At 72.5% G+C, this 455958-nt stretch carries 415 protein-coding genes, 7 tRNA genes, 6 pseudogenes and 1 riboswitch (2 of these 429 running past the window's edge); of the genes and pseudogenes, 233 read left to right on the forward strand and 195 right to left on the reverse strand.

Going from position 1 to position 455958, the window contains the following annotated elements; genetic code table 11:
- Positions 1–106, reverse strand: the start of a protein-coding gene (locus tag H7827_RS20210) for an MMPL family transporter (protein WP_432746816.1). It extends 2147 nt beyond the left edge of the window; the window shows 106 of its 2253 coding nt (coding positions 1–106); its start codon is at positions 104–106; its stop codon lies off the left edge, out of view.
- A gap of 213 nt (positions 107–319) precedes the next feature.
- Between H7827_RS20210 and H7827_RS20215 the strand changes: the two genes are divergently transcribed.
- From H7827_RS20215 to H7827_RS20225, 3 genes are all read left to right on the forward strand, one after another.
- On the forward strand, positions 320–1636 hold the full coding sequence (locus H7827_RS20215; RefSeq protein ID WP_432748012.1) for an SLC13 family permease: 1317 nt from the start codon (positions 320–322) through the stop codon (positions 1634–1636).
- A 7-nt stretch (positions 1637–1643) separates the two neighbouring features.
- Positions 1644–2093, forward strand: a complete 450-nt coding sequence (locus tag H7827_RS20220) for a universal stress protein (RefSeq protein ID WP_432746817.1) — start codon at positions 1644–1646, stop codon at positions 2091–2093.
- A gap of 162 nt (positions 2094–2255) precedes the next feature.
- Complete coding sequence (locus tag H7827_RS20225; RefSeq protein WP_432746818.1) at positions 2256–3647, forward strand: cation:dicarboxylate symporter family transporter; 1392 nt, start codon at positions 2256–2258, stop codon at positions 3645–3647.
- A gap of 124 nt (positions 3648–3771) precedes the next feature.
- On the opposite strand, the gene H7827_RS20230 is transcribed toward H7827_RS20225, so the two are convergent.
- Positions 3772–4809, reverse strand: coding sequence for a ParA family protein (locus tag H7827_RS20230; protein ID WP_432746819.1), 1038 nt, complete (start codon positions 4807–4809; stop codon positions 3772–3774).
- The gene (locus tag H7827_RS20235) at positions 4806–5999 is read right to left on the reverse strand and encodes an ATP-binding protein (protein ID WP_432746820.1); all 1194 of its coding nucleotides are present in this window, start codon (positions 5997–5999) and stop codon (positions 4806–4808) included. Before H7827_RS20235 ends, H7827_RS20230 begins: the two co-directional genes overlap by 4 nt.
- Positions 6000–6429: 430 nt before the next feature.
- Between H7827_RS20235 and H7827_RS20240 the strand changes: the two genes are divergently transcribed.
- Entirely contained in the window at positions 6430–7767 is a 1338-nt protein-coding gene (locus H7827_RS20240) for an enolase C-terminal domain-like protein (protein WP_432746821.1), read from the forward strand.
- 75 nt (positions 7768–7842) lie between these two features.
- Here the strand turns inward: H7827_RS20240 and H7827_RS20245 are convergent, their stop codons facing one another.
- Positions 7843–8859 carry a beta-ketoacyl-ACP synthase III gene (locus H7827_RS20245; protein ID WP_432746822.1) on the reverse strand — a complete coding sequence of 339 codons (1017 nt, stop codon included), beginning with the start codon at positions 8857–8859 and terminating at the stop codon, positions 7843–7845.
- 20 nt (positions 8860–8879) lie between these two features.
- Complete coding sequence (locus tag H7827_RS20250) at positions 8880–10511, reverse strand: AMP-binding protein (RefSeq protein ID WP_432746823.1); 1632 nt, start codon at positions 10509–10511, stop codon at positions 8880–8882.
- Positions 10512–10966: 455 nt separating this feature from the next.
- Between H7827_RS20250 and H7827_RS20255 the strand changes: the two genes are divergently transcribed.
- On the forward strand, positions 10967–12790 hold the full coding sequence (locus H7827_RS20255) for a LuxR C-terminal-related transcriptional regulator (protein ID WP_432746824.1): 1824 nt from the start codon (positions 10967–10969) through the stop codon (positions 12788–12790).
- A 2-nt stretch (positions 12791–12792) separates the two neighbouring features.
- The gene (locus tag H7827_RS20260) at positions 12793–13506 is read left to right on the forward strand and encodes a 4'-phosphopantetheinyl transferase family protein (protein ID WP_432746825.1); all 714 of its coding nucleotides are present in this window, start codon (positions 12793–12795) and stop codon (positions 13504–13506) included.
- A gap of 83 nt (positions 13507–13589) precedes the next feature.
- Here H7827_RS20260 and H7827_RS20265 read toward each other — a convergent pair whose 3' ends face one another.
- From H7827_RS20265 to H7827_RS20275, 3 genes are read right to left on the reverse strand one after another with little or no spacing between them, the layout of a single operon-like run.
- A complete protein-coding gene (locus tag H7827_RS20265; protein ID WP_432746826.1) occupies positions 13590–14606 on the reverse strand; it encodes a 3-oxoacyl-ACP synthase III family protein in 1017 nt (338 codons plus the stop codon).
- Positions 14603–15202 (reverse strand): SRPBCC family protein, encoded by a 600-nt coding sequence (locus H7827_RS20270; RefSeq protein ID WP_390116145.1) that lies wholly within the window; start codon positions 15200–15202, stop codon positions 14603–14605. The genes H7827_RS20265 and H7827_RS20270 overlap by 4 nt, the downstream gene beginning before the upstream one ends.
- Before the next feature lie 7 nt (positions 15203–15209).
- A complete protein-coding gene (locus H7827_RS20275; protein ID WP_432746827.1) occupies positions 15210–17012 on the reverse strand; it encodes a thiamine pyrophosphate-binding protein in 1803 nt (600 codons plus the stop codon).
- A gap of 221 nt (positions 17013–17233) precedes the next feature.
- Here H7827_RS20275 and H7827_RS20280 point away from each other — a divergent pair, with 221 nt between their 5' ends.
- The 10 genes from H7827_RS20280 to H7827_RS20325 all read left to right on the forward strand — a co-directional run bounded on the left by H7827_RS20280 (position 17234) and on the right by H7827_RS20325 (position 27026).
- Positions 17234–17470, forward strand: coding sequence for an acyl carrier protein (locus tag H7827_RS20280; RefSeq protein ID WP_234306709.1), 237 nt, complete (start codon positions 17234–17236; stop codon positions 17468–17470).
- Positions 17467–18399: a class I SAM-dependent methyltransferase gene (locus H7827_RS20285; RefSeq protein WP_432746828.1), complete on the forward strand. Its 933-nt coding sequence runs from the start codon at positions 17467–17469 to the stop codon at positions 18397–18399. The genes H7827_RS20280 and H7827_RS20285 overlap by 4 nt, the downstream gene beginning before the upstream one ends.
- A gap of 5 nt (positions 18400–18404) precedes the next feature.
- Positions 18405–19736 (forward strand): FAD-dependent oxidoreductase, encoded by a 1332-nt coding sequence (locus H7827_RS20290; protein WP_432746829.1) that lies wholly within the window; start codon positions 18405–18407, stop codon positions 19734–19736.
- Positions 19733–20755 carry an SDR family oxidoreductase gene (locus tag H7827_RS20295; RefSeq protein WP_432746830.1) on the forward strand — a complete coding sequence of 341 codons (1023 nt, stop codon included), beginning with the start codon at positions 19733–19735 and terminating at the stop codon, positions 20753–20755. The genes H7827_RS20290 and H7827_RS20295 overlap by 4 nt, the downstream gene beginning before the upstream one ends.
- A gap of 111 nt (positions 20756–20866) precedes the next feature.
- Positions 20867–21757, forward strand: coding sequence for an SDR family NAD(P)-dependent oxidoreductase (locus tag H7827_RS20300; protein ID WP_432746831.1), 891 nt, complete (start codon positions 20867–20869; stop codon positions 21755–21757).
- 37 nt (positions 21758–21794) lie between these two features.
- Positions 21795–22802, forward strand: a complete 1008-nt coding sequence (locus tag H7827_RS20305; RefSeq protein ID WP_432746832.1) for an acyl-CoA desaturase — start codon at positions 21795–21797, stop codon at positions 22800–22802.
- 93 nt (positions 22803–22895) lie between these two features.
- A complete protein-coding gene (locus H7827_RS20310) occupies positions 22896–23978 on the forward strand; it encodes a pyridoxal phosphate-dependent aminotransferase (protein ID WP_432746833.1) in 1083 nt (360 codons plus the stop codon).
- Complete coding sequence (locus tag H7827_RS20315) at positions 23975–25774, forward strand: acyl-CoA dehydrogenase (protein WP_432746834.1); 1800 nt, start codon at positions 23975–23977, stop codon at positions 25772–25774. The genes H7827_RS20310 and H7827_RS20315 overlap by 4 nt, the downstream gene beginning before the upstream one ends.
- Before the next feature lies 1 nt (position 25775).
- Positions 25776–26396: a DUF6875 domain-containing protein gene (locus H7827_RS20320; RefSeq protein WP_432746835.1), complete on the forward strand. Its 621-nt coding sequence runs from the start codon at positions 25776–25778 to the stop codon at positions 26394–26396.
- Positions 26397–26417: 21 nt separating this feature from the next.
- Positions 26418–27026, forward strand: coding sequence for a hemerythrin domain-containing protein (locus H7827_RS20325; protein ID WP_432746836.1), 609 nt, complete (start codon positions 26418–26420; stop codon positions 27024–27026).
- 25 nt (positions 27027–27051) lie between these two features.
- On the opposite strand, the gene H7827_RS20330 is transcribed toward H7827_RS20325, so the two are convergent.
- From H7827_RS20330 to H7827_RS20345, 4 genes are read right to left on the reverse strand one after another with little or no spacing between them, the layout of a single operon-like run.
- Positions 27052–27582: a GNAT family N-acetyltransferase gene (locus tag H7827_RS20330; RefSeq protein WP_432746837.1), complete on the reverse strand. Its 531-nt coding sequence runs from the start codon at positions 27580–27582 to the stop codon at positions 27052–27054.
- Positions 27583–27602: 20 nt separating this feature from the next.
- A complete protein-coding gene (locus H7827_RS20335; protein WP_432746838.1) occupies positions 27603–27980 on the reverse strand; it encodes a hypothetical protein in 378 nt (125 codons plus the stop codon).
- Complete coding sequence (locus H7827_RS20340; protein ID WP_432746839.1) at positions 27977–28252, reverse strand: hypothetical protein; 276 nt, start codon at positions 28250–28252, stop codon at positions 27977–27979. The genes H7827_RS20335 and H7827_RS20340 overlap by 4 nt, the downstream gene beginning before the upstream one ends.
- Positions 28249–28824, reverse strand: coding sequence for an ATP-binding protein (locus H7827_RS20345; protein WP_432746840.1), 576 nt, complete (start codon positions 28822–28824; stop codon positions 28249–28251). Before H7827_RS20345 ends, H7827_RS20340 begins: the two co-directional genes overlap by 4 nt.
- A 37-nt stretch (positions 28825–28861) precedes the next feature.
- Between H7827_RS20345 and H7827_RS20350 the strand changes: the two genes are divergently transcribed.
- The gene (locus H7827_RS20350) at positions 28862–30118 is read left to right on the forward strand and encodes a helix-turn-helix transcriptional regulator (protein ID WP_432746842.1); all 1257 of its coding nucleotides are present in this window, start codon (positions 28862–28864) and stop codon (positions 30116–30118) included.
- Positions 30115–30684, forward strand: coding sequence for a GNAT family N-acetyltransferase (locus H7827_RS20355; protein WP_432746843.1), 570 nt, complete (start codon positions 30115–30117; stop codon positions 30682–30684). Before H7827_RS20350 ends, H7827_RS20355 begins: the two co-directional genes overlap by 4 nt.
- A gap of 341 nt (positions 30685–31025) precedes the next feature.
- Here the strand turns inward: H7827_RS20355 and H7827_RS20360 are convergent, their stop codons facing one another.
- From H7827_RS20360 to H7827_RS20375, 4 genes are all read right to left on the reverse strand, one after another.
- On the reverse strand, positions 31026–32099 hold the full coding sequence (locus tag H7827_RS20360; protein WP_432748013.1) for an NAD(P)/FAD-dependent oxidoreductase: 1074 nt from the start codon (positions 32097–32099) through the stop codon (positions 31026–31028).
- Between the two features lie 140 nt (positions 32100–32239).
- Entirely contained in the window at positions 32240–32782 is a 543-nt protein-coding gene (locus H7827_RS20365) for a sugar O-acetyltransferase (protein WP_432746844.1), read from the reverse strand.
- Positions 32783–32809: 27 nt separating this feature from the next.
- On the reverse strand, positions 32810–33769 hold the full coding sequence (locus H7827_RS20370; protein ID WP_432746846.1) for a LysR family transcriptional regulator: 960 nt from the start codon (positions 33767–33769) through the stop codon (positions 32810–32812).
- Positions 33770–34021: 252 nt separating this feature from the next.
- Complete coding sequence (locus H7827_RS20375) at positions 34022–34405, reverse strand: winged helix-turn-helix transcriptional regulator (protein ID WP_386538795.1); 384 nt, start codon at positions 34403–34405, stop codon at positions 34022–34024.
- Between the two features lie 159 nt (positions 34406–34564).
- Here H7827_RS20375 and H7827_RS20380 point away from each other — a divergent pair, with 159 nt between their 5' ends.
- Positions 34565–35290, forward strand: a complete 726-nt coding sequence (locus H7827_RS20380) for an alpha/beta hydrolase (RefSeq protein WP_432746847.1) — start codon at positions 34565–34567, stop codon at positions 35288–35290.
- Between the two features lie 143 nt (positions 35291–35433).
- Here H7827_RS20380 and H7827_RS20385 read toward each other — a convergent pair whose 3' ends face one another.
- The 4 genes from H7827_RS20385 to H7827_RS20400 all read right to left on the reverse strand — a co-directional run bounded on the left by H7827_RS20385 (position 35434) and on the right by H7827_RS20400 (position 38885).
- Positions 35434–35838 carry a hypothetical protein gene (locus H7827_RS20385; protein WP_432746848.1) on the reverse strand — a complete coding sequence of 135 codons (405 nt, stop codon included), beginning with the start codon at positions 35836–35838 and terminating at the stop codon, positions 35434–35436.
- A gap of 68 nt (positions 35839–35906) precedes the next feature.
- The gene (locus tag H7827_RS20390) at positions 35907–36668 is read right to left on the reverse strand and encodes an RDD family protein (RefSeq protein ID WP_432746849.1); all 762 of its coding nucleotides are present in this window, start codon (positions 36666–36668) and stop codon (positions 35907–35909) included.
- A 43-nt stretch (positions 36669–36711) separates the two neighbouring features.
- On the reverse strand, positions 36712–38613 hold the full coding sequence (locus tag H7827_RS20395; RefSeq protein WP_432746850.1) for a heavy metal translocating P-type ATPase: 1902 nt from the start codon (positions 38611–38613) through the stop codon (positions 36712–36714).
- A gap of 199 nt (positions 38614–38812) precedes the next feature.
- Positions 38813–38885, reverse strand: a tRNA-Arg gene (locus H7827_RS20400).
- Between the two features lie 246 nt (positions 38886–39131).
- Here H7827_RS20400 and H7827_RS20405 point away from each other — a divergent pair.
- From H7827_RS20405 to H7827_RS20415, 3 genes are all read left to right on the forward strand, one after another.
- Complete coding sequence (locus H7827_RS20405) at positions 39132–40772, forward strand: ATP-binding protein (RefSeq protein WP_432746851.1); 1641 nt, start codon at positions 39132–39134, stop codon at positions 40770–40772.
- Positions 40773–40829: 57 nt separating this feature from the next.
- Positions 40830–42806, forward strand: coding sequence for a GTPase (locus H7827_RS20410; protein WP_432748014.1), 1977 nt, complete (start codon positions 40830–40832; stop codon positions 42804–42806).
- A 377-nt stretch (positions 42807–43183) separates the two neighbouring features.
- Complete coding sequence (locus tag H7827_RS20415) at positions 43184–43816, forward strand: OsmC family protein (protein WP_386538808.1); 633 nt, start codon at positions 43184–43186, stop codon at positions 43814–43816.
- A gap of 54 nt (positions 43817–43870) precedes the next feature.
- Here the strand turns inward: H7827_RS20415 and H7827_RS20420 are convergent, their stop codons facing one another.
- Entirely contained in the window at positions 43871–44710 is an 840-nt protein-coding gene (locus H7827_RS20420) for a DUF1684 domain-containing protein (protein ID WP_432746852.1), read from the reverse strand.
- Positions 44711–45139: 429 nt separating this feature from the next.
- Between H7827_RS20420 and H7827_RS20425 the strand changes: the two genes are divergently transcribed.
- The 4 genes from H7827_RS20425 (at position 45140) to H7827_RS20440 (ending at position 49529) form a co-directional block, all read left to right on the forward strand.
- Positions 45140–46552 carry a Cys-Gln thioester bond-forming surface protein gene (locus H7827_RS20425; protein WP_432746853.1) on the forward strand — a complete coding sequence of 471 codons (1413 nt, stop codon included), beginning with the start codon at positions 45140–45142 and terminating at the stop codon, positions 46550–46552.
- A gap of 222 nt (positions 46553–46774) precedes the next feature.
- Entirely contained in the window at positions 46775–48439 is a 1665-nt protein-coding gene (gene ettA / locus H7827_RS20430; protein WP_030725458.1) for an energy-dependent translational throttle protein EttA, read from the forward strand.
- A 17-nt stretch (positions 48440–48456) separates the two neighbouring features.
- The gene (locus H7827_RS20435; RefSeq protein WP_030725460.1) at positions 48457–48882 is read left to right on the forward strand and encodes an acyl-CoA thioesterase; all 426 of its coding nucleotides are present in this window, start codon (positions 48457–48459) and stop codon (positions 48880–48882) included.
- A complete protein-coding gene (locus H7827_RS20440; RefSeq protein ID WP_432746854.1) occupies positions 48879–49529 on the forward strand; it encodes a hypothetical protein in 651 nt (216 codons plus the stop codon). The genes H7827_RS20435 and H7827_RS20440 overlap by 4 nt, the downstream gene beginning before the upstream one ends.
- A gap of 84 nt (positions 49530–49613) precedes the next feature.
- On the opposite strand, the gene H7827_RS20445 is transcribed toward H7827_RS20440, so the two are convergent.
- A complete protein-coding gene (locus H7827_RS20445) occupies positions 49614–50483 on the reverse strand; it encodes a helix-turn-helix domain-containing protein (protein ID WP_432746855.1) in 870 nt (289 codons plus the stop codon).
- A gap of 119 nt (positions 50484–50602) precedes the next feature.
- Here H7827_RS20445 and H7827_RS20450 point away from each other — a divergent pair, with 119 nt between their 5' ends.
- On the forward strand, positions 50603–51007 hold the full coding sequence (locus H7827_RS20450) for a globin (RefSeq protein WP_386541944.1): 405 nt from the start codon (positions 50603–50605) through the stop codon (positions 51005–51007).
- Between the two features lie 50 nt (positions 51008–51057).
- On the opposite strand, the gene H7827_RS20455 is transcribed toward H7827_RS20450, so the two are convergent.
- The 9 genes and pseudogenes from H7827_RS20455 to H7827_RS20495 form a co-directional block, all read right to left on the reverse strand.
- Positions 51058–52128 (reverse strand): ABC transporter permease, encoded by a 1071-nt coding sequence (locus tag H7827_RS20455; protein ID WP_432746856.1) that lies wholly within the window; start codon positions 52126–52128, stop codon positions 51058–51060.
- On the reverse strand, positions 52125–52862 hold the full coding sequence (locus tag H7827_RS20460) for an ABC transporter ATP-binding protein (protein WP_432748015.1): 738 nt from the start codon (positions 52860–52862) through the stop codon (positions 52125–52127). Before H7827_RS20460 ends, H7827_RS20455 begins: the two co-directional genes overlap by 4 nt.
- A 20-nt stretch (positions 52863–52882) precedes the next feature.
- Positions 52883–53794 carry an FHA domain-containing protein gene (locus H7827_RS20465; RefSeq protein ID WP_432746857.1) on the reverse strand — a complete coding sequence of 304 codons (912 nt, stop codon included), beginning with the start codon at positions 53792–53794 and terminating at the stop codon, positions 52883–52885.
- Between the two features lie 42 nt (positions 53795–53836).
- A complete protein-coding gene (locus tag H7827_RS20470) occupies positions 53837–55114 on the reverse strand; it encodes a vWA domain-containing protein (protein ID WP_432746858.1) in 1278 nt (425 codons plus the stop codon).
- Positions 55111–56178, reverse strand: a pseudogene (locus H7827_RS20475) (PP2C family protein-serine/threonine phosphatase); the annotation flags it as partial. The gene H7827_RS20470 and the pseudogene H7827_RS20475, both read right to left, overlap by 4 nt.
- 1493 nt (positions 56179–57671) lie before the next feature.
- Complete coding sequence (locus tag H7827_RS20480; protein ID WP_432746859.1) at positions 57672–60176, reverse strand: tetratricopeptide repeat protein; 2505 nt, start codon at positions 60174–60176, stop codon at positions 57672–57674.
- Entirely contained in the window at positions 60173–61420 is a 1248-nt protein-coding gene (locus H7827_RS20485; protein WP_386536432.1) for a hypothetical protein, read from the reverse strand. Before H7827_RS20485 ends, H7827_RS20480 begins: the two co-directional genes overlap by 4 nt.
- A 125-nt stretch (positions 61421–61545) precedes the next feature.
- The gene (locus tag H7827_RS20490) at positions 61546–62595 is read right to left on the reverse strand and encodes a glutamate ABC transporter substrate-binding protein (protein WP_432746860.1); all 1050 of its coding nucleotides are present in this window, start codon (positions 62593–62595) and stop codon (positions 61546–61548) included.
- 26 nt (positions 62596–62621) lie between these two features.
- Positions 62622–64079, reverse strand: coding sequence for a hypothetical protein (locus tag H7827_RS20495; RefSeq protein ID WP_432746861.1), 1458 nt, complete (start codon positions 64077–64079; stop codon positions 62622–62624).
- Between the two features lie 270 nt (positions 64080–64349).
- On the opposite strand from H7827_RS20495, the gene H7827_RS20500 reads away from it, so the two are divergent.
- Together H7827_RS20500 and H7827_RS20505 are read left to right on the forward strand one after the other, a co-directional pair.
- Entirely contained in the window at positions 64350–65465 is a 1116-nt protein-coding gene (locus tag H7827_RS20500; protein ID WP_432746862.1) for a glycoside hydrolase family 5 protein, read from the forward strand.
- A gap of 156 nt (positions 65466–65621) precedes the next feature.
- Positions 65622–66179 (forward strand): GNAT family N-acetyltransferase, encoded by a 558-nt coding sequence (locus tag H7827_RS20505; RefSeq protein ID WP_386536421.1) that lies wholly within the window; start codon positions 65622–65624, stop codon positions 66177–66179.
- Between the two features lie 42 nt (positions 66180–66221).
- Here the strand turns inward: H7827_RS20505 and H7827_RS20510 are convergent, their stop codons facing one another.
- The 3 genes from H7827_RS20510 to H7827_RS20520 are packed head-to-tail and all read right to left on the reverse strand — an operon-like array spanning position 66222 to position 68740.
- Positions 66222–66860, reverse strand: a complete 639-nt coding sequence (locus tag H7827_RS20510; protein ID WP_432746863.1) for a GNAT family N-acetyltransferase — start codon at positions 66858–66860, stop codon at positions 66222–66224.
- 34 nt (positions 66861–66894) lie between these two features.
- The gene (locus H7827_RS20515) at positions 66895–67800 is read right to left on the reverse strand and encodes an NADP-dependent oxidoreductase (RefSeq protein ID WP_386536415.1); all 906 of its coding nucleotides are present in this window, start codon (positions 67798–67800) and stop codon (positions 66895–66897) included.
- Positions 67801–67831: 31 nt separating this feature from the next.
- Positions 67832–68740 carry a mechanosensitive ion channel family protein gene (locus tag H7827_RS20520; protein ID WP_432746864.1) on the reverse strand — a complete coding sequence of 303 codons (909 nt, stop codon included), beginning with the start codon at positions 68738–68740 and terminating at the stop codon, positions 67832–67834.
- 208 nt (positions 68741–68948) lie between these two features.
- Here H7827_RS20520 and H7827_RS20525 point away from each other — a divergent pair, with 208 nt between their 5' ends.
- The 3 genes from H7827_RS20525 to H7827_RS20535 all read left to right on the forward strand — a co-directional run bounded on the left by H7827_RS20525 (position 68949) and on the right by H7827_RS20535 (position 70257).
- The gene (locus tag H7827_RS20525; RefSeq protein WP_030725505.1) at positions 68949–69488 is read left to right on the forward strand and encodes an HNH endonuclease; all 540 of its coding nucleotides are present in this window, start codon (positions 68949–68951) and stop codon (positions 69486–69488) included.
- 153 nt (positions 69489–69641) lie between these two features.
- On the forward strand, positions 69642–69920 hold the full coding sequence (locus H7827_RS20530) for a hypothetical protein (RefSeq protein WP_234389877.1): 279 nt from the start codon (positions 69642–69644) through the stop codon (positions 69918–69920).
- 151 nt (positions 69921–70071) lie between these two features.
- Positions 70072–70257, forward strand: coding sequence for a hypothetical protein (locus H7827_RS20535; protein WP_046725514.1), 186 nt, complete (start codon positions 70072–70074; stop codon positions 70255–70257).
- Positions 70258–70585: 328 nt separating this feature from the next.
- Here H7827_RS20535 and pepN (H7827_RS20540) read toward each other — a convergent pair.
- The 3 genes and pseudogenes from pepN (H7827_RS20540) to pepN (H7827_RS20550) all read right to left on the reverse strand — a co-directional run bounded on the left by pepN (H7827_RS20540) (position 70586) and on the right by pepN (H7827_RS20550) (position 79473).
- Positions 70586–73146, reverse strand: a pseudogene (pepN, locus tag H7827_RS20540) (aminopeptidase N).
- A 142-nt stretch (positions 73147–73288) separates the two neighbouring features.
- Positions 73289–76627: a S8 family serine peptidase gene (locus H7827_RS20545; protein ID WP_432746865.1), complete on the reverse strand. Its 3339-nt coding sequence runs from the start codon at positions 76625–76627 to the stop codon at positions 73289–73291.
- Positions 76628–76863: 236 nt separating this feature from the next.
- Positions 76864–79473, reverse strand: coding sequence for an aminopeptidase N (pepN, locus tag H7827_RS20550; protein WP_432746866.1), 2610 nt, complete (start codon positions 79471–79473; stop codon positions 76864–76866).
- A gap of 144 nt (positions 79474–79617) precedes the next feature.
- Here pepN (H7827_RS20550) and H7827_RS20555 point away from each other — a divergent pair, with 144 nt between their 5' ends.
- The gene (locus H7827_RS20555; protein WP_030725513.1) at positions 79618–80247 is read left to right on the forward strand and encodes a DsbA family protein; all 630 of its coding nucleotides are present in this window, start codon (positions 79618–79620) and stop codon (positions 80245–80247) included.
- A 93-nt stretch (positions 80248–80340) separates the two neighbouring features.
- Here the strand turns inward: H7827_RS20555 and H7827_RS20560 are convergent, their stop codons facing one another.
- The 3 genes from H7827_RS20560 to H7827_RS20570 form a co-directional block, all read right to left on the reverse strand.
- On the reverse strand, positions 80341–80979 hold the full coding sequence (locus H7827_RS20560; RefSeq protein ID WP_432746867.1) for a superoxide dismutase: 639 nt from the start codon (positions 80977–80979) through the stop codon (positions 80341–80343).
- A gap of 72 nt (positions 80980–81051) precedes the next feature.
- A complete protein-coding gene (locus tag H7827_RS20565; protein ID WP_432746868.1) occupies positions 81052–81237 on the reverse strand; it encodes a hypothetical protein in 186 nt (61 codons plus the stop codon).
- A gap of 170 nt (positions 81238–81407) precedes the next feature.
- Entirely contained in the window at positions 81408–81653 is a 246-nt protein-coding gene (locus H7827_RS20570; protein ID WP_432746869.1) for a hypothetical protein, read from the reverse strand.
- A gap of 125 nt (positions 81654–81778) precedes the next feature.
- Here H7827_RS20570 and H7827_RS20575 point away from each other — a divergent pair, with 125 nt between their 5' ends.
- On the forward strand, positions 81779–83122 hold the full coding sequence (locus H7827_RS20575; RefSeq protein ID WP_432746870.1) for a tetratricopeptide repeat protein: 1344 nt from the start codon (positions 81779–81781) through the stop codon (positions 83120–83122).
- On the opposite strand, the gene H7827_RS20580 is transcribed toward H7827_RS20575, so the two are convergent.
- The 3 genes from H7827_RS20580 to H7827_RS20590 are packed head-to-tail and all read right to left on the reverse strand — an operon-like array spanning position 83119 to position 86428.
- Positions 83119–85518 carry an ATP-binding protein gene (locus H7827_RS20580; RefSeq protein ID WP_432746872.1) on the reverse strand — a complete coding sequence of 800 codons (2400 nt, stop codon included), beginning with the start codon at positions 85516–85518 and terminating at the stop codon, positions 83119–83121. The genes H7827_RS20575 and H7827_RS20580 overlap by 4 nt on opposite strands.
- Before the next feature lie 9 nt (positions 85519–85527).
- On the reverse strand, positions 85528–86166 hold the full coding sequence (locus H7827_RS20585) for a DUF6879 family protein (protein ID WP_432746874.1): 639 nt from the start codon (positions 86164–86166) through the stop codon (positions 85528–85530).
- Positions 86159–86428 (reverse strand): hypothetical protein, encoded by a 270-nt coding sequence (locus H7827_RS20590; RefSeq protein WP_386536385.1) that lies wholly within the window; start codon positions 86426–86428, stop codon positions 86159–86161. The genes H7827_RS20585 and H7827_RS20590 overlap by 8 nt, the downstream gene beginning before the upstream one ends.
- Before the next feature lie 251 nt (positions 86429–86679).
- On the opposite strand from H7827_RS20590, the gene H7827_RS20595 reads away from it, so the two are divergent.
- From H7827_RS20595 to H7827_RS20605, 3 genes are read left to right on the forward strand one after another with little or no spacing between them, the layout of a single operon-like run.
- Positions 86680–87261 (forward strand): biotin transporter BioY, encoded by a 582-nt coding sequence (locus tag H7827_RS20595; protein ID WP_432746875.1) that lies wholly within the window; start codon positions 86680–86682, stop codon positions 87259–87261.
- Positions 87262–87294: 33 nt separating this feature from the next.
- A complete protein-coding gene (locus H7827_RS20600) occupies positions 87295–87771 on the forward strand; it encodes a ribose-5-phosphate isomerase (protein ID WP_386536380.1) in 477 nt (158 codons plus the stop codon).
- On the forward strand, positions 87771–88616 hold the full coding sequence (locus H7827_RS20605) for an Fpg/Nei family DNA glycosylase (RefSeq protein ID WP_432746877.1): 846 nt from the start codon (positions 87771–87773) through the stop codon (positions 88614–88616). The genes H7827_RS20600 and H7827_RS20605 overlap by 1 nt, the downstream gene beginning before the upstream one ends.
- On the opposite strand, the gene H7827_RS20610 is transcribed toward H7827_RS20605, so the two are convergent.
- Positions 88595–89923 carry an aminotransferase class V-fold PLP-dependent enzyme gene (locus H7827_RS20610; protein WP_432746878.1) on the reverse strand — a complete coding sequence of 443 codons (1329 nt, stop codon included), beginning with the start codon at positions 89921–89923 and terminating at the stop codon, positions 88595–88597. The genes H7827_RS20605 and H7827_RS20610 overlap by 22 nt on opposite strands.
- Before the next feature lie 97 nt (positions 89924–90020).
- A riboswitch (SAM riboswitch) is annotated at positions 90021–90139 on the reverse strand.
- Between the two features lie 116 nt (positions 90140–90255).
- Here H7827_RS20610 and H7827_RS20615 point away from each other — a divergent pair.
- The 5 genes from H7827_RS20615 to H7827_RS20635 all read left to right on the forward strand — a co-directional run bounded on the left by H7827_RS20615 (position 90256) and on the right by H7827_RS20635 (position 95801).
- Positions 90256–90336, forward strand: coding sequence for a putative leader peptide (locus H7827_RS20615; RefSeq protein WP_324604801.1), 81 nt, complete (start codon positions 90256–90258; stop codon positions 90334–90336).
- Positions 90337–90614: 278 nt separating this feature from the next.
- Entirely contained in the window at positions 90615–92279 is a 1665-nt protein-coding gene (locus tag H7827_RS20620; RefSeq protein ID WP_432746879.1) for an ABC transporter substrate-binding protein, read from the forward strand.
- Positions 92264–93232 (forward strand): ABC transporter permease, encoded by a 969-nt coding sequence (locus H7827_RS20625; protein ID WP_432746880.1) that lies wholly within the window; start codon positions 92264–92266, stop codon positions 93230–93232. The genes H7827_RS20620 and H7827_RS20625 overlap by 16 nt, the downstream gene beginning before the upstream one ends.
- Positions 93229–94167, forward strand: a complete 939-nt coding sequence (locus H7827_RS20630) for an ABC transporter permease (RefSeq protein ID WP_432746881.1) — start codon at positions 93229–93231, stop codon at positions 94165–94167. The genes H7827_RS20625 and H7827_RS20630 overlap by 4 nt, the downstream gene beginning before the upstream one ends.
- Positions 94167–95801: an ABC transporter ATP-binding protein gene (locus H7827_RS20635; protein ID WP_432746882.1), complete on the forward strand. Its 1635-nt coding sequence runs from the start codon at positions 94167–94169 to the stop codon at positions 95799–95801. Before H7827_RS20630 ends, H7827_RS20635 begins: the two co-directional genes overlap by 1 nt.
- Here the strand turns inward: H7827_RS20635 and H7827_RS20640 are convergent.
- Both H7827_RS20640 and H7827_RS20645 read right to left on the reverse strand, forming a co-directional pair.
- Positions 95777–96262, reverse strand: a complete 486-nt coding sequence (locus tag H7827_RS20640) for an SAM-dependent methyltransferase (RefSeq protein ID WP_386536360.1) — start codon at positions 96260–96262, stop codon at positions 95777–95779. The two genes, H7827_RS20635 and H7827_RS20640, sit on opposite strands and share 25 nt — an antisense overlap.
- Positions 96263–96285: 23 nt before the next feature.
- A complete protein-coding gene (locus H7827_RS20645; protein WP_432746883.1) occupies positions 96286–97176 on the reverse strand; it encodes a Tat pathway signal protein in 891 nt (296 codons plus the stop codon).
- Between the two features lie 310 nt (positions 97177–97486).
- Here H7827_RS20645 and H7827_RS20650 point away from each other — a divergent pair, with 310 nt between their 5' ends.
- Positions 97487–98686 (forward strand): RNA-guided endonuclease InsQ/TnpB family protein, encoded by a 1200-nt coding sequence (locus H7827_RS20650; protein ID WP_432746885.1) that lies wholly within the window; start codon positions 97487–97489, stop codon positions 98684–98686.
- A 13-nt stretch (positions 98687–98699) separates the two neighbouring features.
- On the opposite strand, the gene H7827_RS20655 is transcribed toward H7827_RS20650, so the two are convergent.
- Entirely contained in the window at positions 98700–99065 is a 366-nt protein-coding gene (locus H7827_RS20655; RefSeq protein ID WP_432746886.1) for a hypothetical protein, read from the reverse strand.
- A 193-nt stretch (positions 99066–99258) separates the two neighbouring features.
- Here H7827_RS20655 and H7827_RS20660 point away from each other — a divergent pair, with 193 nt between their 5' ends.
- On the forward strand, positions 99259–99684 hold the full coding sequence (locus H7827_RS20660; RefSeq protein WP_432746887.1) for an ATP-binding protein: 426 nt from the start codon (positions 99259–99261) through the stop codon (positions 99682–99684).
- Positions 99685–100042: 358 nt separating this feature from the next.
- Positions 100043–100411 (forward strand): hypothetical protein, encoded by a 369-nt coding sequence (locus H7827_RS20665; RefSeq protein ID WP_432746888.1) that lies wholly within the window; start codon positions 100043–100045, stop codon positions 100409–100411.
- Positions 100412–100487: 76 nt separating this feature from the next.
- On the opposite strand, the gene H7827_RS20670 is transcribed toward H7827_RS20665, so the two are convergent.
- Positions 100488–101717 carry a GNAT family N-acetyltransferase gene (locus H7827_RS20670; RefSeq protein WP_432746889.1) on the reverse strand — a complete coding sequence of 410 codons (1230 nt, stop codon included), beginning with the start codon at positions 101715–101717 and terminating at the stop codon, positions 100488–100490.
- A gap of 128 nt (positions 101718–101845) precedes the next feature.
- Here H7827_RS20670 and H7827_RS20675 point away from each other — a divergent pair, with 128 nt between their 5' ends.
- The 11 genes from H7827_RS20675 to H7827_RS20725 all read left to right on the forward strand — a co-directional run bounded on the left by H7827_RS20675 (position 101846) and on the right by H7827_RS20725 (position 116603).
- Positions 101846–103000, forward strand: a complete 1155-nt coding sequence (locus H7827_RS20675; protein ID WP_386536350.1) for a PP2C family protein-serine/threonine phosphatase — start codon at positions 101846–101848, stop codon at positions 102998–103000.
- A gap of 172 nt (positions 103001–103172) precedes the next feature.
- A complete protein-coding gene (locus H7827_RS20680) occupies positions 103173–103958 on the forward strand; it encodes a M23 family metallopeptidase (protein WP_432746890.1) in 786 nt (261 codons plus the stop codon).
- A gap of 129 nt (positions 103959–104087) precedes the next feature.
- Positions 104088–104411, forward strand: coding sequence for a hypothetical protein (locus tag H7827_RS20685; RefSeq protein WP_030725551.1), 324 nt, complete (start codon positions 104088–104090; stop codon positions 104409–104411).
- A gap of 93 nt (positions 104412–104504) precedes the next feature.
- Positions 104505–104819 carry a pore-forming ESAT-6 family protein gene (locus tag H7827_RS20690; RefSeq protein ID WP_432746891.1) on the forward strand — a complete coding sequence of 105 codons (315 nt, stop codon included), beginning with the start codon at positions 104505–104507 and terminating at the stop codon, positions 104817–104819.
- A gap of 20 nt (positions 104820–104839) precedes the next feature.
- Positions 104840–105220, forward strand: a complete 381-nt coding sequence (locus H7827_RS20695) for a DUF6507 family protein (RefSeq protein WP_052384968.1) — start codon at positions 104840–104842, stop codon at positions 105218–105220.
- A 28-nt stretch (positions 105221–105248) separates the two neighbouring features.
- The gene (locus H7827_RS20700) at positions 105249–106796 is read left to right on the forward strand and encodes a hypothetical protein (RefSeq protein WP_432746892.1); all 1548 of its coding nucleotides are present in this window, start codon (positions 105249–105251) and stop codon (positions 106794–106796) included.
- Positions 106797–106861: 65 nt separating this feature from the next.
- The gene (locus H7827_RS20705; RefSeq protein WP_432746893.1) at positions 106862–107878 is read left to right on the forward strand and encodes a hypothetical protein; all 1017 of its coding nucleotides are present in this window, start codon (positions 106862–106864) and stop codon (positions 107876–107878) included.
- Between the two features lie 3 nt (positions 107879–107881).
- Complete coding sequence (locus H7827_RS20710) at positions 107882–108139, forward strand: hypothetical protein (RefSeq protein ID WP_364240131.1); 258 nt, start codon at positions 107882–107884, stop codon at positions 108137–108139.
- Positions 108136–109491: a type VII secretion integral membrane protein EccD gene (eccD, locus tag H7827_RS20715; protein WP_432746894.1), complete on the forward strand. Its 1356-nt coding sequence runs from the start codon at positions 108136–108138 to the stop codon at positions 109489–109491. The genes H7827_RS20710 and eccD overlap by 4 nt, the downstream gene beginning before the upstream one ends.
- 54 nt (positions 109492–109545) lie before the next feature.
- A complete protein-coding gene (gene eccCa, locus H7827_RS20720; RefSeq protein ID WP_432746895.1) occupies positions 109546–115146 on the forward strand; it encodes a type VII secretion protein EccCa in 5601 nt (1866 codons plus the stop codon).
- On the forward strand, positions 115143–116603 hold the full coding sequence (locus tag H7827_RS20725; protein WP_432746896.1) for a DUF6177 family protein: 1461 nt from the start codon (positions 115143–115145) through the stop codon (positions 116601–116603). Before eccCa ends, H7827_RS20725 begins: the two co-directional genes overlap by 4 nt.
- Positions 116604–116692: 89 nt before the next feature.
- On the opposite strand, the gene H7827_RS20730 is transcribed toward H7827_RS20725, so the two are convergent.
- On the reverse strand, positions 116693–117781 hold the full coding sequence (locus H7827_RS20730) for an acyltransferase family protein (protein WP_432746897.1): 1089 nt from the start codon (positions 117779–117781) through the stop codon (positions 116693–116695).
- Between the two features lie 296 nt (positions 117782–118077).
- On the opposite strand from H7827_RS20730, the gene H7827_RS20735 reads away from it, so the two are divergent.
- A complete protein-coding gene (locus tag H7827_RS20735; protein ID WP_030725579.1) occupies positions 118078–118293 on the forward strand; it encodes a hypothetical protein in 216 nt (71 codons plus the stop codon).
- A gap of 47 nt (positions 118294–118340) precedes the next feature.
- Here the strand turns inward: H7827_RS20735 and H7827_RS20740 are convergent.
- Positions 118341–118411: transfer RNA gene (locus H7827_RS20740), tRNA-Gly, on the reverse strand.
- Positions 118412–118558: 147 nt separating this feature from the next.
- Here H7827_RS20740 and H7827_RS20745 point away from each other — a divergent pair.
- The 5 genes from H7827_RS20745 (at position 118559) to clpX (ending at position 123287) form a co-directional block, all read left to right on the forward strand.
- Positions 118559–118635: transfer RNA gene (locus H7827_RS20745), tRNA-Pro, on the forward strand.
- A 145-nt stretch (positions 118636–118780) separates the two neighbouring features.
- Positions 118781–120187, forward strand: a complete 1407-nt coding sequence (gene tig, locus H7827_RS20750; protein ID WP_386539321.1) for a trigger factor — start codon at positions 118781–118783, stop codon at positions 120185–120187.
- A gap of 252 nt (positions 120188–120439) precedes the next feature.
- Entirely contained in the window at positions 120440–121042 is a 603-nt protein-coding gene (locus H7827_RS20755) for an ATP-dependent Clp protease proteolytic subunit (RefSeq protein WP_030725585.1), read from the forward strand.
- 76 nt (positions 121043–121118) lie between these two features.
- Positions 121119–121778 carry an ATP-dependent Clp protease proteolytic subunit gene (locus H7827_RS20760; protein ID WP_030725588.1) on the forward strand — a complete coding sequence of 220 codons (660 nt, stop codon included), beginning with the start codon at positions 121119–121121 and terminating at the stop codon, positions 121776–121778.
- A 204-nt stretch (positions 121779–121982) separates the two neighbouring features.
- Positions 121983–123287 (forward strand): ATP-dependent Clp protease ATP-binding subunit ClpX, encoded by a 1305-nt coding sequence (clpX, locus tag H7827_RS20765; protein ID WP_386539318.1) that lies wholly within the window; start codon positions 121983–121985, stop codon positions 123285–123287.
- Positions 123288–123391: 104 nt separating this feature from the next.
- On the opposite strand, the gene H7827_RS20770 is transcribed toward clpX, so the two are convergent.
- A complete protein-coding gene (locus tag H7827_RS20770) occupies positions 123392–124459 on the reverse strand; it encodes a hypothetical protein (protein WP_432746898.1) in 1068 nt (355 codons plus the stop codon).
- A 98-nt stretch (positions 124460–124557) separates the two neighbouring features.
- Positions 124558–125424, reverse strand: a complete 867-nt coding sequence (locus H7827_RS20775) for a hypothetical protein (RefSeq protein ID WP_432746899.1) — start codon at positions 125422–125424, stop codon at positions 124558–124560.
- A gap of 169 nt (positions 125425–125593) precedes the next feature.
- On the opposite strand from H7827_RS20775, the gene H7827_RS20780 reads away from it, so the two are divergent.
- A complete protein-coding gene (locus H7827_RS20780) occupies positions 125594–128227 on the forward strand; it encodes a valine--tRNA ligase (RefSeq protein ID WP_432746900.1) in 2634 nt (877 codons plus the stop codon).
- Here the strand turns inward: H7827_RS20780 and H7827_RS20785 are convergent.
- From H7827_RS20785 to H7827_RS20805, 5 genes are all read right to left on the reverse strand, one after another.
- Positions 128187–128651, reverse strand: coding sequence for a S26 family signal peptidase (locus tag H7827_RS20785; protein ID WP_432746901.1), 465 nt, complete (start codon positions 128649–128651; stop codon positions 128187–128189). The genes H7827_RS20780 and H7827_RS20785 overlap by 41 nt on opposite strands.
- 68 nt (positions 128652–128719) lie before the next feature.
- Positions 128720–130507, reverse strand: coding sequence for an ABC transporter ATP-binding protein (locus tag H7827_RS20790; protein WP_432746902.1), 1788 nt, complete (start codon positions 130505–130507; stop codon positions 128720–128722).
- Positions 130504–131007, reverse strand: coding sequence for a hypothetical protein (locus tag H7827_RS20795; RefSeq protein ID WP_432746903.1), 504 nt, complete (start codon positions 131005–131007; stop codon positions 130504–130506). The genes H7827_RS20790 and H7827_RS20795 overlap by 4 nt, the downstream gene beginning before the upstream one ends.
- Positions 131004–131534, reverse strand: a complete 531-nt coding sequence (locus tag H7827_RS20800) for a MauE/DoxX family redox-associated membrane protein (protein ID WP_432746904.1) — start codon at positions 131532–131534, stop codon at positions 131004–131006. Before H7827_RS20800 ends, H7827_RS20795 begins: the two co-directional genes overlap by 4 nt.
- 54 nt (positions 131535–131588) lie before the next feature.
- Complete coding sequence (locus H7827_RS20805; RefSeq protein ID WP_432746905.1) at positions 131589–132359, reverse strand: AfsR/SARP family transcriptional regulator; 771 nt, start codon at positions 132357–132359, stop codon at positions 131589–131591.
- Positions 132360–132636: 277 nt separating this feature from the next.
- On the opposite strand from H7827_RS20805, the gene H7827_RS20810 reads away from it, so the two are divergent.
- From H7827_RS20810 to H7827_RS20915, 22 genes are all read left to right on the forward strand, one after another.
- The gene (locus tag H7827_RS20810; protein WP_386539301.1) at positions 132637–132837 is read left to right on the forward strand and encodes a hypothetical protein; all 201 of its coding nucleotides are present in this window, start codon (positions 132637–132639) and stop codon (positions 132835–132837) included.
- A 31-nt stretch (positions 132838–132868) separates the two neighbouring features.
- Complete coding sequence (locus tag H7827_RS20815; RefSeq protein ID WP_432746906.1) at positions 132869–135682, forward strand: FtsX-like permease family protein; 2814 nt, start codon at positions 132869–132871, stop codon at positions 135680–135682.
- 46 nt (positions 135683–135728) lie between these two features.
- Complete coding sequence (locus tag H7827_RS20820) at positions 135729–136496, forward strand: ABC transporter ATP-binding protein (RefSeq protein WP_432746907.1); 768 nt, start codon at positions 135729–135731, stop codon at positions 136494–136496.
- Positions 136497–136525: 29 nt separating this feature from the next.
- Positions 136526–138121, forward strand: a complete 1596-nt coding sequence (gene folC / locus H7827_RS20825; RefSeq protein ID WP_432746908.1) for a bifunctional tetrahydrofolate synthase/dihydrofolate synthase — start codon at positions 136526–136528, stop codon at positions 138119–138121.
- On the forward strand, positions 138121–138468 hold the full coding sequence (locus tag H7827_RS20830; RefSeq protein WP_030725643.1) for a DUF4233 domain-containing protein: 348 nt from the start codon (positions 138121–138123) through the stop codon (positions 138466–138468). Before folC ends, H7827_RS20830 begins: the two co-directional genes overlap by 1 nt.
- Positions 138469–138551: 83 nt before the next feature.
- On the forward strand, positions 138552–138965 hold the full coding sequence (ndk, locus tag H7827_RS20835; protein ID WP_386539293.1) for a nucleoside-diphosphate kinase: 414 nt from the start codon (positions 138552–138554) through the stop codon (positions 138963–138965).
- 349 nt (positions 138966–139314) lie between these two features.
- Positions 139315–140334 carry a rod shape-determining protein gene (locus tag H7827_RS20840; protein WP_030725649.1) on the forward strand — a complete coding sequence of 340 codons (1020 nt, stop codon included), beginning with the start codon at positions 139315–139317 and terminating at the stop codon, positions 140332–140334.
- Between the two features lie 168 nt (positions 140335–140502).
- Positions 140503–141591: a rod shape-determining protein MreC gene (gene mreC, locus H7827_RS20845; protein WP_432746909.1), complete on the forward strand. Its 1089-nt coding sequence runs from the start codon at positions 140503–140505 to the stop codon at positions 141589–141591.
- 7 nt (positions 141592–141598) lie between these two features.
- A complete protein-coding gene (gene mreD, locus H7827_RS20850) occupies positions 141599–142312 on the forward strand; it encodes a rod shape-determining protein MreD (RefSeq protein ID WP_030725655.1) in 714 nt (237 codons plus the stop codon).
- Positions 142309–144609: a penicillin-binding protein 2 gene (gene mrdA, locus H7827_RS20855; RefSeq protein WP_432746910.1), complete on the forward strand. Its 2301-nt coding sequence runs from the start codon at positions 142309–142311 to the stop codon at positions 144607–144609. The genes mreD and mrdA overlap by 4 nt, the downstream gene beginning before the upstream one ends.
- Complete coding sequence (rodA, locus tag H7827_RS20860; protein WP_052384973.1) at positions 144575–145801, forward strand: rod shape-determining protein RodA; 1227 nt, start codon at positions 144575–144577, stop codon at positions 145799–145801. Before mrdA ends, rodA begins: the two co-directional genes overlap by 35 nt.
- Positions 145802–145835: 34 nt before the next feature.
- Entirely contained in the window at positions 145836–147272 is a 1437-nt protein-coding gene (locus tag H7827_RS20865) for a CHAD domain-containing protein (RefSeq protein ID WP_432746911.1), read from the forward strand.
- A gap of 43 nt (positions 147273–147315) precedes the next feature.
- On the forward strand, positions 147316–149244 hold the full coding sequence (locus H7827_RS20870; protein WP_030725666.1) for a TIGR03960 family B12-binding radical SAM protein: 1929 nt from the start codon (positions 147316–147318) through the stop codon (positions 149242–149244).
- A gap of 3 nt (positions 149245–149247) precedes the next feature.
- Positions 149248–149802 carry a GNAT family N-acetyltransferase gene (locus H7827_RS20875; RefSeq protein ID WP_432746912.1) on the forward strand — a complete coding sequence of 185 codons (555 nt, stop codon included), beginning with the start codon at positions 149248–149250 and terminating at the stop codon, positions 149800–149802.
- A 139-nt stretch (positions 149803–149941) separates the two neighbouring features.
- The gene (locus tag H7827_RS20880) at positions 149942–150745 is read left to right on the forward strand and encodes a TIGR03936 family radical SAM-associated protein (RefSeq protein WP_386542060.1); all 804 of its coding nucleotides are present in this window, start codon (positions 149942–149944) and stop codon (positions 150743–150745) included.
- Positions 150746–152218: 1473 nt separating this feature from the next.
- A complete protein-coding gene (locus tag H7827_RS20885; RefSeq protein WP_432748016.1) occupies positions 152219–155785 on the forward strand; it encodes an Rne/Rng family ribonuclease in 3567 nt (1188 codons plus the stop codon).
- Between the two features lie 284 nt (positions 155786–156069).
- Positions 156070–156393, forward strand: a complete 324-nt coding sequence (rplU, locus tag H7827_RS20890) for a 50S ribosomal protein L21 (RefSeq protein ID WP_030725678.1) — start codon at positions 156070–156072, stop codon at positions 156391–156393.
- Between the two features lie 14 nt (positions 156394–156407).
- Positions 156408–156671, forward strand: a complete 264-nt coding sequence (gene rpmA / locus H7827_RS20895) for a 50S ribosomal protein L27 (RefSeq protein ID WP_030725681.1) — start codon at positions 156408–156410, stop codon at positions 156669–156671.
- Between the two features lie 163 nt (positions 156672–156834).
- Complete coding sequence (gene obgE, locus H7827_RS20900; RefSeq protein ID WP_432746913.1) at positions 156835–158292, forward strand: GTPase ObgE; 1458 nt, start codon at positions 156835–156837, stop codon at positions 158290–158292.
- A gap of 211 nt (positions 158293–158503) precedes the next feature.
- Positions 158504–160009: a bifunctional cytidylyltransferase/SDR family oxidoreductase gene (locus H7827_RS20905; protein ID WP_262832812.1), complete on the forward strand. Its 1506-nt coding sequence runs from the start codon at positions 158504–158506 to the stop codon at positions 160007–160009.
- 49 nt (positions 160010–160058) lie between these two features.
- On the forward strand, positions 160059–162140 hold the full coding sequence (locus H7827_RS20910) for a hypothetical protein (RefSeq protein ID WP_432746914.1): 2082 nt from the start codon (positions 160059–160061) through the stop codon (positions 162138–162140).
- Between the two features lie 147 nt (positions 162141–162287).
- On the forward strand, positions 162288–162917 hold the full coding sequence (locus H7827_RS20915) for an alpha/beta hydrolase family protein (protein WP_432746915.1): 630 nt from the start codon (positions 162288–162290) through the stop codon (positions 162915–162917).
- A gap of 4 nt (positions 162918–162921) precedes the next feature.
- Here the strand turns inward: H7827_RS20915 and H7827_RS20920 are convergent, their stop codons facing one another.
- A complete protein-coding gene (locus tag H7827_RS20920; protein WP_432746916.1) occupies positions 162922–164433 on the reverse strand; it encodes a cryptochrome/photolyase family protein in 1512 nt (503 codons plus the stop codon).
- A 182-nt stretch (positions 164434–164615) separates the two neighbouring features.
- Between H7827_RS20920 and H7827_RS20925 the strand changes: the two genes are divergently transcribed.
- Both H7827_RS20925 and H7827_RS20930 read left to right on the forward strand, forming a co-directional pair.
- A complete protein-coding gene (locus H7827_RS20925; RefSeq protein WP_432746917.1) occupies positions 164616–165008 on the forward strand; it encodes a hypothetical protein in 393 nt (130 codons plus the stop codon).
- Positions 165009–165018: 10 nt separating this feature from the next.
- Positions 165019–166527 carry a bifunctional phosphatase PAP2/diacylglycerol kinase family protein gene (locus H7827_RS20930; protein WP_432746918.1) on the forward strand — a complete coding sequence of 503 codons (1509 nt, stop codon included), beginning with the start codon at positions 165019–165021 and terminating at the stop codon, positions 166525–166527.
- Positions 166528–166597: 70 nt separating this feature from the next.
- On the opposite strand, the gene H7827_RS20935 is transcribed toward H7827_RS20930, so the two are convergent.
- Complete coding sequence (locus H7827_RS20935; protein ID WP_432746919.1) at positions 166598–168547, reverse strand: glycosyltransferase family 2 protein; 1950 nt, start codon at positions 168545–168547, stop codon at positions 166598–166600.
- 658 nt (positions 168548–169205) lie between these two features.
- Between H7827_RS20935 and proB the strand changes: the two genes are divergently transcribed.
- From proB to H7827_RS20960, 5 genes are all read left to right on the forward strand, one after another.
- Positions 169206–170282, forward strand: a complete 1077-nt coding sequence (gene proB / locus H7827_RS20940; protein WP_432746921.1) for a glutamate 5-kinase — start codon at positions 169206–169208, stop codon at positions 170280–170282.
- A gap of 128 nt (positions 170283–170410) precedes the next feature.
- Positions 170411–170815, forward strand: a complete 405-nt coding sequence (locus H7827_RS20945; RefSeq protein ID WP_432748017.1) for a hypothetical protein — start codon at positions 170411–170413, stop codon at positions 170813–170815.
- Between the two features lie 54 nt (positions 170816–170869).
- Entirely contained in the window at positions 170870–172144 is a 1275-nt protein-coding gene (locus tag H7827_RS20950; RefSeq protein WP_432746923.1) for a glutamate-5-semialdehyde dehydrogenase, read from the forward strand.
- Between the two features lie 50 nt (positions 172145–172194).
- On the forward strand, positions 172195–172749 hold the full coding sequence (locus H7827_RS20955) for a hypothetical protein (RefSeq protein WP_376046182.1): 555 nt from the start codon (positions 172195–172197) through the stop codon (positions 172747–172749).
- Positions 172750–172798: 49 nt separating this feature from the next.
- Positions 172799–173884 carry a hypothetical protein gene (locus H7827_RS20960; RefSeq protein WP_432746924.1) on the forward strand — a complete coding sequence of 362 codons (1086 nt, stop codon included), beginning with the start codon at positions 172799–172801 and terminating at the stop codon, positions 173882–173884.
- On the opposite strand, the gene H7827_RS20965 is transcribed toward H7827_RS20960, so the two are convergent.
- Positions 173841–175040: a M48 family metallopeptidase gene (locus H7827_RS20965; protein ID WP_432746925.1), complete on the reverse strand. Its 1200-nt coding sequence runs from the start codon at positions 175038–175040 to the stop codon at positions 173841–173843. The genes H7827_RS20960 and H7827_RS20965 overlap by 44 nt on opposite strands.
- Before the next feature lie 152 nt (positions 175041–175192).
- Here H7827_RS20965 and H7827_RS20970 point away from each other — a divergent pair, with 152 nt between their 5' ends.
- From H7827_RS20970 to H7827_RS21025, 12 genes are all read left to right on the forward strand, one after another.
- The gene (locus tag H7827_RS20970) at positions 175193–175348 is read left to right on the forward strand and encodes a hypothetical protein (protein WP_168222754.1); all 156 of its coding nucleotides are present in this window, start codon (positions 175193–175195) and stop codon (positions 175346–175348) included.
- Between the two features lie 33 nt (positions 175349–175381).
- Positions 175382–176017: a nicotinate-nucleotide adenylyltransferase gene (gene nadD / locus H7827_RS20975; RefSeq protein WP_386536213.1), complete on the forward strand. Its 636-nt coding sequence runs from the start codon at positions 175382–175384 to the stop codon at positions 176015–176017.
- Positions 176018–176047: 30 nt separating this feature from the next.
- The gene (locus H7827_RS20980) at positions 176048–177832 is read left to right on the forward strand and encodes a LytR C-terminal domain-containing protein (protein WP_432746926.1); all 1785 of its coding nucleotides are present in this window, start codon (positions 176048–176050) and stop codon (positions 177830–177832) included.
- Between the two features lie 146 nt (positions 177833–177978).
- Positions 177979–178428 (forward strand): ribosome silencing factor, encoded by a 450-nt coding sequence (gene rsfS, locus H7827_RS20985; protein ID WP_030725733.1) that lies wholly within the window; start codon positions 177979–177981, stop codon positions 178426–178428.
- Positions 178425–179075 (forward strand): histidine phosphatase family protein, encoded by a 651-nt coding sequence (locus H7827_RS20990; RefSeq protein WP_386536259.1) that lies wholly within the window; start codon positions 178425–178427, stop codon positions 179073–179075. Before rsfS ends, H7827_RS20990 begins: the two co-directional genes overlap by 4 nt.
- Before the next feature lie 280 nt (positions 179076–179355).
- Positions 179356–179589, forward strand: a complete 234-nt coding sequence (locus tag H7827_RS20995) for a hypothetical protein (RefSeq protein ID WP_030725739.1) — start codon at positions 179356–179358, stop codon at positions 179587–179589.
- Positions 179590–179719: 130 nt separating this feature from the next.
- Positions 179720–179792: transfer RNA gene (locus tag H7827_RS21000), tRNA-Ala, on the forward strand.
- Between the two features lie 224 nt (positions 179793–180016).
- Positions 180017–182878 (forward strand): leucine--tRNA ligase, encoded by a 2862-nt coding sequence (gene leuS, locus H7827_RS21005; RefSeq protein WP_432746927.1) that lies wholly within the window; start codon positions 180017–180019, stop codon positions 182876–182878.
- A 127-nt stretch (positions 182879–183005) separates the two neighbouring features.
- Positions 183006–183617: a hypothetical protein gene (locus H7827_RS21010; protein ID WP_432746928.1), complete on the forward strand. Its 612-nt coding sequence runs from the start codon at positions 183006–183008 to the stop codon at positions 183615–183617.
- 23 nt (positions 183618–183640) lie between these two features.
- On the forward strand, positions 183641–184486 hold the full coding sequence (locus H7827_RS21015; RefSeq protein ID WP_386536199.1) for a DegV family protein: 846 nt from the start codon (positions 183641–183643) through the stop codon (positions 184484–184486).
- Between the two features lie 141 nt (positions 184487–184627).
- Positions 184628–185587 (forward strand): ComEA family DNA-binding protein, encoded by a 960-nt coding sequence (locus H7827_RS21020; RefSeq protein ID WP_432746929.1) that lies wholly within the window; start codon positions 184628–184630, stop codon positions 185585–185587.
- On the forward strand, positions 185574–188102 hold the full coding sequence (locus H7827_RS21025; RefSeq protein ID WP_432746930.1) for a ComEC/Rec2 family competence protein: 2529 nt from the start codon (positions 185574–185576) through the stop codon (positions 188100–188102). The genes H7827_RS21020 and H7827_RS21025 overlap by 14 nt, the downstream gene beginning before the upstream one ends.
- A gap of 333 nt (positions 188103–188435) precedes the next feature.
- Here H7827_RS21025 and H7827_RS21030 read toward each other — a convergent pair whose 3' ends face one another.
- The 4 genes and pseudogenes from H7827_RS21030 to H7827_RS21045 all read right to left on the reverse strand — a co-directional run bounded on the left by H7827_RS21030 (position 188436) and on the right by H7827_RS21045 (position 189839).
- Positions 188436–188897, reverse strand: coding sequence for a prevent-host-death family protein (locus H7827_RS21030; RefSeq protein WP_432746931.1), 462 nt, complete (start codon positions 188895–188897; stop codon positions 188436–188438).
- 42 nt (positions 188898–188939) lie between these two features.
- On the reverse strand, positions 188940–189236 hold the full coding sequence (locus H7827_RS21035) for a pyridoxamine 5'-phosphate oxidase family protein (protein ID WP_432746932.1): 297 nt from the start codon (positions 189234–189236) through the stop codon (positions 188940–188942).
- Between the two features lie 64 nt (positions 189237–189300).
- Positions 189301–189501, reverse strand: a pseudogene (locus H7827_RS21040) (helix-turn-helix domain-containing protein); the annotation flags it as partial.
- Between the two features lie 110 nt (positions 189502–189611).
- Positions 189612–189839: a hypothetical protein gene (locus H7827_RS21045; protein ID WP_432748018.1), complete on the reverse strand. Its 228-nt coding sequence runs from the start codon at positions 189837–189839 to the stop codon at positions 189612–189614.
- A gap of 74 nt (positions 189840–189913) precedes the next feature.
- Between H7827_RS21045 and holA the strand changes: the two genes are divergently transcribed.
- Positions 189914–190903, forward strand: a complete 990-nt coding sequence (gene holA, locus H7827_RS21050) for a DNA polymerase III subunit delta (RefSeq protein WP_386536187.1) — start codon at positions 189914–189916, stop codon at positions 190901–190903.
- A 137-nt stretch (positions 190904–191040) separates the two neighbouring features.
- Here holA and H7827_RS21055 read toward each other — a convergent pair whose 3' ends face one another.
- Positions 191041–191784, reverse strand: coding sequence for a hypothetical protein (locus H7827_RS21055; RefSeq protein WP_432746933.1), 744 nt, complete (start codon positions 191782–191784; stop codon positions 191041–191043).
- 234 nt (positions 191785–192018) lie between these two features.
- The gene (gene rpsT / locus H7827_RS21060) at positions 192019–192285 is read right to left on the reverse strand and encodes a 30S ribosomal protein S20 (protein ID WP_262832801.1); all 267 of its coding nucleotides are present in this window, start codon (positions 192283–192285) and stop codon (positions 192019–192021) included.
- A gap of 253 nt (positions 192286–192538) precedes the next feature.
- On the opposite strand from rpsT, the gene lepA reads away from it, so the two are divergent.
- Positions 192539–194395, forward strand: a complete 1857-nt coding sequence (gene lepA / locus H7827_RS21065) for a translation elongation factor 4 (RefSeq protein WP_386536181.1) — start codon at positions 192539–192541, stop codon at positions 194393–194395.
- Positions 194396–194501: 106 nt separating this feature from the next.
- Positions 194502–196415 carry an AMP-dependent synthetase/ligase gene (locus H7827_RS21070; protein ID WP_386536178.1) on the forward strand — a complete coding sequence of 638 codons (1914 nt, stop codon included), beginning with the start codon at positions 194502–194504 and terminating at the stop codon, positions 196413–196415.
- A gap of 26 nt (positions 196416–196441) precedes the next feature.
- Here the strand turns inward: H7827_RS21070 and hemW are convergent, their stop codons facing one another.
- Genes hemW through H7827_RS21085 form a run of 3 tightly spaced genes read right to left on the reverse strand, consistent with a single transcriptional unit; the run spans position 196442 to position 199228 of the window.
- Positions 196442–197683: a radical SAM family heme chaperone HemW gene (gene hemW, locus H7827_RS21075; RefSeq protein ID WP_432746934.1), complete on the reverse strand. Its 1242-nt coding sequence runs from the start codon at positions 197681–197683 to the stop codon at positions 196442–196444.
- 16 nt (positions 197684–197699) lie between these two features.
- On the reverse strand, positions 197700–198542 hold the full coding sequence (locus tag H7827_RS21080) for a DUF3097 domain-containing protein (protein ID WP_386536173.1): 843 nt from the start codon (positions 198540–198542) through the stop codon (positions 197700–197702).
- A 5-nt stretch (positions 198543–198547) separates the two neighbouring features.
- Entirely contained in the window at positions 198548–199228 is a 681-nt protein-coding gene (locus tag H7827_RS21085) for an MBL fold metallo-hydrolase (protein ID WP_432746935.1), read from the reverse strand.
- A gap of 189 nt (positions 199229–199417) precedes the next feature.
- On the opposite strand from H7827_RS21085, the gene hrcA reads away from it, so the two are divergent.
- Genes hrcA through H7827_RS21100 form a run of 3 tightly spaced genes read left to right on the forward strand, consistent with a single transcriptional unit; the run spans position 199418 to position 202345 of the window.
- Positions 199418–200434, forward strand: coding sequence for a heat-inducible transcriptional repressor HrcA (gene hrcA, locus H7827_RS21090; protein WP_030725787.1), 1017 nt, complete (start codon positions 199418–199420; stop codon positions 200432–200434).
- Positions 200435–201577, forward strand: coding sequence for a molecular chaperone DnaJ (gene dnaJ / locus H7827_RS21095; protein ID WP_200367190.1), 1143 nt, complete (start codon positions 200435–200437; stop codon positions 201575–201577).
- 21 nt (positions 201578–201598) lie between these two features.
- Positions 201599–202345, forward strand: a complete 747-nt coding sequence (locus H7827_RS21100; RefSeq protein WP_432746936.1) for a 16S rRNA (uracil(1498)-N(3))-methyltransferase — start codon at positions 201599–201601, stop codon at positions 202343–202345.
- Positions 202346–202415: 70 nt separating this feature from the next.
- Here the strand turns inward: H7827_RS21100 and H7827_RS21105 are convergent, their stop codons facing one another.
- Entirely contained in the window at positions 202416–202535 is a 120-nt protein-coding gene (locus H7827_RS21105) for a methionine/alanine import family NSS transporter small subunit (protein WP_078635050.1), read from the reverse strand.
- Positions 202532–204067, reverse strand: a complete 1536-nt coding sequence (locus H7827_RS21110; protein ID WP_432746937.1) for a sodium-dependent transporter — start codon at positions 204065–204067, stop codon at positions 202532–202534. Before H7827_RS21110 ends, H7827_RS21105 begins: the two co-directional genes overlap by 4 nt.
- A 133-nt stretch (positions 204068–204200) precedes the next feature.
- On the opposite strand from H7827_RS21110, the gene H7827_RS21115 reads away from it, so the two are divergent.
- From H7827_RS21115 to H7827_RS21130, 4 genes are read left to right on the forward strand one after another with little or no spacing between them, the layout of a single operon-like run.
- A complete protein-coding gene (locus H7827_RS21115) occupies positions 204201–207368 on the forward strand; it encodes a S41 family peptidase (RefSeq protein ID WP_432746938.1) in 3168 nt (1055 codons plus the stop codon).
- A gap of 44 nt (positions 207369–207412) precedes the next feature.
- A complete protein-coding gene (locus H7827_RS21120) occupies positions 207413–207772 on the forward strand; it encodes a histidine triad nucleotide-binding protein (RefSeq protein ID WP_030725803.1) in 360 nt (119 codons plus the stop codon).
- A gap of 8 nt (positions 207773–207780) precedes the next feature.
- On the forward strand, positions 207781–208686 hold the full coding sequence (locus tag H7827_RS21125; RefSeq protein WP_432746939.1) for a ribonuclease Z: 906 nt from the start codon (positions 207781–207783) through the stop codon (positions 208684–208686).
- Positions 208687–208705: 19 nt separating this feature from the next.
- Positions 208706–210259: a glycoside hydrolase family 43 protein gene (locus tag H7827_RS21130; RefSeq protein WP_432746940.1), complete on the forward strand. Its 1554-nt coding sequence runs from the start codon at positions 208706–208708 to the stop codon at positions 210257–210259.
- A gap of 111 nt (positions 210260–210370) precedes the next feature.
- Here the strand turns inward: H7827_RS21130 and H7827_RS21135 are convergent, their stop codons facing one another.
- The gene (locus H7827_RS21135) at positions 210371–211696 is read right to left on the reverse strand and encodes a 6-phospho-beta-glucosidase (protein WP_432746941.1); all 1326 of its coding nucleotides are present in this window, start codon (positions 211694–211696) and stop codon (positions 210371–210373) included.
- Positions 211697–211747: 51 nt separating this feature from the next.
- On the opposite strand from H7827_RS21135, the gene H7827_RS21140 reads away from it, so the two are divergent.
- The 7 genes from H7827_RS21140 to era all read left to right on the forward strand — a co-directional run bounded on the left by H7827_RS21140 (position 211748) and on the right by era (position 218183).
- Positions 211748–212920: a carbohydrate kinase family protein gene (locus tag H7827_RS21140; protein ID WP_432746942.1), complete on the forward strand. Its 1173-nt coding sequence runs from the start codon at positions 211748–211750 to the stop codon at positions 212918–212920.
- Positions 212921–213009: 89 nt separating this feature from the next.
- Complete coding sequence (locus H7827_RS21145) at positions 213010–214056, forward strand: PhoH family protein (RefSeq protein WP_386538351.1); 1047 nt, start codon at positions 213010–213012, stop codon at positions 214054–214056.
- 13 nt (positions 214057–214069) lie between these two features.
- Positions 214070–214567, forward strand: a complete 498-nt coding sequence (gene ybeY / locus H7827_RS21150) for an rRNA maturation RNase YbeY (RefSeq protein WP_030725821.1) — start codon at positions 214070–214072, stop codon at positions 214565–214567.
- A 20-nt stretch (positions 214568–214587) separates the two neighbouring features.
- Positions 214588–215907 (forward strand): hemolysin family protein, encoded by a 1320-nt coding sequence (locus tag H7827_RS21155; protein WP_386538349.1) that lies wholly within the window; start codon positions 214588–214590, stop codon positions 215905–215907.
- A 152-nt stretch (positions 215908–216059) separates the two neighbouring features.
- Positions 216060–216851, forward strand: coding sequence for a hypothetical protein (locus H7827_RS21160; protein ID WP_432746943.1), 792 nt, complete (start codon positions 216060–216062; stop codon positions 216849–216851).
- 28 nt (positions 216852–216879) lie between these two features.
- Positions 216880–217224, forward strand: a complete 345-nt coding sequence (locus tag H7827_RS21165; protein WP_030725836.1) for a cytidine deaminase — start codon at positions 216880–216882, stop codon at positions 217222–217224.
- Positions 217221–218183 carry a GTPase Era gene (gene era / locus H7827_RS21170; RefSeq protein ID WP_386538345.1) on the forward strand — a complete coding sequence of 321 codons (963 nt, stop codon included), beginning with the start codon at positions 217221–217223 and terminating at the stop codon, positions 218181–218183. The genes H7827_RS21165 and era overlap by 4 nt, the downstream gene beginning before the upstream one ends.
- Positions 218184–218189: 6 nt before the next feature.
- On the opposite strand, the gene H7827_RS21175 is transcribed toward era, so the two are convergent.
- A complete protein-coding gene (locus H7827_RS21175) occupies positions 218190–218984 on the reverse strand; it encodes a GNAT family N-acetyltransferase (RefSeq protein ID WP_432746944.1) in 795 nt (264 codons plus the stop codon).
- Positions 218985–219277: 293 nt separating this feature from the next.
- Between H7827_RS21175 and leuA the strand changes: the two are divergent.
- The 3 genes and pseudogenes from leuA (at position 219278) to H7827_RS21190 (ending at position 222650) form a co-directional block, all read left to right on the forward strand.
- Positions 219278–220988, forward strand: a pseudogene (leuA, locus tag H7827_RS21180) (2-isopropylmalate synthase).
- A gap of 266 nt (positions 220989–221254) precedes the next feature.
- Entirely contained in the window at positions 221255–221842 is a 588-nt protein-coding gene (locus H7827_RS21185) for a TerB family tellurite resistance protein (protein ID WP_432746945.1), read from the forward strand.
- Between the two features lie 136 nt (positions 221843–221978).
- Entirely contained in the window at positions 221979–222650 is a 672-nt protein-coding gene (locus H7827_RS21190; RefSeq protein ID WP_432746946.1) for a maltokinase N-terminal cap-like domain-containing protein, read from the forward strand.
- Between the two features lie 6 nt (positions 222651–222656).
- Here the strand turns inward: H7827_RS21190 and H7827_RS21195 are convergent, their stop codons facing one another.
- On the reverse strand, positions 222657–223631 hold the full coding sequence (locus H7827_RS21195; RefSeq protein WP_432746947.1) for a helix-turn-helix transcriptional regulator: 975 nt from the start codon (positions 223629–223631) through the stop codon (positions 222657–222659).
- A 101-nt stretch (positions 223632–223732) separates the two neighbouring features.
- Here H7827_RS21195 and H7827_RS21200 point away from each other — a divergent pair, with 101 nt between their 5' ends.
- Positions 223733–224275 (forward strand): DinB family protein, encoded by a 543-nt coding sequence (locus H7827_RS21200; RefSeq protein WP_432746948.1) that lies wholly within the window; start codon positions 223733–223735, stop codon positions 224273–224275.
- Between the two features lie 12 nt (positions 224276–224287).
- Here the strand turns inward: H7827_RS21200 and H7827_RS21205 are convergent, their stop codons facing one another.
- Positions 224288–224680 (reverse strand): winged helix-turn-helix transcriptional regulator, encoded by a 393-nt coding sequence (locus tag H7827_RS21205; protein ID WP_200367211.1) that lies wholly within the window; start codon positions 224678–224680, stop codon positions 224288–224290.
- A gap of 112 nt (positions 224681–224792) precedes the next feature.
- On the opposite strand from H7827_RS21205, the gene H7827_RS21210 reads away from it, so the two are divergent.
- Both H7827_RS21210 and H7827_RS21215 read left to right on the forward strand, forming a co-directional pair.
- Positions 224793–225200 (forward strand): RidA family protein, encoded by a 408-nt coding sequence (locus H7827_RS21210; RefSeq protein WP_200367213.1) that lies wholly within the window; start codon positions 224793–224795, stop codon positions 225198–225200.
- Positions 225201–225262: 62 nt separating this feature from the next.
- Positions 225263–226038: pseudogene (locus tag H7827_RS21215) on the forward strand (SDR family NAD(P)-dependent oxidoreductase).
- Positions 226039–226087: 49 nt separating this feature from the next.
- On the opposite strand, the gene H7827_RS21220 reads toward H7827_RS21215, so the two are convergent.
- Together H7827_RS21220 and H7827_RS21225 are read right to left on the reverse strand one after the other, a co-directional pair.
- Entirely contained in the window at positions 226088–226492 is a 405-nt protein-coding gene (locus H7827_RS21220; protein ID WP_432746949.1) for a DUF4180 domain-containing protein, read from the reverse strand.
- Entirely contained in the window at positions 226489–226974 is a 486-nt protein-coding gene (locus tag H7827_RS21225) for a helix-turn-helix domain-containing protein (protein ID WP_432746950.1), read from the reverse strand. Before H7827_RS21225 ends, H7827_RS21220 begins: the two co-directional genes overlap by 4 nt.
- A gap of 172 nt (positions 226975–227146) precedes the next feature.
- Here H7827_RS21225 and recO point away from each other — a divergent pair, with 172 nt between their 5' ends.
- Together recO and H7827_RS21235 are read left to right on the forward strand one after the other, a co-directional pair.
- The gene (gene recO / locus H7827_RS21230; protein ID WP_386538329.1) at positions 227147–227896 is read left to right on the forward strand and encodes a DNA repair protein RecO; all 750 of its coding nucleotides are present in this window, start codon (positions 227147–227149) and stop codon (positions 227894–227896) included.
- 47 nt (positions 227897–227943) lie between these two features.
- Positions 227944–228804, forward strand: coding sequence for an isoprenyl transferase (locus H7827_RS21235; protein WP_200367216.1), 861 nt, complete (start codon positions 227944–227946; stop codon positions 228802–228804).
- Here the strand turns inward: H7827_RS21235 and H7827_RS21240 are convergent.
- From H7827_RS21240 to H7827_RS21280, 9 genes are all read right to left on the reverse strand, one after another.
- Positions 228794–230362 (reverse strand): serine/threonine protein kinase, encoded by a 1569-nt coding sequence (locus tag H7827_RS21240; RefSeq protein ID WP_432746951.1) that lies wholly within the window; start codon positions 230360–230362, stop codon positions 228794–228796. The two genes, H7827_RS21235 and H7827_RS21240, sit on opposite strands and share 11 nt — an antisense overlap.
- Before the next feature lie 53 nt (positions 230363–230415).
- A complete protein-coding gene (locus H7827_RS21245) occupies positions 230416–231420 on the reverse strand; it encodes a hypothetical protein (RefSeq protein WP_432746952.1) in 1005 nt (334 codons plus the stop codon).
- On the reverse strand, positions 231417–233369 hold the full coding sequence (locus tag H7827_RS21250) for a hypothetical protein (RefSeq protein ID WP_432746953.1): 1953 nt from the start codon (positions 233367–233369) through the stop codon (positions 231417–231419). Before H7827_RS21250 ends, H7827_RS21245 begins: the two co-directional genes overlap by 4 nt.
- The gene (locus H7827_RS21255; RefSeq protein WP_432746954.1) at positions 233366–234151 is read right to left on the reverse strand and encodes a toll/interleukin-1 receptor domain-containing protein; all 786 of its coding nucleotides are present in this window, start codon (positions 234149–234151) and stop codon (positions 233366–233368) included. The genes H7827_RS21250 and H7827_RS21255 overlap by 4 nt, the downstream gene beginning before the upstream one ends.
- 55 nt (positions 234152–234206) lie before the next feature.
- On the reverse strand, positions 234207–235436 hold the full coding sequence (locus tag H7827_RS21260) for a helix-turn-helix domain-containing protein (protein ID WP_432746955.1): 1230 nt from the start codon (positions 235434–235436) through the stop codon (positions 234207–234209).
- 42 nt (positions 235437–235478) lie between these two features.
- Positions 235479–235913, reverse strand: coding sequence for a Fur family transcriptional regulator (locus H7827_RS21265; protein WP_400009648.1), 435 nt, complete (start codon positions 235911–235913; stop codon positions 235479–235481).
- Between the two features lie 64 nt (positions 235914–235977).
- Entirely contained in the window at positions 235978–236850 is an 873-nt protein-coding gene (locus H7827_RS21270; protein ID WP_432746956.1) for a metal ABC transporter permease, read from the reverse strand.
- Complete coding sequence (locus H7827_RS21275) at positions 236850–237560, reverse strand: metal ABC transporter ATP-binding protein (RefSeq protein ID WP_030725891.1); 711 nt, start codon at positions 237558–237560, stop codon at positions 236850–236852. Before H7827_RS21275 ends, H7827_RS21270 begins: the two co-directional genes overlap by 1 nt.
- Before the next feature lie 23 nt (positions 237561–237583).
- Complete coding sequence (locus H7827_RS21280) at positions 237584–238597, reverse strand: metal ABC transporter substrate-binding protein (RefSeq protein ID WP_432746957.1); 1014 nt, start codon at positions 238595–238597, stop codon at positions 237584–237586.
- A 173-nt stretch (positions 238598–238770) separates the two neighbouring features.
- Between H7827_RS21280 and H7827_RS21285 the strand changes: the two genes are divergently transcribed.
- A complete protein-coding gene (locus H7827_RS21285) occupies positions 238771–240153 on the forward strand; it encodes a glycine--tRNA ligase (RefSeq protein ID WP_030725899.1) in 1383 nt (460 codons plus the stop codon).
- A gap of 78 nt (positions 240154–240231) precedes the next feature.
- Here the strand turns inward: H7827_RS21285 and H7827_RS21290 are convergent, their stop codons facing one another.
- From H7827_RS21290 to H7827_RS21300, 3 genes are all read right to left on the reverse strand, one after another.
- Entirely contained in the window at positions 240232–240822 is a 591-nt protein-coding gene (locus H7827_RS21290; protein ID WP_386538319.1) for a Uma2 family endonuclease, read from the reverse strand.
- A gap of 95 nt (positions 240823–240917) precedes the next feature.
- Positions 240918–241505 (reverse strand): TetR/AcrR family transcriptional regulator, encoded by a 588-nt coding sequence (locus H7827_RS21295; RefSeq protein ID WP_432746958.1) that lies wholly within the window; start codon positions 241503–241505, stop codon positions 240918–240920.
- A gap of 54 nt (positions 241506–241559) precedes the next feature.
- Complete coding sequence (locus tag H7827_RS21300) at positions 241560–242597, reverse strand: aldo/keto reductase (protein ID WP_432746959.1); 1038 nt, start codon at positions 242595–242597, stop codon at positions 241560–241562.
- 139 nt (positions 242598–242736) lie between these two features.
- On the opposite strand from H7827_RS21300, the gene dusB reads away from it, so the two are divergent.
- Positions 242737–243876: a tRNA dihydrouridine synthase DusB gene (gene dusB / locus H7827_RS21305; protein ID WP_200367237.1), complete on the forward strand. Its 1140-nt coding sequence runs from the start codon at positions 242737–242739 to the stop codon at positions 243874–243876.
- Positions 243877–243984: 108 nt separating this feature from the next.
- Here the strand turns inward: dusB and H7827_RS21310 are convergent, their stop codons facing one another.
- The 4 genes from H7827_RS21310 to H7827_RS21325 all read right to left on the reverse strand — a co-directional run bounded on the left by H7827_RS21310 (position 243985) and on the right by H7827_RS21325 (position 249485).
- Entirely contained in the window at positions 243985–245211 is a 1227-nt protein-coding gene (locus tag H7827_RS21310) for a Cmx/CmrA family chloramphenicol efflux MFS transporter (RefSeq protein ID WP_432748019.1), read from the reverse strand.
- A 300-nt stretch (positions 245212–245511) separates the two neighbouring features.
- Positions 245512–246018: a tetratricopeptide repeat protein gene (locus H7827_RS21315; RefSeq protein ID WP_200367239.1), complete on the reverse strand. Its 507-nt coding sequence runs from the start codon at positions 246016–246018 to the stop codon at positions 245512–245514.
- A gap of 34 nt (positions 246019–246052) precedes the next feature.
- On the reverse strand, positions 246053–248020 hold the full coding sequence (locus tag H7827_RS21320; protein WP_432746960.1) for an amylo-alpha-1,6-glucosidase: 1968 nt from the start codon (positions 248018–248020) through the stop codon (positions 246053–246055).
- Positions 247983–249485, reverse strand: coding sequence for an MGH1-like glycoside hydrolase domain-containing protein (locus H7827_RS21325; protein ID WP_432746961.1), 1503 nt, complete (start codon positions 249483–249485; stop codon positions 247983–247985). The genes H7827_RS21320 and H7827_RS21325 overlap by 38 nt, the downstream gene beginning before the upstream one ends.
- Before the next feature lie 153 nt (positions 249486–249638).
- On the opposite strand from H7827_RS21325, the gene H7827_RS21330 reads away from it, so the two are divergent.
- Positions 249639–251000, forward strand: a complete 1362-nt coding sequence (locus tag H7827_RS21330; protein ID WP_432746962.1) for an ROK family transcriptional regulator — start codon at positions 249639–249641, stop codon at positions 250998–251000.
- Between the two features lie 263 nt (positions 251001–251263).
- Positions 251264–253969, forward strand: coding sequence for a pyruvate, phosphate dikinase (ppdK, locus tag H7827_RS21335; protein ID WP_432748020.1), 2706 nt, complete (start codon positions 251264–251266; stop codon positions 253967–253969).
- A 249-nt stretch (positions 253970–254218) separates the two neighbouring features.
- Here ppdK and H7827_RS21340 read toward each other — a convergent pair whose 3' ends face one another.
- Complete coding sequence (locus tag H7827_RS21340) at positions 254219–254620, reverse strand: hypothetical protein (RefSeq protein WP_432746963.1); 402 nt, start codon at positions 254618–254620, stop codon at positions 254219–254221.
- Positions 254621–254944: 324 nt separating this feature from the next.
- Here H7827_RS21340 and H7827_RS21345 point away from each other — a divergent pair, with 324 nt between their 5' ends.
- Positions 254945–255928, forward strand: a complete 984-nt coding sequence (locus tag H7827_RS21345) for an ArsR/SmtB family transcription factor (RefSeq protein WP_432746964.1) — start codon at positions 254945–254947, stop codon at positions 255926–255928.
- Here the strand turns inward: H7827_RS21345 and H7827_RS21350 are convergent.
- Both H7827_RS21350 and H7827_RS21355 read right to left on the reverse strand, forming a co-directional pair.
- On the reverse strand, positions 255901–256590 hold the full coding sequence (locus H7827_RS21350) for a response regulator (RefSeq protein ID WP_200367248.1): 690 nt from the start codon (positions 256588–256590) through the stop codon (positions 255901–255903). The two genes, H7827_RS21345 and H7827_RS21350, sit on opposite strands and share 28 nt — an antisense overlap.
- Positions 256587–258194, reverse strand: a complete 1608-nt coding sequence (locus H7827_RS21355; protein ID WP_432746965.1) for an ATP-binding protein — start codon at positions 258192–258194, stop codon at positions 256587–256589. Before H7827_RS21355 ends, H7827_RS21350 begins: the two co-directional genes overlap by 4 nt.
- A 93-nt stretch (positions 258195–258287) precedes the next feature.
- Between H7827_RS21355 and H7827_RS21360 the strand changes: the two genes are divergently transcribed.
- On the forward strand, positions 258288–259307 hold the full coding sequence (locus tag H7827_RS21360) for a Bug family tripartite tricarboxylate transporter substrate binding protein (protein ID WP_432746966.1): 1020 nt from the start codon (positions 258288–258290) through the stop codon (positions 259305–259307).
- A gap of 46 nt (positions 259308–259353) precedes the next feature.
- Here the strand turns inward: H7827_RS21360 and H7827_RS21365 are convergent, their stop codons facing one another.
- The 6 genes from H7827_RS21365 to H7827_RS21390 all read right to left on the reverse strand — a co-directional run bounded on the left by H7827_RS21365 (position 259354) and on the right by H7827_RS21390 (position 267223).
- Complete coding sequence (locus H7827_RS21365) at positions 259354–260298, reverse strand: oxidoreductase (RefSeq protein WP_432746967.1); 945 nt, start codon at positions 260296–260298, stop codon at positions 259354–259356.
- Between the two features lie 42 nt (positions 260299–260340).
- The gene (locus H7827_RS21370) at positions 260341–262617 is read right to left on the reverse strand and encodes a beta-glucosidase (RefSeq protein ID WP_432746968.1); all 2277 of its coding nucleotides are present in this window, start codon (positions 262615–262617) and stop codon (positions 260341–260343) included.
- A gap of 43 nt (positions 262618–262660) precedes the next feature.
- On the reverse strand, positions 262661–263524 hold the full coding sequence (locus tag H7827_RS21375) for a carbohydrate ABC transporter permease (protein ID WP_030725941.1): 864 nt from the start codon (positions 263522–263524) through the stop codon (positions 262661–262663).
- Entirely contained in the window at positions 263521–264417 is an 897-nt protein-coding gene (locus H7827_RS21380; RefSeq protein WP_200367254.1) for a carbohydrate ABC transporter permease, read from the reverse strand. Before H7827_RS21380 ends, H7827_RS21375 begins: the two co-directional genes overlap by 4 nt.
- 13 nt (positions 264418–264430) lie before the next feature.
- Entirely contained in the window at positions 264431–265726 is a 1296-nt protein-coding gene (locus tag H7827_RS21385) for an extracellular solute-binding protein (protein WP_432746969.1), read from the reverse strand.
- Positions 265727–266167: 441 nt separating this feature from the next.
- Entirely contained in the window at positions 266168–267223 is a 1056-nt protein-coding gene (locus tag H7827_RS21390; protein WP_432748021.1) for a LacI family DNA-binding transcriptional regulator, read from the reverse strand.
- 148 nt (positions 267224–267371) lie between these two features.
- Between H7827_RS21390 and H7827_RS21395 the strand changes: the two genes are divergently transcribed.
- Positions 267372–268781 (forward strand): endo-1,4-beta-xylanase, encoded by a 1410-nt coding sequence (locus tag H7827_RS21395; RefSeq protein WP_432746970.1) that lies wholly within the window; start codon positions 267372–267374, stop codon positions 268779–268781.
- A gap of 73 nt (positions 268782–268854) precedes the next feature.
- Here H7827_RS21395 and H7827_RS21400 read toward each other — a convergent pair whose 3' ends face one another.
- Positions 268855–269562: a TetR/AcrR family transcriptional regulator gene (locus H7827_RS21400; RefSeq protein WP_432746971.1), complete on the reverse strand. Its 708-nt coding sequence runs from the start codon at positions 269560–269562 to the stop codon at positions 268855–268857.
- Between the two features lie 111 nt (positions 269563–269673).
- On the opposite strand from H7827_RS21400, the gene H7827_RS21405 reads away from it, so the two are divergent.
- The 5 genes from H7827_RS21405 to H7827_RS21425 all read left to right on the forward strand — a co-directional run bounded on the left by H7827_RS21405 (position 269674) and on the right by H7827_RS21425 (position 274988).
- Positions 269674–270156 (forward strand): nitroreductase family deazaflavin-dependent oxidoreductase, encoded by a 483-nt coding sequence (locus tag H7827_RS21405; RefSeq protein ID WP_432746972.1) that lies wholly within the window; start codon positions 269674–269676, stop codon positions 270154–270156.
- 108 nt (positions 270157–270264) lie between these two features.
- Complete coding sequence (locus tag H7827_RS21410) at positions 270265–270798, forward strand: hypothetical protein (RefSeq protein WP_200367260.1); 534 nt, start codon at positions 270265–270267, stop codon at positions 270796–270798.
- Positions 270799–270903: 105 nt separating this feature from the next.
- Positions 270904–271590, forward strand: coding sequence for a helix-turn-helix domain-containing protein (locus H7827_RS21415; protein WP_432746973.1), 687 nt, complete (start codon positions 270904–270906; stop codon positions 271588–271590).
- A 127-nt stretch (positions 271591–271717) separates the two neighbouring features.
- Positions 271718–272470, forward strand: a complete 753-nt coding sequence (locus tag H7827_RS21420; RefSeq protein ID WP_200367262.1) for an HAD family hydrolase — start codon at positions 271718–271720, stop codon at positions 272468–272470.
- A gap of 4 nt (positions 272471–272474) precedes the next feature.
- Positions 272475–274988, forward strand: coding sequence for a glycoside hydrolase family 65 protein (locus H7827_RS21425; RefSeq protein WP_432746974.1), 2514 nt, complete (start codon positions 272475–272477; stop codon positions 274986–274988).
- 37 nt (positions 274989–275025) lie between these two features.
- Here H7827_RS21425 and nirD read toward each other — a convergent pair whose 3' ends face one another.
- Genes nirD through H7827_RS21440 form a run of 3 tightly spaced genes read right to left on the reverse strand, consistent with a single transcriptional unit; the run spans position 275026 to position 279202 of the window.
- Positions 275026–275394 carry a nitrite reductase small subunit NirD gene (nirD, locus tag H7827_RS21430; protein WP_432746976.1) on the reverse strand — a complete coding sequence of 123 codons (369 nt, stop codon included), beginning with the start codon at positions 275392–275394 and terminating at the stop codon, positions 275026–275028.
- Positions 275394–278027, reverse strand: a complete 2634-nt coding sequence (nirB, locus tag H7827_RS21435) for a nitrite reductase large subunit NirB (RefSeq protein WP_432746977.1) — start codon at positions 278025–278027, stop codon at positions 275394–275396. The genes nirD and nirB overlap by 1 nt, the downstream gene beginning before the upstream one ends.
- On the reverse strand, positions 278027–279202 hold the full coding sequence (locus H7827_RS21440) for an NAD(P)/FAD-dependent oxidoreductase (RefSeq protein WP_432748022.1): 1176 nt from the start codon (positions 279200–279202) through the stop codon (positions 278027–278029). Before H7827_RS21440 ends, nirB begins: the two co-directional genes overlap by 1 nt.
- A 438-nt stretch (positions 279203–279640) precedes the next feature.
- On the opposite strand from H7827_RS21440, the gene H7827_RS21445 reads away from it, so the two are divergent.
- Complete coding sequence (locus tag H7827_RS21445; RefSeq protein ID WP_432746978.1) at positions 279641–280159, forward strand: GNAT family N-acetyltransferase; 519 nt, start codon at positions 279641–279643, stop codon at positions 280157–280159.
- Between the two features lie 191 nt (positions 280160–280350).
- On the opposite strand, the gene H7827_RS21450 is transcribed toward H7827_RS21445, so the two are convergent.
- Positions 280351–280554 carry a hypothetical protein gene (locus tag H7827_RS21450; protein ID WP_432746979.1) on the reverse strand — a complete coding sequence of 68 codons (204 nt, stop codon included), beginning with the start codon at positions 280552–280554 and terminating at the stop codon, positions 280351–280353.
- 162 nt (positions 280555–280716) lie between these two features.
- Here H7827_RS21450 and H7827_RS21455 point away from each other — a divergent pair, with 162 nt between their 5' ends.
- Positions 280717–281145, forward strand: coding sequence for a hypothetical protein (locus tag H7827_RS21455; protein ID WP_432746980.1), 429 nt, complete (start codon positions 280717–280719; stop codon positions 281143–281145).
- Here H7827_RS21455 and H7827_RS21460 read toward each other — a convergent pair.
- Positions 281103–281888 (reverse strand): SDR family oxidoreductase, encoded by a 786-nt coding sequence (locus tag H7827_RS21460; protein WP_432746982.1) that lies wholly within the window; start codon positions 281886–281888, stop codon positions 281103–281105. The genes H7827_RS21455 and H7827_RS21460 overlap by 43 nt on opposite strands.
- A 197-nt stretch (positions 281889–282085) precedes the next feature.
- Between H7827_RS21460 and H7827_RS21465 the strand changes: the two genes are divergently transcribed.
- Positions 282086–282541 (forward strand): lamin tail domain-containing protein, encoded by a 456-nt coding sequence (locus H7827_RS21465; protein WP_432746983.1) that lies wholly within the window; start codon positions 282086–282088, stop codon positions 282539–282541.
- Here H7827_RS21465 and cutA read toward each other — a convergent pair.
- Together cutA and H7827_RS21475 are read right to left on the reverse strand one after the other, a co-directional pair.
- Positions 282528–282854 carry a divalent-cation tolerance protein CutA gene (gene cutA / locus H7827_RS21470; RefSeq protein WP_432746984.1) on the reverse strand — a complete coding sequence of 109 codons (327 nt, stop codon included), beginning with the start codon at positions 282852–282854 and terminating at the stop codon, positions 282528–282530. The genes H7827_RS21465 and cutA overlap by 14 nt on opposite strands.
- Positions 282855–282913: 59 nt before the next feature.
- The gene (locus tag H7827_RS21475; RefSeq protein WP_432746985.1) at positions 282914–283744 is read right to left on the reverse strand and encodes an NmrA family transcriptional regulator; all 831 of its coding nucleotides are present in this window, start codon (positions 283742–283744) and stop codon (positions 282914–282916) included.
- Between the two features lie 82 nt (positions 283745–283826).
- Between H7827_RS21475 and H7827_RS21480 the strand changes: the two genes are divergently transcribed.
- Positions 283827–284786 (forward strand): AraC family transcriptional regulator, encoded by a 960-nt coding sequence (locus H7827_RS21480; RefSeq protein WP_432746986.1) that lies wholly within the window; start codon positions 283827–283829, stop codon positions 284784–284786.
- 42 nt (positions 284787–284828) lie between these two features.
- Here the strand turns inward: H7827_RS21480 and H7827_RS21485 are convergent, their stop codons facing one another.
- Together H7827_RS21485 and H7827_RS21490 are read right to left on the reverse strand one after the other, a co-directional pair.
- A complete protein-coding gene (locus H7827_RS21485) occupies positions 284829–285212 on the reverse strand; it encodes a cupin (protein WP_386538008.1) in 384 nt (127 codons plus the stop codon).
- A gap of 116 nt (positions 285213–285328) precedes the next feature.
- A complete protein-coding gene (locus H7827_RS21490) occupies positions 285329–287395 on the reverse strand; it encodes a molybdopterin oxidoreductase family protein (RefSeq protein WP_432746987.1) in 2067 nt (688 codons plus the stop codon).
- Between the two features lie 174 nt (positions 287396–287569).
- Here H7827_RS21490 and H7827_RS21495 point away from each other — a divergent pair, with 174 nt between their 5' ends.
- The 10 genes from H7827_RS21495 (at position 287570) to H7827_RS21540 (ending at position 300069) form a co-directional block, all read left to right on the forward strand.
- The gene (locus H7827_RS21495; protein WP_432746988.1) at positions 287570–288367 is read left to right on the forward strand and encodes a sirohydrochlorin chelatase; all 798 of its coding nucleotides are present in this window, start codon (positions 287570–287572) and stop codon (positions 288365–288367) included.
- Positions 288368–288829: 462 nt separating this feature from the next.
- Positions 288830–290056 carry an MFS transporter gene (locus tag H7827_RS21500; RefSeq protein ID WP_432748023.1) on the forward strand — a complete coding sequence of 409 codons (1227 nt, stop codon included), beginning with the start codon at positions 288830–288832 and terminating at the stop codon, positions 290054–290056.
- A gap of 93 nt (positions 290057–290149) precedes the next feature.
- Entirely contained in the window at positions 290150–291469 is a 1320-nt protein-coding gene (locus H7827_RS21505) for a deoxyguanosinetriphosphate triphosphohydrolase (RefSeq protein ID WP_432746990.1), read from the forward strand.
- A gap of 55 nt (positions 291470–291524) precedes the next feature.
- Positions 291525–292778, forward strand: a complete 1254-nt coding sequence (locus H7827_RS21510; protein WP_364240413.1) for an NAD(P)/FAD-dependent oxidoreductase — start codon at positions 291525–291527, stop codon at positions 292776–292778.
- 151 nt (positions 292779–292929) lie between these two features.
- Positions 292930–293925 carry an Acg family FMN-binding oxidoreductase gene (locus H7827_RS21515; protein WP_364240298.1) on the forward strand — a complete coding sequence of 332 codons (996 nt, stop codon included), beginning with the start codon at positions 292930–292932 and terminating at the stop codon, positions 293923–293925.
- 40 nt (positions 293926–293965) lie between these two features.
- Positions 293966–294421: a GNAT family N-acetyltransferase gene (locus H7827_RS21520; RefSeq protein WP_364240300.1), complete on the forward strand. Its 456-nt coding sequence runs from the start codon at positions 293966–293968 to the stop codon at positions 294419–294421.
- A gap of 42 nt (positions 294422–294463) precedes the next feature.
- Positions 294464–296209: a pyruvate dehydrogenase gene (locus H7827_RS21525; protein ID WP_386538015.1), complete on the forward strand. Its 1746-nt coding sequence runs from the start codon at positions 294464–294466 to the stop codon at positions 296207–296209.
- A 120-nt stretch (positions 296210–296329) separates the two neighbouring features.
- Complete coding sequence (locus H7827_RS21530) at positions 296330–296938, forward strand: Uma2 family endonuclease (RefSeq protein ID WP_432746992.1); 609 nt, start codon at positions 296330–296332, stop codon at positions 296936–296938.
- 50 nt (positions 296939–296988) lie between these two features.
- Positions 296989–298911: a DNA primase gene (gene dnaG / locus H7827_RS21535; protein WP_432746993.1), complete on the forward strand. Its 1923-nt coding sequence runs from the start codon at positions 296989–296991 to the stop codon at positions 298909–298911.
- Positions 298912–299004: 93 nt separating this feature from the next.
- Positions 299005–300069, forward strand: a complete 1065-nt coding sequence (locus tag H7827_RS21540) for an RNA polymerase sigma factor (protein WP_432746994.1) — start codon at positions 299005–299007, stop codon at positions 300067–300069.
- A 19-nt stretch (positions 300070–300088) separates the two neighbouring features.
- Here the strand turns inward: H7827_RS21540 and H7827_RS21545 are convergent, their stop codons facing one another.
- The 4 genes from H7827_RS21545 to H7827_RS21560 all read right to left on the reverse strand — a co-directional run bounded on the left by H7827_RS21545 (position 300089) and on the right by H7827_RS21560 (position 305377).
- Positions 300089–301528 (reverse strand): FGGY-family carbohydrate kinase, encoded by a 1440-nt coding sequence (locus tag H7827_RS21545; RefSeq protein ID WP_030726043.1) that lies wholly within the window; start codon positions 301526–301528, stop codon positions 300089–300091.
- A 67-nt stretch (positions 301529–301595) separates the two neighbouring features.
- Positions 301596–302408: a DeoR/GlpR family DNA-binding transcription regulator gene (locus H7827_RS21550; RefSeq protein ID WP_432746995.1), complete on the reverse strand. Its 813-nt coding sequence runs from the start codon at positions 302406–302408 to the stop codon at positions 301596–301598.
- An 89-nt stretch (positions 302409–302497) separates the two neighbouring features.
- Positions 302498–303901 (reverse strand): GntP family permease, encoded by a 1404-nt coding sequence (locus tag H7827_RS21555; RefSeq protein ID WP_386538022.1) that lies wholly within the window; start codon positions 303899–303901, stop codon positions 302498–302500.
- Between the two features lie 66 nt (positions 303902–303967).
- A complete protein-coding gene (locus H7827_RS21560; protein WP_432746996.1) occupies positions 303968–305377 on the reverse strand; it encodes a homoserine dehydrogenase in 1410 nt (469 codons plus the stop codon).
- 196 nt (positions 305378–305573) lie between these two features.
- Between H7827_RS21560 and otnK the strand changes: the two genes are divergently transcribed.
- Together otnK and H7827_RS21570 are read left to right on the forward strand one after the other, a co-directional pair.
- Positions 305574–306848, forward strand: a complete 1275-nt coding sequence (gene otnK, locus H7827_RS21565) for a 3-oxo-tetronate kinase (RefSeq protein WP_432746997.1) — start codon at positions 305574–305576, stop codon at positions 306846–306848.
- A gap of 31 nt (positions 306849–306879) precedes the next feature.
- Positions 306880–307560: a class II aldolase/adducin family protein gene (locus H7827_RS21570; protein WP_432746998.1), complete on the forward strand. Its 681-nt coding sequence runs from the start codon at positions 306880–306882 to the stop codon at positions 307558–307560.
- A gap of 112 nt (positions 307561–307672) precedes the next feature.
- Here H7827_RS21570 and H7827_RS21575 read toward each other — a convergent pair whose 3' ends face one another.
- The 3 genes from H7827_RS21575 to H7827_RS21585 form a co-directional block, all read right to left on the reverse strand.
- Positions 307673–308662 carry a C45 family autoproteolytic acyltransferase/hydolase gene (locus H7827_RS21575; RefSeq protein ID WP_432746999.1) on the reverse strand — a complete coding sequence of 330 codons (990 nt, stop codon included), beginning with the start codon at positions 308660–308662 and terminating at the stop codon, positions 307673–307675.
- A 124-nt stretch (positions 308663–308786) separates the two neighbouring features.
- Positions 308787–310115 carry an MFS transporter gene (locus H7827_RS21580; protein WP_432747000.1) on the reverse strand — a complete coding sequence of 443 codons (1329 nt, stop codon included), beginning with the start codon at positions 310113–310115 and terminating at the stop codon, positions 308787–308789.
- A complete protein-coding gene (locus H7827_RS21585; protein WP_386538033.1) occupies positions 310112–310765 on the reverse strand; it encodes a helix-turn-helix domain-containing protein in 654 nt (217 codons plus the stop codon). The genes H7827_RS21580 and H7827_RS21585 overlap by 4 nt, the downstream gene beginning before the upstream one ends.
- A 118-nt stretch (positions 310766–310883) precedes the next feature.
- Here H7827_RS21585 and H7827_RS21590 point away from each other — a divergent pair, with 118 nt between their 5' ends.
- From H7827_RS21590 to H7827_RS21600, 3 genes are all read left to right on the forward strand, one after another.
- Positions 310884–311363 carry a cation:proton antiporter regulatory subunit gene (locus H7827_RS21590; RefSeq protein ID WP_364240316.1) on the forward strand — a complete coding sequence of 160 codons (480 nt, stop codon included), beginning with the start codon at positions 310884–310886 and terminating at the stop codon, positions 311361–311363.
- Between the two features lie 6 nt (positions 311364–311369).
- Positions 311370–312605, forward strand: coding sequence for a cation:proton antiporter (locus H7827_RS21595; protein ID WP_262832763.1), 1236 nt, complete (start codon positions 311370–311372; stop codon positions 312603–312605).
- 159 nt (positions 312606–312764) lie between these two features.
- Entirely contained in the window at positions 312765–313058 is a 294-nt protein-coding gene (locus H7827_RS21600; RefSeq protein ID WP_432747001.1) for a hypothetical protein, read from the forward strand.
- Between the two features lie 18 nt (positions 313059–313076).
- On the opposite strand, the gene H7827_RS21605 is transcribed toward H7827_RS21600, so the two are convergent.
- Genes H7827_RS21605 through H7827_RS21635 form a run of 7 tightly spaced genes read right to left on the reverse strand, consistent with a single transcriptional unit; the run spans position 313077 to position 319598 of the window.
- Entirely contained in the window at positions 313077–314177 is a 1101-nt protein-coding gene (locus tag H7827_RS21605) for a universal stress protein (protein WP_432747003.1), read from the reverse strand.
- A 7-nt stretch (positions 314178–314184) separates the two neighbouring features.
- Entirely contained in the window at positions 314185–314766 is a 582-nt protein-coding gene (gene kdpC, locus H7827_RS21610; protein ID WP_386537980.1) for a potassium-transporting ATPase subunit KdpC, read from the reverse strand.
- Positions 314763–316829, reverse strand: coding sequence for a potassium-transporting ATPase subunit KdpB (gene kdpB / locus H7827_RS21615; protein WP_432747004.1), 2067 nt, complete (start codon positions 316827–316829; stop codon positions 314763–314765). The genes kdpC and kdpB overlap by 4 nt, the downstream gene beginning before the upstream one ends.
- The gene (gene kdpA / locus H7827_RS21620) at positions 316826–318487 is read right to left on the reverse strand and encodes a potassium-transporting ATPase subunit KdpA (protein ID WP_432747005.1); all 1662 of its coding nucleotides are present in this window, start codon (positions 318485–318487) and stop codon (positions 316826–316828) included. Before kdpA ends, kdpB begins: the two co-directional genes overlap by 4 nt.
- Positions 318487–318576 (reverse strand): potassium-transporting ATPase subunit F, encoded by a 90-nt coding sequence (locus H7827_RS21625; RefSeq protein ID WP_107046929.1) that lies wholly within the window; start codon positions 318574–318576, stop codon positions 318487–318489. Before H7827_RS21625 ends, kdpA begins: the two co-directional genes overlap by 1 nt.
- Positions 318573–318743, reverse strand: coding sequence for a hypothetical protein (locus H7827_RS21630; protein ID WP_386537970.1), 171 nt, complete (start codon positions 318741–318743; stop codon positions 318573–318575). Before H7827_RS21630 ends, H7827_RS21625 begins: the two co-directional genes overlap by 4 nt.
- A gap of 48 nt (positions 318744–318791) precedes the next feature.
- A complete protein-coding gene (locus tag H7827_RS21635) occupies positions 318792–319598 on the reverse strand; it encodes an alpha/beta fold hydrolase (protein WP_432747006.1) in 807 nt (268 codons plus the stop codon).
- Positions 319599–319712: 114 nt separating this feature from the next.
- On the opposite strand from H7827_RS21635, the gene H7827_RS21640 reads away from it, so the two are divergent.
- From H7827_RS21640 to H7827_RS21650, 3 genes are all read left to right on the forward strand, one after another.
- Entirely contained in the window at positions 319713–321065 is a 1353-nt protein-coding gene (locus H7827_RS21640; RefSeq protein WP_432747007.1) for a PLP-dependent aminotransferase family protein, read from the forward strand.
- Positions 321066–321232: 167 nt separating this feature from the next.
- Entirely contained in the window at positions 321233–322546 is a 1314-nt protein-coding gene (locus H7827_RS21645) for an acyltransferase family protein (RefSeq protein WP_432747008.1), read from the forward strand.
- 34 nt (positions 322547–322580) lie between these two features.
- On the forward strand, positions 322581–323573 hold the full coding sequence (locus H7827_RS21650; RefSeq protein ID WP_432747009.1) for a polyprenyl synthetase family protein: 993 nt from the start codon (positions 322581–322583) through the stop codon (positions 323571–323573).
- Here H7827_RS21650 and H7827_RS21655 read toward each other — a convergent pair.
- The 4 genes from H7827_RS21655 to H7827_RS21670 are packed head-to-tail and all read right to left on the reverse strand — an operon-like array spanning position 323557 to position 326994.
- Positions 323557–324366, reverse strand: coding sequence for a methyltransferase domain-containing protein (locus H7827_RS21655; protein WP_432747010.1), 810 nt, complete (start codon positions 324364–324366; stop codon positions 323557–323559). The two genes, H7827_RS21650 and H7827_RS21655, sit on opposite strands and share 17 nt — an antisense overlap.
- Positions 324363–325319: a UbiA family prenyltransferase gene (locus H7827_RS21660; protein ID WP_432747011.1), complete on the reverse strand. Its 957-nt coding sequence runs from the start codon at positions 325317–325319 to the stop codon at positions 324363–324365. The genes H7827_RS21655 and H7827_RS21660 overlap by 4 nt, the downstream gene beginning before the upstream one ends.
- On the reverse strand, positions 325316–326437 hold the full coding sequence (locus H7827_RS21665; RefSeq protein WP_432747012.1) for an FAD-dependent monooxygenase: 1122 nt from the start codon (positions 326435–326437) through the stop codon (positions 325316–325318). The genes H7827_RS21660 and H7827_RS21665 overlap by 4 nt, the downstream gene beginning before the upstream one ends.
- Complete coding sequence (locus H7827_RS21670; protein ID WP_432747013.1) at positions 326437–326994, reverse strand: chorismate--pyruvate lyase family protein; 558 nt, start codon at positions 326992–326994, stop codon at positions 326437–326439. Before H7827_RS21670 ends, H7827_RS21665 begins: the two co-directional genes overlap by 1 nt.
- Positions 326995–327125: 131 nt before the next feature.
- On the opposite strand from H7827_RS21670, the gene H7827_RS21675 reads away from it, so the two are divergent.
- Genes H7827_RS21675 through H7827_RS21690 form a run of 4 tightly spaced genes read left to right on the forward strand, consistent with a single transcriptional unit; the run spans position 327126 to position 330453 of the window.
- On the forward strand, positions 327126–328160 hold the full coding sequence (locus H7827_RS21675; protein ID WP_432747014.1) for a lysylphosphatidylglycerol synthase transmembrane domain-containing protein: 1035 nt from the start codon (positions 327126–327128) through the stop codon (positions 328158–328160).
- Positions 328161–328202: 42 nt separating this feature from the next.
- Entirely contained in the window at positions 328203–328541 is a 339-nt protein-coding gene (locus H7827_RS21680) for a PadR family transcriptional regulator (protein ID WP_432747015.1), read from the forward strand.
- Complete coding sequence (locus tag H7827_RS21685) at positions 328538–329413, forward strand: hypothetical protein (RefSeq protein ID WP_432747016.1); 876 nt, start codon at positions 328538–328540, stop codon at positions 329411–329413. Before H7827_RS21680 ends, H7827_RS21685 begins: the two co-directional genes overlap by 4 nt.
- Positions 329414–329463: 50 nt before the next feature.
- Positions 329464–330453 carry a DUF4184 family protein gene (locus H7827_RS21690; protein ID WP_432747017.1) on the forward strand — a complete coding sequence of 330 codons (990 nt, stop codon included), beginning with the start codon at positions 329464–329466 and terminating at the stop codon, positions 330451–330453.
- Between the two features lie 38 nt (positions 330454–330491).
- Here H7827_RS21690 and H7827_RS21695 read toward each other — a convergent pair whose 3' ends face one another.
- Entirely contained in the window at positions 330492–331382 is an 891-nt protein-coding gene (locus H7827_RS21695) for an AfsR/SARP family transcriptional regulator (protein WP_432747018.1), read from the reverse strand.
- A gap of 382 nt (positions 331383–331764) precedes the next feature.
- Between H7827_RS21695 and H7827_RS21700 the strand changes: the two genes are divergently transcribed.
- The 8 genes from H7827_RS21700 to H7827_RS21735 all read left to right on the forward strand — a co-directional run bounded on the left by H7827_RS21700 (position 331765) and on the right by H7827_RS21735 (position 343965).
- Positions 331765–332043 carry an acyl carrier protein gene (locus H7827_RS21700; RefSeq protein WP_200367347.1) on the forward strand — a complete coding sequence of 93 codons (279 nt, stop codon included), beginning with the start codon at positions 331765–331767 and terminating at the stop codon, positions 332041–332043.
- Entirely contained in the window at positions 332040–333818 is a 1779-nt protein-coding gene (locus H7827_RS21705) for an AMP-binding protein (RefSeq protein ID WP_432747019.1), read from the forward strand. The genes H7827_RS21700 and H7827_RS21705 overlap by 4 nt, the downstream gene beginning before the upstream one ends.
- Before the next feature lie 71 nt (positions 333819–333889).
- The gene (locus H7827_RS21710; protein WP_432747020.1) at positions 333890–335509 is read left to right on the forward strand and encodes an acyl-CoA dehydrogenase family protein; all 1620 of its coding nucleotides are present in this window, start codon (positions 333890–333892) and stop codon (positions 335507–335509) included.
- Positions 335506–337329 (forward strand): acyl-CoA dehydrogenase family protein, encoded by a 1824-nt coding sequence (locus H7827_RS21715; protein ID WP_432747021.1) that lies wholly within the window; start codon positions 335506–335508, stop codon positions 337327–337329. Before H7827_RS21710 ends, H7827_RS21715 begins: the two co-directional genes overlap by 4 nt.
- Positions 337316–338194: an alpha/beta hydrolase family protein gene (locus H7827_RS21720; RefSeq protein WP_432747022.1), complete on the forward strand. Its 879-nt coding sequence runs from the start codon at positions 337316–337318 to the stop codon at positions 338192–338194. The genes H7827_RS21715 and H7827_RS21720 overlap by 14 nt, the downstream gene beginning before the upstream one ends.
- A complete protein-coding gene (locus H7827_RS21725; protein WP_432747023.1) occupies positions 338191–339351 on the forward strand; it encodes a class I SAM-dependent methyltransferase in 1161 nt (386 codons plus the stop codon). Before H7827_RS21720 ends, H7827_RS21725 begins: the two co-directional genes overlap by 4 nt.
- A gap of 96 nt (positions 339352–339447) precedes the next feature.
- Positions 339448–340962, forward strand: coding sequence for a flavin-containing monooxygenase (locus tag H7827_RS21730; protein WP_432747024.1), 1515 nt, complete (start codon positions 339448–339450; stop codon positions 340960–340962).
- A gap of 171 nt (positions 340963–341133) precedes the next feature.
- Entirely contained in the window at positions 341134–343965 is a 2832-nt protein-coding gene (locus H7827_RS21735) for a BTAD domain-containing putative transcriptional regulator (RefSeq protein WP_432747025.1), read from the forward strand.
- On the opposite strand, the gene H7827_RS21740 is transcribed toward H7827_RS21735, so the two are convergent.
- Positions 343943–345115, reverse strand: a complete 1173-nt coding sequence (locus H7827_RS21740) for a sensor histidine kinase (protein ID WP_432747026.1) — start codon at positions 345113–345115, stop codon at positions 343943–343945. The genes H7827_RS21735 and H7827_RS21740 overlap by 23 nt on opposite strands.
- A complete protein-coding gene (locus H7827_RS21745) occupies positions 345112–345780 on the reverse strand; it encodes a response regulator transcription factor (protein WP_432747027.1) in 669 nt (222 codons plus the stop codon). The genes H7827_RS21740 and H7827_RS21745 overlap by 4 nt, the downstream gene beginning before the upstream one ends.
- Positions 345781–345927: 147 nt before the next feature.
- Between H7827_RS21745 and H7827_RS21750 the strand changes: the two genes are divergently transcribed.
- Positions 345928–346482 (forward strand): M15 family metallopeptidase, encoded by a 555-nt coding sequence (locus H7827_RS21750; RefSeq protein ID WP_432747028.1) that lies wholly within the window; start codon positions 345928–345930, stop codon positions 346480–346482.
- Positions 346483–346611: 129 nt separating this feature from the next.
- Here the strand turns inward: H7827_RS21750 and H7827_RS21755 are convergent.
- Both H7827_RS21755 and H7827_RS21760 read right to left on the reverse strand, forming a co-directional pair.
- A tRNA-Ile gene (locus H7827_RS21755) sits at positions 346612–346685 on the reverse strand.
- 190 nt (positions 346686–346875) lie between these two features.
- Positions 346876–346948 (reverse strand) — tRNA-Asn (locus H7827_RS21760).
- A 151-nt stretch (positions 346949–347099) separates the two neighbouring features.
- Here H7827_RS21760 and H7827_RS21765 point away from each other — a divergent pair.
- From H7827_RS21765 to H7827_RS21780, 4 genes are all read left to right on the forward strand, one after another.
- Positions 347100–347381, forward strand: coding sequence for a hypothetical protein (locus H7827_RS21765; protein WP_030726162.1), 282 nt, complete (start codon positions 347100–347102; stop codon positions 347379–347381).
- A gap of 134 nt (positions 347382–347515) precedes the next feature.
- Positions 347516–348289: an IclR family transcriptional regulator gene (locus tag H7827_RS21770; RefSeq protein ID WP_030726165.1), complete on the forward strand. Its 774-nt coding sequence runs from the start codon at positions 347516–347518 to the stop codon at positions 348287–348289.
- A 26-nt stretch (positions 348290–348315) separates the two neighbouring features.
- A complete protein-coding gene (locus H7827_RS21775) occupies positions 348316–349182 on the forward strand; it encodes an SMP-30/gluconolactonase/LRE family protein (RefSeq protein WP_432747029.1) in 867 nt (288 codons plus the stop codon).
- A 116-nt stretch (positions 349183–349298) separates the two neighbouring features.
- Positions 349299–350318 (forward strand): NADP-dependent oxidoreductase, encoded by a 1020-nt coding sequence (locus tag H7827_RS21780; RefSeq protein WP_432747030.1) that lies wholly within the window; start codon positions 349299–349301, stop codon positions 350316–350318.
- 86 nt (positions 350319–350404) lie between these two features.
- Here the strand turns inward: H7827_RS21780 and H7827_RS21785 are convergent, their stop codons facing one another.
- Positions 350405–351328 carry a helix-turn-helix domain-containing protein gene (locus tag H7827_RS21785; RefSeq protein WP_432747031.1) on the reverse strand — a complete coding sequence of 308 codons (924 nt, stop codon included), beginning with the start codon at positions 351326–351328 and terminating at the stop codon, positions 350405–350407.
- A 229-nt stretch (positions 351329–351557) separates the two neighbouring features.
- On the opposite strand from H7827_RS21785, the gene H7827_RS21790 reads away from it, so the two are divergent.
- Both H7827_RS21790 and H7827_RS21795 read left to right on the forward strand, forming a co-directional pair.
- A complete protein-coding gene (locus tag H7827_RS21790) occupies positions 351558–351827 on the forward strand; it encodes a hypothetical protein (RefSeq protein WP_386537912.1) in 270 nt (89 codons plus the stop codon).
- Positions 351828–352058: 231 nt separating this feature from the next.
- Positions 352059–353582 (forward strand): alpha-N-arabinofuranosidase, encoded by a 1524-nt coding sequence (locus H7827_RS21795; protein ID WP_030726183.1) that lies wholly within the window; start codon positions 352059–352061, stop codon positions 353580–353582.
- 179 nt (positions 353583–353761) lie between these two features.
- Here H7827_RS21795 and H7827_RS21800 read toward each other — a convergent pair whose 3' ends face one another.
- The 3 genes from H7827_RS21800 to H7827_RS21810 all read right to left on the reverse strand — a co-directional run bounded on the left by H7827_RS21800 (position 353762) and on the right by H7827_RS21810 (position 356892).
- Positions 353762–354844: a protein-L-isoaspartate O-methyltransferase family protein gene (locus H7827_RS21800; RefSeq protein WP_432748024.1), complete on the reverse strand. Its 1083-nt coding sequence runs from the start codon at positions 354842–354844 to the stop codon at positions 353762–353764.
- Positions 354845–355033: 189 nt separating this feature from the next.
- Positions 355034–355699, reverse strand: coding sequence for a response regulator (locus tag H7827_RS21805; RefSeq protein WP_432747032.1), 666 nt, complete (start codon positions 355697–355699; stop codon positions 355034–355036).
- Positions 355696–356892, reverse strand: a complete 1197-nt coding sequence (locus tag H7827_RS21810; protein ID WP_432747033.1) for a sensor histidine kinase — start codon at positions 356890–356892, stop codon at positions 355696–355698. The genes H7827_RS21805 and H7827_RS21810 overlap by 4 nt, the downstream gene beginning before the upstream one ends.
- A gap of 134 nt (positions 356893–357026) precedes the next feature.
- On the opposite strand from H7827_RS21810, the gene H7827_RS21815 reads away from it, so the two are divergent.
- The 5 genes from H7827_RS21815 (at position 357027) to H7827_RS21835 (ending at position 361560) form a co-directional block, all read left to right on the forward strand.
- Positions 357027–357938: an ABC transporter ATP-binding protein gene (locus H7827_RS21815; protein ID WP_432747034.1), complete on the forward strand. Its 912-nt coding sequence runs from the start codon at positions 357027–357029 to the stop codon at positions 357936–357938.
- Positions 357935–358753 (forward strand): ABC transporter permease, encoded by an 819-nt coding sequence (locus H7827_RS21820; protein ID WP_432747035.1) that lies wholly within the window; start codon positions 357935–357937, stop codon positions 358751–358753. The genes H7827_RS21815 and H7827_RS21820 overlap by 4 nt, the downstream gene beginning before the upstream one ends.
- Before the next feature lie 118 nt (positions 358754–358871).
- Positions 358872–359048 carry a hypothetical protein gene (locus H7827_RS21825; protein WP_432747036.1) on the forward strand — a complete coding sequence of 59 codons (177 nt, stop codon included), beginning with the start codon at positions 358872–358874 and terminating at the stop codon, positions 359046–359048.
- A 215-nt stretch (positions 359049–359263) separates the two neighbouring features.
- Positions 359264–360988: a PHP domain-containing protein gene (locus H7827_RS21830; RefSeq protein WP_432747037.1), complete on the forward strand. Its 1725-nt coding sequence runs from the start codon at positions 359264–359266 to the stop codon at positions 360986–360988.
- Positions 360985–361560: a hypothetical protein gene (locus H7827_RS21835; protein WP_432747038.1), complete on the forward strand. Its 576-nt coding sequence runs from the start codon at positions 360985–360987 to the stop codon at positions 361558–361560. Before H7827_RS21830 ends, H7827_RS21835 begins: the two co-directional genes overlap by 4 nt.
- Here H7827_RS21835 and H7827_RS21840 read toward each other — a convergent pair.
- Complete coding sequence (locus H7827_RS21840) at positions 361551–362522, reverse strand: helix-turn-helix transcriptional regulator (RefSeq protein WP_432747039.1); 972 nt, start codon at positions 362520–362522, stop codon at positions 361551–361553. The two genes, H7827_RS21835 and H7827_RS21840, sit on opposite strands and share 10 nt — an antisense overlap.
- 108 nt (positions 362523–362630) lie before the next feature.
- Here H7827_RS21840 and H7827_RS21845 point away from each other — a divergent pair, with 108 nt between their 5' ends.
- Positions 362631–363098, forward strand: coding sequence for a VOC family protein (locus tag H7827_RS21845; RefSeq protein WP_432747040.1), 468 nt, complete (start codon positions 362631–362633; stop codon positions 363096–363098).
- A 70-nt stretch (positions 363099–363168) separates the two neighbouring features.
- Here the strand turns inward: H7827_RS21845 and H7827_RS21850 are convergent, their stop codons facing one another.
- From H7827_RS21850 to H7827_RS21895, 10 genes are all read right to left on the reverse strand, one after another.
- Complete coding sequence (locus tag H7827_RS21850; protein WP_432747041.1) at positions 363169–364026, reverse strand: protocatechuate dioxygenase; 858 nt, start codon at positions 364024–364026, stop codon at positions 363169–363171.
- 168 nt (positions 364027–364194) lie between these two features.
- Positions 364195–366783, reverse strand: a complete 2589-nt coding sequence (locus H7827_RS21855) for an ATP-dependent Clp protease ATP-binding subunit (protein ID WP_432747042.1) — start codon at positions 366781–366783, stop codon at positions 364195–364197.
- Positions 366784–366840: 57 nt separating this feature from the next.
- On the reverse strand, positions 366841–367941 hold the full coding sequence (locus tag H7827_RS21860) for an aldose epimerase family protein (protein ID WP_432747043.1): 1101 nt from the start codon (positions 367939–367941) through the stop codon (positions 366841–366843).
- 36 nt (positions 367942–367977) lie between these two features.
- Complete coding sequence (gene mmsB, locus H7827_RS21865) at positions 367978–369249, reverse strand: multiple monosaccharide ABC transporter permease (RefSeq protein WP_432747044.1); 1272 nt, start codon at positions 369247–369249, stop codon at positions 367978–367980.
- Positions 369246–370880, reverse strand: a complete 1635-nt coding sequence (locus H7827_RS21870) for an ATP-binding cassette domain-containing protein (RefSeq protein ID WP_386539859.1) — start codon at positions 370878–370880, stop codon at positions 369246–369248. The genes mmsB and H7827_RS21870 overlap by 4 nt, the downstream gene beginning before the upstream one ends.
- 44 nt (positions 370881–370924) lie before the next feature.
- Entirely contained in the window at positions 370925–372052 is a 1128-nt protein-coding gene (chvE, locus tag H7827_RS21875; RefSeq protein ID WP_386539857.1) for a multiple monosaccharide ABC transporter substrate-binding protein, read from the reverse strand.
- 150 nt (positions 372053–372202) lie between these two features.
- On the reverse strand, positions 372203–373186 hold the full coding sequence (locus tag H7827_RS21880) for a hypothetical protein (protein WP_432747045.1): 984 nt from the start codon (positions 373184–373186) through the stop codon (positions 372203–372205).
- A 108-nt stretch (positions 373187–373294) separates the two neighbouring features.
- Positions 373295–374320: a zinc-dependent alcohol dehydrogenase gene (locus H7827_RS21885; protein WP_432747046.1), complete on the reverse strand. Its 1026-nt coding sequence runs from the start codon at positions 374318–374320 to the stop codon at positions 373295–373297.
- Positions 374317–375480 carry a mandelate racemase/muconate lactonizing enzyme family protein gene (locus H7827_RS21890; protein WP_432747048.1) on the reverse strand — a complete coding sequence of 388 codons (1164 nt, stop codon included), beginning with the start codon at positions 375478–375480 and terminating at the stop codon, positions 374317–374319. Before H7827_RS21890 ends, H7827_RS21885 begins: the two co-directional genes overlap by 4 nt.
- Before the next feature lie 119 nt (positions 375481–375599).
- Entirely contained in the window at positions 375600–376490 is an 891-nt protein-coding gene (locus H7827_RS21895) for a GDSL-type esterase/lipase family protein (RefSeq protein ID WP_432747049.1), read from the reverse strand.
- A 242-nt stretch (positions 376491–376732) separates the two neighbouring features.
- Between H7827_RS21895 and H7827_RS21900 the strand changes: the two genes are divergently transcribed.
- Positions 376733–377227, forward strand: coding sequence for a DUF3145 domain-containing protein (locus H7827_RS21900; RefSeq protein WP_432747050.1), 495 nt, complete (start codon positions 376733–376735; stop codon positions 377225–377227).
- Positions 377228–377229: 2 nt separating this feature from the next.
- The gene (locus H7827_RS21905; protein ID WP_432747051.1) at positions 377230–378114 is read left to right on the forward strand and encodes an NAD(P)-dependent oxidoreductase; all 885 of its coding nucleotides are present in this window, start codon (positions 377230–377232) and stop codon (positions 378112–378114) included.
- A 72-nt stretch (positions 378115–378186) separates the two neighbouring features.
- On the opposite strand, the gene H7827_RS21910 is transcribed toward H7827_RS21905, so the two are convergent.
- Positions 378187–379134 carry a helix-turn-helix transcriptional regulator gene (locus tag H7827_RS21910; RefSeq protein WP_432747052.1) on the reverse strand — a complete coding sequence of 316 codons (948 nt, stop codon included), beginning with the start codon at positions 379132–379134 and terminating at the stop codon, positions 378187–378189.
- A gap of 96 nt (positions 379135–379230) precedes the next feature.
- Here H7827_RS21910 and H7827_RS21915 point away from each other — a divergent pair, with 96 nt between their 5' ends.
- Entirely contained in the window at positions 379231–379599 is a 369-nt protein-coding gene (locus H7827_RS21915; RefSeq protein ID WP_432747053.1) for a VOC family protein, read from the forward strand.
- A gap of 69 nt (positions 379600–379668) precedes the next feature.
- Here H7827_RS21915 and H7827_RS21920 read toward each other — a convergent pair whose 3' ends face one another.
- From H7827_RS21920 to H7827_RS21930, 3 genes are all read right to left on the reverse strand, one after another.
- Entirely contained in the window at positions 379669–380310 is a 642-nt protein-coding gene (locus tag H7827_RS21920) for a histidine phosphatase family protein (protein WP_432747054.1), read from the reverse strand.
- Positions 380311–380469: 159 nt separating this feature from the next.
- A complete protein-coding gene (locus H7827_RS21925; RefSeq protein WP_432747055.1) occupies positions 380470–381216 on the reverse strand; it encodes a phosphotransferase family protein in 747 nt (248 codons plus the stop codon).
- 143 nt (positions 381217–381359) lie between these two features.
- The gene (locus H7827_RS21930; RefSeq protein WP_432747056.1) at positions 381360–381836 is read right to left on the reverse strand and encodes an NUDIX hydrolase; all 477 of its coding nucleotides are present in this window, start codon (positions 381834–381836) and stop codon (positions 381360–381362) included.
- A 343-nt stretch (positions 381837–382179) separates the two neighbouring features.
- Between H7827_RS21930 and H7827_RS21935 the strand changes: the two genes are divergently transcribed.
- Together H7827_RS21935 and H7827_RS21940 are read left to right on the forward strand one after the other, a co-directional pair.
- Positions 382180–383469 carry a hypothetical protein gene (locus tag H7827_RS21935; RefSeq protein ID WP_432747057.1) on the forward strand — a complete coding sequence of 430 codons (1290 nt, stop codon included), beginning with the start codon at positions 382180–382182 and terminating at the stop codon, positions 383467–383469.
- Positions 383470–383665: 196 nt separating this feature from the next.
- A complete protein-coding gene (locus tag H7827_RS21940) occupies positions 383666–384043 on the forward strand; it encodes a hypothetical protein (protein WP_030726243.1) in 378 nt (125 codons plus the stop codon).
- Between the two features lie 110 nt (positions 384044–384153).
- On the opposite strand, the gene H7827_RS21945 is transcribed toward H7827_RS21940, so the two are convergent.
- Genes H7827_RS21945 through H7827_RS21955 form a run of 3 tightly spaced genes read right to left on the reverse strand, consistent with a single transcriptional unit; the run spans position 384154 to position 385111 of the window.
- On the reverse strand, positions 384154–384504 hold the full coding sequence (locus H7827_RS21945) for a hypothetical protein (RefSeq protein ID WP_432747058.1): 351 nt from the start codon (positions 384502–384504) through the stop codon (positions 384154–384156).
- Complete coding sequence (locus H7827_RS21950; protein WP_386539834.1) at positions 384501–384722, reverse strand: hypothetical protein; 222 nt, start codon at positions 384720–384722, stop codon at positions 384501–384503. The genes H7827_RS21945 and H7827_RS21950 overlap by 4 nt, the downstream gene beginning before the upstream one ends.
- A complete protein-coding gene (locus H7827_RS21955; protein WP_043176761.1) occupies positions 384707–385111 on the reverse strand; it encodes an ATP-binding protein in 405 nt (134 codons plus the stop codon). Before H7827_RS21955 ends, H7827_RS21950 begins: the two co-directional genes overlap by 16 nt.
- 204 nt (positions 385112–385315) lie before the next feature.
- Here H7827_RS21955 and H7827_RS21960 point away from each other — a divergent pair, with 204 nt between their 5' ends.
- From H7827_RS21960 to H7827_RS21970, 3 genes are read left to right on the forward strand one after another with little or no spacing between them, the layout of a single operon-like run.
- Positions 385316–386191 (forward strand): helix-turn-helix domain-containing protein, encoded by an 876-nt coding sequence (locus H7827_RS21960; RefSeq protein WP_390116653.1) that lies wholly within the window; start codon positions 385316–385318, stop codon positions 386189–386191.
- Complete coding sequence (locus H7827_RS21965) at positions 386188–386424, forward strand: DUF397 domain-containing protein (RefSeq protein ID WP_390116654.1); 237 nt, start codon at positions 386188–386190, stop codon at positions 386422–386424. The genes H7827_RS21960 and H7827_RS21965 overlap by 4 nt, the downstream gene beginning before the upstream one ends.
- A gap of 4 nt (positions 386425–386428) precedes the next feature.
- On the forward strand, positions 386429–386677 hold the full coding sequence (locus H7827_RS21970) for a DUF397 domain-containing protein (RefSeq protein WP_432747059.1): 249 nt from the start codon (positions 386429–386431) through the stop codon (positions 386675–386677).
- Positions 386678–386710: 33 nt separating this feature from the next.
- Here the strand turns inward: H7827_RS21970 and H7827_RS21975 are convergent, their stop codons facing one another.
- The gene (locus H7827_RS21975) at positions 386711–387217 is read right to left on the reverse strand and encodes a CGNR zinc finger domain-containing protein (RefSeq protein WP_432747060.1); all 507 of its coding nucleotides are present in this window, start codon (positions 387215–387217) and stop codon (positions 386711–386713) included.
- Positions 387218–387298: 81 nt separating this feature from the next.
- Here H7827_RS21975 and H7827_RS21980 point away from each other — a divergent pair, with 81 nt between their 5' ends.
- On the forward strand, positions 387299–388183 hold the full coding sequence (locus H7827_RS21980; protein WP_432747061.1) for an alpha/beta fold hydrolase: 885 nt from the start codon (positions 387299–387301) through the stop codon (positions 388181–388183).
- Positions 388184–388405: 222 nt separating this feature from the next.
- Entirely contained in the window at positions 388406–388747 is a 342-nt protein-coding gene (locus H7827_RS21985) for a DUF5713 family protein (RefSeq protein WP_432747062.1), read from the forward strand.
- Positions 388748–388827: 80 nt separating this feature from the next.
- Here H7827_RS21985 and H7827_RS21990 read toward each other — a convergent pair whose 3' ends face one another.
- Entirely contained in the window at positions 388828–389436 is a 609-nt protein-coding gene (locus H7827_RS21990; protein WP_432747063.1) for a TetR/AcrR family transcriptional regulator, read from the reverse strand.
- A 95-nt stretch (positions 389437–389531) separates the two neighbouring features.
- On the opposite strand from H7827_RS21990, the gene H7827_RS21995 reads away from it, so the two are divergent.
- Positions 389532–390281 carry an SDR family NAD(P)-dependent oxidoreductase gene (locus tag H7827_RS21995; protein ID WP_432747064.1) on the forward strand — a complete coding sequence of 250 codons (750 nt, stop codon included), beginning with the start codon at positions 389532–389534 and terminating at the stop codon, positions 390279–390281.
- A 150-nt stretch (positions 390282–390431) separates the two neighbouring features.
- On the opposite strand, the gene H7827_RS22000 is transcribed toward H7827_RS21995, so the two are convergent.
- The 5 genes and pseudogenes from H7827_RS22000 to H7827_RS22020 form a co-directional block, all read right to left on the reverse strand.
- Entirely contained in the window at positions 390432–391022 is a 591-nt protein-coding gene (locus tag H7827_RS22000; protein ID WP_432747065.1) for a dienelactone hydrolase family protein, read from the reverse strand.
- Positions 391023–391074: 52 nt separating this feature from the next.
- Positions 391075–391224: pseudogene (locus H7827_RS22005) on the reverse strand (SAM-dependent methyltransferase); the annotation flags it as partial.
- 6 nt (positions 391225–391230) lie between these two features.
- On the reverse strand, positions 391231–391641 hold the full coding sequence (locus H7827_RS22010; protein ID WP_432747066.1) for a lasso peptide biosynthesis B2 protein: 411 nt from the start codon (positions 391639–391641) through the stop codon (positions 391231–391233).
- 4 nt (positions 391642–391645) lie between these two features.
- Positions 391646–391924: a lasso peptide biosynthesis PqqD family chaperone gene (locus H7827_RS22015; RefSeq protein ID WP_432747067.1), complete on the reverse strand. Its 279-nt coding sequence runs from the start codon at positions 391922–391924 to the stop codon at positions 391646–391648.
- Positions 391925–392150: 226 nt separating this feature from the next.
- Positions 392151–393053: a bifunctional helix-turn-helix transcriptional regulator/GNAT family N-acetyltransferase gene (locus H7827_RS22020; RefSeq protein ID WP_432747068.1), complete on the reverse strand. Its 903-nt coding sequence runs from the start codon at positions 393051–393053 to the stop codon at positions 392151–392153.
- A 157-nt stretch (positions 393054–393210) separates the two neighbouring features.
- Between H7827_RS22020 and H7827_RS22025 the strand changes: the two genes are divergently transcribed.
- The 3 genes from H7827_RS22025 (at position 393211) to H7827_RS22035 (ending at position 394943) form a co-directional block, all read left to right on the forward strand.
- The gene (locus H7827_RS22025) at positions 393211–394347 is read left to right on the forward strand and encodes a hypothetical protein (protein ID WP_432747069.1); all 1137 of its coding nucleotides are present in this window, start codon (positions 393211–393213) and stop codon (positions 394345–394347) included.
- A 111-nt stretch (positions 394348–394458) separates the two neighbouring features.
- The gene (locus H7827_RS22030; RefSeq protein ID WP_432747070.1) at positions 394459–394707 is read left to right on the forward strand and encodes a hypothetical protein; all 249 of its coding nucleotides are present in this window, start codon (positions 394459–394461) and stop codon (positions 394705–394707) included.
- Positions 394704–394943, forward strand: a complete 240-nt coding sequence (locus H7827_RS22035; protein ID WP_030726286.1) for a hypothetical protein — start codon at positions 394704–394706, stop codon at positions 394941–394943. The genes H7827_RS22030 and H7827_RS22035 overlap by 4 nt, the downstream gene beginning before the upstream one ends.
- Before the next feature lie 173 nt (positions 394944–395116).
- Here the strand turns inward: H7827_RS22035 and H7827_RS22040 are convergent, their stop codons facing one another.
- A complete protein-coding gene (locus tag H7827_RS22040; protein ID WP_432747071.1) occupies positions 395117–395728 on the reverse strand; it encodes an ABATE domain-containing protein in 612 nt (203 codons plus the stop codon).
- Positions 395729–395826: 98 nt separating this feature from the next.
- Between H7827_RS22040 and H7827_RS22045 the strand changes: the two genes are divergently transcribed.
- Together H7827_RS22045 and H7827_RS22050 are read left to right on the forward strand one after the other, a co-directional pair.
- Entirely contained in the window at positions 395827–396543 is a 717-nt protein-coding gene (locus H7827_RS22045; protein ID WP_432748025.1) for a metallophosphoesterase, read from the forward strand.
- Positions 396540–397142, forward strand: a complete 603-nt coding sequence (locus tag H7827_RS22050) for a LysE family translocator (protein WP_432747072.1) — start codon at positions 396540–396542, stop codon at positions 397140–397142. The genes H7827_RS22045 and H7827_RS22050 overlap by 4 nt, the downstream gene beginning before the upstream one ends.
- Before the next feature lie 144 nt (positions 397143–397286).
- Here the strand turns inward: H7827_RS22050 and H7827_RS22055 are convergent, their stop codons facing one another.
- From H7827_RS22055 to H7827_RS22075, 5 genes are all read right to left on the reverse strand, one after another.
- Positions 397287–398555, reverse strand: a complete 1269-nt coding sequence (locus H7827_RS22055; RefSeq protein WP_432747073.1) for a beta-ketoacyl-[acyl-carrier-protein] synthase family protein — start codon at positions 398553–398555, stop codon at positions 397287–397289.
- 82 nt (positions 398556–398637) lie between these two features.
- Positions 398638–398886 carry an acyl carrier protein gene (locus H7827_RS22060; protein WP_030726299.1) on the reverse strand — a complete coding sequence of 83 codons (249 nt, stop codon included), beginning with the start codon at positions 398884–398886 and terminating at the stop codon, positions 398638–398640.
- An 85-nt stretch (positions 398887–398971) separates the two neighbouring features.
- Positions 398972–400006: a ketoacyl-ACP synthase III gene (locus H7827_RS22065; protein ID WP_386536580.1), complete on the reverse strand. Its 1035-nt coding sequence runs from the start codon at positions 400004–400006 to the stop codon at positions 398972–398974.
- Positions 400007–400027: 21 nt separating this feature from the next.
- A complete protein-coding gene (locus H7827_RS22070; protein ID WP_432747074.1) occupies positions 400028–400999 on the reverse strand; it encodes an ACP S-malonyltransferase in 972 nt (323 codons plus the stop codon).
- 112 nt (positions 401000–401111) lie between these two features.
- Complete coding sequence (locus tag H7827_RS22075) at positions 401112–402308, reverse strand: PucR family transcriptional regulator (RefSeq protein ID WP_386536574.1); 1197 nt, start codon at positions 402306–402308, stop codon at positions 401112–401114.
- A gap of 54 nt (positions 402309–402362) precedes the next feature.
- On the opposite strand from H7827_RS22075, the gene H7827_RS22080 reads away from it, so the two are divergent.
- The gene (locus H7827_RS22080; protein ID WP_432747075.1) at positions 402363–403034 is read left to right on the forward strand and encodes a pirin family protein; all 672 of its coding nucleotides are present in this window, start codon (positions 402363–402365) and stop codon (positions 403032–403034) included.
- 45 nt (positions 403035–403079) lie between these two features.
- Here the strand turns inward: H7827_RS22080 and H7827_RS22085 are convergent, their stop codons facing one another.
- Both H7827_RS22085 and H7827_RS22090 read right to left on the reverse strand, forming a co-directional pair.
- Positions 403080–404195: an acyltransferase gene (locus tag H7827_RS22085; protein WP_432747076.1), complete on the reverse strand. Its 1116-nt coding sequence runs from the start codon at positions 404193–404195 to the stop codon at positions 403080–403082.
- Positions 404192–404836, reverse strand: a complete 645-nt coding sequence (locus tag H7827_RS22090) for a TetR/AcrR family transcriptional regulator (RefSeq protein ID WP_432747077.1) — start codon at positions 404834–404836, stop codon at positions 404192–404194. Before H7827_RS22090 ends, H7827_RS22085 begins: the two co-directional genes overlap by 4 nt.
- A 129-nt stretch (positions 404837–404965) precedes the next feature.
- On the opposite strand from H7827_RS22090, the gene H7827_RS22095 reads away from it, so the two are divergent.
- Positions 404966–406390 carry a nucleobase:cation symporter-2 family protein gene (locus H7827_RS22095; RefSeq protein ID WP_432747078.1) on the forward strand — a complete coding sequence of 475 codons (1425 nt, stop codon included), beginning with the start codon at positions 404966–404968 and terminating at the stop codon, positions 406388–406390.
- A gap of 37 nt (positions 406391–406427) precedes the next feature.
- On the opposite strand, the gene H7827_RS22100 is transcribed toward H7827_RS22095, so the two are convergent.
- Entirely contained in the window at positions 406428–407249 is an 822-nt protein-coding gene (locus H7827_RS22100) for a serine hydrolase domain-containing protein (protein ID WP_432748026.1), read from the reverse strand.
- A gap of 110 nt (positions 407250–407359) precedes the next feature.
- On the opposite strand from H7827_RS22100, the gene H7827_RS22105 reads away from it, so the two are divergent.
- Positions 407360–407821, forward strand: a complete 462-nt coding sequence (locus tag H7827_RS22105) for a MerR family transcriptional regulator (protein ID WP_386536559.1) — start codon at positions 407360–407362, stop codon at positions 407819–407821.
- A complete protein-coding gene (locus H7827_RS22110) occupies positions 407818–408837 on the forward strand; it encodes an aldo/keto reductase (RefSeq protein WP_432747079.1) in 1020 nt (339 codons plus the stop codon). Before H7827_RS22105 ends, H7827_RS22110 begins: the two co-directional genes overlap by 4 nt.
- Positions 408838–408971: 134 nt before the next feature.
- Here H7827_RS22110 and H7827_RS22115 read toward each other — a convergent pair whose 3' ends face one another.
- From H7827_RS22115 to H7827_RS22125, 3 genes are all read right to left on the reverse strand, one after another.
- Positions 408972–409550 (reverse strand): Rv1733c family protein, encoded by a 579-nt coding sequence (locus H7827_RS22115; RefSeq protein ID WP_432747080.1) that lies wholly within the window; start codon positions 409548–409550, stop codon positions 408972–408974.
- 80 nt (positions 409551–409630) lie between these two features.
- On the reverse strand, positions 409631–410863 hold the full coding sequence (locus tag H7827_RS22120; protein ID WP_432747081.1) for an acyltransferase family protein: 1233 nt from the start codon (positions 410861–410863) through the stop codon (positions 409631–409633).
- A complete protein-coding gene (locus H7827_RS22125) occupies positions 410847–411950 on the reverse strand; it encodes an alpha/beta hydrolase (RefSeq protein WP_432747082.1) in 1104 nt (367 codons plus the stop codon). The genes H7827_RS22120 and H7827_RS22125 overlap by 17 nt, the downstream gene beginning before the upstream one ends.
- 206 nt (positions 411951–412156) lie before the next feature.
- On the opposite strand from H7827_RS22125, the gene H7827_RS22130 reads away from it, so the two are divergent.
- Together H7827_RS22130 and H7827_RS22135 are read left to right on the forward strand one after the other, a co-directional pair.
- Positions 412157–412747 carry a TetR/AcrR family transcriptional regulator gene (locus H7827_RS22130; protein WP_386536540.1) on the forward strand — a complete coding sequence of 197 codons (591 nt, stop codon included), beginning with the start codon at positions 412157–412159 and terminating at the stop codon, positions 412745–412747.
- A complete protein-coding gene (locus H7827_RS22135; protein ID WP_386536537.1) occupies positions 412744–413601 on the forward strand; it encodes an alpha/beta fold hydrolase in 858 nt (285 codons plus the stop codon). The genes H7827_RS22130 and H7827_RS22135 overlap by 4 nt, the downstream gene beginning before the upstream one ends.
- Here H7827_RS22135 and H7827_RS22140 read toward each other — a convergent pair.
- The 5 genes from H7827_RS22140 to aceE form a co-directional block, all read right to left on the reverse strand.
- Complete coding sequence (locus tag H7827_RS22140) at positions 413565–414272, reverse strand: response regulator (RefSeq protein WP_200367457.1); 708 nt, start codon at positions 414270–414272, stop codon at positions 413565–413567. The genes H7827_RS22135 and H7827_RS22140 overlap by 37 nt on opposite strands.
- Positions 414269–415567, reverse strand: a complete 1299-nt coding sequence (locus H7827_RS22145; protein ID WP_432747083.1) for a sensor histidine kinase — start codon at positions 415565–415567, stop codon at positions 414269–414271. Before H7827_RS22145 ends, H7827_RS22140 begins: the two co-directional genes overlap by 4 nt.
- Positions 415568–415642: 75 nt before the next feature.
- Entirely contained in the window at positions 415643–416518 is an 876-nt protein-coding gene (locus H7827_RS22150) for a DUF4429 domain-containing protein (RefSeq protein ID WP_432747084.1), read from the reverse strand.
- A gap of 87 nt (positions 416519–416605) precedes the next feature.
- Positions 416606–417832 carry an alpha/beta hydrolase gene (locus H7827_RS22155; RefSeq protein ID WP_432747085.1) on the reverse strand — a complete coding sequence of 409 codons (1227 nt, stop codon included), beginning with the start codon at positions 417830–417832 and terminating at the stop codon, positions 416606–416608.
- 98 nt (positions 417833–417930) lie between these two features.
- Entirely contained in the window at positions 417931–420663 is a 2733-nt protein-coding gene (gene aceE, locus H7827_RS22160) for a pyruvate dehydrogenase (acetyl-transferring), homodimeric type (protein WP_432747086.1), read from the reverse strand.
- Positions 420664–421124: 461 nt separating this feature from the next.
- Between aceE and H7827_RS22165 the strand changes: the two genes are divergently transcribed.
- The 8 genes from H7827_RS22165 (at position 421125) to H7827_RS22200 (ending at position 427752) form a co-directional block, all read left to right on the forward strand.
- On the forward strand, positions 421125–421553 hold the full coding sequence (locus tag H7827_RS22165; protein WP_030726347.1) for a DUF3052 domain-containing protein: 429 nt from the start codon (positions 421125–421127) through the stop codon (positions 421551–421553).
- A 96-nt stretch (positions 421554–421649) separates the two neighbouring features.
- Positions 421650–422108 (forward strand): peroxiredoxin, encoded by a 459-nt coding sequence (locus H7827_RS22170; RefSeq protein WP_386536524.1) that lies wholly within the window; start codon positions 421650–421652, stop codon positions 422106–422108.
- A 100-nt stretch (positions 422109–422208) separates the two neighbouring features.
- Positions 422209–422790 carry a TerD family protein gene (locus H7827_RS22175; protein ID WP_030726353.1) on the forward strand — a complete coding sequence of 194 codons (582 nt, stop codon included), beginning with the start codon at positions 422209–422211 and terminating at the stop codon, positions 422788–422790.
- Positions 422791–422837: 47 nt separating this feature from the next.
- Complete coding sequence (locus H7827_RS22180) at positions 422838–424019, forward strand: DUF475 domain-containing protein (protein ID WP_030726355.1); 1182 nt, start codon at positions 422838–422840, stop codon at positions 424017–424019.
- Positions 424020–424122: 103 nt separating this feature from the next.
- Positions 424123–424875, forward strand: a complete 753-nt coding sequence (locus H7827_RS22185; RefSeq protein WP_386536521.1) for a Tellurium resistance — start codon at positions 424123–424125, stop codon at positions 424873–424875.
- A 113-nt stretch (positions 424876–424988) separates the two neighbouring features.
- Positions 424989–425321, forward strand: coding sequence for a hypothetical protein (locus H7827_RS22190; RefSeq protein ID WP_432747087.1), 333 nt, complete (start codon positions 424989–424991; stop codon positions 425319–425321).
- Positions 425318–427114 carry an alpha/beta hydrolase gene (locus H7827_RS22195; RefSeq protein ID WP_432747088.1) on the forward strand — a complete coding sequence of 599 codons (1797 nt, stop codon included), beginning with the start codon at positions 425318–425320 and terminating at the stop codon, positions 427112–427114. Before H7827_RS22190 ends, H7827_RS22195 begins: the two co-directional genes overlap by 4 nt.
- Positions 427111–427752 (forward strand): hypothetical protein, encoded by a 642-nt coding sequence (locus tag H7827_RS22200; RefSeq protein WP_432747089.1) that lies wholly within the window; start codon positions 427111–427113, stop codon positions 427750–427752. The genes H7827_RS22195 and H7827_RS22200 overlap by 4 nt, the downstream gene beginning before the upstream one ends.
- Positions 427753–427758: 6 nt before the next feature.
- Here the strand turns inward: H7827_RS22200 and H7827_RS22205 are convergent, their stop codons facing one another.
- Positions 427759–428415 (reverse strand): TerD family protein, encoded by a 657-nt coding sequence (locus H7827_RS22205; protein WP_432747090.1) that lies wholly within the window; start codon positions 428413–428415, stop codon positions 427759–427761.
- A 111-nt stretch (positions 428416–428526) separates the two neighbouring features.
- Here H7827_RS22205 and H7827_RS22210 point away from each other — a divergent pair, with 111 nt between their 5' ends.
- The 3 genes from H7827_RS22210 to H7827_RS22220 are packed head-to-tail and all read left to right on the forward strand — an operon-like array spanning position 428527 to position 432937.
- Positions 428527–429702, forward strand: coding sequence for an HpcH/HpaI aldolase/citrate lyase family protein (locus H7827_RS22210; protein ID WP_030726372.1), 1176 nt, complete (start codon positions 428527–428529; stop codon positions 429700–429702).
- Positions 429699–432095 carry a phosphoribosyltransferase gene (locus H7827_RS22215; protein ID WP_432747091.1) on the forward strand — a complete coding sequence of 799 codons (2397 nt, stop codon included), beginning with the start codon at positions 429699–429701 and terminating at the stop codon, positions 432093–432095. The genes H7827_RS22210 and H7827_RS22215 overlap by 4 nt, the downstream gene beginning before the upstream one ends.
- Positions 432092–432937 carry an HAD family hydrolase gene (locus tag H7827_RS22220; RefSeq protein WP_432747092.1) on the forward strand — a complete coding sequence of 282 codons (846 nt, stop codon included), beginning with the start codon at positions 432092–432094 and terminating at the stop codon, positions 432935–432937. Before H7827_RS22215 ends, H7827_RS22220 begins: the two co-directional genes overlap by 4 nt.
- Here H7827_RS22220 and H7827_RS22225 read toward each other — a convergent pair.
- The 4 genes from H7827_RS22225 to H7827_RS22240 form a co-directional block, all read right to left on the reverse strand.
- Entirely contained in the window at positions 432885–433514 is a 630-nt protein-coding gene (locus H7827_RS22225; RefSeq protein WP_200367477.1) for a DUF4383 domain-containing protein, read from the reverse strand. The two genes, H7827_RS22220 and H7827_RS22225, sit on opposite strands and share 53 nt — an antisense overlap.
- A 31-nt stretch (positions 433515–433545) precedes the next feature.
- Positions 433546–433779 carry an FmdB family zinc ribbon protein gene (locus tag H7827_RS22230; RefSeq protein WP_200367479.1) on the reverse strand — a complete coding sequence of 78 codons (234 nt, stop codon included), beginning with the start codon at positions 433777–433779 and terminating at the stop codon, positions 433546–433548.
- Between the two features lie 9 nt (positions 433780–433788).
- Positions 433789–435126: a hypothetical protein gene (locus H7827_RS22235; protein ID WP_432747093.1), complete on the reverse strand. Its 1338-nt coding sequence runs from the start codon at positions 435124–435126 to the stop codon at positions 433789–433791.
- 161 nt (positions 435127–435287) lie between these two features.
- On the reverse strand, positions 435288–436403 hold the full coding sequence (locus H7827_RS22240; protein ID WP_432747094.1) for an RNA-guided endonuclease InsQ/TnpB family protein: 1116 nt from the start codon (positions 436401–436403) through the stop codon (positions 435288–435290).
- Between the two features lie 112 nt (positions 436404–436515).
- Here H7827_RS22240 and H7827_RS22245 point away from each other — a divergent pair.
- From H7827_RS22245 to H7827_RS22255, 3 genes are all read left to right on the forward strand, one after another.
- Positions 436516–436587, forward strand: a tRNA-Val gene (locus tag H7827_RS22245).
- Between the two features lie 103 nt (positions 436588–436690).
- The gene (locus tag H7827_RS22250; RefSeq protein ID WP_390116758.1) at positions 436691–437221 is read left to right on the forward strand and encodes a hypothetical protein; all 531 of its coding nucleotides are present in this window, start codon (positions 436691–436693) and stop codon (positions 437219–437221) included.
- Complete coding sequence (locus H7827_RS22255; RefSeq protein WP_432747095.1) at positions 437218–437709, forward strand: nucleotidyltransferase domain-containing protein; 492 nt, start codon at positions 437218–437220, stop codon at positions 437707–437709. Before H7827_RS22250 ends, H7827_RS22255 begins: the two co-directional genes overlap by 4 nt.
- A gap of 246 nt (positions 437710–437955) precedes the next feature.
- Here H7827_RS22255 and H7827_RS22260 read toward each other — a convergent pair whose 3' ends face one another.
- On the reverse strand, positions 437956–439128 hold the full coding sequence (locus H7827_RS22260; RefSeq protein ID WP_432747096.1) for an MFS transporter: 1173 nt from the start codon (positions 439126–439128) through the stop codon (positions 437956–437958).
- Between the two features lie 63 nt (positions 439129–439191).
- On the opposite strand from H7827_RS22260, the gene H7827_RS22265 reads away from it, so the two are divergent.
- Positions 439192–439791: a CGNR zinc finger domain-containing protein gene (locus tag H7827_RS22265; protein WP_432747097.1), complete on the forward strand. Its 600-nt coding sequence runs from the start codon at positions 439192–439194 to the stop codon at positions 439789–439791.
- A 98-nt stretch (positions 439792–439889) separates the two neighbouring features.
- Positions 439890–440708 (forward strand): SAM-dependent methyltransferase, encoded by an 819-nt coding sequence (locus H7827_RS22270; RefSeq protein ID WP_030726404.1) that lies wholly within the window; start codon positions 439890–439892, stop codon positions 440706–440708.
- 31 nt (positions 440709–440739) lie between these two features.
- On the opposite strand, the gene H7827_RS22275 is transcribed toward H7827_RS22270, so the two are convergent.
- Positions 440740–441384, reverse strand: coding sequence for a DedA family protein (locus tag H7827_RS22275; protein WP_432747098.1), 645 nt, complete (start codon positions 441382–441384; stop codon positions 440740–440742).
- A gap of 299 nt (positions 441385–441683) precedes the next feature.
- Here H7827_RS22275 and H7827_RS22280 point away from each other — a divergent pair, with 299 nt between their 5' ends.
- Both H7827_RS22280 and H7827_RS22285 read left to right on the forward strand, forming a co-directional pair.
- Positions 441684–442238: a superoxide dismutase family protein gene (locus tag H7827_RS22280; RefSeq protein ID WP_432747099.1), complete on the forward strand. Its 555-nt coding sequence runs from the start codon at positions 441684–441686 to the stop codon at positions 442236–442238.
- 224 nt (positions 442239–442462) lie between these two features.
- On the forward strand, positions 442463–443044 hold the full coding sequence (locus tag H7827_RS22285) for a TMEM165/GDT1 family protein (RefSeq protein ID WP_200367493.1): 582 nt from the start codon (positions 442463–442465) through the stop codon (positions 443042–443044).
- Here the strand turns inward: H7827_RS22285 and H7827_RS22290 are convergent.
- Together H7827_RS22290 and H7827_RS22295 are read right to left on the reverse strand one after the other, a co-directional pair.
- Complete coding sequence (locus H7827_RS22290) at positions 443023–443718, reverse strand: HAD-IA family hydrolase (RefSeq protein WP_432747100.1); 696 nt, start codon at positions 443716–443718, stop codon at positions 443023–443025. The genes H7827_RS22285 and H7827_RS22290 overlap by 22 nt on opposite strands.
- 132 nt (positions 443719–443850) lie before the next feature.
- Positions 443851–445893, reverse strand: coding sequence for an MDR family MFS transporter (locus H7827_RS22295; RefSeq protein WP_386536474.1), 2043 nt, complete (start codon positions 445891–445893; stop codon positions 443851–443853).
- A gap of 382 nt (positions 445894–446275) precedes the next feature.
- Here H7827_RS22295 and H7827_RS22300 point away from each other — a divergent pair, with 382 nt between their 5' ends.
- Positions 446276–447073: a peptidoglycan-binding domain-containing protein gene (locus tag H7827_RS22300; RefSeq protein ID WP_432747101.1), complete on the forward strand. Its 798-nt coding sequence runs from the start codon at positions 446276–446278 to the stop codon at positions 447071–447073.
- Between the two features lie 91 nt (positions 447074–447164).
- Here the strand turns inward: H7827_RS22300 and H7827_RS22305 are convergent, their stop codons facing one another.
- Positions 447165–447722, reverse strand: a complete 558-nt coding sequence (locus tag H7827_RS22305) for a TetR/AcrR family transcriptional regulator (protein ID WP_432748028.1) — start codon at positions 447720–447722, stop codon at positions 447165–447167.
- A gap of 91 nt (positions 447723–447813) precedes the next feature.
- Here H7827_RS22305 and H7827_RS22310 point away from each other — a divergent pair, with 91 nt between their 5' ends.
- On the forward strand, positions 447814–448863 hold the full coding sequence (locus tag H7827_RS22310) for a zinc-binding dehydrogenase (protein WP_432747102.1): 1050 nt from the start codon (positions 447814–447816) through the stop codon (positions 448861–448863).
- A gap of 45 nt (positions 448864–448908) precedes the next feature.
- On the opposite strand, the gene H7827_RS22315 is transcribed toward H7827_RS22310, so the two are convergent.
- Both H7827_RS22315 and H7827_RS22320 read right to left on the reverse strand, forming a co-directional pair.
- On the reverse strand, positions 448909–449508 hold the full coding sequence (locus H7827_RS22315; RefSeq protein WP_432747103.1) for an SCO2322 family protein: 600 nt from the start codon (positions 449506–449508) through the stop codon (positions 448909–448911).
- A gap of 2 nt (positions 449509–449510) precedes the next feature.
- Positions 449511–450938, reverse strand: coding sequence for a prenyltransferase/squalene oxidase repeat-containing protein (locus H7827_RS22320; RefSeq protein ID WP_432747104.1), 1428 nt, complete (start codon positions 450936–450938; stop codon positions 449511–449513).
- Between the two features lie 204 nt (positions 450939–451142).
- Here H7827_RS22320 and H7827_RS22325 point away from each other — a divergent pair, with 204 nt between their 5' ends.
- From H7827_RS22325 to H7827_RS22335, 3 genes are all read left to right on the forward strand, one after another.
- Positions 451143–452429 (forward strand): glycosyltransferase family 4 protein, encoded by a 1287-nt coding sequence (locus tag H7827_RS22325; RefSeq protein WP_432747105.1) that lies wholly within the window; start codon positions 451143–451145, stop codon positions 452427–452429.
- Between the two features lie 65 nt (positions 452430–452494).
- Positions 452495–453223: a class I SAM-dependent methyltransferase gene (locus H7827_RS22330; protein ID WP_030726433.1), complete on the forward strand. Its 729-nt coding sequence runs from the start codon at positions 452495–452497 to the stop codon at positions 453221–453223.
- A gap of 47 nt (positions 453224–453270) precedes the next feature.
- Entirely contained in the window at positions 453271–454308 is a 1038-nt protein-coding gene (locus H7827_RS22335; RefSeq protein ID WP_432748030.1) for a prenyltransferase, read from the forward strand.
- 85 nt (positions 454309–454393) lie between these two features.
- Here H7827_RS22335 and H7827_RS22340 read toward each other — a convergent pair whose 3' ends face one another.
- Both H7827_RS22340 and H7827_RS22345 read right to left on the reverse strand, forming a co-directional pair.
- On the reverse strand, positions 454394–455203 hold the full coding sequence (locus H7827_RS22340) for a DUF5336 domain-containing protein (RefSeq protein WP_432747106.1): 810 nt from the start codon (positions 455201–455203) through the stop codon (positions 454394–454396).
- A 195-nt stretch (positions 455204–455398) separates the two neighbouring features.
- Positions 455399–455958 carry the 3' portion of a class I SAM-dependent methyltransferase gene (locus H7827_RS22345; RefSeq protein WP_432748031.1) on the reverse strand. It continues 49 nt past the right edge of the window, so only the last 560 of its 609 coding nucleotides appear in the window; the start codon falls outside the window, past its right edge — the gene reads right to left on this strand; its stop codon occupies positions 455399–455401.

The following is a 455958-nucleotide window of genomic DNA, read 5'->3' on the forward strand; positions in this document are numbered from 1 at the left end:
CGAACAGGGTCGCGCTGCTGGCTCCGCCGATCAGCGCCAGCAGCACGGCCACCCACAGCACGGCGCGGCGGTGCCCGAGCACCAGCGCGGAAAGCCTCGCGAACATGGTTCCTGTCCCCTCTCCCGGGAGCCCTGGAGTCCCGCGCACCGGCGGTGCCGGCGGCGGGGACTCGTGCGTTGCCAGGGGAGAGGGGCGGGGCGGCGGGAATGTGACATGACGGATGCGGCGTCCGGCGAGACGTGGGTCACACCGGGTGGGAAACTGGTGCGGTGATCCGGGTGATCCGCGGGGTCAGGGGCACCGGCCGGGAGGCACGCGCTGAGTACGTTGGTGGCCGAGACGCTCTCGGTGGTGTTGCTGCTGGGTGTGCTGGTGTTCGCGGTGTGGCGCCCGCGCGGGCTGCCGGAGGCGGTCGCGGCGGTGCCCGCGGCCGGGGTGGCGCTGGCGTTCGGCCTGGTGACGGCCGACGGCGCATGGCATCAGATCCGCGAACTGCTCCCGGTGACGGGCTTCTTGGCGGCGGTGCTGGTGCTGGCCAGGCTGTGCGACGACGAGGGACTGTTCACGGCGGCCGGGCGGGTGGTGGCGCGCTGGTGCGGCGGCCGGCCGCGGCGGCTGCTGGCCGGGGTGTTCGCGCTGGCGGCGGCGGTGACGGCGGTGCTGAGCCTGGACGCCACGGTGGTGCTGCTGACCCCGGTGGTCTTCGCGACGGCGGCACGGGTGGGGGCGGCGGCCCGTCCGCACGTGTACGCCTGCACCCATCTGGCGAACTCCGCCTCGCTGCTGCTGCCGGTCTCCAATCTGACGAATCTGCTGGCGTTCGCGGCCAGCGGGCTGACGTTCACCCGGTTCGCGGCGCTGATGCTGCTGCCGTGGCTGGCGGCGATCGCGGTGGAGTACGTGGTCTTCCGCCGCTGGTTCGCGGGCGACCTGGCGGGGCGGGGCGTGCCCGTTCCGGAGCCGGAGCCGGAGCCGGAGCCGTCGGCGCCGACCGAGCCGTCGGCGCGGACCGGCGGGCGGGAGCGGGCACCGCGCCCGGTGTTCGCGCTGACCGTCCTGGCGCTGACCCTGGCCGGGTTCGCGCTGACCTCACTGGCCGGCGCGGACCCGGCCTGGGCGGCGCTGGCCGGTGCGCTGGTGCTGGCGGTACGGGGCCTGGCGGCCCGCCGTACGACGGTGCCGGTGCTGGTACGGGCGGCGAACGTCCCTTTCCTGCTGTTCGTCCTGGCGCTGGGCGTGGTGGTGAAGGCCGTGGTGGACCACGGCCTGGGGGACGCGGTGGACCGGCTGCTGCCGCAGGGCTCCTCGCTCGCCGGGCTGCTGGTGATCGCGGCGCTGGCCGCCGTGCTCGCCAACCTCATCAACAATCTGCCGGCCATCCTGGTCGTCCTTCCCGCGCTGGCGGCGCAGGGCGGGGCGGGCCCGGTGCTGGCCGCCCTCATCGGGGTGAACCTGGGGCCCAATCTCACGTACGTCGGCTCGCTGGCCACCTTGCTGTGGCGGCGGGTGCTGCACGCCCACGACACCGATCCGGGTCTGGGCCACTTCACCCGGCTCGGCCTGGTGACGGTGCCCGCCTCCCTGGTGGCGGCGGTGGTGGCGCTGTGGGCCGGACTGCTGCTGATCGGAGGCTGAGAACCGTATGACCGTCATCGTCTGGATCGCCGAACCCACCTGGGCCTCGTGCGTGGACGCGGCCCGCGCGCGGTGCGCCCCGCAAGAGCCGGTCACGCTGCTCGGGGTGACGGATGAGGGGGTCGCCGCGGCGGCGCACGGCGCGTTCAGCGGGCTGCTGGGGCGCGGCCACGGCCCCGGCCAGGACCCGGGCCGCCGCCTGGAGGAGGCGGCGGCCGGCGCCGCCGCCGGACTGCTGGAGCGGGCCGCCGCCCGCCTGGGCCGCCCCGCCCGGCGGGTGGCGCGTACCGGCCGGGTGGAGGACGAGGTGATGGCGGAGCTCGCCGGGCGGGGCGCGGAGGACCTGCTGATCTGCGCCCGGGACGGCGACCGCTCCCGGCCCGGCCCGCACACCCTGGCGCCGCCCACCCGGTTCGTGGTGGACCACGCCCCGTGCCCGGTGCTGCTGGTGTGGTGAGGGGTGCCGATGTCATCCGTGTGACGGCACGGTGACAGCCGTACGAAAATCCTTGCGAACGAAATGAACGTAAGCGAGACCTCGGTCACAGCCTGGTGGATATTGCGTCAAGTGCAATCCGGCCCCCCAGCCGAATGACTCCACAAGGACGAGGAGACCACCGTGGCCGCAACCAGCCCGCCCGAGGCGCCCGGCGCCCCGCGCAAAAGGCGTGACCGTACGCACTGGCTTTACATCGCCGTCATCATCGCGGTCGCCGCGGGTATCACGATCGGTCTGCTCGCCCCGGGCGTGGGGGTGGAGCTGAAGCCGCTGGGCCAGGGGTTCATCGCCCTGATCAAGATGATGATCTCGCCGATCATCTTCTGCACCATCGTGCTCGGCATCGGCTCGGTCCGTAAGGCCGCCAAGGTCGGCGCGGTGGGCGGGCTCGCCCTCGGCTACTTCATGGTGATGTCGACCTTCGCACTCGGCATCGGCCTCCTGGTGGGCAACTTCCTGGAGCCGGGCCACGGCCTGAACCTCTCCGAGGTCGACACCAACGCCGGCGCCGAGGCCGCCGAGAAGGCCGGCGAGTCCACCGTCGACTTCCTGCTGGGCATGATCCCGGACACCATGGTCTCCGCCTTCACGGCGGGCGAGGTCCTGCAGACCCTGCTGGTCGCGCTGCTGGTCGGCTTCGCGCTCCAGGCGATGGGCAAGACCGGCGAGCCGGTGCTGCGCGGCATCGGCAGCATCCAGAAGGTCGTCTTCCGGGTGCTGGGCATGGTCATGTGGACCGCCCCGATCGGCGCGTTCGGCGCCATCGCGGGCGTCGTCGGCGAGACGGGCGTGGACGCGCTCAAGTCGCTGGCCGTCATCATGATCGGCTTCTACGTCACCTGTGTGCTGTTCATCGTCGTCGTGCTCGGCCTGCTGCTGAAGCTGACCACCGGCGTCAACATCTTCTCGCTGCTGAAGTACCTGGGCCGCGAGTTCCTGCTGATCGTCTCCACCTCCTCCTCCGAGACCGCGCTGCCGCGGCTGATCGCCAAGATGGAGCACGCGGGCGTCAGCAAGCCGGTCGTCGGCATCACGGTGCCCACCGGCTACTCCTTCAACCTGGACGGCACCGCCATCTACCTCACGATGGCCTCGCTGTTCATCGCCGAGGCGATGGGCACCCCGCTGGCGCTGGGCGAGCAGCTCTCCCTGCTGCTCTTCATGATCATCGCCTCGAAGGGCGCCGCCGGTGTCTCCGGCTCCGGCATCGCGATCCTGGCCTCCGGGCTCTCCTCGCACCGCCCCGAACTCCTCGACGGGGTCGGCCTGATCATCGGCATCGACCGCTTCATGAGTGAGGCCCGCGCCCTGACCAACTTCGCGGGCAACGCGATCGCCACGGTCATCATCGGCACCTGGACGAAGGAGGTCGACAAGGACCGGATGCGGGAAGTCCTCGCCGGCCGGCACCCGTTCGACGAGGCCACCCTGGTCGACGACAGCCACGGCACCCCGCCCTCCCCGCCGGAACCGGACGCCCCGACCCTGGACAAGACCCCCGCCAAGGTCTGACCGGCCCCGGCCCCGGCCCCGGCCCCGGCCCCCGGCCCCCGGCCCCCACGCCGCAGCCGCGCCCACCGTACGGAGGCGCGGCTGCGGCGTGCGTGGTCCAGAAGAACGGGACCTGACGGGAGCGTTACTGTCCCAGGGCTCGCTGGGCTACCTTCTGTGACAGGTCCCGGAACTCCCGGTAGCAGGTCCGTACATAGGTCTGCGTGCTGCCCAGGGCGCCGTCCCCCGCCTTGAGTTCGAACATGGGCTTGCGGGCATCGTGGGCAAGCGGCATCAGGCTGCGGTAGTTGCGCAGCGTGGCGATGGCGAAGTCGTCACCCGCCGTGCCCGGCGCGTCCTCGTCCAGGACGGCGTTCGCGTACACCCACGGGATCCGTTCGAGCCAGCGCGCATACGCCTTGACGGGACGGTCCAGACGCATCTCGGGCTGCATGATGACGTACCCCAGGGGGGTCATCCGCGCCGGAGGAGCGGAGATGCCCGCCGGGACAAGGGGCAGCACCGTCCGTTGCCAGTTGCTCCGCCACTCCCGCAGTGTGGGCCCCAGGTTGCTGAGTCCTTTGAGCGAGAACAGGTCGGCCGCCAGCGGCATCAGAACCTGGTCAGCGGAGATCAGGGCGGAGCGGTTGATGGCCCCCAGGTTGGGGCCGACATCGATCAGAACGATGTCCGCCTCCACCGAACGGGAGGCCTGCTCGATGATCCGGTGAAAGGCCGTGGTGGTACGGATGCCCGCGACCTCCCCCGCGAACGACCCGAACCACTCCGAGGAGAGCTTGTCCTCGAACCGGCTGAGCTCCAGACTTCCCGGCAGCAGCCACAGCCCCGTCCGCAGGGACACCGGCTCGACCGGGCTCACGTCACCGGTCCCCTCCAGAATCGGCCGCACCGCGTCAGCGATCGTCCGGTCCTTCCGCACCCGTCCGGTATCGGGGAGCCGTGCTTCGGCGGCGCCCTGGGTGATCAGCTCCGACGGATGGGCCCACAGGTCTTCCAGTTCCGTCTCATCCAGGCACATCGAGGTGAGATGGGACTGCGGATCCAGGTCGACGGCGAGCACGGCGAAGCCGAGACGTTCCAGCATGTGGGCCAAGTGGTAGGCCAGGGTGGTCGTGCCGACACCGCCCTTGTTGTTGAAGAGCGCGATGGATGTGCCGGTCATGCTGCCCTCCGGATGGTCACGGCCCAGGACACGTCATCGATCTGGAACTCGGCGGGCGGATTGCCGTTGCGTTCCAGCGCCGCGCGGATCCGTCCGATGCCCCTCCCGAAGCGATTGACGTAGCCGAGCCCTTTCAGGGCCGCGGCCAGGGAGGGATTGCGATAGTCCGTCACCCGGTCGAAATTGTCTCCCCGGACCTGGCCGTAGGGACCGCCGGGATTCGTCACCTCGATGCGGTCCTCGAACCAGGCGATGCGGGTGGGGGCGTAGGACGTTTCGTAGTTGCGGTGCATGAGGGCGTTCATGCAGATCTCCCGCAACGCTTCCAGCGGATAGTCCGGATGAGCGGTTTCCCGGAATCCGTCGCCGGTGATACGCGTCCGAAGATGGCTGCGCAGCAGGGGTTCCAGTCGGGCGGCGGTGCCGATCAGGTTCTGTCGCAGTTCCTGATCGTCCGCGACCGCGGCATCCAGATCGGTGCCGTCGTAGCGTACGAACTGCACATACGCGCCGGGAAGGAGACTGGAGGGGTCGAGTCCGACCGTGAGAAGGCCCAGCGCCGTGGGTGGTCCATCCGGTGCGGCCAGATGCAGGGACGCCAGCTGGGTGCTGAGAGGGCGGCCGTTCTCCTCGATGACCTCAGGGTCGACCATGGCCGGCAGATAGGAGCGCCGGAAGAGATCGAGGTCCAGATCGTCGGGTGTGGCACGGCCGACGGGCCGGGTGTCGAAGGGCCCGTCCAGCGCGCGGCGTCGCTCGGACAGGACACGTTCGTCCTCCCGGCCGGCCTGGCGGGTGGTGGGTCCCGGCCGCACCCAGACCACCCCGTTGAAGCGCACCGGTGGAGTGGCGGAGGCCTCAACCCGCAGCCGGATCACTGGCCTTCCCCTGTACAGCTCCGCCCGCACGGTGAGGGAGGGGCGATCGAGGATCCTGCCGTCGTCACGGAGGTCTGTCAGCGCCAGGAGCGCGCGGTCACTGGTATCCACGCCGTCGAGGGGTTCGCCGCTGTCGTCCACGCCGATGAGGATGTCCCCGCCGCCTTTGCCACAGAGGTCATTGGCCATGGCGCAGACGGCCTTGCCGATGGCATCGCCACGTCTGCCGTCCCGGTTCGCCGCCCGCTTGAATTCCAGCGTCGGCGTCTCGCGGGTGCCGAGGATGTCCGCCAGGTCGTCATGATCGCTCACGTGGTGAATTCTCTCAGCGTTGGTCGGGGGCGTCGGTGAGGCGCGGGTGCGCCGGCCGGATGCGGACGCCGGTCTCCCGCACGAGGGTCGGGATGCGCTCCTCGTGGCCGGGGCGAGGCGGGGATGGTCACCCCGTGCGGCGGGCACCTCAGGGAGGGCGAGGTGCGTGCCGCCGACTTCGGTTCGGGAACGGGTGGGTACCGGCCGTGGGAGCGATCGTAGGTCGGCCGCTCGCACCCATTGACCGTGTGAGACGGCGTTCTTCATCCTCATACGGAGATCGAGTTCCTATATGAGGATGTCGTTCATGGGTGAGAACAGCAAATGGGATTGGCCGGCGGGGCCGGCGGCCGATGGGCCGTCGAGGCCGCCCTGAACGCCCTGGGCATCCGACCGACCGCGCCACCCCGACGTCCGGAGGAAGCAGTCCATGGCCCACCGTCAGCCGACCGTCACCGCGTACGCCGTCCACCCCGTCGCCGGCCGGGACTCCATGGCGCTCAACCTCTCCGGCGCCCACGGCCCGTTCTTCACCCGCAACGTCGTCGTCCTGGAGGACTCCGAGGGCCGCACCGGCGTCGGTGAGGTCCCCGGCGGGGAGCGCATCACCGCGACCCTGCGGGAGGCCGAACCCCTGGTGCTCGGCGCCCGGGTGGGCGACTACCAGCGGGTGCTGGCGGAGATCGGCGCCCGGTTCGCCGGGCGCGACGCGGGCGGACGCGGCGCCCAGACCTTCGACCAGCGCACCACCGTGCACGCGGTGACCGCCGTGGAGTCCGCCCTGCTCGACCTGCTCGGCCAGCACCTGGAGGTCCCGGTCGCGGCGCTGCTGGGCGAGGGCCAACAACGGGACGCCGTACGGGTGCTGGGCTATCTCTTCTACGTCGGCGACCCGGACACCACAGGGCTGCCCTACATTCGCGAACCCGGCGCGGCGGACGAGTGGCACCGCCTGCGGCACGAGGAGGCGCTGACACCGGCGGCGATCGTCCGGCAGGCCGAGGCCGCCCACGAGCGGTACGGCTTCCGCGACTTCAAGCTCAAGGGCGGGGTGCTGCCCGGCGACGAGGAGGTGGCCGCCGTCCGCGAGCTGAAGCACCGCTTCCCCGCGGCCCGTATCACCGTGGACCCCAACGGCGCCTGGTCGCTGCGCGAGGCGGTCGGGCTGTGCGGGCCGCTGCTGGACACCCTCGCGTACGCCGAGGACCCGTGCGGCGCCGAGGACGGCTACTCGGGCCGCGAGATCCTCGCCGAGTTCCGCCGGGCCACCGGCCTGCCCACCGCCACCAACATGATCGCCACCGACTGGCGGCAGCTCACCCACGCCCTGGCGCTCCAGTCGGTGTCCATCCCGCTGGCCGATCCGCACTTCTGGACGATGCGCGGCTCGGTGCGGGTGGCGCAGCTGTGCAACGCGCTGGGCCTGACCTGGGGTTGCCACTCCAACAACCACTTCGACATCTCGCTGGCGATGATGACGCACTGCGGGGCGGCGGCCCCGGGCGCGTACAACGCCCTGGACACGCACTGGATCTGGCAGGAGAGCCTGGAACGGCTGACCGTCTCCCCGCCGCGGATCGTGCACGGCGAGGTCGCCGTCCCGTACGACGCCCCGGGCCTGGGCATCACCGTGGACCGCGACCGGCTGGCGGCCGCAGCCGAGCTGTACCGCGAGCAGGCGGTGGGCGCCCGCGACGACGCGGCGGCGATGCGGCATCTGATCCCCGGCTGGACCTTCGACCCGAAGCGGCCGGCCCTGGTGCGGTGACGGACGCGCACCGTCGGCAGACCCGGGCGGGCGGGGTGCGGCCCGCCGCCGGGATCGGGTGCCCCGCCCCGCGGGTCAGGGCAGTTCGACCACTGTGGCCGCGTAGGACAGGCCCGCGCCGAAGCCCAGCAGCAGGGCCAGGTCGCCGGAGCCGACGTCCTCGGTGGACATGACCGCCTCCATCGCCAGCGGGATGGAGGCGCCGGAGGTGTTGCCGGTGGTGACGATGTCGCGGGCGATGACCGTGGAGTCGGGCAGTTCCAGGCGTTTGGCCATGCCGTCGATGATGCGCACGTTGGCCTGGTGCGGGATGAACGCGTCCAGGTCCCCCGGGGCCAGTCCGGCCGCCGCCACCGCCTCCCGGCCGGCCTTGGACACCTCGTAGACCGCCCAGCGGAAGACCTGCTGGCCCTTCTGGGTCAGCGCGGGCCAGCGCATCCCCGGGTCGGCGCGCACCGCGTCCCACGGCGCGGTCTGGGTGACCGCGTCCCACTGGCCGCCGTCCGCGCCCCACACCACCGGGCCGATGCCCTGGGTGGTGGACGGGCTGACCACCACGGCGCCCGCCCCGTCGCCGAAGATCATGGCGGTGGAACGGTCCTCCACGTCCAGCAGGTCGGTCATCCGCTCCGCCCCGATGACCAGCACGTGCCCGCCCCGGGCCCGCACCGTGTCGGCCGCCAGCGACAGCGCGTGGACGAAGCCCGCGCAGCCCGCCGACAGGTCGAACGCCGCCGCGTGCCGCGCGCCCAGCCGGTGGGCGATCGCGGTGGCGGCGGCCGGGGTCTGCCACAGGTGCGTGAAGGTGGCCACGATGACGCAGTCCAGCGCGTCGGCCGTGATGCCCGCCGCCGCCAGGGCCTTGCCCGCGGCGGCGGTGCCCATCTCGGTGAGCGTCTCGTGCGGGCCCGCCCAGCGCCGGGTGACGATCCCGGTGCGTTCGCGGATCCACGCGTCGGAGGAGTCGATGTGTTCGCACACTTCCGCGTTGTCGACCACCCGGTGCGGCCGGTAGCCGCCCACTCCGGAGATCCTGGCGTGCGGTGAGCCACCGGTGGCGTGGCGCCCGGCGGGGGTGATCCGAGGCTTCATGGTGCTGGCCTTTCTCATCCTCAGTCGGCGAATGTTACCCGGGCGAGGGGGTCGAACCGCCCTCCGGCGAGCAACGTCCGGCAGCGGAATCGCTGGATCTTTCCGCTGGGGGTCCTGGGCAGCGTGCCACGTGGCAGAAACAGGCACTCGGCCAGGGCCACCCCTGACTTCTCCCGTGCCACCGCCGCCGCGTGATCGGCGATCGGCGCGAAGTCGCGGGGCCGGCCCTGGGGTTCGAGCAGCAGGACGAGATGGGGCAGCCCGGAGACGCCGGCGTCGACCACCGCGACACAGCCCTTGCGGACCTGCGCGTGGCCCTCGATCGCCGATTCGATCTCGGCGGCGTAGACGTTCCGGCCGCCCACCGACAGCATGTCGTCCTCGCGGCCCACCACGTACAGCTCGCCCTCGTGGTGGAAGCCGATGTCACCGGTGCGCAGCCGGCCGCCGGGGAAGCGGGCGGCGGTACGGTCCGGGTCGGCGTGGTAGCCGCCGGCCAGGGCGGGGGAGCCCACGGTGATCTCGCCGAGCCGGCCGGGTTCCCCGGCCGTGAGGGTCACCCCGGGCAGGGCCTGGCCGTTGGAGACCAGCCGGGTGGCGCGCGGATGGTCCTCGCCGACCTCGCGCACCGTGCCCGCGCCGAGGGCGGCGCCGTCGAACAGCCGTGAGGTGGGCTCCTGCCGCCAGGGCTTGCCGGCCACCGCCAGGGTGGCCTCGGCCATCCCGTACGCGGGCTGGAAGGCGGTCGGCGACAGCCCGTACGGGCCGAACCGCTCCTGGGCGGCCAACAGATTGCCCCAGTCGACGCGTTCGGCGCCGATCACCGCGGTGCGCAGCCCCGCCAGGCCGCCGCGCAGGGTGCCGCGGCCCTGGGCGCGGGCCGCCAGATGCACGGCGGTGCTGGTGCCCGCGGTCAGGGTGGCCCCGTAGTCGGTGAGATCCCGGAACCAGCTGCGCGGCGCCATGCCGAACCGTTCGGGGGTGGAGAGCACGAAGTCGAAGTCGTGGGCCCAGCAGTAGAGCAGGCAGCCGAACATGCCCATGTCGTGGGAGAGCGGCAGCCAGGAGACGCCGGTGTCGTGGCCCGGCCGGCCCCCGGTCAGGTGGAGCAGCAGATCCAGTTGCGCCTCGACGGCCCGGGTGGTCAGGGCCGAGCCCTTGGGGGTGGAGGTGGAGCCCGAGGAGTACTGGATGAAGGCGAGATCGTCGGGGCCCGGCGGGCTGGGGTCCACCCGGCGCCCGGTGCCGGGCAGTTCCCAGGTGCTGGTGGGCAGCGCCCGGGTGAGGTGGGGCGGGATGAGGGAGAGGATCCACGCGTCGGCCAGGAACAGCACCGGGTCCAGGCGTTCGGTGAGCGCGGTGAGCAACTGGCCGTACTCCTGCGGGCTCTGGCCCCGGGTGGGCAGCGGCAGTGAGGCGGGGGTGCCGCCGGCCAGCCAGATGGCGAGCAGACCGCGCACGGTGGCGGGGCCGTTGGTGGCGATGGTGGCGACCCGGGTGCCGGGGCGGACGCCCGCCGCGCGCAGGGTGGCCGCCAGGGAGTGGGCGCGCGCGGAGACCTCGCGCCAGGTGGTGTGCTCGAAGTCCTCGCCGGCCCAGGCGTGCAGGGTACCGCGTGCCGAGCCATTGGTGAGCGCCTTCCACAACCGCATCGAAATGTCCCCCTTGCTTCTTTCTGATCGGACGGAGCCGGCCATTGGTGCGGGATTGTCGCGGCGCCCGGCAATGCTTCCGGGAATGCCGCCTTGGCCGTTATGGGATTCCGGCGCGAGCGGTTGGCGTCCGGGGCCGACCGTACCGCCGGAGCAACACCCGGGGAAGTCCCGCAGGGGCATTGCGCGGAGAGCAATTTCCATGTGTCGAAAGCACTGGCGAACCGGGCACTTGTGGGGCAGTATGGGTCTGCTGGGCCCCAGGTGAGCGGCTGTTGCACGAGGGGCGCGACCGGGGCTTCCGCAGGTCCGGCAAGTTTATTGGTCAACCGGTTTGGTTCTGCCGAAATCCAAGACCCGGGTACGGCGGGATGAAATCGAAAGTGCATCACGGGGAAATATGTGCGCAGAAACGCTGGTGAACGGGGGCGAGCCGTATGTTCATTCGCTATGAAGTGAGTCAGACGGGCCGCAATCGCCGCGAACATACCGCCGCCGATACCGAGGAGGCCCGAAGTACGGAACCCGATCCGGCGCCCGTATGGGCGATACCCGCACCACCGCTCATCGGCCGCGAAGACGAACTCCGCTGTGTCACCGAACTGCTCGCCGCACCGGGGCTGCGGCTGCTGACCCTCTGCGGCCCGGCCGGCATCGGCAAGAGCGCGCTGGCCCACGCCGCGCTCGCCGCCACGGCCGCCGGGGGCCGGAGCGCCGTGGTGGCGCTCGACCTCGCCGAGGTGCGCGACGGCGCCATGGTCGACAGCACCCTGCGCGCCCTCACCGCCGAGGGCCCGCGCCGCCCCGAGGGCGGACGGCAACTCGTCTTCCTCGACAACTGCGATCCGGTCATCGACGCCGTCGCCGAAGGGGTGCTCCGGCTGCTGGCCGCCGCCCCCTGGACGGTGGTGGTGTGCGCCAGCCGCACCCCGCTCGACGTCTACGCCGAACGCATCCTGCCGGTGGGCCCGTTGCGGCTCGGCCCGCAGAGTGACGCGGTACGGCTGTTCACCGACCGGGTGAGCCCGTACTACCGGCACGGCATCACCGGCGCCCCCGAACGCGCCGCCGTCGCCCGCATCTGCGAGGTCCTGGACGGTGTCCCGCTGGCCATCGAGATCGCCGCCGAGGCGGTCGGCCCGCTCAGCCCCGCCGAGCTGGAGGGCCGGCTGCGGCGCGGCGAGTACCCCGCCCGGGGCCGGCTGCGCGACCTGGCCGAACGCCACCGCTCGGTCGGTCACGCGCTCAGCTGGGGCGAGAGCGCCCAGCGCGAGGAGGACATCGCCCTGCTCAAACGGCTGTCGGTGTGCGAATCGCACATCGACCTCGACACGGCGGGGCAGTTGAGCGGCATCGGCCGCGAGGAGATCGCCGGCGGACTGCGCCGGCTCGTCCACCAGGGGCTGCTCACCAGCGTCGACAACGGGCTCGGCGGCTACTCCTTCGCCATGACCCACATGGCGCGCAGCCACTACCGGCAGGAACTGGAACGCGACCCCGCCGCCCTGGCCATGGCCCGCGCCCGGCACGCCGGGGTGTGCCTGGCCTTCGCCGAACGTGTCGGCGGCACGGGCACCGGAGCCGGATTCGGCGGCGACCCGAACGCGGGGGCCGAGGACGGCCGCGACGCCCGCCGGGCCGCCGCAATCGCCCGCCGCCTCCCCGATCTGCGCGCCGCCGTACGGCACTTGCGCCAGGCCGGGCGGTACGCCGATGTCCTGCGGCTGCTGCTCGTCATGGCGGGTCCCGACGGGCCGGGCGGCGTCGAGTACACCGCCCAGCTGGAGGAGAGCGCCGAACGGGCCGTCGAGGACGGCGGCGCGGAGGGCCGGGGCCCGGCCGCCGCCGCCCTGCTCACCCTCGCCCACCTGGCGGCCCGCACCGGCGACCCGGAACGGGCCGGCGCCGCGCTGCGCCGTGCCATCGCCCTGAGCGGGCACGGCGAGCGCACCATCCCCCACGACGCGCGGGAGTTGCTGGCCGCGCTCGGGGACGGCGCCCGGCCGGCCCCCGTACCCCCGCCCGGGCCCCCGGCGCGGGCCGCCGCGACCGTGACCGCGACGACCACGGCGACAGCGCCGCCGCTCGACGCCGGGCTCACGCCACGGCAGCACGAGGTGGCGCAACTCGTCGCCGAGGGCCTCACCAACCGCCAGATCAGCCGGGAGCTGGAGATCTCCGAATGGACCGTCGTCAATCATCTGCGCGAGGTGATGCGCAAGCTCGGCTGCCCGTCCCGCGTTCATGTGGCCCGCATCCTGGGGCGGCGCGCCGGCTGACGGTGCCCGGCGGGCGCTGCGCGGTGTGGCTGGGCCACGCCCCCGCGGCGCCCCGCCCGGCGGCGGACGGCGCCCTGCTGGACGGCGCGGAGCGGGAGCGGGCCGACCGGATGACGGACCCGGTCGCCCGCGCCCACTACATCGCCGCCAGGGCCGGCATCCGCCGGACGCTCGGGGCGGCCCTGGGCATACCCCCGGCGCAGGTGTCCTTCGGCCGGGCCCCGTGCCCCGGCTGCGGCAGCGCGCGGCACGGCCCGCCCGTGCTGCTGGGCCAAGGCCCCCGGTCGGAGCGGGAGATGTGGCTGAGCGTCTCGCGCGCCGGGCCGTGGTGGCTGCTGGCGCTGTCGTACGCGGGGCCGGTCGGCGTCGATCTGGAGGTGGACCGTACGGATGTCGGTCCGGCCGTGCTGCGCCGCTGTTTCAGCGACGCGGAGCGGGCGCGGATCGCGGCCCTGCCGGCCGCGTGGCGGCAGCGCGAGGCGCTGCGCGGCTGGGTGCGCAAGGAGGCCGTCACCAAGGGCTGGGGCACCGGGACGGGGACCGCGGCCGGGCTCGGCTCGGTCGAGGTGCTGGCCGGTGCCTGGCCCGCCGGGTACCGGGCGGCGGTGGTCCGCCGGGCCGGCCGGCCCGACTGGCCGGTGGCCGAACTCCCGCTGGGGCGCCGCCTGGTGGGCGCCCTGGCCGGCCCGGTCGGCCGGCCGGGCGACCCCGGCTAGCGCGCGGCGGGCGCGGCGAGGGCGGGCCGGGGACCGGCGCGGGCGTACCCGCACCGGTCCCCGGCCCGCCGGCCCGCCGGACCTCACGCGCCGGCCCGCCACCGTACGGCCGCCGCCCCGGCGAAGTCCCCGGCGTGCGCGAACCCGGCCAGCATCAGCAGCGAGCCGTCCGCGATCCGGCCCTCCCGCACCCCGTGGTCGAGAGTGACCGGCACCGCGGCGCCGAACAGGTTCCCGAACCGGTCGTAGGTGTCCAGGTGCCGCTCCGGCTTGATGTCCAGCCGCTCCTGCCACTTCCGCAGGAACACCCGGTTCGGCTGGTTGGTGATCAGGGTGTCGAGATCGGACGGTTCGATGTCGAGCCGGTCGCACACCGCGCGGACCGCCTCCGGCACCAGCCGGTTGCCGCGCTCGACGATGTCGGCCACCTTGCCCTGGGTGAAGCCGACATGGACCTGGGACTCGCCCGCCTCCCAGTACTTGCGGCCGTCGCTGAGCGTGACACCGCAGTCCTTGGCGTACTCGCCGAGGTTGCGGGTCTCGATCGCCAGCACCGGCGACTCCCCGGACGCCGCCACGTACGCGACGCCGCAGCCGTCGCCCGGCACCACGGCCTCCGGCAGCTTGCGCACCTCCGACTGCGTCATGACGTTCCCGGCGCAGTTCTGCACGTTGCACAGCAGCGCCGAGCGCGCCTGCCCGGTGCCGATCAGCGCGCGGGCCAGCTTCAGCATGTGGATGAACGAGGCGCAGCCGCCGTTGTGCGCGTCGAGCACCCAGCTGGGGCGCAACCCCAGCCGGTGGGTGATCTCGGCCCCCGATCCGGTGATCGGCAGGTCGGGCAGCAGCACATTGGTGATGACCAGGTCGATCTGTGACGCCTCGCGCGGGCCGATGCGGTCCAGCAGCACCCGCCCCGCCTTCTCGATCATGTCGGCGGCGCTCTCGTCGCGGCTGACGTGGTGCCGGAAGGCAGGGGCGCCGAACATCGCACTGTCGGACATCGGGCTGTCCGGGTCCCGGTGATCGAGGAAGTACTGGGTGGCTACCTTCTCGGGCGGCAGGTACGAGGCGACCTCCAGCAGGCTGACGGTCCTCACGCGGCGCCGCCGTTGCCGTGCCGGTGCTCCAGGATCTTCTTCAGGTTCTGGAGTTCGAGGGCGTGGGCGGCGGCGAAGATGTCCCAGAAGTCGCCGACCCAGGGCCGCTCGGGGGTGGGGGCCAGCTCGGGGAACGGGTTCTTGTCGTAGTACGGGTGCCGGCTGTTGGTCCACAGCACGACGGAGCCCGGCCGGCCCAGGACGGTCTGCGCGTCGACGATCCGGTGCAGGTACACCATCCACAGCTCCTCGCCCTGGTCCCAGGCGCAGTGCATGTCGACGGTGAGCGCGGCGGGGTCGGCCTCGACGCGCATGAAGATCTTGGTGTCCGGGTGCGCCAGCGGGTCGCGGCCCTCGTACAGGCCCGGCTTGCCCTCGACCGGCTGGAAGGCGCGGGTGCTGTAGGTGAACTCGTCCAGGTTGCGGATGTCGCTGAGGTAGGCGTGGACGGCCTGCGGCGGGGCGTCGATGTACTCCTCGACGGTCACGAAGGGGGAGGGCCCTGGCGTGTAGGAGGCGGCGAGGCCGATGGCCTGCTCCTGCGGGGTGTTCTCGATCCGGATCAGGCCGGGGATGTCGTCGATGCTGCTGGACATGGGGGTCCTAACGGTTGGTGTGGAACGGGCGGAACGGCGGTACCTGGTGCGGGTCGACGTCGATGGAGATCAGCACGGGGCGGCCGTCGTGCGGCGCGGCCAGCGCCCGGTCCAGCTCGGCGGCGTCGGTGGCGTGGTGGGCGCGGACGCCGGGGAACAGGGCGGCGACGCCGGCCCCGATGTGGGCGGGGCGGAAGAGGTTGAAGGTGTAGTCGCCCGTGAAGAAGACCTGTTCGCGGGTGTGGCACATGGCGTGCGCGTTGTTGTTGACGATGAGGAAGGTGACGGGCAGGGCGAGTTCGGCGGCGGTGTGGATCTCCATGCCGTGCATGTAGAAGGCGCCGTCACCGGCGACGACATAGGTGGGGGCGCCGGTGGCGAGCGCGGCGCCGATCCCGGCCCCGAAGCTGTGTCCCATGCCGCCCATGCCGAGCGCGGTGATGAACCGGCCCCGGCGGGGCGCGGGGACCCGGTGCACGGTGGTGGCCCCGGTGTTCCCGGCGTCGACGACGAGGTTGGCGTTCTCGGGCAGCCGCCGGGCGAGGACGTCGAGGGCGGTGGGCAGATCGAGCGCGGCGGCCGGGTGGGCGGCGGGGGCAACGGCGGCCCGGCGCGGGGCCGGTGGGCTGGGGCGCGCACCGGCTGCGGTGGCCGGCGCGGTCGCGGGCGGCTCCAGCGCCCGTGCCAGTGCGTCCAGTTCCGCCGCGATCGGTCCGGTCAGCCGGATCAGGGCCGGGTGGTCGGCGGGCAGCAGCGGCGGGTCGCCGCCGTCCACGCTGATGACCGGTACGCCCTTGAGGTGGTCGCGCAGGGAACCGCCGGCCATCTGCGGCAGCCGGTGGCCGGCCACGACGACGGCGGACGCCTGCGCGACACGGCGGTCCGTCTCCGGTGTCCCGGAGGGGCCCAGCACGCCCAGGCAGCGGGGGTGGGTGTTGTCGAAGACGTCCTTGGCGTCCGGCGCCACGGCGACATCGGCGTGCAACGCCTCGCACAACGCGGCCAGTTCCGCGCGGGCGTCCGCCCGGATGACTCCGGGCCCGGCCAGGACGACCACCCCGCCGGCCGCGCGCCCGGCGCGGTCGCCGCTGTTCTTCCACGCGTCGGTCCCCGCGTCGGGCCCACCGTTCCGCCGCTCATCGCCCGGCTCGCCCGCGACCGGGCCCCCGGCCGCGCGCGCGGCCGTCAGGACGGTGACCGCCTGCGCCCGCAAGGACCCGGCCGACAGCGGCCGCAGCGGCGCGCCGACGCGCGCGATCCGCTCCGGCCACGCGCCCAGCACCGACTGCTGGACATCCTTGGGCAGCAGCAGGACCGCCGGGCCCGGGGCGGCCAGCGCCGCCTCCAGCGCCCGGGGCAGCACCTCCACGATCCGGTCCGGCTCCGTCACCCGCGCGCAGAACACCCCGATCTCGGCGAACAGCCGCTCCGCGTCCATCGTGCCGGCCAGGCCCGAGGTCTCCTGGAAGGTGCCGGTGCCGTCAAGTGCCGCCGGTGGCTGGCCGATCAGGGCCAGGGCCGGGACCTGGGAGGCGCGCAGTTCGGCGAGCCCGGGCACCAGGTTCATCGCCCCGGCCCCCGAGGTGGCCGCGACCACCGCCGGGCGGCCGGCCGCGCGGTGGTAGCCGTCCGCCATCGTCGCCGCCGAGAACTCGTGCTTGGCCACCAGCGCCCGCAGCGGCGCACCGGCCAGTGCGACGGCGTCGTAGAGATCCTCGATATTCGCTCCGTCCACTCCGAAGACGTCGTGCAGTCCCTGCTCCCGCAGAAAGCCGACGACGTAATCAACCGTGCGCGATGAGTGACCCATGGTGGTGGCCCGTTCCCGAGAGGTCGTGGTGCGGGGGTCCGGCCTTTCTATGCCGTCCGCCAACCACCCGCCACCCGCAGCAACTTGTCATTCCGGCTGCCACACCCCTGCTGGCAGATTGCTGCTAGCCGCTTGTCATCCCGCCGGCCGGCGCCACCGACCTAGGGTGTGATCCCTCACCCACCGGAAAGGCAGGGCAATCCCCGATGGTCACTGTTTCCATGGTCTGCGAACTGATGGCGAAGAAGCTCGGCGGCAAGGCGGATCAGCACACGCTCAACGCCGATACCGAATTCGAGACCGTCGGTCTTTCCAGCCTTCAGATCGCCGACATCGTCTATGCCATCGAGGACGAGGTCGGCATCGAATTCGACCCCGGCCAGGCGGCCAATGTGAAGACCGTCGGCGACCTGGTCGAGCTGGCCCGCGCCACCAAGCTCGGCAGCGTCGAGGCATGAGCACCGCCACCACCGCACACCCCGCCCCCGGCCCCGCCCCCGGCCCCGCAGCCGTGGCCAACCAGGGCGCCACCGCCGAGGCGATCCAGCACCACTACGACGTCTCGGACGACTTCTACGCCCTGTGGCTGGACTCCTCCCTCACCTACACCTGCGCCCTCTACCAGGACCTCGCCGACCCGGACGAGACCCTGGAGCAGGCCCAGCGCCGCAAACTGCACCACCTCATCGAGGAGTCCCGCGCCGACAGCGCCCGCCGGGTGCTGGACATCGGCTGCGGCTGGGGAAGCCTGCTGCGCCGGCTGGCCGAGGTGCACGAGGTGCCGCGGGCGGTCGGGCTCACGCTCAGCGCCACCCAGGCCGCCCTGGTGCGTGAGCAGGCCCCGCCCGGCGTCGAGGTGCGGCTCGAACCCTGGCAGGAGCACCGGCCCGAGGACGGGGGCTACGACGCGATCATCTCCATCGGCGCGTTCGAGCACTTCGCCGCGCCCGGCCTGTCCCGCACCGAACGGGTCGCCGCCTACCGGGAGTTCTTCGAACGCTGCGCGGGCTGGCTGCCGCGCGGCGGGCGGCTCGCACTCCAGACCAACGTCAAGGGCAACAACGTCGTCATGGACCGGACCACGGTCCGCGACCAGTTGTTCATCATGGAGATGATTTTCCCGGAATCCGAGATCCCGGCGCTCTCCGAGGTCATCAACGGCTCGGAGCGGCAATTCGACGTGGTCTCGCTCCGCAACGACGCCCCGCACTACAGCCGCACCCTGCGCGAATGGCACCGCCGGCTGGTATCCCGCCGCGCCGAGGCCGTCGCCCTCGTCGGCGAGGGGACCACCGCGCATTACGAGCGCTATCTGAGCTCCGCCGCCGACCATTTCGACCGGCGCCATCTCGGCCTGGCCCGTATCACCTTCGAAAAGGTCAGGTGAAGCGTATGCGACCGCTCGACGACCTGAAAAAGGTGGTGTACTGGCACGAGACCGAACAGGCCGAGCCGGGACCGCCGCTGCGCGAGAGCGTCGACTGCGACGTCGTCATCGTCGGCGGCGGCTACGCCGGGCTGTGGACCGCGCACTTCCTCAAGCAGGCCGAACCCGCCCTCGACATCCACGTCGTGGAGGCCGAGCACTCCGGTTACGGTGCCTCGGGCCGCGCCGACGGCTTCGTCACCCCCACCATCGGCAAGGACATCCAGGCCCTGGTGGAGCAGTTCGGCGAGCGCCGCACCGCCGAGGCGTCCGCGGCCGTCGGCCGCTCCATCCTGGAGATCGGCCGCTTCCTGCGCCGCAACAAGATCGACGCCGACTGGGAGGCCAACGACTACCTGCTGGCCGCCACCAGCCCCGCCCAACTGGGCCGCCTCGCCGAGGACCGCGCCCTGGCCGCCCGCCTGACCGGCGGCGCCGCGCCCGAACTGCTCGGCGCCCGCGCCGCCCAGGAGATCATCGGCTCCCCGGCGATCACCGGCGCGCTGCGCACCGGCGGCGCGCTGATCAACCCGTACAAGCTCGCCCGCGGCCTGGCCCGGGTGGTGCGCGAGCAGGGCGTGGTCATCCACGACCGCACCCCGGCGCTGCGCATCGACCCCGGCGTGCGGCCCACCGTGCACACCCCGGGCGGCCGGATCACCGCCGACAAGCTGGTGCTGACCGCCAACGCCCACCAGTTCACCTTCCCCGGCTTCCGCAACAAGGTGCTGCCGGTGTGGAGTTACGCCCTGGTGAGCGATCCGCTGACCGACGCGCAGCTGGGCCGCATCGCCTGGGCCGGGCGCGAGGGCCTGGTGGAGGCCAAGACGTTCCTCACCTGCGCCCGCTTCACCGCCGACAACCGGGTGCTGTGGGCCGGCGGACCGGTGCTGTACTTCACCGGCCGCGATCTGCGCCGCCGCCGCATGAACGAACCGCGCGCCTACCGCGAACTGCTGAAGGACTTCCGCCGCTTCTTCCCGATGTGGGACGACGTCCGGTTCCGGTACGCGTACGGCGGCACCATCGACATCACCCGCGACTTCGCCCCGCACTTCGGCTCACTGCCGGGCAACGTGCTGTACGGCTACGGGTTCTGCGGCAACGGCATCTCCGCCACCCACACCGGCGGCAAGGTGCTGCGCGACCTCATCCTGGGCAAGGACTCCGACTTCACCCGGCTGCTGTACGTGGACCGCCGGGGCCGCAAGCAGCCCTCCTTCCCGCCCGAGCCGCTGCTGTCGGCCGGGGTGCGGGGCATGACCCGGCTGCTGGAGTGGCGGGAGGGCCGGGCATGAGCGCCACCGCCCGCCCCACCGTGTTGCTGACCGGCGCCGGCGGCGTCGTCGGCCAGTCCCTGCTGCGCGAGCCCTCGGCCGTACGGCTGATCGCCGCCGCCCGTGGCCCGCTGGACGCGGGACGCGCCGAGCGGGTGGTGCACTGCGACCTCGGCCAGGACCGGTTCGGCCTGGACGCCGACGCCTACCGGGCGCTGGCCGCCGAGGTCGACGTCGTCATCCACTCCGCCGGGCTCACCGAATGGGGCCTGCCCGCCGAACGGTACGAGCCGGTCAACATCGAAGGCACCCGCCGTGTCGCCGAGTTCGCCGAGGCGGCCGGGGCCCCCGTGCACTTCATGTCCACCGCGTTCGTCGCCGCGCTGCTGCCCGGCGCCGCCGCTCCGCTGTCCGACACCAACATCACCAAGCCGTACGTCCGTTCCAAGCTCACCGCCGAACAGCTGCTGGCCAAGAGCGGCGTCCCGCACACCGTCTTCCGCCCCACCAACCTCATCGGCGACTCCATCACCGGCTGGACCTCACGCCCGCAGGTCGTCCAGCTGCTCTCCGACTGGATGTGCCGGGGCCGCGCCCCGTTCGTCCTCGCCCACCCCGGCAACCGCACCGACATCGTGCCCCAGGACCTGCTGTCCAAGGCCGTCCTGCGCGCCATCGAACAGGGAGTGGACGAGGGCGAGTTCTGGGTCACCTACGGCGCCGAGGCGATGGACATGGAGACCACCCTCGCGCTGTGCGCCGAGCACGCCGCCTCCCTGGGCCGCACCCTGCCGGAGGTTCCCGTGCTCCACCCCGACAGCGACCGCGGCCGCGACCTGTCGGACCTGGCGCCGATGACCCGCTCGTACCTGTCCGTCCTGCGCGACGTCAGCGAGGTCACCATGGCCTCCGGCGGCGTCCTGCCCACCTCCATGCCCGAACTGCGCGAACGCTTCGCGCTGCCCGTCGTGCGCGACACCGACGCCTATCGGCGCACCCTGCGCCACGCGTCGGCGCCGCCGCCCGCGGAGAGGAGCTGACCCCCATGTCAGAAACCGCGCCCGAGACCGCAGCCCACAGCGTGCCGGCCCACAACGCGGCAGGCCCCGAAGGCTGGCAGCCCCCCCCGGCTGGCGGACACCGTGGCCGTGGTGACCGGCGCCAGCCGCGGCGTGGGACGCGGCATCGCGCTCGCGCTCGGCGCGGCCGGCGCCACCGTCTACGTCACCGGCCGCAGTTCGCGCACGGGCGAGCGCACCGAGGGCCTGCCCGGCACCGTCGAGGATGTCGCCGAGGAGATCACCGCACGCGGCGGCACCGGCATCGCGGTGCGCTGCGACCACACCTCCGGCGCCGACAACCAGGCGCTCGCCGACCGGGTGCGCGAGGGCCACGGCCGCCTGGACCTGCTCGTCAACAACGCCTGGGCCGGGTACGAACGCTCCGCCGAGGTACGGTTCGACGCCCCGTTCTGGCAGCAGCCCATGTGGCGCTACGACCTGTGCGCCGCCTCCCTGCGCGCCCAGTACGACGTCACCCGCCTGCTCGTCCCGCTCATGCTGCCCGCCGACCGGGGACTGGTCATCGGCATCGGCTTCACGGACGGCGACACCTACCTGGGCCAGGCCGCCTATGACGTCTTCAAGCACGGCTCGGACCGGCTCAACCGCGCCTTCGCCGCCGATCTGCGCAAGCACGGCGTCACCGCCCTCGCCCTGCACCCCGGGTTCGTGCGCACCGAACGCGTCGAGGCCGCCTGGGAGGCGCTCAGCAGCGGACCGGCCGCCGTCCTGCACTCGGTGGAGTACGTCGGCCGCGCGGTCGCCGAACTCGCCGCCGACCCACGGGTGTCCGAGCGCGCCGGGACCGTCCTCACCACCGGCGACCTGGCCGCCGAGTACGGCTTCGACGACATCGACGGCCGCCGCCCGCCCGCCTTCCGCCTGGAGGGCCGGATGACCCTGGCCACCCGCATGGACCGGCTCAACCGGGTGGTGGCGGCGGCGAACGCCACCGGCGCCACCGCCGGGAAGAACACCTGACCGCTCCCGACCCGACCGACCGGAAAGGCACCTGCCCATGGACGGCAAGGAACACCGCTGGTTCATCCTGGCGGCGTCCATCATCCCCGTGATCGGGGTCATCGCCGCGATGATCCTGCTGTGGAACCGCATCTTCGGCTGGAGCGACCTCGCCGCCCTCGTGATCATGTACGTGATCTGCGGGTTCGGCGTCTCCACCGGCTACCACCGGATGCTCACCCACCGCTCCTTCGAGACGTACAAGCCGATCCGCTACACCCTGGCCACCTGGGGCGCCATGGCCGGGCAGGGTCCGCCGATCATCTGGGCCGCCCACCACCGCCGCCACCACCGCGTGGCCGACAAGGAAGGCGACCCGCACAGCCCCCACCTGGGCTTCGAACCCGGCGTCAAGGGCACCCTGGCCGGCGTCTGGCACGCCCACCTGGGCTGGCTGTTCGACACCGGGCTCACCTCCGACCCGCTGCGCTACTGCCCCGACCTCACCCGTGAGAAGCCGCTGCGCTGGATCAGCGAGAACTTCGTCCTCGTCGTCCTGGCCGGCATCGCCCTCCCCGGACTGCTGGGCTTCGCCGTCACCGGCGGCACCCTGGCCGGGTTCCTCACCGGCATGCTGTGGGGCGGCCTGGTGCGGCTGTTCCTCGTCAACCACCTCACCTACGCGGTGAACTCCATCGGCCACGTCTTCGGCCGCCGCCGCTTCACCACCACCGACGAGTCCCGCAACGTCGCCTGGCTGGCCATCCCCTCCTTCGGCGAGGCCTGGCACAACAACCACCACGCCTTTCCGCGCTCCGCCCGGCACGGCATGCGCTGGTACGAGGTCGACATCAGCGCCGTCTTCATCTGGTCGCTGGAGAAGACCCGGCTCGCCTGGAAGGTCGTGCGCATCGACACCGAACGGCTCACGATGCGCGAGGCCGGCATCTCCCGGGTGAGCGCGGCCGGCGCCGACCGGCAGCAACTGCTGGAGTCCCAGCAGCAGATCGCCCCGCTCGCGGAGCGCTCGGCCGACGCCAGGCCCTCCCTGGTGGACGTCGAGTAGCCACCCGCCCCCCCGCTGCCGTCCGGCCGCGCCGGTGCCACCGACCCGGGCGGCCGGACGGTACATCCGCACACCCCCAGGGAGCACAGCACGATGAGCGAGAACGCCTCCTTCTTCCGCTCCGACGACGAGGGCCCCGGCCGGCTGCGGCTGCACCTGAACGAGACCCCGTACGGCCCGCCGCCCGGCGCCGTCGAGGCGGTACGGGAGGAGGCCGGCGGCCACCTGGCGCACTACCCGGACCCCTCCGCCCGTACCCTGCGCGCCGCACTGGCCCGGCACTTCGCCGTGGCCCCGGAGATGCTCACGGTCGGCAACGGCGTGGACGAGCTGATCCTGCTGACCGCGCTCACCTTCGCCGCCGGCCCGGACGCCGACGTCACCTGCACGGCGGGGACGTTCCCCGGCTACGGCGAGGCGGCGCGCGCGGTGGGCGCGACCGTACGGGCCCTGCCGCTCACCGAACGGCACGCCGTTCCCAGCGCGGCGCTGGCGGCGGCCCTGGCCGACGGCACCGACCTGGCGTTCGCCTGCAACCCGCTGAACCCCACCGGTACGGTCCTGGACGCCACGGAGGTCGCACACCTGCTGGCCGCCGCCCAGGACGCGCCGGGCCGGCTGCTCTTCGACGAGGCGTACCTGGACTTCGCAGGACCCGACCACGACCACGCGCTGGAACGGGTCAGGGCCGGCGCCCCCGCGCTGGTCACCCGCACCTTCTCCAAGGCGTGGGGCCTGGCCTCGATCCGGCTCGGCGTGCTCATCGGACCGCCCGCGGACATCGCCCGCGTCGAACGCACCGCCCGCGCCCTGCCGTTCCGGGTCAGCCGCCCCGCACAGCGCGCCGTACTCGCCGCCCTCAGCCAACCCGCCCACCTGGAGCGGGTACGCACCGAGACCGCCCGCGCCCGCGAGCACCTGATCAAGTCCCTGGACACGATCGGGGTCACCGCCCTGCCCTCCGCCGCCAACTTCGTCATGGCCGAGCTGCCGGACGGCGCCGACAGCAGCCGCGTCGCCGCCCGCCTCGCCGCCGAACACCACGTTCTCGTCCGCGATCTGACCCTGCTCGGCCTCCCCGGCCGGCTGCGGATCACCGTGGGCACCGTTCCCCAGGTCGAGCAGGCGGTCAGCGCGCTCGCCGCCGTTCTGCACACCATGGAGCCCGCGTCATGAGCCACTACCGCCCGCACGTCCGCGACATCGAGTTCACCCTCTTCGAGGTACTGGGCCGAGGCGAGGTCTACGGGAAGGGCGAGTTCGCCGACGCGGACGAGGCCACCGCACGCACGATGCTCGCCGAAGTGGCCCGCCTGGCCACCGACGAACTCGCCGACGCCACCGTGGCCGCCGACCGCAACCCGCCCGAGTACCGCCCGCTGGACCACACCGTCACCCTGCCCGACGCCTTCACCAAGGCGTACCGCACCTGGATGGAGAGCGGCTGGCACCGGCTGTGGCTGCCCCCCGAACTGGGCGGCTCCCGGATCGCGCCCTCCCTCCAGTGGGCCGCCACCGAACTCGTCATGGGCGCCAACCCGGCGCTGCACATGTACCAGTCCTTCGGCGGCTTCGCGTCCGTGCTGCACACCCTGGGCACCGCGGAACAGCGCCGCCTGGCCCGCACCATGGTCGAACGCGAGTGGGGCGGCACCATGGTGCTGACCGAGGCCGACGCGGGCAGCGACGTCGGATCGCTGCGCACCCGCGCCGTCCCGCAGCCCGACGGCAGCTGGCACATCGAGGGCGTCAAGCGCTTCATCACCTCGGGCGAGCACGATCTGTCCGACAACATCGTGCACTTCGTCCTCGCCCGCCCCGAGGGCCACGGCCCGGGCACCAAGGGACTGTCGATGTTCGTGGTGCCCAAGTACCGCGTGACGGACTGGGCCACCGGTGAACTCGGCGCGCGCAACGGCGTCCGCGCCACCGCGCTGGAGGAGAAGATGGGCCTGAAGGCCTCCAGCACCGTCGAACTGACCTTCGGCGCCGAGGGCGAGGCCGCCATCGGCCACCTCGTGGGCGAACGCCACGACGGCATCCGGCAGATGTTCACCATCCTCGAACACGCCCGGATGATGGTCGGCACCAAGGCCATCGCCACCCTCTCCAGCGGCCACCGCAACGCCGTCGCGTACGCGCGCGAACGCCTCCAGGGCGCCGACCTCACCCGCGCCACCGACAAGAGCGCCCCGCGCGTCCCGATCATCCGCCACCCCGAGGTACGCCGCTCCCTGCTGACGCAGAAGGCGTACGCCGAGGGCCTGCGCGCCCTCGTCCTCCACACGGCGAGCGCCCAGGACGACGGGAACCGCGCGCTGAGCGATCTGCTGCTGCCGCTGGTCAAGGGGTACGGGGCCGAACGCTCCTGGGAGCAGCTCAGCGCCGCCCTCCAGATCTTCGGCGGCGCCGGCTACCTGGCGGACCACCCGCTGGAGCAGTACCTGCGCGACGCCCGGATCGACAGCCTTTACGAGGGCACCACCGCGATCCAGGGCATGGACCTGTTCTTCCGCAAGATCGCCCGCGACCAGGGCGCCGCGCTGACCGCACTGCTCACGGAGATCAAGGAGTTCGCGTCCTCGCGGGCGGGCGGCGACCAGTTGCGCCCGGAGCGCGAGCAACTGGGCTCGGCGGTGGCCGCGTTGCAGAAGATCGCGGAGACCCTGGGCGGCCACCTCCTGACGAGCTTCGCCGAACCCACCGCCCTGTACGAGGTCGGCCGCAACACCACCCGCCTGCTGATGGCGGCCGGTGACGTGGTCATCGGCTGGCTGCTGCTGCGGGGCGCGGCGGTGGCGGCGGAGCGGCTGACGGGGCAGGTGCGCAGCGCGGACCGGGCCTTCTACGAGGGCAAGATCGCCGCCGCCTCGGTATTCGCCCACGACGTGCTGCCGCTGGTGGCGGCCCAGCTGCACACCGTCACCCGCGCCGATGAGCGGCTGATGACCCTCCCCGAGGAGGCGTTCTGAAATGCTGCTGCCGCTGAGCCCCGAACAGGAGGCGGTGCTGTCCGGCTGGCTCACCGGCTACGTCACCGCCCCGCATCCCGAACTGGGCCGCGAGGGGCCGGTCTGCCCGTTCGTGGCACCGTCGATCCGCTCCGGGGTGCTGCACAGCGCGCGCTTCCCGTGGCACCCCGGCGACGGACTGCCCGCGATGTCCCGCCTCATCCACGCCGCCATGGACGCCTTCGAACGCCGCTTCGCCGCTCAGCCCACCTCCCTGGACAGCCTGATCGTGATCTTCGACGGCCTGGAACGGCGCCAGTGGCACCTGATCGACGACGTCTACGAGGAGGTGAAGGACGAGGCGGTGGGCCGGGGCCTGATGCTCGGCCAGATGCACCCCGACTGCGACGCCCGCGCCGCCCGCAACCCGCTCTTCCCCGCCAACCGCTCCCCGCTGCCGCAGATGGTGGTGCGCCGGATGGCCTTCCACGACATCCTGTTCCTCCACCACCGGCCGGACTGGTTCACCAAGTACCAGGAGCACTACGGCCACTTGTACCGCTCACCGGACCGGGTGGACCCGCACTACGTCCGCCTCTTCGACGCCGGCGCGCTGGCCGCGGCCGGCGGCAGCCTGGTGTGACACCCGACGAAAGGCACCCGCATGCTGACCATGGTCCTCGCCCACCGCGCGATGTTGCGCGACCTGGACCGGATCGCCCGCACCGCCGGCGCGCTGGCCAAGACCCCGGACCCGGACCGCACCCGGGCCCTGGTGGCGTACGCCCGGCGGCTGACCGAGCTGATCCACCACCATCACGAGGGCGAGGACGAGGTGCTGTGGCCGGTGCTGCGCGAGCGCGGCGCCGATGAGGAGGCGCTGTCCCTCCTCCAGGCCGAACACGCCGCCCTGGAAGGGAAACTGGCCGCTTTCGGCGAGGCGATCGAGTCCCTGTCCCCGGACGGCACCGGCGCCGAGGCCCTCGCGGACGCGGCCACCGCCGTACGGGAGCTGCTGGCCGTGCACACGGCGGACGAGGAACGCGAACTGGCGGGCCGCCTGGCCCCGGCCCTGAACGCGAAGGTGTGGGCCCGCTTCGAGAAGTCGATGGTGACGTCGGCGGCCCGCTGGACCCTGACCTTCATGCCCCCCTGGCTCGCCTCGGTCGCCGAGCCCTCCGAACGCGCCGGCATCCCCGCCAGGCCGGTCGCCGCCCTGATGCGCGGCAGCCTGGAACGCCGCCAGCGGGCGGCCTTCGGCGACCAGTACTGAGCGCACGGGGGTATCCGGGGGGACATCAGGGGGACGGCGTCGCCGAGGGCCGTACCCCGAGCCACTGTTCGGCGCCGTACGCCTCGAAGCGCTCCACCTCGCGGAACCCCAGCCTGGTCGCCAGGCGCAGCGCGCGGGTGTTGGCGATCTGGGTGCACAGCGCCACCGGTTCGCCGGGGTGAGTGGCGGCGTACCAGTCGAGTACGGCCGCGCACGCTTCGGCGGCGTACCCGTGGCCCCAGGCGTGGGGCAGGAACAGGTAGCCCAGCTCGACCTGTCCGATATCCGGACGCGCGGGCCCCGGCCGCTCCGCGTCCCGCTGGTCGAGCGACACCATGCCGATCATGGCGCCCTCGCGTTCCGCCACGAAGAGACGGGGGCGGCGCCCGGGTATCTCCGGTGCCGTGCGTTCGAGGTCGGCACGCGGCTGGGGGCCGCCGGTGTACGTGGTCACCTCCGGCGACGCGAACAGCTCGATGAACGCGTCCCGGTCGCGGGCCTCGGAGGTGCGCAGCACGAGCCGCTCGGTCCTGATACGGGGTCCTGGTCCGGTCATGACGGGAACCTACCGAGCCCTCAGCGGGCGGTCCACCAGGCGCTCGCCACACTGGCGACGAGCGAGGTCACCCCGAGCGCGGTGATCGTGGCGAACGCCCGGTCGGTGGCGGTGCGGAGGGTACGCGGGGGAGGTGCGGGAGGCGCGGTGAGCCGGAGGGCTCCGGTCCCGCGCCGGGTGGGCGCCTGGGGACTGTCCGCCTCGTCCTGGACGAACGCGCGCAGTGTCCTCAGGCAGGAACAACAGGCCCACACGCCCCGGGCACGGCCGTGGGCGATCACCGAACCGGCCCAGATGACCGGTACGTCCTCGGTCCTGCACATCGAGCAACTGGCGTGCTGCGCCCAGTCGGCGAACCCGTCGGCGTGCAGCCAGGTGAGCGGGGTGGGGGCGGTCATGCGGGGCCGCTTTCGTGGGTGATGACTTCGGGGTGCTCGGCGTGTTCGGCGGCGAGGACGGTGCGGGTGATGGTGAGAACCCGGCCGGTGCTGAGCGTCAGCCGGCCGCCGCGCAGGAAGTGGAGGCGCCGCCCGTTGTGCAGGGCGGTCACCGATTCGACCTTCTCGGTCCGTCCGCCGATGTCGATCCGGTCCCAGTCCCTGACCTGTTCCACGGGCAGGTCGAGCGTCACCGTCACCCGTGTCCGGTCGTTGCCGCCCGCCGCCGTCATCGCGGGACTCCGCGCAGGTCGCAGCTGAACCAGACGATCTTTCCGTCGCAGTGGCAGGTGTGTTCACAGCCGAACCGGGTGGCCATCTCCCGCAGCATCCACAGCCCTCTCCCCGATTCCGCGTCCCAGTCGGGCGCGTCACCGATGACCGGGAGCTGCCGTGAACGGTCGAAGACCTGCACCGTCACCTCACCACCGATCCGCACGATCCGCAGATAGCAACGACGCTCCGCCACATGCCGGATCACATTCGACAGCAGCTCACTCACCCCCAACCGCACCAACTCCACCGCCGACGTCGACCCGCCCCACCCCCGCACCACCTCAGCTGCGACCCCACGCCAGCGTTCCATGTCGGTTGGAGCTGCGATTAACGAGCTTCCGTAGACCTGTGCAACTGCCACTTGCGTGGGACTCCTCACGGGGGCACCTCCAGGGCGTTCGACGAGCGCTTGTTGCGTGGGTCGTTGCCAAGGGCGGACCCGTCCAGAAGTGAACGGTCCATTGCTACGCAAAGTGAGGAAACTTTGAGGCTCATCACGGAGCGCGAAACCGGAAATTTTCGGAGGCACGGTTTGCTTCGTGTGGCATCACTATTACGGTGAGTGTGTGGAAGGTAACGAGGCTCTCAAGGCTCGCATGGTTGAATCTGGCTTCACTCAGGCCGAACTGGCTGATGCTGTGAACGCAGATCTTCGCATCGTCGGGTATGAGGGAACGGTGAGTGATCGAACCGTCCGCAACTGGCTCACCGGAAAATCCCGCTGGCCTCATCGACGACAGCGCACCGCTTTGGAGGCAGTATTCAACTGCCCCATCACAGAGTTGGGTTTCATTCCCCGCAGGAAACCCACACGCAAGTCACCGGAGGCCGCCGTGCTTCGTCGACACTTCATCGCCGCGACAGCGGCGTCTCTGACAGCGACCGCTGCTCCTGGATATGCAGCGCAGCCACGTGTGGGCATGAACGACGTGACACGCCTGCAGGTCAAGTTCGCTGCCCTGGTTGCGACCGATTTCCGTTACGGGGGCAGGCGCGCGGTCGAGTCACAGGCTGTGGCACTGGCCGAAGAGGCCCTGACGCTCCAGGGTCACGGCACGGCGAGCCAGCGTGTTCGGGGTGCCCTCTACGGCTGTGCCGCCTCCTTCACTTCGAGTGCCATGTGGGCGGCCATCGATGGACGCCGCTTCAGCGCCGCGCAAAGTCACTTCGACCGGGCTTCCAGTCTCGCGGCCATGTCCAACGACACGGCCATCCAGTTCCGGATCTGGTCCCATGCGAGCAGCCTCTATCGGCACATGAACCGCCTTGCCGACGCCCGAGCGGCCAGCGATGTGGCGCGAGCCTTGCCCATCGCCCGCCGTGATCCGATGTTCGTTTCGCTCGGGCACGCTCGTCATGCCGCCATTCACGGTCATGCGGGTGATGCCCGAGCCGTACAGCAAAGCCTTGGCCATGCCGAGGAGGCATACGAGCGCGCCGATCAGAACGAACAGCGCCCCGTCTGGCTGGCTGGGGTGTGCGACCGATCCGAGCTCGAAGGGCTGGCGCTGTCAGCACATTTCAGCCTCGGAAATTACGAGCTCGCCGAGGCGCACGCTCATCGCAGTCTTTCACTGCTTCGTCCGGGAATGCAGCGCGACCGTTCTCTTGTCCGTGCCCGCCTCGCGCACGCTCAGCTTGGCCAAGGCGACGTGGATGAGGCAGTGGATACCGCGATGCAGATCCCCACAGAAGTGGCTCGGCATCCACGGGTGCAAAGCATCCTCTCAGATTTCACCCACGCCTTGCAGTTGGCTGCGCCGCACAGCCTGGTCAGTCAGAGCTGGGATGAGTACAACCGTTACAGCAGGAGGGATCCATGATGTCGGCCCTGAACATCGAATTCCGCCGCGCTACCGATCTCCCGAGCGTGCGATCGCTCCTTATCGAGATCTACGCCACGGTGCGGGCTGATCGGTTGCACGAGCCCCACTACTCGGTGGAGCGGTACGGCGAACGCCTTGCCCGACACGCTGCGGAGCCAGGTTGGGAAGCGATCATTGGTTTCGACGGCGATGAGCCGGTCGGCTACGCCTATGTGAATACGCTCCAGGTCAACGACCGCTGGTGGCAGCGCGTGAGCACACCGCCACCTCGGGGCGTCATGAACAAGGCCACGGTTGCGCTGAAGGAAGGCATGCTCCTCCCCCCGTGGCGAGGGCGAGGCATCGCCCGAGCGGGGCACGACGCACTCCTCGCCGCCCGCCCTGAGGAACAGGCCACGCTGATGGTCAACCCCCTCGCCGGAGACGGAAAGGTCAAGGCTCTCTACGAAGCCTGGGGATACCGGGAAGTCAGCTCCCAGCAACCCTCCATGGACGGCCCCGTCCTCACCGCGATGCTCCGACCCATCCGGCAGCCAACCGCCACTGCCGACTCGTCCGGATAACGCGGATCGCGCGGATTCTGCATGAGAGACCTGACGTACCATCCGGCGGGGTTCACGGTCCGGGAATGATGAGGAGGAGCCGATGAGCCCTGTCCCTGGCTGACCGGAGCCAAGAAGGGAGGTCGGAAGGGGCAGCCGAGTTGCTGGAGGTGGGTGAGCGCCGCTGCCGAGGTGGCGATGAGCCTGGGCCCGACGGAGATAGGCACGGTGATCAAGCGCAGCCGTCTGCTCACCCATAACGAAGAGCCGGTCGAACTGGCTACTTCCTGGTACCACGTGAGTGGGCCGACGGCACCGCGATCGCGGTCCGCAACTTCGTCCGCTTGGCTCGTGAGGGATCTCTACGGGGCAAGACGGCGCGGGCGACAACGCCGCAGTTCGGGTGCTGGTCTGCCGGTGACGAGTTCGTCCGCGATGAGTCGTCCGACGGTGGGAGCCAGGGTCACGCCCGAGTGCATGAGGGCGACGTAGACGGATCGATCTCGTTCCGCGAATCCGATGACCGGCCCTTGGGCGGGCATCGGTGGCCTACAGATGCGATGACCGAGGAAGCGACAAGTGTCGCTTCCTCGGAAGGCGGTCCGCACCTGTCGGAGCGCGTTCCGCTCAACGTGTTCGGACGATGTCGCCGCCGTGCCTGCGGCCAGCGGCAGGGTCAGCAACAGCTCACCGTCACGAACCTCTCGGACTTCGAAGTCCGGGCAGGCAACGATGGATGTGATCAGGTCCGCTGGTGCCGCGAGCCGCACCAGGCACACGGGTGGGGTGGCCACGGGCACACCGGCCAGCAGGGGCTCACACAGCGTGGGGGTGTCGGTCCCGGCGGTGAGCACGACCGTTTCCGCCGCGTGGAAACCGGTCGCGGACCACACACCCTCGACGCGTTGGCCAGACATCGCCAGGGACGTCACGGCCGAGTTGTGGATCACCCGTGCCCCAAGGGTGCGAGCGGCATCCACGAGTGCGTTGGTCACGGCCACGGGATCAACGCCCCCGTCGCTCGGAGTGTGGACGGCCCGCTCGGGAGGGTTCCGCAGGTTGGGCTCCAGCGTGGCGATGTCACTTCCCCCGACCCAGAACCGGCCTGCCTCCAATCGGGATTCGTGGCCGTCCCGAGTCTCGGTCCAGGTCAGGGAGCCGGTCCAGCGGACGGTGACGTCCGCCAACTCGGTCTCCAGCCGCCGGTAGTCCGCCCCTACGGATTCGCGCAGGTCCCGCGCCCCGCCGGGCCAATCTCCTCCACAGCCACCGATCCACGCGAAGGAGTTCCCCGTCACTCCCGTAGCCGGTGACGGTCCCCGGTCGAGCAGCGTCACAGAGACACCCCGGCGTGCCAGGTGGTAGGCCACCGAGGCGCCGACGATTCCTGTTCCGACAACAGCAACGGCTGACATGATCCTCTTTCTCCGGCCCATCACGACGAGACCACAGTCGGGCCACTGCGGGGATCACGCAACGGATATTCGACGGTGCGGCTTCTCCTGTCCGGCTGACCTTGGCGATCAGCGTGCTCGCGAGGGTGCCCTCTCGTCCTCGGTAAGCCGACCCTGGGCGTTCACCACTGACGGCGGACGGTTGCCTTCGGGCCGGTGATCAGGGTGGCGGGGGGTACGTCGTCGGCGACGATCGCGCCGGCGGCTATGACCGCGTCGCGGCCGATGGTGACGCCCGGCAGGATGGTGGCGCCCGCGCCGATCCATACGTACTCCGCTACGTCGATGGGCGCGCCGGTGAGGTACAGCTGCCGCGCCGCCGGGTCCACCGGGTGCCCGCCGGTGATGAAGGTGGCCTTTGGGCCGATCCATACGCCCTCGGCCAGCCGGATGCCCGCGTAGTCGAGGAAGGTGCAGTTCTGGTTGATGAACACCCGTTCGGCCAGGTCGAGGTGGAGACCGTGGTCCGTGTAGAACGGCGGGTAGATCGTCGTTCCGGTCGGCAGCGGCTTGCCGAGGATCTGTTCGAACAGGTTGGCCTTGCCCGCCTCGTCGCCGAAGGGCAGCACGTTGAGGCGGGAGGTGAGGTCCGTGACCCGCTGGACCCGTTCCATATGGGCCTGGAACTCAGGGCTGTGGACGAGCATGAGGCGGTCGCTGGACATGGGGGGCCTTTCCGGAGAAGGGGTGCGTCAGGTGGTGGGGTCGTTGTCGCCGTCGTGCGGCCGGGGCGCCCAGGACGGGACCCAGGTCCCCTCGGGCAGCCTCGGCAGCCCGGCGAAGTGGGCGAGGATTCCGCGCAGTTCGGGGTGCGGGTTGGCGCGGGGGAGGATGAGCGAGAGCGGGTACGCGATGGTCGGCGACACGATGGGGATGCGGCGCAGGTCGTGGTGCGCCGGCCACTGGTAGCGGTCGCGGGCGCCGACGAGGGTGGCCACGTCACCGGACTCCGCCAGGACGTCCAGTAGCACCTCGTCCCCGAAGTGCGGACCGGCGGCGTCGATGCGCAGGTCGAACTCGGTGACCAACTCGTCGTAGAACTCGGCCCATTCGCTGCCGGGCGCGATGCCGGGTACCCAGATGCGGTGCTTGCGCAGTTGGTACGGGGTCAGTTCCGCCGCCGTGGCCAGCGGATGCTTCGGGCCGACGAGCAGTTCCACCGGGGAGTCGAAGGCGTGCCGCATCCGGACGCCGGGTGGCAGCGCGGACGGATCGGTGACCGAGCGGAACGCCGCGTCGACCTCCCCGGCCGCGACGGCGGCGACCGCCTCCCACGGGTCGGTGACCTTGAGGGTGACCACGTCGATCTTGCTTCCGGGGCGCGACCGCCAGTACGCGTGCAGCAGGACGGCCTGTGCGGTGCGCAGTCCGAGTACGTCGATCCGCAGGGTGCGGGCGCCCGGCCGGACGGCGGTCAGGGCGCGTTCGACGCTCGCGACGACATCCCGGGCATGGGGGAGGAACGTGCTGCCGTCCCGGGTCAGCTCCACGCCCCGCGCCGTGCGGGTGAACAGCCGGACCTCCAGCTCGCGTTCCAGACAGGCGATCCGTTTGGAGATCGCCTGCTGGGTCACGCCCAGTTCGTCGGCCGCGTGCCGGAACTGCCCGAGCTCGGCGGCCCGGACGAACGATCGCAGTGCTTCGGTGTCCACGACCACATGCTAGGAACGCACAACCAGCGGTTGTGGCTCGCCGGAGACCGGTTGTCCGGGATCACCGGAGGGTCCACCCCACGCCGGCCACCCGCGCGGCGGGCGCTGCCGGGCCCGGCACGGTGACGGTCGTGAACGCCCGGTCCACCGGTGCGCGTCGGGTGGCGGGCCGGAGCGGCCCGCCGCAGCGCGCCGGGCCCCGGCGCGGTCCGTGGCCGGGGCCGCGCGGCGGGCTCGTTCGCGTGCGGCCTCCTACGCCTGCGGCCGGGCGTCGTACGCGGCGCGTGCGGCGTCGATGCGCGTGAGATGCAGGGCGCTCCACTCCAGCAGGGGCGCGGTGGCCTGCCGAAGGGTTGTGCCCATCGGAGTGAGTTCATAGCTGACGTGCGGTGGCATGACGTTGCGGACGGTCCGCGTGAGGATTCCGTCCCGTTCCAGGTCGCGCAGGGTGACGGTGAGCATGCGCTGGCTGATTCCGTCGATGGCCCGCTTGAGTTCGGTGAAGCGGCGCGGCCCCTGGCTGAGGTTGCGCACCACCAGCAGTGCCCATTTGTCACCGACGATGTCGAGCACTTCGCGGGTGCGGCACGGGTCCTCCTGCCGGGCCGGTCGTGACTCACCGCCGACTGGGTTCATGGTTACCTCCACAGAACCGGGGCACCGAAATGTGCCTTATTGCGTGGAGCACGGCGGGTGCACCACGATGACATCGGTTCTCAAAGGGTACCGAGGAATGGATCGGAACCATGATGTTTCCGCGCCTCGCCCTCCCCGGATAGGAAGATCGTTTCCCTCATGTCAACATTCCTGCTGATTCATGGCGCTTGGCACAGCGGCCGGTGCTGGGATCGTGTGGTGCCGCTGCTGGAGTCGGCCGGACACCGCGTGTACACGCCTTCGCTGACCGGCTACGGAGACAAGGCGCACTTGCTCAGCCCTGAGGTGGGGCTCGACACGCACGTCGAGGACATCGTCAAGCTCCTCCACGAGGAGGAGTTGACCGAGGTGACGCTCGTGGGTCACAGCTACGCGGGACTGGTGATCTCGTCCGTGGCCAACGACGTCCCGGAACGCGTCGCGCACATGGTGTACCTGGATGCGATGGTCCCGGAACACGGTGAGGCGGCCATCGACGTCCAGCCCATGACCCGGCATCTGATCGACAGGGCCGAGGCATCCGACAGCGGCTGGCGCATCCCGCCCCTGCCCGAGATGCCGCCGCCCTTCGGTCTGTTCGGGGTCACCGACCCGGCGGACGTCGCGTGGCTGCGCGCGATGCTCACCGATCAGCCGGTGCGCTGCCTGCGACAGCCGGTGCGGCTGGACAACCCGGCCGTGGACGCGATTCCCCGCACGCACATCCACTGCGCCGTGAAGCCGGAAGGTATCGCCCGGCGACCCGTCCCCGCCCTGCAGCCCAATGGTTCTCCGGCACAGGTGTGGGAGTTGCCGACCGGGCACGACTGCATGATCACCATGCCGACGGAACTGAGCGAACTACTGCTGAGGGTCGGCGGTTGACGGCGTCCGGCCGTCGGACGGCGGAGCCAGGTCATCGGCGTCACCGCCACCGCCGCCGCCATCGTCAGCCGGACCCGGAAGTGCCCCGGCCGGACAGCCGCACTTTCAGCGGGCGCGGGTCGGCCGCCCGGCGAGAGCCGCGCTCACAGGGCCTGGATCAGGCCGATGGCCAGGGCGATCAGGGCGGCGGCGATGAGCGGGCCGCCGATGCGGGTCAGGACGATGCCGGGCGTGGTGCGTCCGGGGGCTCCGTACAGCATGTGGACGAGGAATCCGCCGGAAAGGGCGAGCAGGCCGACCAGCAGCATGATGCCGAACAGCCACTGGAGGAAGCCGCCCCAGTCGGTGCGGTCCAGATACAGGAAGTAGACCAGCGACAGGATCAGCAGCACCCCGGCGTGGGCGTGGCCGGCCCGGAAGAACTGTTCGCGGGCGGGGCCGAGTTCCCCGCGGTTCGCGCTGATGAGGCGCAGCAGGATGAAGCCGCTGGTTTCGACGGAGACCAGGGAGAAGAGGGTGATGATGGGCAGCAGTTCGGTGGCCGTCACGCGTGCACCGTAGGACCGTCCGCCGGGCGCGCCGGGGACGCGCGCCGTGGCGTGCGGGTGATGGGGGATCAGGCTGCGGCCACGGGCGCCGGTGGCGGTTTCTCCTCGTCGGGCGTGCCGCGCCGCATCGCGCCCGGCAGGCGGGTCCAGACGGGCTGGAGGCGGAAGGCGCTGGCGACGACGGTGCCCGAGGGGCGGTCCGCCAGGGAGCGGCGGGCACCGGCCAGGGCGAGCAGGGAGTGGAGGAGGAACACGGCCACCGCGAGGATCCAGCACAGCACCGACAGGCCGATCGCGCCGCCCACCAGCAGGCAGCAGGCGAGCGCGTACCAGCCCACGTCCACCAGGGTGCCGGCCGCCGCCCGGCCGGCCGCCGCGGAGCGGGCGGGGCGCTGCCCGTCGCGGCGGTTCAGCACCCGCAGGCCCAGCAGGGCCTGGCCGGGTGTACGGCCCATCAGGGCCAGGGACGCGAAGCGGTAGGCGAAGGCGAACAGCACCAGCCCCGCGAAGCCCTGCCACACGGCACGCACCGAGGAGCGCCACAGCGAGGTGCCCACGCCCTGGCCCGCGCCCACCAGGTCACCACCGGAAGTGGCGAGCTGCCAGGCGGAGATGCCCACCAGTCCCGGTACGCCGGTCAGTTTGGCGCTGATCCGGTTGAAGGTGAGCCAGCCGAGGAGCGCGGCCACGGCGAGGATCACCGTGAAGTCCAGCAGCCAGCCGAGCAGGCGGCGGGTGCGCGGAGCGCGGTCGGCGGGCGGTACCGGTGCCTGAACGGGTGCCTGAACGGGTTCCGCGACCGGGAGTGGCTCCGTGGCCGGCTGACTCATCGTTCCCCCGAAGATGTGGTGTTGTGATGATCAACTCCACATCCTAGGGGCCCAGTTCGGGGGTCGCCGCCGCCCGCCGCCAGGCGGACTCGCGCAGCAGCCGAAGGCCGTTGAGGCCGACCAGCACCGTGGAGCCCTCGTGGCCCGCCACGCCCAGCGGGAGCGGCAGGTGGCCGACCAGGTCCCAGGTGACCAGGACGGCGATGAACGTTCCGGCGATCACCAGGTTCTGGATCACCAGCCGCCGCGCCCGGCGGGACAGGTCCAGGACGGCGGGGATGGTGGCGAGTTCGTCGCGGACCACGACCGCGTCGGCGGTCTCCAGGGCGAGGTCGGAGCCGGCCCGGCCCATCGCCACCCCGGTGTGGGCGGCGGCCAGTGCCGGGGCGTCGTTCACGCCGTCGCCGACCAGCAGCACCTTGCGTCCGGCCTGCTCCCACTCCCGTACGGCGGCGGCCTTGTCCTGCGGCAGCAGCCCGGCGCGTACCTCGGTGATGCCGACCTCGGCGGCCAGTCGCCGCGCCGCCGCCTCGTTGTCGCCGGTGAGCAGGACGGGGGAGCGGCCGGTGTACGCGGTGAGCGCGGCCACGGTGGCGGCGGCGCCGGGGCGGGGACGGTCGGCCAGACCGATGAGCCCGACCGGGGTGCCGTCCCGCAGGACGGCCACGGCGGTACGTCCCGACGCCTCCAGGTCGGTGGCACCGCCGGGGAAGAGCCGGGCCGGGGCGCCGACACGGATCTCGCGGCCCTTGACGGTGGCGGTGACCCCGGTGCCGGGCGCGGAGCTGAAGTCGGTGGCCTCGGCGAGCACCAGGCCGCGCTCGCGGGCGGTGCCGGTGATGGCGCGGGCGAGGGGGTGTTCGCTGGGGTGTTCCGCCGAGGCGGCCAGCGCCAGCAGGGCGTCCTCGTCGAGCCCGGAGCCCGGCAGCGGCCGGATGTCGGTGACGCGCGGGGTGCCCTCGGTGAGGGTGCCGGTCTTGTCGAGGGCGACGGCGTCGATCTGGGCGAGGCGTTCCATCACGACGGCCGACTTGGCGAGCACGCCGTGCCGCCCGGCGTTGGCGATGGCGGACAGCAGCGGCGGCATGGTGGCCAGCACGACGGCGCACGGCGAGGCCACGATCATGAAGGTCATGGCGCGCAGCAGGGTGTCGTCGAGGGTGGCGCCCAGGGAGAGCGGGATGAGGAAGAGCGCCAGGGTGGCGGTCACCATCGCCCAGGAGTAGCGCTGTTCGATCTTCTCGATGAACAGCTGGGTGGGGGCCTTGGTCTCGGACGCCTCCTCCACCAGGGTGACGATCCGGGCGATGACGGAGTCGGCGGGGTCGCGGGTGACCCGCACCCGCAGCGCGCCGGTGCCGTTGACCGTCCCGGCGAACACTTCCTCGCCCGGCCGCTTGGCGACGGGCAGCGGCTCGCCGGTGATGGTGGCCTGGTCGATCTCGCTCTCGCCCTCGGTCACCACGCCGTCGGCGCCGACGCGTTCGCCGGGGCGCACCAGGACGGTGTCGCCGATGGCGAGGGTGTCGGCGGGCACGGTCTCCTCGCCCGCGCCGCCGGGCAGCAGCCGGGTGGCGGTGGCCGGGGCGAGGTCCAGCAGGCTGCGGACGGACTCGGCGGTGCGGTGGGTGGCGATGGCCTCCAGGGCGCCGGAGGTGGCGAAGATGACGATGAGCAGGGCGCCGTCCAGGACCTGCCCGATGGCGGCGGCGCCGAGCGCGGCCACGACCATCAGCAGGTCCACGTCGAGGGTCTTCTCGCGCAGCGCCTTGAGCCCTTCCCAGCCGGGCTCCCAGCCGCCGCAGATGTAGGTGGCGGCGTACAGCGGGGCCCAGGTCCAGGTGGGGGCGCCGAGGAGGTGCAGGGGCAGCGCGAGCAGGAAGAGGGCCAGGGCGGCGAGCGCCCAGCGCGCCTCCGGCAGCCGTACATACGTAGACGTGAACACCTATTCATATATAGCAGAGAAATCGGCGCGGTCGCGGTGTGAAGATTCACCCTGACCGGGTGCGGCGGGCCGTGGCGCGTGACGCTCGCGGGGAACCGGCCTGCGAAGGGGTACGGTGCTCACTCGGTGGCGGCGGCCGGCCCCGTGCACGGCGGACGGCGGGTCGCCCTCCCCGGGTCGCCCGCCGTCGATGTGCGCGCGCCCCCGGCAGGACTCGAACCTGCGGCCAAGTGCTTAGAAGGCACCTGCTCTATCCACTGAGCTACGGGGGCATGAGCTCCATCACGGCCCGGGACGGATGCCCTCGCTGACCTCGACGCACAGGATAGAGCGTCGCGAGGTTCGCCCCGGATGCTTCACGGCGACGCCGTCGTGTGGAGATCCAGTGAAGCAGCCCCGATAATCGCAGGCGAGTGCGATGCGCGCAGCGATTTCGCGGGCTCGCGCGAGGGGTGTTGCGCACTCGTTATGCCACAGCGCCGGGTTTGCCGCCCGGAATCGGGCGCGTTCGGGCGAATATGCTTTGGAAACCGCGTGAAATTGGGCATTCTTCGCATGTGGCGATCTTGGACGCACGGCCCGAACTGCTCGAAGCGCTGACCGTACTGCGGGAGCGCCTCGCTGCCGCGTGCTTCCCGCTGGAGCTGCCCGGCGCACCCCGGGCGCGACGCTCCCGGGCGGAGCTGCTGGCCCAGCTCGACGGATATCTGCTGCCCAGGCTGCGCCGCCCCGACGCCCCGCTGCTGGCCGTCGTCGGCGGGTCCACCGGGGCCGGCAAGTCCACCCTGGTCAACTCCCTCATCGGCCGCCCGGTCACCGAGGCCGGCGTGCTGCGCCCCACCACCCGCACCCCCGTCCTGGTCTGCCACCCCGATGACCGGCACTGGTTCGCCGGCGACCGCGTGCTGCCCCAGCTGGACCGCGGCCGCGGCGAACTCGCCATGGAGACCACCCGCACCCTGCCCCCCGGCATCGCCCTGCTGGACGCCCCCGACATCGACTCCCTCGTCGAGGGACAGCGCGACCTCGCCGCCGACCTGCTGTGCGCCGCCGACATCTGGATCCTGGTCACCACCGCCTCCCGCTACGCCGACGCCCTGCCCTGGCACCTGCTGCGCAGCGCCCAGGAGTACGACGTCACGCTGGCCACCGTCCTGGACCGGGTGCCGCACCAGATCGCCGCCGAGGTCTCCCGCCACTACGCCGCCCTGCTCGAACACGCCGGACTCGACGACATTCCCCGCTTCACCGTCCCCGAACTGCCCGAATCCGCGGGCGGCGGAAACGGACTGCTGCCCCGCACCGCCGTCGCCGCGCTGCGCGAATGGCTCGCCCACCAGGCCCAGAGCCCCTCCGCCCGCTCCCACGCCGCCGCCCGCACCGCCACCGGCGCACTCGCCGCGCTCAAGGGCTCCGTCGCCGCCCTCGCCTCCGCCGCGGCGGCCCAGTACGCCACCGCCGTCCGGCTGGACCAGCAGCTCCAGAACGCCTACCAGGAGTCGGTCAAGCGCGTACGCCAGTGCCTGACCACCGGCGGCGTCCTCACCGGCGCCGCCCGTGCCCACTGGGCCGCCTTCCCCGAGGACACCAGCAGCTCCGAGCTCCTGGACGCCCTCACCGACGCGCTCACCGCCCTGCTCACCGAGGCCGTCGCCGCCGCCGACGAACACACCACCGCCGCCTGGCGCCGCGAGGCCGGCGCCCCGCCCGGCGGCTGCGACACCCCCGAAGAGGTCCGCGAACGGGTCGGCATCCGGGTCCGGCGGCTGCGCCGCTGCCTGGAGGAGCTGGCCGACGAGGCACGCGCCGCCTCCGGCGGGCACAACGGCCCCGTCATCGGCGAACGCGGCGGCCCCGCCCGCGTCAAGACCGGCGACGACGGCGAACTCGCCGCCCTGCTCGCCGCCGGACTGCTCGGCGGCAAGGAGGCCCAGATCGCCCAGCACACCCTCGCCGGTGTCCTGGGCACCCTCGCCGCCAACCGGATGCGCGACAACGGCCGCCGCATGCTCAACGACTGCGTCGATCAGGTCCTCGGCGAGGAGCGCGACCGGCGCGGCGACCCCCTGCACCACCTCGGCATCAGCGCGGACCACCAGGTCGCGCTGATCGCCGCCCTGTCCACCCTCCAGGCGGAACGGCTGCGCACCGCGGCCTGACCGCCGCCCGCCCCCATCCCATCCACGACAAGGAGACCGCCGGTGCCGCAGAGGACCATGACGGCGGAACACCAGGGCAACGGCTGGGACGACGGCCTCATCGCCCGCCGCGCGCTCATCGACGACGTGCCCACGGGGCGCGCCACCGAACTCGCCACCGCCGTGCCCGCCCCCGCGCACGGCGCCGAGGCCCCCGAGGACCGCGCCCTGCAGATCCGGCTGGGCGCCCTGCGCGAGCTGATCGGCCTCTCCCGCGCCCGACTGGACGCCGGCGCGCTCACCGACGCAGGCAAGGTGATCGACGAGGCGGCGGCCCGCCACCGGCTGCCCAGGACGTACACCACCGTCGCCATCGCGGGCGCCACCGGCAGCGGCAAGTCCACCCTCTTCAACGCCATGGCCGGCGCCAACCTCTCCGAGACCGGGGTACGCCGCCCCACCACCGCCAACGCCGTCGCGTGCAGCTGGCCCGCCGGCAAGGGACGCGGCGGCGACGGGCTGCTGGAACGTCTCGCCATCCCCGTCCGTGCCCGGCGCCGCGCCCATGTGCCCGACCCGGCGCTGCGCGGCCTGATCCTGCTCGACCTGCCCGACCACGACTCCATCGCCCCCGACCACCGCGAACAGGTGGACCGGCTGCTGGGCCTGGTCGACGCCGTGATCTGGGTGGTGGACCCCGAGAAGTACGCCGACGCCCTCTTCCACGAGCGCTACCTGCGGGCCTTCGCCGGACACGCCGAGGTCAGCATCGTCGTCCTCAACCAGGCCGACCGGCTGCCCGGCGAGGCGGTGGACGCCGTGCTGGACGATCTGCGCCGGCTGCTGGACGAGAGCGGCATCGCACTCGGCGAGCACGGCGAACCGGGCGCCGCGGTGCTGGCCGTCTCCGCCCTCACCGGGCAGGGCGTGCCCGAACTGCGGCAGCTCGTCGGCGAACTGGTCGGCGGCCGGTCGGCCGCCGCCAAGCGGCTCACTGCGGACGTGGACGGGGTCACCAGGCGGCTGCGCCCGCTGTACGTGGGGGAGGAGGCCGAGAGCCCCGCCGGGCTGACCCAGCGCACCCGGGAGGACTTCGAGGACCGGCTCGCGCAGGCGGTCGGCGCCCAGGCCGCCGGACAGGCCGCCGAACGCGGCTGGCTGCGGCGCGCCGACCGGGCGTGCGGCACGCCGTGGGCGCAGCTGGCACGCCGCATGGCGTTCCGACAGGCGCAGCGGCGTGGTGAGCCGCCGGCGCTGCTGGCCCGCCGGCTGGCCGGCGACCCGGCCCCCGCCGTCTCCCGCCCGGGCCTTGAGCAGGCGGTACGGGAGCTGGCCGAGGACGCCTCGCGTGGGCTGCCGCTGCCCTGGTCCACCGCCGTGCACGACGCGGCGTGGCGTGGCGCGCAGGGCCTGCCGCGCGCCCTGGAGTCCTCGCTGGCCCGCCCCCCGGAGCAGGCCGACGGCGACAAGTCGACACGGCGGCAGAAGCAGGAGAAAGAAGAGGGGAAGGAGAAAAGGGGGAAGAGCGACAAGCCGGACCGGCCCAGGCGCTGGTTCGCCCGCCACCGGCAGCCCGAACTGACGGTGCTCAAGCCGCCGCCCGGCACCGTACCGGCCGCCCCCCTGCCGACCGGACCGGCGAACCCGGCCCTGCAACTGCCCCGCCCCGGCTGGTGGTCGGTGGCCGCCTTCGGGCAGGCGCTGCTGCTCGCCGCCCAACTGCTGGGCGTCAGCTGGCTGCTGGCCGCCCTCGTCGGCTTCCCGGTGGCCGGACGCTGGCTGCCGCTGGTGCTGCTGCTCGGCGGCTCGGTCGGCGGCCCGCTGCTGGCCTGGACCTGCCGCCTCGCCGCCCGGGGACCGGCGCACAGCTGGGGCCGCAAGGAGGAGTGGCGGCTGCGCAGGCTCGCCGCCGACGCGGGCCAGAGCCACGTCCTGGAACCGGTGGCGGCGGAACTCATGCGCTACCGGGAGGTCCGCGAGCAGTACGCCATCGCCGCCTCGCCGACCGGCTCCGCCGATGACCCGATCCCCCCGGCCGTGCTGTCCGAGGGCTGATATGGCCCTTGACGCGGCAAAGGTGCCTGCATAGCGTCGGCCGCGACCGCCAGGAAGAACAGGACCCGCGGAGAGGAGCCGTCGTGCCGCCACGCCCGTACGGCGCCCCCGTCCGTCCCCTGGTCGGCTTCGCGCCCGCCCGGCGCCGGCACATCGATCTGCTGCGGGTCGCCGGCACCCTCTGTCGCGCCTGACGCACCACTCTCCCCCTCCGGACGCGGCGGCCCCGGTACGTGACGTACCCGGGCGCCCGCGTCGCTCCGCGCACCCGCGCACCCCCTGATGTCCCCCTCCCGGCCCCCGCGCGTTCCGCACGCCGCGGCGCGCCCGCGCGCGCTCCGCCCCGGGGTGGGACCCGTCACCGGAAGGACCCCGCCATGAGCACCACCCCCAGGACCACGAAGAAGCCCACGAGCGGCGGGATAGCCGCACCCGACGCCGAGGTGCTGGACACCGCCCCCGACCCGCAGCCCGGTCTCCGCGCCTACCTGGAGGTCAAGCGGGCCGCCCTGCTGGCCCGGCGCGAGGCCGCGCGCGCCAACCCGCCGACCCGGCCCAACCGGCTGCGGGCCCGCGCCAGCGCCGAGGCGCGCAGCGGGGTGCGGCGCATCCGGATCCGGCACCACCAGATCCTGAGCGACTCGCCGCTGGACTTCGCCGGGTACGACCTGGGCCCGGCCTCGCCCGAGATCCAGCTGGGCGTGCTCTCCAGCTGCCTCACCCACGTCTTCCTGATCCAGGCCGCCGACCTGCGGGTGCCGCTGGACTCGCTGGAGGTCGAGGTGGACGCCGACCTCGATCCCCGGGCCGGGAAGCCGGGGTTCGAGGACACCCCGATCTACCCGCACAACATCAGCTACACCGTGCACGTCACCTCGCCCGCGCCGGCCGAGCGCATCCGCGAACTGCACGAGGCGGTCGAGCGCAACTGCCCGATCTACAACCTGCTGGTCAACCCGCAGCAGGTCAGCGGGCGGGTCGTGCTGACCGGCAGCCCGCGCGAGGTCTGACGGCGGGGCGGGTCGCGGCGGGCGTCGGAGAGGAGCCCGCCGCGACCCGCAGGGTCAGGCGCCGCCGCGTTCGCGGGGCAGCCGCTCGCCCGCCTCGACGGCCGGCGCCAGCCGGTTCTCGCGGGGAGGCAGCGGGCAGGTCGCCAGATCGGTGTACGCGCAGGGCAGGTTGACCGCCCGGTTGAAGTCCACGGTCACCCGGCCCCCGGCGTCCGGCGGCGCGATCGACAGGGAACGGTTCGCCGCGTACGTGGTCACCCCCGAGGTGGCGTCGGTGAACAGCACGAACAGCGCGCCGGGCCGGCCCCCGTTGAACGCGGTCAGCCGGTGGGTGACGCCGTCGATCGCGAACTCGATCTCGCCCGGCGCGGTCAGGACGTGTTCCAGCCCCTCCACGACCGCGCCGACCGTCACCGGCCGGGGCGCGTCGAACGGCAGGAAGCGACCGGGGCGCGCCCAGCGCGGGTCGGGGGCGTAGGCGGGGGTGCCGGTGAAGCCGGTGCGCAGCGGGTTGGCCGGGTTCCGGGGGCGCAGCACGGGCTGACCGCCGCGCCGGGCCACCTCGACCACGAGATCGCCGGAGGTGGCCGACACGCTGCCGCCGTCCGGCAGTGCGGTGAACCGGTGCCGCCGGGGGAGGGGTTCGCCGTCCACGGTGAGCGTCTCGCCGTCGGACAGTTCGACCAGGACCGTCCCGTCCTGGTCGGTGGACCAGGTGCCGGGCGCGTCCTCGGACCGGGTGGGCTCCGGGGTCAGCCAGCGCATGCTGGTGATCGCCAGGAAGCCGTGCGGGGCGGCCAGGGAGCGGTCACGTTCGTCGTGCCAGGCCCGCCAGTCGCGGGCGAACGACGCGGGGTCGGGGTCGGTGGGGTGTGCGGCGGACGCGGTTGTCACAGGGGTCTCCGGTCGGGGGAGCGGGCGTACGGGGGCGGGGGAGGGCGCCGGTGTTCCGGCGTCAGGCCGTACAGGAGGCCGTGGTGACCCGCCCCAGATCGATGTGCCGACGGGACGTCAGGGCTGCCGCTCGCATGGGGACGAGAATGCGCGGGATCGCCCCGGTACGTCAATGAGGTGGGGCACACCCGGCATCCTCAGGCGCTCCGGAAGGGGTCTCCGACCGGCCGGTCGGGCGGGTGCCGTGAATGTTCCCATTCCGAGCGATTCTGAGGTAACGATTCCACGTCGGAAGGCTTAAGACTGTCTACGGGCGGGGACACACAGCAACTCCCTCTCTACGATCCGGCAGTACGCACGGGGAAGTTGATGAGCGTGCCGCCTCAAGTGCGGCTGCGCGCCCCCGTGATCGCCGTGGAGGGGACTTACATGATGTTTGCACGCAAGCGGGTCGCCGCCCGCCTTGCGGCTACCGCCGTCGCCACCGGGCTTGCCGCCGCCGGCGTGCTGGCCACCGCCGGCCCGGCCCTCGCCGACCAGACCCCGGGCAACGGCGGTGCGACCGCCACGCTGGCCGGACTGCGCGTCAGCGACAAGATCGACGTGACGAAGGACGGAAGGACCCGCGAGTACAGCGGCGGGCTCTTCTACCTGAACGCGGACGACGGCGGCACCCTGAAGACGTACTGCATCGACTTCGGCACGCCCACCAAGCCGAGCGCCAAGTACCAGGAGACCGACTGGGACTCCTCGCGTCTGCACAACCTGCAGGAGGAAGCTGCCAAGATCCACTGGATCCTGCAGAACTCCTACCCGGTCGTCGATGACCTCAACTCCCTTGCCGAGGCCGCCGGTGCCAACGAGCTGACCGCCGAGCAGGCAGCCGCCGGTACCCAGGCCGCCATCTGGGAGCTGTCGGACGGCGTCGAGGCCACTCCGAAGAACGAGAACGCCGCGAAGCTCGCCGACTGGCTCGGCGACAACGCCGAGGCCGTCGACGAGCCGCGTGCCTCCCTGGAGCTCAGCCCCCGGGAAGTCACCGCCAAGCCCGGCCAGCTGTCCGAGCCGGTCACCGTGCACACCAGTGCCGACTCCGTGGTTGTCTCCACGGACCCTGCCGCTGCCGCTGCCGGTGTCACGGTCGTGGACGCCAACGGTGAGACCATCACCGAGTCCACTCCGGTGACCGACGGCACCGAGCTGTTCTTCTCCGTGCCTGAGGGCGCCGAGGACGGTTCCGCCTCCCTGAGCGCCACCGCCACCTCCCCGGTGCCGGTCGGCCGTGTCTTCACCGGTGTGGGCATCGAGACTCAGACCATGATTCTCGCGGGCTCCTCCGAGTCGTCCGTCTCGGCGGGTGCGACGGTCCACTGGAACGACAGTGGTCCCAACCCGGCGGTCACCGCCGAAGAGGTCTGCGCCGAGGGCGGCGTCGTGCTCACCGTCAGCAACAGTGGCGATGAGCCGTTCACCTTCAAGCTCAGCGGCGAGGACTACGAGATCGCTCCTGGGAGCCAGGAGCAGGTGACGGTTCCGGTCGAGAACGGCCAGGCCTACGAGATCACCATCGAGAACCTGCCCGGCAAGGACCCCTGGGTTTTCAAGGATGTCCTGAACTGCGACACCGCCGGTGAGGAGCCGATCGCCGAGCCCGAGCCCGAGACCCCCGCCGAGAACGAGCCCGCCCCGGCCACCACCGGCGGCAGCGGCCCGGACCTGGCCGAGACCGGCTCCAGCTCCAACCTCGGCATGATGGCCGGCATCGCCGTGGGCCTGCTGGCCGTCGGTGGCGGCGCGGTGTTCTTCCTCCGCAAGCGGGCCGCCGGCTCCGCCGCGGAGTAAGCACCAGCACCACTCAGCACTGCCCGTACCGGCGGTGAGCGGCCGTTTCGCACGGTGATCGCCGCCCGTACCCGAAGGGGCGGGTCCCACCCGGGACCCGCCCCTTTCGCGTCCCTTCGCTCTCTAGCACACCCCCGGCCGGTTTCCGCCCGGGGCATGCCATGCGGCAGGATGGACGCATCCACTCTTCCGCCCCTTCACTGATTAGCCGGACGGTTTCTGTTGGCTGAGTACATCTACACCATGCGCAAGGCGCGCAAGGCACACGGCGACAAGGTGATCCTTGACGACGTGACCCAGAGCTTTCTGCCCGGGGCCAAGATCGGTGTCGTGGGCCCCAACGGCGCGGGTAAGTCCACCGTGCTGAAGATCATGGCCGGTCTGGAGCAGCCCTCCAACGGTGATGCCTTCCTCACTCCGGGTTACAGCGTCGGCATCCTGCTCCAGGAGCCGCCGCTGGACGAGACCAAGACCGTGCTGGAGAACGTCCAGGACGGCGTGGCCGAGGTCAAGGGCCAGCTCGACCGGTTCAACGAGATCGCCGAACTGATGGCGACCGACTACTCCGACGCGCTCATGGAAGAGATGGGCGCGCTCCAGGAGAAGCTGGACCACGCCAACGCCTGGGACCTGGACGCCCAGCTGGAGCAGGCCATGGACGCCCTGGGCTGCCCGCCCGGCGACTGGGAGGTCACCAAGCTCTCCGGTGGCGAGAAGCGCCGCGTGGCGCTGTGCAAGCTGCTGCTGGAGCAGCCCGACCTGCTGCTGCTGGACGAGCCCACCAACCACCTGGACGCCGAGTCGGTGAACTGGCTGGAGCAGCACCTGGCGAAGTACCCGGGCACCGTGGTGGCCATCACCCACGACCGGTACTTCCTCGACAACGTCGCCCAGTGGATCTGTGAGGTCGACCGCGGCCGGCTGCACGGCTACGAGGGCAACTACTCCAAGTACCTGGAGACCAAGCAGGCGCGTCTGAAGGTCGAGGGCCAGAAGGACGCCAAGCGCGCCAAGCGGCTCAAGGACGAGCTGGAGTGGGTCCGCTCCAACGCCAAGGGCCGGCAGGCCAAGTCCCGCGCCCGTCTCGCCCGTTACGAGGAGATGGCGGCGGAGGCCGAGAAGACCCGCAAGCTGGACTTCGAGGAGATCCAGATCCCGCCGGGTCCGCGTCTGGGCAGCGTGGTCGTCGAGGTCGACCACCTGACCAAGGGGTTCGGCGACAAGGTGCTCATCGACGACCTGTCGTTCACCCTGCCGCGCAACGGCATCGTCGGGGTGATCGGCCCCAACGGCGCCGGCAAGACCACCCTGTTCAAGATGATCATGGATCTTGAGAAGCCGGACTCCGGGAGCATCAAGACCGGCGAGACGGTCAAGGTCTCCTACGTCGACCAGTCCCGCGCCAACATCGACCCCAAGAAGACGCTGTGGGCCGTCGTCTCCGACGAGCTGGACTACATCAACGTCGGCCAGGTCGAGATGCCCTCGCGGGCGTACGTCTCCGCGTTCGGCTTCAAGGGCCCGGACCAGCAGAAGCCGGCCGGGGTCCTGTCCGGCGGTGAGCGCAACCGCCTGAACCTGGCGCTCACCCTCAAGCAGGGCGGCAACCTGCTGCTCCTCGACGAGCCGACGAACGACCTGGACGTGGAGACGCTCTCCTCCCTGGAGAACGCCCTGCTGGACTTCCCCGGCTGCGCCGTGGTCGTCTCCCACGACCGGTGGTTCCTGGACCGGATCGCCACCCACATCCTCGCCTACGAGGGCGACTCCAAGTGGTTCTGGTTCGAGGGCAACTTCGAGGCCTACGAGAAGAACAAGGCCGAGCGCCTGGGCCCGGAGGCCAGTCGTCCGCACCGGGCGACGTACAAGAAGCTCACCCGGGGCTGAGGGGCGGAGGAAGAGCCGTGCGGCATGTGTACGAGTGCCCCTTGCGCTGGTCGGACATGGATTCCTTCGGGCATGTCAACAATGTGATCTTCCTGCGGTACCTGGAAGAGGCCCGGATCGACTTCATGTTCCGGCTGGCGCGGCAGGCCGACTCCGGTGCGTTCACCGGCGGTTCGGTCGTCGCACGGCATGAGATCGACTACCTGCGCCCGCTGGTGCACCGGCACACGCCGGTCACCGTCGAGCTGTGGGTGGCGAAGGTGGGCGGCGCCTCGGTGACCGTGGCCTACGAGGTCAAGGACCCCGAGCAGGTGTACGTGCGGGCCGCCACCGTGGTGGTGCCCTACGACCTCCAGGCGGGCCGGCCGCGCCGGATCACCGAGGAGGAGCGCCGCTTCCTCGCGCACTACCAGGACGACACGGCCGGGAGCGGTACCGCGTGAGCCTGTCGTTCGCCGAGCGGGGGGAGGCCGCCGAGCTGGCGGCCCTCCTCGCCCGGCTGCTCCGCTGGGAGAAGGCGGCGGCCGCCCGGCTCCAGGCGGACGGGCAGGTGCTCGGCGTGTTCGCCAAGCCGGCCCGCTTCGACGTGCTGGCGATCCGCCCGCTGCGGCTCGCCGAGCCCGCCCGCCTCGACATCACCGTCTCGGCGGGCGAGCTGCTGGAGGGCATCGACGAGGCCGCAGGCACGGCGCGCGTCCCGGCGGCGGTGACCGGCCCGTCCTGGGCGGGCGTGCTGCCGCCGCGCGGCGGCTGGGAGCCGGTGGCCGAGCTGGAGCACGCCGGGGTACGGGGCGCGGCCGAGGCCGTGGTCGCGGAGTTCCGGGAGCGTACGGAGGCGCTGGCCGCCACCGAGCGCACCAGGGACGCGCTGGACGCCCTGGCCGAGGAGATCTGGAGCCGGACGCTGTCCGGCACCCCGCTGCCGCTGCGTGCCGTGCACGCGGCCCGCTCGCTGGGTTTCCTGCGGGCCGCGGCGCCGGTGGCGGTGCTGGCCCGGGGCGTGTGGCTGCGGCTGCGCACCCCGCTGGGATCGATCGCGGTGCGCCGGCCTGGTACCACCACCCCGGGTCTGACGGTGACCCCGCGCTGACACGTTCGGGTGGCCGATCACCGCGGGGTTGACATCGGTCCCGGCGGGCGGTGCGCCACGGGCGGGGTGCGGGCCCCGTCCGGATCACATCTCGCGGGCGATGAACTGGATCAGCTGCCGCGACTCGCCCTCGTCGAGGGCGATCTTCTCGGAAACTTCCAGCAGTCTGCGGTACTTCTCCAACTCCTCCGCCGCGTGCAGGAAATCACCGCCGAAAGGCGTGTCCACCTCGACCGTGTCCAGTTCCCGCACCGGCCCGTACGCATAGAGAAATGACTGACCGTGCCCGGGAATGTCCTCCTGGGAAAACGGAATCACCCGCAGCTCGACCGAGGGCCACTCGGTCACCTTCAGCAGCCACTCCAGCTGCCCGCGCGCCGTCGCACGGCCCCCGTACCGCATCCGCAGCGCGCCCTCGTGGATGATCGCCTGGCACCTGGGCGGGTTCTCCCCCCGCAGCAACTCCCCGCGCCGCAGCCGCACCGCCACCCGCGCCGCCAGCAACTCCTCGTCCGGCGGCGGCACCGAGCCCGCCATCACCGCACGCGCGTACTCCGGCGTCTGGAACACCCCGGGCACCAGCAGCAGATGCACCATCCGCAACGCCGTGCTGTGGTGCTCCAGCTCCGCCATGTCCACATTGCCCTGCGGTACCTTCCCGCGGAACGCGTCCCACCAGTTGCCGCCCCGGTGCTCGCGGGCCATCGCGCACAATTCACCGACCAGCCGCTGATCGCGGCACCCGTAGAACTCCGTCAGCCGGTGGATCCGCGTCTCACTGATTCCGCGCCGCCCGGATTCGATATTCGACATCTTCGCGCGATCCGTACCGATCCACGCCGCCGCCTCGTGCGCGGCTTTACCGGCCTGCTCCCGCAACTTCCGCAATTCGGCACCGAGCCGCGCCTCGCGCGCGCTCGGAAGATCCCTCGGCGGCATCCTCGCCCTCCTCATTCACGACCGCATCAGTCTGCCGCGCCCTGTCGCCCCCGGTCTACTCTCCGTGAGTTCCCGGCCGGGGGCGCTCCCCGGACACATTCCGGAGGCAGGAACGGGTCTGCGACCATGGAGGAGTGACTGAGATCCGACGCGGCACCCTGCACACCGAGACCTTCTACGAGCGGGTCGGTGGCGAGCCCACCTTCCGCAAGCTCGTGAAGCGCTTCTACCAGGGCGTGGCCGACGACCCGCTGCTGCGGCCCATGTACCCCGAGGAGGACCTGGGCCCGGCAGAGGAGCGCTTCACGCTCTTCCTCATGCAGTACTGGGGCGGCCCGCGCACCTACAGTGACAACCGGGGCCACCCCCGGCTGCGGATGCGGCACGCCCCCTTCACGGTCGACCGCGCGGCGCACGACGCCTGGCTGCGGCACATGCGGGACGCCATCGACACGCTCGGCCTCGCCGAGGAGGACGAGGCCGAGCTGTGGCGCTACATGGTGTACGCGGCCGGTTCGATGATCAACACCCCCGGCTGACCGCGGCCCGACAGCCGCCGGGCCGCAGGTCAGCGGGGTACCGCGGACGCTCAGGCGTCCCAGCGGAACAGCTTCGCCGCGATCGCGGTGAGCACCGCGGTGAACAGCAGCAGCCCGCCGATCACCGGAAGCGCCGTCTCCCAGCCGCCACCGCGGCTCAGGACGTCCGACAGCGCGTCGTTGAGATGGCGCAGCGGCAGCAGCTGGGCGATCCCGCTCAGCCAGCCGGGCATGACATCGGTGGGGAAGAAGGACCCGGCCAGGAACGCCATCGGCATGATCACCACCTGGAGGATGCCGTTGGCCGCCTCCTCGGTCTTCGCCACCGCCCCGATCACCAGGCCGATCGACATGAACGCCAGCGAGCCGCTCAGCACCAGCGGGATCGACAGCCACCAGCTCCCGCTCAATCGCAGCCCGTAGAACGGGATGCAGGCGATGCCCAGGAACAGGGCCGTCTGCACCAGCGCCAGCGCCAGCGTCACCCCGACCCGGGCACCGATGATCGTCGCCGGGTGGATGGGTGCCAGCCACAGCCGCCGCAGCAGCCGGGACTTGCGCCACCCCACCAGGGTGAGGGCCGACAGGAAGGCCCCGCCCATCGCGATCGCCCAGCCCAGCAGACCGGGCGCCAGGTACTGGATCGGCTTGACCGAGTCGTCCTCGACGGTATCGGTGGCCAGCCGGTAGGCCGGCGGCTGGCCCGTCGCCGCCTGGTTCGCGGCCTCCACCAGCGACTGGAGCACGCTGCGGACGGTGCCGGCCCGTACGCCGTCGGCCTCCGAGTAGCGCAGCTCGACGGTGTCGCCCGACTGCCAGATCGCGCCGGCCACCTCGCCGCCGCGCACGTCCTCCAGCGCGCTGTCGAGATCGGCGGCGCGCCGGAACTCCACCACCTTGTCCAGCTCGGCGCGGGCGTCCTCGGGCAGCCCGTCCAGCACTTCGACCTCGCCGACCTGCGCGATCGGCGAGCGCGAGATGCTGTTGTCCTGGAAGAGCGCGCCGAAGAGCACCAGGAACATCAGCGGGAAGATCATCATGAAGAACACGGCGGTGCGGTCGCGCAGCAGACCCAGCGCCATGTTCTTGGACAGCGGCAGCAGGCCGGAGGAGCGGCTCATTCGCGGAACTCCCGTCCGGTCAGCTGGAGGAAGACGTCCTCCAGGGTGTCGACGCCCAGCTCACTGATCAGCTCGGCGGGCGGCCCGGTGCGCAGGATGCGGCCCGCGTCCATGATCGAGACCCGGTCGCACAGCACCTCCGCCTCGTCCAGATAGTGCGTGGTGAGGACGACGGTGCGGCCCTCGGAATTGATCTGCCGCAGCAGGTCCCACAGATTGCGGCGGGCCTGCGGGTCCAGGCCGGTGGTGGGCTCGTCCAGGAACACCAGTTCCGGATCGTGCACCAGCGCGCAGGCGATCGACAGCCGCTGCGCCTGTCCGCCGGACAGCTCACTGTCGCGGACATCGGCCTTCTCGGCCAGGCCCACCGACTCCAGCATGGCGTCGGCGCGGTCGGTGGACACCCCGTACAGCGCGGCGAAACTGTGGATCTGCTCGCGTGCCGAAAGCTTCTCGAAGAACGCGGACGCCTGGAGCTGCACGCCGATGCGGCGCAACAGGCCCCGGTTGCGCGGCCAGGACGGGGTGCCGAGCAGCTCGGCGGTCCCCTCGTCGGGGCGGCGCAGCCCCTCGATCATTTCCAGCGTGGTGGTCTTGCCGGCGCCGTTCGGCCCGAGGATTCCGTAGAACTCCCCCCGCGGAACCTCGAAGCTGACGCCGTCGACGGCCTGTGTGTCCCCGTATTTCTTGCGCAGACCCGCCACGGATATGGCGGGTCCGCCCCCCTGGTCCATGCTCACGACGTGCTGGGCCCCTATCCCCGGTAAAGAGTGATGGTCGTCCACGCCCCGACATGCACCCGGTCGCCCTCACGCAGCGGTACCGGGACGAAGGGCTGGACCGGGTCTTCCGAACCGTTGACGGTCGTGCCGTTGGTGGAGTCCTGATCCACCACGGCCCAACTGCCGTCCGGCTGCTGGACGAGGACGGCGTGCTGATGCGAGACGCCCGGGTCCTCGGAAGGCTGTGACAGGTCGATGTCCGGGCTCTCCCCGGTGGACTGGCGGCGGCGGCCGATGGTCACCTGCGGGCCGTTCAGCGGCACCTGCCGGGGCGGGGCGTACGGGGGGAGGCTCAGCTGGGCGGCCTCGGGGCCCGAACGGCGCATCATCGCCTGGAAGTAGTCGGGGTCGGGGCCCACCGTCACCATCCAGGAGGCGGCGGTGTTCGGATAGCCGTAACCACCCTGCCCCTGCTGCTGGTGCGGCATCGGCGGCGGGAGCACCCAGTCACCGGTCTGGCCCGGGGCGCCGCCGCCCGGCATCGGGGCCGGCGGGGCGGGGGGCGGCTGCTGGTGACCGTAGGGCTGCTGGTGGGGCGGCGCCCCGGGTATCGGCGGGCCGTCCGCACGCGCCGGAGGTATGTAGGTGGTGGGGGAGTTGGTCAGGAAGTTGTACCGGCAGCCCTCGCAGAACGGCGCCTGCGCCTCGCGGGGAGTACGGCACTGCGGACACATCTCGGGCGGCCGGCCCGGGTGGTGCTGCATGGGCGGGCCCGCCGGGTAACCGGGCGGGCCGGGAGGCACGGGGGGACCCGGCGGAGCCGGGTGCTGACCGAAGGCGCCGGGGGGCGGGGGCATCGCGGCGGCGGGCGCCAGCATGCGGTAGCCGCACACCTCGCACCAGTCCTCGGCCGACGACTGGTGACCGTTCGGGCAAGTCGGCACGTTACGCCCTCCCCCTGCTTCCGCTGATTCGTCTCATGTCGACTACTTCTTTACCCGGACCGTCTTCGTCGACCTCGTCTCCAGGGTCATCTCGTCGGCCTCGGCGACTTTCGCCTTCAGTCGAACAGTACCTCTCGCCGCATCCTCCACGTCCACCACCTTTGCCAGCAGTTGTGAGGTCTGTTCATTCCCCGAGCGGTGCGCCAACTGGACGGCGCGGCCCAGTTTGGCCGTCGCGCCACGCGCGTCACCGCGCTTGCGCAGGTCAATGCCCTGCTGGATGACCGAGGCCAACTCCTCCTGCCCGGTGTAGTGGGCGACCTGCGGGTTGAGGGTGGTGGCGGCCGCCATGTCGGAAGTCCACACCGCGCGGATCAGCCCCGGCCGGACCGCAACGGGCTCGCCACCGGCCCGCACCAGCGACACCCGGGCCGCCAGCATCTCCTGCCCCACGTCGCACGGCGGGACATGGAGAGCGAGGTGATAGTCGCGGGACTCCGCGCCCCACGCACCGGTCGGGTAGTCGCCGGCGCGCGGCGGCGCCTCCGTACGGCGGTCGGTGAGATCGGCGACGGCCGGCGCCACCTGCTTCACGAAGCGGACGCCCGCCCCCAGCGGAGTCCACAGCCGCAGGCTGACATCGCCGACCTCCTTGCCCATGACCGACTCCATCATCGCGGTGAAGTCGGCCGTCAGACCGGCCGGTTCGGCGACGATGTCGGCGGAGCCCAGCAGCGCCCCGGCGATCTGGGTGACCTCCCTGACCTCCCAGTCCGTCCCCACGCCACGGGCGTCACAGGTGAAGTGGCCCGCGCACCGGGCGAGGGCCTCGCGCAGCCGCTCCGGCTCCTCGTGCTCGTTGCGGCCGTCGGTCAGCAGCAGGCCGTGCCGGATCGGGGCGGTGGAGGTGGCCAGCAGGCGCTCGGCGAGCAGCAGCCACGTACTGATGGCGGTGCCGCCGGTGGCGGTCAGGCCCGCCAGGGACGCCTTGGCCGCCCGGCGGGTGGCGGCGTCCGCCACGGCCAGCCGGCCCGTGCCCGGGAAGACCTCCCGGGCCCGGTGGGTGCCGGCGACGACGGCGAAGGCCGTGCCGTCGCGCAGCGTGTCGATGGCCGCCTCGGTGGCCCGGCGGGCGCCGTCCATCTTGGACGGCGGATAGTTCATCGAGCCGGAACAGTCCACCATGATGACGACCGCCGCCTCGCCCGCCCGGTCGCCGCCGGTGGCGGAGACCGTGACGATGGCGTGCACCTCGTCGGCGCCCTGGTACAGGAACTCGTTCTGGTAGACGTCGACGCCGAAGACCGGCTCTGTACTCATCCGGCCGCTTCCACCACCGGGAAGGGCAGGACCGCGACCGTGACATTGTCGTGGCCGCCCGACTCCAGGGCGTGCCGCACCAACTGCTGCGCGGTCGGCAGCGGTGTCTCGCGGGCCGTGGCGGGCACCAGGTGCGCGAGCCGCTCGGCGGACTCGGCGTAATTCCACAGGCCGTCCGTGCACACGATCACCACGCCGGGACGGTCCGGCTTGAACGACGCGGTGTGCGGCTCGACCTCGACGGCGTCCGCGCCCAGCCAGGCGGTGATGGCGTGCGCGCGGTGATCCGCCATCGCCTCGGCCTCGCTGAGCAGGCCGGCCGCGACCATCTGCGCCGCCCACGAGTCGTCCTCGGTGAGCCGGGCGGGAGCGGCGCCGCGCTCGGCCGGAATCCAGTAGGCGCGGCTGTCGCCGACCCACCCCACGGTGAGGATGCCGCCGGCGGTGACGGCGCCCACCAGGGTGCACGCCGGGGCGTTCTGACCCGGCTCGGCGGCGGGGTCGGCGAGATCGGCGACGGCACGGGCGGCGGACAGAACGGCGTCGTGCATGGCCTGCTGGCCCGAGACGCCGCGCGGGAGTGAGGCGAGCAGCGACTCCGCCGCCGCCTCGGAGGCGGCGGCGGACGCCTCGTGGGGGCGGGAGGAGGAGGACACGCCGTCGCAGACGATGGCGATGACGGCGGGCGAACCATCGGCGAGGGCGGTCGCCGAGACGGTGAACGAGTCCTCGTTGCGGTGGTGCCGCAGCCCGAGGTCACTGACGGCCGCGACGCCACCGAGCGCGCGCTCGACATGATCGCGCTGCCCGGGCTGCGCGCGGCCGCAGTCGGCGCAGTAGCCGTCGCCGTCGACACGGCCGGTGCCGCAGACGGCGCACAGGACGGGGTTCGTCTCGCGGGTGGGCGGCCGGGAGTCGCGGGTGCGCGGATCAGCGGCGGCGCGCGGGTCGGCGGGCGCGGACGCCGGGGTTGGGGCCGGCGGGGGCGTGGCGGCGGCCGCGGTGGCCCGGGGGTCGAGCGAGGGAATGCGGGGCCCGCCACCGGACGCGGGCTGCGGCGGCGGCAGGGTGAAGTCGGGCTCGGTGGGCGTATATCCGTCGGCCGCACCGGCCGGCTGGGCCGCCGGGCGTCCGGAACCCGGGTTCTGCGGCGCGGAGGCGGCGGGCGCGTGGGGCTGCTGCGGTGCGGCGGCGGGCACGGCCGGTGCGGAGGCCGGCTTGGCGGCCGGCGACGGGGAGTTGCCCGGGGCGGAGCCCTTGGCCTGCGCTGCCGGGGCCGGGGCCGGGGCCGAGCCGGCGGCAGCGGGCCGGGACGGGTTGGGCGCGGCAGGGTTCGCGCCCTGCGGTGCCGGTGCCGGGGTCGCGGCTGTTGCGCCCTTCGGCGCGGTGGCCGGCCGGGGTGGCTGCGCTGCGGGAGCGGCCGGGGCGGGGCTCTTGGCCTGCGGCGCCTGTGTCGCGGGAGTCGCGGCCGGGGCAGCGGCCGGGGGCCGCGTCGCGCCGGGAGCGGTGGGGTTCGGGCTCTGCGGAGTCGTGGCTGCCGGGGCCTGGGCCTGCGGCGTTCCGGCGGAACGGCCGCCGGGCTGCTGCGGGGCCGTGGTCGGTGCTGCCGCCGCACTGGTACGCGGGGCGGCGGAGCCCGGGGCACCAACGCCCGGCTGTGCGGCCTGCGGGGCCGGACCACCAGGCGCGTTCGCGGTGGCGCCGGCGGGCTGTTGCCCCGCCGCCGGTGCCGCAGCAGTGGCCGGGGTGGTGTTACGGGTGCGTGCGGCGGGTGGGTTCGGCGCGGGCGGCGTTGTGCCCTGCGCTGCCGGTGCCGGTGCACCCGGCTGCTGCGCTGCCGTAGCCGGAGGTGTGGTGGGGGTGCCGGGGTGGGGACCGGTGGCGCCCGGCTGCTGCCCGGCGGCCGATGCGGCGCTGCCGGTCCCCGCGGCGGGCGCGTTCGGGCCCGGTTGGGCCGCGCCGTGTGCCGCCGGTACGCCGGGCGCGCTGCCGGTGGAGGCGGGTTGGCCGGGCGAGGTCGCCGCGGTGGGGCCCGGGGTGGTGCTGGCGCCGCGCCCGGCGGGTGGGTTCGGCGCGGGCGGCGTTGTGCCCTGCGCTGCCGGTGCCGGTGCACCCGGCTGCTGCGCTGCCGGAGCCGGAGGCGTCGTGGGTGTGCCGGGCTGGGGACCGGTGGCGCCCGGCTGCTGCCCGGCGGCCGATGCGGCGCTGCCGGTGGCGGCGGGCTGTTGGGCGGCCGGGGCCGGGCCGGTGCGGGGGGTGCCCGTCGTGGCGGGGCGTGGGTCCGCCGGGGCGCCGGGCGCGGATCCGGGGGGAGTCGTGGGGCCGGCCTGGGGTGCGGTGCCTCCCGGTGCGGGCGGCGTCCCGCCCGGTGCCGTGGGGGACGCGGGGCGCCGGGCGGTCATGGGCGGGGGCGGAGGAGCGGGGGCCGCCGGGTCCTTGGCCCCCGTCGGGGCTGTGGTGCGCAGGTGTTTGCCGCAGCTGCCGCAGAACTCGTCGTCGGCTTCCAGCGGCTCCCCGCAGCCGGGGCAGGCGGAGAGTTGGTCGAGCTGCGGCATCGTCACACCCATGTCCTAGGGCGGAAGCGGTTGGCCGCCTCCACCAGTTCAATCCGTTCACTACTGTCCGGCGCCCACTGCGCGAGCCGCCGGTAGGAGCGTTCCAGACCCAGTCTGATGCCCGTCTCCTCCAGTGGCGCACCCAGGAGCCGCCCATTCTGTCCGGAATGGCCGGATAGCAGCCAGTCCAGCGCAGACCCCAGCACCTCACAGGACAGTTGTTCGCCCAGTGCTGGTTCCAGTCCCCCTTCGAGCAGGGTCTCGACCTGCCGGCCCGCCGCCAGCAGGTCCGGCAGCAGCGGCTCGGCCGGTGAGCGGTGCCGCAGCCTCGCGCGGACCGCCGCCACCCGGGCGGCGATGTGGTGGGCGGAGGTGTCCGGCACCGACTCCAGCGCGGCCACCGCCCCCTCCCGGTCGCCGGCGGCCAGCCGTACCCGGGCCAGTCCGAAACTGGCGCTCACATGGCTGGGATCGGTCCGCCACACCAGTTCGTAGTAATCGGCCGCGTTGTCCTGCTGGCCCAGCGTCTCCGCGCAGACCGCGAGCGCCAGCTTCGGGGCCACCTCGCCCGGGAACGCGTCGTACACCGCGTCGAAGGACAGCGCCGCCGTGCCCAGGTCGCCGGTCGCCAGGGCGGCCACGCCCTGGTACCACACCACCCGCCAGTCGTCGCCGCACTCGTCCTCCAGCGCGGACAGCAGCCAGCGCGCGCTCTCCCGCCCCCGCCCGTCCGGCAGTTCCAGCAGGGCCCGCAGTTCGCGCAGCCGCCGTTCGACCGAGTCCACCGGGGCGGCGCTCAGCGCGGCCAGCAGGTCGGCGGGCGCGCCGGCCATCAGCCCGGACAGAAAGCCCGCGTTGGGGTCCTCCGGGTCCACCTTGGGAACGGGCAGCGCCAGGGCCGCCGCCTCGATGTCCACCGGCGTGGTCAACGGGCCGGCGGCCGGCGGAAGCGCCGACGCCGCAGCGCCCCGCGCGGCCCGGCCGCGTACCCGCCGCCGCGCGCCCAGCGCCGACACGTCACGGCCGAGGCCCGGCAGCAGCTCGGTGTCCGGCACCCGCAGTTCGGGGCCGAACAGCTGCGACAGCGCGGGCTGCGGCTGCCCCGACTGGAGCGCCACCACCTCCCGCAGCACCCCCGTCAGCTGCTCGGACATCTGCTGCGCGGAGGCGAACCGCCGCTCCGGGTCCGGGTCGGTGGCCCGTACCAGCAGCCGGTAGAACGACTCGTACCGCCGGAAGACCTCCACATGCTCCGGCTCCGGCAGGCTGTCCGCGAAGATCGTGGTGTAGCCCTGGAAGTCGAAGGTCAGCACGGCCAGCGTGCGCGCCACCGTGTACAGGTCGGAGGCCACGGACGGGCCCACCTCGGCGACTTCGGGCGCCTGATAGCCGACGGTGCCGTAGATCGCGCTCTCGTGGTCGTCCATGCGCCGCACCGCGCCCATGTCGATCAGCTTCAGCTGGTCGTTCTGCTGGATCGCGTTGTCGACCTTGAAGTCGCAGTACAGCAGCTGGCGGCTGTGCAGATGCCCCAGCGCGTCGAGCGCCTCGATGCCGTACGCGCACGCCTGCTCCACCGGCAGCGGATCGCGCCGCCCGTCCGCGCTGCGCCGGGTGTTGGCGATCTCCTTCAGCGACCGGCCACCCACGTACTCCATGACGATGTAGCCGTCCAGGCTGCCGGTGCGGCGGTCCAGATGCTCGACGAAGTTGTAGATCCGCACGATCGTGGAGTGCTCGATCTCGGCGAGGAAGCGCCGTTCGGAGATCGCCACCTCCATGGCGTCCTCGTCGCCGGTGTCCAGCAGGCCCTTGAGGACCACCCAGCGGTGGCTGACGCGGGTGTCCTTGGCCAGATAGATCCAGCCGAGCCCGCCGTGCGCCAGGCAGCCGGCGATCTCGTACTGGTCGTGCACCAGGTCGCCGGGGCGCAGCTTGGGCACGAAGGAGTACGGGTGGCCGCAGCGGGTGCAGTACCCCTCGCTGCGCCCGGCGCGCTCGCCGCGGGTACGGCCCACCCGCTCGCCGCAGTCGCTGTTGCCGCAGAACCGTTTTCGCTCGGGTACCTCGGGGTCCGCCAGCACCTGGTCCAGCGGTTCGGGCCGGGGCACAGCGGGGATGGTCACCAGGCCGGCGCCCAGCCGGGAGCGGTGGCGGGAGGCGCTGGCGCGGGAACTGCGCACGGAGACCGGGCGCTCCGACATCGGTACCGACAGGGAGCGGGAGAGCGCGCCGGAGACCGAGCGGTGCGACAGCCGCGAGCTGGGCAGCGACCGTTCGGAGGCGGCCGACGGCACCGAGGCGGGCGCCGAGCGCTGGGAGGGTACGTCGCCGCGCCGCGGCGCGTGGGTCAGGCCGGTGCCCACGCCGCCGATGTCGCCGCGCGCCGAGACGACGGGGGCGAGCCCGCACAGGTCGCAGTAGAGCTGTCCGTCGCCGACGTCCTCGTAGTGGCCGGCGCAGCCGGGCCGCTGACACGGCACGGACAGGGGTCCGCTCTCGCTCATGGCTCGCTCCGCCCTGTCAGCACGTCGGCCGCCGCGTCCTGGTAGCGCTGCACCGCGCTCTCGGCGGCGCGCAGATCGCACGGCGCGGTCCACAGCAGGCGGCGGGCGGCGTCGTAGCGTTCGGACAACAGGGGGTCGTCGTTCTTGCCGAGCCGGACGGCCTTGGCGCGGTAGGCGTCGAGACGGCCGCGCAGTTCGGCGCGTATCGCGAGCGGGGCGGTGACGGCCGACAGGGAGGAACGGGCGCGTTGCAGCTCCTCCTCGGCGCGTACCTCCAGCGCGTCCAGCAGTGGGGAGAGCCGGTGCCACTGGGCGCGGCGCCGGTACTCCCCGGCGGTGGCCAGCTGTTGCTGGAGGACGACGGGCGGCCCGCTGACGGCGGGGACCTCACTGGCGGCGATCTTGGACAGCACCTCGACGCGGGCGGCGCGGGCCTCGGCCAGGGTGCGGTCGGCGCGCGAGAGCACGTCGCGCAGCCCCACCAGCCGGGCCTCGGCGTCCTTGCGCACGCCGAAGACGGCGTCGACCTCGCGGCGGATGTCGTCCAGGGTGCGGGCGGCCCTGTCGTAGCGGGTGGTGTCGGGGCGTCCGCCCGCGACCGCGCCGGAGCCGCCCTCGGGCAGCCAGAAGGCGAGCGGGTCGGTGATGACCTCGGCGCGCAGCGCGGTCAGTTCGGCGGTGACCCGCTCCAGGTCGTCGCCGGAGGGGTGGGTGCCGGGGCGTACGCCGGCGGAGTGGGCCAGTTCGCTGACCCGGCGCAGTTCGGCGGAGAGCAGGTCTATCCGGGCCGGCAGCGCGGACCACACGGCGTCGGCGGCGGCGACCACGCCCAGGACCTCGCCGTAGCCGCGGTTCATCCGGGTCACCAACTGCTGCCAGCTGGTGTGTTCGGCCAGCAGCTCGCCGCCGGAGATCACCAGGTTGCGGCCCTCCAGCAGGTGGCTGAGGCGGGTGAGTTCCTCGCGGCCGGGGAAGCGGCGGCGGCCGCGCAGTTCGCGGGCGCGCGCGAGGGTCTCGGTGCAGGTCTCGAACCAGGACCACAGGTCGGAGACGATGGCCTCGGCGTGCCGCCAGCGTTCCAGGGTGAGCCCGGTGAGCTCGGCGCCTTCGAGCAGCCGGCGCCCGGCGTGGTCCTGAAGGGACAGCAGGGACGTCTCGATCGCCTCGTGCTCGGCGGCGAGCCGCGTCAGGGCGCGGTCCACCTCCTCCCGGCTCAGCACCCGTTGACCGGAATCCGGGGCCATCGCTCTCCCCTCTGGCTGTGGCTCTGGCTGTGACTGTGGCTCTGGTACTGACTCTGGCACTGGCTGTGACGTCGCCGCATGTGCGCGCTCGTTGATCCTTCCCCCGTCCGCGTACGGTTCACCGGTCAGTCCCGGTATCGGGGCGCGGCCGGCTCCGGGGACTGGTCCGGTGGGAAGTAGTCGGCGAGCCAGGCCCGGTAGGAGACGCGCCAGTCGCTGCCGTCGCCGCCGGCCCGGTAGTCCTCCAGTATGGCGTTGACCCGGCGCACGAGGTCCTCGTCGCCGGGATTCATCGCGATGCCGTAGGACTCCTCCTTGATGGGCTCGCCGATCAGCCGCATGGTGGGGTCCTGCGCGGCGTGGGCGGCGGCCAGCGCGCCGTCCGTCATCAGGGCGTCGGCCTCGCCCAGCTGGATCCGTACCAGGCAGTCCAGATGACCGCCGGCCTCCACCAGCGCGGCGCCGTGCGGCTCGCTCTCCAGCAGGACCCGGGCGGTGGTGTCGTCGCCGCTGCACACCCGCATCCCGGCCAGCGAGGAGTCGAAGCCGGTGATCGTGGACCAGCGGGGCGCCAGCAGTTGCTGGCCGGTGTCGAAGTAGGGGGCGGAGAACGCCACGGACTCCCAGCGGGTGCAGGTGATGGACATGCTGCGGATCACCATGTCCACCTCCCTGTTCTCCAGGAGCGGGATGCGCTGGTCGGTGGGGATGGGGCGCAGGGTGACCAGTTCGGGGTCGCCCAGCAGGTCGGCGGCGACCGCGCGGGCCAGGTCGATGTCGAAGCCGATGACGGTCTGCGGATCGTCGGGGGCCCGGTAGCCCCACAGATAGCTGTTCTGGTCGACGCCCACGATCAGTCGGCCGCGCTCGGTGATCCGGCGCACGGCGGCGCCCTCCTCGCGGGAGGGGGACCAGCTGTTGCCGGCCGGGTCGATCCCGTTGTCGCAGGTCTCGCGGGCGGCCAGCGAGCCGATGCCGTCGCCGTCCGGGCCGCTCGGGCCGCCGTCGCCGTCGTCCACCTGGATCAGGTGTCCGCCGGTCACCGGGCCCTTCGCGTCCTCCCGCCCGCCGTCGCCGGGGGCGGGCAGCGACCCGGCCAGCATCCAGCCGGCCAGCGCCATGCCGCCCACCACCATCAGCAGCGAGCGACCGCCCGGCCGCCTCAGCGCTCCCATCGCCGCACCTCCGCCCTCACCCCGGGTCACCCGTACTCCGCCAGCCTGCGGTTGATGCCGAGCACGGTGCCCGTGGCGGCCAGCGCCACCAGCGCCAGCGACCCGACAAGCAGCCCGGTCTGGGCGGCGGCGGCCCGTTCGGCGGCCCGGGTGAACTGGCCCTGCTCGTGGGCGACGGCCCGCGCCAGCGCCTCGTCGACCCGGTCGAAGGAACTACCCGTCGATTCCTCGCCGATGACGAGTTCCACCGCCTCCTGGTACTCCCCGGCGTTCTCCCGCTGCCGGGCCTCCTCGTGCAGGGCCCGCCACTCGCCGACCGCCGCGTGGGCCGCCCCGATCGGGTCCCGCCCGTCCTCGTCGTCGGCGAGCTGCCAGGCCGCGCCCAGCCGCCCGCGCGGCGCGCCGTCCTGCGCGTCGTCGGCCTGCGGCCCGGCCAGTTCGGCCATGCGCTCCTGGTAGCTCTCCTCGAAGCCGGTGCCCGAACCCCGTGCCACCAGCGTCATGCTCTCGGCGCCCCGTGCCTGCAGGGCCGCGATCCAGGCGTCGTTGAGCGCGCTGAGCGACTGCGCCCCGCCGCGATCCGCCTCGTCCAGCGCCGCCCTCGCGAAGGTGTGCGCGCCCACCAACCACAGCAGCAGCACCAGCGCCGCACCGGTGGCGGCCAGCAGGCCCTGGTTGAACACCCGGTGGGTGCGCAGCCAGTGCCGCCGCTGGGCCCAGGCCAGCACGCCGAGCGCGAGCGCGGCGGCGGCCAGCGAGAACCAGGGCCAGGCGCCCGCCCGCCGCGCGTCGTCCTGGAAGCGGCCCGTCTCCAGCGCGTACAGCGACTCGGCGGCCGGCAGCAGGACTTCCTGCATCCGGCTGTCGGCGTACCGCAGATAGGCGCCGCCCAGCGGCAGCCCCTGCCGGTCATTCGCGCGCGCCGTCTCCACCAACCCGGTGTACACCGGGAGTTCGGCGTTGAGCAGCGCGATCAACTGCTGGGCCTGCTCGGAGTTGCCGGTGTGCGCGGCGGCGCGGGTGAGCAGGGCGGCGGCGGTGGCGACGCGCTCCTCGTAGCGCTCGCGCACCTGGGGTTCGGAGCCGCTGCCGGTCAGGAAGGCCACGGCCGCCGTGGTGTTGGCGTCGGCCAGCGAGCGGTAGATGTCGGCGGCCTCCGCGCTGAGCGGCTGGCTGCTGCTGATGAGGGTGTCGGCGGCGTCCGAGCGGGCGCCGATCTGCCAGGCGGTGGCCGCGCCGAACAGCAGCAGCGCGGCGGCGACGGCGGCCCCGATGATCCGCAGCCGGCCCGGCTCGGTGCGCACCGAAGTGCGCAGCGAGCGCGCCCCCTTCGCCCAGTCCGAGAGCCGGGGCCGGCCCGGCGGCCGGGCCGGGGCGGGCGGTACGGGCGGCGGTGCGGCCGGTACGTCCGGCGCCACGGGCAGGGGCGGCGGGGTCTCCGGGGGCAGGCCGGGCGGCGCCGGAGTGTGCGGTGGCTGCCTCACGTCGGGCCCTCCCCCCTGGTGTGTGGCCACGGCCAGAAGTATGGCCGGTGTGCCGTGATCCAGACAGTCTTTACCGGGATCTTGTCGCGATCGCGATGTTGCGCCCCGCGCCGCGCGCCGTGAAGCCGCCCCGGGTGCGCCGGAGTCGGCTCTTAAGCCCCCTTAAGGCTGTCTTCACCGTCCCCCAACTGACACGCATTGACCACCCGTCAGGTTGCACTTACGTTCACATCGGTCTCGATCCCTCCCCCACGGCAGACGAGAGGTCTCATGAGCCACACCCCCACCACCGACAGCGGCGCTCCCGCCGCACACCGGCGCCGGAAGCGGCCCGGAACCCGCGCCCTCGCCTCGCTCGCCGCACTGCTCACCGCGACCGGCGCCGCCGCGGCTCTGTGGCTGGGCGGCGGCACCGCCACCGCCACGGCCTCCGGCGGCGACACCCCCGACGAGCCGCCGCGCTCCGAGGCCGTCACCCCGTACCAGCAGTACGGCGCCCTGGAGATCTGCGGCCTGAGGCTGTGCGGCGAGGACGGCAGCCCCGTCCAGCTGCGCGGCATGAGCAGCCACGGCACCCAGTGGTTCGAGCACTGCCTGACCGAGGGCTCGCTGGACGCCCTCGCCGACGACTGGGGCGCGTCGCTGCTGCGGGTGTCCACCTATGTGCAGGAGGGGGGATACGCGACCAACCCGCAGCGCTTCACCGACATCGTCAGCCGGGTCATCGACCAGGCCACCGCGCGCGGGCTGTACGTGATCGTCGACTGGCACCAGCTGAGCCCCGGCGACCCGAACGCCAACACCGCCCTCGCGAAGCGGTTCTTCACCGATATCACCGCCCGCCACGGCCACCAGGACAACCTGCTCTACGAGATCGCCAACGAGCCCAACGGCGTCAGCTGGCAGTCCATCAAGAGCTACGCCGAGGAGGTCATCCCGGTGGTCAGGGCCGGGGCGCCCGACGCCGTCGTCCTGGTCGGCACCCGTGGCTGGTCCTCGCTCGGCGTCTCCGATGGGGCCGACGAGAACGAGATCGTCGCCAACCCGGTCAACGCCGACAACATCGCGTACACCTTCCACTTCTACGCGGCCTCGCACCGCGACCACTACCTCTCCGTCCTGGACCGGGCCTCGGACCGGCTGCCGATCTTCGTCACTGAATGGGGCACCCAGGACTACGCGGGAGAGGGCGCCAACGACTTCGCCATGTCGCAGCGCTACCTGGATCTGATGGCCGCCAAGGGCATCAGCTGGGCCAACTGGAACTTCTCCGACGACTGGCGCTCGGGCGCCGTCTTCCGCGAGGGCTCCTGCGCCGCCGGTCAGTTCTCCGGCACCGCGCCGCTCAAGGAAGCGGGCGTGTGGGTCCGCGACCGAGTGGGCTGACACACGCCACGCCGTGGCGGCCGGCCGGGGCCCGGACACCTGTACGGGGTGCGAGACGCCGCGTACGTCCGTACCCGTCCGGTCGGCCGCCACGCCGGCTTCCGTGATGTGAACGACCACTTCCAAGATCGATGATCACCGGGCAAGATCACCAGCATGACCGGCGAGGAACCCGTATACGTGCTGCCCCTGGCCCCGCTGCGGCTGACGGGCCACGGCGTGCAGCTGCGCGAGTGGACGGCGGCCGACCGGGCCGCCATGGTGGCGCTGTTCGACGACCCGGAGATCGCCCGGTGGACCCCGCTGCGTTCACCGTTCGACGAGGCCGCCGCCGATGACTACCTGGCGAAGGCCCGCGACTCCCGGCCCGCGGGCCGCCGCGTCCAGCTGGCCATCACGCTGGACGGGGCCGCCCCGCTGGGCGAGGCCGTGCTGTTCCCCAACGCGGACGCCGAACGCGAGGCCGAACTGGGCTACACCGTGGGCCCCGCCCACCGCGGCCGGGGGCTGGCCGCCCGCGCGGTGCGGCTGCTGGCCGAGTACGCCCTGACCGAGCTGCCCGTCCCGCGGGTGATCCTGCGGATCGAGCCGGAGAACGCGGCCTCCAACGCCGTCGCCCGCGCCGCCGGGTTCGCCCTGGCGCCGGACGAGCCGCTGCACCGTGAGATCCGGGGCCGCGCGGTCACCCTGCTCACCTGGGCCCGGCACCCGTGACCGGCCGGACGGCCGCCCGGGGACGCCGCACCGCCGGCCGTCCTACAGCCGCAGGCCCAGATACAGCACCTGGGCCTCCTCGGTCGGCTCGCGCAGGGTGACGAAGCCCAGCCGGGTGTAGAAGGCGTGCGCGGCGGTGTTCGCCGGATTCATGCCCAGATGGACGCCGGGGACGCCGCGTTCGCGCAGCGCGTCGAGGTATGCCGTCATCAGCCGGGTACCCAGACCGCGCCGTTGCCCCTGCGGCAGCAGGTCGATGTGCAGATGGGCGGGGTGTTCGCGCACCACCTCGGCGTCGATCATCCGCTCCGGCGCGTGCAGCAGGCCGCGCAGTTCGCCGTCCATGTCCGTCGCCCCGGCCAGCTCCGGGAAGCGGTCCCGCACCCGGGGCAGCCACGTGGCGCGGAACGCGCGGTAGAACGCCCGGGTGTCGGCCGCGCCCACGATGTAGCCGATCGGCCCGTCCCCCTCGTCCGCCACGAACACCAGCTCCGGGGCGAGTTCGGCGTACGGGGTGGCGAACAGCGCCGGCAGCACCCCCGGATCGCGGTAATGGCCCCGGGCGTCCCCGCCGTTGTACCCGGTGCCGACGCAGATCCGCCGCAGAGCCGCGGCGTCGGCGGCATCGCCCGGACGGTAGCGGCGGATCTCGACCTCGGCCTCGACATCGGTATGCGTCATGCGCGCCATTGTGTGGCCCGCCCAGGGCGAGCGACTAGACGGTGAGCACGATCTTTCCGCGCACGTGGCCGCCCTCGCTGCGCTCGTGCGCCTTCGCGCCCGCGTCCAGCGGATACTCCGAGTCGATCGCCACCGTGAACCGCCCCTCCCGGGCCAGATCGGCGGCCTGCGGCAGCGCGTCGTACGCCGGCTCGTCCGACATCGCCGAGGTGACCCGCGCCCCGTGCTGCGGCGCGGAGAAGTCCGCGATGCTCACCACCCGGCCCGGATCGCCCGCGATCTCGATCAGCTCGGGCAGCGACCCCGAACCCGCCGTGTCGAACACCGCGTCCACCCCCTGCGGCGCCAGCCGTGCCACCCGTTCCCGCAGGCCCGCCCCGTACGTCGTCGGCAGCACCCCCAGCGAGCGCAAGTAGTCCTGGTTGCGGTCGCTCGCCGTGCCGATCACGGTGATGCCGTTGGCCACCGCGAACTGTGCCGCCGCGCTGCCCACTCCGCCGGCCGCGCCCTCGATCAGCAGCGTCTGCCCCGTCGTCACCCCCAGCAGGCGCAGCGCGCGCATCGCGGTCTCCGAGGTCACCGGCAGCCCGGACGCCTGCTCCCAGGTCAGCTCCGCCGGCTTGACCGTGTAGTGGTCGAGCACCGCGTACTGCGCGGACGCGCTCTGCCCGGAACCGAAGACCTCGTCACCGACCGACACCCCGGCCACCCCGGAGCCGACCTCGTCGACGACACCGGCCGCGTCCGTGCCCGGGATGGCGGGGAAGGCGAGCGGCGAGGTCTCGTCGAAGAGGCCGCGCCTGATCTTCCAGTCGATGGGGTTCACCGCCGCCGCGCGCACCGCGATCCGGACCTGGCCGGGCCCCGCGTGCGGCTCCGGCTGTTCGGTCACCCGCAGCACCGAAGGGTCGCCGTAATCCGTGTAGGTCAGTGCGCGCATCGTGAGATCGCCTCCCAGGTCGCTTCGCTCCTCACCCCTCAGTGTTACGGAGCGTCGCGCCCGGCGCAGCTCGAAGCTTCTCCAGCGTCACGCCGGCCCCGTCCACCTGCGCGATTCCGGCCTCGTCCAGCGTCCGCTTGATGCGGCGCCGCAGTTCCCGTTCCACGGTCACGGCCTTGCCCGGCATGGTGCGGGCCCGCACCTTCACCACCATGGAATCCAGCGTCACCGACTCAAGACCCAGGACCTCCAGCGGCTCCCACACCAGTTCGTCCCAGGGGCTGCCGGCCGTCCGCAGTTCCTCGCCCGCGCCGCTGATCAGCTTGCGCACCTGCTCGTAGTCGGCGTCCGCGCGGACCTCGATGTCGAGCTGGGCGGTGGCCCAGCCCTGGCTGAGGTTGGCGACGCGCTTGATCTCGCCGTTGCGCACGTACCACAGCTCGCCGTTCTCGCCGCGCAGGGTGGTGACCCGCAGCCCTATCTCCACCACGGTCCCGGTGGCCTCGCCGGCGTCGATCCGGTCCCCGACCCCGTACTGGTCCTCCAGCAGCATGAACATCCCGCTCAGCACGTCGGTGACCAGGTTGCGCGCGCCGAAGCCGATCGCCACGCCGAGGAAACCGGCGCTGGCGATCAGCGGGCCCAGCTCGATCTCCAGCTGGGACAGGACCATCAGCGCGGCGGTGCCCAGGACCATGACCGAGGCGGCGCTGCGCAGCACGGAGCCGATGGCGGCGGCGCGCTGGATCCGCCGTTCGGGGCTGGCCAGCAGCGAGCCACCGCTCCGGCCGCCGGTGCGGCGCTTGTCGTCGCGGTGCATGCGCTTGATGAGCCGGCTGATGGACCGGCGCACAACGGCGCGCAGCACGAAGGCGATCACCACGATCAGCGCGACACGCAGGCCCGTGCCCAGCCAGGCTTCCCAGTTCTCCCTGCTCACCCGTCCACCGTAATCGGGGGAGGGGCCCCCACCGGCCCGGTTCCGGCCCGGGGCAGGGAGAAGTATGAGCAATACGGGGCAGGTGTGGCGAATGACACCATCGGTGCATTCCCTGTTCGTGGTGGCGCTTTCCCCCCGCGGCCGGGACACACTGTGGGAGATCGTCCCGGCGCGAGCCACGCGCCGCCGACGGAACTGGAGGGCATCCGTGCCGCAGGTCCTGGTTCTCAATGCCTCGTACGAGCCGCTCGGCGTCGTCCCCATCCGCCGCGCGCTCATTCTGCTGCTGAACGACAAGGCGGTGAGTCTGGAGGACTCGGACGTCCTGATGCGCAGCGCCACCCATGCCATACCGGCACCCAGCGTGGTACGGCTCAAACGCTTCGTCCGGGTTCCCTACCGGGGCTCCGTGCCGCTCACCCGGCGGGCGCTGTTCGCCCGCGACGGCGGCCGGTGCGCGTACTGCGGGGCCGTGGCCACCAGCGTCGACCATGTGATCCCGCGCAGCCGGGGCGGCGCGCACGCCTGGGAGAACGTCGTCGCCGCCTGCCGCAGCTGCAACCACATCAAGGCCGACCGGCAGGTCGCCGAGCTGGGCTGGCGGCTGCGGCACAAGCCGGGGCCGCCGTCCGGGCTCGCCTGGCGCATCATCGGCACCGGCCACCGCGATCCGCGGTGGCTGCCGTACCTCCAGCCGTACGGCGCGGACGACGCGCTGGCCAGAATCGAGGGACGGACCTCCGCCTGAGGGGAGCGGCGCCGCAAATCTTTTCGCCGACCGTGGGTGATATCGATCGCTTTCCCGTAATTGCGGTCGCGAGAACGGATGGGGTGGCGTTGACTGGGTAGGGCAACGAGGGCACCGAAGTCCGCGTTACCGCCCGTGAACGGAGTGAGGCCCGTGGCCGCACCCAGTAAACCCGCCGTCGCCCCCCATCCGCCCGCCCTCATCGGCGAGCCCGCAGTGCCGTACGACGAGCTGCCGGCCATGCCCTGGGACGAGACCGGCGAACTCGACCTGTCGGAGCTCACCGACCCCGACGCGGCGGCCCGTGCCCTGGACCCGCCGCTCACCAGCGAGCCGGCCCCCTGGGACATCGCGCCCCTCACCTCGGAGCAGCCGCTGGCCGCCGCCGAGCTGCCGCTGACCTCCGAGCCGACCGGGGCCACCCCGCACTGATCCGTACGAAACGGCGGGGGCGTGGGAAAGGCCGCGGAAGGGGTTCGTTAGTGTGGGGGGCGTGGTCAACGCGAACAAGAACGCCCGTGGGCAGAAGCGACTGAGCCAGCGCGGCCTGCGCGCAGGAGCCCTCACGGCCGGCACGCTGCTGATGCTGCTCATGACGTCCCCGGCCGCCCAGGCCCTGACGCGCGAGGACGGCGACGACCCGGGCTCCGGCCTGAGCGTCATCGAGACCCTCGGCCTGTTCGTGGCGGCCCCGATCGCCCTGTTCGTGGTGATCGCCGGGCTGGTCGTGCTGGGCGAGAAGAAGAAGCCGGCCAAGCAGCAGAGCTGATCGCCGCCGCCCGGCGGAGCGCCCCGGAACGGGGCGCGAGCGGGGCGTGAGGCGAACGGCGCCGCGGCACCGTGAGGTCCGGCCCGGCCGCGGCCGGGCCACCGCGACCCGTCGTGTTCTTCCGCGGGCCCCGCACCCGGGGCCCGCGTTTTCGCATGCCCGGACCCGGCGCCGATCGACCCGCGAGCGGGCGGCCCGGCCGGTGCGACTCCCGTGCGACAGCCGGCCCGTACCGCGGACCCGTACCCCGCTCCCACGGACGGGGCGCCGGACCGAGCGGTCCGGCGCCCCTTCGCCGTGGGCCGTGGCCCCGTTCTCCTACGGCCCGTTACGCCTGCGCCTCGGCCGCCGCCTTGTCGGCGAGCTGGGCGTTCAGGGCGCGTTCCACACCCGCCCGGGACTCCGTGACCAGACGCCGCAGCGCCGGCGACGGCTTCGCCGCCTCCAGCCACGCGTCCGTCTCCGTCAGCGTCGCCCCGCTCACCTGGATGCCCGGGTACAGACCGACCGCGATCTGCTGCGCCATCTCATGGCTGCGGGAGTCCCACACGCTCTTGAGCACCGCGAAGTACTCCGGCGTGTACGAGGCCAGCAGCTCGCGCTGGTCCGCCTGGACGAAGCCGCCGATGACGGCCTCCTGCATGGCGTTGGGCAGCTTGTCGCTCTCCACCACCAGCGCCCACGCCTCGGCCTTCGCCTCCCGCGTCGGCCGGGCCGCCCGCGCGTACGCCGCGTGCCGTTCGCCCGCCGAGGTGCGGTCCCGCTCCAGCTCGGCCGCGATCTCCTTCTCGTCCGCGCGCCCGGTGGCCGCCAGCCGCTGGAGCAGCGACCAGCGCAGCTCCGTGTCCACGGCGAGCCCTTCCACGCTCCGCGTGCCGTCCAGCAGCCCGGCGATCAGGGCCAGTTGCTCGTCCGTACGGGCCACCGAGGTCAGCGCCCGGGCCCACGCCAGCTGGTGGTCGCTGCCGGGGGCCGCTTCCGCCAGGTGCCGCTCGGCGGCCTCGCTCCAGCGCAGCAGCCCGCTCTCGCGCCACTGCGGGTCGGCGTAGAAGGCGAGCGCCATGGACACCTGGCGGTGCAGGGACTGCACCACGCCGATGTCCGTCTCCTTGCCGATGCCCGAGAGCACCAGCGCCAGGTAGTCGCGGGTGGCCAGTTCGCCGTCGCGGGTCATGTCCCACGCCGAGGCCCAGCTCAGCGCGCGCGGCAGCGACTCGGTGAAGTCGCCCAGGTGCCGCTGCACCACGGCCAGCGACTCCGGGTCAAGGCGCACCTTGGCGTACGACAGGTCGTCGTCGTTGAGCAGCACGACCGCCGGGCGCATCTGCCCCACCAGCTGCGGGACGTCCGTCAGTTCGCCGTCGACGTCCAGCTCGATCCGGTCGCGCCGCACCAGCGCGCCGTCGGTCAGCTCGTACAGGCCGATGGCGATCCGGTGCGGGCGCAGCGTCGGCTCGCCGGTGGCACCGGGCGGCAGCGCCGGGGCCTCCTGCCGTACCGCGAACGAGGTGATCGCGCCGTCCCCGTCCACCGTGAACTCCGGGCGCAGCACGTTGATGCCGGCCGTCTGGAGCCAGGCCTTGGACCAGGCGCCCAGGTCCCGGCCGCTGGTCTCCTCCAGCGCGCTGAGCAGGTCGGTGAGGCGGGTGTTGCCCCACGCGTGCCGCTTGAAGTACGCCTGCACGCCCGCGAAGAACGCGTCAGCTGCTTGAGGACGGAGGCGCCCTTGGCGTAGGTGATGCCGTCGAAGTTGACCAGGACATCGTCCAGGTCACGGATCTCGGCCATGATCGGGTGGGTGGAGGGCAGCTGGTCCTGCCGGTACGCCCAGGTCTTCATGGAGTTCGCGAAGCTGGTCCAGGCGTGCGGCCAGCGGCTGCCCGGCGCGTGCGCCTGGCAGGCGATCGAGGTGTAGGTGGCGAACGACTCGTTCAGCCACAGGTCATTCCACCACTCCATGGTCACGAGGTCGCCGAACCACATGTGGGCCAGCTCGTGCAGGATCGTCTCGGCCCGCATCTCGTAGGCCGCGTCGGTCACCTTGGAGCGGAAGACGTACTGGTCGCGGATGGTGACCGCGCCCGCGTTCTCCATGGCGCCGGCGTTGAACTCCGGCACGAACAGCTGGTCGTACTTGGCGAACGGGTACGGGTGGTCGAACTTCTCCTCGAACCAGTCGAAGCCCTGCCGGGTCACGGCGAAGATCGCCTCGGCGTCGAGGTGTTCGGCCAGCGAGGGCCGGCAGTACAGGCCCAGCGGCACCGAACGCCCCTCAGGGCCCTCCCAGCTGCTGTGCACCGAGTGGTACGGGCCCACGATCAGCGCCGTGATGTAGCTGGAGATGCGCGGGGTCGGCTCGAACCGCCACACGTTGTCGGCGGGCTGCGGGGTGGGCGAGTTGGAGATGACCGTCCAGCCCTCGGGTGCCCGCACGGTGAACTGGAACGACGCCTTCAGGTCGGGCTGCTCGAAGCAGGCGAACACCCGCCGCGCGTCCGGCACCTCGAACTGCGTGTACAGGTAAGCCTGCTCGTCCACCGGGTCCACGAACCGGTGCAGGCCCTCGCCCGAGTTGGTGTACGCGCAGTCGGCGACCACCACCAGCTCGTTGTGGCCCTGCGCCACGTGCGGCAGCACGATCCGGGAGTCGGCGAAGACGTCCGAGGCCGGCAGCACCTCCCCGTTGAGCGCCACATGGCTGACCGAGGGGGCCACCAGATCGATGAAGCTCGCCCCGGCCTCGCGCGCTGTGAAGTGCACGGTCGTCTCGGAGCGGAAGGTGCCGCCCTCCTGGGCACCGGAGAGATCGAGCGCGATGGTGTAGCTCTCCACGCTCAGCAGCCGGGCCCGCTCCTGGGCCTCTTCGCGGGTCAGATTCGTGCCAGGCACCAGTTCTCCTTCACGTACACGTGTGTACTCCTGTACTCCGTCCGGTCATCCTTCCACGGGCCACGCGCACCGGGGCGGTGCGCGACCTGTGCCGCGCCCGCCCCGGTGCCGTTCACCGTCCCCGCGTGGGGTCAGGGTGAGGTCAGGAGCCGCTCACCTTCTCGATGATGATCCCGCCGCTGCCCGTCACCGTTCCGGTGGCGTTCAGCAGCTTCACCTCGCCGAAGAACTCGCGTCCGGCGGAGGCGTCACCGGCGGCCGAGATGACGGTCACCTCGGCGTCGATCTCCGCGCTCGCGCCGCTGGCCAGCGTGATGACCTGCTCCTCGTCCACGGCCACGGTGCCCAGCTCGGGGGAGAGGTAGGCGTCGCGGTAGTCGTAGGCGGTGGAGCCGGACGGGATGGCGTACGCGTGCACCTCGACGGTGTACGTGCCGGCCGCCGGGTTGGTCAGGACCACGCTCTCCTCGGAGCCGCCGGAGGCCGACTGGCCGACCAGCGTGCCGTCCCGGTACACGTACAGGTCCAGGTCGGCGGCCGGGTCCGAGGTGCCGCCGATGACGGCCTCGAAGCGGGTGACGCCGGCGGCCAGTTCGACCGTGCTGGTCTGGTACGCGCCGGTCTCGATGGTGGGCCGGTCGGTGGCCACCGAGCCCAGGTCACCGGCGGACAGGGAACCCTCGATCGGCGCCAGCGTGTTGCTGACCTCCCAGCTCACGGGGAGCGGGGTGCCGACGGTGGCCTCCTCGACGGTGACCGTGCCGGGCTCGAAGACGGTGCCCAGGGCGGTCGCGGTCATCGTGTACGGGTTGTCGAGGTGCGGCGAGGTGCGCCGGGCCTCGACCTCGATCTCCCACACGCCCGGGGTCGGGTTCTCGTAGGACCGCAGGTCGGGGCGGCAGGTGTTCGAGGGGTTGGTGTAGTTGGGGTAGCAGTTGACGGTGGAGGAGTTGTCCGCCAGCGTGCCCCACGGGGTGATGGCGATCCACCGGGTCTGGCTGCCCTCGGTCAGACCGTCCAGCTTGACCTCAAGGCTCTTGGTGCCCTCGGGGACCTTGATGAAGTACGAGGTGCTGGCGTTGCGCTGCACCGTCGAGGTCTTGGTCACCGCGTAGGAGGGTCCGGCGAGCTGCTCGGTCACCAGGATGGTGCTCAGGACCTGGAGGTCCACGCCCTTGGTGGAGCGGTCGTCCACACCCAGCAGCACGCTGTGCGCCCCGGCCGAGCGCGGCTTGGCCTGCACCTTGACGGTGACCGGCTTGTTGAGCGGCAGCGAGACGGAGCTGCTGCCGACCAGCGAGAAGGTCTTGTCGTGGTTGTTGTCCAGGGTCAGCTTGTGCTGGACGTTGCGGTTGGGGCCGCTGGTACGGGTGAGGGTGATGTCGTACGTCTTGCGCTCACCGACCTTGGGGGCGGTCTCGCGGTCGTACACGCCGGTGCCGAAGCCCGGGGTGGCCAGGAACTCGGCCAGATCGCTGCTCACCGGCGCCTTGACGGTGTACTCGTGCGCGGTGGCGCCCTTGGTGATGAGCTTCCACGCGGCGACGGTGTCCATCAGGCCCGCGCCCTGCTCGTGCGCCTGCACCCCGGAGATGGGGTCGGCCGAGGAGGTCAGCGCGGTGCGCAGGTCGGCGGCCGACAGCTCGATGCCGCGCTGCTTGGCACCGGACAGCAGCAGCGCCGCCGCGCCCGCCACCTGCGGCGAGGACATCGAGGTGCCCTGGAGCATCCCGTAGCCGGGCGGCAGCGCGTAGCCCGCCTCGGCGACCGGCGCCCCGGGCTGCCAGGTCGGGATGGTGTTGATGGAGGCGCCGGGCCCGGTGATGGTGGGCTTGAAGCCGCCGTCGGCGCGCGGTCCCGCCGAGGAGAACGGCAGCATGGCGTACTTCTTGGTCACGCCGGAGCCGTAGTTGGCGGCCCAGGTCTCCTTGGAGATGGCGGCGCCGACGCTGACGACCTTCTCGGCGACCGAGGGGTCGGAGACGGTGTTGACACCCGGGCCGTCGTTGCCGGCCGAGATGAACAGCTGGACGTCGTAGGTGTCGATCAGCTCGCTGTACACCCGGGCGCGGGCGTTGTTGCCGTCGTTGAGCGCGGGCAGGCCGCCGATGGAGACATTGACGAGGTCCACGTCGCGGTTGACGACGAGGTCGATCATGCCCTCGAACATGGCGGTGGCGGTGCAGCCGCCGTTGAAGCGGCAGGCGCGCGAGGAGACGACCTGCGCGCCGGGGGCGGCGCCGTTCATCTGGCCGCCGAACAGGCTGTTGGCGGCGGTGATGCCGGCGACGTGGGTGCCGTGCCGCCCGGAGACGATGCCGATGTTGACGAAGTCGCGGGTCTCGCCGATCCAGTCACCGCCGTAGGGGTCCATGGGGACGTCCTCGCGGATCTCCACCACGAACGGGACGGACTCGGCGATCTCGGTGTCCGGGTTGTCGGTGCCGAAGTAGCCGATGTCGTGGTTCTCGCGGTACGGCTTCATCTCGGCTTCGTCGGTGAAGTCGCCGTCGTCGTTCAGGTCCACCCGCACGGTGCCGGCCGCCGGGTCGTACAGCACGGCCCAGGCGCCGTCGGTGCGGCCGTCGCGGTTGACGTCGCCGCCCAGCTCACCGGCGGCGATGTTCTCCCGGAAGATCGAGACGTAGTAGTCGCCCGCCGGGGCCTTGTAGTCGCGGCCGTTGTAGCTGAAGGTCTCGCCGGAGACCGCGGTGGTCATCGGGCGCCAGGAGCCGTCGCTGTCGATGATCGGGTCGGTGGCGGTGACCCAGTCGGTGACCTTGCGCTCGCCGGTGGTGGTCTCCTGGAGGGAGGGGTGGGCGAGGTCGACACCGGTGTCCAGGATGCCGATGGTGATGCCGCGGCCGTCGTACTTCTTGTTCTGCTTGACGAAGTCGACGGCGCCCGTCTCGTGCGAGGGCTGGTACGGGTTGGCGGCCTTGGTGGTGGCGTCGGGCGCCTGGTAGGACGTTCCGTTGCCGCCGCCGGGGCCGTGGCCGCGGCCGAGCTCCGTGTCGGGCAGCGGGTCCGGTACCTGGATCTCCTCGTTGAGGTCGATCGCGTACACGGAGGACAGCGCCCGCGCCTCGTCGATGGCCTCGTCGGCGGCGCCGGTGCGCACGGTGGCGCGGACGTAGCCGATCTCGTCGAGGGTGTAGCCGACGGAGGCACCCCGGATGGCGTCGAGCGCGTCGCTGACCTCGTCGGTCTGGCCGGGCTCGGTGGCGATCATCAGGGTGACGTGCGGCTCGCCCGCGGCCTTGGCCTCGGCGAGCAGCGTGGCGTCATGGGTGCCGAACTTTTCGTCGATCGGCTTGTCGGCGGCCGAACGGGTGAGCGCGTCGCTCTCGGCGGCGAAGGCGGGCAGCGCACCCGTGACGGCCAGCGCGCTCACCAGCCCGGCGGCGAGCGCCACCCGGGCGGCCCGTGCCGAGCGTCTCCTGCCGGTGGCAGGGGGGAACAGGGGAGAAGTATGAGACATGGGCATCCTTGTTCGGATTCCGGAACCGGATGACCGGTCATCATACGTAAATGATCACTTGATGTAATGGCTTTACAAGATAGTTGTCGCATTCCTGTCATGGACGATTGAAGAAATCGTGCCCGGGGTATCTACGCGCGAGGATCACCGCAAAAGGGTCGTAAAACCCCTAAAAAATGGGAACGCCCGCCCCGGCCCAGGCCGTTGCGGGCGTCCATCCGCCAGCGGAGCGCCGGTTACGCTCCGTGCGCCTCCCGGGATTCCTGCGCCTCCTGCGCCCGCAGCGCCCGGTGCAGATCGTCCCGCTGCTCCAGCACCAGCCGGCGCAGCGCCGGGGCCGCCTCCTGATGGGCACTCAGCCACGCGTCGGTGGCCTCCAGCGTCGCCCGGTCCTGCTGCGGGCCCGGGAACAGACCGCGCACCACCGACATGGCGATCTCGATCGACCGCTGCTCCCACACCCGCTCGATCACCTCGAAGTAGCGGGCGGTGAACGGCGCCAGCAGCTCCCGGTGACCCGGCCGCGCGAAGCCGTCGATGGTGGCCTCCACCAGCGCGTTGGACAGCGCGTCGGATTCCACCACCGCCGCCCAGGCGGCCTCCTTCACCTCGGCCGAGGGCCGCGCGGCCAGGCAGCGCACCTGATGGCGGCGGCCCGAGGCGGTGTCGTCACGCGTCAGCTCCCGCGCCAGCTCCGCCTCGCCGATCCGCCCGTGCGCGGCCAGCGGCAGCAGCATCGTCCAGCGCAGCTCCTGATCGACGACCAGACCCTCGATCCGCTCCTTGCCGGACAGCAGCCCCTCCAGCAGCGCGAAGTCCGCATCGGAGTCCGCCCGGCCGGCGAAGAACCGCGCCCAGGCCAGCTGGTGGTCACCGCCCGGCTCGGCACGCCGCAGCTCCTCCCCGGCCGCCCGCGCCAGCTCGGCCGCCGCCTCCGCGCGCCGCGCCCGCGGCAGGTACCACTCCAGCGCCGAGTCGGCCCAGCTGAGCACCATCTGGAGCACGCCGATCTGCGTCTCGGCGCCGCCGAACCGGCGCACCAGCGTCAGGAAGTCGGCGGCCGGCAGCAGCCCGTCCCGGGTCAGGTTCCACAGCGCCGACCAGCACAGCGCGCGGGCCAGCGGGTCCTCGATGTCGCCCAGATGCTCGCGCAGGGTCTCCAGCGAGGCCGGGTCGAAGCGGGTCTTGCAGTACGTCAGGTCCTCGTCGTTGACCAGCACCAGATCGGGCCGCTCCGCGCCCACCAGCGCGTCCACCACCGTCAGCGCGTCGGCCACATCGACGCCGGCCGCCGCGTACCGTACGAGCCGCCCGCCCTCCGCCAGCCGGTAGAGCCCGACCTGCACCCGGTGCGGGCGCAGCGTCGGGTGGTCCTGCGGCGCGTCCTGCTCGATGGCCAGCTCGGCGATCCGGCCGTCCGCGTCGTGCCGCAGGCGCGGGGTGAGGGAGTTGAGCCCGGCGGTCTGCAGCCAGGCCCGCGCCCACTCGGCCATGTCCCGGCCGGAGGTCTCGGTGAGCACCGACAGCAGGTCCGACAGCCGGGTGTTGCCGTAGGCGTGCCGCTTGAAGTAGCGCCGCGCACCCTCCAGGAACGCGTCCTCGCCGGCGTACGCCACCAACTGCTTGAGGACGGAGGCGCCCTTGGCGTAGGTGATGCCGTCGAAGTTGAGCTTGGCGTCCTGCAGGTCGCGGATGTCCGCGGTGATCGGGTGCGTGGAGGGCAGCTGGTCGGCGCGGTACGCCCAGGCCTTGCGGCGGTTGGCGAAGGTGATCCACGCCTCGTCGAAGCGGGTGGCGCCGTGCGAGGCGTAGGCGCCCATGAAGTCGGCGAAGGACTCCTTGAGCCACAGGTCGTCCCACCACTCCATGGTGACGAGATCGCCGAACCACATGTGGGCCATCTCGTGCAGCAGGGTGTTGGCGCGGGCCTGGTAGGCGGCGCGGGTGGTGCGGCCGCGGAAGACGTACTCCTCGCGGAAGGTCACCAGGCCCGGGTTCTCCATGGCGCCGAGGTTGTACTCGGGCACGAACGCCTGGTCGTACTTCCCGAAGGGGTAGGGGAAGTCGAAGTGGTCGTGGAAGAAGTCCAGACCGGCCTTCGTGGTCGCGAAGATCTCGTCCGGGTCGAAGTGCTTGGCGAGCCCCTTGCGGCACAGCGCGCCGAGCGGGATCTCCAGCGTGGTGCCGTCGGCGAGGGTGCGGGAGTAGTGGTCGCGCACCTGGTGGTACGGGCCGGCCAGCACGGCGGTGATGTAGGTGGAGATGGGCTTGGTGGTCGCGAACGTGTGCCGCGTGCCGCCGCCCTCCGGGGGCACCGACTCGCCGGTGGCGGCGCCGTTGCTGAGCACCACCCACTCCTGCGGGGCGAGCACCGTGAAGGCGTAGGGCGCCTTGAGGTCCGGCTGCTCGAAGTTGGCGAACACCCGGCGGGCGTCGGCCGGCTCGTACTGGGTGTAGAGGTAGGTCTCGCCGTCCTCGGGGTCGGTGAAGTGGTGCAGGCCCTCACCGGTGCGGCTGTAGGCGCAGCGGGCGTCGACGATCAGCTCGTTCTCCGCGCGCAGACCGTCCAGCCGCACGCGGGTGCCGTCGAAGACGCGGTCGACGTTGAGCGACTCCCCGTTCAGCGTCACCGAGTGGACGTGCGGGGCGATGAGATCGGCGAAGGTGTCCGCACCCTCCTCGGCGCAGGAGAAGCGGATGGTGGTGGTGGAGCGGAACGTACGGGGCCCGGAGGCGGGTGCCGGACCGGCCGCGTCGCGTACGTCCAGGACCACCTCGTACCCGTGCACGGTCAGCAGCCGGGACCGTACGCCCGCCTCGTTGCGGGTCAGGTTCTCTCCGGGCACGACGTTTCTCCTCATGTCTGGCATACGGAAGGGGCCCGGCCAGCATGTCATGGGGCCGTGCGATCACCGGCGGGTACCGGGAATGCGTCCGGGGATGGTGAGGTTGTAGCGGCAACAACCGTCACTTGTGGAGGAGCCGAGGCCATGTCGGAGAAGACCCCCGCCGATTTCTGGTTCGACCCGATGTGTCCGTGGGCGTGGCTCACGTCGCGCTGGATGCTGGAGGTGGAGAAGGTACGGCCGGTGGAGGTGCGCTGGCACGTGATGAGCCTGGCGGTGCTGAACGAGCCCCGCAAGGACGAACTCCCCGAGCGGTACGCGAAGGCGATGGAGACCGCCTGGGCCCCGGTGCGGGTGCTGATCGCGGCCGAGGAGCGGTTCGGCAGCGAGGTGCTCGGCCCGCTGTACACGGCGCTTGGCACCCGCTTCCACCTTCAGGAGAAGCCGCGCACCAAGGAGACGATCGTCGAGGCCCTGGAGGAGGCCGGCCTGCCGGTGGAGCTGGCGGACGCGGGGGACACCGACGCGTACGACACGGCGCTGCGCGCCTCGCACAAGGCCGGCATCGACCTGGTGGGCCAGGACGTGGGGACCCCGGTGATCGCGGTGCCGGGCGCGGACGGCGAGCAGATCGCGTTCTTCGGCCCCGTGGTGACCCCCGCCCCCAAGGGCGAGGCGGCGGCGCGGCTGTGGGACGGCACGCTGCTGGTGGCGAGCACCCCGGGCTTCTACGAGATCAAGCGCACCCGGGACGCGAGTCCGCAGTTCGACTGAGGCCCTCCCGCCCGAGAAGCTGAACGGCCCCCGCGTATGTGGCACGCGGGGGCCGCTCTTTTTCACCTGCCCGGTGAAACGGTGAGAAGACGATCAGCCGGGCAGGAGCTTGCCGCCGCCGGCCTTGGCGGCGGTGTAGCGGGCGGCGACGTCCTGCCAGTTGACGACGCGCCACATGGCCTCGACGAAGTCGACCTTCTGGTTGCGGTACTGGAGGTAGAAGGCGTGCTCCCAGGCGTCGAAGACGAGGATCGGGACGGACCCCTGGCCGATGTTCCCCTGGTGGTCGTAGACCTGCTCGACGACCAGCCGGCCGCTGAGCGGCTCGTAGGCCAGCACGCCCCAGCCCGAGCCCTGGGTGGTGGCGGACGCCTTGGACAGCTGCGCCTTGAAGCGCGCGAAGGACCCGAACGACTCGGCGATGGCGTCGGCCAGCTCCCCGGTTCCGTCCTTCTCCAGCGGCTCCCCGCCGCCGTCACCGGTCATGTTGCGCCAGTAGATGGAGTGCAGGATGTGCCCGGAGAGGTGGAACGCGAGGTTCTTCTCCAGTCCGGTGACGTTCCCCCACTGATCCTTCTCCCGCGCCTCGGCGAGCTGGTCGAGGGTGTCGTTGGCGCCTTTGACGTAGGCGGCGTGGTGCTTGTCGTGGTGCAGCTCGATGATCTCCCCGCTGATGACCGGCTCCAGGGAGGAGTAGTCGTACGGCAGCTCAGGAAGCGTGTAGGTGGCCATGCCGGTGCCTTGCCCGTCTCGCTCGAGTAATTGCATAAGACTTGCAACAACAAGTTAGCAGCATCTATCCCCTCAGCGGGTGCCGATGACACTCACCAAGGTGGCGAGCAGGCTGAGCGTCACCAGGCCGGCCGCCGCGCAGACCCCGCCCCTTGGACGAGATCCGGACCGCCGCAGCCGGGCGAAGCCCACTCCGTAACGGGTCGGCCCGCACGGCGAGGCGACCTCGCCGTGCACGAAGCGGATCAGCGTGGTCATGCACGGGACGCACGCGTGCACCGCCCGGGACCGCCCGAACCCGGCCACCGACCCGGCCCAGACCGTCGGCACGTCCCCGGCCCGGCACATGGAACACGCCCCGTTCCGCGCCCAGCCGGCGAACAGGCCGGTACGCAGCCACACCTGCGCGGGAGACGGCGTACGCGGCGTCACCGGCGCCCGCCCCGGCTCCGGGCGTTGGCCTCACGCACCGGCTGAGACAACCCCTCCGACAGCGCCACCGCCTCCAGATCCCCCGGCAGCGCGAACCACTCCACGCCGCCACCCTGCGGCCGCACCGCGACCCGCCCACCGACCCGGTCCATGACCACCCCGATCCGTCCGTTCCACGTGTCGCGCACCAGCGACCCGACATCGGGCGGGGGCGGCGGGCCGTCGTGCTGATCTGTCGTCATCGAATCTCCTCCGGTCGCGCGGCAGTACCTTCACTTGCCAGAAGTAACCGTCCGGTCGCGGAGAGCGGTAGCGTGGTCCGGGAATGCGCACTGAAGAGCTTTAAGTCCCCTGGGAGCCGCGGATCATGTCGCATCCCGTACCGAACGCGTCACTCGGCCGTTTGCACCGTGAAGCGGGTTGGACCCTCCGCCAGTTCGCCCAGGCGGTCAACCGGCTCGGTACGGAACACGGCACGCCGCTGAGATACCGGGAGCCGTCCGTCCACCAATGGCTGGCGGGCGGCCTGCCGATGCCGCCCGTCCGCCCGCTGGTCCTCGAAGCGCTGGCGCGCAGACTGGGACGGCCGGTGGCGGCGGTGGAGGCCGGATTCCCGCCCATCCCTGGCGAGGCCGGCTCTCAGCCGAATACCGTGGAAGGGCTGATCGACCTCGGGAGGCAGGACATGGATCCGTCCCGCCGTGGAGTGCTCGGTGTGGGGCTCTTCTCCGTTGCCCTCGCCGTGCCGGACTGGCCCGATGTGGCCGGCCGGATGGAAGCCGCGCAGTCCGGCGAGGCGCGGCGCATCGGGATGACGGATGTCGACACGGTGATGGCGATGACGGAACGCCTCTCCGAACTCGATGACGATTTCGGCGGACGGCATGCCCGCCCCATGGCGGCGGCCTTTCTGGTCAACACGGTGGGCCCCTACCTGCGGGCGGACGCGGCGGAGGCGGTGCGCGCCAAGATGATGGCGGCGGCATCCTTCCTCTGCTACGTCACCGGCTGGATGGCGATGGACGAGGGCAGGAACGGGCTCGCGCAGCGCTACTACGTCAAGGGCCTGGAGTTGGCGGGCGCGGCCGGGGATCACTCCACCTACTGCCACATCCTGCGCGGCATGTCCGTCCACGCCGCCGATCTCGGGCACGGCGGTGCGGCGGTGCGGTTCGCGGATGCGGCGGCTGCGGCGGCGCCCGCCGCCGGGCCCCGCATGCGCGCGTTCCTCACGGGGCAGCAGGCCCACGCCCACGCGATGAACGGTGAAAAGGAGCAGGCGCTGCGTCTGCTGCGCGAGACCGAAGTCGCCATGGACAAGGCCACCAGCCAGGCGCCCACGTTCGGGGGCTACTCGCCCGCCACCGTGGCCCTGCACACCGCCGAGGTTCAGCACGAGTTGGGCGACACACCTGGAAGTATCCGTTCCCTCCAGACCCACTTCCACCTGCGGGACAGCAGCGACAGAAGGAGAAGCGGCCTTCGGTTCAACGCCAAACTCGCGGAGCGGCAACTGACGGTCGGCCACCTGGAAGCGGCCTGCTCTTCCTGGGGCCGCGTTCTTGATGACTACCCGCTTGTGCACTCCGGGAGGGTCGACGCGCACATCCGGGAGATGTACCGCCTCATCCAGCCCCATCTGAGGAACTCCCACGCCCGTTCCCTGCACGAGCGGGCCCGGACTGTCACCCCCTCGGTGCGGAACGCCTAACCCAAGGTCCCCTCCAGATCGGTGGCGAGCCGTCGGCGCATCGCGGTGGCGCGGGGGTCCGGATAGTCCTCCAGCAGCCCCAGTGCAGCGCGGCGGTGTTCCGCCGCCCGGTCGGGGGCCTCCGCAGCCATCGCTTCGGCCAACCGGTCCAGGGCCAGCGCTTCGTACCAGGTGTCGCCCAGTTCCCGGTGGACCGCCGCCGCCCGCCGGAAGAAGTCGGCGGCCTCCCTCTCCCGTCCCCACCGCAGGTACGTCTCCCCGGCCCCCGCCCAGGCCATCGCCTCCCGACTGCGGTCGCCCAGCCGCCGGTGCAGGCTCGCCGAGCGGTGGTAGGACGCCAGCGCCTCGTCCAGCTGTCCGCTCTCCCGCTGCGCGTCCCCGAGGCTGATCAGCCAATATCCCTCAAGGCCGTCATTGCGCAGATCGAGCGCCAGTTCCACGGCTTCCTGCGCGGTCGCCAGGGCTGCCGCCGCCTCACCGCGCTCGCAGTGGATCGCGCTCAGCTGGTTCAGCGCGTTGCCCACACTGCGCCGGGCACCGAGATCCCGGTGGATCTCCAGGGCCTGGCGGGCGTCGGCCTCCGCCTCCTCCAGCTTGCCCGCGTCGAAGCGGGTGCTCGACAGGTTCGACAGGGACATGGCCGCCCGGTGCCGCTCGCCGAGCTCCCCGAACACCGCGCCCGCCCGGGAGAAGAAATCCTCCGCGGCGGCCAGTCGCCGCCGGCGCAACTCGACGATGCCCAGCAGGTTCAGCGATGCCGCCTCCCCGCGCCGGTCGCCGGATTCCCGGCGGATCTCCAACGCCCGCTCGTGGCAGCGCCGGGACTCCGCCAGCAGGTTGATCCGGGCGTGTCCCATGCCCTGGTACTCCAGCAGTTCGGCCTCACCCGCCCGGTCGCCGAGCCTTCGCACGGCGACGAGCCCGATCTCCGCGATGGTCAGCCAGGCATGCACCGTCGCGGAGGGCGCCTTGGCCCCCCACAGCACCGCCGCGAGCCGCCCCGCGAAGGCGTCCTCACCGGCTGCCTCGGCGGCCCGGACGACCGGCAGAAAGTTCTCGTGCTCCCGCTCGGCCCAGTTGACGGCGGCGTCATAGTCGGGAAAGAGAGCCGGCGGAGTCGGCTCGGCCGGACCGGGCTTGAGCCAGCCCCTGGCCGCCTCGGCGGACCGCAGATACCAGTGGAGTACCTGGCGCAGCGCCTCGGCCCGGCTGTGCGGCGGCTCATCCTGCTGGGCCTGATTGGTGGCGTAGGCGCGCAGCAGGTCGTGGAACTCGTAGCGGTCGGGCGCGGTCTGTTCCAGCAGATGGGCGCTGACAAGGACATCCAGCAGTTGGCGCGTGCGCCGCACGCTGACCCCGGCCAGCGCCGCCACCGACTCGATGCCGAACTCACGGGCCGGGTGCAGACCGAGCAGCCGGAACAGCCGGGCGGCCTCAGCGGACAGCACGCGGTAGGACCAGGCGAAAACGGTGCGGACGGCCTCGGCCTCCTCCTCGTCGTCGGTGCTCAGCGCGTCCCACAGCGCCGACTCGTCCCGCAGGTCGGCGATCAGGTCATCCAGGCTCATGTGCGGATGACCGGCGGCTCGCTCGGCGGCGATCCGCAGGGCCAGAGGCAGCCGCGCGCACAGCCGGGCCAGTTCGGCGAGCTTCTCCGCGTCATCCGCCGGCCGGTACCCGGCGGTGACCGTGCGGAGCAGAGCGACCGCCTCGTGTTCGGGCAGCGTGCCCAGCGTGAGGCGGCGCGCTCCGTCCCGTATGGCGAGCCCGGACAGCCTGCCCCGGCTGGTGACGATGACCAGAGCCTGCCCGTGGCCCGGAAGCAGCGGCCGTACCTGAGCGACGGAGGCGGCGTTGTCGAGGACGATGAGCATCCGGCGGTCGGCCAGCCGTGACCGGAAGAGCGCCGACGCCGCCTCGGTGTCCTCCGGGACCCCGCTCGCCGGAACGCCCAGCGCGGCGAGGAACCGGCGCAGCGCCTCGTGGGCGGTGATCGGTTCCCCCGCGTCGTAGCCGCGCAGATTGATGTAGAGCTGGCCGTCGGGGAACCGTTCTCTGATGTGGTGCGCCCAGTGCAGGGCCAGCGAGGTCTTGCCGGCGCCGGCCGTTCCGGCGATGAGGCACACCGAAACCACGAGGGGAGCGCCGTCCTCGCCGGGCAGTACGGCGTTGAGCTCGGCGAGCTCGTGCACCCGGTTGACGAACCCGCGGACGTCGGCCAGCAGTTGCCGCGGCACGTCGTCCTCGTTCCGGGCCCGGCCTCCGCCGTGGTCGTGGAAGTGCACGCCGCCGCTGATCCGACCGGCCTGGACCGCGTCCCGGGTGGTTCCCGACAGTTCGGAATGCGTGCTGCCGGGAACCGTGCGGTTCTCCTCGTTCCCCTCTTCGTTGCGCATGGAGAACGCTTACCCCGATTCGGGATCCGCTGTCAGCCTCGGGCGTGGCGTCGCCGCCACTTCCCGCGCCAGGTAGGAGGAAACGTCCTCGCCGTCGGCGAAGAGCCTGCGGATGAGCCCTTCCCAGGGAGTGACCAGCCCGGGGTCGGTGAACCGGGTCGCGTACGTGAAGGTGCCGCCGGCGGTGTAGTGGATGAGATAGAGCGTTCCGTCACCCAGTACCACGATCTCGGGAAGCGGGCCGTCGTGCTCCAGGTCGCCCACCGTGTCGGCGTCGACCACCCGGGCCGGGGTACCGTACTCGGCCCCCAGGGAGAGCGAATGAAGCTCCCACCGCACGTAGGGCGTGAGGGGCTGTTCGACCACCCGGACCCGGTGGAAGACGTAGCCACGCTTCTGCCGCTCGCGCCGGGTCCTCGCCAGGCGCTCCCTGCGGTCCTCCAGCAGGCGCAGGGCGCCTTCCCAGTCCCCGCGGCGCAGGGCCTCGCGGCTGGGGCTGTCCTCTTCGAAGTGCTGGAGCCGTTCGAGTTTCCAGGAGGAGCCGTCGCGGATGTCCGCCGCCCGTCGCCGGAAGTCGCTCACATAGTCGTCGTCGTCGAGCCGTGTGCCCCGCGCCGGATCGAGGGCGGGGAGCTGGAGATCAAGCATCGGGGATGTCCGGCTTCGCCGCGCTGAGCATGTTGCCGGGGATGATCACCAGGCGTTCGTCCGGGCCGAGCCGGACGCCGGCCGGAAGCCGGGAGTCATAGGCGGCCGTCAGGTCCCGGCCGATGATCGCCACGTCCCCGTTGTCGAGCTGCCAGATGTCGGGGCACTTTTCCTCGTCCTCCGAATTGCCCAGTTCCTGGGCCGTCTTGCCTAACCGTCGTGCGAACGAGGCGGTGGGATCCGCCTCCCATGGGCGTGCCATGGTTCCTCCACTCATCGTGATGATCTGTGGTCGGTGTCACATCAATCCTAGGGGCGGTGGTCGGGCGCCAACAACGGATCGTGGGGGCGCATCGCGCCGTGCCGGGGCGCCTCCACGTGCGAGGTGTTCGGTGCGTGTTGTGGGGTGTGGATAAGAGGGGAGGGGTTCGGGCAGTGGATTGGGCTCTTGTTCCGGGTGGGTGGGGTGGGGTCGGATAGGGGGTGGGGGATTTCGTTCTTTGGAGGATGTATATGAGCACCGCTGTACTCGCGGATCTGTTGCCCGCCCCGACCCTCTCCCGGGCCCGGGTGCAGGATGTGGCACTGGTCGTGGGTGGCGCCGCGTTGACCGGGGTCGCCGCGCAGATAGCGCTGCCCGTTCCGGGGTCGCCCGTGCCGGTGACCGGCCAGACGTTCGCCGCCCTGCTCGTCGGTGTCTCGCTCGGCCCCGCCCGCGCCCTGCTGTCGATGCTGCTGTACGCGCTGGCCGGCATGGCCGGGATGCCGTGGTTCGCGGAGGCGTCCTCCGGGTTCGGGATGCCGTCCTTCGGCTACATCATCGGGATGACCGTCGCCGCCGCCGTCGTCGGTGAGCTGGCGCGGCGCGGTGGGGACCGTACGGTGCTGCGGACCGCCGGGACGATGGTGGCGGGCATGGCCGTCACGTACGCGATCGGCGTGCCCTACCTGGCGCTGGCCACCGGTATGTCGGCGGGCGAGGCCATGGCTGCCGGTCTGGTGCCGTTCCTCATCGGTGACGCCCTCAAGGCGGCCCTCGCGATGGGCGCGCTGCCCGCCGCCTGGCGCATCGCGGGTCGCCGGGGGCGCGCGTAACCGGGCCACCGCGCGCATGTCAGACTCATCCCCATGCGCGTCTATCTCGGCTCCGACCACGCCGGCTATGAACTGAAGAACCACCTCGTCGACTGGCTCACGGCGCACGGCCATGAGCCGGTCGACTGCGGTCCGCACGCGTACGACGCGCAGGACGACTACCCGCCGTTCTGCCTGCGTGCCGCCGAGGCGGTCGCCGCGGACCCCGACGCGCTCGGCGTCGTCATCGGCGGCAGCGGCAACGGTGAGGCGATCGCCGCCAACAAGGTCGCGGGCGTACGCTGCGCCCTCGCCTGGAGCGTGGAGACCGCGAAGCTGGGGCGGCAGCACAACAACGCCAACGTGGTGGGCATCGGCGCCCGCATGCACACCACCGACGAGGCCACCACCTTCGTCGAGGTCTTCCTCGCCACCCCGTACTCCGGCGAGGACCGGCACACCCGCCGCATCGACATGCTCAGCGCCTACGAGACGGACGGCACGCTGCCGCCGCTGCCCGCCGGCGCCTGATGCCCGAGGGCCACACCATTCACCGGCTGGCCGCCGACTACCGCGAGCGGTTCGGCGGCCGGGCGGTGCGGGTGGAGTCCCCGCAGGGGAAGTTCGCGGGCGGCGCCGCGCTGATCGACGGTGAGGTGCTGCGCGAGACCGAGGCCCACGGCAAGAACCTCTTCCTGGGCCTGGGCTGGCGCAAGTGGGTGCACATCCATCTGGGGCTGTACGGCAAGGTCGCCTTCGGGGACGGCCCGCCCCCGCCGCCCACCGGGCAGATCCGGCTGCGGCTGGCCACCGGCGAGGCGTACGCGGACCTGCGCGGCCCCACCACCTGCGCGCTGCTCAGCCAGGACGAGAAGGCGGCCGTGCAACGGCGCCTGGGCGCCGACCCGCTGCGTGCGGACGCCGAGCCCGACCTCGCCTGGCGGCGGATCTCCGCCAGCCGCACGACGATCGCCGAACTGCTGATGGATCAGCGGATCATCGCCGGTGTCGGCAACGTCTACCGGGCCGAGATCCTCTTCCGGCACGGGATCGACCCCTATCTGCCGGGCCTGGCTCTGGAGCGCGCGGAGTGGGACGCGATGTGGCAGGACCTCATCCCGCTCATGCGCGAGGGGGTGCGCAACAACCGCATCGACACGGTGCGGCCGGAGCACACCCCCCGGGCCATGGGCCGGGCGCCGCGCGTGGACGGCCACGGGGGAGAGGTGTACGTCTACCGGCGCGCCACGCTGCCCTGCCTGGTGTGCGGGACGCCGGTCCGGCGTGCCGAGATCGCGGCCCGCAACCTGTTCTGGTGCCCGGTGTGCCAGCCGGCCCGGGCCGCCGGGCGCGGTCAGCCCGCCGCCACCGGCTGACCCTCGGCGACCAGTTCGCGCACCGCGCGCACCACGCGCTCCACGTGTTCGGCGGGGGTGCCCACTCCGAAGCTGACCCGGATGGCCTTCAGCGGCCCGTCGCAGCCGGCCGCCCGCGCGCCGTCGCCCTCCGGGCCCAGCAGCGCACGGACCAGCGGGTGCGCGCAGAACAGCCCGTCGCGTACGCCGATCCCGTACCGCTCGGAGAGCGCCTTGGCGAACTCCTCGCTGGACCAGCCGTCCACGACGAAGGACAGCACGGCCACCCGGGGCGCGTCCGGGCCGAACAGCGCCAGCTGCCGCACCCCGGGAACGGTGGCCAGTCCGGAGCGCAGCACGGCCAGCAACTCCTCCTCGCGCGCCACCAGTTGCTCGAACCCGGCGTCGGTCAGCGCCCGGCAGGCCGCCGCGATGGCGAACGCGCCGATCACATTGGGCGAACCGGCCTCGTGCCGGGAGATGTTGTTGTTCCACACGACGTCGACCGCGCCGTCCCGCGCGGTGACGGTGTGACTGGCGCCGCCGCCGGCGAGGTACGGCGCGGCGTTGCTCAGCCAGTCGGCGCGTCCGGCCAGGACGCCGGAGCCGAACGGCGCGTACAGCTTGTGCCCGGAGAAGGCGACCCAGTCGATGCCGAGCGCGGTGATGTCGACGGGGCGGTGCGGGGCGAGCTGGGCGGCGTCCAGGACGGTGCGGGCGCCGGAGCGGCGGGCGACGGTGGCGAGTTCGGCGATCGGCCACAGTTCACCGGTGACGTTGGAGGCGCCGGTGACGCACAGCAGCTTGGGCCCGGGGGCGGCGTCGGCGAGCGCGTTGACCAGGGTGGCGACGGCCTGCCCCGGGGTGCGCGGCGCCGGGAGGTACGTCACGGGGTGGCCGTGGTGCGCCCAGGGCAGCAGCGCGGCGTGGTGTTCGGTCTCGTAGACGAACACCTGGGTGCCGGTGGGCAGGGCGCCGGCCAGCAGGTTCAGTGAGTCGGTGGTGGAGCGGGTGAAGATCAGCTGGTCGTCGGGGCGGCAGCCGAGGAACGCGGCCACTGTCGCCCGGCTCTCCTCGTACAGGTCGGTCGACAGCTGGGAGAGGTAGCCGGCGCCGCGGTGGACGCTGCCGTAGTACGGGGCGTACGCGGCGACCTCGTCCCACACCGCGCGCAGGGCGGGGGCGCTGGCGGCGTAGTCGAGGGCGGCGTAGCCGATGTCCCCGCCGTCCGCGAGCGGGGCACGGACCTCGTCGCCGAGGACGGGGAGGGGGCGCGGGAGGGAACAGCCGGCGGTGTTCGGGGCAGGGGCGATCGGCGCAGTGGGCATGACAAAGCTCCGGGAAAGGCTGAAGGCAGACAGAGGCAGGCTGGGTCGGGGGCGTGCGCCCTAACGCATTCGCGTGCTCATGGAAGAACTCCCTCAAGAACCGTGCTTGCCACAGACCTCGCTGCCTGCGGCCCGGTCATCACCCGGGGCACCCCGCCGACGGTTGGAGGGTTGCCGGACAGCGGGCCGGGGCCTTGATCGCTGTCACTCGTGACCTGATCGCAGACTATGTCATGCCGATCGGTGATGAACACCTTGTGTCCATATCGCGAGACCCACGGCACATGGCCGCCGCCTTGACAGCTCACCGAGGGTTGGCTGATATTTACCGCATGCCAGCCCTGCCGCTTTTGACGTCGCGCCGACACGTGGACCTGCTCCGCGTCACGTCGGCGTCCTGTGCGGGCTGCTGATTCCTCCCACCGCGCGGCGGTGAGCGCCGGCCGTCGGCCGCGCCCGTAACCGCCCCTCGCGCGCCGGGACTTCCTCGCGGGATGTGCACTGCGTTGCCGTGCCCTGTCCCGCTCCGCTCCGCACGGTCGTGCCGCGCGGCGCCGCTCTCCGCCCCTGGCTTCTTCCACTCACTTACCTGACGTTTCTGACGTTCCTCACCTTCCTCACCCCGGTCCGTCCTGCCGTGCGCCTCCGCGCGCCGCCGGCCGGGTGATTCGTCCTGAAAGGACCCTCCGCCGTGGCCACCTCGCCCACGCCCAGACGGCTCAGCCGCCGCATGTCCCGCTCCGCCCACGCCACCGCGCTGATCGCCGCGATCGCCGTCGCCCTCACCGCCTGCGGCACCGACGGCACCACCAACGGCGGTGGCCCGGGCGACGGTTCGGGCAGCGCCGGCGCCTCCGGCGACCCCGTGGCCGGCGGCACCCTGAAGTACGCCTTCGCCAACACCATCGACTGCGTCGACCCGCGCCAGCGCCCGCAGCTCACCTCCCGCAACGTCGGCCGTCAGCTCGGCGACCAGCTCACCGAACAGGACCCGCAGACCAAGGAGATCAAGCCCTGGCTCGCCACCTCCTGGGAGATCAGCGATGACGTGAGTGCCTTCACCTTCCACCTGCGCGAGGACGTCACCTTCTCCGACGGCGAGCCCTTCGACGCCGAGGCCGTCAAGGCCAACTTCGACGCCGTCGTCGACCTCGGCGCCCGCGCCCCCCAGGGCAGCAGCTTCATCGCCGGCTACCAGGGTTCGACCGTCCTCGACGAGTACACCGTGCGCGTCGACTTCGACGGCCCCAACGCCCAGTTCCTCCAGGCCACCGCCACCGCCTCGTTCGTCCAGCTCTCCCCGGCCTCCCTCGGCAACGACCCCGCCGACCTGTGCCTGGGCGACTTCGCCGCCTCCGGGCCGTTCACCCTCGGCTCCTTCACCCCGGAGAAGTCCGTCGAACTGCTCAAGCGCGAGGACTACGCCTGGGCCTCCCCGATCGCCGCCAACCAGGGCGCCGCCTACGTCGACAAGATCGTCCTGGAGGTCGTCCCCGAGGGCGGCGTCCGCTACGGCTCCATCACCAGCGACCAGATCGACCTCGCCGACGGCATCCCCTCCACCAACCAGGGCTACGGTCTGGTCACCGGCGCCTCCCCGGGCATCGCCATCCCCTACATCCCGCTCGCCTCCAGCCCCAAGCTCCAGGACCCGGACGTGCGGCGCGCGCTGAGCCTGGCCATCGACCGCCAGGCCATCGTCGACGCCATCTTCCAGGGCACCCAGCAGCCGGCCTCCGGCGTCGTCACCGCCGCCACCCCCGGCTACACCGACCAGTCCGAGGACATCCGGCACGACCCCGAGGCCGCCATCGCCCTGCTGGAGGGCACCGGTTACGACACCGTCGGCGACGACGGCATCCGCCGCGACGCCGACGGCGACAAGCTCTCCCTCACCATCACCTACCAGGCCGGCTCCCCGGACACCGAGGCACAGCACCAGCTCGTGCAGCAGGAGTGGAAGGAGATCGGCGTCGAACTCGTCCTCGACCCGGTCGCCACCCTCCCCGACGTGCCCATCGACGAGTTCCCCGGCGACCTCACCACCTGGAGCCAGGGCCGCGCCGACATCGACGTCATCCGACTCGTCTACGGCTCGTCCCACCCCGAGATGAGCATGCTCTACAACCACCCGGACGAGGAACTGGACACCCTCCTCGACTCCCTCCAGTCCACCGTCGACCCCGCCGAGCGGCAGGCCATCGGCGAACAGGCCCAGCAGCGCATCGTCGAGCAGGGCTACACCATCCCCGTCTACGACCGCTACTGGTCCTACGGCTTCGGCCCCAAGGTCGGCGGCTTCGCGGCCGACATCGAGGGCAAGCCGCTGCTGAACGAGGTGTGGATCGCACAGTGAGCCGCTACGTCCTGGTCCGGCTCGCCAACGGACTCATCGTCCTGTGGGCGGCGCTGAGCCTCTCCTTCCTGGTGCTGCATCTCGTCCCCGGCGACCCGGTGTCGATCATGCTGCGCTCCGGTGGCGGCGGCGACCCGGTCGGCGTCGACGCCGCACAGGCCGCCGCGCTCCGCACCGAGCTGGGCCTGGACCGGCCGCTGTACGAGCAGTACACGGACTTCGTGGTCCGCGCGCTGTCCCTGGACTTCGGCACCTCCTTCGGGACGGGGGACGAGGTGAGCGCCATGCTGGCGCGCGCCCTGCCCTCCACGCTGGAACTGGCCACCGCGTCCCTGCTGCTCACCGTCGTGCTCGGGGTGGCCGCCGCGCTGGCGGCCACCCTGGCGCCCTGGGCGCCGCTGCGCAACGCCGTGCTGTCCAGCACCGTCGCCGGGATCTCCCTGCCCAGCTTCTGGACCGCGATCCTGCTGATCCAGGTGTTCTCCTTCGGGCTCGGCTGGTTCCCGGCGTACGGCGACAGCGACTCCTCGCGGCTGGTGCTGCCCGCCATCGCCCTGGCGCTGCCCAGCGCCGGGGTGCTGGCCCAGCTACTGGCCAAGGGGCTGCGTACGGCGCTGGCCGAACCGTACGTGCGCACCGCCCGCGCCAAGGGGGCCGGGCGGCTGCGCACCGCCTGGCACCACGCCTTCCGCAACGCGTCGATCCCGGCGCTGACCATGCTGGGCATGATGATCGGCAACATCCTGGCCGGGGCCATCATCACCGAGACCGTCTTCGCCCGCGCGGGCATCGGCCGGCTGACCGCCGACGCCATCGCGGACCAGGACTTCCCGGTGATCCGCGCGATCATCTTCCTCGCCGGCGCCCTGTACGTGCTGGTCAATCTCGCCGTCGACCTCATCTATCCCAAGGTCGATCCCCGGATCGTCCTCCAGGCCGGAGCGACCTCATGACGACGACCGGGACGACCACCGGGGCCACGACCACGCCCGCTGCCCCCGATGCGGGCGCCGGCACCGACCAGGGCCACGAACAGGAGCAGGAGCAGGCACACGGCCGGGCCGCCCGGCTCCGCTCCGCGCTCGGCTCCCTGGCCGCCCGCCCCGGGCTGCTGCTGGCCGTCCTCTACCTGACGCTGATCCTGGCCTGGACACTGCTGCCCTCGCTGTTCGCCGGCGAGGACCCGCTGCGCACCAACCCGGCCGCCTCGCTCACCCCGCCCGGCGCCGAGCACTGGTTCGGCACCGACAACCTGGGCCGCGACCTGTTCACCCGCGTCGTGCACGGCACCCGCACCTCCATCACCGCCGCGCTCATCGCCGTCTCGCTGTCGCTGGTGGCCGGCACCGTGCTGGGCGTGCTCTCCGGCTACCTCGGCGGCTGGGTCGACCAGACCCTGATGCGCTTCGTCGAGGTGCTGATCGTCATCCCCGGGCTGCTGCTGTCCCTGGCCGTGGTCTCCATCCTCGGCTTCGGCGTCACCAACGTCGCCATCGCGGTGGGCATCTCGGGCATCCCCGGCTTCGCCCGCGTCATCCGCGCCGAAGTGCTGCGCATCAAGTCCAGCGTGTACTTCCAGGCCGCCGTCACCAGCGGCACCCGCACCCCGGTCATCCTCGCGCGGCACGTGCTGCCCAACGCCTCCCAGCCCGTCCTCGTCCTCGCCGCCCTGGAGATCGGCGGCGCGGTGCTGTCCGTGTCCGCACTCAGCTTCCTGGGATACGGGGCCGCCCCGCCCGCCCCCGAACTGGGCGCGATGGTCGCCCAGGGCCGCGACTACATCTCCACCGCCTGGTGGCTGACCACCTTCCCCGGCCTGGCCATCGCCCTGATCGTGCTCTCCGCCAACCGCGTCGGACGCGCCCTCGAACGAACCGGAGCACAGTGATGAGCTCGCCAGAACCCCTGCTCACCATCCGGGACCTGACAGTGGCCTTCCACTCCCGCCGCTCCACCGTGCGCGCGGTGCGCGGCCTCGACCTCGACCTCGCGCCCGGCCGCACCCTGGCACTGGTGGGGGAGTCGGGCTCGGGCAAGTCCACCACCGGCCTCGCCGTCCTGGGACTGCTGCCCTCCGGCGCCAAGGTGCTGGGCGGCCGAGTCACCCTGGCCGGCCGCGAACTGACCGGCCTGCGCGAACGGGAGTGGCGCACCGTACGGGGCCGGGAGATCGGCTTCGTGCCCCAGGACCCGATGGTCTCCCTCAACCCCGTGCAGCGGGTCGGCGACCAGGTCGCCGAAGTCCTGCGCATCCACGGCCTGGCGGAGAACGCCAAGGCCGCCCGGGAACGGGCCGTCGACCTGCTCGCCGACGCCGGACTGCCCCACCCCGCGCGCGTCGCCCGCCAGTTGCCGCACGAGCTGTCCGGCGGGATGTGCCAGCGGGTGCTCATCGCCATCGCGCTCGCCGGCGAACCCAGGCTGCTCATCGCCGACGAGCCCACCAGCGCCCTCGACGTCACCGTGCAGCGGCGCATCCTGGACCACCTGGAGACCGTCACCGCACGCCTGGGCACCTCGCTGCTGCTGATCACCCACGACCTGGCGGTGGCCGCCGACCGGGCGGACGAGATCGCCGTCATGTCCCGGGGCCGGATCGTCGAACGCGGCCCGGGCCGCCGCGTCCTCACCGAACCGTCCCACCCCTACACCCGCGAACTGGTCGCCGCCGTCCCCGACATGACCGCACAACCGGCGCGCCCGGCACCCCAGGAGGACCGGCCGCCGCTCCTCGACGTGCGCGGACTGCGCCGTACCTTCGACGGTGGCCGCACCGTCGCCGTCGACGACGTGAGCTTCACCCTCCCGGCCGGTGGCTCGCTCGGCATCGTCGGCGAGTCGGGATCCGGCAAGTCCACCACCGCCAAACTGGTGCTGCGCCTGGACCGCCCGGACGCGGGCACCATCACCCTCGACGGCCAGGACCTGTCCACCCTGGCCCCGGCCGCGCTGCGCCGGCTGCGCCGCGACATCCAGCCGGTCTTCCAGGACCCGTACGGATCGCTCGACCCGCACTTCACCGTCGCGGACTCCATCGCCGAGCCGCTGCGCGCCTTCCGCGTCACCGGCCGCCGCGGCCGGCGTGAGCGGGTCGCCGAACTCCTGGACCTGGTACGCCTGCCCGCCTCCGCCGCCCACCGCCGCCCCAGCGAACTCTCCGGCGGCCAGCGCCAGCGCGTCTCCATCGCCCGCGCGCTGGCGCTCACCCCCAAGCTGCTGGTCCTGGACGAACCGGTCTCGGCCCTCGACGTCTCCGTCCAGGCCAGCGTGCTGGAACTGCTGACGGACCTGCGCGCCGAGTTCGGGCTCAGCTACCTGTTCATCTCCCACGACCTGGCGGTGGTCCGCCAGATCTGCGACCGGGTCGCGGTGATGCGCGAGGGCAGCATCGTGGAATCCGGCCCGGTCGCCCAGGTCTTCGACCACCCCGAGCACCCGTACACCCAGGACCTCCTCTCGGCCATCCCGGGCCGCCGCGTCCGCGAACCGCTGGCAGCTCAGGAAGTGGGCGGTTCGGCGTAGTAGTCGGCCAGCATCTCGGACGGCCAAGCCGGCTGACGGACCTCACCTCGGGGCCCCATCTCGATGAACCATGGCTTGATGTCGAGGACCGGGGTGCCGTCCACGGCATCCAGGTCCGCCACATGCAGATCCAGGCCCTCCACCTTGATCAACCGGCAGCGGGAAACACCGAGCCAGTTCAGGCGGCGCATGTTCCGGTGCGCGAAGATGCCGCCCTCCGGCCACTCCGGGTTGTCTCGGGGCCGACGGGGCTCGGGGTGCAGATCGGCCGGGTCCGTGAGATGGAAACGGAACACGACTTCGAGGTGCGAGAACTGCTCCAGCCCCACAACGGCCCCTTCGGTGAACCGCTCAGGGTCAATGCGTATGATCGCCCGGCTGTTCCCCCAGTAGTCGTCGGTCGGCTCCGTTCGGCCTCCTACGACATGGCCGACTGGAACGACGGTCATCTCTTCACTCACGGCGGGGTCTCCTCCGGGGATTCTTATGCCGATTCGATCAAATATGTGCTTGCGCGGCGGTCCAGCTCGGAAACGACGGGGATACCTCTGGCCCGCACGGGTGACAGAGCGCGGCGCATGTCCAGCGCCGTTCGCCTGGCACGTGCCGAACGGATTCCATCCATGGCGTCGAGCGCCTTTGACCAGGTGGAGCACGCCTCTTCAATGGCGCCTTGCCGGGCTTGAACCGATCCAAGATATCCAAGCGTCACCGCATGGGTACGTGTGAACGCGGACGCCGTCCGGGTCCGGACGCTGCGGTTGAATTCCCGATGTGCCCCGTTCAGGTCGCCGCTGTCACGAAGAGTGCAGGCCGTCTCATGGGCCAGACTGGCTTCGCCGAAGAAGAAGACACGGCCAGGCTCGTCATCGTTGGGGCCGGCTGCGGCCAGATCATCCTCAGCCTGGATGAGAGCGGAGGCCGCAGCACGCTTCTGACCCCCCGCAGCCAACGCGCGGGCGTGCACGACACCGAGGAGGGCTCGTTCGCGCGGCGACGCCGAGGCGTATCGCGAACCGTCCATGGAGGCGACCGCGAGATGAAGGGCCTGTCGTGGTTGGCCCAGATCGACCGCCTGGTGGGCCATCGCCCTCAGTACGTGGCCTGCCATGGGCGGGTCCTGAGCCTCGGCAGCAAGGCTCACAGCGACGGTGAAGTACTTCTGGGCCACGGAGTGCTCGGCGTTGTCGAATGCCATCCATCCGCTGACATAGGCCAGCTCACTGGCGGCCGAAAGCATTCCGCTCCGAACGCGCTCGTCGGCGAAGCTCCCACTGAGATAGGCGGCGACGTCGCTGGTCAGGTATTGGACCACCGCGCTGCGAGCGTGCCCGCCGCCATGGCGCTGATCGATGCGCGAGAAGAGGCGCACCATGTCACGTACGGCTTCCAGATCCCGGTGACCGACCCGGCGGCGACTTGCTGTGGGTTGGTTCGCTGCCCCGTCGGCTCGCTGTGCCCACCAACCGGGATCCGGCACAGCGAGTGCTGCGGCGGAGTAGGCGGCTGTTGAGAGTGCTCTTCTGCGCTTCATCTGATTCCTCCGTGGATACCCCTGCCTTCAGGCAGGGGAGGAAACGGATTCCTGCGGAGCGGGGCAAGGGACCGCGATTCGCCGTCAGAGCGGATCGCGGTGCTCTGACCCGCAGTTGAATGTTACCGATTGCTTCAGCTAATTTGTGAGCATGGGCACGGGCCGGGTGAAGCGGGCGTTCAAGTACCGCTTCTATCCCAGTGATGCGCAGGCGGCTGAGCTGTCGCGCACGTTCGGGTGTGTGCGGAAGGTCTACAACATGGCCCTCGCCGCCCGCACGGAGGCGTGGGCGCGGGGCGAGCGGGTCAACTACAACCAGACCTCGGCGATGCTGACGGTATGGAAGAAGACCGAGGCGCTGGCCTTCCTGAATGAGGTGTCCTCGGTGCCGTTGCAGCAGACGCTGCGGCATTTGCAGACCGGGTTCGCGAACTTCTTCGGGAAGCGGGCGAAGTATCCGCGGTTCAAGTCGCGGAAGCGGTCGCGGAGGTCCGCCGAGTACACCACCTCCGGGTTCCGGTTCCGTGAGGGGCGGCTCACCCTGGCGAAGATGTCCGAGCCGCTGGATGTCGTGTGGTCGCGTCCGCTGCCCGAGGGGGCCGCGCCGTCCACGGTGACCGTCTCCCAGGACGCCGCAGGGCGCTGGTGCGTGTCCCTGCTGTGCGAGGACGCGTCGGTGCGTTCGCTCCCGGCCACGGATGCGGTGGTCGGGGTCGATGTCGGCCTGGAGCACCTGCTGACCCTGTCCACCGGGGAGAAGATCGCCAACCCCCGGCACGAGCGCCGCGACCGCGCCCGGCTCGCCAAGGCCCAGCGGGCGTTGTCCCGCAAGGCCAGGGGCGATGGCGCGAACCGGGTCAAGGCCCGGCAGAAGGTGGCCCGGGTCCATGCCCGGATCGCCGACCGCAGGCGGGATCACCTGCACAAACTGTCTACTCGGCTCGTTCGTGAGAACCAAACGATCGTGATCGAGGACCTGACCGTGCGCAACATGGTCAAGAATCACACACTCGCCCGGGCGATCTCGGACGCGTCCTGGAGCGAGTTCCGCTCCCTGCTGGAGTACAAGGCCGCCTGGTACGGACGGGAAGTAATCGCCGTCGACCGCTTCTTCCCCTCCTCCAAACTGTGCTCCGCCTGCGGCACCCTCGCCAGGGCCATGCCGCTGCACGTCCGGAAATGGACGTGCGAGAGCTGCGGCACATCCCATGACCGGGATGTGAACGCGGCACGCAACCTCAAGGCCGCCGGGCTGGCGGCATCGGTCTGTGGAGCCGGTGTAAGACCTCAACGGAGAACTCCGGGCGGGCACTCGGCGACGAAGCAGAAAACCCCCCGGCGCGAGCCGTAGGAATCCCCCTCGTTCACGAGGGGGAGGAAGTCAAGTCCAAGTCCAGCCTCCCCAGTTCGGTGAGCGCTGCCAGGGTATCCTCCGGCCACGCCGTCGCCTCTCTGACGATGGCCGGGGCCAGGCCGATGTCCGACGGAGAAATAGGACGACCGAGACGTCTGGAGAGCGCTTCGGCAATGTAGCCGCTTGTGGCTTCCTCCGGCTGAGAACCGGCGACCCAATGGGCAACAGCCGAACGATTTGTCCGCAGGGCGTTGCCTGTTTCGGCGGCCACTGTACGCACCAGTCCGGCCAGCGTTTCGTACGTGACCTTTTCGGATTTCAACAGCTCACGCAATGCCGTGTTCCCTGCGGCACTGTTTCCGTCCGGCTTGCTCATCAAGCCTCCTCGGCGCGGTCGGCTTACCTCCAACCTAGCTGTTTCCAAGAGGGCTTGGCTAAACACGTTAAACACTTCGAGTGCTTCCTCCCCCTGTAGCCGCTCCTTCTGCGCTCGTTGACTGGTGGCAAGCGTTTGGACCCAGGGCTCCCAGGAGTGAGCCCTGCCGGTCATTTCTGCCGTTGGAGGCGCGATGACGAGTGGTGTGCGAGTCGCCTATGGCCAGAACGTGTTCGGACGCTCCTTAGTGGCGGAGGCCGAGGGGGTGGAACGGTGGCGGCGGGAAGCGGCCGAGGTGTTGCGGAGCTGGGGCGCCTCGCTGGAAGCCGTGGAACTCGTGCGACTGGGAGTGAGCGAACTGCTCTCGAACGTTCACCGACACGTTGCGGTACGGCGCTGCTATTTGCGGATCGTCCGGATCGGCAGCGAAGTGACTGTGCAGGTTTTCGACCGTTCACTGAACCTGCCAGTGGTGCGGGAAGAGCCGGACGGCGAGTCGGAGTCCGGACGAGGCCCGTGGATGCTGCGTGAGATGGCCTCGGGCTTCGGGTGCGAACGTACCGAGCAACGAGACGGAAAGATCGTCTGGTTCCGCTGCGAACTCGGGGATCTGCCGTGAGCTGCGACGCAGACAGCCCGGTGCCTCAGTCGGCCGGAGGGGAGAGCCGAGTGGATTCCGCGCCTGACACGTCGGCCGTGCGGAGCAGCGGCGAACGACTATGGGTGAAGGTGACACTCGACCTGCCGGTGGAGCAGGTCAGGGACTGGGACCGGATCGACATCGGCGGACGGACCGAGAAGGTCGAATCCGTGACCCCGCTGCACAACGGGCGTCGGCTTCACTTTCTGCGCGGCGGGAGGCTGACGCTCAGCACCGGCAGGGTCTTGCGCGTCGTTCGGGCCGTCAGGCAGGGAGACGCGATACCGGAGTCAGTCCCCGTGCCTCCTGAAACCTCAACGTCCGAAGGCCACCGCCCATGACCGCCCCCACCCCGCTCGCCTGGCTGCACGCCGAGGACTTCACCGGATGGGCGCGGACCGGCACCTGTTCCATGTGCCGGTCCGGGGACGTTCCGGTCCTGTGGGCCGGGTCCGTGGTCGCTCACGGCCGGGCGCGCGCCGTCCTGGCGTGCGCGTCCTGCCTCACGACCCTCCGGGACTTCGTACAGGGTGCCGGAGAGAGCCCGCCCCGCGGGCCGACGCGACACGGCACCGGGATCTCGACGCCAGCAGCGGGTGCCAAGCCCCGGTGGACCGTTACCGATCGGGCCTTCATGACGATCACCGTCCTGGGCGTGACCTCGCTGTTCGCGAGCGTGGCCGGCGCCTGGTGGACCGTGCGCTGACGGGCGACGGGGCACGTGGGCGGCGGCGCCCAGCGTCGGGTGCTGCCCCGGCCCCCGAGCGACAGGTGACGCTCCGTCAGAAGGTGTGCGGCAGCCACGGCGCCGCCGGTGAGGTGAAGGCCGTGGACGCCGCCGTCAGGGCGCCCGGGCGCAGTTCCCGGACCCGGCCCGCGCCCGCGAGTGCGGTCAGGGAGATGCCACCCAGGTAGGCCGAACCCAACTCGTTGGCCGACAGCGCCAGATCGGGGGCGTCGGCCGTCCGCGCGCACACCGCGCCGTCCGGGCCGCCCGACAGCCGCCAGCGGCCCTCGTTCCACGGGCAGAAGGAGTCCGTGATCTCCAGTACCACGTCCACCTCCGTCGCGTACCGGCGCGCGGCGAGCGCCGCGCCCGCCTCCACCGGCCGCAGATGCATCCCGTCCCGCGTCCGCAGCGCGCAGCGCCGTACGTCCGACAGCAGGTGCAGCAGCGGGTCGTCCACCGGCCGGTTCGCCAGGCGTACCGACGACATCAGGTCGATCTCCATCAGGTAGCGCAGCAGCGCCGCGTACCCCGCCGGGTCCACCGCCTCCAGGTCCTGGACGATGACCGTGCCGTCGGGGCCGCTCTCCGTCCACGCCGGTGCGGTGATGTAGCGCACGTAGCCGAGCAGTTCACCGGCGCGCTCCGCCAGTACGCACAACTGCTGCGACGCCCCGGCCCTGAGGTGGGCGGGTACGTGCAGCGGGAACCGCTCCCACCGGGGCGAGCGGGCCGGTCGTCCCGGCCGCAGCGGCAGTTGACGCGCGTACAGCACCTCGCACTCCGCGAGCACATCCGCCGGTTCCGCCACCCGGATCTCCACATCATCGATGCCGGGCGGCGGCGAAAGCCGCACATCACGCGTCTCGATCTCGGCCGAGAGCTGCCAGGTCGCGGTACCGTAACCGAAGCGGCCGTAGATTGAGGGTTCCGAGGCCGTCAATACCGCCAGGGGCTCCCCGGCGGCCCGCACATCGTCCAGTTGCTGCCGCATCATCCGCCGCAGAATCCCGCGCCGCCGATAGGTCGGTGCCACTCCCACCATCGTCAGCCCACCGGCCGGCACCACATCGCCGCCCGGTACCGAAAGGCCAAACGAGAAGGTGCTCGCCGTTGCCACGACACGGTCGCCGTCCCATGCCGCGATCGACCGTTCCACCTCGGTCAGTGACCGCCACAGCTCCACTTCCTCGGCGGAGCCGATCGCCCCGCCGAACGCCCAGTTCAGGGTGCGATACCAGACGTCCCACTCATCCTCGGCCAGAACGCGCAGCTCAATTGTCATACCTCCATCCCTATCAGCCCCCTTCCGTACGGGGCGACGGCATTTCCGCCGCTCCGGCGTCCCGCACGCAGGTACGGGAGCGTGGGAGGTTCGACGCACCCCCGAATGGGTGGATAAGGTCCTAGGACATGGCACGCGGTAGCGACAATCCACCCCCGACGACCTGGAGACACCGGGTCCACAAGGCGTATCACCGCCTGCGCACCACCCTCCGCCGCGCGGCCGTCGACTCCTTCCGGGGCGGCGGTTCGGACTCCGGGGCGCTCGCCGTGCTGCTGTGCTCGGTGCCGCTGCTGGCCGCCGGGACGCTCATCAGCTCCGAGTGGTGCCCGCCCGAGGCGCTCGCCCTCCCGCTGGTCGCCGGCGGGCTGCTGCTGCGCCCCGCCAGTCTGCTCGGCCTGTACGGAGTGGCCGCCACCGCGCTGGTCGCGGAGACCGCCCTCATAGACAACAGCCGCGCCAACATCGACCCGGTCACGCCCGGCACCATCCTGGTGGTCGCCGCCGTGGCCCTGGCCGGTCTGCTCATCGCGCAGTTCCGCAGCCGCGTCGGCGTGCCCTGGCGGCGCGGCGGCACCATGCTCTTCGACCTGCGCGAACGCATCAAGACGCAGAGCACGCTGCCCAAGCTGCCGCCCGGCTGGTACGCGAACATGTCGCTGCGTCCGGCAGGCGGCCAGTCCTTCTCCGGCGATTTCGTGGTCGCCGCCCGCACCGGGCCCACCGGGCGCACCCTGGAGGCGGTCCTCACGGACGTCTCCGGCAAGGGCATGGACGCGGCCTCCCGCTCCCTGCTGCTGTCCGGCGCGTTCGGCGGGCTGCTGGGCTCGCTCCCGCCGCACTCCTTCCTGCCCGCCGCCAACGGCTATCTGCTGCGGCAGGACTGGGACGAGGGCTTCGCCACCTCCATCCATCTCGTGCTCGACCTGGACACCGGCGACTACGAACTGCTCTCCGCGGGCCATGTCCCGGGCCTGCAGCTGAACGCGGGCACCGGCCGCTGGTCGGAGGTCGCCGCGGAGGGGCCGCTGCTCGGGGTGTACGACGGCGCCGAGTTCCACCCGGCCAAGGGCACCCTGCGCCGCGGCGACGTCCTCATGCTGTTCACCGACGGACTCGTGGAGCGTCCGGCCCGGGATCTGTCCGAGGGCGTGGACCGGCTCACCGGCGAGGCCGACCGTTACGTGCCGATGGGCTTCCGCGGCGCGGCGTGGCATCTGATCGAAGCGGTCGCCAAGGACGTCAACGACGACCGGGCTCTGCTGCTCATCACCAGAGAGTAATCGCACGATCACTCGCACAGGTGATCATGGCGGCCTGCGGTACGACGGGCGACAGGCCGCCCCCACCAGCGCGACGCGGGTCACGGCACCCCGTTTGGCGTGCGCCGAACGGCGGTGGGCCGGGGGCGCCGGGCGAATGCGGAGCGCCGGACGCTGATCTTGGCTCGATGTCATGAGCACCGAACGACCCATGTCCGCGGGGCCCGCCGCGCCCGCCGTCCTCGCCACGCTCACCGGTCCCCGTACGCTGCGCCGCGCTCTGGCCGGCAGCCTGCTGGGCGCGCTGGTGATAGCGGGACCGTGGTCCGTCCCGGCGGCGGCCACCGGCGCGGCACCGGCCCCGGCACCGGAACAGGCCGTCGTACAGGCCGGGGCGTACGGTCCGGCGGCCTTCGGCGCGGCGTCCGGGCCGCCCTCCCGGGCCACCCAGCGTGCCGCCGCGCTCCCCGGGCCGCCCCAGGACCAGCCGCCGGTACTCGCGGACCTCGCCGTCCTGGGCGAGAGCTGGCTGACCGCCGTCTCCGCCTCACTGGCCGGGGCCGTGAACACGGAGCTGTGGACCATGCCGGTCACCGGCTTCCCGATCAGCGCCGGCTACGGCATCCCCGGCGGCTGGGCGGCCGGCCGGCACACGGGCACCGACTTCGCCGTCCCGACCGGCACCCCGGTGAACGCGGTGGGCCCCGGCACCGTCGTCTTCGCCGGTGACTGGGGCGACTACGGCAAGGCCGTGCTGATCGAGATGGCCGACCAGCACTACACCCTGTACGCGCATCTGTCGGAGATCCACGTCCAGGAGGGCCAGCGGGTCAACGGCGGGGTACGCGCCGGGCTGTCCGGCAACACCGGCCGAAGCACCGGCCCGCACCTGCACTTCGAGGTGCGCACCAGCCGCGCGTACGGCAGTGATGTGGATCCGCTCGCCTATCTGGCCGGGCACGGCGTGGCCACGGGCTGACCGCTCGAAACTCACTTCTTCCCCACGCAACCGGAACGTACGCTCGAACGTCGTACCGAGCGTCGTTCCGGTTGCGCCCGTGTCGCAAGAGGCGTTCGGGGCAACGGGGTTACGAAGGAGAGTCTCGGAATGAAGTTCGACATGGGGGCCGACACACTCACCACCCTCGGGGGGCAGACGATCACCAGCGGGGACGACCTCTCCGGTCTCGTCACCCGGCTGGTGGACTCGATCCAGCCCCTGGAGGGCAAGTTCAACGGACGCGGCCGCGAGGCGTTCCAGTACTTCAAGGAGCACGCCGACGAGATCGCCGTCGCGCTGCGCATCTCGCTGGGCCAGATCCAGGAGGGGCAGTCCGGCATGGAGACCGCCTTCGCCTCCGGGGATCAGGAGCAGGAGGACAACGCGCGCCAGTCGCAGAGCGCCATGAACTTCGACGCCGCGAAGTTCTGAGGCCCGGAGCATCCACACACCATCAGGCGTCGCGCGTCCGCACGCGCCGACGCGGCAGCACAGCACGGACCACAGGGGAGAGGACACACAGCGATGAGTGGATTTCTGGACCGGCGCAGCTACGACTCGGCCGCCTCGGCGGAGGCCGAACTGAACATCAGCACCATCGTGGGGCTGCTGGAGACGCTCACCACGGACCGCAGCGGCTCCGTCAACCAGGCGATGTCCAACTTCCAGGCGGACGGGGTCTCCGAGGAGTACCACGGCCTGGAGATCGACTGGGAGCAGGTCTCGGTGAACGTACGGATCATCATCGACGAACTGCGCCGGGTGCTGGAGGAGAACGACAGCATCGCCCAGTCCACCGGCCAGCGCGCCGCGGCGGCCGTCGCCGCGATCCGCCGCTGACCGGGGCGGCACACCACACCATGAGCACATGGGACATCGACATCGGCGAGGTCGCCCGCATCCAGGAACTGGCCACGCCCATCGCCGAGGACCTCGCGGAGCACGCGTCGGACCTGGGCGAGAGCCTGGGCACGGCCATCCCGAACTCCGGGGCCCTGGCCTGGGACGGCGATGACGGCGGGCCGGGGCTGGTCGGCGCGGCACTGACCGCGTTCGTCCAGCACGCCGCCGACCGGCTGGAGTCCGTGGCCGAACGCCACGGGCGGTCCTGGCAGGGGGCGGCCGGCGCCACCAGCGCGTACGCCGCCGGCGACCTGGACATGGCGGCGGCGGCCCAGCGCGCCGGGACGCTCGGCATCGACTTCGACAGCACACCCTTCGAGAAACCAGGGCGACGGTGAGCGGCCCGGCGGGAAAGGAGGACACGCCATGGCCACCCTGAACGTCCTGAAGATCCCCCGGTTCACCGGCAACCTGGAGGGTCTGACCGACGACTATCTGTCCATCACCGCGCTGGCCGGGTCGATCAGCACCACGGCCAAGTCGCTGCACGACAACTTCCAGCTGCTGCGCGCGTACTACCAGGCGCCCGAGGGGGAGGACCTCTTCCTCAGCACGCTGGAGGTGACCACCGAGGGCGACGAGTTCAAGGAGGAACTGAGCGAGGTCAGCAACGCCCTGTCCGAGTACGTGTGTTCGGTGCAGGGGGTGGTGGCGCGGCTGGCGAGCGTACGCGAGCGTGCCGCCCCGTTCCTGGTCTGCTCGGTGGACGACGACACGAGCGGGGAGCAGGAGCTCAAGGACGAACTGGTCCGCGAGATCAACTCCATCGTCTCCGAGTTCCAGCGAGCGGAGATGGCGGCCTACAACCGCATCGCCGTGCTGTACGGAGGCCCGATGGCCATCGCGTACGGCGCGGACAAGGCGCTCATCCCGGCCGGACACCAGGGGGAGCCCTTCGAGTACGGGCTGAGCGCCGACCAGCTCAACGCGATGAAGGACCTGCCCTGGGGCACCCCGAGCGAGCCCAGCCGGGCCTGGTACGAACACGCCGGAAGCTTCTTCTCCGGCTTCTTCTACACCGGGCTGTGGGGCACGGTCGACAGCTTCTTCACCCTCATCCCCCTCAACCCGCTGATCGGGCGCGCCGAATGGAGCGACACGGGGGCGGCCTGGAAACAACTGGGCCTGGTGGGCGTGGGCGCGGCGACGTACATCCCGCCGTTCGGCTTCCTGCCGGACGACTGGATCGCCCCGCTGGGGCAGGACGGCCGGCAAGCGTTCCGCAACTTCGGCAAGGAGTTCCTGGCCTGGGACACCTGGAGCGATGAGCCGGGCCGGGCGCTGGGCGTCGTGGTGTTCAACGGCGTGACCATCGGCTCGGGCACCCTGCTCAAGATGGGCAAGGGCGGCACGACCGTCTCCGGCGCCTCCAAGGGCGCGCGTGGCGCGCTGACGGCGCTCGGCACCATCGGCAAGTTCTCCGACCCGATGCTGTACGTCGGCAAGGGCATGACCGGGGCCACCAACCTGGGCGGCAACCTGGCCAGGCTCGGTGAACTCAACGCCGGCTCCCGGATGCTGCCGGACGGCTCGATTCGGCTGCACGACGGCACCACCCACCGGATCGACGGCACCGTGCAGCACGCCAACGGCACCACCGTCCTGCCCGACAACACCATCCGGATGCCCCAGGGTTCCGGCCCGATCCAGGAGATCAAGCCGGACGGCACGATGAAGATCGACGGCACCGAGATCCGTCCCGATCCGCCGCTCTCCGCCGCCGAACTCGACCGGCTCTTCAGCAGCCCGAGGGAATTCCGCGACCGTTACCCGACCATGTCGCCCACCCAGGTGGAACGCGCCCTGGGCACGGCCGCGGACAACCTCGGCAAGGTTCCCTGGGGCCAGATCAACGATTCCAAGTACAAGGCGGACGCCCCGGCCCCCGAGCCGGAACCGGCGCTGCCCCGATAAGGAGAGAAGAGGACGCACGGCCGGTTTCCGGGCTCCGGCCCGGGAACCGGCCGGCCGGCGCTTCCATGACCGATCTCACCAACGGGCCACCACCGCCACCCGAACCCGAACCGCGACCGACACCGCCCGCACCGCTGCCCGGCGCCGTCCGTGCCCTGCGGGTCCTGCTCTGGACCCAGACCGGCTACGCGGCGCTGGCCATCCTGCTGCTCACATCCCAGGTCAGCCCCGTGGACGGCGCCCTCATGCTCACGCTGGCCCTGCTCGGGCTCTCCGGACTCGTGGCCGGCCTGCTGGCGGCCGGCCCGGTGGTCCTCGGCGGCCCCTGGACGCGCTGGGCCCTCGTCGCGTCCGCGCTGCTCGGCCTGGTCGCCGCACTCGCGGGCCTCAACCACGAACAGGCCGCCCCGCAACACGGGATCATCCCCGCCCTGGTCAGCTCCGCGCTGCTGTTGCTGCCCTGGGCACCGACCGCCGAGAGCTGGTACGGGCGTGGCGACCCGGATCGCGAGCACCAGAGCCCACCGGCCGCCGACCCGCGCTGGGTGGAATGGCAGGCCCGGCGCGCCGGTGTCTGCGCCTCCTGCGAGGCGGGCCCCGTCGCCGACCGCCGGCTGCACGCGGTCAAGGGATTCCTGCTGTTCCACACCACCACGCGCAGCCCGGCCCCGCTGTGCCGCGACTGCGGGCTGGCGCACTACCGCCGCCACACGCTGCGCACCCTGGGACAGGGCTGGTGGGGATTCGTCTCCTTCCCGCTCACCGTCGTCGCCCTCGTACGGAACCTCGCCGCCTACCTGACCTACCGGCGGCTCCCCGCACCGCCCCCGCACCCCGAACGGGACGTGGCACCGCGCGGGGCCGGGCTGGTCGCGGTCGGTTCGGTGCTGCTGATCGCCGTGATGGTGACCGCACTCGCGGCGGGAATCCGGTACGCCGCCGCCGAGGCCGACCGGCAGCGCGACCAGCCACCGGCCCCCACCGCCCCGCCCGGCCCCGGCACCACCGTGCCCGGCACCGGCACCGACCTCGACGACAACCTCGGCCGGCTGGATGACCTCAACGGCGCGGGAGAGGGCTGACCCATGGCCAAGGACTACGACAGCCAACTGCTGGAATCCGTCACCGTACGCCGCCGCCGGCTGCGGGACGCCCTGCTGTTCGGGCCCGGCCGGCTGCGGCGCGAAGCCGAGGAGAACACCAAGGTGCTGCTGGGCAGCATCGTCATCGCCGCCCTGCTGTGCGCCGGATGCGTCGGCTGGGCCTACATCTCGGACGTGATCGCGGACGGCGGCTTCGGCCGCTCCTCCCGCGGCGCCGCCGTGGAGGAACCCGCCCCATGAGCGTGGAGTTGCAGACCCGTGGCCCGGCCAACACCCGCCGCGTCACCCTCGTCGGCGAGTACCGCCGCGTCGATGTGGTGCTGTCCGCCGACGAACCCGTCGGCGTCCTGCTGCCCGAGATCCTGCGGCTGCTCGGCGACCGGCCCGGCCCGTACCCGCTGGCCCGGCGGCTCACCACCCCCAGCGGGCGGGTCCTCGCGCCGGAGAGCAGCCTGGCCTTCGCCGCCGTGCAGGACGGCACCGTCCTGCGGCTCATCAAGGAGACCGAGGCCCCCGTCGCACCGGTCGTGCACGATGTCACCGACGAGGTCGCCGACGACCTGCCGCCCCGCGCCTGGCGATGGGGCGACCGCAGCCGCGTGTGGACCTCCACCGCCGCCCTCGCCGTGCTGGTGCTCACCGCCGCCCTGCTCACCCAGCGGACGTACGGGGTCGAACCCGCCGCGCCCTACCTGGCCGGTGCCGCCCTGCTGGCGATGGCGCTCGGCGCCGTCGCCTCACTGGCCCGCGCCGAGGCCACCGGCGGGGCGCTGATCGGCACCGGCGCGGCGCTCGGCGTGCTGCTCGCCGGGCGGATGGGCGCCGCAGGACTGTGGCAGGAGGGTCAGGTCCTCGCCCTGTCCGCCGCCGTCGTCGCCGTGGCGTTGCTGCTGCTCGGCCTCGTCACCCCACTCGGCAGGGGCGGCTGGATCGGTGCGGCGGCGGTGGCCGTCACGGCCGGGATCTGGCTCGCCAACGGCGCGCTGATCGGCACCGCCGACAGCACCGGCCAGGCGCGGCTCGGCGCGGTCATGATCGCCGTCACCGTCTGCGCGCTCGGACTGTTGCCCCGGCTCGCCCTGATGACCGCCGGACTGACCCGGCTGGACGACCAGCACGCGGCGGGCCGGCCCACCGCCCGCAGGGAGGTGACGGCGGCGATCACCGCCGCGCACCGCGGACTCGCCCTGACCACGGTGGTGATGGCGGCCTCGGCGGTGGCGGCCGGGTTCTTCGCGCTGCGGGTGTGGGGACCGTGGAGCGTGGCGCTGACCTGTGCGCTGATGGCCGTCCTGCTCTCCCGCTCGCGCGAGACGCCGCTCGCCGTCTCGGCCATCGCCCTCCAGACGGCGGCCGGCGCGCTGGCGCTGCGGCTGGCCTGGGAGTGGGACACCGACGGCCCGGCGGCGATCGCGGCGCTGCTGCTCGCCGCGCTGATCCCGGTCCTGGCTCTGTCGGTACGCCCCGCCGAACACGTACGGGTCCGCACCCGGCGTGCCGTCGCCGCGCTGGAAACCCTGGCGGTTCTGGCCACGCTGCCCCTGGTGGTGGGCGCCTTCGGCGTCTACGGGCAACTGCTCAACACCTTCTGACCCCCCATCGGGCCCCGGTCCGATGCACCCGAACTCAAGCACGGAGGCCCCCCGGTGACGGGCGAGGACTGGCAACAGGAGATCCTGCGGCAGATACGGGAGGCCGAACGGTCCGCCCCGGTGGCGGACGCGGAGGACGCGGCGCCGCCGGCCGAACCCGCCGACGCGGCGCCGGCCGAACCCACCCAACCCGCCGCGCCCGTCCGGCACGCCGCACCCACGGCGGCGGCCGGGCCGGACGCCGGGAGCGGGGCCGAGCCGCGACACGGGCGGAACGAACCGGCTCCGCCGGTGCCCCGCCCCGACCCACGGCTGACCGTGGCCCGACCCCTCAACGCCACCTCCGCGCCGGCCACCCGCCCCGGGACGGATGACGCGCGCCGTCCCGGACGGGACTCCTCCGACGCCGTGCCCCCGGCGCCGGGCTCCCCGGCGGTGCCCGCCCGCGAACCGGACCACGCAGATGCGATGGCCCGGCCCCTCGACGTCACCTCCGCGCCGGCCACCCGGTCCGGGACGGATGACGCGCGCCGTCCCGGACGGGGTTCCTCCGATGCTGCGCCCCCGGCACCGGGCTCCCCTGCGGTGCCCGCCCGCGAACCGGACCACGCCGGTGCGGCAGCACCGCCCGACGCAGGACCACCGGCGACGCGCCCCACCGCTGCGGGGGACATCCCGCCCGTGGCTCCCGCCCCGGGCCGAGGCGCCGTTCCGGGGGAGACCGGCGGCCCGGTGCCGGGCGCTGCGGATTCCCCCGCCGCACCGGCCGGATCTCCCGTCGCGACCGGGGAGACGGGCGAGCCCGTCTCCCCGGTGCGACCCGGCACCGACGATCCGCGCCGTCCGGGGCCGGGCACCTCTGACACCGGGCCCGGTGCGACGGATACGGCGCCGCCCGCACGCCGCACCGCCGGGACGGCCGGCCCGTCGGTGTCCGGCCCGCACCCGGCTGTCCCCGGACCGCAGGGTGCGAGCGCCACCGGAAACCCCGGGGGGCCGGCGGGGCGCTCCGCCGCGTCTGCCGCGTCCGGAGTTCCGCCCGAGTCCTCCGGTGCGGCACCGGCGGCGCCGCCCGCACGCCCCGCCGCCGGGGCGGCCGGCCCGCCCCTGGCCCCCCGGCCGCAGAACCGGAACGCCCCCGGGCCCGGGGGCGCGCACCGGCCGGGGGACGGCCCGCCCGGTACGGGGGCCGCGCTGCCGGCGGGAACGCCCACCGGCGCGCCGGCTGCACCCGCCGCCGGCTCCCCGGCCGCCTCGGCGCCCCGGCCCCCCGCCGGGGACGGCGGCCACGACGGGACCGTCGAACTGCGGTCCGGCACCGCTTCCGCCGCCTGGCCGTCCGCCGTGGAGAGCACCCACGACGGCACCGCCCAACCGTGCTCCGGTGGCGCCCCCGACTCCTTCGGGGGCACGCTCGAACTGCGCCACCGCGGCGCCGTCGTGGCCGGGATGGTGGGGCTCGCCCAGGCGGCCGACCCCTCGCTCACCGTCGAACTGCGCCGCGCCGACCTGCCGCACCCCGACGCACCGGCCGTGGCAGCGGCACCGGCACCGGCACCGGCACCGGTAGCGACAGCGACCCCCGTCCCGCCCCCGGGCCCCGCCGGGACCCACGAGCCCGTCTCGCCCGCCGCCCCGCTCAACAGCCCGCACCTCGTGCACCGCCCGGCCCGTACCACCCGCCCGCTCGCCGAACCCGCCCCGCGCGGGATCGAGGCACCGCCCAACCTCCCCGACGGGGAGACCGGTTCGGCCGCCACCGCCATGCTGCCCATGGCCGGCATCGCCGGCTCCGTGCTGATGATGACCTTGCTGCGCGGCAGCCAGTTCGCCGTCATCGGCGTCGCCGTCCTCACCATCTCCCTGCTCGGCGGCGCCGCCCTGTTCTTCTCGCAGCGCGGCCGGGCCCGCCGCACACGCCGTACCCAGCGCCGCCGCTACCTCGAATACCTGGAGGCCCAGCGCGAGGAACTCGACCGCGAGGACACCGCCGACCGCGACACAGCCCGGCTGCTGCACCCGCCGCCCGACGCGCTGTACGACCTGGTCGCCGACCCCGCCCGGCTGTGGGAACGCCGCCGCACCGACGCCGACTTCCTCACAGTGCGGCTCGGCTCCGGCGCCGTCCCGCGCCGCCTGCTCCGCATGGACCGCGACCAGTCCACCGCCGTCTCCCCACCGGACCCCTTCATGGTCAACGAGGCGGCCGAACTGCGCCGCCGCTTCGCCCGCACCGCCGGGATGCCGCTCACCGCCCCACTGGACCGGGCCGGACACGTCAGCGTCATCGGCCCGCGCGCCGACACCCTGCGCGTCATCCGTGCCCTGCTCGCCCAGGCTGCCGTCGCCCACGCCCCCGACGACCTCGGCATCGCCGTCGCCGCCCCGTCCCACCGGCTGCCCGAGTGGGAGTGGGCCAAGTGGCTGCCCCACACCGCCGACCCCGAGCAGTGGGACGCCGTCGCCCCCGCCCGCCGCGTGGCCACCGACCCCTCCGCACTCGCCGCGATCCTCGGACCGCTGCTGCGCGCCCGCGCCACCCGCGCCTCCGAGAGCCGGCGCGGCCACGCCGCCCGCGACGCCGCGCAGCGCGCCGCCCGCCTCCTCGTCGTCCTCGACACCGCGGACGGGCCCGCCTCCGAACTCCCGCTCCCGGACCGTACGGTGCCCCTGGCCGAACTCGGGCTCACCGTCCTGCACCCCGTCACCCGACGGCTCGACGAGCCCGGCCAGGTCGGCGTGCGCATCACGGTGGACGGCGACACCGTCACCGTCGAGGACCTGCGCGACACCACCGCGCCCACCGTCCTCACCGGCACCCCCGACGCCTGCCCGCTCGCCTGGAGCGAGGGCCTCGCCCGGCTGCTGGCCCCGCTGCGGCTCTCCCTCGAACCCGGCGCCGCCGCCGACACCGACGGCGACCGGCAGGGCTTCCCCGAACTCCTGGGCCTCACGGACCGGAACGGCCTCGCCGCCGACTGGTCCCCGCGCGGCATCCGCGACTTCCTGCGCGTACCCATCGGCACCGACGACTCCGGCGAACCCGTGCTGCTCGACCTCAAGGAATCCGCCGAACTCGGCATGGGCCCCCACGGCTTGTGCGTCGGCGCCACCGGCTCCGGCAAGAGCGAACTGCTGCGCACCCTGGTCCTTGGCCTGGTCGCCACCCACCCGCCGCAGGACCTCGCGATGGTGCTGGTGGACTACAAGGGCGGCGCCACCTTCGCCCCGTTCGGCGCCCTCCCGCACGTCGCCGGGATCATCACCAACCTGGAGAACAAGGCGGGACTGGTCGAACGCGTCCACGCCAGCCTCGCCGGGGAGGTCAAACGCCGCCAGCAGGTCCTCAAGGAGGCCGGCCATCTGCCCGGCATCGCCGAGTACGCCGTCGCCCGCGCCACCCGCCCCGACCTCGAACCCCTGCCCCACCTGTTCGTCGTCATCGACGAGTTCGGTGAACTCCTCACCGCCAAGCCCGACTTCATCGACCTCTTCCTTTCCATCGGGCGCATCGGCCGCTCCATCGGCGTCCACCTGCTGCTCGCCAGCCAGCGCATCGAGAGCGGCAAGCTGCGCGGCCTGGAGACGTACCTCTCCTACCGCCTGGGCCTGCGCACCTTCTCCGCCGACGAATCCCGCACCGTGCTCGACAGCAAGGACGCCTTCGAACTGCCGCCCGTCCCCGGCTTCGGCTACCTCAAGGTCGACACCAGCGTCTACCAGCGGTTCAAGGCCGCCTACGTCTCCGGGCGCCACCACGGCCCCACCCCGCCCCGCGAGGAGACCGCCACCACCGGCGACCGGCCCCTCGTCGCCCCGTTCCCCGCCCTCAACACCGCCCCGGAGCCCGCCCCCGGCACCGACCTCGCCACCACCGCACCCGCCCCGCGCACCCCGGGCAGCGGCGGCCCCACCCTCCTGTCCACCCTCGTCGACGGCATCAGTGACGCCGCCGAACCCGTCCGCCAGATCTGGCTGCCCCCGCTCCCCGAAGCCGTCCCCCTCGACCGGGTCGCCACCCCCGCCGGCCAACTGCGCGTCCCCATCGGCGTGCTGGACGACCCCGCCACCCAGTGGCAGGGCCAGTGGATCCTCGACCTCACCCGGGCCGGCGGCCACGCCGCCGTCGTCGGCGGACCCCAGTCCGGCAAGACCACCCTGCTGCGCACGCTCATGCTCTCCCTCGCCGTCACCCACACCCCGTACGACGTGGCGCTGTACGGCATGGACCTGGTCGGCGGCGGACTGCGCGTCATGGACGGACTCCCGCACACCGGCGGCATCGCCCCGCGCACCGACGCCGAACGCGTCGCCCGCACCGTCGAGGAACTGCGCGGCATGCTCGCCGAACGCGAGGACCTCTTCCGCGCCCACGGCATCGACTCCCTCGACGCGCTGCGCACCGCCCGCGCCGCGGGCCGCCACCCGCAGCTCGGCTCCACCGAGATCGTCCTCGTCATCGACGGATTCGGCGCGCTGCGCGAGGAGTTCACCGACGTGGACGACAAGGTCGCCGACCTGCTGCGGCGCGGCGGCGGCTACGGCATCCATGTGGTGGCCGCCATGAGCCGCTGGAACGACGTGCGCATGAACCTCCAGTCCACCTTCGGCACCCGCGTCGAACTGCGGCACACCGACCCGCACGACAGCGCCATCGACCGCAAACTCATGGAGACCGTCGGCGACGACGAGCCCGGCCGCGCCCTCACCACCGACAAGCTCTTCGCCCACACCGCCCTGCCCCGCCTCGACGGCCTGGCCACCGCCGACGGGCTCCCCGAAGCGCTCGCCGCCGCCGTCGACCGCGTCCGCGCCGAACGCCCCGGCGAGCAGGTCCGGCGCATCCGCGTCCTGCCCGCCCGCCTCACCGCCGACCGGCTGCCCACCCCGGCCACCGAACCGCTCCGCGTCCCCTACGGCCTGGAGGAGACCGCCCTGGACCCCGCCCTGCTCGACCTCGCCGCCCGCGACCAGCACCTCCTGGTCCTCGGCGACAGCGAATGCGGCAAGACCAATCTCCTCACCCTCATCGCCCAGGGCCTGCTCGCCCGCCACACCCCGCAGGACCTGGTCTTCGCCGTCATGGACCCGCGCCGCGGGCTGCGCACCGCCATCCCCGAGGCGTACCGCGGCGGCTACGCCCACACCCCCGACCTCGCCCAGCGGCTGGCCACCGGCATCGCCGGCAAGCTCGCCGACCGGCTGCCCAAGGAGATCATCGACCCGGACGCGCCCGCCCCCGAGGGCTTCACCGGGCCACGCGTCGTCCTGCTCGTCGACGACTACGACATCCTCGCCACCGCCGGCCAGCGCCCCCTGGCCCCGCTGCTGCCGCTGATCCCCTCCGCCCCCGACATCGGGCTGCACGTCATCCTCACCCGCCGGGTGGCCGGCGCCTCGCGCGCCATGTACGAGCCGTTCGTCCAGGCCCTCAAGGAGAACGGCGCCACCGCCCTGCTGATGACCGGCGACCGCATGGAGGGCCAGCTCTTCCCCGGCCTGTACCCGCGCGCCCAGCCGCCCGGGCGCGGCACCCTCGTACGGCGCGGCGAGCCGTACCGGCTGGTGCAGACGGCCCTGCACACCGGCCACCGCACCACGACCGACGCGACCGACGCGACCGGCACGACACCAGAACGGCGGGACCGCCCATGACCACCGACGCGACAGCCCTCACCGAGCGCCGCCCCGACGACGACGCCCTGCGGTACGCCCTGTCGGCCGCCGGGCCGGGCCGGGCCCTGGACGCCACCGAGGGCGGCGGGCTGCTGCGGGTCCGCGACGCCGCCGGGCACCCGCTGCTCGCGATCGGCGCCCCCACCGAGATCGCCGTCCCCGGCGAGGCCCGCCGCCTGCTGGGCCCCGGCGCCCCCACCGGCCCGGTGTGGTGGACGGAGGTACGCACCACGCTGCCCGGCGCCCGCGGCGCGGCGCTGGCCGGCCGCTTCACCGCCCGCCTCGCCGAACGCCTGGGCGGCACCGCCTGGCCCGACCCCACCCGCCACGACCCGGGCGGCCCGGCGGACACCGGCGCGGCCCCCGTCCCGGCCGCCGCGCACCCCGCCATCGACGCGCTCACGGCCACCTCCGCCGTCCTCCTCCAGGACCGTCCCGTCGTCGGCGTATCGCCCTGGCTCCAGGACGCGCTGCGCGCCGTGCACGAGACCGGACGCACGCTGTATCTCGTCACCCCCGAACACACCCGGCTGACCCTGCCGCTGTACGAGCTGCTGCCGACCCAGCCGCTGCGCTGGGTGGTGCGGTACGGCGAGACGTTCTACGACGGGTTCACCGGCGCCGCCCTCACCTGGCGCGACGGCGGGTACGCCGAGCGCACCGGGCCCGACGGGCAGCCGGTGCTCGCCGCCGCCTGGCACGACTCGCGCCTGCCGTACCTGGACGACCCGCACGGTCCGGAGCTGGTCTCCCGGCACAACGCGCTGGCCGGCAGCGCCGAGCGCCGGCTCACCTTCCACGTCCGCACCCGGCACGCCGCCCGGGAGGATCTGGTGCTGGGCGGGGCGCTGGAGGCGGTGTGGCGGGCGGTCACCGGCGGCCCGCCGGCCGGCTGGGGCCCGGCCGAGCCCGCCGGGCGGCCCTGGTCACGGGCGGAACTGACGGCGATGGCGCGCGAGCGGGTCCCGGAACCGAGCTATCTGCTGGTCACCGGCGGCGACGCCGCCGCCTCGGCCGCGCTGCGGATCGCCCGCACCACGGCGGGGGTGGAGGAGGAGGCCACGCTGACCTTCGGTTTCGCGTCGGCCGACGCCGTACCGCTTCAGGAGCTGCCCGCGATCGCGGCGGAGCTGGCGGCGGGGCACGGGCTGCGGACGCTGCGGGTCACCTGGCGGGCGACGGATGCCGCGCCGGCCTGCGCGCCGCTGTTCCCGGGGCTGCCGGCCCCGCTCGGCTTCGCGCTGGGCGCGGGGGAGCCGACCGCGCCGCGCGGCGGCGAGCCGCTGCCGGTCACCGCGCTCCCGCTGGGGCCGGCGGGCCGGGACGGCCGGTGGTATCCGTTCGGCGGGGGAGTGGAGCACTGGCAGGACTTCCGCACGCTCATCGGCAGGCTCTCCCGTCCGATGACCGACTGGAGTGACGGGATGACCGGCTGACCCGGCCCGGCCCGGGACGGGACGGGCAAAGGCGGAGGGGGACGGCCGCCCCGGCCGTCCCCCTCCGCCCTCGTCCTCCGCGCGGTCCGCTACGAGGCGGCCGGCACCCGTTCCGGCTTGGCCGCCGGCTCGTCCTTCTTGAACGCCCAGTCCATGGGCGGTTCGACCACCCAGCGGAACATCTTCTGCACCGGTGTGGTGCACAGCAGCGTGACCACGGCGGCGCCGATCAGGGTGATGGCCACGTACCCGGCCGGGGTCTGCACCCAGTCCAGGTCGTACCAGCCCCACCAGCGCGAGCCCTTGGCCAGGAAGCCGTGCAGCAGGTAGCCGTAGATGGAGCCGGCGCCCAGCGCCGTGAACCACAGGTGGCGCCGGGGCACGAACGCCAGGAAGCAGGCGGTCAGCACCAGGCCGCAGCCGAACAGCGCCAGCGACATGATCACGCCATAATCCCAGGTGAATCCGAGACCCTGGGCGCTGTGGCTGCGGTAGAACCAGTGGTAGTCCATCCGCGGCGCGACCCAGTACGTGAAGGCCAGCGTGACCGGCGCGATCACCGCCGCCGCGATCCTGGCCTCGCGCCGCACCAGCAGCGTGAAGTGCTCACGCCGCAGCAGCATCCCGAGCACGAAGAACGGCAGGAACTGCAACACCCGCATGATGTTGAAGTCGTTGCCCAGATCGGGGGAGACCGAGGCGATCGCCGCGATCGCCAGCGAGATCGGCAGCGGCCAGCGCAGCACCCGCCACAGCGGCGCGGACAGCCGCCAGCAGAAGAGCGCGATCAGGAACCAGGTGAGGTAGTACGGGTCGAGCAGGCTGAACGGCTCCAGCAGCGGCTTGTCCGTGTTGTTCACCCAGCGGTCGAACAGGGTGTACCCGACGACGAAGATCAGGTACGGCACCAGCACACCGGAGATCAACCGCCCTATCTGGGCGGGTTTGCCGGTGAAGCTGCGCGAGAAGTATCCGGCCAGCATGATGAAGGCCGGCATGTGAAAGGCGTACACGAACATGTACAGCGCGGTGGCGGCCCGGGAGTCGGGCATCAGCGGGGCCCAGACGTGCCCCATCGCCACCAGCACGATCGCCAGATACTTGGCGTTGTCGAAATAGGGATCGCGGGGCTTGCCCTTCGGTGGGCCGTCCGTGGCCTCCGGTGGGGGATCAGCCATCCGCGCCCGGGCAGCGGGCAAGGGGGCTCGTGGATTACGGACGCGCAACATTGACCGCACGATAGCGCCTCCGGGTCCGGGTTGTCCGGTAGGGGGGTGGGGTTCCGGCCCGGCCGCGACACGTACGGACACCCGGAGTGAACGGAGCGAACAAGTCAACGCCCCGAACGTGTAGCTCATCAACCCCCATGTGCCACCCGGTTGATGGCACGATAGGTGCCCAGCGGGGGTAGGACAGCCGTGGTCAGGCTCCCGCTGGAGCGCAGGCGTACCGTCCGAAGGTGATGTGATCAGTCGTGGTTATCTCGTTCTCCCTGACGCTGCTGCTGGGTGTCGTGCTGTTCTTTCTCGCCCGCAGCGGCAACCTCAAGTGGGGACCGGCCATCGTGGCCATCCTCTTCGGCTTCTCACTCGCCTCCACCGGAGCCGCCGACCCCATACGGGACTTCCTGGAGTCGATCTCCAACTCCGTCAGCTCCGTGGACGATTCCATCAATTCGAGCGGTCCCTGAGCAACGCGGCGGCCCGGCCCCCGAAGGAGCCGGGCCGGGCCTCACGGAGCGGGCGACGGGAATCGAACCCGCGTAGCTGGTTTGGAAGACCAGGGCTCTACCATTGAGCTACGCCCGCGCGCCGGGGATACGGGCCACCCGGTCGTTCCCGACCGCGGCGACGATCACCGTGCGGACAGCATCGTACCAGCGCCGCGCCGCCCAGAGGCGGGGGAGCCGGGAGGCGAGCGGACCTGTACGCTACGTGTCGCGTCATGAGCGACCACGGGGTGTGGCGCAGCTTGGTAGCGCGTCCGCTTTGGGAGCGGAAGGCCGTCGGTTCGAATCCGGCCACCCCGACCACGTACTATGAAGAGATCGTGCGCCTGTGGCGTGCCCGCAACCGGGTACCGGGTACCAGCGGCCAGACCGGCACCCATAGGCTCGGCCACGCAGCATCACCGCAGCACCGCATACCTCCCAGAAGTCAGCCCCAAGGAGACCGACCGTGAAGAGCGCCGTGGAGACCCTGAACCCCACCCGGGTTCGGCTCACTGTCGAGGTGCCCTTCGAGGAGCTCAAGCCCAGCCTCGACGCGGCGTACCGGAAGATCAACCAGCAGGTCACGGTGCCCGGATTCCGTAAGGGCAAGATCCCGGCCCGCATCATCGACCAGCGTTTCGGCCGTGGCGCCGTGCTGGAGGAGGCCGTCAACGACGCGCTGCCGAAGTTCTACAGCGAGGCCGTCTCCGAGGGCGATCTGAACCCGCTGGGTCAGCCCGAGGTGGACATCACCGAGCTGAAGGACAACGAGCTGCTCACGTTCACCGCCGAGGTGGACATCCGGCCCGAGATCACGATCCCCGACTACTCGGGCATCGAGGTCACCGTCGAGGCCGCCGAGGTCACCGACGAGGACGTGGCCGAGGCCGTCGAGCAGCTGCGTGAGCGCTTCGCCTCGACCTCCGTCGTCGAGCGCGCCGCCGCCGAGGGCGATGTCCTCAAGCTCGACCTGGAGGCCAAGGTCGACGGCGAGGTGTTGGAGGACGGCGTCGCCGAGGGCCTGGACTACACCGTGGGCTCGGGCCAGCTGCTCGACGGCATCGACGAGGCCGTCACCGGCCTGGAGGCCGGCGGCACCGCCACCTTCACCAGCACGCTCAAGGGCGGCTCGGCCGCCGGCCAGGAGTCCGAGGTCACCGTCAAGGTGATCAGCGTCTCGGCCCGTGAGCTGCCCGAGGCGGACGACGAGTTCGCGCAGCTCGCCAGCGAGTTCGACACCTTCGAGGAGCTCCAGGCGGACAGCCGCCGCCGGCTCGCCGACCAGAAGAAGTACCAGCAGGCCACCGAGGCGCAGGAGAAGGTCCTCGACGCGCTGCTGGAGCTGGTCGAGGTCCCGATGCCGGAGAAGCTGCTCAAGGACGAGGTCGAGACCCGCAAGCACAACCTGGAGCACCACCAGCTGGGCCAGCTCGGCATGGACCTCGAGGCCTACCTGAAGATCCAGGACAAGACGGTCGAGGAGTTCGAGGACGAGCTGAAGGAGCAGGCCGAGAAGGGCATCCGCACCCAGTTCGTCCTGGACCAGATCGCCAAGTCGGAGAACCTCACCGTCAGCCAGGAGGAGCTCACCGAGCACCTGGTGCGCCGGGCGCAGTCCTCCGGCATGTCCCCCGACCAGTTCGCGCAGGCGGTCGTCGAGGGCGGCCAGGTGCCGATGCTGGTCGGCGAGGTCAGCCGCGGCAAGGCGCTGGCGACCGTCGTGGAGTCGGTGAAGGTGACCGACACCAACGGTGAGCCGGTCCACCTCGACGACGAGGACGAGGAGGGCGCCGAGGCGTCCGCCGAGGCCGTCGAGGAGACCACCGAGGCGGGCAAGGGCGAGGACAAGGCCGAGAAGGCCGAGAACGCCTGATTCACCCTCCCGCGCGGGTCAGCGCGGAAGCGTCAAGGGCGGGGCCGGATATGACAATGTCCGGCCCCGTCGCGCACCCCGGCCGCCCCACCCCGCGGGCACCCTGCGCTCACAGCGAACAGTTCCCTGGCCGGGACGGGTCCGGCGGCGCCGCGCGTTAGGGTCCGTAAGAAGTACAACGCTTAAGCCATGCGACGGCCTGGCGACAGTGCCGCCGTCCCACAACGAGCAGGTGGATACGTGACGCTCCCGATGCCTTCCGCCGCCGCTGAACCCTCCAACGGCGGTCTCGGCGACCAGGTCTACAACCGGCTGCTCAACGAGCGCATCATCTTCCTCGGCCAGCCGGTCGATGACGACATCGCCAACAAGATCACCGCGCAGCTGCTGCTGCTCGCCGCGGATCCCGACAAGGACATCTTCCTTTACATCAACAGCCCCGGCGGCTCGATCACGGCGGGCATGGCGATCTACGACACCATGCAGTACGTGAAGAACGACGTGGTGACCATCGCCATGGGCATGGCCGCCTCGATGGGTCAGTTCCTGCTCACCGCCGGTGCGCCCGGCAAGCGCTTCGCGCTGCCGAACGCGGAGATCCTGATCCACCAGCCGTCCGCGGGCCTGGCCGGCTCCGCCTCGGACATCAAGATCCACGCCGAGCAGCTGCTGCGCACCAAGCGCAAGATGGCGAAGCTCTCGGCCCTGCACTCGGGCCAGTCCGAGGAGCAGTGGGACCGCGACGCGGACCGCGACCGCTGGTTCAACGCCGAGGAGGCCCGCGACTACGGCCTGCTGGACCGGGTCATCACCAGCGCGGCCGACATCGAAGGCGGCGGCGGCACGGGCGCCTGAGCCGGTCTCTTACGCCCTCCCTCGAACGTTCAGGCAGGCCGGCCCAGCGGGCCCTTCCCAAGGCGGTAGACACCACATGACTTCATCCCAGCGGTTCCCCGGCTCCGGCATCTACGACCGGCTCCCGGCCGAGTCCCGTTACATCGTCCCGCGCTTCGTGGAGCGCACCTCGCAGGGCGTGCGCGAGTACGACCCGTACGCGAAGCTCTTCGAGGAGCGGGTCATCTTCCTCGGCGTGCAGATCGACGACGCGTCGGCCAACGACGTCATGGCGCAGCTGCTGTGCCTGGAGTCGATGGACCCGGACCGCGACATCCAGATCTACATCAACAGCCCCGGTGGCTCCTTCACCGCGCTGACCGCCATCTACGACACGATGGACTTCGTCAAGCCGGAGATCCAGACCGTGTGCATGGGCCAGGCCGCCTCGGCCGCGGCCGTGCTGCTGGCGGCGGGCACCCCGGGCAAGCGGCTTGCGCTGCCCAACGCCCGGGTGCTGATCCACCAGCCGTACTCCGAGACCGGTCGCGGTCAGGTCTCCGACCTGGAGATCGCCGCCCGTGAGGTGCAGCGGATGCGTGACCAGCTGGAGGAGATGCTGGCCAAGCACTCCACCCGGCCGATCGAGCAGATCCGTGACGACATCGAGCGGGACAAGATCCTCACCGCCAAGGAGGCGGTGGACTACGGTCTCATCGACCAGATCGTCACCACCCGTTCCACCGTCTCGGTCTGAGCCGGCCGGGAACGGGCAGCAGTACCCAGCAACACAAGAGGCAGTACAAGGCTGTAACTGGCCGCCCCTTTTGGACGGGAAGGCCCCCGAGCCGGGGGATTCCCGCCAAGGGGGGCCATTCCGTCGGGGCGACAAGGTACCGTCGTCTAAGCAAGCACCAGGCACCGTCTCCCCGGCGGTGCGCAGGCGAAGGGGAAGCACCTCGTGGCACGCATCGGTGATGGCGGCGATCTGCTCAAGTGCTCGTTCTGCGGCAAGAGCCAGAAACAGGTGAAGAAGCTCATCGCGGGTCCGGGGGTCTACATCTGCGATGAATGCATCGACCTGTGCAACGAGATCATCGAGGAAGAGCTGGCGGAATCGCCCGGTTCGGAGCTGAGCGAGCTTCCGAAGCCGCGCGAGATCTACGACTTCCTGGAAAGCTATGTGGTCGGCCAGGACGACGCCAAGCGCGCCCTGTCGGTGGCCGTCTACAACCATTACAAGCGGGTGCGGGCCACCGAGACCGAGGCGGGCGCGGCGCGCGACGAGGAGATCGAGCTCGGCAAGTCCAACATCCTGCTGCTGGGCCCGACCGGCTCCGGCAAGACACTGCTGGCGCAGACGCTGGCCCGGATGCTGAATGTGCCGTTCGCCATCACCGACGCCACGGCGCTCACCGAGGCGGGTTATGTCGGAGAGGATGTCGAGAACATCCTGCTGAAGCTGATCCAGGCCGCCGACTACGACATCAAGAAGGCCGAACAGGGCATCATCTACATCGACGAGATCGACAAGGTCGCCCGCAAGAGCGAGAACCCGTCGATCACCCGCGATGTGTCCGGTGAGGGCGTGCAGCAGGCGCTGCTGAAAATCCTGGAGGGGACGACCGCGGCGGTGCCGCCGCAGGGCGGGCGCAAGCACCCGCACCAGGAGTTCCTCCAGATCGACACCTCGAATGTGCTCTTCATCGTGGGCGGCGCGTTCGCGGGTCTCGACGAGATCATCCGGGCCCGTTCGGGCGGCCGCGGCATCGGCTTCGGCGCCGACATCCGTTCCAAGCGGGAACGGGACACGGCGGAGCTGCTCTCGGACGCGCTGCCCGAGGATCTGGTGAAGTACGGGATGATCCCCGAATTCATCGGCCGGCTGCCGATCATCACCTCGGTGCACAACCTCGACCGCGAGGCGCTGCTGCGGATCCTGGTGGAGCCGCGCAACGCGCTGGTCAAGCAGTACCAGCGGCTGTTCGAACTGGACGGCGTCGAGCTGGAGTTCGACCTCCCCGCGCTGGAGGCGATCGCCGACCAGGCGATCCTGCGCGGCACCGGCGCGCGCGGACTGCGCGCCATCATGGAGGAGGTCCTGATGTCGGTGATGTACGAGGTCCCGTCCCGCCAGGACGTGGGCCGCGTGGTGATCACCGAGGACGTGGTCCGCTCCAACGTGAACCCGACGCTGGTGCCGCGCTCGCGCCTGGCGAAGCAGCGGGGCGGCAGCGGCGTTCCGCCGCAGGAGAAGACGGCCTGAGCGCCCGTACCCGGCACGGCCGGATACGACAGCGGCACGCACGACGGCGGGGCCCGGACACCGAGTGATGTGGTGTCCGGGCCCCGCCGTCGACGCGTGAACCGTCAGCTCTCGCTGGGGGCGACGAGCGAGTCGGAACGCAGCTGGGCGGCCGCGTTGGCCGCCTCGTCGATGGGCATCTCCATCGGCGTCTCCACACCCTGCTGCTTCTGGAACGCCGCGAAGCCCATGGTGCTGTTGTCCGCCCAGACACACACCGGGACCTGCACGGTCTGGTTCATGATGGCGTCCGTGACCGCCGCGTACTGGCACTTCATCGTCGCGCCGTTCAGCCCGCTGGGCGTGACCGTCTCCGGGCTGCCCACGAGCTCGCCGTCCTCGCTGTTGGTCGCCTCCTCGGCGGCGTAGGCGAGCAGCGCGTCGACGGTGACCTCGGGGTTCTCGATCTCGCCCCACAGGCCGACGCCGAACATGGTGGTCAGGACGGTGTCCTGGAGCTCGGAGGGGTCGGTCATCGCGTCCACCTCGGCGGGGTCGATCCCTGCGAGGTAGTTGGCGCTGGCGCCCTGGGCATCGGGGCCGAGCCCGAACTGGGCCAGCTCCTCCTCCGACATGCCGGAGCTTTCCTGAGAATCGGTCTGGACGAACTCACCGGTCAGCTCGGGGAAGCTCAGCGAGTAGCCGACGAGCGTCTCGCTCTTCTCGTCGTCACCGCCGAGCAGCACCACACCGCCGACCGCCAGCGCGGCGACCACGGCCAGGGCGCCCACGATGATCCCGGCCTTCTTGCCGTTGCCGCCGCCGGAGGGCGGGGGCGGCATCTGGCCGTAGGGCGGCTGGCCCGGGTACTGGCCGGGCGGGCCCTGCGGGGGCTGCTGGCCGTACGGGCCCGGCGCCTGGGGCTGGCCGTAGGGGGCGCCCTGCGGCTGACCCGGCTGACCCGGCTGACCGGGGTACGCGCCGGGCGGCGGGGGCGGGCCCGGCTGTCCCGGCTGCTGCTGCGGGTAGCCGTAGCCCGGCCCGCTGGGAGCTCCCGGAGCGCCGCCCTGTGCGTACGGGTTGGGCGCGGCACCGGGCGGACCCGGCGGCGGCGGTGCCCCGTACGGGCCGGGCTGGCCGGGCTGGCCCTGCGGGGGCTGCTGCCCGTACGGGCCCGGCTGGTACTGACTCATGGGTTTTTCCCCTTATCACTGCGACAAGCGTTACCGCTCATCCTGTCCGACGAAATACCCCCGTGTACATCCGCCCCCGTGCGCTCTTCCGGCGGCGATCAGTCCTCGCCCGGCGCGCCGTCCCCGGCCGGAACCTCGACCAGCGCGAAAGCGCGCAGCTCGGAGGCGAGTTCCGCGGTCCGTTCCAGATTCAGCGGGACGGTGCCCTCGGCGGTGCCGGGAATGCCGTACACCACACCGATCGTGCTGTAGTCGCTCCAGATGCAGACGAAGGAGACCTCGGGCTCGCCGGGTTGCGGCTGGGCCGGCTTCATCTCCTGGCAGGAGAGCGCCGCGTTGTGCAGGCCGCCGGGGCTCATGGAGGAGGGGGAGCCGACGAGTTCCACCCGGTCGTCCTCGTCCGCGTCCTCGTTCAGGTCCTCGGCGATCATCGCGAACATCTCGTCGGGGGCGTGCGCCGGATCCGTCACCGTGCCCCAGGAACCCTGGAAGAAGAGGACGTTGGAGTCCTCGGACGACTCGTCCTGGGCGTAGCTGGCCATGGCCGCGCCCTCCTCCGTGAAACCCACCCGGCGCGCTTCCTCCGAGGTGAAGAAGTCCTCTGTCTCGTCGCCGTACGTCAGCGTGTAGCCGCCGACCTCCTCGGGGGTGGCCAGCGTGTACTTCGTGCCGTCGTCCTTGAGCGAGGGGCCGTTGTCGCCGTTCAGGACCAGCACCAGCCCGACGCCGAGCGCGGCGGCGAGGGTGAGCACACCCGCGGTGATGCCGATCAGCTTGCCGTTGCCGTTGCCGCCGCCGGAAGCGGGGCCGGCGGGCTGCGGCGGGACCTGCCCGTACGGCGCGCCCCCGTACTGCGGGCCTCCGTACGGCGCACCCCCGTACGGTGCGGAGGGCGGCTGCGGCGTGCCGTACCCGTGCTGGGGCGGCTGCTGCGATCCGTACGGTCCGGGCGGTGGCTGCGTCATGGTGATCCCCGTGTGGCCGGCATCTCATCTGACCGGATGCCTCATGTACCCGGCATTGTGCCGCAGATGGGGAGGCGGCCCGCGCCCATGCCGTCCGCCACCGGCGCACCGGCCCACCGCCCCGCAACCGATTCGAGGAGCGGCCCACCCCGCCCGTAGACTGGGCTCCGTGACCGAGAACACTCAGCCGCCCGCCACCCCCGGGCCCCACAGCGCCGCCACCGAACTCCCGACGCAGTACGCGCCGGCCGAGGTAGAGGGGCCGTTGTACGAGCGCTGGGTAGAGCGCGGTTACTTCGAGGCGGATGCGGAGAGCGACAAGGAACCCTTCGCGATTGTCATCCCGCCGCCGAACGTCACCGGCAGTCTTCACCTGGGCCACGCTCTGGAACACACCCTCATCGACGGCATTACCCGCCGCAAGCGGATGCAGGGCTACGAGACGCTGTGGCAGCCCGGCATGGACCACGCCGGCATTGCCACCCAGAACGTGGTCGAGCGCGAACTGGCCAAGGAAGGCAAGTCCCGCCACGACCTGGGCCGTGAGGCATTCACCGACCGGGTGTGGAAGTGGAAGGCCGAGTCCGGCGGCAAGATCAGCGGCCAGATGCGGCGGCTCGGCGATGGTGTCGACTGGCGGCGTGAGCGTTTCACCATGGACGAGGGCCTGTCCCAGGCTGTCCAGACGATCTTCAAGCGGTTGTACGACGACGGCCTGATCTATCGTGCCGAGCGCATCATCAACTGGTGCCCGCGCTGTCTGACCGCGCTGTCCGACATCGAGGTGGAGTACCAGGAGGACGACGGCGAGCTCGTCTCCATCCGCTACGGCGACGGTGACGACTCCCTCGTGGTGGCCACCACCCGCGCCGAGACCATGCTGGGCGACACTGCCGTGGCCGTTCACCCGGACGACGAGCGCTACGCCCACCTCATCGGCAGGCGGATCTCCCTGCCGCTGACGGACCGCACCATCCCGGTGGTCGCCGACTCCCACGTCGATCCCGAGTTCGGGACCGGCGCGGTGAAGGTCACGCCGGCCCACGACCCCAACGACTTCGAGATCGGCCGTCGCCACGACCTGCCGCAGCTCACGATCATGGACGAGCACGCCGTGATCACCGTGCACGGCCCCTTCCTGGGCCTCGACCGGCTGGAGGCACGCTCCGCGGTGGTCGCCGCCCTGCGTGCCGAGGGCCGTATCGTCGCCGAGAAGCGCCCGTACCAGCACTCGGTCGGCCACTGCTCGCGCTGCAAGACCACCATCGAGCCCCGGCTGTCCATGCAGTGGTGGGTCAAGGTCGAGCCGCTGGCCAAGGCCGCAGGTGACGCGGTGCGCGACGGCCGGGTCACCATCCACCCGCCGGAGATGGTCAAGCGCTACTTCGACTGGGTCGACAACATGCACGACTGGTGCATCTCGCGCCAGCTGTGGTGGGGCCACCGCATCCCCGTGTGGTACGGCCCGGACGGCGAGACCGTGTGTGTCGGGCCCGACGAGCAGCCGCCGAGCGGCGAGGGCTGGACGCAGGACACGGATGTCCTCGACACCTGGTTCTCTTCCGGCCTGTGGCCTTTCTCCACACTGGGCTGGCCGGAACAGACCCCGAGCGTGGCCAAGTTCTATCCCAACTCGGTGATGGTCACCGGCTACGACATCCTTTTCTTCTGGGTCGCCCGGATGATGATGTTCGGCCTGTACGCGATGGACGGCACGCCGCCGTTCCAGTCCATCGCCCTGCACGGCATGGTCCGTGACGAGTTCGGCAAGAAGATGTCGAAGTCCTTCGGCAACGCCGTCGACCCGCTCGACTGGATGGACGCCTACGGCTCCGACGCGGTCCGCTTCACCCTCGCCCGTGGCGCGAATCCGGGCGTGGACATCCCGATCGGCGAATCCTGGGTCCAGGCGTCCCGCAATTTCGCCAACAAGATCTGGAACGCCACGCGCTTCGCACTGCTCAACGGCGCGACGGTGGAAGGCCCGCTGCCCGACGCCGAGGAACTGTCGGCTGCCGACCGGTGGATCCTCTCCCGGTTGAACTCGGTGATCGCCGAGGTCGACGCCTACTACGAGGACTACCAGTTCGCCAAACTCAGTGACGCTCTCTTTCACTTCGCGTGGGACGAGGTCTTCGACTGGTACGTCGAACTGTCCAAGACCGTCTTCGCCGGCGGCGGGCGGCGCGCCGAGGTCTCTCGCCGGGTGCTCGGCGAAGTCCTCGACGCGATGTTGAAGCTGCTCCACCCGGTGATCCCGTTTGTCACCGAGAAGTTGTGGACCACCCTGACCGGCGGAGAGTCGGTCGTCATCGCCTCCTGGCCGCAGGACTCCGGTTACCGGGACGCGGCGGCCGAGCAGGAGATCGCGGATGTCCAGCAACTGGTCACCGAGGTCCGCCGGTTCCGCGCGGACCAGGGTCTCCAGCCGGGGCAGCGGGTGCCGGCCACCCTTGACCTCTCCGGCACGGGCCTGACCGCGCACGAGGAGGCCGTGCGGGCGCTGCTGCGCCTCAACCCGGCCGGCGACGGCTTCGCGGCCACCGCCTCGCTGCCGGTGGCGGGTGCCGTCGTGTCCCTGGACCTGTCCGGTGCCATCGACTTCGAGGCCGAGCGCAAGCGGCTCACGAAGGACCTGGGCGTGGCCGAGAAGGAGCTGAAGCAGGCCACGGCCAAGCTGGGCAACGAGGGCTTCCTGGCCAAGGCTCCGGCCGAGGTGGTCGAGAAGATCAAGACCCGCAAGGCGGCGGCCGAGGCCGACATCATCCGCCTGACCTCGCAGCTGGCGAACCTCCCCGGCTGACCCCGGCCCGCCACACCACCCGCCCCAGCACCTGCCCCAGGGGGACGGGGCCCACGGCCCGCGAGTCGGCACTGGCCGCCGGGTTGTCGCCCAGCAGTACGGCGGCACCCGGCGGTACCGTCCCGTTGTATCCGGCGGCCACCATGCCCGGCGGCATCGGATCACCGGCCAGCGCGGCCAGCCGCTTCACCCACAGCCGGGGGACGGTCTCCCTGGGCGGGGTAAGGAACACGGCGCCACCGGGCAACTGCACGGGGCACACCACGAGATCACCCACCCGCAGCCGCTTCGCCGACACCCGCCGCACCAGCAGCCGGTCACCGGCGTACAGGGTGGGCTCCATGCTGTGCCCCTCGACGGTGCTGTACAGGAACGCCCGGCGTGCCCACGCGACCAGTGCGCCGCCGGCGATCACCGCGGGCACAGCAGCCTTCCCCGGATTTCGTCCGGGGGTGCCCCCAGCCCGCCGTCCCCGCCTGCCCCGGCGCCCGGTCACACGCCGTCCAGCTGGAAACCGGCGGCCTGGCTGCGGAAGGCCGCCGCGTAGTGGCCGCCGACCGCCATCAAGTGCTCGTGGGTGCCGAGTTCGACGATCCGGCCGTCCGCCAGCACCGCGATCCGGTCGGCGTCGCGGATCTCGCTCAGCCGGTGCGAGACGAGCACCCGGGTACGCCCCGCGCCGTGGTGGTGGATCAGCCGGCCGACCTCCGCCTGGGCGAGCGGGTCGAGGCCGGACGTCGGCTCGTCCAGGACGAACAGGTCCCGGTCCTCGCGCATCATGGATCGGGCCAGGGCCAGGCGCTGGAACTGCCCGCCCGACAGCACCACGCCGTCGTCCTTGCCGCTCTCCCCGAAGTAGCCGCGGCTGAGCATCGTCCGGTAGCCGGCCGGCAGCGCCGCCAGCACGTTGTGGATGCCCGCCCGGCGTGCCGCCTCCGCCACGCGCCGCTGGTCGTGGGCGCGCTCCGGGTCGCCGAGCCCGATGTTCTCGGCCGCCGTCATCTCGTAGTTCATGTGGTCCTGGTAGACGACGCTCAGCCGCTCGCGCAGCGCCTCCGGCCGGATGTCGCGCAGATCGGTGCCGTCCCAGCGCACACTGCCGCGCTCGGGGTCGTAGAACCGGCACAGCAGCTTGATCAGTGTGCTCTTTCCGGCGCCGTTCACCCCGACCAGCCCCAGAGACTCGCCGGCCGCGATCCGCAGGTTCACGCCGCGCAGAATCCACGGATGGTCCGGTCCGTACCGGAACCACACGTCGCGCAGTTCCACCGCCCCGCGCAACGGGCCGATCGGCCGGGCCGGTTCGCGCGTCGTGAGGACGGGCGGCGCCGTCACCAGCTCCGTGTAGGCGCGGAAGACCAGCAGGTGCTGGTGCCCGTTCGCGACGGCGCCGACCAGGGTGCCCAGAGTGCTCTGCACGGCGGCGATCGCCGTGACGACCAGCGTCAGTTCGCCGACGCTCAGCGCTCCGTCCCGGACCCTGCCCACAGCCCACAGCAGGCCACCCGCCGCCACGCCCGCCGTGATCACCGTCGGCACCCCGTTCAGCAGCAACGCGCGCACATCGAGCCGCAGCCGCTCCCGGTCGGCGGCGTGCCGCTGCGCCATCATCCGGCGGCGCAGCAGATCGCCGATGCCGAACAGCCGAACCTCCTTGGCGCCCGGTGCGTCCGCCAGCAGCATCATGTAGAAGACCTCGCGCCGCTGGTGCGCGGTCAGTCCATGTACGGCGCCCGCCCTGGCCCGCGCCACCCGGATCTCGGCGATCAGCTTGGGTACGGTGCCCACCGCCACCAGCGCGGCCAGCAGCGGATGGATGCCGGTCAGTACGGCGCCGAAGCCGAGCAGCGTGAGTGCCGAGCGCACCAGCGCCATCGCGCAGTCCAGCAGATCGGTCGGGGTGTGCTGACCGCAATCCTGGGCCTGGCGCAGCTGGGTGAGCCGGTCGGGGTTCTCGTACCAGGCGAGACCGGGCTGGGTGGTGACGGCGCGGAAGAGGCGGTTCTGCGCCTGCCGGGCGACGGCGCGCGCGAGTTCGCCCTGGGCGAGCCGCTGGAGGTACGGCAGCAGGGCGGCCAGGATCCCGCAGGCGGCGAGCGCGGACGCGTACCCGGTCAGGGCTCCCTCGCCGCGCGTCAGCCCGTCCACGAGGCGCGCGGTGAGCCAGGCGGCGGCCACCGGGATCAGCGCCTCGACCACCGTGAGGACGAGGGTCGCGGCGAGCACCGCGGGGCGGGCGCGCAGTGCCAGCGAGAACGCGGCACGGGCGGACTCCCTCATCCCGCGAGCCGCCGTTCGAGGTCGGACGGGCCCACGGCGGACCAGCGCAGCGCGCCGTCCTCGGTGAGGGCGTGCACCTGGGGGAAGCCGGTGACCCCGAAGGCGGTCACCCAGGGGGAGTCCGGCGGGACCCGCAGCACCTCGGCGACGGGGGCCAGCGCGTCCAGATAGATCCGACTGCCGGAGTCCGGGACCGCCTCGACGACGACGGCGGTGACCTCGCCCGTACCGCCCGGATGCGCCTCGGCGGCCTTGGTGAAGGCCGGCAGCAGGTCCGCGCAGGCGCCGCACCCGGGAGAGAAGAAGCCGACCAGCGTCGGGGCCCCGGCGGGCAGCGCGACGGGAACGCCGACCCGCAGGCCGGTGACCGTGTGGTCGGTAGGGATGGGGCCGGGCCCGTGGGCCGGTTCGGCGCGCAGCCGGCGGATGATGCCGTAGCACAGCAGCAGATTGAGCGCGGTGACAGCCAGCGCGAGGACGGACAGCACCAGGGCGATCACGTGCGCCTCCTGATCGTGGACGGGAAGAACAGCTCCGTGATGTCGTCCAGCCCGATGAGCACCAGCGCGGCCACCGAGCCGACCGCGACCGCCACGGCCAGCACCTCGGCGTGCGCGGGCCCGGCGGCAGGCAGCAGCGCCAGGCCGCACCCGGCGGCGAGCAGCAGCAGCCCGTTGCGCACCAGATGGACACCGCGCAGCGGCCGGACGCTGGGCCCGAAGCAGGCGCAGCTGACCGCCTGCCGCCCGATGACGACCCGGGCCACTCCGGCGGTGAGAGCCGCCAGCAGCAGCGCGGCGAGCAGCAGGCCGTACCGGGCGGTGGGTGTCGGCAGGACCAGCAGCCCCGCGGCGGCCTCGGCGGTGATGGTGGCGCCGGCGGTGAACGGGACAAGACGGGCGGGCAGGCCGAGTTCCCGCAGGGTGCGGCGCAGGGCGCGGACTCCGGACGGCCGCAGCTTGCCGGTCGCGGACACCAGGAAGACCACGGCCAGCAACACCTGGCAGCTCAGCAGGACATACGTCATCGGCCCGCCTCCACACCTCGGCCTCCGGCCGCTCCGGTCGGCCGGGCCCGTACGTTAGGAGGCCCCCGCATACGGGCGATACATCAAGCGCTCGCAGAGCCGCGCGAGTTCGGCATCCGGATCGCGGCCGAGCCCGTCCCGGAAGGCGGCGCGGGCCATGGCGTACGACTCGGTGACCCGGCCGTGCTCGCCGAGCCGGTGATGGGCGCGCAGCACGAGCTGCCAGCCGCGGCTGCGCAGCGGGTCGGCGGAGACGACCTGCCAGGCGGTGTCCAGGGCACGGCGCGGTTCGTCGAGTTCGAGCCAGGTGTCGGCCAGGTCCTCCAGAGCGCGCAGCCGTTCGATGTCGAGGTGGGCGAGTTCGGGCACGAGCAGCCCGCGCCGGTCGAGTCCGGCGGCGGCGTGCTCGGCGCGCCACAGCTCCAGGGCGCGGCGCAGCGCGACGGCGGCGCCGCGCGGGTCGGAGGCGGCGAGCAGGTCGCGGCCCCGGCGGACGAGGTGCCCGAAGACGAGGTGATCGCTGTCGCCCGGGGCGAGGCGGATCTCGTACCCGCCGCCCGGGTGGCTGAGCAGCACGCCGTCGCCGCCGCCCGGCAGACACCGGCGCAGCCGGTGCACGTAAGTGCGCAGATTGGAGAGCGCGGACCGCGGCGGCTCGCCGTCCCACAGCGCCTCGCTGAGCGTGCCGAAGGACACCGCCCGGTTGGGGCGCAGCAACAGGGCGGCGAGGACGGCGTGCGGCTTGCCGACGCGCGGCGGTGTGGCGGTGCCGCTACGGATCTCCACGGGACCCAGCAGCCGGAACACAATGCGTGGTTCGGGCATCATCGAAGACTTCTCCCACCCCTGGGGAACTACGGAACGAATCGTGCCGGTGACGCAAGGTTCGACCTTAGAGGTGAAGCGCTTCACAGGGGAACTGGCGTGCGGTACCGGGGGTGGCCGCGTCCGGTCCGGTGCGCCACCGGCCGGTCCGTCGAAGCGTATCGACGCAGGGGAGGGGAACGGTGTATCGACCGTATGCGCGGGCGTTCTACGGTCTCCGGCACAAGGAACGGCGGCCCGCCGGGCCGCCGTCCGAACGCGAGAAAGGGTGAGAACGATGAAGTTGCTGAACCAGCTCGCCGACGCCGCCCTGCGCCGGGTGCTGCCCACCCCGCCGGTGGAGGCCGCGTCCGCCATCTGCGACTGGGGCGTCACCTGTCGCATCAGCCCCGGACAGGGCATGCACCGGCGCATCGTGTGGACCTGCGACTCGCTGGGCTGCTCCTGGCGGGAGAACGGCTGCTGCTTCCGCTTGTGACCGCCTGACCACAGCACACCCCGAGGACACCGTGTTCGCCCACATCACCCAGCAGTTGCACCGCCGTTCCGCACGGGCGGTGACCCTGCTCGCGGGCCTGCTCGTGGCGAGCATGGGCTTCATCCTGCTCACCGGCTCGGTGGACACCGCCCGGTTACGAGTGGAGTCCACCGCGGACGCCAACTTCCGCGCCGCGTACGACATCCTCGTCCGCCCGGACGGCGCGGCCGGCGAGGTGGAGCGGGCGGCGGGGGAGGTGAGCCCCAACTTCCTGTCCGGCCAGTACGGCGGCATCACGATGGAGGAGTGGGAGCGCATCGCCTCCCTCGACGGTGTGGAGGTCGCCGCCCCGCTCGCCATGGTGGGCAACCAGCGGGTCGTCCTGTGGAGCGAACTCGACGTCACCGAACTGCTCGACCCCTCCCTGGACCGCCAGTTGCTGCGCATCGACCGCACCTGGATCTCCGACCGGGGGCTGACCAGGGCCCAGGACCCGGGCGCCGACTATGTCTACGTCTCGCGGCACGATCTGGTGTGGCCGCTGACCCGCGAGACCGAGTTCGGTACCGAACTCGTCAGGGAGTACGCGTACAACGGGGCACCGCTGACGGCTGACACGGCGCATTGCGAGCAGCGGCGGCCGGTCCTGGAGATCCAGCCGGACGGACAGCCGCGGACGCTGTGCCCGCTCAACGTCATGGAGGGTTTCGGCGAGATGACCCCCGAAGGGCGCGCCCGGCTGATCGTGGTCCACTGGCGCCCCGACGGGACCTTCCACACCTCGGGCCAGGCCTGGGTCGACCATGCCGAGACCCGCGACCGTGCGGTGATCCGGATGCCGTGGGCCACCACCCTGCTGACGGCGGCCGTCGATCCGGGGGCCGAGGCGCAGCTGGTCGGTCTGGACGAGGCCCTCACCACCGGGGAGTACCTGAGCGCGGAGCCTCCCGAGGCCGAGCGGGAGGGGCCCGACGAGTTCATCCCGGTCCCGTTGCTGGCGACCGCCGATCCCCAGTCGGACGAGGCGGTGCGGTACGACATCAGCCGCGTCACCGCGGACGCCACCGGGATCCACGGCGCCTCCTCCCTCGACGTGGCCCGGCACCTGGCCGCTGCCCCCCACCGGGCCCTGGGGTCGGAGCAACGGGACTACGCCGACATCTACCGGTCCGTCTTCCCGGGCGAGGGACGGGCTCCCGTCTCGTACAACCGCACCGTCCAGGCCGACCCGCCGCACTACCTTCCGGAAGCCGGCCCGCTGACCCCGGAACAGGTGGAGCAGAACGTCGCGACCGCATGGCAGGAGGTGATGCAGTTCGGTGGCACCCCGCCGCCCTGGCTCAGCCAGGACACCGGCTTCCGCCGCCTGTACGGGAACGCCGAGATCAATCTGCCCGGCGTCTTTCTGCAGCCCACCCAGGTCGGCACCTTCGACCCCGCCGCCATCAGCACTTTCTCGGGACTCTCCGAGGTCCCCCTGGAGTCCTACCGCCCCGCCGCCGCCTCCGGGGCGGACGAGCGGTCGCGCGAGCTGCTGGGGGACCGGCCCTGGCTGCCCAACAGCAACCCGACCGGGTATCTCGCCACCCCGCCCCAGCTGCTCACCAACCTCGCCTCCCTCGATCACCTGCTGCATCCCGCCTCCCCGCAGGCCGCCGCACCGCTGTCCGCCGTGCGGGTGCGGGTCGCGGGGGTGACCGGACTGGACGACGCCTCCCAGGAGCGGGTGCGGCAGGTCGCCGAACGCATCGCCACCGGCACCGGGCTCACCGTGGACATCACCGTCGGCTCCTCGCCCGCGCCGCGCCAGGTGGAGGTCGCCGCCGGACAGTTCGGCCGCCCCGACCTGCTGATCGAGGAGCACTGGACCCGCAAGGGCGCCGCTGTGACCCTCGTCCAGGAGGCGGACCGCAAGAGCGTGCTGCTGTCCGGCCTGGTGCTCCTGGTGTGCGCGCTGTTCACCGGCAACCTGGTCGCCGCCTCCGTCCGCACCCGGCGTGCCGAACTCGGCACGCTGGCCTGCCTGGGCTGGTCCGGGCGCCGGCTCGCCGCCCTCGTACTCGGCGAGGTCGCCGCCGTCGCGGCCACCGCCGCCGTACTCGCGGCCGTCCTGGCCCCTTCGCTGGCCGGGCTCACCGGGCTGACGGTACGACCCGCCTTCGTCCTGCTGACCGTGCCACTCGTCGTCGCCCTCGCCCTGCTCGCCGCGCTCGGACCGGCCCTGCGCGCCGCCAGGATCGGGCCCGCCGGGGTGCTGCGCCCGCCGGTGCTGGCCGGGCGGCGGGCGCGGGCCCGCCGTTCGGTGGCCGCGCTGGCTCTCGCGAACGTGACCCGGGTGCCGGTACGCGCTGCCCTCGCCGTGCTCTCCCTCGCCGTCGGCATCGCCGCCCTCACCTTTGTCACCGCGGTGCTGTGGCACTTCCAGGGCGCCGCCGCCGGCACCCTGCTCGGAGCGGCCGTGACGCTGGAGATCCGCGCCGTGGACATCGCCGCCGTCGCGCTCACCGTGCTGCTGGGCGCTTTCGCGCTCGCCGATGTCCTGTACGTCGGCATGCGCGAACGCGACGCCGAACTCGCCGTGCTGCGCGCCACCGGCTGGAGCGATCGCGCGCTGACCCGGCTGGTGCTGGCCGAGGGCGCGCTGCTGGGCGCGGCCGGCGCGATCCTGGGGGCCGCCGCCGGGGCCGGCCTGGTGGCGTGGGTGGTGGGCGCACTGCCCACCGGCGTACTGGCCACCGCGCTGGGGGCCGCGGCCGGCGGGGTGGGGCTCGCGATGGCCGCCTCGCTCTTCCCGGTCCGGCTGGTACGGGGCCTGCCGCTGGCCGCCCTGCTCAGCCGTCAGTGACATCCGTGACCGTCCACGACCCGCACATCCCACGAGAGGCCGCCCGATGAACATCCCAGGACCCGGGGGCGTCCCGGTGACCGTCAAGGACCTGCGCCGGACGTTCGGCTCCGGCCCCGAGAACCGGATCACCGCCGTGGACGGGGTGCACCTGCACATCGGGGCCGGCGAGTCGGTGGCGCTGACCGGCCCCTCCGGCTCGGGGAAGTCCACCCTGCTGCACCTCATCGGCGCCGTGGAGCGCGCCGACGAGGGCGTGATCCGGGTGGGGGAGGAGGAGATCACCGCACTCGGCCGCCGCGAGCTGGCCCGCTACAGGGGACGGGTCGGGTTCGTCTTCCAGCGCTTCCATCTGCTGCCCGCGCTCACCGCGCTGGACAACGTGCTGGCCCCGCTGCTGCCGCGCCGCAGGGCCGACACGCCGTTCGACCGTGTCGAGCGCGCCACCGGCCTGTTGGCGGCGGTCGGCCTGGCGGGCCGGGAGAAGGCGCTGCCCTCCCAGCTCTCCGGCGGCCAGCAGCAGAGAGTGGCGATCGCCCGCGCGCTGATCGCCGGGCCCCGGCTGCTGCTCGCCGACGAGCCCACCGGCAATCTCGACTCCGCCACCGGCACCCGCGTCATGGACCTGATCGAGCGGCTGGCCGCCGAGCACGGCTGCACCCTGCTGATCGCCACCCACGAGGAGGCGGTGGCCGGGCGCTGCTCCCGGGTGCTGACGCTGCGGGACGGGCAGCTCGTCGCGGACGTCCGCACCGGCCCTGCGGAGCCCGCCGCCACCTCTCACCCGGGTACCGATCCGGACAAGGGGCGGTGAGTGTCGGTGGGGGTTCGTAGACTGGCATCGTGACTGAGCACTCCCGCCCCGAGCCCCCCGACTCCGGCGACTCCGGCGATGCCGGCACCCCCGAGAATCTCGACGCCGCCGCCTTCGAGGAGCTGATCGGCGCCGAGACACAGCGGGACCCCGATCTCGCGGTGATCGAGGCCGGCAGCCGCACGCTGCGCACCCAGGCCGGCCCGCCCGCCGGGGACGGCGTGCCGGAGCGGCCTGCCGACCCGGAGGTGGACCGGGCGCTGCGCGAGGTCGAGACGGAGCTGTCCAAGCGCTGGGGCGAGACGAAGCTCGACCCCTCCGTCGAGCGGATCAAGGCGCTGATGGACGTGCTGGGCGAGCCCCAGCACGCGTACCCCTCGATCCACATCACCGGCACCAACGGGAAGACCAGCACGGCCCGGATGATCGAGGCGCTGCTGGGCGGCTTCGAGCTGCGCACCGGCCGGTACAGCAGCCCGCACGTGCAGTCCATCACCGAGCGCATCAGCCTGGACGGCGCCCCGATGTCCGCCGAGCGGTTCATCGCCGCCTACGAGGACATCAAGCCGTACGTGGAGCTGGTGGACGCCCGCCAGGAGTACCGGCTGTCGTTCTTCGAGGTGCTGACCGCCATGGCGTACGCGTCCTTCGCCGACGCCCCGGTGGATGTGGCGGTCGTCGAGGTCGGCATGGGCGGCACCTGGGACGCGACCAACGTGCTGGACGCCGGGGTCTCCGTCATCACTCCGATCAGCCTGGACCACACCGACCGGCTCGGCCCCACGCCGGAGCGGATCGCGGTGGAGAAGTCCGGGATCGTCAAGCAGGACGCCACCGTGGTGCTGGCCCAGCAGCAGATCGAGGCGGCCTCGGTGATCCTGCGCCGGGCCGTCGAGGTGGACGCCACCGTGGCCCGTGAGGGCATGGAGTTCGGTGTGGTCTCCCGCGAGATCGCGGTGGGCGGCCAGTTGCTGACGCTGCGCGGTCTGGGCGGCGAGTACCCGGACATCTTCCTCCCGCTGCACGGTGAGCACATGGCGCACAACGCGGTGGTGGCGCTGGCGGCGGTGGAGGCGTTCTTCGGCATCGGCGCCACCCAGGCGTCCGCGACGCTGGACATCGACGTGGTGCGCGCCGCGTTCGCCGCCGTCACCTCGCCGGGGCGCCTCGAGGTGGTGCGCTCCAGCCCCACGGTGCTGCTGGACGCCGCGCACAACCCGGGCGGCGCGCAGGCGGCGGCCGCGGCCGTGACGGAGGCGTTCGGCTTCAGCCGGCTCATCGGCGTGGTCGGCCCCAGCGCCGACAAGGACGTCACCGGGCTGCTGGAGGCCTTCGAGCCGATCTTCACGGAGGTCGTGGTCACCCGGAACGCCAGCCACCGCGCCATGGACGTGGACGCGCTGGCGGCCGCCGCGGTGGAGGTCTTCGGCGAGGACCGGGTGCAGGTCGAGCCGCGCCTGGACGACGCCCTGGAGGCGGCCATCTCGCTGGCCGAGGAGGAGGACGAGTACGCGGGCGCCGGGGTGCTGATCACCGGCTCCGTCATCACGGTCGGGGAGGCCAGAATGCTGTTGCGCGGCCCGGGGCGGCCCGGCGGCGCGGGCCGGGAAGCGGGGGACCGCTGATGCGTACGCTGTGTTCCTCCACGCTGATCTCCGAGGTGCTGGTCATCGGGCTCGCGGCGCTGGTCGCGGTCCGGCTGACCGACACCTCCGCGACCACCATCTGGGCGGTGAGCGGGACGGCCATGGTGCTGTGCCTGCTGCTGTGCGGCCTGGTCACCCGGCCCGGTGGGGTGCAGTTCGGCTGGGCCCTGCAGATAGCGCTGATCGCCAGCGGTGTCGTCGTGCCGGCGATGTTCGTGCTCGGCGTGATCTTCGCCGGCCTGTGGTGGGCATCGGTCCATTTCGGCCGGAAGGTGGACGAGATCAAGGCCGCCCACGCCGCGGGGGCCGCCGCTGCGGCCCCGTAGCCCCGGGCCGGGTGCGGGAGGGCGGCGATATCCCGGGTAAGGTGCCGGTACTTCCCCGGATTCGTTTCCCCAGGAGCCACCCCATGTCCCAGCGCACCCTTGTCCTTCTGAAGCCGGACGCGGTCAGGAGGGGCCTGATCGGTGAGATCATCGGCCGCATCGAGAAGAAGGCGGGCTGGACCATCACCGCGCTGGAGCTGCGCACCCTGGACCGGGCCACGCTGGAGACGCATTACGCGGAGCACGAGGGCCGGCCGTTCTACGAGCCGCTGCTGGAGTTCATGACGTCCGGCCCGTCGGTGGCGCTGACCGTCGAGGGCGAGCGGGTCATCGAGGGGCTGCGGACGCTGTCCGGCCCCACCGACCCGATCACCGCCACCCCCGGCTCCATTCGCGGTGACTTCGGGACGATCGTCCGGGAGAACCTCATCCACGCGTCGGACTCGGAAGAATCCGCCGAACGCGAGCTGAAAATCTTCTTCCCCGGGCGCTCCTGAATCACCGCTGAATCCCCGTCAGTCCGACACGGGGTCCGATCAGCGGCACCAGCCTGAACGCATTCCGCCTTTGTGGTATGTACAGTCGAACGAGGGAACCCGTCACCCGAACACGACGTCACCATGATGGAGGGCGGGCACGGTTCCCGCGACAATGGCGAAAGCGGCGCTCCGGCGCTCCGTGTTCGACCGGCCGTGGATACGATGGCATCAGCCGCCACACTCTCCCCCGGACTCCGTCCGGGCGAGGGAGTACCCCCAGGCGTGCCTCGTTCATCGCACCCCCGTGCCGACCTCCCGCCCACATCGCTCCAGCTGGAAGGCCAGATGTATCCCTATGGCGAACAATATGTCGTTCATCGGACGTGACATGGCAGTCGACCTCGGGACGGCCAATACGCTGGTGTACGTCAGGGGTCGCGGGATCGTACTCAATGAGCCATCGGTCGTCGCCATCAACACCAACACCGGTGGCATTCTCGCGGTCGGCGCCGAGGCGAAGAAGATGATCGGCCGGACCCCCGGCAACATCGTCGCGGTCCGCCCCCTGAAAGACGGGGTCATCGCCGATTTCGAGATCACGGAGCGAATGCTCCGCTACTTCATTCTCAAGATCCACAAGCGGCGTTATCTCGCCCGCCCCCGGGTCGTCGTCTGTGTGCCCTCGGGTATCACGGGAGTCGAGCGGCGCGCGGTCATCGAGGCGTCCACCCAGGCCGGTGCCCGCCAGGTGCACATCATCGAGGAGCCGATGGCGGCCGCGATCGGCTCCGGGCTCCCGGTCCACGAGGCCACCGGCAACATGGTGGTGGACATCGGCGGCGGTACGACCGAGGTCGCGGTCATCTCGCTGGGCGGCATCGTGACCGCGCAGTCCATCCGGGTGGCCGGCGATGAGCTGGACAACGCGATCATCCAGCACATCAAGAAGGAGTACAGCCTCCTGCTGGGCGAGCGCACCGCCGAGAGCATCAAGATCACCATCGGCTCGGCCTACGAGATGGACGAGGACGAGCACACCGAGATCCGGGGCCGCGACCTCGTCAGCGGGCTGCCCAAGACCGTGGTGATCTCCTCGGCCGAGGTCCGCAAGGCCATAGAGGAGCCGGTCAACTCCATCGTCGACGCCGTCAAGACGACGCTGGACAAGTGCCCCCCCGAGCTGTCCGGCGACGTCATGGACCGCGGCATCGTCCTGACCGGCGGCGGCGCCCTGCTGCGCGGCCTGGACGAACGGCTGCGCCGGGAGACCGGCATGCCGATCCACATCGCCGAGGACCCGCTGGACTCGGTGGCGCTGGGATCCGGCAAGTGCGTCGAGGAGTTCGAGGCGCTCCAGCAGGTGCTGGACGCCCAGCCCCGCCGCTGATCGCGGCCACAGCCCGGCCGGACCACCTTCCCCGGCCGGGAGGTGCCCCCAGACGGGGGTGATCCGCAGCCACGCTCCGCCGCGTGGACCACACGAGTCCACGCGGCGGACCGTCGGCGGCGGAGGATCTGATCGACTACCTGTTCCAGAAAGGCACGGCCGCCGCACGTGAGGGACACACGAGAGAGCCGACTGCTTCTCGTCCTGCTGGTATCCATCGCCTTCGCGCTGATCACGATGGACATCAGGGGTGGGGACAACTCCCCGCTCAACGGGCCCAGAGAGGCCACCGCGGCCTTCTTCGGACCCGTGGAGAACGGCGTCGCCTCGGCGGTCGACCCGGTCGGGAACGCGATCGCCGCGGTCCGGGAATCCGGCGGCCGGCACGACCGCATCAGTGAACTGGAGCGGGAGAACGCCGAACTGCGCCAGCAACTGGGCAGCGAGGCGCACCGCGACTCCCGCATACAGCAGCTCGATGATCTGCTCCAGACCGCCGGGGCCGGCCAGTACGGCATTGTCGGCGCGCAGGTCATCGCCGTCGGCGCCACCCAGGGCTTCTCCTGGACGGTGACGATCGACGCGGGCAGCAGGGACGGCATCGCCCGCGACATGACGGTCCTCAACGGTGACGGCCTGGTGGGCCGGGTCACCACCGTGGGCCCCAGCACCTCGACCGTGCTGCTCGCCAACGACCCCGGCTTCACGGTCGGCACCCGTCTGGAGGGCGGCGACGAACTCGGCTTCGCCACCGGGCGCGGCGACAACGCGCTCGACGTGCAGCTGCTCAACCAGGCCGCGCAGGTGAAGAAGGGCGACCGGCTGGTGACCTTCGGCTCGGCCGAGGACAAGCCGTTCGTGCCGGGCGTCCCGGTCGGTGAGGTCATCAACGTGGACCGCACGGCGGGCGACCTGACCCGTACCGTCCAGGTCCGCCCGTACGTGGCGTTCACCCGGCTCGACCTGGTCGGCGTCGTCGTCGAACCGCCGCGCGACAACCCGCGCGACACGGTGCTGCCGCCCCGGCCCGAGGACGAGAAGAAGTCCGCGGAGGACGAGGGCGAGAAGACCGACAAGACCGACCAGGGTGATGGGTCGGGCGCCGGGGACGAGAGCGAGGGCGGCACCGAGGAGGGCGGCGAGGACGGCGGCGTGCAGAACCGCACCACACCGGGCGAGTCCCCGGGCCCCGGCGACAGCAACGCCCGCCGCGAGCAGGACGCCGACCAGGACGACGACCCCGCCACCAGGAATTGAGCTGACCATGCGCGTCTCCCGCACGATCCTCGCGGTGATCCTCGTCGTCGTGGCGCTGGTCCTCCAGGTCACGATCCTGGCCCGGCTGCAACTGCCCGGCGCCGTCCCCGATCTGCTGCTGCTCACCGTGCTCGGCCTGGCTCTGGTGTACGGCCACGTCGGCGGCGCCCTGGTGGGCTTCGGCGCCGGGCTGCTCGCCGACCTGGCCCCGCCGGCCGACCACGCGGTGGGCCGCTACGCCCTGGTGCTGTGCGTCATCGGCTACGCGGCCGGGCTCACCAAGCCCGAGACCGGCCAGCACCGTTCGGCGACCGTGCCGATGCTGGTGGTGGCGGGCGGCGCGCTGTCCTCCACGCTGCTGTACGCGGGTGTCGGCGCGCTGGTCGGCGACACCGCGGCCCGCCATGTCGGGCTCACCGGGCTGCTGCTGACGGCCACGCTCTACGATCTGCTGCTCGCCCCGTTCACCGTGCCGCTGGTGATGGCGATGGCCCGGCGGCTGGAGAACGATCCGCTCAAGGGCGACGGCTCCGGCGGCCCCTCGTCGGGCGGCGACAACCTGTCCGGCTGGTTCGGGGGCGGCACCGGGCTCAGCACCCGCGGGGGCGGCCGGCGTACCCGCTACGGCAAGGCCGCCCGCATCGGTGGCCAGCGCAGCACGTTGCTCAGTCGCTCGGCCCGTAACCGGGCGGGGCGCATCAAGGGGGTCAAGCGACTGTGAGTAACATCCCGGAGACCGGGCGGACCTCGCGCGTCACCATCCGGCTGATCATCATCCAGATACTGGTTTTCTCGCTGCTGCTGACCCTCGGCGGCCGGCTGTGGTACCTCCAGATCCGGCAGGGCGACGAGTTCGCCGCCGCCGCGGCCGGCAACCACGTGCAGCAGGTCGTCCAGCCCGCCGTGCGCGGCGCCATCCTCGACGCCCGCGGCGTGCCCATCGCCGACAACGAGACCCGTCTCGTCGTCTCCGCCGACCGCTCCCAGCTCACCCGGATGAAGGACGACGGCGAAGCCGTCCTCACCCGGCTGGCCGAACTCCTCGGCATGGAGTACGAGGAGATCGCCCAGCGCATCCGGCTGTGCGACGCGCAGACCCCGCAGCCGTGCTGGAACGGCTCCCCGTACCAGCCGATCCCCATCACCGACGAGGCCACCCCGCAGCAGGCACTCCAGATCCGCGAGCGCTCCGAGGACTTCCCCGGCGTCAGCGCCGAGCCCACCGCCGTACGCCGCTACCCCGCCCCGTACGGCTCGCACTCCGCGCAGGTGCTCGGCTACCTCTCCCCGGTCACCGACGACGAGGTGGCGGACGCGAAGGACACCGACGCGCCGCTGCTGCGTTCGGACCAGATCGGCCGCGCCGGCCTCGAACGCACCTACGACAGCTATCTGCGGGGCCAGCCCGGCGTCACCCGCTACGAGGTGGACAAGTTCGGCCGCGTCATCGGCGAGGCCGAGGGCGAGGCCGCCGCGGCCGGCTCCAACGTGGTCACCAGCATCGACTCACGGGTGCAGGCGGTCGCCGAGCAGGAACTCATCGGCGCGATGGAGGAGGCCCGCAGCACCACCGACGAGATCACCGGCCGCCCCTACGAGGCGGACTCCGGCGCCGTGGTCGTCCTGGAGAACGCCACCGGCCGCGTCGTCGCCATGGCCTCCGCCCCCGACTACGACCCCAACGTGTGGGTGGGCGGCATCACCACCGAGAACTACCAGGCGCTGACCGGCGACGACTCCAACTACCCGCTGCTCAACCGGGCCATCCAGGGCCAGAGCCCGCCCGGGTCGACGTTCAAGGTGGTCACCTCGACCGCCGCCGTCAACGCCGGCTACGACTTCGACGGCCGCTACGAGTGCGGCTCCTCGTACAGCATCGGCAACCAGACGTTCAAGAACTTCGAGTCGCAGGGCTACGGCATGATCAGCCTGCACCGCGCGATCGAGGTGTCCTGCAACACCGTCTTCTACGGCATCGCGCACCGCGAGTGGGAGCGGGACGGCGGCATCAACCCCAAGGACGACCCCAACGACACCCTGTTCACCACCGCCCACGGCTTCGGCCTCGGCGCCCGCACCGGCATCGACCTGCCCGACGAGGCCAGCGGCCGCGTCCCGGACCGGCAGTGGAAGCAGGACTACTGGGAGGCGAACAAGGACAACTGGTGCGAGGTCGCCCAGACCGACCGCGAGGACTACGGCGCCCGGATCGCCCGCGAGAACTGCACCGAGGGCATGAAGATGCGCGCCGGTGACATGCTCAACTTCTCCATCGGACAGGGCGACGTGCTGGTCACCCCCATCCAGATGGCCTCCGTCTACGCGGCCATCGCCAACGGCGGCACCCTGTACGAGCCGTCCGTCGGCAAGGCCATCATCGGCGCGGACGGCACCGTCCTGGAGGAGATCGCCCCCGTGGTCACCGGCGAACTGCCCGCCGACGCCCAGACCGTCGCGGACCTCCAGTCCGCCACCGAGTCCGTGATCACCACCGGAAGCGCCAGCTGGCGCTTCATGGGCTGGCCGCAGGGCGAGATCCCGCTGCACGCCAAGACGGGTACCGCGGAGGCGTCCGGCGACAAGCAGACCACCTCCTGGCTGGCCACCTTCTCCCCGGACTACACGATCGTGATGACCATCTCCCAGGCCGGCACCGGCTCGGGGGCCTCGGGCCCGGCCGTGCGCAACATCTACGAGGCGATCTACGGGGTCGGCGAGGACGGTTCCGTCAACGCGGACCTGGCGCTGCTGCCCACCCCGCAGGCGGCGCTGCCGGAGATCGACGAGAACGGCACCATCATCGCCCAGCGTGACGAGCCCCGCGGCGAGGACGCGGAAGAGGGCGGCGAACCGGGCGAGGACGGCCAGGAGGAGGACCCGGGCGACCGGCAACTGCCCGACGGCCTCGAACCGGGCGGCGACCAGGACGGCGGACAGCGGCCACCGGGCGACGACCCGGCCGGTGAACAGTGGAACGCGGGCAATGTGGCCGGGCGGGACGAGAGGTCGAACGACTGACGTGGGTGACTACTCCCTGAGCATCGGGCGGTTCGCACCCCGCAAGAGCGCCTGGCGGCGGATGACCGCCCGGGACTCGCTCGCCCGGCGCGTCGACTGGATCATGCTGCTGGCGGCCGGCCTGCTGTCGGTCATCGGCTGCGTCCTGGTGTGGTCCGCCACCCGCAACCGCACCGAGATCAACAACGGCGATCCGCAGTACTTCCTCATCCGGCAGTCCATCAACCTCGCCGTGGGCATAGCCCTGGCGGTGGCCGTCATGTGGCTGGGACACCACCGGCTGCGCAGCGCGGTCCCCGTCTACTTCGGCTTCACCCTCGTGGTGATGCTGCTGGTGTTCACCCCGCTGGGCACCGAGATCAACGGCCAGCGCAACTGGCTGTCGATCGGCAGCTACACGATCCAGCCCGGCGAGTTCGCCAAGGTCGCCGTCGTCCTCGCGATGGCCATGGTGCTCGCCGCCCAGGTCGACGCGGGCGACAGCGAACACCCGCGGCGCCGCGCCGTCCTGCAGGCGCTGGGCATCGCCATGGTCCCGGTCACCATCGTGCTCATCGACGACATGGGCACCGCGATGGTGCTGTGCGTGATCATCCTGGGCATGCTGCTGGCCTCCGGCGCCTCCCTGTGGTGGACCTCCGGCCTGCTGGCGGCGGCCGTCGTCGGGGCCGTCCTGGTGTGGATGCTCGACATACTGGACGAGTACCAGATCAACCGCTTCGCGGCCTTCGCCAACCCGGCGCTCGATCCGGCCGGCGTCGGCTACAACACCAACCAGGCCAGGATCGCCATCGGCGGCGGCGGGCTGTACGGCAAGGGCCTGTTCGAGGGCACCCAGACCACCGGGCAGTTCGTGCCCGAGCAGCAGACCGACTTCATCTTCACCGTCGCGGGCGAGGAACTCGGCTTCGTGGGGGCCGGCGGGATAATCCTGCTGATCGGGGTCGTGCTGTGGCGGGCGCTGCGCATCGCCAGGGAAGCCACCGACCTGTACAGCACGCTGATCGCGGCGGGCATCGTCGCCTGGTTCGCGTTCCAGTCCTTCGAGAACATCGGCATGGCGCTGGGCATCATGCCGGTCGCCGGCATCCCGCTGCCGTTCCTGTCGTACGGCGGCACCTCCATGTTCGTGGGCTGGATCGCGATAGGGCTGCTCCAGTCGATCCGGATGAAACGCCCGCTGTCGGCCTGAGCGGTACGCCCCTACCGTGGAAGCGGAGGGCACCATGGCTGTCACCAGCGCGACGGAGACCGAGCGGAAGTACGAGGCCACCGGGCCGCTGCCGGAGCTGACCGGCACCGGACCGGTGGCTTCCGTGCGCGGGCCCCACGGAGCGCCGGTGGTGCTGGAGGCGCGCTACTACGACACCGAGGACCGCCGGCTTACGGCCGACGGCATCACCCTGCGCCGCCGCACCGGGGGAGAAGACCCCGGCTGGCACCTGAAACTGCCGGTGGACGGCGACACCCGCGAGGAGATCAGGGCACCGCACAGCGAACACCCGCCCGACGGGCTGACCGCCCTGATCCGCTCACGGACCCGCGGCGCCCCCCTCGTACCCCTGGTGGAACTGCGCACCGAGCGCGAAACCCGGCTGCTGCTGGACGCCGCCGGGCAGCCGCTGGCGGAGGTGGTGCGGGACCGGGTCGACGCGCTGCGCGGGCCGCGCGCCGCGCACTGGGTGGAGTACGAGGTGGAACTGCGCCCCGCCGCCGGAGCCGGGCTGCTCGACCTCATCGAGGAACGCCTGGCGGCGGCCGGACTGCCCCGCTCGGAAGCGCCGTCCAAGGCGGCCCGCGCGCTCGCCGCCACCGCCACCCCGCCGCCGGCACCGCGCCCGGGGCCCGGACTGCCGGCGGGCAGCGCGGGGGAGCGGGTCATGGCGTACGTACGGCGGCAGGTGCGGCTGATCGTGGAGCTCGACCCGGCGGTACGGCGCGGGGTCCCCGACTCCGTGCACCGGATGCGGGTGGCCACCCGGCGGCTGCGCAGCGCGCTGCGCTCCCAGCGGTCGGTGCTGGACCGCGAACGCACCGGGCCGATCGCCGGGGAACTGCGCCACCTGGGAGCAGAGCTCGGCGTGGACCGGGACCGTGAGGTGCTGGCCCGGCGGCTCGGCCGGCGCCTGTCGGAGCTGGAGCCCGAGCTGCGCCGGGGGCCGCTGGAACAGCGGGTGGCCGCGTACACCGACCGCCCGCGCGCCGACACCTCGGTGCGCGCCCTGGACAGCGCGCGCCATCTGGACCTGCTGACCTCCCTGGACGCGCTGCTGAGCGACCCGCCGCTGCTGCCCGACGCGTACTGGCCCGCCGGGCCCGTGCTGACGGTGGCGCTGCGGCACGACGTACGGCGCATGGAACGGCGGCTGCGGGCCGCCCGCCGCACCCCGCCGGGCCCGGACCGGGACGCCGCCTGGCACGCGGCGCGCAAGGCCGCCAAACGGGCCCGCTACGCGGCCGAGACGGCGGGGAAGCGCAACCGGGCCAAGAAGCTCGCCCGGGTGCAGCGGGTGCTGGGAAATCACCAGGACAGCGTGCTGGCGCGGACCGCGCTGCTCCGGATCGCGGCGGTGGCCGAGGCGGCCGGGGAAGCGTCGTTCAGCTACGGGGTGCTGTACGAGCGCGAGCACGGGCTGGCGGAGGGCTACGAGCGGGAGCTGTAACCTGGGCAGCCGGTTTCAGCCCCCTTCCGAAAGACACGAGTTCATGCCTGTCGAGTCGGTGTTCCCGCGCCTGGAGGCCCTGCTTCCGCATGTCCAGAAGCCGATCCAGTACGTGGGCGGTGAGCTGAACTCCACCGTCAAGGACTGGGACGCCTGCGACGTGCGCTGGGCGCTGATGTACCCGGACGCGTACGAGGTCGGGCTGCCCAACCAGGGCGTCATGATCCTCTACGAGGTGCTCAACGAGCGCGAGGGCGTGCTCGCGGAGCGCACGTACAGCGTGTGGCCGGATCTGGAGGAGCTCATGCGCAAGCACGGGGTCCCGCAGTTCACGGTCGACGGGCACCGGCCGGTGGGCGCCTTCGACGTGTTCGGGGTGTCCTTCTCCACCGAGCTGGGCTACACGAACCTGCTGACCGCGCTGGACCTGGCGGACATCCCGCTGCGCGCGGCCGACCGCACCGAGGACCACCCGGTGGTCGTGGCGGGCGGGCACGCCGCGTTCAACCCGGAGCCGATCGCGGAGTTCATCGACTGCGCGGTGATCGGGGACGGCGAGCAGGCCGTGCTGGAGATCAGCGACATCGTGCGGGCCTGGAAGGCGGCGGGCCGCCCCGGCGGGCGCGAGGAACTGCTGCTGCGGCTGGCGAAGACCGGCGGCGTGTACGTCCCCGGCTTCTACGACGTGGAGTACCTGCCGGACGGCCGCATCGGCCGCGTGGTGCCCAACCGCTCCGGGGTGCCGTGGCGGGTGTCCAAGCACACCGTCATGGACCTGGACGAGTGGCCCTACCCCAAGCAGCCGCTGGTGCCGCTGGCGGAGACCGTGCACGAGCGGATGTCGGTGGAGATCTTCCGGGGCTGCACGCGCGGCTGCCGGTTCTGCCAGGCCGGGATGATCACGCGGCCGGTGCGCGAGCGGTCGATCACCGGCATCGGCGAGATGGTGGACAAGGGACTGAAGGCGACCGGCTTCGAGGAGGTCGGGCTGCTGTCGCTCTCCTCCGCCGACCACAGCGAGATCGCCGACGTCGCGGGCGGGCTCGCCGACCGCTACGAAGAGGACAAGATCGGTCTGTCGCTGCCCTCCACCCGGGTGGACGCCTTCAACATCGATCTCGCGAACGAGCTGACGCGCAACGGGCGCCGCTCGGGCCTGACCTTCGCGCCGGAGGGCGGCAGCGAGCGGATCCGGAAGGTCATCAACAAGATGGTCTCCGAGGACGACCTGATCAGGACCGTCTCCACCGCCTACGGGAACGGCTGGCGGCAGGTCAAGCTCTACTTCATGTGCGGGCTGCCGACCGAGACCGACGAGGACGTACTGCAGATCGCCGACATGGCCACCCGCGTCATCGCGGAGGGCCGCAAGGTGACCGGCTCCAACGACATCCGCTGCACCGTGTCCATCGGCGGCTTCGTCCCCAAGCCGCACACCCCGTTCCAGTGGGCGCCGCAACTGTCGGCGCAGGAGACGGACGCGCGGCTGGCGAAGCTGCGCGAGAAGATCCGCGGCGACAAGAAGTACGGCCGCTCCATCGGCTTCCGCTACCACGACGGCAAGCCTGGCATCGTCGAGGGCCTGCTGTCGCGCGGCGACCGGCGGATCGGGGCCGTCATCCGCGCCGTGTACGAGGCGGGCGGCCGGTTCGACGGCTGGCGCGAGTACTTCTCCTACGACCAGTGGATGGAGTGCGCCGAGCGGGCGCTGCCGCAGTACGGGGTGGACGTCGCCTGGTACACCACGCGCGAGCGCTCCTACGAGGAGGTCCTGCCCTGGGACCACCTGGACTCGGGCCTGGACAAGGACTGGCTCTGGGAGGACTGGCAGGACGCGCTCGACGAGACCGAGGTCGAGGACTGCCGCTGGACTCCGTGCTTCGATTGCGGTGTGTGCCCCCAGATGGATACGAGCATTCAGATCGGCCCGACCGGCAAGAAGCTGCTGCCGCTGAGCGTGGTCGGGAAGTAGCCGGTGCCCGCGCTGGTGCGCCCGACCGAGACCGTACGGGAGTCCTTTCTCGCCGCGGTCGAGGAGTTCCGCGCCGAAGGGCGCGGCGCGGTGGACGACAACTCGATGCTGGGGCGGGACATCGCCCGGTGGGCGCCGCGCTGGCAGGAAGCTGCCGTGTTCGCCGCCTATGTCGAGGAGACGCTGGCCGACGCGCGTGAGGACGCGCGCCGGCCGCGCGGGTTCGTACCGTCCACCGTGCTGTGGTGGGTGGACGGCCCCGAGTTCCTGGGGCGGCTGTCCATCCGGCACCGTATGACCCCCCGGCTGCTGGAGTGGGGCGGGCTGATCGGGTACGACGTCCGCCCCTCGGCGCGGCGGCTCGGGCACGGCACGGCGATGCTGCGGGCCTCGCTGCCCAGGGCGCGGGCGCTGGGCATCGATGAGGCGCTGGTGACCTGCGATTTCGACAATGTCGGCTCGCGGAAGGTGATCGAGGGGGCCGGCGGGGTCTTCGAGGACCGCCGTGCGGAGAAGCTGCGGTACTGGGTCCCCACCGGTGCGCCGGACGAGGGGTAACGGGGCGCGCGCGGGTGGCGCGTAACCTGGAGGGCGGACAACGGTCCGCCCCGCCAGGGCGGCCGGGCAGCAATGACCGAACGAGGGACTGACGACACTGGGCAAGCGACAGCCCGTAGGCCCGCCGCCGGCGCCCGCCGTGCAGCGTGTACGACTGCGCTACACCAAGCGCGGCCGCCTGCGATTCACCAGCCACCGCGACTTCCAGCGCGCTTTCGAGCGCGCGTTGCGCCGGGCCGGAGTGCCCATGGCGTACTCCGCGGGATTCACCCCCCATCCCAAGGTCAGCTACGCGAACGCGGCGCCGACCGGGACGGCCAGCGAGGCCGAGTATCTGGAGATCGCGCTGGCCGCGCCGCGTGAGGTGGCATGGTTGAAGGAGCGGCTCGACGAGTCGCTGCCGGCCGGCCTGGACATCGTCGACGCGGTCGACGCCCGGGTCTCCGGCTTCGCCGAACGGCTGGAGGCCTCGTGCTGGGAGCTGCGCCTGGAGGGCGTGGAACCGGCGGACGCCGAGCGGGCCGTAAAACTTTTTCTCGCCACTTCGTCCGTCGAGGTGTCGCGGGAAACGAAGAAGGGCATCAGAACTTTTGACGCCAGAGCCGCGGTGACCGCACTGGAAGCCACGGACGCGTACGCCTCCCCTTCGCCCTCCGGCGGGTCCGATGCGCTCGCGTCCGTACCTTGTGCGATACTGCGCCTGGTAGTACGGCATCTCACACCTGCCGTACGACCCGATGACGTTCTGTCCGGTCTCCGTATTGTGGCCGACCTGGCGCCGCCGGTCCCCCCAGGGGTGACGAGGCTGGCGCAGGGGCCGCTCGATGAGGAGTCCGGGACGGTGACCGACCCGTTTGCGCCTGACCGCGACGCTGCCATGGCCGCCCTTTCCACGGCCGCCGGGCAGCAGGCCGCGGCGGCGCCGGAGATCACCGGACAGTGACGTCGTCACCGCGCCGCCCAACCGCATGGTGCCAGGGAGCCACTCGGGCCCGGCTGTTACCGGCAGGCGCACCGACCAGCAGACTTTCGCCGTAGCCGGACCGCAGGGAACGGGGCCGGAACCGGCGAGCGACACGACAGCTCCTGAGCGGCGCTGCCCGCCGCCCATCGGCGAGGCGCCCGGGAGCGTGACGGGAGAACCGCCCGCATGCACGCATCACACGAGTCCGCCGAAGCGGACGTGACGACAGAACGCGACCGCGACGACACGAACACCCCGAGCGGCACGCTGCCCCCGCGGCGGCGGCGCCGGGCCGCGAGCCGGCCGGCGGGTCCGCCGGCCGGTACGGACAACGAGACGACGGCCCCCCAGGTGGCGGCCGCATCGGGTGAACGTCCCGAACGCACTTCCGGGAGTGAGGGCTCCGCCGGTACCGCGGTGAGCGGTGCGGCGGCCGACCCGGCCCCCGCTTCCGCTTCCGCCGCGGAGGAGCCCGCCGCACCGCGCAAGCGGCGCCGCGCGACGCGGCCGGCCGCCGCCACGGACACGGCGCCGACCGCGGAGACCGGCGACACCGCCGGTGCCGACGGGCTGGGCGACACCGAGCCCGCCGCGCCCCGTGCGCGCCGGCGCGCCACCCGTTCGGCGACCGCGCCGGACGCCGCCGCCGAGAACACCACGACCCCCGAGACCGGCCCCGAGGCCGCCGCAGAACCCGTGGCCGCCCGGGGGCGGCGCCGGGCCGGTGTCAAGAGCGACGAGGAGACGGCCGCGCCGCGTGCCCGTCGCCGCACCACGCGTGAGGCCACCGAGACCGCCGGGAGCGAGGTGGCCGAGGCCACGCCCGCCGCCGACGGCGAGAGCGAGCCCGCGGCGCCGCGCCGGCGGGGCCGTACGAGCCGCGCCGCGTCCGTGACCGAGCCCCAGGCGGAGACGGCCCCGGTGGAGACGGCTCCGGCGGAGGAAGCCGCCGAGCAGGCCCCCGAGCCGCGCAAGCGGCGTCGTGCGACGCGCGTCGCGTCCGCCCCGGCGGCGGCCGAGGCCGGTGCCCGGGAGACCCAGGCCCCCGCGCCGGCGGACAGCGACACCGCCGCGACCGGGACGAGCCATGAGTCCGGCAGCACCGCAGATGAGACGAGCGCGCCCCGTGGCCGCCGCCGTGCGGGCGGCTCCGGTGAGAGCACCCCGGACGCCGGTGCCGCCGAGGAGCAGGCCGCCGCCCCGCGCCAGCGTCGCCGTGCGACGCGCGTCGCGTCGGCGCCCGCGGCCCCCGCCGAGGAGACGCACCGGACCGATGCCGCGGACAGCGCCGCCCAGCCCGCGCCCGCCCCGGCGCCGGAAGCACAGTCCGTGACCGGGACCGACAGCCAGGACGAGCCGGCCGCCGCGCCGCGCCGCCGCCGCCGTGCCACCCGCCCCGCGTCCGCTCCCGAGGCGACCTTCGCGTCCCCCGCCGGTGCCCAGGACGCTCCGGTGGCGTCCGGTGACAGCGCCGACGAGGCCGCCGCGCCGCGTGGGCGCCGGCGTGCGACCGCGCCCGCCGACGTACCGGCCGACTCCCCTGCCGCCGCCGAGGAGGCGCTCGCGCCGCGTCAGCGTCGGCGTGCGACCCGTGCCGCGTCGGCCCCTGAGGCGACGTTCGAGGCCGCCGCGCAGGAGACTCCGGTCGAGTCCGGTGAGGCCGCGGCCGAGGAGGCGCCCGCGCCGCGTCAGCGTCGCCGCGCCACCCGTACCGCCGCCGACGCACCGGCCGACACCGCTGCCGCCGCTGAGGAGACCACGGCTCCCCGTGGACGCCGACGGGCGACGCGTGGCGCGGCCGCTCCTGAGGCGACCTTCGAGGCCGCCGCGCAGGACGCTCCGGCCGAGTCCGGTGACAGCGCCGCCGAGGAGACCTCCGGCCCGCGTCAGCGGCGCCGCGCCACCCGTACCGCCACCGCGCCGGCCGCTCCCGCCGTCGCGGACGCGGCGGACCAGGGCGAGGACGAGGCCGCACGCCCGCGTCGCCGTGCGACGCGTGGCACTTCGGAAGAGGCTGACGTGAACCGGCCCGACGAGGACGCCACCGCGCCGCGGCGGCGCCGGCGGGCCACCCGGGCCGCTTCCACCTCAACTGACGAAGGAAAGGCCAGGAAATCTGTGACTGAGGACCGAGCGGGGAGCGAGTCGGAGCCGATGCCGCCGGCCGTGCCGGTGCCGGCGACCGCCGTGTTCCAGCCGCCGGTCTTCCAGCCGCCGATGTTCCAGACGCCCGAGCGGGCCGCCGCCGAGGCGGCGGCTGCGCTGGCCGAGGCCGACGCCGAACCCGAGGACGAGCTCGATGTCGTCGGCGAGGAGAACGAGGAGGCCGAGACCTCCGACGAGAGCGAGCGGCCCTCGCGCCGCCGGCGCCGTGGTGGGCGCCGCAGGCGGCGGGGCGAGAGCACCGAGCGTGCCGCCGAGACCGAGGACGACACCGAGGAGGCCCCGGCGGAGCCCGCCGAGAGCCCCCGGGCCGAGCGGGAGACCGAGCCCGAGGCCCCGGCCGAGCCCGAGCGTGAGGCTGAGGCCGACGCGGAGGAGGACGAGTCCGGTTCCGGTTCCGGCTCCTCCCGTCGCCGCCGCCGTCGCCGTCGCCGCACCGAGGAGTCCGGCGAGGCCGGCGGTTCGGGCGCCGACGACCCCGAGCGCACGGTGATCAAGGTCCGCGAGCCCCGCAAGAAGAAGGACCACGAGCCGACCGAGAGCGGCGACGGCGTGCAGTCCATCAAGGGCTCCACCCGTCTGGAGGCCAAGAAGCAGCGCCGCCGCGAAGGCCGTGAGCAGGGCCGGCGGCGGGTGCCGATCATCACCGAGGCCGAGTTCCTGGCGCGCCGCGAGGCCGTCGAGCGGGTCATGGTGGTGCGCCAGCAGGGCGACCGCACCCAGATCGGGGTGCTGGAGGACAACGTCCTCGTCGAGCACTTCGTGAACAAGGAGCAGTCCTCCAGCTACGTCGGCAACGTCTACCTCGGCAAGGTGCAGAACGTGCTGCCCTCGATGGAGGCGGCGTTCGTCGACATCGGCAAGGGCCGCAACGCGGTGCTGTACGCCGGTGAGGTCAACTTCGAGTCCCTGGGGCTCGGCAACGGCCCGCGCCGCATCGAGGCCGCCCTGAAGTCGGGCCAGCCCGTCCTCGTCCAGGTCACCAAGGACCCGATCGGGCACAAGGGAGCCCGGCTGACCAGCCAGATCTCCCTGCCCGGCCGGTACCTGGTGTACGTGCCCGAGGGGTCGATGACCGGGATCAGCCGCAAGCTGCCGGACACCGAGCGGGCGCGGCTGAAGCAGATCCTGAAGAAGATCCTCCCCGAGGACGCGGGGGTCATCGTGCGCACCGCCGCCGAGGGCGCCAGCGAGGAGGAGCTGACCCACGACGTCGAGCGGCTCCAGGCGCAGTGGGAGGAGATCCAGAAGCGGGCGAAGAAGGGCAACGCCCCGACCCTGCTGTACGGCGAGCCCGACATGACCGTGCGGGTGGTCCGGGACATCTTCAACGAGGACTTCTCGAAGGTGATCGTCAGCGGTGACGAGGCGTGGCAGACCATCCACGGCTACGTCTCGCAGGTGGCGCCGGACCTGTCCGAGCGGCTGCAGCGGTGGACCTCGGAGGTGGACGTCTTCGCCACCTACCGGATCGACGAGCAGCTGATGAAGGCGCTGGACCGCAAGGTGTGGCTGCCCAGCGGTGGTTCGCTGGTGATCGACCGCACCGAGGCCATGATCGTCATCGATGTGAACACCGGCCGGTTCACCGGTCAGGGCGGCAACCTCGAGGAGACCGTCACCAGGAACAACCTGGAGGCGGCCGAGGAGATCGTGCGGCAGCTGCGGCTGCGGGACCTCGGCGGCATCATCGTGATCGACTTCATCGACATGGTGCTGGAGTCGAACCGGGATCTGGTGCTGCGGCGGCTGCTGGAGTGCCTGGGCCGGGACCGTACCAAGCACCAGGTGGCCGAGGTCACCTCGCTGGGGCTCGTGCAGATGACCCGCAAGCGGGTCGGGCAGGGGCTGCTGGAGTCGTTCTCCGAGCAGTGCGTGCACTGCAACGGCCGCGGTGTCATCGTCCACATGGAGCAGCCGCACACGCACGCGGCGTCCGGTGGCGGGGGCGGCAAGAAGGGCAAGGGCGGCAAGGCCGGGCGCAAGGAGAAGGCGGCGGCCGCCGCGGCTCCCGAGGCCGAGGTCGAGGCCGCGCCGGTGCCCGAGGCGGTGCCCGCTCCGCTGCCGGAGGCCGGCGAGGAGAAGGTGCCCGAGGTCGTTCCGGTGGTCGAGCCGGCCGCCGCGTTCACCCCGGACGAGGAGCTGTACGGGAGTGTGGCCGAGGCCGAGGAGGCGGCGCGGCGTGGTCCGCGCGGCCGTCGGCGGGCCAGCCGCAAGGCGAGCGCTCCCGCCGGTGCCCCGAAGCCGGTGGCGGAGGCCGCCGAGGAGGCGGTGACCGTCGTCCCGGCGGCCGAGGCCCCGCGGCAGCCCGAGCCCGCGCCCGAGGTGGAGGCCGCACCGGCTCCGGTGACGGAGGAGCCCGCGCCGCGGCGCCGTACCCGCAAGGCGTCGGCTCCGGCCGGTTCGCCGAAGGTGGCGGACGAGGCGCCGGCCCTGGTGGTCGTGGCCTCCGAGCCGGTCGCCGAGGCGCCGGCCCAGGAGCAGCCGGCCGCCGAGCCGGCCGTGGCCGAGGAGCCCGCGCCCAAGCGGCGCCGGGCGGTACGCCGGGCGTCCGCGCCGGCCGGGTCGCCCGAGGGCGGTACGGAGGCGGCGGTGACGGTCATCGCGTCGGCGGGCGGGTCCGAGGAGCCGGAGCGCAAGGCACCGGCGAAGAAGACCACCAAGAAGGCCGCCGCGAAGAAGACCACGGCGAAGAAGACCGCCGCGGCCAAGAAGACGACGGCGAAGAAGACGGCCACGGCGAAGAAGACCGCGGCGAAGAAGAGTGGTACGGCGAAGAAGTCCTCCACCGCGAAGAAGACCGCGGCGGCGGAGCAGCAGGCGCCGCCGTCGGTGTCGGCCTCCGCGGAGGACTGATCCGGCGGGTGTCACACCCGTACGGCCCACCGCCCCGTACCCGCTCCGGCGGGTGCGGGGCGGTGGGCCGTCGGGGTTCCCGGGGCCGGTTCCCGGGGATTTGACCCGGTCGTCGGGTCACACATAAAGTTGATTCTCGGCGTGTCAGCAGACCCGTCGTGCTTCTGAGCAAACACCTCCCGTGCTGTGCGCGTCAGCGCCCCGGGAGAGGCCGGGCAGGCCGCTTCACCGTCGCCGCCCGGCTGGCATCAGGGGTTCCGAAACGAGCGAGAGAAGAGTTCCGCGTGTACGCGATCGTGCGCACCGGCGGCCGTCAGCAGAAGGTTGCTGTCGGCGATGTCATCGAGGTTGACCGTCTTTCCAGCAGCAAGGTCGGCGACAGCGTCGAGCTCTCCACGCTGCTCGTTGTCGATGGTGAGACCGTCACCAGCGACCCGTGGGTGCTGGCCGGCGTCAAGGTGACCGCCGAGGTCGTCGACCACCACAAGGGCGACAAGATCCGGATCCAGAAGTACAAGAACAAGACCGGCTACCGGAAGCGGATCGGTCACCGTCAGCTGCACACCCAGCTGAAGATCACCGGCATCCCCGCCCCGGCTGCGAAGTAAGGGACTGAGCTGACATGGCACACAAGAAGGGCGCGTCGTCCACTCGGAACGGCCGCGACTCGAACCCCCAGTTTCTCGGCGTGAAGCGCTTCGGCGGTCAGGTCGTGAGCGCCGGTGAGATCCTGGTCCGCCAGCGGGGCACCCACTTCCACCCCGGCAAGGGCGTCGGCCGTGGCAAGGACGACACGCTGTTCGCGCTGCAGGCCGGTTCGGTGGAGTTCGGCCGCTACCGTGACCGCAAGGTCGTGAACATCGTTCCGGCCGCGGTCGCCGAGTAACCACGGGGACGATTTCAGTACTCCCGAGGGCGGATCAGCTTTACCGGCGTACAGCCGGGAAGCGGATCCGCCCTCGTCGTGTTGGCACCTTCGGGGTCCGGCATCCGACTGTCCGACATCCCACACCTGATCCATACGCATTGATCGCCGGGAGGCATCCGTCATGACCACCTTCGTGGACCGCGTCGAACTGCACATCGCCGCGGGTAACGGGGGCCACGGCTGCGCCTCCGTGCACCGGGAGAAGTTCAAGCCGCTGGGGGGCCCGGACGGTGGCGACGGCGGCCACGGTGGAGATGTGGTGCTGGTTGTCGACCACGAGGTCACCACACTCCTGGACTATCACTACAGTCCGCACCGCAAGGCCACCAACGGCAAGCCGGGCGGCGGCGGGAACCGTACCGGCGCCAACGGCCAGGAGCTGGTGCTGCGGGTGCCGGACGGCACGGTGGTGATGGACAGGAGTGGTGAGGTGCTGGCCGACCTGGTCGGCGAGGGCACCACCTTCGTGGCGGGGGCCGGCGGGCGCGGCGGTCTGGGCAACGCGGCGCTGGCGTCGGCACGGCGCAAGGCACCCGGGTTCGCGCTGCTGGGTGAGCCTGGTGAGTCCCGGGACATCGTCCTGGAATTGAAGTCGGTGGCGGATGTGGCGCTGGTGGGATATCCCAGTGCCGGTAAATCGTCGCTGATCTCGGTGCTTTCGGCGGCCAAGCCGAAGATCGCTGATTATCCGTTCACCACACTGGTGCCGAATCTGGGTGTGGTGACCGCCGGGTCGACCGTGTACACGATCGCGGATGTGCCGGGGCTTATCCCGGGCGCGAGCGAGGGCAAGGGGCTCGGCCTGGAGTTTCTGCGGCATGTGGAGCGCTGTTCGGTGCTCGTGCATGTGCTGGACACCGCCACGCTGGAGTCGGATCGGGAGCCGCTGTCCGATCTCGATGTCATCGAGGCGGAGCTGGCCAGTTATGGCGGCCTCGCGGACCGGCCGCGGGTGGTCGTGCTCAATAAGACCGATATCCCCGACGGCCAGGATCTCGCGGACATCGTCCGGCCTGACCTGGAGGCCCGCGGACTGAGGGTGTTCGAGGTGTCCGCGGTGTCCCGCAAGGGGCTGCGGGAGCTGTCGTTCGCGCTGGCCGAGCTGGTGGCGGGGGCCCGGGCGGCCCAGCCCAAGGAGGAGTCGACGCGGATCGTCATCCGTCCCAAGGCGGTCGACGAGGCCGGGTTCACCGTACGGCAGGAGGGCGACAGCCTGTTCCGGGTGCGGGGCGAGAAGCCCGAGCGCTGGGTGCGGCAGACGGACTTCAGCAACGACGAGGCGGTCGGCTACCTCGCGGACCGGCTGGAGCGGCTCGGGGTGGAGCAGGCGCTGCTCAAGGCCGGTGCGCGGCAGGGCGACGGGGTCGCGATCGGGCCCGAGGAGAACGCGGTGGTGTTCGACTGGGAGCCCACCATGGCGGGCGGCGCCGAACTGCTGGGGCGGCGCGGTGAGGACCGGCGCATGGAGGACCCGCAGCGTCCGGCGGTGCAGCGGCGCCGTGACCGGGAGGCGGAACGCGAGGACAAGGACGCCGGGGACATTCAGCGTGAATATGATGAATTCCGCCCCTTCGGCTGATATTGCCGAAACCGCGGGACGAGCGGCGTGATGACGGCCGGCTTCGTGAGGAACGGCGAAGCGAGCGAAGCCGGCCAGAGTACATGATTGTCGTCACAAGCCGGTAACGGGCGACAACGCTTCATCCGTATGACAAGTCAGTCTTCCGCAGGGGTTAACCTTCTACTCGCGTACGCGACACTTCTTCAAACCGGCGGGAGCGGTTTTGTCTATGCATGCCAATGGGGCTCGCCCTCGTACCACCGCGGTCGTTCTTGCGGGTGGCACCGGTCAGCGGGTGGGTCTTTCCATACCCAAGCAGCTCATCAAGATCGCCGGTAAGGCCGTCATCGAGCACACCCTGGCCCTCTTCGAGGAGTCGTCGGACATCGACGACATCATCGTGCTGATGACCCCGGGGTATGTGGCGGACATCGAGAAGATCGTCGCCAAGGCGGGCCTGACCAAGGTGACGCAGGTCATCGAGGGCGGCGCCACCCGCAACGAGACCACCGAGCGCGCCATCGCCGCCGTGGGCGCCTCGCTGGCCGAGGGTGAGAGCGCGGACGAGCGCAACCTCCTGTTCCACGACGCGGTGCGCCCGCTGCTGTCGCAGCGCGTCATCAGCGACTGCGTGGCCGCCCTGGAGCGCTACCGGGCGGTGGACGTGGCCATTCCGTCCGCCGACACCATCATCGTGACGCGGACGCACGGGGAGGACGGTGAGTTCATCACCGAGGTCCCCGACCGCTCCCGGCTGCGCCGCGGGCAGACCCCGCAGGCGTTCAAGCTCTCCACCATCCGCCGCGCGTACGAGATAGCCGCCGGCGACCCGAATTTCCAGGCCACCGACGACTGCTCGGTGGTGCTGAAGTACCTGCCGGACGTGCCGATCCACGTGGTGCCCGGTGACGAATACAACATGAAGGTCACCCAGCCGGTCGACGTCTTCATCGCCGACAAGCTGTTCCAGCTGGCCACCACCGCCGTCCCGCAGGTCGCGGACGAGGCGGCGTACCGCGAGCGGCTGGCCGGCAAGACCGTGGTGATCTTCGGCGGCTCGTACGGCATCGGCAAGGACATCGCCGATCTGGCGGCCGGCTACGGCGCCGTGACCTACCCGCTGGGGCGCTCGACGACCGGCACCCACGTGGAGAACCCGGCGGACATCGAGGCGGCGCTGGCGAAGGCGCACGCCGAGACCGGCCGCATCGACTACGTCGTGAACACGGCCGGAGTCCTGCGCATCGGGAAGCTCGCCGAGACCGACGACTCGGTCATCGAGGAAGCGCTCACCGTCAACTACCTGGCGCCGGTACGGATCGCCAGGGCCGCGCACCAGTACCTCGCGCAGACCGGCGGACAGCTGCTGCTGTACACCTCCAGCAGCTACACGCGTGGTCGCGCCGAGTACAGCCTCTACTCCTCCACGAAGGCCGCCATGGTGAACCTCACCCAGGCGCTGGCCGACGAGTGGGCGGGCGACGGGGTGCGGGTGAACTGCGTGAACCCGGAGCGTACGGCCACCCCGATGCGTACCAAGGCGTTCGGGCAGGAGCCCGCCGGTACGCTGCTGTCCTCGGAGGCGGTTGCCCGCACCTCCCTGGACGTGCTGCTGTCGGGGCTGACCGGGCACGTCATCGATGTGCGGCAGCAGGACCCGACGGCCGACGCCACCGCGGCGGGCTCCTTCGACCGGGCGCTGGCGGCCGCATTGCAGGGTGGCGGCACCGCGTGAGCGGACGCAATCACCTGATCACACCATCTACTCCGAGGTGATAACCCGAATGCTGGCCGGACTGATCGGGCGCGGTGGCCGTTGGCCAAGCATCCTGCTCGTGGTCTACGTGGTGAGCGCAGCCGCGCTCTCCGCGACCGTTGTCGACGGCAACGAGGCGGTCTTCTTCACCGCGCTGGTGCTCAACTACGCGGCCGACTGGGCCCTGCGCAAGCGCGGACGCTACTTCAACCGTCTGATGCGGCGGTTCGGGTTCGGCGAGCGGATACGGGAGCTGTACCGGCTGCTGCTGCTGGTCGCCCTGGCGCTCTCCCAGGAGCTCCCCGGCGTGCGGATCCTGGCGGTGTGCGCCGCCGTGCTGTTCCTGGCGAACAGCTGCCAGCAGCCGCTGGTCAGCTTCCGGGTACGGCGGCGGAACCTGCCGGTGGCCGCGCTCAACATGGACATGGGCGCGCTGGCACGGCGGATCCCGGACCTGCCCAGCAGCTCGCTGCTGAGCCCGCGCGGCCTCAGCCGCATCCCGGGCCCCGAACTGCTGCTCGCGGCCGGCGCGGCGGCCGTCGTGGCCGGCGCCGACGAGGCCTGGATGCTGCTGGCCGTGCTCGCGCCGCTGCCGGTGCTGATATCGCTGGTGCACGCCGCGTGGCACGCCTTCCGCAACCTGCGGCTGCCCGACCCGGCCGAGGTGCTGGACCTCGTCAACCGCAATCTGGCCGAGTACCGGCCCGAGGTGGCGCTGTACTTCACCTTCGCGGCCGGCGGCCAGGACTTCATGTACCAGGTCAACATGTGGGTCGACGCGATGGAGAAGATGGACCGTCGCGGCGTGATCATCCTGCGCGAGACGGCGGCCATGCGGGGTCTCGAGCAGACCCGGCTGCCGGTGGTGTGCGTGCGCAAGGCCGACGACCTGGCGCAGCTCGACCTCTCCGACGTGCGGGTGGCGTTCTACCCGGGCAACGCCGGCAAGAACGTGCACATGCTCCAGCGGGCCGAGATCCAGCACGTCTTCATCGGGCACGGCGACAGCGACAAGCTGGCCAGCAGCAACCGGGTCAGCCGGGTGTTCGACGAGATATGGGTAGCCGGCAAGGCCGGGCGCGACCGCTACCAGCGGGTGCGCCACGCGATCAGCGACTCCTCGATCGTGGAGGTGGGACGCCCGCAGCTGTCGGAGGTCCGGCCCGCGGGGGAGCGGCTGGTCGGCGAGCGCGGTACGGGCGAGGGCCTGACCGTGCTGTACGGCCCGACGTGGGAGGGCTGGACGGACGACGCCTGCCACACGTCGGTGATCCCGATGGGCGAGGCCATCATCGGCGGCCTGCTGGAACAGGGCGATGTGCGGGTCATCTACAAGCCGCACCCGCTGACCGGCAAGCGCTCCGCCGAGGCCGCGGCGGCCGACGCGCTCATCGAGCGGCTGCTGACCGAGGACAACGTCCGGCGGGCCGCCCGGCGCGATCCGGCGCGGGTCGCCCAGACCGAGCGGGAGCTGGCACGGCTCGAGGCGCGGATGGCGGAGCTGTCCGGCGCGGTGATCGATGGCGACCGCCTCCAGCGCACCCGCGACGCGCGGGTGCCCGAGCGGGACCTGCGGGCCGAGATCGAGGTGATCCGGCAGGCGTGGAGCGAGCTGTTCTGGAGCGATGACTACCAGGGCGGACAGCACCTGATCGTCAAGGGCCGGCTGCCCTCGCTGTACGACTGCTTCAACCACGCGGACCTGCTGATCAGCGACATGTCCAGCGTCATCTCGGACTTCGTCGCCAGCCGCAAGCCGTACGTGGTGACCAACGCCGAGAACATGGACCCGCAGGAGTACCGGCTCCAGAACCCGACGGCCGGCGCGGCGTACCTGCTGGGCAGCGAGTGCGAGGAACTCTCGGAGATCCTGGGCCGGGTGCGCGGACCGGTCGGCGCCGATCCGATGGCGCGGCGGCGTACCCAGCTCAAGGAGTACCTGCTGGGCGCGGACGAGCCGTCCTCCACGGAGCGGTTCAACGCAGCGGTCGAGGCGCTGTACCGGAAGGGCCTGCGGGCCTTCCCGCTGGGCACGACGGCGGAGCCGGTGCCGGCCTCCCCGGACTACACGGACGTGCTGCCCGGTGCCCGCGTGGGGACGACGCGGTAGGACGAGCGGACTGCGTGCACGGAAGGGCCCGGATCGGGGGACGATCCGGGCCCTTCCGGCGTGCCGGCAGCGCACCGCCCTGACCCGGCACCCGCGTCGGCGCGTGCCGGTCGGGGTCGCGCGCCGCTCTGCCGCACACTGAACGGCATGATCGAGACAGTGCACACCCCGGCGGGGGAGGCCCGGATCACCTGGCACCGGGCGGCGAAGGCCCGTACGGTGCTGGCCCTCGGGCACGGCGCGGGCGGCGGGATCGAGGCCCAGGACCTGGTGGCGCTGGCGGCGGAGCTGCCCGCCCGGGGCGTGACCGTCGCACTGGTGGAGCAGCCCTGGCGGGTGGCGGGCAAGCGGGTCGCCCCGGCGCCCAAGACCCTGGACGCGGCCTGGCGGGCGCTGTGGCCCGCGCTGGAGGGCATGGAACTGCCGATCATCGCCGGCGGACGCAGCGCGGGGGCCCGGGTGGCCTGCCGCACGGCCGCCGAACTGGGCGCGCACGCGGTGCTGGCGCTGGCCTTCCCCCTGCACCCGCCCGGGCGGCCCGAACGCTCGCGGGCGGACGAACTCGCGGCGGTGAGGGCACCCCTGCTGGTCGTGCAGGGCGAGAGGGACCCCTTCGGCACGCCCGAGGAGTTCCCGTCGAAGGTCAAGGTGGTTCCCGTGCCGCACGCCAACCACACCTTCGGCACGCCGAAGTCGGCGCCGGTGAGCCAGGAGGAGACGCTGCGGCTTCTCACCTCGGGCACGCTGCGGTGGCTGGACGGGCTGAAGCCGGCCTGACACCTCAGGGCGCCGCCGTACCGCGCCGCGCCGCCAGGTCGAGCACCTCGGGCAGGTCCGTCAGCCGGTCCAGGGTGTGGATCGCGCGGGCCATCCGCGGATGGTGGGCGAAGCGGTCGCGGTGGCGGTGGAGAAAGGCCCAGTAGCCGGTGGTGTACGGGCAGGCGCGCTCCCCCGTACGGTCCGAGGGGCGGTACGCGCAGCCGTCGCACAGATCGCTCATCCGGTGGATGTAGGCGCCGCCCGAGGTGTACGGCTTGCTGGTCATCGCGCCGCCGTCCGCGTACTGGGACATGCCCACCACGTTCGGCAGCATCACCCAGTCGTAGCCGTCCACGAAGCAGCGGTGGAACCAGTCGGTGACCGCCGCCGGGTCCCAGCCGTCCTGGAGGGCGCGGCTGCCCAGCACCATCAGCCGGGGGATGTGGTGCGTCCAGCCGGTGTCGCGTACCTGGGCCAGCACGGTGGACAGGCAGCGGGCATCAGGGGCGTCCGCGTCCAGTTCGAGGAACCAGTCGGGCAGCGGGGCCCGGTGGCCCAGCGCGTTGCGGTGCCGGTAGTCGGGGCCGAAGTGCCAGTACAGCTGCCACACGAACTCGCGCCAGCCCGCGATCTGGCGGACGAAGCCCTCCACGCTGTTCAGCGGGGCGCTCCCGGACCGCCAGGCGAGCTCCGCGCGGCCCACGCACTCGGCCGGGTCCAGCAGGCCGAGGTTGAGCGAGCTGGACAGCAGACTGTGGCTCAGCACCCCGTCGTCGGCCAGCATCGCGTCCTCGTGCGCGCCGAAGGTGGGCAGCCGGTGCTCGATGAAGTGCCGCAGCGCGGCCAGGGCCTGCCGCCGGGTGGCGGGGAAGCGGCGCGGACCGTCCCGTCCCACGAAGGACACCGAGCCCTCGCGTTCCCAGCGGTCCAGGTCGCGCCGTACCTCCTCGTCGATCGCGTCCTCCTTCGCCCGCCAGGGCGGGGGCACCGGCAGCCGGGAGCGGCCGCGGGGCGGGGGCTCGCGGTTCTCGTGGTCCAGGTTCCAGTGCCCGCCGGCCGGGTCGGCCCCGTCCATCAGCAGCGTGTGGGACCTGCGGACCCGCCGGTAGAAGTCCTCCAGCCGCAGGCCGTGCTCCTCGCGCCCCTGCGCCCAGGACCGGAAATCCTCCCGGGACGTCAGGAAGCCGCGGGCCGGCAGCACCTCCACCCCGTCCAGTGCGGCGACGAACGCGGCGGCGGCCCGGGAGGTGGGGGCGTGGACGGTCAGCCGCTCTCCCTTCCGCAGGGCTTCGCGCAGCCCCTCGCGGTAGGTGCCGGCCCGTACGTAGCGCACCCGGTCGCCCAGTTCGGCGGCGCGGTGCCGCATCGCCGAGAGCACCAGATGGGCCTTGGCGCGGTGGAAGCGGCGGCGGCCCAGGACCGAGCGGGCCTCGATCATCAGCAGGGGCGCGCCGCGGTCCGGGCCGCCGTGGCGCGGGTCGATGAAGCGGGGGCCCAGCTGATCCCCGAAGAGCCAGTGTGTCCGTGCCGCCATGTCCGTCCTCGGCTTTCGGGCGGGGCCGGTGGGTGGGTGCGGGATGGGGTGCGGGAGCACGCTCAGCGTAGGGCGGACCGGGCGGCGCCGCCCGTGCTGCGCCGCCGGTGTGCTCCGGTTGCCGTGTCCGGCGTACCTGTGTGGGGTAGGCGGGTGCACAGTGGGCTGACGACAGTGCGCTGATGACAGGACCGGCGGATCAGGAGGGGCGGGCGCGTATGGACAGCACGGCGTTGCGGGTGATCGGGGCGGTGACCGCGGTGTACGGGGTGGCGGTCGCGGTGCGGCCGCGGCTGCTGGCGCGGCCGTCCGGGCTGGGGCAGGACGCGCGGGTGGACGCCGCCCTGCGGCCGGTGGGGCTGCGGGACGCCGTCTCGGGTGCGGCCCTCGTCGTCGCGCCCGAGGGGCCGGCGCTGACGACGGCGGCCCTGGTACGGATCGGTGCGGACCTCGGGGACGCGGTGGTGCTGGGGCGGACGCTGGACGGTGTCTGGCGGCGGCGCGGGGCGGTGGCGGTGTCGCTGGCCTGGGGAGCTTTGTCGATCGGTGCGTTGCTCGCGCCGCGACGCGGGTAGGCGGGACGGCATGACCGCATACGGCAGTACCTTCATTCCGCGAAATCTCGACCGCGCGCTGTTCGCCCGGCTGGCGGCGGCCCGGCCACGGGGTGTGCAGAGTGTGCTGCCGCGCCTCAGCCGGGCAGCGGATCACGGCGTGCTGTGGGCCGGGGCGGCGGCGGCACTGGGGGTGTTCGGCGGCCGGAGCGCGCGGCGGGCGGCGCTGCGCGGGCTGGGATCGTTGGCCATCGCCTCCACCGTCAGCAATCTCGTGGCCAAGCCGACCACCCGGCGTACCCGGCCCGTCATCGACCAGGTGCCGGTCGCCCGGCGGCTGTCCAGGACACCGCACACCACCTCCTTCCCCTCCGGCCACTCCGCGTCGGCCGCCGCGTTCACCTTCGGCGTGGCGCTGGAGTCGCCCCGGGCCGCACTGCTGATCGCCCCGCTGGCCGGGGCCGTGGCGCTGTCCCGGATCTATGTCGGCGTGCACTACCCCAGCGACGTGCTGGCGGGCGTGGCGATCGGCGCCGCCGCCGCCGCGCTGACCTCGCACTGGTGGCCGACGCGTCCGGAGGCGCCCGCCACCGCCGTACAGCCCCGGCTTCCGGCGCCCGAACTGGCGGACGGGGCCGGGCTCTCGCTGGTCGTCAACCCCGGCTCCGGGCTCACCGGCCAGGTGGACGACTCGCTGCGGGACCTGCTGCCCCAGGCCGACATCCGCACCCTGAAGCCGGAGGACGACCTGGTCGGGCTGCTGGACGAGGCGGCGGAACGCGCCGCCCGTACCGGGGGTGCGCTGGGGGTGTGCGGGGGCGACGGCACCGTCAACGCGGCGGCCGGGGCCGCCGTACGGCACGGGGTGCCGCTCGCCGTCTTCCCCGGCGGGACCTTCAACCACTTCGCCGCCGACCTGGGCATCGAGACGATGGAGCAGGTGGCGCAGGCGGTCCGGGCCGGTGACGCGGTCCGGGTCGACCTGGGCCGGGTGGCCTCGGCCGACGGAGCCCGCGAGAAGATCTTCCTCAACACCTTCAGCCTGGGCGTCTACCCCGAACTGGTGCATCTGCGGGAGCGGCTGGGAAAGTGGATCGGCAAGTGGCCCGCACTGGCGGTCTCGCTGGCCGCCGTCCTGGCCACCAGCCGCCCCACCACCGTCACGATCAACGGGGTGGAGCGGCGGCTGTGGCTGCTGTTCGCGGGCAACGGCGTCTACCACCCCGCAGGGTTCACCCCCAGCTACCGGCCGAGCCTTGACGACGGGCTGCTGGACATCCGCACGGTCGACGGCTCGCTGCCGCTGGCCAGGACGCGGCTGCTGCTGGCGGTGCTCACCGGGACGCTGCACAACTCGCGGGTGCTGGTGACCGGGCAGGTGTCCCGGCTGCGGCTGGAGACGGCGGAGCGGCAGGTGCTGTTCGCGTACGACGGTGAGGTCACCGAACTCACCAGCGGCTCCCTGGTCCTGGGCAAGCGCCGGCAGGCCGTCACGGTCTACCGTCCGGCCGGTCCGGTGGACGGCGTCTCGTCCCTCTGAGAGAGGTTCCCGCGGTGCCGAGTCGAGGGGCCCGGATCGGTGGCGATCCGGGCCCCTCGCCCGTGGGTGACTACTTCCGCAGGAGACCCTTGGCGAGGCTCTTGCGGCCGACCCGGAGCGTGAGGGTCTTGGTCTTGCCGGCGGGCAGCGGCTTGGCGTACCAGAACTGGAGGAGCCGGCGGTGCCACTGGGTGACGGTCAGGTCCTCGGGGACGGAGACGGCGCGGGTGGCACGGCGCGGGGTGGCACCCGGCACATCGAGCAGCCACTGGACGCGCCAGTCACCGGGGGCGGTGAGGGGCACGGCCTGCTCGAACCGGCCGGTCTCCGGGTCGACGGCGATGGTGAACTCCTGACGGCTGCCTACCACGTTGGTGAGCCGCACCAGCAGCCGCTCGCCCTGGCCGAGGCTACGCAGGGTGCCGCTGAGGAGGACACGGGAGGGATCGGCCGGGGACCAGCGGGCCTTGTCCGGCTCGAGATCGCGCCTGAGCCGGGAGATTGGCGCGGCGACCTTGACGCTGAGGTTGCCGTGTTGGGTGAAGTAGGCACGCACCGGGCGAAGTTGGGTGCCGTCGCGCAGTTCCTGGCTGACGGACGCGGCGCCGCTCGCTTCGGCCTGACTGCCGAGCCGGGCTTCCTGCGTGTGCCCGCCGGCCCTCAGACTGACGAAAACGTCCCAGGTTCCGGTCGCAAGTGGGCGGCCGTCGGCGGCCGTGCGGAGGGGGAGGCACAGCCGGTCGGTGGAGTCCAGGGCGACGCGGTGCTCCGCAGAGCCGTCACGCTCCCGCAGGATGAGGGTCGCCTGTTGCTCCTGCGGAACGCGGTGCAACCGTACGCTGCCCTCAATCCGCAGGGCGGCCGATTCCTCGTCGAGTGACAGTGGCCCGATGTCCTGACGGATGCTGAGCTGAGCTGTGTAGTCGTAGACAGAGTCCGGGATGGCGACGGCGTCATCACGGAAGTAGGGGTAGTGCGCATACGCGCGGCCGTCCTCGATGGTGACATCGAAGACCCGCTCGGCGGAGGGGACTTCGTTGAAGCGGCGGACCGTGAGCAGTTCGTCGAGCATGCCGTGCTGGATGAGATGACATTGCAGCCGCAGCATGGCGGGGAGACCTGCGGCAAGGGCCTCGGTGTAGTAGGCATCGAAGAGGGGGCGGAGGTCGGCGAGGACCTTCTCCTGCTCGGCCCGCTCTTCGACATGGGCGATGCGCCGTAATATCCACGGCAGATCGATCTCCAGATGGCGGTGGATGAGGAGATCGCGGCGGGGCCCTGCGGGGACCTCACTGGCGACCAGCGGCAACATGTGCTGGAGCACTTCGACACGCGAGGGGAGATCCTGAATGGTCCGCGTGATATTGCCCCCGTCGTCTCGGTACGACCAATAGACGCAGTCGTAGTCGGCGACGACCGAAATACCGGAGGCCCGCAGATAGGCAAGCATGACAAAAGGCTGGTCCTCGCACACCCGGAGTTCGTAACCGAAGCGGATACTGTGCTTCTCCAGCAGCTCCCGGCGGTAGAGCTTCATCGGATTCAGGGTCCAATAGGCCCTGGAGGAGAAGACGTCCGTGTTCTCCTCGTTCTTCTTGTACATGGTGGGCGATTTACGCCCGCCGACCCCGATGGTCTTACCGAGGACGACATCGGTCCCATTGGCGTCAGCCACCGCCACCATGCGCTCGAGGGCCTCCGGGCCGAGGTAGTCATCCGCGTCGAGGATGAACACGAAGCGCCCCCGGGCGATGTCCAGAGCCCTGTTGCGAGGGCGGGCGGGGCCTCCGGAGTTCTCCTGGTGAATGACCTTCAGCGTGCCGGGGTGGCCGGCCGCCAGCCGATCGAGTTCCGCACCAGTGGCGTCGGTGGAACCGTCATTGACGGCGATGATCTCCAGCCGGTCGTGTCCGATGCTCTGTTCAAGAGCGGAGGTGACGCTTTTGGTGAGGTAGGGCATGGCGTTGTACGCAGCGATGATGACGCTGACGTCCGGTACGTGACTGGTTTGTATGCTCATCATATGCCTGTCAGAGTTTAAGTGAACAATATCCGAAAAGTGATGACTATTTCGCTAGCAGATTGCCGGGCGCAGTCGCGGCAAGCGCCTCGGAGGACTGATGCCCGCCCTTGCCTTCTCTTGCACGTCGGGTCGACCGGGAGTGGACCGTTTCCTGCGGCCCCAGGTGTGACCTCGTGAGCATGGGATTCGGAGGGGGTTATTTCACCTCTTCTGTAAGATTTGGCACCACTTGTCACAATCGTTCATCTGTTCATCCGTGCGAGATTATGCTGAACTTTGGAATGTGGCGAAGGGGGTGAAATAGCAATCTTTGACCGGTATCTGATCATGCTGACGCGAATTCCGCTAGCGATTCGCTTCCTTTCTCTGTCTTTTGCTGTCGCAGGCATTTATGTGCTCGTTCGACTGTCTCCGATCTGGAAGCCATATGGCACGTTCGTCGTGATCGGGCTGTCCTGCTTTCTCAGTGGATCTCTCACTGCCTCCCGGATGTTGGAGCGGGAGGCCGCCGCGAGGGAGGAGCCCGGAGAGGAGAATCCCGGAGGCCGGTGAAGGGCCGGGTGGCATAGGTTGGGAGGGCAAAGCTGGAGCTAGTCGGTGAGGGTGTACGTCGGTGGGTGTGGTGCGGCAGGGGGTTGCTGGGGCTCGGCGGGTCGTGGTCAAGGTGGGGTCGTCGTCGCTCACGACGGCGGCCGGGGGGCTCGACGCCGATCGGGTGGACGCGCTCGTCGATGTGCTGGTGAAGCAGGAGGACCGGCAGATCGTGCTGGTGTCCTCCGGCGCCATCGCCGCCGGGCTGGCGCCGCTGGGGTTCGCGCGGCGGCCCTCCGACCTGGCGCGGCAGCAGGCCGCCGCCAGCGTCGGGCAGGGGCTGCTGCTCGCCCGGTACACCGCCTCCTTCGCCCGGTACGGCCGGCGCGTCGGGCAGGTGCTGCTCACCTCCGACGACACCAGCCGCCGCGCCCACTACCGCAACGCCTACCGGACCCTGGACCAGCTGCTGGAGCTGGGCGCGGTCCCGGTGGTCAACGAGAACGACACGGTCGCCACCGACGAGATCCGATTCGGCGACAACGACCGGCTGGCCGCCCTGGTCGCCCACCTGGTGCGGGCCGATCTGCTCGTGCTGCTCTCCGATGTGGACGGGCTCTACGACGGCGACCCCCGCAAGCCCGGGACCCGGCGCATCGAGGAGGTAGCAGGCCCCGAGGACCTCGTGGGCGTCGAGATCGGGAAGGCCGGGAAGTCCGGGGTGGGCACCGGCGGGATGGTCACCAAGGTCGAGGCCGCCTCCATCGCCACCGAGGCCGGGATTCCGGTGGTGCTGACCTCCGCCGGGCACGCCGGGGAAGCACTGGCCGGGGCGTCCACCGGGACCTTCTTCCACGCCACCGGACGGCGCTCCGCCGGCCGGCTGCTGTGGCTCGCCCACGCCTCCGTCCCCCGCGGCGCCGTCGTCCTGGACGACGGGGCGGTGCGCGCCGTCACCGAGCGGGGCAGCTCGCTGCTGCCCGCCGGGATCACCGCGGTCGAAGGGGAGTTCACGGCGGGCGAACCGATCGAACTGCGGGACGGTGCCGGGCAGGCCGTCGCGCGCGGGCTGGTCAACTTCGACGCCCGCGAGATTCCCCAGCTCATCGGGCGGTCCACCCACGAACTGGCCCGTGAACTGGGCCCCGCCTACGAAAGAGAGGTCGTCCATCGTGATGACCTTGTGCTGATGCGGGCATAAGCCTTTCCGGCAAGGATCCAGGAAACGGCCCCACGGCCGCGCATGAGCTGGTCAACTTTGAGACGCGGTCCTTGCGCGTCGGACCGGCGTCATGTCAGTACCACGTCAGGAGGCTGCCGGTGAGACGACTGGCCAGCGTCGGAGAGCAGCGCCAGCAAGCCGCCACCCGCACCATCGCGGGGGAGCGGGAGGCGGCCCGGCTGTGGCACATCACGCTCAGCGTCGCCGGGAGCGCGGTCGCGCTGAGCGAAGTGCGCCGGGGGCTCGAACGGCTGGCGCACGACCACCCGTTCCTGCTCACCAGTCGCTACGCCTGCGATCACGCGGAGATCCGGTACTGGGAGGAGGCCCGTGATCTGCACGACGCCGCCGCCGTGGCGCTACGGCTGTGGGGCGAGCACCGCCGTACCGCGCAGCTGCCGCCGTGGGAGATCGTCGGGCTCGAGGTGATCGGGCGGGAGACGTACCACCAGCGCGTCGCCGAGGGCAGCTGGCCGCCACGGGCCGTCCCGGTCGGGGTGCACCCCTTCTGACCGCACTGTGGACAGCGGGGAGGGGGTCGGTGAGCGCGCGGTTACGCTGGTTCCATGAGCAGCGTCGTGGATTCTCCAGTCATCGCCACCGCCCGGCGGGCCCGGGAGGCCGCCGCCGAGCTGGCCCCGCTGCCGCGCTCCGTGCGTGACGCGGCGCTGCTGGCCGTGGCGGACGCCCTGGAGGCGCGGGCCGATGAGATCGTCACCGCCAACCGTGTGGATGTCGAGCGGGCCCGGGAGGCCGGTACGCCGGCCGGCATCGTCGACCGGCTGACGCTGACCCCGCAGCGGGTGGCCGCCATCGCCTCCGACGTACGCGACGTGGTGGCGCTGCCCGACCCGGTCGGGGAGGTCGTGCGCGGCTCGACGCTGCCGAACGGCCTGGAGCTGCGCCAGGTGCGCGTTCCGCTCGGGGTGGTCGGGATCATCTACGAGGCCCGGCCGAACGTGACCGTGGACGCCGCCGCCCTGTGTCTGAAGTCGGGGAACGCCGTGCTGCTGCGGGGTTCCTCCTCCGCCTACGCCTCGAACACGGCCATCGTGGCCGTGCTGCGCGACGCCGTCGCCTCGGCGGGGGTGCCCGCCGACGCGGTCCAGCTCGTGCCGGGCGAGAGCCGCGACTCCGTACGGGAGCTCATGACCGCCCGCGGCCTGGTCGACGTGCTCATTCCGCGCGGCGGTGCCTCGCTCATCCGGACCGTGGTGAACGAGTCGACCGTGCCCGTCATCGAGACGGGCGTCGGCAACTGTCACGTGTACGTGGACGAGAGCGCCGATCTGGAGACGGCGGTCAAGATCCTGGTGAATTCCAAGGCGCAGCGGCCCTCGGTGTGCAACTCCGCCGAGACGGTGCTCGTGCACGCCGCGATCGCGGACCGTTTCCTGCCGCGCGCCCTGGAGGCGCTGACCGCGGCCGGGGTCACCGTGCACGGTGACGAGCGGTGGCGCAAGACCGGTGAGCAGGCCGGGGTCGACGTGCTGGAGGCGGGCGACGAGGACTGGGCGGACGAGTATCTGAGCCTGGACATCGCCGCCGCCGTCGTGGAGGACCTGGACGGGGCCGTGGCGCACATCCGGCGCTGGACCAGCGGCCACACCGAGGCGATCGTCGCGCGGGACGCCGGTGCCATCCGCCGGTTCACGGCCCGGATGGATTCGGCGGCCGTCATGGTCAACGCGTCGACCCGGTTCACGGATGGCGGACAGTTCGGCTTTGGCGCCGAGATCGGGATCTCCACCCAGAAACTGCACTCCAGGGGCCCGATGGGGCTGCCCGAGCTGACCTCGACCACCTATGTCGTCACCGGGGACGGTCACACCCGAGAGTGAATTCACGGCGACCCTCCCCCCACGCGGCCAATCCGCCTACGCTGGGACGCGTGCCGGATGACGTGGGGGGCCTGCCGTTCCCGGACGGAGACAGGCCAGACAGCCAGGAACGCCGCACCGCCGATGAGGTCTTCGCCTCGGTGGTGCTCGACGACGATTTTGTCCAAGCCGCCGAGATCCATGAACCGACCGCCGCCGAGCGCATTCTGTACGCCGCTCTGGAACGCGCCGAGTCGGAGGCCGCCGAGGCCCAGGGCCTGTACGGCGAACACGACGATGACGAGGGGCGCTTCGACCGCTCCGACTATCTGCGCTACCTCCCGCCCGAGGAGGAGGACGAGGACGAGGCCCTCGGCAGCGACTACTCCGTGCCGCCACCCGCCCCCGGCCCCGCTATCGCCGGGCCCGCGCACAGCGGTCCGCCGCCCGCCTGGCGTCCGCTGCGCTGGCAGCGGCCGGTGGCCTGTGTACTCGCCGTGGTGATGGGGATCAGCGTGATCGCCTTCGCCCTCATAGCCGTTCAGCGTTCCGGCGGTGCGGGTGAGCACGGGCAGGACCGTCCGCCCCCGGCCACCGAGCACGACGAGCCGGAGGACGGGCTGTAAGGCGCGATCGGGGGTGCCGGGGCTTCGCCGGTGACCGTACTCTGGTCGGGTGGCCGGGAGTTCGGACCCCGGGGGTGTCCCGGGCAGTGGGGACGAGGAGTACGCGTCGACCGTCTTCGACGAGTCGTTCGTCAATGCGGCACGTCTCCAGGAGTATTCGGCGCGGGAGCGGCTTCAGGACCACAGCACGGCGGTCCGCGATCGCACGCCGCACCGTACGGTGCCCCGGCAGGGGCTGGCGCTCGGCGTGATCATCCTGCTGGCGTTCGCCGCGGCCGTGTACCTGGGCAACAACAACCCGTACGGCCAGGACGGCGGGCACGCCGTTCAGCCGCCGCTGACCACTCTGGTGCCGCTGGCACCCGCCGGGGTGGTGCCGGGCGCGGCGGAGCCGGCGGAGCTGTTCGAGGCCAGTCCGGCGCAGGGGTTCGGCTCCGGTGCGGCCGGGGTGCTGCTGCCCGACGCGCGGGCGACCGCGCACTTCTCGCGCGATCAGGTGTTCACCGCGCTCACGCTGGCCAAGGAGTACATCGTGGCCAGCGCTCTCACCCAGGACGTACTGACCGGGGCCTCGGCCGTGCCCGTACGCGAGTTGCTGGATCCGCAGCAGCGGCGGCAGCTGGACCGGGCGGTGAGCGGCGGGATCGCCGCGGCGCCGCTGACCGCGTGGCTGGTGAGCTTCGATCCGCTGGAGGTGGAACTCGCCGATCCGCAGGTGCGGATCGAGGGCACGTTCGCCTTCACCGAGATCGCCGACGACATGCTCCAGGTGACCGCGCGCCACGTCGCCGTGTACGCGGTGCGGGAGGCCGGTGCCACGCCGCGCGAACCCGGCGAGGAGCCGGGGGAGACGACACTGTTCACGGTGCGGCGCGAGGTGGTCATGCTGTTCGCCGAGGAAGGCCTTCAGGAGCGGACCGTCATCCTGCGCCAGACGGATCTGCTGGCCGGCCCGATGGACTGCGGGGTGGACCCGGACGGTCCGCTGCGGCCGTTGTTGGCGGGGGAGCGGGCCGGGGACTCGCGGCCGGCCGGCACCGATCCGTACACCACCGATGCCGACCACATTCCGCTGTGCGGGGCGCTGGACGCTAAGGCGTTGCCGAACCCGGACTCTGCGGCCCGGGATCTTTAGGACCACCCGCGGTGCCGCCCCCCGCGGTGCCACCCCCTCCGGTACCGCCGCTGCGGCCGGTGGCGAAGTCCCGGAGCCTGCCGCCCAGATCGCTGGCCCCGCCCGCCACGTCCGAGACCAGCTTCATCAGCGGGTCCTTGCTGGACTTGACCGACTGGGCGTAGTGGCCCGCCGATTCCCGGATGGAGCCGCTGACGGAGGCGTCGGCATCCGTGTCGCGGCGCGGGTAGTGCCCGTCCATGATCCGCTGGTAGTCGCGGGTGGCCGCCCACCGGTGCAGCTCGGCGGCCCGGACGGCGGCGAAGGGGTGGGTGCGCGGCAGCACGTTGAGGATCTTGAGCACCGAGTCGCGCAGATCGCCGCCCGCCTCGTACTCCTTGGCCTGTTCGAGGAACGCGTCCACGTTCATGTGGTGCAGATGGTTGCCGCCGGCCAGCTTCATCAGGCCGCGCAGCGAGGCCTGCGGGTCCTGGCCGACGAGCAGCCCGGCGCGGTCGGCGGAGAGTTCGGACTTGCGGAACCATTCGCGCAGCGCCGTGATGATGCCCATGATCGCGATGTTGCCGAGCGGGATCCAGGCCACCCGGACGGCGATGCTGGTGAGGAAGAGCAGGATGGTGCGGTAGACGGCGTGCCCGGACAGGGCGTGGCCCACCTCGTGGCCGATGACGGCGCGCATCTCGTCCTCGTCGAGGAGTTCGACGAGCCCGGTGGTGACCACGATGATGGGCTGCTGCAGGCCGATGCACATGGCGTTCGGCCTGGGGTCCTGGGTGACGTACATCGGCGGGACCGTTTCCAGGTCCAGGATGTCGCAGGCCTCCAGGAGGAGTTGGTGCAGGTGGGCGAACTGCCGCTCGTCGACGCGGACCGAGTCGGACAGGAACATCAGGCGCAGGCTGCGCTCGGGGAGCATGCCGCTCAGCGCCTTGAAGACCGTGTCGAAGCCGGTCAGTTTGCGCAGCGCGACCAGGGCCGAGCGGTCGGCGGGGTGTTCGTAGGCGCGGGACGATATGCCGGGGAAGCGGCGGCGGTTGCGGCCGGGGAGCCGCTCGCGGTTGAGGGCCGCGGGGTCGGGCGTCGCTGCCCCGTGGCCGTCGCCGCCGTCACTCCCCTGGCCGTCGTTCCCGTTGTTCGAGCCGGTGTCGTCGCTCATCGGGCCCCCTTGTGAAGTCTGTGTTCGTCGGCTCCGGACGTGGCTCTGTCCACCGCATCGCATCGGGAGCGGTGGGGGCAAGAGGCCGCCACGGACGCGTCCGCTTACGATGAGCCTACGTCCCAGCCGTCTCGTTCCGGATAGGTCCGTTCATGAACCTGCCCAGCAGCACCGCCGAAGCCCTCACTACGCTCGCGAGCGAAGGCGGCCCGCACGACAGCCTCAACGCGTACTTCATCGGTGGTGGCGCGCTCGCGGCGCTGCTGCTGCTCCTGTGGATCACCACCCGCCTCAACCGCGACCGCTGAGCCTCACGGCCCCGAAGCAGTTAAGGTCCGCTCATGGCAGACGGGATAACCCCCGGGAGGCGGCGGCTCGGCGTGATGGGCGGGACGTTCGATCCGGTCCATCACGGCCACCTGGTCGCCGCCAGTGAGGTGGCGGCCCGGTTCCACCTCGATGAGGTCGTCTTCGTGCCGACCGGGCAGCCGTGGCAGAAGGAGCACCGGCAGGTCTCGGCCGCCGAGGACCGGTATCTGATGACGGTCATCGCGACCGCGTCCAATCCGCAGTTCTCGGTCAGCCGCATCGACATCGACCGCGGCGGCAAGACGTACACCATCGACACGCTGCGCGACCTGCGGGCACAGCACCAGGACGCGGATCTTTTCTTCATCACCGGCGCGGACGCGCTCGCCCAGATCCTGACCTGGCGGGACGCCCCCGAGCTGTTCTCGCTCGCCCACTTCATCGGCGTCACCCGGCCGGGGCACACCCTCACCGATCCGGGGCTGCCGAACGGCGGGGTCTCCCTGGTGGAGGTGCCCGCCCTGGCGATCTCCTCCACCGATTGCCGCGAGCGGGTCGCCCGTGGCGATCCGGTCTGGTATCTCGTGCCGGACGGGGTGGTGCGCTACATCAACAAGCGCGCCCTCTACCGGGACGGGGACTCCGAGCTTCCGGAGCGGACAGGCTGAACCGGCTGAGGGACTGAAGGGGCGGCACGGGTGAACGACCGACAGGATCCGTACGGGCAGATCTACGGCTATGACGAGTACGGGCGCCCCCTGTACCAGCCGGCCCCCGGATCCCCGGGGCAGCAGCAGGAACCGCAGCAGGAGCAGTACTACCCGCAGCAGTACCAGCAGCCGCAGCAGGACCAGTCGGGTTATCAGCAGACGGACTACCAGCAGTCCGGTTACCAGCAGTCGGGTTATCCCTCGTCGGACTACCAGCAGCCGGGCTACGGGTACGACCCGTACCAGCAGCAGTACCCGGGGTACGACGGCTACCAGCAGGACTCCTACGACTGGGGGAGCGGGCAGCAGCCACGGGTCACCGACGAGCCCGGCTACCCGGCGTACGGGACCGGCGAGCAGCCGGCCGTCGACGCGGCGCCGGCGGGCGCGGTGCCCCAGCAGCGGCAGCCGGAGACCGGGGCGGGGGCTGATCCGGAGCCGGAGCCGTCTCCCGGCGCGGACGGCGGGCCGGAACCGCGGGCCGGGGGCGATGACCGGGCCGGGGACGATGACGCCGAGGCCAAGGAGTACGCCACCGAGCAGTTCGCCTTCATCGAGGAGGAGGACGCCGGTTCGGAAGACGTCATCGACTGGCTGAAGTTCAGCGAGAGCCGCACCGAGCGCCGCGAGGAGGCCAAGCGGCGCGGCAGGGGCCGGGTGCGGCTGCTGGTGATCGTCCTGGTGCTGGCGCTGATCGGCTCGGTCGGGGCGCTGTGGGCGACCGACCGGCTGCCGTTCCTGTCGGGCCCCGGCGGGGACGACGGGGGGTCTGCGGTGGCCGAGAAGCGCGATGTGATCATCGTGCATCTGCGGGAGCTGGACGGGGAGACCGCGTCCACCGCGCTGCTGGTCGCCAATGAGACGACGGGCGGCGGGTACACCGTGCTGCTGCCCGGCGATCTGACCATCACCCCGGACGGCGGCACCACCACGCTGGGCCAGGCCGTGACCCAGGAGGCCGCCGGATCGGTCCGGGAGGCGGCGGGCGATCTGCTCGGCGCCGACATCAAGGGGACCTGGCGGCTCGGCAGCCCGTATCTGGAGACGCTCGTCGACCTGCTGGGCGGGATCACCATCACCACCGACGCCGAGGTGCCGGGCAAGAAGGACGACGAGCCGCTGGTGCCGCTGGGCGAGAACGTGTCGCTGAGCGGCGAGGCCGCGGTCGCCTACGTGACGTACCGGGAGCCCGAGGAGCCGGAGAACGCGCGCCTGGAACGCTTCGGGCAGGTGCTGGCCGGGATGCTGGCCAAGATGCCGACGGGGGCCGAGGGCGCCACCCGGACCATTCACGCGGTCGGGCTGATCGCGGACCCCTCGCTGTCCGAGGAGGAGCTGGCGCTGAGCCTGGCCCAGCTCGGCGGATACGCGCAGGACGACGCGTACGAGACCCTGCTGCTGCCGGTGGAGAGCGACGGCACGCTGAGCACCGAGACGGCCGAGGGCCTGGTGCTGGACGTGCTGGGCGGCACGGTCGTCAACGCCGACCCGGGCGCGGCGCTGCGGATCTCGGTCACCGACGCGACCGGCAGCGAGGCGGGCGGGGAAACCGCCCGGGTGGCCCTGATCAACGGTGGTTTCTCGGTCGTCGACAGCCGTACGGCGCCGGAGCCGGGGGAGACCTCGCGGATCACGTACCGGGCGGAGGAGCACCGGGAGACGGCGGTGGAGGCCGCCAGGACGCTGGGGCTGCCGGAGGACGTGGTGGAGGCGGGCGACGGCGCGCCGAACGCCGATGTGACGATCGTGCTGGGCGAGGACTACGGGGAGTAGGCGCGGTAGCGGTGGGTGACAGGCTCAGGGGTAAACCGGGCTGAGCCTGTCAGTGGGCCGTGAGACCCTTGGGGGGACATCGTCGGAGAAATCCGCTGACGCTGCCGAACCACCACTGCCGCCGTAACGATGGAGAAGCTTCGCCTGTGACCGCAACGGATCGCGCCACCGAGCTGATCGAGGCCGCCGCCCAGGCCGCGGCCGACAAGCTGGCGCACGACATCATCGCCTACGACGTCAGTGACGTCCTCGCCATCACCGACGCCTTCCTGCTCGCCTCCGCGCCCAACGACCGGCAGGTCAAGGCCATCGTCGAGGGCATCGAGGAGACGCTGAACAAGGAGCTGGGCGCCAAGCCGGTGCGCCGCGAGGGCGAGCGCGACGGCCGCTGGGTGCTGCTGGACTACGTCGACATCGTGGTGCATGTGCAGCACGCCGAGGAGCGCGTCTTCTACGCGCTGGAGCGGCTGTGGAAGGACTGCCCGCAGCTGGAACTGCCCGAGGACGCCAAGGCGACCCGGGGCAAGGCCGCCGCGCACGCCGGAGAGGCGGGCCCGGCGGACGAGGGCCTGGCACCCGGCGGTGAGTTCAGCTGAGCGCCGCGCGGAGCCACGGACGGCGGATCGTCCTGTGGCGGCACGGCCAGACCGCCTGGAACCTGGAGAACCGCTTCCAGGGCACCTTGGACATCGAGCTGACCGAGACCGGCGTGGCCCAGGCCAAGCGGGCCGCGCGGCTGCTGGCCGGGCTGTCGCCGCACACGATCATCGGCTCCGACCTGCGGCGTACGGTGGCCACCGCCGCCGAGCTCTCGGCCGTCACCGGACTGCCGGTCGCCCATGACGAGGCGCTGCGCGAGACGTACGCCGGCGAGTGGCAGGGGCTGACGCACGAGGAGATCAAGGCCCGCTTCGGCGAGCAGTACGCGGCGTGGAAGCGCGGCGAGCCGGTGCGGCGCGGCGGCGGCGAGCTGGAGACCGAGGTCGCCGACCGGGCGGCGCCACTGGTGGAGCGCACGGCGGAGAAGCTGCCGCCGGGCGGGGTCCTGGTGGTCGTCAGCCACGGCGGGACGATCCGGACCACCATCGGCCGGCTGCTCGGCCTCGCGCCGGCCACCTGGGAGGCGCTGGGCGGGCTCGCCAACTGCTCCTGGTCGGTGCTGGGCGAGAGCGAGCGCGGCTGGCGGCTGCTGGAGCACAACGCGGGTTCGCTGCCGGAGCCGGTCATCGGCGACGACGTCTGAGACGACGTCTGACAGGCGGCGGGACCCGAGGGGGAACGGCAGCGCCGGGGCGACCCGGCGGCGGGTGTGGCACGGGCGTCGGCGGGTAGCCGACGCCCGTACGGCTTGGTGGGCACGTGCGGCGCGGGCGGCGAGGGTGACGCCGATCTCGAAAGCGTCTCCCTTCGCTCACGACGTGTGACGCGGGACTTATTCGCCGGGGTCCCGCGTGGCACAATCGGAAGGCGTCGGGCGAGGGGTCCCCGGCTTGGCCTGTCCGGCGTTGACGGAGGCGTTTCCCTTGGGTGCCCACAGCAGGAAGTGCGACTGGTGCGGCTGCGGTACGCCCATCGTCCGTGATCTCCAGCCCGTGAACACGGACTATCAGTACTGGTGCGTGGAGTGCGCGCGGGCGCTCATCATCAAGGGCGACCCGATCGAGGTGTACCGGGAGCTGGAGGGCGAGCCGATCTATGGCCGGCTGCTGGACGAGCACTGTGCGCTGAAGCGGTTCTACTCCTTCGCGAGTGCCTGATGAACCCCCGGACGGCGGGCGGCCGCAGCCGATTTGGCAAACCACCCCGGTGAGTGTGTAGAGTAAGGGCATCGCCGCAAGGGGCCGGAAGGGAAACCGGAAGGAAGCCCGGCGGGGAACAACAGAACAAGGGGCTATAGCTCAGTTGGTAGAGCGCTTGCATGGCATGCAAGAGGTCTGGAGTTCAATTCTCCATAGCTCCACAATCACCAAGCGGGTCATCCAGTTGATGGATGACCCGCTTTCGGTTTGTCCCCGTGCGGTATTCTGAGGCCATGCGTGCCGTACGCCTTCTGCTTAGCCGGCCGCGCTGAGTCACCGCCGGTCCCGCCGCTGAGCCGGGCCCGGAATCGGCGCGGCGACCCCCTCCTGTGCGAGGGGTTTTTTCATGGCGCGGCAGAGACGACCCGATGGAGCTTCGAGGACCATGAGCGAGACACAGAAGTACGACGCCGCCCTGGCAGCGGACATCGAGGCACGCTGGCAGGACTGGTGGGAGCAGCACGGCACGTACCGCACGCCCAACCCCTCGGGCGACCTGGCGGATGACCCGGCGCAGGCGGCCCGGCCCAAGAAGTTCATCATGGACATGTTTCCGTACCCCTCGGGCGCGGGCCTGCACGTGGGGCATCCGCTGGGCTACATCGCCACCGACGTGTACGCCCGCTTCCTGCGGATGAGCGGCCACAACGTCCTGCACACGCTGGGGTACGACGCGTTCGGCCTGCCCGCCGAGCAGTACGCCGTGCAGACCGGCACCCACCCGCGGGTGTCCACCGAGACGAACATCGAGAAGTACGAGGCGCAGCTGCGGCGGCTGGGCCTGGGGTACGACAAGCGGCGCACCGTCGCCACCATCGACCCGGAGTACTACCGCTGGACGCAGTGGATCTTCCTGCAGATCTTCAACTCCTGGTACGACACCGGCGCCGGCCGTGCCCGGCCCATCGCCGAGCTGGTCGCCGAGTTCGAGGCCGGCACCCGGCAGACCCCGGACGGGCAGCCGTGGAGCGAGCTGACGGCGGCGCAGCGGGCCGACGTGCTGACCGGGTACCGGCTGGCGTACGCCTCCGACGCGCCCGTCAACTGGTGCCCCGGTCTGGGCACGGTGCTGGCCAACGAGGAGGTGACCGCCGACGGTCGCTCCGAGCGCGGCAACTTCCCGGTCTTCAAGTCCAAGCTGCGCCAGTGGAACATGCGGATCACCGCCTACGCCGACCGGCTGGCGGATGACCTGGACACGGTGGACTGGCCCGAGGCGATCAAGCTGCAGCAGCGCAACTGGATCGGCCGCTCGGAGGGCGCGCGGGTCGACTTCCAGGTGGGCGAGCCGGGAGACGGGGGCGCGGTCACGGTCTTCACGACGCGTCAGGACACGCTGTTCGGCGCCACCTACATGGTACTGGCGCCCGAGCACCACCTGGTCGACGCGATCGTGCCGGCCGCGTGGCCGCAGGGCACCCACGCGGTGTGGACGGGTGGGCACGCCACGCCTGGCGCGGCGGTGGCCGCGTACCGCAAGCAGGCGGCGGCCAAGTCGGACGTGGAGCGGCAGGCGGACGCCAAGGTCAAGACCGGGGTGTTCACCGGCGCGTACGCCACCAACCCGGTCAACGGCGAGCGCGTTCCCGTGTTCATCGCCGACTACGTGCTGATGGGCTACGGCACCGGCGCGATCATGGCCGTGCCGGCGCACGACAGCCGGGACTTCGCCTTCGCGCGCGCCTTCGAGCTGCCGATGCGCTGCGTGGTGGAGCCCACGGACGGGCGGGGCACGGACCCGGCCGAGTGGGACGACGCGTTCAACGCCAAGGACGCGCGGCTGATCAACTCGGCCTCCTCCGAGGTGTCGCTGGACGGGCTGGGGGTCGAGGACGCCAAGGCGGCGATCACGGCGTGGCTGGCGGACCGCGGCCTGGGCGAGGGCACCGTCAACTACCGGCTGCGTGACTGGCTGTTCAGCCGGCAGCGGTACTGGGGCGAGCCGTTCCCCATCGTGTACGACGAGGACGGCATCGCGCACGCGCTGCCCGCCTCCCAGCTGCCGCTGGAACTGCCGGAGGTGGACGACTACACGCCGCGCACCTTCGACCCGCAGGACGCCGACACCCAGCCCGAGACGCCGCTGTCCCGCAACGAGGAGTGGGTGCACGTCACCCTGGACCTGGGGGACGGGCGCGGCCCGCAGCGCTACCGGCGCGAGACCAACACCATGCCCAACTGGGCCGGCTCCTGCTGGTACCACCTGCGCTACCTGGACCCGCACAACAGCGAGCGGCTGGTGGACCCGGAGATCGAGCGCTACTGGATGGGCCCGCGCGAGGGCATGCCCACCGGGGGCGTGGACCTGTACGTCGGCGGAGCCGAGCACGCGGTGCTGCACCTGCTGTACGCGCGGTTCTGGCACAAGGTGCTGTTCGACCTGGGACACGTGTCCTCGGCCGAGCCGTACCACAAGCTGTTCAACCAGGGCATGATCCAGGCGTACGTCTACCGTGACGCGCGCGGCTTCCCGGTGCCCGCCGCCGAGGTGGAGGAGCGCGAGGGCGGCACGTACTGGTGGGGCGGCGAGCAGGTCACCCGCGAGCTGGGCAAGATCGGCAAGTCGCTGAAGAACGCCATCTCGCCCGACGACATCGCCGCGCAGTACGGCGCGGACACGCTGCGCCTGTACGAGATGGCGATGGGGCCGCTGGACGTCTCGCGGCCGTGGGAGACACGGGCGGTCGTCGGGCAGTACCGGCTGCTGCAGCGGCTGTGGCGCAACGTGCTGGACGAGACCACCGGCGCCGTGACGGTGACGGAGGACGCGCCGGACGAGGACATGCTGCGGGCCGTGCACCGGGCGATCGACGGGGTGACCCGCGATCTGCAGGGGCTGCGCTTCAACACTGCCATCGCCAAGATCACCGAGCTGAACAACTACGTGACCAAGCGGGGCGGGGCCGTTCCGCGCCAGGTCGCGGAGACCCTGGTGCTGCTGACGGCGCCGCTGGCCCCGCACATCGCCGAGGAGCTGTGGCACCGGCTGGGGCACGAGGGCGGCAGCGTCGCGCACGCGGACTTCCCGGTCGCCGATCCCGCGTACGTGGTCGAGGAGACGGTCACGTGCGTGGTGCAGGTGAAGGGGAAGGTGAAGGCGCGGCTGGAGGTGCCGCCGGGGATCGACGACGCCGAGCTGGAGGCGCTGGCACTGGGCGATCCCGGTGTCGTCGCGGCGCTGGGCGGGGCCGGGGTGCGCAAGGTGATCGTGCGGGCGCCGAAGCTGGTGAACATCGTTCCCGCGTGAGCGGCTGAGCGACGGGTGCGGGGCGGGATCCGGGTTTCTTCCGGGTCCGGCCCCGTCCCCAATTCGGGGGCGGTCCGCCTAGGCTGGTGGCCAGGACTGTGTGTGGCACGGATGTGTGGAGGGCGGGATGGAGATCGCTGTCGCGGTGATGGTGCTGACCTTCCTGGTGTTCGTGGCACTGGCGGTCCGCACGGTGCGGTCGGTGAAACGGCGGGCCGAGCGGGCGGGGCGGGAGCTGCGCCAGAAGGTGAACCGCACGGTCTCGGAGGCCACCCTGGCGGCCCGCGCTGTGCAGCCCGGGGTGATCGGGGAGGCCGCGCGGACCCGCAGGGAACTGCGCTCGGCGCTGGACGGCACCCGGGGCGTGCTGCGGGCGGGGGCGGCGGACGATCCGGCGCTGCGCGAGTCGCTGGCGCTGCTTGACCAGCTGTACGGGCACGCACGGCAGCTGGACGGGGAGCTGGAGACGCTGGTGGCGGGCGACCCGGACCGGGGGTGGGTGGCGTCCCGGCTGCCCGCGCTGCGGGAGCGGGCCCAGCGCATCGTACGGTCGGCCGACTCGCTGCGGCGGGCGGCCCTGGAACGGGCGCACCGGCACGACGCGGACGCGCTGAACGCGCTGCACGAGCAGATCGCGGTGGAGGCCAGCGCGCTGCGCCACTGGGCGCCCGCGGCGCAGCCTGAGCCCGGCATCGAGGGCGGTGTCGAGGGTGGCAAGGGGCCGCAGGAGCACCGGTAGGGACGTCCGCTAATCTCCGGACCATGCCCCGATCTGTCGCCATCGTCACCGATTCCACCGCCTATCTGCCGCCGGCGGAGCTGACGCGGCACGCGATCACCTCCGTCCCGCTGACGGTGGTGCTGGGCGGCGAAGCCGTGCCGGACGGTACGCCGGAGGCGGCGCGGCGGCTGGAGCGGGCGCTGCGCGAGCGGCTGCCGGTGACCACCTCCCGGCCCAGCCCCGAGACGTTCGCGGCGGCGTATCGGCGGGCGGCCGAGGAGGGTGCGGAGGCCGTGGTCTCGCTGCACCTGTCGGCCGAGATCTCCGGGACGTACGACGCGGCGGTGCTGGCGGGCCGGGACGCGCCGCTGCCGGTGCGGGTGGTGGACAGCGGCATGGCCACCATGGCGCTGGGGTTCAGCGTGCTGGCGGCCGCCGAGACGGCGGAGGCGGGCGGCTCGGCGGACGAGGCGGTGGCGGCGGCGGTCAAGCGGGCCCAGTCGACGCGGGCGTACTTCTACGTGGACACCCTGGAGCATCTGCGCAGGGGCGGGCGGATCGGTGCGGCGCAGGCGCTGCTGGGGTCCGCGCTGGCGGTGAAGCCGCTGCTGGAGCTGGTGGAGGGGCGGATCGAGCCGCTGGAGAAGGTCCGCACGGCGGGGAAGGCGATCGCGCGGCTGGAGGAACTGGCCGTCGGTCACGCGGGTCTTGGCCCGGTGGAGGTCGCGGTGCACCATCTCGCGGCGGAGGAACGGGCGGTGGCGCTCGCCGAGCGGCTGCGGGAGCGGATCCCGGGGGTGGAGGACGTGCAGGTGAGTGAGGTGGGCGCGGTGATCGGTGCGCACACCGGGCCGGGGCTGCTGGGGGCTGTGGTCGCCCCGAAGTAGGCGGGCCGATGGGCGCTGGTGGGGGTGAGGGGCGGGCGGTCGTCACTCACATGAGTGACGGAGTTATCCACAGGTGCCGGGTTGTCCACAGAATCCGGCGCTGTTCCCCGCTGCTGGGGGAATGTCCGTACGGTCCTGCCCATGGAGATCGACAGCGGGAAGACGAGCAGGTCCGGGGCCGGTAGGGGGATTCGGGGCGGCAAGAGGGCGGCCGCCAGCAGGCGCCCGGGGGCGGGCCGGCCGCCGAACGCGGACGCGCCGGGCGCCCGGCGGCGGGCGGGCGAGCTGTTCCCCCGGGAGGTGAGCCGGGCCACCGGGACGGCGGGGCCTCCGCTGCCGGATGTCGGGGCGGCGGGCGCCCGGGTGCTGTCCAGGGCACCGGCGGAGCCGGATCCGCCGCCGCCACGGGAGGCGCCGGGCGGGGCACCGCTGCCGTGGCGGGTGCGGTTACGGCTGGCCCTGCTGGACCGCTGCGCCGTGGAACCACGCACGCTGGCGGCGCTGGCCGTGGTGCTGGTGGTGGCGGCCGGATTCGCCGCGCACCACTACTGGAGCGGCCGGCCGCGTACCGTCACGGCGAGCACGGAGCTGGTCGCCCTGCCGTCTCCGGCCGCGCCCGAGGCCGGGTTGGGGGAGAACACCGGGGCGGGGGAGGCGGCCGGCCAGGAGAGCGACCCGGTCACGCTCGTCGTCGACGTGGCGGGTGAGGTACGCAGCCCCGGGCTGCAGACCCTGGCCGCCGACGCGCGGGTGGCGGACGCGGTCGAGGCGGCCGGCGGGGTGCTGCCCGGCACGGACACGGACGGTCTCAACCGGGCCAGGGCACTGAGCGACGGCGAACAGGTCCTGGTCGGTGTCACTCCCGAGCCGTTCGCCGCCGACGGAGCGGCGGCCGTTGCCGGGGTGGGCGGGCCGGTGAGTCTCAACACCGCCACCTCGGAGCAGTTGCAGACGCTGCCGGGCGTCGGCCCGGTCCTCGCCGGCAACATCATCGGCTACCGCGAACAGCACGGCGGCTTCAGCTCCGTCGACCAACTGCTCGACGTCTCCGGCATCGGCGAACGCCGGCTGAGCGATCTGGAATCCCGTGTCACCCTCTGAGCTCCCCGCCCCGCGGAAGGCACCCGCCACGGGGCAGGACGGCCGGGAGCCCCCGGCGGTGGGGGATGTGGGCAAGGTGGCCGGGACGGAACCGGCAGGTTCCCGTCGCGGCTTCCTGCCCTCCGGAGCGCTGGCGGCCGCCGGCGGCGACGGCGGGGACCGGACGGCGGACCTGCGGTTGGTGGCCCCGGCCGTCGCCGCGTGGGCGGCCGCCGCGCTCGCCCTCGGCGGGCCGCTGCCGTGGGCCCTGGGCGGGGCGGCCGGCGCGGTCGGGCTGGCCCTGGCGGTGCTGCTGTGCTCCCGCTCGGGGGTGTGGGTGGCGGTGGCCATGGCACTGCTCTCGGCCGGAGCCGGGGCGGTGGTGGCCGCGCTGCACGGCGCGGCGGTACGGGGCAGCCCGCTCGCGCAGTCGATCGGGGAACGGGCCACCGTCGAGGTGGAGATCAGCGGCGACCCGAAGGTGGCCGCGAACCGACGGGGGGAGGTGATCGTGCTGACGGGGGAGGCGGAAGGCGGTGGCCCCGTCGTGCTGGTGGCCGCCCCGGCGGCCGAACACCGGGCGGAGTGGGCCGCGTTGCTGCCCTCCACCCGCGTGCTGGTCGAGGCCAGGACGGGTGAGCCGATGCCCGGCCGGGAGAGCGAGTTCGCGGCCGTGCTGAAAGTCCTGGGGGACGGGCCGCCCCTGTTCACGGCCGCGCCGAGCGGCCCCCAGCGGTTCGCCGGAGCGCTGCGTCAGTCGCTGCGCGAGGCCACGGACGGTCTGCCGCCCGATGCCCGGGCCCTGGTGCCGGCGCTGGTCATCGGGGACGCCTCCCGGATCACCCCGGAACTGCGGGAAGCCGTCCAGGCGACCGACCTGACGCACATCATCGTCGTCAGCGGCGCCCATCTGGCGATTGTGCTGTTCGTCCTGATCGGGCCCGCGGGGACGGCCGCGCGGGCCGAGCGCGGTGGTCTGGCCGGGCGGCTGGGGATCGGGCTGCGGACCACCGCCGTGCTGGGCGGCGGGCTGCTCGTGGGGTTCGTTCTCATCTGCCGACCGGGCCCCAGCGTGCTGCGGGCCGCCGTCTGCGGCGGGATCGCGCTGCTCGCCATCGCCACCGGCCGGCGCCGCTCACTGCTGCCCGCGCTGGCCGCCGCCGCCCTGCTGCTGATCCTCCATGATCCCACCCTGGCCCGCTCCTTCGGGTTTCTGCTGTCGGTGCTGGCCACCGGCGCGCTGCTCGTCCTCGCGCCCCGGTGGAGCGCGGCCCTGCGGCGGCGCGGAGTGCCCGGGCGGCTGGCGGAAGGGTTGGCTGCGGCCGGGGCCGCGCAGGCGGTGTGCGCGCCGGTGGTCGCCGTTTTCACGGAGCGGATGAGCCTGGTGGCGGTGCCGGCGAACCTGCTGGCCGAACTCGCCTTCGCCCCCGCCCTGGTGGCGGGCTGGGCGGCCCTGGTGTGCGCGCCGGTGGCCATGCCCCTCGCCCAGGCGCTGGCCTGGCTGGCGGGCTGGCCCGCCGGGGCGATCGCCCTGATCGCCCGCACCGGGGCCGGGCTGCCGGGCGCCGAACTGGCCTGGCCGGGCGGCTGGGCCGGGGCGGCGCTGCTCGGGGTGCTCACCGTGGCGGTGGTGGCGCTGCTGCGCCGGGCCCTGCGGCGGCCGGCGCTGCGGGCCGGTTGTGCCCTGCTGTTGCTGGCGGCGGTGCTGCGGCCCGCCCCGGTGGAGGGGCTGACCCGGGCACTGAGTGGCTGGCCGCCGGCGGGCTGGCGGCTGGTGGTGTGCGACGTGGGGCAGGGGGACGCTCTGGTGCTCGCGGCCGGAGCGGGGTCCGCTGTGGTGGTGGACGCGGGTCCTGATCCGGTGGCGGTGGACCGCTGTCTGCGGGAGCTGGGCGTGCGGCACATCCCGCTGCTGGTGCTCAGCCACTTCCACGCCGACCATGTCGCCGGGCTGCCCGGGGTGTTGCGGGGCCGCACGGTGGACGCGATCCACACCTCACCGGTACGGCGGGACGCCGACCAGGCGGAGTTCGTGGCACGCACCGCCGCCGAGGAGGGCGTTCCGGTGCTGCCGGTGGCCGAGGGCGCCGGGGCAGCGGTGGGGGAGGAGCTGAGCTGGGAGGTGCTGTGGCCGCCGGCGGACGCGGCGGAGCACGGGTACGGGGCCAACGACGCGAGCGTGACGCTGCGGGTGCGGACCGGCGGGCTGACCGTTCTGCTGCCGGGCGACCTGGAGCCGCCGGCCCAACGGCGGCTGCTCGCCGCGCATCCGGGGCTGGGCGAGGTGGCGGTGCTCAAGGTCGCGCACCATGGTTCGGGCGAACAGTACGGGCCGCTGCTGGAGCGGCTGCGGCCCCGGCTGGCGCTGGTCCCGGTCGGTGCGGACAACGGCTACGGCCATCCGGCCGCGCCCACCCTCGACGCTCTTGAGGCCGTCGGCGCGACGGTCCTGCGCACGGATCTGCACGGCGCCCTGGCCGTGGTCGAGGGCCGGTCCGGGCCTGAAGGCATCATCCGGCGCGGTCGGTGTCCCTGAGGTGCCGGGGGGAGGCGTACACGAGGTGAACGGTGCGGCGGTCCTCGTCCACCAGATAGCGGACCCGGCCGCCAGAGGTCACCTCGTACTCCCACTGGGGGAGTTCCCGGCCTCCCAGCACACCGGTGGCCAGCCGGCCACGTAACTGATGCTGGCGATCCGGGTCGTGATGCGAGGCCGGACGGAGCCGGAGGCTCTCGTAGCAGCGCCGGGAGTTTCCCGGGGCCTCGGCGCACAGCTCGCCTCAGCCCTTCGCGGCCTCGTTGGTGGCGAACCTCAAGCGCCATTCGTCGCCGATGGCGGGCGGGGCGACCTCGTCGCCGCGCTTGGGTGTCACGGGGCAGGCACCTCGCCGTGGTCCTCGTCGGGCAGGGGGCGGGTGAGCTGTGCGGTCAGCTCCGGGTCCGCCAGGATGCGCGCGGTGGCGCGCCACTCCACGATCACCCGGTGCAGGTTGACGTGCACGTCGAGTTCGGCGACATCACTGGTGGCGGCGATGAGTTCGGTGGCGAACTCGCGGCTCTCCGCCGCCGACAGATGGCGGGTCCAGGGGAAGACGGTGGGCAGCGCGCGCCGCACCGCCCGGCTGCCCTCGTCACTGGCCATCAGCGCGCTGATGAGCCGGGCGGTGATCTCGGCGGTCTCCTCGCGCTGCTGGTCGTGGCGCGCTGTGGTGAGAAACATGTCTTCGCCGTCCCGTCGGGTGACGTGCAGGCGCTGGACCTGGTCCAGGGTCTCGGCGACATGCCGCGAATTCTTCGAAAGTTCGGAGAACGACACCGTGGGAGTGGCCATGCCACCAGACAATACTTCGGAATGTATTCCGAAGTCAACTGCTCAGGTCAGCCAGACGCCGTCCTCCATCAGGAGCCGGGCGGAGAGTTCGTTGACCTCGCGCCAGGCGCGCAGGGCGCGGGGGCGGAAGCGCAGGTGGCTCCAGGAGGGGTAGCCGCGGGGGTCCCAATGATGCTTGGCCGCGAAGGCGTCGTGCTCGGCCTCGGGGACCTTGTCGCTCGTGAGGAGTTCGGCGTCGGCCTCGATCAGGACCACGTCGCGGGTGGTGCCCAGCGAGATCACCGCCCGGCCGTTCCGGCCGATGTTGACCGCGGTGGGGTTGGTGGCGCGGGTCGCCATCAGCAGGGTGCTCGCCGTGGCGACCCAGGCGTCCTCGTCCCCGGCCAGCCGGCCGGGCCAGGGCGGGCCGGCGGTGCGGGCGGCTGGAGCGGTCTCGCATCCCGGCCTCGCCCCGCTGCCGGTAGCGGCCGGCCCAGCGGGCGGCGGTCGTGTGGCCGACCTGGAAACGTTCGGCGGCCCGCCGTAGTGGCCAGCCGTCTTCGGCGACACACCGGGCCAGCCGCAGCCGTCCTGTCGGTGTCGGCGGGGCATTACGGCGGGACACGAGGGCCCCTTGCAGTCGGCGGTAGATCTCGCAATCCCCACCGAACCCAGAAGGCCGTCACCCGTTCAAGCACCCAACACGCGTGTCACCAACGTCCCGGAACAACACACCTAGGACCGCTCCAGCCAGCCCTCGTGCGCCTCCGCCAGCGCGGCGAGCGCCGCCACGTCCAGGGTGGCCGGGGCCGCTTCCAGGACGACCAGCCACTGGGCGTCCTCCGCGTCGTCCTCGCCGGCCAGGGCCTCCCGCACCAGCCGGGGTTCGCTCGGCAGCGGGAAGTGTTCGATCAGTTCGCCCGCCACCTCCTCGGCCGCGTCGCGGTCGGGCAGTACCAGGATCAGGGTGGTCGCTTCGGTCACCGGCCCATTGTCGCCGCCCGTCCGTGTCAGTGGCGCGTGGGATGCTGGGGGCGATGGCCAGGAAGACGCAGAACACCGCAGACGACCCGCTCGCCGCCCTCACGCTCGCCGTGGGGCAGGAGGAGCTGCTGCTGGACCGCGCCGTGCGGGAGATCACCGCCGCCGCCAGGGCGGTGGACCCCGACACCGACGTGCGGGACCTGGCGCCCGGCGAGTTGCAGCCCGGCACCCTGGCCGAGCTGACCAGCCCTTCGCTGTTCTCCGAGCGCAAGGTGATCGTCGTGCGGGGGGCGCAGGATCTGGGCGCGGATTCGGTCAAGGAACTGAAGTCCTATCTCGCCGACCCCGCCGAGGAGATCACCCTCGTGCTGCTGCACGCCGGTGGGGCCAAGGGCAAGGGGCTGCTGGACGCCGCGCGCAAGGCCGGGGCGCGGGAGGTGCTGTGCCCGAAGATGACCAAGCCGGCCGACCGGTTGACCTTCGTGCGCGGGGAGTTCCGGTCCGCCGGTCGCAGCGCCACCCCCGGCGCCTGCCAGGCACTGGTGGACGCCATCGGCAGTGACCTGCGCGAACTAGCCTCGGCGGTCGCCCAGTTGACCGCCGACGTGGAGGGGGCCATCGACGAGGCGGTGGTGGCCCGCTACTACACCGGCCGGGCCGAGGCGTCCAGCTTCACCGTCGCCGACCGGGCGGTGGAGGGGCGGGCGGCCGACGCGCTGGAGGCGCTGCGCTGGGCGCTGTCCACCGGGGTGGCGCCGGTCCTGGTGACCAGCGCGCTGGCCCAGGGGGTGCGCGCGATCGGCAAGCTGGCCTCGGCCCCCGGCGGCATGCGGCCCGGCGATCTGGCCCGCGAACTGGGCATGCCGCCGTGGAAGATCGACCGGGTGCGGCAGCAGATGCGCGGCTGGTCGGCGGACGGGGTCGGGGTCGCGCTGCGCGCGGTCGCCGAGGCGGACGCCGCTGTCAAGGGGGGTGGCCAGGACCCCGGTTACGCCCTGGAGAAGGCCGTCGTGACCATCGCCAGGGCGGCCCGCACCCGCTGAGCGCCGGGTCCGGGCCCCGGTCCCGGGCCGCGGTCCGTTCCGCCCGGGCCTGTTCCCTGTCGATCTCCGTGGAGCAGGCCGTTCCCCGGCCGGGGGCCGGGGGAAGCGCGGCCCCGCGAAGATCCACCGCGGACGGCCTACTCCTTGAGCGCGGCCAGCGTGCTCTCGGTGGCGGAGCGCAGCATCCCGGTGACCCGGCGGGGGTCCACCAGCTCCGCGTACTCCGGGGTGTCCAGGTAGGCGTTCCAGGTCACGCTGGCCTGGAACCAGCCGTCCCGCACGGCCAGGATCACCCAGTCGAGTTCGTCCGCGTCATTGGTGCGGGTGACGAGGTACGCCTCCTCGCCGAGCCCCGACAGCTCCTCCACGGTGTACGCGAAGCCGTCGTCGCCGTACTGCTCGAAGAACCGGTAGGAGTCGGCGAACTCGGGCGCGGGATCGCTTCCCCGGTGCCAGCTCGCGTCGTAGGTGACGTACGCGGAGTTGTAGTCGTCGTCGCCGATCGGGGCGAGGGTGAAGTCGCACGTCCCGATCGCGAGCGTGTCGCCGTCGAAGGAGCGGGCCAGCGGCTCGGAGTCCAGCTCGTAGTCGTCCTCGAAGGCCGAGATGTCCGCCGCCGCGCACAGGTCGTCGGTGAAGGCGTGGCCGGCCGGATCGGGCTTGTCGTCGCCGCCGAGCGCGCCGGTGGCGAACAGCACACCGCCCCAGGCGGCCGAGGCGAGGAGCGCGCCGCCGATCCCCCACAGCCAGCCGGGGACGCCACCGCTCCCGCCACCCGGCGCCGGAGCGGGCGGCGGCGGATACGGGGAGTACCCCGCGCCGTACGGGTTCGGCTGCTGCGGCTGCGTGTAGGGATGGGGCGAGCCCCCCGGTATGGACATGAGCGGTAACCTACCGCCTCCATGCCGAAGGCCCCAGACCGTTCCCGGGGAAGGGGAGGATCCAGGGCCTTCGGAACGCTGCTGCTGTACATGTGCCGTACAGGCCGTACGTCGGGCGCCGCGTCCGCGTGGCGAACGTTGGACAACGCGGCGCTCGGGACCGTCCGGGGCGGAGAGAGGGGCCGCCTTGCCCGGGAGCCGGTGGGACGTACGAGAAGCGGAGAGGTGAAGAGGTCAGCCCTTGAGCGCGTTGACCTGGGTGGCCAGCGCGGACTTCTTGTTGGCCGCGTTGTTCTTGTGCAGCACGCCCTTGCTGACGGCCTTGTCGAGCTTGCGGGAGGCGACCTTGTACGAGGCCTCCGCCTTCTCGACGTCGCCGGTGGCGACGGCCTCACGGGCGGCGCGGACGGCGGTCTTCAGCTCGGACTTGACCGCCTTGTTGCGCAGCCGCGCCTTCTCGTTGGTCGTGATCCGCTTGATCTGGGACTTGATGTTCGCCACGAAGGAGCCTCTACAGATTCGCTACAGGTTTTGATGTGCTTTCCGTGTCCGCCGGGTCCGCCAGCAGACACAGTGGGCCAGCTTACCAGCGCCCCCGTACGGTCCCGTAGGCTTCCATGGGCTGCCTCCGGGCCGGCCGAAGCACCAATGGCCCGGCCCCCCGCGCCGCGGCGGTCACCGCGCGCGGCTCCCGCAGGGCGCCAAGAGCACCACGACATCACCGAGACATTGAAGAAAGTGCAGGTCAGAGTACGTGCATCTGCCCGGTAACACGGATTCGGCACTGATCCGCAACTTCTGCATCATCGCCCATATCGACCACGGCAAGTCGACGCTCGCCGACCGGATGCTACAGCTGACCGGGGTCGTCGAGCAGCGGCAGATGCGCGCCCAGTACCTCGACCGGATGGACATCGAGCGCGAGCGCGGCATCACGATCAAATCACAGGCCGTCCGGATGCCCTGGAGTTCGGAGAACACCGGCGGCACCTCGCACGTGCTGAACATGATCGACACCCCGGGGCACGTGGACTTCACCTACGAGGTCTCCCGTTCCCTGGCCGCCTGCGAGGGCTGTGTCCTGCTGGTGGACGCCGCCCAGGGCATCGAGGCGCAGACTCTCGCCAACCTCTACCTGGCGATGGAGAACGACCTCACCATCATCCCGGTGCTCAACAAGATTGACCTGCCGGCCGCCCAGCCCGAGAAGTTCGCCGCCGAGCTGGCCCATCTCATCGGCTGCGAGCCCTCCGACGTGCTGAAGGTCTCCGCCAAGACCGGCGAGGGGGTGACCGAACTGCTGGACGAGGTGGTGCGCCAGGTGCCCGCCCCCGTCGGGCAGCTCGACGCCCCGGCCCGCGCGATGATCTTCGACTCGGTGTACGACGCGTACCGGGGCGTCGTCACCTACGTCAAGGTCGTCGACGGCCGGCTCGGCAAGCGTGAGCGCATCGCCATGATGTCCACCGGCGCCACCCACGAACTGCTGGAGATCGGCGCCAACTCGCCGGAGATGACCGCCTCCGACGGGCTCGCGGTCGGCGAGGTCGGCTACCTCATCACCGGCGTGAAGGACGTCCGCCAGTCGAAGGTCGGCGACACCGTCACCCAGCAGCGCGGCGGGGCCACCGAGGCGCTGGGCGGCTTCAAGGAGCCGAAGCCGATGGTGTTCTCCGGGCTGTATCCGCTGGACGGCTCCGACTACCCCGATCTGCGCGACGCCCTCGACAAGCTCCAGCTGAACGACGCCGCCCTGGTGTACGAGCCGGAAACCTCCGCCGCCCTGGGCTTCGGCTTCCGGGTCGGCTTCCTGGGACTGCTGCACCTGGAGGTCATCCGCGAGCGCCTGGAGCGCGAGTTCGATCTCTCCCTGATCGCGACCGCCCCCAGCGTCGTCTACCAGGTGACCATGGAGGACGGCTCGCAGCACACGGTCACCAACCCCAGCGAGTACCCCACCGGCAAGGTCGCCGAGGTGCGCGAGCCGGTGGTCCGCGCCACCCTCATCGCCCCGAACGAGTTCGTCGGCGCGATCATGGAGCTGTGCCAGAGCCGGCGCGGTGCGATGCAGGGCATGGACTACCTCTCCGAGGACCGGGTCGAACTGCGCTACACCCTCCCGCTGGCCGAGATCGTCTTCGACTTCTTCGACGCGCTGAAGTCCAAGACCCGCGGCTACGCCTCGCTGGACTACGAGCCCACCGGGGAGCAGCCCTCCCAGCTGGTGAAGGTCGACATCCTGCTGCACGGCGACCCGGTCGACGCGTTCTCGGCGATCGTGCACAAGGACAAGGCGTACGCGTACGGCGTCAAGATGGCCTCCAAGCTGCGCGAGCTCATCCCGCGCCAGCAGTTCGAGGTGCCCATCCAGGCCGCCATCGGCTCGCGCGTGATCGCCCGCGAGACGGTGCGCGCGATCCGCAAGGACGTGCTCTCCAAGTGCTACGGCGGTGACATCTCGCGCAAGCGCAAGCTGCTGGAGAAGCAGAAGGAGGGCAAGAAGCGCATGAAGATGGTGGGCCGGGTGGAGGTCCCGCAGGACGCCTTCATCGCCGCGCTGTCCTCCGACTCCGACGGCGCGGGCGGCGCCGACGGGAAGAACAAGAAGTAAAGCGAGGTGTGGGCGTTACGGGCCTTACGCCCGGGAGGGTTGGCCCGTAATCTGATCGTCCCAAGTTACCCATGAGTTACTCATCAGTCACCCATGTGTCGCCCGCATGGGCTCGGGACCGGAGGAAGCCGTGAGCGAGCAGCAGCACCAGTCGATCGAGAACCGTCCACCGTCCCTGGCGCAGCTGTTCCTCGACCGTGTGGCCGCCACCCCGGACCGGGAGGCGTACCGCTACCCCGTCCCGCCGGCCTCCGGCACCGGACCGGCCGACTGGGCCTCCTACACCTGGGCCCAGGCCGCCGAACGGGTCTTCGCCATCTCCGCCGGGCTGATGGACCTCGGGGTGCGCCCGCAGGAGCGCGTCGCCATCGCCTCCACCACCCGCGTGGACTGGATCCTGTCCGACCTGGGCGTGATGTGCGCCGGGGCGGCCACCACCACCATCTACACCCAGACCAACGCCGACGAGACCGCGTACATCCTCGCCGACTCCGGCAGCCGGATCCTGATCGCGGAGGACGCCGAGCAGCTGGCCAAGGCGCGCGAGCGCCGCGCCGAGCTGGGCGCCCTCGAACACGTCGTGGTGATCGAGGACGCCGACGCGGTGCCCGCCGAGGGCGACCCCGAGGGCTGGGTGCTCTCCCTGTCGGACCTCGCCGAGCGCGGCGCCGCCTACCTCGACAAGCACCCCGAGGCCGTCAAGGAGGCCGTGGCCGCGCTGCGCCCCGAGCAACTGGCCACCCTCATCTACACCTCGGGCACCACCGGCAGACCCAAGGGCGTCCGGCTCCGGCAGGACACCTGGTCGTACATGGGGTACGCGATCGAGGCCATCAACCTGCTGCGCTCCGACGACGTGCAGTACCTGTGGCTGCCGCTGGCGCACATCTTCGGCAAGGTGCTGATCTCGGCCCATGTGAAGGTCGGCCACGTCAGCGCGGTGGACGGCCGCGCCGACAAGATCGTGGAGAACCTGCCGGTGGTCCGGCCCACCTACATGGCCGCCGTGCCCCGCATCTTCGAGCGCGTCTACAACGGTGCGCAGGCCAAGGCGCGCGCGGGTGGCGCCGCCAAGCTGAAGATCTTCGAGTGGGCGGCGCGCACGGCCGTGGAGTACGCGAAGGTCTCGCAGGAGAACTACCGGCGCACCGGCTCCGCGTCCGTGCCCTTCGCCCTGTCGGCCCGGCACAAGGTGGCCGACACCCTCGTCTACGCGAAGCTGCGCACCGCCATGGGCGGCAACCTGCGCGGTACGGTCTCGGGCTCGGCCGCGCTGGCCCCCGACATCGGCTACTTCTTCTCCGGCGCCGGGATCCACATCCTGGAGGGCTACGGGCTGACCGAGTCCGCCGCGGCGAGCTTCGTGAACCCCGAGATCGGCTACCGCACCGGGACGGTCGGCAAGGCGCTGCCCGGCTGCGAGGTGCGCATCGCGGAGGAGGACGGCGAGATCCTGCTGCGCGGCCCGGGGATCATGGAGGGCTACCACGGGAAGCCGGAGCTGACCGCGGAGGTCCTGGAGGAGGACGGCTGGTTCCACACCGGGGACATCGGTGAGCTGTCCGACGACGGCTATCTGAAGATCACCGACCGCAAGAAGGACCTGTTCAAGACCTCGGTCGGCAAGTACGTGGCGCCCACCGAGATCGAGGGGCGCTTCAAGGCGGTCTGTCCCTACGTCTCCAACGTGCTCGTCATCGGCGCGGACCGGAAGTTCTGCTCCGCGCTGATCGGCCTGGACGAGGCGATGATCCTGGGCTGGGCGGCCGAGAACGGCATGGCCGGCAGGACGTACGCCCAGGTCATGGCCGACCCGCGCACCCGTGAGCTGATCGACGGGTACGTGGGGCAGCTCAACGAGGGCCTCCAGCGCTGGCAGACCATCCGGCAGTTCCGGCTGCTGCCCCGCGACCTCGATGTGGAGCACGGGGAGCTGACGCCGAGCCTGAAGATGAAGCGGCCGGTCGTCGAGGGCGAGTACAAGGAACTGATCGACGAGATGTACGCCCCGCGCACCTGAGGCGCGGGGCGCCGCGAGGCGGTGCGTCAGTCGATCAGGTCGCGGACCAGTGCGTCGGCCAGCAGGCGGCCCTTGAGGGTGAGGGCCGCCCGCCCGGCGTCGTGGGCCGCCGGGTCAAGGAGGCCGTCCGCCAGCGCGCGGGCGGCCGCCGCCGTTCCGGCCTCGCGCAGCAGCGTCAGCTCGCAGCCGGCGACCATGCGCAGCTCCAGCAGGATGCGCTCCACGCGCCGGTCCTCCGCCGACAGCAGCTCGCGCCCGGCACCGGGGGAGCGGCCGGCGGCCAGCGCCCGGGTGTACGCGGCGGGGTGCTTCACGTTCCACCAGCGGACCCCGCCCACGTGGCTGTGGGCGCCGGGCCCGGCGCCCCACCAGTCGGCGCCGGTCCAGTACAGCTCGTTGTGCCGGCAGCGCGCGGCCTGTGAGGTGGCCCAGTTGGACACCTCGTACCAGCCGAATCCGGCCGCCGACAGGGTCTCCTCGGCGATCAGGTAGCGGTCCGCGTGCACGTCGTCGTCCGTCATCGGGATCTCGCCGCGCCGCACCCGCCCGGCGAGGCGGGTGCCCTCCTCGACGATGAGCGAGTACGCCGAGACGTGGTCGGGCCCGGCTGCCACCGCCGCCTCCAGCGTGCCGCGCCAGTCCGCGTCGGACTCGCCGGGGGTGCCGTAGATCAGGTCGAGATTGACGTGCGCGAACCCGGCGGCGCGGGCCTCGGCCACGCACGCCTCGGGGCGGCCCGGGGTGTGGGTGCGCTCCAGGATGTTCAGCACGTGGGGGCTGGCGCTCTGCATGCCGAAGGAGATCCGGTTGAAGCCGGCCGCGCGCAGTTCCGCCAGGTAGGCGGGGTCCACCGAGTCCGGGTTGGCCTCGGTGGTCACCTCGGCGTCCGGCGCCAGTCCGAACTCCTCGCGCACGGCGCCCAGCATCGCGCCGAGATCGGCGGCCGGCAGCAGGGTGGGGGTGCCGCCGCCGACGAAGACCGTCGACACCGGGCGCGGGTCGTCGCCCAGTACCTTGCGGGCCAGCCGGATCTCCTCGGCGAGGGTCGCCGCGTAGTTCTCCCGGGAGGCGATCGCCCCGTCCGCGCCGCGCAGCTCGGCGGCCGTGTAGGTGTTGAAGTCGCAGTAGCCGCAGCGGGTGGCGCAGTACGGCACGTGCAGGTAGAACGCGAGCGGCCGGCCGGCGGCCCCGGTCAGGGCGGCGGCGGGCAGCGAGCCGTCCTCGGGGACGGGCTCGCCATCGGGCAGGACGGAGGGCATGCCCTCCATTGTCCGGCATCCGTGCTCAGGGCACCGGGCCGCCCACCGTGACGTGGTCGATCAGGTGTTCCACCGGGCCCAGCAGGGTGGGGTCCAGGTCGCGGAAGCTGTGCACCTTCCCCAGGATGTGCTGCCAGGCGGCGCCGGTGTTGGCCGGCCAGCCCAGGGCGCGGCACACCCCCGTCTTCCAGTCCTGGCCGCGCGGCACCCGCGGCCAGGCGGCGATGCCCACCGAGGACGGCTTGACCGCCTCCCAGATGTCGATGAACGGGTGGCCCACGATCAGCACGTTCGGGTCCGTCACCCCGGCCGCGATCCGGGACTCCTTGGACCCCGGCACCAGATGGTCCACCAGCACCCCGAGCCGGGCGTCGGCACTCGGCCCGAACTCCTTCACGATCGCCGGGAGGTCGTCGATGCCCTCCAGATACTCGACGACCACCCCCTCGATCCGCAGGTCATCGCCCCAGACCTTCTCCACCAGCTCCGCGTCGTGGCGCCCCTCCACATAGATGCGCCCGGCGCGCGCCACCCGGGCCCGTGCCCCGGGGACCGCCACCGAGCCGGAGGCGGTCCGCGCCGGCCCCGACGGGGGACGGGAGCCGGCCGGCCTGGGCAGGGTCAGCGTCACCGGATTGCCCTCCAGCAGGAAGCCGCGCGGTTCCAGCGGGAACACCCGCCGCTTGCCGAACCGGTCCTCCAGCGTCACCGTCGGACCCTGCGCCGTCTTCTCGCAGCGGATCACCGCCCCGCAGTACCCGGTGCCGGCCTCCTCCACCACGAGACCGGGCTCGGCCGGCACCTCGGGCACGGGGGCGGACCGCTTCCACGGCGGGGTCAGGTCGGGGCCGTACTCTCTGCTGCGCATGGCCGTCATTGTGCCCCGGCGCGTGCGGCGAGAAAGGCGCGCTGGGCGCGTACGAACGCGGCGTCCACCACCGCGCCGTGCCCCGGGACGTAGCGGGCCCGCGGGCCGCCCAGCTCCAGCAGCCGGTCCAGCGCGGCGGGCCAGGCGGCCGGGTCGGCGTCGGGCCCGGCCTGCGGCTCGCCCGACTCCTCGACCAGGTCGCCGCAGAAGACGATGTCGTCCACCTTCACCACCACGTCGTGGGGGGTGTGCGCGGGGCCCAGCCGCGCCACCGACACGGTGCGCCCGCCCCCCAGGTACAGAGAGAGCCGCGATTCCACCGGCTGGGCCCGTACCCCCGCCAGCGCCGCCGCGCCCTTCGCCGCCTCCGCCTCCGGCATCCCGTGCCGTACCGCGTCCGCCGCCAGCTCCGCCGGATCGCCCAGCTCCCCGTACACCCGTGCCCCGGGGTAACCGCCGGCCCCGAGGACGTGATCGAAGTGCGGATGGGTCAGCACCACCCAGCGCACCGGCAGTCCCAGCAGGCCGCGCAGCTCCGCCCGGATCGCCCCGGCCGCGTCCGGGGAGGGGCCCGCGTCCACCAGCAGCACCCCGCGCGCGCCCGCGATCGCGCCCACCGTCTCGTCCCAGCCGGGCAGCCGGATCCGCAGTACGCCCGGGGCAAGCTCTTCCCAAGAGGTCTCCACAGTGCGAAGTTAACGTCACGGAGCGGGGCATGCTCTGCCTTACGGGGCTCCTCCCGCGATACCGTCGGGCGGTCGCGCTTTCCCTGGCCTTGCTACCCGGCCGTACACTGGTCCAGGGATTGGCACTCGGAGTGGATGAGTGCCAGGACGGTACTGACGGGAATGCGGCCGGACGGGAGGTGTCGCTGCATGCTCAGTGAACGCAGACTGGAAGTGCTGCGGGCCATCGTCCAGGACTATGTCGGCACCGAGGAGCCGGTGGGTTCCAAGGCGCTGACGGAGCGGCACAACCTCCAGGTGTCCCCGGCGACGGTGCGCAACGACATGGCGGCGCTGGAGGAGGAGGGCTACATCGCCCAGCCCCACACCAGCGCCGGACGGGTGCCCACCGACAAGGGCTACCGGCTGTTCGTCGACAAGCTCGCCGACGTCAAGCCGCTGACCACCGCCGAGCGGCGCGCCATCTCCAGCTTCCTGGAGGGCGCCGTCGACCTCGACGACGTCGTGGGCCGTACGGTGCGGCTGCTGGCCACGCTCACCCGGCAGGTCGCCGTGGTGCAGTACCCCTCGCTGAGCCGCTCCACGGTGCGGCACGTCGAACTGCTCTCGCTGGCCCCGGCCCGGGTGATGCTGGTGCTGATCACCGACACCGGGCGGGTCGAGCAGCGCATGGTGGACTGCCCGGCGCCGTTCGGGGAGACCTCGCTGGCCGATCTGCGGGCCCGGCTGAACAGCCGGATCGTGGGCGAGCGCTTCGCCGAGGTGCCCCGGCTGGTGCAGGACCTGCCCGAGTCCTTCGACAGTGAGGACCGGGGCACGGTGTCCACGGTGCTGTCCACCCTGCTGGAAACCCTGGTCGAGGAGACCGAGGAACGGCTGGTCATCGGCGGCACCGCCAATCTGACCCGGTTCGGCCAGGACTTCCCGCTGACGATCCGGCCGGTGCTGGAGGCGCTGGAGGAGCACGTGGTGCTGCTCCGGCTGCTCGGCGAGGCCAAGGACACGGGTATGACCGTCCGCATCGGGCATGAGAACGCTCATGAGGGGCTGACCTCCACATCGGTCGTGGCGGTCGGCTACGGTTCCGGTAACGAGGCGGTCGCGAAACTCGGCGTGGTCGGACCGACCCGCATGGACTACCCCGGAACGATGGGAGCGGTGCGCGCAGTGGCACGGTACGTCGGACAGATCCTCGCGGAGAATTAGGTGGCGACGGACTACTACGCGATCCTGGGCGTGCAGCGTGATGCCTCACAGGACGAGATCAAGAAGGCCTTCCGCAGACTGGCGAGGGAGCTGCACCCGGATGTGAATCCGGACCCCAAGACCCAGGAGCGGTTCAAGGAGATCAACACCGCCTACGAGGTGCTCTCCGACCCGCAGAAGAAACAGATGTACGACCTCGGCGGGGACCCGATGGGTCCCGGCGGCGGGGCGGGCGCTGCGGGATTCGGCGGGGCGGCCGGGTTCGGGAACTTCTCGGACATCATGGACGCCTTCTTCGGCACCGCCCAGCAGCGGGGCCCGAAGTCGCGCACCCGGCGCGGCCAGGACGCCATGATCCGGCTGGAGATCGACCTCAAGGAGGCGGCCTTCGGCACGACCAAGGAGATCCAGGTCGACACCGCCACCGTGTGCAACACGTGCAACGGTGAGGGCGCCGCGCCCGGTACCTCCGCGCAGACGTGTGACATGTGCCGGGGCCGGGGCGAGGTCTCGCAGGTCACCCGCTCCTTCCTGGGGCAGGTCATGACCTCGCGGCCGTGCCCGCAGTGCCAGGGCTTCGGCACGGTCGTCCCGACCCCGTGCCCCGAGTGCGCGGGCGACGGCCGGGTACGGTCGCGGCGTACGCTCACGGTGAAGATCCCGGCCGGTGTCGACAACGGCACCCGCATCCAGCTGGCGGGCGAGGGCGAGGTCGGCCCCGGTGGCGGACCGGCCGGCGACCTGTACGTGGAGATCCGCGAGAGCGCGCATCCGGTCTTCCAGCGGCGCGGTGACGATCTGCACTGCACGGTCACCATCCCGATGACGGCGGCGTCGCTCGGCACCAAGGTGCCGCTGGAGACGCTGGACGGCACGGAGGAGGTCGACATCCGGCCCGGGACGCAGTCCGGCCAGTCGATCCCGCTGCACGGCCGGGGTGTGACGCATCTGCGCAGCAACGGGCGCGGTGATCTGGTGGTCCATGTCGAGGTGCAGACTCCGTCGAAGCTCGACCCCGAGCAGGAGGAGCTGCTGCGGCGGCTGGCGAAGCTCCGGGGTGAGGAGCGGCCGCTCGGTCAGTTTCAGCCGGGGCAGCAGGGACTCTTCTCGCGGCTGAAGGACGCCTTCAACGGCCGTTCCTGAGAAAGGCGTTACGGAAGAACGATGACGGCTCCGGTCTTTGTGACGGACGGACCGCTGGCGGGGGCCCGGGCGGGTTCCTCGCTGACCCTGGACGGCGCCGAGGGCCGGCACGCGGTGTCGGTGCGGCGGCTGCGGGTGGGCGAGGAGGTCGTCCTCACCGACGGCGCGGGCACCGGCGCCGCCGGCTCGGTCGCCGCCGTCGAGGGCAAGGACCGGCTGGTGGTGACGGTGGACGCGGTCCGCTCCGAGCCGCCGGCCGCCCCCCGGATCACAGTGGTGCAGGCCCTGCCGAAGGGCGACCGCGGCGAAGTGGCCGTGGAGACCATGACCGAGACGGGCGTGGACGCGATCGTGCCCTGGGCCGCCGCCCGCTGCATCACGCAGTGGAAGGGCGAGCGTGGGGCGAAGTCCCTGGGCAAGTGGCGGGCGACCGCCCGCGAGGCCGCCAAGCAGTCCCGGCGGCTGTGGATCCCGGAGGTCGGCGAGCCGATGGGGACCGCGGCGGTGGCGAAGCTGCTGGCGGGCGCGGCGTTCGCCGGGGTGCTGCACGAGTCGGGCACCGAACCCCTGGCCGCCGTGCCGCTGCCTCCCGAGGGGGACATCGTCCTGGTGGTGGGTCCCGAGGGCGGGGTCGCGCCGCAGGAGCTGGAGGCGTTCGCGGCGGCCGGGGCGCGGCCGTACCGGCTGGGGCCGACCGTGCTGCGCACCTCCACGGCCGGGACGGCGGCGGCGGCGCTGCTGCTGACCAGGACCGGCCGCTGGGGCTGAATCCTCTTCACACGCCGGAGGCCGCCGTCCTTCTCGGGACGGCGGCCTCCGGCGTGCGTACGGGTGCGTGTCAGTCCTCCGGGTGCTCCGGGTGCTCCGGGTGCCGGACCAGCTTGACGACGGCGCCGATCAGGCCGCCCCAGACGATGATCATCGCGACGGTCATCATGATGATGGCTCCGGTGCTCATCGCGGATCCCCCTTCGTCAGCAGGTCATGGTCGTCGGTGAGAGCCGGGCTCGGCCGCCGCCACGGGATGAGGGAGAGCACGATGCCGACGACGAGTGCCGCCAGGGCCACTCCCCAGCCCGCGTAGAGCAGGAACGAGGTGGGGAGCTCGCCGTAGTTCTCCTGGAACTCGTGCACCAGGCTGTCGATCATCATCCAGCCGAGCACCACGGGGGTGACGACGCCCAGGCAGATCTTCCACCAGCGGCCCAGCAGGATGGAGGAGGTGCCGTCCGCGTTCCGCTGGAGGGCGGGAAGCCTGCGGCTGATCCAGCTCACCATGATCAGCAGCACCAGAGCGGCCAGCGCGATGCCGTACTGGTTGATGAAGTGATCGGCGGCGTCCAGGAAGTACAGGCCCCCGTTGGTGGAGAACAGGGCGATCGACACCACGCCGGTGGCGCCGCCGACCACGAGCACCGACCGCGTGCGGCTGATCCCGGTGCGGTCCTCCACCGCAGCGACGATCACCTGGACGATGCTGATGAGCGAGGTCAGTCCGGCGATCACCAGCGAGCCGAAGAACAGCACGCCGAACGCCTGGCCGAACCACATCTCGGAGATCACCTGCGGGAAGGCGATGAAGGCCAGTCCGACGCCTTGGCTGGCCACCTCGTTGACTCCGACGCCCGACTGGGCCGCCATGAAGCCGAGCGTCGCGAAGACGCCGATGCCGGCCAGGATCTCGAAGGAGCTGTTGGCGAAGCCGGCCACCATCGCGGACCCGGTGAGGTCGGAGCGGCGGTTGAGGTACGAGGCGTAGGTGATCATGATGCCGAAGCCGATGGACAGCGAGAAGAAGATCTGTCCGTAGGCGGCGACCCAGACACTGCCGTTGGTGAGGGCTCCCCAGTCGGGTGCGAACAGGGCGTTCAGCCCGTCCGCGGCGCCCTCCAGCGTCACGGCACGGATCACCAGCACGACGAAGAAGGCCACCAGCAGCGGGATGAAGATCTTGTTGGCCCGTTCGATCCCGCGCCGGACCCCGAGGGCCAGGATGATCAGCGCGATGATCCAGATGCCGATCAGCGGGACGGCCACCCCGGGCACGAAGGCGCTGATGGTCCCCGGCTCGTCGGCGATCTTCAGGAAGTCGTTGAAGAAGAAACCGTTCGGGTCGTCCCCCCACGCCCTGGTGAAGGAGAAGCCGACATAGCGCACCGACCAGGCCAGGATCACGGCGTAGTAGGTGGCGATCACGAAACAGATCGCCACCTGCCACCAGCCGATCGCCTGGGTGGGGCGGTACAGCGCGCGCAGAGCGGCGGGTGGTGAGGCGCGGTATTTGCGGCCGATCGTGTATTCGAGGATCAGCAGCGGAATTCCGGCGGTGAGCAGCGCGATGAGATAGGGCAGCAGAAAAGATCCGCCACCATTGTCAAAGGCGACTTTGGGGAATCGCCAGATGTTCCCCAGTCCGATGGCTGACCCGATCGCGGCCATGAGGAACCCGGCTCGGGTTCCCCATTGTTCGCGAGGCGGCTGGTCGGTCATGTGTCGAGCGTCCTTATCGTCCCGGTACAACTGCGCGAACCGTACCAGTGTGATGAAAGTACGGCATCAGGAGTCCAGTCAGAGGACGGAAGAGGTGGTGACACAAGGGGTGCGGGCGACTACGGTCCGGTGAATGACCCTGCCTTTCTACGCACGATTTCCGCATGTGTACGGAGAACTGGTGGCCTTCGTCGCCGAGGACGATGTGTGGGTCGCCCCGCTGCGTGCCGGCGGGACGGCCAGGGCCCGGCGGATCAGCGCCGATCACGCCCCCGCCAACCACCCCCGGATATCCCCGGACGGCAGCCGGGTCGCCTGGACCTCGTGGCGGGACGGCACCCCCGAGATCTATGTGGCGCCGGTCGACGGCGGCCCGGCCACCCGGCTCACCTGGTGGGGCCACCCCGAGACCTCGGTACGCGGCTGGTGCGGCCCCGACGAGGTGCTGGCGATCAGCGGCGTGGGGCAGCCCGACTTCCGCTGGACCTGGGCCCGGGCGGTGCCACTGGCCGGCGGACCGGCCCGCACCCTGCCGTACGGCTCGGTGGGCGCCGTGGCGTACGGAGCCGACGGCGGCGTCCTGCTGCGCTCCGGGCGGATGGGGCGCGGCCGCGACGCCTCGGCGTGGAAGCGCTACCGGGGCGGCGCGGCCGGCAAGCTGTGGATCGACCGCACCGGCGACGGCGACTTCGAGCGGATCCACGCGGACCTCGACGGCAGCATCGAATGCCCGCTGTGGCAGGGCGAGCGCATCGCCTTCCTCTCCGACCACGAGGGCACCGGCGCCCTGTACTCCTCCCTCCCCGACGGCACCGGACTGCGCCGGCACACCCCCTTGGACGGGGCCTACGCCCGGCAGGCGGCGGGCGACGGCGTCCGGGTGAGCTACGCGGCGCACGGCGAGCTGTGGCTGCTGGACGACCTGGAGCCGGGCACCGAGCCGTACCGCCCGGACATCACCCTCGGCGGCCCGCGCACCGGCCGCCGCCCCCACCACCCGCCCGCCGCCGACCACCTCGCGGCCGCCGCCCCCGACCACACCGGTGACGCCAGCCTGGTGGAGACCCGGGGCGCCCTGCATCTGCTGCCGCACGGCCGGGGCCCCGCCCGGGCGCTGGCCGCCGAGCCGGGCGTCCGGGCCAGGCTGCCGCTGATCACCGGTGACCGCGCGCTGTGGATCACCGACGCCAGCGGCGAGGAGGCCCTCGCCGTCCGCCCCACCGGACCCGGGGCGGACGGCACCGCGCCCACCCTCATCGGCGCGGGCGAACTCGGCCACGTCCTCGAACTCGCCGCCTCCCCGGACGGGCACCTCGCCGCCCTCGCCCTCCTGGACGGCCGGCTGCTGTTGGCCGACCTGGACCGGGAGACCGTGCGCGAACTGGACAGCGGCCCGCACGGCCCCGTCACCGGACCGGTGTTCTCACCCGACTCGGCCTGGCTGGCCTGGTCCCACCCGGGCAAGGAGCCGCTGCGGCAGCTCAGGCTGGCCCGGCTCGCCGACACCACCGTCATCGAGGCCACGCCCCTGCGGTTCCGCGACTACGCGCCCGCCTTCACCCGCGACGGCCGGCACCTCGCCTTCCTGTCCGAGCGCAGCTTCGAGCCGGTCTACGACGCCCATGTCTTCGAGGTGTCCTTCCCGGTGGCCGCCCGGCCCCACCTGCTCACCCTGGCCGCCGACATCCCCTCGCCGCTCGGCCCGGTCCCCCCGGCACCCGCCCCCGGCACCAGCGGGGTCCGGGTGGACCCCGAGGGCCTGGACCAGCGCGTGGAGCCGTTCCCGGTACCGGCCGGCCGCTACAGCGGACTGTGCGCGTACGACGGCGGCGTGCTGTGGCTCGCCCACCCCGTCACCGGCTTCGACGGCACCTGGATCTCCCTCGGCGAACCGCCCGAGCCCCGGCAGACGCTGCACCGCTTCCCGCTCGACGGCGCGGACGACGCGACGGCCGAGGAGATCGCCACCGGCGTCGCCTCCGCCACCGTCAGCGGCGACGGGCGGCACGCCGTCCTGCACACCGGGGGCGGGCTGTGCGTCCTGCCGCTCACCGGCGACGGCGGACCCGAACGGGCGCCCGACCTGAACCGCATCCGGCTCACCGTCGACCCCGCCGCCGAATGGCGCCAGATGTACGACGAAGCCGGCCGGCTCATGCGCCTGCGGTTCTGGCGCACCGACATGTCGGGTGTCGACTACGCCGCCCAACTGGCCCGCTACCGGCCCCTGCTGGAGCGGATCGGCAGCCACGACGACCTGATGGACGTGCTGTGGGAGGTGCAGGGCGAGCTCGGCACCTCGCACGCCTACGTCATCCCCGCCGCCCCGAAGCCCGTCCGCCCCCAGGGCTGGCTGGGCGCCGACCTGGCGCGGGGGGAGGACGGCCGCTGGCGCGTGACGCGGGTGCTGCCCGCCGAGCCCTCCGACCCGCGCGCCCGCTCCCCGCTGGCCGCGCCCGGAGTGGCGGTCCGCGCGGGCGACGCCGTCACCGCCGTCGACGGCCGTCCCGTGGACCCGGTGACGGGCCCGGCGCCGCTGCTGGAGGGTACGGCGGGGCGGCCCGTGCACCTCACCGTCGCACCGGCGGACGGCGGTCCCGTACGCCATCCCGTGGTCGTCCCGCTGCCCGACGAGGAGCCGCTGAGGTACCACGACTGGGTGGCCGGGCGGCGCGCCGAGGTGGCCGAACGCTCCGGCGGCCGGCTCGGCTATCTGCACATCCCCGACATGATGGAGGGCGGCTGGGCCCAGCTCCACCGCGACCTGCGGCTGGAGACCGCACGCGAGGGCCTGGTGGTGGACGTCCGGGGCAACCGCGGCGGCCACACCTCCCAGCTCGTGGTGGAACGGCTGGCCCGCCGGGTGCTGGGCTGGGAGTTCCCGCGCGGCCGGGAGAGCCACACCTATCCGGCGCACGCCCCGCGCGGGCCGCTGGCGGTGCTCGCCGACGAGTACTCCGGCTCGGACGGCGACAAGATCAACGCGGCGGTGCGGCTGCTGGGCCTGGGCCCGGTGATCGGCGTCCGCACCTGGGGCGGGCTGATCGGCCTCGGCGGGCGCCCTCAGCTCGCCGACGGCACCGGCGTCACCCAGCCCTCGTTCGCCTCCTGGCTGGAGGACGGCATCGGCTTCGGCGTGGAGAACCACGGCGTGGACCCCGACATCGAGGTGGTGCGCCGCCCGCAGGACTGGGCCACCGGTGCCGACCCGCAGCTGGCCGAAGCCGTACGGCACATCCTGGCCGCACTCGCCGAGCGGCCCGCCTCCGTACCGCCCCAGGTCCCCGGCCGCGCCCGGTAGCATCCCGGGGAACGCACGACCAACGCACCGAGGAGAGCCCGGCGATGGCGGGAGAAGCCCAGGCTGACTGCCTGTTCTGCAAGATCGTGGCCGGGGAGGTGCCGGCGACCGTCGTCCGTGAGACACCGACGACGGTCGCCTTCCGGGACATCAACCCCCAGGCGCCCACCCACGTGCTCGTGGTGCCGCGCGCCCACCACCCCAACGCGGGGGCGCTGGCCGCCGCCGATCCGCAGCTGACGGCCGATGTGCTGCGCGAGACGGCGGAGGTCGCCGCGCAGGAGAAGATCGACGCCAGCGGCTACCGGGTGGTGCTCAACACCGGCGCGGGCGCCGGACAGACCGTCTTCCACGTGCACGCCCACGTGCTGGGCGGGCGCGGCTTCGAGTGGCCCCCCGGGTAGCCGGCACGATGTCCGTACGTGAACTGGTGGTGCTGGGCACCGCCAGCCAGGTGCCCACCCGGCGCCGCAACCACAACGGCTATCTGCTGCGCTGGGACGGCGAGGGGCTGCTGTTCGATCCGGGGGAGGGCACCCAGCGGCAGATGACGCACGCCGGGGTCTCCGCCACCGAGATCACCCGCATCTGTGTCAGCCACTTCCACGGCGACCACTCGCTCGGTCTGGCCGGGGTGATCCAGCGGATCAACGGCGACGGGGTGCCGCACCCGGTGCGCGCGCACTATCCCGCCAGCGGCCAGGTGTACTTCGAGCGGCTGCGGTACGCGACGGCCTATCAGGAGCGGGCCGTCATCGAGGAGCACCCGGTGCGCGAGGACGGCGTCCTGGACGCCGGGGAGCGCTTCACCCTGTCGGCCGCGCGGCTCTCCCATCCGGTGGAGTCCTTCGGCTACCGGCTCGTGGAGCCGGACGGCCGCCGCATGCTGCCGCACCGGCTGGCGGCGGCCGGCATCCGCGGGGCCGAGGTACGGCGGTTGCAGCAGGAGGGTGAACTGCGCGGGGTGCGCCTTGAGGAGATGAGCGAGGAACGGCCGGGACAGCGGTTCGCGTTCGTCATGGACACCCGGCTGTGCGACGGCGTGTACGCCCTCGCCCAGGGCTGCGACCTGCTGGTCATCGAGGCCACGTTCCTCGACGAGGACGCCGCTCTCGCCGAGAGGTACGGCCATCTGACGGCCGGTGAGGCGGGCGCCGTGGCGGCGCAGTGCGGCGTACGGCACCTGGTGCTGACGCACTTCTCGCAGCGCTACCCCGACCCGGCCGCGCTCGGGGCGCAGGCCCGCGCGGCGGGGTTCACGGGCGAACTGACGGTGGCCGAGGACCTGGACCGGATCCCGGTTCCCAGACGGCCGTGACCCAGGAGAAAGGTGCCCCATGAAGGCGACGGCTGACGGTTGGGCAGGCGGCACGTTCAGCAATCCGGTGATCCCCGGGTTCCATCCCGACCCCAGCATCTGCCGGGTCGGCGAGGACTACTACCTCGTCTGCTCCAGCTTCGAGTACTTCCCCGGAGTGCCGGTGTTCCACAGCAAGGACCTGGTGCACTGGGAGCAGATAGGCAACGTCATGGAGCGCCCGGCCCAGCTGCGGCTGCCGGACACCGCGCCCTCCTCCGGTGGCGTGTACGCGCCGACGCTCCGGTACCACGACGGCCGGTTCTGGCTGATCACCACGGACGTCTCGCACGACGGCAATGTGCTCTTCAGCGCCGCCGACCCGGCCGGGCCCTGGTCGGACCCGGTGCGGCTGCCCGGAGTGAAGGGCATCGACCCCGACCTGGCGTGGGACGAGGACGGCCGCTGCTGGGTCACCACGGCCGGGATCAGCCAGATCGCCATCGACCCCGGCACCGGGCAGACGATCGGCGCGCCGCGACGGCTGTGGTCCGGCACGCCCGGGGCCAAGGCCCCCGAGGCGCCGCACCTGTACCGCATCGGTGACCACTGGTACCTGCTGATCGCCGAGGGCGGTACGGAACGGGGCCACGGCATCTCGATCGCCCGCGGGCCCGCGCCGTACGGGCCCTTCGAGCCCTGCCCGGACAACCCGGTGCTGAGCCACCGCAGCACCGATCTGGAGATCCAGAACACCGGGCACGGGGATCTCGTCCAGGCCCCGGACGGGTCGTGGTGGCTGGTGTTCCTGGGGGTGCGGCCCGGCGGCGGCAGCCCCGGCTGGCACGTGCTGGGCCGTGAGACCTTCCTGGCGCCGGTGACCTGGACGGTTGGGGGTACCTCCCGGACGGAGCCTGGGGGAGGCTGGCCCGTGATCGGCGCGGCCACCCCGGCGATGGCGGCACCGCCGTGGCCGCCGCGGCCGGTGCCCGCGCCGCCGGCCAGGGACGACTTCGACGCCGCGCGGCTGCACCCGCACTGGCTGTCGGTGCGCTCCCGGCCCGAGGGGTACTTCTCGACCACCGAGCGGCCGGGCTGGCTGACGCTGCGGGCGCGCGGGGCGTCGCTGGACGACCAGGCCGTGACGTTCGCGGGCCGCCGCCAGCAGGATCGTTCCTGCCGGGCGCGCACACTCATCGATCCGGGGGTCGGGCTCGGCGGGCTCGCGGTGCGGCTGGACGAGCGGCACCACTACGCGGTCGAGGCGGCGGGCGCGGGCACGGTACGCGTGGTCGCGCGGATCGGCCCGCTGCGGCAGACGCTGGGCGAGCGGCGGGTGCCGGCGGGCCCGGTCACCCTGCGGATCGACATCAGCGCGCCGACGGAGACCTGGGACCCGCGGCAGGGCCCCGACGTGCTGCGGCTCGGGGTGGAGGGGCCGGACGGCGAGCTGGAGGTGCTGGCCGAGCTGGACGGCCGCTATCTGTCCACCGAGGTGGCGGGCGGCTTCACCGGCCGGGTGATCGGCATGTACGCGGCGGAGGGCACGGTGCGCTTCGACTGGTTCGCACTCGAGGCCGGGGACAAGGAGTAGCCAGCGGCACCCGCGGGGGCCGGTGATCACCGGGGCGGCGGCGCCCGCCGCCCCGGGCCGCCCGCGCGCCCCGGGGTGGTGCCGGATGCCGGGGCCGTCCGCGACCGGGCGTCAGCCGGACACCGGCCACCCGGCCGCCGCCAGGATGCGCTCGGCCGTGGCCGGGGAGTCCACCAGCGGGTGCAGCGCCAGGGCGCGCAGCGCGGCCTCCGGCGAACCGGTGGTGGCGGCGTCGATGGTGGCGCGCTCGACCGCCTTCAGCTGGAGCATCAGCCCGGTCTCGGCGAGCCCCGGGGAGATGGCCGGCACCGGGTGGGCGCCCTGGGCGTTCACCTCGCAGACCGTCTCGATGACGGCGTCCGGCGGCAGCCCGGGCAGCGTGCCGGCGTTGCGGACGTTGAGGATGAGACGGGCGGCACGGTCGGTGGCGATGGCGCGCATCAGCGCCAGCGCCACCTGCTCGTAGCCGCCGCCGTCCAGGTCGCAGCTGTCGCGCGGTGCCGCGTCGCCGGCCGCCGCGCGGGCGTCGGCCCCGTAGGTCTCCTCGCGCTCCAGCCGGGTCCGCTCCCACCGGGCGTGCACTCTTTCCGGTGAATCCACCTCGGCCAGCGCCGCCTCGAAGAAGCCGTCCTGCTGCCGGGCGAGGAACGCGCCCCTGGTCTCCCGCGCGTCCCGCGCCGCGGCCAGGGTCTCGCGGCGGAAGTAGTAGTAGTGCAGGTACTCGTTGGGCAGCGTCCCCAGCGCGCGCAGCCAGCGGGCCCCGAACAGCCGGCCCTCCTCGAACGAGGCGAGCGCCGCCTCGTCCGCCAGCAGCCCCGGCAGCAGTTCCCGGCCGTGCAGGGTGAGCGAATGCAGCCAGCCCAGGTGGTTGAGCCCGGTGTATCCGTAGCCGACCTCCGCCGGGTCGGCGCCCGCCGCCCGCGCCGCGCGCCGCACCAGGCCCACCGGCGAGTCGCAGATGCCGATCACCCGGTGGCCCAGCACCGCGGACATCGCCTCGGTGACCATCCCGGCCGGGTTGGTGAAGTTGATGACCCACGCGCCGGGCGCCACCGCCGCGACCCGCTCGGCGATCCGCAGCGCCACGGGGACCGAACGCAGCCCGTACAGCACCCCGCCGGCCCCGACCGTCTCCTGGCCCAGCACACCGGCCGCCAGCGGCACCCGCTCGTCCTCCACCCGGCCCCGCGTCCCGCCCACCCGGATCGCCGAGAAGACGAAGTCGGCGCCGGCCAGGGCCTGGTCGAGATCGGTGGTGGTACGGACCCGTACGGAGGAGCCCTGCGCCGCCAGCACGGCCGCGATCACCCGCAGCCGGCCCGGGTCGGTGTCGTGCAGCGTCACCTCCGTGACCCGCGCCGGTCCGTCGTCGCCCAGCAGCGCACGGTATACCAGGGGGACGCGGAATCCGCCGCCGCCAATGATCGCCAGCCTCATGCACGGCAACGTACACGTACCGTGGAGGCGCGTACGTACCAGGAGCAGCAGGTGACCACCGACGACCAGACCCCACGACCGGGACCCCTGGGGCACGCGCTCGACCCGCTGGCGGGGCTGCGCGGGCCCGGCGATCCGGGCTGCGACGTGTATCTGACCGGGACCGTGTTCCTGGACATCATCTTCACCGGCCTGGACTCGGCACCGGTGCGCGGCACCGAGTCCTGGGCGCGGGGCATGGGCTCCAGCCCGGGCGGGGTCGCCAACATGGCCACCGCGCTGGCCCGCCTGGGCCTGCGGACCTCGCTGGCGGCGGCGTTCGGGGACGACAAGTACGGCGAATACTGCTGGGAGACGCTGGAGCGGGGCGAGGGCATCGACCTGGACGCCTCGTGGACGGTGCCGGGCTGGCACTCGCCGGTGACGGTGTCCATGGCGTACGAGGGCGAGCGCACGATGGTCTCGCACGGCCACGAGGCGCCGCTGCCCGGGGAAGGCGCCCCCGGGGTGCGCAGGGCACCGGCCGCCCGCTCCGCCGTCGCCTCGCTCAGCCCCGGGCAGCCGCAGGAGTGGATCGCCGCGGCGGCCGGCGGCGGCAGCCTGGTCTTCGCCGACGTGGGCTGGGACGACACCGGCGCCTGGGACCTGGCGGCGCTGCCCGAGCTGGCGCACTGCGAGGCGTTCCTGCCCAACGCGCAGGAGGCCATGCGCTACACCCGCACCGAGTGCCCGCGCGCGGCGGCCAGGGCGCTGACCGAGCGGGTGCCGCTGGCCGTGGTCACGATGGGCGCCGAGGGCGCGTACGCGGCCGACGGCAGGACGGGGGAGACCGCCGAGGTCCCGGCGATCGTCGTGGAGGCGCTGGACACCACCGGGGCCGGGGACGTCTTCGTGGCCGGGTTCGTGACCGGGACGCTGGCCCGCTGGCCGCTCGCGGACCGTCTCGCGTTCGCGGGGCTGACCGCCGCGCTGTCGGTGCAGGAGTTCGGCGGCTCGCTGTCGGCCCCCGGCTGGGGCGAGATCGCGGCATGGTGGCAGCGGCTGTGCTCGCTCACCCCGGCCGGCACCCCGATGGAGCGGGCGATGGAGCGGTACGCGTTCCTGGAGCGGCTGCTGCCCTGTTCCGCCCCGCCGTGGCCGCGCGCCCGCGCGGTGCCCACGCTGGGCTTCCGCGGCACGCCGGGCGCCGCCAGCATGGCGCAACGAGACGATCGCACTGCGTAATTCTCTAGGGTCTGTCCGCGCCGCGTCGTACCCTGGGATCCCGGAAGCCGAGGACTAGAGAGGGATGAGCTGGCCCATCCGGGCCGCCCATGACACAGACACCCACGCACCAGCCAGTGGCCCCGGCCACTGAGGCGACCGCCCGGTTCGCCGTTCCCGCCAAGCACCCGATGGTCACGGTGCTGGGCTCCGGCGACTCCCTGCTGCGCGTCATCGAGAAGTCGTTCCCCGCCACCGACATCCACGTCCGCGGCAACGAGATCACCGCCACCGGCGAGGCCACCGAGGTGGCGCTGATCCAGCGCCTGTTCGACGAGATGATGCTGGTGCTGCGCACCGGCCAGCCGCTGAGCGAGGACGCCGTGGAGCGTTCCATCGCGATGCTGCGCTCGGCGGACAACGGCGCCTCCGACGCCGCGGAGAGCCCCGCCGAGGTGCTCACCCAGAACATCCTGTCCAACCGGGGCAAGACCATCCGGCCCAAGACGCTGAACCAGAAGCGGTACGTGGACGCCATCGACCGGCACACGATCGTCTTCGGGATCGGCCCGGCCGGTACCGGCAAGACCTACCTCGCCATGGCCAAGGCGGTGCAGGCGCTCCAGTCCAAGCAGGTCAACCGGATCATCCTGACCCGCCCCGCCGTCGAGGCGGGCGAGCGGCTCGGGTTCCTGCCCGGCACGCTCTACGAGAAGATCGACCCGTATCTGCGCCCGCTGTACGACGCGCTGCACGACATGCTCGACCCCGACTCGATCCCGCGGCTGCTGAGCGCGGGCACGATCGAGGTCGCACCGCTGGCGTACATGCGCGGCCGGACGCTGAACGACGCGTTCATCATCCTGGACGAGGCGCAGAACACCAGCCCCGAGCAGATGAAGATGTTCCTCACCCGGCTCGGGTTCGAATCCAGGATCGTCATCACGGGCGACGTCACCCAGGTGGACCTGCCCGGCACCAGCAAGAGCGGACTGCGGCAGGTTCAGGAGATCCTGGACGGGGTGCCGGACGTGCACTTCTCCCGGCTCACCAGCACCGACGTCGTACGGCACAAGCTGGTCGGCCGGATCGTGGACGCCTACGAGCGGTTCGACGAGCGCACGGGCGCCAGCAGAAACAACGGACAGGGAAAGTAGCCGCGACACCATCATGGCGATCGAGGTCAACAATGAATCCGGCCTGGAGATCGACGTGGCGGCGGTGCACGACATCGCCCGCTACGCGCTGAGCAGGATGCGGATCCACCCGCTGTCCGAACTGTCGGTCATCGCGATCGACGAGGAGGCCATGGAGGCCCTCCACATCCAGTGGATGGACCTCCCCGGCCCCACCGATGTGATGTCCTTCCCGATGGACGAACTGCGTCCGCCGGCCAAGGACGAGGAGGAGCCCGTCAAGGGGCTGCTCGGCGACATCGTGCTGTGCCCCCAGGTGGCGAAGACCCAGGGGGCCGCCGCGCCCACCGGGCACTCCATGGACGACGAGCTGCAACTGCTCACCGTCCACGGCGTGCTGCATCTGCTGGGATACGACCACGAGGTGCCCGACGAGCGGGCCGAGATGTTCGGCCTCCAGAAGGCCATCGTGGACGGCTGGCGCGCCGAGGCGGGGCTCAGCGGCCCCTCCCCGGCCCCGACGATCACCTGAGCGGGCGGGCAGACGCGACGATGGACGCCACACTGTGGACCTTTCTGCTGACTCTGCTGGTCATCGCCTGGCTGGCCTCCTGCGCCGAGGCCGGGCTGACCCGGATCACGGCCTTCCGCGCCGAACAGGCGGCCAAGGAGGGCCGGCGCGGCGCGAGCCGGCTGGTGACGGTGGCCGCCGACCCGACCCGCTATCTGAACCTGGCGCTGCTGCTGCGCGTCGCCGGCGAGATGGGTGTGGCCGTCCTGGTCACCTACGCCTGTCTCAAGAGCTTCGACGAGGTGTGGCAGGCGCTGCTCGTCGCCGTCCCGGTGACGGTGGTGCTCTCCTTCGTCGTCATCGGGGTCTCGCCGCGCACCATCGGCCGCCAGCACCCGGTGGCCGTCTCCGGCGCGGCGGCGCTGATTCTCATCCCGCTGTCGCGGGTGCTGGGGCCGCTCGCCCAGCTGCTGATCATCGTCGGTAACGCGCTGACGCCGGGCGAGGGCTTCCGCAAGGGTCCCTTCGCCTCGGAGGCGGAGCTGCGGGCGATGGTGGACCTGGCCGAGCGGGAGTCGCTGATCGAGGACGAGGAACGCCGCATGGTGCACTCGGTCTTCGAACTGGGCGACACCCTGGTGCGCGAGGTGATGGTGCCGCGCACCGACCTGATCTCCATGGACCGGGGCAAGACGCTGCGGCAGGGGCTCTCGCTGGCGCTGCGGTCCGGGTTCTCCCGGATCCCGGTGACCGGGGAGAGCGACGACGACATCGTCGGCATCGTCTACCTCAAGGACCTGGCGCGCGCCGTGCACATCAGCCGCGAGGCGGAGGCCGACCCGGTGGAGTCGCTCATGCGGCCCGCGACCTTCGTGCCCGACACGAAGAACGCCGGTGACCTGCTGCGCGAGATGCAGCGCGACCACATCCACGTGGCCGTGGCGATCGACGAGTACGGCGGCACGGCCGGGGTCGTCACGATCGAGGACATCCTGGAGGAGATCGTCGGCGAGATCGCGGACGAGTACGACCAGGAGCTGCCGCCGGTCGCCGAACTGGCGGACGGCGCCTACCGGGTGACCTCGCGCCTGGACCTGGGCGACCTGGGTGAGCTGTTCGGGGTGGACCTGGAGGACGAGGACGTCGAGACGGTCGGCGGGCTGCTGGCGAAGTCCCTGGGCCGGGTCCCCATCGCCGGTGCCACCACGGTGGTGGAACTGTCGGCCGAGCGCGCCCATCCGGAACTGGCGGGCCTGCGGCTGACGGCCGAGCCGCCGACCGGACGCCGCAACCGCATCGACCGGGTGGTGGTCGAGCCGATCCGCCACGAGGCCGACGCCCCGACGCAGGACGCGGCCTGACAGCGGCGACACCGGCCGCCGGTCACCCCGACCGGCGGCCGGTGTCGCCGGCAGCCGGCGCATGCCCACGGCGTGCCCGCACGGCGGCCCCTCTCACCCGAACGGGCCTGCGACGGTGGCCGGGGGGCCGTTCGGGTGGCGCCATGGGAGGCATGGAGCTTTCGCAGCGCACCGCCGCCGTCGCCTCCCTCGCCTCGATCGCCGCCCTGGGCCTGCTCGCCGGGTCGGCACTGCCGCCGGGCACCCCCGCCGGTTCCGCCACGGGCCCGGCCACCTCGGCCACCACCGTCGTGGCCGGACCCCAGGTGCTCGACGAGGAAGGGCTGCGCGCCGCCCTGCTCGACCACACCGACTTCCCGATGGGCTGGGCCGGCGACAGCGACGAACAGGCCGAACGGCGCGGCATCGGCGTCCCGCGTCCCACCGAGGACGGCTGCCGGGAACTGTTCGAACCCGCCGCGGGTCAGCCCGCCGTCGTACGGGCCGGGTTCGCCCGTACCCACACCGGGCCCTTCGTGGTCACCGTCGCCGCCGCGCACGGCGACGAGGCCGGGGCGCGGGCCGCCATGGAGGGGTTCGCGCGGGCCGCGGGAGAGTGCGCCACCTTCCACGCCGAGGAGGGCCCCGAGCAGAACAGCGCCACCGTCTCCTACACCGCAGGGGAGAGCGCGAGCGGCACCGACGGCGCGGGACTGGGCGAGGAGGCCGCGGCGCTGCGCTTCGAACGGGAGGCCGGGGACGCGGAGGAGGCCGGGATCGTCGCCGAGGTGGTGATCGCCCGGATCGGCGCCCACACCGTACGGATCGCCCAGGCCGGCCGGGACGACGCCGCCGCGGGCGGGCTCGGTGACCTCGCCGAACGCGCCGTGGAGAAGCTGCGGCAGGTCACCGACGGCCACACCCCCCGCCCCCAGCCGGACCAGCCGGGGACCACGGAACTGTAGGCCACGCCCAGCCCGTAAGCTCCTGGGTATGAGTGACGCCGAGGACCGCAAGATCATCACCCTGGCGCGCAGCGCCCGCGCCCGCAACGGGGTGCCGCAGGGTGCGGCGGTACGGGACGAGACGGGCCGTACGTACGTGGCGGCCACCGTCGAGCTGCCCTCGCTGCGCCTGAGCGCCCTGCGCACGGCGGTGGCGATGGCCGTGGCCAGCGGCGCGACCTCGCTGGAGGCGGCGGCACTCGTCGCGGACGCGGACACCGCCGAGGTGCCCGCCGAGGACCTGGCGGCGGTGCGGGACCTGGGCGGTCCCGGCACCCCCGTCCTGCTGGCTGGCCCCGAGGGCGACCTTCGTGCGACGATCGCGGCCTCATGAGTGACTCCCTTTCCCCGATGTCCGCGATGTTCGGCTCCGTGCCGGAGGGCTACCGTTCGGGCTTCGCCTGCTTCGTCGGCCGCCCCAACGCCGGCAAGTCGACCCTGACCAACGCGCTGGTCGGCACGAAGATCGCCATCACCTCCAGCCGCCCGCAGACCACCCGGCACTCGGTGCGCGGCATCGTGCACCGCGAGGAGGCCCAGCTGGTCCTGGTGGACACCCCCGGGCTGCACAAGCCGCGCACCCTGCTGGGCCAGCGGCTGAACGACGTGGTCCGCACCACCTGGGCCGAGGTCGATGTCATCGGTTTCTGCCTGCCCGCCGACCAGAAGATCGGCCCCGGCGACCGCTACATCGCCAAGGAACTGGCGGAGATCAAGCGCACCCCCAAGATCGCGGTCGTCACCAAGACCGACCTGGTGGAGCCGAAGATCCTGGCCGAGCGACTCCTGGACGTGCAGCGGCTGGGCGCCGAACTCGGCCTGGAGTGGGCCGAGATCGTGCCGGTCTCCGCCGTCGGTGACCAGCAGGTCGGGCTGCTCGCGGACCTGCTCGTCCCGCTGCTGCCGGAGGGCCCGCCGCTGTACCCGCAGGGCGATCTCACCGACGAGCCCGAGCAGACCATGATCGCCGAGCTGATCCGTGAGGCCGCGCTCGAAGGGGTGCGGGACGAGCTGCCGCACTCCATCGCCGTCGTCGTGGAGGAGATGCAGCAGCGCGAGGACCGCCCCGCGGACCGGCCGCTGCTGGACATCCACGCCAACCTGTTCATCGAGCGGACCAGCCAGAAGGGCATCGTCATCGGCCCCAAGGGCAGCCGGCTCAAGGACGTGGGCACCAAGGCGCGCAAGCAGATCGAGGCGCTGCTGGGCACGCCGGTCTTCCTGGACCTGCATGTGAAGGTGGCCAAGGACTGGCAGCGCGACCCCAAGCAGCTGCGCCGGCTGGGCTTCTAGCTCCTTCTAGCCGTCGCCGTCACCCGTCAGCCCGTCACCGTCGCCGTAGCGGTACGGGGTGGTGGTGCCGATCGCCGTGAAGCCCAGCCGCCGCAGGATCGGGCGGCTGTCCTCGGAGGCGTCCACCTGGAGGTAGCGGACGCCGTGCGCGGCGGCGATCCGGGCCCGCGCGGCGACCAGCGCCCGGTAGATGCCCCGTCCCCGCCAGCCGGGCGCGGTGCCGCCGCCCCACAGGCCGGCGAAGTCCGTCCCCGGGTAGCGCTCCATCCGGGCCGCGCACACCGGCTCGCCGTCCTCGCCCGCCAGGGCCACCAGCACGTCCACCAGCTCGGGCGAGGCGGCCAGCTGGGCACGCACCATCGCGCCCAGCGCGGCCGGGTCCGTTCCGAACGCCGCCGCGTGCGCCCGCATCATCAGCCGCACCCCCGCATCGTCCGTGACGTGGTGCAGGGTGATGCCCGGCGGCAGCGCGGCCTCCGTGGACAGGGTGGCGGTCTCGGCGACCATCAGGGTCTCCGGCGTCCCCGCCCTGAACCCGGCCCGGCGCAGCCGGTCGCCCAGGTCGGCCGGGCCGTCGTGGGCGTACGTCTTCCATTCGAAGCCGCGGCCCAGCCCCGTGAAGTGCGCGACCTGCGCGGCGATCGCGGCGTCCGCCGTCTCCTCGGTGAGGTCCGACCACACCACCCCGTCCCAGCCGCCCAGCTCCCGGGTCACGCGGACCACGGGCCCGCTGCGTTCGGCCGGGGACAGGTGTTCTCTCAGCTGCGCGTCGAAGCGGGCCAGCACCGCCGTGTCGTCCATCGGGCCAGCTGATCACCGGCGCTCCGCCACCGCCACCGGTTTTACCCGGTCTCGCATAGTGATACGGGTCGGTCCGCTCCGTACGGCGCCGGGTTAGGCTTGGCGGGCGATGCGTCACGGGAACCTGCTTCTCCTTAGCCGCCGCGGCGAGGGTCTGTAGTCGTACGGGCCGACCCCCTCCCCGCGGAGTTCGGCGCTGCCGTCGGCCGTTTTCCCGCTGAGACCATCCAGGAGCCCCCGTGCCCAAGCCGACGCCCATCACCGCCGCCACCGCCCCTCAGCGCGCCTCCGGCATGCCGGTGCACCGCTACACCCCGTACGAGGCGGTGGAGCTGCCCGACCGCAGCTGGCCCGGCAAGCGGATCACCGCCGCACCGCGCTGGCTCTCCACCGACCTGCGGGATGGCAACCAGGCGCTGATCGACCCGATGTCGCCGGCCCGCAAGCGCGCGATGTTCGACCTGCTGGTGCGGATGGGCTACAAGGAGATCGAGATCGGCTTCCCGGCCTCCGGGCAGACCGACTTCGACTTCGTGCGCTCGATCATCGAAGAGGGCGCGATCCCCGAGGACGTGACGATCTCCGTCCTGACCCAGGCCCGCGAGGAGCTGATCGCGCGCACCGTCGAGTCCCTGGTGGGCGCCCCGCGCGCCACCGTCCACCTGTACAACGCCACCGCGCCGACGTTCCGGCGGGTCGTCTTCCGGGGCGGCAAGGACGACGTGCGGCGGATCGCGGTGGACGGCACCCGCCTGGTGATGGAGTACGCCGAGAAGCTGCTGGACGACCGTACGGTCTTCGGCTACCAGTACAGCCCCGAGATCTTCACCGACACCGAGCTGGACTTCGCGCTGGAGGTGTGCGAGTCGGTGATGGAGGTCTGGCAGCCGGAGGACGGCCGCGAGATCATCCTGAACCTGCCCGCGACCGTCGAGCGCTCCGTACCCGCCACCTACGCGGACCGCTTCGAGTGGATGTCGCGGCACCTGTCGCACCGCGAGCACGTGTGCCTGTCGGCGCACCCGCACAACGACCGGGGCACGGCGGTGGCCGCCGCCGAACTGGCGGTGCTGGCGGGGGCCGACCGGGTGGAGGGGTGTCTGTTCGGGCAGGGCGAGCGCACCGGCAACGTGGACCTGGTGACGCTGGGCATGAACCTGTTCTCGCAGGGCGTGGACCCGCAGATCGACTTCTCGCAGATCGACGACATCCGCCGCACCTACGAGTACTGCAACCAGATGGAGGTCCCCCCCGCGCCACCCGTACGCCGGTGACCTGGTGTACACCTCCTTCTCCGGCTCGCACCAGGACGCCATCAAGAAGGGCTTCGAGGCGATGGACGCCGAGGCGGCCCGGCGCGGCGTCGGCGTGGACGAGCTGACCTGGGACGTGCCCTACCTGCCGATCGACCCCAAGGACGTGGGGCGCACCTACGAGGCGGTCATCCGGGTCAATTCGCAGTCCGGCAAGGGCGGCATCGCGTACGTCCTGAAGACGGACCACAAGCTGGACCTGCCGCGCCGGATGCAGGTGGAGTTCTCGCGGATCATCCAGGAGAAGACGGACGCCGAGGGCGGCGAGATCACCCCGGCCGAGATCTGGCGGGTGTTCGCCGACGAGTACCTGCCGGCGGAGGACGGGGCCGGCGGCTGGGGGCGGATCGCGCTGCGCGACGCCCAGACCTCGACGACCAGCGGGAGCGGCGTGGACGCGCTCACGGTGGAGGCCGTCGTGGACGGCGCCGACACCGTGCTGACGGGGCAGGGCAACGGCCCGCTGGCGGCGTTCTTCGACGCGCTGGCGGGGGCGGGCGTGATCGGTGAAGAGGTGCGCCTGCTGGACTACGTGGAGCACACGATGAGCGAGGGCGCCGGGTCCCAGGCGGCGGCGTACATCGAATGCGCGATCGGCAGCCGGGTGCTGTGGGGCATCGGCATCGACGCGAACATCGTGCGGGCGTCGCTGAAGGCGGTCGTCTCCGCCGTCAACCGGTCCGCTCGCTAGGGCCTGTCTGACACATCCCGCCTGGCCCGCGACGCTCCCCCAGCCTTCGGCCGGGAGGTGCCCCCAGCACCAGACGCCGCGGGCCTGACCGGCGCTATTTGTCAGACAGGCCCGAGTCCCCGGAACGTGCAGGTCCGCGCCCCGGCCGGGGCGCGGATTCGTTTCGGCCGCGCATTTGGCCGGTCTGACTACTGACCCCGACGGGGGAGTGTGGTTAACATCACGTCTCACACTCGCAGTGTTGCGGGTGTGTTACGGAGGTCGGCGTGCCGAGGGTGGCAGGGACAGGTATCCGAACGGCGTGGCGGGTCATCGACGACGGGGACTTCTTCTGCCCCGGGTGCGGTGGTGACCGCTGCTATCAGCGGCTGGCCGGACGGCGGCGGATGACACTGCTGGGAGTGCCGCTGCTGCGGCTGGGGAAGGCCGCCCCGGTGGTCTCCTGCGTCTCCTGCGCGGGCCACTATCCGCTGACCGCCCTGGACGACCCGACCACCACGGGCCTGTCCGCGCTGCTGCGGAACGCCTACCTGGTGGTGGCCCTGGCGCTGCTGGCCCCCGCGGACCCCGTGACCCGGGCGGCGGCGGTCGACTCGCTGCGCGAGGCGGGCTTCCCGGAGATCTCGGCGGACGGGTTGGCCGGGCTGCCCACGGAGACCGAGGTGCGGGACGCCCTGGAGCCGCTGGCCCCGCATCTCGCGCCCCAGGGCCGGGAGAGCCTGCTGTTGCACGGCGCCCGGATCGCCCTGGCGGACGGACCGTACACCGAAGCCGAACGCATCGTTCTGACCCTGGTCGGCAGCTCCCTGCGCCTGGCCGCGGCGGACCGGGAACGGCTGCTGGCGGCGGCGTAGCCCGGGCGGCCCCGGCGCGTACCGCGGGTGCCGGGGGCCGCGCGGCACCGGGTGGTGCGACGTTCGCCCCTCACCCCCTCCCGCGCTTCCGTCCGCTCCCGCTCCTCAACGGGGCGCGGATGAGAGGGTGTCCGGCATGGCTGTCATTCACCACACCACCCTCACCCCGACCAAGACCGAACTGCTCGCCGTCTGGCTGCCGTCCCGGCCGTGGTACCGGGGCGGCGACGGGGCGCCGCGGCTGATCAGGGCCGGCGGGTTCCGGCTGGACGATCCGGCGGGCGAGGTCGGCGTCGAGTTCGTCATCGTGCGCGACGCCTCCGGGGCCGAGCCGGTCGTCTACCTGGCGCCGCTGACCTACCGCGGGGCGCCGCTGGAGGGCGCGGAGCACGCCCTGGTGGGCACCCTGGAGCACGGGGTGCTGGGGCGCCGGTGGGTGTACGACGCCTGCCACGACCCGGTGTTCGCGGCGCAGTTGCCCGCCCTGATCGAGGGCCGGGTCCTGGCCCAGGCACAGAGCGTCAGCGACACCGCCGACGACGACGTCCTCCGCGCGTACCGCGGCACCGGCCCGCTGGCCGCCGACTTCGGCTCCGCCGGGGTCACCGACCACCGGGACCGTACGGAGCTGACGGCCGGGGACGGCAGCGTGCTGCGGGTGCGCCGGGTGCTGAGCCCGGGGGCCGGTCCCGGCTCGGCCGCACCGGCCGGTGACGCCGGTGAGGTCGAGGCGTCCTGGGAGCAGCCGGACGGCGGCCGGGAGCGCGGGGTACTCGTCACCGTTCGGACCGCCCCGCCCGCTTCCTGAACGCCCTCACCCCGCGGCGGCGCGGGTGAAGCGGGTGCCCCAGTCGTGCAGTCGCTCGCGCAGCGCGGGCGGCTCCACGACCTCGAACTCCGCGCCGGTCATGCCCAGGGCCACCAGCGGCCACTCCAGGGAATCGGTCGTCATCACCACCCGGCAGCGTCCGGCGTCCGCCGTCTCCTCCACCGTGGCCCACTGCCCGACCCGGGCGCGGACGCCGGCGGCCGGGGCCGCCACCAGGGCCTCCACCCGGTGCGGGGCGGGCCAGGTGTCGATGCCCGCGCGGACGAAGGCGGCGGCGTCGGCGGCGGGCAGCTCGCGGGGGCGGAACCGGTCGCCGGTGCGCTCGGCCGCGCCCGCGACGCGGTCCAGGCGGAAGCTGCGCCAGTCGTGCCGGGTGAGGTCGTAGCCGACGAGGTACCAGCGGCGGCCGAGCATCACCAGACGGTGCGGCTCCAGATGCCGTTCGGTGCGCTCGCCGGCCGCCGAGGTGTAGGCGAAGCGCAGCCGTTCGCTGTCGCGGCAGGCCATGGCGACGCCGGTGAGCAGATCCGGGTCCACCGTCAGCTGGACGGCCGAGTCGCCCCAGCCGGGGCCCGGGACGGTCACCCGGTGCAGGGCGTCCACCCGGTGCCGCAGCCGGGTCGGCATCACCTGGACGACCTTGGCCAGCACCCGCAGCGAGGACTCCGCGACGCCCTCCACCGGGCCCTGCGCGGCGGCCTGGAGACCCACCACCAGGGCCACGGCCTCCTCGTCGTCCACCACCAGCGGCGGCAGCGCGGCGCCGGCGGCCAGCTGATAGCCGCCCTCGGTGCCGCGCTGGGCCCGGACCGGGTAGCCGAGCTCGCGCAGCCGGTCGATGTCGCGGCGCAGGGTGCGCACGGAGACCCCGAGCCGCCCGGCCAGTTCGGTGCCGGGCCAGTGGCGGTGGGTCTGGAGGAGGGAGAGCAGGCGCAGGGTCCGGGAGCTGGTGTTGGCCATGCGGCCATTCTCCGGCCGCTTCAGGTCAGGAAGTGACCGCTGTGGTTCCTAGCGTGGTGGGTGTCAGGCAGGAGCGGACAGCACATCGAAGGAGCACCACCATGACCATGGCCACCACCGCGTCCACGGGCGTTGTCAGTGAGGAGCGCGCGGACCTGCTGGAGTCGCTGCGGCTGCACCGGGGTTTCCTCCGGTTCACCGTGCGCGGCCTGAACGAGGAGCAGATCCGGCTGCGCACGACGGTCAGCGAGTTGTGTCTGGGCGGGCTGATCAAGCATGTGACGGCCGGGGAGCGGGGCTGGACGGACTTCATCCTGGACGGCCCCTCGGCGATGGGTGACTTCACCGCGATGACGCCGGAGGAGCAGGAGCAGTGGGCCGCCCGGTCCGTGGTGCGGCCGGGGGAGACGCTGGAAGGGCTGCTGGAGGAGTACGCGGCGGTGGCCGCCCGTACCGACGGGATCGTGGCCACGCTCCCTGACCTGGGCGTCTCGCACCCGCTGCCGAGGGCGCCCTGGTTCGAGGAGGGCGCGCGCTGGTCGGCGCGCCGGACGCTGCTGCACATCATCGCGGAGACGGCGCAGCACGCGGGGCACGCGGACATCATCAGGGAGACGCTGGACGGCCAGAAGACCATGGGCTGAGGCCCCGGGGCGTTACGGGGCCGTCCGCTCGGCGAAGCGGACCCGGGACTCCTCGATGTGAGCGAGGTGGCGGGCGGTCCAGTCGCACATCACATCGACGGTCTCGCGCAGGGCCCGGCCCGGCGGGGTGAGCGTGTAGTCGACGCGCGGGGGCACCGTGGGGTGTACCTCGCGCTCGACCAGGCCGTTGCGTTCCAGCATGCGCAGGTTCTGGGTGAGCATCTTGTGGCTGATCCCCTCGACCTCCGCGCGCAGTTCGCTGAAGCGCAGGGTGCGCTCGCCCAGGGACTCGATGATGAGCAGGGCCCATTTGTTGGCGACGTCCGAGAAGATCTCGCGGGCGAGGGAGTCGGCGCGGCGCAGATTCGCTTCGTCGGGCAGGCCGCTGAGCTGCTGGGTCACCATGAGGTTCCTCCGTCACCAAAAAGTGCGTTCTTCCAGTTCAGCGTTCACTCTCCTATGGTTCCTGAGTAACCGCAAGAGAGCGGTTGCAGGAATGTGGAGAAGAGGAAAGAACATGGCTGTGACGCTGCTGAACCCCGACGGTCTGCCGAAGATCGATGGCTACCGGCAGGTGTCGGTCGCCACCGGCTCGAAGATGGTCTTCGTCTCCGGGCAGGTCTCCTGGGACGAGACGGGTGCCCCGGTGGGGGAGGGCGATTTCGTGGCCCAGGTCGAGCGGTGCTACCTCAATGTCGGCACGGCGCTGGCCGCGGCGGGGGCGACCTTCGATGACGTGGCGAAGCTGACCGTCTACGTCGTGGACCTGACGCCGGACAAGCTGGAGCCGTTCCTGGAGGGCGTGGCGCGGGCGGCCGAGAAGCTGGGGGTCACCCCGGTGCCGCCGATCTCGGTGCTGGGCGTCGCGGCGCTGGACGTCCCCGAGCATCTGGTGGAGGTGGAGGCCACCGCGTTCATCGACTGACGGACGGACGCGATGTCGCTTCCCCACCAGCCCCGGAACGCCCGGGCGGCGAAGCTGAGGCCATGAACGGACTTGAGGGAAAAGTGGCCCTGGTGACCGGCGGCAGCCGGGGGATCGGCGCGGCGATCGCGCTCCGGCTGGCGGCCGAGGGGGCCGATGTCGCCGTGACGTACGTGACCGGCGCCGACCGTGCCGCCGGTGTGGTGCGGGAGATCGAGGGGGCGGGGTCCGGGCGGCGGGGCCTCGCCCTGGCGGCCGACAGCGCGGACCCGGCGGCGCTCACGGCGGCCGTGGACGCGGTGGCCGCCGCGTTCGGGCGGCTGGACATTCTCGGCAACAACGCGGCGGTCTTCGCCTTCGGGGCTTTCGACGCCCTGGAGGAGAAGCAGATCGACCACACGCTGGCGGTGAACGTCCGCGCCCCGCTGATCGCCGCGCGGGCGGCGGCACGGCACATGCCGTCCGGTGGGCGCGTCATCAGCATCGGCAGCAATGTGGCCCTGGGGTATCCCCTGCTCGAAGAGCTTGGGGAGGCGCTCCGTTCCCCGGCATGGCGCTGTACGCGCTGAGCAAGTCGGCGCTGACCGGCATGACGAAGGGCCTGGCGCGCGACCTCGGGCCGCGCGGTATCGCGGTCACCCTGGTGCATCCGGGGCCCACCGACACGGAGGCGAATCCGGCCGACGGGCCCAACGCCGAGACCTTCGCCGGCTTCACAGCGCTGGGCCGGTTCGCCGAGCCGGCCGAGGTCGCCGCCACCGTGGCCCATCTGGCGGGGGCGGACGGCGGCTACCTCACCGGGACCGCGGTGCACGTGGACGGCGGGTTCACCGCCTGATGGTGCCGGCCGCCGTCTCCCGCCGGGCGGCCCGCGCGGGGCGGGGGTGTCACCCGCCCGCGCGTCCCCGCTCGGCGAGCCGGGTGCGCAGCGCGTCCAGGTCGGGCAGGAACCACAGCTGGCCGCCCCGGTTGCTCTCGCGGACGAAGTCGCGCAGCGGCGTACTCCCCTCCACCTGGCGGGAGATGTCGCCGATGACCGCCAGGCCGAGGCGGTAGGTGGCGAACTTCTGGACGATGTCGCCCGCGACGCGGGTGCTCAGCCGGAAGAAGTCCTCGCCCAGGCGGGCGGCCGGGAGCGCGACCCAGGTCGCGCCGAGATACCAGCCCTCGCCGATCAGATCGGTGGCGGCCCGCTCGTCCCGCACGGGCGGGCCGTCCGCCGGGCAGACCAGAACCTGGGTGCCGGAGAACTGCTGGACGCTGTTGGCCGCCGGGCCGGTGTCGGTCGTCATCGCGGGTCCTCGTCGCTCTCGTGGTCCTCGTCGTCGGTCAGGGCGTGGATGATGCGCAGCAGCTCGGCGGTGTCGGCCAGATCCCCGAGGACGATCACCTTGAGGACGGCCCGCTCCTCGTCGTAGACGCTCTCCACCCGGAGCGGGGCGCCCCGCCGGTTGTGGATCGCGGCCAGCACGGTGTTGGAGACCCGGCTGGCCTCCGCCGGGGAGATGGCGTCGATGCGCACGATCCCCGACACCTCCGCCTGGCGGCGTGCGCCCGTGCCGCCCGCGGTGGCCTCCGTGGGGGCCGGGGCGCCGGTGAACGCCGCGAGATCCTCGCCGGTGATCCGGTACTGCCGCCCCACCCGGCTCGCCCTCAGCCGCCCGTCCCTCACATAGCCGCGCACGGTGCGTACATGCAGCCCGAGCAGACCGGCGACCTGATCCACCGAGTAGTACCGCTGCGGCATCCGCCCCGCCTCCCTCTTCCCTCGCACTCCTTTAACTTCCCTCACGTTACCTCAGAAGGGGATGGAAAGGTAATATGAAGGAGTGGAGCGCATGCCCGTGACGACCGTGATGGCCTCCCGGCGGGCGAGGTGATCCGCGCCCAGCCGCCTCGGCCGCCGCTCCGCGTCGCCCCGGTGTCCCGTCCGGCAGAATGACGGCATGAGTCTGTTCCGCGACGACGGCATCGTGCTGCGTACCCAGAAGCTGGGAGAGGCGGACCGGATCATCACCCTCCTCACCCGCGGTCACGGGCGGGTACGGGCGGTGGCGCGCGGGGTACGGCGGACGAAGTCGAAGTTCGGGGCGCGCCTGGAACCGTTCTCGCACGTCGACGTGCAGTTCTTCGCGCGCGGCAGCGAGCTGATCGGCCGCGGGCTGCCGCTGTGCACCCAGGCCGAGACCATCGCCCCCTACGGCCGGCACATCGTGAGCGAGTACGGCCGCTACACCGCCGGCACGGCCATGCTGGAGACCGCGGAACGCTTCACCGACCACGAGGGAGAGCCGAACGTCCAGCAGTACCTGCTGCTGGTCGGCGGCCTGCGCACCCTGGCGAACGGGGAACGGGCGCCGGGCCTGGTGCTGGACGCGTTCTTGCTGCGGTCGCTGGCGATGGGCGGGTACGCGCCCAGTTTCGAGGACTGCGCGAAGTGCGGACTGCCGGGGCCGAACCGGTTCTTCTCGATCGCGGCGGGCGGGGTGATATGCGGGGACTGCCGGGTCCCCGGGAGCGTCGTTCCCTCGCCCGAGGCGCTGCGGTTGCTCGGCGCGCTGCTGACCGGCGACTGGCCGGCGGCGGAGGCGGCCGAGAGCCGGCACATGCGGGAGGGCAGCGGGCTGGTGTCCGCGTATCTGCACTGGCATCTGGAGCGTGGGCTGCGTTCGTTGAGATTCGTGGAGAAGGGCTGAACGGGTTACCCTCAGCGGCAGAGCATTCGAACCGTGGAGAGTCCCCTATGGCCGCCGTCCAGCGCCGGTTTCTGTCCCGGCAGCACCGTGAGTACCGGACGCCCGATCCCCACCCCTCCGGCGCCCAGCCGCCGAAACTGCCGGGCGAGCTGATCCCGCGGCACGTGGCGATCGTCATGGACGGCAACGGCCGGTGGGCGAAGGACCGCGGACTGCCGCGCACCGAGGGCCACAAGATCGGCGAATCCGTCGTCCTCGACGTCGTCAAGGGCTGCCTGGAGCTGGGCGTCAAGAACCTCTCCCTGTACGCCTTCTCCACCGAGAACTGGAAGCGCTCCCCCGAGGAGATCCGCTTCCTGATGGCCTTCAACCGCGACGTGATCGACCGCCGCACCGAGGAACTCCACGCGCTGGGCGTGCGCATCCGGTGGGCGGGGCGCGAGCCGCGGCTGTGGAAGTCGGTGGTGACCAAGCTCAAGGCGGCGGAGGAGCGGACCCGCGACAACGACGCCATGACGCTGTACATGTGCGTCAACTACGGCGGCCGGGCGGAGATCGCGGACGCGGCGGCCCGGCTGGCGCAGGACGTGGCCTCGGGCCGGCTCGACCCGCAGAAGGTCACCGAGAAGACGGTGGCGCGGTACATGTACCACGCCGACATGCCGGACGTGGACCTGTTCGTGCGGCCCTCGGGCGAACAGCGCACCTCCAACTACCTCATCTGGCAGAGCGCTTACGCGGAGATGGTGTTCCAGGACATCCTGTGGCCCGACTTCGACCGGCGCGCGCTGTGGGCGGCGTGCGTGGAGTACGCGTCGCGCGACCGCCGCTTCGGCGGGGCGCTGCCCAACGAGGTGCTGCTGGCCCAGGAGGCGCAGGCGGCGGCACAGCGCGAGGTCAGCGGCTGAGGACCGGATCGCCGACGGCGAAGACCCAGTCGGAACAGTACGACTCGGGGAGCGCCTCGATCTCCAGGCGCAGGACGTCTGTCACGTCGAGGGTGTAGGAGTCGGCGTCGCCCAGCGTGAGGGTCTCGCTCACCAGCGGCTCGCCGTCGGCGCGCACGGTGAACCGCACCGACTCCTCCACGGACGCGTCGTGGAGCCCGGCGGTGAACTCCAGGGAGGTCCACGAGCGGCCCAGGTTGTAGGAGACCGGGCCCTCCAGGACGCAGCTGCTGAAGGTGAGGGAGTCCTGGTACTCCCTGCCGTCGATGTGCGCGGGCTCCCGCATGATCCCGTAGGGCATCTCCACCGGTTCGAGCTCGACCAGCGGGCTGATGGGCGGCGCCTCGCCCCCCTCGCCCTCGTCCCAGATCTCACCCAGGCCCAGATCCTCTCCGCCCTCGCCGACCGTCTCGGTGACGGTCTCGGTGACCGTGGCGGCCGGCCCCGCCCCGGCGCCCGCTCCGTCGCCCCCGCCGCCCAGCAGATAGCCGCCCACCCCGCCCAGCGCGATCGCCGCCACGGCTGCCGCCGCCAGCAGTGGCTCGCGCACCGTCCTGCGGCGCGGGGCGGTCGCAGGGGGCAGCGGGGGCGGAGTGGGTACGGAGGGGGAGGCCGCCGCGCCGCTGGTCCGCAGCGCGACCAGGCGTACCTCCCGTACCCACTCGGCCAGCGTGTGCGGCCGGCGCTCCGGGCGCGGCGCGAACAGGGTGAGAAGCCGGTCCAGCCGCTCCTGCGGCAACGCCCCCAGCCGTGGCAGCGCGCCGAACGCGTCCCGCAGCTCCTCGGCGGTGCCGGGCGGGGACTGCGCGCTGAGCAGAAAGTACGCGAGCGCGCCGAAGGCGTACCGGTCGGCAGCAGGTGAGCGCTTGCCCTCGTACACCTCGGGCGCCGCGAACCCCGGGGTCAGCCACGGCTCGGTGGTCTGATGCTCGGTGGCGAGCTTGCTCAGCCCGAAGTCCACCAGCGTCGCCTGGCCGTCGGCGTTCACCATCACATTGCCCGGCGACAGATCCCCGTGGATGACGGTCCGGCCCGAGGGGGTCGCGGCGCCCGAGTGCAGCCAGTCGAGCACCTCGGCGAGCTGCTCCAGGACGCGCAGGACGGCGCGGCGCTCGGCCGGAAACTCCAGGTGCGGGGTCAACTCCTCGCGCCAGTCCCGCAGATCGAGCCCGTCGACATGGTTCATCACCAGGCACAGGGTCCGCCCGCTGGTCTCCTCCGCCCGGCCCGCCGGATGCGGCGGCGGCCCCTCGAAGTGCTCCCTGACCCCGACCACCCCCACGCGGTGCGCGAACCGCAGCAGCTCGGCCTGCTCGTTCCACTTGGCGCTGATCTGCGCGAACCGCTGCTGGGGGACGGTGCGGCGCATGTCCAGCACCTTGACGACCACGGGCTCGGTGCCGCCGGACAGCTCGATCTCGGCGAGATACAGCACCGCCTCGCCGCCCCGCCCGATGGACCGCACCAGCCGGTACCGGTCGGCCGCCCCCTGCGGCCCCACGAACAGACTCCCCGCCACGCTGCCCCGACCTCCCCCGAAACCAAGGGCACTCAGGGTACGCGCCCGGAGCGTCAGTCGTCAGGCCCTTCCCCGGGCGCGAACGCCCGCCGGATCTCCTCGGCGGCTGCGGGGCGGCCCGAGTTTTCCAGGATTTTGATGATCCGATCGATGAACAGGGTGTTGTCCACGGAGATGTCCGCGTGGCGCATCAGATCGACCAGCGCCTCCACGACCGTCCGTTCCGACTCGGTGAGAGGGGCGTCCTGCACCGGTTCCGAGGGGTTCGGCGGGTAGGTGGAGGCATGGGGGAGCTCCTGGTTGTTGGCCGCCGCCGACAGCAGGGTGAACAGACCGATGAGATCCACCGTTTCGTGCAGCTTGCTCTCGTCCCTCGCGAGCCACCACACGAGGGCGCTGCCGGGATCCTTCAGCACGTCGTCCCCCAGATAAGCGCGTTTGTTCCGTTCGTGGTTGCGCTCGTGCTCCCAGACATCCTCGTCCTTGCGGATCACGGCCAGTTTCTCCAGCCGCTCCCGGTCCGTCTCAGGGAGTGCGAGGCGCACATCACGGGCCATGGCCATCACTCTGCGCCGGTCGTCGGGGGCGGTGAGGCCCAGTTCGCCACTGAGCAGATGCTCGGTGAGGGAACACTGCGACGGGTGCTCGTACTGCGTGATCACCCGGGCGCGAGAGAGAACTGCTCTCGCGGCGAGAGATCCTCCGTCCAGTGGTGCGTCGTCCTCTGTCTCCATCTCGTACCAGCGAACCGTGGCCGAGAACTCGAAGTGATAGTCCGGAGTGCAGCTCGGAAGAGCGACACGGTGAATGCGGTGCTCCCTGTACTGCGGTCCGGCGGGAGTCGGCTCCGCCTCGGATGCCAAGAAGTAGGGATCGTCCGGCGGCGGCATCGGGTGCTCCCTCGTGGGGACCATGGTGGCCGCCGACGTGCTCAGCGCGGTGATACCGAGGACGGCCCAGCACCAAGGGGGCCAGCCCAAGCCGATACCGACGATGAGAAAGGCCAGGATCGACAGCACTGTGAGGTAGCCGAGCAGAGTTTTGTGGTTCGCAGTCATCCGCTGTACTCCTTCTCCCTGTCCTGCACCACATCGATCGTGTCGAGAAGCAGCGAGACCGTTGTCAGCCGCTGTTCGCGTTCTTCCACGGACGTGTACGACCAGGCTCGGGCCACCGCGTACAACTCCGCGACGCTGTCCTGTCTGTCACTCACCGCCCGCACCAGTACATCCAGCAGGAGTTCTGGGTGGTGACCCGCAGCGCAGGCTCCGAGCCACTGATGAACCGGTCCCAGCCACAGTTCGCGCGGTTCGTCCAGGAGGACCGTGCGCCAGCAGGTTCCGAGGTCGAGGCGCACGTCCGCGCGACCTATCAGCTCCTCATCGGATCCAATGGCGTAGGGGTCGGAGAAGTCCAGGAAGAGCCGGAGATCTGCATCGCGGTACTCTGCGCCGGCGCGGGCAAGTCGTCGCAGCAACCGGCGCCGCTGCCCGCTGTCGCCAATGACCTGACCGCGGAGCGTTTCAAAGGCGACACGCTTCCCGGCCGAGTCCTCGCGGCGTGCCAGATGGTGCAGGCGGACAAGAGCCTCATTCGGGCGGCTTGGCGCGAGAACGTCGGCGCACACCTTGGCAACGACCGTGCGTCGGCTGTCACCGAGCTGGCTCTGTTTCGCCCAGTTGTACAGGGTGCCTCGGAACCGGAGGGCGTACGGTTCGCTGCGCAATCCCCGCTCGAGAGCGTTCGCTGCCCCTGCCATCAGCTCACTGGGCTGGCCGGGCTCCGTCCAACTGCTCGCCAGTTCCTCCAAGTCCTGAGGCCGTCCGGTACGCAGACACTGTTCCGCGAAGCGTGCGACGAAAGCGGCACGTTCGTCCGGGGCCAGGGGAATCTCTTTGCACAGACGGTCCGCCCACTCACGGAAACCGTCGCGCAGAGCAGGTCTGTTGGTCCAGAAGTGGCGGCGCACCGCCTGGTCGTAGGCGAGTCGTGGGAAATGAACCCTGCCTTCCCCGTCGGTTTCGGCATCGATGGAGGTCAGCATTTGGGACAGGTCATCCCGTTCGAGTACCGGAATGTCTTCCCCGTCGGGCTGACGCATCACGTCGAGCAGTATGCGAGTGCCTGTCAGCACCGCTTCCCCCGGTGCGCCGGTGAGCATCGCGGCCGACAGGAGCATGGCTCGTTGCCACGCCAGGCGGTGGCGGGTGATGCGGCTCGTGACATCGCGCGTCCAGGGACGCAGGGCGCTCAGCGCGTGGTCACACCACGTCGTGAAGGATTCGGCCGGTGTCTCGTGACGTGCGGACAGGATCAGCGTGGCCAACTCGGCGAGCGCACGAGCCGGAGCCTCGTTGAGCCACGCCGTGAGGGGAGGGTGCTGAAAGGCTTTCCGCCCGAGCACGAGGCCGTCGGCTCGCAAGTGGCGTTGCAGGAGGTTGATGCCGTCGGGGCGGCCGAGTGAGGTGTGGAACGGCCTCAGCTCCGAAGGAGTAAATTCGGGGTCCGCCGGCAGGATGACCACCAGCCGGGCATCCAGATCACGGATAGCGGCGTGGTAGGACGCCAGCCTGCGCCGAATGGCTGCGAGAGACGCGGAGTCGGAGCGGCTCAGGTCGAGCAGAAGGTGGTCACCCCGCTCCACGGTGTCAGGAACGAGGACCGGGACCCCGGGGCCGTCGGGGGTGTCCGCAAGTTCAATGATAGTGCGCCGGGAACGATGATGCGGCCGCAGCAGCATCATTGCGGCGCTCTTTCGCCCAGCTCCTTCGGAGGCACTGAGAAGGACGATTCCGTGCTCCGTCAGAAGGCGGTGGGCGACGCCCCAGCCGGCCGGGGTGGAGAATCGCCGGGCGAGCCAGCGGAGATAGTCCTGCCCGATGAATCGTGGATCGCGTTTGGTCCCCAGCAGGTCTTCCTGCAGCATGGTGAAAACGACCTGGGGGCCGGATCCTGTGTTCACCGCGCCGGCGGCCCCGTTGAAAATGTTCTGGAGCGGGTCGTTCACCGAGCGTCGTCCGTGTCACTCGGCTCGGATCGGAAGAATTGCTGTCGGGCATCCCGCACGTCACCTGAGAACTGGGTGACGTGTTGCGGGCCATTTCCGGTGTTGACCACACCATTGGGCTGAGTGAAGAGGGCCCCCACGCCACCGTTGTAAGTGGCCCCCGTGTCCCCGATGCGTACGTTTCCGGGGAGGTTGTTCATCTGATAGGCGGTGCCACTGTTGTCGCCCATGGTTTGCGATGTCGCGATCTTTTCATCCGGGCCTTTCGTGTCCGCCTCGCCGGCCTGGTCCGCATCATGTTCCGCGAGTTCCGGCACCGCCTTGATCAGTTCCTCACCGATGCGATGCAGATCAGTGGGAGCAGATCGGTGATCGAAAGTCACGTATTGATGCTCAGTGACGAACGCCAACTCCTGCGGGACTTCGGACTTCTTGGGCCATGGAGTGTTCTTGCCGATCAGCACGGGAATCACCGGGATGCCGTATTCGTGGGCCTCCACGATCTCCCGGCGAGTCCAGTCATGCGGGTCGTCCAGCGCGAGCCCGCCGTCTGCTCCCCGGAAACCTGCCCATGCATGTCCGATGACTGCGAGCAGAACCTGGCAGCGGCGAATGGCATCAGGAAGTCGATGGGTGTAGTTCTCGCCGCTGTCGATGGACTGGTTGTCGAAGAAAACACGATCGTTCCCGAACCGGCGAGCTAGCTCCTGCCGGATCATAGCGGCAGCCATTTCTCCATCGCCGGTACGATAGTTGACGAAGATCTCCGGGGAAGCGGGCATGCTTGAGACACCTCTCTGAGAAAGTGATGAATGAGGCGAGGCGCGGTGGGCGCGCTCAGACCATCGGTCGCAGGGACGCCGCCATGCGAGGGGAAAGCTCCCGGACCATGCCGTGCGTACGGAAGCGATTCAGCTCGCTGTTGAGCCGGTACAGATCGGTTCTGATCGTGGCTGAGCTCACCACATCGACCGATCGGAGCAGCGAGTCGGCTACCGCACACGCCTCGTCGATATCTCCGGCCGTGGCATGGGCAAGGGCCTGGCGCATCCCATACCGCGCCCGTGCTCGCATCGCGTCGGCGGGGAGACGGTTCACTTCACGACCCAAGCGAGCAGCGGCTTCGGCGGGTCGACCGAGGTCGTACAGGCACCAGCCCTCCGCCATCGCTGTCGGATCGCTGACATGGGAAGTCCCGATAACGGGTGCCGAGTCTCCCGTCGTAGCGCGGTCGAGCAAGTCACGCGACCTGTCCAGGGCACGTCCGCACAAGACTTCCTGCCCTGCCAGGGCATGCCCCTGAGCCTCCTGCACTGCGGCGAGGCCGCGGATGCGGTAGGAGGTGTTCTTGTCCTGCGCCGCGCGCGCCAGGGTGATGGTCCCCTCCGCATCGCCCGCGTACATCGTGACAAGCGCCCTGCGCAGTACGGCGTAGTGCGTCAGGTCGTGATCACCGCCCGAAGAGGCAAGACCGGCCGCCTCGGCGGTCCATTTCATGGCGGAGACGTCGTCACCGCCTTCCTGTGCCATCCAGCCCGCGAACTCGGCATATCGCGAGGCGAGCAGCAGCAAGTGGGTGCGTACCGGGTCCCCGGCCTTCGACGCGAGCCCCGTCAGGGTGTGGGTTTGCGCGGTCAGCGCAGGCAGCACGGCGTGTGGTCCGGCGACCTGGCCGATCCGACGGAATTGATCGAAGAGGGAGCGGAAGAAGGCCAGTGAGACGCCCTCCTCCTTGCTGGCGGCCGACGCTGCCTGATTCCCGGGAAGGGAACTCAAAAGCACCGAGGCGGCGCCCACCGTCACGACCTTCCGGCGAGGCGTGTCGGCGGATGAGGAGGAGAGAGACGCCAACCTGCCGTTTGCGCCCAGAGCAGCGTCGCACAGGCGGGCCAACTGGGGAGGCGGCTGCTTGGTGCCGCGTTCGATCTTGCTCAGGTGACCCTTGCTGTAGTGGATCTTCTGAGCGAGCTGGCCGAGGCTCAGCCCGGCCAGGCCCCGTAACCTTCGCAGTTCCGCGCCGAAGCGCGGATGGACTTCTTGAGTAGTGCGCCCGTGGCTCTCAGTCACAAGGAAAAGCGTGCGGCACCGTGCCAGGCGCTCACAAGATGGTCAGGGGTGTTTCCCGTTTCCTCTTGCCGCCGCCGTGCACTCGTCGCAGGTGCCGAAGATCTCCACCGTGTGGCCGACGTCCGTGAAGCCGTGGTCGCGGGCGACCGCCTCGGCCCATTTCTCCACGGCCGGGCCCTCCACCTCGACGGCCTTGCCGCACAGCCGGCACACCAGGTGGTGATGGTGGTCGTCGGTGCTGCACCGGCGGTAGACGGCCTCGCCGTCGCTGGTGCGCAGGACGTCGACCTCGCCGGCGTCCGCCAGCGACTGAAGGGTCCGGTAGACGGTGGTCAGGCCGACCGAGTCGCCGCGGTGTTTGAGCATGTCGTGCAGTTCCTGCGCGCTGCGGAACTCGTCCACCTCGGCCAGTGCCGCCGCCACCGCCGCGCGCTGGCGGGTCGACCGGCCACGGACCGGCGGTCCTGGCGTGTCCACGTCTACCACTGCTCCCTGCTGATGCTGCCGCGTCCCTGTGTGCGCCCCAAGGGTAGCGGCTCCGCTACGACGGGGCCGCCAGCGCCTTCTCGCCGGCCGGTGACGGCTGGGCGGAACGCCGGGCACGGTGTCTGGCCAGCGGCAGGGCGAGCAGCGACACCACGGCGAACAGGCCGAGCGCGATCAGGACGATCGTCGCGCCGGGGGGCACGTCCGCGTGGTACGAGGTCACCGTCCCCGAGATGGAGACCAGCACGCCCAGCGCCATCGACAGGCCCAGCGTCGCCGCGAAGCCCCGGGTGACCGCCTGGGCGGTCACCACCGGGATGACCATCAGCGCGCTCACCAGCAGCAGTCCCACCACCCGCATCGCGACCGTCACCGTGGCCGCCGCGGTCACCGCCAGCAGCAGGTTCAGGGCCCGTACCGGCAGGCCGGTGACGCGGGCGAACTCCTCGTCCTGGCAGACCGCGAACAGCTGGCGGCGCAGCGTGAAGGTGATCAGCAGGATGAACGCCGACAGGACGCAGATGGCCGTGATGTCCTGCGGGGAGACGGTGGTGATCGAGCCCCAGAGGTAGCTGGTCAGGTTGGCGGTCGAGCCACCGGGCGCCAGGTTGATGATCATCACACCGCCCGCCATGCCGCCGTAGAACAGCATCGCCAGCGCGATGTCCCCGCGCGCCCGCCCCGAGGAGCGCAGCAGCTCCATGGCCACCGCGCCGACCGAGGAGACCAGCACCGCCATCCACACCGGGTTGGTCTGGAGCAGGAACCCCAGCGCCACCCCGGTCAGCGCCACGTGGCCGATGCCGTCGCCCATCAGGGCCTGCCTGCGCTGCACGAGGAAGATCCCCACCGCGGGCGCGGCCACCCCGATCAGCAGCGCGGCCAGCAGGGCGCGCTGCATGAAGGCGTAGTCGAGGAGTTCCAGCATCACAGGATTCCCGTCTCCAGCTCGTGGGGGTGGCAGGCGTTCGTGGCCTCCACCAGGCCCGCCGACAGCGACACCGAGCGGGTGATCAGGGGCTCCAGCGGGCCCAGCTCGTGCAGCACCACCAGGGTGGACACGCCCTGTGCCAGCTGGCTGCGCAGCGTGTCCGCCAGGATCCGCTGGCTGGCCAGGTCCACCCCGGCCAGCGGCTCGTCCATGATCAGCAGCTCCGGCTCACCGGCCAGCGCCCGCGCGATGAGCACCCGCTGGTGCTGGCCGCCGGAGAGCGACTCCACCGGGTCCCGCGCCCGGTCCGCCAGGCCCACCAGTTCCAGCGCCCGCTCCACGGCGGCCCGGTCGGCGCGTCCCAGGGGCCGCAGCCGGCGCCGCGCCAGGCGGCCGGCGGACACCACTTCCCGTACGGTCGCGGGCACTCCGCCGGCCGCGGTCGAACGCTGCGGCACGTACCCGACCCGCCGCCAGTCGCGGAAGCGGCGCACCGGCGTGCCGAACAGCGTCAGCTCGCCGCCGCTGACCGGCACCTGGCCGACCGCCGCCCGTACCGCGGTGGACTTGCCCGAGCCGTTCGCGCCGAGCAGGGCCACCACCTCGCCGCGGCCCACGGTCAGGTCGACGCCGCGCAGCACGGGGCGACCGCCCAGCTCGGCGTGCACGTCGCGCAGGGTCAGCGGTATGGCGGAGTCGGATTCCATCCGGGTCTCTTCCCTTCGGTCGTCTAGGAGGAGGCGCCCAGTGCCTGGCGCAGCGCTTCCAGATTGGCGCGCATGACCTCCAGGTAGTCAGCGCCGGCGGACCGGTCGGTGATTCCCTCCAGCGGGTCCAGGACGGCGGTGGCCAGGCCGAGGTCGTCGGCGAGGGTGCGCGCGGTGGCGTCGCTGGCGAGGGTCTCGAAGAAGACGGTGGAGACGTTCTCCTGCTGGGCGACCTCGTGCAGGTCGCGCAGCCGGGCCGCGCTGGGCTCCGACTCGGGGTCCAGGCCGGCGATGGCCTCCTCGTGCAGCCCGTAGCGCTCGGCGAGGTAGCCGAAGGCGGCGTGGGTGGTGATGAAGGTCCTGGTGTCGGTGTCGGCGAGGCCGGCGGTGAACTCCTCGTCGAGGGCGGTCAGGTCGGCGACCAGCGCCTCGGTGTTGGCCTCGTAGTCGGCGGCGTTGTCCGGGTCGGCCTCGGCCAGCGCCGTACCGACGCCCTGGGCGACCTCGGCGTACTTCACGGGGTCGAGCCAGATGTGCGGGTCCTCGGCGCCGTGGTCGTGACCGTGGTCGTGGCCGTCGTCGTCCGCGTGATCGTGGTCGTCGTGGTCCTCGTCGTGGGCGTGGTCCTCGTCCGTGCTGTGGGCCTCCAGGGAGGTGTACGAGGTGGCCTCGGCGATGTGGGTCACGCCGGACTGGGCGATGGCCTCGTCGACGGCCGGCTGGAGTCCCTTGAGGTAGACGATCACGTCGGCCTCGGTCAGCCGGGCGGTCTCCTTGGGGGAGAGGTCGAGGTCGTGCGGCTCGACGCCGGGCTTGGTGAGCGTGCTGACCGAGACGTGCTCGCCGCCGATCCGCTCGGCCAGGAATTCCATCGGGTAGAACGACGCCACGACGTCCAGCGTGCCGTCCGCGCTGCCGCCGCCACCTCCGCCGTCCGCGTCGGATCCGCAGGCGGTCAGGGCCAGCATCCCCAGGGCTGCCGCACCGGCGGCGAGGGTGCGGGCGGGGGATATCCGGGGGCGGCGTCGTCTGCTCATGACAGCCATTTTCAAGTGAGATGGAAACCATTGTCAAACGTTCGGGAGGGTATGTGACCGGTACCTCCCGATACCCCGGATACCCGCCCGTGATCCGGCCATCACGATTTGCTGATGGGCCCTCGTACGCCGGTAATCTGGGGCCACTCCATCGTCGTCCTGAAGAGAGCACCGTGGCCGCCGACAAGATCGACACTATCGTCAGCCTCAGCAAGCGCCGTGGCTTTGTCTACCCGTGCAGTGAGATTTACGGGGGGCAGCGCGCCGCCTGGGACTACGGTCCGCTGGGCGTGGAGCTGAAGGAGAACATCAAGCGCCAGTGGTGGCGCTCGATGGTCACCTCGCGCGACGACGTGGTCGGAATCGACTCCTCCGTCATCCTGGCCACCGAGGTGTGGGAAGCGTCCGGTCACGTCGCCACCTTCTCCGACCCGCTGACCGAGTGCACCTCCTGCCACAAGCGCTACCGCGCGGACCACCTGGAGGAGGCGTACGAGGCCAAGCACGGGCACCTCCCCACCGGTGGCCTGAACGACCTCAACTGCCCCAACTGTGGCAACAAGGGCACTTTCACCGAGCCCAAGCAGTTCTCCGGGCTGCTCTCCACCCACCTCGGCCCGACTCAGGACTCGGGCTCGGTGGCGTACCTGCGCCCGGAGACCGCCCAGGGCATCTTCACCAACTTCGCCTCCGTGCAGCAGACCTCGCGGCGCAAGCCGCCGTTCGGCATCGCCCAGATGGGCAAGTCGTTCCGCAACGAGATCACGCCCGGCAACTTCATCTTCCGCACCCGCGAGTTCGAGCAGATGGAGATGGAGTTCTTCGTCAAGCCCGGCGAGGACGAGCAGTGGCAGATCTACTGGATGGAGCAGCGCTGGAACTGGTACCGCGGCCTCGGTATGCGCGAGGAGAACATGCGCTGGTACGAGCACCCCAAGGAGAAGCTGTCGCACTACTCCAAGCGCACCGCCGACATCGAGTACCGCTTCAACTTCGGCGGCTCGGAATTCGGTGAGCTGGAGGGCGTGGCCAACCGCACGGACTACGACCTGAGCGCGCACTCCAAGGCGTCGGGCCAGGACCTGAGCTACTTCGACCAGGAGGCCGGCGAGCGCTGGACCCCCTACGTCATCGAGCCGGCCGCCGGTGTCGGCCGGGCGATGCTGGCGTTCATGCTCGACGCCTATGTCGAGGACGAGGCGCCCAACGCCAAGGGCAAGCTGGAGAAGCGCGTCGTGATGCGCTTCGACCCGCGCCTGGCCCCGGTGAAGGTCGCGGTGCTGCCGCTGTCCCGCAACCCGCAGCTGTCCCCGAAGGCGAAGGGGCTGGCCACCGCGCTGCGCCAGCACTGGAACATCGAGTTCGACGACGCGGGCGCCATCGGCCGCCGCTATCGCCGCCAGGACGAGATCGGTACGCCGTTCTGCGTCACCGTCGACTTCGACACCCTGGAGGACAACGCGGTGACCGTGCGCGAGCGCGACACCATGAAGCAGGAGCGGGTCTCGCTGGACCAGATCGAGTCCTACCTGGCGAGCCGTCTGATCGGCTGCTGAGCCGGTCGCAGCCGCGAGAGCGCACCGTGGCCCGGTCCCCGTCACCGTACGGGGGCCGGGCCACGGCCGTGTTGCCGGTCAGGCCTTCCAGCCGGAGGTGTCCAACGGGCAGTCGAACGGCTCCGGAAGGGTTACCGTCGGGCCGAACAGCACGGTGTTCTGCTGTTGGTAGCCCTGCGGGGACGGTGCCGTGTACACCGTGAGGCTGCCCTTCTGCATGTCCACGAGGAGATAGACCGGGATGCCCGCCACCCCGTAGCACTCGACTTTGTCGTACCGGTCCACGTCCGCGGTGGACGCCGAGCTCAGTTCGGCGACGAGGGACAGGGCGTGGCCGGGCAGTCGCGAGCTCCTGATCCGGGTGGCCTCGGCATCCGCCACGTGAAGGACGGGGCCGAAAGCGCGACTCATCCCGGGAAAGACGTAGAGGCACGGGGCCAGGCTCACCCGATGGCCCTCGGGCAGATGCGGCCGGAGCTGTTCCACCAGGGAATCCACGATGTCCAGGTAGTAACCCTGCGACCATGGCGACATGATGATCTTTCCCCCGGTGATCTCAGCCCGGTACCCCTCGGGTACCTCCATTTCTTCCAGCGTCTGACACAGCACGTCGAACAGTGACGGTGCCGGGGGCTGCATCGGCGTCGGTCGCTCTATCACCGTCGTCATGATGCGCCCCTTCGGACAGTCGGGCCAGTAACCACACAAAGTGTAGGGGTGGCTACTGACAGCGCTCTTCCGTTCGCCCGGGCCGCCCTGTCCGCTCAGGCCCGCAGGCCGCGGATCACCAGGGCGCTGACCGCCTCGAAGGATTCCTGGACGTCGGGCGCGGACCACTCGGCGGCGTGCGAGGGCTTGTGGAAGGAGGCCGTGGCCCGGAAGACGGCCCGGGCCGTGGTGGGGGCGTCCGGGGGCCCGGCGGCGAACTCCCCCGAGGCGCGGCCCGCTTCGATGATCGCGGTGAGCTGGCCGACGAGCTCGGCTATGTGCCGGGAGACCGTCTCGCGCTGCTCCTGGGCCAGCACCTGGTAGGTCGCGAAGAGTTCCGGGTCCTCCACGGCCTTGCGCCGCTTCGCCGCGAACAGGGCCCGCAGCCACCGCTCCAGGCGGCCGGCGGCCGGTCCCTCGCCGGTGGCGATCGCCGCCAGTTCGCCGGTCGCCCGGTCCAGCCAGCGCCGGGTGACGGCCTCGCGCAGCTCGGCCTTGGTGCGGAAGTGGCGGTAGACCGTGCCGTGGCTGACCCCCAGGGCGCGCGCCACGTCCACCACCGTGGCCTTGGCCGGGCCGTAGCGCCGCAGTACATCCTCGGTGGCCCGCAGGATGTCCTCGGGGGTCAGCGGCTCCGGCGGCATCGGTCCTCGGTTCGTGGTGCTCGGTTCGTGGTGCTGGGATCGGGTCGGGGTCGGTCAGCTCTTCTTCTCGCTGTCCAGGTGGGCCATCTGCTCCGCCGGGTAGCGGTCGCCCGCGGCGGCCCCCGCCGGCACCGCCGCCTCGATGGCGGCCAGATCACCGGCGTCGAGCGTAACGTCCAGCGCGCCCAGGGCCTCACTGAGCCGCTTCCTGGTACGCGAGCCGACCAGCGGCACGATGTCCTCGCCGCGGGCCAGCACCCAGGCGATCGCGAGCTGGGCCACGGAGGCGCCACGCTCGTCGGCGATCGCCCGCAGGGTCTCCACCAGGCCGAGGTTGTGGCGCAGGTTGTCGCCCTGGAAGCGCGGGCTCGCGGTCCGGAAGTCACGGGCGTCCAGCGTGCGGTCCGGCTGCCAGTGGCCGCTGATCAGGCCGCGCGAGAGTACCCCGTACGCCGTGATGCCGATGCCCAGTTCCCGGCAGACCGGCAGGATCTCCTCCTCGATGCCGCGCGAGATCAGCGAGTACTCGATCTGGAGGTCGCTGATGGGCGCGGTCGCGGCGGCGCGGCGGATGGTGTCGGCGCCGACCTCGGAGAGACCGATGTGCCGTACGTGTCCGGCGCGGACGAGGTCGGCGATGGCGCCGACCGTCTCCTCGATGGGCACGTCCGGGTCGACGCGGGCGATGCGGTAGATGTCGATGTGGTCGGTGCCCAGGCGCTGGAGGGAGTAGGCGGCGAAGTTCTGCACGGCGGCGGGCCGGCCGTCGTACCCGAGGAAGCCGCCCTCCACGCTGCGCAGGGCCCCGAACTTGACGCTGATCAGGGCGCGGTCGCGCAGGTCGGCGGAGAGCCCGCGCAGCGCCTCGCCGATCAGCATCTCGTTGTGGCCCATGCCGTAGAAGTCGCCGGTGTCCAGCAGGGTGATGCCGGCTTCCAGGGCGGTGTGCAGGGTGGCGACGGACTCCTCGCGGTCGGCGGCCCCGTAGAGGGCGGACATGCCCATGCAGCCGAGGCCGAGGGCGGAGACCGGTACGCCGGGGGAGGTGCCGAGAGTGCGGGTGGGTACGGCCGGGGGAGGTGTGGCTGTCATGGGCCGAGCGTGACACATGGAATGACAGATTTCAAAATCTGTCATTCCATGTGTCGGAGGTGGGGGTCATCGACCGGTGCCCCGGGGCCCGCCCACCCGCCGCGGCGGAGCAGCCGGACGCGTACGGGACAATGGGGGGATGACCGCACCGCCCCTCCAGATCGGACCGCACACCGTCGACCCGCCCGTGGTGCTCGCCCCCATGGCCGGGATCACCAACGCGCCGTTCCGCACCCTGTGCCGGGAGTTCTCCGGGGGCCGGGGCCTGTTCGTCAGCGAGATGATCACCACCCGGGCGCTGGTCGAGCGCAACGAGAAGACCATGCAGCTCGTCCACTTCGACGCCGCCGAGAAGCCGCGCTCCATCCAGCTGTACGGCGTGGACCCGGTCACCGTCGGGCGGGCCGTGCGCATGATCGCCGACGAGGATCTCGCCGACCACATCGACCTGAACTTCGGCTGCCCCGTCCCCAAGGTGACCCGGCGCGGCGGCGGCTCCGCCCTCCCGTACAAGCGGCCGCTGCTGCGCGCCATCCTGCGGGAGGCCGTACGGCACGCGGGGGCGCTGCCGGTGACGATGAAGATGCGCAAGGGCATCGACGACGACCACCTGACCTACCTGGACGCGGGACGGATCGCCGTCGAGGAGGGCGTGACGTCCATCGCCCTGCACGGCAGGACCGCCGCGCAGCACTACGGCGGGCAGGCAGACTGGTCGGCCATCGCCCGGCTGAAGGAGGCCGTGCCCGAGATCCCGGTGCTCGGCAACGGCGACATCTGGACCGCCGACGACGCGGTACGGATGATGCGCGAGACCGGCTGCGACGGGGTGGTCGTGGGGCGCGGCTGTCTGGGCCGCCCCTGGCTGTTCGGCGATCTGGTGGCCGCCTTCGACGGGCGCGGGCCACAGGCGTACGCGCGGCCCTCGCTCGCCGAGGTCGCCGAGGTGATGGTGCGGCACGCCCGGCTGCTGGGGGAGTGGCTGGGCGACGAGGCGCGCGGCGTCATCGACTTCCGCAAGCATGTCGCCTGGTACACCAAGGGCTTCTCGGTCGGCTCGGAGGCCCGGCGCCGGCTGGCGGTGGCCGGCTCCCTGGACGAGCTGGCCACCTTGCTGAACGAGCTGGACCTGACCCAGGAGTGGCCCGCGGGGGCGGACGGCCCCCGGGGCCGCACCTCGGGCCGCAACAAGGTGGCGCTGCCCGACGGCTGGCTGGGCGACCCCTACGACTGCGCGGGGGTGGCGGCCGACGCCGAACTTGACACCTCGGGCGGGTAGCCGCGGCTCACCGCCGCCTCGCCCGGCCCGGTCCGGGCGAGGCGGCCGGGGAAGCACGGCGCGTTGACGCCGTACCGGGGTGCGGCAGTGCCCCCGGCCGCCCGGACGTTACGCCTCGGGCACGGCCCGGGCCTCAGGCGCCGGGGCCGCCGGCGTCGGTGTGCTGCCCGTGCGGGCCCGGGCCGCCGCCGCGCCGGCGGCGGTCAGCAGGGCCGCCGCCACCAGCGCCGCGCTCACCCACAGCGGCGTACGCAGGCCCAGCCCGGCCGCGATCACCACCCCGCCCAGCCAGGGGCCCGCCGCCGCGCCGATGTTCAGGCAGGCGGTCGCGAAACTGCCCGCCAGGGTCGGCGCACCGGCCGCCGCGTACAGCACCTGCGAGATCAGAGTGCTGCCCACCGCGAAGGACAGCGTGCCCAGGACCGGCACCAGGACGAGCACCGCCACCGGGTGCGCGGCGCTCAGCGCGAACACCGCCCAGCCGGCCGCCAGCGCCACCCCGCCCCCGGCGAGCAGCGGCACGGGGCGTGTGTCGGCGAACCGGCCGCCGATCCGCACCCCCAGGAACGACCCGATCCCGAACAGCGCCAGCAGCCCCGGCACCGCACCGGCGCCCAGCCCGGCGACCTCCGTGATCACCGGTGCCAGAAAGGTGAACGAGCAGAACGTCGCCCCGTTGACCAGCGCGCCCAGCAGCAGCATCACCAGCAGCCGGGGCGCGCGCAGCACCCGCAGCTCGGCCCGCGCGTCGAGCGGTGGTCCATCGGCGGCGGTGCTCCCCGCGCCCTTCGGGGCGCCCGGTACGGACGTCAGCACGGCGACGATCGCCGGCAGCGTCACCAGCGCGACCGCCCAGAACGCCGCCCGCCAGCCCCACAGCTGGCCGAGCAGCGCCCCGCCGGGCACCCCGGCCACGCAGGCGAGCGTGGTGCCGCCGAGCAGGACGGACAGCGCCCGGCCCTTGGCGTCGGCCGGGACGAGCGCGGTGGCGGTGGTCAGCCCGACCGCCATGAACCCGGCGTTCGCCAGCGCCCCGGCGACCCGGGTGGCCAGCAGGACGGCGAAGCTGCCGGTCAGCGCGCCGATGACATGGACGAGGACGAAGACGGCGAGGAACGCGGCGAGTGTCGCGCGGGGCGGCAGACGCCGGCAGAGCAGCGCCATCAGCGGGGCGCCGACCGCCATGCCGACGGCGAAGGCGGAGGTCAGCAGCCCCGCGTCGGAGAGGGAGACGCCGAGATCGGCCGCGATGTCCGGCACCAGGCCGGCCAGCATGAACTCGGAGGTGCCCTGGGCGAAGACCGCCAGCGCGAGGAGGTGGACGGCGGGCGGCATGGGGTCCCTGGGGTGGCCAGGCATGAGAAGGCTCCGTGAGTGATCGGTGGATACCGGTGGGGAACACGGCACCGGTCGATCGGGTGCGGCACGGAAGGAGCGTCGATCAGCACGACGGAAGCGGGCCCGCGCAGACGCACGAACGCGCAGACACGAACACGCGAACGCGCGGACAGCGGGGAGCACGGCACAGCACGGAGCGTGCCGGAACAGGTGATCCGTCGAGGAGGGCTCGGCCGGCGCCACCGGATGACCGGTGGCTAGCTTCTGGACGCCTCGGGACTCGACATGCCGGTCAGGCTAGCAGCCTTCCTTCTCCAGGTCGTCCAGATATCCGGTCACCGAGGCGCGGTAGCGGCGCAGGTGCGGGGTGAGGGTGCGCAGCGCCAGCAGCGCCGCCTCCCGGTCCCGGCCCAGGTCGAGCAGGGCGAGCGCGGCGAACGTGTTGATCTCGTCCGTCAGCACCCCGTGCCCCGCCGCGCGTTCGGCGGCCAGCAGCGCCGCGCCCTCCTCGGCCCGGCCCAGATTGCGCAGCGTGCTGGCGTACTGGATGGCCGCCTGGACGCGCAGTTCCCCGGTGAGGCCCGCGGCGAAGGCCTGCTCGTAGAGTCCGGCCGCCGCTTCCTCGCTGTCGGTGGCGTCGTGGGCGGAGGCCAGCTCGAACAAGGCGCGGGCCTCGCCGGGCCGCTCGGCGGCCAGCGCGGCCATCCGTGCGCGGAAGGCGGCCGGTTCGAGGTCCTCGCAGGCGTCCCACAGGGCCGCCAGCCGCTCGTCCCAGCCGCCCTCGCGCGTGTCGTCGGTGCTCATGGAACCCGACTCTCGCACGGCGCGGACCCGGCCGTCACCCGGTTTGTGCGGCCGCGGCCGGCTCGCGTACGGGCGGCGTCGCCGCGCCGACCGCCGTGCGCAGCGCCAGGGGTGCCGCCGCCGACCACGCCTGCGGCGAGCAGGCGTGCGGGTAGGGCACCGGGCCGAGCCGGTCCTCGCGGTCGTACCCGGCGATCACCTCGGCCAGCCGCCACCCGCTGCGCGCCGCCACGTCCACGATCGCGCCGGCCACCGTACGGGCCTGCTCGTGCAGCCCGTACCGGGCCAGGCCGAGCGCGGCGATGGCGTTGTCGTGCGGCCACACGCCGCCGCGGTGGTAGGACAGCGGGTGGTACGCGCCCTGGCCGGCGGCCACGGTGCGGATGCCCCAGCCGGAGAAGAAGTCGGGGGACAGCAGCCGGCGGGCGACGGCCTCGGCCCGGTCCTGGTCGAGGATGCCGGACCACAGCAGGTGGCCCGCGTCCGAGCCCAGGGCGTCCGCGCGGCGGCCGATGCCGTCCAGCGCGAGGGCGGGGAAGCGGTCGGCGGGCAGCCAGAAGTCGTTGAGAAAACGGTTCCGCAGCTGGTCGGCCCGCTCCTGGAGCCCGTCCGCGTAGCCTGCGTCGCCCCACACCGTACGGGCCAGGCGCGCGGTACGGGTCAGCGCGTCGAACGCGTATCCCTGGGCGGTGGCCGCGCTGATCACGCCCTTGGCGGGGGAACCGTCCGTGAAGCAGATCGCGCGGGCCGAATCCTTCCAGCTCTGGTTGGCGAGCCCGCCCTCGTCGGCCCGGTAGCGCAGGTAGCCGTGCTCCTCCAGGCCGCCGTCCGTCAGCATCCAGCGCACCGCGGCACGGGCGTGCGGCTCCAGGCGGCGGGCCAGCTCCGGGCCGTGTGCCTCGGTATACGCGTCGAGCAGCACCAGGAAGAGCGGGGTGCTGTCGACCGAGCCGTAGTAGCGGTCGTAGGGCACCTGCCGGAAGTGGGCCAGCTCGCCGTGGCGCACCTCGTGGACGATCTTGCCCGGCTGCGCGATGCGCGCCGGGTCGGCCTCGCGGGCCTGGGCGGCGGCGAGCGCCAGCAGCGTGCCCCGGGCCAGCTCCGGGCGGTCGCGGAGGGCGAAGAGGGAGGTGATCAGGGCGTGCCGCCCCAGCAGGGTCAGGAACCACGGCACCCCGGCGGCCGGTACGTGAACCGTTTCGCCCTCCGGTCCGGTGGCGGCCATCCGCAGCCCGTCGAGGTCGGCGAGCCCGCGCTCGCAGGCCCGGTCCAGCTCCGGCCAGCCGGACGGGGCCACGCCGCGCGGTGCGCCGTCCTCCGGCGCCGCCGGCTGCGGGACGACGGCGGCGGGCACCGGCTCCGGCGCCACGTGCGGATGGGCGGTGACCCGCAGCAGCAGCTCCGCGGTGCCGTGCGGCGGGAGCCGCAGCACCCAGCACAGCCGTCGCGCGCCGCTGCCGGTCTCCTCGACGGCGTCGGGGGCCGGTTCGGTGGTGACCACCGTGCGGGCCTCCCAGTCGCGCCGCCGGTAGCCGAACTCGACGCCGTCCGGCAGCGCCTGACGGGTGCGCACCGCGTGCGGCTTCTCGTACCAGCGGTGATCGGAGCGCAGCTCGAACTGGTCCGCGAAGTCGGCGTCCACGGTGAGCGCGAGTAAGACGGTGGATTCCTCGCCCCGGTTGCTGCGCAGCCGCAGCCGCTCGGTCAGGGCGGCGGTGGAGACGGTCTGCTGCCGGAAGACGGTGTGGGCCGGCGCCTCCGCCCGGCTGCCCGGTCGGGTCACCACGGTGGTGGCGGTGGCGGTGAGCTCGTCGGAGGCGGGGACCAGGACGGTCGGGGTGCTGCCGTCGATCGTCAGCTGCCAGCGGCTGAGATGCCGGGCGTCCCGCGCGAACAGGCCGTCCGGCCAGGCACCGCGTTCGCCGGTGATGTCCCCCGAGGGGCCCACCGCCGCGAAGGTCCCGTCATGGACGAGCTGTTTGTGGTGCGTGGTGGTGGTCACGAAGCCCCCCTGCGGCCTGTGGCTCGGAATGTTCGGTTGATGTGGTGGTGGCAGTGCTGGTGGAGCCGATGGAGCCGTTCGTGCCGGTGGCGCCGGTGGCCAGGCTGTCGGTGGCGCCCTGGGCCAGCAGATCGATGGTGAGCGCGGCCGTCCAGCCGAAGTCGCGGCTGCCGCGGGCCGCGCCCGTGTACGGGTCCACGTACTCGGTGAAGTCCGACGCGACGGCGGCCCGCAGCATGGCGGCGCGCAGCGCGGCGGCGCGGCGCGGCTGCCCGTACCTGCGCAGCCCGCGTTCCAGCAGCCAGTTGACGTTGAACCAGGCCGGGCCGCGCCAGTAGCGGCTGGCGTCGAAGGCGGCGCCGGTCAGCGCGTAGCTGGGCGCCATGGCGGTGATGTCGCCGAGGCCGAAGTGCGGCCCGGTGAGGGTGTCGATCAGCGCCCGGGCGACCGGGGCGGGCAGCCCCGGCACGATCAGCGGGATCAGCCCGGCCGCGCTGCGTTCGCGCACCCGTGACCCGGCGCGTACGTCGAAGCTGAAGAACTGCCCGGCGTCCTCGTCCCACAGCCGCTCGCGCAGCGCCGCGGTGCACTCCTCGGCGCGCACCAGGTGGGCGGAGGAGTCCTCGCCGATCTCCATCGCGATCTCGGCGAGCGCGTGCTCGGAGGCGATGAGCAGGGCGTTGAAGGCCGGGTCCTCGACGGCGAAGGGGTGCGGGGCGAGATCGTCGCGGTAGCCGTGGTCGCGGTAGTCGAGAGCGAGCCGTACGTACTTGCGGTAGTCGAGATCCGTCGGCCGGTCGCAGGGCGCGCCGTGGGCGAGGTCGGCGCGGGTGAAGGAGCCGGGGGCGGCGGGTGGGACGGCGGCCAGCGGCTGGTCCCAGCTGGGGCTGTTGTCCATGCCGGATTCCCACGGATGGACGATCGAGGCCAGGCCGTGCCCGCCGAGGTCGCGGCGCTCGGTGAGGTAGCGCTGCCATGCGGCCAGCTTGGGGTACACGCGCACGAGGAACCCGCGCCGCTGCGAGGTGTCGGGGTCGGCCTGGTGCACCAGCCAGGCGGCGAGCGCGTGGATGGGCGGCTGGACGATGCCGGAGGTCTCGGGGGCGGTCGGTGCGCCGGCTCCCGCGCCGCGCCCCGCGGTGGTGCTGCGCCAGAAGTCCGGGCTGGGGAAGTAGGCGGCGAGGGGCACCTCGGGGTGGAACACGATGTGCGGGATGCGGCCGTCCCCCCACTGGGCGGCGAGCAGGGTTTCCAGCTCCTGCTGGGCGCGCAGCGGGGACAGGTGCCGCTGGCCGATGGCGATGAAGCCGGAGTCCCAGCTCCACTGGTGCGGGTAGAGGCTGTGCGAGGGGATGGTGGAGGAGCCGGTCCAGTTGTCGAGGAGTACGTGGCAGGCACCGTCGTAGGCGCTGATCGCGTCGGGGGTGAGGGGGTGGAGGGTGCTGGTCTGTTCGGCTCGTTCCACGTGAACTCCGGAAGCAGGTTCGGGGCCACCGTTTTTGTCGATGACACCGTAGAGTTACGTCTACTTAACACGCAAAAGTAGCGCTGTAATATCTCCATCACAAGATGAAGTGGCGAACGTCATCAGATCGCGACCGGAGATGGACCGGTGCCCATGAACCAGCCCAAGCCCATGAACCAGGCGAGCGCCGGGCATCTGCTCCGGTTGATCCGCCGGGGGCAGGCGGGTACCCGGGGAGAATTGCAGCGGGTGACGGGACTGTCACGGTCCACCGTCTCCGCCCGCCTCGATCAGCTGTTCCGGGCCGGCTGGGTGCGCGAGCACGCCGGTGATCCGGTGGCGGATCCGACCGGCGGGCGCCCGGCGGTCCGACTGGAGTTCGACGGGTCGCACGCGGTGGTCCTGGTTGCCGACCTGGAGACGCGGAACGCCCGCGTGGCCGTGCTGGACCTGAGCGGCGAGGTGCTCGCCGAGCACGCGGGGCGGCTGCTGATCGACGACGGGCCCGCGGTGGTCCTCGACCGGCTCGGGGCCTGGTTCGCGGAGCTGCTGACGAAGGCCGGCGCCGGCATGGAGAAGGTGTGCGGGGTCGGGCTCTCGGTGCCCGGGCCGGTGGACTTCGCCTCGGGGGAGATCGTCCAGCCGCCGATGATGCCCGGGTGGGACGGCTTCCCGGTGCGCGAGGCCCTGCGCGCGGCGCTGCTGCGCCACGCGGGTGGCGGCGCGGCCGGGGGCGAGGGCGGGCTGCCCGTCCTGATAGAGAACGACGCCAATGTGATGGCGTACGCCGAGCAGCGCCTGGGATTCCCGGACTGCTCGGCGTTTCTGCTGGTCAAGGTGTCCACCGGGATCGGCGCCGGGGTGGTGGTCGACGGTGAGATGTACCGGGGCATCGACGGCGGTGCCGGGGACATCGGGCACATCCGGCTGAGCGGGTTCCCGGACGCGCTGTGCCGGTGCGGTTCGTACGGCTGTCTGGCGGCGGTGGCCAGTGGCCGGGCGCTGGCGGAGCAGCTCACGGCGGCCGGGGTGCCGACGGCCTCGGGGTCCGGGGTGCGCGACCAGCTGGCGATCGGGCAGCCGGACGCGGTGCGGCTGGCGCGGGCGGCCGGGCGGCAGGTCGGGGAGGTGCTGGCCACCGTCGTGACGCTGCTGAATCCCGGGGTGCTGGTGATCGCCGGGGATCTGGCCGGGCCGCCGTTCCTGACCGGGGTGCGGGAGCTGCTGTATCAGCGGGCGATGCCGCGGACCACGGCGGAACTCCAGGTGGTGACGGGGCGGCTGGGGGACCACGCGGGTCTGGCGGGGGCGGGCGCGATGGTGGTGGAGTATCTGTACGCGCCGGACCGTGCGGACGCGCGGCTGGCGGCCCGGGCGGAAGTGCGGGGCGCGTCGGCCGCACCGGAGGTACCGGCTGCACCGGAGGCGCCGGACGTACGGGAGTCGCCGCACGCGCAGGGCCTGCCGGCCGTGCCGTCGGGACCCGCCGCACCGCCGTTCGTTCCGGGCCGCTGACCGGTCGTTGACCGAACGCCCGGCCGGTGACGGCAGCGTTCCTCTGCTCCTCTTTACCTAATCTTTCCCCTTCTCTCCGGGGTTCTTTGCGCTGCTTGCAGGCATATATCCAGCTTTTGTGCGCGCGGAGTTCCCCACTTATGATGGAAGTAACGCTCAGATGAGCGTTCGCCGGGGTACTCTCCCGCTGTCAGGGCAGACAGCACCACCCCCCGGATCCCGTCCGGGGGTCCCTCAGAGGAGTCAGTCTCGTGACGCAGACCGTGGAACCACCCTCCATATCTCCACCGTCCGTCCCTCCCACGCAGCCGGCGAAGCTGGTCTACGACTTCGCCGAAGGCAACAAGGACCTGAAGGATCTGCTCGGCGGCAAGGGCGCCAACCTGGCCGAGATGACCCGGCTGGGGCTCCCCGTCCCGCCCGGCTTCACCATCACCACCGAGGCGTGCCGCGCCTACCTGGCGAACGGCACGGAACCGGCCGGCCTGCGCGACGAGGTGAGTGCGCACCTCGACGCGCTGGAGCGGCGGATGGGCAAGCGGCTCGGGCAGGGGGCGGATCCGCTGCTGGTGTCGGTGCGCTCGGGGGCCAAGTTCTCGATGCCCGGGATGATGGACACCGTCCTCAACATCGGACTGTCGGACGCCTCGGTGGACGCGCTGGCGGTCCAGGCCGGGGATGAACGTTTCGCCTGGGACTCCTACCGGCGGCTCATCCAGATGTTCGGCAAGACGGTGCTCGGCATCGACGGCGAACTCTTCGAAACGGCGCTGGAGGACGCCCGCCGGGCGGCGGACGCCGCCACGGACGTCGACCTGGGGGCGGGCGAACTCCGCGCCCTGGTCGACACGTTCAAGTCCATCGTGCGCGAGCGGACCGGCCGGGACTTCCCGCAGGATCCGCGCACCCAGATGGACCTCGCCGTGCGCGCCGTCTTCTCCTCCTGGAACGGCGACCGGGCCCGCCTCTACCGCCGCCAGGAACGCATCCCGCACGACCTGGGCACCGCCGTCACCATCTGCGCGATGGTCTTCGGCAACCTCGGCCCCGACTCCGGCACCGGCGTCGCCTTCACCCGCGACCCGGCCACCGGACACCAGGGCGTGTACGGCGACTACCTCCCCAACGCCCAGGGCGAGGACGTGGTGGCGGGCATCCGCAACACCGTGCCGCTCGCCGACCTCGAACGTCTGGACCCCGCCTCGTACACCGGTCTGCTGCGCATCATGGAGGTACTGGAGAACCACTACCTCGACCTGTGCGACATCGAGTTCACCATCGAGCGCGGCACCCTGTGGATGCTCCAGACCCGGGTCGGCAAGCGGACCGCGGCGGCGGCCTTCCGGATCGCCACCCAACTGCTGGACCAGGGCCTGATCGACGAGCGCGAGGCGCTGCGCCGGGTGACCGGGAACCAGCTGGCCCAGCTGATGTTCCCCCGTTTCGACATCTCGGCGACGGAGACCGACGTGCTGGGCAAGGGCATCGCCGCCTCCCCCGGCGCGGCGGTCGGCGCGGCCGTCTTCGACTCCGCGACGGCGGTGGAACGGGCGGCGCGCGGCGAGGCCGTCATCCTGGTGCGCCGCGAGACCAACCCCGATGACCTGGACGGGATGCTGGCCGCGGCGGGCATCCTGACCTCGCGGGGCGGCAAGACCTCGCACGCGGCCGTGGTCGCCCGCGGCATGGGCAAGACCTGCGTCTGCGGCGCCGAAGGGCTCGACGTCGACACCGGGCGGCGCCGCTTCACCACGGCGGACGGCCGGGTGATCGAGGAGGGCGAGATCCTCTCGATCGACGGCACCAGTGGCACCGTGCACCGCGGCCGGGTCCCGGTCGTACCGTCCGCCGTCGTCGACTACTTCGAGCACGGCACGGGCGCGGACGACGACGACCTGGTCCGCTCGGTGGACCGGATCATGCGGTACGCCGACCGCGTACGGCGCCTGGGTGTGCGCGCCAACGCCGACACCACCCAGGACGCGGCCCGCGCCCGGCGGTTCGGCGCGCAGGGCATCGGGCTGTGCCGTACCGAGCACATGTTCCTGGGCGAGCGCCGGGACATGGTGGAGCGGCTCATCCTGGCCACCACGGAGGCGGACCGGGAAGCGGCGCTGGCGGCGCTGCTGCCGTTGCAGCGCGGCGATTTCACCGAACTCTTCGAGGCGATGGACGGCCTGCCGGTGACCGTACGGCTGCTGGACCCGCCGCTGCACGAGTTCCTGCCCGACCTCACCGAGCTCTCGGTGCGGGTGGCCACCGGGGACGACCCGCACGACCGGGCGCTGCTGCCGGCCGTGCGGCGGCTGCACGAGCAGAACCCCATGCTGGGGCTGCGCGGCGTCCGGCTGGGGCTCGTCGTACCCGGCCTGTTCACCATGCAGGTACGTGCCATCGCCGAGGCCGCGGCCGACCGCCGGGCGGCCGGCGGGGACCCGCACGCGGAGATCATGATCCCGCTGGTGGGCACGGTCCAGGAACTGGAGATCGTGCGGGACGAGGCCGAACGCGAGATCGCCCGGGTGGAGAAGGCCCGCGGGATGGAACTGTCCCTGTCGCTCGGCACGATGATCGAGCTGCCCCGGGCGGCGCTGACGGCGGGTCAGATCGCCGCGTCCGCCGACTTCTTCTCCTTCGGCACCAACGATCTGACCCAGACCGTATGGGGCTTCTCCCGGGACGACGTGGAGGCGAGCTTCTTCTCCGCCTACCTGGAGAAAGGGATCTTCGGCGTCTCGCCGTTCGAGACGATCGACCGGGACGGCGTCGGCGCCCTCGTGCGCACCGCGGCCCGCGCCGGCCGGGCCGCCCGCCCGGACCTGAAGCTGGGCGTGTGCGGCGAGCACGGCGGCGACCCAGAGTCGGTGCACTTCTTCGACGAGGTGGGCCTGGACTACGTGTCCTGCTCGCCCTTCCGCATCCCCGTGGCCCGCCTGGAAGCAGGCCGGGCGGCGACGGCGCGCGCCTAGCGACGCCGGAGCCACCGGGACATCCGCCACCCCGACCCTCACCCGGCGGAAGGTCCCGGCCCCTCACGGGGACCCCGGGGGCGGCGCCTGTGCGGAGGCGCCGCCCCCCTTTTCCGTGTTCCCGGGCCCGTTCACCGGCGTCGTGCGTCGCCCCCCTGCGACGGGCACCTGGGCGGGCGTCCGCGGTGGGCGCACGGCCCGGGCGGTTCACCCGCGAGGTGCCCCGGGGGAAACGCCGCCCCGGTACGCCTACTCGACCGGCGGGCAGGTGCCGGTTTCCTCGCCGATGGTGTTGATCTCGGCGTTGGAACGGGGGTCCTCCGCGTAGTTGATCTGGTCGGTGCAGCTGAGGCCGGGCTCCTTGGGGGTGCCGTCCCCGGCGTCGTCCCCGGCCTCGGCGCCTTCGGCGCCCTCGGCCTCGGGGCAGGTGCCGGTCTCCTCGCCGATGGTGTTGATCTCGGCGTTGGAGCGCGAGTCCCCCGCGTAGTCGAACTGGTCCGTACAGCTCTGCGCGGGATCCTTGGGGGCGTCCACCGAGGAGTCGGCCCCGGACGAGGAGGCGCCCTCGGTGTCGTCGCTGTCGCAGGCCGTCAGCGCCAGGGAGGCCGCCACCGCGGCGATGGCCAACACCGGGATCTTCCGAACGCGCATTGCTCTTGTCCTCTGGGGTGTGGGGGTCCCCGCTCGTGCGAGCGGGGCTGCTGTCTCTGCGGACATCAACCCGGCTGCCCCGGTTGCACCGCACCATGCCCCAGGACACGTTCGTGACACACCCACGTGGATGAGCCCGGCGCGGTCGGGGGTCGCCGCCGAGGAAAGCGGCTTGGTCAGCAGCGGAGGCCGCTCAAGGCCGTTCGCTGATCCCCCCGTCCCCCGAGGCGCCGAGCACCCCTACCTTCGTGGACGGAGCACCGGTGCGGCCAATCATTTCGGCGTACGCTGAAAAACCAAGGTCACACGCCTGGGAGGTGCTCGTTGCTGCGCATCCATGTCACGGGGGAGGACCTGGCCCGGATACGCCTGGCGGACCGGCCGGACCCGATGTGGGAGACCGTCCTCAGCTCGCTCCGTTTCCGGGACCGGCGCGGACCGGCCTCGTACGGGCGGTGGCGAGGGCAGGTGCGCGGGCGCTTACGGGCACTGCCGCACACCCTGCGGGCACTCATCCCCCTCGGCGGTTACTTCCCGGACTTCCTGACCCCGGTCACCGCCGGCCCCGACTGGGAGGAGCGGGTCGACCGGCTGCGCTCCACGCCCCGGCGGCAGTTGCGGGCCGAGCTGCTCACGCTCGACGCCGAGTCCGCCGTCGCGCTGCCCGGCTGGGTACGGGAACTGGCCGACGGAGAGCGGGAGACGCTCGACAAGGTCGCCGGTGACCTCGACCGTTACTACCGGTCCGCCGTCGCCCCGCCCGGTATCTGGTCCGCCGTCCAGACCCAGGTGGACGCCGACCGCGCGCTGCGGATCCGGCATCTGACCTCCGGCGGCATCGAAGGGCTGCTGCACGGGCTGCGTCCCGTGCTGCGCTGGGAGTCACCCGTCCTGGAGGCGGACTACCCCGTCCCGCGCGAACTGCGTCTCGACGGACGCGGGTTGCTGCTCATCCCGTCCTTCTTCTGCTGGCGCCACCCGGTGACGTTCTACGACGACGGCCCCAACCCGGTGCTGGTGTACCCGATCCAGCACACCGGGTCGACCCTGCCCGGCAGCGCCGCGCTGGGACGGCTGATCGGCGCCACCCGCGCCCGGGTGCTGCGCTGCGTCGGGCACGGCGCCACGACCGGTGATCTCGCCCGGCGCGCCGGGATATCCGCCGCCTCCGCCAGTGAGCACGCCGGCGTCCTGCGCGAGGCGGGGCTGGTGTTGTCGGTGCGGCGCGGCAACGAGGTGCTGCACACCCTCACCCCGCTCGGCACCGAACTGCTGCCCACTCACGCGCTGGGCGCCGACCAGTGGTAGCGCCGTTCGGGGCGGCCGGTCGCCCCGTAACGCAGCCGCACCCCCACCTGCCGGGTGGAGACGAAGTATTCGAGGTAGCGGCGCGCGCTCACCCGTGACAGGCCGCTTCGGCCGGCGCACTCGGCCGCCGACAGATCCTGCGCCGGGTCCAGCGCGGCGAGGGTGTCCCGGATGAGCTCGGCCGTCTGTTCGGAGAGCCCCTTGGGCAGCCGGGGCGGGGTACGGGAGGCCCCGGCGCCGAACACCCGGTCCACGTCGTCCTGTCCGGGCACGGCGATGGCAGCCAGCTCCTGCGCCCGCCGCGCGTAGTCCCGCAGCCGCTCGGCCAGCACCGGCGGGTCGAACGGCTTGATGATGTAGTGCACCGCCCCGCCGCGCAGCGCGCCCCGTACCGTCTCGGCCTCCCGGGCCGCGGTGATGACCAGCACGTCCACGTCCGAGTCCTCGTCGGCGCGCAGGTCGCGCAGCACCTCCAGGCCGCTCATGTCGGGCAGGTAGATGTCCAGCAGGACGAGGTCGGGGCGCAGCGCGGCGACCAGCGCGAGCGCCTCGGCGCCGGTACGGGCCTCCCCGACGACCGTGAAGCCGGGAACCCGCTCCACCAGCTTGCTGTGCAGCCGGGCCACCATGAAGTCGTCGTCGACGACCAGCACGTTGATCATGAGGAGGCCGCTCCTTCGCGGTCGGCGTCGCGCGGCAGCCTGGCGGTGAACGCGGCCCCGTCGACGGTGACCGCCCCGCCGCGCCGGGTGCACACCAGGCGGGTGATGGCCAGGCCGAGTCCGCGGGTGGCGTCGGCGGCGGTGGCCTTGGTGGTGAAGCCGTGCCGGAAGATCTCCTCGGCGAGTTCGGGGGCCACCCCGGGGCCCGAGTCGGTGACCGTGAGCCTGACCTCCGTTTCCGTCTCGGTGAGGGCGATCTCCACCCAGCCGGCGCGGCCCGCGCCGCGCACCGCGTCCAGGGCGTTGTCCACGAGGTTGCCGACGACCGTGACCAGGTCGGAGGCGAGGGTCTCGGGGACCGGGCCGAGCGCGCTGTCGGCGGTCACCCGCAGGGCGGCGCCCTGTTCGGCGGCGAGCGACGCCTTGGCGATGAGCAGCGCGGCCAGCGACGGGTCGGCGATCTTCGAGATGACCTCGGCGGCCCGCTCGGTGTGCGCCCCGCTCACCCCCCGGACGTAGCGGGCCACCTCCGGGTACTCGCGCAGTTCGACGAGTCCGGCGATGACATGCAGATGGTTGGAGAACTCGTGCGCCTGGGCCCGCAGGGTGTCGGTGGCGCTGCGGGTGGTCTCCAGCTGGTGCTGGAGGGCGGCTATTTCGGTCAGATCGCGCATGGTGGTCACGGACCCGGCGGACTGGCCCCGGGTGATCAGCGGCATCCGGTTGAGGGTCAGCACCCGGTCGGCAGTGAACACTACCTGGTCGTGCCCGGGGGAGCGGCCGGTCAGCACGTCGTGCAGCCGGGGCTCGACACCGAGGTCGGCGAGGGTGCGGCCCGGGGCGTCGCCCGGCAGCCGCAGCAGGTCCCGGGCCGCGTCGTTGACGAGGGTGACCCTGCCCTGCCGGTCCAGGCCGAGCACGCCCTCCTTGATGCCGTGCAGCATGGCCTCGCGGTGTTCGGCGAGCGCGGTGATGGCCTCCGGCTCCATGCCCAGGGTCTGCCGCTTGATGCGGCGCGCCAGCAGGTAGGAGCCGAGCGCGCCGAGCGCGCTGGCGATGCCGAGGTAGGCGAGCATCTGCGGGGCGGCGGCGGCGATGCGCTCGGTCAGGCTCTGGTAGTCGCGGCCGGCCGAGACGATGCCCAGCAGCCGCCCGTCCTCGCCGAAGACGGGCACGTGCGCCACCAGGGAGGTGTGGCCGTCCGCGGTGGTGATGCCGATCCAGGACCGGCCGCTGAGCACCTGCGATCCGCCCAGCGGCAGCTCGGTGCCGATCCGGCGCGGGTCGGCGGCGGTGAGCACGATCCGGTCGGTGCCGGTGATCTCCACCGTGGAGGCGCTGGAGACGCTGCGGGCGTTCTCGGCGGCCGTCTGGAGGATGCCCTCGCGGTGCGGGTCTGACAGGCCGACCCGCACCGCGTCCTGGGCGGCGACGGTCTCGGCGACGCTCAGCAGCCGGCCGCCCTCCGCCCGCCGGAACTCGGCGTCCGCCTGCGCGACGGTGACCGCGGCGATGACGCCGAGGACCACCACGATCAGCCCCAGCTGCAGGACCAGGAACTGTCCGGCGAGGGTGAGGCGGGGCAGCCGGGCACGTACCGACATCACTGGCTCCGCCTCCCTTCTTCGGACATGCGCTGGTGTTGCATCCTAGGTACCTCAATGGCGACGGGCGGAAGGGCGGGCGGTGAGCGGGCGGTGAGCACCACGCGAAGGACGCTGCTCGCGGGCGGCGCGGGCACCCTCGGCGGCCTGCTGCTGGGGGCGGCGGGCGCGGCCGGCTGCGCCGCGAGCGGCCCGGTGCCGCACCACGAACTGCGACTCATGGTGCCCAACATCCCGGGCGGCGGCTACGACTACACCGCCCGCACCCTGGCCGTCACCCTGAGCGACGCCGAACTGGTGGAGGCGGTGGAGGTCTTCAACCTGACGGGCGGCTCGGGCACCGTCGCGCTGACCCGGCTCGTCCACGAGGCGGGCAACCACCGGCTGCTGCTCCAGATGGGCCTGGGCCTGGTGGGCAGCGTCACCACCCACGCCGAACGCAACCCGACCCGGATCGCGGACGCGACGCCGGTGGCGCGGCTGGTGGACGAGGCGGAGGCGGTGATCGTCGCGCCGGACTCGCCGTACCGCACGCTGGCCGCGCTCGTGTCCGCCTGGCGGGACGGCGCCCTGCGGGCCGGCATCGGCTCGCTCCCCGGCGGCCCCGACCACCTGGCGCTCATGCTGACCGCCGAGGCGGCCGGGATCGCGCCCGATGACGTGCGGTCGGCCGTGTACGACGGCGGCGGCGGGCTGCTGGCGGCGCTGCTCAGCCACGGTGTGGACTTCATCATGAGCGGGATCAGCGAGTACCGGCACGCGATCGCCGCCGGGGAGCTGCGGGTGCTCGCGGTGACCGGCGAGCGGCCGCTGGCGGGGCTCGACGCGCCCACGCTGCGCGAGAGCGGGTTCGACCTGGCGGTCACCAACTGGCGCGGGCTGCTGGCCCCGCCGGGGCTGAGCGAGCGGGACCTGGCCGGGACGACGGCGGTCCTGGACGCGCTGCACGCCACCCCGCAGTGGCGGCGGGCGCTGCGGGACAACGGGTGGACGGACTCCTACCTGACGGGTGCGGACTTCGGGCGGTTCCTGACGGCGGAGGACGCCCGGGTGTCCCGGCTGCTGAACGCCTTCCCGCCGGTGACCGTGGCGGAGGGCGACGCGCAGACGTAACCGGCCGCCGTTCGGCGGCGGCGCGGGACCGGGTCCCGCGCCGCGCTCACTCCGGGGACGCGGTCCGCACCGGTGGCAGGGCGTCGTAGTGGACGCCCGTCAGTTCCTCCGAGCGTTCCCACAGGCGCTCGGCCAGCCGGTCGCGGCGGGTCCATGGCGCGCGCCAGCCGGCTCCGGGGCCGCCGCGCAGCCGCCGTACGCCCATCACGCTGGGCCCGGTGAACGAGTCGGCGCTCACATCGGGGGCGGTCGCCGCGTACAGCGTCGGGGTGGCGCCCACCTCCGGGTCGGTGGCGAACAGCCGGTTGCCGATGCGCGCGATGCGCCGGCCCGTGCCGCTGCCCGCCGGCTGCGGGCCCTTGGTGTGCAACTCGGTCTCCGTGTACCCCGGATGCACGGCGGCGGCCAGCAGATCGGCACCCGACGCCTCGATCCGGCGCGCCAGTTCATGCGTGAACAGCAGATTCGCGGTCTTCGAGCGGCCGTAGGCGCGCCAGCGCCGGTAGTGGCGCTCCTCGCTCAGCACCCCGGGGCCGGTCAGATGCAGCAGGCTGGAGACGGTCACCACCCGCGCGCCCGGCGTCGCCAGCAGCTGGTCGAGCAGCAGTCCGGTGAGCGCGAAGTGCCCCAGGTGGTTCACCCCGAACTGCGTCTCGAAGCCGTCCGTGGTCGTCGCGTACGGCACGGCCATCAGCCCCGCGTTGTTGATCAGCACATCCAGCGGCTGATCCGCGAACCCGGCGGCGAACGCCCGTACCGACGACAGATCCCCCAGATCCAGCAGCCGCAGCTCCACCCGCGCCTCCGGCACCTGCCCCAGCAGCCGTTCCAGCGCCTGGGCGCCGCGCCGCCGGTCCCGGCAGGCGAGCACGACATGCGCGCCGCGCCGCGCCAGCTCACGGGCGGTGACATAACCCAGCCCGCTGTTGGCGCCGGTCACCACGATGGTGCGGCCCCTGAGATCCGGGATGTCCCGTACCGTCCAGCCCATACGGTCAAGCGTAGGACCGTACGGCGCCGCCGGGCCAGCGTCTCAGCCCGCGATCACCTCCGCGGGGCAGCGCAGCCGCCGGTCGTGTCCGACGACGCGTTCGGGGCCGGTGAGGGTGAGCGGCAGCCGGTGCCGGATGTCGCCGCTGGAGGCGGCGAGCCGCAGTTCGAGGTCGCCGGGATCGGTGACGCGGCGGCCCGGGGCCACGGTGTACGCGGCCAGATCGGCGTGGAAGGCGAACCGCACCCGGGCGGTGGCGCCGGCCGCCAGCTCCACCCGGGCGAAGCCGATCAGCCGGTTGACGGGACGCACCACCGCGGCGACCGGATCGTGCAGATACAGCTGCACCACCTCGGTGCCCGCGAGATCACCCGTATTGGTGACGGTGATCTCGACGTCCGCGCCGCCGCCGGTGTCCGTGGTGCGGGTGGACAGCGACGGCGCGTCCCACGCGAAGGAGGTGTACGACAGCCCGTGCCCGAAGGGGTACAGCGGGGTGGGGTCGATGTTGCTGGCGTCGCCCAGCAGTCCGAGCGGCGGGGCGAGGTACGTCCAGGGCTGGCCCCCGGGGAGCGCGGGCACGCCGACCGGCAGCCGCCCCGAGGGGTTGACCCGGCCGGAGAGTACCCCGGCCAGCGCCGGGCCGCCCTCCTCGCCGGGGAAGAACGTCTGCACGATCGCGGCCAGCCGGTCCGCCCAGCGGCCCAGCGCGTACGGCCGCCCCGCGCACAGCACCAGGACCACCGGCGGGCCGTCCTCGGCCGCCAGCAACTCGTCCAGCAACGCGCCCTGCCCGTCCGGCAGTTCCAGATCGGCGGCGTCGCAGCCCTCACCCGAGGTGCCGCGTCCGAACAGCCCCGAGCGGTCGCCGACCGCGACCACGACGACATCCGCGCCGTCCGTCCCCTCCGTGGTGATCACGGCGTCCGGGAGTTCGGCGCGCAGCGACTCCAGCAGGGTCGGCACCTCAACTCCCAGGGGCAGCGCGGGGTGTTCGACCCCGACATGGCGCGGGAAGCTGTAGCAGCCGAGCATGGCCGCCACCTCGTCCGCGAACGGGCCGGTCACCGCGATCCGGGCGGTCGGCGCCAGCGGCAGCACCCCACGCGGGTTGGCCAGCAGCACGACGGACTCCTCGGCCAGCCGGCGGGCGGCGGCGCGCAACTGCGGCGGATCGAGGTCCACCGTGCCGGAACCGTCGGCCAGGGCGCTCGGTTCGGGGGACCAGCCGGGGTCCAGCAGCCCCAGCTCGGCCTTCTGCGTCAGCACCCGCAGCACCGCCCGGTCCACCAGGGCCTCGTCGACCTCGCCGGACCGTACGGCCTTGAGCAGCGGCAGGCCGAACGCCCGTACCGCCGGCAGTTCCACGTCCACGCCCGCCGTCAGCGCCAGGGCGCCCGCCTCGGCCGGGGAGCCGGCCACCCCGTGCGTGGTCTCCAGGAAGGTCACGCCGAAGTAGTCGGAGACCACCGTGCCGGTGAAGCCCCACTCCTCGCGCAGCAGCCGGGTCAGCAGCCAGGCGTCGCCGTGGGCCGGTACCCCGTCGAGGTCGACGTACGTCGCCATCACCGAGCGGGCGCCCCCCTCGCGCAGAGCCATCTCGAACGGCGGCAGCACCACATCGGCCAGCTCGCGCGGGCCCATCGACACCGGGGCGTGGTTGCGGGCGCCGCGCGAGGACGCGTACCCGGCGAAGTGCTTGAGGGTGGCGACGACGCCGGCCGACTCCAGGCCGCGCACGTAGCCGGTGGCGATGGTGGACACCAGGTACGGGTCCTCGCCGATGGTCTCCTCGGTGCGGCCCCAGCGCGGGTCACGCACCACGTCCAGCACCGGGGAGAGCCCCTGGTGGATGCCCACCGAGCGCATGGAGTCGCCGATCAGCCGGGCGGTCTCCTCCACCAGTTCGGGGTGGAAGGTGGCGCCCCAGGCCAGCGGGGTGGGCAGCACGGTCGCCTGCCAGGCGGTGAACCCGGTCAGGCACTCCTCGTGCGCGAGCGCCGGAATGCCGTGCCGGTTGGCGGCGACGATCTTGCGCTGGTCGTCCGCCAGCGTGCGGGCGCGGTCGGCCGGATCCACCGGGTTGGTGCCGAAGGGACGGGTCACCTGTCCCAGGCCGTGCGGCAGCAGGGCGTTCAGGTCCAGCTCGGGCTCGGTCAGCGAGCCCTGGAGCGGGGCCACGTCCTCACCGTCGCCGTCCGAGCCGGGCCAGATGCTGCTCAGCTGGGCCAGCTTCTCCTCCAGGGTCAGCCGGGCCAGGAGGTCGGCGGCGCGGTCGGCGGCCGGACGGGACGGGTCCTGCCACTGCTGGTGCTCCATGAGGGTCAGGGCTCCTTTACGGGGGGAGGGTTGTGCGCGAGGGTCAGCGACCGCCGACGCCCATCAGGCCGTTGATCAACTGGCGGCGGGCGAAAAGATAGGCGGTGAAGATGGGCACGATGGACAGCACGACGGCGGCCAGCAGGGCGGGGATGTCCACCCGGAACTCGCCGATGTAGTCGTACAGTCCGAGCGTGAGCACCCGGTTCTCCCTCGACTGGGTGAGGATCAGCGGGAACATGAACCCGTTCCAGGCGCCGAGTGCGGAGAACACGCCGACGGTGGAGATGCCGCCGCGGGTCATCGGCACCACGAGCTGCCACAGCACCCGGGCCGGGCTCGCGCCGTCCAGCGCCATCGACTCGTACTGCTCCTCCTCGATGTCGCGCATCGACCCGACCAGGATCAGTACGCTCACCGGGAGCGAGAAGGCGGCGGTGGGCAGGATGATCGCCAGCAGCGTGTCGTACAGCTGGAGTTCGGTGATCATCAGATAGACGGGGATGATCACCGCCTGGGAGGGGATCGCCAGGCCCAGCAGGAACAACTGGAAGATCCGCCGGGAGGTCCGCGAGCGGGTCCTGATGACGCTGTAGGCCACGGTCACCGCCAGCACGATGACCAGGGCGGCGCACGAGACGGTGACGATCAGGGTGTTGAGGAGATAGCGCGGGAAGTCGCCCTCCAGGACCCGGCGGTAGCTGTCCAGGGTGAACTCGGTGGGCAGCGAGAGCGGGCCGTTCTCCAGGTAGGTGCTCCGGCTCTGCACCGTGGACGCCACCAGGATGTACAGCGGGACGGCCACGATCACCAGCCACAGGACGGCCGCCGCCCCGGCCGGGAGATTGGCGCGGCGCCAGGCCGCCGGCCTGCGGCTGGTGCTCCTCGTGTCGCCGGTGCCGCTCATATCCCCTCCCGGGTGCTGCGCATCTTGCTGAAGCCGGTCAGCCGCACCAGCAGCAGCGATACGGCGGTGGCGGTGATGACCAGGGCGGTGGCCACGGCGCTCGCGTAGCCGAGGTCGAACGCCTGGAACCCGGTGCGGTACATCAGGAACGGCACGATCGTCGTCGCGTCACCGGGGCCGCCGCGGGTGAGGATCAGGATGGTGTCGAAGTAGGTGAGCGCGCCCACCACCATGAGCACGGTGGAGGTGACGATGGTGTTGCGCAGCTGGGGGACCGTGATGGCGAAGAACTGGCGTACGGTGCCGGCGCCGTCGATGGACGCCGCGTCGTACAGGGACTGCGGGATCTGACGGGCCCCGCCCTGGTAGATGAGCGTGTGCAGCGGGATGAACTGCCAGGCGGTGACGAACAGCACGGCGGCGAACGCGCCGCGCGGGGAGCCCAGCAGGTCGGCCGAGGAGAGGTTGAACCACTCGGCGATCTGGGCGTTGAGCCCCAGGTTCGGGTCGAAGATCGTCTTCCAGAGCAGGGCGAGCGCGACGGAGGACGCCAGCAGCGGCAGGAAGAAGATCGCGGACAGCACGGCGCGGTTGCGCTGCCGGCCGGCCGCCCACACGCCCAGGAGCAGGGCGATCGGGGTCTGGAACAGCCAGGTGAGGAGGGTGAGCAGCAGGCTCAGGCCGATGGCCTGGCGCATGGCGTCGTCGTTCCACAGCCGGGTCCAGTTGTCGGTGCCGCTCCAGGACGGGTCGGACAGGCCGTCCCAGTCGGTGAAGGACAGATAGCCGACGATGACCATGGGCGCGGCGGCGAAGAAGACGAAGAACAGCAGGCCCGGGACCGCCCAGGCGATGCCTGGGCGGCCGGTGCGGCGCGGGGAGAGGGTGGTCACGTGGGGTGCCCGCCTACAGATTCCGCATCGCGGCGACGAACGCGTCGGGACTGATCTGGCCGCCGAACAGCTTCTCGATGTTGTCGTGCAGGGCGGGCGCGTCACCGGCGGGCAGCGCCTGGTCCCACGAGAGCGTGAAGGACGGAGCCTCGGCGACCATGTCGTACTGGAAGCGGGCGAACTCCGGGTTGGCGTGCGAGTCCAGCAGGCTCTCGGCGCCGGAGGTGGTGGGGATGTCGCCGTTGTCGATGAGGGCCTGGGCGTACTCGTCGCTCGCGGACATCCTCAGGAACTCCAGGGCGGCGTCCAGGCGCTCACCCTCCACGCTGGAGCTGACCGACCAGTAGTTGGTGGGGTTGCCGACGACGGCGCGCGGGTCGCCGGTGCCGTCCGGGACGGTGGGGAAAGCGGCGAAGCCCAGATCCTCGGCGGCGAACTCGGGCTGCTGGGAGAGCTGGTTGGCGTACTCCCAGCTGCCCATGAGGTGCATGACCCCGCCGCCCTGGGCGAAGAAGGTGGAGGCGCCGTCGGCGGTGTAGTTGACCGAGCGGAAGTTGTTGCCGAAGGTCCCGGCGTCCACCAGTTCCTTGACGGCCTCGGCCATCCACTGCACGGCCGGGTCGTCCCAGCCGGTCGCGTCGCCGTTGCGGATCCGCTCGAAGATCTCGGCACCGCCGCGCCGTTCGAGCAGATACTCCAGCCACATCAGCTCGGTCCACGGGTCGGCGCCGGCGACGACGGCCGGGACGGTGTCGCGGTCGATGAAGACGTCGATGACGTGGAGGAGATCGTCCCAGGTGGCGGGCGGCTCGACGCCGGCCTCGGCGAAGGCGGTCTTGTTGTAGAAGAGGATCACCGGCTGCACGCCGCGCATCGGGATGCCGTAGTAACGGCCGTCCACGGAGCCCGAGTCCAGGATGGAGGGGATGAAGGCGTCCTTGAACTCCGGGTCCTCGTCGAGGATCGGGGTGAGGTCGATCAGCATGTCCTCGGCGACGAAGTCGCTGATGCTGCCGCCGCCCCAGTTGAAGAAGATGTCGGGCGCGTTGGGGCTGCCCATGGCGGTGCGCATCCGGTCCGTGTAGTTGTCACCCGGGATCTGGACCAGATCGAGCTTGATGTCGGAGGTCTCGTTGAACTTCTCGACGAACTCTTCCTGGATGACCGTCGAGCCGTCCTGATAGACCCACACGGACAGGCTGTCGCCGTCGCCGCGGTTGGGCCCACTGCTGCCACAGGCCGCCAGGGCGGTCGTGGCAACGGCGCACGCTGCCGTGGCCGCGAGGGCACGCAGGGTACGTATACGCATCGCACACCTTCCGGAAAATCGCCGAAAATTATCGGACCAGGTGCCGAAGAAAGTTACGGCGACGGGAGGTTGGCGTCAACGGTTTGCGCATGCCCGCTTTCCGCGGGGCGGTAGGGCACCGGGCGCGCGAACGTCACGCCCCGGGGGCAGGGCCGGTCGGCGGCACGGCGGGAAGTGGCTGGGCCCGGTGAATGTCACGGGGCCGCCGGCCGCCCGGCGCGTAGCTGTTGCGGCGTGACCGGGCGCCGGGGCGGGTGCGTACGGCCGGCGGTTCGCTCCGCCGCGCCGGCGTGCCGAGCGCCGTCCGGCCGCCGTGCCCGGATTCCGTCCCGGCGAACGGCCGGGCCGTCGGTGGTGTGTTCGGGCGGTGCGGCCGGCCAGGGCACCGCGCGGCTCTGTGGCCCTCGGCCGGCGCGGTGGCGGCCACCACGGCCGCGGTGGCTACTCCGCCGGGCGCGGGGCGGGCGGGGCCGTGCTGGCGCGGACCACCAGTTCCGTGGCCAGTTCCAGGCGCGGGGCGTCGATGTCGCCGCCCCGCGCCTGGCGCAGCACGGTCCGGGCCGCCATCTTGCCCATCTCGGCGAGCGGTTGCCGCACCGTGGTCAGCGGCGGCGCCGACCAGCGCATCTCGGGGAGGTCGTCGAAGCCCACCACGCTCACGTCCTGCGGGACCCGCAGGCCCTTGCGGCGCAGCGCCTCGATCGCGCCGAGGGCCATCTGGTCACTCGCCGCGAACACCGCCGTCGGCGGCTCGGGCAGGGCCATCAGCGTCTCGCAGCCGGTGAACCCCGACTCGTGGTAGAAGTCGCCGGGGACGATCAGTTCGTCGTTCACCGGCACTCCGGCGTCCTCCAGCGCGGACCGGTAGCCGTCGAGCCTGGCGCGGCTGCACAGCAGGCGCGGCGGGCCGGCGATGAACCCGATGCGGCGGTGGCCGAGTTCCAGCAGGTGACCGGTGGCGGCCATGCCGCCCGCCCAGTTGGTGGCGCCGATCGTCGGGGCGTCCAGGGCGGGGGAGCCGGCCGGGTCGATCACCACCAGGGGCACGCCGAGCCGGTGCAGTTCCTTGTGCAGGACGGGCTCCAGCGCGCTGGTCACCAGGATCACGCCGTCCGAGGCGCGGGCCCGCAGGTTCTTCATCCACTGGCGGGCGGCGCCGGCCCGGTCGTGGATGGCGGAGACCACCGTGCCCACCCCCGACGCGTGGGCGACCTCCTCCACGCCCCGGATGATCTCCACCGCCCAGGGGCTGTCGAGGTCGTTGAAGACCAGGTCGAGCAGCGCCGCCCGGTCGCCGGGGGCCACGCTGCGGCGGCGGTAGCCGTACTGCCGCAGCAGGTCCTCCACCCGGGCCCTGGTGTCGGGCGCCACGTCGGAGCGGCCGTTGACCACCCGGGAGACGGTGGGCACCGAGACACCGGCCTCGCGGGCGATGGCGGTGATGGTGACCTTCCGCCGTCCGTCGCCCTGGTCCTTGTTCCCGCGCTGCACCGCCATGTTCCCCTGCTTTCTCACGACGTCCGACTCCCGCCGGAAGTTTTTCAACATTATTCCGGAAGGGTTGACGTCCGCCATGGTCGCCCTTACAACGGTCCCGTCAGCCTGCGGGGGCATGACAAGGAAAGGGACGGCCATGTTTCCCCTGATGCGCAGAGCCGCGGTCGTCATCGCCGCCGGAGTCCTGCTCTCCGGTGCGGCGTTGCACGGCGGCGCACAGGCATCGCAGACGTCGGTGGAAGAAGCGCCATCGGCTCAGTTGGCGACCTTACGCGAAGCCGCGTCAACAAGCGGCAAATTCATCGGAACGGCGATCGCCGACCACCGGCTCAGCGACGCCACGTACAACGGGATCGCGGCGCGCGAGTTCAGCAGCGTCACCGCCGAGAACGCCATGAAGTGGGACGCCATCCAGCCGCAGCGCGGCACCTTCAACTGGGCGGCCCCGGACCGGCTCATGCAGTTCGCGCAGGCCAACAGCCAGCAGGTGTACGGGCACACCCTGGTGTGGCACAGCCAGATGCCGGGCTGGCTCCAGAACGGCAACTTCAGCGCCACCGAGATGAACCAGATCATGAACACCCACATCTCCACGGTGATGGGCCGCTACAGCGGCCAGATCAACCGCTGGGACGTGGTGAACGAGGCGTTCAACGAGGACGGTTCGCTGCGCAACTCCAAGTGGTATCAGGTGCTGGGGCGCGACTACATCGCCAACGCGTTCCGCGCGGCGCGGGCGGCCGACCCGAACGCCAAGCTGTTCATCAACGACTACAACACCGACGGCATCAACGCGAAGAGCAACGGCATGTACAACCTGGTGCGCGATCTGCGCGCCCAGGGCGTGCCCATCGACGGGGTCGGTTTCCAGTCGCATCTCATCCTGGACCAGCTGCCCAGCGACTACCAGGCCAACCTGCAGCGGTTCGCGGATCTGGGCGTGGAGGTGGTGGTCACCGAACTGGACATCCGCATGCGGACGCCGTCCGACGCGGCCAAACTCCAGCGGCAGTCCCAGCAGTTCGCGCAGGTGGTGCAGGCGTGCCTGAACGTCTCGCGCTGCTCGGGCGTCACGGTGTGGGGCTTCAGCGACCGTGACTCGTGGGTGCCGGGCACCTTCCCGGGGGAGGGCGCGGCGCTGCCCTACGACGACAACTACCAGCCGAAGCCGGCCTACAACGGGATCCTGACGGCGTTCGGCGGCTCGCCGGGCGGCGGCGATCCGGGGCCCGGGCCGGGCGCGGACTGCACGGCCGCCTACCAGGTGGCCAACCGGTGGAACGCCGGGTCCGTGGTGGAGGTGCGGGTGACCGCCCGGCAGGCGCTGAACGGCTGGACGGCGACGTTCAGCCTCCCGGCGGGCGAGTCGGTGACCAGTTCGTGGAACACCCAGCTCACCCAGTCGGGGACGACGGTGACCGCGCGCAACGTGGCCCACAACGCCACGGTGCCGGCCGGAGGAACGTTCAGCTTCGGCTTCCAGACCAACAGCGGGGCGGTCTACTCGGCACCGGTGGTGAGCCTGAACGGCACCGCCTGCACGGCGGGAAGCGCCTAGCCGGTCCCTTGGCGCGGACGGCGCCGGCCGATGGCCCCTCGGGGTCATCGGCCGGTGGCCGCCGGGGCGGGGCTCAGGGCGTGTCCGGCCCGGTGCCGGGCAGGCCCACGTCCGCGGCCCGCGCGGTCATGGTGCGGGTGAGGAACTCCCCGGGGTCGCGCACCACGTTGTGGAAGTGGCCGAAGAGTTCGAAGCTGATCAGGCCGAAGAGCGTGGTCCACGCGGTGATCAGGGCGGGGGCCGCCTCGGGCGGCATGGTCCGGGTGTACCGGGTGAGTTCCGGGGTGACGATGTCGGGCGCCTGGCTGTCGGCGGGCGGGGCCAGGTCGCCGCGCGCGTGGGTGTCGGCGACGACGGTGATCAGGGTGAGGGCGACCCGGGACGCCGGTCCGACGGTGGAGGCGGGGGCGGCGTAGCCGGGGATGGGCGAGCCGTAGATGAGCGCGTACTCGTGCGGGTGGGCGAGCGCCCACTCCCGTACGGCGTGGCAGACGGCCAGCCAGCGCTCCAGCGGGGGGCGGGACGGCGGAGCGGCGGCCAGGGTGCTCTCGGCGGCCTCGCCGACCATGTCGTACGCGTCGATGATGAGCGCGGTCAGCAGGTCGTCGCGGCTGGGGAAGTAGCGGTAGAGGGCCGATGAGGCCATGCCCAGCTCGCGGGCGACGGCGCGCAGGGAGAGTTTGGCGGCCCCCTCGGCGGCCAGCTGCGCCCGGGCCTCGTTCTTGATGGCGGCCGTCACCTCGCGCCGGGCGCGTTCCCTGGCTCCTCTGATCGCTGTCATACGAACATTCTGCCACCGTTTCGAGAGCAGTGCTCTTGCTTGTGTGCGGTGATAGTGCAACTATTGCTCTCAAGCGAGAGCAATGCTCTCGAAACGAGAAGGGGAAGTGCCATGAGCGAGCAGCGGCCGGAGCGGACCGTCCACGTGAAGCAGCCCGGGTGGCTCACCAACAAGGTGTTCAACCCCCTGATGGCGTGGCTCACGCGGCGCGGCATCAGCGTCCGTGGCTCCCGCGTGCTGGCCGTGCGCGGCCGCACGAGCGGCGAGTGGCGCCGTACCCCCGTCAACCCGCTCCGGTACGACGGGCAGCTGTATCTGGTGGCCCCGCGCGGCCACGTCCAGTGGACCCGCAACATGCGGGTGGTCGGCGGCGGCGAACTGCGCATCGGCAAGAAGGTGGAGGCGTTCACCGCCACCGAGGTCGCCGACGACGACAAGCCGGAGGTGCTGCGCGCCTACCTCAAGCGCTGGAAGGCCGAGACCGGCGCCTTCTTCAACGGTGTCGGCCCCGACTCGACCACCGAGGAACTGCGCCGCGCCGCCCCCGACCACCCGGTGTTCGCCGTCACCGTCACCGAGGTCCGCAACGGATGACGGGGCGCTCCACCCCGTGCCCGCCCGGGCTCCGGTCGCCCCTCCTCATGACCGGCTGTCGGGCCAAGGGCTGCTCCGAGGCGAGCCGACTGGCGTAGCGTTCGCCCCATGAGCGACCCCGAGCTGCTGGCGAAGATAGCCGAACGGCCCGAGCTGTTCCGGTACTTCGAGTGGCCCTGCGACTTCGACGTGACCCGTCTGGACCCGGTGGAGCCGGGGCTGTCCCTGCGGTCGGGCGCCACCCTCGTGCCCGTCGCCGGCTGCGGCGCCGGCGGCAGCTACTTCCTGGCCGACGGCACCGCCGTGCTCTACGCCTCCTCCGAGGGCGAGTGCGCGCTGATCGCCGACTCGCTGCGCGCCGCCCTGGAGCTGATGGCCGGGGTGCCCTTCTGGAAGGAGTACCTCCACCTGAGCGCGCGCGGCCGGGCCCGTCCCGTCGCCGAGGTGCTCGCCGAACTCGACGAGGAACTGGCCGGGCTTCCCGAGTTCGCCGCGAGCGGCGGCCAGTCCGCCGCCCGTGCCCTGGGCCTCGGCCGCCCCGACCGGGTCGCGCTGCTGACCGGACTGCGGGACGCCATGGCCAGGACCAGCCCCGACCACCTCCTGATCAACGCCGACGGGGAGCCGTACGACGAGTTCTGAGCCCCGGCCCCTCCGCGGCCCGGTCGCCGGCCCCGTGTCCGCGTGATCGACGAGCGGTCCCCACACCCCGGGGCGATGCTGGAGGGGTGAGGGAGGTGGTCGCGCATGGCAAGACCACGGCACCGGCACCCGCGCCCGCAACAGCCGTCCCAGCCGTCGCAGCACCGCAGTGACATCGGACGCCGCGTCGTCATGCTGCGCGAACGGCTCGGACTCAGCCGCGAGGACGTCGCCCACCGGGCCGGCGTCGCCCCCGAGTACCTGACGTACCTGGAGGAGCACCCGGCCTCGCCCAGCGTCAGCTCACTGACCCGGGTCGCCCGCGCCCTGGACACCACCGTCGCCGAGCTGACCGGCTCGGACCTGTCCTCGGGCGGCGGCCACGCCAACCGCGAGGCGAAACTGGTCGCCCTCGACGCCACCACGTCCCGGGCCCGCATCCCGCAGTACGGGGTGGGCCGGATCGGCGTCGAGAACGAGCACGGGCCCGGCATCTACCCCGTCAACTACTCCATCGTCGGCGACAGCGTCGTGCTGCGCACCGCCCCCGGCTCGGCCATCGCCTCCGCCGCAGGCCACGAGGTGGCCTTCGAGGTCGATCACATCGACGAGGCGCGCAGCGAGGGCTGGAGCGTGCTCATCGTCGGCCACGCCTCCGTGGTCACCGACGAGGAGACCCGCCGGCAGCTGGACGAGGCGGCGCACACCTCGCCGTGGGCCGGCGGCGACCGCCAGCTGTGGGTGCGCATCCGGCCCGAACGGGTCTCCGGGAGCGAGATCCAGGCCCATTGACCGGGCCGCCGGTCAGCGGCGGCCGTTGCCCCGCACCACCCGTGCCGCACCGTCCCCGACCCGTCCGTACCCGTCCCGCACCCGGCTGCCGTTGCCGACCAGGCGAACAGGGGTTCCCATGGAAAGCATGAGTGCCATCACCGTTCCGGAGCTGGAAGCGTGCCGGGCCGTCGTCTTCGACACCGACGGGGTCATCACCGACTCGGCCCCCGCACACGCCACCGCCTGGAAGGCCGCCTTCGACCCGGTGCTGCGCGAGCACGGCCAGGCACCGTTCGACGCCACCGAGGACTACCGGCGGTACGTCGACGGCAAGTCCCGGCTGGACGGCGCCGCCTCCTTCCTCACCCAGCGCGGCATCGGGCTGCCCTTCGGCGACCCCGAGGACCCGCCCGGCACGGCCAGTGTCTGCGCCGTCGCCGCCCGCAAGGAGGAGGAGTTCATGCGCCGCCTCGGCGACGGCTCGGTGGACGCCTGGCCCGGCACCGTACGCCTGCTGCACGCCCTGTACGAGGAACGCGTCCCCTGCGCCGCCGTCTCCTCCTCCCGGCACGCCCGCGACCTGCTCGCGCACACCGGCGTCCGCACCCTCTTCCAGACCGTCGTCGACGGCAACGACGCCGCGCACCTGGCGCTGCGCGGCAAGCCCGACCCCGCGCTCTTCCTGGAGGGCGCCCGCCGCCTGGGCGTCCCGCCGGACGCCTCCGCCGTCGTCGAGGACGCGCTGGCCGGGGTCGAGGCGGGCCGGCGCGGCGAGTTCTCCCTCGTCATCGGCGTGGACCGGGCCGCCACCGCCACCAGCGCGGGCGAACTGCGCGAGCACGGCGCCGACCTGGTGGTGGGCGACCTCGGCGAACTGCTGACTCCCGAGGCGAGGTGAGCCCATGGCGACCACCATCGAGCTGGGCCGGCTGACCGACGAGTGGATCTGGGCGTACGAGGGCTACGACCCGCGCGCCGAACGGCTGCGGGAAGCCCTGTGCACCCTGGGCAACGGCTACTTCGCCACCCGCGGTGCCGCCCCCGAGGTCACCGCGGGCGCGGCCCACTACCCGGGCACGTACGCGGCCGGCTGCTACAACCGGCTCACCTCCCACGTCGCGGGCCGCGACGTGGAGAACGAGGACGTCGTCAACCTCCCCAACTGGCTGCCGCTGCGCTTCCGCGTCCACCCGGACGACGGCCCCGCCGGCCGCTGGTTCTCCCCCGACCGCGAACGCGGCGGCCTGCTGCTCTACCGGCAGTGGCTCGACCTGCGGCAGGGCACCCTCAACCGCACGCTGCGCTTCCGCGACGCGCACGGCCGGCACCTGGGCGTCGAACAGAGCCGCCTGGTGCACATGGGCGACCCGCATCTGGCGGCGCTGCGCACCACCTTCACCGCCGAGGACTGGTCCGGCACCATCGAGATCGACTCCGCCATCGACGGCACCGTCGCCAACACCGGGGTGCGGCGCTACCGCGACCTGGCCAGCGCCCACCTCACCAAGGTCAGGACCGGCGCGCTGGAGGAGGCGCCCGACACGGTGTGGCTGCACTGCCGCACCACCCACTCCGCCATCCACGTCGCGCTCGCCGCCCGCACCCGCTGCGTGAGCGGGCCGCCGCCCGAACGGATCGCCGTCACCGACAAGCTGGCGGGCCGCCGCGCCGCCCAGCGGCTCACCGTCCCCCTGGCCCCCGGCGAGCCGGTCACCGTCGAGAAGACCGTCGCCCTGCACACCTCCCGGGACCGGGCGATCAGCGGCCCGCTGGAGGCGGCCGTCGAACGCGTCGGGCGGGCGGGGGACTTCGCCGAGCTGCTCGGTTCGCACGCCGCGGCCTGGGGCCGGTTGTGGCGGCGCGCCGATGTCGAGGCGCCCGGCGAGGCCGGGCACATCCTGCGGCTGCACCTGTTCCACGTACTCCAGACGCTCTCCCCGCACACCGCCGACCTGGACGTGGGCGTCCCGGCGCGCGGGCTGCACGGCGAGGCGTACCGCGGGCACGTCTTCTGGGACGAACTGTTCGTGCTGCCCTACCTGAACCTGCACTTCCCCGAGGTGTCCCGGGCGCTGCTGATGTACCGCTACCGGCGGCTGCCGCAGGCGGTGCACGCCGCCCGCGCGATCGGCCGGGACGGGGCCCGCTACCCGTGGCAGAGCGGCAGCGACGGCCGCGAGGAGACACCCGAGGTACACCTCAACCCGCGTTCGGGACGCTGGCTGCCCGACCACTCCCGGCTCCAGCACCATGTCGGCTCGGCCATCGCGTACAACGTGTGGCGGTACGGACAGGCCAGCGGCGACACCGAGTTCCTGCACACCAAGGGCGCCGAGATGCTGGTGCAGATCGCCCGCTTCTGGGCGGACTCGGCCGTCTTCGACGCGAGCATGGGCCGCTACCGCATCCTGGGGGTGGTGGGCCCCGACGAGTACCACGAGGGATACCCGGACGCGGACCGGCCCGGGCTCGACGACAACGCCTACACCAACGTCACCGCCGCGTGGGTGCTGGCGCGGGCGCTGGAACTCACGCGTGAACTGCCCGCCTCCCGCCGGGAGGACCTCTATGACCGCATCGACATGCGCCCCGGCGAGCCCGAGATGTGGGACGACATCTCCCGGCGGCTGCACGTGCCCTTCCACCGGGGCGTGGTCAGCCAGTTCGAGGGGTACGGCGAGCTGGCCGAGCTGGACTGGGCCGCGCTGCGCGAACGCCACGGCGACATCCGGCGACTCGACCGCATCCTGGAGGCGGACGGCGACAGCGTCAACCGCTACCAGGCCTCCAAGCAGGCCGATGTGCTCATGCTCGGCTACCTGTTCACCCCCGGCGACCTGGGGCGGCTCTTCGGCCGGCTCGGCTACGACCTGGACGAGGCGACCTGGCGGCGGACCGTCGACTACTACCTGGCCCGTACCAGCCACGGCTCCACACTCAGCGGCCTCGTGCACGCCTGGGTGCTGGCCCGCGCCCGGCACCGGGACGCCTGGGGGCAGTTGCAGGAGGCGCTGGCCAGCGACGTCGCCGACATCCAGGGCGGTACGACCGCCGAGGGCATCCATCTGGGCGCCATGGCCGGCACCCTGGACCTCCTGCAGCGCGGGCTGACCGGCCTGGAGACCCGCGACGGCGTCCTGTGGATGGACCCGGCGCCGCTGCCGGAACTGTCGGAGTACGGCTTCTCGCTGCGCTACCACAGCGACGGCGGCATCCAGGTGCGGATGAAGCCGGGCCAGCTGTGGGTGGGCGTGCCGCCGTGGGAGGAGGAGCCGGTGCGGGTCCAGCTGGCCAGGGGGTCCCCCCGGCCGGAGGCTGGGGGAGGGTACGTGGACGGGATCGCGGACGGGGTCGGCTTCGAGGTGGCCCCGGGCGAGGACCGGCTCATGCCGCTGCCCGGGCACACCGCCCCCTGAGCCCCCGGCCGGACCCCGGCCCGCCGGTGACGCCCGCCTACGGCGCCACTCGGGCCGCCACCGGCTGACGGCGCGCCGGGTACACCGGTACAGCACGGGCGTCGTCATCGTCGTCCAGACAGCGCCCGGTCCGCAGATCGAACCGCTGCTTCAGCAGCGGCGAGGCCACGAACGCGCTGCCGCCCGCCGACCCCAGCAGCCCGCGCGAGAGCACATAGGCCCCGGTGAACGGGTCCCGGTTGCCGATCGCGTACGCCGCGCCCGTACGGTCCAGGAAGACCGCGATCTGCCGCCCGTCCGGCAGCAGCGCCGCCACGCCGCGCCCCGGAACCAGCTCGTCCGCCGCGCACACCGGCACCCAGCGCCCTCCGCTGAGCACCTCCACCGTCGCCGTCGCCATCGTCATCAGGCCCGCCCCCCGACCGGGATCTCCGGGCCGGACAGCAGCACCAGGTCCGGCTTGGACTGCCCGCGCTCGGGGACGAACCGCACGCTCGGATCGGGCACCCCCGGCGCGTTGACGAAGGAGACGAACCGGCGCAGCTTGTCCGGGTCGTTGATCGCCTGCGCCCACTCGTCGCGGTACCCGGCCACATGTGCCGCCATCAGCGCCTCCAGCTCCTCACAGATGCCCAGGGAGTCGTGCACCACGACATCCCGTACGTGGTCGAGACCGCCCTCGATCCGCTCCAGCCACACCGAGGTGCGCTCCAGACGGTCGGCGGTGCGGATGTAGAACATCAGGAACCGGTCGATGAGCCGCACGAGTTCGGCGTCCGACAGGTCCTGCGCCAGCAGATCGGCGTGCCGCGGGGTCGCGCCGCCGTTGCCGCCGACGTACAGGTTCCAGCCGTTGGCGGTGGCGATCACCCCGAAGTCCTTGCCCATGGCCTCCGCGCACTCCCGGGCGCACCCGGAGACCGCCGACTTGAGCTTGTGCGGGGAACGCAGCCCCCGGTAGCGCAGCTCCAGATCGATGGCCATCCGCACGCTGTCCTGCACGCCGTAGCGGCACCAGGTGGAGCCCACACAGGACTTGACGGTGCGCAGCGACTTCCCGTACGCGTGCCCCGACTCGAAACCGGCCGCCACCAGCCGCCCCCAGATCGCGGGCAGCTGGTCGACGCGGGCCCCGAACATGTCGATGCGCTGCCCGCCGGTGATCTTGGTGTAGAGGCCGAAGTCGCGGGCCACCTCGCCGATGACGATGAGCCGCTCGGGGGTGATCTCCCCGCCGGGGATGCGCGGCACGATCGAATAGGAGCCGTTGCGCTGGATGTTGGCGAGGAAGTGGTCGTTGGTGTCCTGGAGGGCGGCCTGTTCACCGTCCAGCACGTGCGTCCCGGCGCCGATGGCGGGGGCCAGCGAGGCGATGATGGAGGCGACGGCCGGCTTGCAGATCTCGCAGCCCTCGCCGCCGCGCGCCGCCTCGCGCCCGTACTGGTCGAGGAGCCGCCGGTAGCTGGTGACCCGCAGGGCCAGCACGATCTCGTACAGCTCCTGCCGGGTCTGTGCGAAGCAGCCGCACAGCCCGGTGTCGATGACCGCGCCGCCCGCCGCCAGCTCCTCGTTGACGAGCTGGCCCAGCACCTTGACGCAACTGCCGCAGCCCGTACCCGCCTTGGTGCACCTCTTCACCTCGGGGACCGAGGCACAGGAGTGATCGGTGACCGCGGAGCGGATGGCGCCCTTGGTGACGTTGTGGCAGCTGCACACGACCGCCTCGTCGGGCAGCGCGCCCGGACCCAGCGCCGTGGGCGGGGCGAGCCCGGCGGGCAGCACCAGCTGCTCCGGCGGGGCGGGCGGCACGCTGCCGGTGAACGGGCGCAGCAGGCCGTACGCGTCCGCGTCGCCGACCAGCACCCCGCCCAGCAGGGTGCCGTCGCCGCCGATGACCAGCTTCTTGTACACGCCGGAGCGGGAGTCTGCGTACACGACGTCCAGCGAGTCCGGCGCGGTGCCGTGCGCGTCGCCGAAGGAGGCCACGTCCACCCCCAGCAGCTTCAGCTTCGTGGAGGTGTCCGCCCCGTGGAAACCGCTCGCCTCCTGCCCCGCGATGGCGCGGGCGGCGGTGGCGGCCATGTCGTAGCCGGGCGCCACCAGGCCGTACACCCGGCCGTCCGCCGCCAGGGCGCACTCGCCGATGGCGTACACGGCCGGGTCGGTGACGGACACGCAGCGCTCGTCCACCGTGATGCCGCCGCGTTCGCCGACCGCGAGCCCGGCGTCGCGGGCCAGGCCGTCCCGGGGGCGAACCCCTGCGGAGAAGATGACCAGTTCCGCCTCGACGGCGGAGCCGTCCGACAGGGACATCCCGGTGACGGTGCCGTCCTGGGGGTGGGTGAGGATGCGCTGCCCGCCCACCCCGGTGTGCACGGTCAGCCCCATGTCCTCCACGGTGCGGCGCAGCGCGGCGCCGCCGCCCTCGTCCACCTGGACGGGCATCAGGCGCGGGTTGAACTCCACGATGTGGGTCGCGAGTCCGAGCCCGCGCAGGGCGCCCGCCGCCTCCAGGCCGAGCAGCCCGCCGCCGACGACGATGCCGGTGGTGGTGCGGTCGGCCTTCGCCCACTCCTCGATGGCCAGCAGGTCCTCGATGGTGCGGTAGACGAAGCAGCCGGCGGCGTCCCGGCCCTCGACCGGGGGCACGAACGGCGCCGAGCCGGTGGCGAGGACGAGCGTGTCGTAGCGGATGACGCGCCCCGAGCGGGCGGTGACCGTGCGGGCGGCGCGGTCGATGGACTCGGCCGGGTCGGACAGGCACAGCTCGATGCCGTGCCGGTCGGCGAAGCCGGGCGGGGTGAGGGAGAGTTCGTCGGGGGTGACACCCGAGAAGTAGGAGGTGAGCTTCACCCGGTCGTAGGCGGGGCGGGGCTCCTCGGCGAGGACGATCACCCGTGAGCGGGCGGTGACGCCCCGGTCGGCCAGTTCCTCGAGGAAGCGCTGACCGACCATGCCGTGACCGATGAGCACGATGGTGCCGGTGTCCTGGGCCGTGTCGGTGTCGGTGTCCGTGCCCGTGTCGGTGTCCGTGGACATCAGTTTCCTCCGTCGTGGGTGAGCAGGTGCAGCAACGGCGTAGCGGGGAGGGCTTCGTCGGACTCCCAGGCGCGGGTGAGCGAACCGACCGCGCCGAGATCGCCGACCAGCACACCGCCGCGCAGCCGGTCGCCGCGCACGACGAGGCTGCGGTACGTGCCGCGGGTGGCGTCGGTGAGCCGGACGGTGTCGTCACCGTCGTTGGGGGAGGCGGTGCCGAAGGCGGCCACGTCGATGGGGCCGGGGAGGGAGAGCCGGTACAGGGGGCGTGAGCCGTGATAGGCGGCCTCGGAGCGGCCGTTGAGCAGGTCGCCGAGTACATCGGCCTGTTCGAGGGCCGCACCGGCCAGCCCGTGGGTGACGCCCGCGTGTTCGGCGCAGTCGCCGATGGCGTGGACGTGCGGCTGCGAGGTGCGCAGCCGGTCGTCCACGACGATGCCGCCGGTGCGGCCGACGGCGATCCCGGCGTCCCGGGCGAGTCCGGTCAGCCGCAGCACCCCGCAGGCCAGGAACACGGTGTCGGCGGCCAGTTCGTACCGCCCCTCAGCCTCCGGCCGGGGGGACCCCCCGGCCAGCAGCACGCCGCCGGGGCGCAGCCGCCGCACCCGGCACTCGGTGTGCACCTCGACGCCGAGCGCCGTCAGTTGCTCCCGCAGCAGCGCGGACGCGGCGGCGTCCAGCTGGCGTTCCATCAGCCGCTCGCCCTGCTGGGCCAGGACGGTGTCCACACCGCGCACCGCCAGCGCGGCGGCGGCCGACACGCCCAGCAGCCCGCCGCCGACCACGACGGCGCGCTCGCCCGGGTCGGCGAGGGCGTCGTCCAGGGTGCGGAAGGCCCGTACACCTTCGGGCAGTTCCCCGTCGTGCAGCGGCGGCAGCACCGGCGCGGCGCCGGTGGCCAGCACGAGCGTGCCGTACGGCTCCCGGGTCCCGTCGTCGCACACCACCTCGCGGGTGGCGGTGTCGACGGCGGTGGCCCGTACGCCGGCGCGCCAGCGCACACCGGGGCCCGGCGCGGGCAGGGCGATCACCTCCGGGCCGTACTGCCGCGCCAGTACCCCGGCGAGCAGCACCCGGTTGTACGCGGGGTGCCGCTCGCCCGCGATGACGGTGGTGGGCGCGTCGAGCCGGCGCGCCAGCCGGGCGGCGGCCATTCCGCCGCCGACGATCACCACAGGTTCCATGCCCTGAGCGTGCGGGCCCTCCGTTACCCGCCCGCATCACCGCCGTTTCCCCCGCGCAACGCTGCCCTCAGCGGGTGCGCCGGGCCGGTGTGAGCCCGTCCGGCCGCCCGTCTCACCGCGGATTAAGGTCCGCTCAGGCCACCCTTATGCGCCCCTTAACGGCCGCTCCGCCGGCCGCGCGCGCCCGTACGCTGCCGGGCATGACGGCGACCTGGCCAGCACCTTTACGGCTCGCCCCGGACACCGTGCGCCGGGGCACCGGTGCCGGCGGGCTGTCGGCGACCGGCCTGTGGGCGCTCTCCGCGCGCCCGGACGATGTGCCCGCGCCGCCGCCCGGGACGCCGTTCGCCGCCGCCGCGCCGGCCACGCCCCGGCCCGGACCCGACACCGTCCGTACCCGCGTCCGACCCGCACCAGTGGAGGAAAGAGATGCCCCTTCAGGTACGAACGGCCCACACGGCGGAGCTGTCGACGGCGACCCTGCGGGCGATCCGGGCGCTGCTGGGCCTGATCGAACACGACTGGGACCACGCGCTGGGCGGCATGCACACGATGGTGTGGGAGGACGACCGGCTGATCGCGCACGGCGCGGTGATCCAGCGCCGACTGATCCACGGCGGGCGGGCGCTGCGCACCGGGTACGTCGAGGCGCTGGGCGTCCACCCCGACCACCGGGGGCGCGGGCACGCCGCCACGGTGACCGCCGTCCTGGAACGGGTGATCGCGGCGGCGTACGACCTGGGCGCGCTGTCGGCCCCACCCGGGGTGGCGGCGTACTGGCCGGCCAGGGGCTGGCAGCCATGGCAGGGCCGCACCTGGGCGCTGACCCCGATGGGCATCGCGCGCACGGAGGAGTCGGACGGCACGGTGCACATCCTGCCGGGGCCGGTCCCGCTGGACGTCACGGGCGAGCTGATCTGCGACTGGCGGGACGGCGACATCTGGTAGCTCAGAGGCGAATCAGCCCGGCCCGTCGATGAGACACCCGGCCCGGCGCGCCGGTCGCGCACGCAACGGTGAGCTTCGGAGCGGCAAGGGGACTGCGGCCGGGGTCCGTCTCCACACCGGGGGAAACGCGGGGTTGAGTCCCCCCGCACCGGACGCTCCATCACGTCACGAGCGGGCCCGCAGAGCCCGGATCAGCGGTCCCGGGTAGTCCGCCCGGGCCGCGTTCCCTCGGGGTCCCGGCCGAAGGCGGCGGAGATCCGCTCGTGTGCCTCGGCCAGTTCTCCGGCGGAGAACGCGCCGTGCTCCTCCTCGAAGTTCCGCAGCTCCTGGCCGAGCAGTGCGTGGCGCAGCCGCCGCGCCTCCTCTTCCGTAGGGTTGCCGGACACGGTGTTCATGGTCTCCTCGGCTTTCGTACCCGCTCGGTGGGCGGGGGCGTGGTGGCGGGCGGGGTTCTCCGGATCCTGCGCGGCAGGCGGTCGGCTCGCGTCGCCAAACTCCAGGCGTATCACGGGAGATGATGGTCTCGACAGTTCGGGTTCTGTGGGGGTGGCCGTCTCGTGTCGGATTTCATCGTGCTTCCGTTCGTGCTGGCGCCGGTGGTGTTCGTCGCCGCGGCGTTCGGGCTGGTCGTGCACGCGGTGCAGCGCGCGTGGGCGGCCGAATGGCCCACACTGGCCAGCCCCAGAGCACTGGGGCTGGTGTCCGCGCTGGCACTCAGCGGCGCGTTGACGCTGTACGCCTACGCGCACATGACGTACATGAGCTCGCTTCGGCCCGAGCATCTCTGCTGGCTGCACGCGGACGTGCGGGGTATGCCCGACGAGCGCAGCGACTTTCCGCTGAGCATGGTGTGCGGCGGGGCGGAGGTTGTCCCCGCCTGGATCAACCCGGCGCTGTTCGTGCTGCCGGTCATCGGGCTGGCGGCGATGGCGGCCGCCGTGCGTTACGCGTCGACCCGGCCCGACAGGAAGTCCTCCCAGGTGTGACGTCCCCGGTCCGCGCCCTCGGCGGCCAGGTTGGTGCCGGCGCGCAGGGCGCGGCCGGCCCTTCCGGGGAGGGGGAGGGGGAGCACCGGGCGGCGGGTGCCGGTGGAGCGCAGGTAGGAGTGGATCAGCTCGTCCAGCCCGTACACGGTGGGGCCGGCCAGGTCGGGGACCAGGCCGGCAGGTTCGCCCAGGGCCAGTTCCGCGAGCCGGGCGCCCACATCGCGCGAGTCGACCGGTTCCACGCGCACCCCGCGCGGTGCCGGAACGACCGGGAGCCGCGTCATCCTCGCCAGCACGGTGTGGAGCAACTCGTGGAACTGGGCCGCGCGCAGCGTGGTCCAGGGAATGCCGGACTCGGCGACGGCGACCTCGGTGCCGAGCTTCATGCGGTGGTATCCGACCGGGACCCGGTCCGCGCCGATGACCGAGATCAGCACCAGGTGCCGCACGCCTTCCTCGGTCGCGGCGCGCACCAGGTTGCGGGTCGCCTCGTCATCTCCCTTGGGGCCGCCGGCCAGGTGGACGACGGTGGCGGCGCCGGCCACGGCCGCCTCGACGCCCTCGTTCTCCAGCAGGTCCCCGGTCACGTACGTGAGGCCGCCGTCCTCCCCGTCGTGGCCGTTACCGGCGGGGCGGGCATGCCGGCTCAGGACGCGCACCGGGTGGCCGGCCTCCCGCAGCAGGGGGACGACGTGCTGTCCGAGGGTGCCCGTGCCGCCGGTGACCAGAAAGGGCGTTGTCATGGCTTCTCCGCATCGCAGGGGGGTTCTCTGTCTGCCATGACCCCTGGAACGGTGCCAACGTGACGCGCCGGACGTGCCGCCGCACGAGGTGTACGCGTTGCCACGAACGCCTGCGCCAACTCATTACGTTTCCCTAAGATCTGCTTCATCTTGTCGTCCGATATGGCGACAGTGTGAAACCCGCAGGGAGAACGACGATGACACACGCACGCTTAACCGCGCTTCTGGCCGCCTTCGCCGTGGCCGTGCTGCTGCCGCTGGGTACGGCGGGCAGTGCCCAGGCCGCCGGGTCCGTGAAGATCACCAAGATCTACTACAACAGTCCGGGCAAGGACGACCGCAGCAACGCCAGCCTCAACGGCGAGTGGGTGCAGATCACCAACTCCACCAGCAAGGCCGTCAGCCTCAAGGGCTGGACGCTGACCGACGCCCAGAAGCACACCTACACCTTCGGCACGTTCAGCCTGGGCGCCGGCAAGTCGGTGAAGGTGCGGACGGGTTCGGGCAAGAACACGGCCGCCAACGTGTACCAGAACCGTGGTGCGTACGTCTGGAACAACGACAAGGACACCGCCACCCTGCGCAAGTCCAACGGCACGAAGGTGGCGTCGTGCTCCTACAACAACTCCCTTGTCGAGTTCAAGAACTGCTGACCTCCTCGGTGACCCACGCCAGGTAGGCCGCGCTGCCGCCGGTGACCGGGGTGGCGATGATCTCGGGGGTGTCGTACGGGTGGTGGTCCAGCAAATGGGATTCCAGGGCGGGGTAGCGGGCGGCCGTGGTCTTGCAGCTCACCCGCCACTCCTGGCCCTGCTGGACCTCCCCCTCCCACCAGTACACGCTGGTGATCGGCCCCTCGATCTGCGCGCAGGCCGCCAGCCGTGCCCGCACCGCCGAGTCCGCGAGTCCGTGCGCGGACTCCTCGCTGTCCGTCGTCACGTGCACCAGTACGTGTTCGGCCGTCATGTGTACGCCTCCCGGGGGTGGTTCGCGGATACCTGGTGGTTCCCCGGGAGGCTATCCACTCACCCCTGCCACACGCCGGTCGCCGCCGCCTCCTTCACGTAGTCGCTGAAGTCCCGGGGAGCGCGTCCCAGGGCCGCCCGGACGCCGTCCGTCACCCGCGCGTTGCGGCCGTCCAGCACGTCCGTGAACAGGTCCGCGGTGAACGCGGCCTCCGCCGGGGGCAGTCCGGCCTCCGTCAGCACGGTCCGGTACGCCCGCGGGTCCGCCCGGCGGTAGCGGATCTCCCGGCCCGCCGCCGCGGACAGTTCCTCCGCCGCCTCCTCGAAAGTGAGCAGGCGCGGCGAGGACAGTTCATAGGTCACACCGGCGTGCGCCGGGAGGGGGCCGGTCAGTGCCTCCACCGCGACGTCCGCGATGTCGTCGGCGTCCACGAAGGGTTCGGTCACCCCCTCCGCCGCCGGAAGGACGAACTCTCCCTGCCGCACCCCGTCCAGCAGGAAGTCCTCGCTGAAGTTCTGCGCGAACCACGAGGCCCGCAGCACCGTCCAGCTCTCCGCGCCCGCGCCCCGTACCGCGTCCTCCGCCGGGACGGCGGACGGTATGCCGCGCCCGGACAGCAGCACCAGGCGGCGCGCCCCGCGCGCCACCGCCAGCCGGGCGAAGGCCTCCAGGGTCCCGGCCGCGCCGGGCGCCGAGACATCGGGCGCGTAGGCGAGGTAGACGGCGGACACATCCGCCAGGGCCGGCTCCCAGGTGGTGCGGTCGTGCCAGTCGAAGGGCGGCCGTCCGGCGCGTGAACCGAGACGTACGGTGATGCCGCGCTCCGTCAGCCGGGCGGCGATACGGCGGCCGGTCTTGCCGGTGCCGCCCGTGATCAGCGTGGTGTTCATGCATCCCATTCCACGCCCCGGGCTGTCCGGCGGCCATCCCTCAGACGCTCGCCACCATGTGCGGGCGTCTAATCTCTCCCTCATGGACAGTCTCGCGAGCCTGCTCGAAGGCCCCCGCGCCCACCGCGCCTTCCTGCTGCGCGCCGTCTTCGACCCGCCCTGGTGCGTACAGGTCCGGGACCGCGCCCCGCTGACCGTTCTGTGCGCGATGCGCGACACCACCTGGATCACCCCGGAGGACCAGGACCAGGACCCGGGCCAGGGCCAGGACCCGGTGCGGATCGACGCCGGTGACATCGCCGTGGTGCGCGGCCCCGCCCCCTACCGCGTCGGCAGTGGTACGGATGTCCCGGTGCAGGTGGTGGTGCACCCCGGGGACGTCACCACCACCCCCGAGGGCGAAGGGCTGTGCGAGCAACTGGACCTCGGCGTCCGCACCTGGGGCAGCGGACCCGACGGCGCCGCCCAACTGCTCATCGGCACCTACCACGTCGACGGCGAGGTCAGCGGCCGGCTGCTGCGGGCCCTGCCCCAGGTGCTCGTCCTGCGCGAAGCCGACTGGGACTGCCCCCTGCTGCCGCTCGTCGCCGAGGAGATCGGCAAGGACCGGCCCGGCCAGAGCGCTGTCCTGGACCGCCTGCTGGACCTGCTCCTCATCGCCGTGCTGCGCGCCTGGTTCGCCCGCCCCGAGGCCCGGGCCCCCGCCTGGTACCGGGCGCAGGCCGACCCGGTCGTCGGCCGCGCGCTGCGCCTGCTGCACGAGGACCCCGCCCACCCCTGGACGGTCGCCGCCCTCGCCGCCCGCGCCGGGGTCTCGCGGGCGGCCTTCGCCCAGCGCTTCGCGACCCTGGTCGGCCGGCCGCCCATGGCGTACCTCACCGACTGGCGGCTCGCCCTCGCCGCCGACCTGCTGCGCGAACCCGCCGCCACCCTCGACGCCGTCGCCCGCCGGGTCGGCTACGGGAGCGGCTTCGCGCTCAGCACCGCCTTCAAGCGGGAACGCGGCATCAGCCCCAGCCTGCACCGCCTGAGCGCCGGATAGCGGTGGCCCTCACGCGTCCGTCCCGAGGGTGGGGGCGTGGCCTCAGCCCCAGCCGGCGCCGGGCGTGAGCGCGTCCGGCACCGCCGTCACCGAGGTGAGCACCAGCACCGCGTCCTCCAGCGCCACCACCGAGTGCCGCACCTGCGGGATCTTCATGATCTCGCCCTCCGTCAGCGGGATCCCGGCCTCGCCCTCACCGGCCGGCACCACCCGGACGGCGCCCCGCACCAGATAGAGACTGGCGGCGGGCGGCGCGTTGTGCTCCTCCAGCTCGGCGCCCGCCGTCAGCGCGATCACGCTCTGCCGCAGCGGACCGTCGTGCAGGAACAGATGGGCGCTGCGGCCGTGCTCCGCCGCGCGGGCCCGGTCCAGATGGTGCTCGGCCAGGGCGTTCAGATGCGTGGTGTGCTGTGTGGTGTCGGTCACCCTTCCATGCTCCGGGGTGCGGGCGGCAGCGCAACCCGGTTCACCATGAAGCGCCCCCTTTCACTCCAACCTCTTTCACTTTCTCTCCCGTCCCCCCGCCCCGCCCCGCCGCGCCCTCATTCCCGCTCCACCCGCACCGCGCAGATCTTGAACTCCGGCATCCGGGAGGTGGGATCGAGCGCCGGATTGGTGAGCGTGTTCGCCCGCCCCTCCCCCGGCCAGTGGAACGGCATGAACACCGTGTCCGGCCGGATGCCCGCGTCGATCCGGGCCGGCGCCACCGCCCGCCCCCGCCGCGACACGACCACGAGCCGGTCGCCCTCCGCCGCCCCGATCGCCGCCGCCAGCCGCGGATGCACCTGGACGAACGGCCCCGGCGCCGCCGCGTTCAGCTCCGCCACCCGCCGCGTCTGCGCCCCCGACTGGTACTGCGCCAGCACCCGCCCCGTGGTCAGCAGCACCGGATACTCGGCATCCGGCTCCTCCGCCGCCGGACGGTGCCCCACCGCCGTGAACCGCGCGCGTCCGTCGGGCGTGGCGAACCGGTCGAGGAACAGCCGCGGCGTCCCCGGATGATCCTCGGCGGGACACGGCCAGAACACCCCGCCCTCCGCCGTGATCCGCGCGTACGTGATCCCCGCGTAGTCCGCCTTGCCGCCGGCCGAGGCCCGCCGCAGCTCCTCGAAGACCCGCTCCGGCTCCTCGGGAAAACCCTCGTCCCACCCCGCGAAGTCCAGCCGCCGCGCCAGCCCGCGCAGCACCGCCAGATCGCTGCGGCACCCCTCCGGCGCCGGCACCGCCGTCCGCCGCAGTTGCACCCGGCCCTCCAGATTCGTCAGCGTGCCGCTCTCCTCCGCCCACTGGGTGACCGGCAGCACCACGTCCGCCAGCCGCGCGCTCTCCGACAGCACGACGTCACACACCGCCAGAAAGTCCAGCGAGCGCATCCGTTCCTCGATGTGCGCGGCACGCGGCGCCGAGACCACCGGGTTGGAGCCCATCAGCAGCAGCGCCCTGATCCCGCCCGGGTCCGGGCCGCCGAGCGCCTCCAGCAGCTCGTACGCGCTGCGCCCCGGCCCCGGCAGCACGCCGGGGTCCACGCCCCACACCCCGGCCACGTGGGCGCGCGCCGCCGGGTCGGTGAGCATCCGGTAGCCGGGCAGCTGGTCGGCCTTCTGCCCGTGCTCGCGCCCGCCCTGGCCGTTGCCCTGCCCGGTGAGACAGCCGTAGCCGGAGTACGGGCGCCCCGCCCGGCCCGTCGCCAGGCACAGATTGATCCAGGCCGAGACGGTGTCGGTGCCCTTCGACTGCTGTTCGGGCCCGCGCGCCGTCAGCACCATCGCCGCCTCCGGCGCGCAGAACAGCTCCACCGCCTCCCGCAGCTGGGGCACCGGTACCCCCGTGATGCGCTCCACCAGCTCCGGCCAGTGCGCCATCGCCTCCGCCCGCGCCTCCTCCCAGCCGCTCGTGCGCTCCGCCACGAACGCCTCGTCCACCCGCCCCCCGGCCACCACCAGGTGCAGCAGCCCCAGCGCCAGCGCCAGATCCGTCCCCGGGCGGGGCGCCAGGTGCAGATCGGCCTGTTCGGCGGTGCGGGTACGGCGCGGGTCGATCACGATCAGCGTGCCGCCGTTCGCGCGCAGCTCGGTGAAGTAGCGCAGCGCGGGCGGCATCGTCTCCGCGAGATTCGAGCCGACCAGGATGACGCAGCCGGTGCGCGGAATGTCGGCCAGCGGGAATGGCATCCCCCGGTCCAGGCCGAATGCCCGGTTCCCGGCCGCCGCCGCCGAGGACATGCAGAACCGGCCGTTGTAGTCGATCTGCGAGGTGCCCAGCACCAGCCGGGCGAACTTCCCCAGCGCGTACGCCTTCTCGTTCGTCAGCCCGCCGCCGCCGAACACCGCGACCGCGTCCGCCCCGTACCGCTCCCGCGCCCCCGACAGGCCCCGCGCCACCCGCGCCAGCGCCTCGTCCCAGTCCGCCGGTGCCAGCTCGCCGTCCGCACCGCGCACCAGCGGCCGGGTCAGCCGGGCCCCCGGATTGAGTACGGCGGTGGCCGTGGCACCCTTCCCGCACAGCGCGCCCCGCTCCACCACCCGCGGAACGCCCTGCGGCACCCGGCGCAGCCCCATCGCGCACTGCAGCGCGCAATACGGGCAATGCGTGTCCGTGATGTCTGTCATATCGGGGCTCATGCGGGCCATCCTGCGACGGCGGTGTTACGCGGGCCCCGCCCCGGGGTTACGGCCCCGGCGCGCATCGCTCACCCCCCGGACGGGGCGCGGGGTGAGCCCGGGGCGCGGCATTGGTGACACCCGCGCAACACAGCGGCAACGCCATGGGCCCAGGCTGGCGGCATGAGCGCCCGCACGATTCCCACCCCCACCCTGGTGGCCGTCGCCCACGGCTCTCCCGACCCCCGCGCCGAGCGGAGCATCACCGCCCTGCTGCGCCTGGTGCGCGCGCTGCGGCCGGGACTGCGCGTCGAGGCCGGCTACCTGGAGAACAACACCCCGCGTCTCGCCGACACCCTGGTGGGGCTCGGCGCGGGCGGCGGTGGCCGGGCGGTGCTGGTGCCGCTGCTGTTCAGCCGGGGGTACCACGTCAAGCACGACATCCCCGGGGTGCTGGAGCGGGTACGCGGGGGCCTGACCGTGACCACCGCCGCCTGCCTGGGGCCGCACCCGCTGCTGGTCGACGCCCTGCACAGCCGGCTGGTGGAGGCCGGCTACCGGCGCTCCGCCGACCCGGACGCGGACGGTGTCGTCCTGGCGGCGGCCGGATCGCTGGACCCCGAATCGGCGGCCGGGACCGAATACACGGCCCACATGCTCGCCGACCGGCTCGGCGGCGTACCGGTCCTGCCCGCGTACGCCTCGGCCGCCCGGCCCACGGTGGCCGAGGCGGTCGCCGAACTGCGCCGCGGCGGGCGGAGCAGAATAGCCGTCGCCTCCTGCTTCACCGCGCCGGGCCTGTTCGCCACCCGGTGCGCCGAGGCGGCGCCGGGGGTGGCCGCCGCCCCGCTGGGCGCGCACCCGGCGCTGGCCCGGCTGCTGCTGCACCGCTACGACCAGGCGCGCGGCGCCATCCCGGAGCCCGCCCCCACCCCGGCCCCGGCCACGCGGCGGCCCGCGCTGGTGGCGAGCGAGGGATAGCGGGGGAGAGGCCGCCGGTCCGGCCGCCCGGCGGGTCCGCTCCCGTCCCCGTGGAGATCCGCGCGTTTCCGCCGCGCCCGCGGGGTCGCTGAACCGGGGCACCGTTCGGCGGAGAGGGAGAGGCCGGCCACCTCGGCGGCGTGCCGTTGTCCGTGGGGCGAGCGCGCCCCACGCCGTATCCGGCGGATCTTGTACGTTTCTCGCATGAACGGCACGGCGAGCATGCGGACACAGGCCCGGACGGGGCGACCGCACCGTGACGGGAGCGGTGCGGTCTTCCCCGGCCGCCCCGCGCCCCTCGCGGCGCGGCCCGCCCCACGGGCCACCGCCGCCGGCCTCACCGACCGAGCGCACGTCCACCGGCACCTCACGCGGCATGTCGGCACCACACCGGGCAGGTTCCCTACATGAAACTCGACAAGCCGCTGAGCGCTCCGGTGAGCAGCCGTCCCCCCCATCGCCCTGTCGGCGGCGGGCTTCGTCAGCTGCTTCGACCGGTTCGCCATCAGCCCGCTGCTGATCCTCATCTCCACCGGGCTCGGTATCCCGCTCGGCACCGCCGTCTTCACCGCCAGCGCCTACTTCCTCGCCTACGGCCTGTCCCAGCCCCTGTGGGGCATACTCTCCGACCGTGTCGGCCGGGTCCGCGTCATGCGCTGGACGCTGCTGGTCGCGGCCCTCGCCGGCGCGGTCTCCGCGCTCGCGCCCAACGCCCACGTCCTGATCGCGGCCCGGATCGTCGCCGGTGCCTGCTACGGCGCCGTCGTCCCCACCTCCCTCACCTACCTCGGCGACACCGTCCCCGCCGCCCGCCGCCAGCGCGCGCTCTCCGACCTGATGGCCGTCATGGCGGTCGGCACGGCACTGGCCACCGCCGTCGCCGGTGTGCTGGCCGAGGCCGTGGACTGGCGGCTGGTGTTCGCCGCGCCCGCCGTGTGCGCGGTGATCTGCTCGTACGCCCTGCGCACCCTCCCCGAACCCCGGCGCGCCGCGAGCTCGGCGGGCGGCATCGGCGGCCACCTCGGCGCGGTGCTGCGCAACCGGTGGGCGCTCACCGTCTTCGGTCTGGCCTTCGTGGAGGGCGCGGTGCTGCTCGGCACCATGACCCTGCTGGCCACCGCGCTCCAGGCGCGCGGTGTGAGCGCGACCGTCGCCGGGCTCGCCACCGCGATGTACGGGGTCGGCGTCGTGATCTTCTCCCGGGTGGTGCGGATACTCACCGGGCGGCTGCCGGTGTGGGGGCTGATCGCCATCGGCGGGGCGCAGATGTGCGCCGGGTACGGGATCGTCACCGCCTGGGTGACGCTGCCCGCCGTCTTCGTCACCGCCCTGCTGCTGGGCGGCGGCTGGTCGTTCATGCACTCCTCGCTCCAGACGTGGGTCACCTCGGTGGTGCCGCAGGCGCGCGGCACCGCGGTGGCGTTCTTCGCCGGAGCCCTGTTCATCGGCTCCTCGGCCGCCGCGACCGCCGCCGGGCCGCTGGCCGAACGCGGGCACTACGCCCTGCTGTTCGGCATCGCCTGTGCCCTGACCGTCCCGCTCACCCTCACCGCCGCGCTGACCCGCCGCCGCTGGCGCCCGGCTCCCGAGGAACCGGTGGCGGTGCCGGGGCCCGTGACGGCGGAGCCCGCCCCGGCGGAGCCGGCCCCTGCGGAGCCGCAGACCCAGGCCGGTCCCGGCGGTCGCTGAGAGCGGGCCGGTCCGGGACCGCCACCGGGCCGCCGCACCGCCGCACCACCCCGGCGGCACCCCGCTGTCATCCCCGCCGGTTAATGTCGGGATATGCAACACAGCGCCGCGTACGCCCCAGCCGATGCCGAGCGGTGGGACCCCGAGCCGGACAAACGCTCCGGGCGGACCGCCTTCCAGCGGGACCGGGCGCGGGTGCAGCACTCCGCCGCGCTGCGGCGGCTGGCGGGGAAGACCCAGGTGGTCACCCCGGACACCGGCCACGGCGGTCCGACCGGAACGGCCGTGGCCGAGCACGCCTGGGACGCCAGCCCCCGTACCCGGCTCACCCACTCGCTGGAATGCGCGCAGGTGGGCCGGGATCTGGGGACGGCCTTCGGCTGCGACTCGGACATCGTGGAGGCCGCCTGCCTCGCGCACGATCTGGGCCATCCGCCGTTCGGGCACAACGGGGAGCGGGTGCTGGACGAGATCGCCGCGTCCTGCGGCGGGTTCGAGGGGAACGCGCAGTCGCTGCGGCTGCTGACCCGGCTGGAGCCGAAACGATTCTCCGAGCCCCTCCACCGGTCCGTCGGCCTCAACCTCACCCGCGCCACCCTCGACGCCGCCACCAAGTACCCCTGGCCGCGCGGCGGCCACCCCACCGATCCCGCCTCCCCCAAGTTCGGCGCCTACGAGGACGACCTGCCCGTCTTCGACTGGTTCCGCCAGGGCGCCCCCGGCCACCGCCGCTGCTTCGAGGCGCAGGTCATGGACTGGTCCGACGACGTCGCCTACTCCGTCCACGACGTCGAGGACGGCCTGCACGCCGGGCACCTGGACCCCGCCCTGCTGCTCGCCGAGCCCGAGCGCGCCGAGATCTTCCGCGTCGTCCGGGCCCGCTACGCCCCGCCGTCCACCGGCGACACCGAGCTGGCCGCCGCCCTCGACCGGCTGCTCGACCAGCACTGGTGGCCGCACGGCTACGACGGCTCCGCCTCCGCCCAGGCCCGGCTCAAGGACGCCACCAGTCAGCTCATCGGACGGTTCTGCCTCGCCGCCGAGCAGGCGACCCGCGAGCGGTACGGCCCCGGCCCGCTGCACCGCTACGCGGCCGAACTGATCGTCCCGGCCGACACCCGGCTGGAGTGCGCCGTCCTCAAGGCGGTGGCCGACGTGTACGTCATGCAGCGCCCCGACCAGGAACTCCGCCGGGGCCGCCAGCGCGAGCTGCTCGCCGAACTCGGCGACGCCCTCATCCGCCGCGCGCCCCACGGCCTGGACCCCCAGCACCGCGCCCTATACGCCGCCGCGCCCGATGACGCATCCGCCCTCCGGGTGATCGTGGATCAGATCGCCGCGCTCACGGACGCATCGGCACGCTCCCTGCACGCCCGCCTCACCGCGTCGTCCCCGGGGTATGTGTGGGGGTGACCATCCCCCAGCACAGCAGGGGACACCTGCGGCAAGGAGGCAGCGCGTGGACGGTATGGACGGCATGCACCGCACGTTCGTGATCATCGGCGGAGGGCTGGCGGGCGCCAAGGCCGCCCAGACCCTGCGGGAGGAGGGCTTCGGCGGCCGGGTCATCCTCATCGGCGACGAGCACGAGCAGCCCTACGAGCGTCCCCCGCTGTCCAAGGGCTACCTCGCCGGGCGTGCGGCCAAGGAGAGCGTGTTCGTCCACGAGCCGTCCTGGTACGCCACCCACCGCGTCGAACTGCACCTCGGGCAGCAGGCCGTGCACATCGACCGCGAGGAGCGGGAGGTGCGGCTCGGTGACGGCGCCCGCGTGCCGTACGACGCGCTGCTGCTGGCCACCGGCGCGGAACCGCACCGGCTCCAGATCCCCGGCGCGCGCGGCGTGGCCGGCGTGCACCATCTGCGCCGCCTCGCGCACGCCGACCATCTGCGCGCCGTGCTCGCCGACCGCACCCGGCAGGGGGAGCCGCTGGTCATCGCGGGCGCCGGCTGGATCGGCCTGGAAGTGGCGGCGGCGGCCCGCGAGCTGGGCTCGCCCGTGGTGGTCGTGGAACCCTCGCCCACCCCCCTGCACGGCGTGCTGGGCCCGGAGCTGGGGGAGGTGTTCACCGGGCTGCACCAGGAGCACGGCGTGGAGTTCCGCTTCGGCCGCCGGCTCGCCTCGATCAGCGGGCGCGACGGGCAGGTCACCGGGGTGGTCACCGACGACGGCGAGGAGATCCCGGCCCGCGCCGTCCTGGCGGCGATCGGGGTGCGGCCCCGTACGGCGCTGGCCGAGGCCGCCGGGCTGAAGCTGGCCGAGGACACCGGCGGGGTGGCGGTGGACGCCTCGCTGCGCACCAGCGATCCGCACATCTGGGCGGCCGGCGACATCGCGGCCTTCCCGGCGCCGGCCGGCGGGCGGCTGCGGGTGGAGCACTGGGCGAACGCCCTGAACTCGGGACCCGCGGCGGCCCGCGCGATGCTCGGGCAGGAGGTGACCTACGACCGGGTGCCGTACTTCTTCTCCGACCAGTACGACGCCGGTCTGGAGTACTCGGGCTGGGCGCCGCACGGCGCGTACGACCGGGTGGTGTACCGGGGCGAGGTGGGCAAGCGGGCGTTCATCGCGTTCTGGCTGAGCGCCGAGGGCCGCGTCCTGGCCGGGCTGAACATGAACGTGTGGGACGTCACCGGGCCGATCCAGGAGCTGATCAGGTCGGGCCGCCCGGTGGACGCGGCGGCGCTGGCCGACCCGGCGACGGACCTCGGCTCGCTCTGACCCGCCGCTCCGGTTCCCCCGGGCGCGGCCCGTGCCGGGGAACCGGCCGGTCCGCCGGTGTTCCGCCTGGTGTTCCGCCCGGCGCGGCATAGGGTGGCATACAGGTGCGAAGCACCGGCGCGGACGGACCGGACGAGCGAGGTGGCGGCAGGTGGTCGTGCGGGACGCGAAGCCCGATGAGCAGACCGTGACCTCGCTGGCGGCGGCGGCCGGGACGGCGCCCTCCATGTTCAACGCGCAGCCCTGGCGGTTCCGCTACCTGCGCGACGCCGCCACCTTCCAACTGCGCGCGGCCCTGGACCGCACCCTCCCGCACGCCGATCCGCACGGCCGCGCGCTGCATCTGGGCTGCGGCGCCGCCCTGTTCAATCTGCGGGTGGCCGCCGCCCACGCGGGCTGGGAGCCGGTCGTCACCCTGCTGCCCGACCCCTACGATCCCCGGCTGCTGGCCACCGTGCGGCTGGCCGCCGCCGACGCCCCCGACCAGGAGCTGGCCCGGCTGCATCCGACCCTGACCCGGCGGCGCAGCAGCCGGGTGCCGTTCCGCGACGAGCTGGTGCCCGAGCCGGTACGCGCCAGGCTGCGCTCGGCCGCCGAGCTGGAGGGCGGCCAGCTGCACTTCCCCTCCGTCTGGCATGTGCGGGCCATCCTGGAGCTGGTCCGTGACGCGGAGGGCCGCGACCGCGCGACCCCGGCGCGTGCCGAGGAGCGTGAGCGCTGGACCCGTACCCCCGAGGAGGCGCGGACCGCGACCGACGGAGTGGTGGAGCAGGTGCTCGGCCCGTACGGCGGCTACCACAGCATCCCGGTGCGGGATCTCGCCGGGCGGCACAGCGCGTTCGAGGAGGGGGACCCCACCCCGTTCGAGGAGGAGCCGCAGCTGGCGCTGCTGGGCACCGCCGAGGACCGGCCGGCGGACTGGCTGCGGGCGGGGCAGGCGATGGAACGGGTGCTGCTGCTGTGCACCGAGTACGGGCTGTCCACCGGGCTCACCACCCAGGTGCTGGAGTGGTCGGAGCTGCGCTGGCCGGTGCGCGATCCCGAGTCGGGGATGGGGCAGGTGCAGATGGTGATCCGGCTCGGGTACGGGCCGCCGGTGCCCGGTTCGCCGCGCCGCCCGGTGGGGCAGATCCTGGAGATCGACTGACCGGCGAGGCGCTTCCCACCGCCCTCACTACAGTGGCGGCATGAGTGCCATCCGTACCGCCGTCGTTCCCGTCTCCGAGATCTTCCGGCTGCGCCGGGACGTGCTGCGCCCGGGCCTGCCGGCCGCGAGCGCCGAGTTCGCCGAGGACACACTGCCGGGGACGTTCCACCTCGCCGCGTACGAGGGCGCCGGGACCCGGGTGCTGGGGTGCGTCACGCTGTTCCCGGATCCGCTGGACGGCGACACCACGGCGTACCGGTTCCGGGGGATGGCGAGCGATCCGGCCGCGCGTGGCCTGGGCTACGGCGCGGCCGTGCTGGCGGCGGCCGAGCGGGAGGCGGCGGAGCGCGGGGCCGGGCTGCTGTGGTGCAACGGCCGCACCGAGGCGCGCGGCTTCTACGAGCGGCACGGCTACGCGGTGCGCGGCGAGGAGTTCGTGATCGAGGGCGTCGGCCCGCACTACGTCTTCACCCGGAAGATACCCAGCCGGGCATAACGCCACATATACGGTTACGTTGCTCGTGGAGGTGCATGAGCGATGGCCAGACAGACCGTGGCGGAACAGTTTGTGGACACCCTGGTGCGCAGCGGGGTGCGGCGCCTGTACGGCGTCGTCGGGGACAGCCTCAACCCGGTGGTGGACGCGATCCGGCGCGATCGCTCCATCGACTGGATCCAGGTGCGGCACGAGGAGACCGCCGCCTTCGCCGCCGGTGCCGAGGCCCAGATCGCGGGCCGGCTCGCCGCCTGCGCGGGCTCCTGCGGGCCCGGCAATCTGCACCTCATCAACGGCCTGTACGACGCCCACCGCTCCATGGCGCCGGTGCTCGCCCTCGCCTCCCACATCCCCTCCAGCGAGATCGGCACCGGCTTCTTCCAGGAGACCCACCCGGACCAGCTGTTCCGCGAGTGCAGCCACTACTGCGAGCTGATCTCCAACCGGCGGCAGATGCCGCGGGTGCTCCAGACCGCGATCCAGCACGCGGTGGGCCGGGGCGGGGTGAGCGTCGTCGCGCTGCCCGGGGACATCGCGGGCGAGCAGGTCGCCGAGCGCGCCGAGGAACACGCCCTGGTCACCAGCCGTCCGTCGGTCCGCCCCGCGGACGGCGAGATCGAGAAGCTGGCGCGGATGGTGGACGCGGCGGACCGGGTCACGCTGTTCTGCGGCAGCGGGACGGCGGGGGCGCACGCGGAGGTGATGCGGTTCGCCGAACGCGTGAAGGCACCGGTGGGGCACGCGCTGCGCGGCAAGGAGTGGATCCAGTACGACAACCCGTACGACGTGGGCATGAGCGGCCTGCTGGGCTACGGCGCGGCGTACGAGGCCACCCACGAGTGCGATCTGCTGCTCCTGCTCGGCACGGACTTCCCCTACAACGCGTTTCTGCCGGGCAAGGAGGTCAAGATCGCCCAGGTGGACGTCCGCCCCGAGCATCTGGGCCGGCGCTCCACCCTGGACCTGGCGGTGTGGGGGGACGTGCAGCAGACCCTGGACTGTCTGACCCCGCGGGTGCGTGCCAAGACCGACCGGCGCTTCCTGGACCGGATGCTGAAGAAGCACGCGGAGGCGCTGGAGGGGGTGGTCAGCGCGTACACCAAGAAGGTGGAGAAGCACACCCCGATCCACCCCGAGTACGTGGCCTCGGTGCTGGACGAGGAGGCCGCCGACGACGCGGTCTTCACCGTGGACACCGGGATGTGCAACGTATGGGCGGCGCGCTACCTCACCCCCAACGGTCGGCGGCGGGTGATCGGGTCCTTCAGTCACGGATCGATGGCCAACGCCCTGCCGCAGGCGATCGGCGCGCAGTTCACCGACCGGCGGCGGCAGGTGATCTCGATGTCGGGGGACGGCGGGTTCACCATGCTGATGGGGGACTTCCTCACCCTGGTCCAGTACGACCTGCCGGTGAAGGTGGTGCTGTTCAACAACTCCACACTCGGGATGGTGGAGCTGGAGATGCTGGTGGCGGGGCTGCCGGCGTACGGCACCTCCCACCACAACCCGGACTTCGCGGCGGTCGCGGAGGCGATGGGGGTGCACGCGCAGCGGGTGGAGAAGCCCAAGGAACTGCGGTCCGCGCTGCGGTCCGCCTTCAAGCACAAGGGCCCGGCCCTGGTGGACGTGGTCACCGACCCGCACGCGCTGTCGATTCCGCCGAAGATCAAGGCCGAGATGGTCACCGGCTTCGCCCTGTCGGCCGGGAAGATGGTGCTGGACGGCGGCGTGGGCAAAATGGTGCAGATGGCCCGCTCCAATCTGCGTAACATTCCGCGTCCGTAAACCCGGGTCCCGTCGTTAACTCTTTCGCATGGCCTTACCGTGACGAGGGCGGTGGGATGATCAGCTGGGCCTAGGGTGAGGGAGCGGAGCGTGCCGGAGCCAGTCCGAAGGAGGTTCGTGGTGACAACGGTGCTGGAGCGACCGGTGGTCGTGGCGGATGACGACCCCCCCGGGGAGTTCGAGGATCTTCTCCAGATCGCTCTGGACCTGGACACTCCGGATGGCTTCAAGGCCGAGATCATCAAGGGGACGATCGTTGTGACGCCGTGGCAGCGGCCCTACTACTTCCGGGCCATGGAGTCCCTGAGGGAACGCCTGGCTCCGCACGTCCCCGAAGGACACCGCGCGAGCACATCGCCCTTTCTTTTCGCCTTTCCGAAAGCCAAGCGTGCCTTCGGGCCGGACCTGTACGTGGCGGACACGGGGGCATTCGAGCAGTTGCAGGGTCCTGTCAACGGGGCCGCCCTCTCTCTCGTCGCCGAGCTGACTTCGCCCTCCACTCGCGGGGCCGACGTCAAGGACAAGCTCGCTGTGTACGGGCGCCATGTCCCCGTCTATCTGCTCCTGGACATGCAGGCCGAAGAGGCCACCGTCTTCTGGGACACTTCGCCGAATGGGTACCGGGCCCACCGGGCCGTCTCTTTCGGACAGTCCTTGGCGATCCCCGAGCCCTTCGGCTGTGATCTCGACACCTCGGACTTCGGACGCCCTTCCGGCCCCGGGCGGTGAGGGACCGGCTCGGCGGCCGGGCTGTCGGTCGGCGGCCGTAGACTGCCTGTGTGGCGGGCAGGATCAATGACGACGACGTGAAGGCGGTGCGGGACGCGGTCCCGATCGACTCCGTCGTGTCCGAGTACCTCCAGCTGCGCAGCGCCGGCGGGGGCAACCTGAAGGGCCTGTGCCCCTTCCACGACGAGAAGTCCCCCTCCTTCCAGGTGTCGCCCAGCAAGGGCCTCTTCCACTGCTTCGGCTGCCAGGAGGGCGGCGACAGCATCAGCTTCCTGATGAAGCTGGAGCACCTCACCTTCGCCGAGTCCGTCGAGCGGCTCGCCGCCCAGGCCGGCATCACGCTGCGCTACGAGCAGGGCGGGTACAACAGCAACCGGCAGCAGGGCGAACGCACCCGGCTGATCGAGGCGCACAAGGTGGCCGCCGCGTTCTTCACCGAGCAGCTCGCCTCGCCCGAGGCCGAGATCGGCCGCCGCTTCCTCTCCGAGCGCGGCTTCGACGAGCAGGCCGCCACCCACTTCGGCGTCGGGTACGCCCCGGCCGGCTGGGACCAGCTGGTGCGCTACCTGCGCGGCAAGGGCTTCACCGACCGTGAGCTGATCACCTCCGGCATCGCCCAGGACGGCCGGCGCGGCCCCATCGACCGCTTCCGGGGCCGGCTGATCTGGCCCATCCGCGACATCACGGGCGAGGTGGTCGGCTTCGGCGCCCGCAAGCTGCGCGAGGACGACAACGGTCCCAAGTACCTCAACACCCCGGAGACCCCGCTCTACCGCAAGTCGCAGGTGCTGTACGGCATCGACCTGGCCAAGCGCGACATCGCCAAGGACAACCGCGCGGTGGTGGTCGAGGGGTACACGGACGTCATGGCCTGCCATCTGGCGGGCATCACCACCGCCATCGCCACCTGCGGCACCGCTTTCGGCGCCGAGCACATCAAGATTCTGCGCCGGGTGCTGATGGACGACAGCGGCTCGCACCGGGCCGGTGAGGTGGTCTTCACCTTCGACGGCGACGCGGCCGGGCAGAAGGCGGCGCTGCGCGCGTTCGAGGACGACCAGCGGTTCGCTGCCAGGACGTCGATCGCGATCTCGCCGGGCGGGATGGACCCGTGCGACCTGCGGCTGGCGCACGGCGACCAAGCCGTGGCGGACATGGTGGAGAACCGGACGCCGCTGTTCGAGTTCGCCGTCCAGTCGATCATCGCGCGGCACAATCTGGATACGGCGGAGGGCCGTTCGGCGGCGCTGGAGCAGGCCACCCCGGTGGTGGCGCAGATGAAGGACTCCTCCCTCCAGCACGAGTACGCCGTCCGGCTGGCCGGTCTGGTCGGCATCCCCGACGAGCGGTTCGTCGTCCAGCGGGTGGCCCAGCTGGCCCGCTGGGAGCGCGAGCGCAAGCAGCGCGGCGAGTCCCCGCGCGGGCGCAGGTCCGTTCCGGCACCGGCCGCCCCCGCCGTGCCCGAGCGGCGCGGCCCGGCCCTTGACCGCAACAATCCGGCCCACCAGGTGGAACGCGAACTCCTGAAGCTCGCCCTCCAGTTCCCGCATCTGGTGGCACCGGCCTTCGACGCGTACGAGGAGAGCGAGTTCACCGCACCGCCGTACACGCTGGTGCGCCGGCTCATCGCGGCGGCCGGTGGCGTCACCGACGCCGACGAGAACCTGGTGACCCGGGTGCTGGACGCGGCGCCGGACGACACCGTGCGCGTGCTCATCCGGGAGCTGACCGTCGAGGCGCCGCGCAGTTCGCGGTCGCGCATTCCGGACGAGCGGTACGCGGGCGAGCAGTTGGTCCGGGTCCGGCTGGCTGCCGTGGAACAGCGCATGCGCGACCTTGAGGCCGTAGCGCGCCGGATCGAGGCGCAGTCCGCCAACAGTCAGGCGGCGGCGGCTGAGCGGCAGCAACATTGGACGCTTCAGCAGTACCGCACGGCGTTGCAGGCGCGCGGCCCGGCGGCGCTGTACGGCTGACCGGGCGCCGTCCACCCCGGCGCGTGAACCCCGTGTAACAGCGGGGTAATTGGGCATAGCACACCAGGAGCCGCCAGCACAAAAAATGGACGCATGCCTCTCGTGGCCGGACAGCCCCCCACGCCCCGGTCGCGATCACTGTGGAGGTCGCCCGTGTCGCCCGTGCAGAGCCAGATCCTTGATGTTCCGGCACCGGTTCGGGTCCGGAAGCCACCCGCTCCAACGGCGTCGGCGTCGGGCGCGTCGGCCGACCTCTTCCGGCAGTATCTGCGGGAGATCGGCCGCATTCCGCTCCTGACGGCGGCGGAGGAAGTGGAGCTGGCCCGCCGGATCGAGGCCGGGCTGTTCGCCGAGGAGCGCCTGGCGGCGGCCCACGGCGCGCAGCGGCACGACCCCCGGCTCGCCCTGGACCTCGACCAGCTCGTGGTCCGCGGCCGGCGCGCGAAGCGGCAACTGATCGAGGCGAACCTGCGGCTGGTCGTCTCCGTCGCCAAGCGGTACATCGGGCGCGGGCTGACGATGCTGGATCTGGTCCAGGAGGGCAATCTGGGGCTGATCCGGGCGGTGGAGAAGTTCGACTACGCCCGGGGCTTCAAGTTCTCCACGTACGCGACCTGGTGGATCCGCCAGGCCATGTCGCGGGCGATCGCCGACCAGGCCCGCACGATACGCGTCCCGGTGCATGTGGTGGAGCTGATCAACCGGGTGGTGCGGGTACAGCGCCGGGTCCTTCAGGAGCGCGGCTACGAGCCGTCCCCGGCCGAGGTCGGGGTCCTGCTCGGGCTGACGGCGGCCCGGGTGACGGAGATCCTGCGGCTCGCCCAGGACCCGATCTCCCTCCAGTCCCCGGTGGGGGAGGAGGACGACGTCAACCTGGGCGACCTGATCGAGGACGTGGACATCCCCTCGCCGGCGGAGTCGGCGGCGTTCCTGCTGCTGCGGGAGCAGCTGGAGGCGGTGCTGTCCACGCTGGGCGACCGGGAGCGGCGGGTGGTCGAGCTGCGCTACGGCCTGACGGACGGGCGGCCCCGGACGCTGGAGGAGATCGGCCGGCTGTTCGGCGTGACGCGTGAACGCATCCGGCAGATCGAGCACAAGACGCTGGGCAAACTGCGCGACCACGCGTACGCCAACCAGCTGCGCGGCTACCTGGACTGACCGGCGGCCGGGGAGCGCGTCACCCCTGCGGGTGCGTGGTGTCCCGGACCGCCCCGTACTGCTGGCGGATGGCCTTCCCCGTGGGCAGATCGTCGCCCGGGTGGTAGGTCTCCCCGTCCTGCTCGGGCCACTTCGGCGGGGTGTCCGGGGTCAGCCGGCCCTGTTCGACCCCCAGGGCCCAGGCCGCCTGGCGGGCCGCGCCCAGCGCGGTGTAGGCGGCCGGGGCGGGGATCACCACCGGGGCGCCGAGCAGCGCGGGGGCGAGTTCGCGCACCGCCGGCAGGTCCGCCGCCGCGCCCAGCAGGAAGAACCGGTCGATCCGTACGCCGCGTTCGCGCAGCACGTCCGCCGCGTCCGCCAGGCCGCACAGCATCCCCTCGAACGCCGCCCGGGCCAGGTGTTCGGGCTTCATGCTCTCCCGGCGCAGGCCGGTCAGGGTGCCCGCCGCGTGCGGGAGCGCGGGCACCCGCTCGCCCGCCAGGTACGGCAGGAAGACCAGCCCGTGGGCGCCCGGCGTCGAGCGCAGCGCGAGGTCGGAGAGCGCGGGCAGGTCGCAGCCGAGCAGTTCCGCGGTGCCGCGCAGCACCCGTACCGCGTTGAGGGTGCGGACCACCGGCAGGTGATGGCCCGTGGCGTCCGCGTACGCGGTGACCGCGCCGCTGCTGTCGGGCGGCAGCGCCGCGTGGTGGACGGCGCAGACCGAGCCGGAGGCGCCGAGGGAGAGCACCGCGTCCCCGGGGCCCACGCCGAGCCCGAAGGCCGCCGCCATCGTCTCGCCGGTGCCCGCCGAGATCAGCTGGCCCTCCGGGGTGCGCCCGGCCGGCTGGGCGGGGGCGAGGACCTCGGGCAGCGCGACGGCGTGTCCCAGGGCGAGTTCGACCAGTTCGGGCCGCCACTCACCGCCCACCGGCGACCAGTAGCCGGTGCTGGAGGCCCCGCCCCGGTCGGTGGCCATGCGTGCCGGCCGGCCCAGCAGTTGCCACACGAGCCAGTCCTGGGCGAGCGCCACCCCGGCGACCCGCCGGGCCGCCTCGGGGTGTTCGCGCGCGAGCCGGCGCAGCCGGGCCACCGGCTGTCCGCCCTGGGGTACCGAGCCCACCGCGCGCGTCCAGGTGTCGGGGCCGCCGAGCGCGTCGGTCAGTTCCCGGGCCGCGGCGTCGAGCGCGGCCGTGCGGGCGCGGTCCTCGCCGCCCACCCCCGGGGAGGCGGCCCGTACCGGCGCTCCGCTCTCGTCCAGCGCGACCACGGCGTGCGGCTGCGCGGCGACCCCGATCGCGGCGACGTCCTCCAGGACGCCGCCGCCGGCTGCCTCCCCCAGGGAGTGCAGCCACGCCTCGGGGGTGGCTTCTTCCTTCGGGTGGTCGGCGTGGCCGTGCCGTACCACCTGGCCCGTATCGGTGTCACAGACCACGATGCGGGTGTAAACGGACGAGCTGTCCAGACCGGCGACAATCCCCATGTGGCCGATGATGCCTCACCGAGCCGGACATCCGCCCCCGCCGATCAGTGTTGTGACAGTCCGCTCATCACTCTGTAGCGGTGGCCACGAACGTGGCGATGCCCTGGGCGCGCAGCGTCTCGCGCGCCGCGGGCGACAGGCCCTCGTCCGTCACGATCGACTCGAACTCGCTCAGCGCCGCCACCCGGTACATGCCGAAGGTGCCGTACTTGGCGGACCCGGTCAGCAGCACCGACCGCGAGGCGCTCGCCATCGCCGCCTGCTTGACCTCCACCTTCGCGGAGGACGGCGTGGTCACCCCGCGCTGCAGGTCCCACGAACTGGTGGAGACGAAGGCGATGTCCAGCGCCAGCTGCGTCAGCGTCTGCGCGGCGAGCCGCCCCACGGTGGAGCGGTTGGCGTGCTCTATGCGGCCACCGGTGTGGATGACCTCCACGTCCGGGTTGCCCATCAGGGCGTTGGCCGTGGTGAAGTCGTTGGTCACCACCGTCATGCCCTGGCGCCGCACGATGTGCGGGACCAGGGCCTGACAGGTGGTGCCGGCGTCCAGGTACACGGTGGTGCCGTCCTGGAGGAGTTCCCCGGCGCGGGCGGCGATGGCGAGCTTCGCCGGCTGGTCCATGGTCGACTTGTCGACGAAGCTCGGCTCGTGATGCAGCTGCCCGGCGATGCGTACCCCGCCGGGCACCGACACGGCGCGCCCCTGCCGCTCCAGCGCGGCGATGTCGCGCCGTACCGTCATGTGGGAGACCCCGAGCAGCTCGGTCAGCTGGTGCACGCTGAGCACCGAGTGCCCGCGCAGCAGCTTGATCAGCAGCTCCCGGCGCTGATCCGGGATCAGCGGGGTGTCCGCGGAGCCGGGAGACCCTTCTGACGACACCGTGGTGCCTCCTTGTGCCTGTCGGTCTTTCCGTGGACCGGCCCGGCCGGCCCGGCAGAGGTCTGCCGGCCGGTCCGCCGCCGGATGGGTCAGATGACGCCGAATCCGTACAGGGCGTACACGATCGCGAAGCCGGTCACCCCGGACAGGGCCGAGGCCACACCGATGGAGCGGATGCCCTGGCCGACCGTCATGTTGGACAGGGTGGTGGTGACCCAGAAGCCCGAGGAGTTGGCGTGCTTCATGATCTGCGCTCCGGTGCCGCACGCCAAGTAGATGGCGAGCGCGGAGATGCCCAGGCCCTCGGCGAGCGGTTCCATGATCGCGGCGGCGGTCATCACGCCGAGGATATTCGAACCGGTGATGGTGCAGATGGCCGCGGCCACCAGGAACGGCACGATGATGGGGGACAGGCCCCAGTCCTGGATCATCTCGGCGACGGAGTCCGCCACTTCGGTGTCCCGGATGATGGTGGCCAGCGCGCCGCCGACACCGGTGAGGGCGAGCGGCATGGCGGCCAGCTTCAGACCGGCCTCGAACAGGTCGTTCAGGGTCTCCTTGCTCGACCAGCGGCGGCCGAACAGCGGCAGCGCCGCCAGACAGCCGATGAACAGGGCTATGACGGGCTCACCGAGGAAGGCCAGCACCCCGCCGACGGCGTTGTCCGCCTCGAACAGGTCGACCACGAACGAGCTGGACATGATCAGCGTGATCGGCAGGAAGATCGGGACCAGCGACATCCACAGCGGGGGCAGGTCGCGCTCGGTCTCGCCGTCCGCGTCGGTCCCGGAACCGCCCAGGGACAGACGGGGCTTGCCGCCGCCGTCACCCGCGGCCGCACCGGCGCCCGCGAGGTGGTCGGTGAACTCCGGCTTGGGGTCGACGTGCGTCTTGATGGTCAGCAGGTAGATCGTGGCGACGATGATGCCGGGGATGGCCACGACCAGACCCCACAGCGTCGCCTCACCCAGGTCCACGCCCAGCAGCGAGGTGGCGGCCAGCGGGCCCGGGCCCGGCGGAACCAGCGAGGTCATCACGTAGGCGCCGATGTACAGGATCGGGCCCAGCCGCATCATCGACATCTTCGACTGGTACGCGATGGCCGAGACCACCGGGATCAGCATCAGCACGACGGTGTCGGCGATCAGCGGGATACCGACGACCGTCGAGGCCAGCGCGATGGCCCACGGCACCTTCTTGCCCGAGAACAGGCTCAGCGCCGCCTTGGTGATCCGCAGCGCCGCGCCGCTCAGCTCCAGCATCTTCCCCAGCACACAGCCGAAGATGACCAGCAGACCCACACTGGCCAGGGTGTTGCCGAAGCCGGCGGTGACCAGCTCGATCGTCTTGGCGCCGCCCATGCCGAGCACCAGGCCCAGCGAGGTGACGATGATGAACAAGGTGGCCACCGGGTGGACCTTGAACTTGGCGATCAGCAGCACCAGCGCCGCGATCGCCGCGCCGAACGCGAAGAGCGTGTAGGCGTCGGACATGGCGAACCTCTTTGTTTCATGGCCGCGTCACTGCGGCCGTCCTGGGGAGGGGAGAGCGTGGGGGAGTCAGGGGGTGGTGGGGGCGGTGGGGTACGCGTCGCGCCCGGCGTTCCAGGCGGCGAGCAGATCGGGGTCGTAGCCGCTCACGTCGTCGAGGGTGAGCAGCGAACCGGCCGCCACGTCGCGTACGAGGGTGGCGTGCGCGGCCAGGTACAGCGGCGCGGTGTCGGCCGGGGCGTCGGCGGCGGGCAGCAGCACCGGCGCCACACCCGTCACCTCGTGGTGGTGGCCGCCCATGGTCAGCACGGTGCCGGCGCTCAGGTCCTCGGTGGCGCGCCCGGCGAGTACGGCGTGCTGGGCGGGGGAGGGTGAGCCGGCGGGGATGCCGCGCAGTACGGCGTCGCGCAGGGTGGTCGGGGTCTCGACGCCCATCAGGTGGTACGGGAGGTAGACGCAGGCGTAGCGGCCGTCGCGGCTGACGACGTGTCCCTTCTGCCGCAGCAGCTCCCAGGTGACGGTGTCGTGGGTGCGGACGACGACGAACACGCCGCCGGCGAAGCTGGCTTCCTCGGGCAGCCGCAGCACGCTGAAGACGTCCACGACACCCGGACGGGTGACGACGCCGCCGTGCTCGCGCAGGGCGTAGACGTCGGCGAGTTCGGCGGTACGGGCCACCGGGTAGTGCATCGCCTCGACATCGGGGGTGAAGCCGGTGCTGGTGGCGACGACGGACATCTCGCAGTAGTCGGCGGCGGCGCTGCGCTTGAGGCCGGCGACGGCCTCGGCGCGGGCGGCCAGGGTGGTGCGGACGCCTTCGGGGCTCTCCCGGTCCAGCTTCAGCAGGCCGCCGAGGGCCGGGGCGTCGATGGTCTCGTCGAGCTGGGTGACGGTGCCGCGCTCGGGGTCGAAGACGAGGTCGTACTCGCCGGACTTGCCGATGGCGACGATCTCAAGACCCAGGCCGTGGGCCCAGGTGAAGAGCTGGATGAGGTTGGCGGGCTGGTCGCCGGTGGCGGTGGTGTAGACGAGACCGCTGTCGGCGGCGAGGGAGGCGAGTTCGATGCCGCTGACGGAGTCGACCTCCTTGCTGACCATCGCCACGTGGTGGCCGCCGGTGAGCGCGGTGCGCGCGGCGCGGTACCCCACGGCCGGGCTGCCGGTGGCCTCGACGAGGATGTCGTAGGCGGCGCCGGCCAGCAGGGAGACGTCCGCGATCACGGCGGTGCGTCCCGCGGCGCGGGCGGTCTCGATGCCGGCCCGGTCGGTGGCGACGGTGAGAGAGCCCGGTCCCTCGGCGGGGAAGCCCAGCTCGGCGGCGAGCGCCAGTACCCCTTCGGTGTCGAGGTCGCACAGTACGGCCGGCTCGACGTCCGGGGTGAACCGGGTCTGGGCCAGCAGCGTACGGGCGAAGCCGCCGCGCGCGCCCGTCAGTGCGTACGTGACGGTTTCCCGCGTCCCGTGCGGCTCGGCGTTCATGGTGCCCTCCTGGCGCTGGTGCTGCTGCTTGTGCTGCGTCGGCGGGTGAATCGGGTGAACCCGCCTATGCAGCGCGAACGTAACGCCAATTAACATGAGCGTCAACTGTAGTACCATAAATTCACAGATTGGCGCGGGAGTATTACGCGCCTCTCGCCTGGATACGTAGGAACGGCGTAACGGACGGTGACGACGCATGGCGGCAGGACAGGTCAGATGGGGCGGCGTGGCCGATGACTTCACCGGTGCCACCGACCTCGCCACCAACTGGGTCGCCCGGGGACTGCGCACCAGCGTGACCCTGGGCGTCCCCAGCGACGAGCAGCTCGCGGATCTGCGGCTCGCCGGGATGGACGCGGTGGTGGTCGCGCTCAAGACGCGCACCGCACCGGTGGCGGACGCGGTACGGCAGTCCGTGGCGGCGCTCGATGCCCTGCGGCGGCTGGGCTGCGAGCGCTTCTACGACAAGTACTGCTCCACCTTCGACTCCACCCCGGCCGGCAACATCGGCCCGGTGGCCGACGCGCTGGCGGCGGAGCTCGGCGCGGACAAGGTGGTCGTGGTGCCGTCCTTCCCCGCCACCGGGCGCACGGTCTACCAGGGGCATCTGTTCGTCGGCGGGCAACTGCTGAGCGAGAGCTCGATGCGGCACCACCCGCTGACCCCGATGACCGATTCGGACGTGGCCGCGCTGCTGCGCCCGCAGACCGCCCACCGGGTGGCGACCGTGCCGCTGCAGACGGTCCGCGCCGGAGCGGCGGCCCTGCGGGCGGCGATCGACGCGGCGGAGGGCACCTACGTGGTCGTCGACGCCCTGGACGAGAGCGACCTCGCGATCATCGCCGAGGTCACCTCCGGGGACCCGCTGGTGACCGGCGGCTCGGGCCTCGCGCTGGGACTGCCCGCGGTGGCGGACGCCCCCGCCACCGACGCGATGCCGGTGACGGCGGGACACCGCGCGGTCCTGGCCGGCAGCGCCTCCTCCGCGACCCGCGGCCAGATCGCCGACGCCCGCGAGAAGCTGGCGCACCGCAAGCTGGACCTGGCCGCGCTGCGGGCCGACCTGCCCGGCGAGGTCGCCCGGCTGACCGCCTGGGCGCGCGAGCGCTGGACCCTGGCCCCGGGCGAACCGGTCCTGGTGTACGCGGTGGACTCCCTCGACGACCTGGAGAAGGCACCGCCCGCGGGCGGACGTCCGGCCTCCGAGGTCGTGGAGGAGGCGCTGGCCGGCTGCGCCACCGCCTTCGCCGAGGCCGGCGCCCGGCAGTTCCTGGTGGCCGGCGGCGAGACCTCGGGCAGCGTGGTGCAGGCACTGGACGTACAGCGCCTGGAGCTGGGCCCGTCGCTGGCGCCCGGCGTCTCGTGGGCCCACGGCACGGCAGCAGACGGCCGCGCGTACAACCTCGCCCTGAAGTCGGGCAACTTCGGCCACCGCGACATCTTCACGGCGGGCTGGCAGGCCCTTGCGTAACACACGGACCGAACGGGAGCTGGAACCGGATATGAGCAGCGACGCACGCCACGAACTCGTCGCGGCGGGGCGTGAGCTCACCGCCGCCGGGCTGAGCCCGGGCGCCTCGGGCAACCTGAGCGTCCGGATCGGCGACCGCATCTACATCACCCCGACCGGCGCCCGGCTGGACGCGCTGGACCCCGAGGGCCTGGCCGTCCTGGACGCGGGCGCCCCGGTGGACACCCCGCTTGAGCAGGCCCTGCTGGAAGGGCCGCGGCCCTCCAAGGAGTTCCCGCTGCACCTGGCGCTCTACCACCGCGACCCGCAGGCGACGGCGGTGGTGCACCTGCACAGCGCGCACGCCGCCGCGTACTCGTGCCTGCCGCCCTGGTCGGACCGGAGCGCGGTGCCGCCGCTGACCCCGTACTTCGTGATGCGGGTCGGACAGACCCCGCTGCTGCCGTACGCGGAACCCGGCGATGTGCCGCAGGCCGTGCTCCTGCGCGAGCTGGACTTCCCGTTCCGGGCGGCGCTGCTCCAGAACCACGGCCCGGTCACCTCGGGCACCACGATGGCGGCGGCGACCGACGCCGCCATAGAGCTGGAGGAGACCGCCCACCTGCTCCTCCTGCTGAACGGCCGCACCCCCCGGCTGCTGACCGCCGCGGAGGCCACCAGCCTGGCGGAGCGCTACGGCACCCCGTGGCAGCCGGGCGGCGGCCCGGCGTGACCCGCACCCGGTGGCGGCGGAACACGGCCGCCTCCACCGGACCCGACAGCCCCCGGCCCTTCCGGCCGGGGGCTGTCGGCGTGCCAGGACCGTCCGGGCCGGCCCGGACGGATCAGGTACGCCGTGCCGGTACCGGTCGGGGCCTGCCCAGGCGCACCGTCCTGGTCTCCTCGGTGAAGGAGTCGAAGGACAGCCGCCAGCTGCCGTCGTCCGGCCAGTGGTAGGTGACGGCGCCCTCCGCCGGGCGGTAGTGGGCGGCGTAGACGGTGCCGAACCCCTGCGCGTAGCCGTCCTTGTGCAGCGGCGGGCGCAGCAGGGCCGCCACATCGGGCCCCGCGGCGCGCAGGGCGGCCAGCCGCTCCCGGCTGAGCCGCGCCCGCTGTGCCTCCTCCGCCTCCTTCGGCACCGTCTCGGACTGATGGTTGGCGGCGCAGGCGTCGGGGGCCTCGGTCATGGGGATGTCCGGGCCGAGATACACGGTGACGGAGCGGGTGGCGTCCACCAGGGTGAGGTTCTGCGGAATGCAGACGGGGACGGTGCGCAGCCGTGCGAGCGCCTGGTCCACGGACGTACAGGTCTCCAGCAGCCAGCGGATCACCAGCACCACCGCGAAGCCCGGCCCGTGGACCTTGCGTCCGCCGAAGGTGAGGGAGATGGCGAGACCGGCGTCGTTCATGCCGTCCAGCAGGCCCCAGCCGCCCTCCTGGGTGCCGATGACGGGGCGCAGCAGGTGCGAGCGGACGAAGGTGCCCTCGACGCCGTCCGGCGCGAAGTCGTAGGTGCGCAGGAGTTCGCCGCCGCTGCCGATCTGGGTGCAGCCGGACCAGAAGGGGCGGACGGCGGCCAGGGTGAGAAACGTCCCGGCGTGCGGGACGTCCTCCAGTTGGGCGGTCAGCCGGCGCAGGGACGGCAGCAGCTCCGGCAGGTGGGTCGCGAACAGCCGGCGTGCGGCAAGCGCACCCGCGTCGGTGCGGCCCTCGGCGGTCAGCCAGTCGGCGACCACGGAGGGCGGGTAGGTCTCGCGTATCAGGGCGGCCCAGCGGCCGTCGTCCCCGGCGCCGAGGTCGAGGGCCCGGAACGTTTTGCTCGGGGTGGTTTCCATGGGCCGCAACGTAGTGAATTCCACCGGGAATCCGCGAGCCACGGTGATGTCCGACCGCTGAGCGAACCCGCCCGGCCGGCGGGGGGACTTCACACCACAGGGCCGGCCGGGCGGGTTCTTCCCCCTACCCTTCCGTGGTGGTCCGTGGATGTTCCACCGGGGTCGGGGCGGGGGTGTCGGAGGGCGGTGCCGCGCGGGCGGCCCGCCGGGCCCGGTCCATCACCCGCCACTGGGGGAGCAGACCGGGCAGGAGGGTGGTGATCGCGTACAGGATGCCACCGGTGACGAGCGCGGGTGCCAGTCCGACGGCGCCGATGGCGGCGCCGGCGGCCAGACCGCCGAACGGGATGCCGGACCACGCGAGCGAGCTGACCAGACCCTGGACGCGGCCCAGATGGGTGCGCGGGCTCCGTTCGAAGATCAGCGCGCTGATGATCGGATTGAGGAAGCCGCCCCCCAGACCGCTGACGGCGAAGACCGCCAGCACCACCCACGGCGACGCGTCGGCCGCCAGGACGAGGAAGCGCGGAGCACCCGCGATGAGGAAGCCGATGATGTAGACCGGCAGCCGGGGCAGCCGGTGCGCGAGGGCCGCCGCGGTCAGGCTGCCGGCCATGGCGGTGATCCCGGCGGCGGTGCCGAGCAGCCCGACCACCTCCGGTCCGTGTCCCGCTCCCCGCGCCCACACGGGCAGCAGCACCGACATGAACGCCGCGTCCAGCAGGTTGGTGACCGCCACCATGAGGGCGAAGGACAGCAGCAGCGGATCGCGCCGCAGCACCGTGAAGCCCTGTGCGAAGCGCCGCCAGTAGCCGTCCTCTTCGCTCTCGCCGCTCGCCGGGTCGGGCCGGGCCGGTGCGCCCATGCCGCGCGGCAGAAACACGGCGATGATCAGCGAACCCAGCGCGAAACAGCCCGCGATGACGGTCAGCGAGGGCACCGGGCCGATGACCGCCACGAGCAGGCCGGCCAGACCGGGTCCGACGGTGGAGGCGAGGCGTTCGGTGGTGCCCGCCAGTCCGGTGGCGCGTTCCATCGGGATCCGGCAGCGTTCGGCGGCCTCCGGCACCAGCACCATCTTCGCCAGGTCGCCCGGCCCCCGGCTGGCCCCGATCAGCGCCACCAGGCCGAGCAGCACCGGGAAGGAGAGGGCTCCGGCGGCGTACAGGATCGGGATGAGCAGCGCGGGCAGCGCGCTGGCCAGGTCCATGGTCCAGGAGATCCGGCGGGGCCCGATCCGGTCGACGACCGGCCCGGCCAGCCCCTTGAGCACCACATAGGGCGCCATCTCGAAGAGCGCCACCAGCCCCGTCTGCACGGCGCTGCCGGTGCTGGTGAGCACGAACCAGGGCAGGGCGAGGGTGGAGATCTTGGTGCCGGTCTGGGCCACCGCGAGCGCGCCGAGCACCCCGGCCAGGGGACGAAGGCTCGGGCGCTCCTCCACACCCTTCATCGTTCGTCCTCGTTCTGGTCAAGCCCTCGCCCGGCGGAGTCAAAAGATCCCTCAAGGTCGGGCAAAACATGCAGCACGACCTGGACCCCTTCGGCGCCCTCGGGCGCCTCCCCGGGGCCGGTGGCGGAGGCCGGACGGTACCGGGCGACGACCTCGTCCAGCTCGTTGCGCAGCCGGGTCGCCTCCTGCGGAGTGAGCCGCAGCAGCCGGTCGCCGAGCCCGAGGGTCTCGCGCCACTCGCGGGGCATCGTCACCAGTTCGTCGAGGGTGCGCTGGGTGGCCTCGGCGTGCGCGAGCGCCACGGACTGGAGGAAGGCGTGGGTCGCCTCCGGCTCCCGGTCGCGCAGGGTGCGGTCGCCGAAGGAGGTGAGCCGGTGGACCGAGCGCCACCAGCGTTCCCGGGCGTTTCCGCGCTCGGTGTCCTCCTGGACGAAGCCGGCCGCGGCCAGCTGTCGCAGGTGGTAGCTGGCCGCCCCGGAGGTGAGCCCGAGCCGTGTCGCCAACAGGGTCGCGGTGGCAGGTCCGTTGCGGCGCAGCAGGCCGAGCAGCCGCACCCGCACCGGATGGGCGAGGGCGCGCAGGCCCTTGGCGTCGAGAACGGCGACGTCCCGCTCCTCATGGGGGCGGGGTGCGGGCTGTGAGTCGGTCATGGACGCACTCTAGAACCGCAAAGAGTCTTTTGCAAAGAAGTCTTTCCAAAGAGTTTTGGGCAATCCCCGTGACTATTCTCGGCTCCGACACTGCCGCTGCGGAGGGCGCGACACACTCATGGGCACCAAACGAACCCCGCTGCCGGGCGTGGGCGTTCAATACGACATCAGCACCCGGGACGGACGGCACGTCTCCGTCGTCGCCCACGAGGACGGCCGCCGCTTCCTGGGGTTCTACGACCCCGAGGACCCCGACTCCTGCCAGTGCACCGTGCCGCTGGACGCCGAGGAGGCCGGCAAGCTGGCCTCCCTCATCGCGCCGGACAGCACCAGCGCCGCCTTCGCCCCCGGCGAGATCGGCCTGGACCTGATCACCGAACGCATCGCCATCGGCCCGGACTCGCCCTACCGGGGCCGCCCGCTCGGCGACACCAGGGCACGCACCCGCACCGGCGCCTCCATAGTCGCCGTGCTGCGCAGGACCGGCGCCCACCCGTCGCCCGGTCCCGACTACCGACTTGAGGCAGGGGACACGCTGCTGGTCGTGGGCACCCGCGAGGGTGTCTCCGACCTCGCCGACATCATCGCTGGGGGATAAACGCGTATGCACGAAACCACCACCATGCTCATCGAGCTGGGCGCGGTCGTGTTCGGGCTCGGCATCGTCGGGCGCCTGGCCGGCCGCCTCGGGCTCTCCCCCATCCCGCTCTATCTCATCGGCGGACTGGCCTTCGGCTCCGGCGGCCTGCTGCCGCTCACCACCACCGAGGGCTTCATCGAGATCGGCGCCGAGATCGGCGTCATCCTGCTCCTGCTGATGCTCGGTCTGGAGTACAGCCCCGCCGAACTCGTCGACAGCCTGAAGACCCAGTACCCCTCGGGCATCGTGGACTTCGTGCTGAACGCCACCCCCGGCGCGGTCGCGGGCCTGCTGCTGGGCTGGGGCCCGGTCGGCGCCACCGCCCTGGCCGGCGTCACCTACATCTCCTCCTCCGGCGTCATCGCCAAGGTCCTCACCGACCTCGGCCGCCTCGGCAACCGCGAGACCCCCGTCATCCTCGGCATCCTCGTCATCGAGGACCTCACGATGGCGGCGTACCTCCCGCTGCTCACCGCCATGCTGGCCGGCGTCGGCCTGGCCGGCGGCAGCCTCACCCTGCTGATCGCCCTCGGTACGGCCGCCACCGCGCTGTACGTGGCCCTGCGGCACGGCCGGTTCATCTCCAAGGCGGTCTCCTCCGACAACCCCGAGATGCTGCTGCTGGTCGTCCTCGGCCTGACGCTGCTGGTGGCCGGCTTCGCCCAGCAGCTGAAGGTCTCCGCCGCCGTCGGCGCCTTCCTCGTCGGCATCGCCCTGTCCGGCGAGGTCGCCCACAACACCCGCCAGCTGTTCACCCCGCTGCGCGACCTCTTCGCCGCCGTCTTCTTCGTCTTCTTCGGCCTGTCGACCGTGCCCGGCGACATCCCGCCGGTGCTGGTCCCCGCGCTGCTGCTCGCCGTCGTCACCACCATCACCAAGATCGCGACCGGCTGGTACGCGGCCAAGCGCGCCGGTATCGGGCCACGCGGCCGGCTGCGGGCCGGCGGGGCCCTGGTGGCCAGGGGAGAGTTCTCCATCGTCATAGCGGGACTGGCCAGCGGCGTCGAACCGCGCATCGCGCCGATCGCCACCGCCTACGTCCTGATCCTGGTCATCGTGGGCCCGTTCGCCACCCGCTGGGCCCAGCCGGTCGGCATGAAGGTCCTGGAATGGCGGGCCGGCCGCCGCGCCGCGGCCGGGGCGAACCCCGTCACCGGCCCCGCCCTGGAAGCCACCGACCCCCAGGGCGCACCCTCCTGAACCGGGCCGCCCGCGCACTCCCACCCCCGCGCGGGCGGCCCTTCACTCTTCGTACGGATGTCCGGGCGACTCCCGTCCGCCCAGCGCAACGCCCCTGCCGTGCCTCCGGGCAGCGACGGGACGGCACCCGGGCCGTGGCGACGGGCCTAGCCTTCGAGGGTGGAATGCCCCGGTTGCAACGCCCCCCAGGGGATGTCCGCCATCACCACCCGGGAAGGCGTGTACTGCTTCCCGTGCCTCACCTGTGAGCAGGTGGCCATCGTCGCCCCGGACGGCGGCTTCGCCTTCGCCACCGCGCAGCCCTGCCGCACCCCCGGCTGCGACGGCTCCACCGGCCTGGCCTACCGCTACATACACAGTGGCGTCTTCGACCGCGCCGCGCTCGAACCCTGCGACCAGTGCTACGGCGGCGACCGCACCCAGCAGTGGCCCACCCGCGTCCGGACCCACTGACCCCGCAGCGCTCACCCGCTACAGCCGGCCGTGGGCCGCCTCCTCGTGGGTGACGATGTAGACGTCCAGGTAGTCGCCCGAGCCCTCCACGATCGAGGTGCCCACGCCCTTGCCCGCCAGCAGGGACTTCACCCGGCCCCGGCGGCTGGCGCCGATCACCAGCTGGGTGGCGTTCACCCCACGGGCGAACTCCAGGACCGCCGCCGCCGGATCGTCGCTCGTCACCAGCTCGAAGGTGCCGCCCAGGTGCTCCACCAGCGCCCGCTGCCGGGCGATGGTCTCGCTCGGAGCCTCGCGCAGCCCGTCGTCGCGCCGGACGTGGATCGCCAGCAGTTCGCCGCCCGCCCCGCGCTGGGCGATGCGGTTGCCCCGGCGGATCAAGGTGGTGCCCTCGGCGCCGCCGGACAGCGCCACCACCACGCGCTCGCGCGTCGCCCACGGCGTCTGGATGCCCTGCTCGCCCCGGTACCGCTGCAACGCCTCCTCCACCCGGTCCGCCACCCACAGCAGGGCCAGTTCGCGCAGCGCCGTCAGATTGCCCTCCCGGAAGTAGTGGGTGAGCGCGTCGGCGACCTTGTGCCGCGGATAGATGTCGCCGTACTCCATGCGGCGGCGCAGCGCCTGCGCCGACAGGTCCACCAGCTCGATCTGGTCCGCCCGGCGCACCACCTCGTCCGGGACGGTCTCGCGCTGGGTGACGCCGGTGATGTTCTCCACCACCTCGTTCAGGGACTCCAGATGCTGGATGTTGACGGTGGACACCACATGGATGCCGGCCCGCAGGAGTTCTTCGATGTCCTGCCAGCGCTTGGCGTTGCGGCTGCCGGGGACGTTGGTGTGGGCCAGCTCGTCCACCAGCGCCACCTCGGGGCGGCGCGCCAGCACCGCGTCCAGGTCCATCTCGGTGAACCGCGCGCCCCGGTAGGTCAGCTCCCGCCGGGGAACGGTCTCCAGCCCCTCGGCCATCCTGCGGGTGGGTTCGCGGCCGTGGTCCTCCATGAAGCCGATGACCACGTCGCCGCCCAGCGCGGCGCGCCGCCTGCCGTCCGCCAGCATGTCGTAGGTCTTGCCCACCCCCGGGGCGGCCCCCAGGAAGACGCGCAGCGTGCCGCGGGACACCGCGCTCTCACCCGGCCTTCGCGGCCAGGGCCAGGTTCAGCCGCAGGACGTTGACCCGCTCCTGTCCCAGGAAGCCCAGGGTGCGGCCCTGTACGTGGGTGTCGACCAGCTCGCGCACCTGCTGTTCCGTCAGTCCGTGCGCCCTGGCCACCCGGGTCACCTGCTGGCGGGCGTACTCCGGGGAGATGTGCGGATCCAGGCCGCTGGCCGAGCCGGTCAGCGGGTCCGGGGGCACCTCGTGCGCCGGTACGTGCTCGGTGCGCGCGACCGAGGACCGCCGCAGCCGTACCTCCGCGAGCAGCCGCGCGCTGCTGGGGCCGAGGTTGCTGCCGCCGGTGGCCAGCGGGTCGTAGCCGCCCGGGCGCGGGTGGAACCACAAGGGGCCGCCGAAGTCCTGGCCGATCAGGGAGGATCCGACGACGCGGCCCCCGGCGTGCACGAGGGAGCCGTTGGCCCGGTCGTGGAACGCGCTCTGGGCGACGCCCCAGATGACCACGGGGTAGGCCAGCCCGCACAGCACGGTCATCAGCAGCAGGATCCGCAGGCCCGCGGCGGCCTGGCGCAGTACCGACAGCACCACGGCGCTCAGCCTCCCAGGCCCGGGATCGGGGAGATCAGCAGGTCGATGAGCTTGATGCCGATGAACGGGGTGACCAGCCCGCCCACTCCGTACAGCGCCAGGTTGCGGCGCAGCAGCTTGGAGGCGCCCGCCGGGCGGTAGGCGACGCCGCGCAGGGCCAGGGGGATGAGGGCGACGATGATCACGGCGTTGAAGATGACGGCGGACAGGATCGCCGACTCGGGGGAGTGCAGCGCCATGATGTTGAGGTGCCGCAGCCCGGGGTACAGGGCGGTGAACATCGCCGGGATGATCGCGAAGTACTTCGCCACGTCGTTGGCGATGGAGAAGGTGGTCAGGGCTCCCCGGGTGATGAGGAGCTGCTTGCCGATCTCGACGATCTCGATGAGTTTGGTGGGGTTGGAGTCGAGGTCCACCATGTTCCCGGCTTCCTTGGCGGCGTTGGTGCCCGCGTTCATGGCGACGCCCACGTCGGCCTGGGCCAGGGCCGGGGCGTCGTTCGTCCCGTCGCCGGTCATCGCCACCAGCCGGCCGTCCGCCTGCTCCTGCCGGATCAGGGCCATCTTGTCCTCGGGGGTGGCCTCGGCCAGGAAGTGGTCGACGCCCGCCTCGTGGGCGATGGCCTGGGCGGTGGCCGGGTTGTCGCCGGTGATCATGACGGTGCGGATGCCCATCCGGCGCAGTTCGGCGAACCGTTTCCTGATGCCGGCCTTGATGATGTCCTTCAGCCGGACCACGCCCAGGACCCGGGCGGGGGCGTCGGGGCCCGGCCGTTCGGCGACGACCAGCGGGGTGCCGCCGCTCGCGCTGATGGCGTCGACCAGCGGGCCGACCTCGTTGATGGAGGTGCCGCCGTTGTCCCGCACCCACTTGATGACGGCGGTGGCCGCGCCCTTGCGCACCATCCGGCCGTCGTCCAGGTCCACGCCCGACATCCGGGTCCTGGCGGAGAACGGGACGAAGGCGGCCCCGGTCACCTGGCCCTCCTCGCGGGCGCGCAGGCCGTGCCGTTCTTTCGCGAGGACGACGATGGAGCGGCCCTCGGGGGTCTCGTCGGCGAGCGAGGCCAGCTGGGCGGCGTCCGCCAGTTCGGCCTCGCCGACCCGGGGCACCGGCACGAACTCGGTGGCCTGCCGGTTCCCCAGGGTGATGGTTCCGGTCTTGTCCAGCAGCAGGGTGTTGACGTCCCCGGCCGCCTCCACCGCCCGCCCTGAGACGGCGAGCACGTTGTGCTGCACCAGCCGGTCCATGCCGGCGATGCCGATGGCGGACAGCAGCGCGCCGATGGTGGTGGGGATGAGGCACACCAGCAGTGCCACGAGCACGACCACCGTCTGCTCCCGGCCGGAGTAGGCGGCGGCCGGCTGGAGGGCGGTGACGGCCAGCAGGAAGATGATGGTCAGCGCGGCGAGCAGGATGGAGAGCGCGATCTCGTTGGGGGTCTTCTGCCGGGCGGCGCCCTCCACCAGGGCGATCATCCGGTCCAGGAAGCTCTCGCCCGGTTTGGCGGTGATCCGTACGACGATCCGGTCCGAGAGCACCTGCGTGCCGCCGGTCGCCGCCGACCGGTCGCCGCCCGATTCGCGGATGACCGGGGCCGATTCGCCGGTGATGGCCGACTCGTCGACGCTGGCGATGCCCTCGACCACCTCGCCGTCGCCGGGCACCGTCTGCCCGGCCTCGACGACCACCAGGTCCCCGACCCGCAGCTGTACGCCCGGGACCTCTTCCTCCCGGCCGTCCCCGTCCGGGATCAGCCGCCGGGCCACCGTTTCCCGCTTGGCCCGGCGCAGTGCCGCCGCCTGGGCCCGGCCGCGCCCCTCGGCGACGGCCTCGGCGAGGTTCGCGAACAGGACGGTCACCCACAGCCAGGCCGCCACCGCGACGGCGAACACCCCGGGGGAGGCGGCGGCGAGCACGGTGGTCAGAAGCGCACCGGCCCAGACCACGAACATCACGGGGGTACGGACCATGTGGCGCGGGTGCAGCTTGCGCAGCGCGGCCGGGAACGAGGTGAGGAGCTGGCGGGGGCTGAACGCCCCGGTGGGGGCCTTGCCGCTGGGCCCGGTCACCGCAGTCCCTCGGCCAGCGGGCCCAGGGCCAGCATCGGGAAGAACGTCAGCCCGGCCACCACCACGGCCACCGTGACCAGCAGTCCCGTGAACAGCGGGGTGTGGGTGGGCAGGGTGCCCGTCCCGGCGGGGGTGCGGTGCTGGGCGGCGAGTGCCCCGGCCAGCGCCAGCACCAGCACCATCGGCACAAAACGGCCCATCAGCATCACGAGCCCCAGGATGGTGGTGTAGAAGGTGGTGTCCGCGCCGAGCCCGGCGAACGCGCTGCCGTTGCCGTTCCCGGCCGAGGCGTACGCGTACAGCACCTCGCTCAGCCCGTGCGGCGGGCCCGCCAGGATCCTGGCGCGCGGCTCGGGGAACGCCAGCGCCAGGGCGGTGCCCGTCAGCACCGCGAACGGCATGGCCAGGACGTACAGCGCCAGCAGCGTGATCTCGCGCTGCCGCAGTTTCTTGCCCAGGTACTCCGGGGTCCGCCCCACCATCAGCCCGGCCAGGAACACCGCCAGCATCGCCAGCACCAGCATCCCGTACAGGCCCACGCCCACCCCGCCCGGCGCGACCTCGCCCAGCAGCATGTTCAGCAGCAGCATCCCGCCGCCCAGCGGGGTGAAGCTCTCGTGGGCCGCGTCCACCGACCCGGTCGAGGTGGTGGTCGTGGCGTTGGCGTACAGGGCGCTGTTCCACACCCCGAACCGCCACTCCTTGCCCTCCGTCGCCGCGCCCACCGCCTGCGGCACGTCCCCGTGGTGCGTCGCCTCGGCCGTGGTGACGGCGGCGAGCCCGATCGCCCACAGCGCGGTCATCGCCGCCAGCACCGCCCAGCCGTGCCGGGGCGATCCGGTCATCCGCCCGAAGGTGCGGGGCAGCGCGGACGGGATCAGCAGGAGCAGGAAGACCTGGAAGAAGTTGGTGAACGGGTTGGGGTTCTCGTAGGGGTGCGCCGCGTTGGCGTTGTAGTAGCCGCCGCCGTTGGTGCCGAGCAGCTTGATGGCCTCCTGGGAGGCGACGGGGCCGCCGGTCAGCGCCTGCCGGTCCCCGCCCAGGGTGACGATCTCGCGTACTGCCTGGAAGTTCTGCACCACCCCGGCCGCCGCCATGACGAGCGCGGCGAGCACCGCCAGCGGCAGCAGCACCCGCACGGTGCCGCGGATCAGGTCCACCCAGAAGTTGCCGAGCCGGTCGGTGCGGGAGCGGGCGAAGCCGCGGATCAGCGCCACCGCCACGGCCAGGCCCACGGCCGCCGACAGGAAGTTCTGCACGGCCAGGCCCGCCATCTGCGCCAGCGGCCCCAGCGTCGTCTCGCCCGCGTACCACTGCCAGTCGGTGTTGCTGACGAAGGAGAGTGCGGTGTTGAAGGCGCCGGCGGGGTGCACCCCCGCGTGCCCCTGCGCCAGCGGCAGCACCCCCTGGAGCCGCAGAAGGGCGTACAGGAACAGGGCCGAGACGGCGGAGAACGCGAGCAGCGACAGCGCGTACGCCGTCCACCGCTGGTCGGCGCGCGGGTCGACGCGGGCGATCCGGTACAGCAGTCGTTCCACGCCCAGGTGCCGCTCGCCGGTGTAGACGCGCGCCAGGTAGTCGCCGAGCGGGACGTGGACGAGGGCGAGCAGCGCCACCAGCGCGGCGATGGTCAGCAGGCCGGCGGCGGCGTCGTTCATCAGAAGCGCTCCGGGAAGAGCAGCACCCACAGCAGGTAGAGCAGCAGCGCGCCGCTGGCGCCGAGGCCGAGGATGTTCTCCCAGCTCACCGCTTTCCCCTGTCCGCTGCTCCGCCCGCCGGGTGAGGGTGCGGCGTGCCGGCGGTCTCGCCGTGGGCGGCCCGGTGCGCGTCGCTCACCTGGGCCACCCCCTTCACGATCAGTACCAGAACCGTGAAGCACCCGATCGTCAGCGCGATGAAGGCCACGTCTGCCATCAGCGAAGTCTGCACAGCGCGCCGAGGGGGCGGGGGGCGCGCGCCGGGTCAGCCGGGCGAACCACCCGATCGGGCCAGAGGGCTGTGCTCCGTCAGGAACCCGGCCAGGGCGGCGTTGAAGGCCGACTCCTGCTCCAGGTTCGGCAGATGCCCGGCGGATTCGATGATCTCCAGCCGCGAGCCGGGGATGTGGCGGTGCATCAGCTCGGCCTCGGCGACCGGCGTGAACTCGTCGTGCCGGCCGACCACGATCAGCGTGGGCACGGTGATGCGCGGGAGCAGGGGGAGGTAGTCGGGGCGTTCGGCGCGCCCTCGCAGGGCGGCGGCGGCGCCGGCCGGGTCGGTGGTGTCCATCATCGCCAGTACGTGCCGGTTGACGTCCGGCCGGGTCTGGAGGGTGTCGCGGCACACCATCTTCGGCAGGGTCTCGTCCGCGTACGCGGTCATGCCCTCGCGCAGCAGCCGCTCGGCGGTGGTGCGGCGCACCTGGCGGGCGGGTGCGGAGTCGGCGCGCGGGCTGCCGGCGGCGAGCACGAGGGCGGTGACCCGCTCGGGGAAGAGCCGGTAGAACTCCAGGGCGATCTGGGCGCCCATGGACAGCCCGCCGACGGCGCAGCGGGCGACGCCGAGCCGGTCCAGGAGGGCCGCGAGGTCGTGGGCGAAGACGTCCAGGGTGGTGTGCTCGCCTGCGGGCGGGGTGTCGCCGTAGCCGCGCAGGTCGGGGACGATCACCCGGTGGCCGGCGGCGGCGAGGTGTTCGGTCTGGGGGTGCCACATGGTGCGGTTGAAGGGGTGCCCGTGCACCAGCAGCAGGGGTGTGCCGGTGCCCCGGTCCTCGTACGCCGTGTTCCGCATGGTTCCTCCTGTGGGACCTTGACGGATCGAGGCTATCCGGAGCAATATCCGAGTGCAATAACATCATTGAACTCAGTGCAATGTGCGGGACGAGAGCAATACGGGGTGTGGCGCATGGAGGACTACCGGCTGATCGCCGACCGGATCGCGGCGGACATCGCCGAGGGCCGGCTGCGGCCGGGCGACCGGCTGCCGCCGCAGCGGCAGTTCGCCCGCAGGCACGCCATCGCCGCCTCCACCGCCGCCCGCGTCTACACCGAACTGGCCCGGCGCGGGCTCACCGTCGGCGAGGTCGGCCGCGGCACCTTCGTCCGCGCCACCCCGATCGCCCCGGGACCCTGGCTCTCCGAACCGGCCGACCCCTCCGCCGGGCGCGTCGAACTCGGCATGAACCGCCCGGGCGCCTCCCCCGATCACGCCGCCCTGCTCGCCCGCGGACTCAGCGGCATGCTGCGCGCCGACGTCCTCACCGCCGCGCTGTGGCAGGTCGGGGCCCGCGGCACCCCCGAGGCACGGGCCGCCGCCTCCGCCGGGCTCGCCCGCGCCGGCTGGACGCCGGACCCCGCGCACACCCTGTTCACCGCCGGCGCCCGGCAGGCCATCGCCGCCACCGTCTCCGCCCTGGTGCCCCCGGGGGAACGGCTGGGGGTGGAACGGTTCACCTACCCGCCCGCCGCCGGAATCGCCGCCCGGCTCGGCGTCACCCTCGTACCGCTGGAGATGGACGAGGACGGGGTACGCCCCGACGCCCTGCGCGCCGCCCACCAGCGCACCCCGCTGCGCGCCGTCTACCTCCAGCCCACCCTCCACAACCCGCTCACCGTCACCATGCCCCCGCACCGGCGCGAGGCGGTCGCCGCCACCGTGCGGGAACTGGACCTGCCGCTCATCGAGGACGCCGTCTTCTCCTTCCTGCGCGAGGACGTGCCGCCGCTGGCCGCGCTCGCGCCCGACCACACGGTGCTGGTGGAGAGCCTGTCCAAGCGGATCTCGGCCGGGCTGACCGTGGGCTTCGCGTTCACCCCGCCCGCCCTGACCGAGCAGATCGCCACCGCCGTACGGTCCGGCGCGTGGACCGCGGCGCCGTACGCGCTGGCCGCCGCCACCCGCTGGCTCGCCGACGGCACGGCCGCCACCATCGCCGCCGCGAAACGGGAGGAGGCGGCGGCGCGCCAGCGCATCGCCCGCGAGCGGCTGGCCGGCTTCAGTATCCGGGCCGACGAACGCTCCGACCACCTGTGGTGGGAACTCCCCGCCCCCTGGCGCGCCGACACCTTCCTGGCCGCCGCCTCCCGCCACGGGATCGCCCTGGCCCCGGCCGCCGCCTTCACCACCAACCCGGCCCACGCCCCGCACGCGGTGCGCATCGCCCTGGCCACCCCCTCGCACCAGGTCCTCGACGCCGCCCTGGGCACCCTGGCCGAACTGGCGCGCTCCCGCCCGGAGGAGGCCCGCGAACTGGAGTGAGCGGGCGCCGCCCCGTACGACACGCGCCGCCCCGGGGTCCCCGGGCGGCGGGCGGTCATCGCCCAGGATGGCGAGCACCGGTGGGCGCGAGGCGAGAGACGAGGGCACGCGATGACCGTGGCAGTGACCGCGGCGGGGAGCGTGGGCGGCGGGCCCGCCACCCTCCCGTGACGCCGGACGCCCCGGCCCCGGCCGCACCACCGGGCCGCAACCCGTACGTCGATCTGCTGCGGATCACCGCCGTCGGCTTCGTCGTCGTCGGCCACTGGCTGCTGACCTCCATCAGCGACCGGGGCGGCCACCTGCACGGCGAGGACGTCGTGGACGCCCTGCCGTGGACCCAGTGGCTGACCCTCTTCTTCCAGGTGATGCCGCTCATCTTCCTCGCCGGCGGCTACGCCAACGCCGTCTCCTGGTCGGGACACCACGCCCGCGGCGAGTCCTGGGGAGGCTGGCTCGCGGACCGGGCCCGGCGGCTGCTGGTGCCCACCACCGTGTACGTGGCGGTCACCGTGCTGGCCGTGGTGGTGTGCGTGGCCGCCGGGGTGCCGCCCACCGTGCGGGACGAGGTGTTCTGGGCCGTCGCCCTGCACCTGTGGTTCCTGCCGATGTATCTGCTGCTGCTGGCCCTCACCCCGGCGCTGCTGGCCCTGTGGCGGCGCCTGGGCCTGTGGCTGCCGCTGGCGTTCGCGGCGCTGAGCGCCGTGGTGGACGTGGGCGTCCTCGGCCCCGGCATCCCCGTGATCGGCTGGAGCAACTACCTGTGGGTGTGGGGCGGCCTGTACCTGCTCGGCTTCGCCTGGCGGGACGGCGCCCTCACCCGCCCCCTGCTGCTGGGGTCGGCCGCCGCCGCGGCGGCGCTGTGGGTGGTGCTGGTCGTCCCCGGCCCGTTCCCCGTCAGCACCATCGGCGTGCCCGGTGCCCACATCCAGAACGCCTCACCCCCCTCCATCGCCCTGTTCGCCTACTCCGTCGTCCTCATCGGCCTGCTGCTCGCCGCCGAGGACGCCGTACGCCGCCGGCTGCGCCACCCGCGCCGCGTCACCGCCGCCAACGCCGCCGCGATGCCGCTGTACCTGTGGCACATGGCCCCCGCCCTGGCCATCGGCGCCATCCTCTACCCGGCCGGGCTGCTGCCGTTCGAACCCGTGGGCTCCGGCGGCTGGTGGCTGCTGCGCCCGGTGTGGGTGCTGATCTGCGCCGCCCTGCTGATCCCCCTCGTCCTGGCCATGGCCCGGCTGCCGCACCCGCCCCCGTACCCCACCCGCACCCGCTGGAGCACCGGACCGTGGCTGCTCCTCGGGGCGGGCCTGACCGCCGCCTCCTTCGCGCTCGCCCGCCTCGCCCTGCGCGGCTTCGCCCCGGACGGACGCCTGCCCGCCCTGCCCCTGCTGTGCTACGCGGTGGGCGTCGCCCTGCTGCTCGCCGTCTCCGCCGCGCCACGGACGGGTGGCGGTCCCGGGCATTCGGCGTCCGCGTAGTGCCCGATCGCGCGCCACCGCGTTGACTCACCATGTGACTCCCGGGACGACGACCACCCAGGTACGGGCCGCGCTGGAACAGCGATTCGGCCGCGGCCGCGCCGGCGACGAGCTGGACACGATGAACCGGCACGCCGTGCTCTCCGGCGGCAAACTGCTGCGCCCCCTGGTGCTGCTGGAGTTCGGCGCCGCCACCGGCACCCGCCCCGCCCGGCTGCTGGGCGCCGCCGAGGCCGTCGAAGTGCTGCACTCCGCCTCGCTCGTGCACGACGACATCATCGACGGCGACGACACCCGCCGCGGACAGCCCGCCCTGCACCGGGCGTTCGGCACCGAACGGGCGCTGGTGACCGGTGACGCGCTGTTCTTCATGGCGTTCAGCGCGCTCACCGGCTGCGTACGGGCCGGGGTGCCGGCCGAGGCGGTGGTGCGGGCCTGCGGCCTGGTCGCCGAGGCGGGCGAGGAGATCTCCCGGGGCGTGCTGCGCGAACTGGCCCTCAGCGGCGGCTGGGAACTGCCCCCGCAGGAGTACCTGCGGATGGCGGGCGAGAAGACCGGTGCCCTGCTGGCGCTGGCCGGGCGGCTCGGAGTGGTGCTGGGCGGCGGCGACGAGCCGCGCGTGCGGGCCGCCACCGCCTACGGGCACGCGCTCGGGATCGCCTTCCAGCTGCGGGACGACCTGCTGCCGTGGACCACCGGAGAGGCGGTGGCCGGGAAACCCGCCGCCAGCGACCTGCGCAACCGGCGGGCCGCGATGCCGCTGCTGCTCGCCTGGCAGTACGCGGGGCCCGCCGACCGCGAACTGCTGACCGGGCTGCTGGCCGGCGCCGCCACCCTCCCGGACCCGGAGCTGCTGGCCCGCGCCGCTCCCGTGCTGCGCCGCACCGACGCCATCGGGCGCACCGGCGAGCTGGCCCGCGCCTACGCCACCGCCGCGAAGTACGCCCTGACCGGCGGCTTCCCGCCCTCCCCGCACCGCGACCGGCTGATGGCGCTGGCCGACTGGTCCCTCACCCGCGACCGGTGAGAGACCGGCCTCCCGCCGCGACGCGGACCGGGACGGCGGGCGGGGCCGTCCCGGCACCCGGATGCGGCAGGGCCCTCACGCGTCGCGGCCCACCGTGGCCACCAGGTAGCCGGGGAACGCGAAGCGGACCGTCAGCGGGAGCGGCGCGGCCAGCTCGCGCAGGGCCGCCGCGCCGTACGCCTTGCGCAGGCTGATCACCCCGTCGTGCACATGGGTCGGCCCCCCCGGTCGCGAACATGAGCGGGACGGCCGCCGCGCACACCCAGGGGCTGCGCCACGCGTCGATCAGCAGCAGCGTGGTGGCCACCCGGGTGCCCTCGCGCAGCACGGCGCGCACCCCGTCCGGCGGCAGATGGTGCAGGCTCGCCGCGAACACCGCCACGTCGAACGCCGCGTCCGGCGCGTCGATCGCCGTCGCGTCCAGCCGCCGCACCGCCGCCCTGGGGTGCGCCCCCAGCTGCCCGGCCTCCAGCGCCGCCACCGCGTCCGGCGCCACATCGCTCACCGTCACCCGCGCCCCCGGGTGCCGGTGCAGCACCCGCCGGGACAGGCCGCCGGTACCGGCGCCGAGTTCGAGCACCCGGGGAGAGGGGGCGGCCCCGGCCCGCTCCAGGGTCCAGCGCGCGTACCGGTCGTAGCCGCGGGTCAGCAGCTGCATCCGGTGCAGGGCCCGCCGGACCCGGGCCGCCTCGTGCGGGGTGTCGGGGCGGTCGAGGTACTCGGGCTCGTCCGTCTGGTAACGCCGGTCCAGCCAGGAGGCATCGGGGCCGCCGCGCGGCATGACGGCCGTCATGCGGGCCGCGCCATGGCCAGCAGGATGACCACCAGCACCAGGACCGGGTACAGGCTGGCCCGGTTGAAGACGGCCAGCGCCGTCTCCGGGCGCGGGTCGCGGTACAGCGCGAGGCCGGGCACCAGCAGCGCCCAGCAGCCGGCGAGCACGCTGCCCACCACGCCGATGGCCCGGAACGAGGACCACCCGGCGATCATCAGGGCGACCCCGCACACGAAGGTGATCAGCAGGAACGCGAGCACCAGGCGTGCTGTGACCCGGTGGCCGTACACGACGGGCACGGTGCGCACCCCCAGGTGCACGTCCTCCTCCACGTCGGCCCAGTCGTTGACGAGGTTGCGCCCGCCGATCTCCCAGGCGGCCATCCAGCAGAAGAACAGCGGCAGCCGTACCCAGTCGACCCCGCCGCCGCCCGCCGTCACCGGGGCCAGCGCGAACCAGCCCGCGCACGCCGCCAGCCCCACGCACGCCCCGGTCAGCCAGAACTTGTGCGGGGTGACGGTGGCCAGCGCGCAGTACACCACCTGGAGCAGCGCCGCCACCACGAACAGCACCGCGCACAGCCAGTGCAGCCAGGCCGCCAGCACCAGCGCGAGCCCGCCGAGCGTCACCACCCAGGCGACCGCGCCGGGGTAGGAGAGCCGGCCCTGCGCCAGCGGGTGCCGGACGCCGGTGCTGTCGATGTCGAAGCCCTCGTAGGAGCGCAGGTGGGCGAACCGCTTGCGGTCCAGCCGGTGGTCCAGCAGGTCGTTGACCGCGAACAGCGCGAAGTACCCGGCGAACGCCGCCACCAGCGCCACCCCCAGCCGGTCCAGCGGCGGGTTCGGCACCGCGATCAGCGCGCCGATCAGCGGCTGGGCGACGGACAGGGAGGCCTGCGTGCCGCGCGAGAAGCCGTACAGGGCCCGCACCCGGTCACGCATCCGGTCCGCCAGGACGGGGATCGCCATCATGCTCTCCACTCTTTACGGTTCACGTGTCCCACGAACTCGCGGGCGAAGGCCGCCGCCTCGGGGCCCGGCCGGGTCAGCCGCCGCAGTTCCTCCAGCGCGTCCCCGGGCGGCCTGTGCAGCAGGCGCATCAGACGCTCGGAGAAGTCCTGGGCACGGCGCAGCGCCGCGAGCCGGCGCTGCCCGTATCCGGCGAGGCCGCCGTGCAGCAGGGCGTGCGCGAGGTCGGCCGCGTCGTCGATGGCGAGGTTCATGCCCTTGGCGCCGGACGGGGTCAGCAGGTGGGCGGCGTCGCCGGCCAGGAACAGCGGCCCGTGCTGGAGCGGCCGGGTGACGCGGCTGTGCATGCGCAGCGTCCGCCGCTCGTACAGCACGCCGAGCGCGGGGCCGCCCTCCAGCCGCAGCCGCAGTTCCTCGCGCACGCGCTGCTCGGGCCAGTCGGCGGGAGTGTCGCCCGCGGCGCACTGGAGGTAGAAGCGGCTGATCGCGGGGGTGCGCGGCATCATTCCGGCGAACCCGCGCTCGTGCAGCGCGTACAGCACGCCGGGGGCGGGGGCGTCGACCTCGGCGAGCACCGCGAGCCAGTCGTACGGGTAGCGCTGGGTCACCTCGCGGCGCAGCACGGGGTGGAGGGCGTGCCGGCTGACGCCGTGTCCGCCGTCGCAGCCGATGACGTAGTCGCAGTCGATCTGGAGCCGGTCGCAGCGGATGCGCCGCAGTTCCTCGACGGCGCGGGCCGGGGTCGCGAACCAGGGCAGCCGTCCGTCGGTCTCCAGGGCGGCGATCAGGTCGCGGACCAGCCACTGCTGCGGGTACACCCAGTGCCGGGCGCCGCCGGTCAGGGCCGCGTAGTCCATCCGCAGCCGCTGTCCATGGCACAGGAACTCGCACCAGCCGTGCCGGGTGCCCTCGGCGAGCAGCCGGTCGGCGAGGCCGTGGGCGCGCAGGTAGGCGACGGTGCGTTCCTCCAGCAGGCCCGCCCGGGCGCGGCTCTCGACGCGGGCGCGCGGGTGGCGTTCGACGACCTGGCAGTCGATGCCGGCCCGGCCCAGCACATTGGCGAGCACCAGCCCTGCCGGTCCGGCGCCGATGATGCCGACCTGGGTGCGCAGCCGGCGCATCAGGGGGACACCAGGGAGGGGTGGAACAGTTCGTTGACCAGGACCAGGGGCCGCTCCCCGTGCCACAGCAGATACGTCTTGTAGCAGGCGGGTTCTCCGCTGGGCCAGCGGCGGCGGCCCGCGTCCAGGACGGTGCGGCGGTGGCCGGTGCCGGCGGCGTGCAGGGCGGCGCCGATGGGGAGCCGGCCGTCCGCCAGCAGTGGCCGGATCTCCGGCAGCAGATCGTCGCGGGCGACCACCTGGTTGACCGACAGCCAGCGGCCTCCGGGGCCGGTGAGCGCGGAGTGCCGGGTGAGGACGCCCTGTCCCTCGCCGATCTCCAGCAGTGCGGGCACCGGGCGCCCGGCGCGGCCCGCGGGCATGCGGTCGGCCCGCAGCAGCCGTACCCGGGGGGCGGCGCCGGTCAGGGCGTGCAGCGCGGTGGTGGTCAGGCCGTCGCCGCTGAGGAGCATCCGGGTCAGGGGGGAGGCGAAGTCCGCGATCCGCTCGGTGAGCGTGGCGCCGCCGGTGATGTCGAAGACCTCCGTGTCGAAGGCCGCGGCCCGTAATGAGCGCACCGGCACCCTCCTCGTCTCACCCTCGCCCGGTTCACCAGAAGCACAACGCCCCCGGCACCGGGAGGTCACGGCGGATCCCCCGCATGTACGACGAGAACCGGACGCTCCCCACTGTTACCGTCAAAACCGTCATGACGCATGGTGATCAGCCCGGTATCGATGACAGCCGGCCCCCGCCCAGAGCCGGATGGCTGGTGTGGCTGCTCGCCGCGGCGGTGATCATCGCGGCGCTGGTGCTGGCGGCGTCCCGCCGGGACGAGTTGGGCGGGGCGTTCGAGCAGTTGTCCCACGTCAATCCGGTCAAGGCGGCGCTGGCCCTGGTCTGTCAGGCGGGCGCCCTGTGGTGCCTGGCCGCCGTCCAGCGCTGGCTGCTGCTGACCGGCGGGCTGCGGATGGGCATGCGGCCGCTGCTGTCCATGATCCTCGCCTCCAACGCGGTGGCCGGCGCGCTCCCGGGGGGCGCCGCGTTCTCCGCCGCCTGGCTCTACCAGCAACTGCACCGCAGGGGCGCGAGCAAGGCGCTGGCCGCCGCCTCGCTGGTCATCGCCGGGGCGCTGTCCGCGCTCGGCCTGATCGTGGTGCTGGCGGCGGGGCTGCTGACGGCCGGTGCCCGGGGGCCCGGCGCCGTTCTGGGCCGGATCGGGTTCGTGCTGGTGCTTCTGGCGCTGCTGGTGCTGGTTCTGGCGCGCTCGGCCGCGGTGCGGGCCTGGGCGCGTCGCAGGTGGCGGCGGGTCCAGGCCCGGCACCGCAGGGCCAGGGAGGGCACCGAGGCGGTGAACCGGCTGCTGGTGCAGGCCCGCGCCATCCAGCCGGGCTTCCGTCCGTGGCTGCGGCCGTACGCGTACGCCCAGTTCAACTGGCTGCTGGACGCGGCCTGTCTGATCGCCTCGCTGTGGGCGCTGGGCATCTCGGTGCCCTGGCACGGGGTGCTGATCGCGTACGGGCTGACGCAGATCCCGGGCAGTCTGCGGCTGACCCCGGGCGGGGTGGGCGTGGTGGAGGCGAGCATGGCGGCGCTGCTGGTGGTGTACGGGCTGAGCGCCGCCGACGCGCTGGCGGCCACGCTGCTCTACCGGATCTGGAGCTACTGGCTGTTGCAGCCGATCGGCTGGGGCTGCTGGCTGGCGCTGTCGGTGCAGGGGCGCCGGGAGGCCAAGGGGGAGTGAGCGCGGGGGACGGCGCTCCGCCGGGCGGAATACTCTGTTGGCATGAGTGAGCGAGGGATGCAGGAGCTGGCCCTGCTGCTGCTGACGGCGCTGGCCAACGCGCCCCGGCACGGTTACGCGATCGCGCAGGAGGTCAAGGCCATCACGGACGGCCGGGTGGTGCCGCGCACCGGCGCGCTGTACGGGGCGCTGGACCGGCTGCTGGCCGATGACCTGATCCGGGTGGAGCGTGACGAGGTGGTGGACGGGCGCGCCCGCCGTACGTTCGCGCTCACCCCCGCCGGCCGGGACCGGCTGGCGGCGGAGGCGGAGCGGATGGCGGCCACCGCCTCCGAGGCGCGCCGGCGGCTGGGCATCGGCGGCGCCGTGCAGCCCACATGAGCCGCAGTCCGGTCCGGCTCTACCCGGCCGGCTACCGCGCCGTGCACGGACCGGAGATCGCCGAGACGCACCGGGAGCTGACCGCCGGGCTGTCCCGCGCCGCCCGGCTGCGGGCCGACGCCGATCTGGCGGCGCACGCGCTGCGGATGCGCCTGGGGCTGGACCCGGCCGCGCCCGGCGGGCGGCTGTTCGCGCTCGCGGCGCCGTTCGCGCTGGCCACCGCCGCGGTGGTGGCCGGCCTCGAACTGACCGACTGGTACCGGACCCTGGTGCTCTCCCCGACCACGCTGCGCGCCATGGTGGCCGGTACGGGGGCCGCGTGGGGGCTGTATCTGCTGTGCTCGCTCCTGGTGTGCGGGGGCGCGATCGTCGCGCTGACCGGGCGTTGGGCGGCCGGGGTCGCCGCGGTGTCGGGCGGGCTGCTGGGGACGGTCGCGCTGTGGCCGGCCGTCGGTCCGGCGCGCGGCGGGGGCGCGCTGGTGCCGGTGCTCGCCCTGCTGACGGTGGCCGTCGTGCTGGCCTGCCCGCGGGACCGGCGGGCGGATCCCGGGGTGTGCGCGGCGGCCGGGGTGATGGCGGCGGTGGGCTGGTTCCCGCTGGTGGCCGTGGGCACCGGGGAGTTCGCGGTGAGCACGGACTACGGGGCATGGCCGCTGCTGGTGCTGGCCGCCTCGGGCATCGTGCTGGCGGTGCGGCGGCGCTCGCGGGGGCTGTACGAACTGGGGGCGATGGCGGTGGCCTCCCCGCCGCTGATCGGCCGCGCGTACGCGGACGCCTGGCTCGATCCGTGGCCCGTGGTGCTGCTGTCTCTGGTGCTGCCGCTGGGGGCGGCGCTCACTGTCGGGGTGTGGCGGGTGCGGCGGGGAAGCTGACCGCATTGCCATAGTCCGTTGAAGTGAATAGTCTCCTGTGCGTTCCATTGTTGAGCGCGAGCAGAGAGAGCACCGCGTTGCCGTTCACGCTGTCCCACCCCGCGGCCGTCCTGCCGCTGCTGCGCCGCCCCTTCGTCCCGGCGGCCCTCGTCATGGGCGCCCTCGCCCCCGACGTCCCCTACTACCTCGGTGAGCTCGGCGTCGCCGCCACCTCGTCCGGCGACTGGTACGAGCCGTTCCTCAACGCCACCACGACACACGGGCCGCTGACCGGGCTGCTGGTCAACCTGCCCATGGCCCTCCTGCTGGTCCTCGGCTGGCGGCTGGTGCGCGGGCCGCTGGTGGCTCTGCTCCCGGCCCGGGTGCGGGTGGGGTCACCCGCCGCCGCCCCCGGGGCCGGGCCCCGGGAGCGGGCGCGGTACGCCGGATGGCTGGTGCTCTCCGCGCTGATCGGGATCGCCACCCATCTCGCCTGGGACGCCGTCACCCACGGGGACGGCTTCCTGGTCACCCGCGCCGCCCTGCTGAGCGAGCCGGTGCTGGGCGGACTGACCGTCTCCCGGCTGCTCCAGACCCTCAGCACCGTCCTCGGCCTGGCGCTGATCGCCCGCCATCTGTGGCGGCGCCGCGACCGGACGCGGGCCGGGCACCGGGACGCGGGCAACGGCGGGGGCCGGCTGAGCCGCCCGGTGCGGCTGACCGTGCTCGCGCTGCTGGCCCTGGCCACCGCGCTGGGCGTCGCCGCCGGGGCCCGCGCCGACATCGACGCCTTCCGGTACACGACCGTGGTGGACCACGAGCACCCCGTCACCCGCGTCTTCGAGGACGGTACGAGCGAGACGACGTACCCGGCCACCACCGTCCGGGCACCCTGGGGGACCTTCGCCGAGGGGGTGCTGACCGGCGCCGCCAAGCGCGGGGGCGCCGCCTTCACCGCAGCCCTGCTGCTGTACGGCGCGGCCTGGCACACGTACCGGCCGCGGGCAGGTGGCGGCCCGGTCTCCGCCGAACAGCCGGTGCCCCCGGGCCCCGCCGCGTGACCTGATCCCGCCGTGCGGCCCGGGCCCCCGCCGCGGGGTCAGCGGCCCCGGGTGAGGCGTTTGCCGGGGAGGCCCGGGGCAAGGCGGGCCGTGCGGGGCGGGGGGAGCCGGGTGGTGGGGGCCGGCGGGCGGGTGAAGAGGCGGGCCGCGGCGGTGGGGGAGCTGAGCGCGGGGGACTGGGTGAGAATGGCGCGTTCCAGGTCGCGCAGTTCGCGGCCGGGGGAGACGCCCAGTTCCCCGACGATCGCCGCCTTGGCCCGCCGGTAGCGTTCCAGCGCGTCGGCCTGGCGGCCGCTCTGGTACAGGGCCAGCATCAGCTGGGCGCACAGCCGTTCCCTGACCGGTTCCGCCGTGGTCACCACGCTCAGCTCGGCCGTGACCTCGGCGACGCGCCCCAGCATCAGGTCGGCGGTGATCTTGTCGCTGAGCACCTGCCAGCGGTCCTCCTCCAGCGCGGTCAGCTCCGGCCAGGCGACGCCCGCCTCGATCAGGTCGGCCAGCGCGCGGCCCTGCCACAACCCCAGGGCGTAATCGAGAAGGTGAGCGGCCGACGCCCAGGAACCGACCGCCAGCCGCCGCCGTCCGTGCGCGACGAGACGCGCGTAGCGCGGCAGATCGATGTGGTGCGACGGCACGTGCAGGACGTAACCGTGGGGCCCGGCCGCCAGTGAGTACGGCGTCGCGCTGTGGGTGGGTCCGCTCCCGGCCGCCAGTGTTCTGCGCAGCCCCGAGACGGCGTTCTGGAGGATCTTGCGCGCGGTGGCCGGCTCGTTGTCGTGCCACAGCGCGTCGATGAGCCGTCGCGTGGCGACGGGGGTGTTCGCGTGCAGCAGCAGGAACCCCAGCACGGCGCGCTGCCGGACACCGCCGAGCGCCAGCCGTTCGCCTTCGTGCAGCACTTCCAGGGGGCCGAGCAGGTGGAATTCCACCGCGGAACCATCCCATCTCGGGCATCTCGCGTGCGCGTGGGGGGCGTTGGCGACATTGCCAAGGCAGGACGAACGTTCCAGGGGGACATGATCGCACGGCGCCCGCCGCCGTTGAAGGCGGTCGCGCGGCACCGGGCGGCGCTGCCCGGCGCGGGCCCCGTTCCAGCTCTCCCGTGGCCGCCCGTGCCCGTTCGTCGCGGCGCAACGCCCGTCCACGCGCCGGTCATCGCCCGTCCACCGGCCGCCCCGCCGGCCGATTACCACGGGAAGAACAGCGGATGGGGGCCAGTCAATACGGTCGCTGTGCGGCTCCACCATGCGCCACCTCGATGACCACGACAGCGCCCAGCCCTCTGTTGACGCATAGGACGGTTTCCTCACCATGGCGTACTCATCCGACGAACAAGAGATCTTCGAGACGCTCCGGCAGATCGTGTCCGACACGCTGCGGGTGCCGGCCGAGCAGGTGACCCGGGAATCCGTGCTGTCCGATCTCGGCATGGTCGAATCCATCAAGCTGCTGCGGGTCGCCGGCAAGGTCGAGCGGCGCTTCGACATAGAACTCGACGACAGCCTCTTCTTCCAGGGCGTCTCCCTGGGCCGGCTGGTGGAGGAGATCGCCGCGCAGCGCGCCGCCACCGTCTCCGGGGAAGCGGCGTGAGCGGTACGCGTGGCACGGGCGGTGCACCGGAGTTCGCTCCCGCCGTGCCCGCCTCCGTCACCCTGCTCGACGGCCTGTTCACGTACGCGGCCGAGCGGTATCCCGAGCAGCTGATCGGCGCCACCGACCCCCAGCGGGCCGTCACCTTCCGTCAGTTGGAGCGCGACGGGCTGGCCCTGGCCGCCGAACTGCGCGCCCGCGGCGTCGAACCCGGTGCCCCGGTGGTCTTCCCGGCCGGTTCCCCCGCCGACTTCTTCCCGGTGCTCAACGCCATCGTGTCGGTCGGCGCGATCGCCGTCCCGGTCTCCGCGCGGGCCGGCCGCAACCAGGCGTCCGCCGCCCGGCTGCGGCACATCGTCGAGGACTGCCGAGCCGCCCTGATCCTCGCCGACGACGACGCGGTGCCGGTCCTGGCCGAGGTGCTGCCCGATGTCACCACCCAGCCGCTGAGCGAACTGCTGCGCACCGCCCGCGCGTCCGCGCCCACCGCTCCCGGCGACGTACGCCCGCCCGGCCGCGACCCGGGGGACCTCGCCCTCATCCAGTACACCTCGGGCAGCACCTCCCACCCGCGCGGGGTCGCCCTGACCCACCGCAACGTGCTGGCCGCGCTGCGCATCATCCCGGCCGCCCTGCGGCCCCGCACCACCGATGTGATCAGCCACTGGCTGCCGCTCTCCCACGACCTGGGCCTGTTCGGCTCGCTGGCGTCGCTGGGCAGCGGCATCCGGGTGTGCGTGTCCGCGCCGCGCGACTTCGTCAAGCAGCCGGCCGAGTGGCTGGCCGCGTCCTGCGCGGCCGGCGCGACCATCCTGGTCGGCCCGGACTTCTTCTACCAGTACCTGGTCGAGGCGGTACCGGCGGAGGAGGTGGCGGGCTTCGACCTGTCCGGCGTACGGCTGGCGCTCAACGGCGCGGAGCCCATCGACCCCGAGGGACTGGGCCAATTCGCCCGGCACTTCTCCGCCGCCGGCTTCCGGGCCCAGGCGCAGGTGCCCTGTTACGGGCTGGCCGAGGCCACCCTGCCGGTCAGTTTCGACTCCGACAGCCGGCCCCCGACCATCGACTGGGTGGACCGCGCCGCGCTCAACGACGAGCGCAAGGCCGTCCCCGCCACCACCGGCGCGCGGGGTGTCGTCAACTGCGGAACCCCCGCCCCGGGCGTCGAGGTCCGCGTCACCGCCGACGGCGAGGTGGTGGGCGAACGCGCGGTCGGCGAGATCGAGATCCGCGGCGAAGCCGTCACCGCCGGCTACTACCGCGAGCCCGCACCGTCCGGGCTGCCGGACGGCTGGCGCGGCACCGGCGACCTCGGCTACCTGGCGGACGGCTGCGTGCACATCACCGGGCGCAGCAAGGAGATCCTGATCCTCGCCGGGCAGAACCACTACCCGCAGGACATCGAGGACGCGGTACGCGATGCCCCCGGCCTTTTCCGCCGCTCCGCGATCGCCGTCGTGCTGCCGGCCGACCCGGACGCCAAGCTGCCCGAGCGGCTGTGCGTGTTCGCCGAGGTCGCCACCGAGGGCCCGTACACCGAGACCGTCGCCGCCATCCGGCGCTCCGCCGCCGAGGTGCTGGGCGGTGCCTCCGTCGACGTGGTGCTGCTGTCCGCGCTGGCCATCTCCCGCACCACCAGCGGCAAGTTCCAGCGGCTGCTGATGCGCCGCCGGCTGCTGGAGGGCACGCTCAGCAAGGTCGTCGCCCGGGTCTCGGCCGCCGAGACGCTGCCCGCCCCCGGGGCCGGCCAGGGAGGTGCGTCATCGCTCGGCTGACCGGCGAGGGCCCGGACGCCGCGCACCGCGCGCGGTCGCTCGCCGCCCACCTCGGCGATCCGCTGCGCCCCGTGGGGCCGCTGACCTACGCCGCCAGTGTCCGTGACGACCGCGAACAGCGCTTTCCCGCCGAGTCGCTGGCGGCGCTCGACAGCTGGGGCTACCGCGCGTACCAGGTGCCGGCGGAGCACGGCGGCCGGCTGACCTCCCTGGAGGACCTTCTCACCATCGGCCGGGTCATCGCGGAACGCGATCCGGCGGTCACCCTCATCGCCAACTCGCCACTGGGCGCCGCGATGCCGGTGTGGCTGGCGGGCAGCGCCGCGCAGCGCCGAAAGGTCGCGGACGCGGTGCTGGGCGGGGCGTACGTGGCGCTGGGCATCACCGAGCGCGCGCACGGCGCCGATCTGCTGGCGAGCGAGACGACGGTGCGCCGCGAGGGCGGCGCATACGTCATCGACGGCGAGAAGTGGCTGATCAACAACGCGGCCCTGGCCCGGTTCGTGTGCCTGCTCGCCCGCGACCCCGACCGCACAGGCATGCGCAGCCTGTCGTTCGTGCTGGTCGACCTGGAGGAACTGCCCGCCGAGGCGTACGAGATCCTGCCGCGCGTCCCCACCCACGGGGTGCGCGCCGCGCAGATCGGCGGCATCCGCTTCCACGGCGCCCGGGTGCCCGCGTCCGCGCTGATCGGACGGGCCGGCGCCGGGCTCGAACTCGCCTCCGCCTCCCTGTCGGTGACCCGCACCCTCGTCCCGGCGCTCAGCCTGGGCGTGCTCGCCACGGCGCTGCGCTGCTGCACCGCGTTCCTCGCCGAACGCCGGCTGTACGGCGGCACGGCCACCGACATCCCGTACGTGCGGGAGGAACTCGCCGCGGCCCTCGTGGATCTGCGGGCGGCCGAGGCGGTGGCGCGGGCCTGCGCCCGCGCCCCGCACGTGCTGCCCGACCTGGTGCCGGTCACCTCGGCCGTCGCCAAGTACGTGGTGCCCAAGGTCGTCGAGGCCCGGATGCGGAAGCTGTCCGTGGTGCTCGGCGCCCGCTCGTACCTGCGCGAGGGCCACTGGTCGGGACTCTTCGAGAAGCTCCGGCGCGACGTACGGCTGTTCGGACTGTTCGACGGCAGTGAGCCGGTCGTGCTCAGCTCGCTGGCGGCCCAGGCGTCGTGCCTGGACGCCCCGGCCGATCCCCGGCGGGCGGACGCCCTGTTCGTGCGCGGCGGCCCGCTGCCGTCCCTGTTCGGCCAGGACACCGGCCCGTTCGCGGACGACGACCCGGTCACGGCCGGCGTCGAGGAGACCGGCACCGTCCTGGAGCGCCTCGGCGCCGCACACGGGGACGGCGTACTGGGCCGGGCCGCAGCCGCGCTGAGCGCCGCCGCGGCGCGGGTACGTACCGAGGCGCGGGACGCGCTGGACCCGCGCTCGCTGGCCGGGCAGCAGTTCGCCGACCGCTACGCGCGGCTGTTCGCGGCGACCTGCCTGGCCCGTACCGCACCGGAGGGGGACGGGCCGCCGGCGCCCTGGCTGGGCTCCGGGATCTTCGCCCTGCTGGAACCCGGCCGCCGGATGCCGCCCGGCACGGGCCACCTGCTGTGGGAGGACGTGGCCCGCCTCGCGCGGCCCGGCACCGAGCCGGCGGACGGCCCGGCCGGGCTCGAACTGGTGGCACAAGGAGGTGAGTCCCGGTGACGACGCCGACCCCCACCGGATCCGCCGCGCTCTCGCTCGAACACGCCCTCGCGGACCCCTACGACGCGCGACTCCCCGGCGGTTTCGCGCAGGCGCTGGAGGCCGACCGGCACGCCGCGTTCCCCGATCGGCTGTGCCGCGCCGCCCTGGACCGGGGTGTCGCCGAGTGGCTCATCCCCGCCGAAAGCGGCGGTGAACTGCGCGGTATCGAGGAGGCGTTCGAACTGTGCCGGGTGCTGTCCCGCCGTGACCTGACGGCGGCCATCGCGCTCGGCAGCAATCTGCTGGCGGCGCTGCCCGTGTGGCTGCGCGGCAGCGCGGCGCAGAAGGAGAGCGTCGCGCGCCTGCTGCGGGCCGGCGGCTTCGTGGCCTTCGCGCTCAGCGAGCGCGAGCACGGCGCGGACCTGGTGGCCGGCGAGACCACCGCCACCCGCGTCCCCGACGCCGAGGGGGAGAGCGACGGCTGGCGCATCGACGGCGAGAAGTGGCTCATCAACAACACCGGACACGCCGGCGCCGCGACCGTGACGGCCCGCACCGGGCGCGGCCCGCGCGGCCTGACCCTGTTCCTGGCCACCGCCCCGCACGACGGCACCACCTGGCGGCGGCTGCCGAAGGTCGCCACCCACGGCCTGCGCGGCAGCGCCATCGGCGGCCTGACCCTGACCGGCCTGCGGGTACGCGGCACCGACGCCATCGGCCGGGTCGGCTCGGGACTGGAAACCATCCTGGAGACCTTCCAGATCACCCGCGTACTCGTCTCCGGCCTCGCCCTCGGCGCCCTCGACACCTGTCTGCGCCACACCCTGGCGTTCGCCCGCGACCGGCGGCTGTACGACGCCCCCGTCCACGACCTCGAACCGGTGGCCCGCCGGCTGATCGACGCGTTCGCCGACCTGCTGGTGGGGGAGACCGTGGCGGCCGGCGCCTGCCGGGCCGCGCACGACCGGCCCGACCAGCTGCCGCTCCAGTCGCTGTGCGCCAAGTACCTGATCCCGCACCGTGCCACGGACGCCATCGAATCGCTCGGCGTCGTGCTGGGCGCCCGCTCCTACCTCACCGGCCAGGACCAGCTCCAGGTGGCCGTCTTCGAGAAGATGCGCCGGGACTGCGCCGTCACCGGACTGTTCGACGGCTCGACCCCGGTGGTGCTGGGCGGCCTCGCCGACCAGCTCACCCCACTCGCGGAGGCCCGCGCGGCCGGCACCGTACGCACCGAGGGGCTGCCCGCCCTGTACGCCCCGGGGCCCCCGGCCACCGCGCCCGCCCCGCTCGACCCGGAACGCATGGCCCTCGACACGGACGAGGACGCCGTCACCGCCGGACTCGACCACCTCGCCGCGCTGCTCGGCGGCGAACAGCCCGTACCCGCACTCTCCCCGGCCCGGCGCGCCCTGCTGCTCGACCTCACCGAACACCTGCGTACCGCGCGCGCCGCGCTGGACGCCGAGGCCGCCGCCCTCGCGGGCGATCCGGGACAGCGGCGCGGCGGCGCCGCCTACGACCTGGCGGCCCGCTACACGCACCTGCACGCCGCCGGCGCCTGCGCTTGGCGCTGGCTGGCGCGGCACCCCAGCCCCCTGAGCCCCAAGGACGCCGAGCGGGAGGGCCCGTCGGCCGGGTTCCTGGAGGACGGCGGCTGGCTGGCGCTGTGCCTGCGGCACCTGGCCCGGCAGGCCGGCGTCCTCCCGGACGCCCCCGTACTCGACGACGTGGACCGCACCGCGCTCGACCTGCTGAACCAGCTCTACGACCGGAACCTGCTGTTCTCCATGACGCGGTTCCCCCTCGCGGAAAGGACGACCCATGGGGCCGGCTGAGGAACGGGAAGCTCCCACGGAACCCGCCGATCTGGTGGTGACGTTCGCCGACGGCAGCACCACCACCGTCCGGCTCTTCCCCGCCGAGGACCCGGCCGCGCCCGTCGTGCTGTTCCTGCCCGCCATGGGCGTACGGGCCGGCTACTACGAGGTGCTGGCCGATGTGCTGGTGGAGAACGGCACGCACGTCGCGCTGGCCGACCACCGGGGCCACGGCGGCAGTTCGGTGCGCCCCGGCCGCCGCAGGACCTGGGGCTACGCCGACCTCCTGGAGGTCGAACTGCCCACGATCATCGAGGAGGTCAGGGCCGCCTTCGGCGTCGAACAGCTCGTGCTGGCCGGGCACAGCCTGGGCGGCCAGCTGGCCCTGCTGTACACCGCCACCGCCCCCGAACGGATCTCGCGGGCCGCCGTCATCGGCACCGGCACCGCCTGGCACCGCGTCGTGACCGGCAAGGACGCGGCGCGCCGCTACTTCGGCGTCCGGCTCACCGGGGTCGTCGCCACGCTGTGGGGCTATCTGCCGCAGTGGTTCCCGTTCGCCGGACGCGAGGCCCGGCACGTGATCCTCGACTGGGTACGGGAGGGCCGCACCGGCCGCTACCAACTCTCCCGTACCGAGGTCGACTACGAGGCAGCCCTGGCGAAGAGCACCGTCCCCACCCTCTTCGTCGGCTTCGCACACGACCCCCTCGTCCCCCCGGCCGGGCTGCGGCACATCGCCGACAAGGTCACCGCCGCCCCCGTCACCCTGCGCGAACTCTCGCTCGAACAGCTCCGGTTGAAGGAGCCCAGCCACTACCACTGGGCCCGGCGCCCGCAGGCGGTCGCCGACGCGCTGACCGAATGGATGGCACAGCCATGACCACCAGGACCGAACCGGGCCCCGGCATCGACGCCCTCAGCATGGCCGACGTCTACACGCCCGCCTACACCGAGCAGATCGAACGGGCCAGGCACGAGGCGTCGTTGCTGTTCGCCCGCGTCGCCATGACGCACCTGTTCGCCGAAGGGCCCGCCGCGTACCACCCGGACGCCGAGCCGCCGGCCGGCGCGATGGCCCGCCAGCCGTTCTACTTCCGCAAGAAGCTCCTCGACTACCTCGCCGACCGCGGCGAGCTGATCGTCCAAGGCGACACCTGCCGTCCGACCCCCGAACTCGCGGCCCGCGCCCGGATGTCCGAGGAACAGTTCCTGGGCCCCGGGGTCACCGGCTCGCCGACGATGGAGGTCATCAAGTACTTCGAGAGCGTGGTCGGCGGCGTGCTGCGCGGACGCGACGGCCTTGTCCTGCTGGAGGAGGCGTACGGTGCCGAGGAGACCCAGCGGCTGTGGCACCACCTCATGGTGGACGCCGGCCCCAAACGGGCGCCGAGCAAGCTGGCCGCCCGCGCCCTCGATCTGCGGCTGCGCTCCGGTGAGCCCACCGTCGTCTTCGAGGGCGGGGCCGGCATCGGCGCCACCCTGCGCGAGGCGCTGACGATCGAGGGCTTCCGGGAACGCACCGCGCACCTGGCCTCGTACGGGTTCACCGACGTCAGCCGCTCCCTGATGCAGCAGGCCCGCCGGACGTTCACCGCCGAACTGCCCGAGCTGGTGGACCGGATGCGCTTCGACCGGGTGGACCTCGATGACCTGGACGCGTACGACGATGTGCCCTATCTCCAGGACGAGGCCGCCGACCTGGTGATCTACGAGAGCGTGCTGTACGACGTGGCGAACCTGCACCAGGTACTCAGCCACAGCCGCCGGATCCTCAAACCGGGCGGCTGGCTGGTGTTCACCTTCGGCAGCCGGGGCCGCCCGGGGCAGTTCTTCCCCTTCGAGTTCTTCCAGTCCACGCTGCACAGCTTCTACCGCGCCGAACTCGATCCGCCGCGCCGGGTCAACCCCGGCTACCTCACGATGGCCGAGTGGACGGCCTCCCTGGAGAGCGCGGGCTTCGGCCGTTTCCGGGTGCTGCCCGACGCCGCCGATCACGACAAGTGGCCCTACGGAGGCATCGTCGCCGAACGGCCGTGAGCGCGCGCACGAGCCCGAGCCCCGGCGGCGCCGGCAGCGGCACGGCCCGCCCCGTACCGGCACCGAGCCGCACCCACGCGAGGGAAGGCACACACCATGAGTGACCGGATCGGCGGCCATGTGCGCGCCGCCGTGATCGGCTGCGGCTTCGGCGGGCTCGGCGCGGCGGTGCGGCTGCGCCGGGAGGGCGTCAACTCCCTGGCCGTCCTGGAGACGGCGGGATCGCTCGGCGGCACCTGGCGGGAGAACACCTATCCCGGCGCCGCCTGCGACATCCCGTCCCACCTCTACAGCTACTCGTTCGCCCCCAACCCCCGCTGGCCCCGGGTGTTCGCCGCCCAGCGCGACATCCTCGCCTATCTGGAACGCGTCGCCGACCGCTTCGACGTGCGGCGCCACATCCACCTCAACACCACCGTCACCGCCGCCCGCTGGCAGCCCGAGCACACCCGCTGGCACCTCACCACCGACCGCGGCGAGCTGACGGCCGACGTCCTGGTGACGGCCGCCGGCATGCACTCGGCCCCGAAGATCCCCGACATCCCCGGCCTCGACACCTTTCCCGGCGCCGCCTTCCACAGCGCGTGCTGGGACCACGAGCGCGCCCTGGCCGGGCGGCGCGTCGCCGTGGTCGGCACCGGTGCCTCGGCCACCCAGATCGTCCCCGCCCTCCAGCCCACCGTGCGGCGGGTCACGCTCTTCCAGCGCAGCGCGCCGTGGGTGCTGCCCAAGTTCGACCGGCCCTACCCGCGCGCCGAACAGTGGCTGTACGAGCGGCTGCCGCTCCTGCGGCTCGCGCAGCGCGGCCGGTTCTGGGCGGTCGGCGAGGTCCGCAGCGATCTGCTGACCCGGCGGCTGCGCCAACTGGCGCTGGCCGAGAAGCTCGTCGCCGCGCATCTGCGGCTCGGCGTCAAGGACCCGGAGCTGCGCCGCAAGCTCACCCCCGACCACCGGATGGGCTGCAAGCGGGTGACCTTCTCCAACACCTTCTATCCCGCGGTCGCCCAGCAGAACGTCGAGGTCGTCGCCTCGGGGCTGGCCCGCGTCGAGGGCAGCACCCTGATCGGGCAGGACGGCAGCACGCACGAGGCGGACACCATCGTGTTCGCCACCGGCTTCCACAACGTCGGCCGGCCCATCACCCGGCGCATCGCCGCGGCGGACGGTACGACGCTGGCGGAGGCGTGGGACAAGGGCGGCGGCATCCGGGCGCTGCGCGGAACGACCATGACCGGGTTCCCCAACCTGCTGATGATGGGCGGGCCGCAGGCGGTGTCCTCCTCCAGTTCCAAGGTGCTGATGATCGAGGCCCAGCTCAGCTATCTCGCCGACTTCCTGCACCGGCTCGACGAACTGGCCGAGCCGGGCGGCGAGCCGGGCGGGGTGGCGCTCGACCCGTCCCCGGACGCGCTGCGCGTCTGGAACGCGCGGATGCGCGGCAAGCTCGCCAGGACGGTGTGGGAGACCGGCTGCGACAGCCCCTACCTGGACGACGAGGGCCGGGACGTCACGCACTGGCCGGGCACCACGACCGAGTTCCGCAGGGCGACCCGGCGGGTGGACCTGGCCGAGTACCGGGTGGTGCGCGCGGTGCGGGAGCCCGTCCGGTAGCGGCCGGGGCGGGCCCGCCCGCGCGGCCGGCGCCACCTTGCTCGCGGCTCACCTGATGGCATGTCATGGACCGCGTACGGCACCTGCGTACCGCGATGAAGGAGTGGACCTCATGGACGACCGGACGACCGCCCCGTTACCCGCCCGGCCGGGCCCGGGCGGGGCGCGCCGGTGAGGGCCGGAGCGGACCCCGGGGAGCTGCGGTTCCGGCTGCTGGGCCCGCTGGAGGTGCTGCGCGGCGGCGCCCCGGTACCGCTGGGTGGCTTCCACCAGCGGGCCGTCCTGGCGTACCTGTTGCTGCGGCCGAACCGGGTGACGGCGACGAGCGAGCTGATCGCCGCGCTGTGGCGCGGCCCGGCCCCCGCCTCGGCGCGCAAGATGGTGCAGAACGCGGTGTGGCGGTTACGGGGGCGGCTGCTGGACACCGACCCGGCGGGCGCGCCGCAGACCTCGGACGCGGCGGACGCGCGAGGGCCCGCCGCCCCCGTCGCCCTGTGGTTCCGACCGCCCGGCTATCAGCTGAACGTGCCCCCGCACGCCCTTGACCTGCACCGCTTCCACACGCTCGCCGCCGAGGGCCGGGACAGGATGCGGGAGGGCGCGGTGGCCACCGCGTCGCTGCGCTGGCGCGAGGCGCTCGCCCTGTGGCGCGGCCCGATGCTCTCCGATCTGGTCGAGACGGGCGTGCGCTGGCCCGACCTGGAGGCGGCGCAGACGGCACGCCTCGATGTCCTGGAGAAGTACTTCGACGCCGAACTCGCCCTGGGCCGGCACGACAGCGTGCTCCCCGAGCTGCGGGCGATCACCCGGGCCGAGCCGCGCGCGGAACCGTTCACCGGGCAGCTCATGCTCGCGCTGCACCGTGGCGGCCGGCGCTCCGAGGCACTGGACGTGTACGCCGCGATCCGCGCCGAACTGGCCGAGGAACTGGGCCTGGAGCCCGGTCGCCGGCTCCATGAACTGCACCAGGCGATCCTCGTCGGCGACCCGGCCCTGGACCTGGACCCGGCCCGGCCGCCGGGCGGGGCACACACCGGCCTCGCCCCCGCCCTCACCCTCGTGCGCGGCGGGCCGGAGCCCGCCGCACCCGCGACCGACGCGGCGGAGCGCTCCGGGGCCCCGCCGGTGCCCCCGCCCGCCCCGCCGGCGCCGGTGCGCGAGTGCCGGGAGGTCACCGCGGCCCTGATCAACATCTCCTTGCCCACCGGCGATGACGACGGCGATCTGGAACGGGTCGATGCCGAGAGCGCCGCCCTGGAGGCGGTCATCGGCGAGGAGGCCGGCCGGTTCGGCGGCACCGTCACCTCCCGGATCGGCTCCTCCTGGCTGGTGGTGCTGGGCGCCGCACGCGCCCGCGGCGACGAGCCGCTGCGCGCCGTCCAGCTGGCCCTGGCGATCCGGCAGCGGTTGCGCTGGGGCCGGCACCCCGAGCGGCGGCCGCGGATCAGGGCCGCGATCGACACCGGTGAGGCGGTGGTCCAGCACCGGCCGCACGACGCCGTCCCCCCGGCGGTCACCAGCGCGGTGTTCGACCGCGCCCACGCGCTGCTGCCGCTCGTACCGCTGGACGAGGTGTGGATCGGTGAGACCACGCGCGAACAGACCCGCCCGGCTCTCGACTGCCGGCCCGCCCGGCTCTCCTCGGCGGCCTGGACCGTACGGGGCGTGCGCGGGAGCGACCTGGACACCGGCGAGAAGGCGCCGCTCCTGGAACGGACGGAGAGCTTACGGACGCTGGCGGCCCTGCTGGACGGCGCCCCCGGCGCGGACGGGCCGCACGCCGCCCTCGTGGTGGCCGGGGCCGGGCTCGGCAAGACCGCGCTGCTGACCGCGTGCGAACGGCTGGCCACCGAGCGGGACATGCCCCGCTTCCCGCGCCCGCTGCTGGCCCACCTCACCCCCCGCACGGTCGACGACAGCCCGCTGTTCACGGTCGCCACCGAACTGTGCGCCGCCTGCGGCATCGAGATCGGGGACCCGCCCGGCACCGCGCGGCACAAGCTGTGGACGGTCATCGAACGCGTCGCCGCCGACGCCGGCGAGGCCGCCCGGCTGTTCGCCCTGCTGCTGATCGTGATCGGGCACGTCCCCGACCACGAGCGGACGGTGCCCGCCGACGAGGTGATGACCGCGTGGCACACCCTGCTGGAACGGCTGGCCACCGAGCGCCGGGTGATCGTGTTCATCGACGATCTGCACACCGCTGATGACGCCGTACTGCGCCTGGTGGACCGGGCCGTGGACCCGGCCGGACGGCCGGGACGGCGGCTCACCGTGATCGCCGCGGCGCGCCCCGAACTGTTCCGGCGCCGCCCGGCGTGGGCCCCGGCGGCCGCCGGGACCGTCACCGCCCCGCGGCTGGTGCCCCTCTCCCTGTCCCCGCTGTCCGACGCGGCGGTGGCCGAACTGGTCCACGCGCTGCTGGCGGCGAGCACGTTCCCGGACGGGGAGGCGGAGGCGGGCGGGGAAGCGGCGGGGCCGGTGCGGGAGCTGGCCGCGGCGGTGACCGCGCTCGCCTGCGGCAACCCGCTGATCGCCGCCGAGTTCGTCCGCATGGCGCCGCCCCGCCCCGGCGCCCCCGCGCCCTCCCGCGACCCGCGGACCGCGCTCATCCCCGGGCAGGTACGCCGGATGCTGGGCGCCGAACTCGACGAACTCCCCGCCGGCCTCGCCCGGGTGGTCCAGGACGCCGCCGTGATCGGCGACGGCGTCCGCGCCGACACCCTCGCCGCGCTGCGCCGTCACCCCACCGAAGAGACGGCCGAGGCGCTGGGCGAACTCGCCGCGCGCGGCATCCTCGCCCCCCGCGCCCCGGCGCCCGACGGCACCGCCCGGTTCGGTTTCCGGCGGCCCCTGCTGCGCGAGGTGGCGTACGCACGGCTCCCCCGGGGCGTACGCGCCGCCCGGCACGCGGTGCTGGCCGCACTCACGGGGCAGGCCGGGCCGCCGGCCGCCCTGGAACTGCTGCGGCTGCACTCCGTCATGGAACGGTGGCGCCGGTGACGGGGCGGGCGGGCAGCACCATGGTGACGACGAGACCGCCGTCCTCGCGGGGGCGCAGGGTCAGCATGCCGTGGTGGACCCGGGTGATCCGGTCGACGAGCGCCAGCCCCAGGCCGTGCCCACGGGTCCCGCCGGGGGCCGGGAGGTGCCCGGGACCCACGGCCACCCGGCCCGCGCCGCGCAGGAACGGCTCGCGCAGCCGCGCCACGTCCTCGGCCGGCACCGGCCGCCCGGTGTTCTCCACCCGCAGCGTGACCGTGCCGGCCGCGCGGTCGTGCCGGGTGCCCACCCACAGCGCGCCGCCGTCGGGGAGGTTGTGCCGTACGGCGTTCTGCACCAGGTTCACCGCGAGCCGGGCGAGCAGCTCGGCGTCCCCGCGTACCGGCGCGGCGCGCAGGTCGGCGTGGGTCCGGACCCCGGCCCCCTCGGCCTCGGTGGCGCACTCGGCCAGGGCAGCCGAGGCGGCCCCGGCGAGATCGGTGTCGTCGCGGGCCGCCGTCACCTCGTTGGCGTCGGCCAGCCGCAGCAGCGCCTCGGTCACCGCGATGGCGCGTTCATTGGTGTCGGTGAGCCGTCGCAGCAGCCGGGGGTAGTCCTGCCCGGCCGGATCGCGGCGGGCCACCTCCAGCAGGGTGGAGGTCACCGCCAGTGGGGTGCGCAACTCGTGGGAGGCGTTCGCGGCGAACCGTTCCTGCGCAGCGAAGGAGTCCTGGAGCCGCCCCAGCATGGCGTCGAAGGAGTCGGCCAGCTGCCGGAACTCGTCGTTGCGGCCCCGGAGCGCGATGCGGTGGTCCAGGGCGCCGGTCGCCGCGATCCGGGTGGCGGCGTCGTTGATGCGCCGCAGCGGGCGCAGCACCCGGCCCGCCAGGAACCAGCCGCCCACCACCCCGACCACGGCGAGCGCGGCCAGCAGATAGCCGGACACCCCCACCAGGGTCTCCAGGATCTCCTGGCGGCTGGGCGCGTACGCGCGGTCCCGGGGGTTCGCCGCGGTCAGCGGATAGTTCGGCACCTGGCGCAGCACGATGTAGACCCCGGCCAGGACGACGGCCCCGGCGGCGACGAGAAAGACCGCGTAGCCCAGGGCGAGCCGCAGCCGGGCGCTCACCCGGGGGCCGCGCGGCGGGAGAGGGGGCGGCGGCCGCGTCACGGAGCCGGCTCCCGCAGCCGGTACCCGGACCCGTGCACGGTGATGATGGGGTCGGGGTCGCCGAGCGCCTTGCGCAGGGTCGAGACGGTCACCCGGGGCGCGGTGGAGAACGGGTCTGCGTGTTCGTCCCAGACCTTCTCCAGCATCGTCTCGGCGCTGACCAGGCCACCGCCGGCCCGCATGAGGAGCTCCAGCACCGCGAACTGTTTGCGGGTCAGCCGCAGGTACCGGCCGGCCCGGTACGCCTCGTGACGGAAGGGGTCCAGCCTCAGCTCGCCCCAGGTGAGCACGGGAGGCGCCGAGGCGGCCGGGCGGCGGCCCAGTGCCCGCAGCCGTACCACCAGCTCCGCCAGGGCGAACGGTTTGGTGAGGTAGTCGTCGGCGCCCAGCTCGAAGCCGCCGACCTTGTCCCGCAGCCGGCCTGCCGCGGTGAGCATGAGGACCCGCACCGCCGGATGGTTCTCGGCGATGACCCGGCACACCTGATCGCCGTGGGTGCCGGGGATGTCGCGGTCGAGCACCACGGCGTCGTAGTCGTTGACGGAGATCCGTTCCAGCGCGGTGTCCCCGTCCAGGGCGATGTCGGCGGTGATCGCCTCCAGCCGCAGCCCTTCCCGCAGGGCCTCGGCCAGGTACTCCTCGTCCTCGACCACCAGCACGCGCATGTTCCGTTCTCCCTCCCTTCGGCCCGGCCAGTGTAGGCAGCGGCCGTGTTGCGGAAATGTGAGCCGGAGGGCTCACGGCCGCGCAATGTGCGGGCGCGTGGGATGGCCCCGTCACGCGGCGAGGGCCGCCGCGGGAGGGAGCCATCGATGGACCGCGTCACTCATCGCCGCCCCGGCGCCGCCCTGCTGGGCACGGTGGCCGTGCTGCTGGCGGGCACGCTCGCCGGCTGTACGGCCACCGCCGCCCCCGGGGACGGCCCGCCCGGGGAATCGCAGGACAGCGGTTTCCTGTCCGCGCCGGTCTCCCCGTTCGCGGACGACTGGGCGATCACCGGGCTGGAGCCCGGGCTGCGCGCGGCGCTGCACGCGGCCGCCGAGGACGCCGCGGCCGACGGGGTGGAGCTGGTGGTGACCTCGGGCCGCCGCAGCGCCGCCTATCAGCGGGAGCTGCTGGACAACGCGATCCGGGTGTACGGGAGTGAGGAGGAGGCCAGGCGCTGGGTGAGCACTCCGGAGCTCTCCCGCCATGTCACGGGGGAGGCCGTGGACATCGGCTACACGGACGGCGCCGACTGGATGGTCCGCAACGGCGCGCGGTACGGGCTGTGCCAGACGTACGCGAACGAGATGTGGCACTTCGAACTGGTGGTCGAGCCCGGTGAGGTGTGCCCCACGGCCCGCCCGGACGCCTCCGCGGGCTGAACCCTTCCGGGCCCGTCGGCCCGTCCGTCCGCGCCCAACGGGTGGCGCCGAGAGCTCGGGTGGGGCCCGGCGGCACCCGGGTGGCGGACATGCCGCAGGCCAGGAGCGGATGCTCCTGGCCTGCTGAGGTGGGGCGGGTGGGACTCGAACCCACGGCCGACGGATTATGAGTCCGTTGCTCTAACCGGCTGAGCTACCGCCCCATCAACGGCGAGCCGCGCACACATGTGCGCGCCGTCTGCCGCAGCATAGCTGCTCATACGATCTCCCGCCCGGACTGGGGCGGTTGTACGGAGGCTACGACGGCGGTCATGGGTTGATCGGTTCCCGGTCAGCGGGCGGTGATGCATGGAGAACGCCGAAGGGCCCCTGAACGGGGCCCTTCGAGTGATGCTCCCCCGACTGGACTCGAACCAGTAACCTGCCGGTTAACAGCCGGCTGCTCTGCCAATTGAGCTACAGGGGACTGCGCCGCTCGGGTCTGCCTCCCGTTGTTCTGCGGAAGCGTTCCCTCGCTGCGGGCAATACATTAGCGCATGTGAGGCGGTGCTTCGAAATCGGTGACCGGGGCGCCCATAAGTACGACGGACAGTCCGTACGAGAAAGGACGCATCCCCATGCGCAAGCTCATCTTCGTCGCAGGTGCGGCGGTCGGCTACGTGCTCGGTGCCCGGGCCGGGCGCGAGCGGTATGACCAGCTGGCGGACGCCGCCCGGCGGTTCCTCGACCGGCCCGCCGTGCGCAACGGCATGGACACCGCCAACCAGACCGGGCGTCAGGCGGCGGCGATGGCGGCGGGCGCCGTTGTGGACCGGGCCGGCGACAAGCTGCCCGACCCGGTCGCGGAGAAGCTGCGCGAGGTGCGCCGCTCCGCAGCCGCGGAGGAAGAGGTCGCCTGAGCTGGGGGCTCCCGGCTCCCGTCGCCACCCGGCCGCCGCCTCTTGCCGGGGAAGGGCCCGGCTCGGTAGCGTGCTGTTCGACATTCCGGCATCTGACCGGCATGCCGAACAGTGAGCGAGCGGAGGCCGCGGTCATGGGGCGTCGCGTACCGGCGGTCAGCCGTGCGTTGGACATATTGGAGCTGTTCCTCGACGGGGACGGCACGCTCTCCGCGCCCGAGATCACCCGCAGGCTCCAGCTCCCGCGCACCACCGTCCACGAGCTGGTCACCACGCTGGCCGCACGCTCCTATCTCGTCCCGGTCCCCGAGCAGCCGGGCCGCTACCGCCTCGGGGTGCGCACCTACCAGCTCGGCAGCCGCTACGCCGAGCAGCTCGATCTCGCCGCCGAGGGCCAGCAGGTCGCCCGCGCCATCGCCGAGACCTGCGGGGAGACCGTGCACGTCGCCGTCCTGGAGGACGCCGACGTCATCTACATCGCCAAGGTCGACAGCACCCACGCCGTACGGATGGTCTCCGCCACCGGCCGCCGGCTGCCCGCGCACTGCACGGCCGTCGGCAAGATGCTGCTCTCCACCCTGCCGCCCGAGGACCTGGCCGCCCGGCTCCCCGCCCGGCTCACCGCCATGACCCCCAACTCCCTCACCTCCCCCGAGGAGCTGCGCGCCGAGCTGGCGCGGGTGCGGGAGCGGGGCATCGCCTACGAGCAGCGCGAGTCCAATCCCGATGTGAGCTGTGTGGCCGCCCCCGTACGGGACCGGGCCGGCCGGGTGGTGGCGGCGCTGTCCGTCTCGGTGCCGATGATCCGCTGGAGCGAGGAACGGCAGCGGGAACTGGCGGAGCTGGCCGCGCGCGGCGCGGCCGATCTGTCCGAGCGCCTCGGGCACCACACCGGCAACCGGGACTGACCGCACACTTCAGGGAGAGGGTTCGCGTGGCACAGCACCTTGGGCAGGGACTCGACGTCGCGATACGGACACGGGCGGAGCTGGGCGAGGGCCCGACCTGGGACCCGGCGGCCGGGCGGCTGATCTGGGTGGACATCCTGGGCTCCCGCGTCCACTCCCACGACCCGGCGGGCGGCACGGACACCGTCCTGCCGGTCGAGCAGCACGTCGGCGCCGCCAAGCCGCGGGCCGGCGGCGGCCTGGTGGTCAATCTGCGGGACGGCATCGGCCTGTACGAGCCGGACGGCAGCGGCTTCCGCTGGCTGCACCGCGAGGTCGTGCCGGGCCGCCGCGCCAACGACGCGGCGGTCGCGCCCGACGGCTCGCTGTGGGCCGGCAGCATGCGCTACGACCAGGCCACCGGCGGCGGCACGCTCATCCGGGTGGACGCGGACGGCACCGTGCACACCCTCCTCCCCGAGGTCACCGTGAGCAACGGTCTGGGCTGGAGCCCGGACGGCGGCCGGGCGTACTACGTCGACAGCCCCACCAAGCGGATCGACATCCTCACCTTCTCCGACGACGGCGAGGTGCGCCGGACCCCGCTGGTGGACACCAGCGCGATGCCGGGTGACCCGGACGGGCTGACGGTGGACGCCGACGGCTGTGTGTGGGTGGCGTTCTGGGGCGGCGGGGCGGTGCTGCGCTACACGCCGGCGGGCGAACTCGACCGTACGGTCCCGGTGCCGGTCTCGCAGCCCACCGCCTGCGCGTTCGGCGGCGCGGACCTGACGGACCTGTACATCACCACCGCCGCCACCGGCACCGATCCGGCGGCCGAGCCGCTGGCGGGCTCGGTCCTGGTGCTGCCGGGCGCGGGCAGCGGACTGCCGCAGCCGGCGTTCGCGGGCTGAGCCGGAGCGCTTCCGCTGGTGCGGAATGTCCCTGCCGGGGGGAAGGTTGACCAGGGGGCCGCGGTGCGTACCGTGCCGCGGCGCTCCTGAGCCGTCCCCCCACCCGGAGGTTCTCCGTGTCCCTGCCGAGCACCGCTCTCGCCTGGCATCTGGTCGCCCGCCCGCATGGTGTCCCCACTTCCTCGGACTTCGCGCTGCGCGAGATCCCGCTGGAGGCGCCGGGCCCGGGCCGGCTGCTGGTCCGCAACGTCTACCTGTCCGTCGACCCCTACATGCGCGGCCGGATGAACGACGTGCCCTCCTACGTGCCGCCCTACCGGCTGGAGGAGCCGATGGAGGGCGGCGCGGTCGGCGAGGTGCTGGCGGTGGGGGAGGGGGTCACCGGGTTCGCGCCCGGCGACCACGTGCTGCACGGCCTGGGCTGGCGTTCGCACGCGGTGGTGGACGCGGCACGGGCCGGGCGGGTCTCGGAGCGTGACGCCCCGCTCAGCACCTATCTGGGGGTGCTGGGGATGACCGGCCTGACCGCGTACGCGGGGCTGGTGGCGGTGGCCCGGCTGACGGAGGGCGACACGGTCTTCGTCTCCGGCGCGGCGGGCGCGGTGGGCAGTGAAGTGGGGCAGCTGGCCCGGCTGCTGGGCGCGGGCCGGGTGGTCGGCAGCGCCGGCTCGGCGGAGAAGGTGCGCTGGCTGACCGAGGACCTGGGGTTCGATGCGGCGTTCAACTACAAGGACCCGGCGCCGGTCACCGAGCAACTGCGGGAGGCGGCCCCGGACGGCATCGACGTCTACTTCGACAATGTGGGCGGGGAGCACCTGGAGGCGGCGATCGACGCGTTCCACGTCCACGGCCGGGCGGTGATCTGCGGAATGATCTCGCTCTACAACGCCACCGAGCCGCCCGCCGCCCCGCGCAACCTGAGCCAGGTCGTCGGCAAGCGGCTGCGGATCGAGGGAATGCTGGTGGGCGATCACCAGGGTCTGCGCGAGCGTTTCGTTGAGCAGGCGGGCGCGTGGGTGCGGTCGGGTGAGCTGAAGTACGAGGAGACCGTGGTGGACGGCGTCGAGCACACGCTGGACGCGTTCCTGGGGATGCTGCGCGGCGAGAACACCGGAAAGATGCTGGTGCGCCTGTAGGCGCGCGGGGGCAGCGGCAGGACGGGCGACGACGGCCAGGGACGGCGGCGGCCATGGTGCCGCCGTCCCTGGCGGTGCGCGCCGGGTCAGGGGACGGACTCGATCGCGAACACCTGTCCAGGGGCCGCCAGGCACCGCCCCATGACCGCCTCGGCCCCTTCATCGGGCGCCGAGTCGCGGATACCGACGCAGCCCTGCCCCTCGACCCGCAGGACGTACCGTCCGCCCGCGGGTTCGCCGGACGGCTCGATGTGGAAGCGGCTGTCCGTCCGGCAGTCGTCCATCGGCTCCAGCAACCCGGCGCCCGGCCCCTCGGTGAGAACCTTGAGGCAGCCCAGGCCGTAGTCGGGGTGATGCCACTGGATGCGGTACACGTCCCGGCCCAGCGGTTCGAGCAGGGTGTCCTGCGGGGCGACCGCGTCGCACGGCCGCTGTACGGCCACCAGCGGGGTGTACCGGCCGTCGGCCACCCTCCCGTCGGTCAGGCACAGGTCCGGGGCGGAGACCGGGCGCAGCCGTACCCAGCCGCTGGGCAGCGTCGGGTCCCCGGCCGTCAGTTCGTTCTCCGTGCCGCCGGACAGCACCCAGGCCGTGGCGGCGGCGCCGGCCAGGGTCAGCGCCAGGGCCGCGGCGACCAGCGGGCGGCGGTGGCTCGGGCCGGTGGGGCGGGATGGACCGGACGTGGCCGAGGCGGGGGGAGGCTCCGCCGTGACCGGCGGCACGGTGGCGGGTAAGCGGCTGACCCGCGCCCACGACTCCAGCCACAGCCCCGTCCGTGCGCCGTCCCCACAGGCCGTGACGAAGGTGGCCAGCAGGTCGGGCCGGGGGGCGGTCTTTCCGCCGAGGACATCGGAGACGGTACTGCGGGCCAGGACCTCACCCCGTGCCCGCGCCCGTTGTTCGAGCCCTCGATAGGTCAGCCCCGACCGTTCCTTGAGATCGCGCAGCAGCGTGATGAACGCGGCCCGGTCCCGGGCAGCAGCCGGGTCGATGTCCCCCACAGTCGTCATGGCGGACATGATCGGCGCGGGGCCGATCAGCGACTACGGCGGTTCCCGCCAATCTCGGACAGCATCCGGACAGTCCCTGACCAGTCAGGACAACTGTCCGGTGTCCGGGACATCCGGAGCCTCTTGCCGCCGCCCCGGCGGGTCAACAAGCTCTGGGACAGCGGCCATCACCAGCCGCTCGGCAACGGTGAGCCGCTCATCCATCTCATTACATCCCGAGGAGAAACTCATGCGGATCCGTCATGCCCTGGCCACCGCGGCGGCCGGGACGGCACTCGCGGTCGGCGCCCTGACCGCCCCGGCGGCCCAGGCCGCCGAACCGGCGGTGAACAGTGGGCCGATCACTGCGCAGGGCTGGGAGTACTACTCCTGGTACTGGACGTACGCCAACTGCACGAACGAGGGGCAGCGGCTGGTGGCCACCAGCTCGGTCTGGCGGGACTACAAGTGCGAGCCGCACGCCACCAACCTCACTGTTCTGCTCTACCTGCTGCGGTAGAAGGCCGGCCGGCGGGCGGTTCAGAACGGGGGGCCGTCACGCCGGCGGGCCGGCCGCTGGTCGTGCCGACCAGCGGGTGACACGGGCGGGGGAGGAGCCGGCGTGGACGGAGGGGACCCCGTTGACGCCGGCTCCATCCCGCCTTAGATTTTCTTTTTGTTCGAAGCTGCGACCGATGTACGAAATAACGAACACCATCGAACAACACCGTTCAGTCAGTCAGGGACCCGCATGAGTGCTCAGCAGACGACCGCCCGTTTCACCCTCGACCCCGCCTTCGCCGTCTCCGAGGTGGACCCGCGGCTCTTCGGCTCCTTCGTGGAGCACCTGGGACGCTGCGTCTACACCGGCATCTACGAGCCGGGGCACCCCGCGGCCGACGCCGCCGGACTGCGTACCGACGTCCTGGACCTGGTCCGGGAACTGGGCGTCACCGCCATCCGCTACCCCGGCGGCAACTTCGTCTCCGGCTACAAGTGGGAGGACAGCGTCGGCCCCAAGGAGGACCGGCCGCGCCGTCTGGACCTGGCCTGGCGCTCCACCGAGTCCAACCAGTTCGGGCTCAGCGAGTTCATCGACTTCGTCCGCAAGGTCGGCGGCACCCCGATGATGGCCGTCAACCTGGGCACGCGCGGGGTCGCGGAGGCCCTGGAGCTCCAGGAGTACGCCAACCACCCCGCCGGCACCGCCCTGTCCGACCTGCGCGCCGCGCACGGCGACAAGGACCCCTTCGACATCAAGCTGTGGTGCCTGGGCAACGAGATGGACGGCCCCTGGCAGACCGGCCACAAGACGGCCGAGGAGTACGGGCGGCTGGCCGCCGAGACGGCGCGCGCCATGCGGCAGATCGACCCGAGTGTCGAACTCGTCGCCTGCGGCAGCTCCAACTCCGGGATGGACACCTTCGCGCAGTGGGAGGCCACCGTCCTGGAGCACGCCTACGAGCTGGTGGACCACGTCTCGCTGCACGCCTACTACGAGGAGCGGAACGGGGACCGCGACTCCTTCCTGGCCTCGGCCGTGGACACCGAGTCCTTCATCGAGAAGATCGTCGCCACCTGTGACCACGTGGGCGCCAAGCTGAAGTCGAAGAAGAAGATCAACCTCTCCTTCGACGAGTGGAACGTCTGGTACATGAACCCCGAGGCGCCGGCCCACACCGACCCGCCGCAGGAGGACTGGGCCGAGGCGCCGCGCCTGCTGGAGAACCACTACAGCGTGGTGGACGCCGTCGTCTTCGGCTCGCTGCTCATCGCGCTGCTGCGGCACGCGGACCGGGTGAAGGTCGCCTGTCTGGCGCAGCTGGTCAACGTCATCGCCCCGATCCTGGCCGAGCCGGGCGGCCCGGCGTGGAAGCAGACCACCTACTTCCCCTTCGCGGCGGCCTCGAAGTACGGGCGCGGCACGGTGCTCGACGTGCGCCCGGACTCCCCGACGTACGAGACGGAGCAGTTCGGCACGGTCGACCTGCTGCACACCACGGCCGTCAAGAACGACGAGACCGGCGAGGTCACGATCTTCGCCGTCAACCGCAGCCAGACCCGGGCGCTGCCGCTGGAGGCGGTGCTGCACGGCCTGGACCTGACCCGGGTCGTGGAGCACTCGGTGCTCTCGGACGAGGACCCCGACGCGCGCAACACCCTGGAGAACACCGAGCGGGTCGCCCCGCACGCGGCCACCGGCACGACGCTCACCGACGGCACCCTGAGCGCCACCCTGGAGCCGCTGTCGTGGAACGTCATCCGGCTCGCGTGACCCCGTAGCCGCCGGCCCGCACCCCCACCGACCGGGGCCGCCGCCGCCCGCCCATCCCCGGGCGCCGGCGGTCCCACCCAGCTTCGGCTCACTTCCCGGTGCAGATGGGGCAGTTCTCCTTCCGGCGTTTGCCGTCGTAGTGCACCCACACCCACCCCTGGCCCCCGCACGATCCACAGTCAGCCATGGTGCGTATCCCCTCTCGCGGTGAGGATGTCCGTCGCCGGGAAGGCGGGATCATCCAGCCATACGTACTGTCGCTCCCGGGTGAGCCGCAGGCCCATCCGGTCCGGTCCCGGGCAGCCCCGGTCGGTCCATGCGGCGTGCACGTGCTCCGCCTCGTCCCACAGATCACGCGGCCCGCTCTGGGTGACCTCGCCCGCCCGTACCGTGGCGCGGGAGGCGCCGCCGGCCAGGACCAGCTCCCCGTCGCGGCCCTCCCAGGGCAGATCGCCGAGGAGGACGTCGAACAGCAGCTGGAGCCCGGGCGCCGGATCGAGCAGTGGCGCCGGATCGCGGTCCAGTGCGCGCGTCCGGGGCGGCCCCGGGTCGCCGGCCGGGGCGCCCGGTCCCGTCCCGCGCTGGGAGCGCAGCGGCATGAACGCGCAGTCCTCGTGGAAGGTCCCCAGCGCCGTACCGTCCGCGCCGGCCACCAGCCGCAGCAGCCGCATCACGGGCGCGTAGGGCAGCACGATGACGCCGCCGGGGCGGGTCTGCTCGATCCAGGAGTACGGGATCTCCCGCACCCCGGCGGTGATGTGCAGCCGGTCGAAGGGCCCGTGCTCCGGCGCCCCCGCGGTCCCGTCGCCGACCACCAGACGCGGCACCGGCCCCGCCGCGCGCAGATTGCGCTCGGCGACCGCCGCCAGCGTGGGGTCGACCTCGACGGTCGTCACCCGCCCGGGGTCTCCGGTGAGGTCCGCGAGCAGCGCGGCCGTCCAGCCGGTGCCGGTCCCCACCTCCAGCACCCGGTCGCCGGGCGCGGGCGCGAGGTGCCGCAGAAAGGCGGTGATCAGCAGCGGGCTGGACGCCGAGCAGGTGGGCGCGAAGGTGCGGGCCGCGTTCCGCGCCGTCAGCTCGGTCGCCCCGTCGTCCAGTTGGGTGAAGACCACGGTGTCGGAGCACACCGCCGTCCACCACAGGTCGGGATCCCGCTCCCGGTCGATCCAGTACCCGTCGCCCGCCGCGGGCTTGGCCCAGGCCGCGGTCGGAATGAACGCGTGCCGGGGCACCCGGATCAGCGCGTCGGCGAGCGGTCCCATGGGCACGGTCGAACCTCTTCGTGTGGGGGCGGCGATTCCGGCCAAGAGCCCTACCCATCCCATATGCCGTGCAAGCCGCAGGTGGGGGAGGAGCGCTCGGAACGGGACAAAGGCATATGCAGCGCGGGTGCGGACCCGGCGGGCCCACGCCGGCGCGCGGTCCACCGCGGTCTCGCCCGGCACCCGCGCCTACCGGCCCGTCGTCACCAGCCCCGCCTCGTACGCGGTGATCACCAGGTGCACCCGGTCCCGGGCGTCGAGCTTCGTGAACAGCCGGGCCACGTGCGCCTTCGCCGTGGCCGCGCTGATGGTCAGTTCGGCGGCGATCTCCGCGTTGGTCAGGCCCCGGCCGACCAGGGTCAGCACCTCGCGCTCCCGTTCGGTCACGCTGCCCGGCAACGGCCGCCCGGCACCGGGCCGTACCTCCGGCCTGGCCGCGAACTCCGCGATCAGACGCCGGGTGACGCCCGGCGCGATCAGCGCGTCGCCGCCCGCCACCACCCGCACCGCCGTCAGGATGTCGTCCAGCGCCATGTCCTTGACCAGAAAGCCACTGGCCCCGGCCCGCAACGCGCCGTAGACGTGTGCGTCCTCGTCGAAGGTGGTGAGGATCAGCACCCGGGGCGCCCCCTCGCCGCCCGCCGTGATGATCCGGGTGGCCGCGATACCGTCCATGCCGGGCATCCGGATGTCCATCACCACCACATCGGGGCACAGTTCGGCCGCCTGCGCGACCGCCTCCGCGCCGGTCCCGGCCTCGCCCACCACCTCCAGCCCGGCCGTGTCGGCGATCAGCACCCGCAGCCCGGACCGGATGAGCGGCTGGTCGTCGGCCAGCAGCACCCGCACGCTCACCGGACCGCCGCCGCCACCGGCGCCGGGACCGGCAGTGTCGCCGTCACCCGGTAGCCGCCCCCGGGGCGGGCCCCGGCCGTCAGCGAGCCGCCCAGCAGCGCCGCCCGCTCCCGCATCCCGACGATCCCGTACCCGGCGGCCCGCCCGTCGCCCGGACCGCGCCCCTCGTCGGTGATCTCCACCGACAGGTCCGCCTCGCCGAAGCCGACCGTCACCCGGCAGTGGTCGGTGCGCGCGTGCCGCACCACATTGGTGAGCGCCTCCTGCACGATCCGGAACGCCGACAGCTCGATGTCGCCGGGCAGTGGGCGGGGTTCGCCGAGCCGGCGCACCTCCACCCGTACCCCGGCGGCCCCGGCCGTGGCGACCAGCCGGTCCAGGTCCGCCAGCCCCGGAGCGGGCTCCAGCGCGACGGGGCGGCGCAGCGTGCCCAGCATCCGGCGCAGCCCGGACAGCGTCTCGCGGCTGGTGGCCTCGATGGCGCCCAGCGCCCTGCGGGCCTCCGCGGGCCGGGTGTCGATGACCCGGCCGCCCATCCCGGCCTGGAACGCGATGATGCCGACGCTGTGCGCCACCATGTCGTGCAGCTCGCGGGCGATCCGCAGCCGTTCTGCGGTGACCGCCGCCTCGGCGGCCCGGGCCCGCAGCGCCTCCTCGTGCAGCTGACTCTGCCGGATGGAGTTCCCGATCAGCCACGCGACGACGGTCGTCAGCACGACGGTGGCCGCCGTCGAGACCTCCACCGGCATCCCCAGCAGCGAGCGGGTCAGCGCGTACCCGATCAGTACGCCCAGCGCCATCGCGCCGGCGACGGCCGAGGTGCGGCGCGGGCGGGTCGCCGCGATGTAGCACAGCGCCACGATCACCGGCAGGAACTGCAGCAGCGGGATGTCCTTCACCGAGATGCCCGTGGTGGTGACGACCGTGCCGCTCAGCAGCAGGGCGAGCGCGAGCAGGGTACGCCGGGTCAGCAGGCCGGCCGCCGCGACGAGGACCCCCGCGGCGGTCAGCATCGGCCAGCCGGTCATCCGGGAGCGGGGGCCGCCGAACACGAAGTGCCAGGGGTCCATCATCCGGGAGTCCATCACCAGCGTGTACGTGGTGACCGCGAGCCAGAGCAGCACCAGCCACAGCCCGGGCGGGACCCGCCGCAACAGCGAGGGCGGGGCCGGGGGACCGGGGGTGGTGTGCATGACGCCGATCGTAGGACGCGGGAGCGGGCCCGGCCATTGGCCGCCGGGCGTACGCCCACGGGCCCATTGCCGGGCCCCGGTTGCGGCCACCGGGCCGATGCCCCGCGCGGGCGCCGGGCGGCACCGTGGGACGGGTGATCGACGTACACCACCTCACCAAGCGATACGGGCCGGCCACCGCCGTGCGGGAGCTGACGTTCACCGTCAGGCCCGGCCGGGTCACCGGCTTCCTGGGCCCCAACGGGGCGGGCAAGAGCACCACCTTGCGGATCATCCTGGGCCTGAACGACCCGACCTCGGGCACCGCCACCGTCGAGGGGCGGCAGGTCCGGCACCGGCCGCGCGCGCTGCGGCACATCGGCGCGCTGCTGGACGCCCACGACGTGCACGGCGGGCGCACCGCCGCGGCCCATCTCACGGCGCTGGCGGTGAGCAACGGCATCCCCCGGGCGCGGGTCGCCGAGGTGCTGGCCGAGGTGGGCCTGGCGGACGCCGCGCGGCGCCGGATCGGCGGATTCTCGCTGGGCATGAAGCAGCGCCTGGGCATCGCGGGTGCGCTGCTGGGCGATCCGCCGGTGCTGGTCTTCGACGAGCCGCTCAACGGCCTGGACCCGGAGGGCGTGCGGTGGATCAGGGCGCTGCTGCGGCGGCTGGCCGCCGAGGGCCGCACGGTGTTCGTCTCCAGCCACCAGATGCGCGAGGTGGAGCACACCGCCGAGGACCTGGTCGTCATCGGCCGCGGCGAACTGATCGCGGCCGAGACCGTCACCGCGTTCGCGGCGCGCGGCGCCCGGCGGTCCGTCACCGTCCGGGCGCCGCGCGCCGGCGCGCTGGCGAGCGTACTGGCGGCGGCGGGCGGCACCCCGGTGCCCGGCGGGGAGGACGCCCTGACCGTCACCGGGATCACCGCCGCGCGCATCGGGGAACTCGCCCTGCGGCACGGCTTCGTCCTGCACGAACTGGGCACCGCCGCCTCCTCCCTGGAGGAGGCGTTCATGGAACTGACCGCTGACAGCCTCGACCACCTCGCCGGAGATGACCGATGACCCACCGCCCCCGGTTCGGCCGGCTGTTGGCCGCCGAATGGATCAAGCTGTGGTCGCTGCGCTCCAGTTACTGGGTGCTGGGCGCCGGCGCGCTGGCCGTGATCGCGATCAACGTCAACGCGGCGCGCTCCAACGCCGACCGGCTGGCCACCATGTTGCCGTCGCCGGACGGCCTCGATCCGCGCATGATGTTCGACCCGATGCACACGGCGTTCGTCGGCCCCGCCTACCAGATCCTGGTGATCATCGCGGGCAGCGTGGGCGCCATCGCCCTGTTCGGCGAGTACAGCAGCGGCCTGATCCGTACGACGGCGGCGGCGGTCCCGGACCGCCGGGCGGTGGTGGCGGCCAAGGCTGCCGTGGTGACGGCCGTGACCCTGGCGATGGGCGCGGTGGTGGCGCTCACCTCGTTCATCGTTAGCCAGTGGCTGCTGCGGGAGTACGGCGGGCTCTCGCTCGCCGACCCGGGCGCCGCGCGCGCGGTGGCCGCGTCCGCGCTGCTGGCCCCGGTGAGCGCGCTGGTGGGGATGGCGGTCGCCGCCCTGATCCGGCACGCGACCGGCACCGTGGTGACGACCATCGGCGTACTGCTCCTGCTGCCGGCGCTGTTCGGCGGCGACACCTACCGCTGGGTGGCGGAGATCGGGCACGCGATGCCGCTGCCCGCCTGGCAGACGCTCACCCTCAACCCGGCGATGGACTACGACCCGGGCCGGTATCCGGCGACGGTGACCGGGTCCTGGATCGTCCTGGCGGCCTGGCCGCTCGCGGCGGCGGTGACGGCGGTCGCGGTGGTCCACCGGCGCGATCTGTGAGCCCTCCGTGAACCACCACAGGACGTCCACCGAACCGGCCCGGGGCGGGGATTGACGGAGTGAACAAGCGCTTTCTAGGTTGAGGTGTACAGGACGGTTCAGCACACGAGAGGACCCCATGAGCCGCAGCAGGCACCGCAGGCCCACCGGACGCCGCAATCTGGCCGCGGTGGGGGCCGGAGTGCTGGCCGCCGGACTGCTGGTGCTGGCCGGCGGGACCGCCGTGAGCGCGGGTGAGTCCGCGGAGCCCGCCGGTCCGGAACACGGCCGACAGGCGCCTTCCGAGGGTCGCTGACCGGGTCGGGGCGGGGCGGCGGAACGGGCGGGACCGTGCCCGCCGCCCCTCGTCCGCCGCCGATCCCTCGCCGGTTTCTTCGCCGATTCCGTCGGTGATTCCCTGACATTCTTCGCCTTTGTTCTTCTCCCCGTGGCGTCGATACGGGTTCGTGTTCACCTGCCACTCTCAGAGTTCCTGCGGCAGCGACAACGCGTGGACACAGGAGCGAACCCATGGGGCACGGACACCACCACCCGCACGGTCATGACCACGAACACGGTCACGGTCACGATCACGACGAGGAACCCCGGGCGCTTCCGGCCGCCATGGACACGGAGATCCCGGACAGCGAGCTGAGCCCCGATCAGCTCTCCCGGCGCTCCATGCTGCGCCGCGCCGGACTGCTCGGCGCCGGGATCGCCGGCGCGGGCGTGCTGGGGTCCTCCGCCTTCGAGGCCGCGGCCGCCGCCCCCGGCACCCGCCCCACCGGCAACAACGGCCGGGGCAACGGCCGGATGCTGTGGCTGGCCGGGGACCACCACATCCACACCCAGTACAGCTCCGACGGCCTGTACCGGGTCTCCGACCAGGTCCGCAACGGCGCGCGCCACGGCCTGGACTGGATGGTCATCACCGACCACGGCAGCACCAACCACTCCCGGATCGGCGTGGAGAAGGTCAACCCGGACATCAAGGCCGCCCGGGAGCGCTACCAGGACACCCTCGTCTTCCAGGGCCTGGAGTGGAACATCCCCGCCGCCGAGCACGCGACCGTCTTCGTCCACCCCGGCAAGAACGAGGTCGACGTCCTCAAGCAGTTCGAGACCGGCTACGACGGTGCCGTCAAGGGCGCCACCGCCGACACCCCGCAGAACGAGGCCCTGGCCATCTCCGGCCTGAACTTCCTCGCCGAGCAGGTCCAGCGCAAGAAGGTCAAGGCCGCGCTGATGCTCGCCAACCACCCCTCCCGCAAGGGCATCGACTCCCCGCACGAGATCCGCGCCTGGCGCGACGCGCAGCCCGGCATCGCGGTCGGCATGGAGGGCGCCCCCGGCCACCAGGCCGCCGGCATCGCCAAGCCGGGCGGCCCCGGCTCGGGCCGCGGCTACTACGACTCCAGCCCCGGCGTCGGCTCCTTCCCCGCCTACCCGGCCGAGAGCTACCGCACCTGGGGCGGCTTCGACTGGATGACGGCCACCGTCGGCGGCCTGTGGGACAGCCTGCTGGCCGAGGGCAAGCCCTGGTGGATCAGCGCCAACTCGGACTCGCACAGCAACTACGCCGACACCGCCGCCCGCCCCTTTGACACGGACTTCGACGCGAACGGCTTCCACGGCGACCCGGTGTACTCCGGCGGCCTGAACCTGGACGCCGGCGACTACTGGCCCGGCCAGTACAGCCGCACCCACGTCGGCGCCACCAACTTCTCCTACGCCGCCGTCATGGAGGGCATCCGCGACGGCCGGGTATGGGTGGACCACGGCGGGCTGATCTCCGGCCTCGACGCCCGGCTGCGCGGCGGCAACCGCTCCGCCACCCTCGGCGGCACCCTCCAGGTCAAGCGCGGTACGAGCGTGGAGCTGCGGCTGGAGATCGCGCTGGCCAACGGCGCCAACTGGGCCGGTTTCGTGCCCGAACTGGCCCGGGTCGACGTCATCCGGGGCGAGGTGACCGGCGCGGCGCAGGACCGCGACGGCTTCCGTGCCCCCGGCACGAAGGTCGCCCAGTCCTTCGAGGTCAACAAGTCGACCGGCTCCGTCACCCTCACCTACAAGCTGGGCAAGGTCGACCGCCCGGTGTACGTCCGGGTGCGCGGCACCGACGGCAACCGCTCGCAGGTGGGCCTGCACGGCGCCGCCACCGACCCGAACGGTCCGGCGCTGGACGTCGTCGGTGACGCCGACCCGTGGCGCGACCTGTGGTTCTACTCCAACCCCATCTGGGTGCTGCCTTCGTGAGCACGTTCCACGTCATCGGCGTCGACGCCGGGCGGGAGACCGCCACCCTGCGCGCCGCCGACCATGTGCTGCACCGGCTGGCCGGCTTGCTCCCGCTGCCGGCCGGTGCGTACGCCTGCACCCACCGGGTGCGCCCGCCGGGCGAACGGCCGGGACTGGCCCTGTCGCTCGCGGTGCCCGCCGCCGACGCCGGGACGGTCCTGGACCGGCTCGGCGCGCGGGCCGGCGCGGCGGGGGTGCGGTGCGGTACGGAGGCGGGCGCGGGCGCCGCGCTCGCCACGGCCGAGCACACGGGCCGTACGGGCGGCCGGGCGGTGTACTTTCCCGGCTCCGCGAGTCTGCCCGAGCGGCTGACCGTCGCCGAACTCCTCGCCACCACGGCGATCGACGCCGCCGAGGTGCTGGGCGGCACCCCGGCCGACCCGGACACGGTGCTCCTCACCCGTTCCCATGTCCGCCCCGAATGGGCGGACGGGCGGCTGCTGCTGCGGCTGATGCCGGCCCTGGGCGGCACCTATGTGCCGTTCGAGACCCCGGATCCGCACCCCTGTTGCGGAGCGGATCACGACTGAGGGTCCGCGTCCGGCGGCGGGCCGGTGGCCGCCGCCCGCAGCCGGTCGGCCAGGGTACGGGCGGCGGCGGCCAGGGGGCGCGGCCCGACGACGGTGAAGGGGGCGTCGAACCGGGTCACGAGCGCGAGCAGACCGGTCCATGACCACGAGCCCGCCGTGAGGCGGCACGTCCGCTCGGTCAGCTCCTCCACCTCGCCGTCCTCGATCCACGGCGAGACCTCGCTCGCCGGCAGGGAGATGAGGACCTCCCCGGTGCACGGCCACCGGTCCTCGGCGGCCGATCCCTTGGACCGCGCGGCCAGGAAGGTCCGCGCGTCCGGGGCCGGAAGCGGGCGAGGGCTGAAGGGGCCGCCCTCCGGCAGACGCGGGGTCACCCGGTCCAGGCGGAAGACGCGCCAGTCGTCGCGGTCCAGGTCCCAGGCGATGAGGTACCACCGGCCGCCACGGGCGACCACGGCGTGCGGCTCGGCGCGCCGCGCGGGACCGTCCGCCTCTTCGTAGCCGAAGCGCAGGACGTGCCGCCGCCGCACGGCGGCGCTCACCGTCCTGAGCACCCCGGGGTCCACGCGTGCTGCGGGTTCGGAGCCGGTGAACCGGACATCGTCGATCCGGTGGCGCAGACGTGAGGGCATCACCTGCCGCACGGTCTCCAGCGCCCGCGCCGCCGCCTCCTCGATGTCGACCCCGCTCGCGGGGGCGTTCCGCAGGGCGACCGCGATCGCCACGGCCTGGTCGTCGTCGAAGAGCAACGGTGGCAGCTCCGATCCCGCGGCGAGGCGGTAACCCCCGTCCGGGCCCTTCGTCGCGCTGATCCGGTACCCGAGCTCGCGCAGCCGCCCGATGTCGCGCCGCACGGTACGCGGGCTCACCGCCAGCCGCTCGGCCAGCGTTTGGCCGGGCCAGTCGCGCCGGGTCTGCAACAGCGACAGCAACGACAGCATCCGGGAGGAACTTCCGACCATGCACCCGATCCTGCCCGAGGTGGAGGACCGCCGCTGTCCTCTACTGCCGCGAGGGTGGATCCCGCGGCGCACAGGCCGCCGAGGAACCCTCAGGACAAGGACACCCCCATGACCATCAGGACCACCACCCACCTCAACTTCCGCGGCACCGCCGGGCAGGCTCTGGAGTTCTACCGGAGCGTGTTCGGCGGACGGCTCACCCTCGTGACGTACGGAGACCTCGGTGCGCCCAAGGACGCGCCCGGTGCCGGCAAGGTGGTGTTCGGCCAGGTCGAGAACGAGGACGGGTTCCGTGTCATGGCCTACGACATCCCCGGCACGGACGACGCCGACCCGGCCGCGGTCGCCGGGTCCACCCGCCGGGAGAACGGCATGACCCTCACCGACCGCACCTTCTTCCAGTCCGTGCGCGGCGAGACCCTCGACGAGGTCACCGGCTACTGGAAGGCGCTTTCGGACGGGGCCGACATCGTCGAGCCGCTCGCCGCCTCGCCCTGGAGCCCCGGCTTCGGCATCCTCACCGACCGCTTCGGCGTCACCTGGGTCCTCGACGTCCAGGCGCCGTACGCGGGCTGAGGACGCCGGCCCGGCGCGCCTGTGGGCCCCGGTGAGCGCGGCCCGCCCCCCGGCGGGCCGCGCCCGCCGGTCAGGCGGCGCGGGCGGCGGACGCCGCGCGGGCGGCGGCCCTGGCGCGTTCTGCCGGGACGGCCAGGGTGAACGCCGCGGAACAGCCCTCGGTCAGGCCGCGGGTGCCGACCCGCTCCAGGGACAGCAGGCCGTCCCGCTCCCCGCCGCCCGCGTACACGATGTCGCGGGCCAGCGTCGCCGGACCGTCGCCGATGTGCTGGGCGTACGGCTCCAGTTCGTACACCTCGGCGACCAGCTCGTCCGGCAGGAACAGCTGCCCGGTGAAGTGCGTGGCCTCCGCCGCGAAGCCGCCGCTCTCCGGCTCGGCGCCCAGGTGCACCCGGACATGGATGTGCGGGGCGCGCGGGGCGTACCAGCCCGGCACGATGGTGCGGAAGGCGACCCGGCCCTCCCGGTCGGTGACCTGGTAGCCGCGCAGGAAGGAGTCCGGGTCGGCGCCGCTGCGGTCCTCGCGTTCGGCGCGCACCTCGCCGCCCGGGTTGGCGTCGGTGTAGCCCGAGTAGTAACCCCAGGCGTCGCAGTGCCAGACCTCGACGGCCGCGCCGGGGAGGGCCGCCCCGCTGCCGCCGCTGTCCCGCACCGTCAGGTCGAGGGCCAGCGGCACGCCTTGCTTGCCGTCCGTGATGTCCTGCCGGTTCTGGTCGGTGGTCAGCGTGTACGGGCTGTCCGAGCGGTGGGTGGTCAGCTCGTACCAGGAGCCGGCGGTGGTGTCGCCGGTGGGGCCCGCGGTGGGGTGGACGGGGGTGGCGGCGCCGGTGGCGGCGCTCGCGGGGCAGTGGCCGGCCAGCACAAACCCGGCGGCTCCCAGGCCGCCGATGGTCAGGATGCGACGGCGGCTGAGTCTGTAATCCGTCATGAGGATCAAGCTAGGTTCATCATGGTGCGTTGAGCAGAGTCCCGGGCTGGCCGAACAGATGTCGTCCCCGTATGGCGCACCCCGCCCCGGGCCGGCGCCCCGTGCGGCGGCGGCTCGCCGCCCGGACCGCCGTCACCGCCGTCACCGCCGCCGGGCCCGCTCCCGGGTTCAGCTCATGGGCGGCGGCATGCCCTCGCCCTCGGCCCGCTCCTCGGCCTCCTCGTCCGCCGCCGGGGCCACCGTCACCACCAGGTGGCCCCCCTGCTCGTCCGCCGTGATGGTGTCGCCGCGCTCGGCCCGGTCGCCCAGCAGCAGCGTGGCGATCCGGTTGTCCAGCTCCGTCTGGATGGTGCGGCGCAGCGGCCTGGCCCCGTACTCCGGCTGGTGCCCGCGCTCCGCCAGCAGCCGCTTGGCGGCCGGGGTGACCTCCAGGCGCATGCCCTGGGCCCGCACCCGGCGCCGGCTGCGCTCCAGCAGCAGGTCCACCACGCGCTCCAGGTCGGCGTCCGACAGCCGGTGGAAGATGATCGTCTCGTCGATCCGGTTGAGGAACTCGGGCGGGAAGCCGCGCCGCAGCTGCTCCAGCAGTTCGGTCCTGATCTCGTCGACCTCACCGCCGTGCGACAGGATCAGGTCGGCGCCCAGGTTGCTGGTCATGATGACCACGGTGTTGCGGAAGTTGACGGTGCGGCCCTGGCCGTCCGTCAGCCGCCCGTCGTCCAGCACCTGCAGCAGCAGGTGGAACACGTCGGGGTGTGCCTTCTCCACCTCGTCGAAGAGCAGGACCCGGTACGGCTGGCGGCGCACCTGCTCGGTCAGCTGCCCGGCCTCCTCGTACCCGACGTAGCCGGGCGGGGCGCCGACCAGCCGCGAGACCGTGTGGCGTTCCTGGAATTCGCTCATGTCGAAGCGCACCATCCGGCTCTCGTCGCCGAACAGCAGCTCGGCGAGGGCCTTGGCCAGCTCCGTCTTGCCGACCCCGGTGGGGCCCAGGAAGAGAAAGGAACCTACGGGCCGGTCCGGGTCGCCCATCCCGGCGCGGGAGCGGCGCACCGCCTCCGAGACGGCCGTGACGGCCTCCTCCTGGCCGACGATCCGCTCGTGCAGGGCGTGCTCCAGGCGCAGCAGCCGGGCCCGCTCGCTCTCGGTGAGCTGGGCGACGGGGATGCCGGTGGCGCGCGAGAGCACCTGGGCGATGTCGTCGGCGGTGACGGTGCGCACGCCCTCGTGGTGGTCGGACCCGCCGCCGGGCGCCGTTCCCTCGGCCTCGACGGTGGCGAGCTGCCGCTTGATGTCGGCGGCCCGCTCGTAGTCCTCGACCGCGATGGCCTGGTCCTTCTCCCGGTTGAGGGAGGCGATCCGCTCGCGCCGCCGCTGCCCGTCCGCCCCGCCGGGGCCGCCGCTGAGACGCACCCGGGCGCCGGCCTGGTCGAGCAGGTCGATGGCCTTGTCGGGCAGGAAGCGGTCGGACAGGTAGCGGTCGGAGAGTTCGGCGGCGGCGGTCAGCGCCTCGTCGGTGAAGCGCACCTGGTGGTGCGCCTCGTACGCGTCCCGCAGCCCCTCCAGGATCTGGACGGTCTCGGTGACGGTCGGCTCGGGGATGGTGACCGGCTGGAAGCGGCGCTCCAGGGCGGCGTCCTTCTCGATGTGCCGCCGGTACTCATCCAGCGTGGTGGCGCCGACGACGTGCAGTTCGCCGCGGGCCAGGGCCGGTTTGAGGATGTTGGCGGCGTCCATGCTGCCCTCGCCGCCGGTGCCGGCGCCGACGACGGTGTGCACCTCGTCGATGAACAGGATGGTGGAGCGCTCGGTGGCCCGTACCTCGTCGATGACGTTCTTCAGCCGCTCCTCGAACTCGCCCCGGTACTTGGACCCGGCGAGCAGGGCGGTCAGGTCCAGGGCGACCACCCGCCGGTCGGCGAGGGTGGAGGGCACGTCACCGGAGACGATGCGCTGCGCGAGGCCCTCGACGATGGCGGTCTTGCCGACGCCCGGCTCGCCGATCAGCACGGGGTTGTTCTTGGCGCGCCGGGAGAGGATCTCGACGGTCTGCTCGATCTCCTCGGCGCGGCCCACCACCGGGTCCAGCCGGCCCGCGCCCGCCTCCTCGGTCAGGTCGCGGCTGTACAGGTCGAGGGTGGGGGTGTTGCTCTCCCGCTCGGTGGCGGCGCCGGGCATGCCCATCGCGCCGGGGCCGCGCACGGGCTCGGCGGGCCGGCCGGGGCGGGCGGATTCGCGCAGCCGTGCGCTGTCCACCCGGGCGTCGCCCAGCAGCAGCCGGGCCGCGGCCGAGTCGGGGTCGTCCAGCAGCGCGCCCAGGATGTGCTCGGGGCCGATGTAGGACACGCCGGCCGCCCGGGAGCGCGCGTGCGCGGCGATGAGGGTGCGTTTGGCGGAGGGGGTCAGGCCCAGTGGGGTACCGGCCCTCGTCCCCGGGTGCGGCAGGGTGTCCTCGACCCGTTCCGCCAGCCGGTCGGGGTCCGCGCCGGCGGTGGTGAGCAGCCCCCGGGACGGTTCGACCTGGGTGGCGGCCCACAGCAGGTGGCCGGTGTCCAGATCCTCGCTGCCGTCCCGGGTGGCCCGGCCCGAGGCGAGCGAGATCAGCTCGCGCGCGGCGTCGGTGAGCAGCCGCCCGATCGGCACCCGCTGGACGGCGGGGGGCGAGGCGAGCGGCGACATCCCGAAGAAGCGGTTGAGCAGATCGGAGAACGGGTCGGGCGAGGAGGACGACGACGAGGATCCGAAGGGCAAGCTCATGCTCTCCACTACAGCAAGAGCCACCAAGCCCCGCAAACCGGCGCAAACCCCACCCGGCTACACGGTCGTGAAGGTGTGCACCGTGCTGCTGCGGTAGGTCTCACCGGGCCGCAGCACGGTGGAGGGGAAGCCGGGCCGGTTCGGCGAGTCGGGGAAGTGCTGGGTCTCCAGGCAGACCGCGTCACCCTGCCGGTACGCCCGCCCCGAGGAGCCCACCAGCGAGCCGTCCAGGAAGTTGCCGCTGTACAGCTGCACCCCCGGCTCGGTGGTGGCCAGCTCCATGACCCGGCCCGAGCGCGGGTCGCGCAGTGTGGCGGCGTACCGCGGCTCCTGGCTCGTCCCGGCGTCCAGCACCAGGTTGTGGTCGTAGCCCTGCGCGTACCGCAGCTGCTCGTGCCCGGTGCGCAGATCCCGGCCGATCGGCTTGCCGGCCGGGCCCGTGAAGTCGAACGGGGTGCCCTGGACCGGGGCCGGTTCCCCGGTCGGGATGAGGGTGGGCCCCACCGGGGTGTAGCGGGAGGCGGCCAGCCGCAGCTCGTGGTCCTCGACGCTCCCGCTGCCCTCCCCGCCGAGGTTGAAGTAGGTGTGGCTGGTCAGGTTGACGAGGGTGGGGGCGTCGGTGGTCGCCGTGTAGTCGATCCGGAACGCCCCGCCGTCCGTGAGCGTGTAGTCCACCCGTACCTCCAGCGTTCCCGGGTAGCCCTCCTCGCCGTCCGGGCTGGTCCGGCGCAGGGTGAGCCCGGTCCCCAGCGGCCCGTCGAAGGGGGTGGTGTCCCACAGCCGCCGGTCGAACCCGGTGTTCCCGCCGTGCAGGCTGTGTTCGCCGCTGTTGACCGGCAGCCGGTGCTCCCGCCCGTCGAGCGTGAACCGCCCGCCGTCGATCCGGTTGCCGTAGCGGCCGATCAGCGCGCCGAAGTACGGGGACGCGCCGCCGGCCGCGTACGGCGCCAGGTGGTCGAAGCCCAGCGAGACGTTCGCGAGCCGCCCCTCCCGGTCCGGTACCTCCAGGGACTGCACGATCCCGCCGTAGGTGAGCACCGCGAGCCGCAGCCCGCCGCGCGCCAGCGTCCATCGGTCGACGCCGGTTCCGTCCGGCAGGGTGCCGAACGGGGTGCGCGCGGGCGGGGCCGCGGCCGTGCGGTGCTCCGTGGTGCTCATGTTGCCTTGTGCTCCTTCATGTGCGGGAGCGCTCTTTCATGTGCGAGCGCGGCGCTTGTTCCACACATCGAAGCCCACGGCGGCCAGCAGCACCAGCCCCTTGATGATCGACTGCCAGTCGGGACCGATCCCCACCAGCTGCATGCCGTTGTTCAGCACACCCAGCACCAGGCCGCCGATCACCGCGCCCAGCACCGTGCCGACGCCGCCGCTCATGGACGCGCCGCCGATGAACGCCGCCGCGATCGCCTCCAGTTCGAAGAGCTGACCGGCGCCGGGAGTCCCCGCGTTGAGCCGGCCCGCGAACACACATCCGGCCAGCGCCGCCAGCACACCCATGTTGATGAACACGGCCATGGTGACCCGCTTGTCCTTCACCCCGGACAGCTGGGCCGCCGCCCGGTTGCCGCCCAGCGCGTACACATGCCGGCCCAGCACCGCGTTGCGCATCACGTAGCCGAGCACGATCAGCAGCCCGGACAGGATCAGCAGCACCACCGGAACACCCCGGTAGCTGGCCAGGGTCATGGTGAACGCGGCCGTCGCGGCCACGATCGCGGCGCACTTGAGGAGGAACAGATTGCGGGGCAGCACCTCCAGCTCGTACTCCCGCTGCTGCTGCCGCTTGCGCCACTCCTGGAACAGCACCACCGTCACCACCAGCAGACCCAGCAGCAGCGTCAGATTGTGGTAGTTGGTGTACGGGCCGACCTCCGGCAGGTACCCCTGGCTCATGTTCTGGAAGCCGCGCGGGAACGGGCCCCGGGACTGACCGTCCAGCAGCAGCTGGGTGGCGCCCCGGAACAGCAGCATCCCGGCCAGCGTGACGATGAACGACGGGATGCCGATGTACGCCACCCAGAAGCCCTGCCAGGCCCCGGCCGCCGCGCCGATCAGCAGCGACAGCGTGAGGGCGAGCGGCCACGGGACCCCGTGATTGACGATCAGGACCGCCGAGGCCGCCCCGGAGAACGCCGCGACCGAACCGACCGACAGATCGATGTGGCCGTTGATGATCACGATCATCATCCCGATGGCGAGGATCAGGATGTAGCCGTTCTGCAGGATGATGTTGGTGACGTTGCCCGGCATGAGCAGATCGCCGCCGGTCCAGATCTGGAAGATCACCACCAGCACGCCGAGCGCGATCAGCATCCCGTACTGGCGCATGTTGGTGCGCACCGAGCGCAGCAACTCCGAGGCCAGCACGGCCAGTCCGCCGGCCGGTCCGCCGCTCCCGCTGCCGGGCCCGTCACCGCCGCCCGGCGCGGGCGCGTTCTTGTCCAGCGTGACGTCGGTGCCGCTCATCCTCGTGCCTCCCCGTCCTCGTCGCCCCTGCCCCCGCCGGCCGCGCTGACAACGCTGTCAACGGGCTCCTCGGTGCGCGTCATCAGCCGCATCAGGGCCTCCTGGGACGCCTGCTCCCGCTCCAGTACGCCGGTCAGCCGCCCGGCCGCCATGGTGGCGATCCGGTCGCACAGACCCAGCAGCTCCGACAGTTCGGAGGAGATCAGCACCACCGCCCGCCCCTCGGCCGCCAGCGCGCTGATCACCGCGTAGATCTCCGCCTTGGCACCCACGTCGATGCCGCGCGTCGGCTCGTCCAGGATCAGCACCTTGGGCCCGGTGTTGATCCACTGACTGAGCACCACCTTCTGCTGATTGCCGCCGCTCAGCCGTCCCACCTGCTCGAACACCGTGGGCGTCTTGATATTCATCGAGGTGCGGAAGCGCTCGGCGATCCGCGTCTCGGCGTGCTCGTCCACGACGCCGCGCCGCGCCATCCCCGGCAGCCCCGCCAGGGAGATGTTGCGGCTGATGGTGTCGATCAGGTTCAGCCCGTACGTCTTGCGGTCCTCGGTGACGTACGCCAGGCCGTGCGCGACGGCCTCCGGCACCGTACGGGTGGACACCTCCTCGCCGTCCACGGCCACCGTGCCGCCCTCGTACCGGCCCCAGGAGCGCCCGAACAGGCTCATCGCCAGCTCGGTGCGGCCGGCGCCCATCAGCCCGGCCAGGCCCAGGATCTCGCCGCGCCGCACCTCGAAGGAGACCGAGTCGACCGACTTGCGCCGCTCGTCGGCGGGGTGGGCCACCGTCCAGTCGCGCACCGCGAGCGCCACCTGTCCGGCGTCCTCGCCCTCGTAGGGCACCCGGTCGGGGTAGTAGGCGTCCAGTTCGCGGCCCACCATGCCCCGGATGATGCGGTCCTCGGTGAGGCCCTCGGCCGGCAGCGTCTCGATGGTGCGGCCGTCGCGCAGGATGGTGACGGAATCCGCGACCGACAGCACCTCCTTCAGCTTGTGCGAGATGAGGATCGCCGAGATGCCCTGGTCGCGCAGCTCGCGGATCAGGTCCAGAAGCTGGCGGCTGTCCTCGTCGTTGAGCGCGGCGGTGGGCTCGTCCAGGATCAGCAGCCTGACCCGTTTGGCCAGCGCCTTGGCGATCTCCACCAGTTGCTGCTTGCCCACGCCCAGGGCGGAGATCTTCGTCTGCGGGCGCTCGCCGGTCAGCCCGACCCTGCGCAGCAGCCGCTCGGTCTCGCTCAGCGTCGTGGACCAGGAGATGAAACCGCGTCCGCCGGTGCGTTCGTTGCCGAGGAAGATGTTCTCGGCGATGGACAACTGCGGTATGAGCGCGAGTTCCTGGTGGATGATGACGATGCCGCGCCGCTCACTGGCGCGGATGTCCTTGAAGGCGCAGGGCTCGCCCTCGAATTCGATGTCCCCCTCGTAACTGCCGTGCGGATGCACCCCGCTGAGCACCTTCATCAGGGTGGATTTGCCGGCCCCGTTCTCCCCGCAGATGGCGTGGATCTCGCCGGGCCGCACCGACATGCTGACCCCGTCCAGGGCGCGCACCCCGGGGAAGGTCTTGACGATGCCGCTCATCCGCAGGACGTGTCCGGGCTCGGATGCCGTGCCGTGTGCACGTGCCATGACGTCGCTCCCGTGCTTCCGTCTGCCTCCGTCCGCCTCGCCGCTCAGCCGAGGTCCGATTCCTTGTAGTAGCCCTCGTCGATGAGGATCTGGTAGTTGGTGATGTCCATGCTCACCGGGTCCAGCAGGTAGGCGGGCACGACCTTGACACCGTTGTCGTAGCTCTCGGTGTCGTTGACCTCCGCCTCGCCGCCGGTCAGCAGCGCGTCGCTCATCGCCACCGCCTGCCGGGCCAGTTCGCGGGTGTCCTTGTAGACGGTCTGGGTCTGCTCGCCGTCGATGATCGACTTGATCGAGGCCAGTTCGGCGTCCTGCCCGGTGATGACCGGGAAGGGCTGGCTGCCCGAGCCGTAGCCGATGCTCTTGAGGGAGGACAGGATGCCGATGGAGATGCCGTCGTAGGGGGACAGCACGGCGTCCAGCCGCTGGCCGGAGTAGTGCGCGGTCAGCAGGTCATCCATCCGGCTCTGCGCGCGGCCGCCGTCCCAGGCCGCGGTGGTGATCTGGCTGAGCTTGGTCTGCCCGCTGCGGACCACCAGCTGTCCGCTGTCCAGGTAGGGCTGGAGCACGTCCATGGCGCCCTGGAAGAAGTACTGGGTGTTGTTGTCGTCCGAGGAGCCGGCGAACAGCTCGATGTTGAAGGGGCCTTCCTCGCTGCCGTCGGCCAGGCCGAGGGCCTCGACGATGTACTCGCCCTGGAGCCGGCCGACCCGCTCGTTGTCGAAGGAGGCGTAGTACTCGACGTATTCGCTGCCCAGCAGCAGCCGGTCGTAGGAGACGACGGGTATCCCGGCGTCGTGGGCCTGCTGGAGCACGTTGGTCATCGCGCTGCCGTCGATGGCGGCGATCACCAGCAGGTCGACCTGCTGGGAGATCATGTTCTCGATCTGCGAGACCTGGTTCTCGACCCGGTTCTCGCCGTACTGGAGGACCGTGTCGTAACCGGCGTCCTCGAACTGCTGGACCATGTTGTTGCCGTCCGCGACCCAGCGTTCGGACGACTTGGTGGGCATCGCGATCCCGATGGTGCCGCCCTCGGCCTCGGGATCCCGGTCACCGCCGCCGCCCCCACCCCGGTTGGAGTCCTGGCCGCAGGCGGCCAGGAGCAGGGTGAGGGCGAGGGCGGCGCCGGTGGCGGTGGTGACGCGTGTTGCGGCTCGTGCGCGAGACATGACGGGGTCACGTCCTCTCGACTCGGTGGTGCGGTGCCTTGTCTGTGCGGTGGTGCGTGGTGCGAGTCGTGCAGGTGGCGCTGTTCCTGGCGGTGTTCGGTGAGTGAAGTTGTTCGGTTGTGGTGGTGGTACTGGCGGGCTGATTCTCCGTCAGCCGGCCGGAATGGGGAAGCGGTTGAGCGCGCCCGGAAGCCGGGTACCGAGCGGCGACATCGTGTCGGTGCCGCTCTCGCCCCCGCCGAGCCGGGCGAGCAGGTCCAGGGCGAGCCGTCCGCGCCGTACCCGTTCCCGCGCCGTCTCCAGCGCCAGGTCCCGCAGGTGCCCGCCGAACGGGTAGATGCCGGGCGCCTTGCTGAGCCCGAACTTCAGATAGATGGGCGCCCCGCGCCGGATCAGCTCCGCGATCTCGTGCATCCGGACGTAGCCGCCCAGATCGTCGGGCGCCTCCAGGTAGAAGTCGAGCGGGACCCGGCTGACCCGGCGGATCTCGGTGAGATGCTCCAGCGTCAGGTCCGAGGGGATGTTGATGGAGTCGCCGCCGAGCCCCTCGTGCACGGAGACGGCCGCCGGGTTCACCGGGCCGATCAGCGCGGACACCTTGAAGGTGGTGTCGGCCGGCAGGTCGCCGCGCTCGCGCAGCTGGTGCAGCACCCACAGCACGCCCTCGTCCGCCACCAGCAGGCAGCGCACGCCCAGCGCGGCGGCGCGCAGGGCGTCCTCCACGCAGCCGGCGACGGCGGACTGGCCGCGGGCCCGCAGCCCACCGCCGCCCGAGGCGGTACGGGTACCCGCACCGATGTCCCAGGTGCCGCGCGGCCCGGTGAACAGGCACAGCTCCACCCCCGCCTGCGCGGCGGTGTCCACCATCTCGGTGATCTCGGCGTCGGTGAGCATCCACACGCCGCTGCCCTGGCTGACACGGTGGACCGGCACGCCCAGCTGGGCGGCCTCTTTCAGGACGGTGTGCAGGGCCTCGGGACCCTCGACCGAGGGCACCTCGGTGCGCCAGCGGCCACCGTCGGGGAAGGTGTGCGGGGAGGAGTCGGCGGTGTCGCCGGCCGGTATGGCGTGGCCGAGCGAGGCCAGGGCGGCCTCGCCCGGGCGGTGCGGAAGGGCGGCGGCTGACTCAGACACGATGCTCCTGTAAGGGTTTGTTCGATATGTCGTACGTGGTTCGGACGGGACGGCGGGCGGTCGCACGACTCCCCGGCACGGGGCGGTGCGGCGGCACCGGGTGGCCGGCTAGGGCGTCAACAACACCTTGCCCACCTCCGGGTCTCCGCTACCGACGAGTTCGATCGCTTCGCCGAAGGATTCCAGGGGCAGTTGATGGGTGATCAGTTCCGCCGGGCGCAGCAGCCCGCCACCGAACGCCCGCACCGCGTAGCTCCAGGCGGCGGGCGTCGCGCCGAACACCGAGGAGACGGTCAGCTGGGAGACCGACAGATGCACCGGATCGATGCCCGCCGCCCCGGCCTCCGGCATCCCGGTCAGCACCACCCGCCCGCCGCGCCGCGCCAGCAGCGTGGCGTCCCGGGCGGTGGTCGGCGCCCCGGCCGTCTCGATCACCAGGTCGTAGCGCCCGTGCAGGGCGTTCGCCGCGTCCGGGGTGACCGTGGTGGTCGCACCGAACGCCGCGGCCTGCTCCAGCGGACGCTTCCTGGGGTCGATGGCCAGCAGTTCGCCGGGGGAGTGGGCGGCCAGGAACTGGACGGCCAGCAGCCCCAGCGTGCCGGCGCCGACCACCGCGACCCGCTCACCGGGACGGGGCGGGGCGGCGAGCACGGCGGCGGCCACCACGGCGGCCGGCTCCAGCAGCGCGGCGGCGCTCAGGTCCACGCCGTCGGGCAGCGGGTGCAGCAGCCGGGCCGGTACGACCACGGTGTCCGCGAAGGCGCCCGGCCGCGTGAAGCCGGTCTCCTCGTACCCGGCCGTGCACAGGCTGGTCTGCCCGGTGCGGCAGCGCTCGCACATCCCGCACGCCCGGAACCCCTCGGCGACCGTCCCGCGCCCGATCAGCGACGGGTCGACGCCCTCGCCGACCGCCTCGATCGTGCCCGCCCACTCGTGCCCCGGCACGATCGGGTAGCGCACATAGCCGGGCGCGCGCGTCCCCTCGTACACCTCGCGGTCGCTGGCGCAGATCCCGGCGGCACGCACCGCCACCCGCACCTCGCCCGGGCCCGGCTCGGCGGGCGGCCCCGTCACCAGCCGGTGCCGCCCCGGCTCCTCGATCAGGACGGAGCGCGCCGTGCTGCCGCGCGTCACTTGTTCGTCCCCTCCCGCTTCTCCCAGCCCTCGGCCCACAGGTCGAACCGGGCCTGCTGCTGCGGGAACTCGGCGGCGGCGTCGGTGTCCAGCTCCACGCCGAGCCCCGGCTCCTCGGAGAGGGTGAAGTACCCGTCGACCACCTCGGGCGCGCCCTTGACGACCTTCTTGATCTCGGCGTCCGCGAAGTCGTTGAAGTGTTCGAGGATCTTGAAGTTGGGGGTGCAGCCCGCCAGCTGGAGGCTGGCCGCGGTGAGCACCGAGCCGCCGACGTTGTGCGGGGCGATCAGCACGTAGTGGGTCTCGGCGGTCGCGGCGAGCTTGCGCATCTCGGAGATGCCGCCCAGGTGCCCGAGGTCGGGCTGGATGATGTCGGCGGCCTGGGACTCGAACAGCTCGCGGAACTCGATCCGGTCGTGGATGCGCTCACCGGTGGCGATCGGCAGGGTCGTCTTGGCGGCGACCTTGGCCAGCGCCTTGAGGTTCTCCGGCGGCACCGGCTCCTCCAGCCAGGACGGCGCGAACTCCTCCAGGTCCTTGGCCAGCCGGATGGCGGTGGCGGGGGAGAAGCGGCCGTGCATCTCCAGCAGCAGCTCGCGCTCGGGGCCGATCGCGTCCCGCACCGCCTCGACCAGGGAGAGCGAGCGCACGGTCTCGGCGTGGTCCAGCTCGAAGTTGCCGGTGCCGAACGGGTCCAGCTTCAGCGCCTGGTAGCCGCGGGCCACGACGGCCTCAGCGGCCCGGTGGAAGGCCTCGGGGGTGCGCTCGACGGTGTACCAGCCGTTCGCGTACGCCTTGATCCGGTTGTCGGAGGCGTTCGCCCGGCCGCCCAGCAGCTGCCACACCGGTACGCCCAGGGCCTTGCCCTTGATGTCCCAGCAGGCGGTCTCCACACAGGCGATCGCCGACATGATGATCTCCCCGGCCCGCCCGTAGTCGCCGTACTTCATGCGGCGGACCAGGTCCTCCACGGCGAACGGGTCGGAGCCCTTGATGTGGTTGACCTCCGCCTCCCGGAGGTAGCCGATGAGGGCGTCGGTGCGGCCCAGCATCCGGGTCTCGCCGACGCCGGTCAGCCCCTCGTCGGTGTGCACCTGGACGTATGTGAGGTTCCGCCAGGGGGTACCGACGACATGCGTACTGATTCCGGTGATGCGCACGGGGACAGCCAGCCTCTCACTTGTTCGATATCTCGACAGCTGTTCGAAATGCTGGCGTGAACGTAATGAGAGCCAAGCCGCCGTGTCAATAACTTGGCCCCATTCGGCACCGACGAGCCCTACTCCATGCTGATCTGCTCATACGCCAGCGCGGCCAGCGCGGCCTGCCCCCGCGCGTTCGGGTGGAACCAGTCCCACTTGCTCAGATCGTCCGCCGTGAACTGATACCCGAAGACCGCCCCGCCGTCGTACCGGCACAGCGCGTCGGCGGCGCACACCGACTCAAGCACCGCGTTGAACTCCTCCACCCGCTCGCGCACCGCGTCCCGCCGCTCGGTCGCCTCCGGCGTGACGGCCACCGGATCGGCCAGCATCGACGGGCACACGTCCGCCACCCCCCACACCGTGCGCGCCAGCGCCGACGTACTGCCCTCCTCCCACAGCCGCAGCAGATCCGGCACGCTCGACACATAGATCTGGGTGTCCGGCAGCGACTCCCGGACGATCTCCACCGCCCGCTCGATGTCCGCGCGGAAGTCCTCGGTGTCCGTCATCGAGGCGAGATCGGGGGCGCACGCGTCATTGCCGCCGACCATGATCGTCACCAGCTCCGGATCGTGCGCCGTGACCGCCCGCGCCTGGGCCGGCAGGTCGGACGCCCGCGCCCCCGACTCGGCCAGGTTCCACGAGCGGGTGGCCAGCAGCTCGGGATCCCCGATCAGCTGATGCGCGAGTGACGCCACCTCCGGGTCCGTCCCGGTCGCCCAGGACACCTCGGGGCAGTCGGACAGCACACGGCAGGCGTCGAAGGCCCGGGTGATGGAATCCCCGATCGCCGCCACCGACGCCGGGCTGGTGTTCCACGGCGGGACGGCCGGGACCCCCGCCTCGTCCGTCGCGTTCACGGACTCGGGCTCGGAACCGGCGGGGGTCGACGTACACCCGGCCACCAGCGCCAGCGAGGCGGCGGCGGCGAGCGTCGAGGCGAGGATGGGGCGGCTGACCGGCATTCAGTTCCCTGCCCTTGAGTCATGGTGCGCTGGCACTGCGGCGGGGCCCGGGGCCACCGCCGCGCGGTAGCTTGGGTCCAGGCACTGGACGGCGAGTGGGATCGGGCCCTTCATCCAGCGTAAAAGACATGACCTCATGTCACACGCTGTCCATTTTGGCGAGAAATGATCTCCATGGTGTTTACTGTTCGTGCGCGGTACGTGGGGGTGTGGGCGCTGGTAGGAAAGACCTGGAGGACCCGATGACCACACGAGGAGTCCTGTACGTACACTCCGCGCCGCGCGCGTTGTGTCCGCACATCGAGTGGGCCGTGGCGGGAGTCCTGGGCAGTCGGGTGTCCCTCGACTGGATCAGACAGCCCGCGTCCCCCGGCACCTGGCGCGCCGAACTCTCCTGGCAGGGCGCACCCGGCACCGCCTCCCAACTCGCCTCCGCCCTGCGCGGCTGGCATCTGCTGCGCTTCGAGGTCACCAGCGACCCCTCCCAGTCGGCGGAGGGCGAACGCTACAGCTGCACCCCTGAGCTGGGCATCTACCACGCGGTGACCGGAATCCACGGCGACATCATGATCCCCGAGGACCGGCTGCGCGCCGCCACCGCGCGCGCCGCGCGCGGCGAGAGCGACCTGCACGCGGAGATCACCCGCCTGCTGGGCAAGCCGTGGGACGACGAACTCGAACCGTTCCGGTACGCGGGCGAGGGCGCCCCCGTCCGCTGGCTCCACCAGGTGGTCTGATCATGACGCGCCGCTCCGTCGCGGTCCTCGGCACCGGCATCATGGGCGCCGCCATGGCCCGCAACCTGTGCCGGGCCGGCCACGACGTACGGGTGTGGAACCGTACCCGGGCCAAGGCCGAACCCCTGGCGGCCGACGGCGCCCGGGTCGCCGAGAATCCGGCGGATGCGGTAGCCGGCGCGGACACCGTGCTGACCATGCTGTACGACGGACCGGCCACCCTGGACGCGATGCGGGCGGCGGCGGACGGTCTCGCCGAGGGCACCGTGTGGCTCCAGTCCACCACCGCCGGCACCGACGCCCTGCCCCTCCTCCTCGGCCTCGCCCGGGAGCGGGGGCTCGCCTTCGTGGACGCCCCGGTCCTGGGCACCAGGGCCCCGGCGGAGGCCGGCGAGCTGACCGTCCTGGCGGCGGGCCCGCAGACCGTACGGGAACACCTCGCGCCGCTGCTGGACGCGGTCGGCGCCCGCACCGTGTGGGTCGGCGAGACCCCCGGCGAGGCCACCCGGCTCAAGCTGGTCTGCAACACGTGGGTGCTGGCCGTCACCCACGGCACGGCCGAGACCCTCGCCCTGGCGGACGGCCTGGGCGTCGACTTCGACCACTTCCTCGACGCCATCGCCGGCGGCAGCCTGGACATGGGCTACCTGCGGGCGAAATCGACGGCCGTACGCACCCGCTCCCTGACCCCGCCCAGCTTCGCCGTGGACACCGCGGAGAAGGACGCCCGGCTCATCGTGGCGGCCGGCCAGGAGGCCGGGGTCCTGCTGGACGCGACGGCGGCGGGCGCGGAGCGCTTCCGGCGGGCGGCGGTGCAGGGCCACGCGGCCGAGGACATGGCCGCCTCCTACTTCGCGAGCTTCGAGCCCCCGGCCGCCGAAGGCTGAGCCCCGGCATCGATCTCCGGGCACCGGCACCGGCACCGGCCCCGACCCTGGCAGGCCGGAGCGGGGCGCGCCCTACGCGTACACCGCGCGGATCTCCTCCGCGAGTTCCCGCATCCGCTCCCGGGCCTGCGCCGGACCGGTCACCGTGAGACTGCCGCCGAACGGCAGGAGCAGCCGGACATCCTCCACGTTCCGCCCGTTGACGGTGACGCTCACCCGCCCGCCCGCGACCGCCTCCCCGATCACCAGCCGCCGGCCGAGCATGCGCCGGGCCACACCGAGCCGTTCGGCATTGACCTCGGCCCGGATGGGGAAACCGCCCGGGTTCTCCCAGCGCGCCGTCAGCTCGGCCGCCACCCCGGCCAGGTCCGCGCCCGGACGCAGCCGCCGGGCCGCCCGTACCGGCTCCCAGTCCACCAGCCGCTCCAGCGCGTACAGCCGGGGGCGCCCCGCCCGGTCGGCCACCAGATACCACTTCCCGGCCTTGGCCAGCAGACCGTAAGGGTCCACCACCCGCCAGGCGGGCTCAGGCTCCCCCGAGCGGCGGTAGCTGATCCGCAGCCGCACCCCGCGCCGCAGGGCGTCCACCATCGCCGCCCGGGGCAGCCCCTCCGACTCCCCGGAGAACCACGGCCGGTTGTCGGTGGTGACGAGCGAACTCAACGGCAGCGCGCCGGTCCCCGCCTGGCGCGGCACCGCCCGTATCTTGCGGCGCGCCCGGCTGCTGTCGGCGGACGCCCCCAGCTGCCCGCGCTGCGCGTCGTCGAGCCCGTGGAGCGCCAGCTGATCCCGCTCCTCCGGCGTCAGCCGCGCGGTGTCCAGTGGGCCACCGGGCAGCAGCGTCACCCCGCCCCACCGGCCGCGCCGCACGAGCAGCGGGAAGCCCGCCTCCTGGAGCCAGCGCAGATCCCGCAGCACGGTCCGCACGGACACCCCGGCCTCGGCGGCCAGGTCGGCGGTGGTCGTGGCCTCCCGCGATTGCAGGGCCAGCAGCAGGGAGAAGAAACGATCCGGGGTCACGGAAACCGAGCATCGCAGAAAAGGTGACGGGATCCGTCAGGTATGACCGGCAGGCTCCGGTCGTCCACTCACAACGACCGACCCAGGGAACACCTCATGCCTGCCTCGATCACCTTCATCGTCTACGTCAACGACGCGCCCGAAGCCGCCCGCTTCTACGCCGACCTCCTGGAGCTCAAGCCCACCTTCGAGACCCCCGGATACATCTCCTTCTCCCTCGGGGACGGCGCCGACCTGGCCCTGTGGAGCAGCCGGGCCGACGGCGGCCCGAACCCGGGGGCGCCGCGCACGGGCGAGATCTGTCTCTGCCTGCCGGGCGCGCCCGAATCGATCGACCGCCGGTACGAGCAGTGGGTGGCCAAGGGCGTCCGGGTGGTCAGCGAGCCGGCCGACATGGTCTTCGGGCGCACCTTCGTCGTCGCGGACCCGGACGGCAACCTGATCCGGGTCGCCCCCGTCGACTGACGGCGCCCACCCCGCTCGGCCGGGAACCCAGCCGGTTCCTCCGCGCCCCGTGCTGAGCCACAGGGCGCGTCAGCCGGCCCCGGTGCTGTCGAGATGCCGGGTGTCACCGAGGACGGCGAGCTGACGGTTGTGGAAGAAGTCGTCCTCGCGCAGCGTGGTGATGCTGCCGGACGGCGCCCGGAAACTGGCGTACCCGGCCGCCTCGATCGGCATCCTGATCCAGGCCGCGACGAGGAACGTGAGGGAGCCGCCGTGCGTCACGATGATCTGGTGGCGGCAGGGGCGGGCCAGGATCCGGTCCAGTGCGGTGTACAGGCGCCGCGCCCATTCCAGCTTGGTCTCCGCGCCCGCCACGCCCTCGTCGTGGTCCATCCGTTCCCCGACGGCGGGCGGTGGGACGAACCGCCGGTCCAGCCACTCCTGTGGCCTTCCGCCCGCCTCTCCGTAGGACTTCTCCCGCAGATCGCGGTCCAGGGCCGGCCGCACGCCGAACACCTCCGCCACCTCCTCGGCCGTCCGGACGGTGCGCCGCAAGTCCGATGAGTACAGCTCCACCTCGGCGTCGTCCGGGACCTGCGCCCGCAGCGCCCGGGCGATGGAGCCGGCGGCGCGGACGCCGGCGGGCGTCAGGTGGGAGTCGTGCCACCCGCCGACGACTTTCTCGACGTGGTGGGTCGCCTCCGGGTGGGTGACGACGTACAGCGTGCGCATGGTGCGGTCCTTTCGGTGGGCGGCCCGCAACTGTGCAAGAACCGCTCCCGGTCGGGCAAACGCTTTCGCCGCCCGTCAGGGACCGGGCGGGAACGAGGCCGGGTCCGGCAGGACCTGCACGCGCCGGAACGCACCCGCGGCCGTCGGGCCCGCGCCGCCTCACATCCGCGCTCTCAGCACGTCGACCTCACAGCCCGGTGCGAAGGGGTCGAAGCCGTGCTCGGCCAGCCAGCGAACGTTCATCAGGCTGCGCAACGACCACCACGCATGGATCACATCGAGGTCAATGCGGTCGCCGTAGCCGGCGATGACGTCGTCGAGGTGCTCCTCGTGTCCGAGCGTGAAGGTGGCGAGGTCGTACAGGGGATCACCCTGTCCCGCCTCGGACCAGTCGATGATGCCGGTGACCTCGTCGCCGTCGAGGAAGACGTGCGCGATCTGCAAATCGCCGTGCGTGAACGCCGGTGTCCACGGCCGGAACACGGCCTCGGCGACCCGGCGGTTCCGGGTGACCAGGTCGGCGGGCAGGACACCGTGCGCCACGAGCGCCTCGCACTCGTCGTCGAGTTCGGCCGTCAGCCTGGCGATGCTCCGCCCGGCGCGCCCCTGGCGGGGCGGCAGGGGCGCTTCGTGCAGCTTCCGGATGGCCGCGCCCGCCGCGGCCCACGCCGTCGGCGCCCCGGTCGACGGTCCGCCGAGCCGCCCGAGCGTCGTCCCAGGGACGGCGGCGATCGCGAGCACGGGCGGTCTGCGCCACAGGACCTCGGGCGTCGGGACGGGCGCGAGGGACATCGCCTCGACCTCGACGTCGACGCGCGCCTGATCGGTGTCCACCTTCAGGAAGACCTCACCGACGCGCAGGGTCGCGCGCTCGGAATGGGCGACGACGACCTCGATCTCGTCCATGGGCGACCAGTATCCCGGGGGCGATGGCTGGTGTCGCCGGGTTTGTCACGTGCGATGACGTGGCGGGCCATGCCCCGCCACGGGCGGCCTCGTGCACGACACACCCTCGGGCCGGGCCGGGCGGCAGGCGTGGTGCCCACCCGTCATATGCGGTCCCGCTGACTCCACGGACCGTCCGGGACCAGGGCGGCGAGCACGGACGGCAAGTGGGGTGGTTCCAGCGGGTCCGGCAGTGTGCTGAGTTCGGAAGGGAAGATCCACGCGTGCGCGCCCAGATTCTCCTGCTCGTCCGGGAGCAGGCCGGTGCGCGCGAGCGCGGGTCGCTCCTCGGCGAACCGGGCGAGGAAGAAGTGCTCGGGCCCGACGAACCGCTTGCCGTTCCACCGGAAGTCACGGTCGACGGGCACCGACCGGTCCAGTACCGAGGCGGGATCGAGTCCGGTCTCCTCGGCCAGTTCGCGCCGTGCCGCCAGCAGCGGGGTCTCGCCCGGATCGATTCCGCCGCCGGGCGGCTCCCACAGCCACCTCCCGTCGAACGGGTCGCGCCAGCGCAGAAGCAGCAGACGGTGGGCGGAGTCCAGACAGATGACCCGGGCGGCGGGCCGGTGCGTTGTCTCCACCGACCTGACGGTAGGCGGTGCGTGAGATGCCGATCAACACCGCGGGACCGCGCCGGTGAGCGGTATCCGAGGACGCTCTGTCCCCGGTTTCAGATGTGCACGGCCCGCGAATATCGTGATGGCTTGGTGGCGGATATCGGTCCCGGCGGACGGGATTCTTTTATGGCCTGGGCAGGTCAATTGCCAACAGCCCATGCGGCGTGCTGGTTTTCAGCTCGGACCGCCTGGTTTCGCCCCCAACTCGTTGCCGCCGCTGCTAAATTCCTTGTGATCGAGCAATGCTCCGCACACATCACTGGCAGGGTTCCGGCCTGGGGGGGACTTGGGCCAGGGAAAGGGCATGATGAGCCACTTAGGATCTTCCGGCCGCTGGGCCAGAGGACTGGTCGCCCTCGCCGTGACCGCCGCGTCGACGCTCGCCGCCATGACCGCCGTGGCCGGCCCCGCCGCCGCGGCAGGGCTCCCGGAACCCGCCGCAGCCGCCGACGGGCCGAAGCTCGGCGACGCCTGCACCTCCGCCGAACTCGGCACGCGCCACCCGTATCTCAAGACCACCGAAGTGTCCCCGACCATCACCCATTTCAAGGGCTGGTACGTCACCGAGGGCACCACCGGCAGCCACGAGGTCACCACCAGCACGGAGACGACCATCTCGGTCTCCGTCGGTCTTGAGGGAAAAATTGAGGCCGGTTTCAAGGTCGCGACTCTCGAAGCCGTCGCCGCGAGCCTGGGCTTGAACGTCAAGGTCGAATACTCCTCCACCAGCACCGAGTCGGACAAGGTCACGTGGAACTTCAACCAGCCGGGCTATTACGGCGTCTACAAAGGCACCAAGAAAGTCACCGGTACGTACGGGAGCCTCAACTGCAACCGCGCTCAGCAGGACGACGGGAGTTGGGCGTTGCGGTGGATCGAGGGATCCGGCAGCGGCAGCTTCACCACCTACACCACCCTTGAGGAAGGCGCGGTGCGCTGCCAGGACGATGTTCCCGCGGGCAGCATCGTGGCCAGGGCACAGAACCTCCTCGACTGCGGTTCGGCCGCCGCGCAGGCCGAGCACCCGGCGGGTGCGGTGGCGCCGACGGCCGAGCAGCTGCGGGAACGCGGCGTGCGGAGCCCGGCCCTCACCGGCGGCACGTCCGCCGGACAGCCCGAGGCCACCGGGCAGGGCACGCAGGCCGCCCTTGACTGCCAGACCACCGTCTACAAGATCGCCGTACCCGGCCAGCCCTTGTCCTGGGGCGCGCCGGTCCTGGCGAGCGACGGTGTCCGCCTGCGGCCCTCGACGATCTTCAGCGCCCACCTGGACCACTGGCGCCTGTGCAACGTGACGGAGACCAACGGGGTCCTTGAGGCGTCCCTGTGGAACTGGGGCAACGGAGGGTGCGCGACCATCGCCCAGCCCACCGCGGCCGACGAACGGGCGATCCTGCGGACGGCCTCCTGCACGGAGGACGACCTCCAGCGCTTCTCCATCTACCGCGACGTTCCCGGCAGCTCGCTGGTCGGCGTGCAGAACAAGTACACCGGCTCCATGATGGGCCACGACCGGTACGCGGACGGGGAGTTCATCCGCCAGTATTCCGGTGGCAGACAGGACGGTACGGGTACGTACAGCCTGATCGAAGTCTGACGACCCACACGTCCGGGGGTCGTGAACGACGGGCAAGGACGCTGCTCACGACCCCCGTCCTGGCCGGCCGGCGACACCGGGACCCGGCACCAACGTCCCCGGACAACACACCTCGTGCCGTGACGGGGAGGGCTCACCGTGATCAGAATGCTGGTTGTGGGACCAACGCGCGCGAAGCGGCTGGTATGACTGGGGCATGCAGGAAGAGACCGCACGCTCCGCGATCGACACGTTCATCTCCGCGTTCAACACCTCGGACGACAGTTATGTGACTGCCCTGCTCTCCCAGGCCCTGACCGCGGACGTGGTCTTCTGGGGGCCGTTGGGTCGCAGCGAAGGAATCTCCGCGGTCGAACGGTTCGTGCTGGACATCCGCCACCATCCGGCGGGGGCCGGCACGATGGTGCGCTGCTCAGCGGTGGACATGCCTGACGAATGGGCCCGGTACCAGTGGGTCTTCACCACGCCCGGTGGAGGCCCCCGCCTGGCGGGAACGGACGTCGTCCATCTGACGCGGAGCCTCATCGACCAGATCATCGTCTTCGCGGGAGAGATCGAGCCGTCCGATTCCTGAGTGATCCTGTTCCGCGGTCCTCCTTCGGGAGCCGCGGTTCGCGGTCGGTCGGTCCGGGTACGCGGCCAGCCACCCGCCGGCCGCCTCCCCCATCTCCCTGGTCCGTACAACTAGGGCGGCCGCCCGGAGAAGGCCAGCCAGAGGGAACCGACGGCCCCGGCCACGGTGAGCACACCGAGCGCGGCGACGACGTACCGGAGCCCTAACTCCCCCACGGGCGCCGGCGACGAGGGCGGTGCCGGGGGAGGGGCGTCGTGGTCGTGCGTGCCGACGTACCGCACCAGCCATCCGGTGCACGTCTCGCAGGAGTAGAACGGCGCGTGCCGGGCCCCGTGGATCACCGGCCCCAGCCAGATCACCGGCACCCCTTCCGTGCGGCACATCAGACAGAGGCCGCTCTCCCACCAGCCGCTGAGCACCCCGGTCCGGGCGAACAGCAGCGGCTCCTCCGGCACCTTCACCGCACGCGCCGCAGCGGTGCGTGCAGCCTGGTGACCTCGATGGTGAGGAACTTGCCGAGGATGTAGGAGTTCCCGTCATCGAAGATGAGCTTCTTGCGGGACGGCATGAGCTCGCGCAGTTCGCGGACGCGGTGCGGGATGCCGCCCACCGAGACGACATCGCCGATGCGGACGTCGCTGCCGTTGACCACGATGGTCCGGATCAGCGGTTCGAACATGACCCCTCCTGAAGAGTGAAGATGAGGCTCTTGCCGTTCGCGGTCCGCTCGGTCCGCCAGTGCGAGGCGAGCACGTCCAGCAGTTCGAGCCCGCGCCCCGACTCGTCCTGCACGGCGGCCCGTCGCCGCACGGGAACGGCGCGGCACCGGTCGTGCACCTCCACCTGCACGGAGCCGCCGAGCGGCGAGTGACACAGCACGTCGAACGAGTCACCCGTGGCGTGCAGAACGGCGTTGGTCGCCAGTTCGGAAATCAGCAACTCGACCGCGAACCGGTCCACCCCCGGATACGGCGCGTACGCCTCCACCGCTATCCGCCGCGCCCGGCGGACAGACGCCGCGACACAGGGGTACCGCCCGACAGCCAACACGAACCCGCGCTCAAGCATGGGAAGTTCCTTCCAGCCGACCTGCGACGAACTGGGCTCACGCCCAGCGACAGTGCGATGGCTGGGCGTACATGAGCGAGTGTTAGGCATATCCCCGTGAGTATGCAAGGAGGGTGCTGGGAGTTCACCCTTTGGAGCAACCGCGCCCCAACGTGGCGCGCTACGCTGCTGGGTGGCGGGGTGCGACGAAGGTAAGGGAGAACTGTGTCGACGAGCGTCAACACCAGTGCCCTCGCGATCCAGCGAGACCTGGGCGAGGAACTGCGCAGGCTACGGCTGGAGGCCGGGTTCAAGACGCAGACGGCGGCTGCGAAGCCGCTGAAGTGCTCGCAGAACAAGATCTCTTACGTGGAGAGCGGCAAGCGCTGGCCGGACGAGGCTCTCCTGAAACGGATGCTGAAGGTCTACGGCATCGAGGAGCCGAAGCGTACGGAGATCCTGGCCACCTTCCGCACGGGCAAGTCGATCGACAGGTCCTGGTGGCAGGAGCCGAAGTACCGGAGCCTGATCACCGGAGGTTTCGGGCGGATCTTCCCGTTGGAGGACGCCGCCGAGACGCTCTGGATCCACTCCGGTACCTACGTGCCCGGATTGCTTCAGACCAGGGGCTACGTCGAAGCGCTTGCCGACTTCGGGCAGAAGGACGAGAGTCAGCGGCATCGGGAGATTTTCGTGGAGACGCGGCTGAGGAGGCAGCAGATCTTGACGCGCAACCAACCGGTCACCTTGCACGCGATGTTCCTGGAGTCGGCACTGCGGTCGGTGGTCGGCGGTCCGGATGTCATGCGGAGTCAGCTCCGGCACCTGCGTGAGATGGCCGAGCGGTCGAATGTCAACCTGCGCGTTGTTCCCTTTTCCTCCGGCGCAGCGGCGACGGCTGGCGCGCCGTTCAACGTGTTCAAATTTCCGGGCGCCCACAACAAGATCGTGGCCATCCACGAGATGACCCGGGGTGACGAGGAAGTTGATGATCCCGTCAACGTCCGGCGGATGCGGCGGCGCTTCAGCGACCTTTCGGATGTGGCCCTGACCACCGCGGACACGGTTGTCCTCATAGAAGAGATTGAGAAGGCGCTATGACTGACCCCAAGGCAGAACTGTACGAGGCGGGACTTGTCGGCGAATGGATCAAGTCCAGTCTGAGTTCGCCTAACTCGGACGCCTGTGTGCGGCTGATGAAGATCGATGGTGGGGTAGCCATGGATGATTCCAAACGCCCGGATCTGGCCCCGCTGCGCTACACCCGCACCGAACTTGCGGCCTTCCTTCAGGCGGCGAAGGCCGGCGAGTTCGACCATCTGCTCGACGATTGACCTCGTGGGAGATGACATGGGCCGCCAGAAATCGGACCTGAACTCGGCGCCGCTGGACGGCGAGTGGGTGAAGTCCAGCCACAGTGCAGGCAACGGCAATGCCTGCGTTCAGCTCATGGCCCACCCCGGCGGCGTTGCGCTCGGTGATTCGAAGCGCCCCGACCTGGCGCCGCTCCGCTGCGCGCGAACTGAGTTGGCGGCCTTCCTCCGTGCTGCCAAGGCCGGAGCGTTCGACCTGCCCCGGGGCGGCTGAACGCCGCCCGGCCAGTCGCTCCGGTGCGGGTGATCAGTCCGCGGAGCGCTGTTTGCGCGCGTGAGTGCGGGCCTTCATGCGGTTGCCGCAGGTGGCCATGGAGCACCAGCGGGCTGTTCCGGGGCGGCTGTGGTCGATGAGGAACAGGTTGCACTCCTCGTTCGCGCAAGGCCGCAGCCGTCGCGGCAGCTCCGTACTGACGCGCGACCACGCCAGGACGACGCGGGCCGGGAGTTCCCCGTCCGGAGCCGCCTCCAACTCCCAGGACACACCCGCCGGCGAGACGGTGGGGCGCAAGCGCGCCTGATCGAGCACCGCCGCCAGCCCGCTGACATCTGAGGACTCGCCGCGGATCAGCCGCTGCAACGCGTCCCTTACCTCGCGCACATGATCGCGCTCCTCGCCCGTGCCACGGCCGCCGAGCGCCCGTATCCACTCCGTCGCGCCCTCCGCCGTCAGTGCGTCCGTGGGGCGCCCGTCGAGCACCGGGGCGCTGTTGAGCACGGCGAGCAGTAGTTCCTCGTCCTCGGCCACGCCCATGTCCCGCTCTCCTTGACACGCCCTGCTGCGCTCTGCATGATCAGCATAACCTAACCGGTTAAAACCATGTAAGGGGTTACCGTGGTCGCTGTTCATCACCGCACCGTGGATGTCGACGGTCTGACCGTCTTCTACCGGGAGGCGGGTCCCTCGGACGCTCCCGTCCTCCTGCTGCTGCACGGCTATCCGACGAGTTCGCACATGTTCCGGCATCTGATCCCCGCGCTGGCCGGTCCGTACCGGGTGATCGCCCCCGATCACATCGGTTTCGGCCGCTCCTCCGCGCCGGACGTGAGCGACTTCGCTTACACCTTCGACGCCCTCGCCGACGTCACGCGCGGCTTCCTGGATGTCCTCGGCGTGCACCGCTACGCGATCTACGTGCAGGACTACGGCGCGCCCATCGGCTGGCGGCTCGCGCTGGCGTCCCCGGAAGCGGTCCTCGGCGTCGTCTCGCAGAACGGCAACGCCTACGAGGAGGGGTTCGTCGAGCCCTTCTGGGAGCCCATCTGGGCCTACGGCGCGCAGCGCAGCCCGGAGAACGAGGAGCAACTGCGGCCCGCTCTGGGCCGGGAGGCCGTCGAGTGGCAGTACACGCATGGTGTTCCCGACCCCAGCCTGATCGACCCGGACGCCTGGGAGCACGATCTGGCGCTTCTTGCCCGGCCGGGCGTCGACCGGGCCCAGCTCGCCCTGTTCGGCGACTACGCCGGTAACCGCGAGCTGTACCCGGCGGTGCAGGCGTGGCTGCGGTCCAGCGGGGTGCCCGTCCTGGCGATCTGGGGCCGCAACGACGAGATCTTCGGGCCGGACGGGGCGCGGGCGTTCCGCCGGGACGCCCCGGACGCGGAGATCGTCCTGCTCGACGGCGGTCACTTCCTGCTGGAGAGCCACCTGGACGAGGTCGCCGCCGCCATCCTCCGGTTCCGCCCGCGTGTGCTCGGCGAGCCGGCCGGTCAGTGGTGAGGGGGAGCGGTAACCCGGGCCGTTCCCGCCCATGAGCCGTCGGGGGAGCCGGCGGACGTACGGGCGGGGCCTTCCCCTTCGCCCCCGCCCCGGCCGTGGCGATCGTCGCGGTGATGGCTGCGCGCCCGCCCCGGGGATCCGTCGTCCGCGTCCCGGTGTGCGGGTCGCCTTCGCATCGGCGTCCCCGGGCCGTTGTCAGTGCCCGCGACCATACTCGGCGGCATGCCGATCACGAACCCCCAGGCCGGCGAGCGCCGGTTCCTCGAAGTTCTCTATGCCGATGACTACTTTCCCGATCAGGTCCTGGACCGGGGCCGGGCGATCCTGACGCGGTTGTGTGAACGGATCGAGGCCGAGCGGCCGGCCGACCTCGCCGCGCTGTACGTGCTGACCCACGCGGCCACCGTGGAGTTCAACGCCCTGGAGGCCGAGTTCGAGGCAGCCGGCAGTGAGATCGAGACGGTGGCGCGCGAGGAGATCGGCGGGGACATCTGGTTCGTCGCCCAGGCGTACGGCTTCGCCGACGCGGATGTGGAGGAGCTGATCGCCCCCCGCGAGTGGTGAGGGGCAACTCGGCGCCGGCCGCCGTGCGTCACGCGCCGTGAGTCACCCGGTGGGGGTGGCCGTTCCCGCCGCGGCCTTCGTCAGGCGGGCGGCCAGCCGCGCAGTGCCATGTCGGCCACGTGCTGGAGTTCGTCGCGGGTGGCGCCGCCGGCCGCCTGGACGGAGATGCCGTTGGCGAGCGTCATGAGGTAGCGGGCGAGCGCCCCGGGTTCGGTATCTGTGGGCAGATCACCCTCGTCGGCGGCCTGCCGGAAGCGGTCGCGCAGGTGATCGACGCCCGCGTTGCGCCAGTCCGCGAGCAGGTCGCGGCTGCTGACTCCGGCCTCCCCGGCGGCGAGCGCGCCCTGGACGCCGAGGCAGCCGGCGGGGCACCCGGGGCGGGTGCTGACCTCGACGGCGCCGTTCAGGAAGGCGGTGGCCACCCCCAGGGCGGTCGGCTCCCGCAGGGCCCGTGCGACGTACGATGCGGGACCCTCGGAGTAGCGGTCCAGGGCCTTGCGGAACAGTTCCTCCTTGTTGCCGAAGGCCGCGTACATGCTGGTGCGGTTGATGCCCATGGCCTCGGTCAGGTCGGCGAGGCTGGCGCCCTCGTAGCCCTGTTCCCAGAAGACCCGCATGGCCCGTTCCAGGGCCTCGTCCGCGTCGAACCCCCGCGGACGGCCGAGACGGCCCTTCTGTCGCGCATCCATGCGGCCCAGTCTACCTCTTCTGTACCGATCGGTTCAGAGGTGCTACGTTTCCTTTTACGTACCGATCGGTGCGGAACTCTGTGGAGGGCAGTCGCATGGGGCAACTCGAAGGCAAGACCGCTGTCATCACCGGCGGTCACACGGGGATCGGCCTCGCCAGCGCCGTACGCATGGCGGCCGAGGGCGCGCACGTGTTCATCTTCGGAAGGCGCAAGACCGAACTCGACGCGGCGGTGGAGACCATCGGCGCTCCGTCGGTGACCGCCGTGCAGGGTGACATCACGAACCTGGCCGACCTCGACCGGCTCTACGAGGCGGTCCGCGCCCGGGGCCGCGGCCTGGACGTGGTCTTCGCGAACTCGGCCGCGGCCTTGTTCTCGACGCTGGAGCACACCACCGAGGAGCAGGTCGAACGGATCCTCGCCGTCAACGTGCGGGGCACCCTGTTCACCGTCCAGAAGGCGTTGCCGCTGCTCAACGACGGCGCCTCGGTGATCCTCAACGCCTCCACCGCCGCCGACAACGGCACCGAGGCGTTCGGCCTCTACGCGGCGTCCAAGGCCGCCGTCCGGTCCTTCGCCCGGACCTGGGCCAACGAACTGAAGGGCCGGGGCATCCGGGTCAACGCCGTCTCGCCCGGCCCGATCGACACGACCGGGATCAGGGATCTCTTCGGCGAGGAGCAGTTGCCCGCCGTCCGGGAGAACCTCGCCGCGGACACCGCGATCGGGCGGATGGGGCGCCCGGAGGAGGTCGCGGGCGTCGTGGTGTTCCTCGCCTCCGACGAGAGCGGCTTCATGCTCGGCGCCAACGTGTACGTCGACGGCGGCGAGAACCAGATCTGAGGCGGGGCGGCAGGAGGGCGCCATCGCTTCTCGCGGTGGGCCTCCCGCCGGCGTCCGGCACCCGGCCCGGACGAGGAGGTCATGTGCGGCCCGTCGTTGACGGCCACGACGGGGCCGGCGCGGGGCAGTGGGCCGCGCCGTGCCCGGTGGCTACGGCGCGGTGCCCCGGGAGGCGAGGCCGTGATCGAGGAAGTCGAGTACCCGGCGCCAGGTCAGCTCGGCGGCCTCCGGGTCGTGGTCCTCGCCCGCTTGGTCGATGTAGAAGTGGCCGGCCCCTGGATAGCGGAAGATCTCCAGCTCGACGCCTTGTTCCCGCGCCGCACGGTGGAGCGCGGCGACGTTCTCCGGCGGCACGAAGTCGTCCGGTTCGGCCGCGTGCAACTGCACCCGCGTGCCCGGCGGGACGGACGCGGGAAGCTCGGCGGTGGCGTGCAGGAGAAGGGCAGCAGCGGCAGCGGTGCGCTCGGGCCACAGCTCGGTGACGACACCGGTCCCCATGGAGACACCGGCGAGCACGGTCTCCTCCGGCATGTCCCGCAGCGCCTGACGGGCTCGGTGGACCGCCGTCGCCCAGCCGACCCGGTCGAGCAGCTGAAACCCCTCGTCGAGGGTGGTCGCGGTCGCGCCGCCGAACAGGTCGGGTGTGATGACCTGGTGTCCGGCGGCACGCAACCGCTCGGCGGCGAGACGTTCGGCGGGACGCAGGCCGAGGATCGAGTGGAACAGCGCGATGTGAGCCATCACGTCATCCTGCCGTACTCGCGCCGGCCGGCGGCGGGATCGCGGGGGAGCGTCAACTGCCCGCCCGGTACAGGGAGACATGGGAACGGGAGTCGGCGGTGAACTCGGCGCCGAGCCGGTCGGCGTGCCGGGACTCCGGGGACAGGCCCGCCAGTTGAGCCATGCGATCGAGTTCGGCGGGCCCGGCGTACCGGCGCGGCGTCGGCCGTCACGGTCCGCGCGGCAGCGGCGGAACGGTGATGACGGGGGTGTAGCCCGTGTCGTGCGGGGGTTCGCCGATCGGGGCGCCGTCGACGGCCACCCAGGCGTGGGCGCCGAACGGTTCCGTGCGCACCCCCGTGCACCAGGTGGGCCACACTCCGCGCGCCCGGCACAGCAGCGTGGTGGCGAGCGAGCGCGGCAGACAGCTGCGGGCGGCGGCGCAGCGGGCGCTCGCCGTGATCACCGCGTGCCGGGCCGCTGCCACCTGCTCCGCCGTGGCCGGCCGCGCGCCCCTGCGGAGCAGCTCCAGGACGCGGCGGATGCGGTACGGCCCGGCCCGCGCCAGAGGCCGGGCGGCGACCGCGCACAGCAGGGCCAGGGCGCGGTGGGGCGGGCCGGGGCGGCCGTTCTCGGTCATGGCCTCAGCTCGCCAGCAGTTTCTTCTCCCGCAGGGTGGCGAGCAGATCGGCCACGTCCGCCTCCGCGTGGACGGCGCCGGGGTGTTCGCGGGCCAGGGCCGCGGCGGCCTGCTCGGGGGTGGCGCCGTCGAGGAGATGGCGCAGCACAAGGGTGCCGGTGGGGTTGATCTGCCAGTATTTCCCGGCGCGTTCGTCGAGCAGGACCATGGTGTCGCCGGTGGTCGCCGGGGTGATGCCCGGACGCAGGGCGATGGAGGCGGGTGCGGGTGCGGGTGCGGTCATGGGCTCTCTCCGTTCGGGGCTGCCCGGCCGCCGGGCGGCCCCGTCACGGCGGAGGCTCTCCGCGGCGGCCGGGCGGCAACCGGCGAAGCGGCCAAACCGCTCCAACGGGCGAACCCTTCGCATCACCGTCGCCGAGCGCGGCCGGTACGCGACGGGCGCTCCCCGTGAGCCCTCGCTGCCGCCCGGCGGCTCCGGGCCCGGAACGAGAGGCCGCGGCGGGGAGGCGTCAGACCGGATCGCCCGCGGTGATGCGCTTCTCGAACCAGTGGTGGGCGTACGGCTCGGTGTTGAAGGCGGGGACCTCGGTGAAGCCGTACGCGTGGTAGAGCCGGATCGCCTCCGTCAGAACCTTGTTGGTGTCCAGCCGGAGGGTGTCGTAGCCGTGTCCGGCCGCGCGCGCCTCCAGTTCGGTGAGGAAGCGGCGGGCCAGCCCCAGGCCCCGGGTGGCGGGGGAGACCCACATGCGCTTGACCTCGGCGGGGGCGTCGGCCGGGAGCTTGAGGCCGGCGCAGCCGACGGGTTCGCCGTGCAGCCGGGCCACCAGGAACACGCCGCGCGGAGCGCGCAGTTCGCCCGCGTCGGGGAGCAGGCTGCGGGCGGGGTCGAAGCCGGTGTCCAGGCGTTCGCCCAGCTCGGCGAAGAAGGAACGCAGGCAGTGCTGGGCGTCGGGATGATCCGGGTCCACGGGGTCGAGGGAGACGGTTCCCGCGGTCAGCAGCCGTTCGGCCTCGGCCAGGGCGGAGACCAGTCGTGCGCGCTGGGAGGTGTTCAGGGGTTCGAGCAGCGAGCCGGCCATCTCGTCGCTGCGCCGGTCGAGTTCGTCCAGCTCGGTGCGGCCGGTGTCGGTGAGGCGTACGGTGCGGACCCGCTTGTCGGACGGCAGGGGTTCGACCGTCACCAGGCCCGCCGTCTCCAGCGCGCGCAGCAGCCGGCTGACGTAGCCCGAGTCGAGCCCGAGGCGCTCGCGCAGCCGCCGTACGTCCGCGCCGCGCTCGCCGATCTCCCACAGCAGCCGCGCCTCGCCGATGGGGCGGTCACGGCCCAGGTAGTGGTCGTGGAGCACGCCGACACGCTCGGTGATGGTCCGGTTGAACCGGCGGACTTGTTCGATCTGGGGCCTTTCCAACATCCTCTGACTTTAGTCAGACAATCCGCGTTCTGTCACATCGGGGCGCGTCCGGTGATCGCTTCGCTCCTCCGCACCCCAGCACAACCGCACAGGTTCCGCGCGGCGCGGGTGGCGAAGGCTCCGGCGGGTGGAGAAATAAGAGGTGCCCAGGAATGCCATGCGGTTCCGAACGACCGGTGCGGCAGTCGCCGCACTGCTGCTGGTGCTGACCCTGCCCGCTTCCCCGGCCTTCGCGGACGGCGCCGACGCCGGGGGCGGCGCCGGGCCGGACCTCCGGTGCGCGGCGACGCGCGGCGCCCTGCTCCGGATCACCCCGCTGGAGCGGTACGGCCGCGCCGAGGTGGCCGCCGTGCTGGAGACCGCGACGGGCGTGCCGGCGCAGGCCGGACTCGTCCGCTACGGGGCCGCGTTCCACCGGCTGACCTACCGCACACTCGCGCCGCACGGCGGCGCCCTCACCGACTCGGCACTGCTCGTCCTCCCCGTCCTGCCCGCCGGTGCCGATGCCACCCCGCTGCCCACCGTGTCCGGGGTTCCGGGCAGGAACGCCCGGAGCCACGACGCCTACTCCACCGGCGCGGACGGCTCCGTTGCCGACGCCCTGCTCTACGCGGCGGGCGGATTCGCGGTCGTCGCCTCCGAGGGCCCCCGGCCCGGCCCCCACCCCTCCCGGTACGCCGTCTCCGCCCGGTCCGCCGCCCTGGACTCCCTGCGCGCCGCCCGAACCGCCGCCGGGCGTCTGGGAGTACGGCTCAGCGGTGAGCTGTACATCACCGGCCTCCCGCAGGGCGGGCAGGCCGCCACAGCGGTGGGCCGGGCGCTGCGGAGGGAAGCGGTGGGCCCGTTCGGATGGCGGGCGGCGGCGCCGGTGGCCGGGCCGTACGACCTGAGGAGCGGGCACCTGCCCGCGCTGTCCGACGCGCACCGTGACGGACTTTCACAGGCGCGCTTCCTCACCTACCTCCGGGTCGCCCAGCACCGGCTGCTGCCGCCGCACGGGCACCCGGGGGAGGGGCCCCACCCTCCGTACGCCGCGCACGGGGAACGGCATGCCGGCGGAACGCACACCGGCGGCTGGGTCCGTGGCCACCTGCCGGAGACCGATGAGCAGTCGGCGGGCCGGTGGTACGCGCCACCGGGCGTTCCCACCGGAGGAGTTGACGGGGCGTGCGCCCGGGGGTCCGGCGCCCTGGTGCGGCTGCACGCGGCGGCGGGGGAGCGGGCGTGTGCGCACGGCGTCCCCTCGGCCCTGGGCGCCAACGGGGCGTGCGGGGCCTGGCGTACGTGGTGGTGAGGGCCGCCGCCCGTCGGGGGAGCGGTCAACTCGGTGCGCAGGGCCGGGTGATCGGCGCGAACCGGTGGTGCCCCGGGTTGTCCCGCGCGCCGGTGGCGCTACGCTGCCCGGGTGGCAGAACCGCTGAAGACCTGGGTCGGTGGCCGGGAGGTGGATGTTCCCAACAGCATCCCCGACATCAGAGCCGCCCTGCCCCCGCAACGACGGCCGGACTTCGACCTGGCCATCAACGAGGCGGGGGTGCACGAGATCCACGCCGTGATGCGGCACTGGATGCTGGAGGCGGTACCGGACCCGGCCGCCGACGCCACGATGGAGCGCCTGGCCCGGGAAGAGGCCGAGCGGCACGGCGCCGGGTGAGGCATCGCCTCGCCTACGCGCCGCCGGCCGACGACGGCTTGCGCAAGATGCCGCGACGGTCGGAGTTCGAGAGCGCGATGGCGACGACCATCGCCCGTGACCCGTACGGGCACGGCTCCACGGAGGTCGGCGGTGACCGGGACCGCCGCGACGCCACCGTGGCGGGGGCCATCGTGCGCTACGTGGTCTCGGCCACGGTCCTGACCGTCACCGTGGTCCGGCTGATCTCGCTCTGAGGCGGCTCGGGCCCCGTACGAGTGCGGCAGCCGGGCGAGTTGGCGTCCGGTCACGCGCGGCGGCTCCTCGGAGCGGCGGGCCCGCGCGGTGACCTCGGCGCCCTCCGGGGCGGCGATGACCGTGGTGGCCACCTCGCGGGCGTCCGGGGGCAGCTTCTCGCGGCCGCTGGAGGTCATCCGGAAGAACTGACCCGGCGCCGGTAATGGCGGGCGGCGCGGGCCCGGTCGGCGCAGGACGGCTTGCACCACTCCTGGCGGCCGTGGCTCTTGACGAAGTACCGCACGCACCGCGGGGCCGTGCAGGCGCGCAGCCGCTCCCGCTCGGGGCCGGTGAGGAAGGTGATCGTCGCGCGGGCCAGGGCGGCGAGCAGCCGGGCGTCCGGGCCGGCGGCCGAGGGCAGTACGGTCGCCGCCGGAATGCCCCCGGCCGGCCAGTCCAGTTGGGGGGCGACGGGCTCCAGCGCGGCGGCGGCGTTGAGCCGGGCCAGTGCCTCCTCGTGCGGCATGAGCCGGTGGGCGTCCGCCGGGCTGGCCGGGCCGGGGCTGACGGTACGGGCGAACAGGGCCCGTACCGCCGCCCGCAGGCCGGTGATCCGCAGCCGCAACTCCTCGCTCGCGCCGACGTCGTGGACGGGCAGCGCGGGCTTCCCGGCCGTCCCGCCCGCCGCGGGCAGCTCCGTCAGCCACCGTGCGAGCCCTTCGACGGTGGCCAGGTCGTCGCACACCCCGCCGGAGCCGTCGTGCCGGATCGTGCTCGCCAGGTCCAGGGCCGGCCAGCGTTCCATCGGGTCCCTCGCTCCGCTCCCTTGATGACATCGGTGCGCACAGTCTAAGGTCCTCACGGTAAATCGGAAAATTACCGTGAGAAAAGGAGGGCGCAGTGCTGCTGCTCGCCCAGATCAGTGATCTGCACCTGGACGGAACCGAGCGCGCGACCGAACGGGCCACCCGGGTCATGGAGCATCTGCGCGCCCTGCCCCGCCCCGTCGACGCGCTGCTGGTCACCGGCGACATCGCCGACCACGGAACGCCCGAGGAGTACGCGGAGGCGGCCCGGATCCTCAAGGCGCCGTTCCCGGTGCTGACCTGCCCCGGCAACCACGACGTCCGCGCCCCGTACGAGCGGGAATTGGGCCCCGGCAACCAGGTTCACCACATCGGGGAGGTCGCCGTCCTGATGTGTGATGTCACCCTTGAGGGTGAGGACGAGGGGCATCTGTCCCCGGAGACGGCCGCGTGGATCGACCGCACCCTCGGCGCTCTGGCGCCGGGCACCCGGGCGCTGATCGCCTTCCATCAGCCGCCCGTCGCGCTGCACCACCCGCTGCCGGACGCCCACCGGCTCACCAACCCCGGTGACCTCGCGGCCCTCCTCGACGCCCATCCCGAGGTCACCGCCGTCCTGACCGGGCACGCGCACACCGCCGCCGCCTCGGTCTTCGCCGGGCGCCCGCTCCTGGTGGCCCCGGCCGTCACCTGGACGCTGCGGATGCCCTGGGAGGGCGACCGCCCGGCCGACCGGGAGCAGCCGCCCGGGCTCGCCTACCACCTCCTCGACGACGAGGGGCGGCTGACCACGCACTTCCGCGTCATCCCGTGACGGGGTTCGCGCTGGCGATCCTCCCGCTGGTCATCACGCCCGGGGCCAGCCTGGCGCTGCTCATCCGGCACGTCACCGAGGGCGGCCGGCGGCGGGCGCTCCCGGTGATCCTCGGGACGGCCACCGGGCTGTACGTCCATGCCTCGCTCGCCGTGGCCGGTCTGGCGGCCCTGGTGATGCGCTCGGAGGCGGCGTTCACCGTGGTCAGGATCGCCGGCGCCTGCTACCTCGCCGGGCTGGGCGCGTGGACGTGGTGGTCGGCCACCCGCGCCGTGCCCGCTGCGCCCGGTGGCGGCCGGGTGCGGTGGAACTCCGCCTATCCGCAGGCGCTGTTCGCCAATCTCCTCAACCCCAAGGCGGCCTCGGTCTTCCTCACGCTGGTGCCGCAGTTCGTGACGACCGACCGACCGCTGGGGGGTCAGATCCTCGCGCTGGCCACCGTGCAGGTGGTGATGGTGGGCCTGTGGCTGCTGGGCTGGGCGCTGCTCATGCGGCGGGCCGCCCCCTATCTGGAGAGCGCGCGGGTACGCGGGGCGGTCGGCCGGGTCACCGGCGGGGTGCTCATCGTGCTCGGGGTGCGAGGGCTGGTCAGCTGGTGACCCGGGAGGAGTCGCGGCGCCCCCGGGAACATGACGCCCCGGAAGCGTGAAAGAAGGCCGCCCGCCCGGGAAACCCCGGGCGGGCGGCCTTCGTACGCCGTGCCCCGCGTCGCGTGTCCTGGACCCGCGAGCGAGGGCCGACGATCAGTTCGAGCGCAGTGCGAGCACCACGTTGTGGCCGCCGAAGCCGAACGAGTTGTTCAGCGCGGCGATCCGGCCCTGCGGCAGTTCCCGGGGGGCGCCGCGGACGATGTCGGCGTCCGCCACCTCCGGGTCCACCTCGTCCAGGTTGAGCGTGGCCGGAGCCAGCCGGTTGTGCAGCGCCAGGACGGTGGCCACCGTCTCCACGCCGCCCGCGCCGCCCAGCAGATGACCGGTCATCGACTTGGTGGCGGAGATCGCCACATGGTCGAGGTCGTCGCCCAGCACCTTGCGCATCGCGTTGATCTCCGCCACATCGCCCTGCGGCGTGGAGGTGGCGTGCGCGTTGACGTGGACCAGTTCCTTCGGGTCGAAGTCCGTGGTCTCCGCCAGGTGCTCAAGTGCGGCCGCAATGCCCCGCCCGGTCGGCTCGGGCTGCGCGATGTGGTGGCTGTCGGCCGACAGCCCCTGGCCGATGACCCGGCAGTAGATCCGGGCGCCGCGCCGCCGCGCGTGCTCCTCGGACTCCAGGACCACCACGCCCGAGCCCTCACCCATCACAAAGCCGTCGCGGCCCGTGTCGTACGGGCGCGAGGCGCCCTGCGGGTCGTCGTTGTTCTTGCTCATCGCCATCATGTTGGCGAACGCCGCGATCGGCAGCGGGTGGACACACGCCTCCGTACCGCCGGCGACCACCACATCGGCGCGCCCGCTGCGGATCATCTCCACCGCGTAGCCCACCGCCTCCGAGCCGGACGCGCAGGCGCTCACCGGCGCGTGCACCCCCGCCCGGGCGCCGATCTCCAGGCCGACATTCGCCGCCGGCGCGTTCGGCATGAGCATGGGCACGGTGTGCGGGGAGACCCGCCGCGCGCCCTTCTCCTTCAGCACGTCGTACTGGTCGAGCAGCGTCGTGATACCGCCGATGCCGGAGGCGACCACCGCGCCCAGCCGTTCCGGGATCACCTGGGACTCGTCCTCGCCGGCCTTGCCGGTGAAGCCCGCGTCCGCCCAGGCCTCGCGGGTCGCGACCACCGCGAACTGCGTGGAACGGTCCAGCTTGCGGGCCAGCGGGCGCGACAGCACCTCGGTGGGTTCCACCTTGATGGACGCCGCGAAGCGTACGGGCAGCTCGGCCGCCCACTCCTGCTCCAGGGGGCGCGCGCCGGACTGGCCGGCGAGCAGCGCCTCCCATGTTGACGCGCTGTCGCCACCCAGCGGTGTGGTTGCGCCGATGCCGGTGACAACCACCGTTCGATTGGTCGCGTTCACGGGACTTTCCTATCCGCTAGTAAGGGTTCAGAGGTACAGGGGTACCGCGCCACCGCTGGGTGGCGACATGCGCCGAATCAGGTCAGCTCTGGTGCGTGAGGATGTAGTTGGCGGCGTCACCAACGGTCTTCAGGCCCTTGACGTCGTCGTCCGGGATCTTGACGTCGAAGCGCTCTTCGGCGGCCACGACAACCTCGACCATGGACAGCGAGTCGACGTCGAGGTCGTCGGTGAACGACTTGTCCTCGAGCACGTCCTCCTCGGGGATCCCGGCGATCTCGTTCACGATCTCACCGAGACCAGCGATGATCTCTTCCTTGGTGGCAGCCATTGCCGCGCTCCTTCAGTGTGCTGCGGTGGGTACCGCATCTGGGTGATGAAACGGCCCGGCGCTCGCCGTGCCGACTCAGTTGTGCTTAGGGGAGAGTAACGACCGTCGCGGCGTACACGAGCCCCGCCCCGAAGCCGATGACGAGAGCGGTGTCCCCGCTCTTCGCCTGACCGGTCTCCAGCATCCGCTCCATCGCGAGCGGAATGGAGGCGGCCGAGGTGTTGCCGGTGGTTTCGATGTCGCGGGCGATCGCGACGTGCTCCGGCAGTTTCAAGGTCTTCACCATCGAGTCGATGATCCGCATGTTGGCCTGGTGCGGGATGAAGACGTCCAGGTCATCGGCGGTGATCCCGGCGGCGTCCAGCGCCTGCTGGGCCACCTTCGCCATCTCGAACACCGCCCAGCGGAAGACCGTCTGACCTTCCTGGCGCAGCGCGGGGAACTTCACCTCGCCCTGCGAGTCCACCGGCAGTTCGCTCAGGTCACCGATGCGGAACCGGTCCCACGGCACGGTCTGCGCGATGACGTCCGCCTTGTCGCCCTCCGAACCCCACACGGTGGGGCCCATCGCGGGCTCCTCGGAGGGGCCGAGCACGACCGCGCCCGCGCCGTCCCCGAACAGGAAGGCCGTCGAACGGTCCTCCTTGTCGGTGAGGTCGGACAGCCGCTCCACACCGATCACCACGACGTACCGCGCGCTGCCGGAGACGATCAGGCCCTTGCCGACCGCCAGGCCGTAGCCGAACCCGGCGCAGGCGGCGGAGATGTCGAACGCGGCGGCGTTGCCGGTGCCCAGCTTGTGGGCGATCTCGGTCGCCACGGAGGGGGTCTGCATGAAGTGGGTCACGGTGGCCACCACCACCGCGCCGACCTGGTCGGCGGTGATCCCGGCGTCCGCGATGGCCTTGCCCGCGGCGTCCAGCGACATCGAGGCGACCGTCTCGTCCTCGCCCGCCCAGTGCCGGGAGACGATGCCCGAACGCGAGCGGATCCACTCGTCGGAGGAGTCGATGTGCTTGAGGATCTCTTCGTTCGGTACGACGCGGGCCGGGCGGTAGCCGCCGACGCCGAGGATGCGCGCGTGCGGCGCGCCCGTGCCGGGACTGATGGTGGCGGTCATACTCGGTGGCTCCTCTTCGCCTTATTCGCTTGATGCGCCGGCGGCGGAGGCACCGGAACCGGTGCCGGCCGCGCCCGCGGCCGCGGCGAGCAGGTCGCGGGCCTCCGGCAGCTGCTCAGGGGTCTTGATCGCCAGCTGGGCGACACCCTTGAGGTTGCGCTTGGCCAGACCCGCGAGAGTGCCGCCGGGGCACAGCTCCACCAGCGCGGTCGCCTCCAGGCGCCGGAAGGTCTCGGTGCACAGGTCCCAGCGAACCGGGCTGGAGACCTGCGCGACCAGGCGGTGCACGATCTCCTTGCCGCTGGTAACGACCTCACCGTCGGCATTCGACACGTACTGGATCCCCGGGGCCGGGTCGGCGACGCTGACGTCCCGGGCCGCCTCGTCCATGGCGGCCACGGCGGACGCCATGTGCTCGGTGTGGAAGGCCCCGGCCACCTTCAGGGGGATGACCCGCGCCTTCGCCGGCTTGTCGGCGGCCAGCGCCGCCAACTGCTCCAGGGTACCGGCGGCCACGATCTGGCCGCCGCCGTTGTTGTTGGCCGGGGTCAGGCCGAGCGCGTCCAGCTTCGCCGCGACCTCCTCCGGGTCGCCGCCGAGCACGGCCGACATCCCGGTCTCGGTGACGGCCGCCGCCTCGGCCATCGCCAGACCGCGCTTGCGGACCAGCGTCATGGCCTCCTCGTCGCTCAGCACCCCGGCGATCGCCGCGGCCGCCAGCTCACCGACGCTGTGGCCGGCCGTGACACCGGTGTACGGGGTGTCCCCCAGCAGTGCGCGGGCGGACAGCAGGGAGCCGGCGACCAGCAGCGGCTGAGCCACCGCCGTGTCGCGGATCTCGTCCGCGTCCGCGTCCGTGCCGTAGTGGACCAGGTCGAGGCCGATGGCGTCCGACCAGGCCGTCAGCCGGTCGGCGGCACCGGGGACGTCGAGCCAGGGGCGCAAGAAGCCGGGCGCCTGTGCGCCTTGGCCGGGAGCTACGAGTACGAACACCCTCACACTCTCTCTTGGCCAAGGGTCTCCCCGCCGGTGGGGACGGGGACGAAGAACGGCTGATCGAGTTGTGAGGACCCCACAAGGTAAGGGGTGGGCCTCACCCGACCGGTCACACCCGGTGCTCCCCATCGGCGAGCCGTCCGAGCATCAGGGCGATGCGCAGCGTAAAGGCCGATCGGACATCGGACGGCGGCCAGCCGGTGACGTCGGTCACACGTCGCAGGCGGTAGCGGACGGTGTTGGGGTGAACAAAGAGCATTCTGGCCGCACCCTCCAGCGAGCTGGCCTGCTCCAGATACACGCTCAGCGTCTCCAGCAGCGCGGCCCCCGACTGCTGGAGCGGTCTGTAGATCTCCTCCACCAGAAGCGTCCTGGCCACCGGATCGCCCGCCATGGCGCGCTCCGGCAGCAGATCGTCTGCCAGGACGGGGCGCGGGGCGTCCGGCCAGGCGGCGCACGCCCGGAGCCCGGCGGCGGCGGCCTGCGCGGAGCGGGTGGCCGCCCGCAGGTCCCCGACCACCGGACCGGCCACCACCGGGCCCGAGGCGAAGGGGCCGATCAGCGACTTCGCGGCGGCCAGCGGATCGTCGCTGCCGCCGGTGATGACCACCAGGCGCTTGCCCAGCACCCCGGTCAGCACCTGGAGCTTGGCATAGCGGGCGGCCCGCCGGATCGCCTCCACCGTCAGTTCGCTGTCCCCGTTGGGCGCGCTGCCCAGCAGCACCGTCACATGGTCGGGCGAGGACCAGCCCAGCGCCGCCGCCCGGGAAAGATCACCCTCATCGGCTTCCCCGGACACCACGGCGTTGACGACCAGGGATTCGAGCCGGGCGTCCCAGGCGCCGCGCGCCTCCGCGGCCTGCGCGTACACCTGGGCGGTGGCGAAGGCGATCTCCCGGGCGTAGACCAGCAGGGCGCTCCGCAGCACCTCTTCCTGGCCGGGGGCGGCGATCTCGTCGACGGCGGTCTCGACCACCTCGATGGTGGTGCGGACCATCTCGACGGTCTGCCGCAGCGTGATCGCCCGGGTCAGCTCGCGCGGCGCGGTGCCGAACACGTCCGTGCTGATGGCCTGCGGGGTCTCGGGATGCCGGAACCACTCCGTGAACGCCGCGATACCGGCCTGGGCGACCAGGCCGATCCAGGACCGGTTCTCCGGCGGCATCGCGCGGTACCAGGGAAGCTGCTGATCCATCCTGGTGATCGCGGCCGCCGCCAGCTTCCCGGAGGATTGTTCGAGGCGGCGGACGGTAGCGGCATGCGGGTGACTCTGATCGGCATCGGGCACGGGTCCAGCCTGCCTCATCCGGCGGGCGCTCATTCCCGGCGGGGGTCCGCGGGCGGTGGATACGGTGGGCCCATGCGTGACGAACGGGTGCGAGTGCAGCGCGGTGCCGACCGCCACCGGGGCGGGGAACCGGGGGAGGGGATCGACAGCCGGTACGCGTTCTCCTTCGGCGGCCACTACGACCCGGACAACGTACGGTTCGGGCCGCTGCTCGCCTGCAACGAGGAGCGGCTGGCGCCCGGCAGCGGCTTCGGCGAGCACCCGCACCGGGACGTGGAACTGGTGAGCTGGGTACTGGCGGGCACGCTGACGCACCAGGACGCGGACGGCCGGACGGTCACGCTGGGCCCGGGGGACCTCCAGCACCAGTCGGCGGGCGCCGGCATCCGCCACGCCGAGCGCAACGGGGGCCCGGAGCCGCTGCGTTTCCTGCAGATGTGGCTGGAACCCGGCACGGCGGGCGGCGAGCCCCGGTACACGGTGCTGCGGTCGGTGCCGCCCGACGAGCCGTACGAGGTGCCGGTTGCCGGTGCCCGGCTGCGGGTGTGCCGCCCGGCGGCGGGCGCGAGGCTCGCCCTGGCGCCGGCGCCCCGGGTGTATCTGGTGGTGACGGCGGGGTCGGTACGGCTGGGCGACACCGTGTGCGAGGCGTCCGACGCGGCCCGGATCACGGACGCCGCCGGGCTGACGGCGGAGGCGGGGCCGGCGGGGGCCGAGGTGCTGATCTGGGAGTTCGACGCCTGACCCGTGGTGCCCGCCCCGGATGACCGGGGCCGGCCCCCGGCCCGGTCACCGCCCCACGGGCGCCGTCTCCTCGGTGATCCCCGGCACCGGGCGCGGAGCGGCCGCGGACAGGCCGAAGACGGTACGCAGACCCCAGGTGCGCCGGATGATCTCGTAGGACAGCACGCTCAGCACGAAGGACCCGATCATGATGACGGGGAAGACGACGGCGATCCGGTCGCTCTCCCGCAGGGCGTAGTAGGCGATCACGATCAGGAACGTCTGGTGCAGGATGTAGACCGGGAAGGCCGCCGGGCTGAACCAGCGCATGAAGGACGAGGGCCGGTCCAGGTAGCGCTGTCCGTAGCCGAGCAGGGCCAGCAGGGCCGCGACGCACACCGGCTGCTGCCAGGCGGTGAACACGGCGTCCTGCGGACCGTCGGTGAGGGACCGCTGGACCACGATGGCGACCGCGCCCGGCACCGCCAGCGCCAGATAGCCGGCCCTGGCCCGCTGGATCGCGGCGAGCGTGGCGTCGTTTCCGGCGAGCAGAAAGCCGAGGAACACGTATCCCGCGTACACGAAGATGTTCTCGCCGCTGGCCTCGGGCAGCAGCGACAGCAGCGCCATGACGACCGCCGGGACCAGCAGGACGAGGAAGGGCCGCCCCGGCCGCCCTGGCCGCTCTCCGCGTCGCAGCACCCCGAGCATCGGGGGCAGCAGGGCGAGGGAGATGACGAAGAGGAAGAGGATGAACCACAGGTGTGCCGGTGATATCCCGGTGAGCACCGTCCACTCGGAGAAGTCGGTGAAGTAGGTCCGCAGGAAATCCGGGTAACCGCCGCGGTAGCCGTCGTGGAATCTCATGGCGTAGTACGCCTGGGGCGGGACGACGACGAGGCAGCCGAAGCCGAACGGGATCAGCAGCCGCCGGTAACGCTCCTTCAGATAGTGCCGGGCGGGGCGCTTGAGCAGCGCGTAGCGGCTGGACATGCCGGCCAGCAGGAAGAGCAGCGGCATGAACCAGAAGGAGGTCAGGCCGATGAGGGCGGAGGAGAAGGTGTCCTCCGGGCCTTTGACGTAGAACTCCGGATCGTCGTTGAAGATCCTGGCGGTGTGGAACGGGAACAGGAGCAGGATCCCCAGGTTCCGCAGCCAGTCGATGTACTCCTTGCGCTTCACGACGGTTGCTCACCGCCGGCGAGCCAGCCCAGTACGGCGGCCAGGGCGGCTTCGGCGGTGTCGGCGCCGACACCCTCGGGGTCGGCGAGATGTTCCATCGACAGGCCGTTGGTGAGGCAGTGCAGGATCAGCCCGGCCAGTTCCGGGCCGACGGGCGGTGGGGCGGCGGCGGGGGCGGTGGCGGCGCGCACGGCGTCGGCCGCGGCGGCGCGCTGGGCCCGGCGCATGGGGGTGATGACCGCCCTGGTCTCCTCGTCGCGGGCGGCGCGGGCGGTGAATTCGAGGCCGAGCTGTCCGCGTGCGGTGTCCTCGGTGATCCGCCGGGCGACGAGCCGCGCGGCCCGGTCGATGAGTTCTTCCCTGTCGGCGGCCGGGTCGAGGCCGTCCATCACGGCGGCTGCCTCGGCGGCGGCGCGTTCGTCGAGGAGGGCGCCGAACAGGGCGCGTTTGCTGCCGAAATTGGAGTAGACGGCCCCCTTGGTGAAGCCGGCGGTGTGGGCGATGTCCTCCAGCTTGCTCTCGGCGTACCCGCGTTCGGCGAACACCTGGGCCGCGGCGGTGAGCAGCCTGCGGCGTACTTCCTCGCGGGGGAGGCGGGGGACCGGCTCGGACGGCCGGCTGCGACGTTCGGTGTCGGACATGTGCGGAGCGTAGCATTCTCACGGGTATTGAATACCCGTGGGTATCGTAATTCTGAAGAGGTGACGGAGGTCACACGGCGGTAATCTCGGTGATATCAACAGATTGTTTAAGGCGCCTACGGTCCAGCTATGGCCAGAGCTTGGGAGAAAGATCAGGTCCATCCCGTCGACGAGGTCCCGCGCCCCACCCGCCTGGTGGCGTTCGGACTGCAACACGTGCTCGCCATGTACGCGGGCGCCGTGGCCGTTCCGCTGATCGTCGGCGGGGCCCTGGGGCTCTCACCCGCCGAGCTGGCGTACCTCATCACCGCCGACCTGCTGATCTGCGGTGTCGCCACCCTCGTCCAGTGCGTCGGCTGGTGGCGGTTCGGGGCCCGGCTGCCCATCATGCAGGGCTGCACGTTCGCCGCCGTCACCCCGATGGTGCTCATCGGCCAGGACGGCGGACTGCCCGCCATCTACGGCTCGGTGATCGTGTGCGGCATCGCCATCATGCTGCTCGCACCGGTCTTCGGCCGGCTGCTGCGGTTCTTCCCGCCCCTGGTGACCGGGACGGTCATCCTCATCATCGGGCTCAGCCTGCTGCCCGTGGCCGGGAACTGGGCGGCCGGCGGCGCCGGGGCCGAGGACTTCGGCGACCCGCGCCATCTGGGCCTGGCCGGCGGCGTCCTGGCGGTGACGCTGCTCCTGCAGCGGTTCGGCCCCGGGCTGCTGGGCCGGGTCGCCGTGCTGGGCGGCATCGCCGTGGGCATGGCCGTCGCCGTGCCGTTCGGCCTCGCCGACTTCTCCGGGGTCGGGGAGGCCGACTGGCTCGGGGTCAGCACCCCGTTCCACTTCGGCGCCCCCGAGTTCCAGCTGGCCGCCATCGTCTCCATGCTGGTGGTCGCCCTGGTGACCATGACCGAGACCACCGGCGACCTGATCGCCGTCGGCGAGCTGACGGACCGCAGGCCCGACCCGCGCCGGCTGGCCGACGGGCTGCGGGCCGACGGCCTGTCCACCGTGCTCGGCGGCGTCTTCAACACCTTCCCCTACACCGCCTACGCCCAGAACGTGGGTCTGGTCGCGCTCACCCGCGTCCGCAGCCGCTGGGTGGTCGCGGCGGCCGGCGCCATGCTGGTGGTGCTCGGGCTGCTGCCCAAACTGGGCGCCGTCGTCGCCGCCATCCCGGCGCCGGTGCTGGGCGGCGCGGGCCTGGTGATGTTCGGGACGGTCGCGGCGAGCGGACTGCGCACCCTGGCGGGCGTCGACTTCGGCGGGGAACGCGGCGGGCACGCGCTGACCGTCGTCGCCGTCTCGGTGGCCGTCGGCCTGCTGCCGGTCGGGGTGCCCGGCGTCTACGACGGGTTCCCGCACTGGTTCCAGACCATCATGGACAGCGGCATCAGCGCCGGATGCCTCACGGCGATCGTGCTCAACCTGCTGTTCCTGCACGGCCGGCAGCCACAGCCGGCCGAAGCGCCGCCGCCGACCGGGACCGTACCCGCGTCCGGCACCGTGCCGACGCCCCCGCCCGACGACGCCGCGACGGCTCCACGCGGCCCCGCGGCCTAAGAAGCTCTCCTCCCGGGGCCGCCCGGCGGGGCCCCGCTCAGCGCGAAGCGCCCAGCTCCGCCAGCACCGCGTCCGTGAACGGCGGCCACGCCTGGGCCGCCCACGGGCCGAACGCCCGGTCCGTCAGCGCCACACACGCCGCGCCCGCCTCCGGGTCCACCCACAGGAAGGTGCCCGACTGGCCGAAGTGCCCGAAGGTGCGCGGCGAGGACGCCGCCCCCGTCCAGTGCGGGCTCTTGTGGTCGCGGAGGGAGAAACCGAGCCCCCAGTCGTTGGGCTTCTGGTGCCCATAACCGGGCAGCACCCCGTTCAGCCCCGGGAACACCACCGAGGTCGCCTCGTCCAGGGTCTCGCGCGCCAGCAGCCGCGGCGCCTGCAACTCGGCCGCGAACGCCGCCAGATCGGTCACCGTCGAGACACCGTCCTTGGCCGGCGAGCCCGCCAGCTCCGTCGCCGCCATCCCCAGCGGCTCCAGCACCGCCTCGCGCAGATAGTCCGCGAACGGCATCCCCGTCGCCTTGGTGAGATGCTCGCCCAGCACCTCGAACCCGGCGTTCGAGTACAGCCGCCGGGTGCCCGGCTCCGCCATCACCCGGTGCTCGTCGAACGCGAGACCCGAGGTGTGCGCCAGCAGATGCCGCACGGTCGACCCGGGCGGACCGGCCGGCTCGTCCAGCTCCGTCGCGCCCTCCTCGACCGCCACCAGCACCGCGTACGCCGCCAGCGGCTTGGTCACCGACGCCAGCGCGAACCGCTGCCCGGCCGGGCCGCGCACCCCCGCCAGCCGCCCGTCCGCCAGCACCACGGCCGCCGCCGCTGACGGCACCGGCCAGCTGTCGATGATCTCCAGACTCCGCAGATTCGGCATGACCCCGACCCTAACGCGCCGCCCCGCGGCACCCGCCCGGTGGCCTCGGTGGCCCCGGTGGCCCTTGCCTGGAGTGCGCTCCAACTCCGTACCGTGGGCCCATGACCCTGACCCAGCAGGAGCGCACCGCCACCGGAACGGAAGACGACCTGTGCGCCTCGGTCGACCGGCCGCACCCCAGGCCCGCCGGCCAGGACCGGTACAGCATCAGCGAGGTGGCCGCCCACACCGGGCTCAGCGTGCACACCCTGCGCTGGTACGAGCGCATAGGACTGATGCAGCACATCGACCGCTCCCACACCGGGCAGCGCCGATACACCAACCAGGACCTGGAGTGGCTGGCCTTCGTCGGCAAGCTGCGGCTGACCGGAATGGCGGTCGCGGACATGGTCCGGTACGCCGATCTCGTACGACAGGGCGACCACACCTACCCCCAGCGCCGCGCCCTGCTCCTCGCGACCCGGGCCGAGGTGACGCGCCGGATGGCCGAACTGCACAGCACGCTCGCCGTCCTCGACTTCAAGATCGACATGTATACGACGACAGGGGAACACTCCGCATGAGCACCACCAACCCCATCGAGCGGGTGCCGCTGGGCACCGGTGGCCCACTCGTCGGCGTCCAGGGCCTGGGCTGCATGGGCATGAGCTTCGCCTACGGCCCCACCGACGCCGACGCCGCCCGCGCCACCCTGGACCGCGCCCTGGAACTCGGCGTGACGCTCTACGACACCGCCGACATGTACGGAGCCGGCGCGAACGAGACCTTCCTCGCCCCCTTCTTCCGGGCCCACCGGGAGGAGGTCACCATCGCCACCAAGTTCGCCATCGGCCAGGACCCCGACGACCCGGGCCGCCGCCTCATCCGCAACGACGCCCCGTACATCCGGCAGGCCGTCGAGGGCAGCCTGCGCCGCCTGGACGTGGACGTCATCGACCTCTACTACATGCACCGCCGCGACCCCGCCGTCCCGCTGGAGGAGTCCGTCGGCGCCATGGCCGAACTGGTCCGCGAGGGCAAGGTGAAGCACCTGGGGCTCAGCGAGGTCACCGGCGCCGAACTGCGCGCCGCCCACGCCATCCACCCCATCGCCGCGCTCCAGTCCGAATGGTCGCTGTTCTCCCGCGACGTGGAACGCACCGCCGTACCCGCCGCCCGGGACCTGGGCGTCGCCTTCGTCCCCTACTCCCCGCTCGGCCGCGGCTTCCTCACCGGCTCCTTCGCCGACGCCGGCACCGAACTCGGCGACGACGACTTCCGGCGCACCCAGCCGCGCTTCACCGGTGCCAACGCCGCCGCCAACCGCGCGCTGCTGCGCCCGATCCAGGACATCGCCGCCGCCCACGGAGCCACCCCCGGCCAGATCGCGCTCGCCTGGGTGCAGCAGCAGGCCACCGTGCGCGGCATGACCGTCGTCCCCATCCCCGGCACCCGCCGCCCCTCCCGCGTCGAGGAGAACACCGGCGCCACCCGCGTCCGGCTCACCGAGGAGGAGCTCGCCGCCCTGGAGCCGATCGCCGCCCAGGTCGCCGGGGACCGCTACGCCGACATGTCCAGCACCTCGGCAGGGCGGGAATAACCCCCGCTCCCCGGAGCGGCGGCGCTCGATCCGCCGCAGCACCGCGTACGCCAGCCGGTACGCGAGCGACACGGCGAAGGTGGCCGCGAACCGCCGCACCGGGCGCGAACGGGCCAGGTACCGCAGCGCGGACCTCAGGAGTGATAGCGGCGTGCCCATCGCGGCTCCACCTCCATCCATTCCCGCCCCCAGTACCGGTCGTGCCCGCGCTCGAAGCGCTCGCGCGCCAGGTGCCGCGTCAGCAGCACCGCCGCGCCGGCCCCGCCCGCCGCCAGCAGCCCGGCCGCCGAGGACTGCACCCCTCTGGCCGCCGGGCTCGGTGGCGACTGGGTCGGGGAGCCGTGCTGATCGAGCCAGAGCGTCACCTGCTCGCCGGGCTTGCCGCCGTGGTCCAGGCGCACGGTCTGGGTGTGCTCGGTGCCGTTCGTGTCGTTCCAGCGCACGGTCGCCGTGGTCTCACCGTTGCTGGGCCGCACCGCCGGGCTGGGGGCGGCGGCGCGGGCGTCGTCCACGACCACCGCCGGGGTGCTGTGCCGGGTCTGCTCCTGCCGTACGCCCGTGTGCCAGGTGCTGGAGAACGCCAGCACCCCCAGCAGCACGGGCCCGGCCACCAGCAGCACCGACAGCACCATCAGCACCACGCCCTCCACCACGTCGCTGCGCCGCCGCAGTGCGGAGCGGTGCCAGCGCCACATCCGTACTCTGTCCGCCATCGCAGTCGGTCCTCGGTCCTCGCTGCCGCGTGGCCCCCGTCGTGCGGCAACCGAGTACCCGGCACCGGCCGCCTAACCCGTCACACGACGGCGAAGGCGTACACCGAGAACGCCGCCGCCAGCACCCCGGCCAGCGCCCGCCCACCCGCCGAGGCCCCCGTCCACGGCTGCTCGAAACGCCTGGTCAGCGCCCCGATACCGACCAGCAGCACGGCGAACAGCGGCAGCCACATCAGCCGCGCCGCCACCCAACCCAGGGTGGCCGGGGCCGAGGTCAGGCCCAGCACCGCCGCACCGCCGCTCAGCGCGGCGGAGGGGATCGCGGCGGCCAGCATCGCGCTCTGGTGCCAGCACAGGATCGTCATCGCGCTGAGGTTGATCACCACGACCGGCGCCCACAGCGCGGGGCGGGCCAGCAGCGCCGCCAGCCGCTCGCGCACCAGCACCGCCACCCCCGACTGCGCGGCGGCCAGCGCCAGTACCAGCAGCGACGGCGGGTGGGAGTTGGTACGGGCCTCGCCCGGCACCCCCACCATCGACGCGGGGTAACCGAACACCGTCAGCAGCGTCACGAACAACGCCAGCCCGCCGCCCAGCAGCAGCCACGCCGCCGCCCGCCGCGACAGCCGTCCCACGCCCCACACCAGCCCCAGCTGATAGCCGAACAGCCAGCCCGGCAGCAGGTTCAGCAGCCCCAGCCAGGACGGCATCGCCTCCGCGTACGGCCCGTACCGCAGCGCGTCCACCACCGCCACCGAGGCGAGCAGCGGCAGCGCCGACCACAGCCCGGCGCGCTCGGCGGCGCGCAGCGCGTACGGGGTCAGCGCCGTGATCACCGCGTACACGCCGACGAACCACAGCGGCTGGACGACCAGCACCGCCGCCGTCCGCAAGGTGGCGCCCGGCACCCCGGCCAGGGACAGCAGCGGCAGCAGCGCCGCCCACACGGCGGCCACCCCCAGCACCGGCCGGCCAAGACGCACCAGCCGGCCGCGCAGCCACGTCCCGGCCGGGGTGCCGCGCTCGGTGGCCCGGCGCAGCGACAGGGCCGAGGAGTACCCGCCGACCAGGAAGAAGACGCCCAGCAGCTGGAACAGCCAGCTGGCCGGGGCGAGCGCGCCGAGCGCGGCGAGCGGGCTGCTGTTGTGCAGCGCGCCGGCCTCGTCGAGGGTGAACCCGCCGACCAGCCAGTGTCCGGCCGGCACCGACAGCAGGGCGAGCGCCCGCAGGCCGTCGACGGCACGGTCCCGGTGGGCGGGGGTGCGGGCCTCGACGGTGGAGGCGAGGGAACGCAGCTCAGTGGTGAGGGACATCGGAGCACTCCGGGGAGGTGGGGGCGCAGCCGATCAGCTCGTAGGCGCCCAGGGTGATGGCGGAGAGGTTGCGCAGCGCGTCGGTGCCGGGCGTGCCGTATCCGGCGTGGCCGCCGGCGTCGTCCGAGGTGAAGACCCGGGCGCCGTACGCGGGGTCGGTCGGGTCGGTTCCGTGACCCAGGCCCAGCACCTGGACGTTGGGGACGGCGCTGATCCAGTCGGCGGGCGCACGGGAGGCCCACACGCGGGCGCCGGTGCCCAGGGCGGCGGCGGAACCGGCGCGGGTGCCCGGGCTGCCGAGGAAGACCAGGTCGCCCGCGGCCAGGTGCGGACCGGCGTCCCGGGCGGCCAGGCCGCACACCACGGAGCCGTAGCTGTGGCACAGCACGGTGGGCGCGGCGGCGGTGGGCGCGGTGGTGACGGCGAGCCCGGCCAGGAAACGCTCCAGCCGTGGTGCCCCGGCTTTGGCCAGCCGGTCGGTCGCCTGGTCGGGGCCGACGCCGTCCGGGGTGGTGTACCCGATCCAGGCGATGGTCGCGGAGGCCGTCCCGGGGGCGTCGGCGGTCAGTTGGGTGTGCAGGGCGCGGGCCCAGGTGGTCGGTGTGTTGTACGTGTCGAGGTCGTTGTCGCTGCCCGGGACGACCACGGCGGTCCGCTCGGCGGCCGGCAGATCGCCGAACACCTCGGCGAAGGTGCCCCGGCCGCGCGGATCGAAGGCGAGCAACTGCCGGCCGGGGTCGGGCGGGACGCCGTAGTGCTCCTGCCAGGCGAGGGCGTTGGCCGCGTACCGCAGCGTGAGGGGGGCGCCGTCGAGGTTGCCGACCGTCAGCGGGTGGCGGGCCGCGAGATCGCTTCGCTGGTCGCCGGTGAGGGTGGCGAAGAACGCGGCGACCTCGGCCGGTGCGGCGTCCTTCGGGTCGGGCAGCGGCACCCCGAGGCTGTCGTCCGCCCGCCACGCCGCCGCCCCGGCCGGGGGCCCCTGGACGGGCTGGGTGTGCGACCCGAAGGTCCACCCCCCGGTCGCGGTGGCGGCGGTCAGCGCGAGCAGTGTGCTGGCCAGAACCCGCGTGAGACGGCGGCGCGGCATGTCAGGTCTCCCTCCCGGGGCCGCCGGAGGAGCCGACGGCCGGTCGGGAAGGAGAGTGCGGGGACGGCACCCGTACCCGCGTCACACCGGGGAGCCATTCCCGGTGTCATACCGGGGTAGGGGGTGGACACCACAAACCTAGGTGCCCTAGGTTTGTGCCTAGTCATTCTAGGAAGCTGTCAGGGTGAGGGAAAAGAGGTGGGCCCGTGGTCCGGGCAGGAATCACCGCGGCGGGTCTGACCGCCGCGGCGGCCGCACTCGCCGACGAGAAAGGGCTCGACGGGCTCACCGTCGCCGCCCTGGCCCGGCACTTCGGCGTCAAGGACGCCAGCCTCTACGCCCATGTACGGAACCTGCGCGACCTGCGGGTCCGCGTCGCGCTGCTCGCCTCGCAGGAGATGACCGACCGCATCGCCCTGGCCGTCGCCGGCCGGTCGGGCAAGGACGCTCTGGTGGCCTTCGCCGATGCCTACCGCGACTACGCCCTGCGGCACCCGGGCCGCTACGCCGCCACCCAGCAGCGGTTCGACCCGGCCGAGATCACCGACCTCGCCGTCTTCCGGCGCAGCGTCGACCTCACCTACGGCATGCTGCGCGCCTACGGCCTGACCGAACCCGACCTCACGGACGCCGGCCGCCTGTTGCGCAGCACCTTCCACGGCTATGTCCACCTGGAACTCAGCGGCGCCTTCGGACACCCCAGGGAGGTGGACCGCTCCTGGGCCAGGGCACTGGACGCGCTGCACTCCACCCTGGCCAACTGGCCGCCGCGCCCACCCGAGGAGAACCCCCGATGAGCACCACCGTCGCCGTCGGTACGCTCGCCGTACCCGGCGCCACCCTGCACCACGAACGCACGGGCAGCGGCCCGCTCCTGCTGCTGATCCCCGGCGGCGCCGCCGACGCCGGCCTGTACGCGGGCATGACCGACATCCTCGCCGCCCACTTCACCGTCCTGTCCTACGACCCGCGCGGCCTGTCCCGCAGCACCCTGCACGAGCCGCTCACCGACCAGCGGGTGGAGGTGTGGAGCGACGACGCCCACCGGCTGATCGAGGCGCTGTCACCGCACCGGGACGCGTACGTGTTCGGCAGCAGCTCGGGCGCCGTCGTCGCGCTCGACCTGCTGGCCCGGTACCCGGAGCGACTGCGCCGGGTGATCGCCCACGAGCCGCCACTGGTGGAACTGCTGGCCGACCCGGCCCCGCACCGCGCCCTGTTCGCCGAGGTGCGTGAGGTGTTCCGTGCCGAGGGGGCCGGAGCCGCCATGGCCCGCTTCGGCGAGGGCCTCGGCGGACGGCCCGCCGAGCGGGAGCCCACCGCGCTGCCGCCCGCCCTCCACGAGATGGCCCCCAGGATGCACGCGAACATTCCCGTCTTCCTGGAACACCTGCTGTGTCCCTTCACCGCCGGTCTCCCCGACGTGGACGGACTGCGCCGCGCCGGCCGGCGGCTCATACCGGCGGCCGGCCGGGACTCACGCGGGCTGCTGCCGTTGTACGGGCCCGCCGCCCAGCTCGCCGAACTGCTCGACCTGGAGGTCGCCGAATTCCCGGGCGGGCATCTGGGGGCCGTCGAGCACCCGGCGGAGTTCGCCGCCCGGCTGCTGGAGCTCTACCGCTCGCCGGGGGAGACCAGCCCGGACTCGTAGGCGAAGATCACCGCCTGGGCGCGGTCGCGTAGGCCCAGCTTGCCCAGGACGCGGCTGACGTGGGTCTTCACCGTTTGCTCCGCCACGAACAGGGACGAGGCGATCTCCTGGTTGGACTGCCCGCGCGCCACCAGCTCCAGCACCTCGGTCTCGCGGGCCGTCAGCCCCTTCAGCCGCAGCGCCGGGTCCTTGCGGCGGCCCGCCGCCGGCCGGGCGGCGAAGTCGGCGATCAGGCGGCGCGTCACCGAGGGCGCCAGCAGCGCGTCCCCGGCGGCCACCACCCGCACCGCCGCGATCAGATCGGCAGGCGGCGCGTCCTTCAGCAGAAAGCCACTGGCGCCGGCCCGCAGCGCCTCGTACACGTAGTCGTCCACGTCGAAGGTGGTCAGCATCAGCACGCGCGGCCGGTGCACCACCCCGGGCGGCGGGTCCAGCAGCCGCCGGGCCGCCTCCAGGCCGTCCATCACCGGCATCCGGACATCCATCAGCACCACGTCCGGGTGCTCGCGGCGGCTCAGTTCCACGCCCTCGGCGCCGTTGACGGCCTCGCCCACCACATCGATGTCGCTCTGCGCGGCGAGCAGCGCCGCGAACCCGGCCCGCACCATCGCCTGATCGTCGACGATCGCCACTGTGATCGGGCCGCCGGCGCCCGTGCCGGTGCTGTTCATGAGATCTCCCCCCGGGTCGGTTCGGCCAGTGGCAGCACGGCCGCCACCCGGAAGCCGCCGTCCGCCGTCCGGCCGGTGTCGAGTTCCCCGCCGACCAGGCGGGTTCGCTCCCGCATGCCGATCAGACCATGGCCGGTGCCGTGCGACTCCAGCGGGCGGGCGGGGGCGGCGGCCGGGCCGTTCACGACCTCCACCCGCAGCGCGGAGCGCGCGTCGTCGACGGCCACCGAAACCGCCACCGCGGACCCCGGGGCATGCCGTACGACGTTGGCCAGCGCCTCCTGGACGATCCGGTACGCGCTGAGGGTGACCGCCTGCGGAAGCCCGTCGGCCTCCCCGGTCCGCGTCAGCCGGGCGTCCACCCCGGCGTGGACGGCCGACTCGACCAGAGCGTCCAGCTCGTCGAGACCCGGCTGCGGCGCGAGCTGCGGATCGCCGTCGCTGCCCTCGCTGCGCAGCACGCCCAGCAGCCGCCGCATCTCCGCCAGCGACTGGCGGGCGGTGCCCGCGATGGTGGCGAACTCCTCGCGGGCCGCCTGAGGGATGCCCTCGATGCGGTACGGGGCGCTGTCCGCCTGCACGGTGATCACCGACATGTGGTGCGCGACCACGTCGTGCAGCTCGCGGGCGATCCGGGCGCGTTCCTCCAGCAGGGTGCGGCGGGCCCGCTCGACCTCGCTGACGTGCTGCGCCTCGGAGCGCTCGCGCACGGCGCCGCCCAGCAGCAGGACGACGCCGGACAGGACGACCAGCAGCACATTCGAGCCGGGGGAGTGGTCGGGGTTGAGCAGACCGAGCAGGACAGCGGCGGCCACGGTCGCCAGCCAGACGGCGACCAGGGTGCGGCGCGGCAGGCGCAGGGCCAGCGGCAGGCACAGCAGGAGGTAGCCGACGATCGCGGTCGGCGGCCAGGGCCACGCCTGGCTGCCGAGGGTGTCGGCCCACAGGAGCAGGGCCAGGGCGGTCAGGATGTCGGCGACGAAGACGATGTACCAGGCCGACAGTGGCCGGGCGGCGGCCAGCAGGAGCGGCGCGGCCTGGGCGACCCCGAGCAGGCCGGCGAGAGCGCCGGGCAGGCCGTAGTCGTTGAGGAGGACGACGACCCCGGAGGGCAGCAGGGACGCGACGGCGGCGAACGCCAGGACGTGCGGCAGCACCCGCATCCACGCCCGGGGGGCGCGGGCGAGCAGCGCCTCGGACGGCTCGGGAGCCCCGAGCGCCTGGGACAGCAACACCCCCTGCCGGCGCACGTCGTTCCACAACCGCCCGGCAGCCGACTCCGCAGTAGACCCCACGCGGGCCAGCGTACGACCTGCGGTCCGCCGGGCCCCGCCGGCCCGCCCCCGGCGCGGTTCACCCCCCGCCCGCCCCTACAGCTCGGCCAGCAGCTCTTTCTTCTTCGTCGTGAACTCCTCGTCCGTCAGCAGTCCCGCCCCGTGCAGCTGGCCCAGGTGCCGGATGCGGTCCGCGATGTCGGCGGGGTCCGCCCGGTGGTGGGCCGGGGCGCTGACCTTGGCGGGGACGGGATCGGTGGCGTGCACCGCCGCCAGGACCGCGGCGGCCAGCGGGAGCGACTCGTGGACCAGACCGTAGCCCAGGCCGAAGCACACCGCCGTGGGGTCCTGGTCGGGCTCCCCCGACGCCGGTTCCGGTTCGCCGTCCGGGCCGTGGCGCAGCAGCCGCAGATGCCCGCCGGTGATCTCCGGGGAGCGCCATTCGATGCCCGCCAGCTCGCCCACCTGGAAGAACTGGTCCCCCGCCTTCCACTTCGCCGAGGAGGCCCCCGTCGAGAACCAGCGGAAGGAGACCACGTCGCCGTCGAAGGCGACCCGCGCGTCGTACGCCTTGAACTGCAGCGGCGCGGGCGGCGCCGCCACCAGATAGCCGTCGGCCGGCTCCGCCGCGTCCGGGGGCAGGACCGCCCGCAGCTCGTCGGCGTAGTACTCGCCCAGCGTCTCCCGCTCCGCCGGCAGCAGCAGCCGGTACGGATCGGCCGAGGACTTCAGCTGCCCGGCGGCCGCCTCCAGCAGCGGGTCGGCACCCCGCCGGGGCACCGCCCGCAGCACCATCGTTCCCTTGCGCTTCCCCGGTGTGAGTTCCACCGAACTCAGCGCCTCATACGGGATACGGCGCTCGCCGAGTATCTGGAAGAGCTTCGGCGTCCGTATGCCCCGTTCGAAGCGGATGAGCACGGAGTCGGTGTCGAACTCCCAGGAGGAATGAATTCCCGCCAGCACATCACCCATGCGGGTCATCGTATGCGCCCGCGCTGACGGTTTCCCCTCGCGCGTCCGAGCGTGTCCGGTGGTCGCCAGCAAACGGTGCTACGCGCATCACATCAGCGCCGCGCACGGGTCGGATGGGGCGCAGTGGGTGATCCCTGGCGCGCACCGGACGGAGTCGACCGCGCCGGTGGCCACGAGCGCCAGGTTGACGAGACTCTCGGCCCCCGGTTCGAAGTAGCCGCTGTGTCCCACCGCGTCGCCGGTGCCCAGCAGCCGCGCCCCGAACGCCGGGTCCGCCGGGTCCGCGCCGTGGCCCAGCGGCCCGACCTCCAGGTGCGGGACGTCGCTGATCCAGTCGTCGTCGGAGACCATCGCCCACACCCGGGCACTGGTGCCCAGGCCGGTCACGTCCGGGGCGCGCATTCCGGGGCTGCCGGCCACCGCGATATCGGTGACGCGCGCGGGCAGGCGGTCGGCGGCCAGGCCGCACACCACCGAGCCGTAGGAGTGGCACAGCAGCGCCACCGGGGAGTCGCCCGGCAGCCCGGTCAGGGTGGTCAGCAGCCGGTCGGCGCCCGCCTCGGCCAAATCGCCGGTGAACGCGGACATGGCGATGCCGGAGGGCGCGTCGTAGTCGGCCCAGGCGATCACCGCCGTGCTGGTCCCGGGTTCCAGGTCCCGCTCCTCGCGGTACAGCGCCTGGGCCATGCCGACCGGTGCCGAGTACTTGCCGAAGGTCTTCTGGAAGCCCAGCAGATCGGTGTCGACGCCGGGCACGATGAGCGCGACGCGTTCCGCGGTCTCCAGGTCGCCCAGCACCTCGGCGACCTTGCCCCGGCCGGTGGGGTCGAAGGCGAGGATCTGCCGCTTCCCGTCGGCCAGGGTCTCGAAGCGGTTCAGCCGGCGCTGCGCCTCGTGCGCCCCGGCGGGGGAGAAGCCGCCGACGGCGATGCGCGCGCGTTCGGACTCAGCGGCCTCGGCCAGCGCCACCCGGTTGGCCTCGTACCGAAGGGTGATGGGGGCACCGGCCAGATTGCCCACGACCAGCGGGTAGTCGTGCGCCAGGGTCCGCTGCTCGGCGGCGGTCAGGCCGGCGAAGAAGGCGCCGATGTCCTGGGCGGGGGTGTCCGGGCCGGGGAGGGGTTCGCCGTGCAGGGTGCCCTCGGCCCAGGCGGCGTGCTCCTGCGTGTACACGCTGGGGGGCGGCGCGTCGCCCCGCGCCATCCAGCCCGCGGTGGCCAGCACGGCGAACACCACCGCCAGGGGCAGCAGGACCCGTCGGGCGGTGGTCGGCAGGCGGAAAGGCTCCTGGCGGAGCGTCGCGAGAGTCAGCACTATTCGCGCATCATATGAGTCCGCCGGGCGCAAATCGGACAGCCCCGCCGTGGCGTGTGACACACCTCGACGGGGCCTGACCTGCCTTTATGTGGTACTTACGCGTCGCCTCCGGCCGTTCCGGGGTGCGCGGCGGCAACATCCAGCAACTGATAGCGATCGATTGCTGTGCGGAGCACCGAGCGGTTCAGCTTGCCCTCCCGCACCAGTTCGGTCAGCACCCCGAGCACGATCGACGGGGCGTCGATGTGGAAGAAGCGCCGCGCCGCGCCCCGGGTGTCGGCGAAGCCGAAACCGTCCGCGCCCAGCGACTGGTACGTACCGGGCACCCAGCGCGAGATCTGGTCGGGAACCGCCCGCATCCAGTCGGAGACGGCCAGCACCGGTCCGTGGTCGTCGTGCAGCGCCCGGGTCACGTACGGCACCCGCGGCTCCTCCTCCGGGTGCAGCAGATTGTGCTCCTCGGCCGCCAGCGCGTCCCGCCGCAGCTCGGTCCAGGAGGTCGCCGACCACACATCCGCCCGTACGTCCCACTCCTCGGCCAGGATGCGCTGCGCCTCCACCGCCCACGGCACCGCGACGCCCGAGGCCAGGATCCGCGCCGGCACGGTGCCGCCGGGGGCCGTGCGGTAGTGGTACAGGCCCTTCAGCAGCCCCTCGATGTCCACCCCCTGCGGCTCGGCCGGGTGCTGGATGGGCTCGTTGTAGACGGTCAGGTAGTAGAAGACGTCCTCGGCGTCGGGGCCGTACATCCGGCGCAGCCCGTCCCGCACGATGTGGGCGATCTCGAAGCCGAACGCCGGGTCGTACGCCACACACGCGGGGTTGGTGGACGCCAGCAGCTGGGAGTGGCCGTCCGCGTGCTGCGTCCCCTCACCGGTCAGCGTCGTACGGCCGGCGGTCGCGCCCAGGACGAAACCGCGCGCCAGCTGATCGGCCATCTGCCAGAACTGATCACCAGTGCGCTGGAAACCGAACATCGAGTAGAAGACGTACACCGGGATCAGCGGCTCGCCGTGCGTCGCGTACGCCGACCCCGCCGCGATCAGCGACGCCGTGCACCCCGCCTCCGTGATCCCGTCGTGCAGCAGCTGCCCGGTCGGCGACTCCTTGTACGACAGCAGCAGCTCGCGGTCCACCGACTCGTACGTCTGCCCCAGCGGGTTGTAGATCTTCGCGGACGGGAAGAGCGAGTCCATGCCGAAGGTGCGGTACTCGTCCGGCGCGATCGGCACGAAACGGTCGCCGATCCCCTTGTCCCGCATCAGGTCCCGCAGCAGCCGCACGAACGCCATCGTCGTCGCGATCGACTGCTGCCCGCTGCCCTTGCGCAGCGCCGCGTACACGCCCTCCTGCGGCAGCTTCAGCGGGCGCGCCCGGTTCACCCGGGTGGGCACGTAGCCGCCCAGCTCCCGGCGCCGGTCGTGCATGTACTGGATCTCCTCCGACTCCCGCCCCGGGTGGTAGTACGGCGGCAGGCCCTCCTCCAGATCGCTGTCCGGGATCGGCAGCCGCAGCCGGTCGCGGAAGCCCTTCAGGTCATCGACCGTGAGCTTCTTCATCTGATGGGTGGCGTTGCGGCCCTCGAAGTTCGGGCCCAGCGTCCAGCCCTTGACCGTCTGCGCCAGGATGACCGTCGGCTGCCCCTGGTGCTCCTTGGCCGCCCGGTACGCCGCGTAGATCTTGCGGTGGTCGTGCCCGCCGCGCCCCAGATGCAGGATCTGGTCGTCCGTCATGTGCTCGACCATGGCCCGCAGCCGCTGGTCGCCGCCGAAGAAGTGGTCGCGGATGTAGCCGCCGGTCTCGGTGGCGTACGTCTGGAACTGCCCGTCCGGGGTGGTGTTCAGCTTGTTGACCAGCACCCCGTCCCGGTCCTGGGCCAGCAGCGGGTCCCACGAGCGGTCCCACACCAGCTTGATGACGTTCCAGCCGGCGCCCCGGAAGACCGACTCCAGCTCCTGGATGATCTTGCCGTTGCCGCGGACCGGGCCGTCAAGACGCTGGAGGTTGCAGTTGACGACGAAGGTGAGGTTGTCCAGGCTCTCGCGGGCCGCGATCGTCAGCTGGCCCAGCGACTCCGGCTCGTCCATCTCGCCGTCGCCCAGGAACGCCCACACATGGGAGCGCGAGGTGTCGCCGAGGCCCCGCGCCTGCATGTAGCGGTTCATCCGGGCCTGGTAGATCGCGCCGATCGGGCCCAGGCCCATGGAGACGGTCGGGAACTCCCAGAAGTCCGGCATCATCCGCGGATGCGGGTAGCTGGAGAGGCCGTACGGGGCCTTGGAGCGTTCCTGCCGGAACCCGTCCAGGTTGCGCTCCGTCAGGCGGTCCAGGAGGAACGCACGGGCGTAGATGCCCGGTGAGGCGTGCCCCTGGAAGAAGATCTGGTCCCCGCCGTCGCCGTCGTCCTTGCCCCGGAAGAAGTGGTTGAAGCCCACGTCGTACAGGGAGGCGGAGGACGCGAAGGTGGCGATGTGCCCGCCGACCCCGATGCCGGGCCGCTGGGCGCGGGAGACGGTGACGGCCGCGTTCCAGCGGGTGGCGTTGAGGATCTTGCGTTCGATCTCCTCATTGCCGGGGAAGAACGGCTCGTCCCGGGTCGCGATGGTGTTCACATAATCGGTGCCGCTCATCTCCGGCACCGCGACGCGCTTCTCGCGGGCGCGTTCGATCAGCCGGAGCATGAGGTAGCGGGCCCGCTCCCGGCCGCGCTCGTCGACGGCGGCGTCGAGCGAGTCGAGCCATTCCCGGGTCTCCTCGGGGTCGAAATCCGGGACCTGGCTGGGCAGACCGCCAATGATGATCGGGTTGCGATCGGATCCGGAAGCCACGCTGTTCCTTCACGTCCTTCGCTGGGAGTGTGGGGTTCTGGTGGGATGTCGGTGTGTCGGATGTGTCGGATGTGGGGAGTGTGCCGGGTGGGGCGCCACGGGCGTCTCGTGTCATATCCAACGTCCGCGGCGTTTCCCACCGTTCCATCGTGTACCGGGCGGCGCCGGGAAAACATCTCTACCGGGCGGTATTCCCCACTCCGGTGGACATGGCCCGCGTACCGCCATCCGGCCGCTCCTGGGCCCAGCACACCGGGGTGCCGCCACCCGCGCGAGCGGCGTCTGCCACTATGACGCAGATCACGCAACCATGGCCGACACGGGCCCGGGGCGTCAACGACGGGCCGGGTTCGCCGGGCCGGGTACTTGCGCGATTCGCCCGGCCCGTGTGGACTACGGCAAAGCCGCGCGTCAACGCGCGGGCCCGAACCGTACTGACTGAGACAGGACAGGAGCAATCCGTGAGCGCGACCGCGGACCACGCGGAGACCAACCTTGCCGTGAGGCTGGGTTTCCAGCCCGGAATGGTGGTCCAGGAGATCGGCTACGACGACGACGCCGAGGAAGAGCTCCGCGAGGTGATCGAGGCCACCACGGGCCAGGATCTCGTCGATGAGGACTATGACGACGTCGCCGACGTGGTGCTGCTGTGGTTCCGCGAGGACGACGGCGATCTGACCGACGCGCTGGTGGATGCCATCGGGCTGCTCGACGAGGACGGGCAGATCGTGCTGCTGACGCCCAAGCCGGGCCGGGACGGTTACATCGAGCCCAGCGAGATCGGCGAGGCCGCCAAGACCGCCGGTCTGGCCCAGACGAAGAACCTCAACGCCGGCAAGGACTGGACGGGCAGCCGTCTGCTGACCCCCAAGGCGGCCCGCAAGAAGTAGCGCGGTGCACGGCCCCCGGCGCCATCCCGGCCGCCGGGGGCCGCAACGTAGGCTGGGCGCGACACCTGCAACCGACACCGAAACGGATGTCCGTCCATGGCGATTGAGCCCGGCACCAAGGCGCCCGACTTCACCCTGAAGAACCAGCACGGCCAGACCGTCACGCTCTCGTCCTTCCGGGGCGAGAAGAACGTCGTCCTGCTGTTCTACCCCTTCGCGTTCACCGGTGTGTGCACCGGCGAGCTGTGCGCCCTGCGCGATGAGCTGCCGACCTTCGTCAACGACGATGTCCAGCTGCTGGCCGTCTCCAACGACTCCGCGTTCTCGCTGCGGGTGTTCGCCGAGCAGGAGGGCCTGGAGTACCCGCTGCTGTCCGACTTCTGGCCGCACGGCGAGACCTCCCGCGCGTACGGCGTCTTCGACGAGGACAAGGGCTGCGCGGTGCGCGGCACGTTCATCATCGACAAGGAGGGCGTCGTCCGCTGGACGGTCGTCAACGGCCTTCCGGACGCGCGGGACATCGAGGAGTACGTCGCCGCTCTCAAGGCGCTGTAACCCGGATCACCACCCAGCGCGTCGTAATGACATATTGGGGACGGTTCGTGCGTCCCCCGACGCGCTTTCGCACACGCATACCAACGGACTGGAGGACACCGTGGGAGTCAGCCTTACCAAGGGCGGCAATGTCTCGCTGACCAAGGAGGCCCCGAATCTGACGGCGGTGACCGTGGGCCTGGGCTGGCAGGCACGCACCACCACCGGAGCGGACTTCGACCTGGACGCCAGTGCCCTGCTGACCAACACCCTGGGCAAGGTCATCAGCGACCAGCACTTCATCTTCTTCAACAACCTCAAGAGCCCCGACGGCTCCGTCGAGCACATGGGCGACGAACTGGTCGGCGGCAACGCGGACGGCGGCGACGAGGAGGAGATCAAGGTCGACCTGGCGAACATCCCCCTCGAGGTGGACAAGGTCGTCTTCCCGGTCTCGATCTACGACGCCGACTCCCGCCAGCAGAACTTCGGCCAGGTCTTCGGTGCGTACATCCGCATCATCAACCAGGCGGACGGCCGCGAGCTGGCCCGCTACGACCTGACCGAGGACGCCTCGACGGAAACGGCGATGGTCTTCGGGGAGCTGTACCGGCACGGTGGCGAATGGAAGTTCCGCGCCATCGGGCAGGGCTACGCCTCGGGACTGCGGGGCATCGCACTCGATTATGGCGTCAACGTCTGACCCGTGATACGGCGCCGTGACGCCCGGCGTGGGAGACAGGACTTCTAGTGATACTGAAAACCTTCGGCTGGTCCTTCGGGGTCACCGCCATCGGACTGGCGGCAGCTTTTTACTTCTGGGGGTGGGAGGGGTTCGCCGTCGTCGCGATCCTCTCGGTCCTTGAAATCTCCCTCTCCTTCGACAACGCGGTGGTCAACGCCGGTGTGCTGAAGAAGATGAACGCCTTCTGGCAGCGCATCTTCCTCACCATCGGCATCCTCATCGCGGTGTTCGGCATGCGGCTGGTCTTCCCGGTCGCCATCGTCAGCGTCACGGCGGGTATCGGGCCCATCGACGCGGTGCAGCTCGCGCTCGACAACCCCGATCAGTACCAGGAGATGGTGACGGACGCTCATCCGTCCATCGCCGCCTTCGGTGGCATGTTCCTGCTGATGATCTTCCTCAACTTCATCTTCGAGGAGCGCGACGTCCACTGGCTGGGCAGGCTGGAACGCCCGCTGGCCAAGCTCGGCCGGATCGACTCCTTCGCGGTGGGCGTGGCCCTGGCCGCGCTGCTGCTGACCGCCAGCACGGTCGCCACGCACGCCTACCAGCACGGCGGTACGTACTCCGACGAGTCGAGCACGGTGCTGCTGGCCGGCCTCGCCGGTGTGCTCACCTATCTGGTGGTCGGCGGGCTCTCCGGGTTCTTCGAGAACAAGCTGGAGGAGGACGAGGAGCGTGAGGAGGCCAAGGCCGAGGCCAGGGCCGAGGAGGCCAAGGCCGCCGGGCAGCAGCCCACGATGGTCGGCCTGGCCGGCCGGGCCGCCTTCTTCCTCTTCCTCTACCTCGAAGTCCTCGACGCCTCCTTCTCCTTCGACGGGGTCATCGGCGCCTTCGCCATCACCAACCACATCTTCTGGATGGCGCTCGGCCTGGGCATAGGGGCCATGTACGTGCGGTCGCTCACCATCTACCTGGTGCGCGAGGGCACGCTGGACGAGTACCGCTACCTGGAGCACGGCGCGCACTACGCGATCGGCGCGCTCGCCACCATGCTGCTGGTGAGCATCCGCTGGCACCTGCCGGAGGTGGTCACCGGCGGCGTCGGGGTCGCGCTGATCGGCCTGTCGTTCTGGTCCTCGGTACGGGCCAACCGCGCCGACGCGGCCACCCGCCGCGGCGGCGGGGACGACGGGGACGGCGGCGGAGTGGACTCCGGGAAATCCGCCATACCCTCCGGGGTGTGAGCACCGCGCGATTGCGGAAACCTAACAGGCGGGGCGCCGCTGGGCCACATGCCCAGGGCGCCCCGCCATGGGTATGTGGGTACGAGGGCGGGTGGAGTGGGACATGGCGTCGCTGTGGAGCTATCTGAGGCGCAGCCGGGAGCCGGCGCAGAAGTTCGACACGGTGGGTGGCGCGGCCAGCTACGCGTACGAACTCACCAAGCGCTACCCGGAGTTCTCCCTCACCCGGCGCGGTGCCGACACCGGCACCCTGCGGGTGGACCTCTCCTGGCGGATGCGCACCGAGCTGGGCGGCTCCAGCCACCGCAAGCTGAACGCTTGGCGGCACCCGCTGGAGCTGTTCAAGCCGGCCGAGATCCAGGGGCACACCCAGGGGCTCGCCAACGTCGACTTCGACCTGGGCTGCCTGTACGAGCTGACGAACGGCACCAAGGGTGTGGTGCAGCCGCTCGGCGGGCTGACCGGGGACTTCGGCGAGCCGCCGTACATCAAGCTCAGCGGTGACGACCGGTTCGGCACCGCCTCGGGCGAGCAGATGTACATCAACCTCGACAACAAGGACGAGATCAAGCGGCTGCTGATCTTCGTCTACATCTACGACGGGGTGGCCGCCTTCAGCCGCGCCAATGTGGTCATCACGCTGGTGACGAGCGACGGCAAGCACGTCGAGATCGGCCTCACCGACCCGCCGGACCAGGCGCACTCGTGCGCGGTGGTCCTCATCGAACACGAGGCGGACGGCGCCCTGGTGGCCCGCCGGCAGGTGAAGTACACCTACGGCTTCCAGTCCGAGATCGACCACCTGTACGGCTGGGGCATGTCCTGGGCGCGGGGGCGGAAGGCCGGCCGCGCCTGAACAGCTGCGCCGCCCGACGGTGACCGCGCCGATCTGAGTACCGGTACTCATGCCGGTCCGTGCACGCCACTGATAGCTTCCTGCTGCCGAATGGCTGATGCGGGGAGCTGACGTTGTCGAACGGACTGGAAGTCGATCCGGGCGAGTTGCGGGGCCTGTCGATCAACTCCGGCGTGGTCGCCGGGAATCTGGACGTACTGCTGCGGTTGCTGCGCACCGCCGAGGGCGAAGGGGCCGCCCCCGGCGGCGGGTTCGAGGCGGTGGCCCGGCTGCGCGAGGTCCGCGCCAGCTGGGAGGAGCGGCTGGGCACCGTACGGGACGAGGCGTCCGGCATGGAGCACGGCCTGGTGACCACCGCCGGGAACTTCGAGGCCACCGAGGCCGGCATCCAGGCCGGCTTCGCCGCGCTCGGCGCGCGCCTGGAGCAGGAGGCGGGGCCTTCGTGATCACCGTCTCGCAGCTGAACTCCGCCCGCCCGGCCGACTTCGCCTCCGAGGCCGAGAACTGGTCGCAGTTCACCACCTGGGCGGGTACGGCCAAGGAGTTCGTCGACCAGGAGATGGCGGACGTGCTGCGCGAACGGTCGGGGGAGACCGTCACCGCCGCTCTCGGCCGCGTCACCGTGCTCGCCGACAACTGCGAGTACGCGCGCCTCCAGTCCGGCCTGGTGTGTGCCGCCCTGGGCGGCCTCGCCGAGGAACTGGCCGACGCCCAGCGGCGGTTGCGGTCCGCCCTGGAGGAGGCGGCCGAGCGCGGCTACCCGGTCGGGGAGGACGGCTCCGTCACCTTCCCCGCGATCGCGGGCGAGGACGGCGAACCCGGCTGGCAGGGCGGCACCGCGACCGGCGGGGGCGGCGGCCGGCTGGGCGACTACCTGGACTCGGTGCGCGCCCTGATCGGCGGCCCGCACGCCATCTCCGCGCAGGGCCTGGCCCAGCGCATCGGGCGCGCGCTGCGGCAGGCGGAGGAGGTCGACGAGCGGTACGCGCGGACCCTGGCCGCCCTCGTCGTCGAACCCGGCCTGCGGATCACCGAGGCGATGTGGGCCGACGCGGGCGAGGACCTGCGCACCGTGGGTGCCGCGCTCACCGGACTGCTCTCGGCGGACGACATCCCCGCCGGGGCCCCGGCGGGGGAGAACGCCGCCTGGTGGAACGCGCTGAGCGAGCGCGAGCAGGAGACCTATCTGGCGCTGTTCCCGGCCGCCCTCGGGGCGCTGGACGGGCTGCCCGCGGCCGTGCGGGACCGGGCGAACCGCGGTGTGCTGGAGATCGAACAGGCCCGGGTCGCCACCGAGCTGGAGGCCCACCGGGCGCTGGAGCCGGCCGCCGGGGGCCCGGCGCACGAGGAGTGGCAGCGCGTACACGACCGGCTGGCGGGCCAGGCGCGGGGCATGGAGGCGATCCAGAACCGGCTGGCGGCGGGCGGTACCAACGGCCTTCCCGAAACGTTCCTGCTCGGCTTCGGCACGGAGGGCAACGGCCGGGCGATCGTCGCCGTCGGCAACCCCGATCTGGCCGACCACACCGCTGTGTACGTCCCCGGGACCGGCGCCCGGCTGGAGAACATCGAGGGCGACTTGGTGCGCGGCACCCGGCTGTGGCGCGAGAGCACGATGGCGGCCATGGGCGAGAGCGTGTCCACCGTCATGTGGCTCGGCTACGACGCCCCGCAGAACGCGATGCCCTTCGAGAAGGGCGAGATCATCCCCTCGGCCACCGACCGCCGTTACGCGCTGGAGGGGGCGCCCGCGCTGCGGGAGTTCACCTCCGGCCTGGAGATCGCGGCGGGCGGCCCCGACGCGGGCCACACGACGGTGATCGGGCACAGCTACGGCAGCACGGTGGTGGGCGCGGCGGCGCGCTCCGACGGCGGGCTGGCCACCGACGACATCGTGGCGGTCGGCAGCCCCGGGATGCTGGTGCCCTACGCCAAGGACCTGGGGGTCGGCAGCGACCACGTGTGGTCGATGGCGGCGGGCACCTTCGACGACGTGGTGCCCAACGCGGGCCGGATGTTCCTGGGCGAGAACGACGTGGGGGTGGAGGTCGGCCGGTACGGCATCCCCCACCTCAAGACCGATGTGATCCCGAATGTCCCCTCGGACGAGCAGTTCGGCGCGCATATCATGGCCAACGATTCCACGGGCCACAGCGCCTACTGGGACGAGAACTCCCTCAGCCTGCGCAATCAGTCGCGGGTGATCGCGGGCCGGTACGACGACGTGGAGCTCGGATGAGCGCGGGGGTACGGGGGCGGCGGCGACCGGCGGCCCCGGCCACCGCCGTACTGGCGATACTGACGGCACTGACAGCACTGACCACGGGATGCGGCGGCGCGACCATGACGACGAACGACGGGCACGACGGGCAGAGCGAGCACGGAACGAACGGAGCGAACGAGGCCGCGCCGGGTGAGGGCGACGGCGCGGCGCCGGTCGCGGAGAAGCCGGTGGAGACGGCGCGGCAGGAGACCCGCGCCCTGTCCGAGCGGCTGCTGGAGCTGGCCGCCCCGGCCGACGGCGCGACGGTCACCGACCCGGGGCCCGGTGTCGACCTGTGCGAGGAGGACCCCGAACGCGAGCGGCTGTTCACGATGTACCACGCCTGGGGCCTGCACCGGCTGCCGCGCCAGGAGCTGGAGCAGGCCATGGACCGGCTGCGGCAGGGCCTCCCGGCGCAGGGCTGGACCATTGTCGAGGACGGTGTCCTCACCAACGCCAACCGCTCCCCGCACCTTCTCCTGGAGAACGCCGCCCTGCACTTCGCCGCCGACATCACCCTGGCCGGCCAGGGTGATGCCTCCCAACTCCAGATCACGCTCCAGTCGGCCTGCTTCAGCACCCCGCAGGGCCAGTCGCCGCGCGGCGAGTTCTGAGGCGGATCAGCCCGGCCCGGGCGGCAGGAACTGGGGGCCCTGGGGTGGGAGGGTGAGGTCGGGCGGGGCCGTTGCCGGCTGGGGATAGCCGTAGCCGGCCCGGCGGCGCGGGTCCTCGGGGGGCGGGGGAGCGGCGGCCGTGACGCCGAACTCCGCGGCCAGGGACACGAGTCCGCCCCGGAAGCCGAGCCCCGAAGCCCGGAAGTTCCAGCTGCCGCCGAAGCGGTACAGCTCGCCGCAGATCACCGCCGTCTCCCCGGGCCGCGGCTCGGGCGTGAAGCGGGCCAGCGGCTCGGCGGCCGAGGCCCCGTACAGCAGCAGATGCGGATGCGTCCTGGCGGCGTCGAAGCCGGACTCCGCCGAGGCGGCCAGCACCACCCGGCCCACCGCCGGGTCCAGCCGGGCCAGCTCGGCCTCCACCGTGGCCAGCAGCCCGTGGCCGTCCCGCCGCTTGGGCAGTCTGCGCACCAGACCGGTGGGGTGCCGAGGCTGGTTGTAGAAGACGAAGTCCCCCGGCGAGCGCACCCGGCCGGTGTCTGCCAGCAGCAGCGCCGACAATTCCACGTCCGCCCCGCCGGAGCCGCGCGGTGACCAGCGCAGCACCGCCCGTACCGAGGTGACCGGCAGCCGAACGGTGGCTCCCTTGTCCAGCGCGTGCGTCATACAGAAATCCTGCCTGCCGCCACACTGGTGAAACAACGGCCCGCTTACGATGGCCGAGATCCGGTGCTGCCGACGGGGTGCCCGGGAAACATCGACCGTCCGGGGTGAAATATGCGGCATTATGGGCACCTATCGGCCGCGCAACGTCGCGTCCTCTTCCATCAGGAGCCGGCCGAATTCAGCCTGGACTCTCCCGTTGACCTGCTGGGCACCGCCCTGGGCGCCACGCTCTACAGCCCCGCGACCCGGCCCCGGCTCGCCTCGGACATCCGCAAGCAGCAGGCCGCCGGCGTGGTGTCCATGGTCCTGTGCCTTGAAGACTCCATCAGCGACGCGGAAGTTCCCGGCGCCGAGGAGAACCTGGTGCGCCAGCTCGGCCGCCTGGAGCGCGAAGACCCCGCCGATCAGCCGCCGTTGCTGTTCATACGGGTCCGCACCCCCGAGCAGATCACCGACCTCACCAGCAGGCTCGGTACGGCGGTACGGCTGCTGGCCGGCTTCGTGCTGCCCAAGTTCACCGCCGCGGCCGGCCCCGCCTTCCTCGAAGCCCTCACCGGCGCCGAGGTGATGAGCGGACGGCGACTGCTCGCCATGCCCATCCTGGAGTCGCCAGAGCTGCTCCACCTCGAATCGCGCGCCGAGCACCTGACGGCCGCCGCCCGCGTCCTGGACAAGTACCGCGAGCGCATACCCGCGGTGCGGCTGGGCGTCACCGACTTCTGCTCGGCGTACGGCCTGCGCCGCACCCCCGACATGACCGCCTACGACGTACACCTGGTCGCCTCCGTCATCGCGGACGTGGTGAACGTCTTCGGCCGCGCCGACGGCACCGGCTACACCGTCTCCGGGCCGGTGTGGGAGTACTTCCGGGCGCAGGAGCGGATGTTCAAGCCGCAGCTGCGCCGCAGTCCCTTCAGCGGGCGCGCCGAGGGGCTGCGCGAATCGCTCATCGAGCACAACATGGACGGGCTGCTCCAGGAGATCGAACTCGACCAGGCCAACGGCCTGATGGGCAAGACCTGCATCCACCCCTCGCACGTGGCCCCCGTGCACGCCCTGTCGGTCGTCTCGCACGAGGAGTTCAGCGACGCGGCCGACATCCTGCGCACCGGTCCGCACGGCGGCGGGGTGCTGCGCTCCGCCTACACCAACAAGATGAACGAAGTGAAGCCGCACCGGGCCTGGGCCGAGCGGACCATCCGCCGCGCCGAGGTGTTCGGCGTGGCCAGGGACGGCGTCGACTTCGTCGACCTGCTGGCCACCGGCATGGAGGGCGAGGGCGAATGACCGCAACCACCTGGAACGGCGAGTGGGTGACGCGCCGGCTCGGCGTGGAGCTGCGGGGTGAGGCGGCGCGCGAGCACCTGGGCCTGGCCGTGCGGCGCAACCCCAAGCGGGCGCACCTGCTGGTGTCACGGATCCTGGGCAAGCACGTGCCGCAGCGGCCGGGGGTGGTGTACGGCGCCGGCCTCGAACTCGGCCGCCGGGTACGGGAACTGCTGGGCGCGGGCGAGCCGGTGGCCGTGGTGCTCGGGTACGCGGAGACCGCCACCGGGCTGGGGCACTGCGTGGCGGACGGCATCGGCGACGGTGCGGGCGACGGTGCGCGGGACGGCGTCACGTATCTGCACTCCACCCGCCGTAACGTCCCCGGGGTCGCCCAGGTGCGGTTCGAGGAGGAGCACAGCCACCACACCGGCCATCTGGTGCTGCCCGCCGACCCGGCGCTGATGGCCGCCGACGGGGCGCTGGTCCTGGTGGACGACGAACTGTCCACCGGCCGCACGGTGCGCAACACCATCACCGCCCTGCACCAACTGCGGCCCCGTGAACGGTACGTCGTCGCCGCGCTCGCCGATCTGCGCACCGAGGAGGACCGCGCGGCACTGGAGAAGTTCGCCGCCTCCCTCGGCACCACCGTCGACGTCGTCTCGCTGGCCGCGGGCGACGTCGTGCTGCCCCAGGACGTCCTGGAGCGCGGCCGGGCCCTGGTCGCCGAACTGGACGACCCGGCCCCGGCCCCGGCCGCACCCGCCGCCACCGGCACCGTACGGCGCCTGGCCCCCAACTGGCCCGGCGCGCTGCCCGAGGGCGGCCGGCACGGCTTCACCCCCGCGCACCGGCGCCGCCTGGAGCGGGCGCTGCCCGGCCTCGCCGCAGAACTCGCCGCCGCCCTGCCGCCCGGCGCCCAGCGGGTCCTGGTGCTGGGCACCGAGGAGTTCCTGTACGTCCCGCTGCGGCTGGCCGCCGCCCTGGAGGACCGGACCCCCGGCGTCGAGGTGCGGTTCTCCAGCACCACCCGCTCGCCCGTCCTGCCCGTCGACGACCCCGGGTACGCCATCCGCTCCCGGCTCGTCTTCCCCGCCCACGACGACCCCGCCGACGGCCCCGGGCCGCGCTACGCCTACAACATCGCGGGCCGCCCCTGGGACGCCGTCGTCGTCCTCACCGACTCGCCCGGCGACCGGCCCGAACTGCACGCCTCCGGCGGCCTGCTGGACCGGCTCGCCGCCCACACCCCGCACGTGCTGCTGGCCACCGTCCCCGCCGCCGCCCCGCCGCTGCGCGGCCCCGCCTTCTCCTCCTACGCCCCCGACGAGGTCGCCTGGCTGCTGAAGGACCTCACCGACGTCTCCCTGGAGGCGCCCACCGAGGAACGCGAGGAGGCCATCCAGAGCGGCGGCGCCCACTACGCCGAATCACTGCCCGTCGAGTACCAGCCGAGCGCCGAATACCAGCGGCTGTTCCACACCGCGCTCGACGCCTCCGCACAGCGGATCGCCGCCGCCGTCGGCACCGTCACCGACATGGTGCTGACCGGCCGCCCCCGCCCCGTCCTGGTCTCCCTGGCCCGCGCCGGCACCCCGGTCGGCATCCTCATGCGCCGCTGGGCCCGGCACGCGCACGGCCTCGAACTCCCGCACTACGCCATGTCCATCGTGCGTGGCCGCGGCATCGACACCACGGCGCTGCGCTGGCTGGCCGCCCACCACGACCCGGCCGACGTGGTGTTCGTCGACGCCTGGACCGGCAAGGGCGCCATCACCCGCGAACTCACCGAGGCCCTCGCCCCGTTCCCCGGTTTCGACCCGTCCCTGGCGGTGCTCGCCGACCCCGGCGGCTGTGTGTCCACCTACGGCACCCGCGAGGACTTCCTCATCCCCTCCGCCTGCCTCAACTCCACGGTCTCCGGGCTGATATCGCGGACCGTGCTGCGCGCCGACCTGATCGGCCCGCACGACTTCCACGGCGCCAAGCACTACACCGAACTCGCCGGGGCCGACCGCTCCGCACACTTCCTGGACACGGTCAGCGACCGCTTCGCGCACGTGGGGGAGGAGGTGGCGCGGGCCGTACCCGAACTCCTCGCCGCCGACCGCACCCCCACCTGGGCCGGCTGGCGCGCCGTGGAACGCATCAGCGAGGCGTACGGCATCGGGGACATGAACCTCGTCAAACCCGGCGTCGGCGAGACCACCCGGGTCCTGCTGCGCCGCGTCCCGTGGCGCGTCCTCACCCGGCGCGGAGCCGGCGCCGACCTCGACCACATCCGGCTGCTCGCCGAACAGCGCGGCGTCCCCGTCGAGGAGACCGACGACCTTCCCTACAGTTGCGTCGGACTGATCCACCCCCGGTACACCAAGGGCGCCACCGGCGCCGACGGAAAGGCAGCACGATGACCGGCACCGGAACCGGGACCGACACCGCCGGCCCCACGCTCATCGCCAGCGATCTCGACCGGACCCTCATCTACTCGCCCGCCGCCCTCGCCCTGGACATGCCGGACGCCGACGCGCCGCGCCTGCTGTGCGTCGAAGTCCACCAGGGCAAGCCGCAGTCCTTCCTCACCGAGACCGCCGCTACGCTGCTGACCCGGCTCACCGCCGCGCCGCACGCCGTGTTCGTCCCGACCACCACCCGCACCCGCAAGCAGTACCGGCGCATCAGCTTCCCCGGCCGCCCCGCCCCGTACGCGATCTGCGCCAACGGCGGACATCTGCTGGTGGACGGCGAGACCGACTGGGACTGGCACGCCCAGGTGCGGCGCACCCTGGCCGCCGAATGCGCCCCCCTGGCCGAGGTACGCGACCATCTGCGCCGCTCCGCCGACCCCCGGTGGCTGCTGAAGGTGCGCGACGCCGAGGACCTGTTCACCTACCTCGTCGTCGAGCGCGATCTGCTGCCCGACACCTGGGCCAAGGAACTCGCCGACTGGGCCGGGCCGCGCGGCTGGACCGTCTCGCTCCAGGGCCGCAAGCTGTACGCCGTGCCGCGCCCGCTGACCAAGTCGGCCGCCGTCGCCGAGATCGCGCGGCGCACCGGCGCCGGTACGGTGCTGGCCGCCGGTGACTCGCTGCTGGACGCCGACCTGCTGCTGGCCGCCGACACCGGCTGGCGCCCCGGGCACGGCGAACTCGCCGACACCGGCTGGAGCGCCCCGCACGTCACCGCCCTGGAGGGGCGCGGGGTCAGCTGCGGGGAGGAGATTCTCCGGGCCTTCGCGCGTCACTGCGGTGCGTGAGGGCGTGCTGACGGGCGGCGGCGTTCTCGCGCAGCCGCCGCTCCTCGGCCGCCTGCTCCGGATGCCGGGCCTGCCAGTACGGGTTGTCGTGCGGCAGCCGGCCGCTGACCCGCCCGTACATCCCGAAGAACATCAGCAACAGCCCCACCACGAAGCTGAAGAGAACGTTCTGGATGCGGAACGCCAAGAAGTTGGCGCCGGTCTCCAGCACGGCGAGGTTGTAGAAGCCGCTCAGCACGAACAGGACGCCCACCACCAGGTTGAGGGTGGAGGCGAAATTGCCGCCCTTGATCATGCCGACGAACAGCAGCAGGCCGAAGACGATGGACAGCCAGCTCAGGGCGCCGTTCCCGTTCAGCCCGGCGATCGTGTTGTCCCCGGTGGAGAAGAAACCGATGCGCTGGATGACGCCGAAGACCCCGAAAACGATCAGCGCCAGCCCCATGAGCCCGGCACCGATCCGGTAGACCGTGCTCAGGCGGTGCTCGGCGGGCAGATGCTCATCGAGCCTGGCCCGCAGGAACAGACCCCGCAGTCCGACCTCGGGCACCCGGTCGTGCGAATGCGTAGTGGCCATCTCTCCACCATGGACCCCATAACGGGACGCATCAACCGCAGCAGCCGCCCCCGCAGCAGCCACCGCCGCCACCGGCCGCCGGCGCCGGGCCCGCGGCGGCCGGGGAACCCGCACCCCCGGCAACGGCGACCGCGACGGTCGACAACAGCTTGACGGAGTCCTCGTGCCCGGCCGGACACACCGCGGGATCACCGGACGCGGCCATCGGACGGCTCAGCTCGAACTGGGTGCCACAGCTGCGGCAGCGGTACTCATAACGCGGCATGGCCACAGCCTAGCGGCGCCGGATGTCCTCCACGACGGAGGAGACCAGGCCACGTACCGCCTCCATCTCGGTCAGGAACAGCCAGTAGTCGGGGTTGCGGCCCCCCGACTCCAAAGCGGCCACCGCCCGGTCCAGCCGTTCCACCGCCGCGTCCAGCGGCCCGGCGTGCCGCGGGTCCGGGACGGACCGGCCACTCATCGCCAGCCGCTGCCCGTCCCGGATCGCGAACCTGGTGCGCTCCGCCTCCTTCGACGGATCGAAGGACACCTCGTTCAGCCGCCGCAGCCGCTCACCGGCCGCGGACACCGACTCATCGGTACGCCCCAGCAGCGTCTGCACCGCCGCCAGCCGCGCCGTCGCCTCGTCCCAGCGCTGCTCGTCGCGCGCCCGCTGGGCGTCACGCAGCGTGTTCTCCGCCTCCCGCACCGAGGCCGCCGCCTGCTCGGGCACGCGCTGGAGGTCCTGCCAGCACGCCGCGCTGAACCGGCGCCGCAGCTCGCTCAGCACCGGCTCCACCTGCCCGGCACGGGTGGTGATCGCCTGCGCCCGGGTGCGCAGCGACGACAGCCGCTTGTCGATCCCCGCCGCACGACGCGGCAACTGCTCGGCCTCCGCGGTGATCGCCTCGGCCCGCCGCCGCACGTCCTCGGCGCGCCGCACGGTCGGCTGGATGCCGTGCTGGGCCGGGCCCTCGTTCAGCAGCCGCAGCTCGGGGCCGAGCGCCGCCAGCGCGGTGGCCAGCTGATCGGCGGCCAGCCGGGCCTCGCGTACCGAGTCCAGCGCGGAGGTCGCGGCCAGCAGCGCCCGCTTGGCGCCCTCCACGGCCGGGGCGACCTGGCGCAGCTGGTTCTCGGCGTGCTCCAGCAGCGGGCCCAGGCTCTCGCCGAAGCGGTCCAGATCGGCCTTGACCCGGCGCAGCTCGTCACGGACCCGGGTGAAGTCGTGCCGGGCGCGGGAGGCGGTCCCGGCGTCCAGATCCTCGCTGTCGAGGTCGTGGGAGTCGACGGTACGGATGTACTCGTGGCTGACCTGGTCGATGCGCTCGCCGAACGCGGCGAAGTCCGCCGCCACCCGGCCCGCCCGGCGCGTGTCGTCGGCGGCGGCGGTGATGGTCTCGATGGTGATCCGCAGCTCACGCTGGGCGGTGTCGAGGTCGTAGAAGGCGGCGGCCGTCTCGTCCTGCGCGGCCTGCGCCTCGTTCCGCAGGTCATCCACCCGGCCCCGGCCCCAGCGCCGCACCCCGCCGCCGGTGAACGCCCCGGGGAGCGCGAGTGCCACGGCGGGCAGCAGCGCGAGCGGCAGCAGCGCGATCCCGGCAAGTTCCTTCGCGGTACGCGTCGCCCTCACTGTGCACTCTCCCCACTCCACGACTTCCGTCATTCTTTCGTGGCTTCTCCCCGCTTGAAGGCGGGGGCTTCATTCCCTCGCGGGATTGAACTTCCTGATTCATCGGGCCGTGCCTCCCCGGAGGACTCCGGGATCGGTCCTATCGACCCTCCACAGGCGTTTTACTTGTCCGCCCGCCCGGCGGCCAAGAGGTTCTTCGCCGCGTTCACATCACGGTCATGCTTCGTGCCGCAGTTCGGGCAGGTCCACCACCGTACGTTCAGCGGCATCCTGCTGTTGATGTGGCCGCATCCCGGGGTGGAGCAGAGCTTTGAGCTGGGAAACCAGCGGTCCACGAGCAGCAACTTGCGCCCGTACCAGCCCGTCTTGTAGTCCAGCATGCGCCGCAACTCGCCCCAGCTCGCGTCGCCGATGGCGCGGGCCAGGGAATGGTTCTTCATCATGGTGCGCACGGTCAGGTCCTCGATGGCCAGGGCTTGGTTCTCACGTACCAGCCTCGTGGTGACCTTGTGCAGATGATCCCGACGCCGATCGGCGATCCGGGCATGGATGCGGCTGACTCGCAACCGTGCTCTGGCGCGGTTCGCCGAACCGTGGGTCTTCCGGCTCAGAACTTTCTGCGCTTTGGCCAGCTTGCGCCGGTCACGACGTTCGTGCCGAGGGTTCGCGATCTTCTCCCCCGTGGAGAGGGTGACCAGGTGGGTCAGGCCCGCGTCGACTCCCACGGTGGCACTACTCGGGGGAAGCTGTTCGACGGCCTCCTCCACGAGAAGTGACACGAACCAGCGCCCCGCCGCGTCCTGCGACACCGTGACAGTGGAGGGTTGGGCCCCCTCTGGCAGCGGCCGGTGCCACACGATGGGCAACGCCTCGCGGGTCTTCGCCAGCTGTAGCTGACCGTCTCGGAAGCTGAAGGCGTTGTTGGCGAAGACAGCCGACTTCCGCGACCTTTTCCTGCTCTTGAATCGCGGGTACCGGGCCCGCTTGGCGAAGAAGTTCGTGAAGGCATTTTGCTGGGCGCGCAGGCACTGCTGGAGTGGGACGTTGGACACCTCGCTGAGAAAGGACAGCTCGTGGTCCTGTTTCCACGCGGTGAGCCACTTCGCGGTATCTACGTACGAGGTGTTCTTGCCCTCGTCCTTGTACCGCCGGGTGCGTTCTGCGAGCGCCTTGTTCCAGACCATCCGGATGCAACCGAACGTGCGGTATAACAGTGCCGCCTGATCGGTGGTCGGGTGGCAGCGGTATTTGTACGCCCGCTTGATGATCTGGGACACGCTTGACATGATACTGCCTGACTGTGTCAAAGCACTGTGGTCTCCATGAGCAGGGGAAACGTGACCGGGCGTACTCTGCCACGGTCGGCCATGTACGCTGTTGCACATCTGCGGGTGCATAGCTCAGCGGTAGAGCGCCGCCCTTACAAGGCGGATGTCGGCGGTTCGAACCCGTCTGCACCCACTCCCGTGCGATCCACCCGGCCCGTCCTCCCCTGTGGGGGGCGGGGCTTCGTGGTGTGCGGGGCGCGGTGTCCCGCGTCGGGGGAGAAGGGGCGGGCCGGACGATGAACAGTGGTCTGTTCACGGTGATGTGGGGGCTGACGGCGACCGCGTTCGGCTGGATCGTCGCCACGGACTTCCGCGACGCGGCACGCCGTCTTGAGCTGATGTCGCGGCGCTCGATGCCGTTCGGCCTCGGCCGGCGGCCGGTACCGGCGTTCGCCGGTTACCCGGTGCCGCGGCTGGTCGCCGGCTTCTTCGGCCTCATGGGGCCGGTCATCCTGGTGGTGGGCCTGGTCGAACTCGCGGGCCCGGACGGCGCGGTCACCTCCGCCATGCCCCGACCGCCGTTGCCGTTCCTGCTGTTCGCCACTGTGCCCGGCGCGCTGGGGCTGTGGATGCTGTGGCGGCGGTCCGGCCCGCTGCGCGCCGAGTGGGCCGGGGGCGGAGTCGTACGGCGCGCCGCCGTCGTCGTGCTGACGCTCGCGGTGCCGTTCGCGCTGCTCGCCTCCGTGTTCGGCAGCATGACCATGCTGCCGCTGGGCTGGTTCCTGGCCGCCGTGGCCGGGCTGATCCTGCTGCCGGGGCGACGGTGAACGGCGCGGACGTACGGGAGATCCTGGCGCTGCTGCGGGCGGCCGGCGCCGAGGTCTGGGTCGGCGGTGGATGGGGCATCGACGCGCTGGTGGGGGAGCGGACGCGGGACCACCGTGATCTGGATCTGATGCACCGAGCGGAACAGGAACCGGCGCTGCTGGCCGCGCTGGCCGGTGCCGGGTTCGCCGAGACCACCGACTGGCGGCCCGTGCGTTTCGTGGTCGCGGACGCCCGGGGCCGGGAGATCGATTTGCACCCCCTGGAGTTCGCCGCGGACGGAAGCGCCCTCCAGTGCGCACCCGACCCCGGGCGGCCCTTCCGCTATCCCGCGTCCTGCTTCGTCACGGGCACGATCGATGGTGCCACCGTGCCGTGTCTGTCGGCGCGGCAGCAGGTGTACTTCCACCAGGGGTACGAACCCACCGACCGCGACCGGCACGACATGGCGCAGCTGCGACGGGTGTTCGGCATCGACACGCATTTCTGAGCGCCCGGCCGCCTGTCTGCGTGCCCGACGGAAGCGCCGTGACGGGCCGTCGCACCGCCCCCGGCCGACGGGAGACGGAGGTGGTGCGGGCAGCAGGCGGGGTGGGGCTGTCCGAGGTGGTGCCGCACCGGGACGATCCGTCCAGCGGGCCCGGTGCCCAGGAGCTGGTGCCGGTTTCCGCCGGCCGGGGCGCGCCGTGCGCCTCCGGCTCCGTCCGGCCCGTCGGCGATCTCGCGCCGGCCTCGCTCACGCCGTGGTGCCGCCCACCGGGTCGCTTGCGGGGACCGTGTGGCGGGCGAGGTGGGTGTGGAGGGCGGCGGCGGCCAGGTGGAGGGTGGCCGTCCACGTCAGCAGGAGTGCCGGTGGGAGTGCGGCCAGCAGGCCCACCACGGCCGCGCCGCAGGCCGCCGCCGTGATCTTCAGCCCGGCGCCCAGGGTGAAGACCTGGGCGCGCAGGTGGTCCGGGGCGTGATCGGCGCGGATGCGGAGGGTGGCGCTCAGCAGCGGGCCGTCGCACAGGCCCGCGAGCGCGTACAGCGGCAGGCAGAGCACCGGCGACGGAGCCAACGCCGCCGCGCCCAGGGCCACTCCGGTTCCGGCCAGCGTCACCGTGACCAGCCGGGCGGGCGGTACGGGGCGGCGCAGCCGGGCGGTGGCCAGCGCGCCGGCGAGGGCGCCGAGGGCGAACACCGTCAGCAGCAGGCTGCCGCCGCCGGGGAACGCCCGCTCCTCGGCGAGCAGCACGGTGGTGGTGGTCAGTCCGCCCACCCCGAGGAAGGCCAGGGAGGTGGCCGCTGTGACGGCCCGCAGCTGCGGGACCCGCCACAGCGCCGTCATACCCGCTGTCATGGCCGCCGTCAGTCCGGCGCGCGGGGGCGTGCGGGCGGGAGCCGGGGGCCGCGGTAGGGCCGTCGTCAGCAGGGCCGCCGTCGCGGCGGACGCCGCCAGCGCCAGCATGGCCCGGCCCGGGCCGGTGAGGGCCGCCAGCACGCCCACCGTCGCCGGGGCGGCCACCGAGGCGGCGTTGTAGACGGTCGCGTCCAGGCCGTAGGCGCGGGTGCGGTCCCGGCCGGCGGGGGCGAGCCCGGCGACCAGGCTGGACAGGCCGCCGGCCACCACGGGGCCGCAACTGCCGCCCGCCACCGCGATGGCCGCGGTCAGCGGCAGCGGCGCGTGCCCCACGGACGCCGCCAGGGCGGCGATGGCCGCCGCGAAGATCCCCAGCGCCGCGCCGTACCAGCGGGCCGGCAGCGCGCCCACCAAGGGCGCGGCGAGTACATGCGGCGCCATCCAGGCCGTCAGGACGAAGGCTCCCTGGGCGGCGCTGCCGGTGCGGTGCAGCGCCAGCAGGGCGAGCGCCACCGCCATGCCCTCCTCGGCGAGCCGGGCCAGGAACGCCGTCGTCAGATAGCGGGACATGCGGCGGTTCGTGGCTCTGCGGCTCTGTAGCGGCTTATGGAAATAAGACGTTACAGTCGGGCCATGGTCAAGCAGGGGTTCCGTCCCGCCCAACGGGCGATCGCTCTCGCCAACGCCGTACGCGCCACCCCCGGCCTGACCCGGGACGCGCTCGCGGAACTGCTGGTACGGCACGGGGAGCGGCCCGTCGATGTGGCCGGGGAAGCGTTCGACGAGGGTGACGCGGCCGCCCTGCGCGGCGCCGTCCAGCGGCTCCTGGACGAGGTGTTGACCGACCCGGGCGGTTCCGAACCCCGCCCCGACACCGGCGCCGAGGACGACGCCGCCGCCGACGCCCGCACCGACCGTGCCGCCCACGCCCTCAATCACATCCTCGCCGACTGCGGTGCCCGCCCCCGCCTCTCCCGGCACGACGGGCAGCCCTGGCACCTGCACGTCGACCGGGGCGACGACGCCGGCTGGGCGGACTGGTTCCTCGCCTCCAGCGCCCTCGCCCTGGCGCAAGTCCTCACCGAGTACGGCCGCGCCGCCTGGGGCACCTGCGCCTCGCCGCGCTGCGGCACTCTCTTCCTCGGCACCGGCCCCGGCAGCCCCCGCTGTTACTGCTCCCCGGCCTGCGCCTCCCGCGAGCGGGTCGCCGCGCACCGCCGCCGTATGCGGTGAGCATTCACCGTTCCTTCGAATGGCCCGCAAACCCGCGTGGCGCAAGCACCGTTAGTCTGCTCGGAGTTGACTGTTCAATGACGGAGTGAGGAGCCGGAGTGGCAGAGCTCAACGACGAGACGGGTGGTCCGGTGGACCTGCGCACGGACCAGCCGCACGCCGCCCGGATGTACGACTATCTGCTGGGCGGCAAGGACCACTACACCGTGGACGGCGAAGCCGCCGAGAAGGCGCTGACCGCCTTTCCGCTGCTGCGCACGGCCGCCCGGGAGAACCGCAAGTTCCTGGGCCGCGCCGTCCAGTACCTGGTGCGCGAGACGGGCATACGGCAGTTCATCGATCTCGGCTCGGGGCTGCCGACCGCCGAGAACGTCCACCAGGTCGCCCAGCGCCACGACCCGACCTCACACGTCGTCTACGTCGACAACGACCCGATCGTGCTCGTCTACGGCAGCGCCATGCTCGCCCAGGACCGGCGCACGGCTGTCATCCAGGGCGACGCCCGCGATCCGCGCGCGGTCCTCGACCACCCGCGCACCCGTGAACTCATCGATTTCAGCGAGCCGGTGGGCGTTCTGGCGGTCGCCGTGCTGCACTTCGTGGGCGACGAGGAGAAGCCGGAATCGATCGTGCGGACGCTGCGAGACGCCGTACCCTCCGGCAGTCACTTCATCCTGTCGCACGCCACCGCCGACATCGCCCCCGAGGCGGCCATGGGCGTCCAGCGCGCCTACCGGGCGCAGGGCGTGCCGCTGACGCTGCGCGACAAGGCGCGTTTCACGGAGTTCTTCGAAGGGCTGGAGATCATCGAGCCCGGGGTGCAGGTCGTTTCGGACTGGCGGCCCGAGGTGCCCGAGGAGGAGCGGCCCGACCACGCCGATGTGTCCTGGTACGGAGGCGTCGGCCGACTCGCCTGACCGGCGGCGCGGGGCGGTGTCGCCCCGCTGCCTACGCGGTGGCGGGGGCCGGCTGGGCGGGGGCCGGACGCAGCAGCCGGACGGCCACCGCCCCCGCCACCGCCAGGGCCAGCAGCGACAGGCCGGTGCTGATCCAGCTCGCGCCCAGGATCTGGCCGCCGAGGTAGCCGATGCCGACGCTGTAGCCGGTCCACACCACGGCGGCCAGCGCCGACCACGGCAGGAAGTCCTTGGCCCGGCGGCGGGTGGCGCCGGCCCCGAGCGAGACCACCGCCCGCCCGGCCGGGGCGAAGCGCGCCAGGACGACCAGCGAACCGCCGCCCCTGGCCAGGGCCGAGCCGAGTCGTACCTGGGCGCTGGAGAGGCGCCGGGAGCGGGCGATGGCGGTGTCGAAGCGGCGTCCGCCGTGCAGGGCGAGGCGGTAGGCGCACAGATCACCGAGGAACGAGGCGGTCGCCGCGCACAGCATCAGCAGGGCCAGCTGCGGCAGATGGGCTCCGGGGTTGGGGGCCGGCAGGCCCGCCACGTCCATGGCCGTACCGCCCGCGATGGTTGCCGCGGTGACCACGACGGCGCCGCTGGGGAGCACCGGGAGGAAGACGTCGAGCAGGATGAACAGCACGACGACGAGGTAGATCCACGGGGCGTAGAGCAGGACCCCCAAGGTCTCCAACACGTGTTCCCCGCTCCCCGCGCAGCCGTTGGGCCGTCAGCCGTCCTCGTCGCTGGATGTTCTCGATAGTGACGCATTCCTGTGCACGGTCGTTCCCCATGTCGTGCGTACACGTACCGCCGTACAGCGTACGCCCGCGTCATCCAGCCGGTGAACGCGGGTGCGTACGGCGGGCGCCCCGCTCCCGAGGGGGGCATCGTGTGGAAACGCCCCAGGTGAGGGGCTATGCGCAGCGGCGTGTGAGGAGAACGGACATGGGTGTGCGGAGCACGGGGACAAGCGGTGTGCGGAAGGGGCGGCGGATGCGCTCGCTGGCGCGCTCGCTGGCCCCCGCGATGGTGTTGACGCTGGCGGGCACGGGGATCGCGCAGGCCCGCGCCGGGGGTGACGGGGCGCACTGGCTGCGGGCGTGGGGGTACGCCGTCCCGCCCGGTGAGAGCGCCGACCGTGACGCGCTGACGTACGACGAGGACGTGGTGCCCGCCGGTGCCCGGATCCAGGTGGTGCAGCGCGTGACGGGCGACGCGATGACGGTGGAGCTGGAGGTGCGGGGGGTGCTGCCGGGGCACACCTTCGGGGCGCATGTGCACGAGTCCCCGTGCGGGGAGGACCCCGCCGACTCCGGTCCGCACTACCAGAACGTGCCCGGCGAGGACCCCGGGGCGGCGAACCCCCGCAACGAGGTGTGGCTCGACTTCACCGCCGACTCCCAGGGCCGGGGCACGGCGGTCTCCCGGCACGCGTGGGTGTTCCGGCCGGGCGAGGCCAACTCCCTGGTGCTGCACGAGCACGCCACCGGGGACCACGGGGTCGCGGGCGGCAGAGTGGCGTGCCTCACGGTCGCGTTCACGGACTGAGGGTGTCGCGTACAGTGGAGGCGTCTGAAGGGGAGTAGCTCTTCGCCGGACCGTCGACATACTGGCCCCCCGGGGCCCGGCGCCCGGAGCGGACGCGTGAGCGTCCGCCAGCGAGACCTTCGGCCAGCAGTGTCCATGACGCTGCCGTGCCGAAGCGTGCGCTCTCCCGCGGATTCCTCGGCACGGCCGTCGGCCCGTCCGATCCACCCTCATGAGGAATCCCCGTGTTCTCCCTGACTACCGCCGCCGTGGTCTTCGGCGTCATCTTCCTTGCCGAACTGCCCGACAAGACCGCGCTCGCCGGCCTGTTGCTGGGCACCCGCTTCCGTGCCTCCTACGTCTTCGCCGGGGTCGCTGCCGCCTTCGCCCTCCACGTGGTGCTGGCGGTGGCGGCCGGTTCGGTGCTCACCCTGCTGCCGCAGCGCCCGCTCCAGGCCGTCGTCGGCCTGCTCTTCCTGGGCGGCGGGCTCTATCTGCTGCGCAGCAAGGCGGAGGAGGACGAGGAGATCAAGGAGCCCACGAGCGCGTCCTTCTGGAAGGTCGCGGGCTCGGGCTTCATGCTCATCCTGGTCGCCGAGTTCGGCGATCTCACCCAGATCATGACCGCCAACCTGGCGGCCCGGTACGACGACTGGCTGTCGGTGGGTATCGGCGCGTTCGCGGCGCTGTGCGCGGTGGCCGGGATCGGCATCCTGGGCGGCCGGGCGCTGCTCAAGCGGGTGCCGATGCGGCTGATCACGCGCGTCGCGGCGTGCGTGATGCTGGTGCTGGCGGCCTGGAGCCTCTACGAGGCGATCGCCGGCTGAGCGTCCTCGACGACGAGCGTGAGGGTCAGGCCCTCACCGCCCGGCAGCGGGTCGACCGTCACGTGCTCCAGGGTGGGTACGGCCACGGTCGGCCCGTGGGCGGCGGCCCGCGGGCCGATCCCCACCACGCGCATCCCGGCGGCCAGACCGGCCGCGATGCCGGCGGCGGAGTCCTCGAAGACGACGCAGTCGGCCGGCGCCATGCCCAGTTCGGCGGCGCCCTTGAGGAAGCCCTCCGGGTCCGGCTTGCTGGCGCTGACCGACTCGGCGGTGATCCGGGGCCGCGGGATGCGCAGCCCGGCCGCCGTCATCCGGGCGGTGGCGAGCGCCACATCGGCCGAGGTGACCAGGGCGTGCGGCAGGGCTCCGGCCTCCAGGGCGGCCAGGAAGCGGTGGGCGCCGGGGATCGGCACGATGCCTTCGACGTCGCTGGTCTCGGCGGCGAGCATCCGCGCGTTGTCCGCGTGGTTCAGCTCCATCGGGCGGTCCGGCAGCAGCTCCGCCATGGTGGCGTACCCCTGCCGCCCGTGGACGACCCGCAGGACCTGCTCGAAGGGCACTCCGTGCTCCTCGCCCCAGGCCCGCCACAGCCGTTCGACCACCGCGTCCGAGTCCACGAGGGTGCCGTCCATGTCCAGCAGGAGGGCGCGGGCGGTGAGTGCGGCGGTCGGCATCGCGGAGCTCCAAACAGCGGACAGCACAAAACCCAGTGGCCCCGCCCGCAAGGTCGGGGAGCGGGCGGAACCACTTTGTTTTTCTACGATACAAAACGGAGCCCGGTCACCGCCAGCCCACCCCCGTACTCGTCAACGGTGTTCACCTCCCGGCCAGTCGCCGTTCGCCGCCCCCAGCTCGGCCGACAGCTCGCGCACCAGCACCTCCAGATCGTGCGGGCGGCCCGGACCCCACCAGTCGCCCAGCAGTGAGGCGAGTTCCTCCTCCTGGGCCCGCACCAGCGCGGCGGTCGTCGCCCGCCCCCGCGTCGTCGCGTGCAGATCCAGGCCCTCCCGCACCGCCTCGCCGCGCTCCTCCAGGGTGCGGGCGGCCCGCGTGATGACCTCGACCGGGACCCCGTGCCGGTCCGCGAGCAGCGCGGGCTCGGCCCGGCCGTCGCGGTGGATGCGCAGCAGCAGCCAGCAGGCCGCCGGTTCCAGGCCGGTGCCCGAACGGCGGGCCACGTTCTCGTACACCTCGCGCCGCCCCGCGTAACTGCCGAGCTTGGACAGCGCGCGCAGGCACTCGTCGTGCGAGGAGCGCACCACCGGGGTCGGCGGTACCGTCTGTGCCGCGTCCGGCGCCTGCACGCTGCGCCGCAGGGGTTCCTCGCGCAGCAGCCAGGCCAGCACGAAGCCGATCGCCATCACCGGCACCGCGTACAGGAACACGCTGGTGATGGCGGAGGAGTAGGAGTGCAGGACGTTGACGCGCAGCCCGTCGGGGAGCAGGGCGATGCCGCGCGGGTCGTGGAGCAGCGTGTCGCGGCTGACGCCGGGCGGCGGCGCGACGCCGCGCAGATCGGCGCTGAGCTTGTCGCCGAGCAGGCGCGTGAAGATGGTGCCGAACACCGCCACGCCGAAGGCGGCGCCGATGGAGCGGAAGAAGGTCACCCCGGCGGTGCCGACGCCGAGGTTCTCGTACCCCACGGCGTTCTGGACGGCCAGCACCATCACCTGGAGCACGCCGCCGATGCCCATGCCGAAGACGAGGAAGTACAGGCTCGTCTCCCAGGTGCCGCTGGAGGGGCTGAGGTTGTGGAGCAGGACCAGCCCGAGCGCGGTGACCGCGGTGCCGATGATCGGGTAGATCCTCCAGTGGCCGGTGTGGCTGATGAGCTGCCCCGAGAGGGTCGAGGTGAACAGCAGGCCCAGCACCATCGGCAGCAGATGGACCCCGGAGAGGGTCGGCGAGATGCCCTTCACCACCTGGAGGAAGGTGGGCAGGTAGGTGATCGCGCCGAACATCGCGAAGCCCACGATGAACGCGATGCCGCAGCACAGCGAGAAGGTGCGGATGCGGAAGAGGGACAGCGGCAGGACGGGTTCGGCGGCGCGCCCCTCGACCCGGATGAACAGGGCGAGGCAGAGCAGGCCGAGGACGGCGACGCCGGCGATCTGCCAGGAGGCCCAGGCCCAGGTGGAGCCGCCGAGCGAGGCGATCAGCACCAGGCAGGTGGCGACGGCGGCGACGAGGAAGGTGCCCGCGTAGTCGATGGTGTGGCGCCTGCGGCGGGCCGGGAGGTGCAGCACGAGGGCGATCACCACGAGGGCGACGGCGCCGACGGGGACGTTGATGTAGAAGACCCAGCGCCAGGAGAGCCGGTCCACGAAGAAGCCGCCCAGCAGCGGGCCGAGCACGCTGGTGGCGCCGAAGACGGCGCCGAACAGGCCCTGGTAGCGGCCACGGTCCCGGGGCGGTACGAGGTCGCCGACGATCGCCATCGACAGCGCGATCAGCCCGCCGCCGCCCAGACCCTGGAAGAAGCGGAAGGCGATCAGCTCGCCCATGTTCTGGGCCAGGCCGCACAGCGCGGAGCCGATCAGGAAGATCACGATGGCCAGCTGGAACAGCTTCTTGCGGCCCCACTGGTCCCCGAGCTTGCCCCACAGCGGCGTACCGGCGGTGGAGGCGAGGAGGTAGGCGGTGACCACCCAGGAGAGGTGGTTCAGGCCCCCGAGGTCGCTGACGATGGTCGGCAGGGCGGTGGCCACGATCGTCTGGTCCAGGGCCGCGAGGAACAGCCCGAGCATGAGGGTGCCGAGCGAGAGCCACAGGGCGGCACGGGAGCGGGTCTCCGGCTCGGGCGGTGGTGGAGGGCCGGCATCGGCGGGTGTCGCGGGCTGCGCCGTCATACGGGGCGTCGCCTCCTCGCGGGTTGGGGGAGTGGGGAGAGAGGGGGGGAGAAGGGGCGGGAGGGACAGAAGGGGCCGACTGCCCTTTTGGGCACGGACGCATGAGTGCTTGTAACGGACAGCTACGGTGTTCGATTCGTTCTGCACCATCTTGTCCGTAAATTCGGGTGCTGGCTTGTTGAACGAGAGACGGGCATCACTCGTACGGGTGGTGCATAATCGCTGCCAATCGAGGGGGAAGGGTGGCGCGATGTCCCAGGACGCCGACTGCCTGATATGCGGACGCCCGGCGGAACCCAGTGGGGAGCCCGCCTGCGGGTGTCTCACGCACTCGCTGTCACGTCCGGTACCCTCCTCCGTCACCGGTCCCGATCCGGCCGATGTGGCGCTGTTTTCGGTCGAGTCCCCGCCCCAGCAGCGCCGCGCGATGCCGCGGGTGCCCCTGCAGGCCACCCCGGAGGCCCGGGCCCAGGGCGCGCACCGCAAGCCCAGGCAGCGCACCCGGGCAGCCGCCGCCGCCGGCGGGGCGATGGCGGCGGCGGTGGTGGGCTGCACGGCGCTGGCCGCCTCGCTGATGGGCGGGCAGGGCCGCACCAACGAGGCCCTGGAGAAGAGCCAGGACGGCCCGATGATCTCCCTGCCGGACGGCGACCCGCTGCCGGACGGCGGAACGCTGCCCGACGGCGGTGACCGGTGGGATTACGGTCCCCCCGCGCCGCCGCCCTCGCCCTCCCCCGGGGCGGGGACGGAAGCGGACACCGGGAACGGCACCGACACCGGCCCGGACGCGGACGACGGCACCGTGCCGGTGCCCCCGCCGCCGCCCCCGCCGGTCACCGAGACCGGCGAACCGTCGCCGCCCGCCGAGCCCGCCCCGCCGCCCGCCCCCGAGGACCCTGACGAGCCGCCCGAGGAGACGCTCCCCTCCGAGCCGCTGCCCTCACCCGACCCGCCGGGCGGCGTGCTGCGGGAGGGCGACACCGGGGAGCAGGTGGTGGAGCTCCAGCAGCGGCTCCGCCAGCTGGGCTGGGTCTACGACGGGCCCGCGCACGGCACGTACGACGAACGGACCGCCGACGCGGTGGCCCGCTTCCAGATGGCGTACGGCGTGCAGGGGGACGAGTGGGGGGTGTACGGCGTGAACACCCGCCAGTCGCTGGAGCAGCACACGGCGCTGTAGGGCCTGGGCGTCCCGCGCCGAGGCCCATCCTTCGCCGGGTGATCGCGGGCATCCGGCCCGCCCGGCACGGCGGCATCCCGCCGACAGCGCTCTACCGGCCCGGCGATGTGCCGGCCCGCACCAGGGCGCGGGCCAGGCCGGCGGTCTCCGGAAGGGTGTCCAGCGCGAGGGGCTGCGTGGCGACGGCGCCCTCGTGCAGCACGAGGAGCCGGGTGGCGAGGGCGTCCGGGTGCGGGCAGCCCGCCGCGGTGGCGAGTTCCGCGAACAGGTCCCGCAGCCAGAGCTTCTGGCGCGCGGCGACGCGGTGCGCGGGGTGCGAGGGGTCCGGGAGCTCCGCCAGCGCGTTGATGAAGGCGCAGCCGCGGGTGTTGCTCCCGCTCCAGGTCCGCAGGGCCTCGAAGGGGGCGGTGACGGCCTCGGCCGGAGCGTCGCAGGCGTCGACGGCGGCCCGGACATGGGCCCGCCAGCGCCGGTCGCGTTCCGTGAGGTAGGCGGCCACGAGGTGCTCTTTCGAACCGAACCGGTTGTACAGCGTCCGCTTGGTCACACCGGAGTGCTCGGCGATCAGATCCACCCCGACCGCCGTGATGCCCCGGTGGTAGAACAACTCCTCCGCGGCCGCCAGAATGCGGCGGCCGGCGGGCGTCATGGGCCGCGCTTCGTCCACGACGGGCCCCCTTCACAGAACGGTGTACAGTGGGAGAAGTTCACCGATCAGTATACCTGAGGAGGTTCAAGCGATGAGTGCGTCCGATGTCATGCGAGCGGTCCGCATCACCAGGCACGGAGGGCCGGAGGTCCTTGAACTGACGGAGGTCCCCGTCCCCGCCCCCCGTGAAGGGGAGGTGCTGGTCCGGGTCGGCGCGGTGGCGCTGAACAACACCGACCTGTGGACGCGGGAGGGTGCCTACGGCCGCCCGGACGACCCCGGGGCGCTGTCGGGCTGGCGAGGCCCGATCGACTTCCCGCGCATCCAGGGCGCCGACGTGGCAGGCCGCGTCGTGGCCGTCGGGACCGGCGCACCCGAGGATCTGGTGGGGCGCCGGGTGGTCGTCGACCCCGCGATCTACGACACCGAGGGGCCGGACGCCAACCCGGTGGGCCTGATGGGGAGCGAACGCGACGGCGGATACGCCGAGTACGTGACGGCGCCGGTGAAGCGGGTGCACGACGTGACGGAATCCCCGCTCACGGACGAACAGCTCGCGACGCTGCCGACCGCCTACGGCACGGCGCTGGGCATGATCGAGCGAGGCCGGCTGCGCGAGGGCGACACCGCACTGGTCTCGGGAGCGTCCGGCGGGGTGGGCATCGCGCTGGTGCAGATCGCCCGCGCGCGCGGCGCCAGGGTGATCGCCATCAGCAGCGGAACCAAGATCGACGCGGTACGCGAGGCGGGCGCGCACGACGTCATCGACCGCGCGGGAGACATCACCGGGCAGCTCCGCGCCGCCGCCCCGCAGGGCATCGACGTCGCACTCGATGTCGTGGCGGGCGAACTGGTCGCCGAAGGACTCCCGCTGCTGCGCGAAGGAGGCCGGTGGGTCATCGCCGGAGCGCTCGGTGGCTACGGAGTGGCCTTCGACGTACGCCGGCTCTACCTGCACAACGCCCAGGTCATCGGCTCCGCGATGCACACACCCGCACACTTCGACCTCCTCATGGACCTGGCGCGCCGGGCGGAGGTACAGCCCGTCGTCGCCGCGAGCTTCGCCCTGGAGCAGGCCGCCCGGGCGCAGGAGGAACTCTCCCGCAGAGGACACGTGGGAAAGATCGTCATGCGGCCCTGAGGTCGTACGCGCGCGGACGCGGGTCAGGAACGGTCGCGGACGCGGTCAGGAAGGGTCGCGGCGGCGGGCGCGCCACAGACCGGCCACCGCCAGCACCGCCACCGCCGACAGCGCCGCGATCACCGGCAGCGGTGAGGCGCCGTCGTCGCTCTCGCTCGCGGTGTCCTCGCTCGCGGCGGGCGCCGCCTCACCGCAGCCGGTCTCCGGATAGCCGGTGATGCCGCACAGCATGCCGTTGGAGGCGTAGCGCAGCGGCTCGGCCACCGCCGCCAGGGCGGTGGCGGCCGTCGTTCCGGCCGCGTCCGGGGCGCACGCCGTACGGGCGTCCGGGGCGCCGTCCGCCGTGCCGAAGTCGATGACCACCGCCACCCCGGCCGGATCGCCGGGGCAGATCTCCGCGTGCTCGGTCGCGCCGCGCGGCGCGACCGGTGCGGCCGTCGCGTTCTCGCTCGTCGTGAAGTGGAAGCCGACCACCTCACCCTCGGCGACGCGCGCCGTGCCCGGTCCCTCCGCCGCGTACGCCCAGCTGCCCGAGCCCGCGTCCCACTGCCAGAACGACCAGTAGGCGTAGCTCGCCGCCCACGCCTTGGCGGGCAGGCACAGCAGGAGCAGCAGGGCGGCGGACAGCGCCAGCGCGCGCCGCACCGTTACTCCTCGTCCTTCTTCGGCGCGGGGGACTCGGGCCTCTCCTGCTTCCGCTCCGGCTGCTCCTGCTCGGGTTCGGTCGGCTCCTGGGCTTGCCCCTGCTCGGGGGCGGACTGCCCCTGGTCCGGCTCCGCCGTCGCGGTCCGCGCCTGCTCGGGGGCGGGCGCGGCCTTGCGCCGCATGCTCATGACCACGCCGATGCCGATCCCGATGGCCAGCCCGATCAGCAGCACCCACACCAGCGAGCCGGAGCCGCTGTCCTCCGTGGACGAGGCCGGGTCGGTGGCCATGCCCGCGCCGTCCGGGGCCGGGCCGAGCAGCGACAGCTCGCTGATCAGGTCCGTCCCGCCGAAGCTCTCCGGCGCCGTGCCCGTCGCGTGCGCGGCCAGCACCAGGGTGCCCACCGCCGCCGGGTTCGCCGCGTAGTCGGCCCAGCCGCCGTGGTGCTCGCGCAGCCAGTCGAGAACGGCCTGGGCCGACTCGCTGTGCCCGGCCGCGGCCAGGGCGATCACCGTACGGGCGGTCGAGCCGAAGTCCGGCTGCTCCTCCGCGCCGGGGAAGGCCGTGACCAGGTGCTGGCCGCCCGCCTCAAGGCGTGCGGTGAGGTAGGCGGCGCCCGCCGACGCGGCGGTCCGCGGGGTGAGTTCGCCGACCGGTTCGCCGCCGTCGCACTCCAGCGCCACCGGCGCGGTGTCGGTGCCGGGGGCGTCGCCCTCCGCCGGCGTGCTCGGTGTCACCAGCAGCCCGGCGCCCTGCAGGGCCAGTACCACGTCCACCGTCGCCGCGTCGTTCACCGTCAGCGCGCCCGAGTCCAGGTCCGGCTGCCAGGCGAACCCGCCGCGCTCGGCGGCCGGCGCGGTGCAGCCCAACTGCATCCCGGCCAGCGCGTCGTACGGGCTCGCGTCGCCCCGTACGACCTCCGCCGGGTCCGTGCCCGCCGCCGTCAGCGCCGAGACGACCACGGCGGTGGAGCTGGCATCGCTGGCGCCGCCCGGGTTGTAGCTCCAGCCGCCGTCCGGGTTCTGCACCCCGGTCAGCCAGTTCACCGTTCCGGCGACGGCCTCGTCGTGGCCGCCGAGCGCGGCCAGCGCCTGGAGCGCCATCGCCGTCGCGTTGGAGTCGGCCAGCGTCACATCGGCGCACGCCTCGCCCTCCGGGTCGGCCCGGTAGGACAGGAACGAGCCGTCCGTGCACTGCTGTTGCAGCAGCCACTCCACTGCCTCGGGCGCCGGCGTGTAGCCCGCCGCGTCCTGGGCGAGCAGCGCGACCGACTGCCGCCACACCCCGTCGTACGACGGGTCGGCGGAGCCGAACAGGGCGTCGGGGAGGGCGTCGTCCGCGGCGGGCGCGGCGACGGCACCCCACGGTGTGGTCAGGGCGATCACGGCGGCGCCGGCCAGGGCCAGGGCGCCGCGGCGCGGGAGATGCATCTGCGCTATGCCTTTCTGCGGACGGTCGGCCCACTCTATCCGCCCGGTTTCAGCCGCTTTCCCGCACGTCCGCGCCCCACTCACGGGCCGGCACGTGGTGTTCATCACCTTCCCCGGCTACGACCCGTTCGTGGTGGGCAGGCTATGTTTCTCCGGAACCTTGTGACTTACCCGTGAGTAGCCGCTTGACCGAGGGGGCCGGGCGTGACCGCAGAGGCAGGCGTGGACCGCCCACTGAGCATCGCGTTGCTGACCTACAAGGGCAACCCCTTCTGCGGCGGCCAGGGCGTGTACGTGCGGCACCTCTCCCGCGAACTCGCCGCGCTCGGCCACCGGGTCGAGGTCATGGGCGCCCAGCCCTACCCCGTCCTGGACTCCCTCGGCGAGGGCGTCACCTTCACCCCGCTGCCCAGCCTCGACCTGTACCGGCAGCCCGACCCGTTCCGCAGTCCGCGCCGCGACGAGTACCGGGACTGGATCGACCGCCTGGAAGTCGCCACCATGCGCACCGGCGGCTTCCCCGAGCCGCTCACCTTCTCGCTGCGCGCCCGCCGCGCCCTCGCGGCCCGCGCCGCCGACTTCGACGTGGTGCACGACAACCAGACCCTCGGCTACGGACTGCTCGGACTGCCGGGACGCCTCGGCCTGCCACTGGTCACCACCATCCACCACCCCATCACGGTGGACCGCCGCCTGGAACTGGCCGCCGCCCCCACCCGGGGCCGCCGCATGTCGCTGCGCCGCTGGTACGGCTTCACGCGCATGCAGAAACGTGTCGCCCGCCGGCTGCCGTCCGTCGTCACCGTCTCCGGCTCCTCCCGGCAGCAGATCATCGACGACCTCGGGGTCCGCCCCGACCGCGTCCGGGTCGTGCCCATCGGCGCCGACACCCGCGTCTTCCACCCCGACCCGGCCGTCCCCGAGATCGCGGGACGCATCGTCACCACCTCCAGCGCCGACGTCCCCCTCAAGGGACTGATCCACCTCATCGAGGCGCTCGCCAAGGTCCGCACCGAACACCCCACCGCCCACCTGGTGGTGGTCGGCTCGCGCCCCCCGGCCGGCAGCCCGGTGGCCGACGCCATGGACCGCTTCGGCTTCGAAGAGGGCAGCGGAGCCGTCGAGTTCGTCAAGGGCATCAGCGACACCGAACTCGGTGACCTGGTGCGCGGCGCCCAGGTCGCCGCCGTGCCCTCCCTGTACGAGGGGTTCTCGCTGCCCGCCGCCGAGGCCATGGCCACCGGCACCCCGCTGGTCGCCACCACCGGCGGCGCCATCCCCGAGGTCGCGGGTGCGGACGGCGAGACCTGCCTGGCCGTACCGCCCGGTGACGCCGGCGCGCTCGCCGCCGCCCTCGGCCGGCTGCTGGCGGACCGCGACCTGCGGGCGCGCATCGGCGCCGCGGGACGCGAGCGCGTGCTGGCCCGTTTCACCTGGCGGCAGGCCGCCATCGGGACGGTCGAGCGCTACCGCGCCGCCGTCACCGCCTGACCCGGTCCCGATCCTGACCCGATCAGGGATTGATCGCACAGAACCACAGCCGAAGGAGCCGCCCGGTGCTGACCGTGGACTTCACCCGCTTCCCGATCGCCCCGGGGGACCGCGTCCTGGATCTGGGCTGCGGCGCGGGACGGCACGCCTTCGAGTGTTACCGGCGCGGTGCCCACGTCGTCGCCCTGGACCGCAACGGCGAGGAGGTCCGCACGGTGGCCGGCTGGCTCGCCGCCATGCGGGAGGCGGGCGAGGCCCCGGCCGCGGCGAGCGCCGTCGCCATCGAGGGCGACGCGTTCGCGCTGCCGTTCGCCGACGCCACCTTCGACGCCGTCATCATCTCCGAGGTCATGGAGCACATCCCCGACGACAAGGGCGTCCTGGCCGAACTGGTGCGGGTGCTCAAGCCGGGCGGCCGGATCGCCGTCACCGTGCCCCGGTACGGCCCCGAGCGGGTGTGCTGGGCGCTCAGCGACGCCTACCACCAGGTCGAGGGCGGCCACATCCGCATCTACCGGCCGCGCCAACTGCTCGCCCGCGTCCGGGAGGCCGGCCTGCGCCCGTACGGCAGCCACTGGGCGCACGCCCTGCACTCGCCGTACTGGTGGCTGAAGTGCGCCTTCGGCGTGGACAACGACAAGGCGCTGCCGGTGCGCGCGTACCACAAGCTGCTCGTGTGGGACATCATGAAGAAGCCGCTGGCGACCCGGCTCGCCGAGGACCTGCTCAACCCGCTCATCGGCAAGAGCTTCGTGGTGTACGCGACCAAGCCCCGGCGGCAGGTGCGCGCGTGAGCGGCAAGGACACCGGGCACGGCACGGAACGGCTCGTGCTGCCCGGTGTGTTCACCGCCGAGCAGGCCGCCGGCACCGCAGCCGCCATCGCCGGGATCCAGCGCGCGGACGGCGCCATACCGTGGTTCCGGGGGCACCACCTGGACCCGTGGGACCACATCGAGGCCGCCATGGCACTGGACGCGGCCGGCGACCACCGCCGCGCCGCCGCCGCCTACCACTGGCTCGCCCGCCACCAGTTGCCGGACGGCTCCTGGTACGCGGCGTACGCCGACGGCGACGCCACCCGGCCCACCGACCGGGGCAAGGAGACCAACTTCTGCGCCTACGTGGCGGCAGGGGTCCTGCACCACTATCTCGCCACCGGGGACGAGGAGTTCCGGGAACGGATGTGGCCCGTGGTGTACGCGGCCGTCGAATTCGTACTGGAACTCCAGCGCGAGGGAGGCGAGATCGGCTGGCGCCGGGACCCGGACGGCAGTGCCTGCGACGGGGCCCTGCTCACCGGCTGCTCCTCGATCCACCAGGCGCTGCGCTGCGCGCTCGCCCTGGCCGAACTGCGGGACGACCCGCAGCCGGACTGGGAACTGGCCACCGGGCGGCTCGGACACGCGCTGCGGCACCACCCCGAGTGCTTTCTCGACAAGTCGAGTTACTCGATGGACTGGTACTACCCGGTGCTCGCGGGCGCGCTGCGCGGCGCGGCGGGGCTGGCCCGGATCGAGGACCGCTGGCCGGAGTTCGTGGTCGAAGGGCTCGGCGTGCGCTGCGTGTCCACCAACCCGTGGGTGACGGGCGGGGAGAGCGCCGAGCTGGCGCTGGCCCTGTGGGCGGTCGGCGACAGCGAGCGGGCCGCGCGCGTCCTGCGCTGGATCGGGCATCTGCGGGCGCCGGACGGGCTGTACTGGACCGGGTACGTGTACGCGGACGAAGCGATCTGGCCGCGCGAACGCACCGCGTGGACGGCCGGCTCCGTCCTGCTGGCGGTGGCCGCGCTGACCGGCGACGAGGCCACCGGGGCCGTCTTCGGCGGTGCGGGGCTGCCGCGCGGCCTGGAGGCCGAGGAGTGCTGCGACCGGTCCTGAACACAGCCGAGGGCGGCGGGCCGTTGCCGGCCCGCCGCCCTCGTGTGTCTGTCTGCCAGACCTGCTTACGGCCTCACGGCCCGACTCAGCCGCGCTGGATCCCGGAGGTGTCCTGGAGCACGCCGCGACGGCCGTCCTGGGTCTGGGCGACCAGCGCCTGACCGCGCTGCTCGACGGCCAGGTACCAGGTACCGGGCGCCAGCTCGGCGACCGGGTTCGGCGCACCGTTCTCGTCGTACAGCGGGCGGGCGGCGGGCACGGCGAACCAGAACGGCTGGAAGTTCGGGTCGGCGGCGGCCGGCTGCTGCACGGCGCTCACACCGGGCTGCGAACCGTACGGAGGCTGCTGGGCACCCGGGCCGGGGTAGCCGTAACCGGCCTGCGGCTGACCGGGCTGGGGCTGACCGGGCTGCGCGCCGTACGCCTGCGGCTGACCGTAGGCGGACGGCGGGGCCTTGGGGCCACCGGCGGGGATCAGCGGCGCCTGGAGCGCGGGCACCATCGGGGTGGCGATGGCGACACCTGCGAGGATCAGGGTGGCGATGAACGCGAGCACGAAGCCCACGCCCTTGTCGATTCCGTCCGGGCCGCCGGTCATGGTCCAGAACGCGGCCCAGAACGAGGTCACCGACAGAGCGATGCCCCACTGGTTCAGCTTCAGCCCGGCGAACTCCTTGTCCGCCTGCGGCAGGAAGCGCGAACCGACGATCAGGCCACCGCCGATGATGCCGGCCAAGTAGATCGAGGGCAGCGCCGGGAACCAGTCGGAGGACCAGCCGTTCCAGCTGGGACCACCTTCCGAGTACGTGTACAGGTCGAGAAATGAGGCGATGAAGAGCAGGACCGCTGCTCCGATCACTCCAGCGTCGCCTCGGGTGAGTGAGCGGTTGTTCACATCAGATCCTTCGTCGTCTTGTCGGTCTCGTCGTCATGGTCTGGTCAGACACTAGGCGGGCCCATCGTACGGATGAAGTCCGCCGCCGGTCCGTGGGGAGGGCTGATCTGTTTCCCAGACGGCACGCTTGTGATGTTGTCGTGACTTTCCCCACAGCGTCCGAACATCGCGTGCCGGGAAGGTCCTTCCACCTGCTCAGACGCGGTCGGAAACAGTCCGCCGCAGAACCCGCAGCGAACGGCACACGGAGACCTCCGCGAAGGCCCCCGAGTCCACCGCCCGCCGCCAGATCCGGTACGGGGCCTGGCCGCCGTCCGCCGGGTCGGGGAACACGTCGTGGATGACCAGCAGGCCGTCCACCGCCAGCTGCGGCACCCAGCTCTCGTAGTCCTCCACGGCCTGGGCGTCGGAGTGCCCGCCGTCGATGAACACCAGGCCGTACCGTCCGCCGCCGCCCCCGCCCAGGGCGCGCGCCGCCCGGGCCGAGCCGCCGACGACGGCCACCACGTACTCCTCCACGCCCGCCTCGGCCAGGGTGCGCCGGAACAGCGGCAGCGTGTCCATCCGCCCGGGATCCGCCGGGTCGGCGGTCGCCGGATCGTGGTACTCCTCGCCCGGCTGCTGTTCCTCGCTGCCGCGGTGGTGGTCCACGGTGACCGCGACCGTACCGGCCGCGCGCGCGGCGTCCGCGAGCAGCAGGGTGGACCGGCCGCAGTAGCTGCCGATCTCCAGCAGTGGCAGCCCCAGCCGGGCGG

The organism is Streptomyces sp. JH002 (genome assembly GCF_050916115.1).
Lineage (GTDB): Bacteria > Actinomycetota > Actinomycetes > Streptomycetales > Streptomycetaceae > Streptomyces > Streptomyces xiamenensis.

Excerpts from the sequence above, each read along its gene's own strand:
- H7827_RS21405 (WP_432746972.1), top strand. The coding sequence starts at position 269,674 with ATGAGCGAGCAGCGGCCGGAGCGGACCGTCCACGTGAAGCAGCCCGGG.
- H7827_RS20310 (WP_432746833.1), top strand. The coding sequence starts at position 22,896 with ATGAGCGAGAACGCCTCCTTCTTCCGCTCCGACGACGAGGGCCCCGGC.
- H7827_RS22265 (WP_432747097.1), top strand. The coding sequence starts at position 439,192 with ATGGTCAAGCAGGGGTTCCGTCCCGCCCAACGGGCGATCGCTCTCGCC.
- H7827_RS20665 (WP_432746888.1), top strand. The coding sequence starts at position 100,043 with ATGACCGCCCCCACCCCGCTCGCCTGGCTGCACGCCGAGGACTTCACC.
- H7827_RS21635 (WP_432747006.1), bottom strand. The coding sequence starts at position 319,598 with ATGCGGAACACGGCGTACGAGGACCGGGGCACCGGCACACCCCTGCTG.
- chvE (WP_386539857.1), bottom strand. The coding sequence starts at position 372,052 with ATGTCTCGCGCACGAGCCGCAACACGCGTCACCACCGCCACCGGCGCC.
- H7827_RS20935 (WP_432746919.1), bottom strand. The coding sequence starts at position 168,547 with ATGAGCATACAAACCAGTCACGTACCGGACGTCAGCGTCATCATCGCT.
- H7827_RS21110 (WP_432746937.1), bottom strand. The coding sequence starts at position 204,067 with ATGACCGACCAGCCGCCTCGCGAACAATGGGGAACCCGAGCCGGGTTC.
- H7827_RS21920 (WP_432747054.1), bottom strand. The coding sequence starts at position 380,310 with ATGCGCACGCTGTACGTCGTCACCCACCCGGAGGCGACCCACCACGTC.
- H7827_RS20645 (WP_432746883.1), bottom strand. The coding sequence starts at position 97,176 with ATGGTGCGCCTCTTCTCGCGCATCGATCAGCGCCATGGCGGCGGGCAC.
- H7827_RS21660 (WP_432747011.1), bottom strand. The coding sequence starts at position 325,319 with ATGATGGCGATCCCCGTCCTGGCGGACCGGATGCGTGACCGGGTGCGG.
- H7827_RS21720 (WP_432747022.1), top strand. The coding sequence starts at position 337,316 with ATGGGGCCGGCTGAGGAACGGGAAGCTCCCACGGAACCCGCCGATCTG.
- H7827_RS20910 (WP_432746914.1), top strand. The coding sequence starts at position 160,059 with ATGCTGGCCGGACTGATCGGGCGCGGTGGCCGTTGGCCAAGCATCCTG.
- holA (WP_386536187.1), top strand. The coding sequence starts at position 189,914 with ATGGCCAGGAAGACGCAGAACACCGCAGACGACCCGCTCGCCGCCCTC.
- H7827_RS21135 (WP_432746941.1), bottom strand. The coding sequence starts at position 211,696 with ATGAGGCTGGCGATCATTGGCGGCGGCGGATTCCGCGTCCCCCTGGTA.
- H7827_RS22000 (WP_432747065.1), bottom strand. The coding sequence starts at position 391,022 with ATGGCTCACATCGCGCTGTTCCACTCGATCCTCGGCCTGCGTCCCGCC.
- H7827_RS20915 (WP_432746915.1), top strand. The coding sequence starts at position 162,288 with ATGATCGAGACAGTGCACACCCCGGCGGGGGAGGCCCGGATCACCTGG.
- H7827_RS22200 (WP_432747089.1), top strand. The coding sequence starts at position 427,111 with ATGAGCGCGGGGGTACGGGGGCGGCGGCGACCGGCGGCCCCGGCCACC.
- H7827_RS21270 (WP_432746956.1), bottom strand. The coding sequence starts at position 236,850 with ATGCTGGAACTCCTCGACTACGCCTTCATGCAGCGCGCCCTGCTGGCC.
- H7827_RS20775 (WP_432746899.1), bottom strand. The coding sequence starts at position 125,424 with ATGACGCAGCCACCGCCCGGACCGTACGGATCGCAGCAGCCGCCCCAG.
- obgE (WP_432746913.1), top strand. The coding sequence starts at position 156,835 with ATGACCACCTTCGTGGACCGCGTCGAACTGCACATCGCCGCGGGTAAC.
- H7827_RS20830 (WP_030725643.1), top strand. The coding sequence starts at position 138,121 with ATGCGTACGCTGTGTTCCTCCACGCTGATCTCCGAGGTGCTGGTCATC.
- H7827_RS20250 (WP_432746823.1), bottom strand. The coding sequence starts at position 10,511 with ATGCGGTTGTGGAAGGCGCTCACCAATGGCTCGGCACGCGGTACCCTG.
- H7827_RS21860 (WP_432747043.1), bottom strand. The coding sequence starts at position 367,941 with ATGAGCACCACGGAGCACCGCACGGCCGCGGCCCCGCCCGCGCGCACC.
- H7827_RS20755 (WP_030725585.1), top strand. The coding sequence starts at position 120,440 with ATGCCTTCCGCCGCCGCTGAACCCTCCAACGGCGGTCTCGGCGACCAG.
- era (WP_386538345.1), top strand. The coding sequence starts at position 217,221 with ATGAGTGACTCCCTTTCCCCGATGTCCGCGATGTTCGGCTCCGTGCCG.
- H7827_RS20820 (WP_432746907.1), top strand. The coding sequence starts at position 135,729 with ATGAACATCCCAGGACCCGGGGGCGTCCCGGTGACCGTCAAGGACCTG.
- H7827_RS21220 (WP_432746949.1), bottom strand. The coding sequence starts at position 226,492 with ATGACGACCGACACCGGCCCGGCGGCCAACAGCGTCCAGCAGTTCTCC.
- H7827_RS22060 (WP_030726299.1), bottom strand. The coding sequence starts at position 398,886 with ATGGCTGCCACCAAGGAAGAGATCATCGCTGGTCTCGGTGAGATCGTG.
- H7827_RS21310 (WP_432748019.1), bottom strand. The coding sequence starts at position 245,211 with ATGCCGCCCGCCGTCCACCTCCTCGCGCTGGCGGTCTTCGCCCAGGGC.
- H7827_RS21950 (WP_386539834.1), bottom strand. The coding sequence starts at position 384,722 with ATGTTCGAACCGCTGATCCGGACCATCGTGGTCAACGGCAGCGACGTC.
- H7827_RS22205 (WP_432747090.1), bottom strand. The coding sequence starts at position 428,415 with ATGACGCACGCGCTGGACAAGGGAGCCACCGTTCGGCTGCCGGTCACC.
- H7827_RS21205 (WP_200367211.1), bottom strand. The coding sequence starts at position 224,680 with ATGGTGACCCAGCAGCTCAGCGGCCTGCCCGACGAAGCGAATCTGCGC.
- H7827_RS22185 (WP_386536521.1), top strand. The coding sequence starts at position 424,123 with ATGGCGTCGCTGTGGAGCTATCTGAGGCGCAGCCGGGAGCCGGCGCAG.
- H7827_RS21585 (WP_386538033.1), bottom strand. The coding sequence starts at position 310,765 with ATGACCGACTCACAGCCCGCACCCCGCCCCCATGAGGAGCGGGACGTC.
- H7827_RS21640 (WP_432747007.1), top strand. The coding sequence starts at position 319,713 with ATGGAGGACTACCGGCTGATCGCCGACCGGATCGCGGCGGACATCGCC.
- H7827_RS20380 (WP_432746847.1), top strand. The coding sequence starts at position 34,565 with ATGTCAACATTCCTGCTGATTCATGGCGCTTGGCACAGCGGCCGGTGC.
- H7827_RS21020 (WP_432746929.1), top strand. The coding sequence starts at position 184,628 with ATGGAGATCGACAGCGGGAAGACGAGCAGGTCCGGGGCCGGTAGGGGG.
- H7827_RS20970 (WP_168222754.1), top strand. The coding sequence starts at position 175,193 with ATGAACCTGCCCAGCAGCACCGCCGAAGCCCTCACTACGCTCGCGAGC.
- hemW (WP_432746934.1), bottom strand. The coding sequence starts at position 197,683 with ATGGAGGGCATGCCCTCCGTCCTGCCCGATGGCGAGCCCGTCCCCGAG.
- H7827_RS20585 (WP_432746874.1), bottom strand. The coding sequence starts at position 86,166 with ATGCTTGATCTCCAGCTCCCCGCCCTCGATCCGGCGCGGGGCACACGG.
- H7827_RS20275 (WP_432746827.1), bottom strand. The coding sequence starts at position 17,012 with ATGGGTCACTCATCGCGCACGGTTGATTACGTCGTCGGCTTTCTGCGG.
- nirB (WP_432746977.1), bottom strand. The coding sequence starts at position 278,027 with ATGTCCACGGACACCGACACGGGCACGGACACCGACACCGACACGGCC.
- H7827_RS20630 (WP_432746881.1), top strand. The coding sequence starts at position 93,229 with ATGACGACGACCGGGACGACCACCGGGGCCACGACCACGCCCGCTGCC.
- H7827_RS21330 (WP_432746962.1), top strand. The coding sequence starts at position 249,639 with ATGAACCAGCCCAAGCCCATGAACCAGGCGAGCGCCGGGCATCTGCTC.
- cutA (WP_432746984.1), bottom strand. The coding sequence starts at position 282,854 with ATGACGGCCGAACACGTACTGGTGCACGTGACGACGGACAGCGAGGAG.
- H7827_RS20695 (WP_052384968.1), top strand. The coding sequence starts at position 104,840 with ATGAGCACATGGGACATCGACATCGGCGAGGTCGCCCGCATCCAGGAA.
- H7827_RS20950 (WP_432746923.1), top strand. The coding sequence starts at position 170,870 with ATGAGCAGCGTCGTGGATTCTCCAGTCATCGCCACCGCCCGGCGGGCC.
- H7827_RS20770 (WP_432746898.1), bottom strand. The coding sequence starts at position 124,459 with ATGAGTCAGTACCAGCCGGGCCCGTACGGGCAGCAGCCCCCGCAGGGC.
- H7827_RS20340 (WP_432746839.1), bottom strand. The coding sequence starts at position 28,252 with ATGACGGCGGCGGGCGGCAACGACCGGACACGGGTGACGGTGACGCTC.
- H7827_RS20655 (WP_432746886.1), bottom strand. The coding sequence starts at position 99,065 with ATGAGCAAGCCGGACGGAAACAGTGCCGCAGGGAACACGGCATTGCGT.
- mmsB (WP_432747044.1), bottom strand. The coding sequence starts at position 369,249 with ATGAGCGGCACCGACGTCACGCTGGACAAGAACGCGCCCGCGCCGGGC.
- H7827_RS21280 (WP_432746957.1), bottom strand. The coding sequence starts at position 238,597 with ATGAGCAGACGACGCCGCCCCCGGATATCCCCCGCCCGCACCCTCGCC.
- H7827_RS21355 (WP_432746965.1), bottom strand. The coding sequence starts at position 258,194 with ATGTCGGTACGTGCCCGGCTGCCCCGCCTCACCCTCGCCGGACAGTTC.
- H7827_RS21295 (WP_432746958.1), bottom strand. The coding sequence starts at position 241,505 with ATGCCGCCGGAGCCGCTGACCCCCGAGGACATCCTGCGGGCCACCGAG.
- H7827_RS21895 (WP_432747049.1), bottom strand. The coding sequence starts at position 376,490 with ATGCCGGTCAGCCGCCCCATCCTCGCCTCGACGCTCGCCGCCGCCGCC.
- H7827_RS22020 (WP_432747068.1), bottom strand. The coding sequence starts at position 393,053 with ATGTTGGAAAGGCCCCAGATCGAACAAGTCCGCCGGTTCAACCGGACC.
- H7827_RS22215 (WP_432747091.1), top strand. The coding sequence starts at position 429,699 with ATGACCGCAACCACCTGGAACGGCGAGTGGGTGACGCGCCGGCTCGGC.
- H7827_RS21015 (WP_386536199.1), top strand. The coding sequence starts at position 183,641 with ATGCCCCGATCTGTCGCCATCGTCACCGATTCCACCGCCTATCTGCCG.
- H7827_RS22135 (WP_386536537.1), top strand. The coding sequence starts at position 412,744 with ATGAGCACCACCGTCGCCGTCGGTACGCTCGCCGTACCCGGCGCCACC.
- H7827_RS21115 (WP_432746938.1), top strand. The coding sequence starts at position 204,201 with ATGACCCTGCCTTTCTACGCACGATTTCCGCATGTGTACGGAGAACTG.
- H7827_RS21995 (WP_432747064.1), top strand. The coding sequence starts at position 389,532 with ATGGGGCAACTCGAAGGCAAGACCGCTGTCATCACCGGCGGTCACACG.
- H7827_RS21125 (WP_432746939.1), top strand. The coding sequence starts at position 207,781 with ATGTCCGTACGTGAACTGGTGGTGCTGGGCACCGCCAGCCAGGTGCCC.
- H7827_RS20610 (WP_432746878.1), bottom strand. The coding sequence starts at position 89,923 with ATGCCCACTGCGCCGATCGCCCCTGCCCCGAACACCGCCGGCTGTTCC.
- H7827_RS22025 (WP_432747069.1), top strand. The coding sequence starts at position 393,211 with ATGCGGTTCCGAACGACCGGTGCGGCAGTCGCCGCACTGCTGCTGGTG.
- H7827_RS21675 (WP_432747014.1), top strand. The coding sequence starts at position 327,126 with ATGACGCATGGTGATCAGCCCGGTATCGATGACAGCCGGCCCCCGCCC.
- H7827_RS22140 (WP_200367457.1), bottom strand. The coding sequence starts at position 414,272 with ATGAACAGCACCGGCACGGGCGCCGGCGGCCCGATCACAGTGGCGATC.
- H7827_RS21560 (WP_432746996.1), bottom strand. The coding sequence starts at position 305,377 with ATGAACGCCGAGCCGCACGGGACGCGGGAAACCGTCACGTACGCACTG.
- H7827_RS21010 (WP_432746928.1), top strand. The coding sequence starts at position 183,006 with ATGGAGATCGCTGTCGCGGTGATGGTGCTGACCTTCCTGGTGTTCGTG.
- H7827_RS20690 (WP_432746891.1), top strand. The coding sequence starts at position 104,505 with ATGAGTGGATTTCTGGACCGGCGCAGCTACGACTCGGCCGCCTCGGCG.
- H7827_RS20660 (WP_432746887.1), top strand. The coding sequence starts at position 99,259 with ATGACGAGTGGTGTGCGAGTCGCCTATGGCCAGAACGTGTTCGGACGC.
- H7827_RS21155 (WP_386538349.1), top strand. The coding sequence starts at position 214,588 with ATGGACGCCACACTGTGGACCTTTCTGCTGACTCTGCTGGTCATCGCC.
- H7827_RS21790 (WP_386537912.1), top strand. The coding sequence starts at position 351,558 with ATGCGGATCCGTCATGCCCTGGCCACCGCGGCGGCCGGGACGGCACTC.
- H7827_RS21905 (WP_432747051.1), top strand. The coding sequence starts at position 377,230 with ATGACGCGCCGCTCCGTCGCGGTCCTCGGCACCGGCATCATGGGCGCC.
- H7827_RS21680 (WP_432747015.1), top strand. The coding sequence starts at position 328,203 with ATGAGTGAGCGAGGGATGCAGGAGCTGGCCCTGCTGCTGCTGACGGCG.
- H7827_RS21080 (WP_386536173.1), bottom strand. The coding sequence starts at position 198,542 with ATGCGCAGCAGAGAGTACGGCCCCGACCTGACCCCGCCGTGGAAGCGG.
- H7827_RS21730 (WP_432747024.1), top strand. The coding sequence starts at position 339,448 with ATGAGTGACCGGATCGGCGGCCATGTGCGCGCCGCCGTGATCGGCTGC.
- H7827_RS22090 (WP_432747077.1), bottom strand. The coding sequence starts at position 404,836 with ATGTCCGACACCGAACGTCGCAGCCGGCCGTCCGAGCCGGTCCCCCGC.
- H7827_RS21745 (WP_432747027.1), bottom strand. The coding sequence starts at position 345,780 with ATGCGCGTGCTGGTGGTCGAGGACGAGGAGTACCTGGCCGAGGCCCTG.
- H7827_RS21145 (WP_386538351.1), top strand. The coding sequence starts at position 213,010 with ATGACACAGACACCCACGCACCAGCCAGTGGCCCCGGCCACTGAGGCG.
- H7827_RS20285 (WP_432746828.1), top strand. The coding sequence starts at position 17,467 with ATGAGCACCGCCACCACCGCACACCCCGCCCCCGGCCCCGCCCCCGGC.
- H7827_RS21420 (WP_200367262.1), top strand. The coding sequence starts at position 271,718 with ATGAGTGCCATCACCGTTCCGGAGCTGGAAGCGTGCCGGGCCGTCGTC.
- H7827_RS20365 (WP_432746844.1), bottom strand. The coding sequence starts at position 32,782 with ATGTCCAGCGACCGCCTCATGCTCGTCCACAGCCCTGAGTTCCAGGCC.
- H7827_RS20325 (WP_432746836.1), top strand. The coding sequence starts at position 26,418 with ATGCTGACCATGGTCCTCGCCCACCGCGCGATGTTGCGCGACCTGGAC.
- H7827_RS21820 (WP_432747035.1), top strand. The coding sequence starts at position 357,935 with ATGACCCACCGCCCCCGGTTCGGCCGGCTGTTGGCCGCCGAATGGATC.
- H7827_RS20280 (WP_234306709.1), top strand. The coding sequence starts at position 17,234 with ATGGTCTGCGAACTGATGGCGAAGAAGCTCGGCGGCAAGGCGGATCAG.
- H7827_RS21390 (WP_432748021.1), bottom strand. The coding sequence starts at position 267,223 with ATGGCGGTGCAGCGCGGGAACAAGGACCAGGGCGACGGACGGCGGAAG.
- H7827_RS20790 (WP_432746902.1), bottom strand. The coding sequence starts at position 130,507 with ATGAGGGAGTCCGCCCGTGCCGCGTTCTCGCTGGCACTGCGCGCCCGC.
- H7827_RS20555 (WP_030725513.1), top strand. The coding sequence starts at position 79,618 with ATGTCGGAGAAGACCCCCGCCGATTTCTGGTTCGACCCGATGTGTCCG.
- H7827_RS21480 (WP_432746986.1), top strand. The coding sequence starts at position 283,827 with ATGGACAGTCTCGCGAGCCTGCTCGAAGGCCCCCGCGCCCACCGCGCC.
- H7827_RS22250 (WP_390116758.1), top strand. The coding sequence starts at position 436,691 with ATGAACAGTGGTCTGTTCACGGTGATGTGGGGGCTGACGGCGACCGCG.
- H7827_RS20730 (WP_432746897.1), bottom strand. The coding sequence starts at position 117,781 with ATGGCTGATCCCCCACCGGAGGCCACGGACGGCCCACCGAAGGGCAAG.
- H7827_RS22075 (WP_386536574.1), bottom strand. The coding sequence starts at position 402,308 with ATGAGGCAGGCTGGACCCGTGCCCGATGCCGATCAGAGTCACCCGCAT.
- H7827_RS20575 (WP_432746870.1), top strand. The coding sequence starts at position 81,779 with ATGTCGCATCCCGTACCGAACGCGTCACTCGGCCGTTTGCACCGTGAA.
- H7827_RS21120 (WP_030725803.1), top strand. The coding sequence starts at position 207,413 with ATGGCGGGAGAAGCCCAGGCTGACTGCCTGTTCTGCAAGATCGTGGCC.
- H7827_RS20865 (WP_432746911.1), top strand. The coding sequence starts at position 145,836 with ATGGCTGTCACCAGCGCGACGGAGACCGAGCGGAAGTACGAGGCCACC.
- H7827_RS20800 (WP_432746904.1), bottom strand. The coding sequence starts at position 131,534 with ATGACGTATGTCCTGCTGAGCTGCCAGGTGTTGCTGGCCGTGGTCTTC.
- H7827_RS21460 (WP_432746982.1), bottom strand. The coding sequence starts at position 281,888 with ATGACAACGCCCTTTCTGGTCACCGGCGGCACGGGCACCCTCGGACAG.
- H7827_RS21855 (WP_432747042.1), bottom strand. The coding sequence starts at position 366,783 with ATGAGCTTGCCCTTCGGATCCTCGTCGTCGTCCTCCTCGCCCGACCCG.
- H7827_RS20565 (WP_432746868.1), bottom strand. The coding sequence starts at position 81,237 with ATGACCACGCTGATCCGCTTCGTGCACGGCGAGGTCGCCTCGCCGTGC.
- H7827_RS21850 (WP_432747041.1), bottom strand. The coding sequence starts at position 364,026 with ATGACGGATTACAGACTCAGCCGCCGTCGCATCCTGACCATCGGCGGC.
- H7827_RS20760 (WP_030725588.1), top strand. The coding sequence starts at position 121,119 with ATGACTTCATCCCAGCGGTTCCCCGGCTCCGGCATCTACGACCGGCTC.
- H7827_RS21365 (WP_432746967.1), bottom strand. The coding sequence starts at position 260,298 with ATGGGCTGGACGGTACGGGACATCCCGGATCTCAGGGGCCGCACCATC.
- H7827_RS20810 (WP_386539301.1), top strand. The coding sequence starts at position 132,637 with ATGAAGTTGCTGAACCAGCTCGCCGACGCCGCCCTGCGCCGGGTGCTG.
- H7827_RS21940 (WP_030726243.1), top strand. The coding sequence starts at position 383,666 with ATGCAGGAAGAGACCGCACGCTCCGCGATCGACACGTTCATCTCCGCG.
- H7827_RS21160 (WP_432746943.1), top strand. The coding sequence starts at position 216,060 with ATGGAGCTTTCGCAGCGCACCGCCGCCGTCGCCTCCCTCGCCTCGATC.
- H7827_RS21915 (WP_432747053.1), top strand. The coding sequence starts at position 379,231 with ATGCCTGCCTCGATCACCTTCATCGTCTACGTCAACGACGCGCCCGAA.
- H7827_RS20320 (WP_432746835.1), top strand. The coding sequence starts at position 25,776 with ATGCTGCTGCCGCTGAGCCCCGAACAGGAGGCGGTGCTGTCCGGCTGG.
- H7827_RS21340 (WP_432746963.1), bottom strand. The coding sequence starts at position 254,620 with ATGCGCGTTCGGAAGATCCCGGTGTTGGCCATCGCCGCGGTGGCGGCC.
- H7827_RS21400 (WP_432746971.1), bottom strand. The coding sequence starts at position 269,562 with ATGACAGCGATCAGAGGAGCCAGGGAACGCGCCCGGCGCGAGGTGACG.
- H7827_RS20920 (WP_432746916.1), bottom strand. The coding sequence starts at position 164,433 with ATGGCGGCACGGACACACTGGCTCTTCGGGGATCAGCTGGGCCCCCGC.
- H7827_RS22105 (WP_386536559.1), top strand. The coding sequence starts at position 407,360 with ATGACCCTGACCCAGCAGGAGCGCACCGCCACCGGAACGGAAGACGAC.
- H7827_RS21195 (WP_432746947.1), bottom strand. The coding sequence starts at position 223,631 with ATGGCCAACACCAGCTCCCGGACCCTGCGCCTGCTCTCCCTCCTCCAG.
- H7827_RS22225 (WP_200367477.1), bottom strand. The coding sequence starts at position 433,514 with ATGGCCACTACGCATTCGCACGACCGGGTGCCCGAGGTCGGACTGCGG.
- H7827_RS21685 (WP_432747016.1), top strand. The coding sequence starts at position 328,538 with ATGAGCCGCAGTCCGGTCCGGCTCTACCCGGCCGGCTACCGCGCCGTG.
- H7827_RS21505 (WP_432746990.1), top strand. The coding sequence starts at position 290,150 with ATGCAACACAGCGCCGCGTACGCCCCAGCCGATGCCGAGCGGTGGGAC.
- H7827_RS20415 (WP_386538808.1), top strand. The coding sequence starts at position 43,184 with ATGAGCACCACCCCCAGGACCACGAAGAAGCCCACGAGCGGCGGGATA.
- H7827_RS21410 (WP_200367260.1), top strand. The coding sequence starts at position 270,265 with ATGAGCGACCCCGAGCTGCTGGCGAAGATAGCCGAACGGCCCGAGCTG.
- H7827_RS21375 (WP_030725941.1), bottom strand. The coding sequence starts at position 263,524 with ATGAGCGGCACCGGCGACACGAGGAGCACCAGCCGCAGGCCGGCGGCC.
- H7827_RS22220 (WP_432747092.1), top strand. The coding sequence starts at position 432,092 with ATGACCGGCACCGGAACCGGGACCGACACCGCCGGCCCCACGCTCATC.
- H7827_RS20675 (WP_386536350.1), top strand. The coding sequence starts at position 101,846 with ATGGCACGCGGTAGCGACAATCCACCCCCGACGACCTGGAGACACCGG.
- H7827_RS21985 (WP_432747062.1), top strand. The coding sequence starts at position 388,406 with ATGCCGATCACGAACCCCCAGGCCGGCGAGCGCCGGTTCCTCGAAGTT.
- H7827_RS21825 (WP_432747036.1), top strand. The coding sequence starts at position 358,872 with ATGAGCCGCAGCAGGCACCGCAGGCCCACCGGACGCCGCAATCTGGCC.
- H7827_RS22210 (WP_030726372.1), top strand. The coding sequence starts at position 428,527 with ATGCGGCATTATGGGCACCTATCGGCCGCGCAACGTCGCGTCCTCTTC.
- H7827_RS21290 (WP_386538319.1), bottom strand. The coding sequence starts at position 240,822 with ATGACGACGGTGATAGAGCGACCGACGCCGATGCAGCCCCCGGCACCG.
- H7827_RS21750 (WP_432747028.1), top strand. The coding sequence starts at position 345,928 with ATGGACCGCGTCACTCATCGCCGCCCCGGCGCCGCCCTGCTGGGCACG.
- H7827_RS20725 (WP_432746896.1), top strand. The coding sequence starts at position 115,143 with ATGACCACCGACGCGACAGCCCTCACCGAGCGCCGCCCCGACGACGAC.
- H7827_RS21055 (WP_432746933.1), bottom strand. The coding sequence starts at position 191,784 with ATGTCCATACCGGGGGGCTCGCCCCATCCCTACACGCAGCCGCAGCAG.
- H7827_RS20600 (WP_386536380.1), top strand. The coding sequence starts at position 87,295 with ATGCGCGTCTATCTCGGCTCCGACCACGCCGGCTATGAACTGAAGAAC.
- H7827_RS20375 (WP_386538795.1), bottom strand. The coding sequence starts at position 34,405 with ATGAACCCAGTCGGCGGTGAGTCACGACCGGCCCGGCAGGAGGACCCG.
- H7827_RS21975 (WP_432747060.1), bottom strand. The coding sequence starts at position 387,217 with ATGGGCGTGGCCGAGGACGAGGAACTACTGCTCGCCGTGCTCAACAGC.
- H7827_RS21845 (WP_432747040.1), top strand. The coding sequence starts at position 362,631 with ATGACCATCAGGACCACCACCCACCTCAACTTCCGCGGCACCGCCGGG.
- H7827_RS21810 (WP_432747033.1), bottom strand. The coding sequence starts at position 356,892 with ATGCACACCACCCCCGGTCCCCCGGCCCCGCCCTCGCTGTTGCGGCGG.
- H7827_RS21510 (WP_364240413.1), top strand. The coding sequence starts at position 291,525 with ATGGACGGCATGCACCGCACGTTCGTGATCATCGGCGGAGGGCTGGCG.
- H7827_RS20545 (WP_432746865.1), bottom strand. The coding sequence starts at position 76,627 with ATGTCTCATACTTCTCCCCTGTTCCCCCCTGCCACCGGCAGGAGACGC.
- H7827_RS20670 (WP_432746889.1), bottom strand. The coding sequence starts at position 101,717 with ATGACAATTGAGCTGCGCGTTCTGGCCGAGGATGAGTGGGACGTCTGG.
- H7827_RS21765 (WP_030726162.1), top strand. The coding sequence starts at position 347,100 with ATGCGCAAGCTCATCTTCGTCGCAGGTGCGGCGGTCGGCTACGTGCTC.
- H7827_RS21475 (WP_432746985.1), bottom strand. The coding sequence starts at position 283,744 with ATGAACACCACGCTGATCACGGGCGGCACCGGCAAGACCGGCCGCCGT.
- H7827_RS21665 (WP_432747012.1), bottom strand. The coding sequence starts at position 326,437 with ATGCGCCGGCTGCGCACCCAGGTCGGCATCATCGGCGCCGGACCGGCA.
- H7827_RS20650 (WP_432746885.1), top strand. The coding sequence starts at position 97,487 with ATGGGCACGGGCCGGGTGAAGCGGGCGTTCAAGTACCGCTTCTATCCC.
- hrcA (WP_030725787.1), top strand. The coding sequence starts at position 199,418 with ATGCTCAGTGAACGCAGACTGGAAGTGCTGCGGGCCATCGTCCAGGAC.
- H7827_RS20710 (WP_364240131.1), top strand. The coding sequence starts at position 107,882 with ATGGCCAAGGACTACGACAGCCAACTGCTGGAATCCGTCACCGTACGC.
- H7827_RS21030 (WP_432746931.1), bottom strand. The coding sequence starts at position 188,897 with ATGGCCACTCCCACGGTGTCGTTCTCCGAACTTTCGAAGAATTCGCGG.
- H7827_RS20490 (WP_432746860.1), bottom strand. The coding sequence starts at position 62,595 with ATGGGAGCGCTGAGGCGGCCGGGCGGTCGCTCGCTGCTGATGGTGGTG.
- H7827_RS21935 (WP_432747057.1), top strand. The coding sequence starts at position 382,180 with ATGAGCCACTTAGGATCTTCCGGCCGCTGGGCCAGAGGACTGGTCGCC.
- H7827_RS20295 (WP_432746830.1), top strand. The coding sequence starts at position 19,733 with ATGAGCGCCACCGCCCGCCCCACCGTGTTGCTGACCGGCGCCGGCGGC.
- H7827_RS21595 (WP_262832763.1), top strand. The coding sequence starts at position 311,370 with ATGCACGAAACCACCACCATGCTCATCGAGCTGGGCGCGGTCGTGTTC.
- H7827_RS21870 (WP_386539859.1), bottom strand. The coding sequence starts at position 370,880 with ATGGCACGTGCACACGGCACGGCATCCGAGCCCGGACACGTCCTGCGG.
- H7827_RS21795 (WP_030726183.1), top strand. The coding sequence starts at position 352,059 with ATGAGTGCTCAGCAGACGACCGCCCGTTTCACCCTCGACCCCGCCTTC.
- H7827_RS20700 (WP_432746892.1), top strand. The coding sequence starts at position 105,249 with ATGGCCACCCTGAACGTCCTGAAGATCCCCCGGTTCACCGGCAACCTG.
- H7827_RS21655 (WP_432747010.1), bottom strand. The coding sequence starts at position 324,366 with ATGACGGCCGTCATGCCGCGCGGCGGCCCCGATGCCTCCTGGCTGGAC.
- H7827_RS20405 (WP_432746851.1), top strand. The coding sequence starts at position 39,132 with ATGCTTTGGAAACCGCGTGAAATTGGGCATTCTTCGCATGTGGCGATC.
- H7827_RS20220 (WP_432746817.1), top strand. The coding sequence starts at position 1,644 with ATGACCGTCATCGTCTGGATCGCCGAACCCACCTGGGCCTCGTGCGTG.
- H7827_RS21830 (WP_432747037.1), top strand. The coding sequence starts at position 359,264 with ATGGGGCACGGACACCACCACCCGCACGGTCATGACCACGAACACGGT.
- H7827_RS22065 (WP_386536580.1), bottom strand. The coding sequence starts at position 400,006 with ATGACCGCCACCATCAGTCCCGGCACGGGCGCGCCGCACGCGCGCATC.
- H7827_RS20480 (WP_432746859.1), bottom strand. The coding sequence starts at position 60,176 with ATGAGCGAGAGCGGACCCCTGTCCGTGCCGTGTCAGCGGCCCGGCTGC.
- H7827_RS22150 (WP_432747084.1), bottom strand. The coding sequence starts at position 416,518 with ATGGGTGATGTGCTGGCGGGAATTCATTCCTCCTGGGAGTTCGACACC.
- H7827_RS22320 (WP_432747104.1), bottom strand. The coding sequence starts at position 450,938 with ATGCATCTCCCGCGCCGCGGCGCCCTGGCCCTGGCCGGCGCCGCCGTG.
- H7827_RS21070 (WP_386536178.1), top strand. The coding sequence starts at position 194,502 with ATGGGCTCGGGACCGGAGGAAGCCGTGAGCGAGCAGCAGCACCAGTCG.
- H7827_RS20510 (WP_432746863.1), bottom strand. The coding sequence starts at position 66,860 with ATGACGCATACCGATGTCGAGGCCGAGGTCGAGATCCGCCGCTACCGT.
- rodA (WP_052384973.1), top strand. The coding sequence starts at position 144,575 with ATGTGGCCGGGCGGGACGAGAGGTCGAACGACTGACGTGGGTGACTAC.
- H7827_RS21190 (WP_432746946.1), top strand. The coding sequence starts at position 221,979 with ATGGCTGTCATTCACCACACCACCCTCACCCCGACCAAGACCGAACTG.
- H7827_RS20560 (WP_432746867.1), bottom strand. The coding sequence starts at position 80,979 with ATGGCCACCTACACGCTTCCTGAGCTGCCGTACGACTACTCCTCCCTG.
- nirD (WP_432746976.1), bottom strand. The coding sequence starts at position 275,394 with ATGACGATGGCGACGGCGACGGTGGAGGTGCTCAGCGGAGGGCGCTGG.
- dusB (WP_200367237.1), top strand. The coding sequence starts at position 242,737 with ATGACCGCACCGCCCCTCCAGATCGGACCGCACACCGTCGACCCGCCC.
- H7827_RS22290 (WP_432747100.1), bottom strand. The coding sequence starts at position 443,718 with ATGCCGACCGCCGCACTCACCGCCCGCGCCCTCCTGCTGGACATGGAC.
- H7827_RS20305 (WP_432746832.1), top strand. The coding sequence starts at position 21,795 with ATGGACGGCAAGGAACACCGCTGGTTCATCCTGGCGGCGTCCATCATC.
- H7827_RS20590 (WP_386536385.1), bottom strand. The coding sequence starts at position 86,428 with ATGGCACGCCCATGGGAGGCGGATCCCACCGCCTCGTTCGCACGACGG.
- H7827_RS22310 (WP_432747102.1), top strand. The coding sequence starts at position 447,814 with ATGAGTGCGTCCGATGTCATGCGAGCGGTCCGCATCACCAGGCACGGA.
- H7827_RS21445 (WP_432746978.1), top strand. The coding sequence starts at position 279,641 with ATGCCCCTTCAGGTACGAACGGCCCACACGGCGGAGCTGTCGACGGCG.
- H7827_RS22170 (WP_386536524.1), top strand. The coding sequence starts at position 421,650 with ATGGCGATTGAGCCCGGCACCAAGGCGCCCGACTTCACCCTGAAGAAC.
- H7827_RS20805 (WP_432746905.1), bottom strand. The coding sequence starts at position 132,359 with ATGCCCGAACCACGCATTGTGTTCCGGCTGCTGGGTCCCGTGGAGATC.
- H7827_RS21465 (WP_432746983.1), top strand. The coding sequence starts at position 282,086 with ATGACACACGCACGCTTAACCGCGCTTCTGGCCGCCTTCGCCGTGGCC.
- H7827_RS20605 (WP_432746877.1), top strand. The coding sequence starts at position 87,771 with ATGCCCGAGGGCCACACCATTCACCGGCTGGCCGCCGACTACCGCGAG.
- H7827_RS20680 (WP_432746890.1), top strand. The coding sequence starts at position 103,173 with ATGAGCACCGAACGACCCATGTCCGCGGGGCCCGCCGCGCCCGCCGTC.
- H7827_RS21450 (WP_432746979.1), bottom strand. The coding sequence starts at position 280,554 with ATGAACACCGTGTCCGGCAACCCTACGGAAGAGGAGGCGCGGCGGCTG.
- H7827_RS21840 (WP_432747039.1), bottom strand. The coding sequence starts at position 362,522 with ATGGTCGGAAGTTCCTCCCGGATGCTGTCGTTGCTGTCGCTGTTGCAG.
- eccD (WP_432746894.1), top strand. The coding sequence starts at position 108,136 with ATGAGCGTGGAGTTGCAGACCCGTGGCCCGGCCAACACCCGCCGCGTC.
- H7827_RS22080 (WP_432747075.1), top strand. The coding sequence starts at position 402,363 with ATGCGTGACGAACGGGTGCGAGTGCAGCGCGGTGCCGACCGCCACCGG.
- H7827_RS20635 (WP_432746882.1), top strand. The coding sequence starts at position 94,167 with ATGAGCTCGCCAGAACCCCTGCTCACCATCCGGGACCTGACAGTGGCC.
- H7827_RS21580 (WP_432747000.1), bottom strand. The coding sequence starts at position 310,115 with ATGAAGGGTGTGGAGGAGCGCCCGAGCCTTCGTCCCCTGGCCGGGGTG.
- H7827_RS20505 (WP_386536421.1), top strand. The coding sequence starts at position 65,622 with ATGACCGGCGAGGAACCCGTATACGTGCTGCCCCTGGCCCCGCTGCGG.
- H7827_RS21590 (WP_364240316.1), top strand. The coding sequence starts at position 310,884 with ATGGGCACCAAACGAACCCCGCTGCCGGGCGTGGGCGTTCAATACGAC.
- H7827_RS20705 (WP_432746893.1), top strand. The coding sequence starts at position 106,862 with ATGACCGATCTCACCAACGGGCCACCACCGCCACCCGAACCCGAACCG.
- H7827_RS22010 (WP_432747066.1), bottom strand. The coding sequence starts at position 391,641 with ATGACCGAGAACGGCCGCCCCGGCCCGCCCCACCGCGCCCTGGCCCTG.
- H7827_RS22295 (WP_386536474.1), bottom strand. The coding sequence starts at position 445,893 with ATGACGGCGCAGCCCGCGACACCCGCCGATGCCGGCCCTCCACCACCG.
- H7827_RS20570 (WP_432746869.1), bottom strand. The coding sequence starts at position 81,653 with ATGACGACAGATCAGCACGACGGCCCGCCGCCCCCGCCCGATGTCGGG.
- H7827_RS20500 (WP_432746862.1), top strand. The coding sequence starts at position 64,350 with ATGAGCCACACCCCCACCACCGACAGCGGCGCTCCCGCCGCACACCGG.
- H7827_RS21385 (WP_432746969.1), bottom strand. The coding sequence starts at position 265,726 with ATGCGTATACGTACCCTGCGTGCCCTCGCGGCCACGGCAGCGTGCGCC.
- H7827_RS21630 (WP_386537970.1), bottom strand. The coding sequence starts at position 318,743 with ATGGCAGACGTGGCCTTCATCGCGCTGACGATCGGGTGCTTCACGGTT.
- H7827_RS21235 (WP_200367216.1), top strand. The coding sequence starts at position 227,944 with ATGGCCGCCGTCCAGCGCCGGTTTCTGTCCCGGCAGCACCGTGAGTAC.
- H7827_RS21300 (WP_432746959.1), bottom strand. The coding sequence starts at position 242,597 with ATGACAGCCACACCTCCCCCGGCCGTACCCACCCGCACTCTCGGCACC.
- H7827_RS21425 (WP_432746974.1), top strand. The coding sequence starts at position 272,475 with ATGGCGACCACCATCGAGCTGGGCCGGCTGACCGACGAGTGGATCTGG.
- H7827_RS21210 (WP_200367213.1), top strand. The coding sequence starts at position 224,793 with ATGGCTGTGACGCTGCTGAACCCCGACGGTCTGCCGAAGATCGATGGC.
- H7827_RS20535 (WP_046725514.1), top strand. The coding sequence starts at position 70,072 with ATGCTGCTCATGACGTCCCCGGCCGCCCAGGCCCTGACGCGCGAGGAC.
- H7827_RS21245 (WP_432746952.1), bottom strand. The coding sequence starts at position 231,420 with ATGACTGCGAACCACAAAACTCTGCTCGGCTACCTCACAGTGCTGTCG.
- H7827_RS21100 (WP_432746936.1), top strand. The coding sequence starts at position 201,599 with ATGACGGCTCCGGTCTTTGTGACGGACGGACCGCTGGCGGGGGCCCGG.
- H7827_RS22230 (WP_200367479.1), bottom strand. The coding sequence starts at position 433,779 with ATGCCGCGTTATGAGTACCGCTGCCGCAGCTGTGGCACCCAGTTCGAG.
- H7827_RS20360 (WP_432748013.1), bottom strand. The coding sequence starts at position 32,099 with ATGGGCCGGAGAAAGAGGATCATGTCAGCCGTTGCTGTTGTCGGAACA.
- H7827_RS21105 (WP_078635050.1), bottom strand. The coding sequence starts at position 202,535 with ATGAGCACCGGAGCCATCATCATGATGACCGTCGCGATGATCATCGTC.
- leuS (WP_432746927.1), top strand. The coding sequence starts at position 180,017 with ATGAGCGAGACACAGAAGTACGACGCCGCCCTGGCAGCGGACATCGAG.
- H7827_RS21555 (WP_386538022.1), bottom strand. The coding sequence starts at position 303,901 with ATGTCCGACGCCTACACGCTCTTCGCGTTCGGCGCGGCGATCGCGGCG.
- H7827_RS21275 (WP_030725891.1), bottom strand. The coding sequence starts at position 237,560 with ATGGAATCCGACTCCGCCATACCGCTGACCCTGCGCGACGTGCACGCC.
- H7827_RS20840 (WP_030725649.1), top strand. The coding sequence starts at position 139,315 with ATGTCGTTCATCGGACGTGACATGGCAGTCGACCTCGGGACGGCCAAT.
- H7827_RS21525 (WP_386538015.1), top strand. The coding sequence starts at position 294,464 with ATGGCCAGACAGACCGTGGCGGAACAGTTTGTGGACACCCTGGTGCGC.
- H7827_RS22115 (WP_432747080.1), bottom strand. The coding sequence starts at position 409,550 with ATGGCGGACAGAGTACGGATGTGGCGCTGGCACCGCTCCGCACTGCGG.
- H7827_RS20410 (WP_432748014.1), top strand. The coding sequence starts at position 40,830 with ATGACGGCGGAACACCAGGGCAACGGCTGGGACGACGGCCTCATCGCC.
- H7827_RS21255 (WP_432746954.1), bottom strand. The coding sequence starts at position 234,151 with ATGCCCGCTTCCCCGGAGATCTTCGTCAACTATCGTACCGGCGATGGA.
- kdpA (WP_432747005.1), bottom strand. The coding sequence starts at position 318,487 with ATGAACGACGCCGCCGCCGGCCTGCTGACCATCGCCGCGCTGGTGGCG.
- rpmA (WP_030725681.1), top strand. The coding sequence starts at position 156,408 with ATGGCACACAAGAAGGGCGCGTCGTCCACTCGGAACGGCCGCGACTCG.
- H7827_RS21165 (WP_030725836.1), top strand. The coding sequence starts at position 216,880 with ATGAGTGACGCCGAGGACCGCAAGATCATCACCCTGGCGCGCAGCGCC.
- H7827_RS21415 (WP_432746973.1), top strand. The coding sequence starts at position 270,904 with ATGGCAAGACCACGGCACCGGCACCCGCGCCCGCAACAGCCGTCCCAG.
- H7827_RS21395 (WP_432746970.1), top strand. The coding sequence starts at position 267,372 with ATGCGCAGAGCCGCGGTCGTCATCGCCGCCGGAGTCCTGCTCTCCGGT.
- H7827_RS21315 (WP_200367239.1), bottom strand. The coding sequence starts at position 246,018 with ATGAGCACCGACGACACGCGCGAGGGCGGCTGGGACGAGCGGCTGGCG.
- H7827_RS21350 (WP_200367248.1), bottom strand. The coding sequence starts at position 256,590 with ATGATCAACGTGCTGGTCGTCGACGACGACTTCATGGTGGCCCGGCTG.
- H7827_RS20870 (WP_030725666.1), top strand. The coding sequence starts at position 147,316 with ATGCCTGTCGAGTCGGTGTTCCCGCGCCTGGAGGCCCTGCTTCCGCAT.
- H7827_RS20925 (WP_432746917.1), top strand. The coding sequence starts at position 164,616 with ATGACAGGACCGGCGGATCAGGAGGGGCGGGCGCGTATGGACAGCACG.
- H7827_RS20330 (WP_432746837.1), bottom strand. The coding sequence starts at position 27,582 with ATGACCGGACCAGGACCCCGTATCAGGACCGAGCGGCTCGTGCTGCGC.
- H7827_RS20240 (WP_432746821.1), top strand. The coding sequence starts at position 6,430 with ATGGCCCACCGTCAGCCGACCGTCACCGCGTACGCCGTCCACCCCGTC.
- H7827_RS20515 (WP_386536415.1), bottom strand. The coding sequence starts at position 67,800 with ATGCGCGCACTGACCTACACGGATTACGGCGACCCTTCGGTGCTGCGG.
- H7827_RS21990 (WP_432747063.1), bottom strand. The coding sequence starts at position 389,436 with ATGGATGCGCGACAGAAGGGCCGTCTCGGCCGTCCGCGGGGGTTCGAC.
- H7827_RS21035 (WP_432746932.1), bottom strand. The coding sequence starts at position 189,236 with ATGGCGACCCGCGCCACCAACCCCACCGCGGTCAACATCGGCCGGAAC.
- H7827_RS20470 (WP_432746858.1), bottom strand. The coding sequence starts at position 55,114 with ATGAGTACAGAGCCGGTCTTCGGCGTCGACGTCTACCAGAACGAGTTC.
- H7827_RS21540 (WP_432746994.1), top strand. The coding sequence starts at position 299,005 with ATGCCTCTCGTGGCCGGACAGCCCCCCACGCCCCGGTCGCGATCACTG.
- H7827_RS22040 (WP_432747071.1), bottom strand. The coding sequence starts at position 395,728 with ATGGAACGCTGGCCGGCCCTGGACCTGGCGAGCACGATCCGGCACGAC.
- H7827_RS20580 (WP_432746872.1), bottom strand. The coding sequence starts at position 85,518 with ATGCGCAACGAAGAGGGGAACGAGGAGAACCGCACGGTTCCCGGCAGC.
- H7827_RS20965 (WP_432746925.1), bottom strand. The coding sequence starts at position 175,040 with ATGAGCGACGACACCGGCTCGAACAACGGGAACGACGGCCAGGGGAGT.
- H7827_RS22280 (WP_432747099.1), top strand. The coding sequence starts at position 441,684 with ATGCGCTCGCTGGCGCGCTCGCTGGCCCCCGCGATGGTGTTGACGCTG.
- H7827_RS20245 (WP_432746822.1), bottom strand. The coding sequence starts at position 8,859 with ATGAAGCCTCGGATCACCCCCGCCGGGCGCCACGCCACCGGTGGCTCA.
- H7827_RS20595 (WP_432746875.1), top strand. The coding sequence starts at position 86,680 with ATGAGCACCGCTGTACTCGCGGATCTGTTGCCCGCCCCGACCCTCTCC.
- H7827_RS21495 (WP_432746988.1), top strand. The coding sequence starts at position 287,570 with ATGAGCGCCCGCACGATTCCCACCCCCACCCTGGTGGCCGTCGCCCAC.
- H7827_RS21725 (WP_432747023.1), top strand. The coding sequence starts at position 338,191 with ATGACCACCAGGACCGAACCGGGCCCCGGCATCGACGCCCTCAGCATG.
- H7827_RS21200 (WP_432746948.1), top strand. The coding sequence starts at position 223,733 with ATGACCATGGCCACCACCGCGTCCACGGGCGTTGTCAGTGAGGAGCGC.
- H7827_RS21130 (WP_432746940.1), top strand. The coding sequence starts at position 208,706 with ATGAAGGCGACGGCTGACGGTTGGGCAGGCGGCACGTTCAGCAATCCG.
- H7827_RS20905 (WP_262832812.1), top strand. The coding sequence starts at position 158,504 with ATGCATGCCAATGGGGCTCGCCCTCGTACCACCGCGGTCGTTCTTGCG.
- nadD (WP_386536213.1), top strand. The coding sequence starts at position 175,382 with ATGGCAGACGGGATAACCCCCGGGAGGCGGCGGCTCGGCGTGATGGGC.
- H7827_RS21965 (WP_390116654.1), top strand. The coding sequence starts at position 386,188 with ATGACTGACCCCAAGGCAGAACTGTACGAGGCGGGACTTGTCGGCGAA.
- H7827_RS20460 (WP_432748015.1), bottom strand. The coding sequence starts at position 52,862 with ATGGACCAGGGGGGCGGACCCGCCATATCCGTGGCGGGTCTGCGCAAG.
- ybeY (WP_030725821.1), top strand. The coding sequence starts at position 214,070 with ATGGCGATCGAGGTCAACAATGAATCCGGCCTGGAGATCGACGTGGCG.
- H7827_RS22095 (WP_432747078.1), top strand. The coding sequence starts at position 404,966 with ATGGCCAGAGCTTGGGAGAAAGATCAGGTCCATCCCGTCGACGAGGTC.
- H7827_RS21575 (WP_432746999.1), bottom strand. The coding sequence starts at position 308,662 with ATGGAAACCACCCCGAGCAAAACGTTCCGGGCCCTCGACCTCGGCGCC.
- H7827_RS22305 (WP_432748028.1), bottom strand. The coding sequence starts at position 447,722 with ATGACGCCCGCCGGCCGCCGCATTCTGGCGGCCGCGGAGGAGTTGTTC.
- H7827_RS20230 (WP_432746819.1), bottom strand. The coding sequence starts at position 4,809 with ATGACCGGCACATCCATCGCGCTCTTCAACAACAAGGGCGGTGTCGGC.
- H7827_RS20315 (WP_432746834.1), top strand. The coding sequence starts at position 23,975 with ATGAGCCACTACCGCCCGCACGTCCGCGACATCGAGTTCACCCTCTTC.
- H7827_RS21925 (WP_432747055.1), bottom strand. The coding sequence starts at position 381,216 with ATGGACGAGATCGAGGTCGTCGTCGCCCATTCCGAGCGCGCGACCCTG.
- H7827_RS20270 (WP_390116145.1), bottom strand. The coding sequence starts at position 15,202 with ATGTCCAGCAGCATCGACGACATCCCCGGCCTGATCCGGATCGAGAAC.
- H7827_RS21370 (WP_432746968.1), bottom strand. The coding sequence starts at position 262,617 with ATGGAGCACCAGCAGTGGCAGGACCCGTCCCGTCCGGCCGCCGACCGC.
- H7827_RS22015 (WP_432747067.1), bottom strand. The coding sequence starts at position 391,924 with ATGACCGCACCCGCACCCGCACCCGCCTCCATCGCCCTGCGTCCGGGC.
- ndk (WP_386539293.1), top strand. The coding sequence starts at position 138,552 with ATGTCCCAGCGCACCCTTGTCCTTCTGAAGCCGGACGCGGTCAGGAGG.
- H7827_RS21570 (WP_432746998.1), top strand. The coding sequence starts at position 306,880 with ATGAGCAGCGACGCACGCCACGAACTCGTCGCGGCGGGGCGTGAGCTC.
- H7827_RS20425 (WP_432746853.1), top strand. The coding sequence starts at position 45,140 with ATGATGTTTGCACGCAAGCGGGTCGCCGCCCGCCTTGCGGCTACCGCC.
- H7827_RS22125 (WP_432747082.1), bottom strand. The coding sequence starts at position 411,950 with ATGCCGCGCCGCCGTCTCACGCGGGTTCTGGCCAGCACACTGCTCGCG.
- recO (WP_386538329.1), top strand. The coding sequence starts at position 227,147 with ATGAGTCTGTTCCGCGACGACGGCATCGTGCTGCGTACCCAGAAGCTG.
- H7827_RS20445 (WP_432746855.1), bottom strand. The coding sequence starts at position 50,483 with ATGAGGAGGGCGAGGATGCCGCCGAGGGATCTTCCGAGCGCGCGCGAG.
- H7827_RS20290 (WP_432746829.1), top strand. The coding sequence starts at position 18,405 with ATGCGACCGCTCGACGACCTGAAAAAGGTGGTGTACTGGCACGAGACC.
- H7827_RS21175 (WP_432746944.1), bottom strand. The coding sequence starts at position 218,984 with ATGGACGACACGGCGGTGCTGGCCCGCTTCGACGCGCAGCTGAGAGAA.
- H7827_RS20390 (WP_432746849.1), bottom strand. The coding sequence starts at position 36,668 with ATGAGTCAGCCGGCCACGGAGCCACTCCCGGTCGCGGAACCCGTTCAG.
- H7827_RS21520 (WP_364240300.1), top strand. The coding sequence starts at position 293,966 with ATGAGTGCCATCCGTACCGCCGTCGTTCCCGTCTCCGAGATCTTCCGG.
- H7827_RS20615 (WP_324604801.1), top strand. The coding sequence starts at position 90,256 with ATGCCAGCCCTGCCGCTTTTGACGTCGCGCCGACACGTGGACCTGCTC.
- H7827_RS21900 (WP_432747050.1), top strand. The coding sequence starts at position 376,733 with ATGACCACACGAGGAGTCCTGTACGTACACTCCGCGCCGCGCGCGTTG.
- H7827_RS20335 (WP_432746838.1), bottom strand. The coding sequence starts at position 27,980 with ATGACCGCCCCCACCCCGCTCACCTGGCTGCACGCCGACGGGTTCGCC.
- H7827_RS21770 (WP_030726165.1), top strand. The coding sequence starts at position 347,516 with ATGGGGCGTCGCGTACCGGCGGTCAGCCGTGCGTTGGACATATTGGAG.
- otnK (WP_432746997.1), top strand. The coding sequence starts at position 305,574 with ATGGCGGCAGGACAGGTCAGATGGGGCGGCGTGGCCGATGACTTCACC.
- H7827_RS21955 (WP_043176761.1), bottom strand. The coding sequence starts at position 385,111 with ATGCTTGAGCGCGGGTTCGTGTTGGCTGTCGGGCGGTACCCCTGTGTC.
- H7827_RS21800 (WP_432748024.1), bottom strand. The coding sequence starts at position 354,844 with ATGGGACCGCTCGCCGACGCGCTGATCCGGGTGCCCCGGCACGCGTTC.
- H7827_RS20930 (WP_432746918.1), top strand. The coding sequence starts at position 165,019 with ATGACCGCATACGGCAGTACCTTCATTCCGCGAAATCTCGACCGCGCG.
- H7827_RS21785 (WP_432747031.1), bottom strand. The coding sequence starts at position 351,328 with ATGACGACTGTGGGGGACATCGACCCGGCTGCTGCCCGGGACCGGGCC.
- H7827_RS22260 (WP_432747096.1), bottom strand. The coding sequence starts at position 439,128 with ATGTCCCGCTATCTGACGACGGCGTTCCTGGCCCGGCTCGCCGAGGAG.
- H7827_RS20685 (WP_030725551.1), top strand. The coding sequence starts at position 104,088 with ATGAAGTTCGACATGGGGGCCGACACACTCACCACCCTCGGGGGGCAG.
- H7827_RS21545 (WP_030726043.1), bottom strand. The coding sequence starts at position 301,528 with ATGGGGATTGTCGCCGGTCTGGACAGCTCGTCCGTTTACACCCGCATC.
- H7827_RS20355 (WP_432746843.1), top strand. The coding sequence starts at position 30,115 with ATGATGTCGGCCCTGAACATCGAATTCCGCCGCGCTACCGATCTCCCG.
- H7827_RS22120 (WP_432747081.1), bottom strand. The coding sequence starts at position 410,863 with ATGTCCCTCACCACTGAGCTGCGTTCCCTCGCCTCCACCGTCGAGGCC.
- H7827_RS21700 (WP_200367347.1), top strand. The coding sequence starts at position 331,765 with ATGGCGTACTCATCCGACGAACAAGAGATCTTCGAGACGCTCCGGCAG.
- H7827_RS20485 (WP_386536432.1), bottom strand. The coding sequence starts at position 61,420 with ATGGCCCCGGATTCCGGTCAACGGGTGCTGAGCCGGGAGGAGGTGGAC.
- mreD (WP_030725655.1), top strand. The coding sequence starts at position 141,599 with ATGCGCGTCTCCCGCACGATCCTCGCGGTGATCCTCGTCGTCGTGGCG.
- H7827_RS20455 (WP_432746856.1), bottom strand. The coding sequence starts at position 52,128 with ATGAGCCGCTCCTCCGGCCTGCTGCCGCTGTCCAAGAACATGGCGCTG.
- H7827_RS22110 (WP_432747079.1), top strand. The coding sequence starts at position 407,818 with ATGAGCACCACCAACCCCATCGAGCGGGTGCCGCTGGGCACCGGTGGC.
- H7827_RS21490 (WP_432746987.1), bottom strand. The coding sequence starts at position 287,395 with ATGACAGACATCACGGACACGCATTGCCCGTATTGCGCGCTGCAGTGC.